Source organism: Ignatzschineria cameli, from assembly GCF_003121895.1.
GTDB classification, from domain to species: Bacteria; Pseudomonadota; Gammaproteobacteria; order Cardiobacteriales; family Wohlfahrtiimonadaceae; genus Ignatzschineria; species Ignatzschineria cameli.
The window spans coordinates 57,672-499,912 of sequence record NZ_QEWW01000002.1 but is presented as its reverse complement, the minus strand read 5'-3'; the positions used below and the strand labels follow the sequence as shown (position 1 = coordinate 499,912).

The 442,241-nt window shown below is 42.3% G+C and carries 380 protein-coding genes, 4 tRNA genes, 3 pseudogenes and 3 riboswitches (1 of these 390 only partly in view); of the genes and pseudogenes, 144 read left to right on the top strand and 243 right to left on the bottom strand.

From position 1 onward, the window contains the following. Positions 1-1,700, bottom strand: a 1,700-nt coding sequence (locus tag DC077_RS05230) for an ESPR-type extended signal peptide-containing protein (RefSeq protein ID WP_275663885.1), incomplete at its 3' end; no start/stop codon positions are given. Positions 1,701-2,328: 628 nt separating this feature from the next. On the opposite strand from DC077_RS05230, the gene DC077_RS05225 reads away from it, so the two are divergent. Continuing rightward, positions 2,329-2,679, top strand: a complete 351-nt coding sequence (locus DC077_RS05225; RefSeq protein WP_275663887.1) for a helix-turn-helix domain-containing protein — start codon at positions 2,329-2,331, stop codon at positions 2,677-2,679. Positions 2,680-2,766: 87 nt separating this feature from the next. Here DC077_RS05225 and dnaG read toward each other — a convergent pair whose 3' ends face one another. From dnaG to DC077_RS05185, 8 genes are all read right to left on the bottom strand, one after another. Further along, positions 2,767-4,503 carry a DNA primase gene (gene dnaG, locus DC077_RS05220; RefSeq protein WP_109200623.1) on the bottom strand — a complete coding sequence of 579 codons (1,737 nt, stop codon included), beginning with the start codon at positions 4,501-4,503 and terminating at the stop codon, positions 2,767-2,769. 469 nt (positions 4,504-4,972) lie between these two features. Continuing rightward, positions 4,973-5,413, bottom strand: coding sequence for a GatB/YqeY domain-containing protein (locus DC077_RS05215; RefSeq protein ID WP_109200624.1), 441 nt, complete (start codon positions 5,411-5,413; stop codon positions 4,973-4,975). A gap of 131 nt (positions 5,414-5,544) precedes the next feature. Then, positions 5,545-7,035 (bottom strand): hypothetical protein, encoded by a 1,491-nt coding sequence (locus DC077_RS05210; RefSeq protein ID WP_109200625.1) that lies wholly within the window; start codon positions 7,033-7,035, stop codon positions 5,545-5,547. A 306-nt stretch (positions 7,036-7,341) separates the two neighbouring features. Further along, a complete protein-coding gene (gene dusA / locus DC077_RS05205; RefSeq protein WP_239990330.1) occupies positions 7,342-8,307 on the bottom strand; it encodes a tRNA dihydrouridine(20/20a) synthase DusA in 966 nt (321 codons plus the stop codon). A gap of 333 nt (positions 8,308-8,640) precedes the next feature. Next, positions 8,641-10,461 carry an RNA polymerase sigma factor RpoD gene (gene rpoD, locus DC077_RS05200; protein WP_109200627.1) on the bottom strand — a complete coding sequence of 607 codons (1,821 nt, stop codon included), beginning with the start codon at positions 10,459-10,461 and terminating at the stop codon, positions 8,641-8,643. A gap of 217 nt (positions 10,462-10,678) precedes the next feature. Further along, the gene (locus tag DC077_RS05195; RefSeq protein ID WP_109200628.1) at positions 10,679-11,674 is read right to left on the bottom strand and encodes a sigma-70 family RNA polymerase sigma factor; all 996 of its coding nucleotides are present in this window, start codon (positions 11,672-11,674) and stop codon (positions 10,679-10,681) included. Positions 11,675-12,719: 1,045 nt separating this feature from the next. Then, the gene (locus DC077_RS05190; protein WP_109217864.1) at positions 12,720-13,889 is read right to left on the bottom strand and encodes a MalY/PatB family protein; all 1,170 of its coding nucleotides are present in this window, start codon (positions 13,887-13,889) and stop codon (positions 12,720-12,722) included. Between the two features lie 84 nt (positions 13,890-13,973). Then, positions 13,974-15,416 (bottom strand): aminoacyl-histidine dipeptidase, encoded by a 1,443-nt coding sequence (locus DC077_RS05185; RefSeq protein ID WP_109200630.1) that lies wholly within the window; start codon positions 15,414-15,416, stop codon positions 13,974-13,976. A gap of 631 nt (positions 15,417-16,047) precedes the next feature. Between DC077_RS05185 and modA the strand changes: the two genes are divergently transcribed. The 4 genes from modA (at position 16,048) to DC077_RS05165 (ending at position 19,616) form a co-directional block, all read left to right on the top strand. Beyond that, positions 16,048-16,824 carry a molybdate ABC transporter substrate-binding protein gene (gene modA / locus DC077_RS05180; protein WP_109200631.1) on the top strand — a complete coding sequence of 259 codons (777 nt, stop codon included), beginning with the start codon at positions 16,048-16,050 and terminating at the stop codon, positions 16,822-16,824. Between the two features lie 359 nt (positions 16,825-17,183). Continuing rightward, positions 17,184-17,876, top strand: coding sequence for a molybdate ABC transporter permease subunit (gene modB / locus DC077_RS05175; protein WP_109200632.1), 693 nt, complete (start codon positions 17,184-17,186; stop codon positions 17,874-17,876). A 94-nt stretch (positions 17,877-17,970) separates the two neighbouring features. Continuing rightward, positions 17,971-18,645, top strand: a complete 675-nt coding sequence (locus tag DC077_RS05170; protein WP_109217863.1) for a molybdenum ABC transporter ATP-binding protein — start codon at positions 17,971-17,973, stop codon at positions 18,643-18,645. Positions 18,646-19,085: 440 nt separating this feature from the next. Then, the gene (locus tag DC077_RS05165) at positions 19,086-19,616 is read left to right on the top strand and encodes a hypothetical protein (RefSeq protein ID WP_109217862.1); all 531 of its coding nucleotides are present in this window, start codon (positions 19,086-19,088) and stop codon (positions 19,614-19,616) included. Between the two features lie 79 nt (positions 19,617-19,695). Here the strand turns inward: DC077_RS05165 and DC077_RS05160 are convergent, their stop codons facing one another. The 7 genes from DC077_RS05160 to arcC all read right to left on the bottom strand — a co-directional run bounded on the left by DC077_RS05160 (position 19,696) and on the right by arcC (position 30,751). After that, positions 19,696-20,199, bottom strand: coding sequence for a hypothetical protein (locus tag DC077_RS05160; protein ID WP_109217861.1), 504 nt, complete (start codon positions 20,197-20,199; stop codon positions 19,696-19,698). After that, positions 20,183-21,586: an MATE family efflux transporter gene (locus DC077_RS05155; protein WP_109217860.1), complete on the bottom strand. Its 1,404-nt coding sequence runs from the start codon at positions 21,584-21,586 to the stop codon at positions 20,183-20,185. The genes DC077_RS05160 and DC077_RS05155 overlap by 17 nt, the downstream gene beginning before the upstream one ends. Positions 21,587-21,766: 180 nt before the next feature. Further along, the gene (recD, locus tag DC077_RS05150; RefSeq protein ID WP_109217859.1) at positions 21,767-24,004 is read right to left on the bottom strand and encodes an exodeoxyribonuclease V subunit alpha; all 2,238 of its coding nucleotides are present in this window, start codon (positions 24,002-24,004) and stop codon (positions 21,767-21,769) included. Then, positions 24,005-27,952, bottom strand: coding sequence for an exodeoxyribonuclease V subunit beta (gene recB / locus DC077_RS05145; protein WP_109217858.1), 3,948 nt, complete (start codon positions 27,950-27,952; stop codon positions 24,005-24,007). 395 nt (positions 27,953-28,347) lie between these two features. Beyond that, a complete protein-coding gene (locus DC077_RS05140; protein WP_109217857.1) occupies positions 28,348-28,893 on the bottom strand; it encodes a Smr/MutS family protein in 546 nt (181 codons plus the stop codon). 42 nt (positions 28,894-28,935) lie between these two features. Continuing rightward, a complete protein-coding gene (gene tehB, locus DC077_RS05135) occupies positions 28,936-29,538 on the bottom strand; it encodes a tellurite resistance methyltransferase TehB (protein ID WP_109217856.1) in 603 nt (200 codons plus the stop codon). A gap of 286 nt (positions 29,539-29,824) precedes the next feature. Continuing rightward, positions 29,825-30,751, bottom strand: coding sequence for a carbamate kinase (gene arcC / locus DC077_RS05130; RefSeq protein WP_109217855.1), 927 nt, complete (start codon positions 30,749-30,751; stop codon positions 29,825-29,827). Positions 30,752-31,289: 538 nt separating this feature from the next. Between arcC and mscL the strand changes: the two genes are divergently transcribed. The 3 genes from mscL to DC077_RS05115 all read left to right on the top strand — a co-directional run bounded on the left by mscL (position 31,290) and on the right by DC077_RS05115 (position 33,402). Next, the gene (gene mscL, locus DC077_RS05125; protein WP_109217866.1) at positions 31,290-31,724 is read left to right on the top strand and encodes a large-conductance mechanosensitive channel protein MscL; all 435 of its coding nucleotides are present in this window, start codon (positions 31,290-31,292) and stop codon (positions 31,722-31,724) included. A 277-nt stretch (positions 31,725-32,001) separates the two neighbouring features. Further along, positions 32,002-32,940, top strand: coding sequence for a 2-hydroxyacid dehydrogenase (locus DC077_RS05120; protein ID WP_109217854.1), 939 nt, complete (start codon positions 32,002-32,004; stop codon positions 32,938-32,940). Positions 32,941-33,144: 204 nt separating this feature from the next. Then, positions 33,145-33,402 carry a hypothetical protein gene (locus DC077_RS05115; protein ID WP_109217853.1) on the top strand — a complete coding sequence of 86 codons (258 nt, stop codon included), beginning with the start codon at positions 33,145-33,147 and terminating at the stop codon, positions 33,400-33,402. A gap of 260 nt (positions 33,403-33,662) precedes the next feature. Here the strand turns inward: DC077_RS05115 and rlmB are convergent, their stop codons facing one another. Further along, on the bottom strand, positions 33,663-34,400 hold the full coding sequence (gene rlmB / locus DC077_RS05110; protein WP_109217852.1) for a 23S rRNA (guanosine(2251)-2'-O)-methyltransferase RlmB: 738 nt from the start codon (positions 34,398-34,400) through the stop codon (positions 33,663-33,665). Between the two features lie 799 nt (positions 34,401-35,199). Here rlmB and DC077_RS05105 point away from each other — a divergent pair. Together DC077_RS05105 and DC077_RS05100 are read left to right on the top strand one after the other, a co-directional pair. Then, positions 35,200-36,528, top strand: a complete 1,329-nt coding sequence (locus tag DC077_RS05105; protein ID WP_109217851.1) for a cytochrome ubiquinol oxidase subunit I — start codon at positions 35,200-35,202, stop codon at positions 36,526-36,528. Between the two features lie 2 nt (positions 36,529-36,530). Next, positions 36,531-37,547 (top strand): cytochrome d ubiquinol oxidase subunit II, encoded by a 1,017-nt coding sequence (locus tag DC077_RS05100; RefSeq protein WP_109217850.1) that lies wholly within the window; start codon positions 36,531-36,533, stop codon positions 37,545-37,547. 567 nt (positions 37,548-38,114) lie between these two features. On the opposite strand, the gene fbaA is transcribed toward DC077_RS05100, so the two are convergent. Both fbaA and DC077_RS05090 read right to left on the bottom strand, forming a co-directional pair. Then, positions 38,115-39,200, bottom strand: coding sequence for a class II fructose-bisphosphate aldolase (gene fbaA, locus DC077_RS05095; RefSeq protein WP_109217849.1), 1,086 nt, complete (start codon positions 39,198-39,200; stop codon positions 38,115-38,117). A gap of 217 nt (positions 39,201-39,417) precedes the next feature. Next, positions 39,418-40,626 carry an aminotransferase class I/II-fold pyridoxal phosphate-dependent enzyme gene (locus DC077_RS05090; protein ID WP_109217848.1) on the bottom strand — a complete coding sequence of 403 codons (1,209 nt, stop codon included), beginning with the start codon at positions 40,624-40,626 and terminating at the stop codon, positions 39,418-39,420. Positions 40,627-41,051: 425 nt separating this feature from the next. On the opposite strand from DC077_RS05090, the gene typA reads away from it, so the two are divergent. Continuing rightward, the gene (gene typA, locus DC077_RS05085; protein WP_109200647.1) at positions 41,052-42,875 is read left to right on the top strand and encodes a translational GTPase TypA; all 1,824 of its coding nucleotides are present in this window, start codon (positions 41,052-41,054) and stop codon (positions 42,873-42,875) included. 580 nt (positions 42,876-43,455) lie between these two features. On the opposite strand, the gene nagZ is transcribed toward typA, so the two are convergent. The 5 genes from nagZ to DC077_RS05060 all read right to left on the bottom strand — a co-directional run bounded on the left by nagZ (position 43,456) and on the right by DC077_RS05060 (position 48,227). Beyond that, a complete protein-coding gene (nagZ, locus tag DC077_RS05080) occupies positions 43,456-44,421 on the bottom strand; it encodes a beta-N-acetylhexosaminidase (RefSeq protein WP_239990323.1) in 966 nt (321 codons plus the stop codon). Positions 44,422-44,528: 107 nt separating this feature from the next. Further along, positions 44,529-45,392, bottom strand: coding sequence for a ferritin-like domain-containing protein (locus DC077_RS05075; RefSeq protein ID WP_239990324.1), 864 nt, complete (start codon positions 45,390-45,392; stop codon positions 44,529-44,531). A gap of 89 nt (positions 45,393-45,481) precedes the next feature. Continuing rightward, positions 45,482-46,513, bottom strand: a complete 1,032-nt coding sequence (ruvB, locus tag DC077_RS05070) for a Holliday junction branch migration DNA helicase RuvB (RefSeq protein ID WP_109200648.1) — start codon at positions 46,511-46,513, stop codon at positions 45,482-45,484. 373 nt (positions 46,514-46,886) lie between these two features. Then, positions 46,887-47,702 carry a GTP cyclohydrolase FolE2 gene (gene folE2 / locus DC077_RS05065; RefSeq protein ID WP_109200649.1) on the bottom strand — a complete coding sequence of 272 codons (816 nt, stop codon included), beginning with the start codon at positions 47,700-47,702 and terminating at the stop codon, positions 46,887-46,889. A gap of 9 nt (positions 47,703-47,711) precedes the next feature. Continuing rightward, a complete protein-coding gene (locus tag DC077_RS05060; protein WP_109200650.1) occupies positions 47,712-48,227 on the bottom strand; it encodes an LPS-assembly lipoprotein LptE in 516 nt (171 codons plus the stop codon). Positions 48,228-48,528: 301 nt separating this feature from the next. Here DC077_RS05060 and lpxL point away from each other — a divergent pair, with 301 nt between their 5' ends. The 3 genes from lpxL to fabB all read left to right on the top strand — a co-directional run bounded on the left by lpxL (position 48,529) and on the right by fabB (position 51,769). After that, on the top strand, positions 48,529-49,440 hold the full coding sequence (lpxL, locus tag DC077_RS05055; RefSeq protein WP_109200651.1) for an LpxL/LpxP family Kdo(2)-lipid IV(A) lauroyl/palmitoleoyl acyltransferase: 912 nt from the start codon (positions 48,529-48,531) through the stop codon (positions 49,438-49,440). Positions 49,441-50,011: 571 nt separating this feature from the next. Further along, entirely contained in the window at positions 50,012-50,527 is a 516-nt protein-coding gene (gene fabA, locus DC077_RS05050; RefSeq protein ID WP_109200960.1) for a 3-hydroxyacyl-[acyl-carrier-protein] dehydratase FabA, read from the top strand. 21 nt (positions 50,528-50,548) lie between these two features. Continuing rightward, the gene (fabB, locus tag DC077_RS05045; RefSeq protein WP_109200652.1) at positions 50,549-51,769 is read left to right on the top strand and encodes a beta-ketoacyl-ACP synthase I; all 1,221 of its coding nucleotides are present in this window, start codon (positions 50,549-50,551) and stop codon (positions 51,767-51,769) included. Between the two features lie 168 nt (positions 51,770-51,937). Here fabB and DC077_RS05040 read toward each other — a convergent pair whose 3' ends face one another. The 7 genes from DC077_RS05040 to rsfS all read right to left on the bottom strand — a co-directional run bounded on the left by DC077_RS05040 (position 51,938) and on the right by rsfS (position 60,028). After that, the gene (locus tag DC077_RS05040; protein WP_109200653.1) at positions 51,938-53,602 is read right to left on the bottom strand and encodes a glycerol-3-phosphate dehydrogenase/oxidase; all 1,665 of its coding nucleotides are present in this window, start codon (positions 53,600-53,602) and stop codon (positions 51,938-51,940) included. Between the two features lie 102 nt (positions 53,603-53,704). After that, positions 53,705-55,210, bottom strand: coding sequence for a glycerol kinase GlpK (gene glpK, locus DC077_RS05035; protein ID WP_109200654.1), 1,506 nt, complete (start codon positions 55,208-55,210; stop codon positions 53,705-53,707). Between the two features lie 157 nt (positions 55,211-55,367). Continuing rightward, complete coding sequence (locus tag DC077_RS05030) at positions 55,368-56,216, bottom strand: MIP/aquaporin family protein (protein ID WP_109200655.1); 849 nt, start codon at positions 56,214-56,216, stop codon at positions 55,368-55,370. A gap of 597 nt (positions 56,217-56,813) precedes the next feature. Continuing rightward, positions 56,814-57,740, bottom strand: coding sequence for a c-type cytochrome (locus tag DC077_RS05025; protein WP_109200656.1), 927 nt, complete (start codon positions 57,738-57,740; stop codon positions 56,814-56,816). Between the two features lie 3 nt (positions 57,741-57,743). Continuing rightward, entirely contained in the window at positions 57,744-58,388 is a 645-nt protein-coding gene (locus DC077_RS05020; protein WP_109217847.1) for a c-type cytochrome, read from the bottom strand. Between the two features lie 757 nt (positions 58,389-59,145). Next, positions 59,146-59,616, bottom strand: a complete 471-nt coding sequence (gene rlmH, locus DC077_RS05015) for a 23S rRNA (pseudouridine(1915)-N(3))-methyltransferase RlmH (protein WP_109200658.1) — start codon at positions 59,614-59,616, stop codon at positions 59,146-59,148. Positions 59,617-59,698: 82 nt separating this feature from the next. After that, positions 59,699-60,028, bottom strand: a complete 330-nt coding sequence (rsfS, locus tag DC077_RS05010; RefSeq protein ID WP_094566919.1) for a ribosome silencing factor — start codon at positions 60,026-60,028, stop codon at positions 59,699-59,701. A gap of 130 nt (positions 60,029-60,158) precedes the next feature. Between rsfS and hemL the strand changes: the two genes are divergently transcribed. The 9 genes and pseudogenes from hemL to DC077_RS04960 all read left to right on the top strand — a co-directional run. Further along, the gene (gene hemL / locus DC077_RS05005) at positions 60,159-61,442 is read left to right on the top strand and encodes a glutamate-1-semialdehyde 2,1-aminomutase (RefSeq protein ID WP_109200659.1); all 1,284 of its coding nucleotides are present in this window, start codon (positions 60,159-60,161) and stop codon (positions 61,440-61,442) included. 218 nt (positions 61,443-61,660) lie between these two features. Further along, entirely contained in the window at positions 61,661-62,329 is a 669-nt protein-coding gene (gene rpe / locus DC077_RS05000) for a ribulose-phosphate 3-epimerase (protein WP_109200660.1), read from the top strand. A 194-nt stretch (positions 62,330-62,523) separates the two neighbouring features. Then, a complete protein-coding gene (locus DC077_RS04995) occupies positions 62,524-63,567 on the top strand; it encodes a type IV pilus twitching motility protein PilT (RefSeq protein ID WP_109200661.1) in 1,044 nt (347 codons plus the stop codon). Between the two features lie 144 nt (positions 63,568-63,711). Continuing rightward, a complete protein-coding gene (gene rpmB, locus DC077_RS04990) occupies positions 63,712-63,948 on the top strand; it encodes a 50S ribosomal protein L28 (protein ID WP_094566915.1) in 237 nt (78 codons plus the stop codon). A 10-nt stretch (positions 63,949-63,958) separates the two neighbouring features. Next, entirely contained in the window at positions 63,959-64,114 is a 156-nt protein-coding gene (gene rpmG / locus DC077_RS04985; protein WP_026879695.1) for a 50S ribosomal protein L33, read from the top strand. A gap of 177 nt (positions 64,115-64,291) precedes the next feature. Next, positions 64,292-67,051, top strand: a complete 2,760-nt coding sequence (locus DC077_RS04980) for a valine--tRNA ligase (protein ID WP_109200662.1) — start codon at positions 64,292-64,294, stop codon at positions 67,049-67,051. Positions 67,052-67,279: 228 nt separating this feature from the next. Next, positions 67,280-68,689 (top strand): alanine/glycine:cation symporter family protein, encoded by a 1,410-nt coding sequence (locus DC077_RS04975; protein ID WP_109200663.1) that lies wholly within the window; start codon positions 67,280-67,282, stop codon positions 68,687-68,689. Positions 68,690-69,231: 542 nt separating this feature from the next. Next, the gene (gene sul2, locus DC077_RS04965) at positions 69,232-70,047 is read left to right on the top strand and encodes a sulfonamide-resistant dihydropteroate synthase Sul2 (protein WP_001043260.1); all 816 of its coding nucleotides are present in this window, start codon (positions 69,232-69,234) and stop codon (positions 70,045-70,047) included. Between the two features lie 86 nt (positions 70,048-70,133). Further along, a pseudogene (locus DC077_RS04960) lies at positions 70,134-70,376 on the top strand (phosphoglucosamine mutase); the annotation flags it as partial. A 134-nt stretch (positions 70,377-70,510) separates the two neighbouring features. On the opposite strand, the gene tet(31) reads toward DC077_RS04960, so the two are convergent. Next, on the bottom strand, positions 70,511-71,722 hold the full coding sequence (gene tet(31), locus DC077_RS04955) for a tetracycline efflux MFS transporter Tet(31) (RefSeq protein WP_031204920.1): 1,212 nt from the start codon (positions 71,720-71,722) through the stop codon (positions 70,511-70,513). A gap of 92 nt (positions 71,723-71,814) precedes the next feature. Between tet(31) and tetR the strand changes: the two genes are divergently transcribed. After that, positions 71,815-72,444 carry a tetracycline resistance transcriptional repressor TetR gene (gene tetR / locus DC077_RS04950; protein WP_021461772.1) on the top strand — a complete coding sequence of 210 codons (630 nt, stop codon included), beginning with the start codon at positions 71,815-71,817 and terminating at the stop codon, positions 72,442-72,444. Between the two features lie 126 nt (positions 72,445-72,570). On the opposite strand, the pseudogene DC077_RS04945 reads toward tetR, so the two are convergent. The 4 genes and pseudogenes from DC077_RS04945 to DC077_RS04925 all read right to left on the bottom strand — a co-directional run. After that, positions 72,571-72,987, bottom strand: a pseudogene (locus DC077_RS04945) (PhzF family phenazine biosynthesis protein); the annotation flags it as partial. 236 nt (positions 72,988-73,223) lie between these two features. Continuing rightward, positions 73,224-74,717, bottom strand: coding sequence for an IS91-like element ISCR2 family transposase (locus DC077_RS04935; protein ID WP_001120888.1), 1,494 nt, complete (start codon positions 74,715-74,717; stop codon positions 73,224-73,226). Between the two features lie 210 nt (positions 74,718-74,927). Beyond that, positions 74,928-75,152 (bottom strand): hypothetical protein, encoded by a 225-nt coding sequence (locus DC077_RS04930; protein WP_000743213.1) that lies wholly within the window; start codon positions 75,150-75,152, stop codon positions 74,928-74,930. After that, positions 75,149-75,886 carry a recombinase family protein gene (locus tag DC077_RS04925; RefSeq protein WP_001366550.1) on the bottom strand — a complete coding sequence of 246 codons (738 nt, stop codon included), beginning with the start codon at positions 75,884-75,886 and terminating at the stop codon, positions 75,149-75,151. The genes DC077_RS04930 and DC077_RS04925 overlap by 4 nt, the downstream gene beginning before the upstream one ends. 147 nt (positions 75,887-76,033) lie before the next feature. Between DC077_RS04925 and DC077_RS04920 the strand changes: the two genes are divergently transcribed. The 5 genes from DC077_RS04920 (at position 76,034) to DC077_RS11105 (ending at position 79,015) form a co-directional block, all read left to right on the top strand. After that, the gene (locus DC077_RS04920) at positions 76,034-76,366 is read left to right on the top strand and encodes an ArsR/SmtB family transcription factor (protein ID WP_000447876.1); all 333 of its coding nucleotides are present in this window, start codon (positions 76,034-76,036) and stop codon (positions 76,364-76,366) included. Next, positions 76,363-77,130 carry an arsenical resistance protein ArsH gene (gene arsH, locus DC077_RS04915; RefSeq protein WP_001239389.1) on the top strand — a complete coding sequence of 256 codons (768 nt, stop codon included), beginning with the start codon at positions 76,363-76,365 and terminating at the stop codon, positions 77,128-77,130. Before DC077_RS04920 ends, arsH begins: the two co-directional genes overlap by 4 nt. Further along, complete coding sequence (locus DC077_RS04910; RefSeq protein ID WP_000140066.1) at positions 77,127-77,633, top strand: arsenate reductase ArsC; 507 nt, start codon at positions 77,127-77,129, stop codon at positions 77,631-77,633. The genes arsH and DC077_RS04910 overlap by 4 nt, the downstream gene beginning before the upstream one ends. Further along, positions 77,630-78,697 (top strand): ACR3 family arsenite efflux transporter, encoded by a 1,068-nt coding sequence (gene arsB / locus DC077_RS04905; RefSeq protein WP_001272375.1) that lies wholly within the window; start codon positions 77,630-77,632, stop codon positions 78,695-78,697. Before DC077_RS04910 ends, arsB begins: the two co-directional genes overlap by 4 nt. Before the next feature lie 114 nt (positions 78,698-78,811). After that, entirely contained in the window at positions 78,812-79,015 is a 204-nt protein-coding gene (locus DC077_RS11105; protein ID WP_000131871.1) for a hypothetical protein, read from the top strand. Positions 79,016-79,051: 36 nt separating this feature from the next. On the opposite strand, the gene DC077_RS04895 is transcribed toward DC077_RS11105, so the two are convergent. The 28 genes from DC077_RS04895 to xth all read right to left on the bottom strand — a co-directional run bounded on the left by DC077_RS04895 (position 79,052) and on the right by xth (position 111,023). After that, the gene (locus DC077_RS04895; RefSeq protein ID WP_000211355.1) at positions 79,052-79,276 is read right to left on the bottom strand and encodes a type I toxin-antitoxin system ptaRNA1 family toxin; all 225 of its coding nucleotides are present in this window, start codon (positions 79,274-79,276) and stop codon (positions 79,052-79,054) included. A 63-nt stretch (positions 79,277-79,339) separates the two neighbouring features. Further along, positions 79,340-79,588 (bottom strand): hypothetical protein, encoded by a 249-nt coding sequence (locus tag DC077_RS04890; protein WP_000213809.1) that lies wholly within the window; start codon positions 79,586-79,588, stop codon positions 79,340-79,342. Positions 79,589-79,592: 4 nt separating this feature from the next. Further along, entirely contained in the window at positions 79,593-81,020 is a 1,428-nt protein-coding gene (gene trbL / locus DC077_RS04885; protein WP_001405816.1) for a P-type conjugative transfer protein TrbL, read from the bottom strand. A 10-nt stretch (positions 81,021-81,030) separates the two neighbouring features. Continuing rightward, positions 81,031-81,267: an entry exclusion lipoprotein TrbK gene (gene trbK / locus DC077_RS04880; protein ID WP_000718002.1), complete on the bottom strand. Its 237-nt coding sequence runs from the start codon at positions 81,265-81,267 to the stop codon at positions 81,031-81,033. Positions 81,268-81,279: 12 nt separating this feature from the next. Further along, a complete protein-coding gene (trbJ, locus tag DC077_RS04875) occupies positions 81,280-82,059 on the bottom strand; it encodes a P-type conjugative transfer protein TrbJ (RefSeq protein ID WP_000836966.1) in 780 nt (259 codons plus the stop codon). Positions 82,060-82,199: 140 nt separating this feature from the next. Continuing rightward, complete coding sequence (locus DC077_RS04870; protein ID WP_109200664.1) at positions 82,200-82,388, bottom strand: FitA-like ribbon-helix-helix domain-containing protein; 189 nt, start codon at positions 82,386-82,388, stop codon at positions 82,200-82,202. A gap of 1,032 nt (positions 82,389-83,420) precedes the next feature. Next, positions 83,421-84,302 carry a replication protein C, IncQ-type gene (repC, locus tag DC077_RS04865; RefSeq protein ID WP_000743064.1) on the bottom strand — a complete coding sequence of 294 codons (882 nt, stop codon included), beginning with the start codon at positions 84,300-84,302 and terminating at the stop codon, positions 83,421-83,423. Next, positions 84,289-85,116, bottom strand: a complete 828-nt coding sequence (locus DC077_RS04860; protein WP_001162384.1) for a helicase RepA family protein — start codon at positions 85,114-85,116, stop codon at positions 84,289-84,291. The genes repC and DC077_RS04860 overlap by 14 nt, the downstream gene beginning before the upstream one ends. A gap of 4 nt (positions 85,117-85,120) precedes the next feature. Then, a complete protein-coding gene (locus DC077_RS04855; protein ID WP_001179606.1) occupies positions 85,121-85,342 on the bottom strand; it encodes a helix-turn-helix transcriptional regulator in 222 nt (73 codons plus the stop codon). Between the two features lie 147 nt (positions 85,343-85,489). Further along, positions 85,490-86,692 (bottom strand): tyrosine-type recombinase/integrase, encoded by a 1,203-nt coding sequence (locus DC077_RS04850; RefSeq protein ID WP_109200665.1) that lies wholly within the window; start codon positions 86,690-86,692, stop codon positions 85,490-85,492. Positions 86,693-86,996: 304 nt separating this feature from the next. Further along, positions 86,997-88,526 carry a glutamine-hydrolyzing GMP synthase gene (gene guaA / locus DC077_RS04845; RefSeq protein ID WP_109200666.1) on the bottom strand — a complete coding sequence of 510 codons (1,530 nt, stop codon included), beginning with the start codon at positions 88,524-88,526 and terminating at the stop codon, positions 86,997-86,999. A 219-nt stretch (positions 88,527-88,745) separates the two neighbouring features. Beyond that, the gene (locus DC077_RS04840) at positions 88,746-91,028 is read right to left on the bottom strand and encodes an FdhF/YdeP family oxidoreductase (protein WP_109200667.1); all 2,283 of its coding nucleotides are present in this window, start codon (positions 91,026-91,028) and stop codon (positions 88,746-88,748) included. A gap of 593 nt (positions 91,029-91,621) precedes the next feature. Then, on the bottom strand, positions 91,622-92,533 hold the full coding sequence (locus tag DC077_RS04835) for a DMT family transporter (RefSeq protein ID WP_109200668.1): 912 nt from the start codon (positions 92,531-92,533) through the stop codon (positions 91,622-91,624). Between the two features lie 22 nt (positions 92,534-92,555). Beyond that, complete coding sequence (locus tag DC077_RS04830) at positions 92,556-93,488, bottom strand: AEC family transporter (RefSeq protein WP_239990224.1); 933 nt, start codon at positions 93,486-93,488, stop codon at positions 92,556-92,558. 94 nt (positions 93,489-93,582) lie between these two features. Beyond that, complete coding sequence (locus tag DC077_RS04825) at positions 93,583-94,011, bottom strand: YqaA family protein (RefSeq protein WP_109200669.1); 429 nt, start codon at positions 94,009-94,011, stop codon at positions 93,583-93,585. Further along, complete coding sequence (gene coaBC / locus DC077_RS04820) at positions 94,011-95,261, bottom strand: bifunctional phosphopantothenoylcysteine decarboxylase/phosphopantothenate--cysteine ligase CoaBC (RefSeq protein ID WP_109200670.1); 1,251 nt, start codon at positions 95,259-95,261, stop codon at positions 94,011-94,013. The genes DC077_RS04825 and coaBC overlap by 1 nt, the downstream gene beginning before the upstream one ends. A 229-nt stretch (positions 95,262-95,490) precedes the next feature. After that, positions 95,491-97,014: a ribonuclease G gene (rng, locus tag DC077_RS04815; protein WP_109200671.1), complete on the bottom strand. Its 1,524-nt coding sequence runs from the start codon at positions 97,012-97,014 to the stop codon at positions 95,491-95,493. Between the two features lie 2 nt (positions 97,015-97,016). After that, the gene (locus DC077_RS04810) at positions 97,017-98,192 is read right to left on the bottom strand and encodes a phosphoglycerate kinase (RefSeq protein WP_109200672.1); all 1,176 of its coding nucleotides are present in this window, start codon (positions 98,190-98,192) and stop codon (positions 97,017-97,019) included. 300 nt (positions 98,193-98,492) lie between these two features. Next, positions 98,493-99,440, bottom strand: a complete 948-nt coding sequence (trxB, locus tag DC077_RS04805; RefSeq protein WP_109200673.1) for a thioredoxin-disulfide reductase — start codon at positions 99,438-99,440, stop codon at positions 98,493-98,495. A 436-nt stretch (positions 99,441-99,876) separates the two neighbouring features. Beyond that, positions 99,877-100,965 carry a polyamine ABC transporter substrate-binding protein gene (locus tag DC077_RS04800; protein WP_109200674.1) on the bottom strand — a complete coding sequence of 363 codons (1,089 nt, stop codon included), beginning with the start codon at positions 100,963-100,965 and terminating at the stop codon, positions 99,877-99,879. A gap of 292 nt (positions 100,966-101,257) precedes the next feature. Next, the gene (locus tag DC077_RS04795) at positions 101,258-101,692 is read right to left on the bottom strand and encodes a c-type cytochrome (protein WP_109200675.1); all 435 of its coding nucleotides are present in this window, start codon (positions 101,690-101,692) and stop codon (positions 101,258-101,260) included. Positions 101,693-102,066: 374 nt separating this feature from the next. Further along, positions 102,067-103,701, bottom strand: a complete 1,635-nt coding sequence (ubiB, locus tag DC077_RS04790; protein WP_109200676.1) for a ubiquinone biosynthesis regulatory protein kinase UbiB — start codon at positions 103,699-103,701, stop codon at positions 102,067-102,069. A gap of 161 nt (positions 103,702-103,862) precedes the next feature. Then, the gene (ubiE, locus tag DC077_RS04785; protein ID WP_109200677.1) at positions 103,863-104,609 is read right to left on the bottom strand and encodes a bifunctional demethylmenaquinone methyltransferase/2-methoxy-6-polyprenyl-1,4-benzoquinol methylase UbiE; all 747 of its coding nucleotides are present in this window, start codon (positions 104,607-104,609) and stop codon (positions 103,863-103,865) included. Between the two features lie 221 nt (positions 104,610-104,830). After that, positions 104,831-105,649, bottom strand: coding sequence for a shikimate dehydrogenase (gene aroE, locus DC077_RS04780; protein ID WP_109200961.1), 819 nt, complete (start codon positions 105,647-105,649; stop codon positions 104,831-104,833). An 86-nt stretch (positions 105,650-105,735) separates the two neighbouring features. Beyond that, a complete protein-coding gene (mutL, locus tag DC077_RS04775) occupies positions 105,736-107,676 on the bottom strand; it encodes a DNA mismatch repair endonuclease MutL (protein WP_109200678.1) in 1,941 nt (646 codons plus the stop codon). Between the two features lie 165 nt (positions 107,677-107,841). Further along, the gene (gene bamC, locus DC077_RS04770) at positions 107,842-108,768 is read right to left on the bottom strand and encodes an outer membrane protein assembly factor BamC (RefSeq protein WP_157953489.1); all 927 of its coding nucleotides are present in this window, start codon (positions 108,766-108,768) and stop codon (positions 107,842-107,844) included. Between the two features lie 252 nt (positions 108,769-109,020). Continuing rightward, on the bottom strand, positions 109,021-109,893 hold the full coding sequence (gene dapA / locus DC077_RS04765; protein WP_109200962.1) for a 4-hydroxy-tetrahydrodipicolinate synthase: 873 nt from the start codon (positions 109,891-109,893) through the stop codon (positions 109,021-109,023). Between the two features lie 359 nt (positions 109,894-110,252). Next, entirely contained in the window at positions 110,253-111,023 is a 771-nt protein-coding gene (gene xth / locus DC077_RS04760) for an exodeoxyribonuclease III (RefSeq protein WP_109200680.1), read from the bottom strand. Between the two features lie 216 nt (positions 111,024-111,239). On the opposite strand from xth, the gene glnA reads away from it, so the two are divergent. After that, the gene (glnA, locus tag DC077_RS04755; RefSeq protein ID WP_109200681.1) at positions 111,240-112,652 is read left to right on the top strand and encodes a type I glutamate--ammonia ligase; all 1,413 of its coding nucleotides are present in this window, start codon (positions 111,240-111,242) and stop codon (positions 112,650-112,652) included. 349 nt (positions 112,653-113,001) lie between these two features. Here glnA and trmD read toward each other — a convergent pair whose 3' ends face one another. From trmD to mutM, 14 genes are all read right to left on the bottom strand, one after another. Next, positions 113,002-113,694, bottom strand: coding sequence for a tRNA (guanosine(37)-N1)-methyltransferase TrmD (trmD, locus tag DC077_RS04750; RefSeq protein WP_109200682.1), 693 nt, complete (start codon positions 113,692-113,694; stop codon positions 113,002-113,004). Between the two features lie 28 nt (positions 113,695-113,722). Further along, positions 113,723-114,223, bottom strand: a complete 501-nt coding sequence (gene rimM, locus DC077_RS04745; RefSeq protein ID WP_109200683.1) for a ribosome maturation factor RimM — start codon at positions 114,221-114,223, stop codon at positions 113,723-113,725. A 77-nt stretch (positions 114,224-114,300) separates the two neighbouring features. Then, positions 114,301-114,561 carry a 30S ribosomal protein S16 gene (gene rpsP, locus DC077_RS04740; RefSeq protein ID WP_094566891.1) on the bottom strand — a complete coding sequence of 87 codons (261 nt, stop codon included), beginning with the start codon at positions 114,559-114,561 and terminating at the stop codon, positions 114,301-114,303. A 166-nt stretch (positions 114,562-114,727) separates the two neighbouring features. Beyond that, on the bottom strand, positions 114,728-115,642 hold the full coding sequence (gene lpxC / locus DC077_RS04735; protein ID WP_109200684.1) for a UDP-3-O-acyl-N-acetylglucosamine deacetylase: 915 nt from the start codon (positions 115,640-115,642) through the stop codon (positions 114,728-114,730). A 191-nt stretch (positions 115,643-115,833) separates the two neighbouring features. Beyond that, positions 115,834-116,967 carry a cell division protein FtsZ gene (ftsZ, locus tag DC077_RS04730; protein WP_192874919.1) on the bottom strand — a complete coding sequence of 378 codons (1,134 nt, stop codon included), beginning with the start codon at positions 116,965-116,967 and terminating at the stop codon, positions 115,834-115,836. A 41-nt stretch (positions 116,968-117,008) separates the two neighbouring features. Continuing rightward, positions 117,009-118,253 carry a cell division protein FtsA gene (gene ftsA, locus DC077_RS04725; protein ID WP_109200686.1) on the bottom strand — a complete coding sequence of 415 codons (1,245 nt, stop codon included), beginning with the start codon at positions 118,251-118,253 and terminating at the stop codon, positions 117,009-117,011. Positions 118,254-118,264: 11 nt separating this feature from the next. Further along, entirely contained in the window at positions 118,265-119,080 is an 816-nt protein-coding gene (locus DC077_RS04720; protein ID WP_133243401.1) for a cell division protein FtsQ/DivIB, read from the bottom strand. A gap of 76 nt (positions 119,081-119,156) precedes the next feature. Beyond that, on the bottom strand, positions 119,157-120,098 hold the full coding sequence (locus DC077_RS04715) for a D-alanine--D-alanine ligase (RefSeq protein ID WP_109200688.1): 942 nt from the start codon (positions 120,096-120,098) through the stop codon (positions 119,157-119,159). Next, positions 120,098-121,516 (bottom strand): UDP-N-acetylmuramate--L-alanine ligase, encoded by a 1,419-nt coding sequence (gene murC, locus DC077_RS04710; protein ID WP_109200689.1) that lies wholly within the window; start codon positions 121,514-121,516, stop codon positions 120,098-120,100. Before murC ends, DC077_RS04715 begins: the two co-directional genes overlap by 1 nt. Beyond that, positions 121,513-122,583: an undecaprenyldiphospho-muramoylpentapeptide beta-N-acetylglucosaminyltransferase gene (gene murG, locus DC077_RS04705; RefSeq protein WP_109200690.1), complete on the bottom strand. Its 1,071-nt coding sequence runs from the start codon at positions 122,581-122,583 to the stop codon at positions 121,513-121,515. The genes murC and murG overlap by 4 nt, the downstream gene beginning before the upstream one ends. Beyond that, entirely contained in the window at positions 122,580-123,782 is a 1,203-nt protein-coding gene (gene ftsW, locus DC077_RS04700) for a putative lipid II flippase FtsW (protein WP_109200691.1), read from the bottom strand. The genes murG and ftsW overlap by 4 nt, the downstream gene beginning before the upstream one ends. A 238-nt stretch (positions 123,783-124,020) precedes the next feature. Next, a complete protein-coding gene (gene murD, locus DC077_RS04695; RefSeq protein ID WP_109200692.1) occupies positions 124,021-125,415 on the bottom strand; it encodes a UDP-N-acetylmuramoyl-L-alanine--D-glutamate ligase in 1,395 nt (464 codons plus the stop codon). 460 nt (positions 125,416-125,875) lie between these two features. Then, positions 125,876-126,211: a ribosome hibernation-promoting factor, HPF/YfiA family gene (gene hpf / locus DC077_RS04690; RefSeq protein WP_109200693.1), complete on the bottom strand. Its 336-nt coding sequence runs from the start codon at positions 126,209-126,211 to the stop codon at positions 125,876-125,878. Positions 126,212-126,427: 216 nt separating this feature from the next. After that, positions 126,428-127,237, bottom strand: coding sequence for a bifunctional DNA-formamidopyrimidine glycosylase/DNA-(apurinic or apyrimidinic site) lyase (mutM, locus tag DC077_RS04685; RefSeq protein ID WP_109200694.1), 810 nt, complete (start codon positions 127,235-127,237; stop codon positions 126,428-126,430). A gap of 166 nt (positions 127,238-127,403) precedes the next feature. Here mutM and DC077_RS04680 point away from each other — a divergent pair, with 166 nt between their 5' ends. Then, positions 127,404-127,757, top strand: a complete 354-nt coding sequence (locus DC077_RS04680; RefSeq protein WP_157953487.1) for a DUF2069 domain-containing protein — start codon at positions 127,404-127,406, stop codon at positions 127,755-127,757. A gap of 64 nt (positions 127,758-127,821) precedes the next feature. Here DC077_RS04680 and lnt read toward each other — a convergent pair whose 3' ends face one another. Together lnt and DC077_RS04670 are read right to left on the bottom strand one after the other, a co-directional pair. Continuing rightward, the gene (gene lnt / locus DC077_RS04675) at positions 127,822-129,504 is read right to left on the bottom strand and encodes an apolipoprotein N-acyltransferase (protein ID WP_109200696.1); all 1,683 of its coding nucleotides are present in this window, start codon (positions 129,502-129,504) and stop codon (positions 127,822-127,824) included. After that, the gene (locus DC077_RS04670) at positions 129,501-130,775 is read right to left on the bottom strand and encodes a serine hydrolase (protein ID WP_109200697.1); all 1,275 of its coding nucleotides are present in this window, start codon (positions 130,773-130,775) and stop codon (positions 129,501-129,503) included. The genes lnt and DC077_RS04670 overlap by 4 nt, the downstream gene beginning before the upstream one ends. Positions 130,776-131,036: 261 nt before the next feature. Between DC077_RS04670 and DC077_RS04665 the strand changes: the two genes are divergently transcribed. The 3 genes from DC077_RS04665 (at position 131,037) to DC077_RS04655 (ending at position 131,897) form a co-directional block, all read left to right on the top strand. After that, positions 131,037-131,112 (top strand) — tRNA-Phe (locus tag DC077_RS04665). A 184-nt stretch (positions 131,113-131,296) separates the two neighbouring features. Next, positions 131,297-131,372: transfer RNA gene (locus DC077_RS04660), tRNA-Phe, on the top strand. A gap of 378 nt (positions 131,373-131,750) precedes the next feature. Further along, complete coding sequence (locus DC077_RS04655; RefSeq protein ID WP_109200698.1) at positions 131,751-131,897, top strand: DUF3149 domain-containing protein; 147 nt, start codon at positions 131,751-131,753, stop codon at positions 131,895-131,897. A gap of 281 nt (positions 131,898-132,178) precedes the next feature. Here the strand turns inward: DC077_RS04655 and DC077_RS04650 are convergent, their stop codons facing one another. The 3 genes from DC077_RS04650 to thrC all read right to left on the bottom strand — a co-directional run bounded on the left by DC077_RS04650 (position 132,179) and on the right by thrC (position 135,677). Next, positions 132,179-132,778: a DUF2058 family protein gene (locus DC077_RS04650; protein ID WP_109200699.1), complete on the bottom strand. Its 600-nt coding sequence runs from the start codon at positions 132,776-132,778 to the stop codon at positions 132,179-132,181. A gap of 243 nt (positions 132,779-133,021) precedes the next feature. Next, complete coding sequence (gene serA / locus DC077_RS04645) at positions 133,022-134,257, bottom strand: phosphoglycerate dehydrogenase (protein WP_109200700.1); 1,236 nt, start codon at positions 134,255-134,257, stop codon at positions 133,022-133,024. A gap of 16 nt (positions 134,258-134,273) precedes the next feature. Continuing rightward, positions 134,274-135,677, bottom strand: coding sequence for a threonine synthase (thrC, locus tag DC077_RS04640; RefSeq protein WP_109217846.1), 1,404 nt, complete (start codon positions 135,675-135,677; stop codon positions 134,274-134,276). Positions 135,678-136,520: 843 nt separating this feature from the next. Here thrC and DC077_RS04630 point away from each other — a divergent pair. After that, the gene (locus DC077_RS04630) at positions 136,521-138,335 is read left to right on the top strand and encodes an aminopeptidase P family protein (protein WP_109200703.1); all 1,815 of its coding nucleotides are present in this window, start codon (positions 136,521-136,523) and stop codon (positions 138,333-138,335) included. 265 nt (positions 138,336-138,600) lie between these two features. On the opposite strand, the gene DC077_RS04625 is transcribed toward DC077_RS04630, so the two are convergent. Continuing rightward, complete coding sequence (locus tag DC077_RS04625) at positions 138,601-139,068, bottom strand: hypothetical protein (RefSeq protein WP_109200704.1); 468 nt, start codon at positions 139,066-139,068, stop codon at positions 138,601-138,603. 8 nt (positions 139,069-139,076) lie between these two features. Further along, on the bottom strand, positions 139,077-139,916 hold the full coding sequence (gene kdsA, locus DC077_RS04620; protein WP_275663879.1) for a 3-deoxy-8-phosphooctulonate synthase: 840 nt from the start codon (positions 139,914-139,916) through the stop codon (positions 139,077-139,079). A gap of 366 nt (positions 139,917-140,282) precedes the next feature. Between kdsA and rarD the strand changes: the two genes are divergently transcribed. After that, the gene (gene rarD, locus DC077_RS04615; protein ID WP_109200706.1) at positions 140,283-141,242 is read left to right on the top strand and encodes an EamA family transporter RarD; all 960 of its coding nucleotides are present in this window, start codon (positions 140,283-140,285) and stop codon (positions 141,240-141,242) included. Between the two features lie 165 nt (positions 141,243-141,407). On the opposite strand, the gene murJ is transcribed toward rarD, so the two are convergent. From murJ to thrS, 8 genes are all read right to left on the bottom strand, one after another. Continuing rightward, positions 141,408-142,985 carry a murein biosynthesis integral membrane protein MurJ gene (gene murJ, locus DC077_RS04610; RefSeq protein WP_109200707.1) on the bottom strand — a complete coding sequence of 526 codons (1,578 nt, stop codon included), beginning with the start codon at positions 142,983-142,985 and terminating at the stop codon, positions 141,408-141,410. A 362-nt stretch (positions 142,986-143,347) separates the two neighbouring features. Beyond that, positions 143,348-143,653, bottom strand: coding sequence for an integration host factor subunit alpha (locus DC077_RS04605; RefSeq protein ID WP_094566868.1), 306 nt, complete (start codon positions 143,651-143,653; stop codon positions 143,348-143,350). 71 nt (positions 143,654-143,724) lie between these two features. Beyond that, positions 143,725-146,106: a phenylalanine--tRNA ligase subunit beta gene (gene pheT, locus DC077_RS04600; RefSeq protein ID WP_109200708.1), complete on the bottom strand. Its 2,382-nt coding sequence runs from the start codon at positions 146,104-146,106 to the stop codon at positions 143,725-143,727. Between the two features lie 23 nt (positions 146,107-146,129). After that, the gene (pheS, locus tag DC077_RS04595; RefSeq protein ID WP_109200709.1) at positions 146,130-147,143 is read right to left on the bottom strand and encodes a phenylalanine--tRNA ligase subunit alpha; all 1,014 of its coding nucleotides are present in this window, start codon (positions 147,141-147,143) and stop codon (positions 146,130-146,132) included. Positions 147,144-147,244: 101 nt separating this feature from the next. Then, positions 147,245-147,601, bottom strand: a complete 357-nt coding sequence (rplT, locus tag DC077_RS04590; RefSeq protein ID WP_094566865.1) for a 50S ribosomal protein L20 — start codon at positions 147,599-147,601, stop codon at positions 147,245-147,247. A gap of 25 nt (positions 147,602-147,626) precedes the next feature. Further along, positions 147,627-147,824, bottom strand: a complete 198-nt coding sequence (gene rpmI / locus DC077_RS04585; RefSeq protein WP_109200710.1) for a 50S ribosomal protein L35 — start codon at positions 147,822-147,824, stop codon at positions 147,627-147,629. A gap of 41 nt (positions 147,825-147,865) precedes the next feature. Then, a complete protein-coding gene (infC, locus tag DC077_RS04580) occupies positions 147,866-148,402 on the bottom strand; it encodes a translation initiation factor IF-3 (RefSeq protein ID WP_109200711.1) in 537 nt (178 codons plus the stop codon). A gap of 563 nt (positions 148,403-148,965) precedes the next feature. Then, on the bottom strand, positions 148,966-150,885 hold the full coding sequence (gene thrS / locus DC077_RS04575; RefSeq protein ID WP_109200712.1) for a threonine--tRNA ligase: 1,920 nt from the start codon (positions 150,883-150,885) through the stop codon (positions 148,966-148,968). A 347-nt stretch (positions 150,886-151,232) separates the two neighbouring features. On the opposite strand from thrS, the gene DC077_RS04570 reads away from it, so the two are divergent. The 11 genes from DC077_RS04570 (at position 151,233) to DC077_RS04520 (ending at position 161,951) form a co-directional block, all read left to right on the top strand. Continuing rightward, entirely contained in the window at positions 151,233-151,874 is a 642-nt protein-coding gene (locus DC077_RS04570) for a c-type cytochrome (RefSeq protein ID WP_109200713.1), read from the top strand. A gap of 86 nt (positions 151,875-151,960) precedes the next feature. After that, a complete protein-coding gene (locus DC077_RS04565; protein ID WP_109200714.1) occupies positions 151,961-152,689 on the top strand; it encodes a thiol:disulfide interchange protein DsbA/DsbL in 729 nt (242 codons plus the stop codon). A gap of 95 nt (positions 152,690-152,784) precedes the next feature. After that, positions 152,785-153,600 carry a prolipoprotein diacylglyceryl transferase gene (gene lgt, locus DC077_RS04560; protein ID WP_109200715.1) on the top strand — a complete coding sequence of 272 codons (816 nt, stop codon included), beginning with the start codon at positions 152,785-152,787 and terminating at the stop codon, positions 153,598-153,600. Continuing rightward, positions 153,601-154,395 carry a thymidylate synthase gene (locus DC077_RS04555; protein ID WP_109200716.1) on the top strand — a complete coding sequence of 265 codons (795 nt, stop codon included), beginning with the start codon at positions 153,601-153,603 and terminating at the stop codon, positions 154,393-154,395. Between the two features lie 110 nt (positions 154,396-154,505). Continuing rightward, the gene (rnhA, locus tag DC077_RS04550; RefSeq protein WP_109200717.1) at positions 154,506-154,976 is read left to right on the top strand and encodes a ribonuclease HI; all 471 of its coding nucleotides are present in this window, start codon (positions 154,506-154,508) and stop codon (positions 154,974-154,976) included. Next, entirely contained in the window at positions 154,973-155,782 is an 810-nt protein-coding gene (gene dnaQ / locus DC077_RS04545; RefSeq protein WP_109200718.1) for a DNA polymerase III subunit epsilon, read from the top strand. Before rnhA ends, dnaQ begins: the two co-directional genes overlap by 4 nt. Before the next feature lie 266 nt (positions 155,783-156,048). Next, on the top strand, positions 156,049-157,371 hold the full coding sequence (gene rimO, locus DC077_RS04540) for a 30S ribosomal protein S12 methylthiotransferase RimO (protein ID WP_109217865.1): 1,323 nt from the start codon (positions 156,049-156,051) through the stop codon (positions 157,369-157,371). Between the two features lie 392 nt (positions 157,372-157,763). Beyond that, entirely contained in the window at positions 157,764-158,411 is a 648-nt protein-coding gene (nfsB, locus tag DC077_RS04535; protein ID WP_109200719.1) for an oxygen-insensitive NAD(P)H nitroreductase, read from the top strand. A 516-nt stretch (positions 158,412-158,927) separates the two neighbouring features. Then, the gene (locus tag DC077_RS04530) at positions 158,928-160,070 is read left to right on the top strand and encodes an ABC transporter ATP-binding protein (protein WP_109200964.1); all 1,143 of its coding nucleotides are present in this window, start codon (positions 158,928-158,930) and stop codon (positions 160,068-160,070) included. Between the two features lie 25 nt (positions 160,071-160,095). Further along, on the top strand, positions 160,096-161,115 hold the full coding sequence (locus DC077_RS04525) for an ABC transporter permease subunit (RefSeq protein ID WP_109200720.1): 1,020 nt from the start codon (positions 160,096-160,098) through the stop codon (positions 161,113-161,115). Between the two features lie 8 nt (positions 161,116-161,123). Further along, positions 161,124-161,951: an ABC transporter permease gene (locus DC077_RS04520; RefSeq protein ID WP_109200721.1), complete on the top strand. Its 828-nt coding sequence runs from the start codon at positions 161,124-161,126 to the stop codon at positions 161,949-161,951. A gap of 104 nt (positions 161,952-162,055) precedes the next feature. Here DC077_RS04520 and recO read toward each other — a convergent pair whose 3' ends face one another. The 16 genes from recO to DC077_RS04440 form a co-directional block, all read right to left on the bottom strand. Continuing rightward, a complete protein-coding gene (gene recO / locus DC077_RS04515; protein ID WP_109200722.1) occupies positions 162,056-162,772 on the bottom strand; it encodes a DNA repair protein RecO in 717 nt (238 codons plus the stop codon). A gap of 492 nt (positions 162,773-163,264) precedes the next feature. Beyond that, positions 163,265-163,801: an outer membrane lipid asymmetry maintenance protein MlaD gene (gene mlaD, locus DC077_RS04510; protein WP_109200723.1), complete on the bottom strand. Its 537-nt coding sequence runs from the start codon at positions 163,799-163,801 to the stop codon at positions 163,265-163,267. Positions 163,802-163,872: 71 nt separating this feature from the next. Continuing rightward, positions 163,873-164,496, bottom strand: coding sequence for a ribonuclease HII (gene rnhB, locus DC077_RS04505; protein ID WP_109200724.1), 624 nt, complete (start codon positions 164,494-164,496; stop codon positions 163,873-163,875). Further along, positions 164,493-165,722, bottom strand: a complete 1,230-nt coding sequence (gene lpxB / locus DC077_RS04500; RefSeq protein ID WP_239990325.1) for a lipid-A-disaccharide synthase — start codon at positions 165,720-165,722, stop codon at positions 164,493-164,495. Before lpxB ends, rnhB begins: the two co-directional genes overlap by 4 nt. Positions 165,723-166,158: 436 nt before the next feature. Next, a complete protein-coding gene (lpxA, locus tag DC077_RS04495) occupies positions 166,159-166,947 on the bottom strand; it encodes an acyl-ACP--UDP-N-acetylglucosamine O-acyltransferase (RefSeq protein ID WP_109200725.1) in 789 nt (262 codons plus the stop codon). After that, positions 166,947-167,411 (bottom strand): 3-hydroxyacyl-ACP dehydratase FabZ, encoded by a 465-nt coding sequence (fabZ, locus tag DC077_RS04490; RefSeq protein WP_369828055.1) that lies wholly within the window; start codon positions 167,409-167,411, stop codon positions 166,947-166,949. The genes lpxA and fabZ overlap by 1 nt, the downstream gene beginning before the upstream one ends. 239 nt (positions 167,412-167,650) lie before the next feature. Then, entirely contained in the window at positions 167,651-168,685 is a 1,035-nt protein-coding gene (lpxD, locus tag DC077_RS04485) for a UDP-3-O-(3-hydroxymyristoyl)glucosamine N-acyltransferase (RefSeq protein WP_109200726.1), read from the bottom strand. Next, a complete protein-coding gene (locus tag DC077_RS04480; RefSeq protein WP_109200727.1) occupies positions 168,686-169,234 on the bottom strand; it encodes an OmpH/Skp family outer membrane protein in 549 nt (182 codons plus the stop codon). 17 nt (positions 169,235-169,251) lie between these two features. After that, the gene (gene bamA / locus DC077_RS04475) at positions 169,252-171,795 is read right to left on the bottom strand and encodes an outer membrane protein assembly factor BamA (protein ID WP_109200728.1); all 2,544 of its coding nucleotides are present in this window, start codon (positions 171,793-171,795) and stop codon (positions 169,252-169,254) included. A gap of 92 nt (positions 171,796-171,887) precedes the next feature. Then, positions 171,888-173,261, bottom strand: coding sequence for an RIP metalloprotease RseP (gene rseP, locus DC077_RS04470; protein WP_109200729.1), 1,374 nt, complete (start codon positions 173,259-173,261; stop codon positions 171,888-171,890). Positions 173,262-173,298: 37 nt separating this feature from the next. Continuing rightward, positions 173,299-174,471, bottom strand: a complete 1,173-nt coding sequence (dxr, locus tag DC077_RS04465; protein WP_275663877.1) for a 1-deoxy-D-xylulose-5-phosphate reductoisomerase — start codon at positions 174,469-174,471, stop codon at positions 173,299-173,301. Beyond that, on the bottom strand, positions 174,468-175,352 hold the full coding sequence (locus DC077_RS04460; RefSeq protein ID WP_109200730.1) for a phosphatidate cytidylyltransferase: 885 nt from the start codon (positions 175,350-175,352) through the stop codon (positions 174,468-174,470). The genes dxr and DC077_RS04460 overlap by 4 nt, the downstream gene beginning before the upstream one ends. Next, positions 175,353-176,063, bottom strand: coding sequence for a polyprenyl diphosphate synthase (gene uppS, locus DC077_RS04455; RefSeq protein ID WP_109200731.1), 711 nt, complete (start codon positions 176,061-176,063; stop codon positions 175,353-175,355). Between the two features lie 27 nt (positions 176,064-176,090). Then, on the bottom strand, positions 176,091-176,648 hold the full coding sequence (gene frr, locus DC077_RS04450; RefSeq protein WP_109200732.1) for a ribosome recycling factor: 558 nt from the start codon (positions 176,646-176,648) through the stop codon (positions 176,091-176,093). A 151-nt stretch (positions 176,649-176,799) separates the two neighbouring features. Then, positions 176,800-177,531 carry a UMP kinase gene (pyrH, locus tag DC077_RS04445; protein WP_109200733.1) on the bottom strand — a complete coding sequence of 244 codons (732 nt, stop codon included), beginning with the start codon at positions 177,529-177,531 and terminating at the stop codon, positions 176,800-176,802. 174 nt (positions 177,532-177,705) lie between these two features. Continuing rightward, positions 177,706-177,999: an accessory factor UbiK family protein gene (locus tag DC077_RS04440; protein WP_109200734.1), complete on the bottom strand. Its 294-nt coding sequence runs from the start codon at positions 177,997-177,999 to the stop codon at positions 177,706-177,708. 443 nt (positions 178,000-178,442) lie between these two features. Here DC077_RS04440 and DC077_RS04435 point away from each other — a divergent pair, with 443 nt between their 5' ends. Then, the gene (locus DC077_RS04435; protein ID WP_109200735.1) at positions 178,443-179,219 is read left to right on the top strand and encodes an RNA methyltransferase; all 777 of its coding nucleotides are present in this window, start codon (positions 178,443-178,445) and stop codon (positions 179,217-179,219) included. A gap of 2 nt (positions 179,220-179,221) precedes the next feature. Beyond that, entirely contained in the window at positions 179,222-180,076 is an 855-nt protein-coding gene (epsC, locus tag DC077_RS11070) for a serine O-acetyltransferase EpsC (protein WP_109200736.1), read from the top strand. Between the two features lie 219 nt (positions 180,077-180,295). Here the strand turns inward: epsC and DC077_RS04425 are convergent, their stop codons facing one another. The 3 genes from DC077_RS04425 to DC077_RS04420 form a co-directional block, all read right to left on the bottom strand. Continuing rightward, a complete protein-coding gene (locus tag DC077_RS04425) occupies positions 180,296-180,985 on the bottom strand; it encodes a GntR family transcriptional regulator (RefSeq protein WP_109200737.1) in 690 nt (229 codons plus the stop codon). Positions 180,986-181,373: 388 nt separating this feature from the next. Then, a complete protein-coding gene (locus tag DC077_RS10835) occupies positions 181,374-181,544 on the bottom strand; it encodes a hypothetical protein (RefSeq protein WP_157953485.1) in 171 nt (56 codons plus the stop codon). Between the two features lie 591 nt (positions 181,545-182,135). Further along, on the bottom strand, positions 182,136-185,024 hold the full coding sequence (locus DC077_RS04420; RefSeq protein WP_094566825.1) for an insulinase family protein: 2,889 nt from the start codon (positions 185,022-185,024) through the stop codon (positions 182,136-182,138). A 742-nt stretch (positions 185,025-185,766) separates the two neighbouring features. Here DC077_RS04420 and lepA point away from each other — a divergent pair. From lepA to DC077_RS04385, 7 genes are all read left to right on the top strand, one after another. Beyond that, a complete protein-coding gene (lepA, locus tag DC077_RS04415) occupies positions 185,767-187,560 on the top strand; it encodes a translation elongation factor 4 (RefSeq protein ID WP_094566824.1) in 1,794 nt (597 codons plus the stop codon). 7 nt (positions 187,561-187,567) lie between these two features. Further along, entirely contained in the window at positions 187,568-188,395 is an 828-nt protein-coding gene (gene lepB / locus DC077_RS04410; RefSeq protein WP_094566823.1) for a signal peptidase I, read from the top strand. 1 nt (position 188,396) lies between these two features. Then, the gene (rnc, locus tag DC077_RS04405; protein WP_094566822.1) at positions 188,397-189,065 is read left to right on the top strand and encodes a ribonuclease III; all 669 of its coding nucleotides are present in this window, start codon (positions 188,397-188,399) and stop codon (positions 189,063-189,065) included. Between the two features lies 1 nt (position 189,066). Next, positions 189,067-189,954, top strand: coding sequence for a GTPase Era (era, locus tag DC077_RS04400; protein ID WP_109200738.1), 888 nt, complete (start codon positions 189,067-189,069; stop codon positions 189,952-189,954). Between the two features lie 84 nt (positions 189,955-190,038). Further along, positions 190,039-190,992, top strand: a complete 954-nt coding sequence (locus DC077_RS04395; RefSeq protein ID WP_109200739.1) for a DMT family transporter — start codon at positions 190,039-190,041, stop codon at positions 190,990-190,992. Between the two features lie 146 nt (positions 190,993-191,138). Beyond that, positions 191,139-192,218, top strand: coding sequence for an aminodeoxychorismate synthase component I (locus DC077_RS04390; RefSeq protein WP_109200740.1), 1,080 nt, complete (start codon positions 191,139-191,141; stop codon positions 192,216-192,218). After that, on the top strand, positions 192,172-192,801 hold the full coding sequence (locus DC077_RS04385; protein ID WP_239990391.1) for an aminotransferase class IV: 630 nt from the start codon (positions 192,172-192,174) through the stop codon (positions 192,799-192,801). The genes DC077_RS04390 and DC077_RS04385 overlap by 47 nt, the downstream gene beginning before the upstream one ends. A gap of 172 nt (positions 192,802-192,973) precedes the next feature. Here DC077_RS04385 and purU read toward each other — a convergent pair whose 3' ends face one another. Beyond that, entirely contained in the window at positions 192,974-193,822 is an 849-nt protein-coding gene (gene purU / locus DC077_RS04380; protein WP_109200741.1) for a formyltetrahydrofolate deformylase, read from the bottom strand. A 478-nt stretch (positions 193,823-194,300) separates the two neighbouring features. Here purU and DC077_RS04375 point away from each other — a divergent pair, with 478 nt between their 5' ends. The 12 genes from DC077_RS04375 (at position 194,301) to DC077_RS04320 (ending at position 206,847) form a co-directional block, all read left to right on the top strand. After that, positions 194,301-195,539, top strand: coding sequence for a uracil-xanthine permease family protein (locus tag DC077_RS04375; protein WP_109200742.1), 1,239 nt, complete (start codon positions 194,301-194,303; stop codon positions 195,537-195,539). A 138-nt stretch (positions 195,540-195,677) separates the two neighbouring features. After that, on the top strand, positions 195,678-196,841 hold the full coding sequence (gene mutY, locus DC077_RS04370; RefSeq protein ID WP_109200743.1) for an A/G-specific adenine glycosylase: 1,164 nt from the start codon (positions 195,678-195,680) through the stop codon (positions 196,839-196,841). A 346-nt stretch (positions 196,842-197,187) separates the two neighbouring features. Further along, positions 197,188-199,110 (top strand): tetratricopeptide repeat protein, encoded by a 1,923-nt coding sequence (locus tag DC077_RS04365; protein WP_109200744.1) that lies wholly within the window; start codon positions 197,188-197,190, stop codon positions 199,108-199,110. Positions 199,111-199,265: 155 nt separating this feature from the next. Beyond that, positions 199,266-200,084, top strand: coding sequence for a symmetrical bis(5'-nucleosyl)-tetraphosphatase (locus DC077_RS04360; RefSeq protein WP_109200745.1), 819 nt, complete (start codon positions 199,266-199,268; stop codon positions 200,082-200,084). Between the two features lie 128 nt (positions 200,085-200,212). Continuing rightward, on the top strand, positions 200,213-200,830 hold the full coding sequence (yihA, locus tag DC077_RS04355; protein ID WP_109200968.1) for a ribosome biogenesis GTP-binding protein YihA/YsxC: 618 nt from the start codon (positions 200,213-200,215) through the stop codon (positions 200,828-200,830). After that, on the top strand, positions 200,820-201,833 hold the full coding sequence (locus DC077_RS04350; RefSeq protein WP_157953484.1) for a glucokinase: 1,014 nt from the start codon (positions 200,820-200,822) through the stop codon (positions 201,831-201,833). The genes yihA and DC077_RS04350 overlap by 11 nt, the downstream gene beginning before the upstream one ends. Positions 201,834-201,843: 10 nt before the next feature. Next, the gene (locus DC077_RS04345) at positions 201,844-202,680 is read left to right on the top strand and encodes a MurR/RpiR family transcriptional regulator (protein ID WP_094566811.1); all 837 of its coding nucleotides are present in this window, start codon (positions 201,844-201,846) and stop codon (positions 202,678-202,680) included. Between the two features lie 91 nt (positions 202,681-202,771). After that, positions 202,772-203,575, top strand: coding sequence for a tRNA pseudouridine(38-40) synthase TruA (gene truA, locus DC077_RS04340; protein ID WP_109200969.1), 804 nt, complete (start codon positions 202,772-202,774; stop codon positions 203,573-203,575). A gap of 118 nt (positions 203,576-203,693) precedes the next feature. Then, the gene (gene trpS / locus DC077_RS04335; RefSeq protein ID WP_109200747.1) at positions 203,694-204,701 is read left to right on the top strand and encodes a tryptophan--tRNA ligase; all 1,008 of its coding nucleotides are present in this window, start codon (positions 203,694-203,696) and stop codon (positions 204,699-204,701) included. A gap of 126 nt (positions 204,702-204,827) precedes the next feature. Then, positions 204,828-205,610, top strand: a complete 783-nt coding sequence (locus DC077_RS04330; protein ID WP_109217845.1) for a segregation and condensation protein A — start codon at positions 204,828-204,830, stop codon at positions 205,608-205,610. A gap of 88 nt (positions 205,611-205,698) precedes the next feature. Further along, positions 205,699-206,043 (top strand): ComEA family DNA-binding protein, encoded by a 345-nt coding sequence (locus DC077_RS04325; protein WP_239990229.1) that lies wholly within the window; start codon positions 205,699-205,701, stop codon positions 206,041-206,043. Between the two features lie 225 nt (positions 206,044-206,268). Continuing rightward, positions 206,269-206,847, top strand: coding sequence for a hypothetical protein (locus DC077_RS04320; protein ID WP_109217844.1), 579 nt, complete (start codon positions 206,269-206,271; stop codon positions 206,845-206,847). Between the two features lie 139 nt (positions 206,848-206,986). Here DC077_RS04320 and DC077_RS04315 read toward each other — a convergent pair whose 3' ends face one another. Next, positions 206,987-208,045, bottom strand: coding sequence for a YkvI family membrane protein (locus DC077_RS04315; protein WP_109200750.1), 1,059 nt, complete (start codon positions 208,043-208,045; stop codon positions 206,987-206,989). Positions 208,046-208,649: 604 nt separating this feature from the next. After that, on the bottom strand, positions 208,650-209,732 hold the full coding sequence (locus DC077_RS04310; protein ID WP_109200751.1) for an AI-2E family transporter: 1,083 nt from the start codon (positions 209,730-209,732) through the stop codon (positions 208,650-208,652). Between the two features lie 385 nt (positions 209,733-210,117). Between DC077_RS04310 and DC077_RS04305 the strand changes: the two genes are divergently transcribed. Both DC077_RS04305 and nth read left to right on the top strand, forming a co-directional pair. Beyond that, the gene (locus DC077_RS04305; RefSeq protein WP_239990230.1) at positions 210,118-210,777 is read left to right on the top strand and encodes an RnfABCDGE type electron transport complex subunit B; all 660 of its coding nucleotides are present in this window, start codon (positions 210,118-210,120) and stop codon (positions 210,775-210,777) included. A gap of 192 nt (positions 210,778-210,969) precedes the next feature. After that, positions 210,970-211,605 carry an endonuclease III gene (nth, locus tag DC077_RS04300; protein WP_109200972.1) on the top strand — a complete coding sequence of 212 codons (636 nt, stop codon included), beginning with the start codon at positions 210,970-210,972 and terminating at the stop codon, positions 211,603-211,605. A 158-nt stretch (positions 211,606-211,763) separates the two neighbouring features. Here nth and DC077_RS04295 read toward each other — a convergent pair whose 3' ends face one another. The 5 genes from DC077_RS04295 to lon form a co-directional block, all read right to left on the bottom strand. Beyond that, positions 211,764-212,819, bottom strand: coding sequence for an NAD(P)H-dependent flavin oxidoreductase (locus tag DC077_RS04295; protein ID WP_109200752.1), 1,056 nt, complete (start codon positions 212,817-212,819; stop codon positions 211,764-211,766). Next, on the bottom strand, positions 212,816-213,577 hold the full coding sequence (locus tag DC077_RS04290) for a TatD family hydrolase (protein WP_157953483.1): 762 nt from the start codon (positions 213,575-213,577) through the stop codon (positions 212,816-212,818). The genes DC077_RS04295 and DC077_RS04290 overlap by 4 nt, the downstream gene beginning before the upstream one ends. A gap of 68 nt (positions 213,578-213,645) precedes the next feature. Further along, the gene (locus DC077_RS04285) at positions 213,646-214,209 is read right to left on the bottom strand and encodes a YecA/YgfB family protein (RefSeq protein ID WP_109200754.1); all 564 of its coding nucleotides are present in this window, start codon (positions 214,207-214,209) and stop codon (positions 213,646-213,648) included. 362 nt (positions 214,210-214,571) lie between these two features. Then, complete coding sequence (locus tag DC077_RS04280) at positions 214,572-214,850, bottom strand: HU family DNA-binding protein (RefSeq protein ID WP_094566799.1); 279 nt, start codon at positions 214,848-214,850, stop codon at positions 214,572-214,574. Positions 214,851-214,980: 130 nt separating this feature from the next. Then, entirely contained in the window at positions 214,981-217,431 is a 2,451-nt protein-coding gene (gene lon / locus DC077_RS04275; protein ID WP_109200755.1) for an endopeptidase La, read from the bottom strand. A 495-nt stretch (positions 217,432-217,926) separates the two neighbouring features. On the opposite strand from lon, the gene uvrB reads away from it, so the two are divergent. From uvrB to DC077_RS04235, 8 genes are all read left to right on the top strand, one after another. Continuing rightward, complete coding sequence (uvrB, locus tag DC077_RS04270) at positions 217,927-219,966, top strand: excinuclease ABC subunit UvrB (RefSeq protein WP_109200756.1); 2,040 nt, start codon at positions 217,927-217,929, stop codon at positions 219,964-219,966. Positions 219,967-220,192: 226 nt separating this feature from the next. Continuing rightward, on the top strand, positions 220,193-221,020 hold the full coding sequence (proC, locus tag DC077_RS04265; RefSeq protein ID WP_109200757.1) for a pyrroline-5-carboxylate reductase: 828 nt from the start codon (positions 220,193-220,195) through the stop codon (positions 221,018-221,020). Between the two features lie 128 nt (positions 221,021-221,148). Further along, the gene (locus tag DC077_RS04260; protein WP_109200758.1) at positions 221,149-221,712 is read left to right on the top strand and encodes a YggT family protein; all 564 of its coding nucleotides are present in this window, start codon (positions 221,149-221,151) and stop codon (positions 221,710-221,712) included. 156 nt (positions 221,713-221,868) lie between these two features. Next, positions 221,869-222,357 (top strand): tRNA adenosine(34) deaminase TadA, encoded by a 489-nt coding sequence (gene tadA / locus DC077_RS04255; RefSeq protein ID WP_109200973.1) that lies wholly within the window; start codon positions 221,869-221,871, stop codon positions 222,355-222,357. A 14-nt stretch (positions 222,358-222,371) separates the two neighbouring features. Next, entirely contained in the window at positions 222,372-223,511 is a 1,140-nt protein-coding gene (zapE, locus tag DC077_RS04250; protein WP_109200759.1) for a cell division protein ZapE, read from the top strand. Positions 223,512-223,519: 8 nt separating this feature from the next. Continuing rightward, a complete protein-coding gene (locus DC077_RS04245; protein ID WP_109200760.1) occupies positions 223,520-226,435 on the top strand; it encodes an FAD-binding and (Fe-S)-binding domain-containing protein in 2,916 nt (971 codons plus the stop codon). Positions 226,436-226,625: 190 nt separating this feature from the next. Continuing rightward, positions 226,626-227,597 (top strand): NAD(P)H-quinone oxidoreductase, encoded by a 972-nt coding sequence (locus DC077_RS04240; RefSeq protein WP_109200974.1) that lies wholly within the window; start codon positions 226,626-226,628, stop codon positions 227,595-227,597. A gap of 401 nt (positions 227,598-227,998) precedes the next feature. Further along, positions 227,999-229,093, top strand: coding sequence for a YeiH family protein (locus tag DC077_RS04235; RefSeq protein WP_109200761.1), 1,095 nt, complete (start codon positions 227,999-228,001; stop codon positions 229,091-229,093). Here the strand turns inward: DC077_RS04235 and DC077_RS11125 are convergent. From DC077_RS11125 to DC077_RS04215, 4 genes and pseudogenes are all read right to left on the bottom strand, one after another. Beyond that, positions 229,032-229,403, bottom strand: a pseudogene (locus DC077_RS11125) (methylated-DNA--[protein]-cysteine S-methyltransferase); the annotation flags it as partial. The gene DC077_RS04235 and the pseudogene DC077_RS11125 sit on opposite strands and share 62 nt — an antisense overlap. A gap of 385 nt (positions 229,404-229,788) precedes the next feature. Then, on the bottom strand, positions 229,789-230,787 hold the full coding sequence (locus tag DC077_RS04225) for an alpha-L-glutamate ligase-like protein (protein WP_109200762.1): 999 nt from the start codon (positions 230,785-230,787) through the stop codon (positions 229,789-229,791). A gap of 2 nt (positions 230,788-230,789) precedes the next feature. After that, positions 230,790-232,364, bottom strand: coding sequence for a UUP1 family membrane protein (locus tag DC077_RS04220; RefSeq protein ID WP_109200763.1), 1,575 nt, complete (start codon positions 232,362-232,364; stop codon positions 230,790-230,792). A 333-nt stretch (positions 232,365-232,697) separates the two neighbouring features. After that, positions 232,698-233,273, bottom strand: a complete 576-nt coding sequence (locus DC077_RS04215; protein ID WP_157953482.1) for an ATP-dependent zinc protease family protein — start codon at positions 233,271-233,273, stop codon at positions 232,698-232,700. A gap of 303 nt (positions 233,274-233,576) precedes the next feature. Between DC077_RS04215 and DC077_RS04210 the strand changes: the two genes are divergently transcribed. Both DC077_RS04210 and DC077_RS04205 read left to right on the top strand, forming a co-directional pair. After that, positions 233,577-235,910, top strand: coding sequence for a Tex family protein (locus DC077_RS04210; protein WP_109200977.1), 2,334 nt, complete (start codon positions 233,577-233,579; stop codon positions 235,908-235,910). A gap of 281 nt (positions 235,911-236,191) precedes the next feature. Next, positions 236,192-236,608 (top strand): hypothetical protein, encoded by a 417-nt coding sequence (locus DC077_RS04205; protein WP_109200764.1) that lies wholly within the window; start codon positions 236,192-236,194, stop codon positions 236,606-236,608. Between the two features lie 251 nt (positions 236,609-236,859). Here the strand turns inward: DC077_RS04205 and der are convergent, their stop codons facing one another. The 16 genes from der to DC077_RS04125 all read right to left on the bottom strand — a co-directional run bounded on the left by der (position 236,860) and on the right by DC077_RS04125 (position 256,557). Continuing rightward, complete coding sequence (gene der, locus DC077_RS04200) at positions 236,860-238,260, bottom strand: ribosome biogenesis GTPase Der (protein WP_109217843.1); 1,401 nt, start codon at positions 238,258-238,260, stop codon at positions 236,860-236,862. Between the two features lie 92 nt (positions 238,261-238,352). Continuing rightward, positions 238,353-239,498 carry an outer membrane protein assembly factor BamB family protein gene (locus DC077_RS04195; protein WP_109217842.1) on the bottom strand — a complete coding sequence of 382 codons (1,146 nt, stop codon included), beginning with the start codon at positions 239,496-239,498 and terminating at the stop codon, positions 238,353-238,355. A gap of 55 nt (positions 239,499-239,553) precedes the next feature. Continuing rightward, a complete protein-coding gene (locus DC077_RS04190; RefSeq protein WP_109200767.1) occupies positions 239,554-240,174 on the bottom strand; it encodes a YfgM family protein in 621 nt (206 codons plus the stop codon). A gap of 170 nt (positions 240,175-240,344) precedes the next feature. Next, positions 240,345-241,625, bottom strand: coding sequence for a histidine--tRNA ligase (gene hisS, locus DC077_RS04185; RefSeq protein WP_109200768.1), 1,281 nt, complete (start codon positions 241,623-241,625; stop codon positions 240,345-240,347). A 19-nt stretch (positions 241,626-241,644) separates the two neighbouring features. Beyond that, complete coding sequence (locus tag DC077_RS04180; protein WP_109200769.1) at positions 241,645-243,108, bottom strand: helix-turn-helix domain-containing protein; 1,464 nt, start codon at positions 243,106-243,108, stop codon at positions 241,645-241,647. A gap of 67 nt (positions 243,109-243,175) precedes the next feature. Beyond that, positions 243,176-243,898 (bottom strand): tetratricopeptide repeat protein, encoded by a 723-nt coding sequence (locus tag DC077_RS04175; RefSeq protein WP_133243400.1) that lies wholly within the window; start codon positions 243,896-243,898, stop codon positions 243,176-243,178. Between the two features lie 408 nt (positions 243,899-244,306). After that, positions 244,307-245,431 carry a dual-specificity RNA methyltransferase RlmN gene (gene rlmN / locus DC077_RS04170; protein ID WP_109200978.1) on the bottom strand — a complete coding sequence of 375 codons (1,125 nt, stop codon included), beginning with the start codon at positions 245,429-245,431 and terminating at the stop codon, positions 244,307-244,309. Between the two features lie 168 nt (positions 245,432-245,599). Continuing rightward, complete coding sequence (ndk, locus tag DC077_RS04165; protein WP_094566781.1) at positions 245,600-246,037, bottom strand: nucleoside-diphosphate kinase; 438 nt, start codon at positions 246,035-246,037, stop codon at positions 245,600-245,602. Between the two features lie 76 nt (positions 246,038-246,113). Further along, positions 246,114-247,070: an ABC transporter substrate-binding protein gene (locus DC077_RS04160; protein WP_109200771.1), complete on the bottom strand. Its 957-nt coding sequence runs from the start codon at positions 247,068-247,070 to the stop codon at positions 246,114-246,116. 195 nt (positions 247,071-247,265) lie between these two features. After that, a complete protein-coding gene (locus DC077_RS04155) occupies positions 247,266-249,224 on the bottom strand; it encodes a TonB-dependent receptor plug domain-containing protein (RefSeq protein ID WP_109217841.1) in 1,959 nt (652 codons plus the stop codon). An 18-nt stretch (positions 249,225-249,242) separates the two neighbouring features. Further along, positions 249,243-249,352, bottom strand: a riboswitch (cobalamin riboswitch). A 270-nt stretch (positions 249,353-249,622) separates the two neighbouring features. Further along, the gene (locus tag DC077_RS04150; RefSeq protein ID WP_109200773.1) at positions 249,623-250,645 is read right to left on the bottom strand and encodes a FecCD family ABC transporter permease; all 1,023 of its coding nucleotides are present in this window, start codon (positions 250,643-250,645) and stop codon (positions 249,623-249,625) included. Between the two features lie 13 nt (positions 250,646-250,658). Next, positions 250,659-251,393, bottom strand: a complete 735-nt coding sequence (locus DC077_RS04145) for an ABC transporter ATP-binding protein (protein WP_109217840.1) — start codon at positions 251,391-251,393, stop codon at positions 250,659-250,661. 13 nt (positions 251,394-251,406) lie between these two features. Then, on the bottom strand, positions 251,407-252,360 hold the full coding sequence (locus tag DC077_RS04140) for a TonB family protein (RefSeq protein WP_109200775.1): 954 nt from the start codon (positions 252,358-252,360) through the stop codon (positions 251,407-251,409). Positions 252,361-252,372: 12 nt separating this feature from the next. After that, the gene (locus DC077_RS04135) at positions 252,373-253,290 is read right to left on the bottom strand and encodes a hypothetical protein (RefSeq protein WP_109200776.1); all 918 of its coding nucleotides are present in this window, start codon (positions 253,288-253,290) and stop codon (positions 252,373-252,375) included. A 79-nt stretch (positions 253,291-253,369) separates the two neighbouring features. Beyond that, the gene (locus DC077_RS04130) at positions 253,370-255,346 is read right to left on the bottom strand and encodes a UvrD-helicase domain-containing protein (protein WP_109200777.1); all 1,977 of its coding nucleotides are present in this window, start codon (positions 255,344-255,346) and stop codon (positions 253,370-253,372) included. A 236-nt stretch (positions 255,347-255,582) separates the two neighbouring features. After that, positions 255,583-256,557 carry a KpsF/GutQ family sugar-phosphate isomerase gene (locus DC077_RS04125; protein WP_192874916.1) on the bottom strand — a complete coding sequence of 325 codons (975 nt, stop codon included), beginning with the start codon at positions 256,555-256,557 and terminating at the stop codon, positions 255,583-255,585. A gap of 368 nt (positions 256,558-256,925) precedes the next feature. Between DC077_RS04125 and DC077_RS04120 the strand changes: the two genes are divergently transcribed. Together DC077_RS04120 and recN are read left to right on the top strand one after the other, a co-directional pair. Next, entirely contained in the window at positions 256,926-257,168 is a 243-nt protein-coding gene (locus DC077_RS04120) for a glutaredoxin family protein (protein ID WP_109200779.1), read from the top strand. 75 nt (positions 257,169-257,243) lie between these two features. Then, positions 257,244-258,914 (top strand): DNA repair protein RecN, encoded by a 1,671-nt coding sequence (recN, locus tag DC077_RS04115; RefSeq protein ID WP_109200780.1) that lies wholly within the window; start codon positions 257,244-257,246, stop codon positions 258,912-258,914. A 2-nt stretch (positions 258,915-258,916) separates the two neighbouring features. On the opposite strand, the gene DC077_RS04110 is transcribed toward recN, so the two are convergent. Continuing rightward, complete coding sequence (locus tag DC077_RS04110; RefSeq protein ID WP_109200781.1) at positions 258,917-259,363, bottom strand: DNA polymerase III subunit chi; 447 nt, start codon at positions 259,361-259,363, stop codon at positions 258,917-258,919. Between the two features lie 204 nt (positions 259,364-259,567). Between DC077_RS04110 and tgt the strand changes: the two genes are divergently transcribed. From tgt to lptG, 3 genes are all read left to right on the top strand, one after another. Next, positions 259,568-260,689 carry a tRNA guanosine(34) transglycosylase Tgt gene (gene tgt / locus DC077_RS04105; protein WP_109200782.1) on the top strand — a complete coding sequence of 374 codons (1,122 nt, stop codon included), beginning with the start codon at positions 259,568-259,570 and terminating at the stop codon, positions 260,687-260,689. Between the two features lie 203 nt (positions 260,690-260,892). Next, complete coding sequence (gene lptF, locus DC077_RS04100; protein ID WP_109200783.1) at positions 260,893-261,948, top strand: LPS export ABC transporter permease LptF; 1,056 nt, start codon at positions 260,893-260,895, stop codon at positions 261,946-261,948. Positions 261,949-262,088: 140 nt separating this feature from the next. After that, the gene (gene lptG, locus DC077_RS04095) at positions 262,089-263,123 is read left to right on the top strand and encodes an LPS export ABC transporter permease LptG (RefSeq protein ID WP_109200784.1); all 1,035 of its coding nucleotides are present in this window, start codon (positions 262,089-262,091) and stop codon (positions 263,121-263,123) included. Positions 263,124-263,223: 100 nt separating this feature from the next. Here lptG and DC077_RS04090 read toward each other — a convergent pair whose 3' ends face one another. From DC077_RS04090 to hfq, 6 genes are all read right to left on the bottom strand, one after another. Next, positions 263,224-264,654, bottom strand: a complete 1,431-nt coding sequence (locus tag DC077_RS04090; protein WP_109200785.1) for a phosphomannomutase/phosphoglucomutase — start codon at positions 264,652-264,654, stop codon at positions 263,224-263,226. 38 nt (positions 264,655-264,692) lie between these two features. Further along, a complete protein-coding gene (locus tag DC077_RS04085) occupies positions 264,693-265,985 on the bottom strand; it encodes an adenylosuccinate synthase (RefSeq protein ID WP_109200786.1) in 1,293 nt (430 codons plus the stop codon). Positions 265,986-266,116: 131 nt separating this feature from the next. Continuing rightward, the gene (hflC, locus tag DC077_RS04080) at positions 266,117-267,172 is read right to left on the bottom strand and encodes a protease modulator HflC (protein WP_109200787.1); all 1,056 of its coding nucleotides are present in this window, start codon (positions 267,170-267,172) and stop codon (positions 266,117-266,119) included. Positions 267,173-267,187: 15 nt separating this feature from the next. After that, on the bottom strand, positions 267,188-268,432 hold the full coding sequence (hflK, locus tag DC077_RS04075) for an FtsH protease activity modulator HflK (RefSeq protein WP_109200788.1): 1,245 nt from the start codon (positions 268,430-268,432) through the stop codon (positions 267,188-267,190). 80 nt (positions 268,433-268,512) lie between these two features. Beyond that, a complete protein-coding gene (hflX, locus tag DC077_RS04070; RefSeq protein WP_109200789.1) occupies positions 268,513-269,814 on the bottom strand; it encodes a ribosome rescue GTPase HflX in 1,302 nt (433 codons plus the stop codon). A gap of 26 nt (positions 269,815-269,840) precedes the next feature. Further along, positions 269,841-270,095: an RNA chaperone Hfq gene (gene hfq / locus DC077_RS04065; protein ID WP_094566761.1), complete on the bottom strand. Its 255-nt coding sequence runs from the start codon at positions 270,093-270,095 to the stop codon at positions 269,841-269,843. 376 nt (positions 270,096-270,471) lie between these two features. Here hfq and DC077_RS04060 point away from each other — a divergent pair, with 376 nt between their 5' ends. From DC077_RS04060 to DC077_RS04010, 11 genes are all read left to right on the top strand, one after another. After that, entirely contained in the window at positions 270,472-271,272 is an 801-nt protein-coding gene (locus DC077_RS04060; RefSeq protein ID WP_109200790.1) for a Cof-type HAD-IIB family hydrolase, read from the top strand. Between the two features lie 188 nt (positions 271,273-271,460). Next, positions 271,461-272,234: a phosphatase PAP2 family protein gene (locus tag DC077_RS04055; RefSeq protein ID WP_157953481.1), complete on the top strand. Its 774-nt coding sequence runs from the start codon at positions 271,461-271,463 to the stop codon at positions 272,232-272,234. Positions 272,235-272,319: 85 nt separating this feature from the next. Then, positions 272,320-273,084, top strand: a complete 765-nt coding sequence (gene yaaA, locus DC077_RS04050; RefSeq protein WP_109200792.1) for a peroxide stress protein YaaA — start codon at positions 272,320-272,322, stop codon at positions 273,082-273,084. Positions 273,085-273,292: 208 nt separating this feature from the next. Continuing rightward, positions 273,293-273,832 (top strand): oligoribonuclease, encoded by a 540-nt coding sequence (gene orn / locus DC077_RS04045; RefSeq protein WP_109200793.1) that lies wholly within the window; start codon positions 273,293-273,295, stop codon positions 273,830-273,832. A gap of 74 nt (positions 273,833-273,906) precedes the next feature. Then, a complete protein-coding gene (locus DC077_RS04040) occupies positions 273,907-274,392 on the top strand; it encodes a phosphatidylglycerophosphatase A family protein (protein ID WP_109200794.1) in 486 nt (161 codons plus the stop codon). Positions 274,393-274,487: 95 nt separating this feature from the next. Continuing rightward, positions 274,488-275,135: a thermonuclease family protein gene (locus DC077_RS04035; protein ID WP_109200795.1), complete on the top strand. Its 648-nt coding sequence runs from the start codon at positions 274,488-274,490 to the stop codon at positions 275,133-275,135. 442 nt (positions 275,136-275,577) lie between these two features. Then, on the top strand, positions 275,578-276,684 hold the full coding sequence (locus tag DC077_RS04030; protein ID WP_109200796.1) for an MlaE family ABC transporter permease: 1,107 nt from the start codon (positions 275,578-275,580) through the stop codon (positions 276,682-276,684). A gap of 12 nt (positions 276,685-276,696) precedes the next feature. Then, the gene (locus DC077_RS04025; RefSeq protein ID WP_239990235.1) at positions 276,697-277,515 is read left to right on the top strand and encodes an ABC transporter ATP-binding protein; all 819 of its coding nucleotides are present in this window, start codon (positions 276,697-276,699) and stop codon (positions 277,513-277,515) included. Continuing rightward, on the top strand, positions 277,499-278,422 hold the full coding sequence (locus DC077_RS04020; RefSeq protein ID WP_109200797.1) for an MlaD family protein: 924 nt from the start codon (positions 277,499-277,501) through the stop codon (positions 278,420-278,422). The genes DC077_RS04025 and DC077_RS04020 overlap by 17 nt, the downstream gene beginning before the upstream one ends. Positions 278,423-278,572: 150 nt before the next feature. Then, positions 278,573-279,172, top strand: coding sequence for an ABC-type transport auxiliary lipoprotein family protein (locus DC077_RS04015; protein ID WP_109200798.1), 600 nt, complete (start codon positions 278,573-278,575; stop codon positions 279,170-279,172). Positions 279,173-279,350: 178 nt separating this feature from the next. Beyond that, positions 279,351-280,235 carry an NUDIX hydrolase gene (locus tag DC077_RS04010; protein WP_109200799.1) on the top strand — a complete coding sequence of 295 codons (885 nt, stop codon included), beginning with the start codon at positions 279,351-279,353 and terminating at the stop codon, positions 280,233-280,235. Positions 280,236-280,360: 125 nt separating this feature from the next. Here DC077_RS04010 and cls read toward each other — a convergent pair whose 3' ends face one another. Continuing rightward, entirely contained in the window at positions 280,361-281,845 is a 1,485-nt protein-coding gene (gene cls / locus DC077_RS04005) for a cardiolipin synthase (protein ID WP_109200800.1), read from the bottom strand. A 188-nt stretch (positions 281,846-282,033) separates the two neighbouring features. Here cls and DC077_RS04000 point away from each other — a divergent pair, with 188 nt between their 5' ends. Next, complete coding sequence (locus DC077_RS04000; RefSeq protein WP_109200801.1) at positions 282,034-282,906, top strand: adenylyltransferase/cytidyltransferase family protein; 873 nt, start codon at positions 282,034-282,036, stop codon at positions 282,904-282,906. Positions 282,907-283,165: 259 nt separating this feature from the next. Then, entirely contained in the window at positions 283,166-284,677 is a 1,512-nt protein-coding gene (ilvA, locus tag DC077_RS03995) for a threonine ammonia-lyase, biosynthetic (protein WP_109200802.1), read from the top strand. 271 nt (positions 284,678-284,948) lie between these two features. Here ilvA and ispH read toward each other — a convergent pair whose 3' ends face one another. The 41 genes from ispH to DC077_RS10830 form a co-directional block, all read right to left on the bottom strand. Next, positions 284,949-285,929, bottom strand: a complete 981-nt coding sequence (gene ispH, locus DC077_RS03990) for a 4-hydroxy-3-methylbut-2-enyl diphosphate reductase (protein ID WP_109200803.1) — start codon at positions 285,927-285,929, stop codon at positions 284,949-284,951. Further along, complete coding sequence (locus DC077_RS03985; protein ID WP_109200804.1) at positions 285,922-286,563, bottom strand: beta-class carbonic anhydrase; 642 nt, start codon at positions 286,561-286,563, stop codon at positions 285,922-285,924. The genes ispH and DC077_RS03985 overlap by 8 nt, the downstream gene beginning before the upstream one ends. 229 nt (positions 286,564-286,792) lie before the next feature. Further along, entirely contained in the window at positions 286,793-287,311 is a 519-nt protein-coding gene (gene lspA, locus DC077_RS03980; protein ID WP_109200805.1) for a signal peptidase II, read from the bottom strand. Then, positions 287,304-290,165 carry an isoleucine--tRNA ligase gene (gene ileS, locus DC077_RS03975; RefSeq protein WP_109200806.1) on the bottom strand — a complete coding sequence of 954 codons (2,862 nt, stop codon included), beginning with the start codon at positions 290,163-290,165 and terminating at the stop codon, positions 287,304-287,306. Before ileS ends, lspA begins: the two co-directional genes overlap by 8 nt. A gap of 9 nt (positions 290,166-290,174) precedes the next feature. After that, entirely contained in the window at positions 290,175-291,116 is a 942-nt protein-coding gene (gene ribF / locus DC077_RS03970; RefSeq protein ID WP_109200807.1) for a bifunctional riboflavin kinase/FAD synthetase, read from the bottom strand. Positions 291,117-291,179: 63 nt separating this feature from the next. Then, a complete protein-coding gene (rplQ, locus tag DC077_RS03965) occupies positions 291,180-291,566 on the bottom strand; it encodes a 50S ribosomal protein L17 (protein WP_109200808.1) in 387 nt (128 codons plus the stop codon). 28 nt (positions 291,567-291,594) lie between these two features. Beyond that, the gene (locus DC077_RS03960) at positions 291,595-292,599 is read right to left on the bottom strand and encodes a DNA-directed RNA polymerase subunit alpha (protein ID WP_109200809.1); all 1,005 of its coding nucleotides are present in this window, start codon (positions 292,597-292,599) and stop codon (positions 291,595-291,597) included. A 60-nt stretch (positions 292,600-292,659) separates the two neighbouring features. Continuing rightward, positions 292,660-293,280, bottom strand: coding sequence for a 30S ribosomal protein S4 (gene rpsD / locus DC077_RS03955; protein ID WP_109200810.1), 621 nt, complete (start codon positions 293,278-293,280; stop codon positions 292,660-292,662). Between the two features lie 28 nt (positions 293,281-293,308). After that, the gene (gene rpsK / locus DC077_RS03950) at positions 293,309-293,698 is read right to left on the bottom strand and encodes a 30S ribosomal protein S11 (protein ID WP_109200811.1); all 390 of its coding nucleotides are present in this window, start codon (positions 293,696-293,698) and stop codon (positions 293,309-293,311) included. 20 nt (positions 293,699-293,718) lie between these two features. Next, positions 293,719-294,072, bottom strand: a complete 354-nt coding sequence (gene rpsM / locus DC077_RS03945) for a 30S ribosomal protein S13 (protein WP_094566738.1) — start codon at positions 294,070-294,072, stop codon at positions 293,719-293,721. Positions 294,073-294,140: 68 nt separating this feature from the next. Beyond that, positions 294,141-294,254, bottom strand: coding sequence for a 50S ribosomal protein L36 (gene rpmJ, locus DC077_RS03940; RefSeq protein WP_094566737.1), 114 nt, complete (start codon positions 294,252-294,254; stop codon positions 294,141-294,143). 21 nt (positions 294,255-294,275) lie between these two features. Next, positions 294,276-295,700, bottom strand: coding sequence for a preprotein translocase subunit SecY (gene secY / locus DC077_RS03935; RefSeq protein ID WP_109200812.1), 1,425 nt, complete (start codon positions 295,698-295,700; stop codon positions 294,276-294,278). Between the two features lie 2 nt (positions 295,701-295,702). Beyond that, positions 295,703-296,137: a 50S ribosomal protein L15 gene (gene rplO / locus DC077_RS03930; protein ID WP_109200813.1), complete on the bottom strand. Its 435-nt coding sequence runs from the start codon at positions 296,135-296,137 to the stop codon at positions 295,703-295,705. Between the two features lie 18 nt (positions 296,138-296,155). Continuing rightward, the gene (gene rpmD / locus DC077_RS03925; protein ID WP_109200814.1) at positions 296,156-296,335 is read right to left on the bottom strand and encodes a 50S ribosomal protein L30; all 180 of its coding nucleotides are present in this window, start codon (positions 296,333-296,335) and stop codon (positions 296,156-296,158) included. A 3-nt stretch (positions 296,336-296,338) separates the two neighbouring features. Beyond that, positions 296,339-296,857, bottom strand: a complete 519-nt coding sequence (gene rpsE / locus DC077_RS03920; protein ID WP_109200815.1) for a 30S ribosomal protein S5 — start codon at positions 296,855-296,857, stop codon at positions 296,339-296,341. Positions 296,858-296,873: 16 nt separating this feature from the next. Further along, positions 296,874-297,227 (bottom strand): 50S ribosomal protein L18, encoded by a 354-nt coding sequence (gene rplR, locus DC077_RS03915; RefSeq protein ID WP_094566732.1) that lies wholly within the window; start codon positions 297,225-297,227, stop codon positions 296,874-296,876. 9 nt (positions 297,228-297,236) lie between these two features. Beyond that, positions 297,237-297,773 (bottom strand): 50S ribosomal protein L6, encoded by a 537-nt coding sequence (rplF, locus tag DC077_RS03910; protein WP_109200816.1) that lies wholly within the window; start codon positions 297,771-297,773, stop codon positions 297,237-297,239. 12 nt (positions 297,774-297,785) lie between these two features. After that, on the bottom strand, positions 297,786-298,184 hold the full coding sequence (gene rpsH, locus DC077_RS03905) for a 30S ribosomal protein S8 (RefSeq protein WP_109200817.1): 399 nt from the start codon (positions 298,182-298,184) through the stop codon (positions 297,786-297,788). Positions 298,185-298,196: 12 nt separating this feature from the next. Beyond that, positions 298,197-298,502, bottom strand: coding sequence for a 30S ribosomal protein S14 (gene rpsN / locus DC077_RS03900; RefSeq protein ID WP_094566729.1), 306 nt, complete (start codon positions 298,500-298,502; stop codon positions 298,197-298,199). Between the two features lie 17 nt (positions 298,503-298,519). Further along, positions 298,520-299,062, bottom strand: coding sequence for a 50S ribosomal protein L5 (gene rplE / locus DC077_RS03895; protein ID WP_109200818.1), 543 nt, complete (start codon positions 299,060-299,062; stop codon positions 298,520-298,522). Between the two features lie 105 nt (positions 299,063-299,167). Next, on the bottom strand, positions 299,168-299,503 hold the full coding sequence (gene rplX / locus DC077_RS03890) for a 50S ribosomal protein L24 (protein WP_109200819.1): 336 nt from the start codon (positions 299,501-299,503) through the stop codon (positions 299,168-299,170). A gap of 18 nt (positions 299,504-299,521) precedes the next feature. Then, positions 299,522-299,890, bottom strand: coding sequence for a 50S ribosomal protein L14 (rplN, locus tag DC077_RS03885; RefSeq protein ID WP_094566726.1), 369 nt, complete (start codon positions 299,888-299,890; stop codon positions 299,522-299,524). 2 nt (positions 299,891-299,892) lie between these two features. Then, positions 299,893-300,162, bottom strand: a complete 270-nt coding sequence (gene rpsQ, locus DC077_RS03880; protein ID WP_109200820.1) for a 30S ribosomal protein S17 — start codon at positions 300,160-300,162, stop codon at positions 299,893-299,895. Continuing rightward, complete coding sequence (gene rpmC / locus DC077_RS03875; protein ID WP_109200821.1) at positions 300,162-300,371, bottom strand: 50S ribosomal protein L29; 210 nt, start codon at positions 300,369-300,371, stop codon at positions 300,162-300,164. The genes rpsQ and rpmC overlap by 1 nt, the downstream gene beginning before the upstream one ends. 13 nt (positions 300,372-300,384) lie before the next feature. Further along, complete coding sequence (gene rplP, locus DC077_RS03870) at positions 300,385-300,798, bottom strand: 50S ribosomal protein L16 (protein WP_109200822.1); 414 nt, start codon at positions 300,796-300,798, stop codon at positions 300,385-300,387. A 2-nt stretch (positions 300,799-300,800) separates the two neighbouring features. Further along, positions 300,801-301,493 carry a 30S ribosomal protein S3 gene (gene rpsC, locus DC077_RS03865; protein WP_094566723.1) on the bottom strand — a complete coding sequence of 231 codons (693 nt, stop codon included), beginning with the start codon at positions 301,491-301,493 and terminating at the stop codon, positions 300,801-300,803. A gap of 16 nt (positions 301,494-301,509) precedes the next feature. After that, on the bottom strand, positions 301,510-301,842 hold the full coding sequence (rplV, locus tag DC077_RS03860) for a 50S ribosomal protein L22 (protein WP_094566722.1): 333 nt from the start codon (positions 301,840-301,842) through the stop codon (positions 301,510-301,512). 14 nt (positions 301,843-301,856) lie between these two features. Then, positions 301,857-302,129 carry a 30S ribosomal protein S19 gene (rpsS, locus tag DC077_RS03855; protein WP_094566721.1) on the bottom strand — a complete coding sequence of 91 codons (273 nt, stop codon included), beginning with the start codon at positions 302,127-302,129 and terminating at the stop codon, positions 301,857-301,859. 23 nt (positions 302,130-302,152) lie between these two features. Further along, on the bottom strand, positions 302,153-302,977 hold the full coding sequence (gene rplB / locus DC077_RS03850) for a 50S ribosomal protein L2 (protein ID WP_109200823.1): 825 nt from the start codon (positions 302,975-302,977) through the stop codon (positions 302,153-302,155). Continuing rightward, complete coding sequence (gene rplW, locus DC077_RS03845; RefSeq protein ID WP_109200824.1) at positions 302,977-303,285, bottom strand: 50S ribosomal protein L23; 309 nt, start codon at positions 303,283-303,285, stop codon at positions 302,977-302,979. The genes rplB and rplW overlap by 1 nt, the downstream gene beginning before the upstream one ends. Then, positions 303,282-303,890, bottom strand: a complete 609-nt coding sequence (rplD, locus tag DC077_RS03840; RefSeq protein ID WP_109200825.1) for a 50S ribosomal protein L4 — start codon at positions 303,888-303,890, stop codon at positions 303,282-303,284. Before rplD ends, rplW begins: the two co-directional genes overlap by 4 nt. Continuing rightward, complete coding sequence (rplC, locus tag DC077_RS03835) at positions 303,890-304,537, bottom strand: 50S ribosomal protein L3 (RefSeq protein ID WP_109200826.1); 648 nt, start codon at positions 304,535-304,537, stop codon at positions 303,890-303,892. The genes rplD and rplC overlap by 1 nt, the downstream gene beginning before the upstream one ends. A gap of 71 nt (positions 304,538-304,608) precedes the next feature. Then, positions 304,609-304,920: a 30S ribosomal protein S10 gene (rpsJ, locus tag DC077_RS03830; RefSeq protein ID WP_094566716.1), complete on the bottom strand. Its 312-nt coding sequence runs from the start codon at positions 304,918-304,920 to the stop codon at positions 304,609-304,611. A gap of 53 nt (positions 304,921-304,973) precedes the next feature. After that, complete coding sequence (gene tuf / locus DC077_RS03825) at positions 304,974-306,164, bottom strand: elongation factor Tu (RefSeq protein ID WP_109200827.1); 1,191 nt, start codon at positions 306,162-306,164, stop codon at positions 304,974-304,976. A gap of 97 nt (positions 306,165-306,261) precedes the next feature. Next, positions 306,262-308,361: an elongation factor G gene (gene fusA / locus DC077_RS03820; RefSeq protein ID WP_109200828.1), complete on the bottom strand. Its 2,100-nt coding sequence runs from the start codon at positions 308,359-308,361 to the stop codon at positions 306,262-306,264. Positions 308,362-308,466: 105 nt separating this feature from the next. Then, positions 308,467-308,937: a 30S ribosomal protein S7 gene (rpsG, locus tag DC077_RS03815; protein ID WP_094566713.1), complete on the bottom strand. Its 471-nt coding sequence runs from the start codon at positions 308,935-308,937 to the stop codon at positions 308,467-308,469. 53 nt (positions 308,938-308,990) lie between these two features. Beyond that, a complete protein-coding gene (gene rpsL / locus DC077_RS03810) occupies positions 308,991-309,365 on the bottom strand; it encodes a 30S ribosomal protein S12 (RefSeq protein WP_026879366.1) in 375 nt (124 codons plus the stop codon). A 101-nt stretch (positions 309,366-309,466) separates the two neighbouring features. Beyond that, positions 309,467-310,264, bottom strand: coding sequence for a formate dehydrogenase accessory sulfurtransferase FdhD (gene fdhD / locus DC077_RS03805; protein ID WP_109200829.1), 798 nt, complete (start codon positions 310,262-310,264; stop codon positions 309,467-309,469). Between the two features lie 349 nt (positions 310,265-310,613). Next, on the bottom strand, positions 310,614-311,741 hold the full coding sequence (locus tag DC077_RS03800; protein ID WP_109200830.1) for a hypothetical protein: 1,128 nt from the start codon (positions 311,739-311,741) through the stop codon (positions 310,614-310,616). Then, on the bottom strand, positions 311,742-312,770 hold the full coding sequence (locus DC077_RS03795; RefSeq protein WP_109200831.1) for a hypothetical protein: 1,029 nt from the start codon (positions 312,768-312,770) through the stop codon (positions 311,742-311,744). It lies immediately after the preceding gene. After that, entirely contained in the window at positions 312,760-312,909 is a 150-nt protein-coding gene (locus DC077_RS10830) for a hypothetical protein (protein ID WP_157953480.1), read from the bottom strand. Before DC077_RS10830 ends, DC077_RS03795 begins: the two co-directional genes overlap by 11 nt. A 412-nt stretch (positions 312,910-313,321) precedes the next feature. Between DC077_RS10830 and DC077_RS10825 the strand changes: the two genes are divergently transcribed. The 4 genes from DC077_RS10825 to cgtA all read left to right on the top strand — a co-directional run bounded on the left by DC077_RS10825 (position 313,322) and on the right by cgtA (position 315,314). Next, positions 313,322-313,462 (top strand): hypothetical protein, encoded by a 141-nt coding sequence (locus DC077_RS10825; RefSeq protein ID WP_157953479.1) that lies wholly within the window; start codon positions 313,322-313,324, stop codon positions 313,460-313,462. 28 nt (positions 313,463-313,490) lie between these two features. Beyond that, positions 313,491-313,805: a 50S ribosomal protein L21 gene (gene rplU / locus DC077_RS03790; RefSeq protein WP_094566709.1), complete on the top strand. Its 315-nt coding sequence runs from the start codon at positions 313,491-313,493 to the stop codon at positions 313,803-313,805. Between the two features lie 25 nt (positions 313,806-313,830). Further along, positions 313,831-314,091, top strand: coding sequence for a 50S ribosomal protein L27 (gene rpmA, locus DC077_RS03785; protein ID WP_109200832.1), 261 nt, complete (start codon positions 313,831-313,833; stop codon positions 314,089-314,091). A gap of 95 nt (positions 314,092-314,186) precedes the next feature. Then, positions 314,187-315,314 carry an Obg family GTPase CgtA gene (cgtA, locus tag DC077_RS03780; RefSeq protein WP_109200833.1) on the top strand — a complete coding sequence of 376 codons (1,128 nt, stop codon included), beginning with the start codon at positions 314,187-314,189 and terminating at the stop codon, positions 315,312-315,314. A 173-nt stretch (positions 315,315-315,487) separates the two neighbouring features. Here cgtA and lpdA read toward each other — a convergent pair whose 3' ends face one another. From lpdA to aceE, 3 genes are all read right to left on the bottom strand, one after another. Next, positions 315,488-317,266, bottom strand: a complete 1,779-nt coding sequence (lpdA, locus tag DC077_RS03775; protein ID WP_109200834.1) for a dihydrolipoyl dehydrogenase — start codon at positions 317,264-317,266, stop codon at positions 315,488-315,490. A gap of 9 nt (positions 317,267-317,275) precedes the next feature. Then, positions 317,276-318,958, bottom strand: a complete 1,683-nt coding sequence (aceF, locus tag DC077_RS03770) for a dihydrolipoyllysine-residue acetyltransferase (protein ID WP_109200835.1) — start codon at positions 318,956-318,958, stop codon at positions 317,276-317,278. A 116-nt stretch (positions 318,959-319,074) separates the two neighbouring features. Continuing rightward, positions 319,075-321,744, bottom strand: coding sequence for a pyruvate dehydrogenase (acetyl-transferring), homodimeric type (gene aceE, locus DC077_RS03765; RefSeq protein WP_109217839.1), 2,670 nt, complete (start codon positions 321,742-321,744; stop codon positions 319,075-319,077). 808 nt (positions 321,745-322,552) lie between these two features. On the opposite strand from aceE, the gene DC077_RS03760 reads away from it, so the two are divergent. The 5 genes from DC077_RS03760 to rpsT all read left to right on the top strand — a co-directional run bounded on the left by DC077_RS03760 (position 322,553) and on the right by rpsT (position 326,946). Next, on the top strand, positions 322,553-323,614 hold the full coding sequence (locus DC077_RS03760) for a methionine ABC transporter ATP-binding protein (RefSeq protein ID WP_109200837.1): 1,062 nt from the start codon (positions 322,553-322,555) through the stop codon (positions 323,612-323,614). Then, positions 323,614-324,291, top strand: a complete 678-nt coding sequence (locus DC077_RS03755; RefSeq protein ID WP_109200838.1) for a methionine ABC transporter permease — start codon at positions 323,614-323,616, stop codon at positions 324,289-324,291. Before DC077_RS03760 ends, DC077_RS03755 begins: the two co-directional genes overlap by 1 nt. A gap of 194 nt (positions 324,292-324,485) precedes the next feature. Further along, entirely contained in the window at positions 324,486-325,379 is an 894-nt protein-coding gene (locus DC077_RS03750; protein WP_109200839.1) for a diaminopimelate dehydrogenase, read from the top strand. A gap of 351 nt (positions 325,380-325,730) precedes the next feature. Further along, on the top strand, positions 325,731-326,510 hold the full coding sequence (locus DC077_RS03740) for a MetQ/NlpA family ABC transporter substrate-binding protein (protein WP_109200841.1): 780 nt from the start codon (positions 325,731-325,733) through the stop codon (positions 326,508-326,510). Between the two features lie 169 nt (positions 326,511-326,679). Continuing rightward, positions 326,680-326,946 carry a 30S ribosomal protein S20 gene (rpsT, locus tag DC077_RS03735; protein WP_094566699.1) on the top strand — a complete coding sequence of 89 codons (267 nt, stop codon included), beginning with the start codon at positions 326,680-326,682 and terminating at the stop codon, positions 326,944-326,946. Positions 326,947-327,239: 293 nt separating this feature from the next. On the opposite strand, the gene DC077_RS03730 is transcribed toward rpsT, so the two are convergent. The 6 genes from DC077_RS03730 to rpoH all read right to left on the bottom strand — a co-directional run bounded on the left by DC077_RS03730 (position 327,240) and on the right by rpoH (position 333,375). Continuing rightward, complete coding sequence (locus DC077_RS03730; RefSeq protein WP_157953478.1) at positions 327,240-327,800, bottom strand: L-threonylcarbamoyladenylate synthase; 561 nt, start codon at positions 327,798-327,800, stop codon at positions 327,240-327,242. Positions 327,801-327,813: 13 nt separating this feature from the next. Next, positions 327,814-329,283, bottom strand: coding sequence for an inorganic phosphate transporter (locus DC077_RS03725; RefSeq protein WP_109200843.1), 1,470 nt, complete (start codon positions 329,281-329,283; stop codon positions 327,814-327,816). 39 nt (positions 329,284-329,322) lie between these two features. Continuing rightward, entirely contained in the window at positions 329,323-330,678 is a 1,356-nt protein-coding gene (gene gorA, locus DC077_RS03720) for a glutathione-disulfide reductase (RefSeq protein WP_109200844.1), read from the bottom strand. A 273-nt stretch (positions 330,679-330,951) separates the two neighbouring features. After that, entirely contained in the window at positions 330,952-331,551 is a 600-nt protein-coding gene (locus tag DC077_RS03715) for a BON domain-containing protein (RefSeq protein ID WP_109200845.1), read from the bottom strand. A gap of 305 nt (positions 331,552-331,856) precedes the next feature. Further along, positions 331,857-332,426, bottom strand: a complete 570-nt coding sequence (locus DC077_RS03710) for a D-sedoheptulose-7-phosphate isomerase (RefSeq protein WP_109200846.1) — start codon at positions 332,424-332,426, stop codon at positions 331,857-331,859. Positions 332,427-332,496: 70 nt separating this feature from the next. Further along, a complete protein-coding gene (gene rpoH / locus DC077_RS03705) occupies positions 332,497-333,375 on the bottom strand; it encodes an RNA polymerase sigma factor RpoH (protein ID WP_109200847.1) in 879 nt (292 codons plus the stop codon). A gap of 323 nt (positions 333,376-333,698) precedes the next feature. On the opposite strand from rpoH, the gene DC077_RS03700 reads away from it, so the two are divergent. Then, on the top strand, positions 333,699-336,026 hold the full coding sequence (locus tag DC077_RS03700; RefSeq protein WP_109217838.1) for an NADP-dependent malic enzyme: 2,328 nt from the start codon (positions 333,699-333,701) through the stop codon (positions 336,024-336,026). A gap of 131 nt (positions 336,027-336,157) precedes the next feature. Further along, positions 336,158-336,850 (top strand): peptidoglycan DD-metalloendopeptidase family protein, encoded by a 693-nt coding sequence (locus DC077_RS03695; protein WP_109200849.1) that lies wholly within the window; start codon positions 336,158-336,160, stop codon positions 336,848-336,850. 213 nt (positions 336,851-337,063) lie between these two features. Here DC077_RS03695 and DC077_RS03690 read toward each other — a convergent pair whose 3' ends face one another. From DC077_RS03690 to rplM, 5 genes are all read right to left on the bottom strand, one after another. Next, positions 337,064-339,199 (bottom strand): lysine decarboxylase LdcC, encoded by a 2,136-nt coding sequence (locus tag DC077_RS03690; RefSeq protein WP_109200850.1) that lies wholly within the window; start codon positions 339,197-339,199, stop codon positions 337,064-337,066. A gap of 143 nt (positions 339,200-339,342) precedes the next feature. Beyond that, positions 339,343-340,662 (bottom strand): cadaverine/lysine antiporter, encoded by a 1,320-nt coding sequence (gene cadB / locus DC077_RS03685; RefSeq protein WP_109200851.1) that lies wholly within the window; start codon positions 340,660-340,662, stop codon positions 339,343-339,345. A 641-nt stretch (positions 340,663-341,303) separates the two neighbouring features. After that, positions 341,304-342,674, bottom strand: a complete 1,371-nt coding sequence (pcnB, locus tag DC077_RS03680; RefSeq protein WP_109200852.1) for a polynucleotide adenylyltransferase PcnB — start codon at positions 342,672-342,674, stop codon at positions 341,304-341,306. 92 nt (positions 342,675-342,766) lie between these two features. Continuing rightward, the gene (rpsI, locus tag DC077_RS03675) at positions 342,767-343,159 is read right to left on the bottom strand and encodes a 30S ribosomal protein S9 (RefSeq protein WP_094566688.1); all 393 of its coding nucleotides are present in this window, start codon (positions 343,157-343,159) and stop codon (positions 342,767-342,769) included. Positions 343,160-343,181: 22 nt separating this feature from the next. Beyond that, on the bottom strand, positions 343,182-343,610 hold the full coding sequence (rplM, locus tag DC077_RS03670; protein ID WP_094566687.1) for a 50S ribosomal protein L13: 429 nt from the start codon (positions 343,608-343,610) through the stop codon (positions 343,182-343,184). 638 nt (positions 343,611-344,248) lie between these two features. On the opposite strand from rplM, the gene DC077_RS03665 reads away from it, so the two are divergent. From DC077_RS03665 to DC077_RS03625, 9 genes are all read left to right on the top strand, one after another. After that, positions 344,249-345,736: a DUF4139 domain-containing protein gene (locus tag DC077_RS03665; RefSeq protein ID WP_157953477.1), complete on the top strand. Its 1,488-nt coding sequence runs from the start codon at positions 344,249-344,251 to the stop codon at positions 345,734-345,736. Between the two features lie 7 nt (positions 345,737-345,743). Further along, positions 345,744-346,766, top strand: a complete 1,023-nt coding sequence (locus DC077_RS03660; RefSeq protein ID WP_109200854.1) for a DUF3137 domain-containing protein — start codon at positions 345,744-345,746, stop codon at positions 346,764-346,766. A 120-nt stretch (positions 346,767-346,886) separates the two neighbouring features. Beyond that, positions 346,887-347,462, top strand: coding sequence for a LemA family protein (locus DC077_RS03655; RefSeq protein WP_094566684.1), 576 nt, complete (start codon positions 346,887-346,889; stop codon positions 347,460-347,462). Between the two features lie 519 nt (positions 347,463-347,981). Then, positions 347,982-350,348, top strand: coding sequence for a TonB-dependent hemoglobin/transferrin/lactoferrin family receptor (locus DC077_RS03650; protein ID WP_157953476.1), 2,367 nt, complete (start codon positions 347,982-347,984; stop codon positions 350,346-350,348). 42 nt (positions 350,349-350,390) lie between these two features. Further along, a complete protein-coding gene (locus DC077_RS03645; protein ID WP_109200856.1) occupies positions 350,391-351,275 on the top strand; it encodes a heme/hemin ABC transporter substrate-binding protein in 885 nt (294 codons plus the stop codon). Positions 351,276-351,278: 3 nt separating this feature from the next. Beyond that, on the top strand, positions 351,279-352,292 hold the full coding sequence (locus DC077_RS03640; RefSeq protein ID WP_109200857.1) for a FecCD family ABC transporter permease: 1,014 nt from the start codon (positions 351,279-351,281) through the stop codon (positions 352,290-352,292). Beyond that, complete coding sequence (locus tag DC077_RS03635) at positions 352,293-353,093, top strand: ATP-binding cassette domain-containing protein (RefSeq protein ID WP_109200858.1); 801 nt, start codon at positions 352,293-352,295, stop codon at positions 353,091-353,093. A 242-nt stretch (positions 353,094-353,335) separates the two neighbouring features. Continuing rightward, positions 353,336-354,103 carry a HugZ family pyridoxamine 5'-phosphate oxidase gene (locus DC077_RS03630; protein WP_109200859.1) on the top strand — a complete coding sequence of 256 codons (768 nt, stop codon included), beginning with the start codon at positions 353,336-353,338 and terminating at the stop codon, positions 354,101-354,103. Between the two features lie 295 nt (positions 354,104-354,398). Beyond that, positions 354,399-355,742 carry an esterase-like activity of phytase family protein gene (locus DC077_RS03625; protein ID WP_109200860.1) on the top strand — a complete coding sequence of 448 codons (1,344 nt, stop codon included), beginning with the start codon at positions 354,399-354,401 and terminating at the stop codon, positions 355,740-355,742. A gap of 96 nt (positions 355,743-355,838) precedes the next feature. On the opposite strand, the gene DC077_RS03620 is transcribed toward DC077_RS03625, so the two are convergent. The 5 genes from DC077_RS03620 to trhP all read right to left on the bottom strand — a co-directional run bounded on the left by DC077_RS03620 (position 355,839) and on the right by trhP (position 361,265). After that, positions 355,839-356,078, bottom strand: a complete 240-nt coding sequence (locus DC077_RS03620; protein ID WP_109200861.1) for an RNA-binding S4 domain-containing protein — start codon at positions 356,076-356,078, stop codon at positions 355,839-355,841. 344 nt (positions 356,079-356,422) lie between these two features. Then, positions 356,423-357,346 (bottom strand): AEC family transporter, encoded by a 924-nt coding sequence (locus DC077_RS03615; protein WP_109200862.1) that lies wholly within the window; start codon positions 357,344-357,346, stop codon positions 356,423-356,425. A gap of 95 nt (positions 357,347-357,441) precedes the next feature. After that, positions 357,442-358,938 (bottom strand): malate dehydrogenase (quinone), encoded by a 1,497-nt coding sequence (gene mqo / locus DC077_RS03610; protein WP_109200863.1) that lies wholly within the window; start codon positions 358,936-358,938, stop codon positions 357,442-357,444. Between the two features lie 16 nt (positions 358,939-358,954). Continuing rightward, entirely contained in the window at positions 358,955-359,347 is a 393-nt protein-coding gene (locus DC077_RS03605; protein WP_109200864.1) for a cupin domain-containing protein, read from the bottom strand. 469 nt (positions 359,348-359,816) lie between these two features. Then, positions 359,817-361,265 (bottom strand): prephenate-dependent tRNA uridine(34) hydroxylase TrhP, encoded by a 1,449-nt coding sequence (gene trhP, locus DC077_RS03600; protein WP_109200865.1) that lies wholly within the window; start codon positions 361,263-361,265, stop codon positions 359,817-359,819. Between the two features lie 484 nt (positions 361,266-361,749). Here trhP and clcA point away from each other — a divergent pair, with 484 nt between their 5' ends. After that, on the top strand, positions 361,750-363,162 hold the full coding sequence (gene clcA, locus DC077_RS03595; RefSeq protein ID WP_109200866.1) for a H(+)/Cl(-) exchange transporter ClcA: 1,413 nt from the start codon (positions 361,750-361,752) through the stop codon (positions 363,160-363,162). A 226-nt stretch (positions 363,163-363,388) separates the two neighbouring features. Here clcA and DC077_RS03590 read toward each other — a convergent pair. The 8 genes from DC077_RS03590 to DC077_RS03555 all read right to left on the bottom strand — a co-directional run bounded on the left by DC077_RS03590 (position 363,389) and on the right by DC077_RS03555 (position 373,241). Next, positions 363,389-363,464, bottom strand: a tRNA-Val gene (locus DC077_RS03590). Positions 363,465-363,642: 178 nt separating this feature from the next. After that, positions 363,643-363,718 (bottom strand) — tRNA-Val (locus DC077_RS03585). A gap of 270 nt (positions 363,719-363,988) precedes the next feature. Next, the gene (gene carB / locus DC077_RS03580) at positions 363,989-367,204 is read right to left on the bottom strand and encodes a carbamoyl-phosphate synthase large subunit (protein ID WP_109217837.1); all 3,216 of its coding nucleotides are present in this window, start codon (positions 367,202-367,204) and stop codon (positions 363,989-363,991) included. 11 nt (positions 367,205-367,215) lie between these two features. Next, complete coding sequence (locus DC077_RS03575) at positions 367,216-367,752, bottom strand: carbamoyl-phosphate synthase domain-containing protein (RefSeq protein ID WP_109200867.1); 537 nt, start codon at positions 367,750-367,752, stop codon at positions 367,216-367,218. Positions 367,753-368,096: 344 nt separating this feature from the next. Continuing rightward, positions 368,097-368,852, bottom strand: a complete 756-nt coding sequence (locus DC077_RS03570) for a murein L,D-transpeptidase catalytic domain-containing protein (RefSeq protein WP_239990327.1) — start codon at positions 368,850-368,852, stop codon at positions 368,097-368,099. An 18-nt stretch (positions 368,853-368,870) separates the two neighbouring features. Next, positions 368,871-369,752 carry an NAD(P)H-hydrate dehydratase gene (locus tag DC077_RS03565; RefSeq protein ID WP_109200869.1) on the bottom strand — a complete coding sequence of 294 codons (882 nt, stop codon included), beginning with the start codon at positions 369,750-369,752 and terminating at the stop codon, positions 368,871-368,873. Between the two features lie 53 nt (positions 369,753-369,805). Then, entirely contained in the window at positions 369,806-371,743 is a 1,938-nt protein-coding gene (locus tag DC077_RS03560) for a peptidase U32 family protein (protein WP_109200870.1), read from the bottom strand. 196 nt (positions 371,744-371,939) lie between these two features. Continuing rightward, a complete protein-coding gene (locus DC077_RS03555) occupies positions 371,940-373,241 on the bottom strand; it encodes a ferredoxin reductase family protein (RefSeq protein ID WP_109200871.1) in 1,302 nt (433 codons plus the stop codon). 535 nt (positions 373,242-373,776) lie between these two features. Here DC077_RS03555 and DC077_RS03550 point away from each other — a divergent pair. After that, complete coding sequence (locus DC077_RS03550; RefSeq protein ID WP_109200872.1) at positions 373,777-374,475, top strand: class I SAM-dependent methyltransferase; 699 nt, start codon at positions 373,777-373,779, stop codon at positions 374,473-374,475. 71 nt (positions 374,476-374,546) lie between these two features. Here DC077_RS03550 and DC077_RS03545 read toward each other — a convergent pair whose 3' ends face one another. The 4 genes from DC077_RS03545 to DC077_RS03530 all read right to left on the bottom strand — a co-directional run bounded on the left by DC077_RS03545 (position 374,547) and on the right by DC077_RS03530 (position 377,568). Then, the gene (locus tag DC077_RS03545) at positions 374,547-375,626 is read right to left on the bottom strand and encodes a ThiF family adenylyltransferase (protein ID WP_109200873.1); all 1,080 of its coding nucleotides are present in this window, start codon (positions 375,624-375,626) and stop codon (positions 374,547-374,549) included. Between the two features lie 92 nt (positions 375,627-375,718). After that, positions 375,719-376,489, bottom strand: coding sequence for a thiazole synthase (locus tag DC077_RS03540; RefSeq protein WP_094566662.1), 771 nt, complete (start codon positions 376,487-376,489; stop codon positions 375,719-375,721). A 1-nt stretch (position 376,490) separates the two neighbouring features. Then, complete coding sequence (thiS, locus tag DC077_RS03535; RefSeq protein ID WP_239990238.1) at positions 376,491-376,706, bottom strand: sulfur carrier protein ThiS; 216 nt, start codon at positions 376,704-376,706, stop codon at positions 376,491-376,493. 202 nt (positions 376,707-376,908) lie between these two features. Continuing rightward, on the bottom strand, positions 376,909-377,568 hold the full coding sequence (locus DC077_RS03530; RefSeq protein WP_109200874.1) for a thiamine phosphate synthase: 660 nt from the start codon (positions 377,566-377,568) through the stop codon (positions 376,909-376,911). Between the two features lie 43 nt (positions 377,569-377,611). Continuing rightward, a riboswitch (TPP riboswitch) is annotated at positions 377,612-377,720 on the bottom strand. Between the two features lie 375 nt (positions 377,721-378,095). On the opposite strand from DC077_RS03530, the gene DC077_RS03525 reads away from it, so the two are divergent. Continuing rightward, positions 378,096-379,193: an extracellular solute-binding protein gene (locus tag DC077_RS03525; RefSeq protein WP_109200875.1), complete on the top strand. Its 1,098-nt coding sequence runs from the start codon at positions 378,096-378,098 to the stop codon at positions 379,191-379,193. Between the two features lie 11 nt (positions 379,194-379,204). Continuing rightward, complete coding sequence (locus DC077_RS03520) at positions 379,205-380,125, top strand: AEC family transporter (RefSeq protein WP_109200876.1); 921 nt, start codon at positions 379,205-379,207, stop codon at positions 380,123-380,125. A gap of 39 nt (positions 380,126-380,164) precedes the next feature. Here the strand turns inward: DC077_RS03520 and DC077_RS03515 are convergent, their stop codons facing one another. Continuing rightward, positions 380,165-380,941: an AraC family transcriptional regulator gene (locus DC077_RS03515; protein WP_109200877.1), complete on the bottom strand. Its 777-nt coding sequence runs from the start codon at positions 380,939-380,941 to the stop codon at positions 380,165-380,167. A gap of 288 nt (positions 380,942-381,229) precedes the next feature. Between DC077_RS03515 and DC077_RS03510 the strand changes: the two genes are divergently transcribed. The 5 genes from DC077_RS03510 to DC077_RS03490 all read left to right on the top strand — a co-directional run bounded on the left by DC077_RS03510 (position 381,230) and on the right by DC077_RS03490 (position 388,120). Further along, positions 381,230-382,180 carry a proline racemase family protein gene (locus DC077_RS03510; protein ID WP_109200878.1) on the top strand — a complete coding sequence of 317 codons (951 nt, stop codon included), beginning with the start codon at positions 381,230-381,232 and terminating at the stop codon, positions 382,178-382,180. 117 nt (positions 382,181-382,297) lie between these two features. Further along, the gene (locus DC077_RS03505; protein WP_192875530.1) at positions 382,298-383,557 is read left to right on the top strand and encodes an NAD(P)/FAD-dependent oxidoreductase; all 1,260 of its coding nucleotides are present in this window, start codon (positions 382,298-382,300) and stop codon (positions 383,555-383,557) included. 72 nt (positions 383,558-383,629) lie between these two features. Next, positions 383,630-384,493 (top strand): 4-hydroxy-tetrahydrodipicolinate synthase, encoded by an 864-nt coding sequence (gene dapA, locus DC077_RS03500; protein ID WP_109200879.1) that lies wholly within the window; start codon positions 383,630-383,632, stop codon positions 384,491-384,493. Between the two features lie 226 nt (positions 384,494-384,719). Next, a complete protein-coding gene (locus tag DC077_RS03495) occupies positions 384,720-386,201 on the top strand; it encodes an aldehyde dehydrogenase (protein ID WP_109200880.1) in 1,482 nt (493 codons plus the stop codon). Positions 386,202-386,566: 365 nt separating this feature from the next. After that, positions 386,567-388,120 carry an alanine/glycine:cation symporter family protein gene (locus tag DC077_RS03490; RefSeq protein ID WP_109200881.1) on the top strand — a complete coding sequence of 518 codons (1,554 nt, stop codon included), beginning with the start codon at positions 386,567-386,569 and terminating at the stop codon, positions 388,118-388,120. A gap of 852 nt (positions 388,121-388,972) precedes the next feature. Here the strand turns inward: DC077_RS03490 and DC077_RS03485 are convergent. From DC077_RS03485 to DC077_RS03475, 3 genes are all read right to left on the bottom strand, one after another. Further along, positions 388,973-390,097 carry a sodium-potassium/proton antiporter ChaA gene (locus DC077_RS03485; protein ID WP_109200882.1) on the bottom strand — a complete coding sequence of 375 codons (1,125 nt, stop codon included), beginning with the start codon at positions 390,095-390,097 and terminating at the stop codon, positions 388,973-388,975. Between the two features lie 213 nt (positions 390,098-390,310). Then, complete coding sequence (ispB, locus tag DC077_RS03480; protein WP_109200883.1) at positions 390,311-391,285, bottom strand: octaprenyl diphosphate synthase; 975 nt, start codon at positions 391,283-391,285, stop codon at positions 390,311-390,313. A gap of 262 nt (positions 391,286-391,547) precedes the next feature. Further along, the gene (locus tag DC077_RS03475; protein WP_109200884.1) at positions 391,548-392,468 is read right to left on the bottom strand and encodes a hypothetical protein; all 921 of its coding nucleotides are present in this window, start codon (positions 392,466-392,468) and stop codon (positions 391,548-391,550) included. A 750-nt stretch (positions 392,469-393,218) separates the two neighbouring features. Here DC077_RS03475 and DC077_RS03470 point away from each other — a divergent pair. The 3 genes from DC077_RS03470 (at position 393,219) to DC077_RS03460 (ending at position 397,659) form a co-directional block, all read left to right on the top strand. Beyond that, complete coding sequence (locus tag DC077_RS03470) at positions 393,219-394,592, top strand: APC family permease (protein WP_109200885.1); 1,374 nt, start codon at positions 393,219-393,221, stop codon at positions 394,590-394,592. A gap of 63 nt (positions 394,593-394,655) precedes the next feature. After that, positions 394,656-395,957, top strand: a complete 1,302-nt coding sequence (gabT, locus tag DC077_RS03465; RefSeq protein WP_420809997.1) for a 4-aminobutyrate--2-oxoglutarate transaminase — start codon at positions 394,656-394,658, stop codon at positions 395,955-395,957. A 310-nt stretch (positions 395,958-396,267) separates the two neighbouring features. Next, entirely contained in the window at positions 396,268-397,659 is a 1,392-nt protein-coding gene (locus DC077_RS03460; protein ID WP_109200887.1) for an NAD-dependent succinate-semialdehyde dehydrogenase, read from the top strand. A gap of 213 nt (positions 397,660-397,872) precedes the next feature. On the opposite strand, the gene ypfJ is transcribed toward DC077_RS03460, so the two are convergent. Together ypfJ and DC077_RS03450 are read right to left on the bottom strand one after the other, a co-directional pair. Then, complete coding sequence (gene ypfJ / locus DC077_RS03455) at positions 397,873-398,760, bottom strand: KPN_02809 family neutral zinc metallopeptidase (protein WP_109200888.1); 888 nt, start codon at positions 398,758-398,760, stop codon at positions 397,873-397,875. Between the two features lie 151 nt (positions 398,761-398,911). After that, the gene (locus DC077_RS03450; RefSeq protein WP_162297634.1) at positions 398,912-401,506 is read right to left on the bottom strand and encodes a YadA-like family protein; all 2,595 of its coding nucleotides are present in this window, start codon (positions 401,504-401,506) and stop codon (positions 398,912-398,914) included. A 689-nt stretch (positions 401,507-402,195) separates the two neighbouring features. On the opposite strand from DC077_RS03450, the gene recG reads away from it, so the two are divergent. Then, positions 402,196-404,247 carry an ATP-dependent DNA helicase RecG gene (gene recG / locus DC077_RS03445; protein WP_109200890.1) on the top strand — a complete coding sequence of 684 codons (2,052 nt, stop codon included), beginning with the start codon at positions 402,196-402,198 and terminating at the stop codon, positions 404,245-404,247. Between the two features lie 103 nt (positions 404,248-404,350). Here recG and DC077_RS03440 read toward each other — a convergent pair whose 3' ends face one another. After that, positions 404,351-405,169, bottom strand: coding sequence for a D-glutamate cyclase family protein (locus tag DC077_RS03440; RefSeq protein WP_109200891.1), 819 nt, complete (start codon positions 405,167-405,169; stop codon positions 404,351-404,353). A gap of 531 nt (positions 405,170-405,700) precedes the next feature. Between DC077_RS03440 and DC077_RS03435 the strand changes: the two genes are divergently transcribed. Beyond that, on the top strand, positions 405,701-406,486 hold the full coding sequence (locus DC077_RS03435; RefSeq protein ID WP_192874912.1) for an ion channel: 786 nt from the start codon (positions 405,701-405,703) through the stop codon (positions 406,484-406,486). Positions 406,487-406,992: 506 nt separating this feature from the next. Next, the gene (gene yiaY / locus DC077_RS03430; protein ID WP_109200892.1) at positions 406,993-408,141 is read left to right on the top strand and encodes an L-threonine dehydrogenase; all 1,149 of its coding nucleotides are present in this window, start codon (positions 406,993-406,995) and stop codon (positions 408,139-408,141) included. 103 nt (positions 408,142-408,244) lie between these two features. Here the strand turns inward: yiaY and DC077_RS03425 are convergent, their stop codons facing one another. Continuing rightward, entirely contained in the window at positions 408,245-409,351 is a 1,107-nt protein-coding gene (locus tag DC077_RS03425) for a glycerol dehydrogenase (protein ID WP_109200893.1), read from the bottom strand. A gap of 144 nt (positions 409,352-409,495) precedes the next feature. Next, entirely contained in the window at positions 409,496-410,416 is a 921-nt protein-coding gene (locus DC077_RS03420) for a Dyp-type peroxidase (RefSeq protein WP_109200894.1), read from the bottom strand. Positions 410,417-410,744: 328 nt separating this feature from the next. Here DC077_RS03420 and DC077_RS03415 point away from each other — a divergent pair, with 328 nt between their 5' ends. The 4 genes from DC077_RS03415 (at position 410,745) to DC077_RS03400 (ending at position 414,514) form a co-directional block, all read left to right on the top strand. Beyond that, a complete protein-coding gene (locus DC077_RS03415; RefSeq protein ID WP_109200895.1) occupies positions 410,745-411,209 on the top strand; it encodes an NUDIX hydrolase in 465 nt (154 codons plus the stop codon). Positions 411,210-411,448: 239 nt separating this feature from the next. After that, on the top strand, positions 411,449-412,108 hold the full coding sequence (locus DC077_RS03410; RefSeq protein WP_109200896.1) for an alpha/beta hydrolase: 660 nt from the start codon (positions 411,449-411,451) through the stop codon (positions 412,106-412,108). Positions 412,109-412,115: 7 nt separating this feature from the next. Then, the gene (locus DC077_RS03405; protein ID WP_239990328.1) at positions 412,116-413,477 is read left to right on the top strand and encodes a CoA-disulfide reductase; all 1,362 of its coding nucleotides are present in this window, start codon (positions 412,116-412,118) and stop codon (positions 413,475-413,477) included. A 335-nt stretch (positions 413,478-413,812) separates the two neighbouring features. Next, positions 413,813-414,514: a FadR/GntR family transcriptional regulator gene (locus DC077_RS03400; RefSeq protein WP_157953475.1), complete on the top strand. Its 702-nt coding sequence runs from the start codon at positions 413,813-413,815 to the stop codon at positions 414,512-414,514. Between the two features lie 189 nt (positions 414,515-414,703). On the opposite strand, the gene DC077_RS03395 is transcribed toward DC077_RS03400, so the two are convergent. From DC077_RS03395 to DC077_RS03360, 8 genes are all read right to left on the bottom strand, one after another. Beyond that, a complete protein-coding gene (locus tag DC077_RS03395; protein ID WP_239990290.1) occupies positions 414,704-415,381 on the bottom strand; it encodes a LysE family transporter in 678 nt (225 codons plus the stop codon). Positions 415,382-415,636: 255 nt separating this feature from the next. Then, entirely contained in the window at positions 415,637-416,566 is a 930-nt protein-coding gene (locus DC077_RS03390; protein ID WP_109200899.1) for a Kdo hydroxylase KdoO, read from the bottom strand. A gap of 62 nt (positions 416,567-416,628) precedes the next feature. Next, the gene (gene anmK / locus DC077_RS03385; protein WP_109200900.1) at positions 416,629-417,876 is read right to left on the bottom strand and encodes an anhydro-N-acetylmuramic acid kinase AnmK; all 1,248 of its coding nucleotides are present in this window, start codon (positions 417,874-417,876) and stop codon (positions 416,629-416,631) included. Next, positions 417,873-418,844 carry an N-acetylmuramic acid 6-phosphate etherase gene (gene murQ / locus DC077_RS03380; protein ID WP_109200901.1) on the bottom strand — a complete coding sequence of 324 codons (972 nt, stop codon included), beginning with the start codon at positions 418,842-418,844 and terminating at the stop codon, positions 417,873-417,875. The genes anmK and murQ overlap by 4 nt, the downstream gene beginning before the upstream one ends. Positions 418,845-419,180: 336 nt before the next feature. After that, the gene (locus DC077_RS03375) at positions 419,181-419,840 is read right to left on the bottom strand and encodes an outer membrane protein (protein ID WP_109200902.1); all 660 of its coding nucleotides are present in this window, start codon (positions 419,838-419,840) and stop codon (positions 419,181-419,183) included. Positions 419,841-420,073: 233 nt separating this feature from the next. Continuing rightward, the gene (locus DC077_RS03370; protein WP_109200903.1) at positions 420,074-420,679 is read right to left on the bottom strand and encodes an outer membrane protein; all 606 of its coding nucleotides are present in this window, start codon (positions 420,677-420,679) and stop codon (positions 420,074-420,076) included. A gap of 247 nt (positions 420,680-420,926) precedes the next feature. Next, positions 420,927-423,347, bottom strand: coding sequence for a TonB-dependent hemoglobin/transferrin/lactoferrin family receptor (locus DC077_RS03365; RefSeq protein ID WP_109200904.1), 2,421 nt, complete (start codon positions 423,345-423,347; stop codon positions 420,927-420,929). Positions 423,348-423,740: 393 nt separating this feature from the next. Then, positions 423,741-425,330 (bottom strand): peptide chain release factor 3, encoded by a 1,590-nt coding sequence (locus DC077_RS03360; protein ID WP_109200905.1) that lies wholly within the window; start codon positions 425,328-425,330, stop codon positions 423,741-423,743. A 165-nt stretch (positions 425,331-425,495) separates the two neighbouring features. Between DC077_RS03360 and DC077_RS03355 the strand changes: the two genes are divergently transcribed. Together DC077_RS03355 and mgtE are read left to right on the top strand one after the other, a co-directional pair. After that, a complete protein-coding gene (locus DC077_RS03355; protein WP_109200906.1) occupies positions 425,496-425,942 on the top strand; it encodes a universal stress protein in 447 nt (148 codons plus the stop codon). Positions 425,943-426,137: 195 nt separating this feature from the next. Next, positions 426,138-426,309, top strand: a riboswitch (M-box (ykoK) riboswitch). Between the two features lie 220 nt (positions 426,310-426,529). Then, positions 426,530-427,531 (top strand): magnesium transporter, encoded by a 1,002-nt coding sequence (gene mgtE, locus DC077_RS03350; protein WP_239990289.1) that lies wholly within the window; start codon positions 426,530-426,532, stop codon positions 427,529-427,531. A 285-nt stretch (positions 427,532-427,816) separates the two neighbouring features. On the opposite strand, the gene metG is transcribed toward mgtE, so the two are convergent. From metG to cmk, 6 genes are all read right to left on the bottom strand, one after another. After that, positions 427,817-429,943, bottom strand: coding sequence for a methionine--tRNA ligase (metG, locus tag DC077_RS03345; RefSeq protein WP_109200908.1), 2,127 nt, complete (start codon positions 429,941-429,943; stop codon positions 427,817-427,819). Positions 429,944-430,133: 190 nt separating this feature from the next. Further along, entirely contained in the window at positions 430,134-430,610 is a 477-nt protein-coding gene (gene ispF, locus DC077_RS03340; protein ID WP_109200909.1) for a 2-C-methyl-D-erythritol 2,4-cyclodiphosphate synthase, read from the bottom strand. Beyond that, positions 430,607-431,332 carry a 2-C-methyl-D-erythritol 4-phosphate cytidylyltransferase gene (gene ispD, locus DC077_RS03335; RefSeq protein WP_109200910.1) on the bottom strand — a complete coding sequence of 242 codons (726 nt, stop codon included), beginning with the start codon at positions 431,330-431,332 and terminating at the stop codon, positions 430,607-430,609. Before ispD ends, ispF begins: the two co-directional genes overlap by 4 nt. 515 nt (positions 431,333-431,847) lie before the next feature. Continuing rightward, positions 431,848-432,153 carry an integration host factor subunit beta gene (gene ihfB, locus DC077_RS03330; RefSeq protein WP_094566623.1) on the bottom strand — a complete coding sequence of 102 codons (306 nt, stop codon included), beginning with the start codon at positions 432,151-432,153 and terminating at the stop codon, positions 431,848-431,850. 282 nt (positions 432,154-432,435) lie between these two features. Beyond that, positions 432,436-434,103 (bottom strand): 30S ribosomal protein S1, encoded by a 1,668-nt coding sequence (gene rpsA, locus DC077_RS03325; protein ID WP_109200911.1) that lies wholly within the window; start codon positions 434,101-434,103, stop codon positions 432,436-432,438. 506 nt (positions 434,104-434,609) lie between these two features. After that, a complete protein-coding gene (gene cmk / locus DC077_RS03320; protein WP_192874911.1) occupies positions 434,610-435,278 on the bottom strand; it encodes a (d)CMP kinase in 669 nt (222 codons plus the stop codon). A 527-nt stretch (positions 435,279-435,805) separates the two neighbouring features. On the opposite strand from cmk, the gene hemC reads away from it, so the two are divergent. The 5 genes from hemC to DC077_RS03295 form a co-directional block, all read left to right on the top strand. Further along, a complete protein-coding gene (gene hemC, locus DC077_RS03315) occupies positions 435,806-436,729 on the top strand; it encodes a hydroxymethylbilane synthase (protein ID WP_109200913.1) in 924 nt (307 codons plus the stop codon). A 31-nt stretch (positions 436,730-436,760) separates the two neighbouring features. Next, positions 436,761-439,325 carry a uroporphyrinogen-III C-methyltransferase gene (locus tag DC077_RS03310; RefSeq protein WP_162297633.1) on the top strand — a complete coding sequence of 855 codons (2,565 nt, stop codon included), beginning with the start codon at positions 436,761-436,763 and terminating at the stop codon, positions 439,323-439,325. Further along, the gene (locus tag DC077_RS03305; RefSeq protein WP_109200915.1) at positions 439,325-440,782 is read left to right on the top strand and encodes a heme biosynthesis HemY N-terminal domain-containing protein; all 1,458 of its coding nucleotides are present in this window, start codon (positions 439,325-439,327) and stop codon (positions 440,780-440,782) included. Before DC077_RS03310 ends, DC077_RS03305 begins: the two co-directional genes overlap by 1 nt. A 431-nt stretch (positions 440,783-441,213) precedes the next feature. After that, the gene (gene folP, locus DC077_RS03300; RefSeq protein ID WP_239990390.1) at positions 441,214-442,014 is read left to right on the top strand and encodes a dihydropteroate synthase; all 801 of its coding nucleotides are present in this window, start codon (positions 441,214-441,216) and stop codon (positions 442,012-442,014) included. A 108-nt stretch (positions 442,015-442,122) separates the two neighbouring features. Further along, positions 442,123-442,241: the start of an ABC-F family ATP-binding cassette domain-containing protein gene (locus tag DC077_RS03295; protein WP_109200917.1), read on the top strand. Its footprint extends 1,792 nt past the window's final position; 119 of the gene's 1,911 nt are visible here — the first part of the coding sequence; it begins with the start codon at positions 442,123-442,125; its stop codon lies beyond the right edge, outside the window.

The window sequence follows — 442,241 nt, the reverse complement described above, 5'->3', positions numbered from 1 at the left end:
TCAAGAGATTTAAGCATTCCCTTCTCATCAATATCAGCAACAACGCCGATATTGTTATCAGTTAAATCACCTTCTGCACCACCTTTAAGGTTAACAACTTCATTTAACTTAACGCCACCTTTGACATTAGGGTTATCACCTGCAAACTTGAGACCATCGTTAAGGTTCGCGATCTGCTGTTGATCACCATTCTTGTCTTTGTAAACGACTCGAACTTCTGTTTCACCATCCTTACCATCCACGCCTGGCTTACCATCTTTGATGACTGTAATAGTCGTCGATGCACCGGGTTTCCCATCTTTACCTGCAGGACCCGTTAAGCCGATAGAACCATCTTTACCGTTGATCGATACGCCTGCTTTACCATCTTTACCGTCGCTACCAACAACGATGTTTTCAAGACCTTTTAAGTCCTTAGACATTTTGATAACAAGCTCGTTTTTCTCATTAACGTCAACACGGAGGTTTTCAGCCGTTGCTTCAGCACCATCTGCTAAGCCACCTTTGATAGTTAAAGTCTCGCCAAGCTTTTTGTTAACAAACCCAGCATTACCAGCAAAGGTTAGACCTTCGTTGATTCTAGTATCAAGATTAGTTAATGCATCTCCCACATTATTATGCTGAGATTCATCTTTAAATTTATAATTAGGCAACTTGATAGTGCCTTTTTCATCTAGTTGAGCACCTCCACCCAGTGCATCTACAGTTAACTTATTAGTTAAATATAGCTGGGAACCATTAATTGCATCTGTTGAGGTCTCTGTAATAAGCCCTTTATCTACATGTACTAAACGCCTATTTAGTTCTTTTTTTTCCGCTATTTCATCACCATATTCATCTTTTCGCGCAGGTATATAATCATGTCCAAAAGATACTGTATAGTGATCCACTGCTATAGAATCAGTTCCTACAGCTACAGAGGCATAACCCTGCGACTCAGCATTTGTACCAAAAGCAGTCGATGAGCTGCCCGAAGCTTTAGCTCCCATACCAATGGCTACAGAGCTATCCCCGTCAGTAATACTATCAACACCGATAGCTACAGTATTATTTCCTTTTGCTAATGATGTGCCCCCAATTGCTGTTGAGTATTCTCCCACGGCAACAGCACCACCACCAATAGCTGATGATGACGTTCCCACTGCTTTTGATCTGAATCCTAATGCTGTGGCTGTCTTTCCTTCAGCAAAAGAATAGCTTCCAATAGCTATCATCCCATACGATTTGTCTGTGGGTCCCTGTGGATCTTTAAGAAAAGATGAAGCTTCAGCTCCATATCCTAAGACGATACTATCTAACGTACTCTCTGTTTTATTTCCTATCGCGATTGAACGCTCATCCTTAACGACGGCATCATTTCCTAAAATAATAGCATCAATATTATCTTTCAGCCCATCTTTACTAATAATCTTCTCTGCTTTAGCGTTAATCCCTAAAATAAAGGCGACTTCTTCTTGATCCTGCTCAAAAATCGACTGATTCAAAGAAATCTCTTTTTTATTTTCATTCAAAATAAAAACATCTTCAGCATGAGAAAAAGATCCAATGGTGGCTGAAGTAACAAAAGCCGCTCCTAACAAAATTCTCTTCTTAACATTAACAGTTTTACTACTTTTAACTTTTTTTCGTGAAGCTAGTTCTGATGCAACCACGTAAATATTTCGGACATGACACCAAACAACGCGATAAATTCTATTCATATTTGTTCCATATTAAAGTTCTATTTCACTATTAGTTTTTAATAGATTCCTAATATTCCAAACAAATCCTGAAGAACTAATACATATATAAAATATATAGTTAACTCAAGCTAGTCAAATCATAGATCATATAAATTTATCTCAAAACAGAGATACCGACAAAGCGAGCTATAACTGAAAATTTACATATAATGAATATCTAGGAAAATCTATATCAGAGCATGCTACTTCCTAGCAGATAAAACACAAAATCGAACAAATACAAATAGTTATTATTCTTCTATTATTTTTTTATAAGAAATAAAAACCAAATAAAAAAATTTAATTTATTTAAAAAATTAAAATAAACCCTTGATATCTACTGAAATTAAAAAAATAACATCGCGTAAAAATAGCTAAAATAGTGTAAATATTTGTATAACTATTAAAATATAGGATATTTTCTTATAAAATGATAAAAGAATATAATTACATAAGAACTAGTTATAAAAAATTAGTCTACAACTAAAATTATTGTTAAAATCAGCATTCATTAAAAATTCTTAAATTATTAGTATTATAAAAACAACATATATCTAATGTTTATTATTGGCTAACATTTTATACATAATCCTAAAGGAGTAATAAAATTAATCATTTATTAAAATCTTTTGGCCAAAGATTAAAGTCAGAGCGAATGAAGCTCTCTATGACCCAAGCTGAACTAGCTAAAGGGCTTAACATGTCCCAAATGTCTATTAGTCTCTATGAGTCTAATAAGTCAGTTCCAAATTTAAAGTTTTTATATTCTCTATACCACTTAGGATTCAATATAGAGTATTTAATATTTGGCGAGAATGGACTAGATCAGGACAGAAACTTTAATTTACGCTCTTACTATAAAAAAATTGCGACTTCTTTAGATTTTTTAGAACGAAAATTAGATATAAACATTTCCACTGAAACAAAAATAGAATTGATTGATTTTCTTTTAAACTAAAAGGTAAGCTTACGTAACTCAGACAATTTATAAAATTCTTCATAAAAGTCTAATCTTATTAAAATATTAATTTATTTAACTATCGCTTTAAGGATTCCGCAAAAGCGCTAACTCATCTGCTGTTAATGGCTCATTATTTTGCAGTTTGGCTAAAACCTTTTTCAGAGGTGTTTCTCCTCTTGTGAGCTGCTTAAGAAGATCTTTTAATTCATTCTCTTGCAGCTCATCTGCAATTAAGAGCTCTTGTGCAGCTAAATTTCGTAACCAACCACTCCAAGATTCATCTTGAAAATGTAGAAGAATTTGTGCCGCATTTTCAAGATGCGGATAGTCTTTGATTGCAGTAATAATCTCATAAAGATAATTTTGTTGAGGATCTTCGCTCTCGAGAAGAAAGTGCATTCCTTGAAGCTTTCTTCCTAAGCTAGGATTTGTTAATAATAAAATAACTATTCGCTCGATCAAAGAGAGCCCTGAGCTAAAATCCACACGCTGACGTCGTGGGGAGGTTCTCCCTTCTTGCACATAGCGATTAAGAATACCGGCAGAGAGATTGGCTCTTCGCCCTAATTCAGCACGTAAAAAATCACGGAGGGGGATATCTCGCATGCTATTGATCTTCTCCCCAACATTTTCTAAAAATTGTGAGCGCCCCTCAAAAGAGCCCATATTAACCTCTTGCTCAGCGGCATCAAAGAGGAATTTAGAGAGGGGCTCTGCTTCTTTAATCAATTGTAAAAAGGCTTCTTTTCCACTCTTTTGTACATAACTATCGGGATCTTCACCATCAGGGAGAAAGAGAAAAGAGATCTCTTTTCCGGCACTTAATACCGGAAGTGACTCACTCATTGCTTTATGAGCAGCCACAATCCCGGCTCTATCGCCATCAAAACAGAAAACAACTCGAGACGTGTATCGCAGGAGTAACTCAATCTGCCGAGATGCAATTGCCGTTCCTAATGTCGCAACAGCATTTCCAATACCATAATGGGAGAGCATAATGACATCCATATAACCCTCAACCACCAAAATCTCTTCATAATCTCGATGATACTTTCGCAATTCATAGAGGCCATAAACCTCCTCCCCTTTGTGGAAGATAGGCGTTTCTGGTGAGTTGAGGTACTTCGGTTCGCCTTGGTCTAAAATTCGACCACCAAAACCGATCGTCTCCCCTCTTCGATTACGAATTGGAAACATAATTCGATCTCGAAAACGGTCGTATCGCCGTTGATTCTCTGATTCACTTAAGAGACCTGCTTCTAGAAGAAGAGATTCCGAAATCCCCTCACGCATAAGGGCCGTCATCAAATTATTCCAACCTACAGGGGCAAATCCAATGGCAAATTTCTTTGCATCCTCTCCTGTTAACCCCCTTTTTTGAAGATATTGAACCGCTCTTTGCGCCTCTTCCCCCTCTTTGAGTGCTTTTTGATAAAAGTTTTGGGCGAGCGCCATAATTTCAAGAAGTCCACGTTCTCGCTTAACTTCTGATTTAGGACGAGTACTACGTTTCTCATAAGGTACTTCTAACCCTTCAATCTGTGCAAGAACCTCAACAGCCTCAACAAACTCTAATCGCTCATAATTCATCAGAAAATCTAAAACACTGCCGCTTGCATTACAACCAAAACAGTAGTAAAACTGCTTCGGTTCACTTACGGTAAAAGAGGGTGTTTTTTCATCATGAAAAGGGCAGCAGGCTTTATAGTTACTGCCGGCACGTTTTAAGGGAACACGCTGATTAATAACATTGACAATATCAGCCCTTGCTATTAGTTGATCGATAAACTCTCGAGGAATAAACCCTTTACCACGACTCATAATGACGATTCCCTCTCAATTTCACGCTTCCAAATATTCCTAAAACTTTTTATTGCTCTTTTAGTCTAGCCTACGCTTTTATCAGCACACTTATCGACGTCTTTATCTATGCTACTATCTACGTTTCTATCTATTTCTATCTACATTTCTATTCAGTTTCATAAGATAGATTACAGATCAATAATCGATAAGCAATAACCTTGTATAACACTTACACACTATCTACACTCCTCTAATAATCGATAGATTTTAAAAAAGCAATCTACATCAATAATATCTGCAGATTGCTCTTTATAAACTATCTGATATCAATCAGATATCAGATTATTAGGGAGAATTAGGGGGTTACTAGAGAAGATGAATAAAAATGGTAGATCAAACGCAGATTCTATATTAGATATTATGTAGATACTGAAGATAGAGAATTTCCACATTGTACTACCATTTTCCCCTCTCTAATAAGGTAAAACTACCCTAAACGACTCTTCACTAGAGCACTGACCGCGCCCATATCTGCTTTTCCCAAAAGCTCTGGGCGAATCGCACTCATCAATTTTCCCATTCCGCTCATATCATTCACTTCTAATTTCGCCATCGCCGCATCGATAATTGCGACAATTTCCGCATCAGAAAGCTGCTCTGGAAGATAAGGCATAATGTAGGCTAGCTGTGCTTCCTCTTTTTCAACGAGATCTGCTCGATCTGCTTTTTTAAATTGATCGATAGATTCCCGGCGCTGATTAACCATTCTATTAAGAATTGTTAAATAATCAGCCTCTGAGAGCCCTTCACCACGCTTTTGTAACTCTGCTTCTTGAATTTCGGCTAAAATTGCACGCAGTGTAGTTACTTTCTCACGCTCTTTTGCTCGCATTGCATCTTTAACATCACTTTGAATTGTTGCTTTCATCTTTTCCTCTCTTTTACAAAGTAAGAAGGGAGACTTACGCCTCCCTCCATCTCAATTATAAACGTTAAATCTTACTCATTAGACCTTATTCATTAGATCTTACTCACTCGATCCTCTTCAGTCACTTCACTTTATTCACTGAACATCGAAGCGATCAATTCTAGATCGATCTCTTGACCATTAACGCTCCATACTCCGTTATTATAACGGATATCTGAACTAATTCCTTGTGGTGAAAACTCAATCACCGGCATTCCACTATTGACCACCATTGCAAGCACCATAAACTCTTTATAGAATTCATTCATTTGGCGCTTTGCCATATCCCGATTTTCCGCTTCATCTTGACTTAATAAGATATTACTTCCAAGATCGATAAAATAGCGCTTATCAACCATAAGCTTCGCAACTAAATCATCAACATATTGATTAACAAACTCAAAGAAAGTTAATCCGGAAAAAGCTTCTAAGAATGCATCAGGACTCTCTAAATCAAGGGTAGAAACTTTCTCAATAAAAGCAGCATTTGGCATGATGGAGAGCGTCACTTCGGCTCTACTCTCATCAAGATCGCCGGCAAGCTCCAGATTAAGACGACTACCTGGGACAACGAAATCACTTACCTTAAATGAACTATTGATTAAAACTTCATTGAGTGTTTCAGCTTCGCTAAGACGTAGAACTTCCAGCTTTTCAAAAAGATCATCGCTCAATTCTGTTAGCTGAAGCTTAAGATAAACATCACCAAATGTTAAAGCTTCATGCTTATAAGAGGGAACTTTAACCTCAATCTTATCTAGCCCAAAATGGCCATGAATATAGGGCTTCTCTTCCAATAATTCAGCGCCGGCAGCATAGGTTAGGCGATCGATTAAAATCTCACTAAAAGGCTGATCTTCATCACTCTCTTTTACTGCAATTTTATTGAGTTCAAAGAGAAATTTTTGAACCTTTTCACCATTATTTTCAATCCAATAACCGTTACTTCCCTCGATCATTACTAATGCTTCATCGCGATCTTCGGGCTCTATCGTGATTTTACCCGACTTATAGTTGATATTGACATTTTCACGCTTCTTAAAATTTTGACTAAAGCCATAAACGCCATCAAGCTCAATCTGATCTACTGTAGCAACTTTAACAGAACCATCATCATTAAAGAGCATAATTTGTGGGTAGTGATAATTTAATTTATATTGACCATTTTCCTGATCAATCTGCCCTTGATGCTCAATATTTTCTGCTTTTAGGAGCAGGATTGATTCACCCTCTTCCTCCTGATAGAGAGAAAGAGTTCCCTTTGAGAGAAGAGTCGCAACTCCTTGCCCTTCACCATAATTGGTAAAGACAACTTCTCCTTTCTCACTGCCTTTTAAAACTTGATTTGATGTCCCGCCAAAATCCATCAGGAGATTCGTTGTAAAATCAGCTACATTTTCACTCTTTGTCGTTGATTCTATCTCAATTGCATAATCTGATAACTGGGAGATAAGCCCAGGGCCGATAATCTCTCTATTGATATTTTCATAATTCTCTTCAAAGAGATCTAGGGGAGCACTATAACCAACGCTCCCAGCAAAAAGTGCTAAGGAGAGCGTATAGCCAATAATCTGCTTCTTCATAATAAATCCTTTTATATCGGAAATTGGGGACTGGCTTTGTCTCTAAATGTAAGGAAAACTCGCTCCATCACAGATAAGTACCACCAAGGCCCTATTGTTTTAGTTTATAGTTAGATTTCTAGTTAGGTTTCAGTTTTCAGCCAGCTTTCTAATGAAAGTTCTAACCTCTTCTTAAAGCTTTCAATTAATCTTTTAATTTTAATGAATACCCTAACTAACTTTCTAACTAATTTTCTAACTATTCTCTATTAATTAGTCTCTAATATACTAAAAAAGTGTGATTAATCTATGAAAAACAATCAAAATTTATACAGTTAACTGACGATAAGCATCTAATACAACTTGAAAATCAGCTCCCTCTTTATGCATATTTTCACTTAAATAGCGACGCCAGAGGCGACTTCTTGGGACTTCATGGAACAATCCTAACATATGTTTAACAATATGATTTAATCGCCCTCCATTATTGAGATGCTTTGTAATATAAGGCTCCATCTCCATAATAATCTCATAACGATCCTTAATCGGCTCATCCTTTTCAAATATCTGCTGATCAACATAACTCATTTGGTAAGGATTATGATAGATAGAGCGGCCTAACATCACGCTATCAACACTTTCTAAAAGCTGCTTTGCCTGCACTAAATCTGCAATTCCTCCATTTAACGCGATTTCAAGCTCTGGATAATTTTGTTTAATCTCAAAGACTCTCTCATAATTGAGTGGCGGTATTTCACGATTCTCTTTAGGTGAGAGCCCCGATAACCAAGCTTTACGGGCATGTAAAATAAAGTGCTGACAACCTTTACCCGCCACTTGATCGATAAAATTGGCTAAAAAATCATAACTCTCTTCATGATCAATACCGATGCGGGTCTTGATAGTCACCGGCAATGAGGTCGCCTCTGCCATTGCTTGATAACACTCCGCAACAAGCTTCGGCTCTGCCATTAAACATGCCCCAAAGCTTCCTTTCTGTACTCGATCTGAAGGGCAACCACAATTAAGGTTAATCTCACTATATCCATAGGACTCACCGATCTTTGCTGCTTTCGCCAAATCTTCTGGATCTGATCCTCCTAGCTGTAGAGCCACAGGACCTGCCTCTTCAAAATAGAGATGGCGATCTCGATCACCATACAAAATAGCACCGGTCGTTACCATTTCACTATAGAGAAGCGCTTCTTTACTCATAACCCGATAAAAGTAACGACAATGTCGATCTGTCCAATCTAACATGGGTGCTACAGAAAATTTTATACTCTTCATTATTTTATCTTTAATTTGTCTTTCAAAATATCGAAAATATCGAAAATATCGAAAATATTATAGAAATCTAGATAGTAAACCTATGCAAACCGATACCACCAATGTAGGCAATGAATAAAACAAGCGCAATAGAAACAGCATAAAAGCAGATGCCATAAAAACGATGCTATCTAAAGAAACAAAAATCCCCGAGTATCACTCAAATAATAACTCGGGGCTTATTCATAATCGATCAATTTTTAGTTGATAAATTTTTAATTGATGAATCTCTCACCGTTTAATCGATAGCTTACATCTTTTTTAATGAGATCGCTTTAAGTAAGAAACCGATCACTCTTAATCCGCATCTAAGAAGCTCTTAAGGCCTTCTGAGCGATTAGGATGGCGTAATTTACGCAATGCTTTTGCCTCAATCTGACGAATACGCTCACGAGTTACATCAAACTGCTTACCCACCTCTTCTAAGGTATGATCGGTATTCATATCGATTCCAAAACGCATTCTTAGCACCTTAGCTTCACGCGCTGTCAAGGTATCTAATACCTCACGAGTTGCTTCATTTAAGCCCTCATCAGTTGCAGATTCAATGGGTGAGACAGCATAAACGTCTTCAATAAAATCACCTAAGCTTGAATCTTCATCATCACCTACCGGCGTCTCCATCGAGACAGGTTCGCGAGCAATTTTTAAAACTCTACGAACACGCTCTTCAGTTTCACCCATTGCAATTGCAATCTCCTCAGGTGTTGCTTCACGTCCGAGCTCTTGAAGAAGTTGACGAGAGATACGATTGAGCTTATTGATTGTCTCAATCATATGTACAGGGATACGAATTGTTCTTGCTTGGTCAGCAATAGAACGCGTGATCGCCTGTCTAATCCACCAAGTTGCATAGGTAGAGAACTTATAACCACGGCGATATTCAAACTTATCAACCGCCTTCATCAAACCAATATTCCCTTCTTGAATAAGATCTAGGAACTGAAGGCCTCGGTTAGTATATTTTTTCGCAATGGAGATCACAAGACGCAAGTTTGCTTCAATCATCTCTCTTTTAGCTCGACGCGCCTGTGCCTCACCGATAGAGATTTGACGATTGATCTCTTTAATCTCATAGATGGTTAAATCGGTCTCTTGTTCAATCTTCGCTAATCGATCCTGATACTCATAGATATGCTTATCATACTCTAATAACGCTTCAACATATTTTGCCTTACGTTTAAAGATATCATCTTTAAAGATCGACTTATTAGCTTCATTTCTTGGGAAGATTTTTAAGAATTCTGTTCTCGGCATCTTTGCCTTACTGATACAGATCTGCATAATCTTACGCTCTAAAGGACGAATGCGATCGATCGTCTCACGTAAACGATCATACATTTCAGCTTGGAATTTAGGCGCTAATTGAAACTCGAGGAATTTCTCACGAAGCGCTGATTTTACCTCTTTGATACGATCAGACTTACTCGTTGCCCCCTCTTTCTCTTTAATAGCATTGAGTTCATCAACAATCGCTTGAAGTTCTGCAATTTTTGTTGCTAATACTTCAGGATCTGGACCGGTTGCAGTATCTTCAACTTCAACCTCTTCATCCTCTTTCTCCTCATCTTCAAGGAAGAAACTTGGATCGATAAAGCCTACCACCAAATCGGTAATACGCCCCTCTTCTTTGATCGCCTCATGATAAGAGTCGATAAGATGATAAGTCGCCGGAACATAGAGCGCTAAAGAGTTAAGTGAAGATTGAATTCCCTCTTCGATACGAATCGCAATCTGCTTCTCTTCTTCACGCGTTAAAAGATCAACCGTTCCCATCTCGCGCATATACATACGAACAGGATCTGTGGTACGACCAATCTCTTCATCATCAATATTGGCTAATACTTCTGCTGCTTCCTCAACCGCGTCGTCACTATCAACACTTTCACTTAACATTAAAGTGTCTTCATCTGGCGCCTCTTCATGCACAGAGATCCCCATATCTTCGATCATCGCAATGATGCTTTCGATCTGCTCAGGGTCTACCATTCCTTTTGGAAGATGGTCGTTAACCTCAGCAAAGGTAAGATATCCCTGCTCTTTACCAAAAGCGATAAGCTTTTTAATTTGCTCTTTTTTAAGCTGATCCTGCTTTTTTTGATCTGACTGATTGCTCATAACTTAGAATGACACCCTCAATTAATAAGTACACGGACAAACGCGCTACCGCTAGCTTTATATTTTTTTAGCGGATCATTATAACACGATTCATTCGATTCTGATACTTAGAATGTTTCGCGGGAACGCATTTTCTAACTCTCTCAATGGGAGAGCCTACAGAGAATTAATGGGGCTTTATTTTAAGATTTCAAGCATATTTTCCCTTCGATACCCTCTATTCATAGAGCAGATCATTTATCTCCACCTTCTGATCATCAAGAAGCCGCTTCATCTTCTCTAATGTTTTCATCTGTAGATAGCGTACTTGATCCCGTGTTAAAGAGAGCTTTTCACCAGTCTCATCTAATGTCTTCTGCCGACGTCCATTTAAGCCGAAACGATAGATAATCACCGCTTTCTCATTCTCCTCTAAAGAATCTAAGATCGATTCTAATACTGAAGACTTCTCTAGCTTTGTCAATTGATCGGGAATATCGAGACTCTCCTGATCGGGAATAATATGGTGAAAATCTTGCCCATCTCCCTCTTGAGTAATCAATGCATCGAGAGAGAAGATCGCCTCATTATCGGCTAGAAGATTCATAACCTCATAAATGGTCAGACCACTCTCCTTTGCCAGTTCCTTGATAGTCGGCTCTCTCTTAAGCGTTTGCGCTAACTCTTTAGCGATTCTAACTAAACGAGCTATCGCCTTATTAACATGGACAGGAACTCTAATAATTCGGCTCTGATTCATAATTGCACTACTAATATAGTGCCGAATCCACCAAACCGCATAGGTTGAAAAACGATAATTTCGCTCGGCTTCATATTTTTCAATAGCGTGATTAAGCCCTAAATTCCCCTCCGATATCAGGTCTAGTAGATCAATTCCTTGCCGTTGCTGCCGGCGAGCGATCATGACAACAAGACGCAAATTGCTCTGTATCAAAATATTTCTCGCTCGCTTATCCCCTTTTTGGGCTAGAAGTCCATATTTTCTCTCCTCTTCTGCCGTTAATAGCGGATAGCGCCCAACTTCTGTATAATAGCGATAAAGAAGATCATCTGTCCCGCGAAATTGATCATCACTTCTTTGTAAAATACACTCAAACTCATCGATCCCCTCCGCCTCAGCATCATCAACCGCAGGAGTATCTAACTCTAGAAAATCCTCTAATTGAATCTCTTCCTCTAATAGATGGTGGTGAGTTTTTCGACTTGTTTTCATAAAATGTCTACCTCTAATGAATCTAGTAGCTAAGATGTAACAAAAATTTAGCACGTTAAAACCTAGCCCGTTTTTATTGTGGGCTAGGTGATCGTTTAAAATGGGGTTACCCTCTAACTAATAAAAATATAATCCCTCTTCATTGCGTAGTGATATCGAATACTGTTTTACCTTTAAGTAATTACCCGTCTAATTACTCATCTAATGAATCATCGGCAAATCCGCACCATAATCTGACTAATGCTGTCAACTTGACTCTTAAGATCACGCTAAGTAGAGCTATACCCTAAACAGAATCTTAAACAGCATTTAAGGTAAGGATAAGCACAAACACCCACATAGTATATAAATATATATATCATTAGACGATTCGTTCTTAATCATAAGACAGCTCTTAAAATATTCAGTGAATAACGATTGGTATACAGAAATTAATATCACTATCGGTAATATCATCTTTTAATCATCTTTTAATTCTCCGTTACCGATCTCATGGTGTTCCATTAACGACTGACGGACACCCTAGTATTCGAATTAACGGCTAGATAACCCTGATTTCATCAATTAAATACTGCTCATATCTCCTCACAAAACAGAATATTAAATGAAAATAGAAATAAAAATAAAATAAAAAGAAGATAAAAATCAATAAGATGAGTAACACAATAGCAACTTTATCTTAAAATTATTTATAGCAATGTAATTGTTTGTAGATAGAGCTGAGGCGTTGATTAAAAAAATGAAAATTGATTAAAATTATCAACAATAACCAGAAAATCATTATTAAGATAAAGCGCTAATAGAGCGATCATTTGAAGAATTGAAATCGAAGACTTTTTAAAAGAGATCCCATAAAAAAAACTCTTTTACTATAGGTAAAAGAGTTTTCACAAGGATGATGATTTTTTATGCAAAACTGAACAAGCATTCCCACATTTTTAGAAGGGGATACTTATCATCAACAGATTCCCCCAATAAAACGGAAAATAGGAAACAGAAAACTGATCACGATCTATTTTCCACAAATATCCTATTAAAGATCCTATTACTGTAAAGAATTTTGAATAATAGAGATCGCTTTATCTAATAGCTCTCTTGAGGTTCCGAAGTTTAATCGAACATAATGTCCACCGACGCCAAAAGTTTTCCCATCATTTAAGGCAACGCCCGCCTCTAGAAGCCGTTTATAAGCTTCATCTTTATGGGCTGTATTAGAAAAATCGAGCCAAAGTAGAAATGTCGCTTCTGGAACAACAAGACGTAATCCTTCAATTTTAGAGAGTTCAGCAACCGCATGATCACGATTAGCAATAAGGTACTCTTTTAATTGACTTAACCACTCATCACCATAATCGAAAGCAAGCTCTGCCCCTTTAATTGCATATACATTCATTCTAGGGACCAATCCAATCATCGCTTTATGATACTCATCCCGTAATGCCTCATTTTCAATAATAGCAAAGCCTCCACTTAAACCAGGAAGATTAAAGGTTTTACTTGCTGAAATTAATGTAATCGTACGGTTTTTTGCATCTTCTGAAATCGTTGCATAGGGGATATGTTCTCCCTCCCAAACAAGCTCTGCATGAATCTCATCTGAGAGAACGAGTAAATCGTGCTTTATCACAAATCTCTCTATCTCTAAAAGCTCCTCTTTTGTAAAGACACGCCCCGAAGGATTTTGCGGATTACAGAGCATTAAGATCTCTGTCTCCGGCGTAATCATCTCCTCCATTAAAGCAAAGTCAATCTCATAGCGGATAATATGCCCCTCTACAATCTCTTTTAAAGGAACACCGATCCCCTTTGTCCCAACATTCTGCTCAATTGAAATAAAGGGCGGATAGGCAGGTGTGTGGTAGAGATAGTGTGCATTAGGATTACGGCGATAAACCATATTGGCAGCAATATTAAAGCCGGTGACTAAACTTGGCAACATCACAATACTCTCTTTTGCAATGGTCCAACCATAGAGGCGTTGTAATCGATAGACAATCGCCTCTAAAAGGCGTTCAGGTCTCACCTTTCCATAGCCGTAAACCCCTTTTTGTGACATCGCAACAAGCCCTTCAATAATCTCATCTGCCGCCACAAAATCCATATCTGCGATCCACATCGGGAGGATCTCTTTCGAGTAAGCTGTCCACTTATCGGAATTATTATTTCGGCGATTAATGATCTGATCAAAGTCATAGATCTTCTTATATTGGCTCATGGCTTATTCTCTCCTTCTGCTATTTTTAAAATTGAGCTACTGTTAGTGTACACCTTAATGTCACAAAAATGTTATTGGGAACAATTATGCTTTTAATGCCTTTAATAGCGCTTTCAACAACTCATAGAAACGTTCAACACTAGGAATATTAACCCGCTCATCTGGCGAATGTGCACCCTTAATTGTAGGACCGAAACTGACCATCTGTAATTGAGGATATTTCTCACCTAACAATCCTGTCTCTAAACCGGCATGAATCACAGAGACCTCCATCTCCTCGCCCGTTTGAGCACGATATACTTCTAACAGCTTCAAATAAGGGAGCGATTCTAAATTAGGTTGCCATGCAGGATAATCATTCCCCTCTTCAAGAAATGCGCCCACCATAATCGCTAATGCCTTCACACAAGAGCGGACTTGATCAACGCCATGATGCGTCACAGAACGCGCTAATAGTTCGGCCATCAACCCCATCTCTTCATTGATTGTGACAACCCCTAAGTTACAACTTGTCTCAACAATGGGGAGTTCAGTTGAACGGCGAATCACGCCACTTGGAAGAAGTAACAGTAGATTTAAGAGCTCTTGGGAATTCTCGGCATCAAGTGTTGCTTGAGGCTCAACCTTAGCCACTCGAACGGTCACACCTTCATCTACACCTTTAAAACGTTCCTTAAAGATGATGCGCTTCTCATTTAGATGCGCTTCAAAATCAGCTTGGTGCGCCTCATGAATGGCAACAATTGCTCGAGCTGAGCGGGGAATCGCATTTCGTAATGTTCCCCCTTCAAAAAGGGCTAAACGCAATGCTGATTGATGAGCATAATCCACAAGAAGTTCCGCTAAAAGCTGATTAGCATTCCCGAGCTCTTGATCGATATCGATCCCGGAATGCCCGCCTCGCAGACCTTCAACAGTCACTTCATAGAAGAGTCCTCGCGCTTCTTGATCAAAGTGAAGTGGTTTTGTTAAGACAAGATCGATCCCGCCGGCACAACCGACAATACAAACACCTTCCTCTTCACTATCGAGATTTAAAAGATACTCCCCTTTAAGCCAATGGGGCTGAAGATGGCGCACCCCCCCCATCCCTTGCTCTTCATCAACGGTGAGAAGCACCTCTAATGGGCCATGCTCTGCTGTTTCATCCTCTAAAATCGCAATGGCAGCAGCAACACCAATCCCATTATCTGCTCCTAAAGTGGTATCCGTGGCATAGAGCCAATCGCCCTCTACCCGTAACTGTAGAGGATCTTCATCAAAATTATGATCACTAGACTCACGCTTTTGACACACCATATCGATGTGCCCTTGCAAAATAATTTTAGGTGCCGTTTCATAGCCAGGCGTTGCCGGCTTTTCAATCACAATATTCCCAATTTCATCTTCCCGATAGAGAAAACCTCTCTGCTTCGCATAATCTCGATAAAACTGACAAATTTTCTCCTCTTTCTTTGAAGGGCGAGGAATGGCGCTCATTGCCATAAAGTGTTGCCATAATAATTTAGGTGCTTGCTCTTTTAACATACTCTACCTCGATGATTGATTAGCATGATTGACTATTTGCAATTGAATATTTGAATATTTTGATTAAATCTTTGTGATTAGATGTTTGTGATTAGTTGTTTGAAATCAATCATTTGTAAGCTTTGGTATTGATCAGCTATTTGATTACCTACCTATTTCATTAAAATAATTAACTTCTTAATTAACTTCTTAAACTTCATTTTTACATTATACCGGAATCACTTAAAGAGAATTTTCTTTCCAATGGGCATTTCTCTAAAGCCATACCCTTCAATCTCTCATCTTCCTACTCCCATCGATACCCTTTCTATCGATTAGATCTCCAGATTAGATCTTCAAAAATATCAATTATTTATAGCAAGAATGCCTCTTTTTGAGATCTTAATCTAGTTACTTTGGGTAATTACGAATCGGGGAAAATCATCGTATAGTCTTTAATAAGCAATATTATCTAATCACTGCTACTTCCACTGTCATCTCGATTGTAAGGATTTCAAGGATGTTATTTACAATAATATTTAATAATCCAAAAATGATATAAACATCCCTCACTCCGAAGAAGCATAAATACGTTTTCTCTTTAACACTTTATATCAACTTTAATCACTTACCACTGTTCTTAAGGAATACTATGTTAAAATTCAAAAAAACAGCACTCACGCTTATTTTAGCAACCACAGGTCTCTTTGCTCAGGCAGACAACATCACTGTTTTTGCTGCAGCATCACTCCAAAATGCTATCGATGAGATTAAAGTAGCTTATCAAACAGAAGATAAAAAAGGGGAGATTGAGGCACTTTATGATTCCTCTTCTAACTTAGCTCGCCAAATCGAACAGGGTGCGCCGGCTGATATCTTTATCTCTGCTAATCAAAGCTGGATGAACTATCTTGAAGAGAAGAGCCTTCTTGATAATGCAACTCGCACCAATATTGTGAAAAATGAGCTTGCACTGATCACCTTCAATGAAAATCCAATTGAGTATAAGGTCGATTTCTCCTCGAATGAATTTTGGAAAGAAGCATTAGCTAAAACACGTATCGCCTTAGGTGATCCTGATCACGTTCCAGCAGGTCTCTATGCGAAAGAATCTTTCGAGAAACTAGGGGTTTGGAAAACGGTTGAGCCTCGAGTAGCTGCAGCACAAAACGTTCGCGCCGCCCTTTTGCTTGTTGAAGTTAAAGAGGCAGACTTAGGTGTTGTCTACTCTTCAGATGCAAGTGTGAGCCAAAAAGTTAAAACAGTTACAACCTTCCCTGATGACCTTCATGAGCCGATCGAATATCCTATTGCGATCTTAAAAGATAGAGCAACACCTGCAACAGAAGGATTTTATCACTACCTCTTAAGTGATGATGCAGCAACTATCTTCAAAAAATATGGTTTTGCTATCCCTGCTAAAAAGTAGTGGTTTTTAGCATGAATCGATTTTAATGTTCTCCCTAAGCTTCAATCGCTTGTCATCTTTAACTTTAGAGGCAATAAGCGATTAGTTACAAATTTAATAATCGAAAGGGGATGAACAATAAAAGATACCAAGCTGTTAGAATCTCTCTTTAAAATCACTTCTAATTGCTGGTAGAGCCTACATATTCACATAAGTCCCCCTTAACTTATGTGAATATGTTTTTTTATATCATTTTTTTTACCGTTTTTTTATATTGTTCTGTTATCTCTCAATTTTTAGTTTTACCATAAAACTACCATCATGAAATTGACTTATTGCGTTAAGACTCATCGCGTTAATCTAAGTAGAGGGTTCTATTAATGTTTCTATCCGAGTATGAATGGTCGATCATTCTCTTAAGTCTTAAAATTGGTGGGGTTGCCATTGCGGCAAGCTTACCTGTCGGCATCCTCTTTGCCTGGATTCTTGCCCGAAAAAATTTCAAAGGCAAAAGTATCCTAGATAGTTTTATCAATCTCCCCCTTGTTCTCCCCCCCGTTGTAATCGGCTATCTTCTCTTAATCACTATGGGAAAAAATGGGTATGTGGGAAAGTGGATCGATCAAGTATTTGGGATCTCTTTTAGCTTCAACTGGAAAGGGGCTGCGCTCGCCTCTGCTGTAGTTTCATTTCCGCTCTTAGTACAGGCGATTCGCATTAGCTTTGAATCGATTGATCGAAACTTAGAGTTTGCAGCTCGTAGCCTCGGGGCATCACGATTGAAGATGTTTTTTACGGTGACACTCCCCCTTTCAATGCCGGGTATTATTGCCGGCGTCGTTCTAGCTTTTGCCCGATCTTTAGGGGAATTTGGTGCAACAATTACCTTTGTGTCCAATATTCCAGGTGAAACAAGAACGCTTCCTCTTGCAATGTATACATTGATTCAAACGCCCAATCAGGAAGCAGAAACGATGCGACTCTGTATTATCGCCATCGGTATCTCCTTTGTTGCTTTAATTCTTTCTGAAGCCCTTCAGCGAGCGCATAAAAAACGATTAGGCTTAGCGTAACTTATCACTTAACGCTGCTAATAGGTTAATGTCTAGTGCCCTCTAATTTGCAACAATATTTAAACCTGATCAGTCGAACAAGAGTAACCATCTTATGATTAAAATCGATATTACCCATCCTTTTCAAGATTTCACTTTTAAAGCGGACTTAACACTTCCCCCAAAAGGAATTACCTCAATCTTTGGCCCTTCCGGATCGGGAAAAACGACGCTACTTAACTTTATCTCCGGCAAGATGACACCACAAAAAGGGCTCATCGAGATCAATGATAAAATTATCTTAGATACTGATAAAAAGATCTCTCTTCCTATTCATAAACGGGGAATTGGCTATGTCTTTCAAGATCCAACGCTCTTTCCCCACTACTCGGTAGAAAAAAATCTCCACTATGGGATGAAGCAGCAAAATGAGATACTTTTTGAAGATATTGTGACACTTCTTGGAATTAAACCTCTTCTTAAAAAACGAATCGCTTATCTCTCAGGTGGGGAGAAGCAGCGAATCTCAATCGGGCGGGCACTGCTGAGCTCACCGAACATTCTTCTGATGGATGAACCCTTATCGGCACTTGATCAAGCACGAAAAGAGGAGATTTTAAGTTATCTGATTGAAATCCCCGATCGCTTCAATATCCCTATTCTCTATGTAACACATAATGTTAAAGAGGCACTCTTCCTCTCCTCGGCCTTTATTGCCGTTGATAAAGGTACCATGCGCTTAAAACCCATTGCAGAGATTGAGAGTTTCTATGAGAAAGAGCAATCTTAATCCCTTCCGATATTCATAATAGTCAAAGTAAATAGGTACAATGAGAATAGCTGCAATGCTATTGAAATAAACTATTGAGATAAGCTATTGGGATAATAATAGTGATATCAAAAGCGAAGATAGAAGCGGTAACATTGCGATCAAAGGTACAATCGACTACACTGAACGAACTGAAACTAAGCTTATAGAGTATATGATATATCGATCGAAGGGATCTATCGAGATAAAGATCTAATATAGATTCTTTATCTCTATGGCTAATACCTATGACTAATATCTATGGCTCATATCGATAACTAATATCGATCACTCAGATCAATGACGATACTCAGCGAGTATACTCAGTGACGATATCGATGGTTATATCGGCGACTTCATTAATAAAATCGATAAAAACTATAAAAAACAGACTAGGACATAATTTAAACAAGGATCTCTCTATGATGGCATCGTTAACGCGCTCGATAACTCGATCAACCTTACAGATAACTCTTTTAATGCTGCTTGGAATGCTTTCGTTTTTTTCGATTACTGAAGCAAAGAGCAAAATAAAAGAGCGTCCTGCAGATCGAATTGCCAATGCCTATCTTCTCTACTGTCAACAAGAGGAGATCGCCAATGATGAGTATTGCCACTGTGTTGCTGATGTCTATCGCAATAATCTCCCCAATATTCCTCTTGATAAAAAAGAGGAGGATTTCCTCATTGTCGCGTTAAGTGGAAAACTCTCTTACGCTAATATTGAAGAATCTGATTTTCCCTTTATTGAAACCTTAATGACAAAGATTGATGATCCCCGCTTTGAAGAGGGATTTGCCCATTGTGCGGCTTATAATGAAGAGCTCTTTATCGAAGAGATTGAGATGATCGAGCCTGATGACACGCCGATGAGTGAAGAGCAGATCCGAGCAATTGAGGAGATTGAAGCAATTGAAATGGAAGAGATGGATGATGAGGAGATCTATCAGTAACATCTAGATCTCGTCATTAGAGAAGCTCAGGGATGATTAGAGAAGATCACCCCTGCTGCTGATCATTACTCTCTGATCACTACTCTTTTCCCTCACTCTTTCCATAATCCTTTTTGCCACTCTCTATATCATCCTCTCCAGCACCCTTTCCATTACCCTCTTCTCCCCACGCATCCCAATCATCCCACGCTTTCCATTGATCATCCCCCTGCTTATTGGATTGAGTCTCGGATGGATCATCTAAAAAAGGGGTATCATCAAATGAATCTTTAGGAGGGAGCGGCGTAGGGTTTTCAGCCTCATAACGCCGTAACCGGCGCATATCAAGATAGGGTAAAATAAAGAGCCAGAAGATCATAAAGAGAACGCCTAAACTCCAATGAATCCAGAAACAGATAATAAGTAAGACAAGATTCCCTAATCCTGAAAAAATCATTCTTGAGTAACTCATCTTCTGAAAGTCTCGATTTAAGATCCTTCGCCCACTTGCTTTGGAAGTGCCCTCTTTAGAATGACTAACTTTAGAGTCGATTTCTTGAGAGTATTGATCTCTCTTTTCGCTCTCATTATCTCTTGTTTTCATCCATCTCTCCTCTTAATCTCATCTTTTTAAACTCGCGCAATTGCAACCATAAGAGTAAGGCTGCTAAAAATGCCGAGAGAAAATCAGCCACCGGAATTGCCGCCCAAACACCATCAATCGCAGAGACTCCCCAGCTCGGCAGTAAATTTGGCAAAATAAAGAGTGCCGGGATCAGAAAGATAATCTGACGACTGAGGCTCAAGAAGATCGAATGCCCTACCATCCCGATACTCTGAAAGAAGATTGTCACCACCATCTGAAAACCCACAAGCGGAAAGAGCAAAGTAACGATCCGAATTGAACTCATCGTAACCTGCGCAAGCTCTTCAGAGGGATTAAAAGGTCGTACCACCAATGCAGGGAAGAATACCCCTATCACAGCGGCAATTAGACCGATGCAGATGCCTACTTTAATGGTATAGAGCAATGCTTCTCTTAGGCGATCAAATGCACCAGCACCGTAACTATACCCTACTATCGGCTGCATTCCTTGCGTCAATCCCAATAATACTAAGACAACTAGCATCAGTGTAATATTAGCAATTGTATAAGCGGCAACGCCTAATGAACCCCCGTAGATCTTAACCTGCCGAATAATAATAAAGATAATCGCAGCAGAGACAACATTCATAATAAAAGGAGACATCCCGATACTTAAGACAGCCTTTGTAATCGACCAGTTATATCGAATTTTCGCAAGCCGAAACCGTAAAAGTGTCGAGTGACTCATAAAGTGAGCCATAACAAAGATGGTTCCGACAACCATCGACAACACAATTGAAATTGCCGCACCTTTAATTCCCCATTTTAAAACATAGATAAAAAGGGGCGCTAGAACAAGATTAACAACAAGCGTGAGAAGCATCGTATACATCGCCTTTCGAGGATGACCCGATGCCCGCATCATATTATTAAAACTAAAGCAGAGGTTAGAGAAGATCGCCCCCGGCAAAAAATAGCGTAGAAAATCATGGGTGTATTGGTAGGTAAACTCATCCGCCCCTAAAAGATAGACCAAATGATCTAAGAAGAGATACATTCCATAAGAGACCGTTAAGGTTATTGTTAAGGTAAGAAGAAGCGATGTTCCTACGACCGATTCGGCGCGATCATAATCCTCATTTCCAAGGTAGATCGAGATGCGACTTCCCGCTCCCGCCCCGACTAACATTCCAAAGGCAGCGATCATTGTCATAACGGGTAAGGCTATGCCCATAGCACTCAATGCATGATCATCAAGATACTCTGCATTCCCGACAAAATATCGAGTGATGATATTGTAAAGTGCAGCAACACTACTTCCGATAATGGCGGGCAGTGAGTATTTCCACAACAATTTTTTAATGGGAGCTTCTCTTAGCTCCTGTAATTGATCTATTTTTGCCATATGATCCTTATTGTTATTATTCCTATTATTGTTCTTGTTTCTCTTATTATTCGACTATCACCACTCTACTTCCCTGTTACTTTTCTATTTCTTTCCTGTAACCATCTTCAGTAACAACTTTAGCTACGATCTCATTTTCCCCGATCTCTCATTTAGAGTCTTTGTCGCAAGCTTTCACTTCTATGAGTACTCTTTTGCGGTAACTTCTGTCGTCAATAGCTTCTGACTTAGTCTATCATGAATCGCACTATAACGATCGACTCGCCCCATTAATGCTGCCTTTAATGCTTCATCCGTTGCAAAAAGATGAACTGAAGAACGCGCCCGAGTAACCCCCGTATAGAAAAGCTCTTTAGTTAAAAAGCTAGAAGCATCACTCCCTAAAAAGAGCATTACCTTCTGAAACTCACTCCCCTGCGATTTATGGATTGTCATCGCAAATGCTGGTTCAAATTTAGGTAAGGCATGAATGGAGAAGACTCTCGCTGAATCGACCCCTTCAAAATAGGCTCGAAGATTTCCCTCCTCATTTTCTAAAATAAGGCCAATATCTCCATTAAAGAGCTGATGATCGATACTATTGTGAGTGATCATAATCGGTAATCCATGGAAGAATTCCCGTAAATAGAGTTTTGGAAAGAGCGTTTTCCGTATCAATTCATTCAGGGCAATCGCCCCATATTCTCCCGTTCTTCTTGCACTTAAAATCCCCAACTGATTGAAGCACTTAAAGGCTTTCTCGGCAAATGTAATCCCGCGCCCCGTCGGAAGAAGCGCCAAATAATCATGATAAGCCTCTTTAAAATAGTGTAGCAGTTGTGTCGTTGAGAAGGGGAGCTGACTCCAAAAAAGGGATCCCTCCTCCTTTTGGAGATCAGCCGGCGTTGAGACCTTTTTAAAGAGCTTATCAACCGCTCGATATTGCTCCGCTATAGCACTCTGCCCTTCATTATTGATCTCTCTCGCCAATGCCCCTAAAGCTGAATCATCACTAAAACGATAACTCTTCTTTAAAAAACTGAGATAATTAAAAGCGGCCTGATTAGGTATCACGGGAATAGCCTCTAACGATTCACTCATCAGACGCTGTAACTGTTGATAATGCTCTTGAGAATAATTCTCTCTTGCGCAGAGCTCATGCATAATGGCCCCTGCCTCTACCGAGGCTAACTGATCCTTATCCCCTAAGAAGATCACTCGTCCCTTCTCCGGCAGTGCCTCAATCAATTGCACCATCATCTGTTGATCGATCATTGATGCCTCATCTACCACCAAAAGATCGAAACTTAAAGGATTGAAGCGATCAAAGTGAGGCTTTCGTGTTAAGGGATCGATTCGAAGAAGACGATGAATTGTCTGCCCGCTATACGGGATCAGCGCTAACTGTTGTCGTACAGCCTGCTCCTCAACTTCAGGCAGCGTTGCAATATCATGCTGTAAAGTGCGGATTTGCCCCAAAATCGACTCCGATAATCGAGCAGCCGCCTTTCCTGTCGGAGCGGTTAAAAGAATTGTAAACGGTTGCTTTCGCGCCTTTAACTGGCGCTGCCGCAAATGAAGATCCACCAAAATTTGAGCAATCTTAAAGACTGTCGTTGTCTTTCCCGTTCCCGGCCCCCCGGAGATAACAGAAAGAGGATTGAGAAGAACATTCGCCGCTGCAAATTTCTGCCAATTGAGCGACTTATCCACACCAAAATAGTCATCGAGTCGCTCTTTTAAGAAGCTAACCTCCTCATCTAGAAGCGAGATAGAGCGTTGTTGCGCAAAAAAGTCGATAATCACATTCTCCTGCGCATAATTGCGATCAAGATAGAGTGTCTGCTCTACCCGAACTAAGGGAAGTTGAATCGATTGCAAAACCTCCTGCCAAAAATTAGCCAACCTAGCGCCCTCATTCGACTCGCTCGACTTATTCGACTCATTCCATCTATTTAACCGATTGGATTCATTCAATTCATCTTGCGATTTTCGCCCCGAATCGCTCCCTAAGAGCAATGCAATAAAACCAGAGATAATACTCAACCGTGCGGGATCTTCCACCTCAGAAAACCACTGCTTAGGATTCTCTAAGTAAGCGATCGGTAATGCTGTATGCCCATAACCGTAAGCCCGGCTCAAAAGTAGTAGGATAAAGGTGTAACCGAGCCAATGACGAGGAGATTCAATCTGACAATTTTGTGCAATAAATTCAGCAAAATAGAGATCGATATAACTCAAGTAACGACGCTCTACCCATTTCTGTAATAGCGATTTTAGCAAGCGTTGCAAAGTACGACGCTCCGCCCTATTTAAATGTTTTTTTTGTAGAAGCGCCTCTAACGCCTCAACCTCCGGGAAGAGCTGCTGAAAATAGATGGGAAGAGAGACACTTACGCTCGGTACCTCTTCCCGCTCATTTCTCTTTTCGATCTTCATCTACTGATCCTCCTCATCCATTTCCGCCTCATCCATCCATTGATCTTGCTCCATCTCTTCTACGCTCTCTTCACTGAAGGAGTCCTCAGCTCGATCTAATCCCAATAATTTCATCAATGACTCAATCAAAGCATAATCAGGCTTAATATAGTAGATACCACTTGCACCCTCCGGCACCATTCCTCGTAGATAGAGATAGTAGACACCCCCAAAATCACGCTCATAATCGAAATCAGGACGCTGATTTTGTAGAAATTTAACTGCCGCCACTGTATAGAGTAGATATTGTAGATCGTAGTAAGCGTGATCGATAGAGCGCTGCATCGTATCTTGATTATAATCTTCCGGCAGTGGCCCAAGATAGTTGCTCTTATAGTCAGCAACATAAAACTTTCCATCGACCTCAAAAAAGAGATCGATAAATCCTCGGAGAAAACCACTTAATCTCTCAAAATCTAACGCACTCTCCACTTCTCGCCGCTGCTGCTGATTGAGAAGATGATTGAAAGAGTGAGCATCGATTCGCTGATTAATGGGGAAGATAAACTCCAACTCCCGAACCTTGCGATCTCCCTCCAAAATCATCGCTAAATTTTGAGACAAAGAGAGATCTGCATTAAAGATAGAGGTCAGCCAGAGCTGAAGCTCCTCCACTAATATCGGAAGATCAGCTACGGAGACAAGATGGATAAAATTCTCCTCGACTAGACGCGTCAAAAGTTGCCGATCTTCCAATTGTGTGGGCTGATAACGCTCTAATAGATCATGGATGAAGTTACCGGTAATCGCACCTTTAGGAAAATGGGAGAATCGCTCTAAAACGATCGGCTCATCTGCCATCTCCCATGACGATACTGTGGAAGATGGCGCAAGATCGAGATCACTACCTCTATCACTACCTCTATCACTATCCCTATCACTCTGAATATCGATCTCAACTTCATCATCTAATAACTGAGGAATCGGCGTGCTACTTTTGGCATTGTAAGAGAGATTAGAGAAGCTAGTGAAACGCCATAAGGGGGCTAAATGTCGCTTAAATTGTGCCGGCTCTCGAGGTGAAAGTTGCTCATTAATAAGATTGAGTCGAATCGATTGGGGCGCTTTTAGATCCTCTTCAGAAAAAGGTCGATGTGCAATTGCAGCCTCAAAAAAGCGAGATAGATCCTCATCACGACCACCAATCCCCATCAAGTAAGAGAGTGCATTATCTTGATACGCTTTTTTATCCAACACACGAGTAAAACCAACATAAGTATGAAACTTTGCCCGTGTCAGAGCAACGTAGAGTAAGCGGATATCTTCTGCTAAATTCTCTTTTAGAAAATAGGCTTCAATCTCCGGCGTACTCTCTTCAGGATAGATATAGCGCCGATTTTTAGCCTCATCAATATAGATTCCCCCCTTTTCAGTACGCCCTTTAAAGAGAGCGAAAGGCAGAAATACAATCGGAAACTCTAATCCCTTCGACTTATGGATCGTCATGATCTGTAATGTCTTAAAGTCACTCTCAAGCCGAATCTTCTCTTGCTGCTTTCCTCCCACATTAAAGATCTTGTCATGCAACCAGAGAAGTAATGCCTCACCATTGCTAAATGACTCACGCTGAAGAATCTCGGCGAGGTGAAAAAGATCACTCGCATATCGCTCACCATTTTCGAGCTTTAATAATTTTGCAAGACGATTCTCCCTGACCATAAAGGTTCGAATCATCGCTAAAATCCCCTGCTTCTCCCAAATTTCACGCAGTTGATACCGCTCCGTTAAGAGGTTTTCAAAGGCATCGGGATCACTCATCAAGGCTTCATACTCCGCAACTGAAAGACCATAGAGCAGAGATCCGATCGATTGCATCACCTTTTTTCGATCATGCATAAAGAGTAGGCTATAGAGAAAGAGGTAGAGATCAAGCGCAATACTATTGCCGGCATCGAAGATGGAACTCTTCTCCGATAGATAGACCGCATTCACTCCAACTTTTCGGAGAGCATTCCGAATAATATCCGCCTCATAACCAGAGCGCACTAAGATGGTAATATCCTCAGGGGAGATCGCGCGAACACCATCTTCACTTTTTAGCACCCCTTCTGTTAAAAGCGTTGCGATCTCCTGTGCAGTTGCTGCGGCCATCTGTTCTTGAAAATCGCTATTGTTAAGGGTCAAAGCCTTTGTACTTTTAAGGCTCTTAGGACTCTTAAAACTCTTAACGCTATTAGCATCCTTTGCTTCATCCTCCTTCTCTTCGGCATCTCTCTCCCCTTCTACAGGGGTCGGCTGATATTCCAAAAAGGTGATACCCGAGGCGGGTTGATTCGGCAGGAGAAGTTGAGTCTCCGCCGCGGATGCAGGTGTCTTAATCTCGATAAAGGGAATATTTTTCTCAATAAAAGGGGGATTAATTGCCGCTCTTAAACCAAAAAGACGATTAACGGCAGCAACCTGCAGCTCACCAGAGCGATAGTTAGTATTGAGCGTATAGATCTCTGTAATATGCGCCTTAATCCCTAAGTAGGAGTGAATATCAGCCCCACGAAAACGGTAGATCGATTGCTTTGGATCACCAATCATCACAAAAGGTATCTCCGGATAATCGAAGAAGAGCCGGCTAAAAATCGCAAGTTGCTGATGATCCGTATCCTGGAACTCATCAATTAAAACAGCGCGATAACGAAGGTGCAGTGCTTCCAAAAAACCTTCTGTTGCCGTTAAACTCTTCTGATCGAGCTGTGAGAGTAGATCATCAAATCCTAAGATATGTGCTTCTTGCTTCATCTGTTGCAAAACTTCAGAGACTCGATATCCCGCATAGTGGCAGCAGATGATAGGAATCGTATGGAGTGACTCTAAATCGGTAAAGAGCTGATAGAGCCTCTCCGGCATTTGGCGCAGATCGCCATTTTTCATCAAACGGCTCTCCATATGGCTAAGAGAGAACTTATCTTGATCGGGAAAAGGAAGGATGGAATCGCTCTCCACCCAATGCATCAAAGAGGCATGATATTTTCTTATCAGATCGGAGCGGTAAGATTGCTTCTTTAAGCCGACAAGATCTATCAGATGGATAAAATCATCGAGGCTAAAATCACTGCGAATCACCGCTTTCATCGCTTCAACTTCTATTTGCAACTGATCTAACAGTTGCTGTAGACAATCGATCTGCCCCCATCCTTTCTGTTGCCAGAGATCGCTTCTAATAAGTGAAGGATCCCGAAGGAGTGGGGAGATTTTATCGAGAAGATTAAGTCCTCTTCGTTGAAAGAAGCGGTTATCTCGCACCTCATGTGCTAGTGGTACACCGAAAATTGTTTGTACGGTCTTTGCCGCCGTTAAAGAGAGGGGATAACACTCTTCTCGCCAAAAATGGTAAACCGCCTCTCGATAATAATCTGAGAGATCCTCTACCAATTCGAAGTTAAAAGGTTGCCCTAGATCGAGAGCGTTCTCTTTTAGAAGTCGTTGACAAAATGCATGAATTGTAAAAATCGCTGCCTGATCGATCGCGCCTTCCGCTTCAATCAGAAGGTTAAGCGCCGCATGATAACGTGGAGCTTGAGGGGAATCTTCCGCAAATATTGCCTCACTCTCCTGAGCTAAGGAGAGCGGCTGAGGGGCCGCTAGATAAGCTTCAACAAGCGCTAAAAGTGCCGAATCAGCTACCGTTTCTCCCAACATATGTTGTAAAAATGTACGTTTTAACTCAACAATTCGACTATAGATACGCTCTTTAAGCTCTGCAGTTGCGGCATTAGTAAAGGTCACTATCAAGATTTCAGGAAGCTTTTTAGGCGTCTTATCCTCATTTAAGCCGAGCAACAATCGCAATACTAAGAGTGTAATCGTGTAGGTTTTTCCCGTGCCTGCAGAGGCTTCTATCATCATATTTCCGGTGATAGGAACCGTTTGAGGATCTAAAATGGGATAAGGAGAAATAGAAGATTGATCATGCATAGCAATAGAACTCTTGACTCACATTAAATAGCCATTCGATAACCGCTCAATAGTGTTCAATAATTATTAACAATCTGTTAATTCAATATTTAAGCAATAATATTTAAGTAATATTTAAGCTGAATCATCAACAAGAATCATCAACAAGAATCATCAACAAGAATCATCAACAATATTAAACAGCGGCTAAACTAAATTAGATTTATAAATTAGATTTATTTATAGATCAGTTTGATCTTAAACTCGATCTCAAACTGGATCTTAAATTTGATGTTAAACTTGATATTAAATTTAATATTAAAACTGATATTAAAACTGATCTATTGTCGATAAAATCAGAGAGCCCCATAGTAACATGAAGTCAGCTCACTGCTGTAGATTGAAAGCGTAAAACATCACTCATCGAAACAGTATTGATTGCGTAATAGACAGAGTGTCGCCCCTCTTCCCCCCATCCTTTGAGGAGGATTCGCAAATGCTAAGATATCGAGTTGCAATCGAAGCCAACGATCGATCAATCCTCGAATAATCGGATCGCCCTTAGAGCCATAGCCCTGCCCATGAATAATCTTGACACAAAAGAGATTCTGTTTTAAGGCAGAATAGAGGAAATATTGAAGCTCATCACGCGCTTCTGACGCGGTTAAACCATGAAGATCGATAACAGCATCAGGAGCGAATTTTCCTTGAATCAGCTGTCGTAATAACTTAGGAGCAACGCCTTCTCGTCGAAATCGCATCTCTGAGGTTGGATCACTATTGATCCAAGTGGGATCATCACTCATAAGATCTACCATCTCAGGATCCTCTCGTAACGCCTTACGAATCTTCACCTTCAATTGTGGTCGTGGCAATTTTAAGACATTCTCTTGATTTTTAATCTTAACAACATTGCCAACACTCCCACGAAAAAGGGCTCTATCTTCCTCACTAATCTTCACAGCTCCCCTCTCTTCTCTCCATCTTATTCAACCCGCTACTTATTAGGCCGGCTTTCTTGCCAACATCGTTGCAAATTGTAATTTAAGGCGATTACCATCAGCATCACGACGATGGAGTTCTCCCACCTCTTCATTGTAATGAATCAGCTCCCACCCTTCATAGTAGCGGCGAAGCTCTCCCTCGGCGAAGGTAAATGGAAATCCATCAAAAGGGTAAACCTCTGTCGACATCGCCGAAACAATAAGATTGTATCCACCATGAGCAGTGTGTTGCTGCATCTGTGTAATAAGATTGGGGATCGCCTCCCTTTGCAAGAACATCATCACCACCGTAGAGATCATCAGATCATATTCCCCGGTGATCTCGATCTTATTAAGATCTCTCGCTTCCACCGTAATATTTGTAATCCCCTCTTTCTCAATAATGTCACGGATCGTCTGCAACATTCTAGGATTGAGATCGTAAGCGGTGACATCAAATCCCTGCTCAGCTAAATAGAGGGAGTTTCGCCCCTGCCCACATCCAAGATCGAGCAGGCGTCCCGGCGCTACTTGATACTCTTCAATCAGCGCCACAACATCTGTATGGGGGAGTGTTAAACCATATTGTTGATGAAAATAATCGGTCGGACGTTTGCTATTCATACTCTTCCTCTACACTTAACCTATCTCTGATTCGGATCTAATATGGATCTGAGATTCTCTCTCAAACTACCTCAAATAATAAAAGGGCAGAATAGTTCTGCCCACAAAGTCGCCCCATAAGTTGCCATCGCACATTTGAGTAATCTCACTGAAATAATCTTATGGGAATGATCTGATTGAAATGATCTCATTCATGAAGCCACTTTATTCGCTATTATGATACCTGATCATGAGAAAAAGAGCGGGAAGAAGTCTAAAAAGAGAACGTTAACAACCTCAAAATCGTCTATTCATAACGAATCCAGGTTCCTGTCTCTCCTTTAAAACCCTCTTTTGCTCGCTCTAAAGAGGTGATCAAAGCGCGTTTATCTCTATTTTGTTCCACAAAGCTCATCGCCGCACGAATCTTCGGCAACATCGATCCCGGCGCAAACTCGCCAGATTCAATAAATTTGGCTGCTTCGGCATAATTCATCTCGGAGATCTCCTCTTGATTTTCCTTACCAAAGTTGATCGCCACCTTCTCCACTGCAGTCAAAATCACTAAAAGATCGGCATTAATCTGGTCGGCTAATTTTGCTGAGGCAAAATCCTTATCGATCACCGCTAATTTACCAACAGTAACTCCCTCTTCTACCGCAACAGGAATTCCACCACCGCCGACAGTAATCACCAATTCACCGGCATTGATAAGGTTTTCAATAGTCTTAATCTGCACAATTTTTTGAGGTAGTGGAGAGGCCACAACAATTCGATATCCTCTTCCCGCATCTTCCATAACAGGGTAACCGGCAGCTTCTAACTTCTCCGCTTCCTCTCTGCTATAGAAGGAACCGATCGGTTTACGCGGATTTGCAAAAGCAGGATCATCACTATCTACTAATACTTCCGTCACAATGGTCACAACCTCTTTATCGATCTGCCGGCGCTGCAATTCATCTCGTAAAAATCGTTGTAGATGATAGCCGATATATCCCTGGCTCATCGCCCCACATTCTGTAATAGGAACACCCTCTTTACCAAGATTCTTTTCCGCAACATCCATTGCCAGCTTGATCATTCCTACCTGGGGCCCATTACCATGGGCTAAAACAACATCATGTCCTTCTGCAATCAGATCGACAATAGGCACCACCGTCGACTTTAAGATCTTCTCCTGTTCACTGACACTATTTCCGAGCGCATTGCCCCCCAAAGCTACTACGATTTTCATCCAAACCTCCTTATTTATAACCCTACTAATTTATCCTATTGCCTCTTTAACGCCAATTTAAATATTAGATAGAGGTTGAGGTGACATGAAAAAGATCAAGCCTTTTCAGGCTTAAAGTTAAAAGAGCTTAAAATTAAAAGAGATTAAATGGAAGTAGAGAAAATTAAAATAGTAATAGTCTATTCCAACAAAATAATCTAAAATAGTGCGCCGCTAAAATATTGACATATTTATATAATATTTTATAAAACCATATAAAAATCATATAAATATTACTTGCATCATTACTTTCAACATTGCTTACATCGTCTTACACCTAAATAAGCTGTAGGCTATCGGCAATAATCTATTGGATATAATCTTATAAGATATAATCTAGAAGCAATGAATATAGTCATCAAAATATAGTCATAAACTTTTCGCTGATAGAGGCTGTAACGTTGATTGATGGCAAAGTCAGTCTATAGCGGTTTATAAAGGTCTCCTCCTTTCACCTAAATATTGAAATATTGACAAAAGATAGAGTAAAAGTATGAAAATTAAGTTTCTTCAAGAATTTAAAGAATTCGCTATGCGTGGCAATGTAATCGACCTAGCTGTTGGGGTCATTATTGGAGCTGCATTTAATAAGATCGTCTCTTCCCTCGTTTCCGACATCATTATGCCACCGCTAGGGTTACTTCTTGGGGGCGTCGACTTTAAAGATTTTGCCCTAACACTTAAAGATGCCGTAGGAGATGAACCTGCCGTTATCCTCAACTATGGAATGTTTATTCAAAATATCTTCGATTTTATTATCGTGGCATTCTCTATCTTCTTAGCTATTCGTGTGATGAATAAGTTACGCGCAAAACAGGATGAAGCAATTGCTGAAGCGGTTGAAGAAGCAGTAGAAGATCCTAAGCCGACTCAAGAAGAGGTTCTCCTTGCTGAGATCCGCGATCTCCTTAAAGAGGGGCAGAAAAAGTCTTAATCATCGATTATCGATCGACTTTACTCTTTGAGTAAAAAATAACGGACTAAAAAATTAATCGATAGAGAGTATAAGTAATCCTTCTACTCTCTTTTTTCTTCCCCTCTTTTGATCTCCCGCTTGATATGCTATCCCTATTAGCTAACAAGCGAATCACTGATAGAATCATTGATAACTAATAATTGATTAGTTGATTTGTTGATTAAGTTAATAATTGATAATTGATAATTGATAATTGATAGTTGATAAAAACAAAAATAACAGAAAGGGGGCAATCATGACACATCTACTCTATCTAACAGAAAATGATCGAGGCCTTGAGCGTTGGCGTACGGAGATCGCTAAAATCGATCCTAACATCACACTCCACAGCTTAAATGATCCTTACGATCCAGATACCATCGAAGTTGTTCTTGCATGGAAACCTCCTGCTGGCATCTTCCCAAAACTGACGCGCCTAAAATTAATTCAATCGCTAGGTATGGGAGTTGATCATCTCTTTAAAACAAAAGATCGACCGCCAACAATGCCGATTGCGCGAATTATCGATGCTGATATGGCAAATCAGATGAGTGAATACTCCCTCTATGGCGCTTTAACGGCCTTTCGTAACTTTCATCATTATCGCGCCGCAAAAGCTCGCGCCGAATGGGCGCCAGAACCTAGAAACTTCCATGATGAGTTTGCCATCGGTATTTTAGGATATGGGGAACTAGGGCGAACAACCGCAGAAAGATTGAGACAAAATGGCTTCCCCAATATTCGTATCTGGTCACGCACCCCGAAAGCGATCCCCTCTCTAAAGTGCTATGCCGGCAAAGAGGAGCTTCTCTCTTTTGCGAAAAATCTAGATCTTTTGATCTGCCTCTTACCGTTAACCGCAGAGACCGAGTCGATCCTCAACAGCAGACTCTTCGATCAACTCAACCCCAATGCTTATCTCATTAATGCCGCTCGCGGAGAACACCTCAATCACGCAGATCTTATTGCCGCTATTGAATCGAAACAGATATCGGGGGCTCTGCTTGATGTCTTTGCCGAAGAGCCTCTCCCTAAAACAGATCCTTTCTGGACAATTCCTGAAATTGAGATCACGCCTCATGTTGCTGCATCGACAAATCCTCGAACGGCAGCAGCGCAAGTGGTGGAGAATATTCGCCGTGTTGAAGCTGGTAAAAAGGCTTTAAATCTAGTTGACCTCAAACGTACTTACTAGTACTTGGCAGTTGCTAGTAGTTACTAGTAGTTGCTCCTAGTTTAAGAGGATTTTGACTTTAAGTAGTAAAAAAGGCACTCAAAAAGTGAGAGTGCAAATATGTTATGATCATGATTGTGAATCTCGATCATTGATCATCTTCTATTGATCTTTTATGATGGATCACCCCATTTCTCTTGTATCATCCATTGAGGTTATCTAACAATGCTTGCACTCAACAAATTTATGTTCTATGCCGGAATGATTATTAGCGTCATCGGCACCGTTGTCGGCTTACCCTTACTGATTCTTGGTCAGAAAACCATTGGCATCTATCTTGTAACGATCTGTGTCCCGGTGGGATTTTTGATGTGGTTTGCAGGTTTTGTCGCTTATACATTTTTACGCCCCAACTCTCTTAGAGAGAAAGATGATCGTGCTCATGATGCTGCACAGCGTTATCAGCGCCAAGTACCAGACTAAAATGGCAATCATCTGACCCCAACCTAATACCTAATAAATATAAAATTAACCCAGACCACCCCAGAAACTGGGACAGAAATAGAAAAATAGAAGTAGAAGTAGAAGTAGAAACAGGAGCAGAAAAAAAGAGGCTGAATAGATCAGCCTCTTTCTCTTTATCTCTTTCTCTTTATCACTTTCTCGTTATCTCTTTCTGTTTTTCATCTTCACATCTTGCTACAAAAACGAGATGCTATCACGACTAAGCTATCACTGCTCATTTAGAGCTGATGACGTTGACGATAAGCCTCAGCTAATGTCACGCCAGCCGCTACAGAGACATTGAGACTCTCAATCTCTCCTTCCATAGGAATCTTGACGATAAAGTCACAATTTTTCTCCGTTAATCGGCGCATTCCCGAGCCCTCAGAGCCCATCACAATTGCATGAGGTCCTCTAAAATCAGCAGAGAAAATGGTACTTTCACCACCACCTGCTAATCCTGAAATCCAGATACCTCTCGCCTTTAACTTCTCTAAAACACGCGCAAGATTAGTCACCTCAATAAAAGGGACACGCTCCGAGCTACCACTAGAGACTTTACGCACTACCGGCGTTAATGAGCAGGCATTATCTTTAGGCACAATCAGCGCATCAACCCCAAACGCCTCGGCACTGCGAAGGCAAGCCCCTACATTATGTGGATCTTGCACCTCATCTAAAATAAGCAGAAATGGTGGGTGATCGAGCTGATCTAAAAGCTGATAGAGGAAGTTTTCACTCTCAGGGGGACGCACAGCGATTCTTGCAATAACGCCTTGATGACGACTCTCTCGCACCAACTCTTCTAACCGTTCACTAGGAAGATGCTCCGGTTTGATTTTAAGCCCTTCTAACAAGGCGATCATCCCTTGCATGCGTTTATCCTTCCGGGAAGGATCAATCGCAACTTTAATAACTCGATCTTCTCTGATTGCTGCTTCCACTGCATGAAAGCCATAAATCCACTCTTCAGCCATCTCTTTTCACTTATCTTCTGTTGAATAAAATTGTTCTCAATTATCGCACGTTTTCACCACTATTGCATGAACCTTTAGTGAGATAATGGAAGCAAGCAAAGAGCTCTTTCACTAGTTATCATTCTTACTATTTCTCTAATCTTCCCTGCTCTTTCTCATCTCTTTCCCATCTCTTTTCCAACTTCTGCCCATCTCTTTAAGAACTCTTTAAGAAAAGAGTTCTTCAATACTTCATAATAAGTATCAATTATTGTAAAATGATGAACAAATGTAGAGGGCATTATGATTTCCTCTCTACAGAGGAAAGTGTAAACGCCCACGCATTGAATATTTTTGCTATTAACATAATCTTATTCACAGTAGATTATTACCATGCCAGAGCGGCTCAAACTGTTACGGCATTACTCGATAGCTGTTAAAGCGATTTCAACAGTAATCGACATGAATCATTTGATCGATCTTATGAGAAGGCTGTTTTATCGATTGCCCATTATGCATAGTAGAGATGTGGAGGCTAATAGCTTCGAATCATCTCAGCGGCAATCCCAAAAGACTTTTAAAACTTAACTCATTTTATGATCCTAGCGATTAGGAGAGTTAAGAAGCACTAGGGGAATCTTTTAAAAGTCGACATTGGAAAACTGTCACCATAAGTTTCAATTAAATGGTAAGTAGCGATTATGAAGTCGCCTTAATTGTTAAAGAGATCATTCTCTATTGCAATAGGTCGTGAGATTAAGTACGGGATGTCATGAAACTTAATCTCTTAAACTACACTCACTAACAAAAAGGGCCCCCTATGGAACTAGATCCGATAGTGTTAGCGCGAATACAATTCGCAATCAATATCTCCTTTCATATTATCTTTCCAAGTATCAATATTGCGCTTGCTTGGATACTCCTCTTCTTTAAACTACGATTTGAAAAGACCAATGATCAATCTTGGTTAGATGCATATAACTTCTGGGTGAAGATATTTGCTTTAAGCTTTGCCATTGGTGTCGTTACCGGTGTAACGATGAGTTTCCAATTTGGTACCAACTGGCCAGGATTTATGGAGCATGTCGGAAATATTGCCGGCCCTCTCTTAGGTTATGAGGTATTAACTGCATTCTTCTTAGAAGCGACCTTCTTAGGTGTCATGCTCTTTGGTCAAAAGAGAGTTTCACCCTTTATTCACAACTTAGCAACCTTCCTTGTGGCAGTGGGAACAACCTTCTCCGCATTCTGGATTATTGCACTCAACTCATGGATGCAGACCCCTGCAGGCTATGAGATGATCGATGGTATTGCGCATGTGACAAGCTGGTGGGATGCGATCTTTACACCCTCATTCCTAACACGCTTAGCACATATGCTTCTAGCATCAGGACTCACAGCAGCCTTCTTAATTGCCGGTATTTCAGCATATAAGATTGTTAAAGGAGATCCTTCTAAATCGAGCCGTCGTTCACTCAATGCCGGCGTGATTATTGCGGCAATTCTTATTCCGATTCAGATCTTTGTTGGCGACCAATCAGGACTCTTAGTATTAAAACATCAGCCTGACAAACTTGCGGCAATTGAAGCCGTTTGGGAGACTGAATCGCCGATGGCATTCAACGTTATTGCTTTCCCTAACGAAGAGACTCGTAGTAATGATTTTGCGCTGCAAATTCCCCATCTAGGTAGTATTATTTTGACCCACTCTCTTGATGGAAAAGTGTTAGGACTCAATGAGTTTAAAGAGCATCCTCCTGTTGCTATCGTCTTCTGGAGCTTTAGAATCATGGTGGGCGTTGGTCTCTTAATGTTACTCACATCATGGATTGGTGCGGTACAGTTGATGCGTCGCAAAAAAATTGGACCTAAGATGCTCAAAGTCTTTATTGGCATGACCTTCTCAGGATGGGTGGCTGTTCTCTTTGGTTGGTACACCACTGAGATCGGACGTCAACCTTGGATTGTCTATAACTTAATTAAGACAGCAGATGCAGCAGCGCCACATGGTCCTAATGTGATGATCTCATCCTTACTCATCTATTGTTTAATCTACATCTTCGTTCTTGTGAGCTATCTTGCAGTACTTTTCTATCTCACAAACAAGACTGTTAAAAACAATATCGCTGCAGAAACACAAGGAGCATAATTATGGTTATGGATGCTGCAACAATACTTCCCGTTATCTTTGCCGGTCTGATGGCCGCTGCGGTCTTCTTCTATATCATCTTCGATGGTTATGACCTCGGCGTCGGTCTGCTCTTCCCATTTATGAGAGAGCGTAGTGATCGTGACAAGATGGTAGCAACAGTAGATCCTTTCTGGGATGCAAATGAGACCTGGATTGTTCTTGGGATTGGGGTAATCTTTATCGCCTTCCCGAAAGCGTATGGAGATATCTTAGTCTCTCTCTATATCCCAACGGTGTTGATGTTAGGAGGGCTTATCCTTCGAGGTGCTGCTTTCGACTTCAGAAATACAGCCCCTAAACATCGTCAACCGATGTGGGATGCGCTCTTCTGTTTTGGTGCCTATCTTGCAACGATGTCACAAGGGATTATGATTGGCCTCTATGCAACAGGACTTGAGCATACAATGGTTAACTGGATCTTTGCGATCTGTGTTGGGGTTGCTCTCTGCTTTGGATATGCACTTTTAGGATCTGCATGGTTAATCTTTAAATCAGATGGTCATGTACGTCTCTTTGCGGCTAAAGCGATTCGTCACTCCATTCTCTTGGCATTCTTAGCGATCGTTTTAGTCTCATTAGCGATGCCTTACACAAGTGACGTGATCTTCAAAAAGTGGTTTACGATTCCAAATCTCTACTACTTAGCGCCGATCCCACTTCTTTGTGTTATCTTTGCCTTCATTATCTTTAGAAGTCTTAAATTTATTGAGCAAGATACCACCTATAAGCGTGACTGGGTTCCCTACTTCCTCTCTGTTTTAATTGTATTGTGTACCTTTATCGGTTTTGGCTATAGTATCTTCCCCGATATTATTATTGGAAAGCTCGATATTTGGGAAGCAAGTGCTGCGCCTAAATCACTAGAGTTCACCCTCTGGGGAGTAGCGATTGTTCTACCATTGATTCTTCTCTACACATTCTATGTACATAAAATCTTCGGTGGGAAAATCCTTCACGATGAGCAGACTGGCTACTAATTAAGAGAGAATAAATAGATAGACAGATCAACGTCTACAAAAGAGGAGATCAAGATGGTCTCCTCTTTTTTATCGCAAAAATAGAACAGATTCTCCTTGCATAATGTCATTTATATTCCCACTTATCCTCCTAAGTATAAGTAGATCAATCAAGACAAACATAGCTGAACCAATGCCGGAGATTACCACTGCACGCTTCCACAAATCATGCGCCGGCAGATATGATCTTCCTCGGCATCAATAATCAATAATGCTAACCTGAGGGCATGCAGAAGTGATAAGAAGAAAATAGTCGGTTCCCGCAACTCCACAAACTCTCTTACGTAATCAATAGATATCATTATTGAACTTTATTCCTCTATTGCGAGGCATTTGTGGTGTTGATCGTATTGGTGGATATTACACTATCAAAAAAGCGATATATCCAAAGACATATCGCTCTTTTATCACTTTACTATAATTTTCCGAGAGTGCTTAATAAGCTATTACGGAATCTATCATTGAATCTGTTACTGATCTCTTCTATTTCTCTTAATGAGTTGAGATCAAACTTTGATTCAATACAGATTAGTTACGATTCATCGCATTAAGATCTTCATAAGCAACTAAAACACGCTTCACAAGACTCTCTTGACCTTTGCGTAGCCATGCACGTGGATCGTAGTAAGATTTGTTAGGACCAAATGGATCTTCTGGGTTACCCAATTGGCTCTGGAGATAGCCTTCGTTCGCTTTGTAGTAGTTGAGAACGCCCTCCCATGTTGCCCACTGTGTATCTGTATCGATGTTCATTTTGATTACACCGTAGCTAATCGCTTCACGAATATCTTCTAAGCTTGAACCTGATCCACCATGGAAAACAAAGTCGAGATGTTTTGCCGGAAGATTAAATTTCTCAGAAACATACTTTTGTGAGTTATCTAAGATTTCTGGTTTTAACTCAACATTTCCTGGCTTATAAACTCCATGAACGTTACCGAAAGAGGCCGCAATAGTGAAGTGAGGGCTTACTTTGCTCAACTCTTCATAAGCATAAGCTACATGCTCTGGCTGAGTATAGAGAAGTGCGTTATCGACTGATGTATTATCAACACCATCCTCTTCACCGCCGGTAATACCCAATTCGATCTCAAGTGTCATTCCTAATTTATCGAGACGTTTGAGATACTCAACACACGTTGCAATATTATCTTCTAAGGACTCTTCTGAAAGATCGATCATATGTGAAGAGAAGAGTGGTTTACCGGTCTCTTCAAAGAACTTTTCACCCGCTTCAAGAAGTCCATCAATCCATGGAAGTAACTTTCTTGCCGCATGGTCTGTATGAAGAATCACAGGCACACCATAAGCTTCCGCCATAGTATGAACATGCTTTGCCCCTGATACCGCACCTAAAACAGCCGCTTCATGTCCGCCATATCCTGGAAGTTTCAATCCACGACCAGCGTAGAATTGCGCCCCTCCATTGGAGAACTGGATAATTACAGGAGATTGAGCTTTAGCTGCAGCTTCTAATACTCCATTAATTGATTCTGTATTTACAACATTAATCGCTGGTAATGCGAAGTTATTCTCTTTAGCAATCGCAAATACCTTGCGAACATCATCACCAAAGAGTACGCCTGGTTTCACCACATCAAGGACTTTAGCCATACTACAATTCTCCTACAAATAGTTTAAAAACAGCCTTATTCTACCCCGTATAGGCTTCTAAATCTACCTATCCACTCGCTTAATTTTCCCTAAAACTATATTTTTAAAAAGCCCCTCTCGATCCTTAAAATGGATACAAAAATGGCCCATCATCTGCGATGATAAGGCCATCTTTTAATTCTCTCATCTCTACTGCCGGATCGAGCGGCTTAAAAGACTACGATGCCACTACTAATCCATCTTTAATAAACATCTGTCGCAAGTTTTCAATCGCCTGCGCTGTTTTATCATCTTCGACAATTAAGCCGAAGCGGACATATCCTTCTCCCCCTGCACCAAAGCCGATGCCGGGAGCGACAGCCACTGAGGCCTCTTTAATTAATTTCTCTGCAAATTTCATCGATCCCATATCACGATAAGCATCAGGAATTTTTGCCCAGAGGAACATCGAAGCTTTTGGCTTTTTAACCTCCCAACCGATCGATGAGAGTCCTTCACACAGAAGATCACGACGCGCCTGATAACGCAGACGAATCTCTTCCACACAATCTTGTGGCCCTGTTAATGCTGCAACGGCTGCATGTTGAATCGGTGCAAATGAGCCATAGTCGAGATAAGATTTAATCTTGGTTAACGCAGCAATTAAAGTTGGATTCCCCACCATAAAACCTACGCGCCATCCCGCCATATTGTAGCTTTTAGAGAGTGTATAAGACTCCACTGCAATCTCTTTAGCGCCCTCTACTTGTAAAATTGAAGGAGCTTGATAACCATCAAAAGAGAGATCTGCGTAAGCTAAATCATGCACAATCCAGATTCCATGCTCTTTTGCTAACGCTACCATACGCTCAAAAAATGCCAAGTCCACACACTCTGAGGTTGGATTAGAGGGGTAGTTAAGAAAGAGCATCTTTGGCTTAACAGGACTATTGGCAATCGCCACTTGGAGATTGGCTTCAAAATCATCTTCAGGCCCAGCGGGAACATGAATCACGGTAGCGCCGGCAATAATAGGACCATAAGGATGAATTGGATAAGCAGGATCTGGCACCAAGACTACATCACCCTTATCTAACACGGCTAAGGTGAGATCTGCTAAACCCTCTTTAGAACCGATGGTATAGATCGCCTCACGATTAGGATCTAAAGTCACTTGATACTTTCGCTGATACCAATCACAGATCGCTTCTCGAACTGGGGCGATCCCTTTTGAGGCTGAATATCGATGATTGGCACCTTCTTTTGCCGCCGCCGTTAATGCATCAATAATATGCGCAGGGGTTGGCTGATCGGGATTTCCCATCCCAAAATCAATAACATCTTTTCCTGCTGCCGCTGCTTCTGCCTTTAGCTCATCAATAACACTAAAGACATAAGGCGGGAGTAGTTCAAGACGCTTGAACTCAGTAGAAGGTTGCTTTGACATGATATTCCTCATCAATAAAAACAGGTGATTATTATAATGGTGTGATAAAAACTTTCATAAAAGCTTTTATAAAAACTTACAGAAAAAAGCTTATAGAAAATGATGCCGGCTAAATAAGCGGCGCTCTATCGCAAATTACTAGTGATTATCGAAGTTGTCAATCATCTGACAAAGACAATTTATTTTGTAAATAGATTCGCTCTCAATTGGGTGGGAGAAAAGTGGAATATAAGTTGATTTTTAACGATATTTAACGATTGCCAAAAGAGTCAAATTTCGGACTTCATAAAATAAATTAACTCAAAAAATAATCAAAAAGTACGTTATAATACAGCCCTCGAAAGTAGATAATCTCAATAGTATCGCCCTACCCTCAAGATCATATTTGAGGCTTCGCGGGGCATCAATGATAAAAGAAAGTGAAAATGATAGATAAATTAAGAAACATAGCCATCATCGCCCACGTTGACCATGGTAAAACAACCTTGGTTGACCAACTCCTCAGAAGTTCAGGAACTTTTGGTGAGCGAGAAGAGGTTGCGGATCGCGTCATGGATTCAAACCAAATCGAAAAAGAGCGAGGAATTACCATCCTCTCTAAAAATACCGCTATCAACTGGAATGGATATCGTATCAATATTGTCGATACCCCAGGACATGCGGACTTTGGCGGCGAAGTTGAGCGTGTTCTCTCGATGGTTGACTCGGTACTCCTCCTTGTTGACTCCGTTGAAGGTCCGATGCCACAGACCCGTTTTGTAACGCAAAAAGCGTTTGCAATGGGTTTTAAACCCATCGTTGTTATTAATAAAATTGACCGTCCTGGCGCTCGCCCTGATTGGGTATTAGATCAAACATTTGAACTCTTCGATAATCTTGGTGCAACAGATGAGCAGCTCGACTTCCCTGTTGTCTACGCTTCTGGAATCAATGGTTATGCAGGGTTAACGGATGATGTCCGTAGTGGTGACTTTGAACCCCTCTTCCAGGCGATTGTTGACCATGTGCCGGCACCAGATGTTGAAGTTGATGCACCATTTCAATTACAGGTCTCCTCTCTCGATTACAACTCCTACGTTGGGGTGATCGGAGTTGGCCGTATTAAGCGAGGTAAAGTGCATAAAAATATGAACGTTACCGTCATTGATCGTGAAGGTAAAAAACGTAATGGTAAGATTCAACAGATCTTAGGCTTCCATGGTCTTAATAAGATTGAGTTTGAGTCTGCTCAAGCAGGTGACATTATCAGCTTTACCGGTCTTGATCCTCTCTTTATCTCCGATACGATCTGTGATCCTCAACATGTTGAAGCATTACCACCACTCGCTGTTGATGAGCCAACGGTTTCGATGATGATTCAAGTGAACACCTCACCTTTTGCGGGTAAAGAGGGTAAATTTGTCACATCACGTCAAATCAAAGAGCGCCTTGAAGAGGAGCTTATTCATAACGTTGCACTTCGTGTTGAAGCGACAGATAATGCCGATGTCTTCAAAGTATCAGGCCGTGGAGAGCTTCATCTCTCAGTATTGATTGAAAATATGCGTCGCGAAGGTTATGAGATGGCGGTCGGTCGTCCTCAAGTCATTATTCGTGAAGAAGATGGCGTCAAGATGGAACCTTATGAGACATTGATGTTTGATATTGAAGAAAAACATCAAGGTGACATTATGGAGCAGATGGGTAATCGTTTTGCTGAATTGCAAAATATGGTTCCCGATGGCAAAGGTCGTATCCGTCTTGAGTATATGATTCCTTCACGCGGATTGATCGGCTTCCAAACAGAGTTTATGACCTTAACAAGTGGTACAGGTCTTATGTTCCATAACTTCGATCATTATGGTCCTTTGAAGAAAGGTTCTGTAGGTCAAAGAAAAAATGGGGTCTTAATCTCTAATGGTCAAGGTAAAGCTCTTGCTTATGCGCTCTTTAACCTCCAGGAGCGAGGACGTCTCTTTGCAAGCCATGGTGATGAGATCTATGAAGGCCAAGTGATCGGTATCCATAGTCGCGATAATGACCTCGTTGTCAATGCTTTAAGAGCTAAGCAGCTCACCAATATTCGTGCAGCAGGAACAGATGAAGCTTTAACATTAACAACGCCTGTTAAATTGACCTTAGAGCGCGCGATCGAATTTATCGATGATGATGAGTTGGTCGAAGTCACACCAAAATCGATCCGTATCCGTAAGCGCTATCTTACAGAAGCAGATCGTCGTAAGCATCAACGCGCAACGAAAGATCATTAAAAATTTATCAGAACACTTTATTAATAAGGTATAAATAGAGTACTCATAAAATCTATTAGAGCCTCTTAATAAACTGATCAAAAAATCAAAACCGCTCATTCATTGAGCGGTTTTTCTATTTCATCATGCGGATAAGCTTTACCTAAAAATATCAATACTTTCAATAAGTTAAGTTAGGGTTTATTTTTAATCTCGCTTATCCCACAACTATAATCAAGTTGTCCTAATAGTTATCCACAGAAAATGTGCATATCTCCCCAGAAGAGGGGATAAGATCCCAATCCGATAATCCTCTAAAAATAGAGATGGAGATCGAGATAAAAATTAAGATAGAGATCGAGCTGAAAAATTGTGTTTCACAAAGAATGTAAAAATGGCTAATTTATAAGCAAAATAGCGCTGTTTAATCACAAGCTGAAAACCCTCTATTTGCAATGCTTTTGAGAGTTATCCGCTTTATCCCACAGCTATGATCAAGTTGTCCTAATAGTTATCCACAGAAAATGTGCATATCCTGCCACTTATCCCCATAACGTCTCTTCTCTCTTCCTTCCCTCTTTTTACTACTTAGCATCGCTCTCTAACCATCTAACAACTCACGAATTGCCTGAAAATCATTACAGAGCAGAACAATATCGATCCCCGCAGCGAAGCAACGATCAACCTTCTCGCTCACTCTACCGAGGTGGGTTGCACCGCCCATATCGAGATCATCACTAATAATAGCACCCTGAAAGCCGAGCGTTTCACGTAGATAATGGAGCCACTTTTTAGAAGCGATCACACTATTATCGGAATCGAGTGCGGTAAAGATAATATGCGCCGGCATCAAAGCTTCAATTCCGGCATCGATCAGAGCGCGAAAAGGCTTAAGATCATGTGTCTCTAGATAGGAGAGAGGCCGATCATCTTGGGCGATCGCGATATGAGTATCGATCGTTACAAATCCATGACCCGGAAAATGTTTCGCCACCCCTATCGACCCGGCTGCACGTACCCCCTCATAAAAAGCGAGTACAAGTTGTGCCACGGCAGTTGGATCACTATGAAAAGCACGATCACCAATTGCAGGATTAACTCCATAATCGAGATCACAAACAGGCGCATAACTAAAATCGACCCCAACAGCTCTTAGTTCCGTTGCCATCAATTTTCCAAGCTGAGTAGCTTCAGCTAAAGCAGCCTCTTTTGAATGATCATAACGTTTTCCTAATTCTCGCATCGGGGGCAGTTTACTAAAGCCTTCACGGAAACGCTGTACTCGCCCACCCTCATGATCCACAGAGATTAGAAGATTTTGATCAATCGATCGAATCTCAGCAGTTAAGGCCTTTAGCTGAGTTTTATCTTGATAATTACGACTAAAAAGAATCACTCCGGCAACATCTCGATGCGCTAGCCAACGTTTCTCCTCTTCTGTTAATTTTAAACCGCTAATACCAATAAAGAGCGCCTGCTTCAACCCCAATAGGCGTGATCGCATCGAAGCAGATGTCTCTGCCCCTCTCTTTTCACTATCACTATCACTATCACTACAATTCGCCATGATTCTCTTCTCCTACTCTATCATCTCTTTCTATCTCTCTCTATCGATCGCTGTTGCGAACAATTACAGAGAGAGTCCTATCTATTAAGCAGCTCTCTCGATCACTACTAAAGATCGATCGATGCGACTAAATAATCGATTTCCTCTTGAGTAAAACCGGAACGAAGACGTGCTTCAATATTAAAGGGAGGTTTTAATGTCTGCCCATACTCCTCGATTAAATCGAAAAAGGTCTCTTTAGGTGGCAAGTTACGCTGCTCACAGAGATAACGATACCAATGATTTCCCACTAAAACATGGAACTCTTCCTCTTTAAGAATAATCTCTAAACGCGCAACAACATCCGTTTGCCCATTGAGTGTCAAACGCTCAATAATCCCCGGCGTTACATCTAATCCTCGCGCCTCTAAAACTCGCGGTACAAGCGCCATACGAATCAAGGGATCATGCGCGGTTCGTTCCGCTGAATCCCAAAGACCATTGTGAGCCTGATAAGCGCCATAAAATGAGCCTTCTGACTCGAGATATTGCACCAACATCCGAAAATGCCTTACTTCATCTTTCGCAACCAGTAACCAATCTTGATAAAACTTTGCCGGCATCTGGCGAAAACGGTAAGCAGCATCGAGCCCAAGATTGATCGCATTAAATTCAATATGGCAAATCGCATGTACTAATGCTAAAACGCCCGCTTTAGAACCTAAACGCCGGCGGGGCACTTCCTGAGGAGAGACCAATTGAGGGAGTGCAGGTCGCCCTGCAGGTTGAATACTCTCCAAGTCTTGAGAGGAATAAGGAGCAATCTCCCCATTCAATAGCTGATCATAGAGCCGATCGACCTTCTCACACTTCTCTTGGGGATCTGTTGTGTAGAGGGCATCCCCTATCACAGCATAAAAATCTTCTTTACCTCTTGATGCTTCTACCTTTACCGCTTCCATTCTCACTGCTTCCACTCTCAATTTTTTCACGCCTTGTTCTCTTTTTTCGCTTTTCTCGCTTCTCTCACGTCTCTCACTTCTCTCGCTTTTATCATTAAAGCTCCGCTTATTCAGGGGAACTATATTAATGATTCCTCATCGGGGAGCGGCGTAACAGAAAGCCCGAAGTATTGATGACAATGTTGCGTTGCAACCCGTCCACGAGGCGTTCGCATAATAAAGCCTTCCTGAATTAAAAAGGGCTCAATCATATCTTCTAAGGTCCCCTTCTCCTCACCCAATGCCGCCGCTAAAGTATCAATTCCAACCGGTCCACCATCAAATTTCTCCACAATCAATCGAAGGAAGTTACGGTCATGCTCATCTAATCCGGCATTATCGATATCGAGCATTGCTAAGGCTGATTGAGCGATCTCAATTGTGATATCGCCATCTGCCTCTACTTCGGCAACATCACGCACTCGGCGTAAGAGTCGGTTGGCAATTCTTGGAGTTCCTCGGGAACGACGTCCAATCTCATAAGCTCCCTCCTCTGTAATAGAGGCGCCTAATAGCCGTGCTGATCGTTTCACTATCTCCGTTAACTCTTCATGAGTATAGAACATCAATCGAGAGACAATTCCAAAACGATCGCGTAAGGGGGAGGAGAGTAACCCCGCTCGTGTTGTGGCTCCAATTAAGGTAAAGGGGGGAAGATCGATCTTTACAGAGCGAGCAGCTGGCCCTTCACCGATCATAATATCGAGCTGATAATCCTCCATTGCCGGATAGAGCACTTCTTCGACAGCGGGATTGAGCCGATGTATCTCATCGATAAAGAGAATATCGTTATCCTCTAAACTCGTTAAAATCGCGGCAAGATCTCCCGCTTTCTCCAAAATAGGGCCTGATGTCTGTTTTAAACCGACGCCCATTTCATGCGCAATAATATGTGCAAGCGTTGTCTTTCCTAAACCGGGAGGACCAAAGAGCAAGACATGGTCGAGTGCCTCTTCTCGCTGAACAGCAGCTTGTATAAAGATGCTCAACTGCTTACGAATGGGCGCTTGTCCGGTATAGTCTGCCAACTTTTTAGGACGAATCGCGCGATCTATCACCTTCTCTTCCGCTAAGGGTTGATCACTCACTATTAATCGATCTGATTCTAACATCTATACCTCTTTCTTTATGATCCTCATACCTACTCAACTTCCTTCGCTCGATCACTCTTCCTATCGGCAGAAATTGAATACCTATCTAAGCGCTCTATTCTAACAAAAAGGAGCATCGGAGGCGGTTCTTTTAGTACATATTGAAGACTCAACGGACTCTTTCTGACACTCTCTTTTCTGCTTCATAAAAAAATCAGCGAGCGGTTGCAAGATATTGCAGCCATTCGCTGATCTAATAATTATCTGTCTGTTATCCAATGATTCTAATGATTCTCTAACTGCTATCGAGTAGTATCCAACAGCTATCACAATAACATTTAAGAACCTTAAGGAAACATTGAAATGTGTCTTAAAAAATGTATTAAAAGATGTATTAAAAGGTGTAATTAACCTTTGCGTAAGCCTGGTGATTATGGATCGATTCAAAGTTCTCCGATTGAACGGAAAATGCCGTAAGATCCTGACGCTCGCGCAAAAGAACAACAAGATCACGCACGAGATCTTCAACAAAACGGGGCGTCTTATAAGCCATCTCAGTTACATATTTTTCATCAGGACGCTTTAAGAGAGGATAGAGTCTTGATGACCCCACTGATTCCATCTCCATCAACAGCTGGTCAATATCAACCGCTTCAAATCCTTGGCGATCACGAAATTGTAGCGCTATCGTCAAATGAGAACGTTGTGAATGGGCACTAAATTCCGAAATCTCTTTAGAACAGGGACAGAGGCTCGTTACCGGTGCCATAAGACGTAATTCATAGTGAGATTTTGCCGGATCAGACTGATTCGATGCCGCAACAATTTCACAATTGAAATCCATCAGACTCTCCGCTTTTGATACAGGTGCTGTACGGGTAAAAAAGAGGGGAAACTTCAACTCCACCTGTGCTTTTTCCGCATCTAGCTTCTCTTCTAAACGATTGAGTAATGTTGTCACACTTGTCAATGAAAAGGGCTTTTCCAAGCTATCCCAGACTTCAATAAAACGGGACATATGGGTCCCTTTTCGCTCTTGTTGCAACGTTACCGTAAAGGCCGCTTCCATCACACTATGTTGCGATTGCCCCCCATTACTAAACTCGATGGGAAGACGCAAACCGCTGATTCCAACTTGTGAAATCTCAACATTGCGTTCATCTTCGTAGGCCTGTACATCTTTAATAGCAGTTACATCTCCGTTTGTCACAAAATCTCCCTATTGCTTAGCTTTCATCACTGCAATTAATCTTCTAATAAATACTCGACTCAAGTCATCCGCCAAATTGCGCTTAATTGCGGCTTCTGCTGTTGTCTTCGCAAGCGGCTCCTTCTCATCGATAGAGAAGTCACGTGAGCGGGTAAAACGACTTGAAGGAAGAATAACTCCCCCTTTAGAATCAGTTACCTTAATCTGCGCAAAGATATCGGTTGTATAACCCCGAATCTCCCCATTTAAGCTACTTGACGTTACCCGTGTATCATATCCCTCATCAATATCGATAATGAGATCGGCATCTTCTCGTTGATTGACAAATCGCAACTCCGAGCCGAGCTGGCGCTTAAGATAAAACTCCACACCATCACGAGAGTATGCAGGACCATTATTCTCTACAAATGCCGTTTGATACTCCTTTGGAAAGGAGACATTTCCCCGCAAATGAAAACCGCATCCCGCTAATACCACCAAGAACCCCAATATCAGAAGGGCTTTCCTACCTATCTCTAATCTCATTATCAATTACCTGCTATAGGGTATAAAACAACTTGATTAAAATCAAAGTTTACCTGTTTTTTACCGCTCAATTTTTACCCATCTACGCCATGATGTTGAGAGGGATTGAACCCTTTGCTCAACAGCGATGATCTCTCTTTCTTTTCTGAAAGGAAGTTCTGCGTATTATAGCGGATTGAGCAGGAGATCTCTTAGAATAAATTTAGCCAATTAATTTCGCCAATTCTTAAAGCGTTCCTGCAACAGCACTTCACAAAACTGTTATAATCTACCCTCTTTCATATAGGCTATTATTAGAACTATGGATAAACACACCATACCAAAAGCTTCTGACCACAAGTTATTAGCAACTGGTATCTTTCTTGCAAAATTGATTGCGCATCTTCCCCTCCCTTTTCTTCTCTTTTTAGGAAGAATCACCGGTCGATGCTCCTACTATATTGCAAAGAGTCGCCGAAAAATCATTCAACGAAATGTTGAGCTCTGTTTTCCTGAGCTCGATAAAGCTGCGCAGAAAAAGTTAGTAAAAGAGAATTTCCTCTCTATGGGCATGGCGATTTTTGAGGTTATTATCGCTTGGTATATGCCGAAAAAACAGCTGGAAAAGCATCTAGTCTATGAGGGATTAGAAAATTTAGAAGCATTTGAAAAAAGTGGTAAAGGCGCCCTTCTCCTAACGTTACATATGACTCCATTAGAACTAGGAGGACGCGCAATCTCCTTTAAAACAAAGGTGAGAGGGATGTATCGGCCCCATGAAAATGAGTATTATGAATATGTGCAATATAAAGGTCGCTTCGATCAATCGGGGTTAGAACCTATCACCCGCGATGAGACACGCAGAATGATCAAGCTCCTTCGAAATGGTGATCTCATCTGGTATGCTCCTGACCAAAATTATGGCAGCACCGACCATGTCTTTATCCCCTTCTTTGGCGTTAAAGCACTCACTATTACAGCCACATCAACTCTTTGTCGTTTAGGTCGAGCGGCGGCGCTTCCCTACTATGTTGTCCGAAAAGGGAGCCAATATCACATCAAAATCTTACCCATGTTGGAAAATTTCCCCACTAAGGATCTCGAGGCGGATACATTACGGATCAATCAGATGTTTGAGTCTTGGATTTTAGAAGCCCCTGAACAGTATCTCTGGGCACATCGGCGCTTTAAGACTCGCCCGAAAGGGGAGCCTGATCTCTACAAAGATCTATAATCACATACTATAATCGCCTCATTGATGCGAGGATATTGAGATGAAGATATTGAGATGAAGATATTGAGATGAAGATATTGAAATAAAGGTATTGAAACAAGGATAGTGAAATATAGGTATATAGATATTCAGATATAGAAAGAGGGATATCCAATATAAATACTTAACTATATAAACATTGATCAGTTAAATCGATCAATTAACATTAGAAGTTCAATATTGATCAATCGACAATAGTGATAGTCAATGCAGATAGTAGTTACAATAGAGTTACAATAGGGTTCCAATATAGTGATAAATGGCTTAGTAACGATGATCGTACTCTCTGCAATAGATCAAAATATCCTTTAAAATAGAATGGAAAGCACCCTTGATATGGAATCAGGCTAACTCTTCATCCTTTTTTTAGGTATAATCGCAACTTAGAATTTATTTTAGCTCAACGCTATTTGCGGTTGTAGCAAAATCGCAAAGTGGGATCACACAATGGAATCAATATGACAATCCCTCTCAATTGAGCGATAACTCTAACTCTGTACAATTTCATAGGATTTAATTAGACGTGACAAGAATTACAACACAATCAAGCTTCACTTATGATGAGCTTATCGAATGCGCTAAAGGCAACCTTTTTGGAGAAGGAAACGCACAACTTCCAATGCCACCGATGCTGATGATTAGTCGCATTGTCTCCATCACTGAAGATGGTGGAAAATATGGTAAAGGTTCCATCACAGCTGAGCTTGACCTTAGTCCTGACCTCTGGTTCTTCCCTTGTCATTTTATTGGTGATAGCGTTATGCCCGGTTGCTTAGGGTTAGATGCAATGTGGCAGCTTGTTGGTTTCTATCTTGGCTGGATGGGTGGAAAAGGCCGTGGTCGTGCGCTCGGCGCTGGGAATGTAAAATTTACAGGTCAAGTTCTTCCAACCGCAAAGAAAATCACTTACAACATCCATATGAAGCGTGTTATTTTAAGATCTTTAACCATGGGTATTGCTGATGCAACGATGGAAGTTGACGGCAAAGAAATCTACGTAGGGGAAGATCTAAAAGTTGGCCTTTTCACGCAGACAGACAACTTTTAATTTTTTGGAGGAATCTTATTCATGAAACGTGTTGTTATAACAGGCCTTGGTATTGTGTCGAGCATCGGCAACAATAAAGATGAGGTCTTACAATCGCTCCTCAATACACAATCTGGAATCAAGTTCTCAGAAGAGATGGCTGAACTTGGTTTTCGCTCTCATGTTCATGGAGCACTCAATATTGATTTAGCCTCTCAAATTGATCGTCGCCACTTCCGCTTTATGGCTGATGCAGCAGCTTATGCCTATATTGCGATGAAAGAAGCGATTGAAGATTCAGGATTAACTGAAGAAGAGGTTTCAAATCCGCGTACAGGTTTGATTGTTGGCTCAGGTGGAGCATCCACTAAGAACCAGATCGATAGTATCGATATTTTACGCAAAAATGGCGCGACAAAGCGTATTGGTCCCTATATGGTTACAAGAACTATGGGATCAACCGTCTCTGCATGTTTAGCAACACCCTTTAAAATTAAGGGGTTGAACTACTCGATCAGCTCAGCATGTGCAACCTCTATCCACTGTATCGGTAATGCTTATGAGCAGATTCAGATGGGTAAACAGGATATTGTTTTTGCCGGCGGTGGTGAGGAACTTCATCCTTATATGAGTGCGATGTTTGATGCTATGGGTGCACTCTCTTCAAAATATAATGATCGCCCTTCTGTGGCATCACGTGCCTACGATAAAGATCGCGATGGATTTGTCATCTCTGGCGGTGGCGGTATTGTTGTTGTGGAAGAGTTAGAGCATGCGCTTAAACGTGGCGCTAAGATCTATGCTGAAATTACCGGCTATGGCGCAACTTCTGATGGATATGACATGGTTGCTCCAAGTGGTGAAGGTGCTGAGCGCTGTATGCGTATGGCACTTGAAACAGTTGATGGTGAAATCGATTATATCAACACTCATGGGACATCAACACCTGCAGGGGATATTCCTGAGATGAAGGCAATTGCCAATGTCTTTGGAGATAAGATTCCTCCAATTAGCTCAACAAAATCATTAACAGGTCACGCATTAGGTGCTGCCGGCGTTAATGAGACAATCTACTGCCTCTTAATGATGCAAAACAACTTCATTACAGAGAGTGCTCATATCGATGAGGTAGATCCTGCGCTTGTAGATTTCCCGATTGTTCGTAAGCGTATTGATGATGCGAAAATTGATCATATCCTCAATAATGGTTTCGGCTTTGGTGGAACAAACTCCTCCCTCGTCCTAAGCCGCTACAAAGGTTAAATTTTCTAGAATCATCACAATCTAACACCTCTTCAGCAGTGTGATAGATTGAGAATAGATAGAGAGCCCATCGAAATCGATGGGCTCTTTTTCATGTAGAGAAAATGAATACTGAATCTTCTGATCCGCTATCTTCTATCTTATGATTATTATCAGCGCTACTCTAAATTAGAGCGCTGGGAAGGCTCCTGTATCCTTAAGATAATGATCCATACGCTCCTCCATTGCCTGACGCATCACCTCATCCCAGCCTAAAAAGTGGGCCATCTTCTCGATAACAGCTCTCTTTTCACGCTTAACAGCATCAATATTAAAAAAGAGATTACCGGTTCGGCGAATCAAGAAGTCATCGGGATAGAGAACGCCTTCATAATTGAGCGCATACCAGAGACGAAGCGCCGTCAAACGGGAAAGATCTGGAGTATCGGGGTAAGGATTCTCTCTGAAATGATCAAAAAGAAGGGTTGAGTTTGCCCCATAGTAGCGAGCAATAAATTGACTCTCTGCCTCACTTAATCCCGCCTCAACACCATATGCAGTCTGTGTTTTAACAAAGGCCGGAAATTGTGCTGAGCCTCCAACATCGCCGCCGGAGATAGGAAGATGCTTTGTTTGGCAACCGGCAAAGCTGAGATGATAATCTCGTTTTAACACCTCACTTAAACGATCTACAATCTCTTCTGCCATATGGCGATAACCAGTTAACTTACCACCGGCAATGGTCAATAGCCCGGTATCAGATTCCCAAATCTCATCTTTCCGAGAGATCTCTGAGGGATTCTTTCCCTCTTCCCAAATAAGAGGACGAATGCCGGCCCAAGAAGATTCAATGTGGGTTTTATCCAATTTCACCGTAGGAAACATATAGTTAACTGCATCTAGGATATAATCGCGATCAGCCTCTGTTGCAATAGGATGTGCCTTATCGGCTTCATAGACGGTATCTGTTGTACCAATATAGGTCTTTCCATCACGGGGAACAGCAAAGATCATCCGCTTATCGCTCTCGGTATCAAAATAGATCGCCTGCTTTAGCGGGAAGTTTGCCTGATCAACCACTAAGTGAATGCCTTTCGTTAAGCGAAGATGCTTATTATTCGCTTTACCGCGATCTAATTGACGCATCTCATCGACCCAAGGTCCGGTCGCATTGATCACCTTTTTCGCCTTAATTGTAAAAGTATGATCCGTTACCAGATCGGTCACTTCAACACCATTAACCCGATTATTCTCATCATAGAGAAAGGTTTTTGCTTTTGCGTAATTGAGAACTGTTGCACCAAGCTCAATCGCTTTTTTCATCACTTCAATCGTTAAGCGAGCATCATCTGTTCGATACTCAACATAATAGCCAGCACCGAGCAACCCTTCCTGCTTCACAAGTGGCGCTCTCTTGATCGTCTCTTCACGATTGAGCATTGTTCTACGCTCATCCCGCTTAACACCGGCTAAAAAGTCATACATCATCAATCCAATTGAGGTTGAAAATGGACCGAATGTTCCCCCTTTGTGGAGCGGTAATAACATCCACTCCGGCGTCGTTACATGGGGTCCATTCTCATAGACGACCGCCCGTTCTCGTCCAGAATTACGCACAACAGAGATCTGGAGCTGTTTTAAGTAACGCAGACCACCATGGATCAATTTAGTCGAACGGCTACTTGTCCCGGCAGCAAAATCTTGCATCTCTACAAGTGCAACTTTCATCCCTCGTTGTGAGGCATCTAATGCAATTCCGGCGCCCGTAATGCCACCACCAATGACCACGACATCATATTTTTCCGCTTCAAGCTTCTCAATGACCGCTTGTCGATCTAAAGCTGAAAACTTCATAGGTTACTCCTTTTTGATACATCTTCTATGTATCGATATGCAAAATTGGAGAAGTGACACATGAGTCATCACTTCTCAAAGATCTATTTTACCGCACTCAGATCACTCACACGAATCAACTTTAAAAGCTTGTGTTGCTTTAATTGCACACTTCCAACCATGATAGAGCGCTTTACGAGTCGATTCTTCCATTATCGGCTCATATTTCTGATCTAAAGCCCAGATCTGATCGATCTCTTCCAGTGATTCCCAATAGCCTACAGCAAGCCCGGCAAGATAGGCTGCACCGAGCGCAGTTGTTTCACTAATCTTAGGTCGATCAACTTCGACACCTAAAATATCACTCTGGAATTGCATTAAGAAGTTATTTAAGGAAGCACCCCCATCTACACGCAATGAGCTAAGCTCAAGCCCTGCATCCTGCTCCATCGCTTTTAAGACATCACATGCCTGATAGGCGATCGACTCTAATGTTGCACGAATAAAGTGCTCCTTCTCTGTCCCTCGAGTAATACCAAAGATTGCTCCACGCGCATCAGGATCCCAATAAGGCGTTCCTAAACCTACAAATGCCGGCACCACATAGACACCATTTGTCGATTCTACTCGGCTAGCATATCCTTCAGAAAGATGGGCATGTTGAAACATTCTCAATCCATCTCTAAGCCACTGAACTGCTGAGCCGGCAACAAATATCGAGCCTTCGAGCGCATATTGTACTTTACCATCGATTCCCCATGCGAGGGTTGTCAATAGACCATTTTCAGAATGAACCTGCTTTTCGCCAGTATTCATCAACATAAAACAGCCCGTTCCATAGGTATTTTTAGCCATTCCCTCTTTAAAGCAGGCTTGCCCAAAGAGCGCCGCCTGTTGATCCCCTGCCGCGCCCGAAATTGTCACCTCTTCACCAAAAAAGTGTTGTGGCGAGGTTGTGCCATAGACCTCTGAGGAGGAGCAGACCTTCGGCAAGATCGTTGCAGGGATATTGAGTAGCTCAAGTAGCTCCTCGTCCCATTTTAAATCGTAGATGTTATAGATCAATGTCCGGCTTGCATTGGAATAATCGGTCACATGAGCGGCGCCGCCCGTCAACTTCCAGATGATCCAAGTATCGATCGTTCCAAAGAGTAATTCTCCACGCTCAGCACGTTTACGCGCCCCCTCTACACGATCTAAAATCCAAGCTATTTTAGTGCCGGAGAAGTAAGGATCGATCAATAAACCGGTCTTTGCTTTAAAGGTCGCCTCATGTCCTGCTTTACGTAATGAGTCACAGATCTTTTCACTCTGTCTCGATTGCCAAACAAGGGCATTGTAGATCGGCAATCCTGTCGCCTTATCCCAAATAACGGTCGTTTCACGCTGATTGGTAATACCAATTGTAGCAATCTGTTTGGGACTGATACTATTTTCCGCTAAAACTTCTGTAATCACTGATAAAACAGAGGCCCAAATCTCTGTAGGATCATGCTCTACCCAACCGGGCTGAGGAAATATTTGGCGAAACTCCTTCTGAGAAGTGCCCTTAATATTCCCCATTTTATCGAAGATAATTGCACGGGTACTTGTGGTTCCTTGGTCAATTGCCATGACATACTTTTGCATAGCGGCTCCTTTTATCTATCTATTTATTTATACCTATTTGTATCTACTTCTATCTGTCTACTTATCACTAAAAAAACCTGCTCGATATCTCCTCATCTTTATCATCTGCGCAACATGGCTAAGTGATATAGCCAAGTAACATAACCAAATAATATGGCTAATATTGCTCTGGGCTCTCCTCAACAAGCGTTACTTTCTCCGCTCTCTTTGTTGCATAACGAAGCAGTGCCCACATTGCAACAACACCGATAATAAGCCAGATAAGGCTCTCAATAATGCCCATTGTATTGCCGGCACCTTCTCTGTAGAAGAGACCATAGAGCGAAGCACCAAGAATCGTTCCCACCATTGGCCCTAAGACTGGTACAAATGCATAACTCCAATTCGCATCTGCTTTTCCAGGAATCGGAAGCAATGCATGCATTATTCGAGGACCTAAATCACGCGCAGGATTGATCGCATATCCCGTTGTTCCTCCTAAACTAAGGCCGATTGCCATAATTAAGAACCCGACAACAACAGGTTGCAAACCGCCGGTAAACTCATTAATCCCTACAAAAAGGATGGCAAACATTAAAATTGCGGTACCAATAATCTCTGAAATAACATTATTGGGATAATCCTCAATGGCCGGCGTTGTACAGAAGATATCTCGCTTTGCAATTGCATTTTCTGTCACTGCAAAGTGAGGCTTAAAGTGGCGCCAAACAAGGTATGCCCCTAACATCGCTCCTAACATCTGTCCGATGATATAGCCGATAACATGAACCCAAGGAAACTTTCCGGCAATCGCTAATCCCACCGTTACTGCAGGATTAAAATGCCCACCACTATATTTCCCAACCGCATAGATTGCGAGCATTACGGCAAATCCCCAGCCCATAATAATCACAATCCACCCACCACCTGCTGCCTTTGAACGATTGAGGACAACGTTTGCAACCACGCCTCCCCCAAAAAGAATCATCACAGCGGTTCCTATCAGCTCTGCAATATAACTTGGCATATTCTCTCCTTCTATCTGTCGAGGATCTTATCGTTCTAAAACGCCCCTGAAGATCTTCCGACATCGACGTACGCTCTACTTCTCAAGAATAGATTATTCAATCATCCTGAGCTATTTCGACCGATCAATTGTTGTTTAATAAAAAGTTATTTAATAAAAATTTATTTCATAAAGCTACTTCAATAAGCCCATTCAATAAGCCCACTCAATAAATTTATTCAAAAAAAGCACTTTATATTTTCTGCCGCTTCCCCTCCTAGCTCATCTCTACCTATCTTCTCCCTATTTAGGGTGACTTTATGGCTTACTCTATTCTTACTCACTTCTTATTCTCTCTTCATTCCCACTTCAATCATCAATAGATAGAGAGAAAATAGAAAGGAGACATCCTTACAATAGCAAAAAAGAGCCAAAGCGCTATGATCTATTTCAAAATTATAATCAAAAGTTCAGGATATTTATCGTTTCTTAACATAATCATTCACTATAATTTGGGTAAAAAAATACCCCAAAGCAAGCTTTCACCTACTTTGGGGTTGATCAATAATTATAATTAATTGTTATATAGTTAATAGGGATTTAATAGGGATTGATAACTTAGATGCCTTGCCCTAAGATCTTGCCATTAACTTCAACACCGTAGAGATTAACACCATCATTTGCATGATATTTTTCTCGGGTCTTCTCTACTGATCCATCAATTAAACGAGGATCTTGTGGGCGCTCATGACTATTCATAAATGCAGCCACATCCCATGCTTCTTGATCTGTTAAAGATTGTCCTTTACCGAGCGGCATATTCGCCTTGATAAAGTCTGCGGCGGTATTGATACGATGCATTCCCGCACCCCAATTGAAAGAGTCTGGTCCCCATAATGGTGGGAAGACATAGTGATCATCCACTTTCTGCCCTAAACCATCATTTCCATGACAGATCGCACAATTCTCTTTATAGACAATCTCGCCACGCTCGATGCTATACCCATCCTTCGGTTGAGGAACTTCAGGATAACCACGCCCTGGGAGTGATACCCCCGTTGGCGCCCCTTTAGCTAACCAGTAGGAGTAGGTGATCAATGCCGTCATCGCTTCACTATCTGCCGCGGGAGGTGTTCCATTCATACTAAATTCAAAACACCCTTGGATACGCTCGGCATAAGTATTCACCTTATCATTTTTACTACGATAAGCTGGATACATAGTGTACGCACCCCATAATGGTGCCGCATTTGGCATCTTACCTTGATCCATATGACAGTTGACACAATTCATACCATTTCCCACATACTCAGGAACTTGGCGTTTAGTATCAATAAAGATTGCTTGCCCCTTACGAATCATATCCCCAAAGGCATTATCGGGAATTTCACTATCGCTAGGAGGTTGATGATAAGCTTCACCATCAGCTTTTTTAGGTGCTTGTGGAAGTTGCGATTGATCTTCCATCGAGACAGGTGCCGTCTCAGCTAAGAGCGCTGGTGAAAAGAGAAGTGCCAGCGTCGATGCGATCAAAATCTTTTTCATATCTTATTTCCCCACCGTTCCTAAATTTGAAAAATAGGTTGCCACTACTTGGATCTCTTCATCATTTAATGAACGGGCAATATGTCCCATAAGATCATTCTCATCATTTTTACGCGTTCCATTTTTCCACGCATTCATCTGATTGATGATATAGAGCTGGCTTTGTCCTGCTAATTTAGGAAACGCATCCCCTACTCCGACGCCTGCAGGACCGTGACAAGCGATACACTCAGGAATGTTGCGACTCCAATCACCTCGAAGCGCAAGCTGACTGCCTAAATCAGTCGGCTGTGTTGAACGAGGAATATTAGGAACATTAGGTGCCGGCAGATTCTGCATATAGAGCGCTACCTCTGTAATTTCATCTTCAGAGAGTGCTTTAGCGACACCATCCATTACGGGATGGGTACGATTTCCCTCTTTAAAATCATTCACCTGCTTTGCCAAATAGATAGCGGATTTGCCCGCAACGCTTGGGTATCCTGCGGCAGCTAATCCTTCACCATTCATACCATGACAAGTCATACAGGCGATGGCCATTGGGTTTTCACCCCCCTTCATATAGATCTTCTCCCCTTCATCTGCATTGCTGACAAATGGCAACAGACTGAAGAGAGAGAGATAGGTCATCTTTTTAATAAGCTTCATATTCCCTCTTTTATTTTGCTCTATATACATAATCGACATAACAGTATGCTCGATCCTCTTAACTCTCTTTAAGCCTTGGCATCACATTTCAGTTAGCATTAACAATGGCAAGAGAACCCCTAAAGAGCCCAAGAATCTGTTATCCCCTCTATTTTTATAAGTTATAAGTATTATGTGTAATATCATTATGTGTGATCAATTTGATATCTTTTAGCTTCTGCTACGCTTTTGAATCGATCCTGCCTCTATCATCTTTAAAGACAATATTTAGCGACGATGAATCTTTCCAATAGGCAATAAAGCATGTGCTATCAATACTGCTACATCTAAAATTGTAGCGATTATTTTTATCGTTATAGTTCTCTCTGTATCACCTAATACGGCTTACAAAATTCCCTATGATGATTTGATTACCAACTGTGATTACTTATAGGACCATTTCCCCAAATAGGGTATTTTTATATTGATATGCTCCCATAATTTTATAGTCTGATTTAGAAGAAATGCCTAATCACAACTTCTAAAAGCAAAGATGAAAGTCAACTATAAATTACAAAAGATATAATATATTTGTAACAATCCTGATCTTTATCATATCAAAAAAGCATAAAAAAGCCTGAATGATCTCACATCAAACAGGCTATCTTCTTGTTTATTTCCCTAAATGACTCTTTATTTATCGATCACTCAGGATGAAAATAAGGAACAAATCGATAATTTTCCACAATCGATGATGATTGAAGAGCAAGGCGAGATATCACTCTCGATGATAGGGATGATTGTTAATAATACTCCATGCTCTAAAGAGCTGCTCAGCAATTAAGACGCGCACCATCGGATGCGGAAGTGTTAACTTCGAGAGGGAGATCGATTGTTGAAAAAGCGCTTTAATCTCAGGAGAAAAACCTTCCGGTCCTCCCACTAAAAGTGCGACATCCTGCCCTGACTGCATCCAAGACTCAAGGCGTTTACTAAGATCCATCGTGGTCATCTCGCGCCCAACAACATCAAGGCCTACAATCAAGGTGTTTTTGGGGATCGCTTTTAGCAGCTTCTCACCCTCCTCTTTGAGGATCCGCTTCACATCGGCATTCTTTTTACGAACAAGTGCCGGCACTTCGATCAATTTTAACTCCACATCATGGCGTAATCGACCTGCATACTCCTCAAATCCCACCTTGACCCAAGACGGCATATTGCTTCCTACCGCAATTAGATAAACAATCATTCTCCCACTTCCTGCGTACTAGCTAGCATTATAAATTCAGATCGATCTTTATACAGATATCCCTCAGCATCGACTGAAATAGTTATGCATCCGCACGCATAAAGATCTTCTCTAAATTGTAAAAATCACGTTTCTCTTCGGTTAAAAGGTGGAGAACAATATCACCAAAGTCGATTAATACCCAATCAGAAGCGGCATTGATACCCTCTACACCGATCGGTTTAATTCCCTCTTTTAACATCACTTCTTCTGCCTTACGCACCAAAGCTTTAAGGTGAGGACCTGAGTTTGCTGAGGCAATGACAACCCAATCGGCATAACTCACAAGACCTTCTACATCAAATGCTACAGGATTAATTGCTTTAATCTCATCTAATCCTGTTACTAATTTATCTTTCACTTCAGCGATCATACATATTCCTTCTAATTAATAGCTTCCGCTATTGTAGTGAATTTCCGCCTGTTGAACAAATAGGAATTTAGTTCCATAATAAAGACTCGCTTATTTGTCACATCTAAATCTACTAAAGGATCATCAATTTATGAGTCAATTTGACGAATTATATCGCGACGCACAGAAATATATTCCAGGTGGCGTCAACTCCCCCGTTCGTGCCTTTAAACAGGTAGGCGGTGCACCCGTTTTCTTTAAAAAAGGGGAAGGTGCTTATGTCTTTGATGAGACTGGCAAGAAGTATATCGATTATGTCGGTTCATGGGGACCGATGATTGTCGGCCATGCCCATCCTGAAGTGATCGAGGCTGTGGTTGAAACTGCTAAAAATGGACTCTCTTTTGGCGCACCGACTGTTTCAGAAACAGTGCTTGCAAAAAAGGTATTAGAGCTCGTGCCCTCTATGGATCAGGTACGTATGGTGAGCTCAGGAACAGAAGCGACAATGAGTGCTATCCGCTTAGCTCGAGGCTATACCGGTCGCGATAAAATCGTAAAGTTTGAAGGCTGTTATCATGGCCACTCTGATTCTCTATTGGTCAAAGCAGGTTCAGGTCTTTTAACATTTGGAGAACCCTCCTCACCCGGCGTTCCTGCTGACTTAACTCAACATACAATTGTAATTGAATACAATAATCCAGAAGCGGTTAAAGAGGCTTTTGAGAAGTATGGGGATGAGATCGCTTGTGTGATCGTAGAGCCTATTGCCGGCAATATGAACTGCATCCCACCACAACCTGGATTTTTAGAGACCATTAGAGAGTGTTGTGATCAACATGGTTCACTCTTTATCATCGATGAGGTGATGACAGGCTTTCGAGTCGATAAACATTCAGCACAAGGACTCTATGGTGTCACACCTGATCTCTCTACTTTCGGCAAGGTGATTGGTGGCGGTATGCCGGTCGGTGCTTTTGGTGGTAAAAAAGAGATCATGGATCATCTCTCCCCAAATGGTGCGGTTTATCAAGCAGGTACACTCTCTGGAAACCCTGTTGCTATGGCTGCTGGTATTAAGACCTTAGAGTTGATCTCAAAAGAGGGCTTCTATGAAGATCTAAAAGCGAAGACCGATTACCTAATCGATGGTATTAAGCAGGTTTTTGAAAAACATCAGCGCCCACTCTCCACCAATCATGTTTGTGGGATGTTTGGGCTCTTCTTCACAAATGATGAGGTTAAAACTTACTCCGATGCGACAAAATCGGATATCGACTTCTTCCAGAAGTTCTATCATGGATTACTTGAAGAGGGTGTCTACTTAGCTCCTAGCGCTTTTGAAGCAGGATTCCTCTCAAGCGCGCATAGCTATGAAGATCTTGATGAGACGATCGCAGCAATGGATCGAGTACTAACAAAAATGGCACAATAGATACTGATTATTACAGATCGAAAAGGGGAGCGAATTTGCAATAAGCGGTCGCTCCCCTCCTCTTTTAAGCCAACTCTCTTCACCGATTAATGGAAGAGCATTCACTCTCTAAAAGAGGCATTAGCCACTACAGATCCGTTTAAATCACCGATCAGTGATAACCTCACAGTTAAACCCTAAAACCAAAAATCCTTTTAAAATACCCAGAGGCATAATTTATGAAACAACCTAATTGGATCGCTCCTTCTATTCTCTCTGCTAACTTTGCCAAACTAGGAGAAGAGGTAGATGCTGTCTTAGCTGCCGGCGCCGATATTATTCACTTTGATGTGATGGATAACCACTATGTCGAGAACTTAACCTTTGGCCCAATGATCTGCCAAGCGCTCCGTGATTATGGTGTGACAGCTCCGATCGATGTTCATCTAATGGTCTCCCCTGTTGATCGAATGATCGAGGCATTTGCTAAAGCAGGCGCAACCTACATCACCTTTCATCCAGAAGCATCTCTTCATGTCGATCGCTCCCTTCAATTGATCAAATCCTTAGGTTGTAAAGCTGGATTAGTACTCAATCCCGCCACTCCTATCACACTACTTGATCATGTTTGGGATTATCTCGATATGGTCTTAGTAATGAGCGTCAATCCCGGCTTTGGAGGTCAAAAATTTATTCCCTCAAGCTTAGAGAAGCTAAAAACCTTACGCTCAATCATCGATGAGAAAGGGCTTGATATCCGTCTTGAAGTTGATGGCGGAGTTAATCTCCATAATATTAGAGAGATCTCAGAAGCAGGCGCGGATACCTTTGTTGCCGGCAGTGCTATCTTCAACAGTGGCACAAGCTATCAAGATATTATTGGCAAAATGAAGCACCAATTGAAATAACCATAAAAATAACCATGACAAATGGCTGAGTTGCTATCCATAACTAAACTTCTATAACTAAGTCTTCATAGCGGAAGTTTCCCACAACGGAGAGCAGATCACTACCTTTACCCCTCAATATTGATACGATTTGTTTATACAATTTGTTTATGCAGTTTGTTTATGCAACTTGATCTTTTTGAGGGGGTATTTCTATGCTCAAAAAATTGATGTTGATTGCCTTTCAACAAGAGGCTTCAGATCTCCATCTCTCTGCCAATCGCCCCGCTTATCTCCGGAAAGGAGGAGTTCTCTGCCCTATTACGAAAGAGAATCTCCCCCAAGAACGTTTAAGAACCGAGTTATTGGCCATCTTAACTGAAAAAGAGAAAAGAGAGTTTCAGCGCTATGGCGCCATCGATTTTGCCTACTCATTTCATCCTAAAAGTGCTCTTAAGCGCAAAATACCCTATCGCCTGCGAGGACATTATTTTCAAAACCTCAATGGCATAACCGCGATCTTCCGACTTATTCCTGATAAAATTCGCACCCTCCAAGAGATCTCCGCGCCTCCAATTTGCCAACAGCTATTACAGCAAAAGAGTGGCTTAATTCTAATCACCGGGGCAACAGGATCGGGAAAATCAACCACACTTACAGCAATGATTGAAGCGATCAATCAGACAAAAGAGCGCCATATCATTACCATTGAGGATCCTATCGAGCAGCTCTACCATCCTAAAAAGTCCTTAATTGAGCAGCGAGAGCTCCATCGTCATACGCCAAGCTTTGAGAGCGCCCTTAAAAACGCATTACGAGCCGATCCCGATATTATCCTCATCGGGGAGTTACGAGATAAATCCTCCGTCCATTTAGCACTACAAGCAGCTGAGACGGGTCACCTCGTTCTTTCAACCCTCCATACCAATAGCGCACCTAAAGCAGTCGATCGACTCTTAAGTTACTACGGAGAATCAGAACGGGAGATGGTGCGAATTCAATTATCGGAAACATTACTCGCCGTCATTGCTCAACAATTAATCAATATTGAGCAAAATATCTTCGCACTTTTTGAGGTAATGGTGGTTAATTCAGCGATTTCTCACCTTATTCGGGAAAATAAATTGGCGCAAATCGCTAGCAATATCGAGACAGGGCGTGAAAGTGGTATGCAAACTTACCGCCAACATCTAGAATTCTTACAAAAAAGTGGTATAATTTCCGACTTGTTAGCCAAAAAGGCACACAATTTACTTTAATCCCGATATTTCTATGAGTGAAAGATCGCTCCAATTATTGCAATTGGTACTATTTTCCTCTATAATTCGTGGGTTCAGTCCGCACAAAGTTTTTCTAGCTGGCGGCCGGGGTTAATATTACAATTAAGATCAAGGTTATTAAGCATGAGCAAAGTATGTCAAGTAACTGGGAAAGGGCCAATGTCTGGTAATAACGTTTCCCACGCAAACAATAAAACACGTCGTCGTTTCCTCCCTAACCTTCAGGTACATCGCCTTTGGGTTGAGAGCGAGAATCGCTTTGTATCTCTTCGTATCTCTCCAGCTGGTCTTCGTACCATCGACAAAAAAGGGATTGACGCAGTATTAGCAGACCTTCGCGCTAAAGGCGAAAAAATCTAAGGAGTAGGTCATGAGAGAAAAAGTAAAATTAGTATCTTCAGCAGGTACAGGTCATTTCTATACGACCACAAAAAACAAACGTACTACAACTGAAAAGTTAGAGTTCAAAAAGTACGATCCAGTAGTTCGTAAACACGTACTATACACTGAAGCCCGCTTAAAATAATCCAGTATTAACCGGTCTCAGCAAAAAACTAGCTTTCGAGCTAGTTTTTTTTGCTTTAAAGAAAGGGGAATTCCCTCAGTTAGAGGCGACTATAAGTGAAGTTAATGCTATAATTTTGAGTAATTTTATACGCTTAATAACGTCTTTAGAAAACTTTAAAAACTTTGGAAACAGTAGATGAAACAGAGCTATCAACCAGAACAGATTGAAAAAAAATGGTACCAATTTTGGGAAGAAAACAACCTCTTTAAAGCCAATGGCGATCAGACAAAAGATCCCTACTGCATTGTCATTCCTCCCCCTAATATCACCGGTAGCCTCCATATGGGGCACGCTTTCCAAGATACCATTATGGACCTCTTGATCCGCTATAACCGGATGCTTGGGAAAAACACCCTTTGGCAACCAGGAACGGACCACGCCGGGATTGCAACACAGATGGTGGTTGAGCGCCAATTAAATGGCAAAGGACAGACTCGCCACGATCTTGGTCGCGAAGCCTTTATTGAAAAAATTTGGCAATGGAAAGAGGAGTCGGGTGGCAACATTACCCAGCAACTTCGCCGAATGGGTGCAAGTCCTGATTGGAGTCGTGAGCGCTTTACCATGGATGAAGGCCTCTCTGAAGCGGTACAAAAAGTCTTTATTGAGCTCTATAAAGAGGGATTGATCTATCGCGGTAAACGTCTTGTCAACTGGGATCCTATCCTTAAAACAGCTGTTTCCGATATTGAGGTTGAATCAAAAGAGGAAGAGAGCTCAATGTGGCATCTTCGTTACCCTATCGTTGGCACAGATGAGTATCTTGTTGTTGCAACAACTCGTCCTGAAACGATGTTAGGTGATAGCGCAGTAGCAGTGCACCCTGAAGATGAACGCTATGCGAAATATATCGGCAAAATGATCGATCTACCCTTCTGTGATCGTCAAATTCCTATTATTGCCGATGATTATGTCGATCCTGAGTTTGGTACGGGCTGTGTGAAAATTACCCCAGCACACGACTTTAATGACTATGAGATGGGGGTTCGTCATCAATTACCGATGATCAACATCTTCACCGATGAAGCAGCCATTAATGATGAGATGCCGGAAGCTTATCGAGGTCTTGATCGCTTTGATGCTCGTAAGAAGATTATTACCGACTTTGAAAGCGCCGGTCTCTTAGAGAAGATTGAACCTCATAAGTTGATGATTCCTCGCTGCGACCGCACCGGACAGATTGTTGAGCCCTACCTCACAGATCAATGGTTTGTTGATGCAAAGACATTGGCAAAACCAGCAATTGAAGCGGTCAAAAATAAGGATATTAAATTTATTCCTCAAAACTGGGAGAATACCTACTTTGAGTGGATGAACAATATTCAAGATTGGTGTATCTCTCGTCAACTCTGGTGGGGGCACCGTATTCCAGCTTGGTATGATGATGCCGGCAACATCTATGTTGGTAAAGATGAAGCTGCTATTCGCCAAGAGTATCAACTCGATGACTCCATCAAGCTTCGTCAGGATGATGATGTTTTAGATACCTGGTTCTCATCGGCACTTTGGCCATTCTCAACATTAGGTTGGCCTGATCAAACAGAAGAGTTGGAGACCTTCTACCCTACCTCTGTACTTGTGACCGGTTTTGATATTATCTTCTTCTGGGTTGCTCGCATGATTATGTTTGGGCTTCACTTTATGAAAGAGATCCCCTTCAAAGAGGTCTACTTCCATGGTTTAGTTCGCGACCAAGATGGTCAAAAGATGAGTAAATCTCGCGGTAATGTTCTCGATCCGATCGACTTAATTGATGGTATCGATCTTGAATCATTAGTGGCTAAGAGAACAACAGGCCTCATGCAGCCTCAAATGGCACCTCGCATTGAAGCCGATACACGTCGCCACTTCCCCGAGGGAATTAAGGCTTTTGGAACCGATGCGCTTCGCTTCACTTTCACCTCTCTTGCTACCAATGGGCGCGATATTATCTTTGATGTTGGCCGAATCGAAGGGTATTCAAACTTCTGTAATAAGATCTGGAATGCTTCCCGCTTTGTCTTTATGAATGCTGAAGGGGAGATGGTCAAAAAGGATGAGAGCAAACTCTCTCATATCGACCGCTGGATCAATTCTCGCTTAAGCGCCATGATCAATGAAGTAAAACGCCACATTGAGGGCTATCGTTTCGATCTCGCAACACAAGCAATCTATGATTTCACATGGCATGAGTTTTGTGACTGGTACCTCGAGCTGACAAAACCGATTCTCAATGGCGACCATTATAGTGCAGAAGAGAAAGCAGCAACTCGCTACAACCTGCTTTCTGTATTAGATGCAATGCTTAGAACCTTGCATCCCTTTATGCCCTATATCACAGAAGAGATTTGGCAAAAATTGACTGAGATTGAGCCAAGCTTTAAAGAGAAGGTCAGTATCTCTGTAATGCCCTTCCCAGAAGCAAAAGAGCGTGATCTTGAGCTTGAATCTGAGATTGAGTGGTTACAAAATGTTCTGTTGGCAGTTCGCCGAATTCGCGGTGAAATGAATATCTCCCCAAGCAAAGCTTTAGATGTTCTCTATGAGAATGCTTCTGAAAATGATATTGCTAACATTGAGAAAAATATGCCCTTCTTTGAGAGAATGGGACGTCTTTCTAGCATGACTAAAGTAGAGGGTGATGCGCCGGAATCTGCTATCGCTGTCATTGGTAAAATGCGCCTCTTAATCCCGCTTGCTGGATTGATTGATAAGGAGCAAGAACTCAATCGCCTCAATAGAGAGATTGGCAAAATTGAGCCTTTAATCACCGCTCTTAGCAAGAAGTTGGCAAATCCTGGCTTTACAGAGAATGCGCCGGCAGCCGTTGTTGAGGGAGAACGCACAAAACTACTCGATGCCGAGAATCAACTCCAAGAGTTAAAAGTACAATTAGAGAAGATTAAAGCACTCTAATAGAGAAACGATCGCGATCAAAATCGCAGTATCAAAAGAGAGGGGCAACCGATTGTGGTTGCTCTTTTTTTATGGATCATCTACTCTGATTTCTATTAAAAATCGATTTTAACGTACAGTTTTTTACAATTTTTTCTAGACTCACCATCATAAAAATAATATTCTAGAGAGTCTTTTTGCCATCAATATAGAGTATATATAGGAATATATAGCGCCTAAGGAGGCCCCATGAGCTTTATTAACTGGCTAATAGGTCCATTAAATGATTTTATCTGGTCCTATGTTTTAGTCGCCTTTCTTCTGATCCTCGGGATCTATTTCACCCTCAAAACTCGCTTTATCCAGATTCGCCTCTTCAAGGAGATGTTTCGATTAACCGTAGAGAGAAATCCTGGAAATAATGGCGTCTCTGCATTCCAAGCCTTTACCATTAGTGCCGCAAGTCGCGTTGGAACAGGAAATATCGCCGGCGTTGCTTTAGCTATCGCTATCGGTGGTCCAGGCGCTGTCTTCTGGATGTGGATTATCGCTCTAATCGGTATGTCAACAGCATTTATAGAATCTACCCTAGCGCAGGTTTATAAAGTCAAAGATGGCGATAACTTTCGTGGAGGGCCTGCTTACTATATGAAGAAGGCACTCGGATGGGAAAAATTAGGAATTATCTTCGCCATATTGCTCACTGTGACTTTTGGTTTTATCTTTAACTCAGTTCAGTCTAATACCATTGCTCAATCATTTAGTGCTGTCTTTGGTATCGATACAATGGCGATTGGCGCCCTCTTAGTAATTGCAACCGGAATTATTATCTTCGGCGGAATTCGTCGAGTTGTTCACTTTACCCAACTCTGTGTACCCATTATGGCGCTCTTCTATGTGGGCATTGCACTCTATGTTGTGATTACGAATATTAGTCAAGTGCCTGAGATGTTTATGTTAATTATCAATAGCGCCTTTGGACTCAAAGAGTTTGCAGGAGGTGGCTTAGGGATCGCCATTATGCAGGGGGCTCGTCGTGGACTCTTCTCCAATGAAGCGGGAATGGGTTCTGTTCCTAATGCTGCCGCAACAGCAAATGTATCCCACCCTGCTAAACAAGGTTTAGTTCAGAGCTTAGGCGTCTTTTTTGATACCATCGTTGTCTGTTCTGCTACAGCCTTTATCATTCTTCTCTCTGGCCTCTATATTGGAGATAATGGGGGTAACGGCGTGGTATTAACGCAAAACTCACTCGCACAACAGGTAGGAGATTGGGCGCAATATTTTGTTGCAATCGCAATCCTCTTCTTTGCATTTAGCTCCATCATAGGAAACTACTACTACGGTGAGACCAATATTGAATTTATCAAAAATAGCTCAACAACCCTTCTCTTCTACCGCCTCTTAGTACTAGTAATGGTGATGTTTGGTGCCGTGATGAGCATGGACATTGTCTGGAGTTTAGCGGATCTCTTTATGGGTGCGATGACTATTATTAACCTTATCGTGATCTCTATTCTCGGTAAAGTGGCTTTCCAAGTTGCCAATGATTATTATCGTCAATTAAAAGAGAAGAAAAATCCAACATTCCGAGCAGAAGATATCCCAGGACTCAAAGGTGCCGAGTGTTGGGAACCCCCTATTGAAGAGCGAAAATAATGCTTGATAATAGGATGCAATAACAGGAATCGTTAGAAGTAAAATTAGAAGCAAAATTAGAATTAAAAATTAAAGTAGATATGAAAAGAGGAGGTGAATAATCACCTCCTCTTTTTTTCTTATTTCATTTTTCTTATTTCATCTTATGATATTTTATACAATCACATCTTGAGAAATCTTATGCGATCGTTGGACCATATGATCTGCTATTGACTACTCTTCATCATCCATAATTCTACTCCCACTCTATTGTAAACAAGACATTTTTATCTTTTATATTCAATGGCTTATTTTCCTGCTAATTGGTAATACCATGAAAAATACCATGCTCAGAAAAGGCTTAACAATATTTTGAAAAATTGCCTACTGAGCGCTGCCGCACAGCTCCATAGGCCGCTTTCCTGGCTTTGCTTCCAGATGTATGCTATTCTGCTCCTGCAGCTAATGGATCACCGCAAACAGGTTACTCGCCTGGGGATTCCCTTTCGACCCGAGCATCCGTATGAGACTCATGCTCGATTATTATTATTATAGAAGCCCCCATGAATAAATCGCTCATCATTTTCGGCATCGTCAACATAACCTCGGACAGTTTCTCCGATGGAGGCCGGTATCTGGCGCCAGACGCAGCCATTGCGCAGGCGCGTAAGCTGATGGCCGAGGGGGCAGATGTGATCGACCTCGGTCCGGCATCCAGCAATCCCGACGCCGCGCCTGTTTCGTCCGACACAGAAATCGCGCGTATCGCGCCGGTGCTGGACGCGCTCAAGGCAGATGGCATTCCCGTCTCGCTCGACAGTTATCAACCCGCGACGCAAGCCTATGCCTTGTCGCGTGGTGTGGCCTATCTCAATGATATTCGCGGTTTTCCAGACGCTGCGTTCTATCCGCAATTGGCGAAATCATCTGCCAAACTCGTCGTTATGCATTCGGTGCAAGACGGGCAGGCAGATCGGCGCGAGGCACCCGCTGGCGACATCATGGATCACATTGCGGCGTTCTTTGACGCGCGCATCGCGGCGCTGACGGGTGCCGGTATCAAACGCAACCGCCTTGTCCTTGATCCCGGCATGGGGTTTTTTCTGGGGGCTGCTCCCGAAACCTCGCTCTCGGTGCTGGCGCGGTTCGATGAATTGCGGCTGCGCTTCGATTTGCCGGTGCTTCTGTCTGTTTCGCGCAAATCCTTTCTGCGCGCGCTCACAGGCCGTGGTCCGGGGGATGTCGGGGCCGCGACACTCGCTGCAGAGCTTGCCGCCGCCGCAGGTGGAGCTGACTTCATCCGCACACACGAGCCGCGCCCCTTGCGCGACGGGCTGGCGGTATTGGCGGCGCTGAAAGAAACCGCAAGAATTCGTTAACTGCACATTCGGGATATTTCTCTATATTCGCGGTTCAGCAGGCATGTCCCCTTTGAGGGCGACCCGACGACAGGATAATCGACCTTATGGTGCGCAAATATTTCGGCACAGACGGTATTCGTGGCAAAGCCAACGAAGGCGCGATGACGGCGGAAACCGCCTTGCGCGTCGGCATGGCGGCTGGCCGTGTCTTTCGTCGCGGTGACCACCGCCATCGTGTCGTGATCGGCAAGGATACGCGCCTGTCGGGCTATATGCTTGAACCCGCGCTCACAGCCGGTTTCACCTCGATGGGCATGGACGTATTCCTTTTTGGCCCGCTGCCGACAACGTATAACTTATCAATTGGTTTTTTTTATGTCTATTGATATATTTTTATTGAAGGTTTATAGGTTTATAGGTTTATAGGTTTATAGGTTTATAGGTTTATCTTAGATATTATTTCATTCTAGTGTTTGAGCTCTTAAGCAGTTTGAGACTTAAGTTGTTTATAGGCGCGTATCTTTTGATAGAGAAAATAGAGACCTAATAAAATGCTATAGAGTACAGCACCGATTAGCCAAAGTGTGCCATCCCAGTTTGTAACCGTTTTTGCAAAGGAAAATGCAAAAATGGGCGGTCCAATTATTCCGGTAATATTAGTGAGGCTAACCATGATACCTTGTATCTTTCCTTGATGTTCATCTGCTGTCTTTATAGAGATTAATCCTTGTAATGCCGGTAAGGCGATGCCTCCTCCTGCTAATAAGATCAATGTAGGAATTACGAGCCAAACTTGAGAGATAAAGGCCAGTAATAAGAATGCGCTCGCATCTAGTATAAATCCGAGAATAAATACGGTTTCATTTTTCCAGCGAGATGCGATATATCCTGCGACAAAAGCCTGAAAGATAATATGCATTAACCCTAGCCCTGCAAGGGATAAACCAATGTTAAAGGTATTCCACTCAAAACGGTACTCAGTAAATAGAACCCAAGTTGATGCAGGGATTTGTCCGATGAGTTGTACTGTAAAAAACAGCATGAGAAGTAGCAAAACGGGTTTGAGAATATGAATTAGCGGGGCATTGATGGTGGTTTTTTCATGAATTTTAGATTGATCTTGCTCGATTTCTTTTGGGCGTGATTGCTCTTTAGGGAAGAGGATAATGACCATGATAAGAGCAATGGCATTTAAAATTGCGGCAATGATAAAGGGGAAATGTGCAGAATATTGTCCGATAAATCCACCAATAGCGGGTCCGGCAATGAGTCCCGCCCCAAAAGCTGCGCCTAACTTTCCAAACCATTTAGTTCTCTCTGCTTTTTTTGTGTGATCTGCGACCATTGATGCTGCTACGGCTCCTGTTGCAGCAGAAATGCCGGCAATCATTCTCCCTAGATAGAGCATCCATAAGGCGCTAGAAAATGAGAGTAGGGTGTAATCACAAACAGCGCCTATTAATGAGAGAATCAAGACCGGTTTTCTGCCAAATTTATCCGAGAGTTGTCCTAATATTGGTGCAAAAATAACTTGCATCAGCGCATAGATTGCGAGGATAAAACCATAATGAGTGGCGATAGACTCTTTGACAGAGAACTCTTCTAAAAGTGTTGGTAATACAGGCATGATTAAGCCCATTCCTGTTGCATCTAGGAAGGTAATTAAGAGGGCGATTGTGATATAGCGATTCATCATTATAAGTTTCCCTATCATTGATAGATTTGAAGGTGTGGAAATATAACACTATCAGTGATAGAGTGTCAAGAAAATAATAAGGAATAATGATGGCAAGATTAGATAAAAAAAGAGTAATTGAAAGCGCTTTAGCGCTTTTAGATGAAGTAGGGATGGAAGGGTTAACGACTCGAAAATTGGCGCAAAAGCTGAATATTGAACAGCCGTCCCTCTATTGGCATGTCAAAAATAAGCGGGCGTTGTTAGATGCTTTATCGGTAGAAATTTTGTTACGGCATCATGATCACTTTCAACCTCAAAAGGGCGAGTACTGGGCGGATTTTCTGCGAGAAAATGCGAAAAGCTTTCGTAGGGCGTTATTAAGTCACCGAGATGCGGCAAAAATCCATTTAGGAACAAGACCCTCGCCGGAGCAGTTTGAGACCGTTGAAGCTCAACTTGCATTTCTCTGTGAGCAAGGTTTTAGCTTGGAAGAAGCTCTTTATACATTAGGTGTTGTGAGTCATTTTACGCTTGGCTCTGTTTTAGAAGAGCGTGAGTACTTAGAAGCGATGCGTGATGATGATCCTGCAATTCATGCGGCAATGCCGCCACTTTTAACAAAAGCTTTAGAGATTATGGAGCAAGATACGGGGGAGAAACCTTTTCTGTTTGGTTTAGAAGTGATTATTTTAGGCTTAGAAGCGAAGCAAAAACAGAAGAAGGGGAATCAGGAGTAAAATTGCTAGAAAATAACAGAGAACCTGCTTTGGGATAAAAGGAGGTTCTCAATTTATCATCTACTAGAGATGTTTTGGTTAGATGCGAAAATGGAAAAGGTTCTAAATACGCGCTCTTAGAGTTCTTTAGTCTTTGAGAAGATTAAGTTCTTTCGTTTCAGTGTAATAGCCATTTCCGCCTACAAAGACTTGTTCAATATCATTTTGGGCGGTGGTGACTAATTTAACACTGATCTCAGAGGGAGAGTTGAGCGAATAGCCTTGTTCAAATTGATAGAGAGGTTTTTGAATATTGTGTTTCGCATGTAGATAGCAAGCTAGGGCGCAGTTAGATGTGCCGGTAGCAGCTTCTTCATTAATATCGTATCTCGGTGCGAAGTTTCTACAGATGATACGATCATTGTTAAAAGTATAGAGATGAAAGCCGATAGTGTTATATCGCTCGCTAACAGCTTTAATCTCTTCAAAGTGAGGTTGCAATTGGTGGAGCATTGTTTCACTTTGAATCGGAATCAAAATATCTCTTAATCCTGTGGAAACAATTACGTATAGGAAGAATAAACGCCCTTTTCACCCAAGTCCAACAGCTTTGGACCGCAGTTGACTCTTTCGACACCCCTGCGATGCAACCCAATCCGGCTGACGGGGAGCCAGCAACGCTGAAAATTTACCCTCCTCTTTCCCACTAGCGGCTCCTTTTCCGACAACCAGCACGGCGGATCCCTGCCGCGGCGCTGTGAACGCAGCATTTTGATTGGTATCGTTGGCCTTCAGGCTCGTCAGTCAAACAGACCCAGGAGCAGCTCAGCCGGTGGCGCCCGGCTTTCGGGTAACGCCCTGGTCCCGCTGGTTTCGGCTTTGTGCTTCAGGTGATCAAGGATCTGCTTGATCACTATAGGGTCTTCAATGCAGGCGATGACTTTCATGGCGCCGCCGCAGCCGCTGCAGGTCTCGATGTCGATATTGAAAACACGCTTGAGCCGTTGCGCCCATGTCATCGACGCTCGCCGTTGTGCTGGTGTTGCCGGTTCATCAGCCACCCTGACCTTGTTGCCCCTGCCCCGTTTTGCCGGCGTGACCAACGCCCGGTGCCGACTGTTGGGTGCGAACACCCCGTGGAAGCGGGTTAGGTTGACTCTGGGCTTCGGTACCAGGGCGGCCAGCCTTGCAATGAAATCCAATGGTTCGAAAATGACGTGCGTGGTGCCGTCCCGGTACGGCGTCTTGAGCTGGTAGCGCACGTTGCCGCCTCGTGTTAACGACAGCCGCTTCTCGGATACCGCCGGGCGGCTGATGTACCGGCACAGCCGTTCGAGCTTCTTGCGTTCATCGGCCCTGGCCGCCACGCCGGCGTGCAGGCTGGACCCGGCTACCTTGCCAATCCCGTCACCGAACGGATCACCACTGGTCGGCAGAGTTTGCAAAGTGAACACCTTTCGCCCCGCCTGTGAACCGACAGCGATACGGTAAGTGATCGAGTGCCCCAGCAGGGGTGTCATCGGGTCGTCATCCACCGCATCCGAGGCCAGATAGCTGTTTTCGACATCCCGTTCCAGCAGGCCTTGCCGTTCCAGATAGCGACCCACCCGGTGGGCGATGGTGTGCGTCAGCTGGGTGAGCTCTGGGCTGGTCGGCGCCTTGACCCAGCGGAAACGCGCTGAGCCGTGGGATTGCTCGACATACACACCGTCGAGAAACAGCATGTGGAAGTGAACATTCAAATTGAGCGCCGATCCAAAACGCTGGATCAGGGTGACCGCGCCCGTCTTGGCCACTTGGTGGGTATGGCCCGCTTTCTTGACCAGGTGCGTGGCAATGACGCGGTAAACGATGCCCAGCACCCACCCCATGATCTCGGGCCGGCTGGCAAACAGGAAACGCAGCTGAAACGGGAAGCTCAACACCCACTGACGCATGGGTTGTTCAGGCAGTACTTCATCAACCAGCAAGGCGGCACTTTCGGCCATCCGCCGCGCCCCACAGCTCGGGCAGAAACCGCGACGCTTACAGCTGAAAGCGACCAGGTGCTCGGCGTGGCAAGACTCGCAGCGAACCCGTAGAAAGCCATGCTCCAGCCGCCCGCATTGGAGAAATTCTTCAAATTCCCGTTGCACATAGCCCGGCAATTCCTTTCCCTGCTCTGCCATAAGCGCAGCGAATGCCGGGTAATACTCGTCAACGATCTGATAGAGAAGGGTTTGCTCGGGTCGGTGGCTCTGGTAACGACCAGTATCCCGATCCCGGCTGGCCGTCCTGGCCGCCACATGAGGCATGTTCCGCGTCCTTGCAATACTGTGTTTACATACAGTCTATCGCTTAGCGGAAAGTTCTTTTACCCTCAGCCGAAATGCCTGCCGTTGCTAGACATTGCCAGCCAGTGCCCGTCACTCCCACTCGATTGTAAACAAGCACACAAAACCCTTTAGTGACAACAATTTGCAAGAACTATCAGGCTCAGTGCCATGAAAAATACCATGACCAGATCATGAGGTTGAACACGGCTTGCGCCGGCAGCGTTCACGCTCCTGGTCGGCGATCTCGCCCGGCTGCAATGCTAGCTCAGCATCGGTCATGCGCTCCAGCACGTCGCGTAGGCGGATGGTGCAAGGAATGGGCGGCAGCTCGAACTCATAGCCGCCGGCGATCATTTCGGCCGCAATCTCCTCGGTGATGAAAAACGGCTCGTCGTCTTGGTTCGGCTTCTTCATGCCCTTTCCTCCTGGCGCTCATCCTGGCCGACAGCGGCCAGGGCATCGGCTTCCGTCAATGCGTCCTCCACGAACGCGCCGTGCTGCTTCGCTTCGGCCTGGCTGACCTCGGCCCATATCCGTTTCACCTGGGCCGCACTGTACCCGGCCAGCTCGGCGGTCTTGTTGATGCTGTAGCCGGACTTGCGCAGCGCGACAACTTGGGCGCGGCGCTTCGGATCAGCACGGCGGCCCTTGTACCGCCCGGCCTGGCGGGCCAACTCAATGCCTTGGCGCTGGCGTTCGCGCCTGTCCTCGTAGTCGTCGCGGGCCATCTGCAAGGCCAGGCGAAAAAGCATGATCTGCACGGCTTCCAGCACGATCTTGGCGACGCCCTGGGCCTCGGCCGCCAGGTCGGATAGATCGACCACGCCAGGGACGGCCAGGCGTGCGCCTTTGGCCTGTATCGAGGCCACCAGGCGCTCGGCCTCGGGCAAAGGTAGGCGGCTGATGCGGTCGATCTTCTCGGCAATGACCACCTCGCCGGGCTGTAGGTCGCCGATCATGCGCAGCAGCTCAGGCCGGTCGGCGCGTGCGCCGGATGCCTTCTCACGGTAGATGCCGGCGACGTAGTAGCCGGCGGCCTTCGCGGCCGTAGTGATCGCCTCTTGGCGTTCCAAGTCCTGCGCGTCGGTGCTGACGCGCAGATAGACCCGCGCCACCATCGGCGCGGCTACTGGCTTCGTCCTGCGCATACTTGCGGGCTCCTTTGGGCATACTCAAATGCACCCATCTTAAACTGGCAGGCCAATTTATCACATATCGATCTAAATGCGCCTAGCTCATTTTTACAGCTTAAATGAGCTATTGAGCACACTCCATATTTCGACTATTATTGAAACATGGAAACGATAAATGCTGTAGCCGCCCTGGCGGCCATCGCTCAAGAATCGCGCCTCGCGGTGTTCCGGCTTCTCGTCCAGGCCGGCCCCGCCGGCATGGCCGCCGGAAAAATCAGCGAAGCGGCCGGCATCCCGCCGTCTTCGCTATCCTTCCACCTGAAAGAGCTGGCACACGCCGGCATGGTCACGTCGCGGCAAGAAGGCCGATTTGTGATCTACGAGGCGAACTTTTCGACGGCCACTAACCTGGTGGCCTTTCTCACGGAAAACTGCTGCGGCGGCCAGGTGTGCAACCTGTCTTGCACCACGGAAGCCGGGAAGGTGTTGGCATGAGACTTCGCCATCTTTCCGACCCCGATTCTTTGCCCGCTTTGGACAAATCCTTTGCCATCGAGCGCCCGGCGCTCGGGCTGGCACCCGACGCCCCGCCGGTGCGTATCCTGCTGCTGTATGGCTCGCTGCGCGCCCGCTCGTTCTCACGGCTGGCCGTCGAGGAAGCGGCCCGGCTGCTGCAATTCTTTGGCGCAGAAACACGCATCTTCGACCCGTCCGATTTGCCGTTGCCCGATCAAGTGCAAAGCGACGATCACCCGGCCGTCAAGGAGCTGCGCGCCCTGTCCGAGTGGTCAGAGGGACAAGTCTGGTGCAGCCCGGAACGCCACGGTCAGATTACCAGTGTCATGAAGGCGCAGATTGACCATCTGCCGCTTGAAATGGCCGGCATCCGGCCGACCCAAGGCCGCACCCTGGCCGTGATGCAGGTATCCGGCGGCTCGCAGAGCTTCAACGCCGTGAACACCTTGCGTCTGCTCGGCCGCTGGATGCGAATGTTCACCATTCCGAACCAGTCGAGTATCGCCAAAGCGTTCCAAGAGTTCGACGCGGCGGGCCGCATGAAGCCCTCGCCGTACTACGACCGAATAGCCGATGTGATGGAAGAACTGGTGCGCTTCACGGCGCTGGTACGGCCGCACCGTGAAGCACTGACAGACCGCTATTCCGAACGGAAAGCGGCCGGCCACGTCATCGACGAGGCCACCGATCTTTCATCCATCGCCATTGCTCCCCAGCCACTACCAGAAAGCGAAACATCATGACCGAAAGAATCTATAACGTCCTCATCCTCTGCACCGGCAATTCGGCGCGCAGCATCATGGCCGAAGCTCTCATCAACACGATGGGGCAAGGGCGCTTCCGCGCCTACAGCGCCGGCAGTCACCCAACCGGCAAGGTCAATCCCTTCGCCGTCGAAAAGGTGGAGTCGGTGAATTACCCGACCGAGAATCTGCGCAGCAAGAGCTGGGACGAGTACGCCACGCCCGACGCACCGAAGATGGACTTCATCATCACCGTCTGCGACAACGCCGCCGGCGAAATGTGTCCGGTGTGGCCTGGTCAGCCGATCTCGGCGCATTGGGGATTTGAAGACCCGGCCGCCGTCGAAGGCACTGACGCCGAGAAGCGCCGGGCCTTCGAACAAACCTTCCGGCACATGATGAACCGCGTCCGCCTGTTCGTGAATCTGCCTCTCAAAATGCTTGACCAGACGGCCATCAAGCGCGAGCTGGCGAACATCGGCAAGACCGAGCAGGAAGCATGAGCGCCGGCGCACAGGCCATCGCCGCGAAGCCGCGCCAGGCCCCGATGAGCGGCTTCGAGCGTTACCTGACGCTGTGGGTGGCCCTGTGCATCGTCGCCGGTGTTGCGCTCGGCCAGGGCCTTCCTGACGTGTTCCAGGCCATAGGCCGCATGGAAGTGGCCCAGGTCAATTTGCCGGTGGGCCTGCTGATTTGGGTAATGATCGTCCCGATGCTGGTCAAGATCGACTTCGGGGCGCTGCACCAGGTCAAAGAGCATTGGCGCGGCATCGGCGTCACGCTGTTCGTGAATTGGGCCGTCAAGCCATTCTCGATGGCCCTGCTGGGGTGGCTGTTCATCCGACAAGTGTTCGCTCCGTTCCTGCCGGCCGATCAACTGGACAGCTACATCGCGGGCTTGATCTTGCTGGCCGCCGCGCCCTGCACGGCAATGGTGTTCGTGTGGAGCCGCCTTACCAACGGCGACCCGCTTTTCACGCTCTCGCAAGTGGCTCTGAACGACGCCATCATGATCGTGGCCTTCGCGCCCATCGTCGGCCTGCTGCTGGGCATGTCCTCGATCTCGGTGCCTTGGGACACGCTGCTGATTTCGGTCGTGCTCTACATCATCGTGCCGGTGATCCTGGCGCAGCTCTTGCGGCGGCATCTGCTCAAGCAAGGACAGGCCGCCTTTGAACGGGCCATGCAGAAGATCGGGCCGTGGTCGATGGCCGCGCTGCTGCTGACGTTGGTTCTACTGTTCGCCTTCCAGGGCGAGGCCATCATCCGGCAGCCGTTAGTGATCGCCATGCTAGCCGTGCCGATCTTGATTCAAGTGTTCTTCAATTCCGGGTTAGCCTACTGGCTGAACAAGCGGGCGGGGGAAAAGCACTCTGTCGCCTGTCCTTCGGCCCTGATCGGTGCCAGCAACTTCTTCGAGCTGGCCGTGGCGGCCGCCATCAGCTTGTTCGGTCTGCACTCCGGCGCTGCATTGGCAACCGTGGTCGGCGTCCTGGTCGAAGTGCCGGTGATGCTGCTGGTCGTGCGCGTGGTGAATCGCTCGAAGAGCTGGTACGAACGAGGTTGAACATGAGTAGGAAAAAACTGAGGAAATGATTGCAGATTGCCGCGCCGGCCGCTTCCTGGCGCATTCGATCACTGACCTGGAACACCTAGTATCCATGCTTGCTGAGGTCGCCCGATGACAGACCCAAAGAACCTAGAGAACAGGCTGCATGAGAAGGCCGACCCGGCCCGCGCCGTTTCCACTGGTCGGGTGCGCTACACACTGGCCGAACTACTGGCCGACGCGGAAGCATCCGGGGCTTACCCGCTGCCGCCGGAGGAACGCGAATGGATGGATGCGCCGTCTGTGGGTCGGGAATGGCCAAACAGTGAAGATTGAAAAAGGCGGCCAGTTCGAGTGGCCGCCCTTTCGTCATTAGCTGCACGCTTGGCGCAAGGCGTTCATTGCTTCTTGAAAATCAGCCTGTGTCGCCCGGCCCGTTTCAGCTTGGTAGTACACCACCATAAAAGCATTAGCGACGGCTTCGGCCAATGGCCCAAGGCTCCGCGCTTCCGCTTGGTTGATGTACTCCAAAGAAGAAAGAATAGCCGCTGCTTGATGCACTGCTTGCCCTGGTTCGATAATATGTTGTGTTGTCATAATTCACCTCTCCAGTAGGTGTTGATTGAAAGTGCCGGGCTGGTTGTGGCCAGCCCGGTGCGCCTACAGGTACAGCCCCGCCGCCTCCGCGAATGCTGACCGCTCATTCCTGCCGCCATTAACCTCAATACTTATCGGCTTAGTTTCGCTCTCTCTCATAGGGTCTGGCCGTGATACAAAAGCGGCTGTTTCTGTCTCTGCATCGACCTCGGTCGATTGATCACCCAGCGGCGAAATAAATACCTGGCTGACTTCTTCCCTTGGCGCTTCATCCAGGGCCGCCAATGCGGCCATGTATGTTGATGTCGTCATCGTGCTAACTCCTGACTTCGTTACTATCTGGGCCAGAATCGGCGCCCAAGCTATTGCCCTCGAACTGGCCAGATTGGCTTGCTTCTTTCGGCTCCATGCTTTCGCGTATCGAAGCAGCCAGTTTTCCGCCTGTGGTTTCGCTCACTCGCTCCTGGAATCCCTGCTTCACTTGAGAGCCGACACCCTTGGCTAACTCGGAGGCCGTGCCTGTGGCCAGCTTCGCGGCCTTGGCAAAGCCGCCACCGCTTGAGCTACTGCCGCTGTCACCAAAGCCAGCCGCTTGGGCGAATGGGCTACTGCCAGCAGTACCCGCTTCACCACCACCGTTTCCGCCACTGCTGACAACTGACCCCATGCTGGACATGTCACCGCCGGTTTCCATACTCGCTGATGCTTTCTGAAAAGCCGCTTGGAGTGCACTTGCACCTCCGGCTGCACCGGCTGCGGCACCCATAACCGCTTTACCTGCCAGGGCAGCGCCGCCAGTTGCCATACTGGCCGCCGTCACCGCCGCCCCAACTGCCGCACCCGCACCGAAGTTTCCAATTCCACCGGCTGCGCCAATACCACCACCAGACACAAGACCAGAAATCATCGGCGGAACTTTGTTGACCAAGAAAAGCAAGATGACCGATATAACCAACATCACGGCCAGTTCCTGGGATGCCATGTTCTCGCTGATTTGCGTGTAGTAGTGATTGATGAACTCTTTGCCAATCGCAACCAGAAGCACCATTGCCATAAGCTGTGCGGCCAGGCCCAGCACGGTCTTGTAGTAATTGATCGCCATGTCGGAAGTCCAACGACTTCCACCAAAGCCAAGGAAGAACACACCGGCATACAACAGAATCCAGGCTGATGCGAGCAACAGCAACAGGTTGACCGCAATCAACGCCAGGACAAACAAAACAGCCAGGGCCATTAGCTCCATGACCAGAGCAGTTGCCATCTGCCGCCATCCCAGCTCCGAGGTGGCCTGTACTGTGCGGTTGTATAACTCGAAACCAAGATCAAGGATGCTGGAGGGCCCAAGATTGCTATTGGAAAGTCCCCCCGCCTGCGCGCCCAGAGTTTGCAATGACTGAACAATCGTACCGGCGATATTCATGCCCTGGTTCGCATTCGTCAGCAACCACCAGAAAAAGCCGGTGAAGATCGTGAAGCGAACGAACTCCGCGAAGAACTCGCCAATGTCGGCCTTGCGCAAAGCCATCATGCCGAATGTCCAGACCATCGAAATCACAACCAGCGTCCAGAACAAACGCGATGCAGCGGACTCAATAGCTGGCCCCCATGTTGCGGCAGCATCATGAAAACGCTTGAGCACATCATTCATAACACCGCTGCTACTTAGCTCCTGCGCCATTGCAGGTTCAGCCAGCACCATTGTGGCGACCATCATCAAGCCACCTAGAGCAATTTTCTTTCTCATGGCGACCACCTCAATAATCATCTTTAGGGCTGGGCTTGAACTCCCACTGACGCATCTGCTTGGCCTTCTGGAATGCTCTGCATTCCTCGGTAAAGGCCTCTCGGTTCGCTTCGCTGCGCATTTCATTCAGTGCTGCCTGGAACGCATCGGGGGCACACGTCGCCGCATTTGGTTCGGGCATCCTTTCCTGTTCACATCCAGCCAACAACAGCAACGTAGCCGCGGTAGTAAAAAAGATTTTTTTCATCTCACCGCCTCCCTAGTAGTTGTCTGCCGGACTCGGGCGAAACGTCCAGGTACGCATTTGCTCGGCCCTGGCATCACCTCGCGCCTCGGCATCGAGTTCTGCTGCAATCCGGGCTGCCTCCGCGTTGTGTTGGGCGGTCAACATGGTGCGAATCTGCAAGAGCTGATTGGCCTGCTGGCTGGCGAGCTGGTTGGCGTAGCCGATGGCCTGTAGCTGGCCAGTTGCACCCTGGGCCGCGCCTTGCAGCCGCTCCAGGGTACGGGCGTCATCCTTCAAAGCCTTTTGCTGGTCGGCAACGGTCTGGAACAGGGCATCGTTGGCCTTCTTTTGCGACTCTGACGCCAGGCGGCGGTTCTCTTCCATCGCTGCCTTTTCGGCCGGCGTGCATCCGCCGCTGCCGTTGAAGCATGGCGAGCTGCGGTAATAGGCCACGTCCTGAAACTTGGCCAGGTAACGATCCAGGCTGCCTAGCTGGTTCTCGTAATAGGCCAGCGTGTTTTGCGCGGCAATCAGCCGGTTGATCGTAGTCTGCGCCTGATCCCAGATATACGCGGCTGGGGCCATCGTGTTCTGGAGCTGATTTTCGTACTGCTGCAACTGGGTCTGGTACTGCTCAATCTGCTTGAGCGTCTGCGCCACCGACTCGATGGCCGTCATGATGTTCTGGGCCAGGTTGCCGCCGTCGATGACGGGGATACCAGCTTGCACAGGGGCGGTGGTAGTGGTGATAAAGCCGGTTGCGAGTGCAACGGCTAGAGCGGTTTTTTTAGCCGCTAAAATTTTGGACTTCATGGTCGTACTCCGTCGATGAAAAGAAGGCATTGCCTTGACCAAGCGTTGTGCTTGTTCTCGGCAACGTTTCATCGAAGAGCTACGCCACTAGCTGATCGGTATTGCCCTTGGCGCTGAGGCCCGGACTTACAAACGTAAAACTACTCTGTTTTTTTATCGCTTTCGGACAAGCCAACTTCCCGGCCAATCTCTTCAAGCTCTAGCGGCTGTACTGCCGCCGTCAGTATTTCGCGTATTTCCGCGTCGATGCTCCTATCGTTGAGCGCTGCTCGAACTTTCAACGCACGGTGCACCTCGGCGGGTAAATTCCTGATAAGCACATTTGCCATATCAATACCCTTTTGGTGTACCCGACAACCATGCTATCAAAGATATTAAAAATAGCAAGACCTATACTCTTGCAACCGGCGGTAGCCGATCAGCCCCGCAGGGCAGGATTCCCGTTGAGTGCCCCCGGCGCGAATAAGGGACAGTGAAGATAGATAACCGGCTTGCCGGTTAGCTAACTTCACCCATCCTGCCCGCATTTCACCCACTATTGAAAATCTAGCGCATATCGAACGTAAAGCGTTTTATCGTCAAACAAACACCGATTCTTGGCAACATAACCGTAATCGTCACCAAATCGGCCTGCAATCGACATAGTCGCTTCAAAATCGCTGCTCAATCGGCTTTAAATCGGAACCTAAAATGCCAACAATCGACACAAACCATTCGCCCCGATGGGGCGAGTTGGACGCCAAAAAAGAAGGGCATAACCCGCCCCTCAAGTGTCAATGAACACAAGAAATTTGCCTCCCCTCCCGTCATACCACTAAGGCGACGTATTGATACTTGAGGGGCAACCTTTCCTGATGTTGACACCTTCACGCAGGTTACTGGTTATGGGCGTCCAACACACACGGCTCATTCCTGCTTGGTAATAATAAGAATAATAATCTTCTTATTATTCTTACCGAACGAATGGGCACTGCTTAGCCATTTCACGTTTCGAGCCAAGGTTTCAGTACAGATAACTACAAGTGCACACAGCGGCCCTCCAGCACCGTTAGACGCAGATTCTGCTTCAGCTCATGGAATAAGGGACTCCGGGTTGTTTTCCCCTCTCACAAGGCGTTTCAGCGGCCACTGAAGCCGCCTTCTCTTCTTGGCGTTAAACCATCGGCCTATGGCCGATTGATAAAGCCCGCCAGGGCTTTATTGGCAAGGTCAGAACGCGCCCTCAAGGCGCGAGCTGCACCGCGCATGATGGATTATCTTTAGATAATCTTGGATGGATTTCCCAAACTGCCCGCAAAGCAGCGCACCGTCTGGGTTTTCCAAATTGGGACGGGGAACGTTACGACGGCAGAAGGGGAGCGTTACGACGGTAACAAGGGAACGTTACGACGGTAAACGGGTGCAGTTGCCGTGGGGCCAGGCCTCTTGATCTCCCATTTTCCCTTGGCGTATTCGTTCACTACCCAACCCACGGCGGCAAGTTCGGCCAGTGCCTTCCGGGCAGTCTGACGGCGTTTTTTCATAGCTTCGGCATTGGCTTCATCTGGCCAGACATAGCCGCAAAGCGTGTCCAGTTCCACGCGCCCGGATTTGCCGGGGTCGATCCAGCCGCATAGCCGTTGGTGCATCAGCCGTGCCGGATCAGTCTGTAGCACCCGCACTTCCGCCATGTCGATACGGGCATATGGACGATGCCCCAGGATCGCTTCGGCAATACGCGGATTCAGGGCAACCCATAGCCTGCCGTCCGTCTCGTCAAAAGCATGACTCATCAGGTGGAACGCGGCTTGCCGCCGTCCCTTCGTCACAAGGATGGTGACGTTCGACATGCGCAGCAGGCTGGCTTTGAGCGCCTTGATGTTGTCGCCGCTATCCGTCATGCCCGTTTCTGAGAGCAGTTTGGTCAGGCTCTCACGAACCACCAAGCCGTCTTGCTCAATGGCTTCGAAACGGGGTTCAAGGAATAGCCGTAGCTGTCGCCCCGTCTCACTGGTCGGTTCCGGGGTTAGCAAGATGCCGTTCGGGCCGCCAAGGGCCACGATGCCTTGCAAAAGACGCATATCATCGGCCCCGAGAGGTTCGAATCCGACGAAACGCATGGATTCGTCCTCGCCAAAGGTGTAGGTCACGTCCAGCTTGCAGCGTTTGCGATCGCCACGCTTGAGGCTGCGGAACAGGCCAGGTGCCAAACAGTGCGCGGGATCATGTCGGACGTGGGTCAGGTCATGCTTAGGCTTCTTCACGCTGTCTCCTTTTCACCTTGCACTGCCGCTCCAGTACAGCAGGCTTCAACACGCCGCCGTCGTGCCGTCTAAACCAGAGTTCTTGAAAAGGTGCGCCATAGTTGGCCTTGCTGACGCCAAAGCGGACAAAATACCCACGCTGACAATCATCGACCCCCAGTATCTCGGCCTCGCCTTGCGTCATGCCGGATAGGTACGATTGCCAACGGATGTTATCAACCAGTACGGACGATCCACGACTGGCCTGCTGTTGATCGCCCGACCCCATCATGGCTGCGCTTTTACTCGCGTGGTGCAGAAACACAATGGAGCAGCCTGTATCAGCGGCTATGGCCTCCATGTGCCCAACAACCTGCGCCATCGGCCCGCTAGCGTTCTCCTCCTCAATGTGGAAGCGCCGCAAAGTGTCCAAGATCATCAAGCGACGACCTTCAGCGGCTCGTTTGAGAGCATCGAACCAGCTAGCAGCCATGATGTTTGGGCATTTACCGATCAAGGGTTCAATGAGCAAACCATCAGCCACGGCTTGCCGTTCCGCTGCGCTGAGGTGTGCCCCAAGGGCGTGCAGACGATGGTGAATAGCGGCCGGTGGATCTTCAGCAGGCAGATAGACCACTTGCCCGGTGGGAAACTCGCCTATTTCAAGTAAATCAGGCCCGCCTGCAATCTGTGCAGCCAATTGAAGGGCCAACATGGATTTACCAGCCCCACCAGGCGACACAAGAGCACCAACAGTGCCAGCAACCATATTAGGCAGAACATAATCAATGGGTGGCGGCAATTCCGTGAAAGCCGCCATAAGATCAAGAGCCATATAACTAGCCCTCTATAGGGCCAGGTCGCGCAGCTTGATCACCCGATGATTTACGTGCCTCAATCCACTCTTCGACCTCTGACAAATCCCAGGCGACATTTCTACTGGTTAACGCGATACGGCGTGGAAAATCCCCTCGCTGCTCCAGGTTATAAATTGTTCGTGTCGAAAGCGGGATCATCTCCAGGAGCTTCTTCCTGTTGATGAGGGTCTTTATATTTTGCATGGGTCAATACCTCTCAAATGAATAGTTGCTATTCATCGAGTAGCTGCGCGAAGCAGCTAATCGGTAATTGACCTGCCCGATGCCAATGGCGGCCTTATTTATAAATTCACGGCATCAACTTCAATGCTATCAAAGATAGCAAAAACATCAACCCTTACTGCCTCCCGAAGTCCACTCATCAATCATATCGGCCCAATCCTGCAACATCGCCGCCCGCTGCTCGCGGTACTCAGCCTTGTTGTAGACAGCCCTCACGCCCTTCTGCTCGTGCGCCAGGCACTTCTCGATCCAGTCGGTGTTGTAGCCGGCCTCATGCAACAGCGTGCTGGCTGTGCGCCGCAAATCATGCGGTCCGAACTTGGTAAGTGACTTCCCATCTTTCTGCGCCGCCTTGTAAGTCAGCGTCAGCACCTGGTTAAGTGTGGCAGCGCTCATCGGCGCATCCGAGTCGTACCGTGATGGCAAAACGAAGTCGGAACCACCGGCAAAGGTTTTCATGGCAATGAAAATATCCAGAGCCTGCTGGGACAGAAATACCAGGTGCGGGTTACGGCGTTTCATCCGCTCCTTTGGAATCGTCCACAACGCTTCGCTGAAATTGATCTCGCTCCAGGTCGCATTGGTCAGCTCGCTCTTGCGCACCATCGTCAGCAATAACAGCTTGGCCGCCGCACGGTTTGTTGGGCTTGTGCCCACTCGCTCCATGTACTGGTACATCAGCCCAATTTCTTCTGGCGTCAACGCTCGGTCACGTGGCTCGAATCGAGCGATGCTTGTTGGGCGCACCAGTTCTGCCGGGTTTTCGACCTTCTGCCCACGCTCGATGACCCAGCGAAATACCTGCAACACGATTTCACGCACATGAACGGCGGTGGCCGGTGCGCCTCGCTCAACAATGGCATCAGCCAGCGCCCGCAAGTCTTCGTGGGTGATCTCCACCAGCTTCTGATTGCTGAATTTCGGCTTCAGCTCACGCTCATAAACCGAGCGGCGCATATCGCGGGTGGAGTCGGCCATCTGGTAGCCACGCAGCCACTTCTCCGCCCAGGCACCGAACGTCTCTGCATCTTTCACCCGCGCCTTGTCTCGGGCTTTCTCCTTGGCCGGCGACTTGCCCGCCGCAACCATCTTCTTGGCGTCACCCAACAGCTCGCGGGCTTCGGCCAGGGTGATGCCACCGACACCATAACGCCCAAAGGTGATGGTCTCCTGCCGACCGTTGATTGAGTAGTTGTAACGGAACGAGATGGAGCCGGCTGGAGTCACTGCCACATAGAGACCTTCCCGGTCATTCACTTTGTAGAGTTTGTCCCTGGGCTTGAGATTGCGCAGCTTGGTATCGGTCAGCATGTACCTTGTCCTTCTTCGTCTCCGATACCATGCTGAAAAAATCTCGAATTTATCGTATTTTTTCTTACGAAACAGTAACTTATAGAATATTAATACCATGAACACACAAAAGAACGCAGCATGGTATCGGCATCAATCATGGCATCGCCAAACCATAATACCAGCTTTAATGCCATGCTCAAACGGTGCTTGGCGCTTCCTCCCGTTGCCAGATCGTGCCAAACACAAACAAAAAAAAGCCCGCAATTACGCGGGCTTAGCGGCATTTCATGCCATCAGGTGCCTGGCTGTGCCAGACGCGGAATCATTCCCACTCTACAGTTGCAGGTGGTTTACTAGTAATATCGTAAACAACCCGATTAATATGCTTCACCTCATTGACCATTCGAACAGAGATCTTCTGTAAAATATCCCAAGGTATTCTCGCAAAATCTGCGGTCATTCCATCAATCGAGGTAATCGCACGGATAGCAATCGTGTAATCATACGTTCTTGAATCGCCCATCACACCGACACTCTTTAAGCCGGTGAGAACGGTAAAATATTGCCAGATATCATCTTCAAGACCGGCAAGCTTAATCTCTTCTCGTAAGATTGCATCACTTTCACGAACAATCTCTAACTTCTCTTCCGTCACTTCCCCTAAGATCCGAATACCTAAACCGGGCCCTGGGAATGGTTGACGCCAAACAAGTGCATGAGGCATCCCTAACTCTAAACCTAAAGCACGCACTTCATCTTTAAAGAGCGTCTTTAATGGTTCGATTAATTGGAACTTCATATCTTCTGGCAAACCGCCCACATTATGGTGAGATTTGATAGTTTCTGCCGTATCGGTACCACTTTCGATAATATCGGTATAGAGTGTTCCTTGCGCTAAAAAGTCGATATCTTGTAACTTCTTCGCCTCATCATCGAAGAGATAGATAAACTCATTACCAATAATTTTGCGCTTCTCTTCAGGATCTGTTACCCCTTTTAACTTCGCAAGAAAACGATCTTTTGCATCAACTCGGATAATATTGAGACCAAACTTACCGCCTAAACTCTCCATTACCTGATCCCCTTCCCCTTTACGAAGAAGTCCATGATCGACAAAGATACAGGTTAACTGGTCACCAATTGCTCTTTGAAGGAGAACGCCGACAACACTCGAATCAACACCACCAGAGAGGGCTAAAAGCACCTTTTTATCGCCGACTAACGCTCGAACTTTCTCAATCTCTTGTTCGATAAAGTAATCCATATGCCAGCGATCAGAACAACCACAAATATCGTAAGCAAAGTTTCTTAATAGATCTGTTCCAAAGACTGAGTGTTTAACCTCAGGATGAAACTGCACGCCATAGAGTCGTTTTTCTGGATACTCCATCGCAGCAATAGGACAATCACTACTCTCGGCCGTTACTTTAAAACCTCTTGGAACCTCTGTCACAAGATCGCCATGGCTCATCCAAACAGATTGTGTCTCCGGCAAACCATCAAAGAGCATCGTCTCTTTAAGATCCACATGGAGATAGGCTAAGCCATATTCACGATTAGCCGCTTTTTCAACTTTCCCCCCTAAAGTATGGGTCATCAATTGCATTCCATAGCAGATTCCTAAAACAGGAATACCGAGATGAAAGATCTCAGGATCGATTGAAAATGCATTCTCCGCATAGACGCTATTTGGCCCCCCGGAGAGAATAATTCCTGCCGGTGCCATCTCTTTGAGCTCTTTTGCTGAGATCTTATGGGAAATCAACTCCGAAAAGACCCCAATCTCACGAATACGTCGAGTGATGAGTTGATTATATTGACTGCCATAATCTAATACGATGATCTTTTCCATCAATTGCTCCTTAAAGCACCGGTTAAAATAGTAGTTTATATTATAACGAAACTCGAGGCACCATAGCTTATAAAATTTAAAAAAATTAAAAAAATTAAAAAAGTTGAAAAAAATCTTAAGGGTCTAAAATAGATCAATAGATCTTCACTAAAAAGGCGATCTTTTAAGACCGCCCTTCGCTCTTTGATTCAATACTAGATAATCCTAGATGATCAATAACTACTGTGTTAACTCAATAGCAATCGGAATATTTTTATAGACCGGAATTCCCGATTGTTGATCCATATTTTCTAAAGCCACTAAATTATTAGCCTCAGGGAAATAAGTTGCCACTGAACGATCTGCAATATCATAGATCACCACACGTAGATTATCTAAACGGCGCTCCGTCGGCTTTCTATTGCGGTCAAGTGCGATAATATTGACTCGATCATCAGCCTTAATACCCTGCTTCTTCGCCTCAGCTTCACTGATAAAGAGAACATCCCTCTGTCCAAAAACACCGCGATAACGGTCATTAAGTCCATAGATCGTTGTATTGTATTGATCATGACTTCTCAAGGTTGTTAAGGTTAACTCTGCATTGAGAAGTGAATCGGGATCTTCAATAATGCCATCAGAGGTTTTAAAGAAGTTCGCTTTGCCACTCTTTGTCACCCACTTACGAATTGATGCTGGGTTTTGAAGATGGAAGCCTGCCGGCGCTTTGATCCGCTCGTTATAATCTTTAAAATCGGGATAGACAAATTCGATATCATCTCGAATTTTACTATAGTCCGCGACCAACTCATCCCACTTCACTTTAGTATCAGGAATAGCCGCTTTCGCAATACCGGCAACAACCGCACACTCAGAGAGAAGATCGGGACTAATTGGTTTTAAAATACCGCAAGAAGCAGTAACAAAGTTCATCGAATCTTCAATAGTAACCACTTGACGCCCTGTTGCCTGCATATCGATCTCCGTACGCCCTAAAACAGGTAGGAGATAGGTATTTTTCGATGTCAGGAGATGCGAGCGATTCATCTTCGTTGCGATATGTACTGCAAGATCAAGATTCTTCATCGCTTGATAGGTCTTATCATGATCAGGCATCGCTTCTGCAAAGTTTCCACCCATTCCGATAAATGCTTTCGACTGCCCTGAGTACATCGCTTCGACACTCGCTACTACCGCATGCCCCCACTTTGTCGGCGGCGTGAAACCATAGCGCGCCTCTAATTTATCGAGCATCGCTTGACTCGGCTTCTCCGTAATTCCTACAGTACGATCCCCTTGTACATTTGAGTGTCCTCTTAAAGGAAGAATACCAGCGCCTGGGCGTCCCATATTCCCTTTCAAAAGTAGAAGGTTGACTAACTGCTGAATATTTTGGGTACCATGCTCATGTTGCGTAATTCCCATACCGTAACAGATGATGGTGCGTTCAGCTTTGATATAGAGCCCTGCAAACTCCTCAATGGCCTCTTTTGTCAATCCTGAAACGCGGGTGATATCGTCCCAAGAGGTATTGAGAACATCTTCGCGAACCGCTTCATAACCCACGGTCTCATCTTTGATAAAATCGAGATCTAAAATCGCCGGCTCACCTTTTGCAACAGCTGCTTCATGACGCTCAATCACAACACGCATTAAGCCCTTCACTAACGCAACATCCCCCCCAACGCGAACATTGTAGTAGTGAGATGCGAGCTTTGTAGGATGATCCGTTAACATCTCAACAGGGTTTTGTGGGTAGATAAAACGCTCAAGTCCACGCTCTTTGAGAGGGTTAACCGCAACTAATGTTGCCCCTCTTTTCGAGAGCGCACGATAAGTACTTAAAATTCTTGGATGATTAGTTCCGGGATTATGACCGATATCGATCACTAAATCGACGGTCTCAAAATCATCGAAAGTGACTGTCGATTTTCCCACACCAATTGAAGCCCCTAATCCAACACTGGTCGGTTCATGGCACATATTGGAGCAATCGGGATAGTTATTTGTTCCATACTCCCGTCCAAAGAGCTGATAGAGAAATGCCGCCTCATTTGAGGTTCTTCCTGATGTATAGAGCTCTAAAGTTGTTGGATCATCATAGCTCTGAAGAATCGCACCAATCTCTTTAAAGGCAACATCCCACTCAATCGGCTGATAGGTATCGCTTGCAGCATCATACTTCAATGGATAGGTTAAACGTCCTAAATCTTCCAATTCATGGGCGCTCAATTTCGAGAGCTCTGTCACACTCATTTTAGAGAGCATCTCTGGCGTCAATTTTTTACGTGTTGCTTCCCAAGCAACCGCCTTTGCACCATTTTCACAAACGTCAAAAATAGGCGTTCTCTCTGGATTAGGCCAAGCACAACCTGGGCAATCAAATCCATCATGCTTATTCATCTTAAAGAGTGCTTTTGCATCTGCGCCTTCTCTCTCTTGTTCTGCAAGAATCTCCGCAACCGCTTTTAATGCACCCCAACCACCCGCAGGTCCTTTATACTTTTCGATTTTCTCTTTCATACTTTTCCCTTATTGCTCCCATCTCTATCGATCACTATGAGGAATACCCCCAAGATTAATCATTGAAAATAGAATTGAAGTTAAAAGTGGAATCAGAATTAAGATTAACACTTAAGTTAAAACTAAAACTCAAAATCAAGCTCAATACTCCAACTTCAACTTCCGTCAAAATTAATCATTAGTGATATAGAACACAAAATATGAATCAAAAGCGCTATATCGATACAATGTTAGAGCGCATCAATAGTAGCTACCTCATTGATCAATATAGCAAAAAAAGGGAAATTACTCACTCATTTTTATCAATTTTCACAATTTATATAAAATATTCAATAAACTTGGCGCACCTTCTTCGATTAAAGAGATAATATAAATCAAATATTTATAATAGATGAAAGATATTAATGTCATGTATTTATTTATCGCTTTTTACGATTTTTTTTATTATTTTTTTGCTATTTACTTATAAATTATTTAGATTAACTAATAATATTGATAGCTATTTTATCGATGGATTTAACTACAAAATCAACGACAAAATTAAGGACAAACTTAATGCCAAATCTGGCGATTACATGCCGATTATATGTCGATTACATATCGACCGATAGATCACTATTCTGGTTACTATTTTGTAACTTATCCTCTCGTTTTTGAGATACGAGCAAAATTGCGCCAATAATTAAAATAGCGCCGGCAACCATAGCAAGAGTCGGCTGAGATCCAAAGAGCCACCAAGCCACCAAAATCGCATAAACCGGTTCCAAGGCAATAATCATCCCGGCGATTCTCGCCTCTAACACAGCTAGACTCTTCACTAAAAGATAATGAGATACACCGGTACAGAGAATACCTAGCAATGCGAGGTAGAAGCCATTTTGCAATGTGAGCTCTTGAAACTGCATCACCGTAAATGGGGCCAATAGAAGCACCACAATCCCATTTTGCCAAAGAGCAACCTGTATAGCATCAATCCCCTTTGCCCCTCGTTTATTAGTCACTACAAGAAGTGCAAAAGCAAAACCTGATAAAATTCCCCAAAGAAGCCCCACCGTCCCACTACTCGCCAATGAGAAATTAGGCGTCACCAAGATCAGACCAATCGTTGTTAAGAGCAGAAGCAACCATTCCCGCGGTGTTACACGCTCCTTGAAGAGCAGATGATCAATAAGCGTTATAAAAGCAGGAAAAGTGGCAAAACCTAACGTAGCAACGGCAACACCCCCCACTTTTACGGCAATAAAGAAGGTGAGCCAATGTAGCGTTAGAAAAATTCCTGCTAAAAGAAGAAGGCACCAGGCTTGTAGAGTAAAACGAAACTCAATACGTCGCCCTTGCCAAACCAGTAAAAGCCACAAACCTAGAACTGCAAATGCTGCCCGACCAAAGGTAATCATCTCGACACTTGTGGTAATCAATACCCCAAAAATACCGGTTAACCCAAAAAGTAGCGCAGCAATGTGCGCCATGCCCAATGCACCTCTACGTCCCACCTTCCCGTCCATACCCCTCCCTTTATAATTTAATTTATGCTGTGGGTAACTCAACCCCTAAACAGTATAAAACAATCGGCAAAGTGATAAGACTTATAAGAGTACTAATCAGCGTTGCGCTCGAAACAAGTTCCGGTTTTGTATCAAAATGAACTGCCAAAAGGGTTGTATTAGCCGCTGCCGGCATCGCGGCAAGCAGAATCAAAACCTGTTTAGATGTATGATCAATTGGCAACCATTCCACAAGAAAGAGCGCTATCAACGGTGAAAGGAGCATCTTAATCGTTAAGTTAATCGAAAGCTTTCCATAGGCGATTTTAGTAATACGGATATTAGCCAGCTGCATCCCCAAAATGACCATAATCACCACAATCGAGGCATCTCCCACCATAGAGATAGAGTGGTAGAGTGACTCACTCAACGGAATCTGAAGCAACTGAAAGAGCACCCCTAATAATGCACCATGGGCTGTTGGCATTTTTAATACTTGATAGAGTGCATGCCGAACAGAGCTGCCCACAATATGACGAGAAGACCCCTTCGCTGCATAATAGGTTCCTACCGTATTCATCACCACCTGTTGCAATACCAACATAATAATCGCAAGATCGAAACCAGCAGCTCCAAAGAAGGCTAATACAACGGGCGTTCCATAATTCCCATTATTCATAAAAGAGGAACCTAAAATCATGCCGCAACGCGTTCGCTCATCATAGTTAAAGAGTTTTGAGGCAAGAGAAACAAGGAGGACTAAGGCAAAACAGAGAAGATAGATATAGCCAAAGTAGTAGAGATAATCGATCGATATCTGATAGGAGTAGAATGTTTTAAAAGCTAAAAAGGGGGATAAAACATAGATCGACATCTTTGAGAGATTAGGGATATCGAAATGAAGCATCTTCTGTGAGATAAATCCCACAACAAAAATTGAGAAGATTGGAAGTAGAATCCAAAAGAAGGTTAACACGGCATTATTCCATCAAAATTTAGGCAACCCTCTTAGAGTAATTGAGCTGTAGAGAAGTGCAAGTCATTCCCTCCAATTTCTCTATTAGTAATCTCTAAAAGAGCTGTAAAAGTGTATGAAACGCCTCTAAAAGAAGCAGGTAGCGCACTGCTTTACCGATCAAAATTAGGAGCAAAGAGTACCAAAAATTGAGCCGAAACCAACCAGCAGCGATAGGAATAAAATCACCAACGACCGGAAGACTCGAAAATAGAAGGGAAAAAGGGCCAAAGCGAGCGACCAGCCGATCTACCCGCGCGGAAGACTCTTTTCTCTCTGGAATAACGCGCCCGACCCAGTACATTGCAATACTTCCTAATGTATTGAAAATAGTTGCTACCCCAAAAGCGATCATCCCCATCTCCGGATAGAGATGAAGATAGCCGAGTAACGCAACCTCTGAACTTCCTGGCAATATAGTCGCCGAGCTAAAAGCGGAGAGTGCTAATAGAAATAAGCCTCCGATTATCCCTACAGATTCCATCAAGAATTATTCACAATATCACGGTCACTTTGCGAAAAGAGTTCAAGAATTGCATCAAAGATCTTCTCGGCAACAATACGCTTATCTGCCTTTGCAATAGGGGTTATTGAACCATCACGTTTAAAGAGCAGCATCTCATTATCGGCGGCACCAAAGACCTTTCCGCCGGAAACATCATTTAAGCAGATCATATCAACATTTTTACGTTGCAACTTCGATTTTGCATTCTCTTCAATATCATTAGTCTCTGCCGCAAAACCAACACAGAGCGTCGGTCTCGCCGGTCCCTTAGCAATAGTGGCTAATATATCGGGGTTTTTAGTCAGTTTAAGAAGCAATTCATCACTGCCATCACGCTTTTTAATCTTCTCTGTTGCTCGATCTGCAACACGATAATCAGCAACGGCCGCAGCTGCGATAAAGAGATCTGCACCATTGCAGGCTTGTTTTACTGCTTGCATCATCTCATCGGCGCTCTTAACCGCAATAAGATTCACATCAGCAGGGGACGGGAGCGCAACAGGACCGGAGACCAATTGAACTTCGGCCCCTAAGTTTTTAGCAACATTTGCTAATGCATATCCCATCTTGCCACTTGAGTAATTACTGATATAACGGACAGGATCGATCTCTTCTACTGTCGGTCCCGCTGTAATCACTACCTTTTTCCCAAAGAGTGGACCTCTATCTTCATCAATTTTTCCGGCATGATTCTCCAATTCTTGGAAAAAAGCAGTAACATGATCACGAATCTCTAAAGGCTCAGGCATTCGACCTAATCCCACCTCACCACAAGCTTGCGCACCACTTCCGGGGGTTAAAATATCGATATTTGCATCAGAGAGTGCGGCGATATTTCGTTGTACAAAGGGATTCGCCCACATCAAACGATTCATTCCCGGCGCTAACATCACCGGTTTTTCCGTCGCTAATACAATAGCGGAGAGAAGATCTTCAGCCGATCCTGCGGCTAATCGTGAGATTAAATTTGCACTTGCCGGAGCAATCAGAATAAGATCGGCCCAGCGTGCTAACTCAATATGTCCCATTCCCGCCTCATGCGCAGGATCTAAAAGATCATAAACAACAGGATAGCCCGATACCGCTTGTAAGGTTAACGGCGTCACAAAACTCATTCCACCACGACTCATAACGACACGAACCTCATGCCCAGCCTCTCTTAAACGACGAACTAAATCAGGGGATTTATACGCCGCAATACTCCCACTAACGCCTAAAACAATATTCATATCTCTCCTTCCCTCTCACTTATCTCTGATCTTTAAAGAAAGAGGCAAGATACTTCAATGATCTTGCCTCTATTTTCTCTCAATGAGATTCAAACCTGATTTGAGATTGGCTCAGCCTTAACTCATTTCAAGTTAATCCAGATCTAACTTCAACCTCAACTTTTCAATCGATCAAATTTGTCATATTTGACATATTCGACAAATTTAATCTCTATTCTATATCGCCCGACTACATCGGCACAATATCAAACTGCTCAACAGGATAGAGCTCTTCTGGCTGCAGACGGATATTTGCATCAATCTGATTCTGAAGATCGGCAACACTATGTGCCTCCTCATCTAAAAGTCGTTCAATCACCTCGGGCGCCGCCAAGACTAAGAACTCCTTCAGGTTCGGGAAACGTTTACCATCACGAATCAGCTCTCGGAAGATCTCAAAACAGACGGTAGCACTGGTTTTCACATAACCATTTCCCTGACATTTAGGGCAAGGTTCACATAAGAGCTGTACTAAACTCTCTCGTGTCCGCTTACGGGTCATCTGCACTAATCCTAAAGAGGTGACCTCACTAATTGATGTTCGTGCATAATCATGGGAGAGATGCTCCGATAGCTCCTCTAAAACACCTTGTCGATGCTCTTCGCTCTGCATATCGATAAAATCGATAATGATGATTCCGCCAAGATTTCGCAATCGTACCTGGCGCGCTAATGCTTGTGCCGCTTCCAAATTGGTCTTATAGATTGTCTCTTCTAAATTACGATATCCGACAAATCCACCTGTATTGATATCGATGGTTGTCATCGCTTCAGTCTGCTCAATCATCAAGTAGCCACCTGATTTGAGATCGACTCGTTTCTCAAGGGCTAAATTGATCTCTCGCTCTGTATTGAAGAGATCCATAATCGCACGTGGTCCGACATAGTACTCAATTCGCTCGGTCATCTCTGGTAAAAAGCGCGTAGTAAAATCCATCATGCTCTTATAACCTTCCATGCAGTCGATTCGAACACGCTGAATATCTTTTGAGATATAGTCGCGCAAGATACGTAACTCTAGCGGGAAATTCCCATAGATCAACTCGCCCACTTTTGCTGCCGGGATACGCTCTTTGACATCTTTCCAGAGACGATTGAGAAATTGCATATCCGCACGTAAAACCCAAGGATCAACCCCTTCAGCTGCGGTCCTAGCAATATAGGCACCTGGAATTTCAGGCTGATATCCTAAAAGGATATTTTTAAGTCGCTCGCGCTCCTCTTCATCTTCAATTCGAACAGAGACACCAATGACATCAGAATCTGCAAGATAGACAAGATAGCAGGAAGGAATCGAGATCTGTGTTGTAATTCGCGCCCCCTTCGTTCCAAGGGGATCACGAATCACTTGCACAATTAGCTCCTGGCCTTGATGCAATAATTTGGTGATATCGATCGCTTCAGGATTCCGCTTTGTGGGAACTCGTTGAGTCCCCTCCTCCTCTTCACCATCATCACACTCATCAGGCTGATACTCATTACAGCTCGTCTGAATATCACTGACGTGAAGAAAAGCGGCTCGATCGAGCCCAATATCAACAAAAGCCGCCTCAAGACCCGGTAACACACGAATAACGACCCCTTTATAAATATTGCCAACAAGGCCGCGCTTCTCATCTCGCTCAATTAATACTTCTTGGGCCATCGCGTTACTGATCACCGCCGCCCTTGTCTCATTTGGCGTAATATTAATTAAGATTTCGTTATTATTCATCGTTACTTTGCTCGCTTTTCTAACATTTCAATCGCCGGCAATACTTTTCCTTCTAAGAGTTCAAGGAAAGCACCCCCACCGGTGGAGATATAGGAGATTTGATCCGTTAAGCCAAAGGTCTCAATTGCCGCAACAGTATCACCGCCACCTGCAATCGAAAAGGCATCGCTCTCGGCAATGGCTTGACCAACTGCTTTTGTTCCTTCTGCAAAGTTTGCAAACTCAAAGACTCCAACAGGACCATTCCACACAACTGTCTTCGCCTGCATTAAGATCTGACGATAAAGCTCAATAGTTTTAGGACCAATATCCATAATCATATCATCAGGACCTATCTCCTCGATGCCCTTCACTTGCGCTTCTGCATCAGCTGAGAATTCGGTACCTACCACAACATCGATCGGTAGAGGAATCTCTTTTCCCTCCTCTTCTGCACGTTTTAAAAGTTTTTTCGCCTCTGAAACCAGATCTTTCTCAACTAAGCTTTTACCTACTTTATACCCTTTCGCAAGCAATAAAGTGTTGGTGATTCCACCACCGGTGATCAAATGATCCACTTTATCTAAAAGAGCATTAAGAACGGTTAACTTGGTTGAGACTTTTGCGCCACCAACAATCGCTACCATCGGACTTTCAGGATGGCTAATCGCTTTCGTCAATGCAGTGAGTTCTTTCTCTAACAATAAACCGGCTGCACTCTCTTTAGCCAACATTCCCACACCATAGGTTGAAGCGGCTTTACGATGGGCGGTTGCAAAAGCATCCATAACATAGACATCACAGAGATTTGCCATCTTCTGTGAGAGCGCCTCATCATTTCCCTTCTCCCCTTTCAAGAAGCGAACATTTTCTAATAACTTCACTTCGCCGGGCTTAATCTCAACACCATTGATCCAATTTTTAACAAGTGTAACAGGCTTTCCGAGATGCTCAGTGAGCCAGACAGCCGCAGGAGCTAATGAGAATTCATCACTCTCTTCACCCTCTGTTGGTCTTCCTAGATGAGACATTACCATCACAGCCCCACCCTTCTCTAAAATCATCTCAATTGTTGGCAGTGCCGCTACTAAACGCGCATCTGAGGTGATCTCACCATTATGGATGGGAACGTTAAGATCCTCACGAACCAATACACGCTTACCTGCCAAATCTAAACTCTCTAAAGTATTAAATTTCATATCTCTATCCTTTCTACTGACTCTTCTAAATGAGTGACGCTTATAAATAACCTAAATAATCTATAATCTAGATACTCTGAACACACAACTCAACAACGTTAAAATAACAGAATATACTACCAAGACTGTATCATCTAAATAGAAAAGCAATGTTGCTCATCATCATTTAAGCGCTTTCAATTTCGCTTCAAATCCATTGTGACCCCATTGTCTTAGCGCTTCTATCGACCTCTATTCTGCTTTATTACTTCATCTACTTTGTCTTCTTTATCCCATCTTTGCTCTATTTGAGCTTCGACTCTAGAGCGAATCGAGATAACGTTCAGCATCGAGGGCTGCCATACAACCTGTTCCGGCAGATGTAATTGCTTGACGATAGTTAGAATCCATCACATCACCCGCTGCAAAAACACCGGCAACAGAGGTGCTTGTTGCATCTCCATCAATACCTGATTTAACCACAATATAACCATTTCGCATCTCAAGCTGTTCTGCAAAGATCTCCGTATTCGGAGCATGACCAATTGCAATAAAGACACCAGGAACCGCTAGCTCTTTAGTAGAATCATCTTTTGTTGATTTAAGAATCACTCCGGTCACACCGGCATCATCGCCTTTTACCTCTTCTAACGTCTGATCTAGGTGTAACTCAATTTTTCCTGCTTCTACATTACGATAGAGACGATCGATTAAGATCTTCTCTGCACGGAAAGTATCACGACGATGAACAAGATGTACTTTTGCTGCAATTTGGCTCAAATAGAGCGCCTCTTCAACAGCGGTATTTCCACCTCCGACCACAACAACCTCTTGATCACGATAGAAGAAGCCATCACAGGTCGCACAAGCAGAGACGCCACGCCCTAAATATTGCTCTTCAGATGGGAGACCTAAATATTTAGCAGAAGCGCCTGTTGCGATAATCAGCGCATCACAGCTATAAGAACCATTATCCCCTTCTAAAATAAAAGGGCGTTGAGAGAGATCGACTTTTTGAATATGATCAAAAATAATCTCTGTTCCAAAACGCTCACAATGTTCACGCATCTGCTCCATCAACTGAGGGCCCGTTAACCCTTCAAGACCCCCTGGCCAATTATCAATATCGGTCGTGGTCGTAAGCTGCCCGCCCATCTGCATGCCGGTAATAACCACCGGTTTAAGATTTGCACGCGCTGCATAGAGTGCAGATGTATAGCCTGCAGGCCCTGAGCCTAAAATCACTAAAGGATGGTGTTGTCTACTCATATCAAATTCCTTGTTGTAACTTGTGACAATATTGGTATCAATTATCGGATAAAATATCTTTTCAAAGTATTGAAGAACCCCTATAGCCGAGCTATAGCCGACATAATCACTTCTAATAGAGGGGGGCTGTGGTTAACGTTTCATTATACATTAAAAGTCACTCTTAAGCGGTGAAGATCACTCTTAAGGGGCGTTTAAAAGAGACAAAAACAGAAGCGAAACATCTCAATTTTCTTCTACCCTTCTTTCAGCAATCTATCAGTAAACTATCAGTAAACCATCAGCAAACTATCGGTAAATTCTCTTCTGAAGCCCTACAAAAAAAGAGTATCTATTAGGATACTCTTTTAATGCTTACCTCATATTTACATCACATTTTCAGCATGCTTTCATTATGCATTCAGAATACTTGTCCCGATCTTGCTACGCTCTACGACTAACGTTGCGCCTTAATTCTTAACCAATCTCGCATCAACTTTTTCTGCTCACGCTGGGTATAAGGCTGTTTTACATTCAGGAGCTCTAATTGCTCTGCTGATGGATAGAGTGTTGGATCATTGAGTAACTCTTGATCAATAAACTCAAATGCCGCCTGATTCGATGTTGCATACTCAACATAATCTGCCGCACGAGCATTCACCTTTGCATCTAATAGATAATCGATAAAGGCATAGGCTTCATCAACATTTTTTGCATCTTTTAAGATCGCAAGCTGATCAAACCAGAGTAAACCTCCCTCTTTAGGGATAAAATACTCAATCTCAACACCGGAATTGGCCTCTTCTGCTCGCGCTTTTGCTAAGTAGAGATCGCCAGACCAACCGAGTGTTAAACAGGCATCACCATTGGCCATTGCATTAATATATTCAGAAGAGTGAAACTTCGTTATATAGGGGCGAATTGCTTGTAATACTTCATTTGCTTTTGCAAGATCGGCATCATCGGTGCTCTCTGCCGGCAATCCTAAGTAACGCATCACCATAGGATAAAATTCACTCGGTGAGTCGACAACATAGATACCACAACTTGCTAATTTTGATGCATACTCTGGATTGAAAAGGAGCTCCATCGAATCTAAAGGTGCATCAGGAACCAATTCTTTAACTTTATTAACATTGTAGGCGATCCCCGTTGTTCCCCACATATAGGGAACAGAGTACTCTGTAGCGCCGGGAAGCTCACTTAAACGCTCTTCAACGAAGGGCCAAATATTATCAATATTTTTTAATTTATCGCGATCAATCTTCTGTACCGCATCTGCTTGCACCATATAGATTAAGGTGTAATCAGAAGGAACAACGATGTCATAACCAGAGTTACCGGTTAAGGTTTTGGCTAAGAGAACCTCATTACTATCAAAGGTATCATAAACTACCTTAATCCCTGTCTTATCAGTAAATTCCGTAATCAATTCAGGATCGATATAGTCTGTCCAGTTATAGACTCGAACCTCCTGGGCATTAACTGTATGACTACCAATTAAGAACCCTAAGGATAAAAGAGTTGCTAGCTTAAATTTTTTCATCACTTTATTTATCTCCTATAAAGTGGGTAGACATAAAAGAAGCGGTTGATAATGACTCAACCGCTCTTAACTTATATCACAATTTAGGGAAAAGGCTATCTCGATTTACCCCTCAAACGCTTCTTACAAAACAACAAGGAGATTGAGACCTTCTCTTCATACTAAGAGTCCTTAGACTACATAGACCGTATAGACCATATAGACTATATTTTCTTAATAGTGATTAAACTTAATAATAATTAACCAATTAATCCAGCATAAAATGTTGGCTAATCCAATATATCTAGCTAAATTAGTCTAACTTATAGTCATCATGACATGATTTACAGGTACCACCTAATTTACCCATCTGCGCTGCCAATGTCTTCTTCTCACCAGCGGCTTCCACCATCACATCACTCTCTTGAATAAATGCTGCTAACTTCTTATCAAAATCTGCACGCTCTTCCACAATTTTAGGGCTTGCATGTGAACCTTCATAAGTTCCATCAACAAATGTCGCACCAACTGCTTTTGCCATCTCATTGATGCGTTTAGCTGCTGCAACTGCTTCTTCTGGATTATACTCAATCTCACCTTTTAACATTCCGCCGAGAATGCCCATATTCCAACCCGCAACTTTAAATGCTGCTTGACGATAATCGATCACTTTTTCGCTATCGACATCTGCCATAGAAACGCCCATCGTTGATACTGCTAAGATTGCCGCAAGTGCTAATTTTTTCATTGACTTCTCTCCTTATAAATAATTTTCCCGACACCTTTCGTAGCCTTACTTACTAATAGCTTATTGCTTCTTGCTTATTGGTAAATGATGATCCAACCTTAAATTTCAACCAGAGGTTGTAAAAATTGTAATAAGATCACCCCATAAAACCACGTTGCTTAAGTGGTGCCGGCATTCCCATTATATCGTAAATAAATATTATTATATAGATTTCGATTATATCCTAATAATATTACAATAACAGAGCGATTTTCCATCTACTTATCTGCTATCTCCCTGTTTATATTACAATTAATTTATCTAATGAGCCTGCTCAATAAACTTGCTTAGCAATGAACGAGGAGGCTTATAAGATTTAAATAAAGACATTGACATCAGTGAGATTTTCTCTTCAGCGCTAAGTAGAGAAAAAGTAATGACGCGCCCCCTAATAAGCAAATAAACCAGAGTGAACTCTCTTCAAATCGTAAAAGAAGAGTTAAAAGAGAGACCGCACCTAGACCGCCATAAATTCGGCGAACTGTCGATTCATGTTCCAATTTAGCTAAACGATTCCATTCACTCTCTGCAAGATTAACCTTTAACTTCCCTTTTGCTGCTTGCTGTAATGTTAACTGACCATTTTGCATTAGATCAGGGAATTGCTCTATCCAGATTGGCATATCGCGTCTATAACGAGAGATGATCGCTTTAGGACCACGTTTCTTCTTCACAAACTCCACGAGATAAGGTTTTGCCGTTGCCCAAAGATCAAGCTCAGGATAGAGCTCACGACCTAAACCCTCAATTGCAAACAATGTCTTCTGCAGTAGCATCAATTGTGGCTGCATCTCCATCTTAAATCGACGCGCCGTTTGAAAGAGCGAGAGAAGAAAGGCACCAAAAGAGATATCTTTTAGAGGTTTATTAAAGATCGGTTCACAAAGAGAGCGGATAACCGCCTCAAAATCCCCCACAGAAGTATCGGGAGGAACCCAACCTGATTCCACATGAAGCTCAGCAACTTTAAGATAATCTCGATTAAAGAAGGCTAAAAAGTTACTTGCTAAGTAGTGCTGATCCTCTTCATTGAGCGTGCCTATAATGCCAAAGTCGAGGGCAATATAGGTAGGATCATTAGGATTTGTAACATCTACAAAGATATTCCCCGGATGCATGTCCGCATGGAAAAAACTATGTTCAAACACCTGTGTGAAGAAGATATCCACACTACGCTGCGCAAGGAGTGGGATATTGACCCCGAGCTCTTTTAACTTTGCAATATCGCCAACAGGAACGCCGGAAATACGCTCCATCACTAAGACATTTTTACGCACATAATCGAGATAGATCTCCGGCACATAGAGAACCTTTGAATTACGGAAATTCTCTCTCAATTGCGCGCCATTTGCAGCTTCTATCGTTAAATCGAGTTCATTGAGGATCGTCTTTGCATGCTCTTCGACAATCTCCACCGGACGCAAGCGTTTACCATCGGGATAGTAACGCTCGATCATAAAGGCTAACACCTCCATGATTGCGATATCTCGCTTAATGACCTTCTGAATATCGGGGCGAACAACCTTAACAACAACCTCTTGCCCATTATGTAATACGGCACCATGAACCTGCGCAATAGAGGCTGCCGCCATCGGCTCTTTATCAAACTCTTTAAAGATCTCCATTAAAGGCTTATCAAAAGAGCGTTCAATAATATTAATTAAGGTATCGGTAGGAAAGGGGCGAACCTGATCTTGCAGCTTTACAAGCTCAACAACAATCTCTCGATCGAGAAGATCATATCGCGTTGAAAGCGCCTGCCCTAACTTAATAAAGGTTGGCCCTAATTGCTCTAATGCTAAGCGGATACGAACGGGGATTGCGGTTCCCTTATGAGCATTAAAGAGAGAGAGTAGCGGCTTTAAAAAACGTAAATGGCGCAACCCTGGCATCATAAAGGCTAGATCATAGAGACCAAAACGTAAAAAGATCCACCAAATCTGAACCATTCGTAAACTACGAGCAATCATCAAAGCATCCTTATTTTATAAATTTATAAAAGTATCAGGTAACATGACGCGACAAACTTTCAACAAATTTTGTGATAACAGAAAAATAGAGAAGATTAGCTATAAGCAGATCCCGATTAAATCATCGATCAAGCGCTATTAACCTTCTCTATTTGACCTTTTTAATAGACAAATCCGCGATGAATTGCAACGATTCCGCCCGTTAAGTTTTTGTAATCAACCTCATCAAAGCCTGCTTCTAACATCATATCGCGCAACTCTTCTTGAGGCGGATGCATACGAATCGACTCCGATAGGTAACGATAGCTATCACCATCGCTAGCAATCAATTGTCCCATTCTTGGGATAATTTGGAATGAGTAGAAATCATAAACTGTTGCTAATCCAGGAACCACAGGCTTAGAGAATTCTAAAACTAAGAGGCGCCCACCCGGCTTTAAAACTCGACGCATCTCTTTTAATGCCTTCATCTTATCTGTAACATTACGGAGACCAAAACCGATCGTTACCAGATCAAAAGTTGCATCATCAAAAGGGATCTCTTCAGCATTGATCTGCTTAAATTGAACATTACCCACAATGCCCTCATTAATTAGACGCTTGCGCCCCTCTTCTAACATCGACTCATTGATATCAGAGAGAACAACTAATCCCTCAGAGCCAACACGCTTACTTAAACGTTTTGTTAAATCACCTGTTCCACCAGCAAGATCGAGTACTTTCTGCCCCTTACGAGCACCTGACATCGAGAGTGCAGTATTTTTCCATAAGCGGTGAATACCAAAGCTCATCACATCATTCATCACATCGTAACGGCTAGCAACTGAGTGGAAAACCTCCGCCACCTTAGCCTCTTTCTCATCACGATCTACGGTTTGATAACCAAAATGGGTTTTTTCTTCCGACATATCTCTCTATCCTAAAATAATGATTCTGAAATGATACCAAAATCTCACTTTCTCTGTCTGATAAAAGGTCGATCTATTGATCCTATCGACTGATTCACGATCTTCCAGCCCACGCTTCATCAATCTACTGTTTCGATCTATTGTTTCGGGCTCTCGCCTCGATCTGCTATTCGATCTATTCCCGGTCTATTCTCGGTCTACTCCTCAACCGAAAGAACAGATTAAGCATTACGTCCAAAAATCGTCATTACACCATCGATTGCCGGCTTCTTCTCAAACCAGAACTCAAATGCATAGACTCCCTGCTCAATTAACATTCCTAGACCATCATAAGCAGCGCGCCCCCCTTCAGAGAGAAGGTAGTTCATAAAGATAGTTGGCTGATCACCATAGACAAGATCATAACCGATACTCCCCTCTGTGATAGTGCCGGCAGGAAGTGGGGGAAACTCATTTTGTAATGATGCACTTGTGCCATTAATAATAAGATCGAAGCTCTCTGCTAAATCTTCCCTTTCAACTGCTTCAATCTCCCCTAAGTGACAAAACTCTTTTGCTAATAATTGCGCTTTAGAAAAGGTGCGATTAGTGATGACCACAGAAGCGGGCTGATGGGCTAAGAGCGGGGCTAAAATCCCCCTCACTGCGCCCCCTGCGCCTAAGATCAAAACACGCTTGCCGGTAAGATCAATCCCTTTTATCTCTGTAATATCCCTAAGAAGTCCAATTCCATCAGTATTATGCCCGGTGATCGAACCATCCGCCTCTATCCGAATAGTATTAACTGCTTTTGCCTCTTCCGCTTCAACCGTTAAGCGATCACAATAAGGCATCACAACCTCTTTAAAAGGAACCGTAATATTAGCTCCCACAATCCCCTTCTCAATCCACTCCCTTAAACTTTCTTCAAACTGCGGAAGTGTCGTCAATACCTTTAAATAGCGTAATTTAATATCAGCATTTTTCGCAAACTGCATCTGCATCTCGGGCGACTTCGACTGCGCCACAGGATTACCAAAAATAACTGCTAAATGTTCCATCCTCTTCTCCTTCTCTCCCATATTTCTCTCCTTATCTTCACTGCCATCTATTCTTTACCGTTCATGATCTCTTCTCTACTGCTCCTTTACTCTCCTCTAAAAAAGAGTTTATCGAGATCAGTTAAGGCAAGTGTCCGCCAAGTTGGCCGACCATGATTACATTGTCCTGCTCGCTCCGTACGTTCCATATCGCGCAACAACGCATTCATCTCCGGCAATGTTAAACGTCGATGGTGCCGAATTGCACTATGGCAGGCCATCGTTGAGAGAATCTCATTGAGATGCTCTGTAATCTTTTGACTCGATCCATATTGATCAAAATCGTGAAGAACTTCTATCACTAACTTCTCTATATCGGCTCGAATCAGACTTGCCGGCACCTCTCGCACCACAATACTCTCGTGACTTAAGACCTCAATTACCAATCCTAATGAGTGAAGCTCACTCTGAAACTCTTCAACTAGCGCTATTTCTCGACTTGAGACATCGATTGGCTTCGGTATTAAAAGTGCCTGACGAACAATTCCCTCTTCTGTTGCCACCGCATTTTTAAATCGTTCATAGATAATTCTTTCATGAGCCGCATGCATATCAACGAGAACCAATCCTTGCCGATTCTCTGCCAAAATATAGGCTTCATGTAACTGCCCTAAAGCGTAACCTAAAGGGGCTTCATCGGGGTTAAGCTCTTCCGTTTGAGGATCCTTTTTCGATGTTAGCCGCTCTAAATTAAAACTTCCCGATTGCCTATTTAAACCTTCTTCAGGAACAGTTCCAAGGGCAGAAGAGTTCTCTCCGGCAACGCTCCCTAAAGGAGAAAGACTCTCTGTCGATGCGCCGATCGCCTCATAAAGATTAACCGGTTTATAACTCTTTCCGGGAGGGGCTCCAAAAGTAAAACCCTTTTGATGACTATTTGCAATCGATGGCAACTCGCTACTTTGATCCTCTAGTGAAGCGACAACAGGAAGACTTTCATGCCCTTCTAGCACCTCAGGCTGAGAGATAACATGATTGAGGGTACTAAAGAGAAAGTTATGAACCATTCGCGATTCACGGAATCTGACCTCATGCTTTTGAGGATGCGCATTCACATCCACTGCGGCGGCATCAAGTGTTAAATAGATTACAAATACAGGATGCTTATCGCTATACATGACATCTCGATAAGCTTGACGAATTGCATGGGCAACCAGTCGATCTTTAACCATTCGTCCATTAACATAGACATATTGCCAATCGTTGTTATTACGAAAAAAGGTCGGTTTTGCAAGCCACCCTTCTATTGTTAAAGTTCGGATCGTATCGTAATCATCAAGGGGAATCTTCTTCGTATGGCTAAAATGAAAGCTTTCGGCTAAAAACTCCTCATTAAAAACAGATGCGATTCGATTCTGCTTCTCCTCTAAGCTTTCCGCACGAGGTAAAGAAAACTGCTCGCGACCATTATGAATGAGAGTAAAAGCGATATCATAACGAATCAGTGCCAATCGCTTTACTAAGGTCTCAATATGGCTATACTCGGTGCGCTCCGTTCGAAGAAACTTCCGCCTTGCTGGCACATTGAAAAAGAGATCTTTAACCTCAATCCTCGTTCCTTCAAGCAGTGAAGCGGGCATCGGCTCCTCTCCTAAATCATCCCCTTTACCATCGACACGATAGGCATACTCAGCACCACGCTCACGCGAAATTAAGGTAAGGCGGGAGACAGCAGCAATACTTGGGAGAGCTTCCCCTCTAAATCCTAATGTTGAAACTTCTACTAAATCTTCCGGAGAGCGAATTTTACTGGTCGAGTGGCTCGATAATGCTAAGTTAAGATCATCTTTGGCAATCCCATGACCATTGTCTTGCACAATAATATGATCGATTCCACCACTTTTAATATCGATCGTAATCTCAGTTGCGCCGGCATCAATACTATTTTCTACCAACTCTTTCACAATGGAAGCGGGTCTCTCAACAACTTCACCTGCGGCAATCTGATTGATGACGTGAGGCGCTAATTTAGCAATACGTCGACTCATAAACTCTCTCCCTCGCTCATTTCTCTCAAATAGAAGAAACGCCTGGTTAAATATAACCAGGCGCTTTTTATCTTATCAGATTATGGTGTTCATAATAAGTAAGCCATCTTCACTTTTGTGACCAAGTTAACGACTCAATTAACAAAAAAACAAACTGCTTTTCTCTTATCTCAATCCTGTTTGCACTTTCTCCATCATCTCTTCTAGATGATTAAGAGTGAGTACCGGCAGAACATCAATTTGTGTTTTATCTTCACCAATAGGGTTGACTCTTATGTAATAAACTTCCCCTTCTGGATCATTTTTACTGAAGAACCAAAAGCGGCGTTTTTTAACAGTTCGTCCAACACGTAATGTATTAATATCCGCATATTTCTCTAATACATTATATTTGACCCCATCATCTAAAATATCCGTAATTTGCTCCCATACGGCGTCTTGTGAGCGATTTTTAATAATGAGCCGTGTCCCTTCCCGATCAGTGACGGGAAGACCCTGCTTTCCCATGGCACTACTGCCATCACCTCCTAATCTTGCCGCAAGGCGTGCAATAAACTCCGCCTCCAGTTCAGGATCTTTAGGAGCATCTACCCATCGATGGAATTGATCATCATTTCCTGTTGCTTCATCTTTCATCGCATAGTGTGTCACAAAGATCAATGTGCGATCTCCATCACGCTCTAAACGAATCTTAAATTTATCTCTTGAGGAAGAGCCTAAAAGATTACTTGCAACACGCTTAATTAAGCCACGAATAAATCCTTCTGGAACATCCGCTTGATTCTCTGCCCATTTAGTCTCAATAAGACCCGCTTCAGGACTTTGAGAGTCAATCTCTAATCCTAACTGTCTTAAGAGCTGATGAACCTGCTGCCAGACAAAATCAGGTGTATGTCCTGTATTGATCCAACGGCGACCACCTTCTGACTCAATAAATGTAATGCTTTCACCAGCAGCCGGTAATACTTTTGAAGCCGCTTGCTTCTGATAATTACGATAATCCTTGAGGGTCGTTGCAGCTTCAACATTGGTTTCTGTCTGCTTTACTAAACTAGGAGGATACTCTAAAGGGTTCACTTGCGATGACTTCAAATATCGCAAATTATCCCTTGACTGCACATTTTGCGTAGAACATCCGCTGATAACCAAGCCTGATAGCACTACTGCGAACACTATTTTTTTTGTGTACATGAACTAACCTTTACTGAATAAAATTCTTGCCATCGTATCGTAATTATAAACGATCGCCAATACCTATTCCTTGAATTATAACCGAAAAAAAAGTGTGCTGCCCCTTTTCTCTTCTACTTAATTCTATTCATAAAACCCTAATCATACAATTAATTAGAGAAGTCCTGCACTCTTCATCGCTTCACGTACTGTTAAATGATATTGCTTATCAAGAGGAACTAATGGGAGACGAATTCCTGCATGGATACGATTCATCTGTTGAAGTGCCCATTTGACAGGTATCGGATTAGCTTCTAAAAAGAGGACGTGATGTAACTCTTTGATCTTCTCATTAATCTCATAAGCACGTTTCTCATCACCGGCTAAAGCAGCTTCCATCATCTCATGCATCATCAATGGGGCAATATTCGCTGTTACGGAGATCACCCCTTTTGCGCCCGCTAAGACACATTTTGCGGCAATACCATCTTCCCCAGTTAAAATATCGATCTTGTCCCCAACGCGACGAACTAATTGCTCTACTCGCTCAAAAGTACTCGCCTCTTTAATAGCAACAATATTTTTAAGATTTGCTAAGCGTTCTACCGTATCTGGTAAAATATCGGAAGCCGTTCGACCCGGTACATTATAGAGAATTTGTGGGATATCTACCGTTTCTGCAATCAACTTAAAGTGTTGGTAGAGACCTTCTTGTGGTGGTTTATTATAGTAAGGGGCAACCAATAGACAAGCATCGGCGCCATCTTCTGCAGCCCAATGCGTTAAACGAATTGCCTCTTCTGTAGAATTGCCGCCTGTCCCTGCAATCACAGGAACCCTCCCACGCACATAGCTAACCACGCGCTTAACAACTTCACGATGCTCATCGAAGTTAATTGTCGCAGACTCACCCGTTGTCCCTACAGCAACGATTGCGTCTGTCTTATTTTCAATATGAAATTCAACCAACTTCTCAAATGAATCATAATCAATACGTCCATCTGGAAACATCGGGGTGACTATCGCGACAATACTACCACCAAACATAATTCTCTCCTTATCTAATTTAATATAGAGGGCTCCTGTGAGCACCCCATTCCCCTTCTTAAAAAGTGCATATCCAACAATCGTAACCTGATCTTCTACTACAGATCTTTTGATATCCTTTTATTGATACCCTTTTATTGATACCCTTTTATTGATATCTGTCTATTAGTATCTTTCTATTAGTATCTTTCTATTAATATCGTCCTATTAACTAACGCTTATTAACACTTCGCTATTAACGATAGTTCGCTATCTACAATTTACTAGCTATAACTTCCTATCAATAACGCTCTACTAATGTTAGGCGATCTCTTATCAATTACGGCGTTTTGTCAGATACTTTTACTCATCCGGCATCTTTAATCTTTCTTTAATCTTATAGAGACGGGCGCATGATCTGAAGGGCGTTCCATCGCTCGATACTCTAAATGCACTTTAGAGGTCACAAATCGTCGACTCACTATTGTTGATAATAATAGATGATCAATCCGAATACCACTGTTTTTCTCAAATCCATTCTGGCGATAATCCCACCAGGTAAAGAGTCCCGCTGGCTGAGCCTCCATCCTTAACCCATCGATCAATCCTAAATCGAGCAGTTGAAAGAAGGCTTCTCGCTCTGCATCGGTACAGAGAACCTTGCCCTTCCAGCTCTTAGGATCATGAACATCATCATCTGTGGGGGCAATATTAAAATCTCCGATCACAACCAGCTCAGGATAGCGCTTTAATTGTGCTTCAATAAAGGCTTTAAAGTGCTGTAGCCAATTCAATTTATAATGATATTTATCAGAATCGGGGCTCTGCCCGTTTGGAATATAGGCATTAATCACTCTAATCCCGCCCACCGTTGCAGTAATAACCCGTTTCTCACTATCCTCAAATCCAGGAATATCAAAGAGAATATCGCTCATCGGCAGACGCGAGAGAAGGGCGACACCATTATAGGTAGGCTGACCATTAATCGCTGCGTGATAACCTAATGCCTCACAAGCCTCTATTGGAAACTTTTCTGAAATGGATTTTAGCTCTTGCAGCCCAATGACGGTCGGCGACTCCTCTTTTAAGAATTGCTCTAAGTGCGCTAAACGGACATTAACAGAGTTTACATTCCAAGTAGTTATTTTCATTCTATTATTTAATCTCTCTTTCGCTAAAAGTGACTACATTGTAAAGCATTCTACGGAACTCTCTCTAAAAGCGAAAGGGATTCGCTAAATGAGTAAACACTTTCCAATCTCTTTTAGAATGATTTTCTTTATTGCCACGACCACTTAATTGAGCATTTTTCCTAAAAATTAGTGTAGAATACCGATTTACACAATATGGAAATTTAAGGAGTGAGCATGCCGGCTGATAGTATTCGTTCCATTTTAGAGTTTATAGAAGAAAATGGAATTTTATTCATCGATCTTCGTTTAACCGATATGATCGGACAAGAACATCATTTTACTATTCCAGCACGACAAGCGAATCAAGATCTCTTCACTCAGGGTAAATTTTTTGATGGCTCAAGTTTTAAAGGATGGAAAAAGACAGAATGCTCAGATATGATTCTGCTTCCCCGCCCTGAAACTGCCTTTGTAGATCATCTCGCCCAACATCCTACCCTTGTTCTCATCTGCGATGTTTTAGAGCCTGATACTATGGATTTTTACGAAAGAGATCCCAGAGCACTTGCTCGCCGTGCAGAAGAGTATCTTTTAGCGCTCAATGTGGCAGATAAGGCATTCTTTGGACCTGAGAATGAGTTTTTTATCTTCGATAGCGTCCGTTACAACATCGCCCCTGATCATATGAGCTACCAGCTACAATCTGATACCTCTTACTGGTCATCAAATAATGAAGACTCCTATTCAGGCCATTATGCAGAAAAACAGGGGGGCTACTCTCCGTTACAACCTGTCGATAAACTTCATAACCTTCGAAATGAGATTGTCTTAAACGCAGAAAAGATGGGGCTTGAAATCGAAATCCATCACCGTGAAGTCGCCTCTGCTGGGCAATGTGAAATTGGCGTTCGCTACAATACACTTTTAAAGAAAGCAGATGAAGTTCAGCGTCTAAAATATGTCACAAAGACAACAGCAGATATTCATGGCAAAAGTGCAACCTTTCTACCAAAACCCTATCATGGTGAAAGTGGTTCTGGAATGCATGTTCATATCTCCCTCTTTAAAGAGAGTGATAATATCTTTTGTGGCGAGGAATATAGCAATCTCTCCTTAGAAGCGCTCTACTTTATTGGCGGAATTATTAAGCATGCTCGAGCACTCAATGCATTTACTAATGCATCCACCAATAGTTATAAGCGTCTTGTACCACACTTTGAGGCGCCCGTACTTTTAGCCTATTCAGCTAAAAATAGAACTGCATCGATCCGAATTCCTTATGTCGCAAATGAAAAAGCACGCCGCATTGAAGTTCGCTTCCCTGATGCTACGGCTAACCCCTACCTTGCTTTCTCAGCGCTCTTAATGGCAGGTTTAGATGGTATCGAGAACAAGATTCATCCAGGACCGGCGGCTGATGAAAATCTATATGATCTCTCAAGTGAGCTACTGAATAATATCCCTAAAGTTTGTCGCAATCTTGATGAAGCATTAGAAGCGCTCGACCAAGATCGTGAGTTCCTCCTCAAAGGGGGCGTCTTTAGCAATAGCATTATCGATTCCTATATCGCTCTTAAGCAGAAAGAGATTAATCAAGTAGCAGAAACTCCCAACCCAATGGAGTATAAACTCTACTACTCTATCTAAAAGAGTAATAGGGATTATCGCAACTTATATTACTCAAGCGCTATTGTGATAAATAATCCAATAGATCACTGATTCAATAGTTCAATAGTTCAATAGTTCAATAGTTCAATATCTCGATAATAACAATAAGTTGCTGTCAGATAGATAAAATAAGGGAAGCTTCATTCAATAAGCTTCCCTTTTTAATGCACCAACCATTTTGATCGGCAATAGATCAGTACTCAACAGCAGTCTAAAGTGACAAAAATAGACAGTAATATAGAAGATTTAGAGGACTTAGAAGATAGAGTTTAAAAATTGAGCTGAAAGTTGAGTTGAACAAATTGACTCACTCATACCTCTACAGAATCTATCTTCCTTGACGCGCCCGCCGCGCTTCCGTCCTTGCTTTTGCCTCTGCTTCTCGCCATTGTGCAATTTTTGCATGATCACCAGAAAAGAGCACCTCCGGTACCTTTAATCCATTAATCTCTCGTGGACGAGTGTAGTGCGGATGATCGAGATGATCCTCTACACTAAAGGAATCATTGAGATGGGAGTCTTCATTTGAGATTGCATCAGGAAGGATACGTACAATAGCATCGATTAAGATCGCTGCGGCCAACTCGCCACCAGAAAGAACATAATCACCCACGGAGATCTCTCCATCAATCTCTGTATCGATAATACGTTGATCAACCCCTTCATATCTTCCACAAAGAATGACGAGATGCTTCTCTTCACTCAACTCTCTGACACGCTGCTGCTGTAGAAGATCCCCTTGAGGTGACATATAGAGACGTAAACCGCGACTTCCTCTAAAGTTCTCGATCGCATCAAACGCCTTCTTTAAAGGTTCATACATCATCACCATACCAGGCCCCCCGCCATAAGGGCGAGCATCCACCGTATGATGGTTATCTGTAGAGTAATCTCGGGGATTCCAAAAGCGCAGCTCAAAGAGCTCATTATCATGCGCACGACTCACAACGCCATCTTCAATAATAGGCGCTATTAGCTCCGGAATTAGAGCGATTACATCGATGATTAGTTGATTTTTCATCCCTACTTCCCATCCTTATTCATCGCTACTACTCTTCATCCCAATCAACCTGAACATAACCCTCTTCAAGATTGATCTCCATAACGATATATTCCATTGAAAATGGAATCATAATCTCCCCTTTAGGACCCTTAACAGTGATGACATCATTAGCGCCGGTCTCAAAGATATCCACAATCTCACCAAGCTCTACCTCTTCATGATTAATCACCTTTAAGCCGTAAAGATCGAGCCAATAGACTCCATCTTCTAATTCAGGCATGTCCTCACGTGAAATATAGAGTTCCTGCCCTAAAAGAGGCTCTACAGCATCACGAGAATCATATCCTTCAAACTTCAAGAGAACGTGCTTATTATGCTTCTGGCGACCATCAACTGTTAATGCCACCCACTCAGCCCCTCGCTTCATAAAGAAACGAGAATACTCTAAAATCCCCTCGCGCGGCCTTGTTTCAGAAAAGACTTTAATAAAGCCCTTTACACCATGAAAACCATTGATTTTCCCAACAATGATCTTTTCATCACTCATGATCTCTCCTTATTTGACACAAAAAAGCCACCTTACTGAAATTGTAAGATGGCTCTAAAACTCTACTTTATAAGCTATTAAGCTTCTTTAGCAGCAGCTCTTTTAGCTTCTCTGATTAAAGATGCAACACGCTCAGAGGGTTGTGCTCCCACTCCTACCCAGTAATCTACGCGATCTTGGGCAAGTTCTAAACGTTTCTCTCCACCTTTAGCGATGGGATTAAAAAAGCCAAGACGCTCAATGTATTTACCAGTTACAGAATTTCTTTGATCCGCAACAACGATTTGGTAGAAAGGACGCTTCTTAGAGCCTCCACGAGCTAGACGAATTGTAACCATAAAAATTTATATCCTATATTCAACTATAATCCAAAACTTTTTTATATTATATAGAGACACGTTATTCAATATAAAATCGTAAACCACAAACTATACGCTACTTTTAGAGAAATTAAAAGAGCCATTTTAAAAAATGACCCATTTAATTGCCCATTTTTTACTAAATTTAATTCCAGGCCGGCACCTTAAATGTTACAGGTGATGTCTCTGCCTCTTCATAGACCACAAACTCATATGCAGAAGGGTCTTTAACTAATTCACGGATCAACATATTGTTCATCATGTGTCCCGCTTTATAGCCCACAAACTCTCCAATAATAGGATGCCCTAATACATAGAGATCACCTACCGCATCTAAAACTTTATGGCGAACAAACTCATCTTCATAACGTAAACCGTCACTATTGAGAATGCGATAATCATCTACAACAATCGCATTATCCATACTGCCACCGAGCGCTAAATTTAACTCTCGCATCAATTCTAGATCTTTCATAAAACCAAATGTTCTCGCTCGAGCAATCTCATCAATATAGTATTGACTTGAGAATTCACAGCGATGCTGTGGATTCGTCTTATCTAAGACAGCATGATCAAACTTAATTGTAAAATCGAGTCGAAATCCATCATAAGGAAGCAATTTTGCTAACTTATCTTCATGCTTATAAACTACCGGCTTTTTGATTTTAATAAACTTTTTCGCCGCATTTTGCTCCTGAATGCCGGCTGATTGAATGAGATAGACGAAAGGCGCTGAACTCCCATCCATAATAGGAATTTCTGGCGCACTCACCTCAATAATAATATTATCGATGCCCAAACCACAAAGCGCAGACATCAAATGCTCAATTGTTGAGATTGTCACATCGGGCGCTAAAGGTGAAGCAATCTTTGTGGCAAGTTGCGTACTCACAACAGAATCTGCCTGTATCTTAATATCTGGGGAGTCGACATCAGTCCGTCGAAAGATAATTCCTTGATCTATTCCTGCCGGACGCAGTGTTAAATAGACCTTCTTCCCAGAGTGGAGGCCAATACCTGTTGTTTGAACTAAACTCTTTATTGTTCTCTGTTTTAGCATATTATTTACTTAGAGTATCCCTCTATCCATCAATTCATTCATTAATCTATCTTATTAAATAGCTCAACCCTCTTTAATATTGCTTAAAACTACTTATAACTACTTAAACCCGTTTAAAACTATCCAAAGTAATATTTAAAGTAATCTGGGCAACTAGTTAAAAGAATTAGTTAAGAGCCACTAAAGATCGACTAAGAATTTTTTCTTAAAAACGCAGGGATATCTAAATATCCTGAAGATTGTGAGGATGGTGAAGCTTTTGGTTGCTCTCTTACCACTGGTTCGACCGGCGATGCTACAGCCGCAGGCTTCACAGTTCTACCTAATAATTGATCTGCAATACTACCTCGTTCGATCGGCGCCTGATACTCTCCTAACCCTGTCGCAACAAGCGTTACACGAATATCATCTCCCATCTCTTCATCAATTACGGCACCAAATACAACGGTTGTCTCTTCATTGGCATAATCACTAATAATTGCACCAATCTCATGGAGATCACCAATACTTAATTTAGGGCCTCCTGAAATATTAACAAGCAACCCTTTAGCTCCCTTTAAACTCACCTCCTCTAAAAGTGGCGATGAGATCGCTTGTTGAATCGCTTCTCTTGCTGCATTATCACCTGATGAGAGCCCAACCCCCATCATTGCCAATCCTTGTTGCTTCATCACTGTTTTAACGTCATTGAAGTCTAGATTGATCATTCCTGGTTTAATAATGCTATCTGTAATTCCTTGAACTGCATTAAAGAGGACATTATTCGCTGCACTAAAAGCATCATAGAGGCTGACCCCTTTTCCTAATACACTCATTAAGCGATCATTAGGAATGGTAATTAATGAGTCAACTTGCTGAGCTAACTGCTTTAGGCCTTGATTTGCTGCTTGATCACGCTTCTTTCCCTCCATAGAGAAAGGTCTTGAAACAACCGCAACCGTTAAGATACCCAATTCTTTCGCAATTTCAGCAACGATTGGCGCAGCACCAGTTCCTGTGCCACCCCCCATTCCTGCAGCAATAAAGACCATATCGGCACCATTGAGCTCTGCCTTGATATGATCTTTGGTCTCTTCAGCAGCTTGACGTCCAATCTCTGGATTTGCCCCGGCACCTAAACCTCGAGTTAATGCTTCACCTAATTGAATGCGAATATCTGCTTTCGCTTCTCTTAGATCTTGAGCATCCGTATTTGCGGCAATAAACGTTACTCCCGTCAATCCGGAATCAACCATATGAGTAATCGCATTACCACCAGCGCCACCCACACCTATTACTTTAATAACAGGGCCATGTTCGTTAATATCTTGCTGCAACTCAAATATGGACATTATAAATCCTCATTTTATTCGTATTCTTAACAACACTAGAAGTAGTTTCGACACATTCCAGTGATTTTCTTATATATGTTACTAAAAAAGTTGCCACTTGGCATTGTTTTTTGTAACTCTTTTTGCCAGATATTGTCATACTTATGAGACGCGAGAAGCCCTACAACGGTTGCATGCTCCGGCGTCAATCCTTCCGACTTATCATATATGACATTAAGTGGGATACCAATACGGCATGGTTTTTCCATAATCTCTTGCGCTAAATCAGCACATCCTGGAATCATACTCCCACCACCTGTCAAGACTACACCGGCATCATGAGGCAGATAAACATTGGCATCTTCGAGATTCATACGGATAATTTCAAAGATCTCCCGATAGCGCGCCTCAATAATAGAGGAGAGTTCCCGACGAGACATTGTTCTATTTTCTGTCTGATTTGTAATAACTGGCAATTTAAAACTATCATCGTAACTACTATATCCAAGACAGCTACCATGTTCTAGCTTTATACTCTCGGCAACTTGAGTAGAATAACGCTTAATTTTTGCAATATCTGTTGTCACATCATTGCCACCTAATGGAATCGGCGAATGGTAAACAATCGCACCACCTTTATAGACAACAACATCGGTCACTCCCGCCCCAATATTGATTAAGGTGACCCCTCTTTGCATCTCATCTTCAGTAAGAACACTAATCGCAGAGGCAACCCCTTCATAGATAATATTATCAATCTCTACATTACTCTCCGTAATGCAGTTCGTAATATCATTAATAGCATTTGTTGAAGCGGTAACTAAGTGTGCATCTAATGTAAACTTAACGCCCGATAGCCCAATTGCATTTTCAACAGGACTCCCGCCATCGATTACATATTTTTGTGGTAATACATGAAGGACACTCTCTCCGGCATCGAGCTTTATCTTCCCCGCCTCTTGTAAGACCCGATCATTATCCTTCTCGGTAAAGCGGTCACCAGAAATTGTCACAACACCATTATTTTGTCGGCTACGAATATGTGTACCCGTAATAGAGGTTGAGACAGAAAGAACCTTCACATTCTCTTCACGCTCAAATTCCGCAATAATATCCCGAACAATATTGGCAATAGGGGCGAGATTCGCAATACTTCCCTGCTTAATGCCACGAGAAGGCTTAGAGATAATTCTAATAATCTCAATAGCGCCATCCTCCCGAATCTCTGCCATCATTCCAACAACTCTATTCGTTCCTATATCTATGCAAACTCCTACTGATGAAACTGAGGTATCCGTCATCTTTCTGCACCTTATAATTTATTCTTTATACTGTCTGAACTCTCTTTCCACTTCACCGAGAATCCATTTTTATATCTAAAATCAATATGTTGAATTCTATCAAGAACTTCTCGATCTGAGAATTGTCGCAAAAATCGCTCTAAACGTTGTTCAAACTCTTCTGATCCCATAATAAGCAGTAATTGATCATCTAATATCAATGTCCAGGAATCACTCTCATCTAATGTTAAGTGACTTAGCTGAAAACCTGTTCCCTCTAAGCGATCGATTGTCTGATGATAGCGATTTAAGACATCTAACGCTCGATCATCAGGGCCGGCAAGAAAAACCCACTCCCCTTCTGGGTAGAAAGAGGGAGTAAAGCGCTCGCCTGAAGTATCGATCATCTCAACTCCATTCCAGATAGCCACCGGCATCTGCTCTTCAATATGTACTTCTAACTCATGGAACCAATTGCGCTTCAATGAGACACTCTTAATCCAACTCTCAGATAAGATCTCATCTTGATAATCCTTCATATCTAAGCCGATTAGATTTTGTCCAATCGCATCTTTGACCAACTCATTGACTCGCTCTTCAGGAAGATGCGTTATCTCACCATAGACAGAAACCGTCTCTATCTTAAAAAAGAGATTATTCTCCTTTAAATATTGCCAACCCCAATAGGGACCTACAAAGATCGCAACAAGCAGTGCGATCAGAAGAAGATAGCGTAATAAGCGATAGATAAATCTTCCAAATCGTCGCCAATCAAAGGGCTTTTTCTGGACGACACCTGATCGCTGACGACGCTTTGGTCGAGAGGTACGATAATTCGATTGCAACAAAATATATGATCTACTCAAGATTAACTATAGCCTATTATACATCAATGTCATGGTTCTGAAATATTCCTAATGAAGATCACAAAGTGCCTTCTAAAATCAACCAACAGAGGCGCTCAAATGAGATTCCTGCTCGACTTGCCGCAAGTGGAACAAGAGAGTGATTTGTCATCCCCGGCACAGTATTGATCTCTAATAACCACGGATTATTATCACTGTCTAATACAAAATCGACGCGCCCCCACCCTTTCGCCCCTAAGGCATTAAAGGCCTCTTCGCACAATTTTCTAAAGCGCATCTCATCGGCTTGACTCAAACCTGATGGGCAGAAGTAACGCGTATCTTCCCGTAGATATTTTGCTTCATAATCGTAAAAGGCGAGGTCTGTCTCCATGCGGATAATCGGAAGAGCGGTTCCATTTAAGATTGCGCAGGTATACTCTCCATTACCAATAATCCAGTTTTCTGCAAATATTGGTGAGTTATAACCTCCAGCTGCCTTCCATGCCGCCATTAAATCTTCCGCTCTTTCAACACGACTTACACCGATACTCGAACCCTCTTCAGCGGGCTTTACCGCTACTGGATATCTTAAGAGAGGCGCTAAACGCTCAACATCCGCTTCAGAGTTAAGAAGATAAGATTCTAAGACAGGAAGCCCTAATGCTTGCCAGATCTGTTTACTCTTCAACTTATCCATGCCGACACTTGATGCCAAAACACCACTACCGGTATAAGGAAGATCGAGATATTCCAAAGCACCTTGCAAAACACCATCTTCACCCCCTCGACCATGCAATACAATAAAGACGCGATCAAAGGATTCAGCAACAAGATGAGAGAGAAGCGCAACTTCTGCAGTATCAATCCCATGCGCATCGATGCCTTGCGATTGAAGTGCTCTTAATACAGCTTCTCCCGACCAGAGAGAGACCTCTCGCTCTGATGAGCTTCCCCCATAAACGACAGCAACTTTTCCAAAAACGGTCGGATCTTCAAATCGATTTAATGCTGAAACCATTATAATGCTCCCCCTTTATAAAAATTAGCGGCGATACCACCGATATTGCCCGCTCCCATCATGACAATCAGATCACCATCTTGGGCAATTTTGGCATAAACGGTTCGGATCTCCTCAATCGATCCCACATAGAGTGTGTTTTTACCCCCTCTCTTTGCAACATCTTCTGCTAATTTCTTACCCGAGATGCCAGGAATTTCTGGCTCTCTAACTGAGTAGATATCAGTAATCAATACAGTATCGATCTCTGATAAAACGGCAAGAAACTCCTCATAGAGTTCAGCTGTTCTCGAATTTCGATGGGGTTGAAAAGCAACAATAATGCGTTTCTCAGGATAAGCGGTTGTTAAAGCTTCATATACCGCCTGAATCTCAGTGGGATGATGACCATAATCTTCCATCACCTCAACGCTTCCTCCACTTTGCAGTGGGACAGATGGATGGAACTGAAAACGACGACCAATCCCCTTAAAGCGACGTAATGCCCTGCGAATTGCAGGATGTGGAACTCCCAAATCATTAGCGATAGCGATAGCGGCAAGACTATTGAGAACACTATATTTTCCAGGAAGCGCCACAGTAAATTCACTCACACCATGAGGCATCTTCACCTCAAAGCGGGTCTGCATTCCTCGCGACTCATAGTTGAGAAGCTGATAATCCGCTCCCTCACTCTCTCCATAAGTAATGATCGGGCGGTGAATACGGGGAATAAGGCTTGCGACCTCTTCATTATCGATACAGAGAACGGCTAAACCGTAGAAGGGGAGAAGATGGAGAAAATCAACAAAGGTTTGACGCAAATTCTCAATATCGCCACCATAGGTACTCATATGATCTTGATCGATATTGGTGATAATTGCCGACATCGGATGGAGATGAAGAAATGAAGCATCCGATTCATCCGCTTCAGCAACAAGATATTGCCCTAACCCTAAACGTGCGTTGACATTTGAGCTATTTAAACGCCCACCAATAACATAGGTAGGATCAAGCCCTGCTTCATCTAAAATAGAGGCTAAAAGACTTGTCGTTGTAGTCTTTCCATGTGTTCCGGCAACAGCAATTCCAAAACGAAAACGCATCAATTCACCTAACATCTGCGCTCTTTGAATGATAGGTATGCGTTCAGCTTTTGCACTAATAACTTCAGGATTATCCTCTTTTACAGCAGTAGAGATCACTACCACATCAGCGCCAATCACATGCTCTTTTTGATGCCCAATCCAAACTAGAGCACCAAGATCAATTAAGCGATCAACCACAGGAGAAGCGGCAATATCGGATCCTGTCACCTCATATCCCAAATTGAGGAGCACCTCAGCAATACCACACATACCCGAACCACCTATACCTACAAAGTGAATTCTCTCAATACGGCGCATTTCGGAGGGACAAATATAACTTTTTTGATTCATGATTTTATGACCTTTTCAATGACTGAAACAATCTCAGTTGTCGCTTCAGGTTTCGCTAAAATTTCTGTTTTACTCGCCATTTCTATGGCTTTCTCTCTTGTAAAGTGAGTTAACATCTCTTGAAGTGTGGCAAGATTAAAGTCGCGCTCTTGGTAGAGATATGCGGCACCAATATCTGCCAACGCTTCTGCATTCTTTGTCTGATGATCATCAACGGCTCTTGCAAAAGGGATAAAGCAGCTTGCTACATTGGCAACTAATACCTCAGATACCGTTAACGCGCCAGCTCGACAGATAATAAGATCTGCCCAGCCATAAGCCTCTACCATATCATCTATAAAAGGGGTCAAACGATAATGCGCTCCCTGAAAGCAGGGGTCATCCTTATGCGCTTGATAGAAGGCTTTTCCCGTTTGATGCCAAATTTGATATGTCTCTGCCATCTCCGTCTTTGCAAACGCAGATAGAACCTCATTTAAGATACGTGCCCCTTGAGAGCCCCCAACAACTAAAATCTGTAGAGGCTTTCCCGAACGCGCACGATATCGGTCTTGATAGGGTATCAGCGATAGCAATCCCTCTCTAACAGGGTTTCCAACCACTTTTGCCTTTGGCAATTGTGCATTAAAGGCCGCTAGATTAACACGACTTAATCGCGCTAATACCCGATTGACTAATCCCGGAACAGCATTTTGCTCATGAATAATAATCGGTATCCCTAAGGATTTAGCCGCTAATCCTCCTGGGCCGGCCGCAAACCCACCAAACCCAACAACACACAGCGGCGCTACTCGTTTAAAGAAGCGACGAGCATCCAAGACTGCTTTCGTTAAGCGCCAAGGTAGTGTTAACCACCCTTTCAATCCATTACCACGAATCCCAGCAATTGCTAGGGAATGCAAAGGAAAACCATGCTGTGGCACAAGCTTTAGCTCTAAACCATTAGCGCCTAGCCACTCAATCTTATAACCTTTCTCCTGTAATGCCTCTGCTACTGCAATACCTGGAAAGATATGACCACCGGTTCCGCCGGCCATAATAACAATTGTTCCACGCGTCATACTCATTTCATCGCCACCCTTATCTTGCTCTCTTCAATCTCCCGCTGAGCAGCTGCTTCTTGCTCATCTTGATAGTTTTGTAGCTCTTTGAGTTGAACGACTCGATCCACCCTAAAAAGCAAACCGAGTCCAACCATCATAGTGATAATACTCGAGCCACCATAACTCATCAGTGGCAGTGTCAATCCCTTCGTAGGTAGAAGTCCAGATGCAACACACATATGAATCAACGCTTGTGTGCCTAACCACAATCCAATACCATAAGAGATATATGCCGCAAAATTGAGATTAAGCTGCTCTGCTCTTCGCCCAATATTGAAGGTTCTATAGAGGAAGATCATATAGATCAAGACCAGAAAGATCACGCCAAAAAAACCAAACTCTTCGGCATAGATCGCAAAGATAAAGTCCGTATGTGCCTCAGGTAGATAACCCAGCTTCGACATACTCTCCCCAATCCCAACACCCGACAACTTACCTCGACCAATGGCAATAAGAGAGTTAACAAGCTGATAGCCTTGGTTATAAGCATCTTCCCAAGGTCGCAAAAACCCGGAGAGTCGAGCACGACGATAAGGTGAAGTATAGAGAATAACCGCCATCACAATTAATGTTGGCGCTAAAACAATGGCAAAGCGCCAGAGGCAAACCCCGGCGATAAAGAGGAGCCCTAAGCCAACAACAAAGATAATCGCCGTCGAACCAAAGTCAGGCTCTAAAAGGAGAAGCACCCCTAATACGGCCATCACAAAGAGGGGGATAATTAAGGCTGAAATTTTTGATCCTATCCGATCCTTCTGCCGATGCAAATAGGAGGCGATATAGGTCAGTGCCGCAAACTTTGCAACCTCCGCAGGCTGAAAGTTAAAAAAGGAGATAGGAATCCAGCGCAAAGCACCATTAACTTCCCTACCAATACCGGGAATCAATACCAAAATGAGCGTTACAAAGGAGAAGAGCATCAAAACTGGTGTCAATTTATACCAAACATTCAGCTTAATCTTAAAAGCAAGGATTCCAAATGTGAGCCCTATCGCAATGTAGAGCCCCTGTCTAATTCCATAGTGGTAAGGGGAGAGACCATAATACTCAGCAACATACCCTGATGCTGTAGTCACCATTAAAAGCCCGATCAAAAGAAAGAGCGAAGAGGTTACTAGTAGCCAAGGATCGAAGCGAACACCCCGTGAAATGCGTTTAGACATATTCTTCAAATCACACCTAATCTATTCGTTAAAGAGAAAAAATTGTACCACAACCAGGCTCAATATTGAGCAATCTAGAGCGAACTCCTCTCAATTAAAAGGAGCGCTCAATAGAGAGTAGATCCTCTCTTATAACCCCTCTTGTTTAAAAGAGCATTTCGGGATCCCTTACAAAAAGGGTTATTGAATACTCGCCTCCCCGCCATGAGTGCTGCTCTAGTCGCTTATTACCCCACGATTATAGGGCTCTTACCAAATCCTCAAAGTAGTGGCCCCGCGCTTCAAATCCTTTAAATTGATCAAAGCTAGAGCAAGCGGGAGAGAAGAGAATAATCTCCCCTGGCGCAGCCACTTTTTTCAATTGCTCTATCGCAACATCGACAGTTTTTGACTCAAAACAGGGGATATTCTCCGGAATATGGGGCAATATCGCTGAGTAATCATTACCGATAAGGGCAACTCCTGCGACATTTTTCTGTAAAAGCTCTCTTAAAGGGGAAAAATCTTGCTCTTTTGTTACGCCGCCTAAAATCAGCCACTTCCGTTCAGGAAAGCCTAAAATGGCTGCTTCGGTTGAGGAGAGATTGGTTGCTTTAGAGTCGTTATAGTAGGTAACTCCATCAAGTTCCCGCACCTTAACAGATCGATGCGCTAAAGGTTGATAACTTGATATGCCAGCTTCGATCGCTTTTAAAGAGACACCAAATCGTTCTGCTATTGCAACTGCCGCGATAATATTGAGAAGATTGTGAGCGCCTCTTAACTTTGTCGTTGCATAACTTACCTGTTCTCCAGTACGACTGACAATCTCTTGCTTCTCCAATGAGGCGTAATAATCGGTCTTAGCATTATCTAAGAGTGAAAATCGAGCGATCTCTTCCTCCCCTCTTAACGGCAATTCTGCTGCTAAAAAACGCTCAATAAGCGGTTCATCGGCAGGAATCACTATCTCAGAAGATTGTTTAATTAAGGCCAATTTTGCCGAGACGTAATGTTCATAATCGCGATAACGATCGAGATGATCTCGAGAAAGATTGAGAAGCGCGCCAATATCTGCTTGCAGCGAATAAGTAGTCTCTAACTGAAAGCTAGAGAGCTCAAGAATAAAGAGCGGCTCTCGCACCTTCTCTTTACGATCGAGGGAAGCGAGCCAAAGCTCTAAAGCAGGTTGCCCTAAGTTTCCTCCAACATAGAGATCATAAGGTAGTTGAGCAAAGATCGCTCCAACTAAAGTTGTAACAGTGCTCTTACCATTTGTCCCGGTAATCGCAATGATATTCTCCTTAACCAGGCGGGCAAATAGCTCTATATCTCCCCCCACATTCTCTGCCGGCAACCGTGCAATAGTAGCTGCTAACTCCGGCGTTGCAATTGAAACCCCGGGGCTAACCCAAAGATAATCACACTGCTGTAACAGAGCGCTACTAAAACCGCCGGTCGCGATCTTTTGACAATAACGCCTCATCTCCTCTTCATGAGGAGGCTTTTCTCTAGAATCGATAGCATCGATCTTCTCCACTCCTAAACGATTAAGTGCTTTTGCAATGGAGAGCCCTGTAATACCAAAACCGACAATTAAGTGTCTTGCGTCTGCTGCAAACATGGAGAAACCTTCTAACGATCTAAAAAACATGCATTAACTTCCGTAAATGCCCTATGACTTCTATCACTTTTATCACTTTTACTGCTATCCATTGTTAAGACTTACTGTCGAAGTAGGATCAATACGATCGGCTTAACACCTCAATTCGATCCCCTTCACCCGCGATTTAGTGTCAAAAAATATCAACTAAAATCTCAACTAAAACCCAATCAAAACAAAAATAGACAAATAACAGCAAATAATAACAACTGATTATAGCGCAATCGGCCCTTTGAATTAGCCTAAAAAGATACCCCGAAAAGGAGAACGCCTATTCGTGATCTAAAATTATGGCAATCTGTCCCCTATCATACGCTTTCTATGGTCGATAAAAAATAGATAAGCAAAGAAAAACCCCGTCTAAACGGGGCTTATCTCATTTTATGTTTATTCACTAGACAAAAACATGATAAAAGGATTGATCACTCTTCATCTAATTTCTATCAAGGGACTACTCTTTCCCCTCTTCATGGCGAATCTCATGCCCCTGTTTTCTCTCTGCTGTTATCGCTTTATCCTTCTGTTTAAGAAGTTGACGCTCAATCTTACCTGCTAACTCATCAATGGAGAGATACATATCTTCTGTTGTTGCTTCTGCATGAAGATCCTTTCCTTTTGCCACAGTCACTGTAATCTCTGCAATCTGACGTTTATCTTTAATCGTTAAGACAACATGAGCACTAGTAATATGCTCGCTATAACGATCTAAACGTGAAAACTTCTCTTCAACTCTGCTACGAAGACCATCTGTTAATTCTAAACCTTGACCTGTTAAATTAAGATTCATACTTATCTCCTTCTATAAATACTTCAATGGTAAATACTTCAATGATGAATTTTAAGAGCAACTTCCCTCAGACTCATTCTGGATGATCATAAATTTAGAAAATTTAGATCTTTATTGATGATATTTGACATACTTTCACACTATCACTTTTCCCTCTAAAGCGATAGTAAAAAGCAGGAAAAAGCGACCAAAAACAGCAAAAAATGATCTCTATCGCTATTTCTGACATTGCGGACAGAAGTAAGTTGCGCGATTCCCTAAAACAATGCGTACGATCTCTTGCCCACAAAGTGGACAGGGTTGCCCTTTCTGCCCATAGACTAAAAGTTCTTGAGCAAAATAGCCGGGGCTTCCATCAGGCGTTGTAAAATCTTTCAATGTTGTCCCACCCTGCTCAATTGCTCGCGCTAATACCTTCTTTACTTCCGCGACAAGACGCTCCACCTCCCCAAATGAGAGATTATTAGCAGGCCGTTTTGGATCGATCCCCGCCATAAAGAGCGATTCATTTGCATAGATATTACCGGCGCCAACAACGAAAGCTTGATCCATTAAGATCGATTTAATAGGACGCGTTCGCCCTTTCAACTTAGGGTGAAGATATTCTGCACTAAAAGCATCACTGAGAGGTTCTGGCGCTAATTTTTCTAAAAAGGGAATCGGCTCATCATTTCCATAAAGTAGTATAAAGCCGAAACGGCGTGGGTCATTGTAGATCAGCACCTTCTCTTCCGAGAGACGCAAAACAAAATGATCATGCTTTTTATGCTCAAAATCATCCGATAAAATTCGAATAGCCCCCGACATCCCCAAGTGGATAAGTACCTTTCCTTTAGATGTAGTCAGAATTAGATATTTGGCGCGCCGTTCTACATCTTCTATAGTTGCACCATAGAGTTGCTCAATCTCTTCAGGTATCGGGTAACGTAATTGTCGGTGATAAACCTCAACTCCACGGATCTTAGCCCCCTTAATATGAGGAGAAATCCCGGCTCGAACAGTCTCAACTTCTGGTAATTCAGGCATATACTTTTAACTCTTCTGTTTCATGATAAAATAGACTCCATTTTTCAAAGAGTGATTGCTCAATGGCTCAAGACTTTAACTACCTGTCATGTTGCACTTTTGTGTTACACCTTTGAATTTGACTCACCCCATTTTGCTCAATTTAAATAAGGAGCTCTACTCTAATATGCGTCCGATTGTCTCAATTTCAAGAATTAGCGCTCTTGCATCCTATCTCGCCCTCTTCTTTTTCACCATCTTCTGTATTGTGACTAATGCTATCTATCCAGAACAGCCGAGAATATTTCTTATTATCGGACTCTTAATGCCACTTGTTTTTCCAGCTCGTGGATTACTACGGGCAAAACGATTCACCCATGCATGGACAAGCTTCCTCTCTCTCTTCTATCTTATTGCCGCAACCGATATTTGGGTATCTGGCTATCCCGGCATTGGTAGCATCTACTTCCTTCTAACAATTATTCTTTTTGTAAGTAGCATCTTATACGCGCGCTACAGCCCACTTCCATTTAGGGAGTAACATTTAGAGGTAGCAATTAGAGAATCACAACTGGAGATTCGCAACAAAAATCTAGCTTCAGCGCTTAACCGAGTCGGCGTCTAAAGAGGAGCACCGCTAACCCTCCAACGCCCCACAATATCAACAACCAGAAAAAGTCACCGATTCGACTATAAGCTGTAATACCACTATAGGGCACGACTTCAACCTCCAAGACTCCCTGCTCAAATTGAGGAAGCATCGCTCGAACACTCCCATTTCGACCGATTAGCGCAGTAATTCCATTATTGGTTGCGCGAACCATCTCTCTTTGCAACTCAATTGCGCGCGCTCTGGTGATCTGAAAATGTTGCCATGGACCAATTGAATCTCCAAACCATGCATCATTACTCACATTGACTAAAAAGTCAGATTGCTCGCCAAGATAGCGCAGCTCATCACCAAATACCGCCTCATAACAGATAAATGTGGAGAGCTGAGTCGTAACAGCCTCTCCGGCATCTTCGTGCTTAATAATAAAAGGGGCTTGTCTCGTTCGCCCTGCCGATAGATCGGAAAAGGGAATCTCAATCATGCCACTTAAAAGATCGAGAAGAGAACGGAAAGGCAGAAACTCGCCAAAGGGAACAAGATGAACCTTATCATAGCGTTGATCCCGACTTCGTAGCTGATCACTATACGCAACTACTGAGTTTCGAATCACCGAGCCTTGCCCTGAAAAGATCCCCGTCATCACAGTAGTCTTCTCTTCTTGTGAGAGCTTTCGCAATGTTTCACCTAGAGCAACTTCCTGCTCATAGAGTGCAGGAACAGCTGTCTCTGGCCAAATAATAAGATCAACATTAGGTGCTACTTCCGCCGTAAGCTGAAAATAAGTTGCTAGAATTTCATAATATTGCGCCTCACTAAATTTAAGCTCTTGCGCGATATTCCCCTGTATTAGGGCAACTTTAAGAGGAGCTCCCTTTGGGGAAATCTTATCGTTTAAAAAGAGACCCGCTCCCCCAATAAGGAACACAAGAACTCCTGCCATAAAGAGTGAGGGTGAATAACGTTGCCAGCTTTTTTTAGATCCATCCTTCAATAATGCATTGACGCTTCTGAAGATCGGAAGCGAAAGCAGCAGCAAGAGAAGAAGAGCCGCTGACCAATAGATCCAAAAGCTTGCCATCAACGCCCCCATCTGAGGAAAGAGCCACTCTGCTAATGGATAATCGGTCAGCGTATATCCTAATGAGAGCCAAGGAAATCCGGTTAAGAGTTGAGAGCGAACAAACTCTAAAAGAACACCCATTAATGGAAAGATCACCCCTAAGCGTAATGGCAATGCTAGAGGGATTTTTCGCATAAGATACCCTAAAAAAGCGTAATAGAGCCCCAAATAGAGCGCTAAAAGAAATGTTAATAGAATACCTAAGGGTAATGGCGCTCCTCCAAACTCTAGGAGACTGATACGTATCCACCAAACACCGACGGTAAAAAACGAGATCCCAAAGAGAAGACTTAACCAGAAGGCTCGTTTAGCGCTTTCAGACAGGATCAGCAGAAGCCATAAAGCCAATAAGATAGGCGCAAAAAATCCATAACCAAAAGGAGAGAAACTCAAAGGCATCATCGCCCCTAGAATGATCATTGCTGCCATACGAAGCCATAAGCTAGAGCTGCGCTTAACTTGCGTTTGCCCTCCTATCTTAGAAGCTTTGTGATACTCATTTGCAACTGTTTTTATGTCACGCTTTACCATACGCTTCTCTTTTAATCCCTTCATCCTGTTATCCCTAAGTCGGTATAGATTGCCTTAATCATATTGCGATATTGCCCTGCCGGCAATCGGTCGCCGTAGAAGAGATGAGGATTGCATTCTGGATCTATAACCGGTGTGTTTTTACGATTTGTCAAATAGATAATCATCAACTTCTCCTTAGGATCATAGGTACTCAAAGCACCAGTCCATCCAGTATGACCAAAAGCTGGCTTCTCGCCTTTCCCGGCATAATCACCAAACATATATCCCATATCCGGGCCATTGAGGCGATATCCTAAAGCAAATGTCAGATCTTGATAAGGGGGCGTTAAAAAGTATTGCTGTGTCTGATAACTAAAAATAGCGTTCTCTTCTTGCATCAATTGAAAGAGTCTATAGAGATCATCACTATTACTAAATAGACCCGCATGACCTGATACTCCCGCCATACAGTGAAATGCTTTCTCATCTTGCACCTCTCCTTGAAGCATATAACGACGCATATTGGGAAAATCGACAGTATGATCTCGACTATTTCCATGACGCTCTGTAGCTGCAATCTCTTGTGGCGAAATACCTTTCGCGCGCGGATTAAAGCCAATATGGGTTAATCCCAGTGGCTTCCAAAAAAGATCTTCTAACTGCGCTTCTATCGATCTCCCCCCGATCTTCTCTAAAATAAAGGTGAGCAACATAAAATCAACATCGGAATAAAGCCCTACGCTCTCCGGCTTATTAATGAGGGGTGCTTGGAGTAGCTTCTCAGCAAATTGAGAGCGATCTTGAGAGTAGAGCGCCTCACTATAATGGGGATCATAAAAGAGCGGATTAGGCTCAAACCCAGCATGATGTGAAAGAAGTGCTTTAAGAGGAATCGACCCTACAATAACAGGATAATGCCATTGATCAGGAGGAAAGAAGCTTGCCACATGACGTTCTAATAGCGCCGGATCTTGCTGATAGTAATATTGAAAGAGGTAGGTCGTTGCAAAGATTTTTGTTAAGGAGGCGATATCAAATCGGGTCTCTTTTGTAACGGGCTCGCCTCGAATAACCGCCATTTTGCTAAAGGGGCTTTCAGAATCGATTGTAATATCAACTAATTGCGTTGAACCAAAGGCAAGATCATAGACAATCTCCCCTCGATACTCCACAAGTAACTGTCCACCTGGAAATCCTCGCTCTAAGGATTCTTCAATAAGCGCCATCACCTGCCCCATCTCTTCGCCCCCTGAGATCCCTTCATTATCTGCTTTACCATCATTCGCCTCCGACTTGTCATTTTTAACACCCAACTTTCCAACACTTCAATAAATTATGACCGATTAATCACCACTTGCACCACTTGATAAAGTGTCCGACCTCAACATTACCGAATATTGTCGAATATTACCGAAGGATTTCGCTCTTTTATCAGTTGCTCATTATTAATTTCTTTTGTGAATTTGTTAATATTACCGCTAATATCATGGCTTAACAGGCTATGCGCAATAATGTTACATAAAAGAGTCTTGACTCTCTCCGAAGAATGCTGTTTAATACTACCTTATCAACACGGCTTGATAGCTCAGTCGGTAGAGCAGCGGATTGAAAATCCGCGTGTCGGCAGTTCGATTCTGCCTCGAGCCACCATCTATTGAAACCCTACTTCTCGAAGTAGGGTTTTCTATTTTAGCCGTATAAACTTTAAGCCATATAGACTTCAACTTGAGTTCTTATCCAGAGATCCTCAATTGCACTATTTTCAGGCTAATAAGAACTAATACTTGACGAATGATCGCAAATCCTGTTTAATGTCACTTCGTTAGCACAACACGGCTCGATAGCTCAGTCGGTAGAGCAGCGGATTGAAAATCCGCGTGTCGGCAGTTCGATTCTGCCTCGAGCCACCATATTAAAGAACCACTCGTAATTGAGTGGTTTTTTTATGCGCCTATTTTATAAATATTCTTTGAAGATGATCTATTTTAAATCTCCCCATCTCCCTATCTCTCTATCTCTCTACCCCTCTTTTTAAGAACACCCCTCGATCAATCCCGAAAAAGAGTCTATTTTATATTGATTCTATTTATCTCCTCATCAAGCACTTTTAGATCATCAATAGATCCTAATGAAGGCGTCAAATAGCCCATAGAGGCTCAAAACTTGATGCTCATCAAGCAAACTTGATACTTCTCTAAACTTCATAGATTCTTACATATTTTTATGGGATAGTATCATTATATATATTGGATAGATTTAAATTTCTACCTTATTAAGGAGAAGGTTCTATGATGAAGTTGATTGGCGCAGATCCCTATTTTGTCGGTATCGTTGGTTTTGGTGTTGTTTTTATGATCGTCATGTTAGGTTGGTTAACATGGTTCTTTATGAAAAAAGCGAAAGAAGAGAGAGAGAATAAAGATAAACAATCCTAATAACTATATCGATCTTCTGGCACCATAATCACCCATAGATCATATTTAGCTGATTGTTTTCTAACAATCGCCTGTTTTCAAAAATTTTTCAAAAAACTTAAAAACTTTAAAAATATTTTCACAAATATTTCTAAAGTTATATCTAAATATAATAAACACCCTAAGAGTAATAACCTACTTTTGGGGTGTTTTTTTAATTACGACTCTTGTCACTGATCAATCGATCGCTCAATATAATAAATAACAATAACGGCGAGCGATATCCCTTCAGTCAATCCTGATCAATTCTGATCACGTTTCTTTTCTGCTTTCAATGAAGCTTCATAGGCATCCCATGCCGCCCACTCATCTTCTGCATCCCCTTCTGTCATTGCCTCAGAAAGATAGTAGAAGATCTTCTCTCCTAACTTCTCCTCTAAATGATGAATACGATCCTTAAAAGTCACCGGCAAAACAGGATAATCAAAACCATCACGATCATTCCGGCAGATCATCAACTTCCCGTCACTTAGATCTTTATGCTGTTTATCTGTCACAAAAACGGAGCGAATCTTCTTTCCATCATGGCTAAAGTTAAACCGGGTCTCGCCCTTCTCTTTATTGACTCGCTCACGATCAATCAGATCTCGCATCTCACTTCGGGCTCGATTCTTCTCTTGTGCAGCAATAATTTCTTGATTCCTCTCTAGATCCATCGCTTTTTTAGCCTCATCAAAGGCGCGTCTCTCCGCAGCTTTACGCTGCTTTTCTGCTTCAAGCTCACTCTTAAGTTGCTTATCGCGATGTGCTTGATGCTGCTTTCTAGCTTTCTCTTTTTGAGCCTTCTGCGCACGATCTTTCGATACTAAACCTGCTTTTACCAACTGATCTCTTAATGACATTTCTTCTCTCTTATGTGCTTATAACAAATCGATATAGAATTATTGTATAGAATTTATAGAATTGAAAAATTAATAGGAGTTTTATAAAAAATTTATAGATAATTTATAGATAATTTATAGATAATTTATAGATAGTTTATAGACAATTTATAAAATACTGACAGAAAATTGATAGAGTTAAAAAATGGACTTATAGCCATACCATAAGTCCATTATATTTAAATTAAATCAATTAATAAAAGTTTAATAGAGAATTCGACACTTAAGTGTCCCTTTAATCTCTTTCATATCATGTTGTAATTTGATGGCATTCTCCTCTTTACCAGAGACATCAAGCACAACATAACCGATCTCACCTAAAGTTTGCAGATATTGCGCATTGATATTGAGATCAAGATCTGAAACCATCTCATTGACAGCACGTAAAATACCCGGTGTATTTTCATGGATATGAAGAATACGATGACTTCCTGGCTGTTTCGGCAACATCACCTCTGGGAAGTTAACTGCAGAAATTGTTGAACCATTATCAGAATAGAGCACTAATTTAGAGGCAACCTCAACACCGATATTTTGTTGCGCTTCCATTGTGGACCCCCCAATATGTGGCGTCAAAATAACATTTTGTAGCTCTCTTAGAGGAGATTTAAACTCCTCTTTATTCGATTTTGGCTCTACTGGGAAAACATCAATTGCCGCACCTAAAAGATGCTCATTTTTGATATTATCTGCTAAAGCATCAAGATCGACGATTGTGCCACGCGCAGCATTGATTAAGACCGATCCTTTTTTCATCGACTCAATTCGTTCACGGCTCATTAAATTCATTGTAGAGTCATCTTCAGGAACATGAAGTGTAACTACATCAGATTGCGCTAAGAGCTCATCGAGTGTCTCTACTTGTTGTGCATTTCCAAGAACCAATTTATTCTCGATATCGTAGAAGATAACGCGCATTCCTAAGCTTTCAGCTAAAATACCGACCTGAGTCCCGATATGTCCATAACCGATAATCCCTAAAGTCTTGCCTCTTACCTCATAAGAGCCCGCTGCCGATTTAACCCAGCCGCCTTGATGGCAGACATAGTTTTTATAAGCGATACCACGCTTGAGCATAATCATCTCTGCAATCACTAATTCAGCGACTGAACGAGTATTAGAGTAAGGCGCATTAAATACGGGAATTGCACGCGCTTTTGCCGCCTCAAGATCAACTTGATTTGTCCCAATACAGAAACACCCTATCGCCATCAATCTCGAGGCTTGACTCAACACCTCTTCCGTTAACTGCGTCCGGGAACGAATCCCAACAATATGAGCATCCTTAAGCGCCTCAATAAGAGCATCCCCCTCAAGAGCCGTTGAGTGGATCTCAAGATTGTTATAGCCCGCACGTTTAAAGTAATCGATCGCATCCTGATGAATACCCTCTAGGAGGAGAACTTTCATCTCATCTTTTGGAAATGATGTTTTTTTCATGGTATTACAGTGTTCCTTAGTTTAAAGCGGATTCAATAAATTGACGTAATAAGGTGACATCATTGGGCATCACCTCTCTTTTCTGAGGTAGCGCCTCAAGTGCTTCCACCTCAGTTAAATCAAACGGTGCGTCACTCACCGCTTGCTTAATTGTCTCATAAAATTTGATGGGCTTGGCAGTTTCTAAACAGAGCTGTAGATCGCCATCAAGATAATGACTACCAACAAAGACACCATCTGCGGTATGGGGATCGATCAACTCTCCTGATTCGCGATAGACCTTTGCAATGGTCTCTAAACGGTTTTGATGTGAGCTTTCACCTGATTCAATATTCCAATTTGCACGATCTTTCCAGAGAGGATCCTTCATCAAATCAAAATAGCCTTGCGCGTCAATCTGCTCCCAAAGCGCTTTTGTCTTCTCACTGCCGGCAATCAGATAGATAAAGCGCTCAAAGTTACTCGCTTTAGCGATATCCATTGAGGGGCTAGAGGTTAAATGGACATCTTTCGAAGCTCTAGGGCGATAGATCCCTGTTTTAAAGAACTCATCTAACACATTGTTCTCATTTGTCGCTAAGATCAATTTATGAATCGGCAATCCCATCTCACGAGCAATAATGCCGGCAAAGATATTACCAAAGTTACCCGATGGAATAACGACATCAATCTTCTCATCGTTATGTTCTGTTGTCATAAAGTAGCCCTTAAAATAGTAGACTACTTGCGCCAAAATACGGGCAAAGTTAATGGAGTTCACCGCACCAAGATGATACTTCTCTTTAAACTCAATATCATTATTGAGCGCTTTAACAAGATCTTGGCAATCATCAAAAACCCCTTCGATGGCAATATTGTGAATATTATCATCTTGCACCGAATACATCTGCGCAGTCTGGAAGGCACTCATACGATTATGAGGACTTAACATCACCACTTCTATCCGCGGTTTTCCTTTCATCGCATGAATCGCACTCGAGCCCGTATCCCCGGATGTTGCACCTACGATATTGAGTCGCTTATTCTGCTTCTCTAACACATAAGGGAAGAGCTCACCGAGAAATTGCATCGCCATATCTTTAAAGGCGTAGGTAGGCCCCTCAGAAAGACCCAAAACCTTCACCTTATCACTGATCGTACGCTCGGAAATAATTGATTCCACCGCAAAATTGTCGTTATTATAAGCGCCTTCTACCAGCTTTTTAAGATCTTCTCTTGGGATATCGGTCGCATAGAGAGACATGACTTCTAAAGCTAAATCACTATATTTGGGAAGTTGTCGCCACTCTTCTAATCTCTCTTTTGAAATCTTTGGAATCGACTCCGGCATTGATAAGCCACCATCTCGACACAACCCCTCTAATACAACCTCACAAAAAGATTTAGGGAGATCTCCCCCTCGCGTACTCACATATTTCATTATTTAATCAAGCCTACAAAAAGAAATGGACATCGTCTGTTAATAGATTCTCTATCGTTACCCTATTGATCACTCTATTCTACTCATCGATACTGCTCTTAGTATCGACTCTACTAATACATACACTAATACATACTTACTAATTAGATAATTCTTAATCCTTAATAATACCTGATCCGCAAGCCTTTTTCTCTTAGAAAAAGGACTCACTTTATAAAACGACCAGATAACGACCTTATAGTGCTTCGTTATCTTAGTCATTTTAGCCTTTCATCATTATTTCGGCTCTTTCGACCTCTTTAGCTACTCTTTAAGTAATTTCTACTATTTTTGAGAATTTTGCTATCTTTTTCTCACTCTAATGGCTTCACCAAATCTTTACTATCATCTCTACTATCACCTTTACTATTACGCCTCCCGGGAATCAACAGATCCTAATATCAATCCAATCCTCCCCCTCTTTTAGGAAGTCGCGCTAAAAGGTCTTCTCATTCCTATTGATAACGATTGATACCTATTGATACCGACAGATATCGATTAATTGCGTTTGATTACGATTAATTGCGACTCATTGAAATTAATTACAATTGCTAACTTTAGTATCAGAAAGAATAGAATCTTTAGAGATTGAAATGAAAGAGGGGTAGAATGCTAGAGGTGAGTTAAAACTAAATCTAAGGGGCAACTTAAGGTTTAATTTAAGATTGGACTTGAGATCAATAACGGGCAAACTAGCAGTCATCTAGGATCGAAAAGTGAGAGCCCATCGTTAAAGTCGATAGAAACAGATAGAAATAGATAGTAATTAGATAAAAAATAGACAACTATTCTGAAGGATAAAATATGAGTAAAAGTAGCGAAATTAATGCGCGTATTGCCGCTCTACAGAAACAGATGATAAAAGATAAGATCGATGCTTGGATTATCTTAAGCGCCGATCCCCATCTCTCTGAATATCTTCCTGATCATTGGAAATTAAGAGAGTGGTTTTCTGGCTTTACTGGCTCTGCAGGAACGCTGGTTGTGCTCCAAAAGAGCGCTTACATCTGGGCAGATAGTCGATATTGGGTTCAAGCAGCAAAAGAGCTTCAAGGCACTACCGTAGAGCTGATGAAACTTGGCGCACCTAATACCCCTTCTTACATTCACTACCTTCAATCTCAACTTAAGCCCGGAGCTCAAGTTGCGCTTCTTCCCGATACAATGTCGGTTGAAAATTTTGTCGAAAGTTATGAAGCGCTCGATGATTTCGATATCACTTTAACAACTCAATTCAACCCTTTTGACCGTCTGATAAGCAATAGAGCTCCTCTTCCTTCTGAAAAACTCTATCTTCATGAGGATCAATTTCTATCGGAATCCTTAAGTGATAAAGTTCGTCGTATCCGTAAAGTGATGAGTGATGAAGCGGCTGATGTCCATATTATCTCCACATTAGATGATATCGCTTGGTTGACCAACCTTCGCGGACGAGATGTCACCTATAATCCTGTCTTTTTAGCATTTGTGATGATTACCCCCTCCTCCGTGACGCTCTTTATTGATGAAGAGAAGTTAACGCCGGAGGTGAAGAAGTATCTAACCGAGCATAAAGTAACCGTCTTCCCTTATGATACTTTCTACGATGAGTTAGGAAATATTCCAGCAGATAAAACAGTTATGCTCGATGAAAAGCGCACAACCTATGCCGCGTTAGAGGCGATCGATGAAGCATGTGAAATTCTCTATCTCCCCAATCCTAGCACGCTCTTTAAAGCGCAAAAAAGTGATGAAGACCTTGCCCATATCCAAGAGGCGATGATTGAAGATGGTGTTGCCATGGCACACTTCTATACTCAATTTGAAGCAAGAATGGCCAATGGTGAGAAATTAACCGAACTTGATGTTGCAGAAGGATTAGCATCTGAGCGAGCAAAGCGCCCCCACTTTATCGATCTTAGCTTCGATACCATTGCCGGCTTTAATCCTAATGGTGCATTGCCACACTATCGTGCAACTGAAAAGGATCACGCGATTATTGAGGGCGATGGCCTCCTACTTATCGACTCAGGAGCGCAATATAAAAATGGAACAACCGATATTACCCGCGTTATTCCAATTGGTCAGCCCTCTACTGCACAAAAACAGGATTTCACCTTTGTTCTTAAATCATTAATTGCGATGAGTAGCACTATTTATCCTGAAAATATCGCAATGCCACTACTTGATGCAATTGCTCGAAAACCACTTTGGCAGCATCAACTCGACTATGGTCATGGAACAGGTCATGGGGTTGGTTACTTCCTCAATGTTCATGAAGGGCCTCAAGTGCTCTCATATCATGCGACACCCAATCCTCAAATGCGTGTTAAGAAAGGGATGGTAACCTCCATTGAACCGGGTATCTATCGAGAGGGGAAATGGGGCGTTCGCATTGAGAACTTAGTTACTTCTCAGCCTATTAGTAATCCTAAAGAGCAAGATTTTGGTAATTTTATGTTCTTTGAAACCTTGACACTATTCCCCATTGATACACGTCTGATGGAGCGCTCACTCCTTACAGCAGAAGAGATTGAGTGGGTTAATCAATATCATCAAAGCGTCTATGAGAAGCTCGCTCCTCGCATTGAGGATGAAGCGGTATTAGCTTGGTTGAAAGAACGTACTGCCGCTATTTAAGTATTAAGTATCAGTAGTCGATAGATACATTCTTGATAAATCCCGTGAAAATAACTCTGGAAGATGATAACGATCACTAGAATCGCCAGAGTCAGCAGAATAAAAAAACTCAATTAAAAAGGTCTAAGTTTCAATACTTAGACCTTTTTTCTTAAATATTTTGAATCTTTTTAATTTTTTGAATCTTTCGCAGATCGTGCTCTGCTCTTACTCTGATCTTTCTCTTAATACTGTTATGTTCTTATGCTCTTATATTCTTATACTCTTATGATTCTTGAGAGAGTAGCGCTGCCTGCCGTTGCCCTATCTCTTGATAGAGTTTCTCAATATCAGCTGAATCATAGAGGCCATTCATCACCATAACAGGATCCCCTCCTGCCGGAGTATAGATCAAGGTATCCGCAGATGACTTTAAAGTTGAGAGCTTCGTTGCCCAACTTTCACTCTTTTTAAGGGTAAAGATCCCCGTTTTCAGCGGAAAGGTTCGCACACGCCCTAAGATCGGTTTAACCGATAACTGATCCTTACTCAATGTCGTTGTCGAAATAGAGGTGAAGTAAAAAAAGAGTCCAAAGAGAACAAAGAGTCCGAGTGGGGCACTCTTTGTTAAGAGGATCTCTAATGCCGTTCCTAAAACGATAAGCGCTGAAAGAATAAATCCGAGCTTAGATCGACTGCTTCCTGGAATCGTATAGCTAATGCTCTCTTTGCTCACTCTACTTACTTCACTCATAATAACTCCTACTTAATCTCTAATGGCTCAAACGATTTGACTAATTCATCCACTGCCTTCACCCGCTCTAAAAAGGGTTTAAGAAGCGCAAGTGGCAATGCACTTGGTCCATCACATTTGGCGCGATCAGGATCTTCATGTGATTCCAAAAAGAGTCCGGCAATTCCTGTTGCCATGCCGGCTAATGCTAAATCTAACACCTGCTCACGGCGCCCACCAGAGGCTTTCTCAAGGGGATTACGTTGTTGTAGTGAGTGGGTAACATCAAAGATAATCGGAGCATCATCACACACCTTTTTCATCACGCCAAAGCCTAAGAGATCTACAACAAGATTATCATAGCCAAAGCAGCTACCACGCTCACAGAGCATGACCTGATCATTTCCCGCCTCACGGAATTTCTCAACAATATTGAGCATCTGTGTGGGGCTTAAAAATTGAGGCTTCTTCACATTGATAGGACGACCCGTCTTTGCCATCGCTACCACAAGGTCAGTCTGTCTTGCTAAAAATGCCGGCAGTTGTAAAACATCAACCACTTCCGCAACTGGCGCTGCTTGAAACGGTTCATGGATATCGGTAATAACGGGGACATTAAACTCTTTTTTAACAGCAGAAAAGATCTCTAACCCCTCTTCTAAACCGACTCCTCGGTAAGAGTGGATCGAGGATCGATTCGCCTTATCAAATGAACCCTTAAAGACAAGCGGGATCTCTAAAAGATCAGTCACCTTCACATAAGCTTCACACGCTCTTAATGTAGAATCGAGAGACTCCAAAACATTTATCCCACCAAAGAGGACAAAAGGCTTTCGATTAGCTACTTCAATATCTTGAATTTTAATCACAATACACTACCTCATCTAATCTATTTTTACGCTATCTATATTCAATTTTGTTCGATCCTGTTTGATCGTCTACAATTCTTCTCAGTTTTACCCAGAATTACTCAGGCTTACTCAATATCTTTAGCTCATTTTACCTGAATAACACCACTTTGTATTGAACTCTCTCCCTTAAAAAATAAAGCGACTAGCAACCCATAAAATACTGCTACACTACTCTTTTAATAAGAGATTTTCTAAACCCTCTACCAATCGACAATAGTAGATAATAATCGACAACTATAGATAATAATATCTTATAACCGCTCAATACACTTACTCTTTGTGATCCTCTGATCAATTGATAACTAACCACTCGAGATGGCATATATGGAACAATCTTCCACTAATAACTATAAAAAAGGCGTGCTTCTTACTCTCTCCTGTTACACCATATGGGGCTTTTTTCCTATCTATTGGTTCCCGCTTTCCGGCGTTGATCCCTTACAATTGATGGCGCAACGGATCGGTTGGTCGCTCGCTTTTATTATTATTCTTCTCTGCTTTAGAAGAGAGGATCGCCTACTTCTCAAAGATGCCTTCTTTAATCGGCGGATTATAGTCACCTTTATGGCCTCTTCCTTCTTCCTCTTTATGAATTGGTCTATCTATCTCTATGCGATCTCATCTCATCAAGTTTTAGAGGCGAGTTTAGGCTACTATATCAATCCATTGGTATCGATCTTTTTAGGGCGCGTCTTCTTTAAAGAGGCTTTGACGAAGGTACAATATAGCGCTATTACACTTGCTGCAATTGGGGTCTTATGGCTTGCCTTTCTCGCCGGCACAATCCCCTATATCGCCCTGCTACTCGCCTTCTCCTTCGGTTTTTATAGTGCGATGAAAAAGATTGTTGCTCTCCCACCATTGCCGGGGCTCTTTCTCGAAACACTCTTTATGATGCCCTTTACCATTATCTACCTCATCGTTATCTACCAAAATGGTAATCTCATCTTCTTAGAGCTAGAGAATTTACCGCTTATTTTGCTCATTCTCTCAGGAGCAGCCACTACAATTCCCCTTCTCCTCTTTGCTAAGGGTGCTAAATATATTCCCCTCTCTTTAGTAGGAATATTGCAATATGTCTCGCCAACACTACAGCTATTAACAGGGCTCTTTCTCTTTCATGAATCTCTCCCCCCTCTTCGACTGATCGGCTTTGTGATTGTCTGGATCTCCGTTATCACCTATATCAGTAGCGAAGTTCATCGTGCAAAAAATGGGCAAAAAAAGCGTGAAGAGATGGAAGTGAAAAGAGTAGCGCGATTAAGTGATCAGATTGCAAAGTAGAAAAAGGCTAAATAGAGAAAGCTAAGCAGAGAAGACTAATCACAAACATTACTCTACCCTCTCACCCTCTACGCCCTCTACACCACGAGTCATCATCAGCAAATGCCCGATAGCGCAAGTATCCGATGCCGATGATAGGTAACTGGCAGTAATGGAATCTTTACTCTATTGATCGAGATTATCCTTCTTAGCTTGCCGCTCCATAGCGACTAAAGGGCCCTTCATTCTACGAAGAGAGAAGCCTGATAGATGCAGCGTTATAAAATAGAGCACCACACTACCCACAATCGCCGCCAATATTGCCGGAAACTTAAGAATAAAAGCCCCCTCAAACCAGAAGAGCGAATAACCCTGTAGCCAATAGAGAATAGCGACTAAAAGAAGATTTGCCGGAAAAATCGCCAATATCCGCCGAGTAAAGAGATTATTAAAGTGATGAATATTGAGAAAGACAAGCCCAAAAGCTAAAAGCAACGCATTGACCCAGGCCGCCAATGAAGAGGAGAGCGCAAGTCCTGCATGCTGATAATATTTCACCAAAATAAATTGCAAAAAGATATTTACAGCAATCGCAATCAGACTAAAATACATCGGCGTTTTCGTATTCTGCCGAGCAAAATAGACCGGCGCTAAAATACGGATCATAAAAAATGCGGGGATCGAGAGCGCATAAGTCATCAAACTCTTTGCCGCCATAATCACATCCGATTCATAGAACTCCCCGCGCATAAAGAGAATCGCAAGTAGTGGCTCTGCTAAAAAAATCAATCCTAACATTGAAGGAATACCAATGATTAAGGCTAATTCAATTCCCCAATCGATCGTTTTCCCTAGATTAACTTGATCCCCTTTGGTATTTAGCTCCGATAATTTCGGCAAAATAACTGTCCCCAATGCTACAGCAAAAGTACCTATTGCAAACTCCACTAAACGGTCAGAATAGTAGAGCCAAGTGATGCTTCCTGTCTCTAATCGAGAGGCTAATTGTGTATTGATTAAGATATTGATCTGACTACTCGAGGATCCGATCAATGCCGGCACCATCAAGAGCATAACCCGTTTTACCTCAGGGGAGCGAAAGCGTATCATCGGAGAGATGATTAATCCTTCTCTCTTTACCGCCCAAAAGAGAATCATCATCTGACAGATCCCGGCAAAGAAGACAGCATAACCGAGGGCTTTAATCGGCTCTTCAAGATAGATGCTCACCATAGCGCCGGCAATTAGAAAGAGATTGAGAAGAATCGGCACTGCAGCAGGAATTGCAAACTTATTGAGTGCATTCATCACACTACTATACATCGCCGTCATACAGATAAAGAAGAGGTAAGGCAACATCAACTGCAACAACTCTTCTGTTAAAAGAAACTTCCCAAGATCATCACTAAAACCTGCCGCAAAGAGAAGAACCATTTCGGAAGAGAAGGTAACTCCTACAATTGTAATTAAAAGCAGAATCACGCCTAGCGTTCCACTAATCTCTGCCAAAAAGCGTTTCAACTCATCACGACTACGCTCAAGCCGAATCTCACTAAAGACTGGAACAAATGCTTGATTAAAGGCTCCCTCTCCAAAAAAACGGCGAAAGAGATTAGGAATTCGAAAAGCGACACTAAAAGCATCCATCGCTGCGCCGGCACCAAAATAACTTGCAAAGACAATGTCTCGCAACAACCCCATAATTCTTGAGAGTAAGGTAAATCCACTTACTGTAAAGAGTGATCGGAAAAGCGATGATTTCATAATATCCTACGATGCATTAATGGATGATAGAAGCGGTAAAGCTAAGGTAAAGCTGAGTGAAGGAAGAGATAATTATACTGAAATCTCCACCCTATGGGGAAATATCATCAGACTGATCAGCTCCAAGAGTATATAGCGGCATAGAGCGCAGATAGCACATATAACAAAACCCCATACAACAGCGATGTTATATGGGGTTTTACTGATTGATTATCACTCACTTACGAGTTTAAAGGCATAGCTTGATAAATACTTTTAAGTGACTCATTAGTTGCCCTTAAGTAACCCTTAAGTAACCCTTAAGTAAATAAGGTAAATAAAGTAAGAAAATAGAACTCGATCTACTCGAACTCCATATACTCTTAACCTTCTGCTTTTTCACTGAGTTCATTCATGCTTAAGCGTAAATTTTGACCGATACGGAAAGTCACTACACGACGCGCACTAATTGGAATCTCTTCCCCTGTTTTTGGGTTTCTTCCCGGTCTCTCTGCTTTATCACGTAATTCAAAGCTACCAAAGCCGGAGAGCTTCACTGCTCTACCTGTAGCTAAGGCATCACTAATCTCTGTAAAAAAGTCCTCAACAAATTGTTTGGTATCTTCACGTGAGATATTTGTACTGTGATACAGATTCTCCGTAATTGCTGCTTTCGTTAAAGTAGACATCTATTACTCCTTTCCCTAGTATCGTCTTAATTTAAACTCTATCACTGCAAACTAAGCGCTACAAGGCTTCTCTACTGACGTAGCGATACCCCTATCGTAGCTAAGTCTTGCAAAACTTCTTCTACAATCGCCTGAACTTCCGCATCCTTCAGGCTCTCTTCCGGATTTTGGAAAGTTAGGCTAAATGCCATATTCTTAGTTGCCGTCTGCTCTGCTCCATTTTCAGGAACATAGATATCGAAGAGGTTCACTTCCGTTAAGTAACGACGCTGACCTGAAGCACTCATCACATCTAAGATCTGCTGCGTTGTAACTTCAACAGGCACAACTAATGCTAAATCTCGTTTCGATGAAGGGAATCTTGATAACTCCTTAAACTTCGGCGTCATCGACGCTGCTAATAGATCATAGTTTAGCTCAAAAACAAAGACATCACGGTTGAGATCTAACGCTTTTGATACCGTTGGATGTAACTTACCTAAATAACCTACAACCTCACCACTTGAGAGCTTGATATCAGCACTTTGACCGGGATGAAGAATTGCTCGCTCTGTTGCAACAAAACGGTAATCATCTCGCCCCGTTCTCTTAAGTAATGCCTCAACATCACCCTTAAGATCATAAAAATCTACATTACGAGCTTTGATTCCCCATTGTAGCGGTGCAGCTGTTCCACAGATCGCACCAGCAATATGTAGTACTTGCTCAACATTCTCTAAAGTCCCATTATAGGTACGTCCCGATTCAAAGAAGCGTAAACGACTCTGCTGACGCTTAAGATTATGCTCCATTGCCCCTAAAACACCGGGAAGTAGAGTTGTTCGCATCACAGAAAGATCACTTGAGAGTGGATTTTTCAATTTGATCGCCTCTTTTGAAGGATCTAAAATTGCTTGCCACTTAGGACTAATAAAACTCATCTCAATCACTTCATGATAACCTCTCCCTACAAGGAGCGATTTAAAATCATTTAATGCAATACGTGACTCTGCCACTATCGGCATAGAGACTTTTGAAACCATCTCAAATGAGACCGGTACTTTATCGTAACCATTCAATCTAACAACTTCTTCAATAAAGTCCTCTTCAATCTCTAGATCAAATCGGTATGAAGGAGGCGTTACCACTAAATAGTCGTCATGTACCTCTTGAATATCACCAATACGGCCTACGAGCTCTTTTATATCACAACTTGTAAATTTTTGTCCAATTATTTGATTTGTTTTACAATATCTGACTTTCACAGGCTTTCTTTGTGGCAATTGATCAGCTTCAATCACCTCAGTGATCTCACCTGCTTCTCCGCCGGCATATTGTAAAATCAGGTTCGTAGCGTACTCTAGAGCATTCTTTGTCAATTCAAAGTCAACTCCACGCTCATAACGGTGAGAAGAATCGGTATGTAAACCATAATTACGTGCTTTACCCGCAATTGTGATTGGGTTAAACCAAGCGGACTCTAAAAAGATATCCGTTGTCTCATCATTACAGGCACTTGCTTCTCCACCCATAATTCCTGCCATCGCAAGCGCTTTCTCTTGATCAGCAATCACTAATGTATCCGATTTTAAACTGACCGTATCGCCATTGATTAACGTTAATTTTTCACCCTCTTGAGCTCTGCGAACAAAGATATCCCCTGCAACTTTGCCATGATCAAAAGCGTGAAGTGGTTGCCCAACCTCTAAAAGAATATAGTTGGTAATATCCACCAAGATTCCATGTGGGCGAATACCACTACGACGGAGGCGTTCTTCCATCCAAAGCGGTGTCTTTGCTTGTGGATTGACGCCAGAGATTACCCGACCTAAATATTTTGGACAATCAGCTGCATCCTCAATCACTACAGCTCTCTTTAACGAGCTTTTAACTGGCGCAGATTCAACAGAGAATGATTTTGCTGATTCGCCGGTAATCGCTGCAAGATCGCGAGCAACCCCTAAGATGCTCAAGCAGTCGCCACGATTAGGCGTTAAGTCGATCTCAACAATCTCATCATCGAGATCAAAGAGCGCTCTAAAGTCAGCTCCAACCTCTGTTTGAGGATCAAGAATCATCAAACCTGAGGCATCTTCATTGACCCCTAACTCTTTTGCTGAACAGAGCATTCCTGAAGAAGCAACGCCACGTAATTTAGCATCCTTGATCTTAAAATCACCCGGAAGTGTTGCTCCCACTAAAGCGGTAGGGACTTTAATGCCTACGGCGACATTCGGCGCGCCACAGACAATTTGCAGTAGCTGATCACGACCAACATTCACCTGCGCCACACGAAGACGATCCGCATCAGGATGGGGCGTTAACTCTACTACTTCACCTACAACTACATTTGTAAAATGAGGCGCTGCAAGCTCAACACCCTCCACTTCAAGACCTGCCATCGTCAAGCGATCTGATAGATCATTTGGGATCTTCTCAATCCACTCTTTTAACCAAGAAACTGAAATTTTCATAATAACTTTTACCCAGTATTTGTTTATCTAAATTGCGTTAAGAAATTCATATCATTTTCATAGAATAAGCGAAGATCGTTGACGCTATAACGTAACATCGCTAAACGTTCTACTCCCATTCCAAACGCATATCCTTGAAACTTCTCTGGATCAATTTTGACTGCTTTTAATACATTTGGATGAACCATTCCACACCCTAATACCTCTAACCAGCCGGTATTTTTACAGACACGACAACCATCGCCTTCACAAATAACACACTCAATATCAACTTCAGCAGAGGGTTCTGTAAAGGGGAAGAATGAGGGACGGAAACGCAATTTGAGATCTTTTTCAAAGAATTTTTGCATAAACTCTGTCAAGATGCCTTTTAGATCGGCAAAAGTGACACTCTCATTGACTACCAATCCTTCAACCTGATGGAACATCGGGCTATGTGTTACATCAGAATCGCTACGATAAACACGACCATATCCAATCATCTGAATAGGTGGCTTCTCCTGCTCCATCACATGAATTTGAGTATTTGAAGTGTGGGTACGTAACAACATATGATCATCAAAATAGAAGGTATCAAACATTGCTCTAGCAGGATGGTGCTCAGGGATATTGAGTGCTTCAAAGTTATAAAAATCACTCTCAATCTCAGGACCTTCCACAATATCAAAACCTAAAGAGGCAAAGAGTTGATGAATACGCATCATGGTTCTGGTAATAGGATGGAGTGTACCAATATCACCATTACGACCTGGTTGCGTTACATCAACCGTCTCAGTCATCAATTGGCGATGAAGTTCTGCTGTCTCTAACGCCTCTTTTTTTGCTTCAAGCGCCTTCATCACTTCACCACGAACCTGATTAATTTCAGCACCCCGCGCTTTTCGCTCCTCAGGATCTAACTTTCCAAGCGATGCCATTAGGCCACTAATTTGACCTTTCTTACCAAAGTAGGCAACTCGTACATCATCGATAGCCTGTAAATTATCGGCTTTAGAAATTGCTTCTAAAGCGGTTTGAAGAATTGTCTCTAGACTCATTAGTTCATCTACCTACATATCTTTTGATTATCAAATAAAAAAGGAAAAGAGCATCGATAGCTGCTTTTCCTTTTGTGTAAACTCTTTTATTTAAGAGATATTTATGCTAATGCTGATTTAGCACGATCTGCTAATGCGCCAAACGCACTAATATCATGAACTGCCATATCTGCTAGCACTTTACGGTCAATTTGGATCTCAGCTTTTTTCAAACCGTTGATAAAACGGCTATAAGAAAGACCAAACTCACGTGCAGCTGCGTTGATACGAACGATCCAAAGAGAGCGGAAATCTCTCTTACGTTGACGGCGGTCACGATAAGCATATTGACCTGCTTTATAAACTGCTTGGGTCGCTGTACGGATAGAGCGTGAACGCGCACCGTAATAACCTTTTGCTTTTTTTAAGATTTTTTTGTGACGCGCTTTTGTAATCGTCCCACGTTTAACTCTTGCCATTTCTAAATTCTCCTAATCTAAATACTTATGCGTACGGTAACATTTGAGCGATTTGCTTATGATCTGCTTTAGAGATCACTGCCTCACCACGTAAATGTCTCTTACGCTTAGTAGATTTCTTAGTAAGAATGTGACTACGGAATGCACATTGGCGCTTGAAGCTACCACTTGCACTTTTGCGGAAACGCTTTTTAGCGCCGCTATGGGTTTTCATTTTTGGCATTTTAATCCACTCGCATTTCTAAATAATTATTAATAAATAATCTACTCTTTAGCTGCAGTTTTGATCGGTGCTATGACCATTGTCATCTGGCGACCTTCCATTTTTGGACGTTGCTCGACAACACCATACTCTTTCAAATCCTGCTCTACACGAAGAAGTAGATCCATACCGAGATCTTGATGGGCCATTTCACGACCTCTAAAACGAAGCGTAACTTTGCCCTTATCTCCATCTTTAAGGAAACGTATCAGGTTGCGTAGTTTTACCTGATAATCCCCCTCATCCGTTGCCGGACGAAATTTGATCTCTTTTACTTGAACCTGTTTCTGTCTCTTTTTAGCTTCATCCGCTTTTTTACGTAGCTCATAACGGTATTTACCATAATTCATGATGCGACATACCGGCGGTTTTGCTGTTGGCGAGACTTCAACTAAGTCAAGCGAGTCATTGTATGCTAATTCTAAAGCTTCATCAAGAGAAACAACACCTTTTTGCTCTCCATCCGCTAAAATTAATCGCACTTCTTTCGCCGAGATCTTCTCATTTATTCGGTGCTCATATTGATTACTAATAGTTATATCTCCTACTGTTAATTAGTTAAATAGCGCTTAGATAGTGCCATTTATTCTTAAAATATCACTCTCAAATCATTAAGACGTCTTAAAAATTTTACAAGTTTTAAGAATTTCAAGAATTTTATCTCAAAGAGTTCTCTTATTTACTTAAATCCTATTTATTCAAATAATATTTACTCAAATAAGCGCTCTGACACTCTCTAATCTTCTTATTGATTAAGTTCGATCTTCACTAGGCTTCCTATTAGATATTAGATCATAATCTATTATCTCGCCTCTAATATGAAGATCGCTTATTTAATTATCCTTTATATAAATCTTCGATCCAAAATGCAATAGCTAATCACCATCCCTTACCCATCGATAAGCACAATTGATAAAGTACAGATAAAGCATGATGCTTAGCTAACTTTCATTAAGTATGACTTTCTGATTATTCAATAACCTATTATACAGATCGCGCAACTGATATTCATCCCCTTTTAATCTCTCTTACACTAATCTTTGCCATAACCTAACGTAGAAAAGGTCAAAATCGAGCTGATCAAAACAGTGGCGCGCAGGTATTAAAGTTCTTTCTTCAAAAGCGCTACAAAATCCTCAAGCGTCATAGCACTAAGATCAACACCTTCACGTGTTCGTACAGCTACTAACCCCATCTCCATCTCTCGTTTTCCAAGAACAAGGATATAAGGGATGCGTGAAATTGTCGCTTCACGAATTTTATAGCCGATCTTCTCATTGCGCTGATCTACTGTTGTGCGGATGCCATGACTTCTAAGCTCTTTGGCAACCTTCCCTGCATATTCGCTCTGCTGATCTGTAATTGTTAAAACTGCCACCTGCTCAGGCGCTAACCAGAGCGGGAATGATCCTGCATGATGCTCAATTAAGATTCCAATAAAACGTTCAAAAGAACCTAAAATAGCACGATGCAACATCACAGGTGTTTTTCGCGTATTATCTTCATCAACATACTCAGCCCCTAAACGCTCTGGAAGAACAAAGTCTAACTGAATTGTTCCAACCTGCCATGAGCGGCCAATCGCATCTTTAATATGGTATTCCACTTTCGGACCATAAAAAGCGCCTTCTCCAGGAAGCTCTTCCCACACAATCCCCGCGGCATTCAATGCTGAACGTAATCCAGACTCTGCCATATCCCAAACGTGGTCATCACCTGCTCGTTGGTCGGGACGTAGTGAAAGTTTGACATTCACATCATTAAAACCGAAGTGATCATAGACACTCATGGCAAATTTATGGAAGCGCTCTACTTCAGAGATAACTTGATCGGGACGACAGAAGATATGTGCATCATCTTGTACAAACCCGCGAACACGCATAATGCCATGCAATGCGCCAGAGGGTTCATTACGGTGACACGAGCCAAATTCCGCAAGGCGCATCGGCAGATCACGATAGGAGTGCAAGCCATGATTGAAAACTTCAATATGGCATGGGCAGTTCATCGGCTTAACCGCATAATCACGATTCTCTGAAGAGGTTGTAAACATATTCTCTTTATAGTTTTCCCAATGCCCTGAACGCTCCCAAAGAGAACGATCGACCACCATTGGCGTACGAATCTCTTGATATCCCTCTTCCTGCTGACGCTTTCTCATATATTGCTCAACAGCTTGCCAGATTGTCCATCCTTTAGGATGCCAAAAGACCATCCCTGGCGCTTCCTCTTGGAGGTGGAATAGATTTTGCGCTCGACCAATACGGCGATGATCACGCTTCTCCGCCTCTTTTACTCGCTCAAGATGGGCTTGTAATTCTTTCTCTGTTGGGAATGCCACCGCATAGATACGCGTTAACATCTTATTATTGGAATCTCCGCGCCAATAGGCTCCGGCAATATTTGTTAATGCAAATGCTAACTTACCACGATTAGTTGTTGGCGTATGCGGGCCACGACAGAGATCCATAAAGATATCTTCGCCATTATTACCTTGACGGTAGAGAGAGATCTCCACCTGATCTTCCGGCGCACGATTGATAATATCAGCTTTATAGAGCTCCCCTTTATCTAAGAAGTATTGGATTGCTTTATCCCGAGGCCACATCTCACGCGTAACCTCTAAATCTTCTTTTAAAATTTCACGCATTCTGGCATCAATTGCCGGCAATGCTTCTGGAACAATTGGCTCTTTAAAATCGACATCATAATAGAAACCATTTTGAATCGTAGGTCCAATCGCTAAGAGAGCATCGGGATAAAGATCCTTCACCGCTCGAGCTAAGACCTGCGCTGCAAGAGTGTGACGCGCAATATCAAGCCCAGCTTCATCCTTTATCGTTAGCACCTTGAAGTCGACATCTTCGGTGATGGTATAGCTAAGGTCTCGCTCTTCTCCATCTACTACAATTCCGACTGCTGCCTTAGCAAGCCCAGGTCCAATATCATTGACAATATCGAATCCAGTAACAGCGCCTTGGTACTCTCTTTTACTGCCATCAGGCAAAGTGATCACGGGCATTGACTTTTACACTCCTTCAATAAACAACAAAAAAACAACATATAATCGATCTAAATGAGCTATTATAGACTAACTTTATCCTCCATATCATAAATTATTGCATGATTACACCCGTTATTCTGCCCAATTAATGTGAGGTTGTTTGACTTAGGCAAACTTCTTTCACTCTTCTACTACATATTTTTTTCAAAATAGAATAGAATAAGGCAATATTTAATAAGGATTTTAAAAGAGTTAGTCGATAGCACTATCAAAATTGGCAGAAACTGAGATCATTCGGTAGCGCTTATTGACCTTGAGCATATCAACTAATATAGAACAACCCAGATTTAGGAGAGTAAACTGCTGTGCGTTTTAATTACAAAGCCCTAATTGGAATTGGTGTTTCATTGATGTTCACAAACATTAATGCCACAGAGATCACACCAAATTATGAAGCAGGTAAAGCGATCGCTGAAACCTGTGTATCTTGTCATGGTAAAGATGGGATCAGTACGAATGATCTCTATCCAAAACTAGCAGGACAGCATCAAAAATATATCCGCACTCAGCTCTATGAAATGAAACGTTCATATAGTGATCCAGATAATGGTTTGCGTTTTGACTCAGAGATGAGTGTTGAAGCGGATAAATTAACTGATCAAGATATTGCAGATGTTGCGCTCTATCTCTCAAAGCAGAAGACAAGCTATGGTGTTGCTGATGAAAAATTAGCAATCCGCGGAGAGCAGATCTATCGTGGCGGTGACATTGCTCGTGGTATTCCTGCTTGTGCGGCATGTCATAGCCCAACCGGTCAGGGAAATGCGGCAGCAAACTACCCAGCATTAGCAGGACAACATGCCTACTATACTGAGAAGCAATTGAACCGCTTTAAAACAGAAGAGCGTAAAAATGACCCTGCACGTATCATGCGTGATATTGCTCAACGTATGACTGAAGCAGAGATTAAAGAGGTCTCCTCTTATATCCAAGGTCTTCAGCCTTAATCGGTGAACTATTTTCGATCAAAGTGAGCTTCATGCTCACTTTTTTCATTTAAAGGCAACTATCCATACCAAGGAGAACAAATCCTATGTTAAATAAGATTATTGCAACAAGTGCCCTCGTACTTGCCACAACTTTCGGTTTTGCTTCAGCAGAAAAATATTACACGGAGATCACCCCAGCCGTTCCTGCAATCTATAATCCTGATGAGATAGAGGTTGTAGAGATCTTCTCTTATGCCTGCCCTGCTTGTAGTACTTTTGAGCCCTACTTTAGCCAATGGGCAAAAACACAAGAAGGGGTTGAAGATGTAGCGATCATTCCTCTTGCCGCACCCGGCCAAGGTATCTGGACACTCTATGCCCATGTCTTTTACACGTTAGACTCAATGGGTGCGCTTGATAAGGGCCATCAAGCTTTCTTCGATGCGATTCATAAAGAGAAAAAACGCTTTATTAATAAAGAGCAAATTGCCGACTTCATGGCAACTCAAGGAATCGATAAAGATCAATTTCTTAAATCTTGGGATAGTTTTGCAACTGTAAGTGCACTCAATCGTGGAGCAAACTTGATCAATGAACAATATAAGATTCCCTTTACACCGGCAGTTGTTATCGATGGTCGCTATCTTTTAAGCGCTAATGAAGCGGCAAACCGTCCAGGGCATCAAAATCCTTATGAAAAATTTGTTATCACTATTGATGAAGTGGTCCAAAAAGTACGTGATGAGCGTAATGCGGATAAAAAAGTAGATAATACTCAAAATGATGAGGTTGCTGAAATAAAGAGTGTTGAAGAGACTGCAGAAGAACAGTAGAATTAGTTCTCTCCTTTAATTACTAAAAAGGGCTCACTTGGTTGTAGCCCTTTTTTCTATCCTCTTGCGTTAAACGCTTATCTGGAGTTTTTATAATGTCACTCTACTTTTCACCGCAGATCGACCCCATTATCTTCTCAGTCGGTCCTGTTGCCCTTCGGTGGTATGCATTGATGTATATTATCGCCCTTGGCCTCGCTGTCCTTCTTGGCAGTTATCGTGCTAAAAAGCCCAATTCTGGTTGGACACCTGCACAGGTAAACGACATGGCGTTCTACCTCTTCATCGGCGCAATTTTAGGCGGTCGAATTGGTTATACCCTCTTCTATGACTTTGGAAACTTTATCCAAAATCCCGCATCAATTATAGGTTGGACAGGATCGAGTATTGAGTGGGCCGGCATGAGCTTTCATGGAGGTTTAATCGGTGTTTTGGTCGCCAGTTACTTTATCGCTAGACGATATAAAAAGAGCTTTTGGGAATTTACCGACTTTATCGCTCCCCTTATCCCGCTAGGTCTCTTTTTTGGGCGGATCGGCAACTTTATTAATGGGGAACTTTGGGGAAGATATACCGATCAAACATGGGGATTCCTCTTCCAACATGCACCCTCTTCAATCGATTATATCTATCGCCACCCCTCACAGCTCTATGAAGCGTTTACTGAGGGTCTACTCCTCTTTATAATTCTCTGGATCTATACAGCTAAACCCCGCCCTAGAGCAGCTGCCTCTGGCCTTTTCCTTCTAGGATACGGCGCTTTTCGCTTTTTTGTAGAATTCTTTAGAGAGCCCGATGCTCATCTTGGCTATATCGCCGGTGGTTGGCTCACCCAGGGAATGCTTCTCTGTATCCCTATGATTATTATTGGACTTATCATTCTTATCTCAGCTTATCGTAGGAGCAAATAGATGCAACAATATCTCAATCTTATGAAAATGGTTCGAACTGAGGGAAATTTTAAAGAGGATCGTACCGGTACGGGAACTTACTCCATCTTTGGTCACCAGATGCGCTTTAATCTTCAAGAAGGTTTTCCGCTAGTCACTACTAAAAAACTTCATCTACGCTCCATTATCTATGAGCTTCTTTGGTTCCTTAAAGGGGATACCAATATTGCCTATCTTCAAGAAAATGGAGTCCGGATCTGGAATGAGTGGGCTGATAAAGATGGCAACTTAGGCCCTGTTTATGGGGCTCAATGGCGCAGTTGGCCTAAAGCAGATGGAACAACTGTCGATCAGATCTCACAACTTATTACCGATATCAAAGAGAATCCCGATTCTCGCAGACTCATTGTGAGTGCCTGGAATGTAGGCGAGCTCGACAAAATGGCACTGCCACCTTGCCACCTACTTTTCCAATTTTATATTTGTGATGGCAAACTCTCATGCCAACTCTATCAGCGTTCCGCAGATATCTTCTTAGGCGTCCCCTTCAATATTGCAAGTTATGCATTACTTACCCATATGATTGCCCATGTTTGCCAACTAGAGGTAGGGGATTTTATCTGGACAGGCGGCGATTGCCATCTCTATGCTAATCATCTAGAGCAGACCGACCTTCAACTCAGTCGTGAACCTCTCCCTTTGCCACAACTGAAGATTCGCAATCAGCGGCAGAGTATCTTCGATTTCGATTTTGATGATTTTGAGATTATCGATTACCAATCTCATCCCACGATTAGAGCCGTTGTTGCAGTATAGATTCAAAGCGAGAGCTTAAAGTGAGAGTTCAAAGTCAGAGCCCTTATCTCTCGTTCAATTGTGCAATTGCAATTCTTATCGACTAGACCTAAACAGAAGAGAGCCTGATTATGACCGATTCAAAAGAGCAATATGTCTATGCCTACACCGATGGTGCCTGTAGTGGCAATCCTGGACCTGGGGGCTGGGGCGTTCTTCTCAGCTATCGAGGGCATGAAAAGGAGCTCTCCGGCTATGAGGCAGAAACAACCAATAATCGGATGGAACTTACAGCTGCAATTAAAGCATTACAAGCATTGAAGCGCCCTTGCCATGTCATCTTAACAACCGATTCACGTTATGTGCAGCAAGGAGTAACGCAGTGGATTGATGGTTGGATTCGTCGAGATTGGAAGACTGCGAGCAATAAACCTGTTCTTAACCAAGATCTTTGGCGTCTCCTTCTTATTGAGCGAGATCGTCATCTCTCCATCGACTGGTGTTGGGTGAAAGGACATGCAGGCCATCGAGAGAATGAGATTGCCGACACTTTAGCAACAGAGGCGATAAAAAAAGCAAAAGAGAGTAGAGAATCACTATGAGTAGACAGATTGTACTAGATACCGAAACAACAGGATTTGATTTTAAGAAAGGTGACCGTATTGTTGAGATCGGTTGTATTGAATTGATCGATCGCGAGATCACCGATAACCACTTCCATGTCTATATTAACCCTGAGCGATCGATGCCGATTGAAGCATTTAATGTTCATGGATTAGGTGATGATTTCTTAAAAACACAGCCCGTATTTGCCGAAGTTGGGCAGAGTTTTCTCGACTATGTCGATGGTGCCGAGCTTATTATTCATAATGCCGGATTTGACGTTCCCTTTCTCAACTTTGAACTTGAAAGAATGGGACTTCCCAAGGTTACCGAACGCTCTAGCGTTATCGATACCCTTCAAATGGCGCGAGAGAAGTATCCCTCACAACGAAATACCCTCGATGCACTTTGCCGTCGCTTAGGGGTTGATAACTCCCGGCGTGAACTTCATGGCGCATTATTAGACTCCGAGCTCCTTGCTCAGGTCTATCTCAATATGACCGGAGGACAGAAATCCTTCTTCGATCTGCTTGAAGAGGAGAGTACTCCCCCGCCGGCACCGCTCTCAGTTATCAAAGCGCCTCAAGTAAGAATAGAGGCTGAAGAGAATATCAAAGAGGAATCTGCCGATAAAGTAGCGATTGAAGTAGCTTCTTTAGACAAGACGCATGAGCCAAACGAGATACTCCAAAGTGATCTCGCCACGGCACCAATTGCCACATCACACAGACGACGCATTATCAAGGCATCCACTGCCGATATCGCAAAACATGAAGAGATTATGGCCTCTTTCAAGTCCTCATAGCGACCTTCCATGATGCCTCTTAATGTTTCATGTCAGTCTCGTGGTATCTCGTGGTATCTCGTGATCCCACTGAGGTGGAGATAAGAGAGTTAGAGAGAATTGAAGCAGAGTTGAGGCAAAGTTGAATAGAGAGCAAGAGAATGGATTAGAAAAATTACTCCTCTTTAGCCATAAAGTTTTACAATAATCAGACAAAAGAAGATGATCGCCTCACAACGATCCATAATTAACAGATATTTGAAGGTAAAATTGTGACTCCTACTACTATTGTGACCCCTAGAATTGGCTTTGTATCCCTTGGATGCCCGAAAGCATTAGTTGACTCTGAATATATTTTGACGCAGCTTCGTACTGAAGGGTATGAAATTGTCCCCCAATATGATGAGGCGGATCTTGTTGTCGTGAATACCTGTGGCTTTATCGACTCTGCGATTCAAGAGAGTCTCAATGCTATTGGTGAAGCACTCGATGAGAATGGTAAAGTGATCGTCACCGGTTGCTTAGGTGCCAATGCTGATAAGATTTTAGCGCAATATCCCAATGTATTGAGCGTTACAGGTCCACACGCCTTCCAAGAGGTGATGGCTGCAATTCACCATCATCTGCCTCGCCCCCATGATCCTTTTACCGATCTTGTTCCTCCTGCCGGCATCAAATTGACTCCTCGTCACTATGCTTATCTCAAAATTGCCGAAGGCTGCAACCACAGCTGTACCTTCTGTATTATCCCTTCTATGCGTGGAAAGCATCAATCTTATCCGGTAGGTAACGTACTTTCACAAGCTAAAAAGCTTGTTGAGACAGGAGTAAAAGAGCTCTTAGTCGTCGCACAAGATACCAGCGCTTACGGCGTTGATGTTAAATACCAAACAGGATTCTGGGAAGGAAAACCTGTCCGTAGCCATATTCAAAACCTCTGTGAAGAGCTTGGCAAGTTAGATGTTTGGGTCAGATTACACTATATCTACCCCTATCCCCACGTCGATCATCTTATTCCGCTAATGGCAGAAGGGAAAATCTTACCCTACTTAGATGTGCCGATGCAGCATGCCTCTCCACGCATCTTAAAAGCGATGAAACGCCCGGCAAATAGCGAGAATATGTTAAAACGTATTCAAAAATGGCGTGAAATCTGCCCAGAGATTACTATTCGCTCAACCTTTATTGTCGGTTTTCCCGGCGAGAGTGAAGAAGAGTTCCAAGAGTTACTCGACTTTATTAAAGCTGCACGACTCGATCGGGTCGGCGCCTTTATCTACTCTCCTGTCGAAGGAGCTGTGGCTAATGATATTGCAGATCCTATTCCGTTTGAGATTCAAGAGGAGCGTCTTGAGCGCTTTATGGCGCTACAAGCAGAGATCTCTGCAGAAAAGCTCGCGGCAAAAGTTGGTACTGTCCTAGAGGTTTTAGTCGATGAATTTGATGCTGAAGAGGGGATTGCAATTGCTCGCTCAAAAGCAGATGCTCCAGAAATTGATGGGCATGTCTATATCGATGATGCTTCTAGCGAGTTAGTCGGTCAAAAGGTCAAGGTTCTTATTGATGAAGCCACCACTTATGATCTTTTTGGGACACTCTACAATGGATAAATAATCATGGGTGAATAATCGTGAGGAAATAATCGCTGTACATAGTAAATAGTCACTCTCAATTTTGATTTTCTCAGCGCCTCTATTTCTACACTCCATTTAAAAATGCCGGCTCAATATCTGCCGGCATTTTCATATCAAAACTTACCATCAAACTTCCATGCCTGTTTGTCGCTTCCTTCTTAAGCCGCTATTTGCCCCTCTATTTATAACCTCTATCTAACCTCTATTTGTTTAAAAGAGCAAATAAGGTACCATAAACAGTGGTTAAAAATAACTTAAGATAACTTAAGACAACTCAAGACAACTTGAAAAAACTTGAAAAAACTTGAGCAACTAAGCTTAATACTAAAAAAATAGTCCTAAAAAAACTGTCATTAAAAGGAGTAAAAATGAAATCTGTTGCAGAAATTTCTGAACGCCGCTACACCTGTAAAGTCTACGATCCTAATAAAAAAATCCCCCAAGAAGCGATGGATCAACTCTATGATATCCTCAGAAACGCCCCCTCATCCGTTAACTCCCAACCTTGGCACTTTCTAGTATTAGAATCTGATGAGGCAAAAGAGCTAGTATTGCCGGCTATTTTTGAATTTAATCAACCTCGAGTAAAAGATGCATCACATGTTGTAATCTTTCTTGCGCGCAATGAGATGCCACTGAGCTATCTTAAAGAGATTGTAGATCAAGAAGATAAAGACCAGCGCTTCCCTGAAGCCGGCATGAAAGAGGCGAATGATAAAGGACGCCAATACTTTGTCGACCTCAACAATAAGACACCGGAGCAACTCCATAAGTGGCAAGATCGCCAGATCTATATCGCTCTTGGAAATCTACTCTTTGCTGCGGCCGCTCTCGATATCGATTCAACACCCATCGAAGGATTTGATCCACAGAAACTTGATGAGATCTTTGAGCTAAAAGAGAAAGGCTTTAGAAGCGTTGTCGTTGCCTCTTTAGGTTATCGAAGTCATGATGATTTTAATGCAACATTACCAAAATCCCGTCTCCCCTTTAAAGAGATCTTCACTACTCTCTAAGATAAGGGACAAGACAGCCTATCGGCAAATTCCCCCGCCGATAGGTTTCTCTTTACTCTTTACTCCTTACTTCTCTTCTACCAATCGTCTATCAACCTTCTCACAATCTTTTCTATAGATCTTCCGATAAATCCTCCAATAAATCTTCCAGCTTCCAATAACAATCTAATGAAGATTCTATTGAAGCACCTCTATTATCGATTAACACTATTCTCAACTCACATCATTCCTTTAAAGATCCCGTATTCAATCGATTCTCTATGATGATCTCTCTTAAGCACTTTATTCATTTTTTACACTAACACTTTGTTAAGCATGTTAAAATGACCCTTTTGAGTAGATCAGATCAAAAGAGGGATCACGAGCTTCCCCTTTAATTTGAAAAAGGCTTGATCCGCTCCATAAAACGCTCTAGAATTCAGCCTTCGCTCCCCGCGAGATAAGAAGCCTTTATTGTCCTTTTCCTATTCACCATTTTTAGAGGGATCCCCCTTTAATAAAATGCCGGAGGCGCTTATGCAACAAAGCCGTTTATTACACAAGAATGAACCTTGGCGTGATCCTAACTCTGTTCCCCATGTTGAAATTATCGATATCGTTAAACGTTATGATGATCACCTTGCGGTTGACCATATCTCACTCGATATCTATAAAGGGGAATTTTTCTCCCTATTGGGCCCTTCGGGATGTGGAAAGACGACACTTCTGAGGATGCTTGCCGGCTTTGAAACGCCTACCTCTGGGAAAATCTTATTAGAAGGAGAGGATATGTCAAAAATTCCTCCCTATGAACGCCCTGTGAATATGATGTTCCAAAGTTATGCTCTCTTTCCCCATATGACGGTGGAAGATAATATCGCATTTGGACTCAAACAAGATAAGGTCAAAAAACCGGAGATCCGTAAACGCGTTCAGCAGATGCTTGAGCTTGTACAGATGGAGCGCTTTGCTAAGCGAAAACCGCATCAGCTCTCTGGCGGACAGAGACAACGTGTAGCGCTTGCAAGAAGTATTGTTAAAAAACCAAAGTTGCTGCTCCTAGATGAGCCATTAGGCGCACTCGATAAACGATTACGAGAGCAGACCCAATTTGAGCTGATGACTATTCAGGAAGAGCTCGGCATTACCTTTATTATCGTCACACATGATCAAGAAGAGGCGATGACTGTCTCTAGCCGTATTGCGGTAATGGATTCAGGCTGCTTAGCACAAGTTGCAACACCGGCAGAGATCTATGAGTTCCCGAACTCCCGTTATGTAGCAGAGTTTATTGGTGATGTTAATATCTTTGAGGGGGTTATCTCGGAGATCTCATCAACAGAGACAACGGTTGAGAGCTTTGAGGCACCAACGCCACTAATCTGTGCGCAAGGGGTCGGTGCGACAATCGGTTCTCAAGCCTGGGTTGCGGTTCGGCCTGAAAAACTCGATATCTCATTAACACCGCCAGAAAATGCCCATTATAACTGCCTTCAAGGGGAAGTTTGGGATATTGGCTATATGGGAAATGTCTCTATCTACCACGTTAAACTCGATAATGAGAAGATGATCACCGTCTCACAGATGAATGATACACGAATTATTGAGCAGAGAATTACCCATGAAGATCGTGTCTATGTGAGTTTTACTGAAGATTCAGGAATTGTACTCATCTCTTAATCGTTAATCTTATGGAGGTTGGACAATGCCCCATCGTCAACAAGAGGTCGGAACTTTTACCGGCATCATGGCGGAGATCGTCTCTCGGCTCAGTTTTACCCATCGCCGTTTGCTCCGCTTTCCCCCCTATCGTTTTATCGTTGGCTTAGGTCATAGCCATCGATTCTTAATTGGCACCCCATTTTTATGGCTGATTCTCTTCTTTTTAATCCCTTTTTTGATTATTCTCCGCATCAGCTTTACCGAGGCAGAGATTGCATCCCCGCCCTTCTCCGATCTAATGGAATGGATCGATGATGGCTTACTGCAAATTACTATCAATTTTCAAAATTATCTCGAATTATGGGAAGATAAGATCTATATTCACGCCTATCTCAATAGTGTAAAGATCGCCTTCTTCTCGACGTTGCTTACCCTGCTCATTGGTTATCCCATTGCGCTTGCGATGTCACGTGCTTCCAAAAAGTGGCAGCTCTTTTTAGTGATGCTGGTTATTCTCCCCTTCTGGACCTCCTTTCTTATTCGAATCTATGCGTGGATCACGATTCTATCGCCAACGGGAGTCCTTAACAATTTCATCAACTGGGTCGGAATGGGCATCGGTCTTATCGATCCTAATTCGCCGGTAACTCTTCATATTCTCCATACCGATTTAGCCGTCTATATCGGAATCGTTTATGGCTATCTCCCCTTTATGATATTGCCGCTCTTTGCGACACTCATCAAAATTGATAATACCCTAGTAGAGGCTGCGCTCGATCTTGGCTCACCACCACTAAAGACCTTCTGGCAAATTACCTTTCGTCTCTCATTACCTGGCGTTCTTGCTGGTTGCTTCCTCGTCTTTATCCCCGCAATTGGAGAGTTTGTGATTCCAGATCTCTTAGGAGGTTCGAACGTCACTATGATTGGAAAAGTACTCTACGACACCTATCTACAAGGGATGAATCTGCCGTTAGTTTCTGCAATTTCAGTGATTCTACTCTTAATTGTGATTATCCCGATCTATATCTTTAATCGCATTCAGGCGAAACAATTTAATTAGGAGCTGTTATGAAAAAAAAGATGACTGCCCTGAACTGGACGGCACTAATATTGGGTCTGATATTCCTCTATACCCCGATTATTTTAGTCATTGTCTATAGCTTTAACGAATCAAAGCTCGTCACTGTCTGGTCTGGATTTTCAACAAAGTGGTATAGCGATCTCTTTGAGCAAGAGGGAATCTGGTCTGCGACAAAAACGAGTCTTCTCCTGGCCGTCTCCACTTCAACTTTTGCCGTAATTCTCGGGACAATGGCTGCTTTTGCACTGGTTAAATTTAGACGCTTTAAGGGAAAAACGCTCTTCTCCGGTATTACCTATGCGCCGATGGTGATGCCTGAAATTATTATGGGAAGCTCACTCGGATTAACCTTTGTTGCTCTAAAGTTTAGTACCGGTTTTTTCACCATGATGATCGCTCATATCACCTTCACAATGTGTTATGTCGTTGTTGTCGTACAATCTCGCTTAACAGGGTTTGATCGACATATCGAAGAGGCGGCAATGGATCTTGGTGCGGATGGTATTAGAACCTTTTTCTATATCACACTTCCAATGATCTTCCCGGCGATTATCTCAGGTTGGCTACTCTCATTTACGCTGTCACTCGATGATTTAGTCATTGCGACCTTTACTACCGGCCCTGGCGGTACGACGCTACCGATCTGGATCTACTCTAAGGCACGTCTTGGTGTCAGTCCTAATATCAATGCCCTCTCAACAATAATGATCGGCGTTGTCGCAACAATTGTCTTCCTAGTCACGCTGATTAATCTCTACCTTACTAAACGAAGAGAAGAGGATGAGAAAAATGCTGCAAAAGAGGTGCTCTCATAATTATCTCTCATCTCATTATGTCGCTCTTGATCTTTGTGATTAATCATTAAGGGTAACAATTAGAATTAATCACTATTCAACTATTCGCTATTCAACGATTAACATTAGCGCTTTCGATAGAGCCTCTGCATCCAAATTCGCGATTGCAGAGGCTTTTCGCCAATCAAGGGAGCAAGAAGATAGCGCATCATATTTCGATAAATCAACGCCTCTTCCCCAACAATTGGTGCTTCTTCGGCAATCTTCAAAACGATGCTTCCCAAGACCTTAAACGTTCCGGGAAACTCAAGGGGCAATAACCCCTCTTCATGAGAGAGGTAATAGGCTTTATCGGGCTTAATCGGATCGCCAGCAGCATCATAAAAAAGATCGGGAAGAATACCTAAATAGGCTAAAAGGTAGCGTTCAAAGTTACGCAGATAGGGAGAGATCTCTTCGACACCATCAGCTAAAGCGGAGAGAACCTCTTGATAGACTTGAAATAGCTCAGGAGCTGGCTGATGCTTCGGCATCAATCGTAACAATAGTTCATTGAGATAGTAGGCAGTCCAGATCTCTCTTCCCTTTAAAGAGAAGGTATAGAGAAGATCAACCTCATGGGCAAAATGGAAGACTCGCCCCTCTTTAAGATGCCAATCACTATATGAGAAGAGCTCTAAATGATGCAGCGGTCGCTTCGGATTGGCGCGCCCACGAACAAGTAGCGTCACGCGCCCATATTGAAGGGTAAAAAGATCCACTAAAAAGCCAGACTCCTTAAACGCCCGCTTATTAAGCACAACCCCTAAAGTTCGACCTAATTCTTCTCTCATCTCTAACATTAAATAACTTTATCACTTCTCTAGCGGAATAACGAGATCACATCATATCGCTTTTTTTAGCTTATACCCAATAGCTAAATGTAATAGCTAAATGGAATCTATTTAGAATCAATAATAAATAAAAGGGGCTAACGGTCCCGCGATCTTACTATCGCGTACTTCCATAAGATACGTGCCGGCAAGGAAGATCTCTTTAACGATATCTATTCTGGCACCAAAGATGCCAATCGGCAGACATGCATCGGTAAAAGAATACAATGGTAAATTTCCGCCGCTCCACGCCCTTTCTGAAAGATGATCTGATACATGAAATATAATGAAACATAATAAATCATGATAAATGTGTTGAAAAAAGCTAAATAGTGCCGGACCTTGTATAGGCTTATAATGAGAAGAGGGCGAGATCTCTCTCGCCCTCAACTTTTAAAATTTTCCTGTTTTGGGATCTATTGATATCAACTAATATTAATTAATATCAACAACTGACAGCCATTAATCTAAAAGCGAACCGGGTTTAAAGCCACTACTATTAACGTTCTCTTCCGGCGCTACTTCTGCTGAGTCCCCCTTGCTACCACCGAAGGAAGCCATTAATTGACCAATTAAGCGCTCCATAACAAAAGCATCTTGCGTCATACGAATACGATCACCATTAGCAAGATCCTTCTCTGAACCACCAGGATCTAAGGCAATATATTGCTCACCAACAAGACCTGATGTATTGATCGCGGCAATCGTATCTTGCGGAATGGGGATAGAACCATCTAACGCTAAAGTCACAATTGCCTCATAATTATGGGGATCTAATGCAATACCATTGACTTGCCCTACACGTACCCCTGAGATCATCACCGGTGCTTTAACTTTTAATGATCCTATATTGGTAAATGAGGCGGTCACATAGATCGGCTTCCCTCCTCTTAAACCTGTTGTCGCATTACTTGCATTAAAAGCTAACCAAGCAAATGCCACAATGCCACTTATGACAAATAGTCCTACAACAAAATCGATCCATTTAGCGTTTTTCATTTTTGACCTTTATCCTCAATAACTCTTCACTATTCTACTATGTTTTCCAAGGGTTGTCTTTTATCAATCCCCTAACGTACAGCTTCCTCAACCAAGCGCTTAATGGGCGCAAACGAGGTACGATGAAGCGGTGTGACGCCATATTGAGCTAAAGCCGCTAAGTGCGCCTTTGTTCCATACCCTTTATGTTGCCCAAATCCATACTGAGGGTAAGCTCGATCCGCCTCATACATCGATTGATCCCGAGCATCTTTCGCTAAAATCGATGCTGCACTGATCTCCGCAAAGAGCGAATCACCCTTAATAATCGTCACGGCCGGCACATTACTCTTTGGATCTTGATTTCCATCGACTCGAAGCAGTTGAGGCTGAATCGATAATGCTGCAACTGCACGGCGCATCGCTAATAAGGTTGCTTGTAAAATATTGATCTCATCAATCTCCGCAACAGAGCTACTTGCAATAGCCCATGCCATAGCCTTCTCTTTAATCTCAGCGGCTAAAATAGCACGTCGTTTCTCAGTCAACTTTTTTGAATCATCAAGTCCAATGATCGGTTGGTTAGGATCTAAGATTACTGCTGCCGCATAAACATCGCCACACAAAGGTCCCCGCCCCGCCTCATCAACGCCAGCAATAAGCCCTTCAAAATCATTCTCAGAAAAAAGAAGCTGCTGATCTTTAATATTGATCATGATAATATCCCCCGCTCTTTTAAAAGTGAGATAACTGCCTCTTTTGCCACTTGATCAGAGTTACGTCGAAGTGAATGATGCATCTGTTGAAAGAGCGCTAGTTTCTCCCGATTTTCACTACTCTCCACTAAAATCTTCTCCACTGCAGAAGAGATCCGCTCAGGCGTCACCTCTTGTTGAAAAAGCTCTGTAACAAGCGGTTCTTTTGCCAAAATATTGGGAAGAGAGAAGTGTGATATCTTCACAATTTTAGGTGCTAACCATGCAGTAATCGCATTAAATCGATAACAGACTACCATTAATCGCTTCAAAAGCATCGCCTCTAAAGCAGCTGTTCCTGATGCTAGTAAGACGCCTTTAGAAGCGCTCATAATCTCTCTAGAACGACCTTGAAAGAGATGAATCTTCTCTCTTAACTCAAAGGGCAATTCCCAAAGCGCCGCTTGAATAAGCTGATAAATTTTGGGCGTTGCGGCCGGAATTAAAAATTCCAATGTGGGAAAACGCTGACTAATCAATGGAAGACTCTCTAAAAAGAGGGGTAATAGTCGGCTAATCTCTCCGCGTCGACTTCCAGGAAGTAGAGCTAAATACTCACCCTCAGCCGGCAGATCTAATGCTATTTTGGCACTTTGAGCATCGACCTCTAAAGGGATCTCATCTCCAAGGCGATGCCCAACACAGACACTATCAACCTGATGCTTTTGATAAAAGTCTACCTCAAAAGGAAAGAGTGTTAAAACACGATCAATATATTTTCGAATAGTATTTACGCGCCCTTCTCTCCAGACCCAGACAGAAGGAGAGACATACTGAAATGTCATTATCCCCAATGCTTTAAGAGATTTAGCCAGTCGTAGATTAAAATCAGGAGCATCTATGCCAATAAAACAGACCGGTCTTCGCTCTTTTGCTGCAGTCACTAATGCTGATTTGATTCGAAAGAGCTTCGGTAACTCCTTTAAGATCTCAACAAGCCCCATAATTGAGAGCGACTCGATAGGCTCGATCGATTCCAATCCCGCTTTTATCATCAAAGGACCACCAATGCCAAAAAAGCGAGCATTAGAATAACTCTCTTTGAGAGACTCAATTAAGCCTCCCCCTAAAAGATCCCCGGAGAGTTCGCCGGCAACCAGCATAAAGAGAGGTCCATCTCCCTCTTGCTCTCCTGCTATAGAAGCCTGCTCAACTCTTGCTAGGCACTCCTTATTAACGTTACTCATCCTTCTATCTCCTCTCTGACTATTTTGACCATTTTGACCCATTGAATCATTTGAACCATTTGAACTATTTCAGCTCTCTGAACCATCTCGAGCATAAGCTGTTCCTTACTAACACCTGCAATCTCCGATAACACTTTAAAAACGCCTAAAACCCTCTTTTATACTTCAGCAAGCTATATTCTACGTATCTATGTCTATAACTTGATCTATAACTTGATCTGTAACTTGATCTGTAACTTTGTTGGTGACTTTATAGAAAAGGTTAAAAGCAATAAAAGAAAAACACTTAATAGATAGTGAAATAGCGACAAGATCATTCTTCTCGTGCTTCTCCTCTATTAAGTGTTAGTACTGATACTATTAGTTATCTATTGGCTATTACTAATTATTAATGATCACTCAAATGGTCATTCAAATAACTATTCATAATGATTATTTAACGAATAATCCCGCGATCTTCTGTCTCTTCTAAAAATTTAACCATCTTCTCAAGATGAGGCGCTTCAACAGCGATCTCTTTAATCTTTAAGATCGCATCTTGCAGAGAGAGATCTTGACGATAGAGTGCTTTGTAGGCATCTTTTGTCGCTTTAATCGCCTCAGGTGAGAATCCTCTTCGGCGAAGACCTTCTGAGTTGATGCCTGAAGGTACAGCACGATATCCTGCAGCTGTTATAAAGGGGGGAACATTGCGATGAATACCGGAAGAGAAACCGGTAATTGCACCCTCACCGATACGGCAGCGTTGATAGATCATCGAGTAACCGCCGAGAATAACATCATCCTCTATTACCGCATGACCGGCAAGAGAAGCCCCATTTGCAAAGATCGTTCGATTGCCAACAATACAATCGTGAGCAATATGACATGTAGCCATAATCCAGTTATCATCACCGATCTTTGTCACAGCATTATCCTGAATTGTTCCGCGACTAATGCTGACATATTCTCGAATAGTATTACGATCTCCAATCTCTAAAAAGACCTGATCGCCGGCTTTAAACTTCTTATCCTGCGGTACTTCACCAATCGAACAGAATTGATAGAAGGTATTTCCCTCTCCTATCGTTGTCGGTCCTTGAATGACCACATGAGATGTTAAGACGGTATCTTTACCAATTGTGACATCGGGTCCAATCACACAATATGGACCAACCTGTACACTCTCATGCAACTTTGCAGAAGGGTCGATCACCGCTGTGGGATGTATTAATTCTTTTTTCATTATTCAAATGCCTCACGGCGAGTACACATTAATTCAGCTTGGCATACTAACTTGCCATCAACATATGCCTTGCCCTCAAAAGCCCAAATTCCTCTCTTTGCTCGAAGAAATTGTACTTTCAGATCTAAGACGTCACCGGGCTCAACAGGACGACGGAATCGCGCCTTATCGATCCCTACAAAATAGTAGATTGACTGATCAGTAGAATCATAATCTTCGACCGATTTAAAACTTAAGATTCCAGTTGCTTGTGCTAATGCTTCTAAGATAAGCACCCCTGGCATAATCGGTTTTACGGGAAAGTGTCCTTGGAAAAAGGGTTCATTATAGGTGACATTTTTACGAGCGTGTAACGTCTCATTCGGCGTAAAATCAAGCACGCGATCAATCATTAAAAATGGGTATCGATGGGGTAAATATGTCATGATTTCATTGATATCGATTACTTTGTTATCGCTCATAATTATTATTCTCTATTCTCTTCTATTTAATATTCAATTCAAAATATATCTAAAACATCTGCAAAACATGTAGGAATTGTGTGTGAATGATGTGTCGATTATGTGTAGTTCATCTAGATCATCTAGATCATCTAGATCGGTCCGGAAACCATCTTTTTAAAAACCGATCATTTCAATAGTACACTCAATAGTATCATGCACATAACTCTCAATTCTCTTGCATAAAGCCTAATCCTTTACTCTTACTCTTCTTCTCTTTTTAGCTGATTTTCTAATTTTTTGACTCGCTCAAAAAGATCGCCTAATCGCTTGATTCTAGCGCTATTGTAGCGCCACTCTCTATTTTCTAGTACCGGCGGGATAGAAGAGTAGATCTTTCCTGACTTAAGCGGTTGGCTTACTTGCGTGCCTCCGGTGACAATCACATTATCTTCGATCTTCATGTGACCATTCATCCCAACACCACCACCGATAACCACATTATTACCAATATCTGTTGAACCGGCGATACCGGTATAACCGGCAATAACCGTATTTTCACCAACGATACAATTATGCCCTAACTGAACATGATTATCGATCTTCGTTCCTCGACCAATAACGGTATCCTCAATAGCACCACGATCGATACAACTTCCGGCGCCAATATCCACATCATCCGCTAAGATCACACGCCCTAATTGCGCCACCTTGATATAACCCGATTTTGCCCGAGCAAAGCCAAAGCCTTCAGCGCCAATCACTGCATTAGGATGGAGTACTACACGATCTCCTAACTGACACTCATATCGAATCGTTACACTCGAGAAGAGATAACAGGACTCGCCAAGCGTCACATCACGCTCTATCATGCAGTGAGCATCGATATAGCTATTGTCACCAATGATGACATTTTCCCCAATAACGGTATAAGCTCCAATTGTGACATTTTTCCCAATTGTTGCTGAGGGAGCGATCCGAGCAGTTGGATCGATTCCGGCAAAATTACGGTAATCTTTCTGGAAAAGCTGTGTTACATAAGCCCAAGCTGCATGTGTATTTTGGCAGATAATCGCCGGTTGAGTGACATGTTCAAAGTTACGAGCATCGACCAAAATAGCAGAAGCTTCAGTACTCTCTAGATATTGTCGATAACGAGGATTATGGAAAAAGGAGAGGGTTTTAGGCTTGCCATGCTGAATTGTGGAGAGGCCTAAAATTTCAATCTCACCATCACCTTTGAGCTCAACTTGTTCACCTTTTGAGATCAGGTAATCAAAAATCTGTTGTAATGTCATCTACTTCTCGCTTTTCTCTTCCGTTTTCTCTTGAGACTCTTCCTTCACTAATGTTTGGAAGATCGGTTCTGTTAAATAGAGGGACTCTTTAGAAAAGAGTAAGCCGGACTCTAATATCAGATCGTAATCATGATCTTGTGCATATTGCAAAATCGCATTATTGATCTCTCTTTGCAATTTATAGAGCTCCTCATTTTTACGGAGGTTAAACTCCTGTCGTGTATCATTACTTAAACGAACAAACTCTCGCTCAAGATTGACAATATGGCGCTCTAACTCACGGGCAACAGTTGCTTCATTGTTCCCATTCATCAACTCTCGACGCAAACTCTCTATCTGATCCCGTTTATTGAGTAGATATTGATCTCTTGCAAAGAACTCCTCATTAAGAAGTGAATAGATATCTTTCTGCTCAATATATTTCTCTAATAGAAGATTGATATCCACCACACCGATCTTTAACTCCTTAGCGGAGGAGATAGGAGTAAAAACAATGAAAGCAGCAGTTAACAACACTGCTGCTCCCTTTCTTAAAATGCTTCTAAACATTATCTTTTCACCACTGATTAGTAAGGGATACCGATTGAGAACTGGAATTTCTGCTCTCTATCACCTTCACGTGTCTTAAATGGTTTTGCATAGGAGAATGCAAGAGGTCCTAATGGCGATAACCAGACAAAACTTGCACCGGCAGAATAACTAACATCACCAAACTCAGGTTTGCTCGGCTTTGATGTGACATTCCCGGCATCCACAAAGATACTCCAACGCACATCATTATTATCTTGGAATCCTGGAACCTTCATAATCAATTCGGCAGTAGCATTGTAGCGTAATGAGCCTCCCATGGAGTCACCATTTTCATACTTTGGTCCAATCGAACTTCCGCGATAACCACGAACGGATCCTAAACCACCGGCATAGAAATTCTCAAAGAAAGGAAGTGATGTATCACCATCATTACCATAACCCCAACCCATCATAATATCGCCACGAATTGAAAATACGTAATCTTCATTTTCACTCAATGGGTAGTAGCTCTGATGTTTTAAGAGTAATTTATAAAACTTAGAATCTGATCCGGGTAATGTTCCTGTAATGGTCGCACTATTGAGCGATCCTTCTGATGAAAAGATCGTTCTATTTCGCGTATCACGATAGATACCGATATTCGCGCGATAGAGATTCAACTTCGCTTTATAGAGGCGACCTTCTGTATGACTATTAACACAAGCCATACCACAATCGAGTTTAGCGATCTCTTCTACAATTTTACGAGGTGATGCGTGCGTAGTACGAAGCTTTAATTGCTCATAACCGATCCCCGCGCGAACCGCCGTATATTCAGAGAGTGGATACCCGAAATTAAACATTAAAGAGAGACCATCGGCAATATAGTTACCACTGTCATCATAATCATGTTTCTGCTTACTGTAGCTTAAAGAGACACCGGCACTTAACCCATCTTTTGTAAAGTAGGGATTCATATAGTCGATACCGTAGTAGCTACCACTTTTATTAGTTTCAGCTTGAACATTAAGCTCATGACCGGTTCCCATAAAGTTAGGCTGATTGAAGCCGGCATTGATACCAAACTTACTATCCATACCATAACTCAAACCGAAAGTGATCGATCCGGCACTTCGCTCTTTAACGCGATAAGTGAGATCTACAACCCCCTCTTCAACCGGTTCTGTTAAGACCTCAACATCTTCAACATGGGCAAGGCGTTGAATCCGAATACGGGAGCGCTCAATATCACTTGTTACGAAGGGACCACCCTCCATTTGACGAAGTTCACGACGAAAGACTTCATCTTGAGTTCGCTCATTTCCTTCAACATTGATACGGTTAACGTAGTAACGCTCTCCTTGATCGATAGCAAATGAGAAGCTTACAGTGTCGTTCTCTTCATCAATTCGAGGAATCGCATTCACTCTAGCTTGAGCATAGCCCTCATTTCCTAAACGATCTTGTAATGCCTTAACTGTCGCTTCTACTGTTTTCGCACGATAGAGCGAGCCAGGCTTAATATCGACTAAAGAGAGTAACTCCTCTTTATCGACACTCGGATAATTTCCAACAACGGTGAAGTCCCCAAAGTGGTACTTCTTCCCTTCATGGATATCGATATCGAGATAGATGGTATCTTGATTAGGGCTAATGGTAGCACTTGAGTAGTTGACCTCTGCCTTGAGATATCCATTATTGCGATAATATTGCTGAACTTGGTCGAGCTCTTCCTGAATTGTATAAGGATCATAACGATCCCCTGAGGAGAAGATTGTTCTCAAACCTGATTCACGAACGCGCATCTGACGGAGCAACTTACTGTCTGAGATATTCTCATTTCCGGTAAAGTTGATCTTCTTAATCTGCCCTGTACGCCCCTCTGATATCTCAAATTGGAGCTCAGCACGGTTGCGGGGTAACTCAATCACTTTGGGCTCTATTCTTACCGCATATTTACCACGGGTCTCATAAGCCTTCAATAGATTATTTTTAGCACTCTCTAATGATGAATCCTTCAGACTCTCCCCCACCTTAAGATTAGAGGCAGCAATGATCTGATTGAGCTGAGGATCTTTTAAATCTCGATTTCCTTTAAATGTAACTCGTGATAAAACCGGATACTCTTCTAACTCAATAATTAGATTAGAGCGTACCGTCGACTCGACAGGCTGACACCGAGGATCATCAAAGGTACAAGGGATCTCTTCATAGACATACTCTATCTCCGGCTCTTGGGGCTCCGTACGGATATTGCCAAAAGGACCGCCCCCTCTTATTGTCGATGGCTGCTTCTGAACCGGAACTGCCACGGTAATCGACTTTGGTCTTGTTCGTCCAAGAATTCTTCCATTGGGTGTTTTAACTGTGACATTCTTAAAAAGGCCTGTTGCGTGAAGTTTCTCAACGATATCTTTCACATTACCTTTCTGAACAGGTGCATCAGGATTAAGCCCTAACGTTGTAAAGACAACCCCTGGATTAACCTGCTCTAATCCTTCTACACGAATATCTCTCACTTCATACTTTTGGGCAAAAGCAGCGGCCCCAAGCATAAAGCTCGTAGCTAAAAAAATTCTCTTTAAATCGACAATAGCCATTATATTTTTCTCTAATAATTAGGGCATAGAAATGCATCTATAAACTGCGTTAATATACCGAATAACTTCAAAAATTCCAATTAATTATCCATCTAGAACCACTTGCTAATATCATAAAAGATCACAAAAGCCATAAATAGAAATAGAAAGAGAGCACCGATCTGCATCACTCGCATCGAGAGTGTTTGCGGTATTCTATCGCGCCCTAATGTTGCCTCAATCCCTAGACCTACCAACCGTCCACCATCTAAGACAGGAATGGGTAATAAGTTTAAAATACCGAGATTGACACTAAAGAGCGCCATCAGTTGAATAAAGTAGACCCAACCTGCATCAAGCTTCTTTCCTGCAACATCAGCGATCGTTACCGGCCCTGCCATCACATTAGGATGGATATCACCTGTGATCATTCTACCGATAAATTTAAAAATCATAAGGGAATTTTGATATGTATCAGCAATCGCATACTTAAAAGCCTCAAAAAGAGGGTACTTTTGTAAGGTTTGCATCTGCTCAAATTCAGCGGCGATCTCCGGTGAAATCTGGGTAATTCCCACACCTAACATAAATCGACCACTCTCATTGCGCTGTAACGCTACCGGCAACTCAATAATTCTCCCCTTACGCAGCACCTCGACAAGAAGAAGCATCTTCTCTGCCGGCGAGGACTCTAGCTGTGCCATAGTTAAAAGTAGATCTTGCCAAGAGTTGATGGGATTTTCCCCAATTTTAAGAATCTCATCATCGAGCTGTAACCCGGCAAGTTCTCCAGCACCCCCTTCTGTTAAAAGACCGATCTTCGCCGGCACTTGAGGCATATAGAGATTAATACCTAACTGTTGATCAATATATTGATTCGCATTGAGCCGGAGAGGCTCATCCATTCTGATCTCAATCTGCTCTAGTCGTCCATTTCGCATAATATCGACGTTCGCTCTGCCATCATTGAGATGATCGACAAAGCGCATCATCATCTCCTCAAAAGTACGAACAGAATCCCCTTCAACGGCAATGATCTCATCACCGCGCTGAAAGCCAGCTTCTGCAAAAACGGAAGAAGTGGGGGGAGTATCAATTTTCGCCTTAAATGCGGGCATCCCATAAAGATAGAGCCCAAAGAGGAGAATAATGGCAAAGAGAAGATTAACAAGCGGTCCGGCAGCAATCACTACCGCGCGCTTCCAGATCGGTTGGGCATTGAAGGTTCTACTCTGATCTTCGGGATCAACTTCATGCACCCGATCATCAAGCATCGCAACATAGCCTCCTAATGGAATAAGGCCAAGACGATACTCAACACCATTCTTTCCCTTTCGGCTCCAGATCTTCTTTCCAAAGCCGATACTAAAGGTCAAAACCTTAAATCCTAACTTTCTTGCGGCATAGAAATGGCCAAACTCATGTAGTGTCACTAAGACACCCATCAAAATTAAGAAACCAAAAATAGAGTTAAAAAACATCGACATGCGCGATTAGCCTTTTCAATAAAATTCTTCGTAATAGTTAGCAGAGATCAGTCGCTAGCTGACGAATTTCTTGATCATAAGCGAGTAACGCATCCTCTGTCTGAAGCTGATGCGCTGAAGCACTCACTCGATCTAATACTGTTGCCACTTTATCAGCGATCTCAATAAAAGTAATTTTCTTTGCTAAAAATGCCTCCACAAAGATCTCATTTGCTGCATTCAATGCGACTAAATAGGGAGTTCCTGCTTCTAATGATTCCTGAGCTAAGCGTAGTGCGGGAAAGGTAACAAGATCCGGCTCTTCAAATGTTAAAGCCTGCATCTTGGTCAAATCGAGATATTGTGCGCCTGAGATTGTGCGCTCGGGATAGGCTAAAGCATGAGCAATGGGTATCGCCATATCGGCAGCACCCATCTGGGAGATTAAGGAGCCATCGATATACTCAACAAGTGAATGAATCATACTTTGAGGATGTACAACCACACTCAACTTCTCTGTTGGCATCTCAAAGAGAAAGTGCGCTTCTATTAGCTCAAGTCCTTTATTCATTAAGGTTGCTGAATCGATGGTTACTTTAGCTCCCATCGACCAGTTTGGATGCTTCAATGCATCTTCAAGCGTCACCTTTTTTAATGCATCGCGATCATAGCCTCGAAAGGGTCCTCCTGAAGCGGTTAAGATTAAGCGCTTCACCCCCTCATAACTCAACTCATTTCCACATTTTGGTAATGATTGAAAGAGCGCATTATGCTCACTATCGATCGGTAAAATGGTCGCTCCATGTGTTTTTGCTTCTGCCATAAAGAGCGCACCCCCTAAAACAAGTGTCTCCTTATTGGCCAACAAAATGGTCTTCCCTGCCCTTGCCGCAGCAAGACTCGATAAAAAGCCTTTTGCGCCAACAATTGCGGCAACAACAAGATCAATTTCACTCTCGGTGACCAATTCAATGATAGCAGCCTCACCCGCTAAAACTGTAATCGGTAGCTGCGCTGATTTTACTTGTACTCTAAGTTGCTCAGCCGCGGCCTTATTCTCTAATACCGCATACTTTGGTAAAAACTCCCGACATAACTGCATCATCTTCTCAACGCTTTGATGAGCCACTAATGAATGAACTTGATATCGTGCGCGATTATTACGGATCACCTTAAGTGTTGAATCCCCAATTGAGCCTGTCGCACCTAAAATAGAGACCTGCTTGATCATATAAAACTTAATCCTACAAAGAAGAGAGGTGCCGCTGCGGTCAAGGCATCAATTCGATCTAAAATCCCGCCATGCCCGGGCAAGATATTGCCGCTATCTTTCATCCCCGCATGTCGCTTCACGACACTCTCAAAGAGATCTCCAGAAATGGAGATAATCACCACAAGGAGACTTAAAGAGATAAAGTTAAGGATAAGCATCACTCTCTCTTGTGCCACAAAAATAGGGGTATCACCACTTGTAAAATAGAGAATCGCGCCAAATGAGAAGAGGCCGGCAAGGATAATTCCTCCTAGAGCGCCCTCAACTGTCTTCCCAGGACTAATCGTTACGGCAAGCTTTCTCTTACCAAGCTTCCGCCCTACAAAATAGGCACCACTATCGGCAATAATCACAAGTAGAATAAGATAGAGAAGGAGAATCAGCCCCTGCTGCAACACCGTTAAAGTGATAATCAAGGTCGCCAATGAGAGAATGCTGACAACAAAGAGAAACTCTCGATTTGTTAAAAAAGCGAGTGGTCTTCGTGCATAGATTGAGAGAATAAAGGGCATCATTAACCAAAAAAGTGCCATCAAGAGAAGTAGCCCAAAGAGTATCGGATTACTACGAACAAAGAGAGCAAGACCTCCCACAAGTTGATCAGTCTCTCGATTTCCCATCAGTAACGCGCCCACAACCAATAAGAGGGTCACCCCACCGACACCGATATAGAGCATCTTCTGTCCGCCTGAGAGTTTTAAAAGGTTACTCCACTCAAATAGTCCGATAACGGAGATAAGAAGAAGCAGCAGTGAGAAGAGAGCTGTCGGCAGAAAAAGGATGGCAAGGAGTGCCACGATCCCGAGAATAACACCTGTAATAATGCGCTGTTTCATCATCTATCTCCCACCAAATCGTCGCTCTCGACGATAAAATTCGGCCAAAGCGGCCTCAAATTCTTTCTCCCCAAAATCGGGCCAATGGCAATCGATAAAGTAGAGTTCTGCATAAGCTAATTGCCAAATTAAGAAGTTACTGATCCGTTGCTCTCCACTTGTTCGGATCAAAAGATCGACAGGCGGGAGATCTCTCGTTGCTAAAGCCTCTTCAAAACGAGATTCTGTAATCTCTTCTACTTGAAGGTCTCCGGCAACAACCGCCTCTACCAATCCTTTACAAGCATTAACAACCTCTTGCCGGCCACCATAATTGATCGCAACAACAAAATCTAAAACATCATTCTCTTTGGTCAGCTCTACAGCAGCAAAGAGCTTCTCTTGCAATTTTTCAGAAAGTGGAGAGAGATCGCCAATAAAAGAGAGGCGCACCCCGGCACGATGAAGTGCCTTCAGTTGCCCCTCTAATGTTTGGTAAAAGAGATCCATTAAGTAAGAGACCTCCTCTTTAGGTCTCTTCCAGTTCTCCGTTGAGAATGCATAAACGGTTAATACCTTAATCCCATTTTTAATTGCACACTCAACACTCCGTTTAACTGCTTTCACGCCGGCACGATGCCCTAAAGCTCGCGCTAAACGATTTCTTTCAGCCCAACGGCCATTGCCATCCATAATGATGGCAACATGTTGGCAGCGCTCTTTACCTTCGCTCACATTTAACCCTTAGCTTTAACTCTTAGCTTAAATTTCCATTAACTCTTCTTCTTTCGTTGCGAGCACTTCATCAATCTTCTTGATTGTCGCATCGGTCAATTTCTGAATTTCATCTTCTGTACGACGTTGTACATCTTCGGAAATTTCACCCTCTTTCTCTAACGCTGAGATCTGGTTATTCGCATCACGACGAATATTACGAACCGCAACTTTCGCCTGCTCTGCTTCACCACCGACCAACTTAACTAACTCTTTACGACGCTCTTCTGTTAAAGGCGGTAGAGGAATACGAATTAAGGTTCCTGTTGTCGCAGGATTGAGTCCTAAATCACTATCGATAATCGCTTTTTCAATAGGACCGACCATCTGCTTCTCCCAAGGAGCAACACCTAATGTTCTTGAATCTTGTACCGTTAAGTTCGCAACCTGGCTTAATGGAACCATCGAGCCGTAATACTCCACTTCAATATGATCTAAAATTGAGACATGGGCACGACCTGTACGAATTTTTCCAAGCGCACTTGCGAGTGCATCAACAGATTTCTCCATACGTGTCTTTGCATCTTTAATTATATTTTGCGTCATTTAAATCTTCTCCAATTTTGTCCAAATTTGTTCAATTTATCTAAATAAGGAGACGCTCAATACTACTTAAGCTGAGCGTCTCTCACTTTAAACGAATCATACTCAACATTCGTCACAGCATTCTTTTTCTGTGAGCAATTTTACCACACTCCTATTCAGGAGCTGTCTCTGATACTAAAGTTCCTACAGGCTCCCCTTTCACAACTCGCATCAGATCTCCTTCATTAAAGATATTAAATACCTTGATCGGAAGGTTGTTCTCACGGCACATCACCAGTGCTGTTGCGTCCATCACCCCTAAATTTTGTGTCAATGCATCAGTAAAAGTGATGTGATCATATCGCGTTGCTGTAGGATCTTTCATCGGATCTGCGGTATAAACACCATCGACCTTGGTTGCTTTTAGCATAATTTCAGCATTGATCTCAATCGCTCTTAACGCTGCTGCTGAGTCAGTAGTAAAGAAGGGATTGCCCGTTCCTGCAGCAAAAATGGTCACTCTCTTCTTCTCAAGATGACGAACAGCGCGACGACGTAGATAATCTTCACACACCTCATTGATACGAATTGCGCTCATAACACGAACATAGACATCTCGAGATTCAAGTGCATCTTGAAGTGCTAGGGAGTTCATCACAGTTGCTAACATCCCCATGTGATCCCCGGCAACACGATCCATTCCCGCTTCCGCTAATCCTGCCCCACGAAAGATATTACCGCCACCAATGACGACACCGACTTCAACACCGATTCTATTTAATGCTTTAATCTCATCTGCAATACGCCCAATTGTTACTGGATCGATACCATAATCGGCATCACCCATCAATGCCTCGCCACTGAGCTTCAACAAAATGCGCTTATATTTAGGGGCTTGACTCATAACTATACACTTCCTTTTATATTAGATTTGAGACTCAACAAAATTTGAGAATATAGTACTTCATTTAGCAACGATTGAATAGCACCACCGATGCTTAATCCTGCTTTATCTTCCTCGATTCTCCCTCTTTTTTCTCTTGAGAGATCGCCCAATTAGCCTTGAGTCGATTCCGCTTCAGAGAGCTTCTTTTTCCCCACTCTCTTCAAGCTCTTTTTCCAATAATAATTGATCTAGTTTCGCCTCTAATTCTGCAACTCGATGGGTCAATATCTCCAACTTCTCTCTCGTCTTTAAAAGCACCTTCTCTTGAATCTCAAACTCCTCGTAACGGACAAATTTGAAATTACTAAGGGCAGAATCGACCCCCTCTTTTACAACTCTTTCAACCTCGCCCCCCGCATTTTTCACCCCATCTGGTAAGGCATCATGCAGGCGTCCTGCGATATCTTGTATAAAGTTTTTAGGCATCTTGTCCTCTCTTATGTTAATAGTTGCTATAATCCTAAGCCAAATAAATAAAATGAATGGGATCAAGCTTAATCTGGGATTACTCTAGGTTTAGTTAGATTTAAATCAGATTTAAATTAGGTTTAAACTACAAGTGTAAAACTACAAGTGTAAATTAGGCTTAAATTAGAATCTGCTTAGGATAGGTTAAAATTCGTTTGAGATCATCAAGCCTATTGTCTTCTTATCCTGTTTCCTTGTCGCCAATAGTAATTAATAGCAATCAGTAGTAACCATTAAGTAACTAATAGTAACAATAGATAAAAGAATGGATCTCCAATCGAGCAAACTCTCTTAACGCCGTTAAGGAGAGAGAGTTATTACTCTATTTTAACAGCGATTAAATCCCCATTCTCTATTTAGGGCGTAAATATATCAGTCAAAGCATAAAAGCGAGCTAACTCATGCAAAATGAATCCCCATTACAAGCTATTCGAATTGTTATGGTTAATACCACACACCCCGGAAACATTGGTGCTGCTGCAAGAGCAATGCGGGTGATGGGATTGTATAACCTAACATTGGTCAATCCCCACAAATTTCCTAGTAAAGAGGCAACGGCACTTGCAAGTGGCGCACTCGACGTTCTAGAAAATGCAGTTGTGACCGAGACACTCTCAGAAGCTGTAGCAGATTGCCAATATATCTTTGGAACAAGCGCAAGAAGTCGTCATATTGGAAAAGAGGAGCTTCCTATTGAAGCGGGGATTGAAGAGATCCATACACTTCTTTCCCAAAATCCCGATGCTAAAATCGCCATACTTTTTGGAACAGAGCGAACGGGCTTAACAAATGAAGAGGTCGATATCTGTGATAAGCTCTTCTATATCCCGACAGAGAATAACTATAACTCACTCAATATCTCCCAAGCGATTCAAATTATTGCCTATGAGTTGCGACGCTCCCTCTCCACAAAGAAGGCTCAAGCGATTGTTAAAACGCCCCACTACGCAGGTGAATTGCCGGCAACGCATGAAGCATTAGAAGGTCTCTTCTCCCATCTTGAGCGAGTGATGATTGAGAGCCGCTTCCTCGACCCTGAAAACCCTAAACACCTGATGCGCAAAGTGCGACATCTCTATAAAAAAGCTACTTTGACTCAAGAGGAGATCAATATCTTACGAGGAACTTTAAATGCTTTAGAGAAACGAGCAAAAAGCAGTAATAGAGAGGATGAGTAATCATGATAAAAAGAATAAAAGATGATATTAACAATATTAAAAAATTTGACCCCGCAGCGAGAACATCTCTCGAAATTCTTCTTGCTTACCCGGGTCTTTGGGCTGTCTGGATTCATCAAATTGCACATCTACTCTGGCGTAAACGTTTCAAGACTATTGCTCGCTGGATCTCCACCTGGAACCGCTTCTTAACCGGTATTGAGATTCATCCAGGAGCTAAAATTGGTAAACGTCTCTTTATCGATCATGGAATGGGGGTCGTTATTGGTGAGACGGCTGAGATTGGTGATGATTGCACACTCTATCATGGTGTAACCCTCGGTGGAACAAGCCTTGAAAAGGGGAAACGACATCCCACTTTAGGCAATCATGTCGTTGTAGGCGCCGGCGCAAAAGTATTAGGACCCATTACACTAGGGAATCATTCAAGTGTCGGTGCAAACTCGGTTGTGATCAAAACTGTACCTGATAATACTACCGCAGTCGGTATCCCTGCTCGAATCTCAAAGCCGGATCGTCCAAATCTTAAAAAAGAGATCGCCAATAAGCTCTTTAATGCCTATGGAATGAGCCATGATATTGAGGATCCTGAAGCGAATGCGATCAATCTTCTCCTCAATCATATTGAAAAACTTGATAAAGCGCTCTGTCAGATGCAGACTGAACTTAAAGCACAAAATATCCGACTCAATGTCGAATGGCCCACTATTCAAGATTGCTCTTTTGACGATGATGGTCTCCACATCCACCAAGAACAGCAACCACAAGAAAAAGAGCAAGGGCAAGAGAAGAAGCCAGAGAAGCAAGAAAATCGAGCCTCTCAGCCGGTAGAAGAGGACTCAACCAAACCCTCTTAAAAAAAGATGGGATCTCTACTGAAAGTCGAATCTACCAACCACAACTCAAAACAGAGCGGGGAGAACATCATACGATGCCTCCCCGTTTTTCATCTCTATTTCTGAAACTCCATTCTTTCAACTACGACTTCTTCATGCACTCTTATAGAGCATTAATGATAGGACATTGTATGAGAGAGTTATCTCTACAATATTGAAGAGAGAGACTCAAAGAAAGATTTAGAGAAAGACCTTTTCTGCTCCACGCTCTAAGAGCTGTAATACATCTTGATGATGCTCAGTTAAGATCACTGCAAACTGATCAAAATCACGCCGGCGCAATACTTCAATTAAGGCATCATGCTCATTTAAGGGCTTATAAACTTCAGAATGCTGATGAAGATAGAGCTCATTTTGAATAAAGGCTAAACTCACAAAAAATGAAGGATAGCGCTCAATAAGGACACGACTGCCGGAGAATTGAACTAATGCATAATGGAATTGATAGTTGAGCAACCCAATATGCGCCATCTCTTCGCGCGATCCCCCCTTATCCATAATCGCCTGCATATTAACGCGCATCTGCAGTGAAAGTTCCTCTAGATGCTCTATCAGTGGGGAGAGATCCTCAATTTTACAGACCTTACTTAACGCCTGATTCTCCAAGAAAAAACGTAGATGATAGAGATCAATGTGCTCTTCAAGTGTAAAGCTATTGAGAAAGGTCCCCTTATTCTCAATTTTTGTAGCGATTCCTTCACTCACCAAGATAAATATTGCTTCGCGTACAGAGGCTCGACTTGCTCCTGTTTTCTTCGCATACTTCTCTTCAAGGATCTTATCGCGAGGTTGAATCTCCCCTCTAATGATATCTTGAATAATGACCTCTTTAATTGTATTCGGCAGTGTCTGCGCGCGCTTTAGCTCCATAAAATATCGTTACCATCTCTGTTATAAGTAGATTAAAAGTTATGAAATAGATCGGGGAATGGCATCTTTCATCTCGCTGGCATCTGAAAAGCATAGTCAACCTGATCGATCCATTAAAAGATAACGAAATATAGTAGCGACTCTAAAAATTACTGCAACAATCTCCATCTAATAATTCATTCAAAATCCATCAACAATCATCAAGAATTGAGCACTACTTACCATATTACTTACCATATTACTTACCATACTAACTACAACACTAATGCAATTATTAGCTTCGATAACAGTTGCGATATCAATTGCGATATCCGCTATTATCTCAGCTGCCTCTTATCTCAATGGTGATATTACCTGCTCTTTTAAAACCTATTTCACAATCTCTTCATCAAGCGTTTACCCAAACATTAGTACTTAAACGATACCCCATAGCGCTTTTGATTAAAACAGTTGCCGTAGTATCTCTCGCTCGCGCATACTCCTCAAGATGAAATGCCCCCTGTGGCCCTTCCTCTTGAATATCGACACGTTGCGGTAGAGATTTAATAGCCCATACCATTCGCTAGCTACCTCTATGGAAAAAGGTGCTTCAGGGTAGAGAATAGGGTCTGTTGAACATTTGGAATAAAAAATAGAGAGTTGTAAAATGTAATCACCAAAAAACATTACAAACTCTCTATTCTTATGCTCCAAACATTACTTAATAACAAGCTTTGGTTGAAACTATGAATGTTCAACAGACCCTAATTGCGATGATTAAAAGATTTCCAATAATGAAGAAGAGTGAGAGTAACGACTTAGAATAATGTGTGTCGCACAGAAACCCCCTCTCTAACAGTAAAACCTGTCTTGCGATTCTATCGCTTCTCACAAAGGGAGTAGCATATATTTCAAAAGTGGTAATAAAAGATCCCCATTGGGGGAACGAATTGGCTAAATGATTATTAATTGATAAAAATCAAATTCAAGTATTAGCAATCAAAAATTGGCAAATTGCCTAAAAAAAGCACCCCATAGCTTTTAACTTTGGAGTGCTTATTCTCTACTATAGAGACTAGTGTTCAAGCGCACTAGATAATACTAGATGGTACTCAGATGGCACTAGTCGATCTAGATATTGCTCTATCAGCAGTCGTAAAACCTTCGGGAATTAGAGTTGCTTAACCTCAAACCCTGCTGATTCTAGCGCTGCTTTAGGACCTAATACGGCAGTATGCGTATCGGGATTTGCTAGATACTCACGCGCAACACGTTTAAGGTCATCTATCGTTACATTGAGTACTGCCGCTCGATATTGCTCTAAATCCTCAGGGGTACGATCATATTTCGCCATAAAGTAACGATCACCAAACTCACTTGCCGGTGCTTTAGGACGATCAATAGCGCTGATAACGCCTAAAATAGCCTCTTCAAGTTGCTGCTCATCATGATCATTCTCCAATAACCACACAATGGAGGCATCAAAATCGGCTAATGTCTCTTCAAGGCGAGGATCGCGATAACTAAAGAAATTAAAGGCACCCGATGAGGCGTTATAATTTGCACCGCCGCCATAAGCACCCCCCTGTTCGCGAATCGCTCGATGGAGATAACCATTGCGTAAAAAACCAGTCAACACTTGAAATACGGGTGAATCTTGATGATCTCGTGTCACTGTTTTATAGCTTTTTGCACAGTAGAAGACAGGAGCATTGATCGCCCATCCAAGATGGATCTTCTCTTCTGCCTGCTCTGTAAATGGTGCGCTAAAGCGAGTCACATCTTCTGTAACGGTATGCGCCATAACTGCGGCAAAATCTTGCCCAACTTTAGCAATCTCCTCAGAATCATTGAGAACAATAACTTCATAAGGGCTCTGTTGTAACTTTGTTAAGAGCTTAGAGAGCTTCTCACCAAAGGTGCGGCACTCGGTATCATCCTTCATTCGCTTCTCGATTTCACGAAAATCTTTAATCGATTGCATTCCTGATAGACGCTGCTCTAATTGGGAGATCAGAGAGATATTTTGACTCGCAACACCCATCGCATAACTATGACCATTGCTAACAATTCCCTGCTCACGACCCACTTTAATCTGCGCCATAATCTCCTGCATGCGTTTTACTTCATCAAAGCGTGCATCGAAGAAGATATCTCTTAAGAGCAAGCCTAGCTGATCACTATTCTCTAATAGCGCTTTACCTGAAAGTACCCAATACCCCCGAATATCATCTTGATAAGGTTGGTACATCGTTCGCGCACTCACCCCACCTGTTACCGCAGAGATTCTTGCTTGCTGCTCAAGATATGAACGAGAGCCGGCACCCATCTCTGTGATAAAAGCATCTAAAAATGGCAAAATAACCATCTCTTCTTCCGTTAATTGGGGAAGATCAACCACAATCGATTGATAGGTCATACCATTTGTTGTCGGTGAACCAAGAACTAGCCCTTCTTGGTAGTTAAGCTCTGGGAATGTGAGTTGTTTCGGAATATCTTCCCGTGTAACCATCGGTAAGATAGAGTCATCATCTACTTGTGATTGACGCGCTTGCAATGCTTCCGCCTCACGAATAATCTTCGCCTTATCCTCTTCTGTTAAATTCTGCTGAATTTCCGCTAATCTTGCCTTCTCCTTTGCAACACGTTCATCGGCTAAGGTATGGCTTGGATTAACCGTCAACATCACTCGGTGAGGATTATTTAACAGAAGTCGATCAATTAAATTAGGGATAAAGTCACGATCTTGGATCTCTTGGCGCATCTTCTTCAACGATTCATCAAAAGAGAGTGCATCATAAGCCTCTCCACCATGAAGAACAGGAGTTAAGGTATCGACAATAAGACGCAGACCATAAGGGTAGCGATCACCTGAGATCTCACGGGAAGCGAGCTCTAGCTGATGAAGCGCGGCCTCGATACTCTCTTGAGGCACCCCTTCATCCCGCACACGGATCAAAGTATCGACGATGAGCTGATTAATCTTCTCGCTATCTTCTCCATTTGCACCCTCTAAACCACATGAGAAGAATGCTTCACGCGTTCCCTCTTCAAGCCCACAAAAGATAGAAGGAGCCGTTCCGAGATCTGAAGTCTCTAATGCTAAACGAAGTGGAGAGCTAGCATTATCTACTAAAACGCTACTTAAGATCCTTGCTCGCATCAGCTCATCTGATTCCATAATAGGATTGAGCAACCAAGAGTTAATAACATGGCTCTGCTTCTCAAGCGGCTCATCTGCCGGCAATGGATAGGTTGCCGTAAATTTTTGAGGTTCAGTGTAACGCTTCTCATCTTTTACACTAAAATCAAAATCTTGATAATCAAATTTCGATAAGACCTTCTCTTCAAATACAGCTTGGTGCTCTAAAGGATCCATATTACCGTAGGTCATAAAGACACTATTTGAAGGATGGTAATGTTTTTTATGGAAATTGACTAACGCTTCATGGGTGAGATTAGGAATATCCTCAGGATCTCCCCCTGAGTTGTTATGATACGTTGTTGTTGGGAAGAGTGCTTTTGTTAACTCTTGATAGAGGATAGACCCAATTGAACTCATCGCTCCCTTCATTTCATTAAAGACAACCCCTTTATAGACAAGCTCACTTTCAGGATTATCGATCTCACTAAACTCAAGGCGATGCCCCTCTTGTAAAAAGTCAAGATACTCCAACTGTGGGAAAAAAGCGGCATCTAGATAGACATCAAGGAGATTGTAAAAATCCTTCCTATTTTGACTCGCAAAGGGATAAGCGGTCCAATCTGATGAGGTAAAGGCGTTCATAAAAGTATTGAGTGAACGGCGAATCATCATAAAAAAGGGATCGCGAACAGGATAGTTTTCGGATCCACAAAGTGCGGTGTGCTCCAAAATATGAGCGACTCCCGTAGAGTCTTCCGGAACTGTCAGAAAACCTACTAAAAACACATTATTGCTATCATCATTCGCTAAGTGGATATGCTTTGCCTTTGTCACATTATGTTCATACTCTTGAAGCGTAATGTTTAGGGATGGGATGAAAGTCTCTTTCACCTTGGTAAATGTCTGTTGAGTCATTAATCCTCTCTTATACTTATGTCGATATTTAAATATAGCTGTCATATAGCAGTTGAAGCTTAGATGCTTATCTAAACCTCCAACTCAATCATTAACTAAATTTATAACTAACTTTACAACTAACTCTATTACTAACTTTTTAACTAAATCTCTCGCTGAATCATTAAAGAGATCTTTCAATAAGACCTCTCAATAGATCTTCGAAGAGATCTGCAAATAGATCTATAAACAGATCTATAATTAGATCTACAAATAGGTTCTCTTTCAGAAATCTCAATCGTTTCATCATAACAATAATCGAGGTTTCAAGGTAGCCTTCCATCAACATATATCCCCATTTAATCGGTAATGAATAGATAAAATAGCCAGATATCCCAATAACCTTGCCCCTTGCACACCTAAAGCGCACTACCATGTGGGCCAATTACGATAACCTATTACAAATGGGGAGTTTTCGGTATAATCAGCAGATTAAAGCAAATATAAAGTAAATATAAAGAGCAAATAAGATAGGTATAGAATAAATAAGATGGATTAGATAGATAAGATAGATGATATAGCCCTAAGTAACTTATCAATCGCTCTAAGTGATTTCTGATAAAGATCTCAGTAACGCTCAGTAACCGTTAAGAGAGAAGATCACCGCGAGACAAAATATTAAATATATCTCCTAGTGCTTTATTTGCTAAGATAGAGCTCCTTTGAAGTATATACAATTCACCTTTTTATATAGATAGAATCGATGAAGAACATTAGAAACTTTTCAATCATTGCCCATATTGACCATGGCAAATCCTCTTTAGCTGACCAGTTTATCCGTATCTGTGAGGGTCTTACTGAACGCGAGATGCAAGATCGGGTCTTAGACTCTATGGATCTTGAGAAAGAACGGGGCATTACGATTAAAGCACACTGTGTTTCTCTCGACTATAAAGCTGACGATGGTGAAGTGTATCATCTCAATTTTATCGACACGCCGGGACACGTTGACTTCTCCTATGAGGTCTCCCGCTCACTCTATGCTTGTGAAGGCGCGCTCTTAGTTGTTGATGCCGCGCAAGGTGTTGAAGCGCAATCGGTTGCTAACTGTTATACCGCTATTGATCAAGGTTTAGAGGTTATTCCTGTCCTTAATAAGATCGATCTTCCGGCCGCTGATCCTGATCGTGTTGCAATGGAGATAGAAGATATCATTGCCATTGAAGCACTCGATGCGGTTCGCTGTTCAGCAAAATCAGGAATTGGTGTTAGAGATGTGTTAGAAGATATGATCAAACGCATCCCCGCGCCGGTTGGAGATGTTAATGCGCCGCTTAAAGCACTCATCATCGATTCATGGTATGACCAATATGTTGGAGTTGTCTCCCTCGTTCGAATCTTTGATGGCGTTTTACGCAAAAATGATAAGATCAAAATCATGAGTACAAAAGAATCTCATGAAGTGACTCATGTTGGCGTATTTACCCCTAACCGTGTTGATAAAGAGCAACTCTCCGCTGGGGAAGTGGGTTTTGTCATCGCCGGCATTAAAGATATCGATGGTGCTCCGGTCGGTGATACCATCACGCTTGAAAGAAATCCCGCTAAAGAGGCTGTTCCAGGATTTGAGATGGTTCAGCCCCGTGTATTTGCCGGTCTCTTCCCTGTTGAATCTGAAGAATATGAAGATCTGCGAGAAGCACTCAAAAAGCTACGTCTGAATGATGCTTCACTCCACTTTGAACCAGAAACATCACAAGCCTTAGGTTTTGGCTTCCGCTGTGGATTCCTCGGAATGCTCCATATGGAGATTATCCAAGAGCGTCTTGAGCGGGAATATAACTTAGATCTCATCACAACTGCCCCTACCGTTATCTATGAGGTTGAGAAGAATGACGGGGAGATCATCTATGTCGATAATCCAGATGGATTGCCTAAAACGACCCAGATCAAAGAGATTAGAGAACCGATTATTGAAGCCAATATCCTCACTCCACAAGATTATATTGGCAATATTATGAAGCTCTGTATCGAAAAGCGCGGCGTTCAAATTGATATGGTCTATGCCGGTAATCAGGTACAACTTCGCTATGAGATTCCGATGAGTGAAGTGGTCTTAGATTTCTTCGATCGCCTCAAATCGGTCTCGCGCGGTTATGCTTCATTCGATTATAAATTCCTCCGTTTTGAGGCTTCTGATCTCGTGAAGGTGGATGTCTTAATTAATGGTGATCGTGTTGATGCGCTCTCACTCATCACACATAAAGATAATGCTCAATATCAAGGTCGTAAGCTTGTTGAGAAGATGCGTGAATTGATCCCAAGACAACAATTTGAGATTGCGATTCAAGCCGCTATTGGCGCTAATATTATCGCAAGAACAAACGTCAGAGCCCTCCGTAAAGATGTGACTGCTAAATGTTATGGGGGCGATGTGAGCCGTAAACGTAAACTTCTTGAGAAACAGAAAGAAGGTAAGAAACGGATGAAGCAGGTTGGCAGCGTGGAGATTCCACAAGAGGCCTTCCTTGCTGTCCTTAAAGTTAATGAAGAGTAGATAAACTATGTCACTATTTGCAGATTTTACCCACTACCTCTCAATTCTTATTATTTTAGCCATTCCGGTAACCGGTCTAATCTGGTTGCTCGATTCGCTCTACTATAAGAAGAGACGAAAGTTAGGTAAAAAAGAGCCTAAGATCGTTGATTGGGCTAAATTTCTCTTTCCCGTTGTCCTCTTTGTTGGGGTGTTACGCTCCTTTATTATAGAGCCTTACGTCATTCCTTCAGGATCGATGCAACCAACACTCTATGCCGGCGATATGATTGTCGCAGACAAGTGGTCCTATGGTGTTCGTCTACCGATCCTCAATACAAGGCTCTTCTCAAAACCCGGCGAAGGGATTGAGAGAGGGGACGTTGCGATCTTTAAATTCCCCAAAGATGAGAAGGTTAACTACATCAAGCGAGTTGTCGCGGTGCCGGGAGATGTTGTCGATTATAAGAACAAACAGTTTACGATCAATGGCGAGCCTTTAGAGTATCAAGTCATTGGACCGGCAAGAGCTCCTGAAGAAGATGACCTCTTTGTACTTGAGCGCTTTCCAGTTGGCGAGCCAGGATCTGATCTCTACAAAGAGCAGATCATTCAAACCTCTAAAGTAATCACCCCTGCGGATCGTGGTGTAGGACTCTACCATAAGTTCCCGCTCACAATTCCAGAAGGAAAGTTCCTAATGATGGGAGATAATCGAGACAATAGTTACGATGGTCGCTTCTGGGAACTTGTCGATGATCAAAAAATATTGGGTAAAGCGCGCTTTATCTGGATGAACTATAACTGTGTCACCTCTTTTAAAGATTGTGATCATATCTTTACAACAATAGACTAATATGCACAAACTTGAGCAGAAACTAAATTACACCTTTATGGATAAACGGCTCTTAAAACGAGCCTTTGTTCATCGTTCCTATTCTCAAAACAATAATGAACGTCTTGAGTATTTAGGCGATGGCTGCCTTAACTTTATTATTGCCGAAGCACTCTACCATAAGTTGCCAGAGGCGAATGAAGGAGAGCTTAGTCAGTTACGCGCCCATCTCGTTAAAGAGGATACTTTAGCAGAGATCGCCCTGAGGCTAGAGCTCAATAAGTTCCTTATCTTGAGTCTCGGCGAGAAGAATAATGAAGGCGAATTTAGACCTAGTACTCTCTCAGACTGCTTAGAAGCCCTCTTTGGTGCACTCTTTCTCGATTCCGACTTTGAGACCACTCGTCTTGTTATTCTTTCGCTCTATGAGCCCTACTTCCAATCGATTACCGAAAAAGCGAAGAAGGATCTAGGCGAGATCTTCAAGAGCCCTAAGAGCCGTCTCCAAGAGAAACTTCAGGCCCTCAATAGAGAGATCCCCATCTATGAGGTGATCGATATCTCAGGCCGTGATCATGAGAAGGTCTTTAAAGTCCTCTGCACCTTTGAGAATCATAAAACCATTGCAGAAGGGACAACCAAAAAACGTGCGGAACAACGTGCCGCTGAATTAATGTTGGAGAAAATTTAAGATGACAAAAGCAGGATTTGCATCCATTGTTGGCCGCCCTAATGTAGGAAAATCAACCTTAATGAATGGTATCTTGGGGCAGAAAATTAGTATCACCTCCAATAAACCACAAACAACCCGTCACGCAATTACTGGCATCTATACCGATGAAGATACACAAATTATCTTTCTAGATACCCCGGGAATTCATACCAATATGCAGTCGGCACTCAATAAGCAGCTCAACAGAACCGCGATGAGTACCATTACAACAGGTGATGTTATTATCTTCATTGTCGAAGCGCTTCGCTTTAATAAAGATGATGAGAAGGTATTGAGCAAGCTCAAAGGGATTGAAACACCTGTTATCCTAGTGATCAATAAAATTGATAAGCTACAAAACAAAGAGGAGCTCTTCCCCTTTATTGCTGAAATGAGTGAGCGCTTCCCCTTCTCAGATATTGTGCCCCTTAGTGCAAAACAGGCAAAATCTGCGGATGTTCTTCTCGATGTCATTAAGAAGTATCTCCCAGAACAACCCTTCCCTTATAGTGAAGATGAGATTACGACGGTCTCAAGCGCATTTTTAGCGGCAGAAGTTTTAAGAGAGAAATTGACGCGTAGACTCAATCAAGAACTCCCTTATACCATCGCCGTTGAAATTGAAGAGTTTAAAATTGAAGGCAACCTCTACCGCATCTTAGCGGCTATCTCTGTAGAGAGAGAGAGCCAAAAAGGGATTGTTATCGGTAAAGGGGGCGCAACCTTAAAAGAGGCGAGCACACAGGCGAGAATCGATTTAGAGCGTCTCTTTGATGCTAAAGTCTTTCTACGCGCCTTTGTGAAGGTGAGAGAAGGATGGTCTGATGACGAAAAGGCACTCAATGCCCTCGGCTATAAAGATCTCTAAAGAGAGCAACTCTCCTCAAGCAGATAAAGATCTTCCTTTGGAAGATCTTTTCCGTTCATAGCTTCTACCCCAAAAACTACCTCTATGAATCGATTTCAATATCTTCTAAAGCGCTATACCGAGAGCAAAGAGTATTCGCTCCATGGCGCAATATGGATGCTTCTTGCCGGAATCGCCTTTGCCGGCATCAACGTTATCACGCCTCTGATTACCGAATACTATCTCATCACCTCTAGTTGGATCGCTTTCTACCAATATCTCTTCGCCCTTCTCTTTATGGCTCCCTTTTTTTTAAAATTGGGGATCAAACGAATTCTCTATACTCACCATTTTATGACCCACTTTTGGCGCATATTAGTAGCCGTTATCGGGATTCAATTTTGGGTCTATGCGCTCTCTATCCAATTTCCGATTGGTGAAGGGGTTGCGCTATTGATGACTTCCCCACTCTTTGCAAGTCTTGGTGCCTTTCTCTTTTTGCGAGAGCGATTTACCGCGCCTCGCGTTATTGCCACAATCTTAGGGTTTATTGGGGCAATTATTATTTTGGCACCTAATCAAAAAAACTTTAATCATGCTGCCATCTATCCGCTACTTGCCGCCCTCTTTTGGGCGCTGCATGCGCTCTTGATGAAGCATCTCTCCGATAAAGATCATCCTTTAACGATGGTCAGCTATCTCTATCTCTTAATGGTCCCCATCAACCTCTTTATCGCCTTAACTGATAATTTTAGCCATCTCCCCGATCATCTCTTTATCCCCAATATAGCGCTACTACTGCTCCTACTTCTCTTAGGCTTTTTAACCGCTATCGCTCAATATGCTGTTGCAAAAGCATACTCCCATGCCGATGTGATCTTTATTCAGCCATTTGACTACTTCAAACTACCTCTCAACACCTTTTTAGGGTTTATAATCTTTGGTTGGGCGGTCACGCTACAATTTTGGTTCGGGGCTTTTATGATGGTGAGCGCACTCTTAGCGATTAGCTATTTTGAAATTCGAAAGCCGGCTCAAGATGAAGTAATAAATCGCTGATAAACAAGTAATCCATCCACTCATAATTCAAGATCACAACTCAAAACATCATTCAAAACAATAACTTAATGTCATTTGATAACCTATTATTAACAACCCACAACATAACCCTCAACTGATTCACTGTTACTCAAGGTCATATATTTATGAATTTTCTAGATCGACCAACTGCCATTAAAACTATCAATCAACTAGCCTCAACAAAATGCCCCTTTCTAGTCATTGCTAGCTTTGATACTCAAAAGAATATTGTATTGCCACTCTCTCAGATCGATCCTTCTCAGATCGCTTTCGACTTTAATGGCAAGATCAGTAATATCGAGGCATTTACCGAATGGGTCAACCGGCAGGAGAAGCAGAAGTTGAACGAGAGGGGTTCCGCCACAACAAAAAGAGCGCCCTTAGAAGTGCTATGGCAGCCTGAGCCGATTCCCTTCGATCACTATCAATCAGCTTTTTCAGAGTTGATGCTTGCCCTAAAAGAGGGACGAATCTCCCTAGCAAATTTAACATTTCCAACACCGGTAAAGTGCAATCTCACCCTTCCGGAGATCTTTCAACGTACTCGCGCGAAATATCGACTCTGGCTTAGTGGAGAGTTTTGCTCCTTTTCACCTGAAACATTTGTCACAATTTGCGATGGCGTCATCGCTACTTACCCTATGAAGGGAACCATCAATGCCTCAACTCCTAATGCTTTAGAGAAGTTGATGCAAAATCCAAAAGAGATCGATGAGCATAAAACTGTGACGCAAGAGGCGATAAACGATATCTCACTTGTGGCCAATAATGCACGTATTAGCCGTTTTCGGTATATTGACCGCATCTCTCGCGGTGATGGGGAAATTCTTCAGAGTAGCTCCATGATTGAGGGGGATCTTCCCGAAGATTATCGTGAATCTCTAGGGGATCTCTTCTATCGCCTACTTCCTGCCGGCTCTATTACCGGCTCACCTCGTGATGAAGCAACCCAAATTTTGGAGAAGATCGAATCCTATCCTCGCCATTTCTACTCCGGCGTTGCCGCTATTTTTGATGGTGAAAATCTAGATAGCACCGTTCTTATTCGCTATCTTGAAGAAGAAACTCACCCTAACGATCATAAAACTTCCTTAACGCCACTCTACCACTACACCTTTAAAAGCGGCGGTGGTATTACGGCAATGAGCAATATTGAGAATGAATATGATGAGCTTATCGAAAAAATCTACCTCCCCATTTCTTGAGACTATTAAGCTAGAAGATGGCTACTTTTTTGCACTCTCCTATCATCAAAAGAGGATCGATAGAACGCGCAGTCGCTTCTATCGAGATGCCTCTTTTCTTTCGCTTCCTCAAGCATTAATGCGTCTCGATAATATTCCCAAAAAAGGACTCTATCGAGTACGCGTTATCTATGGCGAGACAATCTCAGAAATTGAGTTTGTTCCCTATGAGATGCGGGCAGTTAACTCTCTTAAGTTAGTTGAAGCAGCAACCCTCGATTATCATTACAAGTATGAGAAACGACCGGTGATTAATACCCTCTTCCAGCAGAAGAGACCCTGCGACGATATCTTAATAACACGTAACGGCTTTTTAACTGATACCTCGATCGCTAATATTGCTCTTTTCGATGGAGAGCATTGGTATACACCTAAAGAGCCGCTTCTAGAAGGAACGAAAAGAGCGGCACTTCTCCATCATGGGCTTCTGATTCCCCGCGAAATTCATCGCGACCAGGTAGCGCAATTTAGTAAAATTCGACTCTTTAATGCCATGATCGATTTTGGTGAAATAGAATTCTCTACTAAAAATATTCTTGGATGAGGATTCACAAAAGCTATAAGCGCTATAAAACCATGGATAGATGATAGAAGAAGAGGAGCGATGATCTCACCGCTCCTCTTTTTTCTATTTTCTCTTTTAGCTTTTGTTATTGTTATCTTACTCTTCCTACTCTTTCTACTCTCTCTGTTCTTTTTACTCTTTAAATCACTCTTTAAAAAATCACCGTCGTATTTCCTTGTACAATGACGCGATCTTCAAGATGGTAGCGCAAACCCCGGGAGAGAACAATCTTTTCGATATCTTTTCCTAAGCGCACCATATCCTTGACACTATCTTCATGGGAAACACGAATAACATCTTGCTCTATAATAGGACCGGCATCGAGATCCTCTGTCACATAGTGGCAGGTTGCCCCAATCAATTTAACCCCGCGTTTTGCCGCCTGATGATAGGGCTTAGCACCAATAAAAGAGGGGAGGAAACTATGATGAATATTGATAATTCGATGCTGATATTTTTGACACAATTGCGGCGGGATGATCTGCATATAGCGTGCTAAAACAATAGTATCTGCCTCTGAATCTTCAATCAGTTGATTCACCTTTGCAAAGCTCGTCTCCTTATCTTGTGGATCGACCGGCACATAATGGTAAGGGATGCCATACCACTCCACTAAACTCGCAAGATCATTATGATTAGAGATAACACCAACAATTTCACAATCGAGTTCATCGGCATGCCAGCGCGATAAGATATCCACCAAACAATGCGCTTCCTTACTGGCCATCAGCATCACTTTATGGCGCTTAGAGGTATCAACTATCCGCCAATTGAGCTGAAATTTATCAGCAATAGGGGCAAAACGTTGCTTAAACTCATCAACCCCAAAAGGTAGACTCTCCGCTTTAATCACATGACGCATAAAGAACATACCGGTTTCTAGGTCTGAATGGTGATTCGCTTCCATAATCCAGCCCCCATTCTCTGCTAAAAAACCACTCACTGCCGAGACAATTCCGACACCATCGGGACAAGACATCACCAATCGATATGTTTTCATTCCTCTCTTCTCCTCCTTAAAGTAATCAATCATCAATAACCATCAACAACGATCAATAGTAGATCAATAGTAAATTCATAGTAGTTATAACCTATCTATCACATGCCTGAAAAATAAATCACACTCTCTTTTTATCCAGACACGATCATAAAATGATCCTCTTTAGCAGATCTTTACCATTCTATCCAAAGTAGCGTATAACGGACCTAATAAAGGTTAACGTGATAGAGAGTAATCTAAAGAGAAGTAGGAGTATCTCAAATAATGATTAACTTAACAACTTTTAGAGATGGATAAAAAGTAACCCAATCCTCATCAGGTAGCGCTTCGCTCCTGATGTGTGATAGCGGCGAATAATTCTCAAAGATGACCTAATGAAATAACCTGATATAATCAAAAAAAACAATTTTCTATTGTTGCATCTCTCGATGCGCTCTACCGATCCTTTACATCCATTCTTATCATGAGGTATCTCTCTATGCAGGCTATTCATAACGCCGTTGCAGGTCTACAAATTCTTTTTGTGGCCTTCGGTGCAATGGTGCTCGTCCCCCTTTTAACCGGACTTAATCCCTCAATGGCACTTCTCGGTGCCGGTATCGGGACGATCCTCTTTCAGATCGTTACCGGTTGGAAAGTACCGATCTTTCTAGGCTCTTCCTTTGCCTTTATCGCCCCTATTATCTTCTCAATGTCTACTTGGGGAGCCGGCGCGACCTTCTTTGGTCTTTTTGCTGCAGGATTTATGTATTTTGTCTTCGCTTTTGCCATTAAAATCAAAGGGATTGATAGTGTCCATAAATTGATTCCACCCGTAGTCATTGGTCCTGTGATTATGGTGATCGGTCTATCTGTAGCGGCTGTTGCAACAGAGATGGCGATGGGTAAATCAAATGGGGAACAAGTCGTCGATTACAACCTCTCAATTATTGTCTCAACAATTACGTTTGCCGTAACTGTTTTAGTCACCATCTTTGGCAAGCGCTTCCTAAGACTTGTCCCTATTTTAATCGGCATTGCTGTAGGTTACTCTATCGCCGCTTCCTTGGGATTGGTTGAGTTTGAAAAGGTCATCGCAGCGCCTTGGTTTAAAGTTCCACAATTTGTTGCCCCTGAAGTAAACTGGATGGCTGCACTCTTTATGCTCCCTGTTGCGATCGCCCCAGCTATTGAGCATATTGGCGGTATTATGGCGATCGGTAAAGTCACTGGTAAAGATTACGCCTCTAATCCAGGATTAGATAAAACGCTTGCTGGTGATGGCTTGGGCGTCTGTGTTGCCGGCTTAATTGGAGGTCCTCCGGTCACAACCTATGGTGAGGTAACAGGTGCGGTAATGCTCACGAAAAATGATAACCCCTTAATTATGACTTATGCCGCGGTCTTTGCTATTTTTATGGCCTTTTTTGGAAAGTTTAATGCTTTCCTCAACTCAATTCCGCTTCCTGTAATGGGGGGAATTATGATTCTTCTCTTCGGAACAATTGCAAGCCTCGGCCTTAAAGCACTTATCGATGCAAAAGTTGATATCACCATTCCACGCAATTTAGTGATTATCAGTGCAACATTAATCACCGGCGTTGGTGGTTATACCATTGAGATTGGTAGCTTCCCCTTTGCCGGCGTTGGCTTAGCTTCTGTATTAGCCATTGTTCTCAACCTCATCTTGCCACATCCTAAAGATGAGAAGAGTGAAGAGATAGAGGTTGATCTTTAAGTATTGAGATCAAATAAACCGATATCAAATAATCACATAGATTGATAAATAGATCCGTTAAATAGATCAATAAAATAGATTAAAAGTGGGGACGAAAGTCCCCATCACTTTCAAAAGATTTAAGTATAAAGTAGAGAGATGACAACGATAAAGAGCCTGATTGAGGATAACACCCTACTCGATCCCATTACCGAAGAGAAAGTATCCCATTTTCAAACCTATCTTCTTGAATGGTTTGAACGAGAAGGCCGCCACGATCTACCCTGGAAACCACAACCTCATCTGAGTGAAAAGATCAATCTCTACCGTATCTGGATCTCTGAAATTATGTTGCAACAGACACAGGTTGTCACAGTTCTGCCCTATTTTGATCGCTTTATGACCGCTTTCCCTACCCCCGAAGCATTAGCAGCTGCCCCTGAAGAAGCAGTTCTCAAATTGTGGCAAGGTTTGGGCTACTATACTCGCGCACGAAATCTTCATGCTGCAAGTTTACAACTGGTAACTCAATTTCAAGGCACTATTCCCCCCGATTTTGCAGCCATTCGCTCACTTAAAGGGATTGGTGATACCACAGCAAATGCTATTCTAGCGCAAGGCTTTAATCTGCCTTATGCCATTTTAGATGGCAATGTTAGACGCGTTCTCTCTCGTATAGTGGGAATGACCGCGCCACGAAAAGAGCTCGATAAACGACTAATTCCTATTAGTGAACTCTTTCTTTGCCGGCAAAATCCCGCTGATTACACCCAAGCAATAATGGATTTTGGTGCAACACTCTGCAAATTGAAGCCAGCCTGCGAACGCTGCTTTATGCGGGAAGATTGTAGTGCTTTTCAACATAAAAAAGTATTGGAGATCCCGGCAAAAGCCCTCAAAAAGAGTATGCCGATCGAATCCTGTGCAATATTAATTTTTGAAGATGATGACCATATTTTATTAGAAAAGCGCCCCGAAAAAGGGATCTGGGGAGGACTCTACTCTCTGCCGGAACTAATGATTAAAGGGCGAAATGCTCGAAGTAAAAATAGCCCGCTACTATCGGAGATAACGCTCGATGCCATAGAGAAAAGAGAGAATATCTCCCATTTTCGCCACCAATTTACCCACTACACCTTAGAGGCCTCCATCTTTCGAGCCCCTCTCTCCTCACTGCTAACACTCTCTCCCCATTTAAAGAATGCGCTTCCCCCAAATGTCGCCCTTATTCCTAAAGATGAGGTGTTACGCCTGCCTAAACCTAAGCCGATTGCCGATCTTCTTACCGACTACCTTCAACCTTTAATCCCTCAAACAAGATAAAATTAGGTCGCCAGCTAAAATCGGATAAAACTGGATAAATTTAGCGAAAATATCGTTAAAATGTCGAAAAACATTAGAAAACATCGTAGAAAATCATAGCGATAATCAAATCGATAATAATAGCCATAATTACATAATCATAATCAAATAATCGTGATTATGATTACCCTCATCTACCATCTAATTATCACCGGCATAAAGCCACCCGATAAATATCATGGATAATCAATGGGTTATTTTGCTATTTTATCGCACTAAAAATCTGTAGTATACTATCTCATCAGGCATGCAAAATGCCCTTACCATCAATGATTACACCTCATTACTTGCTATTATCGAGATTTAAATGAATAGATGTTTATTACAACGAGTGATCACTATGCTCTCTCTTTTTCGTTGCTATCTCTTAATAGTCAGCTTCATTCTTGTCACCATGCTTCTGACCTCTATTGCTCGTGCGATTCAGGCAAAAGAACTTCAATCTCCTGTAGTACTCTCAGCAGTTATTAACTCCTATAAGAAGATCTCCACCGCTTATCCTAAAAATGGTTACCCACTTCTAATCGGTGCCGCAAAATCAGTTCTCTATCAGAAATTAATCTCTCCTCCTCAAGAAGAGCTGATCGATGAATTTATAGAGATCCTTCCCGTAGCCCCTCCTGCTGAGCTTCATGATGAGATTACACAAATTATTAATCAGCATGAGGCGGAAGAAAAATCAGCGATCCGCCACGATAGCGCTATTGGCGATTATCTCCTCTTTACCCTCTTCCCCCATCGAAAGAGTGAGATTGTAGAAGAGCCGATTGCACGCCCCTATGAGGAGCATCTGCACCAAAACGATCTCTCTGTCATTCGTATCGCCGATCGGATCGACCACTCATTAAGCCTTCTTGAAGAGAGTGGCGTTAGAGATCTAGAGACAGATCTAGATATTGCCCTCAATAACGATCACGAGATAGATCAAGAGGAGGCTCAAACGCTAGATGATGAAAGCGATGAAGATATCACCCAAGATCTCCTTGAAAATCCCCTTGATGAGGAAGAGTCAACACTCGAATTGAGTGAGGAGTTTACTGAAGAGCTCACCGGAGAGCTAACGAGTGAATTTCTTGAGGAGTACTATGATAATACGCATGCCTATAGCGCAGCGCTTGAAGAGGGAGAATCTGAAACTTTTATTTACCCCTATCTTCCTGATCCTTTAGAGATCCTTGAGGAAGAGGCGCTTATTGCGGACTTTAAAAGTCTCCCTCTTGAAAAGCAGATTGAGCAACTTCTAACAACCGGTGATTATTTTCTTATCATAAATGATAATAATAAAGCTCGACAATATTATCTGCAGGCAATCAAATTAGGCGCTGATCAACAGAACTCTCCCGCCTATGCAAAAGCATTAGTAAAACTAGCCGACATCGAAGAGAATCCTTTTCTCGCCCGCTTTCAATATACCCATGCGCTCGATATCTATAAGGTTTTAAATGGCTATGATATGGAGATTGCCGATATTCTCGTAAAGCTTGTTTGGACTTTTGATATGGCAACGGAGCGGATGCTAATTTATGATCTTCTCACACAGGCAAAATCGATCTTAGAAAATCATACCTATACACCGCAATATACTGAAGTTCTCCGTAATCTTGCTATCTATTATGAGACCGTTAATGACTTTGAGAGAGCCGATGCAAATTATAAAGCAGCGCTAGCACTTGATCTGCAACATCTAACAACTAATGATATTCGCACCATCTTAGCGCTTGAGAACTATGCAAGCTTCTATCTAAAATTTGCAGAGCTTGAGAAAGCAGAAGAGATCTTACTCTTTAAGTTAGAAGCCCATGAAGCTGTTACTCCGCCCGATTACTACAATCTAGGCAGAACACAATCGATGTTAGGATGGGTCAATCTCCAATTGAAAAATTATGATGAGGCCCTTCATTACTATAGTAGCGCCCTTGGTAATATCAATTACAGCATCACCAAAAATCGTTTTATGCCCCACTACTACTCATTGCCGGCACTTTTAGATCTCATCTATCTCTTTGTCTCGACAGAAGAGTATGAGAAAGCGATCCCCTACTATAATTTTGCTATCTCTCTCTTAGAGAATGAGAATGAAGCATATACCCTCGATTATCTACGAAATGTTGATCGTGATGAGATCACGCCAGCGGATATTATCCATTATCCTTGGGCCTTTAATGCCGAGGTGGATGGCCTCCTAAAAATTATGGAATATGCCCCTTATGAAGGGATGCAAGCTCAGTAAAATAGCAAAATATCAAAATAGTAATAGAGTGAGCAACAGGACGATAAAACAACAGTATTTATAGATTTATAGCGCGTATAAGCATGTATAAACATGTATAAGGATATATAAATTTATAACTTGCAGAAACTATCAATAATAGAAGGGAATGAGAGATGGCAATCTACGCAATGGGAGATATTCATGGCTGCTTTGATGAGTTTCAAGCTCTCTTAGAGTCGATCAATTTTGACCATCAAAAGGATCGACTCTATCTTGTCGGCGATCTTATTAATCGAGGGCCAGATTCCCTTGCTGTGATGGAGTATCTCCTTGCTCATCAGGACTCAATACTTCCTGTACTTGGAAATCATGATCTCTCCTATCTTGTCTATGCGGAAGGCTATACGCGCCTAAAACGGGGAGATACGTATCATCAATTACTCGAGAGCCCTCTTGCAGACGATATTCGAGAATATCTACGCCATCAGCCACTTGTCCGTTATCTACCACAACTTAAGATCGCTATTGCACATGCCGGCATCCCCCCTTTCTGGAGTATTGAGGAGGCGCTTGCACTGAGTGCAGAAGCTGAGAGTTTGCTGCAAAATAATGATCAAACACAATATCGACAGTTTATCCAATCGATGTTTGGAAATAGCCCCAATAGCTGGTCACCAACGCTTCAAGGATTTGATAGAATCCGCGCTATTATCAATTATCTCACCCGAATGCGTTACCTTAACTTAGATCTTAGCCTCGATTTCGATAATAAACTTGATCAATATAATGCAACGATTATGCTTCCTTGGTTTAAGTTTGCACGGCCGAAACAGGCTGAAAACCTCATTATCTTTGGTCATTGGGCAAGCTTAGGACGCCATTTTGAGAATAATGCTTATGGAATCGACTCAGGATGTGTCTGGGAAGGTGAATTAACTCTGATCCGAATTGATCAACAGCCCTTTGAGCTCACCACCTTCTCTTTCCAATAACCCTCTCTAAACGCTGAGAAAAATAGCGTAAAATCATCTCATCTCCCTGCTTCCTAGAGGTGCATTTCCCCCCAATAAAGGGTAGAATATTGCGTTACACAATCCACGGACAGATAGGAAGGTTAATGATGCAAGATATTCGCTCTTTACTAAGAAAAACCACTTTTAAGACGAGCGCAAATGGTTTAAATCAACTTCCTGAGAGCCGTGCAGAGATCGCTTTTGCCGGTCGCTCAAATGCAGGAAAGTCGAGCGCTCTCAATCTTATCACCGGACAGAAGACCTTAGCACGAACAAGTAAGACGCCAGGACGAACCCAGCTGATCAACTATTTTGAGGTCTTAGAAGGGCTCTATCTAGTTGACCTTCCCGGCTATGGTTATGCTAAAGTCCCACTACCGATGCGAGAGCATTGGCAAAAAATATTACAGGGTTACTTCGAGAAACGGGAACAGCTCGATGCCCTTATTATGCTGATGGACTCCCGTCATCCACTAACAGAACTTGATAAGCAGATGCTCCACTGGTGTGAGTATCAAGAGCTCCCGACCCATATTCTCTTAACAAAAGCAGATAAATTGAGTAAGAACGAAGCTTCTAAAGCGCTGTATCATGTCCGTAAAGTGGTAGAGAGCGAATTTACAATGCCTATTACGGTACAGCTCTTCTCCTCAACAAAGCCTGAAATTGGGCTCAATGAAGCTTTACAATATATTGGAGCGTGGATCAATCATCATGAAGCATAATGATGTCTCAACCCTCATTACTGATATGGGCGCAACATTTACTCGGATCGCCTATCTTGATCAAGCGGGGGAGATTCACCATATTCGTCAATATCCATCTGCTGAATTTCTCTCTCCCATTGAGTTAATTGAACAATATTTAAGAGATGTTGCACCCCCAACTCCTCAGCGCTTATTGATGGCAATTGCGGCTCCTATTCAAGGAGATCTCATCTCTTTGAGTAATAATCATTGGCGCTTTAGTCTCAAAGAGATGGCCAACAGGCTCGCTGTAAAGGTTGAACCCTTCAATGACTTTGCCGCATTAGCCGCATCACTTGATCATCTAACAGAGCGAGAAGTTGTTAAGATCGATCACCTCCAAGAGGAGCGGATAGCAAATGAGCAGTGCTCAAAATCGATCCGCTCTAACGCGATGCTTCCTAAAGCAGTCATTGGCTCCGGCACCGGCTTTGGCTCTGCCCTATTAATCCCTTCACAAAAGGGGAGTTTTACCGTTGCGGCAGAGGGCGGGCAAGCCCTCTATCCACCTCAAGATCAAGAAGAGATTGCCATTGTTAAGCTCGTTGAGCAGATGCTCCATCGCCCGGTAACAGTAGAAGATCTCTTAGGGTGTCAAAGAGGAATTCCACGCCTTATCATGGCAATGGCTAAAATTCAGGGGCAGACTCCGGTCGATTTTTCATCTGCGAAAAGTCTTCTTGAAGCAGCTTTAGAGAAGAAGAGCCCCTTTGCTATCGAGGTTCTCTCTCGCTACTGCGCGATGTTGGGAAATGTTGCGGCAAATACCGTTTTAACTAGCGGTGCATTAGGCGGACTCTATATTGCCGGCGGGTTTGCCCCTCGCTTTCAACCCTTTCTTCTCGCCTCTCCTTTTCGAGAAGCCTTCTGCAATAGGAGTCATATTGATGAGATCTTGACCGAGGTCCCGACCTATCTCATCACTCACCCTTATGCTACTTTGATCGGATTAAAACAGATCTTATCTAACCATTATCAATAGTGAGGAGCTTATGTTATCTCATATCCAAAATAACTATCATCATCTTCGGAAGTCTGAAGCAAAAGTTGCTGATTGGGTCTTAGCTCATCCAAATGAAGCTGTTGATCTCTCCATTAGTGCATTAGCTGAAAAAGCTGGAGTCTCAGAACCCACCATTATGCGCTTCTGCCACGCTCTAAACTATGAAGGCTTCCACACCTTTAAACAGCTCCTCGCTAAGAGTTTACGATCGGGCGTTCCCTTTGTTCACGGCAGTATCTCGCCTCACGATTCTACAGCAAGCATCATTATTAAGTTGATCGACCAATCGAGCGCCGCTCTTCTCAATATGAAGAACTTCCTTAAAGAGGAGGATCTCGATCAAGCCATTGGACTCTTAGAGCAAGCCAATCAAGTGATGTGTATCGGCCATGGTGTATCAGGGGTTGTTGCCAATGATATCCAGCAAAAGCTACTGCGCGTTGGGATTCCTGTTTCTGCCTATACCGATCATCATGTTCATAGTTTAGCGGCCAGTCTACTAACCCCTAAAGATGTCCTGATAGCGGTCTCTCATACCGGAAAGAGTCAAGATGTTATCGACTCGGCAGATCTTGCCCTCTCTAATGGTGCTAAGGTGATCGCTTTTGCTCCGAAAAATTCCCCTTTAAGTTACCATGCAACCGTTGTTTTAGAGTCTGGAACTAAAGAGGATACTTCAGAGTATATGCCGATGATCTCCCGCCTTGCCGACCTTGCTATTGTTGATATTCTCCTTGTAACCTTAGCGCTTAAAAAAGGTCCTGAGTTTAGAATCGCAATGGAGAACTCCCTTAAAATCATCGATTCCAAACGCACAAAAGAGTAAGTCAGATCAAATGAGAGCCGACTAAAAGATGCAAAATTCTATAAAACCCATTTGTGACAATAAGATGACCGACGAGAAAGCCCCCCAAGAAATGTCAGCGTCCCAACATCGCTATGCACTCCTAATTGAGTATGATGGTACGAACTTCAAGGGATGGCAAAAACAGCTCAATCCGCCGGTTCGTTCAGTTGAGGCGGTCTTAGAAGAGGCTGTTAGCTTTGTGGCAAATGAGGAGATTAAACTTGTCTGTGCCGGACGCACCGATGCTGGCGTCCATGGTATTAATCAGATCGCCCATTTCGATAGCGATGCCGTTCGTGAAAAGCGCGCCTGGATGTTAGGCATTAACTCTAATCTTCCGGCTGATTGTGCCGTCCGCGATATTACCGAGGTCTCTTCCCAATTTCATGCTCGATTTAGCGCTATCAGCCGTACCTATCGCTACATCATCTACAATCATCCCTATCGTAGCCCTCTTCTTAGAACTCAGAGTCTCTGGTGCTACCATCCGTTAGATGTGATAAGGATGGAGCAATCCGCTCAAGCCTTAATCGGGGAGCATGACTTTTCTGCTTTCCGCTCATCAGAGTGCCAAGCAACAACCCCTTTTCGAAATATCCATCACATCACCTTCCAACAGAATGGGCCACTTATTGAGATTGAATTAAAAGCAAATGCCTTTTTACACAATATGGTCAGAAATATTGTAGGAACGCTTCTTGAAGTCGGATTAGGGAAAGAGAAGATCATTTATCCTCAACAAGTCTTAGAGAGTCGGGATCGGACAAAAGGGGGAATGACAGTGCCCCCGCAAGGTTTACATCTCTACCATGTGGAATATCCTACGGCTCTGATGCCACAATTATCTCTTACGACAAAAATGTCGATTGCATAGTATCAAAATTTAAGTCTCAAAATAGAGTATTATTAGTTAGGAATTGTTATTACAGCAATGGAGCGGTCCATCTCAAATCTCTCAATTGCTTATTCTAATTTGCGATAAAGGAACTAAAATGAAACAGAAGACAGTTTTAACAGGAATTAGTACAACAGGAACTCCCCATCTGGGAAATTATGCCGGTGCTATTCGCCCCGCCATTGAGTTGAGTAAAACTCACGATAATGCTTACTTCTTCCTTGCTGACCTTCACTCTTTAATCAAGTGTCAAGATCCTGAATTGGTCAATCAATCTCGCCTTGAGATTGCCGCAACTTGGATGGCGCTTGGCCTCGATACCGATAAAGCGATCTTCTATCGTCAATCGGATATTGAAGAGATCCCGCAAATTACCTGGCTTCTAAATTGTGTCACAGCAAAAGGGACGATGAATCGTGCCCACGCTTATAAAGCAGCTGTTGATGAGAATCTTGCTCAAGAGAATGATCCCGATCGTGGTATCACAATGGGGCTCTTCTCCTATCCTGTTCTAATGGCAGCCGATATCTTAACATTCAATGCAGATCTTGTTCCGGTAGGTAGTGATCAACGACAACATGTAGAGATTGCTCGTGAGATCGCTCAACGCTTCAATCATATCTATCAAGCTGAATTCTTTGTGATGCCACAAGAGGTGATCGATGATGAGACTGCTATTTTGCCAGGACTTGATGGTCGCAAGATGAGTAAATCCTATAACAATACAATTCCCCTCTTCCTCCCTGAGAAAAAATTACAAAAAGCGATCAATCGTATTGTGACAAACTCATTAGAGCCCGGTGAAGCTAAAGATCCCGATAGCGCTCACCTATTTGATATCTATAAAGCATTTGGCACTACCGAAGAGACTGCCGCTTTCCGTGCAGCCTTAATTGATGGAATGGGTTGGGGAGATGCTAAAAAAGCGCTCTTTAATCTCATCAATGAGCAAATTCAAGAGTCAAGAGAGCGCTACTATGAGCTAATGGCTAATCCACAAATCATTGAAGAGACCCTCCAAAAAGGGGCGGAAAGAGCGCGTATTCCAGCAAGAGAGATGCTACAAAAATTGAAAGATGCAGTGGGTTTACGCAATTTTATCTAATCCCCTCCTTTCAAAACTCTCTAAAGACTCTCTAAAGACCCTCTTTTAAAAATTCTTTTTTAAAGAGATTCATCTAAAAGAGGCCTTGATCATACAAAAAAGCGATAAGAAGGATGCTCAGCAGATATGAGTGAACATGATAATATAGCGATCTTTAAGGGGGAGCAACTCAATCCCCCTGTCGATCTCTTTATCCCCCCAGATGCCTTTGAAATTTGGCTCGATCAGTTTGAGGGACCACTCGATCTGCTGCTCCATATTATTCGTAAAAATAACTTCGATATTCTCGATATCCCCATTAGTGACATCACCACACAATATATGTCCTATATCGATTATCTTGAAGAGGAACGCTTTGAGCTAGCCTCAGAATATCTTGTAATGGCAGCATGGTTAGCAGAGATTAAATCTCGAATTCTTCTCCCAACGCCGGAAGTTGATGATATTGAAGAGGAGCTCGATCCTCGTCAAGAGTTAATTCGTCGCTTGCAGATCTATGCACAATATAAGGAAGCGGCCAATCAGCTCTCCCAACAGGCAATCTTCTATCGGGATACCTTTCCCGTTTCACCCGAAACGCCCAATATTGTCATCGAGACCCCAGCGCCAACCATTGAGCTATCACAGCTTCTTCAAGCATTAGAGAAGATTATTGCACGCGCCAATCTCCATCAAAAGCATCAAGTTGAATCTGAAAAGATCTCAATCAATGATCGTATCGATGAAATTATGGATCGTTTGAGTCCTGAAAAACCACTCCCCTTTACGGAGCTCATCAATCCTGCTGAAGGTCGATATGGAATTACCATCTCCTTCCTCTCACTCTTAGAGTTAGCACGAAAGCAGCAGATTCTCCTCACACAGGAAGAAGCCTATAGTGATATCTTAATCACGCTCTATAGAGAATAATTTCCCATCTCCTAGAAGAGTTACCTACAGTTAAAACTGCTTATTTTTAGAAGGTCTTTTTTCTAACCATTTGAAATAAGGAGTTTTTATGAAAGGTAATATCATCACAACACTCACTAGAGTAAAGCTCTCTATCTCACTGCTCATCACATCGCTTCTAATGGCAATCACCCAAGCTGCTCCGATCAATATCAATACGGCAGATGTCGATACCATTATGGAGAATTTAACCAATATTGGTCCAGTTAAGGCAACGGCAATTGTTGAATATCGTGAACAGAATGGCCCCTTTAAGCGTGCTGAGGATCTTCTCGCAGTTAAAGGGATTGGTGAAAAGACCTTAGAAGCGAATCGCGATAATATTATTATCGATGAGATCGTGGAGAATGCTGAAGTCATCGATAATAGTGAAGACTCTACTACTGAGAAGTAGAAGATCTGAGGAGAAAGGGGAGAGATATCTCCTCGCTCATAACTCTCTATACTCTCCCTAACTCAACTATCTCCTCCCGTTTCTCCCCATCTCTCTACCCTCATTATTCTTTTGTTCTCTTCTAGATTCGTCTACATTCTTTTGAGCTCTTTTATTTTTATTCTCCCCTACTTCCTATTTCCTGTTTCCTTGAGAAAGAGAGAAACAGTAAGGTAAAGAAAAAAGATGATAAAAAAGATGATCTATACGCCAAATCATGAACGAGGTATGACACTCCTAGAGATGATTCTTCTCCTTCTACTTATCGCGCTGACAAGCTTTGCCCTTATCCCTCTCTACCGCTCACTTCATGAGTCGATTCTGCTTGAGATTGCAACATTTCATCTAAAACAGGATCTACAGATGGTCAAAAACTTGGCTTCGTTAGAGGAGCGGTCGCTAACACTTTGTGGCAGTCGTGATGGCCTCCATTGCCTCGGAGAAGAGGAACGAATCTGGCCAGGTTGGCTTCTCTTCTACGATGATCAACAACAGTTCATCCCGATAGAAGAGACTATTTTGCACTACTACCCTCTTGCAAAGAAGAGTCGGCAGCAACTGATGATTACTACAACGGTGAATATTGGTGGTGGACTCAATATCAATGCCCGCAGAGAATATGGTTACGGTATGGCTCGCTCATTGCCGAATGGAAGAATCAATATCTGTTACCAAAATAAAGCCCGAAATCACCAAAATCTCCCCTCCTTCATTATCAATGTCTATGGCTATTTTCGCCTTACCAATGAAAAGGGTAGCTGCTAAGCAGACTACCCTAAATTTTTTCATTTTAATTGATTGTTAATTATTGTTTGCTATTTTCAGTAACTTTTAGAGATTTTTGAAGATCTTTAAAGATCCTCAAAGCACTCAAAAATCCTGCAATAGCAACGCTAGCAAACTACTACTGCTTCTCTGCCATCTTCCGTAATTTGAAAGGTGCATAGATTAAGATCGCAATTAAGAAGAGTCCTAAATAACCGATCAAAGGATAGAAGTAAGCGATCAAATCTGTAAAACCAACGAAGCTTGCAACATAGCCCACAGCGCCCGTTATAATAGCGAAGATATAGGACTTTTTCGTCTGCATTATTGTAAAGCGCGCTACAAATGCATAGTACATCGCAACACCGGTATTGTAGATCATACCGAAGAGAACAATCGCCATAAAGCCCCCTAATACGGGCGAGATATCTTGAATGATTTTCAATAGTGGTAAAGGATAATCACCCACAATATCCACTTTAAGGAAGATAGCTAAATGTGCTAAAAGAATTAAGAGACCAACCCCTATTCCGCCTAAAAAACCACCCCATGTGGCAATTTTTACATTAGACTCACTTCCGCCCATCACTAATGCCATGCCGGCACCTACCGCGATATTAAAGGAGACATAGTTAACGGCAGAAACAAACCAGTTTGGTAATGAGGTCTCAATACTTGTAGCGATAGGCTCTAAAACAGCTAGATCTTGGCTATAGGTGAAGAGGCTATAGGTACAGATCACCACTAATGCCACAATCAAGAAAGGAGTGATACTACCAATGAGCGAGATAACACGATGAATCGGCATCAGTACCGTCGCTACAATTAATACCGTCATCACTAAGCTGCCGATAAAAGGAGAGAGTCCTAAAAACTGTGTTCCTAAACTTCCCGCGCCTGCAACCATCACAACGCCGACACCAAAGAGTGTTAAGACCAAAATAGCATCAACGACCGAGCCCAAAACCCGTCCACTTAAGGTGTAGATCGCTTCACTATGGGAATGAACCTTCATAATGCTCCCGATACGGGTCAACATCATTCCCATATAGGCAAAGAGAACCGTCGCAACAAATGCTCCGACAATCCCCATATAACCGAAACTTGTAAAATATTGTAGAATCTCTTGTCCCGAGGCAAACCCTGCCCCGACAATAATTCCTACGAATGCACTCGCAATACGCAGCACTTGAAACATAACCCCTCCTCATGTTAATGGTTCTATTTCGCTCTCCTTTCTTCTTCTTTCCTAACTATTTTTATTTAGAAAATATTATTGAAATAAGGAATTATTTGAATTAAGGGAGCAATTTTTATTTTTCAAATTAAAGAGTTAACCCATTTAGCTGATTTAAGATTTTCAAATTATCTTAAATAACCTAAATTACTTAAATTACTTAAATTACTTAAATTACTTAAATTACTTTTAAGTTTGTGCTTTTTAATTTCTACTTTTTAATTTACAATTTTAATTTACATTTAAACTAATATTTTCAACTAACATTTTTAGCGGATCGATATTTTCGGATTGTTTCTCAATCTCTTCTTCTATCAATCGCATCAATCTCGATAACAGAGTTATCATCATCACTTCGATGATAATATCATCCCGAGGATCGCCCATAATAAGAGCGCCTCAAAAATAGGGCGCTCTCTGATGATAGATTTAACATATAACACGTTACATACTAAATCTATTTATTGCAAAATAAATACTCAAATCATATAAAAAACAGATCGAAAATATATAGGGTATATATGTGGTATATATGAAAAATATATGGGAAGTATGAAGGATATCATTACGCCTTCGGTTCCTCTTTTTTACCATTATAAAATTCGCTCTGAAGATAACGATGGTAGAGAAAACGGAGTGCAACCATTAAAACAGCACAAGCGGGTAATGCTAATAATACCCCGGTAAAACCAAAGAGCGTTCCTCCCGCCATTAAAGCGAAAACAACCGCAATAGGATGCATACCTAATTTGTCCCCAATTAAGATCGGCGTTAAAACAAAACTCTCCATCAATTGACCGATCGCAAAGACGATCCCAACAAAAAAGAGATGGGTCAAAGTACCATACTGGAACCAAGCAACCGTTAACCCCATAATAACACCTGAGGTTGCTCCAAAATAGGGAATAAAGCTGATTAAGCCAGCAATCATCCCAATCACCAAGCTATATTCCACCCCGACGATACTCAATCCAATTCCATAAATACATGCCAAACAGAACATTACGGTGAGTTGTCCGCGTAAAAAACCACTCAACATATAGTTAGCCTCATGGAAAAAACGCATCGTTTGGGGAAAGATTGTTCTTGGGATCAGTGTCTCAAATCTTTCAGTGATAGTGGTCCAATCTCGCATAACATAGAAAGTGATCATCGGAATAAGAAAGAGGCTTACTAGAAAGCCGATGATTCCCATAATGATCGCACTAATAGAAGGGGCTATTTTTGAGGTAAGTTCTCCAAGATAATTGAGTGATTTTGTCAATGCTTGTCGCGCTTCATATTGATTCTCTTTAAGACTCTCTAAAGAAAGCAGTTTCTCCAAACGGGGAAAGATATTATCCTGCACCCAGAGATAATAGGTGGGAACTTTATCAACAAATACTAAGATCTGATTGAGAAGCTGCGGGATAACAACCGTTAAAAGAAGCGCTAAGAGCAGGAGTAATCCTGCAAAGACAATGGTCACAGCTAAAACTCTTGGAATCCGCTTCGACTCTATCTTTTCAACTAGAGGATTTCCCAAATAAGCTAGACCAAATGCAATTAAAAAAGGGATTAAAACAGCAGCTAGACGATGAATAAGATAGAGTGTTAAGAGCACTCCGATCCAAAAAAATATAAGACGATTGACTCGATCAAATTGCATATAGACTCCTATCTATTACCTTTCGCTACTCTCTATCCGCAAGATCAATCGAGGCACTCACTAGAGCAATATATGCTAGTGAGGTATATTTTGCGGACTCATAATCTTCTATTCTACGCAAATTCACCCCAAAAGCCGATCTATTTAAGCGAAAGTTTAAGCAGAAACTTAAACGGGAATTAAACAGGGATTAAACGATAATTAAAATGACTATTTAAACGGAAATAGTGACCGCCATCAATCGCTTAATTAATGATGAGTCAAGAGACTCTAAAAAAGCTACATTACATTGGAAGAGCGCGGGAAGATCATTGCGAAAATAGTGTGAATCTCCTATGATTATGAACTTCAATTCTTTACTCATATTCAATAGTAGAAAAATATCATGCAACAGACCATGCAACAGACAGCTCAGCAGAAAGAGGATCACTTAATTGATGCCGTTGATGCGCTGTTACCCCAAACACAATGTGAGCAGTGTCAATATGAGGGTTGCTTTGCCTATGCAGAAGCAATCGTACGCAATGATGCCCCTATCAATCGCTGTCCTCCGGGAGGCACGCGCGTTATCACGGCATTAAGCCAACTCTTATCTCGTCCACCACTTCCTTTAGATGAGTCATTAGGCAGATATAAACCACCTCAAGTGGTCCGAATTGAAGAACCCTACTGCATTGGCTGCATGAAATGTATCTTAGCTTGCCCTGTTGATGCGATTGTAGGGGCTCGTCGCTTAATGCACACAGTTATCGCTCAGGAGTGTACAGGCTGTGAGCTCTGCATCCCCCCCTGCCCTCTAAATTGTATTGTCATTGAACCTTTAGATCCTCAACTTGCCGAATCAGAAGAGGGCCTCTCCTCTTGGGAGCAGAAACGCGCTGAGAGATCTCGTCAGCGATTTAGAGCGAAGAAAGCACGAGAGGCGGCTCGTACCAATATTACCGACACCCAGCCTCCTCAAGAAAAAGAGCTTGCCGATCCTGTGCCGAAGGCCAAAATGCTCGATCTTATTGCGCTTGCAAAGAAGAGTTATGAAGAGCGTTAAATTGAATTAAAATCACAATTAGAAATAGCAATTAAAGTCATCATAGATAATATTTTAAATACTCGAAATGTTGGAATATTGAAATATTGAAATACCAGAAATTTCGATCGATTTAAAAACTGAAAGAGTTTAAAGCGTTTAAAGAATTTAAAGAGAGTTAAAATGAGCAAGAAGAAAGAGTATCAGCGCTTAATGAATCGTGAGGAGATCACTCAATTCTTTACCATTCTCCGAAATGAGAATCCTGAGCCTAAAACGGAATTGATCTATAACTCCACATTTGAGTTATTAGTAGCAGTTCTTCTCTCCGCACAATCAACAGATGTCGGCGTTAATAAGGCGACTAAAGATCTCTTTGCAGCCGCAAATACACCACAATCGATGTATGATTTAGGGGAGGAGAAGATCAAAGAGTATATTAAGACATTAGGTCTCTATAACTCTAAAGCAGCAAATCTCCATAAAACTTGCGGCATCTTAGCTACGCAATATCAAGGAGAGGTGCCTAATGAGAGAACGGCACTAGAATCACTCCCGGGCGTTGGCCGTAAAACAGCGAACGTTATCCTTAATACCGCTTTTCGCCAACCGACTATGGCGGTGGATACCCATATCTTTAGACTCTCAAATCGTACAGGTCTTGCGCCTGGAAAGAATGTTCGTGAGGTTGAAGATAAACTGCTTAAACGTATTCCTAAGGAGTTCCTACTCGATGCACATCACTGGCTAATTCTTCATGGTCGTTACACCTGTATCGCTCGTAAACCCCGTTGTGCTTCCTGCTTGGTCTACAATCAATGCCAATATTTAGCAAAGAGTGATGAGTGATGATGAGTAGTGAAATGGCTAATAAGAACCAAAAAAAGCGAGCTCTTTCCGGCTCGCTCTTTTACAATATTGCTGATCCATTAGTAAGATTCAATGGTAGAACTCATTGGTGCATTTATTAATAGAGTTTAATAGAGTTTATTAGAAGAATCTATCGCTTAACTCACCAATGACTCCATCAATTTCTTTACAGAAACTCTTTCACAAAATGGAGCATTAACACTCGCCCAGATCGGCTGAAAATCGACAGGATTATCCCCCATCTCTAACTCATCAATAGTTGCCGCATGCACTAAAAAGAGCTGCTCTGGGAAGGGTAATGTTCTCCCCCGCACTTTTCTTAACTGCATGGTTCCTAAATTGCTGTAGCAGCGACCTAATACTCCGGTCCAGTGCTCTGTTAAAACTGAGTCATACTCATTACTCTTTATGAGTAACTCAGCCTCTTGATCGTTCAATCCTGACTCCGGCGTCAACATAAAGGCTGTGCCAATCCCAACACCATCAGCACCTTGAATAATCGCTGCAGCAAAGAGTGATTTATTATAGATTCCACCAGAGACAGCAAAAGGCTTCTCTAATAGATGAGATCCTTGAATCGTTAAGGCTTGCGCACTAAAGGCATGTGTTCGTACATCACCAATAAATGTGTGGCGCATCCCACCAGATTCAGAGCCTTGTAGAAGATGGACGTCAACCCCACTCTCTTCCCATAAGAGAGCTTCCACCATGTGAGTGGAGTGACCAATAATTTTTACGCCGGCCTCTTTTAGAAGAGAAATAGTCTCTTTTGATGGGATTCCAAAGGTAAAACTGACAACTGGAACCTCTTCATCTAAGATCACCTCTAAAAGATCATCCAGTGGTGAGAGCTCCCAAGCTTCTGTATTGAGATTCTCCACCTCTAAAAGCTCTGCACTGGCAAATCCTTTCATTCGTGAAATTGCATCGGTATAGAGCGATGTCGGAATATCACGGCTCTTCGAAATCATAAGATTAACGCCAAAGGGTCGATCGGTTAGCTCTTTAACAGAGGAGATCTCATGCTGCAATGCTTCGGCAGTTAAGAAACCACCTGCAATCATGCCTAGACCACCACTATTTGAGACTTCAGCAACAAGTTCGGTTGAACCTCCATGGTAGAGAGGAACCTGAATAATTGGGTACTCAATCGATAATTGTTGAGATAAGCGTGCAGGTTTATTGATCGTCATTCTATCTCCAAACTAAATAAGTGAATCGCATTCTGTGTAGTTATCTTAGCAAGTTCTCCCGCTTCAAGCGATTTTTGTTGTGCAATAAAATGGGCTATCGGCACTAAATCCTCAGGAAGATGCATCTCTCCGCGCTGGCGATAGGCACCACTTTGAAAGGGGGCATCTGTTTCAAGTAGTAAGCGATCTAAAGGCGTTGCTTGTAGGAGCTTCTGTAACCTTTTTGCTCGAGGATAGGTCACCGCTCCCCCAAATCCGACATAAAATCCGAGCCCTAAGATCTGCTCTAACTGCTGTAGACTGCAATTGACCCCATGAAATACAGCGCTCGCCCCGGGATAACGCCGTAAAATCTGTAAAACAGCATCCACCGCCTTAAAGGAGTGAATGATTAATGGTAATTGATAGGTCATCGATAACTCTACCTGCGCCTCAAAGAGCGCTATCTGCTTTTGATGATCCTCACGAGAAAAGTCGAGCCCACATTCCCCTACTGCAACCGGAGAGTAGCACTCAATCGCCCTCTTTAACTGCGCTATCGCTAAATCTACAGTCTCTGGCAGAAACCAAGGGTGAAGCCCCAATGCCGGATAGCAATTAGGATTATCTTGCGATATTGCCATAATTGCTGAAAATGATGCCACTGTTGTTGCCGGCACAATCCATGCATCAACCCCGCGCGCTCGAGCACGCTGCAAAAGCTCGAAAAGCCTCTCTGAGGGCTTTATATCATTAAGGTGTATATGAGTGTCGATCACGCTTCTCAATCCCTTTCTGCTAACCCTTTCATACGATATCTTTTATAGAAAATCTACCATAGGCCAACTTAATGGAGCTGTGATACAGCCTCTTCTCTATCATCTCGCCCTTTCAGGTGATAATAGAGCATTAATGCGCCAACCCTAACAAATTCAATCAACTCCTCAAGGGCAAGATAGTCAGACTCATCTGCAAGCTCTTCAACTACCTGCGACTTTTCAAGAGCAGAAAACTCAATAATATATCGAATATACTCTCTACCATCTTCATCAAGCGCAGCATAGAGATCGCTCGAGAGCCCAAAACCATAGCTAAATCCATGACACCACTTAATAAATCCCTCAATTCGATTCTCTAGTGGCTCTTCTGGCAAAAGAAGAGAGAGATTAAAGTCATCCGAATTTAATTCAGCAACGCTCTTCTCATAGAGAATCTTTAAGATCTCTTGATTCAACTCTGCTTCATCAAAACGGATATGCTCAAGCTCGACCAACCAATTGTGGAAGTAATCGAGTGATTCGCCACATAACAAGGCGATAAGGAGGCCTTGTGCCTCTGAAAGATTGAGACCGGGAAATTGCTGTTGCAATAATTCGTAGGTCACGCTCTGGGGGATTTGTGCTTCTGACATCAATCGATTCCTTTCTCTATCAAAGAGGTGCTTTACCAAAGTCTTTTAGACAAGCGCTTTATACCTATTCTTTATGTTAGAAGTCATTAATAGAAGTTCCTAATAAAAGTTCCTAATAGAACTCCTATATAAAAGTCTTCATAACAGTCTTTATAAAAAATCTTTATAAAAGGCCTTAAAAATGTTCTTTAAAAGGGTTCTTTAAAAGCGCTCTATTATAACGTGATTTCCCGGAAAAGAGATACCATAAAAGCCGGCATCAATAGGACTTAATGGAACTCAATGGGATCGAGTCGATACAAAAAGGCTTTAGCACGAAATGTACTAAAGCCTTTTAATATGCTCTGTTAAATAAGGAATACTTACTTATTAACTGACTCGCGAAGACCTTTACCAGCTCTGAATGCAGGTACGCGTGACGCTTTGATCTGAATTGTTTTTTCAGGGTTACGTGGGTCACGACCAACACGTGCAGCGCGATCACGTACTGTAAATGTACCGAAACCAATTAAAGTTACACTATCACCATTTGCAAGCGCTTCAGTAATGGTTTCCATCACTGCTTCAACCGCTTTCGCAGAAGCTACTTTCGTCATTTCCGTTTTTTCTGCTACTGCAGCAATCAATTCAGTTTTGTTCATAAAATTATATCCTACTATTAAAAAAACATGTAATTTGCACGATCATAGTGTGCTTATGTCTATTCAAATTAACAAACTTTGCTAATTCTGTATAGATTTATACGTCCGCAATCGACGCAAGTCAAGTAATTCAATGTGTTTTCGCTCTTTTTTTGATCTCATCGACCTCTTCAGGAAGCGTTGTAAAACTATCGAAGCGTTTCCACTCATCTTGTCTTGTAAGTGATTGTGTTAATGCACAATCTACCACTTCATCGAAGGTTTTTACAGGAATAATCTCTAATGTCTCAAGAATATATTGTGGCACATCTTCTAAATCCTTCACATTCTCCTCTGGAATCAAGACAGTACGAATTCCCGCACGCTCCGCTGCTATCAATTTTTCTTTTAATCCACCAATAATTAACACATGCCCTCTGAGGGTAATCTCACCGGTCATTGCGATATCGGAGCGGATAGGAACCCCTATAAGAGCAGAAAGAATCGCTAAGGTAATAGCAGCACCAGCGCTCGGACCATCTTTAGGAATCGCCCCTTCAGGTGCATGAACATGAATATCCCACTTCTTATAGAAATCATCTGGAAGACCATAATAACTACTTCGAGCTCGAATAACAGTTAATGCTGTTCTTACCGACTCTTTCATCACATCGCCAAGGCTACCGGTAGCAATGAGTTCTCCTTTCCCCGGCACTAACTGAACCTCAATCCCGAGAAGATCGCCACCTACTTGTGTCCAAGCTAAGCCATTAACATAGCCAACCTCATGCTCATCCTCTTTAATACTATGGCGATACTTCATTGCACCAAGATAATATTTGATACGCGCCTCATCAATCACCTCGCCCTTACGATCACGCTCTTTATCGAGCATTCTCTCTTTAATAAATTTACGGAAAAGGGTATTGATCTCTCGCGTCAAATTACGGACACCCGCCTCTTTAGTGTAGTGATTAATTAAGAAAAGAAGCCCCTCATCGGTGAATTTAATCTCCTCACGCGTTAAGCCATTCTCCTTATAAGCGGCAGGAATCAGATGCTCTTTAGCGATCGTTAATTTCTCAAGCTCGGTATAACTTGAAAGCTCAATAATATCCATACGGTCACGAAGTGGACCAGGAATATCATAACTATTGGCGGTAGCAATAAACATCACTTCCGATAGATCGATATCGACATCGAGATAGTGATCATTAAAGGTACTATTTTGTTCCGGATCTAAAACTTCTAAGAGCGCTGCTGCAGGATCACCTTTATGGCTATGCCCTGTCTTATCGAGTTCATCGAGAAGAATGAGAGGATTTTTACTCTTCGCTTTTGCTAAAAGTTGAACCAATTTCCCCGGCATTGCGCCAATGTAGGTTCGGCGATGCCCTCTAATTTCAGATTCATCACTCACGCCTCCTAAGCTCATTCGCACAAACTCTCGCCCTGTCGCTTCAGCAATAGAGCGCGCTAGTGATGTTTTACCAACTCCCGGCGGCCCAATAAAGCAGAGAATATCCCCTTTCTTCGATTTTGTGTGACTAATCACCGCCAAATGCTCGAGGATATGATCCTTCACCTTTTCAAGGCCAGAATGGTCTCGATCTAAGATCTTCTTCGCCGTAATTAGACCATAACGTAAGCGGGAGCGACTATTCCAAGGCATCTTCAAGAGCCAATCAATATAGGTTCGCGCCACCGTTCCTTCTGCTGACATTGCCGGCATCGACTTAAGACGTTTTACCTCATTGAGCGCCTTCTCTTCTGCCTCTTTAGGCATCCCTGCAGCTTTAATCTTCTCTTCAAGTGCCTCTAACTCAGAAAGCCCTGAATCATTGAGATCATCTAACTCTTTATGAATCGCTTTGATCTGCTCATTGAGATAATATTCACGCTGATTTTTTGAGATCTGTGTCTGAACTAAACCATGAATGCGACGTTGAAGATCGATAATATTGAGTTCAACACTCAGATGATTGATAAGTAGATCGGCAGCCTCTCCTAAATCCTCTGCAGCTAAGATCGATTGCTTCTTCTCCACAGACATCGGAATTTCACAAGCAAGCTTCATCACTAATGGATAGAGCGCTTTATCTTCTAACAGAAGCTCCGGCGTTAACTGTTTAATTTGAGCATTTTCTAAGAGCTTCTTCACAAGCTTTTCAAAGGTGCTGTAGTAGACCTCCTCTTCCGCCTCCGTTAAATTATTCTCAAACGGCGCAAGCTTGTAGCTCCCCATAACAAAATCAAAAACATAGCCTTCACTATTTTCATAGACTAACTCTTTCGTCTTCTCTAGTCTGACTCGTTCAAGGGCCTCTAATGTTACTTGGTAGGATCCCCCTTTTGAGAGCTTACTAGAGATAATGCGGACAACCACACCGGTATGGTAGATGGTCTCCATATTGATCTTCTCTTCATCAGGGTCTTTTAAACTCATCAAAAGAACACGATTATCAACCTCAGCTGACATCTCAAGTGCTCCTATTGATAGGGGTCTACCCACTAAAAGTGGAGTTTTTGTCCCCGGAAATACAACTAAGTCGCGAAGCGCTAAAATAGGTAATTCCGCATCTTTTACTCGTTTTTGAGACATTCGTTTTTATCTCCAATTTATTATAATGTGATTTGGTATTGATCCACGTTTTATCGGTCAATCTCTGCATCAATGATCTTACCACCTAAGCGTGATTGTTAGAAGTTATGCTATAGTAGCCCCCGGCGCCACTTCGTAGCGATCCTCTAAAGCGGCTCGACAAATTTATGAGCCTTCTTCTCTTTGAGACCAATTTTTTATGAGTCTTTCTATCTCTCTTCTAGCTCTTTTCTATGTCTATGACTTTCGATAGTTTTCTATAACTTTCTATAACTTTATTTGTGGATTTCTCTATGACTTTTCTCTCAATCATCGATCAGTTTTTTATAAACTTGCTTATAAATCTCTTATAACTCTTTTATAAATTTGTCTATAAAGTTTATATTTCGATAAACTCTATATCCTTATACATTTATATCCTCATATATTTGCTAAAGACATTTAATAGCGACCTTTGATAACGACCTCTATAAACCGATACAGATGAATCTTAATATGGCGACAGATCACACACATTTCAAGCTCTCCACCCATTATTCTCCTGCAGGGGATCAACCTGCGGCAATTGCTGCCTTAACGGAAGGACTCAATGATGGTCTGGCATTCCAAACACTGCTTGGCGTAACGGGTTCAGGAAAAACCTTTACCATGGCCAATGTGATTCAAAATACACAGCGGCCGGCGATGATCTTAGCCCCGAATAAGACATTAGCTGCACAGCTTTATGGAGAAATGAAGGAGTTTTTTCCAGAGAATGCGGTGGAGTATTTTGTCTCCTACTACGATTACTATCAACCTGAAGCTTATGTCCCGGCATCCGATACCTTTATTGAAAAAGATGCTTCGATCAATGATCATATTGAACAGATGCGTCTATCTGCGACAAAAGCGATTCTAGAGCGCCCCGATACCATTATCATCGCAACTGTTTCTGCCATTTATGGTCTTGGAGATAAGGATCACTATATGAGTATGATCCTCCATGTCACAAAAGGAGAACGCATTGATCAGCGAGATATTATTAGACGATTAGTTGAGCTGCAATATACGCGCAATGATACGATTTTAGAGCGAGGAAACTTTAGAGTCCGTGGCGAGGTGATCGATATCTTTCCTGCTGAGAGTGAACGAGATGCTGTGCGGATTGAGCTCTTTGATGATGAAATTGAGAAGCTCTCCTTCTTCGATCCGCTAACGGGACATGTTTCACGCAATGTTCCCCGCTTGACGGTCTATCCTTCGAGCCACTATGTTACTCCAAAAGATCGACTCCTCGCCGCTGTTGAAGAGATTAAAGTGGAGCTTGCGGCACGTTTAGAAAAGCTTCGTTCCCAAAATAAACTGTTAGAAGCGCAACGCATTGAACAACGCACTAAATTTGATATTGAGATGATGATCGAACTAGGCTACTGCCAAGGAATAGAGAACTACTCACGCTACCTCTCTGGCAGAAATCCCGGAGAACCACCACCGACACTCTTCGATTATCTCCCCTCAAATGCGATCCTCTTTATTGATGAATCGCACGTTGCCGTTCCACAAGTCGGCGCAATGTATAAAGGAGATCGCTCCCGTAAAGAGACCTTGGTCAATTACGGTTTCCGCCTCCCCTCTGCACTCGATAATCGGCCACTCAAATTTGAGGAGTTTGAAAACTTGATGCCCCAAACCATCTTTGTTTCTGCAACACCTAGCACCTATGAAGCTGAACATGCCGATCAAGTGGTAGAGCAAGTTGTCAGACCTACGGGGCTTCTCGACCCTATCGTCGAAGTTCGCCCGGCAGAGACACAGGTCGATGATGTCCTTTCTGAAATTCATCAGCGCCTCCCTAAAAATGAGCGGGTCTTAATTACAACTTTAACCAAAAAGATGTCAGAGGATTTAACAGAATTCTTAGCAGACCATGGAATCAAGGTACGATATCTTCACTCCGATATCGATACGGTCGAGAGAGTTGAGATTATTCGGGATCTACGCCTCGGCATCTTCGATGTCTTAGTAGGTATTAACCTCTTACGAGAAGGGCTCGATATCCCGGAAGTCTCTCTCGTTGCTATTTTAGATGCCGATAAAGAGGGCTTTCTCCGCTCAGAGCGCTCTCTGATTCAGACAATAGGACGCGCCGCACGAAACTCAGAAGGAAAAGCGATTCTCTATGCCAATAAGATTACAAAAGCGATGCGCGCCGCAATTGATGAGACAGAGCGTCGAAGAGCTCTGCAAGAAGCACACAATCAGCAACATAATATTACCCCCACAACAATTAAAAAGCAGATTCAAGATATTATGTACGATGCACGCGATAATGCTCCTGACAATGAGTATATCAAAGAGTATCGTGGCAAATTGATGATCGATGCACAGAGTGTTGAAGATGAACATCAATTCAAATCTGATCCTAAAAAGTTAGCGAAACATCTCGCTCAATTAGAAAAAGAGATGCTCGATCATGCTCAAAACTTAGAATTTGAAGCCGCAGCTGAAGTGCGAGATGAGATCGAACGTCTCAAAAGAGAGTTCCTGCTTACTTAAAGCCCAAAAATGCTGATACAAGAGCATACTGATAATAAGTATGCTCATATCAATGTGCGTAGCCAACAGAGACCAGAGGCCAGAGACTATTAAGACTATTATAATGAGTCGTTATCGATCATTCCCAACTGAAATTTTTCAGTGAGGTTCTTCATTACAGTTTTTCATCAAAGAGCATGATAAAATAGCAAAAAATTGAATAGCAATCTAAAAGCGAGGAGATATCATGAAAAAAGCGGTAGGATTCATCGGTGGTGGCAATATGGCAAAAGCGATATTGAGCGGTTTATCACAACAAAAGGAGCACTTTGATCTCTATCTTTGTGATCGAAATGAGGAGAAACGCACCTATTTCCAACAATCATTAGGGGTGACTACTTCTGCCGATTATCGGGACTTTATCGCCAAACTCGATATCATCATTCTTGCAATTAAACCACAAGGTTTCCCAGAGCTTTTAACAGAACTCAAACCGCTCCTTGAAAAAAAGCCGTTAATAATCTCTGTTGCTGCCGGAGTCTCTATTGAGGCTATTTTACGTGGAATCGATGCCACTGAATATCCGATCATTCGTGTGATGCCTAATACTCCTTCCACCATTGGTCTTGGTGCATCGGCGCTCTATGCTAACGAATCGGTCTCAGAAACGGAACGTCATGAAGCGGATCAGATCTTCTCTAGTTGCGGAATTACGACATGGCTCGAATCAGAAGCGCTAATCTCTGCTGCTGTTGCTGTGTCAGGATCGAGCCCGGCGTATATCTACTATTTGATGGATATTATGAGTCGTGTAGGCGAAGAGATGGGATTAAGCCCAGAAAGCAGCAAAGTATTGACACAACAAGCGGTACTTGGATCTGCACGTTATAGCCAACTCTCTGATCTCTCCTGTGACCAACTAAAGAGAAATGTGATGTCCCCCCAAGGAACCACAGAGCAAGCGATCTTTAGCTTAGAGCGAAATCATTTTGAAAAGATTATCAAAGCGGCGATGACGGCAGCTTTTGATCGTGATAAAGAGCTCTCCGAATTGATCTCTGAACAGATCAACTAGCTCTCTTCTCACGCAAGATCAAAGTAAAAATCAATATAAAAATTAATATAAAAATCGATACAAAAAACTGAAGTACAAATTTTTATATCCATCCATTCCCACTTGATACAAGAGGAGCCAAATCTCTGATGATCAATAATATCTTTGAGTTTCTGATTGAAGTTGCATATAGCTTTGCGATGATCTTTATCCTTCTACGCTTTCTGTTGCAACTTGTTAAAGCGAACTTCTATCATCCCATTGTGCAATCGATTGTAAAATTGACCAATCCCATTATTTTACCCATTCGTAAAATCACTCCAATTGTAGGAAGTGCCGATTGGTCTGCGATCTTAGCGGCAATTTTGATCACCATCATCAAATATATTCTCTTGATGTTACTTAAAGTGATGCTCCCCATCTCCCCTTTAGCCTTAGTGGGCGTTGTTATTTTGGAGATCCTTCGTAATATTATCTATATCTATCTCTTTGCCTATATTATTCAGGCAATTAGTAGCTGGATCGGCTCATCGCCAAGACAGAGTGTCTTCTTGAGCCTCCTCAATCAGTTACTAGCGCCCATTATGAAACGTTTTCCCTTTAAACTGCAGGTAGGAATGATCGACTTTCGCCCAATGGTCATTGTCCTTGGACTCTTTTTAGGCTTAAATATCATCAATCATCTCTATGCCAAATTAGTCTTTTTTGCATAATTGCATAATTGCATAATTGACATACTTGCCATCATGAGAAGAGAGCTAAGCTGAGAGGCTAAGCGAACGAAAGAGATTAGATTAGGATGAAATTAAGAATAAAATTAAAAACAGATTGAGAATATGAGAGCAGTAATAGAGAGCGATACAACGGGAATGATCACAGAATCGATCACTGAAGCGGACTATCAGATGCATAAAGCTTTTATGCAAGAGGCGCTTTTAGAGGCTAAAAAAGCAGGCGCTCTTGGCGAAGTCCCTATTGGTGCGGTAATTGTTTATAAGGGTGAAATTATTGCTCGTGGGCATAATCGCTCAATTATCGACCATGATCCTACCGCACATGCCGAGATTGTTGCTATACGGAAAGCGTGCGCTAAACTCAAAAATTACCGCTTGCCGGGGAGTACCCTCTACGTCACGCTAGAGCCTTGCACAATGTGTGCTGGCAGTTTTCTCCATACACGGATCGATACCGTTGTCTATGGTGCGGGAGATTCCCGTAATGGCGCATTAGGAACTAATCTCAATATCAATGACTATAAAGCATTTAACCATAAAATCACCATTATTCCACGCATCCTCCAAGAGGAGTGTAGTTCACTTATCAAAGCATTTTTTCGAGAGCGTCGGGTTAAAAAATAGAGGAGCAAATTATTATGACAACCATTAAAGAGGCCTATTTCAAACTGATCGAAGAGAAAGGTTTTAAGGTCGATCCCGTCCAAGTTTCTGTCGCTGAGAGTTATGACAAATTGAGAACTAAAATTCTCGCTGACGCCCCTGTTCCGGCAGAGGATTCTCGCTCCTTTATGCAGAAGATGTTAAAGCCTTTTGCCGAGCAACCTGTCACTTATAGTGATCCTCGTGGTCTCTATATCTATGGTCGTGTCGGTAGAGGAAAGACCTTCCTGATGGATCTCTTCTTCAATAATATTGATGTCCCGAAAATTCGCGAGCACTACTACCACTTTATGCAAGATGTGCATCAAAAGATGCGTCAATATCAAGGTTCTGAAGATCCTCTTAAGTTGGTGGCAAAAGAGTTTGCAAAAGAGTGTAAAGTCCTCTGTGTTGATGAGTTCCATGTAATTGATATCACCGATGCGATGATTCTCTATCGCCTCCTCGATGCCCTCTTAGCGGAGGGAATCTTCTTTATTACAACATCTAATCGTCCACCAGAAGATCTCTACAAAAATGGATTACAACGACAACAATTCCTCCCGGCGATTGATATCATCAAAAATCGTCTTGAAGTGATTGTGCTCGATACCGATCAAGATTACCGCATGCGCCATATCGATAGTGCCGATGTCTGGTTTACCGGCACAGAAGAGGAGCAAGAGAAAGCGTTTAAACTTAAATTTGAAAAGTTAACCGGTGGCTCTGATCAACCTGAAACGCTCGATGTTAATGGCCATCCCTTCCATATGTTAGAGCTTTATGAGAAGAGCGCATGGTTTACCTTTGATGAAGCTTGCTGCAAAGCACGTTCATCGCAAGATTTTATCTACCTTGCCACCATATTAGATACCGTCTTCTTCAGTGGTCTACCACAATTGACGCGCGATCTTGAAAATGAAGCACGACGCTTTGTCATTATGATAGATGAGTTTTATGACCAAGGTGTCAAGGTGATTATTGGCTCGGAAGTGCCGATGGAGCAGCTCTATGCCCCGAAAGGAGAGAAGGCCCTCGATTTTGAATTTGATCGTACAATCAGTCGCCTTATTGAGATGCAATCACAAGAATATTTAGATCAACCCAAAAGAACTAGTAATAAACGAGACAACTAAGAGAGATTATGAGCATCCATCCCAACCCCAATACACAACAGTTTTTAGAGGCTTTAAGCGCAAAAAATTTTAGCGGGGAGATTGAGGTCTCCTATGCCCAGAGATTGATGGCGGCAACTGACAATTCGATCTATCAATTAATGCCTGAAGCGATTCTATTTCCGAAAGATAATCACGATGTAGAAAAGGTGATGAGTCTCTTAGGAGAAGAGCAGTTTCGTCAGATAACTCTCTCTACCCGTGGCGGTGGAACAGGGACAAATGGACAATCGCTCAATAGTGGTCTTATTCTCGATCTCTCGCGGCATATGAATAAAATTCTCCACTTTGATGCCGATCGAAGAGTTGTTACGGTCCAGACAGGAGTTGTTAAAGATCAGCTCAATGCCTATCTTCGCCCCTATGGCTATTTCTTTGCGCCTGAACTTTCAACTTCTAATCGTGCCACTATTGGGGGGATGATCAATACTGATGCATCAGGACAAGGCAGCTGTGAGTATGGTAAGACAAGTCAACATGTTCTTGAGATCTTAGCTTATCGTATTGGTGGAGAAGCCATCATCAGTAGCGCCTTTGAGGGGACAAGAGAGAATACTCAATCTCATCCCTTAGCAACAGAACTCTACCAAGCGCTTCTGCCGCATAAAGAGGAGATTCATGCTCATTTCCCACAACTTAATCGATTTATTACCGGATATGATCTCGATCACTTCACTCAAGATGAGAAGATTAATCTCAATCATCTTCTCTGTGGATCTGAAGGGACTTTAGGGGTCTTTACCGAAGCAAAGCTCAATGTCTTACCGATCCCTAAAGCAACAGCTCTCGTTCTTATTACCTATGATGATTTTATCGGCGCATTAGAAGATGCCCCGCTCTTAATGGGAGCAACTCCGAAGCCAACATCGGTGGAGGTGATCGATAATATTGTGATGGAGATCGCAAAAAATGATTTTATCTGGGCAACTACAGAATCATACTTTAGCGGTATCGATTATGAGGCGCTAAAGGCGATTCAGCTAGTTGAGTTTAATGCAGATAATCTCGAATCGCTTGAAGAGATGGTGACCACCTTTAGCCAATATATTGAATCCCACCCTCACAAAAGCCGACTCTCTATCCGCCCACTCTTAGGGAAAAAGGCTGTTCTCGACATTTATGCACTTCGTAAACGTGCTGTAGGGTTACTCGGTGCCGTTCAAGGAAATCGCCGCCCGATCCCCTTTGTAGAAGATACTGCTGTACCTCCTGAAAATTTGGCACCCTTTATTGCTGAGTTTCGAGCGATTCTCGATCAAGCTGCCGTTAAATATGGCATGTTTGGACATGCAGATGCCGGCGTTATTCATGTTCGTCCCGCGCTCGATCTTAAATTAGAGGAAGATCGCCCACTTATTCGTGAAATCTCAGATCAGGTCTATCAGCTCTGCCAAAAATATGGGGGCGCTCTCTGGGGAGAACATGGAAAAGGGGTACGCTCTGAGTATGCGCAAGATTTCTTCGGCAAACTCTACCCGCTTGTCCAGAGTGTCAAAGCGGCATTTGATCCCCACAATCAGCTCAATCCCGGCAAGATCGCCTCAGCGGATCATCATGCCCTTTTAAAGATTGATGAAGTACCACTTCGCGCCGACTTTAATCGACAGATCAATAGCCACTACTGGGCAGAAAATGCTTATGCCACAACCCTCTACTGTAATGGTAATGGTGCCTGCTTCAACTATGATCTCAATGCGGCAATGTGCCCTAGCTATAAAGCAACACGGGAACGCATTCACTCCCCTAAAGGGCGTGCTGAGCTGATCAAAGAGTGGCTTCGACAAAAATCACACAATATTGTTCAACCTCAATTTGAAGAGGCACTCTATGACTCGCTCTCACTCTGCTTAAGCTGTAAATCTTGTGCTGGTGAGTGCCCTATTAAGGTCAATATTCCGGCGGCAAAATCGCAATTTCTCAATGAATATTATCAAAAGAAAAAACGCCCCCTCTATGAGCAGATCTTAATCAATGCAGAGAAGATGGCGGAAAAGAGCGCAAAAGTAGAAGGCCTTTCCAATTGGGTCACAAAAAATAGCCTTACAAAGCAGCTCTTCTCTCAGATTGGCTTGATTGATCTTCCTCTTCTTGAGCGCTCACAATATCATGCAGATCAACACTACTATCAACAGCTAACGCTTGATAATCTCTCTCTCTTAGAGTCAGTTAAAGCGCCTGAGAATAGCGTTATTTTAGTGCCGGACTCCTTCTTTATGTTCTATGATGCGGCTACTTTTAATGCCACTGTAGAACTTCTCCATAAATTAGGAGTTACGATCTTTATCGCACCCTACCAACCCTCTGGAAAGGTAGCTCAAGTCTATGGCGCTTTAACACAATTTAAAAAAGAGGCGGAGACTCAAAATGAGCTCTTAACTAAACTTGCCGCTTACGGCATTTCTCTTGTCGGTGTTGAGCCGCCAATCACACTTGCCTATCGTGAAGAATATCCTGCTATCGGCCTTGCTTCTCCTCACGTTGCGCTAATCCAAGAGTGGTTAACCACCTATCTTGCCACTAGAGATGATCTTCCCCAGATAACAGAGAAGATAGATCTAAAATTGATGAGCCACTGTACTGAAAAAACCAATGCAACCCATGCCCCAAAAGCGTGGCAAGAGATCTTTGCCCGTTTTGGGATCACACTCAATGAGGAGAAGAGCGGCTGCTGTGGAATGAGTGGAGGCTTTGGTCATATTAAGAAAAACCGTGAGCTTTCTGAAAAGATCTATTCCCAATCATGGGGTGAGATTGTGCAAAAAAATAATCCTGAGATACTCTTAGCAACGGGATCCTCCTGTCGAAGCCAGGTCAAACGCTTTGATAATGTAACAATTGTCCATCCAATCGTAAAACTCAATCAGTTACTCACACCGTTTTTGTAGAGATAGCTATTGAGATTGAAGATGGGTTATAGTGTCTATCTACCATTTTAAATGGGTTCGATAAACTCGATAGGTTCAATAGATTCAATCGACTCAAAATATTCAAAAGAGACGATGATGATGATTTAAAGCGGCATTGACCGAGCCGCACCCTCTCTTACAAAATAGATAAGGAGATATTATGGATACTATGAAAGCAGTGATTCTAACAGAGTTTGGTGCCCCTTCTGTCCTTCAATTAGGGGAGAAAGAGCGCCCAAGCATTGGTAAGAATGACATTCTGATTAAGGTGAAAGCCGCTGGGGTAAATCGCCCTGACGTTATTCAAAGAAAAGGTTACTATCCAGCTCCTGAAGGGGAACCTCAAGATATTCTTGGACTAGAAGTTGCCGGTATTGTTGAAGCTGTGGGAGAGAATGTCACTCGCTGGAAAGTAGGAGATGAGGTCTTTTCTCTAATTGGCGGTGGTGGCTATGCGGAATATGTTCGTGTCGATCAAGATTTAGCATTACCAAAACCTCAAGAGTTGAGCTTTGTGGAAGCGGCAAGCCTTCCTGAAACACTCTATACTGTCTGGAGCAATGTCTTCCAGCGGGGAGCGTTAAAACCTGGGGAGAACTTCCTTGTTCATGGAGGAAGTAGCGGGATCGGAATCACAGCGATTCAACTTGCTAAAATTATTGGCGCTCATGTCTATACAACCGTAGGTAATAGTGAAAAACAGGCTGCCGTAAAAGCATTAGGTGCTGAAATTGCGGTTAATTATAAAGAGGAAGATTTTGCAGAAGTCTTAAAAGAGATCGGTATCGATGTTATTCTCGATATGATTGGCGGTGACTACTATGAGAAGAATATCGATCTTCTCAATCCTGATGGTCGACTGGTCTATATCAACTCGATGGGAGGAGCAAAAGTGACGGCAAATCTAATGAAGATTATGCAAAAACGCCTCACCGTTACCGGTAGCACTCTTCGTTCTCGTGAGTATGCCTTCAAACGACAATTGACTGAAGATATTCGTCGTGATGTTTTACCATTGCTCGTAAAAGGTCATTTCAAACCGGTCATCTGTGCCACTTTCCCACTCGCGGAAGCAGATAAAGCACATGAGCTGATGGAGTCGAGCGCCCATATTGGTAAAATTGTTCTAGAAGTTAACTAAACGTTAACTAGTGACTAATTAGACTATTGATTAGATAATTAATTGGACAATAATGATTCCATAGTAGTTCTCAACACAACAATTTTAAAAAGCGTCATATCCTCTCTTGAAAAGAGATCTATGGCGCTTTTTCACTTCTAACTGACCGATATTAATCATTCCCACCCTGAGTGCTCGTCATTAATCATGAACCACTCATCACCAAACACCAGTAAACCAGTAAACCAATAAACCAATAAGACAAGAAATCGATCACTAATGGCTAGTGGATAGAGTGGCTAATCGCATGATTTCTACCAATTTATTGGCACATCGTTAGAAAAGGAGTAGGATAAATATCGCTCTTTTGAGAAAAAAGATGACTCCCCCCTTTTCAAGCATATTAGCGATTGATCCTTCTTATGAAATATCCAAGCTTTATTCCAAAACCTGCTGAAATTCCCGCCATCATCCCCGGCCTACTGCTTGCGATAGGAACGGCTACAATTGCCGGACTTCTATCTCTCTTTATTCCTGTTATTGGCCCATCACCGATCGCCATCTTTCTTGGCATTATTTTAGGGAACCTCTTCTTCAAACAGGATCGCTTTCAGAAAGGGACTCGCTTTGCTGAAGGGCGCCTTCTAGAATATGCCATTGTGCTATTGGGTTTTTCAATTACCTTCTCAACGCTCGGAGAGCTCGGATTAGCAGGAACGCTCTTTATTACCTTGCAAATTATCGGTACCCTTCTCCTTGCGATTGGAATTGGAAAGCTACTTCATTTCACACAAAATTACTATCTTCTAATGGCGGCAGGAAATGGGGTTTGTGGCTCTTCTGCTATTGCGGCAACTGCCCCAGTTATTGGTGCAAAAGAGGCGGAGCGAGGCTTGATCATTACAATCGTCAATCTAATGGGGACGATCATGATGTTTCTTCTTCCCTTAATTACCCTCGCTCTTTATGATCAAGCGCTACTGCAAGGGGCTTTTATTGGTGGGATCTTACAATCTGTCGGTCAAGTAATTGCTAGTGCAAGCATGCTAGGGGATGAGGTGATGCGAGATGCCACAATCTTTAAGATTATGCGAATTGCCTCACTTCTCTTTATTGTCCTTCTCTTTCACCATATTGCTGCACGAAATGCTCGCAAAGAGCCACAGGCGCTCCAAAATTTGTCTCAAAAAAATGTGGCATTGAAGAGTAGCAAACAACCCATCTCCGCCCAGCTGCCGACACTTATTCATGCTCTGATCAAGATTGTTCCCTGGTATCTCTTTGGATTTATGATCGCTTGCACCCTCAATTCGATAGAGATTATTCATCAAGATCTAACAAAAAGCCTGCTACGACTCAGTGGTCTTTTTGAAGTGACTGCGCTTGCCGCAATTGGTCTGCGTCTTAATATCTCCCTCTTAAGACAACAGGGGGGAAAATTGGCGCTCTATGCACTTATTCTTGGAACAGGACAGATTCTCTTGGCACTACTCTTAATCGCTTTTTTTCTGCAGTAATGGTGAATCCTTCCTGCTCAAGGAGTGCTATTTTAGTCCTCAGCCCTCCACTATAACCTCCCAAGCTGCCATCACTGGCAATCACGCGATGACAAGGAATAATAATCGGCAAAGGGTTTCTTCCATTCGCATTCCCCACCGCCCGAGTTGCCCGCGGATGATCAATTAAGAGAGCTAATTGTTGATAACTGATCACCTCTCCGTAAGGTATTTTTCCTAAAGCCTCCCAAACCTGTCGCTGAAATGGGGTTCCAAGTGGAAAGAGAGGTATTGTAAACTGCTGCAACGTTCCGGCAAAATAGGCAGAGAGCTCGGCAATCGCTTGAGTAATGAGCTGATAATTGCGCTCATTAAGACTCTGCTCTGACAATCTCTCTTCAGAAGATGATTCCGCGCTTTCGTTAAGATCTGTAGGCATTAAAAATTCTAAGGGACCGGAGATCGCTACTGCGATTCTCTGCCATGCTGTTGCTAATGAATGATCTGTCTCTTGCGATTCCGTTTGAGATATCTCCCGCAGAAAGCGGTGTAGATCATCTGTGAGCCCCATCTTTAACTGAGAGATATCGAGGGCTAATAACCCCTCTTTTTGCCATAAAAAACCGATCTCCCCAGCGGGAAATCGGTGGTAATAGTAGTAGCGTAGCCCTTTAAGTTGCGATAGCTGTTGTAGTATCCGTTTTGCCATCTCGCGCCTACTTCTCTAAAGCTTCAACCTGATCAGCACCAAAATACTTTTGAGAAAATGCCATTCTTTCAGCAATCGACTCTGTCGGTAATTCAGCCTTCTCAAGCGCTGCAAGGTGTTCCTCAACCTTTCTTGCTCGTGCCGAAAGCCCGGCATTATTAGCAATCTGGATATTTAATCCAGGACGCGCATTAATCTCTAACACTAATGGACCTTTTGTCTCATCGAGTACCATATCAACCCCGATATAACCGAGCTGGCTCAACTCATAACAACTCGTTGCCAGCTCCAAAAAGCCCTCCCAGTTAGGGAGTGTTACGCTACTAACCTCATTATTCGTATCGGGATGCCGATGGATAATCTCATTGAGCCAGGTTCCTTTTAAGGTCGTTCCGCTCTTTAGATCAACCCCAACACCGATAGCCCCCTGATGCAGATTTGCCTTCCCGCCTGACTGACGAGTAGGAAGCCTTAACATCGCCATAATAGGATATCCCATCAGAACAATAATCCGAATATCAGGAACCCCCTCATAACTGATGCTGCTAAAGATTGGATCTGAAGTGACTTTATACTCTATCAAGGCCCGATCGCGCGCGCCACCTAAGGAGTAGAGTCCTGTTAATGTACTAGAGATCTGATACTCAATCTCATCGAGCGTAATGAGTCGACCAGAGACCGTTTTATAGCGATAATCATCAAACTTATCCGCGATAACAATAATGCCATCTCCCCCAGCACCTTGAGCGGGTTTAATTACAAATTCTCGTTTATCACCGATAATCTTTTTAAGACGTTTAATATCACTCTCCGTCTCAATCACACCATACATCTCAGGTACATTGATTCCGGCAGCAATTGCTCGCTCTTTAGTTAAGATCTTATCATCAACATAAGGGTAGAAGCGGCGATCATTATATTTGAGAACAAAGTCCCCATTGCGCTCATTGATCCCCATAACGCCTCGTTTTCGTAGTGCGCGCCAACGCTTAATCCATGTCAACATCGCTACTTATCCTCTTTTAACATCGCTTTAAAACGCTTCAACTCCGTTAAACGATAACCACGATAACGTCCCATCATCAACATAAAGCCCGCAAGGACAAGTAAGATGCCGGGGAAGGTAAAGACGAAATAGACCAGCTCTTCCACCTCCATTAAGAGATAAGCTAATGAAGAGGCGATCAATGTTCCGATACTAATCTTTAAGACATTCCCAGCACCACGCTCCTCCCAAGTAATTGAGAGTCGTTCAATTGTCATTGTTAAAATAACCATGGGGAAGAGACCGATAGCTAAACCTTTTGCAAATCCCATCTTATAGCTAAAGATACTTAAGACAGCGATCATAATAATTACAAAAGTTAAAACAACAGAGAGTCGCGACAACATCTGCAATTTAAGATGCTCAAGATAGGAACGAACTAATAATCCCATGGCAATAATAATTGAGAAGAAGATCGCCCCAAAGGCCAAGCCCGTCTCTCTAAACGCAAGCGCAATCAGCACCGGTGTAAAGGTTCCAAGTGTCTGAATACCCACCACATTACGAACCAGAAGAATCACTAAGACACCAAATGGGATCATCAACATCAACTCATAGCCATATTGAATTGAGATTGGGAGACTATAGAGAGAATAAGCTAAAAATTCTGAACTCGCGGTATTTGTCGATTGAGCAAGACTAATCGCCGTAAGCTGCTTATCGGTCACACTAAAGGAGACCTTCGCACGAACACCATTATCAACAGAGAGAATCGGCTGATCGCCAATCGACCAGATAATCGCATTTTTCGGTAGACCCACCATTCCGGTTGTAAGATTGAAGTAGTACCATTTTCCAACAGTTGTATTCTTCGATCCTTCTTTCTTAGTTGTCTCAATATAACTTCTCAGCCAGATCTCCGGCGACTGATCAACACTCGGTTTTAACTCCAGAGTATTGACTCGCTGAACAGGAATATGGGCTTGTGAGAGAAGGAGCTCAGCCACCGCATAACGATTCTTAGCAGAGAGATCCCCCTTCAATAAGGTTTTCACATTGATATTATCGGGATCATTAACACGACGAATTGTCTCGCTGATAAAGCTCATCGTATTAGATGAGGTCGCACGAATATCTGTAACTAAAGCATCAGCGGCTAATTTATCAGCCCCTTCAAGTGGAATCGGCTCCCGATAGATCGCGCCCTTCTCTTCTACCTTCTCATTCATCCCAAAATTAGGGGAAAGTGCTAGACGATAGTAGAGCGTCTCTGGCCCCTTTGTTCTTCGAATGGAGTAGTGCCCAATCTTATTGCCATACTCATCCTGCTCTAGAACTTGACCATACTGCTTATCTGCAATTAAAGATTCGCTATAAAGTGAGTATTGATTGTAGATGGTGGGAAGATAAAACTTAACGCTAACCCCTGAATTAGCGGGGACATCATAGGTGATCTTGGCATCAATAGTCCAAAGATCCTCAACCGCTCGATCAGTAAAGGGGATCTGTAATACATAACGCTCATAAGCGATAGAGCCTAGACCGAATGCTACAAGAAGAAATACTAAAACTCTTAAATGAAGATTTACGGAACGCATTGGATACTTTCCTTATTTGGCTAATCGGTAACTACTAAGATAATGATTTAAAATGACTTAAAATGACTTAAAATGACTTAAATTAAGTTAGATAAAGTAAGTTAGATAAATTAAATTGAATAAATTAAATTGGAGAAATTGAGTTAGATTGAACAAGTTAAATTAAACTAGATTAGATGGGCTTAGCTTGAACCTACTCAAACTTAGATACGATTCAATCACCTGTTCAATCATCATTTAAATCATCGTTTCAATCAATATCAATGATAAGAGATGATGATAAAAATGGTAAAACCGATCAGGATTAATCATATATAAGCTGATCATACTAGATTAATCACATTGAGCGGGAGCTGTATAGCGCTTACTGGCATCAACTAGAGCATTGAGCTCTCTCAACGCTTTAGCACCAATTAAGAGAGGATAATTAAAGTGACCTCTATTGGTTAAATTGACATCAATCACAGCCTTTTGTCCCCCAATGCAGATCGTCATCGCAACCACAGGCCGCTTTGCAGAGGCGATATCATCGCTATCATCATTCTCTTCAGCGCGTTGCTTAATCCGAGAGATCTTCACAAGTGGCAATGTCTGTGTCGGCAGTGGCTTATCATCCACAACGGGAGTAAATCGCACCCAATCTTCACCATCTTTCTGATAATACTCAATATCGATAGCATTCAGAGATGCGGTATAGGCACCGGTATCGATCTTCGCTTTGATACTTTTACCGCCTAACTCATCGATTTTGACACGCTCATAACGTCCATAAATCGGTTGCGTCACCTGCGGCTTCAAAACCTCTTTTTGAGGCTTATCAGCAGCAAATGTAATACCCATAACCGATATGACCAGGCTACCGATCATCGCTAAGAGCACCGTTAATCTCTCAATCTTTATTCTGCTCATCCTTTCTTCCTATCTTCGTCTCTCGATCTTTACAACTATTTCGCTTCTGCGTTATTTTTGTTTTGCTTCTATTTAGTTTTTAAGATCGGGCTTACGCTTTTAATTTTTGTCAGTTTAGCATAGATCTTTTCATGGAGAAAAATTCTCCCCCTAAATCTATTCCCATTTAACGCACAATAATTGCACGAATCAGCGCTTTCAAGATAATGCGATACGTTTCTTAGCATAAATCACGATATAATAGCCTTCTTTTTCATTACTTTTGAGCAGAAGGAGTTCTTGTTAATGACGATTCAGGCAGATATGCAAGCCCATTTCGCAGCACTACCGACCATCATCGCCACCGACATCAATGCCAAAGAGGCCCAGGTATCGGCAGCCATTAAGCTACTTGATGAAGGCGCAACAGTTCCCTTTATTGCCCGTTATCGTAAAGAGGTCACCGGAGGCTTAGATGATACGCAACTGCGTCATCTAGAAGAACGCCTTATCTATCTGCGGGAGCTTAATGCAAGAAGAGAGACGATCCTGAACTCTATTTTTGAACAAGATAAGTTGAGTGATGACCTTCGCAAGAAGATTAATGCTGCCGAGACAAAGATGGCGCTTGAGGATCTCTATCTTCCCTATCGTCCTAAGCGACGCACACGCGCCCAGATTGCGATTGAAGCAGGAATTGAACCTCTTGCAGATCAATTACTCACCCTAACCACAACTTCTGATCTCGATATTGAGGTATTGGCGACACAATACCTCAATCCCGATCAAGGTTTTACCGACCCTAAAGCCGTTCTCGATGGTGCTCGCTTTATTCTCATCGAAAGAATTGCCGAAAATGCTGAGTTATTAGGCGCGCTCCGAAACTATCTCTGGAAAGAAGCAGAACTCCATTCCCAAGTAGAGGCTGGAAAAGAGGAGATCGGTAGTAACTATAAAGATTACTTTCTCTTTCAAGAGCCGATCCATAAAATTCCTTCCCATAGAGCATTAGCACTGCTTCGTGGTAGAAATGAAGCGATCTTACAGCTCAATCTCAAGCTACCTATTGAGCTTGAGGAAGTTCCGCTTCAAATGATTACAGACCATTTAGCGCTGACCGCCCCTCACACCTGGCTTAAAGAGACGATTCGTCTCAGCTGGAGAGCAAAACTGCATCTCTCCCTCTCTTTAGAGCTGATCAATCAGATGCGTGAAGCTGCAGAGAATGAGGCCATTGCCGTCTTTGCTCGTAATCTCAAAGATCTACTCCTAGCCTCCCCTGCTGGAGAGAAAGCGATTTTAGGAATCGATCCCGGCCTTCGAACAGGCTGTAAAGTCGCGGTTGTTGATCGTACTGGAAAATTATTGGAGACGGCAACCATCTATCCTCATGCGCCTCATAATCGCTGGAGACAATCTTTAGAGATCTTAATCGAACTGGTGAAAAAATATGATCCACAGCTGATCTCTATCGGCAATGGAACTGCTTCTCGCGAAACAGATAAATTAGCCGCTGATCTCTGTCTGCAATTTCCTAAACTTAATAAGGTTGTAACAAGCGAAGCGGGTGCTTCGGTCTACTCAGCATCAGAGACTGCCGCGAAAGAATTTCCAGATCTTGATGTCTCTCTCCGAGGAGCGGTATCGATCGCTCGACGTCTCCAAGATCCACTCGCTGAATTGGTCAAAATTGAACCTAAAGCGATCGGTGTTGGGCAATATCAGCATGATGTCAATCAAGTGCAATTGAATCGTATGCTCGAAAGTGTTGTAGAGGACTGTGTGAACGCCGTGGGAGTTGATGCAAATACCGCTTCGACGGAACTACTTTCAAAAGTATCAGGGCTCAATAGCACCACTGCCTACAATATTGTTGCTTATCGTGATGAGAATGGCCCCTTTAAAAATCGTGCACAATTGAAAAAAGTTCCTCGTTTAGGGCCTAAAACCTTTGAACTTGCAGCTGGATTCCTCCGCATTAGAGGAGATAACCCGCTCGATATCTCTGCCGTGCATCCTGAGGCTTATCCTGTTGTTGAGAGAATTCTCAAAAAAAATGGCAAAACATTGGATGAAGTAATTGGGAATAGTGCATTTCTGAAGAGCTTAAATCCCCAAGATTATCTCTGTGAAAAATTTGGTCTTCCAACTGTTGAGGATATCTTATCTGAGCTAGAAAAGCCGGGGCGAGATCCACGACCTGAATTTATTACAGCCCAATTTAGAGAAGATGTCTCCGAACTTAAAGATCTTAAGCCCGGCATGCAGCTTGAAGGAGTTGTCACTAACGTAGCAAACTTTGGGGCTTTTGTAGATATCGGTGTCCATCAAGATGGTTTAGTTCATATCAGCGCCCTTGCCGATCGTTTTGTGAAAGATCCACATGAGGTTGTTAAAGTGGGTGATGTAGTCAAAGTGAAGGTATTAGAGGTAGATATTCCTCGTAAACGTATTGGTCTTTCGATGCGAATGAATGATCCGCTCCCTGAAAGGGATAGTAGCGCACCCGGTGAAGCTTCAGACAGAGAGAATAATCCGCGAAACCATACGCGCAATAATCAAGGTCAGCGAAATCGTGGTAAAGATACTCAAGGAAAGAGTGGAGCGATTAGTAATAATCCTTTTGCTGATGCCTTGAAGTCTCTTAAAAAACGTTAATTATTAATCATTAATCATTAATATTATTGATGTCGGTGGTATCATTAGTATTAATGATGATACTAGTGTTAACAGTGTTACTGATATTACCGGTAATAGATAAGTCAGTATTGAAAAGATCATCTCTACGAGGTGATCTTCTTTAATATCTCTGCTTAAAAAAAGAGAGTAACATACTTATTCTCGCTATCAATCGTTACCAATACCTATCAGCTATCCACAAATCTATTATTCAATTCTGCTATAATTGACGCTTAGTACAATCTCCTTTAAGGCTTATGATGTTCCATAAATTCAAAATTTTATTACGCACATCCATAGTGGGATTGACGCTTTTTATCACCGCCTGTACCCCATCTCACTCGCCAGAGGAGAGTATCCAGCTCTTCTACGAATCCCTCAATCAACAGAATTATCCCGAACTTCTATCACTTTTCAATATTGAGGAGAATCTCAAAGATCCTTCAGCGGAAGCGGAAGCGTATGAAATTCTCTCCATCATCTTTACTGATCTTGCACTCAATATTCAAGAAAAAGGGGGGATTAACAAAATCGAGTATCATACGATCGAATATAATAGTGAAAAAAATCGCGCTATTGTTCGCTACACACTCTATTACAATGATGGCGACTATCAGTTTGATACATTAGTACTCACCGAAGATCACACCGGCTTTTGGCAATTAACCATTGAGTAACAAAGCTAAATGGTAATAAAAAATAAAAGGAGTAAGAGGAGATCCTAAGCTCCGCGGGGTGTAAGCCCATCAGCCTCTGACTCTCCTGATGCTCCTGATGCTCCTGATGCTCCTGATGCTTTATCTTCTAAAAAAACAAGAAGGTCATGAATATATTTCATGACCTTTTTATATCGTTAACATTTCACTTCACTAATAAGATTAAGAGTAAAGTGAAAGTCGTAAAGTGAAAATCAATTAAAGTGAAATAACTACTTCTCTTTAGCTCGCTCTAGTTTGCGTTTCCGTTTAGCACTTCCACGAATCTCCGTAGTTTTACCGGGTCGATTTGCATAGGGATTCTCATTAGTACGATAGAGAATTCGAACTGGAGTACCCACAATTTCGAGCTGCTCACGGAACATGTTACTTAAGTAGCGAGTATAGCTATCCTTCACATATTGTGTACGATTACCATGGATAATAATCTTTAATGGGTTTTTACCCCCTTGGTGCGCATAACGCAATTTTGGAGCATATCCCTTATCCATCGGCGGTTGATGCGCATGGACAGCATATTCCAAAATATTAGAGAGCTCATTGGTTGAGAACTCACGCATCGATTGATCAAACACCTCTATCGCCTGACGAATCACTTGACGGACACCCTGCCCTTTAAGCGCAGAGATAAAGAGTGGCTCGGTAAAATCGATAAAAGCAAAGCGTCTAGCAAAGTCTTGCTGAACCCAACTCTTCTCATCTTCATCGAGCGAATCCCACTTGTTGACTGCTAAAACAAGCGCCTTACCCGCTTCTAAAACAGCACCTAAAAGTGTTGCATCTTGATCCGATAATCCCTCTTTAGCATCAAAGACAAAGACAATCACATTAGCTTTCTCGAGTGCATCTAAACTCTTGATGACACTAAATTTCTCAATCATGTCTGTGACGCGACTGCGGCGGCGAATTCCTGCTGTATCGATAAGGATAAACTCCCGATCATAAGCAGTAAATGGAACCTCAATACTATCTCGCGTTGTTCCCGGTACATCCGAAGCTAAAACGCGCTCTTCCCCCACCATCTGATTGATGAGTGTCGACTTGCCAGCATTAGGTCGACCAAAGACAGCAAGACGGATAATATCATCTTGGATCTCTTTAGATTCAACAGCTTCAGGAAAATCAATCTCCCCATAAGCGCGATTGAGTAGCTCATACAATCCCTGATTATGGGATGCCGAAATCGCAATCGGCTCACCGAGTCCGAGCGAATAGAATTCTCCGACAATCACCTCCGGCAAGATGCCTTCAGCTTTATTAACAACAACAATAACAGGTTTCCCCATTCTTCGAAGACGATCTGCAATCTGCTCATCAAATGCTGTAACGCCAGCGCGCCCATCTACAATAAAGAAGATGAGATCAGCCTCTTCAGCGGCAATCCAGACCTGTTCTGCTATTAGATTATCCATCTGATTATCATCACCGGATAATCCACCTGTATCTAATACATTATAGGGACGATCGCCAACTCGCCCTTCGCCATATTGACGATCGCGAGTTAAACCGGGTTGGTCGGCAACTAATGCATCTCTTGTTCGTGTTAATGCATTAAAAATTGTCGATTTTCCTACATTGGGACGCCCTACTAGAGCAATAAGTGGTTGTGACATCCTTTCCCTTATACTAATTAATATCAATATCGAATTAAAATATTTTGTAAATACTTTATGAATACTTTATGAATACTTCATGAATATTTTATTTATATCGAAACTTTATAAAGTGTACCTGAGTAATCGAGCAGATAAACACTGCCATCGATCTCTCTAATATCCCATAAAAAGCCCGTTGATCCTACTTTCGTCGTTCCTTGAAGAATTCCTGTGGTGGCATCAATCACATGAACATATCCTTCAAAATCCCCCACAACAATGCGGTTTCGTACGATAACAGGTTTTGTTAAATTACGACCTCTTAAATCGAGGTTCTGCCATACTGATGTACCATTTTGGGCATTTAAGGCTTGAAGCGTGCTATCTCTCTCAACAGAGATCACATTCTCACCCGTATAAGCAAGCCCCGCATAGACCCCTTTACCTGCTTGCCATAATTTGCGACCGTCATGAGTCAATGCCGTAACACCGGCAAGATATTGTCCAACAAAGATCCGTTGCGGTGTCACAATAATGGCTGCATCCACATCTCTTAATCCCCCCATGTAGCTACCATTTAGAGGTTGACTTAAGACTCTACTCCAAATCTCTGCCCCAGTCTCGGCATTGATTAAGGATAAAGTTCCCGTATCGCCGGCAATTAAGATATTACCATTGAGAAATGTTGGGGGTGCTGCCCCTCGAACGGAAAACTCTGAACGGGGGAAGAGATATGCCCATGCTTCGCTTCCATCTTGAAGATTGAAAGATTCAACTGCGCCAAAAAGGGTACGTACAATGGCTAAATCCCCATTACCTACTGGCGGTACAGCAGGAACACCTAATAGTTTCTGACGCCAAACTTGTGCGCCATTCGATGCTGAAAGTGCCTCGATATAGCCATCTTGTGTTCCCACCAAGAGGATTCCTTGGCTATAGCTAATTCCAGTATAGAGTGGTGATTGTGTCTTCACCTCCCATCTCTTTTGACCATTATGGCTATCAACAGCTGTTATGACCCCTTTTTCACCGGCAACATAGAGTGTCCCTAACCCATCATCGGCAATATAGAAGCGAAGATTACTCTCTTTAGCGGTTTGACTACCGGTCTTAATCTGCCAACTCTTACTAACTAATGTTGCAGGAACGGTCAAATCGAGCTCTGTCGGCGGAGTTAAGTTACTTTTACCACGCAGACCACCGGCACAGCCAGCAATCACTAATGATATGATCAAGGTTGTAATGATTTTTTTCATATTGCTTAGAGTCCTATCAAGGATTGATTATTGGGCATTGGTTATTAGGCACTTATTATTGAACACTTAAAAGATACAATTTATCACGCGCATCATCAGGAACAACTTCACTACTGAGCGCCTCTTCATAGGCGATCTTTGCATCTTCTATCTCACCTAATGCACTGTAGATATCTCCCTCAAGCACCTTACGTAGACCTAAAAATTCCGAAGATTGTATCGCTTTTAGAGTCTGAAGTGCCTGCTGATCCTCTCCTTGATCAAATTGCACAATCGCAAGTCGATAGTTGATCAGATCTTTTAATCCAAGATCTTTAATATCTGTCGCTAGAGCTGATTTTAATAGCGTCTCTGCACCTTGATAATCACCGGCACCATGTGCTTCTTTTGCTAAAAGAAGTGCAGAAAAGAGCTGATAGACACCCTCATTTTCAGCAATTAAAGCGGCACTCTTCGTGGCATCTATGGGACCTGTATCAAAAGTCGTTAAGAAAGAATCATAACGATCAAACGCCTCGTTGAGCTTCTGAACTTTATGATGCTTATAATATTCCACACCACCGATAGAAGCGACCACGACAACCACCAAAAGAAGGAGGTAGCCAGCATTTTTCTTGAGCCAATCGATCAGTACTTCCGCACGTTGCTCATCTGTTTCATATTGATTTAAAGCCATTCAATCTAAACCTTTTTCGATCTGAAATTAGAAATTACTCTAGTTTACTTCAATTATTTTAATAGGTTAACATCTAATCACTCAATTGAACTAAAGGTCGACAATTCGACCTTCCATTCATTGTGGATTGAGCGCCTATTTTTATCAGCGTTTCTTGATCTCTCTGCCGATTACTCTGCTAATTTAGCGCGTAAAAATGTTGCTAACTCTGTTCGAGCAATCTCCTCTTGAGTTCCATTCTCTCTGAGATCTTTTAAGATAACAATATCCTGCTCCAACTCATTTTCTCCCATGATTAAAGCATATTTTGCACCTGAACGGTCTGCTTTTTTCATCTGAGACTTCATACTTCCACCACCAAGATTGGTCAAAATTTCTACATGAGAAATCTCATTCCGTAAAGATTCAACAATTGCTAAACCTTGTAGTGTTGCCTTTTCACCTAAAAAGATAGTTGTTAGAAGGGGTGCAGATTCATTAGCCTTCACATCACAAGCCTGGCAGAGCAGGATTAAGCGCTCCATCCCCATACCGAAGCCGATGGCCGGCGTTGAACGTCCGCCTAACTCTTCCACCATCTTGTCATAACGACCGCCTCCACAAACTGTCCCTTGTGAACCCAGTTTTGTAGTTGTCCACTCAAAAACTGTGCGTGTATAGTAATCCATACCTCGAACAATGCGGGGATTGACAATATAAGGAATTTCTAAAATATCGAGCTGTTGGCAAAGAAGATCAAAGTGCTCTTTTGACTCAGGATCAAGATGATCGAGAAGTTTCGGCGCTCCGGCAATAATCTCATTAAGCTCAGGATTTTTTGAATCTAAAATACGAAGCGGATTAGTATAGAGCCGGCGCTTACTATCTTCATCTAGTTGCTCCATAAATCCTTCAAAATAGTGAATCAATTTCTCACGATATTGTGCACGAGATACAGCTGTTCCCATTGAATTGATCTCAAGCTTAACCTCATCAGCAATACCGAGACGTTGCCAGAAACGCGCTAACATCGCTAACATCTCCGCATCAACATCAGGCGTCTCCACACCAAAGACCTCTACATCCGCTTGATGAAATTGACGATAACGCCCTTTTTGCGGTCTTTCATAACGAAAAGCGGGGCCAATCTGCCACAACTTCTGTATCTGATTATAAAAGAGACCATGTTGAATACCTGCACGCACAATTCCGGCAGTCATCTCTGGTCGTAGCGAAAGACTTAAACTCTCATTCTGATCAGGAAAGGTATACATCTCTTTTTCAACAATATCGGTCACTTCCCCAATGGAGCGGGTAAAGAGTCGGGTCTCTTCTAAAAGAGGCGTCCGAATCTCACTATAACCATACTCGGCAAAGAGCGAACGGAGATGACCTTCAATTGTCTGCCAATAACCAATTTCAGCAGGTAAGCAGTCGTGCATTCCACGTAATGCATTAATTTTATTACTCATTACTATTTCCTAATGATATTTAAAGATATTGTCCTGAATTGAGCGAAAAACGAACCGAGACAGCCTCTTCCGTGAGAGGCTTATAATGATATTCTGGAATCGGCGCTCCATTTACCATTATTCTATCAATAACCGCTGGATTCCCTAAATATATATCCAAAATCCCTTGCCCTTCTAATTGATACTGATCTCCTCGTTTGAGTACCTTATTGGCAATCTGCCGACCTTTCGCATCCTCAATCTCAACTGTTGTAATATCTTGCGCAACGATGGTCACTACAGCCTTCTGCTCTAAAAGCGCTGTTAATGCTGTAATAGCGCTCTCCATCTCTTCTTGCGCCAATCGGTTCGCTTCAAGAGTAGCGTATAGATTCTCATCGGCATCTTCTGCATCAGCTAGAGTATTTAAATGCTCTTCTGTAGCTTTAAGCGTCTGATATTCTGTCTCTAACTTTTGTAACACTCTTTGAGTAACTACACGATTGATGAAGGGATAGTAGCCACTTTCACGATCATAGAGTGAAAGCTTACTAGCTTCTAATGCCGCTAACTGTTGCTCAAAAATGGTGGGAACTAAAAGACCGAGTCGAAGAGTATTCGGCTGCTGATAGAGATAATCGATATGATTTTTTGAAGCGATAAACTGCATTGCTCCTCTTTTTGAGCCTAAGTCAATCAAAGGCAGACGATTATCTGTTAAAAGGGGAGCGTAATTCCGAAGGGCTTTTCCTAATACCGTATAATTACCAGAGCGCTGATACTCCCCTTTTTGATAAGGAAGTGCAAGCAATTCTGGCTCACTACTCAATTCACTCTGAAGATTGAGCATTACAAGATGTGCCTTCTCTGGATCATCGGCAAAAGCTTCACTCTCTAAATGTAAAAGAGATTCAGTACCATGAACCTCATTAACCATTAAATCTTGTTGTTGCTGCGTCGCATCGAGTAGAATCTCCTCAAAACTCATCTCATCATAAGAGGTCAACTCCTTCTCTTTCAGGCTATACTCAAGCTCTAAAGAAGGTAAACGCTCATTAGGGAGTGAAACGGCACCTTGCCCCTCTGTAGATAACTTCTCTTTAAAGGGTGAGGGAATCATGCCACTTTGATAGAGATAGGCAAAAATAGCTAAAAGCAACAATACAAAAAGAAGATAATATTTAAAATTATTAGAGCGCTTCTTCTCTTCTACCTCAAGTTTAACCTTTGAGGTTTCATAAAAACCTTGACTCTTAGGATCTAATCCATCCGTGAGTCCTTCAATACTAGCGCTAAAGTGAGGATCATCGATGCCTAAAAACTGCAGATACTTTTTGAGGTAATTTTTCGCATAAAGAAGCGCCCCGATCTCTCGGTAATCTCCACTCTCCATCGCCTCAACTAATGCCGGTCTTAATGACAATACACGTGAAACTTGCTCGATTGATAAGCCCTTCTCTAATCGGATCTCTCTTAGCTTTGCGCCTAGTTCCTGTGCATTCATGCTTTCCTCTTCCTCATTTTCATCAAAAGCATCCTAGTAACAGATACTCTCTATTTCTATCGTGACTCTACTTTGAGACTTTAAACTGCTCAACTAACACATTTTTATAGCGATCAATATCTACCTGATCTCCCCGTTTTTGAGCCAAAAGAAGCGCTAAACGTGCACTCTCTTCTGTATAACCATGGAGATCATTGAAGCGAAAAATGGCTTTCTCGGCTGCATGATATCGTGCTGCCCTAAAATCGATCTTCGCTTTTAAAAGATAGCTATCGGCATAATCGGAATCGAGCTGCAATGCCTCATCGAGGGCCTCGGCAGCCTTTTGCCACTGTGACTCTTCAATATAACATCTCGCCGCTTCACTATATAGACGAGATTTTACCCGCGGATAGTGATCCTTTGCCACAGAGATAATACCATCTCCCCCCTCGACATAACATATTAAGGCACCATAATTTTTAATTGCTGTCTCATAATCAGGATTAAATTGAATCGCTTGCAAGAAATAATCAGCCGCTTGAGTCACCTGTCCTCGTCTTTCATAGATAACACCTAAACCATTATAAGCATCGGGAAAAGTGGGGTGGTTCGCAACTAACTGCTTAAGCTTCTTCTCCGCAACTTGATAATGCCCTGACTCAATATAGTAAAGACTTAACTGATAATGCTTCTGGTCAGCTAATGGAAGCGCCTCTAGATCTACATATTCCCCGCTCCTTCCTAATTCGCCGATATGAGCGCATCCAGTGATCCCGAGCATTATTATGATTAATAATAGCTTTCTCAAGAAGTGACCTCCTCTCCAGATAAAGAGATAAGATTAGGTCAAATAGACTCAGATAATGAAATTTCTAAATTAAGGATCTACTGTGCATAACTCAATTAGCAGGCCAAATTACATGCCATAGATAACTATGACCCCATGATTAAGCTACATGTTCAAATGACATGATCAAGTTACATGCTCAAGCTGTATGATCAAGTTGTATGATCAAATGGGAGGATTAAATGAGATGAGCGATTTTAAAGTTTAAAAACAAAGATAAAAACAGAAGAGATAAAAAAAGAGCGCATCATAATGACCGCCCTCTATCTATAAACCTTTATAAACCTCAATAGACCCCAATAGACCTCAAACACTTATAAAGTCGCTACAGATCATATCGATCAATTGAGGTGATCAATTAGGGAGAATTTATGCTTCTCGCTCTCCCATTTGTCCTGTTCGTTTAGTGCGATCTTTTACCTTTCCGGCCAATTGACCACAGGCAGCGGCAACATCATCACCTCGCGTTTTACGCGTCATTACGACTAAGCCATAGCTCATTAAAATTGTACGGAAACGGTCGATCTGCTCCCGCTTTGTCGTCTCATAATCAACACCATCAAAGGGGTTAAAAGGAATAAGATTGACCTTGCCAGGAATATTGCGAATAAGGCGTGCTAAAGCATGCGCATCTTCATCTCGATCATTAATATCTCTTAAGAGAACATATTCCCAAGTGATCTTCTTATTACTTCCCTCAATATAGTTTCGACATGCTGCTAACAGCTCCTCGATAGGATACTTTTGATTGATAGGAACTAACTCATCTCTAAGCGAGTTATAGGGTGCATGTAACGAGATCGCTAGCGCAACATCAATATCCTCTTTCAAACGATAGAGTGCCGGCACAACCCCAGAGGTACTCAATGTGACGCGACGTTTTGAAAGACCAAAACCATAATCATCGAGCATAATCTGCATCGCCGCCACAACATTACGATAATTTAAGAGTGGCTCACCCATTCCCATAAAGACAATGTTGGTCACTTTTCTTGGCGTGAAATTATCAATCTCTTCAAAGTCATTGAGCAACAACTTTGCGATCATCAACTGACCGATAATCTCCTCAACCGCTAAATTTCGGTTAAAGCCCTGCTTTCCTGTTGCGCAGAATGAACAATCGAGAGCACAACCTACTTGTGATGAAACACAGAGTGTTCCTCGCTCATCTTCAGGAATATAGACCATCTCAATTGAGTTGCCGGAATCTAAGCGAATCAACCACTTCCGAGTTCCATCTTCTGAAAGATGATCCATGATCACCTCAGGAAGGGATAATGTTGTGATTCCCTTTAACTTCTCACGCGTCTTTTTTGAGATATCGGTCATCTCATCAATCGAACGAGCCCCTTTATGATAGAGCCACTTCATAATCTGTGTTGCTCGATAGGGCTTCTCACCGATTGAGAGGCAAAATTCTTTTAAATCAGCAAACGTCAAACTATAGAGATTGATCAAACTTGAGGATTGATTCTCCACGGCACCATTTTTCATTGGTGCATCTGCTGTCTCTACTGCTGTTTCTACTTTAATGTCAATATCTAACATAGATATTTAAAGTCCTTCTCTTACTAATCAATACGCCCGCAATAGCGGCGATAGCTCAGTGAGCTACGATCTATTGCGGGTCGGTACTGCTCTTTAGTGCTAGTGCTTAAGCGATTACGCACACACTTTAGGTGCTGCAACTGCATTAGGACCAAAGAAATATTCAATTTCTACTTTCGCTGTTTCAGGAGCATCTGAACCGTGAACAGCATTTGCATCAATTGACTCCGCATAGTCATGACGAAGTGTACCTGCTAATGCATCTTTAGGGTTTGTTGCACCCATAAGATCACGATGCTTAGCAATCACATCATCACCTTCTAATACAGAGATAACAACAGGACCTGAGATCATGAACTCAACTAAGTCGTTGAAGAAAGGACGCTCTTTATGTACTGCGTAGAAACCTTCTGCTTCTTCACGAGTCAAGTGGGTCATTTTTGCTGCAACAATTTTAAAACCTGCTGCTTCAAAACGTGAATAGATTGCACCTACTAAGTTTTTAGCAACTGCATCTGGCTTGATAATCGATAATGTCTGTTGTTTGCTCATAATTAACTCCTAAAATCAATAAATCGGTCGATAAAGCGGCTTAGTCTACCATATTTACCGACTTTGCACCTGAAAATTAATGGGAAAGTTCCAGTGCTGTCTCCGCCTCAATCCCATATACTAAATCGGCAAAGAGTGCCGCTAATTGCTTCATCGCAGCAACAGAAGGGATCTGTGTATAAAAACCAAAGATCTCATAAACATGTTGATGTCGCACTGCCTCTACGCTAGAGAGAAACTCCCACTGTGGCGAGATCTGCTTCACGATTAACTCATCTCGCATCAAGGAGGTATCATCAACAGCACCATTGAGAATAAAGATCCATTGCGGATTGAGGATTGAGATCGCTTCTCGCGTTAACTCCGGTGCATTGAGAGACCCTAAATAGACATTACGCATCCCAAGCGTCTCTAGTAACTCACCATGAAAACTCCGCCCTGCCGCTAACTTTGGCAGGATTTTTACAGCATTATCACCATAGTTATAGAGAATCAAAACTCGAGGTTTTTCTTCAACTTTCGACTCTAATGGAATTAAAGAGGCAAGTTGATCTTTAAGCGTCTGTGAATGGATCTCCATCGCCCCTTCGCAGTAGTGACCAATCTCCTGCTTAGCAGCTTCAATCTCCTCAATTGTATCGAGGGCATAGACTCGATTTTTAATTCCCAAAGAGGTTAATCGCTCCGAAATAGGATTACTAACATTTCCTTCCAGAAAGACAATATCGGGCTTTAATGAGATCACCTTCTCTAAGTTAAGATCAAAATAACCCCCAATAATTTCTCGCGTCTTTGTTGCGGGTAATCGATCGTAGCGGGTAGCCCCCACAATATGATCCTCTAGCTCCAACTCCACCAACATATCACTTAATGCAGGAGAGATAGAGACGATTCTTTGACAATTGAGGCTCTCTCCTTTAGGAATCGACATAGTTGTGGCATGAGAGTCGATCGACAAGTTGAAGAAAATAACCCCTAAAAGGGTAAGGTGAACTGCAAGCTTCCTAATCAAAACATTAAGCATTCGTACCATTAACGCTTCCTTATAATCAACTATCTATCAACTCTCTACAATCTATATTTATATCTGTAATCTACGCATTGATCAAAAAAGTGCTATTTCAACTTCGAAATAGCACTTTCCGATGCTCTATTTTAGGCATAAAAAATGTTTTTTCGCCACTCTTTCTCAATAAAGCTAGCGTAATACCACTTATAAAACAGCAACCTAAAGCGAAATATTGACCCCAAGGTAAGCTGCTCTTCCCTTTTCACGATAGCCACGCGCAAATTCATAATCCTTATTAAAGAGGTTTTGGATCTTTGCATCCACCTCAAAGGTCTTATTGATTTTGTAACTGCCGGCGATGTCAAAAAGAGCAAAAGAGTCGAGTTTTACATTGGGCTTACCATAAACGCCATCTTCTCGTTGACTATAATAGATAGCTGATGCGTTAAGCGTTAAATTATGAATAGGTTGATAAGTCACATTCGCTGTAATTTGATGCTTGGGGCGTCGCAGCATCTGTTGGTAACGACCATTCGCTTTTTTCTCTTTTGCATTTAGATAGGTATAGCTACCAGATAGAATCCATTGATCATTTAGCTCCACTGAACCTACGAGCTCAAAACCCTTGATCCTTGCACGATCAAGATTAACATAACGATTTTTTTGATAATCAATCATATTTTTATAGTTTGTATAAAAATAGTTAAGACTCAAAATACTACTCACTGTTGGACGAAGCTCTAATCCTATATCATAGCCTCTGCTTGTTTCTGCTTTTAAATCAAAGTTCGGTTCCACATAGGGCTTACTACCAAAAGCTTGATAAATAGTAGGTGTTGTAAATCCTGTTCCGAAACTCCCCTTAACAGCAAGCATCTCATTGATGTTATAACGAGAGGTTAAACGGTAAGTGGTTTTACTTCCAAAAATAGAGTTTTTATCGTAACGAATCCCAACGGTATTGAAGAATTTATCTGCAAAATCGAGTGATTGCTCTACATAGAGACTCTTGGTATTTTGAGAATGATCTAAACGACTAGTATCGGATCCTTTATCATGATGATACGCGACGCCAAAACGAGTTGTAAAATCTTTATAAAAGCTTAATTCATTATCAAAATTAACTGTCTGAGTTTTTCCTCTAAAACGAGAATGACTAATCTTCTCCCCAATTTTAACAGGGATTGTTTTCATCCAGTCAGGATCTGTTGGCTTCCAGTTAGGATTAGGGTCATATCTATTAACATCTTCCCCCGAATAACTATCTCGATCTAAATGTAATACACCATATGAGAACGTTGAGTTCCAACGATCCTCAAAAAATGAACCATTAAGCGCTACTCTTCCTGTAAAAATTTTCGATCTGTTATAGTCATTGTAAGGCGTTACATTGTATAAGTTATCGAATTCATCATAACGATTGTTATAGGTGAAATCTAAATCGACATCTAAGTTATCATTCAAAATATAATTAAAACGCCCTGATAATTGGCGGTTTTTATTTCGATCTTTATCATAATCATTCTGAGGCTTATTAGGTCTATCTGTAGTCACATCGATACCACGAGTATTATAGAAAAGCCCACTTAAAGAGTAACGCAGATCACCTACGGCACCTGTCGTTGTTGCCCCAATTTGAACTGTTTCATGTGATCCTGCCATAATACGAAAACGAGTGCCGGGATTATTGAGATCATTAGTAAAGATCTGAACAACCCCTCCCATCGCTGAGCTTCCATAGAGCGCACTTTGAGGACCTTTTAATACCTCAATACGATTAACATCTAACAACTGCCCTAAAAGCGAGTAGTTAAAATTATGATCGGTTCCCATCGGATCAGATACCGGCACACCATTAATTAAAAGTAGCGTATTACTACTTCCTCTTAAATATAGAGTGCTTGGACCGCTATAGCTATTTTGACTCAAAATGACACCGGGCTGATGAGCAAGTGCCTCAACTGCACTATTATATTGCCGTGTTTGAATCTCCTTTTCTGTAATAACGATACTCTGCGCTCCTACTTCACTAAGTTGTGTCGCTCTTTTATTGGCAGTAAAGATAATCTCTTCATCATTACTGTCGGTTATGATCTTATCTGCAAGTGCGGGAGTTAATAGAAAGGATGAAATAAGAAGAAGTGCCGGAGCACCTTTATTAGAAAAAGGGGTATTCATATCTGCCTCTTAAACCTCGAGAGTTGTAGACGCTAGGTGGTATCTGACTTCTGTCGCATGACATCACAGTGGCGGGTCCGTGAGGGATTTTCACCCTGCTTCCCAAAGCCTAGCGCTTAATGTTAATAAAAAATATTAAAAGTATTGCTAAAGATCTCAACCGATCATCAAAACGAAATCGTATCGATCCTTCAATCTGCCGGAGATAGTATCAGCAAAGTTATCTGGAGATGCAAAAAATTAATGAGGGCATTAATCTTAAAATCGATCCGGATCCCTTTTGCACCGCTACTACCACCCATCCATTGTTTTCAAATAATATTAAAAAATGCCTCAAAATAATTAATCCCGAGAAATATAGGCTTGATATGTAACTCAATACCTTAAATACCTTAAACTTACCCGTTACGAGGCGGCTTTATAAAACGCTCCTGCCGACTGCCCTTGAGAAGAAGATAGAGAAAAAAGGGCGCCCCTAAAAGAGCGGTGATCACGCCCACCGGAATCTCCGAAGGTCGTAAAATCACAGATCCTATAGTATCGGCGACAACTAATAACCCGCCCCCTAAAAAGATGACGCCCCAAAAGAGATAACGATGATCACTACTCCCTAATATTCGCTTCACCAGATGAGGAACTACCATACCAACAAAGCCTATCGGCCCGGCAATAGCCACAAAAACAGCAGCCATTAAACTGACAATAACAAAGAGAACTTGCATCACACGTATTGAATCGACCCCTCTTGAGAGCGCAACAGCTTGGCCTTGTTGTAGCAGATTGAGAGGAACAAGATAACGAAAGATAACAATAGCCGAGAAGAGCGTAATCGATAACAACTGCCATAGATCATTCAGAGAGATTAAGGAGAGGCGCCCCATCATCCAACTCATCATTGCTAATGCCGAAGAGGAACGTCCTAATGCTTGTAGCAACATCAAAAGACTTGAGATAAAGAAGGTTAATATGACCCCCATCAGCAGAAGTTTAATGGGAGAATGTCCTGTTCGAAAATTAACCTGATAGATAATCACCATAACAATTAGCGCTCCGATAAAAGCGGAGATAGTCAGGCCGGTAATAATCCCCAAAGAGAAAGAGAGCCCCCAATAGATATAGATTGCCGCCCCCAAGCTTGCCCCTGCGGCAACACCTAAAGTAAAAGGCTCTGCCAGAGGATTACGTAAAATCGCTTGCAAAACCAAACCAGCGAGTGCAAGCCCGGCACCAATCAACCATGTTGCAACAGCTCGAGGAAACCGCAACTGCCAAAAAATCTCACTACTTTCCCCCCAAGGAAGGAGAAAGGTTAATCCAAAAGAGGGTGTGATCATTAAAAGGAGAAGACTCAATAGCGCTAAAAAGAGCAACTTGTAACGGATCTGCCGACGAAGATGATCAATCTCTAATAGTGGGATCATACGCTTATCCTCCCTAGAAGTAACGTCGTTTCTCATCATGAATTACCTCTTGGAAATCGTAATCGAAGAGCGATTTTAGCAGTGATCGCGATAAAATATCCTCTCTAGCCCCAAAGGCTAATACGCGCCCTGTCTTCAATGCCAAAATATGGGTATAAAGATCCAACATGTTGAGATCATGAGTGATCGAAAGAATTGTCTTATCCGCATCGAGAGCGATTAGCTGATTCATCGTATCGCGATGCTTTGGATCGAGCGCCGCACTCACTTCATCTAATAAAATAATCGGCGTCTCTTGCGCTAATGCTCCCGCCATATAGACCCGTTGCCGCTCACCACCACTCAATGTTGCTAATTTTCTGCCGGCAAATTGAAGGGCATCACACCGCAATAGCGCCCTTTCTATAATCTTCTGATGATCCCCTCCGGTTAAAGCATGAGGATAGCGACTTAATTCACACCATTCCCATGCGGTGATCTCCTCTTCAATCTGCTGCTGTTGTGCAATATAGCTCACCTGTAATGCCCGCTCTCTCAAAGAGAGTTGCTCAATGGGAGAGCCATTAATCTCCAAATGGGTATACCTTGTCGGAATTGCAGAGATTAAAGCTTTTAAGAGGGTACTTTTACCGGCACCGTTAGGACCGATAATTGCCATCTTCGCCCCTTTAGGAAGAGAGAAGGTGATATCAGAGAGAATCTTTTCTCCCGTAGACAACATGGCAGTTAATGCCTCAACTCGTAACATTTTGTCTCTAGCCCTAACGTAATTGAAATCGGATCGGTTTTAGTTTAATCGTTTTTTGGGGAAGTGTTTTAATATTGCTCTTTTTCAGTGCTCGCTCTACAGATGCCTTTGCACAGCGATCAAGTCGCGGATATCCCGAACTCTTAACAAGCACCACCTGAATCTCCGCCCCTTTTGCTTGCAATATTAGCTCGACCACACCCTGTTCGCCGCGTCGCTTTGAAGCTTCAGGATAACAGCCCTCAATATGTTGAAGTATTGAATTCATCAAATCTTGTGCAAATTGATCACCGCTACGGCCTTCATGGGCAGCATTAGCTGTCACAGGGGCCTCTTGGGCGGTAGAAGTACTCTTTCCCATCGAGTCTTGAGGTTTTCTTTTCGCTTGTATCTCTTCAAGATTTTTTCGATCTACTTTTTTCCGCTCTGCATCTTTTCGATCTAACTTTGGAGAATCTGGCTCTTTTGCCTCCACGCGCTCTACCGGTCGCTTATTAACTTCATGCTTCTCTTCTCGCTTCCTCTCAAACCCCGACTTATTGGGATTCTCAATAAGGATGGGTTCTGCCGGCATTAACACTTTTAACGCCTCTTCCTGAATCACCTGCTCCTCACTTGGGGCTTTTGCGGCGATGATAGTAAGTTTACTCCTAGATAAAACTTCCGAGACAGAATCTGTGGCTAAATCGATATCTGCGATATCTAAATTCAAATCTAAAAAAGAGATTTTCTCCACTTCAATCTCACTCTCTACACCCCTTTCTACCTCTTCTACTTTAGATAGTGGCAAGGCCACGGCATCACTACTTAATAGCTGCACAGAGAGATATGCTTGCCCTTCAGCTACCCCCGCCTTTTGAGCTAAGTTCAGTTGATCTGATCTAAAGGCAATCAACAACAAAAAGAGCATACCACCATTAAAAAGCAGAGAGAGAAAGAACGCCATTGCAACCATCATCCGTCGCATCTGCTCTCTCCTTTAATAAAAGAGAGATTGAAATAGCTGATAATCTTGTAGATACCGTATTCCGCTCTCAATTTGAAAAGTTTGGTAAGTTAAATAACCCCAAACCAATAGACTCAATAGCCACCATAATAGCGCAAGGAGAAAAAAGAGATAGTGGATCATCTTCCCACAAAGCGCAAAGAATCCTCTCGTAAAAATCGGTCGCCAGCGCTCCTGAGGAGAATCGATAGTAGGTAGAAGAAGTGGGAAGATGAGCATCAAAAGATGTAAAGTAGCGAGAAGCTGAAAACGCCAGGCACCTTTCTCTAATAGTAGAATCCAATTAGCCGGCACAATATGTGCAAAGTGATCCCCATTGGGTGACTCAGAGAAACGCTTGATCGCAGCTATCATCTGTAAAAAATTAGTCTCTACGATCGTATTAGTCAGCGTTAAGATCAATTCCATAGCTGCAAGGTAGAAGAGAATGAGAGGAAGAAGCGAAAGCCGCCTCAATGTAGCGGAGAGATTGCTCCCCCGAACTCGTAAAAGATAGAGATAGCCAAAACTTAAGAAAAAGAGCATCACAACGACTAAGTAGAAGTTTCGCTCTAATATCAGTGCCGTAATCCCTCGGAGAAGACGTTGTGGCGATTCAATAACACCCGCGTAATGATAGAGAAAGAGCGCAAATAATGATAAGGCTAAAAAAGAGAGCCCAAAGTATCCTTCAATAAAACCTCTTCGCCCAATAGGCGCTGTGAGATGATGTGTCACACCACAGAAAAGTTGATGAAACCACTTCTCAGCTGAGGATTGTGCATCCCCGCGTACAGCGCTTTTAACGCCCCCGTTAACACTTCCTCCTGCAACACTCTTTTTAGTATCTATTTTGATCTCTTTTCTGACACTTTCTTGGCGATTTTCTTTGACGCCGATACTCTTCTCCATAAAATCCCCCGTGGCCTCTGTCGCCCTTGTTGCTCTTATTGCTCTTGTTTCTCTTGTCGCACTTCTCTCAGATCGGCGCTTATCGTTCTAATCCATCGAGCATGGCCTGTAATCCAGCAAGTGTATCTGCCGTATTTTGGCGCTGAACCTCTTTTGAGGGCATCTTACCATCGGTATACCAGATAATATTCTCTTCCGGTAACTCCTCTAAAAAACGACTCATTTTACAAGATTCCCACTCACCATAACGTCGTCGTTGCCGGCAGAAGGTGATCTCCAATTTTTGACGCGCCCGTGTCACTCCGACATAGAAGAGTCGACGCTCCTCTTCAACCATATCGCTATCGATACTATTTCGATGTGGAAGAAGATCTTCCTCTAAGCCCACCATAAAGACATAAGGAAACTCTAATCCCTTGGCGCTATGGAGCGTCATTAGCGTCACGGCATCCGCCTCCTCCTCTTCACGCTGGTTCTCTAAAATAGAGATTAGAGTTAGATGAGAGAGAATATCGCCCAAGCCCCCCTCTTCACCGGAAAACCACTCTCTTAAGGCATTAACACTATTGATTTTTCGCTCAAAAGCCTTGGGAGAAGTGGCTTGATCCCGAAGATGCTCTTCATAGCCGATCTCGGTAATCAGCTTATCAAAGAGCTTCTCTACCTGATTCTCATAACGACTTAATGCCCGAATCTGCGCTGCAAATTGAGCACATTTATGACCTGCTCGCCCGATATAGCTCGCCAAATGGGGATGCTCTAATGTCTCAAAGAGTGAGAGTCGATGCTCGGCAGCAAATTCAGTAATCTTCTTCAAAGTTACAGCTCCAATCTCCCTTTTAGGGACATTGATTACACGCAAAAGTGAAGGATCATCTGCAGGGTTACTGATCAATTTAAGATAGGAGAGAAGATCCTTAATCTCTGGCTGTTGAAAGAAGCTTGTTCCCCCCACAACCTTCACCGGCACTCCGCGCATTCGTAGAGCCATCTCAAAGATCCGTGCTTGATGATTACCCCGATAGAGAACAGCAAAATCGCTATAGCTTGCACGATTTAACATCACATGATGCACAATAGTTGTTGCAACATATTCACTTTCGGCCTCTGCACTCTTAAAGTCACGAATTTCGATCTTCTCCCCATCCCCTAAAGTAGACCAGAGTGCTTTTTCATAAATATGAGGATTGAGCGAAATAACATGGTTAGCTGCTTTTAAGATATGACCGGTTGAACGATAATTTTGCTCCAATTTGATCAATGTTAAATTGGGAAAGTCGAGTCGCAGCTGATGGAGATTCTCAGGTCTTGCTCCGCGCCAGGCATAGATCGACTGATCATCATCTCCAACTACCGTTAAGTGGTGTTGATCGCCAATGAGTAGCTTTACCAACTCATATTGGCACATATTGGTATCTTGATACTCATCGACAAGAAGATAACGAATCTCTTTTTGCCAGTAATAGCGCACATCGGGAAATTTTTGCAACAGCTGTAGAGGCAGAAGAATAAGATCATCAAAATCGATCGCATTATAGGAGAGAAGCTGTGTTTGGTAACGATCATAGAGCTCCACTAAAGAGCTCTCAAACGGATCGAGCGCAGCATTACGGAGCGCTTCTAAACTCTGCAGATCATTCTTCCAAGAGGAGATACGGTCTAACGCTAAACGAATACTCTCAGCATCACTCTCTAATAGCGACTCCATCAACTGTGTACTATCTTTCTGATCATAGATCGAAAATCCTGGACGAAGCCCTAGCAATTTCCCATGCTTTTTTAATATAGAGAGCCCTAAAGTATGGAAGGTAGAGACGCGCACCTTACGGCCTCGCTCCTTTCCCATTGTCCCGATTAAGCGATCAGACATCTCTCTTGCCGCCTTATTGGTAAAGGTGACCGCAAAAATTGAGCGCGGATCATAATACTCTTGCTCTACAAGATATTTGATCTTTTCGGTAATTACACGAGTCTTTCCTGAGCCGGCACCGGCTAAGACCAATAGCGGCGTTCGCGTATGTGTCACCGCACTTGCCTGTTCTGGATTGAGTTTCATCGCTCTCCCTTCAACCTTCTCGCTTCTACTTACTTTCCCACTTATCTAAGATCTCTCAAATCTCTCAGTTCTCTCAATCTTCAGCGCTAATTTTTTGCCATCGATAGCGCAATGATCGAAATGAGAAAGCGTTTCTCATCAATATCCTGATCTAACATCTAATATCTATCTAATACCGAATACCTGATGCCTGATACCTGATACCTGATACCTGATACCTGATACCCGACCGATACCTAAATTACACGCGCTTGAAGAAGATGATGCATATTGATAACCCCAAGTACTCGACCCTCTGCCACAACAGGAAGGGCTGTAATTCGCTTTGTCTCCATAAGATGAACGGCATCTACCGCTAATGCATCTGGGGCAATAATATAGGGTGTGCGTGTAATACAGTCGCCCAATGTTAATTCATGGATATCTCGACCTGTCATTAAAGAGCGACGTAGATCCCCCTCTGTAAAGACCCCTAAAAGCATCTGATCTTGATCTACCGCAACAGAGACCCCGAGTGGTTTTTGTGTCATTGCAAGAAGCGTATCTGTTAATGCCGTGGATTCAGGAAGTGCTGCTAACTCCTCAAAAGGCGCCATAATATCGGCTACACGCAGAAGTAAGCGACGCCCCAATTTACCTCCGGGATGAGAGAAGGCAAAATCTTCCGAGGTAAATCCTCGCATCTCTAGCAGCGTTACTGCCAAAGCATCTCCCATCGCCAGTGCTGCTGTGGTACTCGCGGTCGGGGCTAAATTGAGCGGACAAGCCTCTTTTTCAACCTGCACCAAGAGATGGTAATCTGCCGATCGAGCTAATGTCGAATGCTGATTCCCTGTCATTGCAACTAATGGAATGTTTCTCCGTGAAAGAATCGGCAAAATCGCAATGATCTCATCGGTCTCGCCGGAATTTGAGAGCGCAAGAACCACATCATCTTCGGTAATCATTCCAAGATCGCCATGACTTGCTTCTGCCGGATGAAGAAAGAAAGAGGGCGTTCCTGTACTTGCCATCGTTGCCGCAATTTTATTTCCAATATGCCCTGACTTACCCATTCCTGTCACAACAATGCGACCCTGACACTCCTTCAAGCGTTCACAGATCTGAAGAAAATTATCATCAATCTCTGATTGCAGGGCTAATACCGCTTCAGCCTCAATCGTTAAGACCTTCTTTGCTCGAGAGATATAATCTTCACGCTCACTTTTCATTAACATATCCTTTCTTAGCGTCTATTCAATTAGTGGCAAAATAGTGCCTCATAAATGGAGACAATTATAACTGATTCCGCTCCTCTTATTTTCCCAATTTCAACTTTTACCCATTATCAAGGTCAAAGAGAAGTATAAAATTTAAATGTTGAGAGACTGGGAGATTGGGAAATTGGGATATTGCACATGTTACAAATATGACAAATATTGACAACATTACAAACATTACAAATATTACATTTAAGCAATATTTTTATTGTCGTTTGAGCGATGATTGAGTAAACTAAGCATCAATTATCGCGACCAATATCGCGATGCTCAATTATTCAGATCACCATTGGCATAAATTATAGAAGAGTGTAATTAGTATGGCGAATCAAACCCACAACGTAGTGCTCTATAGCACCTTAGATTGTCAACTCTGTGAGGCGGTAGAAGATCGTTTACAACAAGAAGGGATCTCGTATCAATATATCGATATTGTTCATGATGATGCATTAGTTGAAGCTTATGGCTGGTTTATTCCAGTGATTCAATGGCAAGGAGAGATCTATAAAAGTCCTCTCGACCTCGATGCCATCATCACCGCTATTCAAAATAGCGCTAAGTAATTTTCCCAACAATATCCCGAACAACTTTCCCAATAACTCTCGAAATAACAGCCATAAACGGCTAAGGAGATCGCGATGCTAATTGACCTCTATGTAAAAAACTTTGCCATTATTGAGGAGCTACAGCTCGACTTCTCCCCTAATTTAACGGTGATCAGTGGTGAAACAGGTGCGGGGAAATCTTTAACTGTCGATGCCCTCTCAATTGTGTTAGGCGGGAAGGCAGATAGCACAATGATCTATCAGGGAGAAGCCCAAGGTGAGGTGATTGCCACCTTCGATATCTCCAAGATTCCAAGAGCGAAAGCGTGGCTTACTGAAAATGCCATCGGCTTTGATGATGATCTTTGTATTTTACGCCGCGTTATCTCAAGCAGTGGTCGTACACGCGGTTTTATTAATGGCCGTGCAATGCCTCTCCATGCTCTTAAAAGTATCGGCGAGCGTTTAGTCGATATTCATGGGCAACATGCTCACCAATCCTTAACACGAGCAAATGCACAACGCCATCTTGTCGATCAATATGCCGGTTGCCTTGATGAAGTAGATGAGTTAGCGATCTTTACTCGCGAGATGCAGACGTTAGAGAGTAAACTCAATGAACTTAAAAATCGTGATGAGAGCACACAAGATCGGATCAATTTTCTAAAATTCCAACTTGCAGAATTTAAGAGCATCAAGCCGCAAGAAGGGGAGTGGGAAGCGATCAATGAGCGTTTCGATCACCTTAATAATTTTGAATTGAGAATTGCCGCATTAGAGGAGGCGATCAACTATCTAAGTGATGATGAGTATGGCATTACCCGAAAATTAGCTCAGCTTGAACAATCATTACAGACAATTGAAAACTTTGATCCTAGCGTTAAAGATATCAAGGAGATGATCGATAATGCTCTTATCCTCTGCAGTGAATCGGAGAATGAACTCAATGCGAGAATGGATCATGAAGGCTTTGATCAAGAAGAGCTGCGTCAAGTTGAAAGCCGTATGCAGGAGCTCAATAGCCTAGCACGGAAACATCGTATTGACCCTATCAACCTCTTAACAAAGCAACAAGAGCTCGAACATGAGCTTAGTACGCAAGATGTCTCTGAAGAGGTAATTGAAGAGCTTGAGCAGAAGATTTCACAGATGAAAATCCGCTGGCAAAAGATGGCAGATGAGATCACCCAAAAGCGGCTTGAAGCGATCGATGAACTCAATCTCAAAATTACCCAATCGATGCAAGGTTTAGCGATGGAAGGGGGGAAATTTGCCATCCATCTCCATCCAAATAATCCTTACCATCCTTATGGGAATGAAGCTGTTGAATTCAATGTTTCCGCCAATCCCGGCCAACCCCTTCAACCCTTAGGGAGAGTTGCTTCCGGAGGGGAGCTTGCTCGTATTAGCTTAGCCATCTCTGTAATTCTAAGTATGCGCTCTTCCCTACCGACTTTGATCTTCGATGAGGTTGATACCGGCGTTGGAGGGGCTGTTGCAGAGATGATCGGCCGCTATCTACAAGAACTCAGTATCGGGCGTCAAGTCTTCTGTGTTACCCATTTGCCTCAAGTGGCAAGTTTTGGCCATCACCACTTTGTTGTCGCTAAAAGCAAAGGGGAGAATAGTACAACAACCGCAATACGTGCGCTCGATGCCAAAGGGCGTATTGATGAGATTGCGCGCATGCTTGGCGGTGTAAAATTGACTGAGGCAACCTTCCAACATGCCAAAGAGATGATCGAGAGTAATCAGCCCCAGTAACACTACAACTTATGAGTCTGAATCTGAAAACCTAATTGACGATAGAGCCGATAACGATTTCGGCTCTCTTCCAATATTTGTGGATCTTGTGTAATCACCTCAAAAACACGAGGATAGAGCCCATTTTTAACATCCTCTGGAACAAAAGGATGAATATTAATAATCAAGGATCGATTAGGCATCGGCCACATCTTATCGGAGAGATAGATAAAATCAGCCTCATTAATATCATCTTCAGAGTTAATGACCGCATGAGGAAGAAAATCGATATTGGGAAGTTCCCACAATTTTCGATCTAAAAAATGGATCAGCTCCTGATTATCGCTATAGAGTAATGCCGGCTCTTCTGCTAGATAGGCTTTCTCCAATATCTTCAATAATAATTTCTGCCGCGCAGCTTCATTGCTTGTCGGTAAGACATAAAAGCTAACCTGTACTGTATGCCCCATATAACCCTTCTTAATTATCTCTCTTAGATAATATCCATTGATAAGCGATCATTCGCATCCCCCCTTTACAAGATCTACCAACACGATATTTTGCCGACGATGTAGGGGGTTATGTGCGATAATTCATTGCCCAATGAATATCTGCATTTCTTACTGTTTAGCGGTAAAATGATAGCATTAAAATTATGGAAAAATAAGGTAGCAATGAAATTTGAACTTTTAAAGACCGATGGCGCTGCTCGCCGTGGTCGAATTACTTTTGAACGTGGAACGATCGAGACCCCTATCTTTATGCCGGTCGGGACAATTGCCACAGTAAAAGGGGTGACCCCACAAAATCTTAAAGAGATGAATGCACAGATCATCCTCGGCAACACCTTCCATCTCTGGTTAAGACCGGGGCTAGATGTTATCCGCGCTCATGGGGATCTTCATGATTTTATGCAATGGGATAAACCGATCTTAACCGATTCTGGAGGGTTTCAGGTCTTCTCACTGGCCGAGCTTCGAAAAATTGAGGAGAAAGGTGTCACTTTCCGCTCTCCTTTCAATGGTGAAAAACTCTTTCTCGATCCTGAAAAATCGATGGAGATCCAACGTGTATTAGGATCTGATATCGTTATGGCTTTCGATGAGTGTACACCCTATCCTGCTACTTATGATGAGGCGAAAAGATCGATGGAGCTCTCCATGCGCTGGGCAAAGCGTTCTAAAGATGCTTTTGTTGCCGGCGAGAACCCCAATGCGCTTTTTGGCATTGTCCAAGGAAGTATGTATGAAGATCTTCGGGAACAATCTCTCGATGCGCTTCAAGAGATCGAATTTAATGGATATGCTATCGGTGGCTTAGCGGTGGGTGAACCTAAAGAGGAACGAGATCGCATCTTAGAATTCCTCGATCCTAAGATGCCTAAAGATAAGCCTCGTTATCTTATGGGTGTAGGGAAACCGGAGGATCTTATTGAGGGCGTTAAACGTGGCGTCGATATGTTTGACTGCGTCATTCCGACACGCAATGCTCGAAATGGCCATCTTTTTACCCGCTTTGGTGATATCCGTATCAAAAATGCTCGCTATGATCTCGATACGCGCCCCCTTGATGAGACTTGTAGTTGCTATACCTGTCAAAACTTTAGTCGCTCCTATCTCCGTCATCTCATCCGCACAAAAGAGCTCTTAGGTGCTCATTTAGCAAGTATTCATAATTTGCACTATTTCCTCTGGCATATGCAACAGATCCGCGATCATATCGATGCCGGAACTTTTGAGCAATATTATGAGCAGTTCTACAGAGAACGAAAACAGGTGGATGAAGAGGCGTTATAATCTCTTCTTACACATCTTAAATATAAAATCAGAGGTGGGAATCAGAAGCGATCAAGTTCAATCAATAGCGCGATAACTAGAATAACAACTAGAACAATCAGCGCGCAATCAAGAGCAATGAGCCGTTTCTGCTTCTCACTTAAGAGCGATCTACACTTTCAGCGACCTATCTTAGGTCCCTTAAATTATGGAATAGTAATGATATGAGCCTCATTAATCGCTATATTCGACGAGAGATCTTGTCTACCTTCGCAGCAGTACTTCTTGTACTGATCTCTATCCTTCTCGTGCAGCGATTAGCCTTCTACCTTAACCAAGTAATCAATGGCACATTATCCCAATCTGCGGTTATCTCCCTTCTAGGTCTTCAAGTTGTCCGCTTTATCACAGAACTTCTCCCTTTAAGCTTTCTTCTCGCCTCTATTTTGGCATTTGGCAGACTCTACAAAGATAGCGAAATGACGGCATTTTATGCTTTAGGGATGCCGGTTAAACGGCTCTACCGCATCTTATTGCAGATCGGTATTCCTCTCAGTTTTCTAATTTTAATCTTAAACTTCTGGATTGTACCGGAGATTGCTCAGATCCAGGAAGTGGTCTTAAAAAAGGCGCGCGAAGAGGCGCAACTAACAATTTTAAAACCGGGCGTATTCCAAGAATTTGCTCGGGGAAAGCAGACCATCTATGTCCAATCGATCAATGCTGAAGATGGGACACTTAATAAAATCTTTATCAAAACCAATGAAGCTAATGGTCATCACACCATCACCATTGCCGAAAAAGGGACGCAACAGATCAATGAGGATAATACCCGCTTTGTCATCTTAGAAGAGGGATCAAGAACCACGACTAATGCTGATTTTTCAGAGGTTCTCTTCTTCGATAGCTTACGAATTCGTCTCGATACAGAGAGTAGTGATGCTTGGCCGAAAGCGATTGCCTGGAGTGCTCACGATGTTATTACCGGCACAACGGTAGATGAGAAGCGAGAGTTACAGCGACGCCTTTCAGGACCGATCTCAATCTATCTTCTGATTCTCTTAATCCCGGCGCTCTCTCACTCTCGACCAAGAGAGGGGCGTTTCAATAAGTTAATTGTAGGGGTCATCTTCTATGTCTTCTACTTCAACTTCTTAGGTATTGGTCTCTCATGGATCAAGAGTGGCAAAATCAATCCCGACTTAGGCATTTGGTGGATTCAGCTCATCATGTTTATCTTCGCCTACATTGTCTACCGGCGTTACAACAGATCTCTCTAATAATATCTCTAAAAATGATTCAAGAGAGCTCCCATCAATATCGCTAAGAGATAATTAAGAATTACAAGGAGACCCAATTATGAGAACCCTAAATAGCCAAAATCCCATCGTGGGCGACAGATCGTTATCGCGAGGATAATATGATAAAAATTGATCGATATACCTTAAAGACCTCCCTCTTCTTTACCCTGCTCTGTCTTCTGCTTCTCGTTATTATTGAGACCTTTTTTACCTTTCTAAATGAGCTGCAAGACCTTGATGATCAATATGTTGTCACCGACATGTTGCTCTATCTGCTCTACGATATGCCGGCGCGCATCTATCGTATCTTTCCAATGGCATTACTCTTAGGAACACTCCTCGGTTTGGGGCAACTAGCTAGCCACAATGAGTTAACCGCTATTAGAACCGCTGGATTTAGTAAAGCTCGCACACTAAAAGGAGCGATCTATACTACTCTAATCTTAAGTCTTGGCGTTGTCTTAATCGGTGAATATATTGTTCCAGAGACCCATGAAAGAGCACTTGAAGTGAGTCATAAGAGCAGTGTTGGGAAGGGATTTTGGGCGATTGATGGCGGTTATATTATTGAAGTGAGATCAATGCGTGATCTCTCCCTGCGCAATATCACAATTTATAAGCCTGAAGATAATTATCTAAAACAGATTATGAGAGCTGATCATATGACACTTGAAGGCGATCATTGGGTGATTCCTTCACTCTCTGCGATCACTTTTAGTGAGCGCCAAATCACTAAAGAGAATCTAAAAGACTTTAAAATAGAGACCCATATTGATCAGGCGGCCTTAACGGCACTCATTAGTGACCCAGAATATCAATCGAGCCAGAGTCTATGGCGTTTTATTAACTATCTCGAAGAGAATAATCTCGATAGTAGTGAATATCGCCTTGCTTTTTGGTCGAAGGTCTTCAATCCTTTAACCAATATCTCAATGATCCTTATCGCTGCACCGCTCGTCTTTGCTCAGCAGAGACGACAAGGAATTGGTGAGCGCATCTTGATCGGGGTTATTTTGGGGCTCATTATCTACTTAACAACACAGATGTTAGGACACTTTATCCTTATCTCCGGATTCTCTCCGCTACTGGGGGCCCTCTTTCCGACAATTTTAGCGATTGTGATCGCTTATGCGCTCTTTAAATTATTACCATAACTCCTAATTGTAGAGATGCCGGCTTTAAGTGCCGGCATTTTCATTTATGGGTTTTTATTTATGAATTTTTATTTGTGGGTTTTTATTTGTGGGTTTTTATTTATAAAGAAGATTGTAAATAGGGGGTCAATAGCTGCTCGATCTCTTTTTGCCGTGCCTTAACGATCTCTGTTGAGCCTCTTCCTTCAATATTAATCCGTAAATAGGGCTCTGTATTGGAAGCGCGCACATTGATTCGTGAATCTTCTAAACGTAAACTTAAACCATCAAGATAATCCTCGGAGATCGCCTCACCTCTAAAATAATCAGCAATCTTCGTGATCACTAAGTCAGAATCCACTACAAGATAGTTCAACTCTCCGCTACAAGGATAACGTTTTCTTGCAGCTGCAACGAGCGCTCCTAATGTCTGATCGCTCTTTGCTAAAAGCTGAGAGATTAGAAGAAAAGGGATCATTCCTGAATCACAATAATGGAATGCTCTAAAGTAATGATGTGCACTCATCTCTCCACCATAAAGCGCATTAAACTCACGCATACTCCGCTTCATCGGCGAATGACCACCGGCAGAGATCACCACCTCACCGCCTGCCTTCTCAATCGCCTCTTCACTATTGAGAGTCTGCCTTGTATCGATCACAATTGTCGAACTTGGATGTTTAGCTAAAAGTGCTGTTGCCAACAATCCTACAATATAGGAGCTATCAACAAAGTTACCCTTCTCATCAAAGAAAAAACAGCGATCAAAATCCCCATCCCAAGCAACACCAAAATCTGCATTATTAGCTAATATCGCCTCTTGAGTTGCTGCTCGACGCTCCACTAAAAGAGGATTGGGAACTCCATTAGGAAAAGCACCATCTGGTTCATGATGAACCTTAATAAGCCGATAAGGAAGATGCGGCTCAAGAAGGTCCACAATTGCGCCGGCACAACCATTACCACTATTACAGACTATGGTTAAAGGCGCTACTGACGATACTGGCGATAAAGATGATAGGGATGAGAGTGATGATTGCGGCTCTCGCAACTGCGAGGAAAATGAAGATGTCGCTAACAAAGCATGAAGATAGGGCTGTTTATCGAGAAAGCGCGTTAAGTCTCCCGGCACTTTTTGAGAAAAAGGACCAAAATCCTCCTGCAAGATACGATTCTTTAGAGCTTCAAGACCAGTAGAACCACTGATGGGCTCTGCGCCTCGGCCCACGAGCTTAAAACCATTGTGATGCTTCGGATTATGGCTTGCGGTAATCATAATACCTCCATCGGCTTCAAGATAGACCGTATTGAAATAGATCTCTTCCGTTCCACAAAGATCTAACGAAATAACATTAGCACCAGCATCACAAATTCCGGCGACTAATTTCGCAAAGAGTTGTGGACTACTTTGACGAATATCATGCCCAACAACGACCACTTTAGCCCGATATTCCGCTACAAATGCAAGACCTAGCTTATAAGCTAGGTCTTCATTAATCTCAAGGGGGTATTCCCCCCGAATATCGTAAGCTTTAAAAGCTTTTAACTCCATTACAGGATTACCTTCTACGATTATCTTCTACTAATCTACTAATCAAAAGGGTCTCTTAAAACTAATGTCTCATTACGATCAGGCCCTGTAGAGATAATATCTACCGGCACCTTAACAAGCTCTTCAAGACGCTTAATATAGTTCTGAGCCGCAACGGGAAGTGCATCAAAACTCATTACTCCAACTGTACTCTCTGACCAGCCCGGCATTGTTTCATAGATCGGCTCACAGCGTGCAAAATTCTCTGCACCATAAGGAGGATAATCGACCACTTCACCATCTAACTGATAGCCTGTACAGATCTTCACCTCATCCATTCCATCTAACACATCTAACTTCGTTAAGCAGATTCCTGATAAGCTATTGATGTCGATTGAACGCTTTAATACCGGAACATCAAACCAGCCACAACGACGCGCACGACCTGTTACCGAACCAAACTCATGCCCACGTTTTGCTAAACCTTGACCAATTTCACAAGTTAACTCTGTTGGGAATGGTCCTGAGCCAACACGTGTAACATAAGCTTTAACAATTCCTAAAACATAATCTAAAGCTAATGGTCCCACGCCTGATCCGGTAGCCGCACCGCCGGCAGATGTATTACTAGATGTTACAAAAGGATAAGTTCCATGATCGATATCTAGGAATGTTCCTTGTGCTCCTTCAAACATCACCTTAGCACCACGATCTCTTAACTTCTTAAGCTCGTAGGAGACATCAGTGACTAATGGTAGAAGACGTTTTGCCAGCTCCATCGTATCATTAAAGACTTTATCAACAGAGAGCGCTTCTTTACCAAGGTAGTTCACAAGAACAAAGTTATGATACTCCATCACACTTTCAAGCTTTTGACGGAAAACTTCAGGATAGAAGAGATCCGCAACACGGACGGCTCGACGCGCTACTTTATCTTCATAAGTAGGACCGATTCCTCTTCCTGTTGTACCGATCTTATTTTTACCAAGCTTCTCTTCACGCGCCTGATCAATCGCAACATGATAAGGCATCACTAATGGGCAAGCTTCTGAAATTTTTAAGCGCTCATCAACATTGATACCGCGACTCAATAACTCATCCATCTCACTTAAGAGTGCTTCAGGAGAGAGTACAACACCGTTGCCGATATAACAGGTAACATGTTCACGCAAAATTCCTGATGGAATTAGACGTAAAACTGTCTTCTCGCCATCGATAACAAGAGTATGCCCGGCATTATGCCCCCCTTGAAATCGAACAACAGCTTCTGCTTTATCTGTTAAGAGGTCAACGATCTTTCCTTTACCTTCGTCGCCCCATTGCGTCCCGATAATAACAACATTATTACCCATTATAAGTTTTCCTCATGAAAATGAATCTAGCGCAACGCGCTCTTTAAATTGATACAAATAGACAGCGTGAAATTGAAACTAATATTTAACGTTACATCCAATATTGAATTCACAATATTCACAATTACGTCTTACTGTTTCTGCTGAAAATGCTTAAAGAAATCACTCTCTGGATCGAGAATTAAGAGATCTCCATCATTTTGGAATGCATTTTTATACGCCTCTAAACTACGATAGAAGGAGTAAAAATCGGGATCTTGTCCATAAGCTTTACCATAAATTGTTGCAGCCTCGGCATCCCCTTCCCCGCGAATTTTCTCTGCTTCTTCATAAGCATTTGCCAAAAGAATGGTTCGGTTACTATCAGCTTCTGCAACCTTTTCAATGTAGGCTGCTTCCCCTTTTGAACGAAGCTCTGTTGCAACTCGCTCACGTTCTGTTCTCATTCGCTTAAAGACGTTATCGGTCACATCATCTGGAAGCTCTACGCCATTGATACGAACATCGATAATCTCAACGCCATACTCTTTAGCCTCAACAGAGAGCGCAACTAAGATCGTCTTCTCAATCTCTTGACGAACCGTATTGTTAAGATCTACCTCTTGCCCGGCAATAACAGGCACAACATTCTCTTTACTGCGAATGACAATGTCCACATCTTCAGAATGAATCTCTTCTAGCGTCTTAGGATCTAATGAGAGCGCATCGCTCGGCTTATCGACAACAATTACCTTTGAACCATCGCGATACTTACTCCCTTTAGAAGTAACATTTCCGCCAACAACTGTCTGTACATCACGTTTACCAAAGGCAGCTCTAAAGTTGTTTTTGACAATCGGTTCAAAAAGACGATTAAAAATCCCCGGATTACCCGAGACTTTTTGGTAGTAAACTTCCGGATCAATCACACGCCATTTAATGAAGGTATCAACAATTAAGTTTTTCTTCTCTGAAGTCAAAAATGGCTCTGGCGGTGTATCTAATGTCTGAATTCTTCCATCGAAGATCCTCACATTATCGATAAAGGGCAATTTAAAGTAGATGCCTGGCTCATCATAGACCGCAACGATCCGTCCAAAACGGAGTTGAAGCCCCTTTTCCCACTCTTTAACAATCACTAAAGATGTGCTTAAGAGAAGCAGTGCAATAATGACGATTGGTAAAACTATACGAGTTACAATTCTCATTTTCTCTCTCCCCTCTTATCGAGTGAAACGCGCACGACTTCTCTGATCGTTCACATTATTGTTAGGTTGATTTTGAATAATACTCTCCGGCGTTGGCGTTGTCTCTTTCACCTCAATGGTAACAGCCCCTTCTCGTCTCTCCGTTTTAGTTGGCGCGGACGTTGTTGAAGGACCGGTCATTTTATCGAGCGGAAGCATCATTAAATTATTACTATCTGATCCCATATAGAGTTTGTTACTGTTTTGTAACACCTCTTCCATATTCTCAAGATAGAGACGCTCTCGGGTCACCTCTGGCGCTATCGCATAGGCTGAATAGAGACGGTTGAAACGCTCTGCTTCCCCGCGGGCTTGAGCAATCTTACTTTCTCGGTAGGCTTCTGCCTGACGAAGAATTCTCTCCGCTTCCCCGCGTGCCTCTTCATGCACTTTACTCTGATATGCATTTGCCTGGTTAATTCGACTCTGCTCATCTTCACGAGCACGGATCGCATCTGAGAAGGCATCTTGTACCGCTGCCGGCGCTTGCGCATCCTCTAAGTTCACGTTTGTGATTACAAGACCGATCTGGTAGTTATCTAAGATACTCTGTGCAAGCTCTTTAACCTCTTGCATGAGCTGCTCTCGGCCATCTGTTAAAATGTCATCGAGAGAGGTTTGACCAACACGCTCACGCGTTGCACTATCGACAACCTCTTTTAAGGTCTTATCAGGATCCACTGAAGTAAACCAATATTGTGAAGGATCATCGTTATTGATCTGATACTGAACTTCAACACTAACATCGACCAAGTTCTCATCTTTAGTCAACATTGCAGCGCGGCGATTACCTTTTGCCGTAGAGCCAATTTTTTGTGAAAAACGGCGCTGAATATCGATAATACGATGATCACCGATAGGATTAGGTAGACGCCATCTTAAACCGGGATCTTTTGTTGCATGGTATTGTCCTAAGAGAAGCTCAACCCCTTTCTGACCGGCATCGATTGTATAAAAACCTGTTGCTAACCAACCACAAAGCAGAACAGCACCGCCTAGAGCGATATATTTTCCATAACCGCCATGTCGATGACCGCCCATTCCCTTTTTACCACGAAAAGCCCCACCTAACTTTTTAAAAATCTCGTCAAGATCGGGGCCAGCGCCATTTTTAGGTCGCTGATCATTCGGCTGATTATTTCCATGAGGACTACCTGATGATCCGCCTTGTTGGCTATCTTTAGGCTCTTGCCAAGCCATCTCTAAGTTATTTTTTTTCATTTAATCCCTTTGATTCCAGATCTTACCGAAACTGTTTAACACCAACTCGACAAGATACCAATTTTTTACGCGATTTGCACCTATAGATATTGTTCGAAATAGGGAGTCGCCTCTGGTTGCTCCTTCAATAGTCGCATAATTCGATATCGAGCAACATAGAGATCTAAAAGAAACTCGCCCTCGATCCCAAACTGCTCCGATTTAACGGCATCTAATGCATAAAGTTCTGCTCGCAAACGCCCTTCACTAGGCGGAAGCTCCAATTTGATGGAGAGATGCTCCTTTTGAAAATGGGAAGCGATTCCTTCAAGAAGAAGATCGATACCAATATCTTCAGCCGCAGAGACCCAAACAGCCTTCACAACACCCGTCTCTGAAAGTTCAAAGTGGGGTTCAATATCGGGCTTTAGATCAATTTTATTAAAGACTTGTAATCGTGGAACCGCATCTGCACCGATCTGCTCTAATACAGAGGTTACTTCTCTCATTTTGAGATCTCTCTCAGGATCTGCAACATCGATCACCTCAAGAAGAAGGTCGGCTTCAACCGCTTCTTGCAATGTCGATTTAAATGCTTCAACAAGATCATGAGGAAGTTTAGAGATAAATCCAACCGTATCGACCAAAACAGCGCGCCCCACAAATTCGATATCTAATGCTCTATGTGTTGGATCGAGCGTCGCAAAAAGCTGATCTTGTACATAGACACCGGCTGCGGTGAGACGATTGAAGAGGGAGGATTTCCCGGCATTGGTGTAGCCGACTAAAGCAATAGTAGGAACTTCATTGCGCTCTCGAGAGATACGCCCTTGCGCCCGCATCTTTGTAACGCTCTCAAGACGTTTTTTTAACTGCCGGATACGATCACTAATAACGCGCCGATCCATCTCAAGACGAGTCTCTCCAGGACCTCGTAGCCCTACAGCGCCCCCTCTTTGTTGGGATAGATTGGTATGCTTACGAACTAACCGCGTTGATAAGCGAGTTAGCTGTGCTAATTCCACCTGCAACTTACCCTCAAAGCTTTGTGCTCTTTGGGCAAAGATATCTAAAATTAAGCCTGTCCGGTCAACCACTCGAACACCGCACAACTCTTCAAGATTGCGGTTTTGACTAGGCGTTAAATCATGATTGATTAATACAACATTAGCATCGCTCTGCTCTACAGCAACACGAACTTCATCCGCTTTGCCGGTTCCTAAAAAATATTTATGATGAGGGGTTTGCCGAGTTCCTGTAATACAGGAGAGAATCTCAACACCTGCAGAAGTGACTAACTCCTTAAATTCTGCAAGATCCCCCTCTTCACTTTCAGGCATCTCTAGAGAGACGATGATTGCTCTGTCATCTTCGTGACTAAATTGCTCTACGATATGATTCATTAATAGAGGATAGACCCTTACCTCTGCTATTCAGCAATAGGAGCGTCAACTTCTCCTACCACTTCGCTGCTTAAATTAACATTTCTCGCAGGGACGATTGTAGACACCGCATGTTTATAGATCATCTGACTCACATTCGATCTCAATAGGATGACAAATTGATCAAAGGACTCAATCTGCCCTTGCAACTTAATACCATTGATTAAAAAGATAGAAACCGGAACACGCTCTTTACGAAGCAAGTTCAGGAACGGGTCTTGAAGGGATTGCATTTTTGCCATTTTAGTTCTCACTTTTTTAGTTCTTATCGTCGTTATATGATGAGTTCTCTATTTTATCAGAGCTCCTCGCTACAAGAAACCGACTCTATAGTAACATAAAGCCTGCTACCGACTAGTATCGATCGGCTTTATTACCGCCTTATTATAATCTATTTAGCACTAAAATGAGAAATTAGTTTCAAGTATATAGCGATAATATCGATCATTAAAAGCCCAACTTAAAAGCGCTATTAATCGATTTAGATCAAGATTTAGATCTAGGATGAAATGAAAAGGGATAAAAGAGATCATCTGATCACCGCTTGTCGCCTTCACGCTATCACTCTATACTCTACAAGTTCTCTTTTATGCATTTCACTCGACAAAAGGATCTTTCATGAGCTTTAAAGCGATTTTTCTAGACCTTGATGGCACCAGTCTCAATGATAATAATGCACTCTCTCCGGCACTTCAGGAGATTCTTACGATACTAAAATCGAAAGGGATTCAGATCATCTTCAGTACAGGAAGAAGTTTTGCCGGCAGCCTCCCCTTTGCTAAAGCTATTGGTGGCACGGACTATATCATCAACTACAATGGTGCTCGCGTCTTTGATTTTAAAAGAGAGATAATTCTACATGAAGCAACGCTTCCAAAACCTGTTTTAAAACAGGTTTTCCATTTCTCCAATGAATATCGATATCCCCCGATCTTCTACCATAATAATATTATCTACACCAAGGATGGTATCCCCCATCACTACACCTGCCCCGGCGAACGATTTGAAGTTCTCTGCCCAAATCATGATTGGGTTAATGAGACCTTAACAAAAGCACTCTTTGTTCTGCCTGAAGAGGAACTCGCTGACCACCTCTCAATCGCTTATGATTTTTTCGATGGCGCATCGGTCTCTACCTCCTCTTCCACCTATCTTGAAGTTATGCCTCTAGGCATTAATAAGGCAGTTGGTGCGCAATATGTATTAGAAGCCCTCAAAATCGATCCAAAACAGTGTATCGCCTTTGGAGATCAACTCAATGATAAAGAGCTTCTCTCACTAGTCGCTCACCCCTATATTATGGAGAATGCAACAGAACCGCTTAAAGCACAATTTCCTGATCGAATCGTTGCCAAAAATATTGAAGATGGGGTGGCAAAACAACTTGACCGACTCTTTGAACTTAACTATTTTCGTTAATCTCTTCTTTCATTCTTTTCTGCCATCGGCACTTCAATAATTATCGTATGATTGTGGTCTTTCAATGCCCCCTTATTGATATCTCTTATTGATGCCTCTTATTAAATGACTTCTAATCAAATGACTTCTAATCAAATGATTTCTGATTAATAATTTTTTGTTTAATGATACATTTTGATACCTACTCTATGATGAACAACTATAAAACCCTCTTTCGTAATCTCTCTCTACTCTTTGTCGCGCTTCTTCTCATCCCCATTTTAGCGTGGATTTTAGGTTGGCAATGGTCGCCACTGCATAGCTATACCGTGATAGATTTTATCCTCTTTATTGTTACAGAGTCTGGGTCTGCACCTTACTTTGCGCTCTTAACCTCCTTGCTACTTGCGATCTGGTTAAGTATGCGTTGTAAAAAATTGCAACATCATTGGGTCATCATCTTCTTAAGTGTCTTCCTTCTTCAAGGAAGTACGCAGATCATTAAAAGTACCATTAAAGTGCTCTGGGAAGAGCCTCGCCCTTACATGAGTTATGTTGTCGATCAAGAGGTTGATATTGAGACCTTTTATGAACTCCCCCGAAAAGAACGTGGCGCTATCGTTGCTGCTGCAGTTAAAGATGATCCCATCACCCCGCGCTGGTTAAAGTCACATTGGGAAGCAGAGACCGGCTACTCTTTCCCATCAGGTCATACTATATTTGCAGTGATGTGGGCCTTTATTATCGTTGGCTTTATGACTCGAGAAAAAGATCCTAAAACAACAGTGGCAATGATTGTTATGACTCTCTGGGCGGGATTGATGATGATCAGCCGTCTACGCCTAGGAATGCATTTCCCTATCGATCTCTTTGTTAGCACAATCATTGCCTATCTCCTTGCTTTAATTTTCTTTTATTTTTTAGCAAAAAGAGATACTCTGATAGAAAAGGGTAGATCGCAAGCAGATGATAAAATAGATTAAAAATCAGGTCGCGCAGAAGCCTTCAGTGCAACTTAATCATCACCCATTCGATAGTTAAACATAAAACAACAATAAGAGGATTACTATGCTGTTTTTACTTTCTCCTGCAAAGATGTTGGATGAACATACACCGCCGCCGATTACTAGTCTTGAACAACCTGAATTGCTTCAAGAATCATCGATCTTGATCGATATTCTCCGTCAATACTCAACCGAAGAGATTCAGAGCTTAATGAAAGTATCGGAGCGAATTGCAGAGCAGAATGTAGAGCGCTTTAGAGACTTTGAGGTTCCTTTTACCTCACAAAATGCAAAGCCTGCACTCTATCTCTTCAATGGTGATGTCTATCAAGGGCTCTCTGCCTACGATCTTCCAGAAGCATGTGTCAACTTCCTCAATCGTCACTTAGCGATCTTATCGGGCCTTTATGGTGCTATTCGCCCCTTAGATCTCATTGCTCCTTACCGATTAGAGATGGGAACGGCCTTAGCAAATCCCCGCGGTAAGAATCTCTATGAATTCTGGGGAGATCTTGTCACTGAATATCTCAACAAGCGCATCGATGAAGTAGATGCAAAAGTTGTGATCAATCTCGCCTCTAATGAATACTTTAAGGTCGTTCGTCCTGAAAAATTAAAAGCGCGAGTTGTCACACCGATTTTTAAAGACTTTAGTAATGGTGAATATAAGGTGATTGGTGTCTATGCTAAAAAAGCACGCGGTTTAATGACTCGCTTTGTTAGTGAAAACAATATCACCGATCTTCAAGAGCTCAAGAAATTTAATCTTGAAGGATATGCTTACAAACCGAATGATGTCACCGGCGAGATTGTCTTTATTCGTGGCTAATCGCTCTTAAAAATGATTAAGCGAGTGAGCTCAATATATTAAAACACTATTAGGCAGAGCAAATATTGTCTCTGCCTTTTTAATTCTCGCTCCCTTCTCTTTTCGGTATAATGCCTCTTTCGTGATCTTCTATTTAATTTTTTAAATCACTTGAATTATTTGAATTACTTAAATCATTTAAATTACTTTATGTAAGATAGGAATATATATGCAATCGGAGAGCAATCTACTTTGGATCGACCTTGAGATGACCGGCCTTGATGAAGAGATTCATCATATTATTGAGATCGCATCAATCATTACAGATAAAGATCTTAATCTCTTAGCGGAAGGCCCAAATCTTGCGATCTACCAACCTCAAGAGATCCTCGACCTTATGGATGATTGGTGCCAAACAACTCACGGCAATTCAGGCTTAGTGAAACGGATCATGGAGAGCGATGTCACCGTTTTAGATGCGATGAATGAAACCATCGAATTTGCAAGTCAATGGATTCCCGCCGGAAAATCACCACTCTGCGGAAATAGCATCGGGACTGATCGTCGCTTTCTGAAGAAATATATGCCGGCATTAGATCAATTTTGCCACTATCGCAATATCGATGTGAGTTCCTTTAAAGAAGTGGTGAATCGTTGGTATCCCAATCCTCTCACCTATGAGAAGAAAAATACTCACCTTGCACTCGATGATATCCGTGAGTCGATCAATGAATTAAAATTTATCCGAGAACATTACTTTATTAAGTAAAGTCAACTAAGCGAAACTAAACGCAGAAAAGTTCCCACTACCCTTGCCCCATATTCCTTAAAAGGAGATTACCAATGAAACCTAAAATCACCCTTAAAACACCATGGCAAATTTTAGCTTCAGGATTTGGGGCTGGTCTTTCGCCCGTTGCGCCTGGAACGATGGGAACTTTAATGGCCATTCCCTTCTGGATCATCTTCTCATTAACGCTTTCGCTCCCCTTCTATCTCCTTATGCTCCTCTTAACAAGCCTGATAGGAATTGTGATCTGCCAAAAAGCGAGCGATGAATTAGGTGTTCATGATCATGGAGGAATTGTGTGGGATGAGTTTGTAGGATTTTGGATCACAATGCTCGGTGCGCCCCTCTCCTGGAGTAGCATTCTTTTAGGTTTCCTTCTCTTTCGCTTCTTTGATGTTCTTAAACCCTGGCCTATTAAAGTAGCTGACACAAAAGTTACCGGAGGCTTTGGAATTATGCTCGATGATATGATTGCCGGCCTCTTTGCCCTAATCTCTCTACAGATTATTCTTAGATGGGTATTGCCAATCTTTGCTTAAGCAATGTCTAGAGAGAAAAGAAAGAGTTAATTGCCCCTTCAACCTTTTTAGCCTCTTAACTTTTAACTTTTTAATTACGCCAACACAATATCGAGATGAAATATCAATACTCAAAAGCGATTAAATATTATTTAAAAAACTTATTGGGTAAAATTAGACGTGAACAACGCGGAAAAATAGTGGTCGCGCTCCTCTTTGCAGCGATCTTTGCTAGCTCCTTTTTTCTAGAGAAACCGCAAGCAACCTCCGCCTCAAAACCGACTATTCAACTTAAGAAGGGATATCAATGCCCCTGTAAAGTCAGTCATATTAGTGATGGTGATTCAATCACAGCGATCTGCCCTACTACTTGCTCACAATCGGGAGATCCCAAGGGAAAGTGGCAAAAAATTAGAGTGAGAATTTGGGGGATGGATGCACCGGAGATGGGGCAAAAACCGTGGGGAGAACGGGCAAAATCGGCACTGATAAAACTTCTTCCAAAGGAGAAAGATGGTATGATTACGCTGAGAATTAGAGATCGAGATCACTATCAACGCTATGTGGCACAACTCTTCTATCAAAAAAAAGATATCGGACTTGAGATGGTTCGCTTAGGTGAAGCAGTTGTCTACCAACAATATAATAATGATCCACAATATTATCAGGCAGAACGAGATGCAAAAGCCGCTAAACGGGGTATTTGGTCTCAACCAGGACATCAACAAAATCCAGCCGCTTGGCGTAAAGTTAATCCTCGCTAATCCCCTTTGTTCCACGTACAATATTGATGATTGTTGATAAATGTCGACGATCATCAGATTCCCCAAAAGTATCGATTGGGCATAGAATAACTTGCGATACAGTAATATTTCGATAGATCAATATCAAGCATATCAATATGCTGTATGATGAGATAGCAACATAACGACATACAGATATATCGAGACTTTTATTCGATATTTCTACCCAATGCGTCTATTTGATCTATCTAATTTGATCTATCTATTCGATTGATCTATTAATTTATATCGCATAATCAATGGCTATTAATCGATAACTGAGTTAACAATTTAGCTGACAATTTAATTGTTAATTTTGTTAATTTGATTGTTAATTTGATTAATAATTTTATTGATAATTTACTTATAATTTTGATGCCGGTATTTTGGTACTTTTATATCCGTTACTAATGAGTCAAACAAAATGATAACGATTGATAACAATACAATCATAATAGATGGGCAGTGGACGCTATCTAATTTGCGAGAAATTCAGCTCGCATCGGATAAGATACAGCCACAAATTGCAACTCTAAAGGATGTGATAGTCGATGGCTCAAAGCTAAGCCAGATCGACACCACAGGATGTCAGGAGCTCTATATTGCGCTCAAAAGCCTTCCAAAAGAGAGCAAAGTTGATTATCAGGGGTTTGAGAAGAAGCAACTTGATCTCTATCTCTATATTAAATCTCGTATCGAAGATGCCGGCATTCAATTAGCGGCACCCGATAATCACAATAGCTTTACCAAACGAGTTGGGATGTTTACCATCTACCTACTCGATGAGATTCAAAAATTTATCGAATTTATTGGTGAGATTTCAGTTATTGCAACACAACGCGCCTTCACTCCATGGAAGATTAGATGGAGTGCATTTTGGGCTAATATCCAAAATGCAGGGGTTATGGCGCTACCGATTATCGGTCTTCTCAACTTCTTGATCGGTGCCGTTATCTCTTATCAAGCGGGAAGTCTTCTGCAGATGTTTGGTGCAAGTATCTATATTGTTGATTTCTCCACCGTAGCAATATTACGTGTCTTAGGACCTCTCTTAACGGCTATTATCATCGCCGGACGAACAGGAGCGGCTTATGCCGCACAGATTGGAACAATGGTGGTCAATGAGGAGGTTGATGCCTTAGAGACAATTGGAATCAATCGCTACGATCAGCTTGTTTTACCTAAGATGTATGCATTAGCAGTCTCTCTACCGCTACTCACACTCTTTGCCGATATGATGGCGATCTTCGGCAGTATGTGTCTTGCTGCCATCTATCTCGATATCTCTTTTGGTGAATTTATTACAACGATTCCTAATGCGGTTACTTGGCGTTCGCTCTTAGTGGGAATTGTTCAAGCTCCTGTCTTTGCAATTGTGATCACTTTAGTGGGATGCTACCAAGGGTTTCAAGTGCAAGGTGGTGCAGATAGTGTCGGACAACAGACAACGAAAGCCGTTGTTCAATCTATCTTCTATGTTATTGTCATCGTCGCGCTCTTCTCCATCTTGATGCGCAATGTTGGTTTATAAGGAGATCGATCGATGAGTGAAGTTAAAATTGCAATGCCACAATCTCAAGCTGTAAATAATGATGATGTGATTCGTGTTGAACATATCTACAACAGCTTTGGAACCCACTCGGTTCATGAAGATCTCAATATGACTGTTAAAAAAGGGGAGTTAGTTGCCCTTGTTGGCGGATCAGGCTCTGGAAAAACCACCCTTCTTCGCTGTATTATCATGTTACAAAAACCGACAAAGGGGCAGGTCTATCTCTTTAATCAACCCGTTTGGGGATCGACCCATAAAGAGGCTCAAAAACTACGTCAAACCTTTGGAATGCTCTTTCAGGGAGGTGCACTCTTTAGTTCACTAACGGTACTAGAGAATATTATGGTGCCGCTCCAAGAGCATACAAAATTGAGCCGTAAAGAGATGGAAGAGGTTGCGATGCTAAAATTAACGCTCTCGGGCTTAAAGCCCCAAGCTGCCAATCTCCTACCGAAAGATCTCTCGGGCGGGATGATTAAGCGTGCAAGCTTAGCAAGAGCACTCGCTCTCGACCCGGAACTCCTCTTTTTAGATGAGCCCACGGCGGGACTCGATCCTGTCTCTGCTGCTGAATTTGATGATCTTATGCGGCAGTTAAAAGAATCACTCAACCTGACAGTGGTTATGGTGACACATGACTTAGATTCTATCTGGGCCATCTCAGATCAGGTCGCATTTTTAGGTGATAAAAAGTTGATCGCCTATCAACCTATCGCTGAACTGGTTAAAAATGATAATCCTTTAATTCAACACTATTTCCAAGGTCCACGTGGACGCATAGTTGGAGAGGCACATGGAACACAAATTTAATTACACTATTGTCGGCGCTTTTGTACTCGGATTTATCGCATGCCTTATTGCCTTAGTCATTTGGCTCACAAATGGCTTTGAAAAGGTTAATACGATTGAATATAAAGTCGTTACCAATGAGTCGGTTGCAGGCTTATCGGTCAACTCACCGATCGATTATCGCGGAGTAAATGTCGGTAAGGTTGGTAAAATCGAGCTCAATCAGGAAGATCCTCGCTATGTGACAATCTTCCTCAATATTGATGTCGGCACCCCCATTAAGAAAGATACAAAAGCAGAGCTCATCAACCGAGGTATTACCGGTATTGTTAATGTAAGCTTAAGCGGTGGAACGCCTCAAGCAGGAGCTCTTCTTCCGACAAAAATGGATCCTATTCCGACGATTCAAAATGGCCCTTCCCTCGCTCGTCGATTAGATGAGGCGCTCGATAATATTACCAAATCACTGACAGAGCTCTCTAAAAAGATGGGATCGATCTTAACAACTGAAAATATCGATAATTTCTCCAATATTTTAAGTAACACCAATGCATTTACTGCCGATCTTGCTGGTATTGGGGGAAAAGTTAATACATTAACAGAGAAAGCAAGTGATACGATTGATACCATTCAACCAAAAATTAAAGAAGCTGCTACAGCTATCGGTGAATTTGCAAAGCAGATCCAAGGGGCTTCAAAGCAACTTGAGCAGACAACTGTCAATGTTAATAAGACGTTAGATAGTGCTCAATCAACGCTAGGGACTTGGAATGATTTAGGTGAAGAGACAAATAGTAATTTGCAATCGATTTTACCAACGCTAGAGAATGCGCTCTACAACTTCTCTCTCTTTATGCAAGAGCTTGAAGCGGCACCAAACTCGATTATCTTAGGTAAACCTAAACAGCAACCCGGTCCTGGGGAATAAATAATATAGCCCTTTAAGAGCGGGGATCAGAGCTGATTTCCGCGCCTTACCCCTAACATTCTATTTTAATTTAAATACCTACTTATCTATCTATTATCTATCTATTATCTATCTTTTCCAAAGGCGATAGCCTCTATCAGGAGAATATCTATGAAGCGTTTGCAAAAACTTATCCTCTTTTTTGCACTTCCCCTTATCATGGTAGGATGTGCATCTGCACCACCGAAGAAGAGCTTTACCTTAAGCCCAGCAGAAAATAGCGTTGCGACAGGCAATCGAGCACTTCCCTCTTTAATGGTTTCTCAAGTAAAATCGATCGGTCGACTCTCAACCGATATGACCTATAGTCGCTCTCCGAATGAGATTGAGAGCTATACCAAAAGCGATTGGGTTGCTCCACCGGCACAATTAATTCAATCTCTTATCACTCAAGATTTGGAGAACCGCGCACTATTTCAATATGTCGTGATGGCGCCTAATAGTGTTACTGCGCAAAATCGTCTCGACATTACTCTCTTAGAGATGAATCAGATTTTTCCCAATGCAACTGATAATCACATTGTCTTGAAACTACAAGCACGCCTCATCAATAATCACAATAATAAGATTATCAAAACATTTACCTATAATGTTACAGAGCCTAGCCGAAGTTATGACGCAGAAGGTGGAGTTGTAGCATACAATCGAGCATTGCAGAAAATTGCAGATTCCCTTGCGGCAGATATCACACAGACATTACGTCGCTACTAATCGTTAGCACAATGATTAATAAGGCTTCTACCAAAACTTTTATCAAGTTTTCTATTTAAATCTCTATCAATAAGAAAAATAGCGAGAAAGTGTGGGCATTATTTAAAGATCTCTATAGAATTTCTATTCTTAAAGGATCAATAAGTGCCCACTCTTTTATCTAACGCAATCACTTAATATGCTCTCTAATCTCTTTAAGTATCTTCCAAAACCCAACTTCTCTAACTATTGGCCACTCTACTTTCAAACAGAGATTATTGGCTGGGTTCATCGAGATAATATCGCAACAATAGCCCACTTCCCTGAGCTCTTTCTTCTCAATCGTACAGATTCAACTCTCGCCTTTACCCCCCAATTTATCGCCGCCTCTTTTGAAGAGCGAAGCTACTCTCTTGCACAATTTTCAGAAGCGCTACGACTCGCCGGCATTATCACTAACTGGCGTGATGAAGCTTATGGTATCTATCGCCGAAATGAGATCTTGAAAAACGCACTCTTTACAATTGAGCGTGGTGTTGCCCCCTTTTTAGGATTTAGAGTTTTTGGGGTGCATATTAATGGTTATGTACCGGTGGAACATCACTCACAGACCTCTATCTCTCATCTCTGGCTTGCTCAGCGCTCTAAACTTAAATTAATTGAACCTCATAAGCTCGATAATATTGCCGCCGGGGGATTAAGTTATGGGGAGATCCCCTCAGAGACGGCTAAACGAGAGGCGATGGAGGAGGCGAATATCCCACAAGAGACGACTCAATCTCTCACATTTATTACCCCCTTTAATTACTTAACGGAATACCATAAAAGTATTCGAGATGAATCGATCTTTATCTTTGATCTACCCATCCCGCCCTCTTTTAAACCACAGATTAATGATGGTGAAGTAGAGGCTTTTCATGCCTTAACACCGGATATAGTCATGGAAGCGCTTCTCGATGGGGAGAAGTTTAAGCCCAATAGCGGCCTTGTCACCCTGCACTTTCTGCTTCGAAAAGGATTAACACAACTTACACTCACGGAGCAACAATATCTCGCAGAACGTTTAGCGCCTAACTCTATTTAAAACAGGGAGGCAAGTGCATCAAAAGAGATAGAGATAAAGATAGAGATATAAAAAGCAGCTCCATCAGGAAGCTGCTCTTTAAAGATCCTCGCGGACTGATCGCTCTATCGATTAAGCTCTATCAATTAAAGCAATGAGGAGGCTAAGTAGACAACCTTATCTGCAAAAACCTTATATTTAGGTCGTTTTTCCCACTCTTCCAATGTCACCTGAACTGAACTTTCTAGATCCTCATAATATTGTGCCGTCATCTTCTCGGCAAAATCTCGATCGTACATAATAGCATTCACTTCAAAGTTCAAATCAAAGCTTCTAATATCCATATTTGCCGTTCCGATCATCGCTAAGCTTCGATCATAGACACTTGTTTTGGCATGGATAAGACCTTTCTGATAATGGTAGATCTCAACCCCTGCTCGTAGTAGATCGAGATAGAGCGCGCGACTCGCCATTCGAACTAAAAGAGAGTTGGTACGCTCCGGCACCAATAATTTAACTTTCACCTGACTTCTTGCGGCTATTTTCAACATCGTTAAGATCTGCTCTGTTGGAATAAAGTAAGGGGTCGTAATCAGTACCTCTTTCTTCGCCAACGCAATAGCCTGAATGATCGAGTTCATAATATATGGTTCTGGTGAATCGGGGCCACTTGCCACAATCTGCACCGCAGTATTACCCTGCTTTTCACGCATATCTACCGGAAATAATTCTGCATTCGGTTCAATCTTCTGCTTTGCACAGAAATTCCAATCTGATAGGAAGATATGTTGTAAAGCATAACAGCTATAACCCTCTAAACGCACATGCATATCTCGCAATATGGGTTTTCCGCTGCCCGGCACATTGATATAATCATCACCAACATTAATGCCGCCAACAAAGCCGACCCGTCCATCAATCACAATAATTTTACGGTGATTACGATAATTAACACGATTAGCCCAGAAGATAAAGAGTAATTTTCTAAAAGGATAGACCTCAATACCTGCATCTCGCATCTCTTGAGCAAAATCTCCGCGGATCTTTTTACTACCAAAATCATCGTAGATAAAACGGACTTTAACACCCTCTTTCGCTTTTTTAATCAGAAGATCTTTAATCTGATTACCGATCCCATCATTACGGACAATGTAATACTCGATATGGATCGTCTCCTTTGCAGCAGCAATCTCTTTTAAGACCTCTGGATATTTATTCTCACCATTTTTTAAGAGTTTGACATCATTATTTAAACTCATCCAATGAATATCTTCTGTAGAAACAGAATGGGCAAGCCGTTTAAATTGCTCAATAACAGGATTATCAATCGCTTGAGGATTATTCTCAATATGCTTAGTATACTCATAAATCTTATCTTTAAGATCATCGTTATATTCTAGCTTTTTGTCATACATCGCCTTATTTCGATAGTTAACCCCTAACGAGAGATAGAGGATAACTCCGAAGAGTGGCAAAAAGACAATCAGTACAAGATACCCTAGGGTCTTACTTGCACTTGTATTATCCATAATAATTTTGACACATACCGCTAAAATAAAAACAATATAGAGTAACAGAGTAATCAGACTCCCTGCCCATAAGAAACTACCTGTTAAAATCGATGTTATCATGCAAATATTCTCTAAAAGAAAAGCGGAATTATCTCGATATCAATTCCTGCGATTATAAAGTATTAAAAGAGTAGCGTTAAAAGAGAGAAATTATCACGATCCCTCCCCTCTGCCAAAGACCTTTATTATCTGTTACCAAAGGCATAATATTATAACATGAACAACTTATTATAAAATTACTATCACTTATGAAAAAAATTGGTCTTATTGTTGGAAAATTTTATCCCCTGCATCAAGGGCACATTAGCATGATTCTCACGGCAAAATTGAGTGTTGATCAACTACATATTTTTGTTTGTAGCGAAACAGATCGCGATGAGGAGCTCTATCAAAGCAGCGCCTTTACAACTCAACCGACCATTGAAGATAGGCTCCACTGGGCAAAGATCTGTCTTAATGAGATTCCCGGGATCTTTTTATATGATTTTAATGAGGATGGTATTCCCTCCTACCCCAATGGCTGGGAAGCCTGGAGTGACCGGCTCAAGAGCACTTTAAGCACGTTAAAGATCACCCCTACCCTTATCTTTAGTAGCGAACCCCAAGATAAGGTTCATTATGAAAAACTCTTTCAACTCCCCGTACAATTGATCGATCCTCCGCGAGATCTCTTCCCTATCTCAGCCACAGAAATCCGTGAGAATCCCATCGAAAATTGGCACTTTATCCCAACAATTATTCGTCCCTTTTTTCGTCAAAGAATTCTTCTAGAAAATGACCACCCTTTGACTCTTCCCATTACAACCCTCTTTGAGATGGTCGAGCCTACTGGCAATAATCAAGCAACATCAAAGGTAGAATTTATCGTAGCGACGCCTAAAGAAATCCCAAAAATATTAGCGCAAGCACAAAAGAGGAGAGAGTCGATCTCTTTAGCGATCGGTTCTGAATCTTTTATTACCGAAATTACCCAAAGGGCACTAGATTACTTTCAGGTGCCTATTCCCTCCTACCACCTTACAACCGCCTCTTTAGAAGCGCAATTTAGAGATATATGTCACTTTATCAACCATTTTATCAATAGTTCACGAACACAAAATAGTGCACCCAAACCCAAATAATATGCCTTTAAGAATAGTTACAACTAATACTTGATTCCTCAATCTTGCTAAGGCATTCTGTAATCTTAGTTTCTTTTTTATACCCTTTTAAAGGGGGACGAAACTAAATAATCAAGGGGGATCAAAATAGGGAGTTGATTAAACGACCCGCTCCCTAAAAGATCAGTCACGCTTTAAATAGATCAGGTAAGAGCCATAACATCGATAGACTTGCTCTGCCTCTTCTAGCGCATCTTATAAGAACAAAGGTTACACACTCATGAATTCATTAATCCGGGATATTTTATCGGCCCGTGTCTACGATGTTGCAAAAAATACGCAATTAGACCATCTCTATCTTCTTAGCCAACAACTAAAATGTAATATTTGGCTCAAAAGAGAAGATCTTCAACCGATCTTCTCCTTCAAAATTAGAGGTGCATTTAATCGAATTTTTCAACTGAGTGATGAAGAGAAAGCGAAAGGGGTTGTCTGTGCTTCTGCCGGTAACCACGCGCAAGGAGTTGCGCTAAGTGGGCTGCATCTTAAGCTCAATACTACGATTGTGATGCCCACCTCAGCGCCACTTCTTAAAGTAAATGCTTGCCGTGAAATGGGGGCAAATGTGATTCTCCACGGCAATAACTTTGATGAAGCTTATGCCCATGCCCTCCACCTTTCAGAAATTGAAGGAAAGAGCTTTATTCATCCTTTCGATGACCTTGCCGTTATCTCAGGGCAAGGAACGATCGGTAAAGAGATGCTCGATCAGAAACCCGATCTTGATGCGATCTTTATCCCGGTGGGAGGTGGCGGTTTAATTGCCGGTGTAGCGGCTTATGTCAAATTTATCGCTCCCAATTGTAAAATTATTGGCGTAGAACCTGAAGAATCTGCCTCGATGAAGGTTTCGCTCGAAAGTGGTGAGCGTATCAATCTTCCACAAGTAGGAACATTTGCCGATGGAACTGCCGTTAAACTCGTTGGCGAAAAGACCTTCGAACTATGTCAAAAATATGTCGATGAGATTATAACGGTTTCGACAGATGAGCTCTGTGCTGCAATGAAAGATATCTTCAACAATACAAGAGCACTCAGCGAACCATCAGGTGCTCTGAGCGTTGCCGGCATTAAAAAATATCTTCAAGCACATCCAAACGCAGGTTTTAAAAATGTTGCCGGCATCCTCAGCGGTGCAAATATCAACTTTGATCGACTTCGATATGTCGCAGAGAGAGCAGAGTTAGGGGAAAGAAATGAGGCGCTTATTGCCGTAAAAATCCCTGAATCTCCCGGTAGTTTTCAAAACTTTATCAATCTAATCGGCAAACGTAGTATTACCGAATTTAATTACCGTTATGGTAATCCTTCTGAAGCAGTTATCTTTGTCGGCTTACAACTAAGTCGGGGTGATGAAGAGAAGCAGCAGATTCTTGAAAGATTGAGTAGTCATCAATTAGATGTGGTTGATCTAAGTGATAATGAGATGGCAAAACTTCATATCCGCCATATGGTTGGTGGAAAAGCAGATGCTGAAAATGAGCGACTCTTTCGCTTTGAATTTCCTGAGAGACCGGGTGCACTTTTGCAATTCTTATCGATGTTAGCGGGTAGATGGAATATTAGTCTTTTCCATTATCGTAATCATGGCTCAGATTATGGACGTGTTCTAATCGGTATGCAGGTGCCAGAGAACGATCTTCAAGATGGCTCCTTCCAATCATTCCTCGATGAGCTTGGGTATCAATTTGAAGATGAGAATGAGAATCCGGCATTTAAGCTCTTTCTCTAAAGAACTTTTCTCTAAAAAGAGACTCAACTGCTTGAGTCTCACCACATCTAACGTTTTTCAAATAGTTTTCAAATAGGTTTCAGATAGTTTTAAACCATTTTTAACCTGCCTCTAAATAAAAACCGAAGCCATTTTAGATCTTAATCTGAATCGCTTCGGTTTTATTTTTTGTAATTTTGTAATTTTGTGATTTTGTGATTTTGCTTTCGACTTCAGGCTTTAGCTTCGACTTTAGTTTTATATGGCTTTTTAATTTCAGTCATTCAATCGACTACTCTAAATCAGCATCTGCTTTTGATTCATCCTCTGAAGGACGAAGAAGACGGGGAAGTGGAAAAACAATATTCTCTTCAATACCCGGCATATCACCTACTAACTGATAACCACGCTTCTCTTGTAGATAGGTGATCACCTCTTTTACCAAGATATCGGGTGCTGAAGCCCCTGCGGTCACTCCAAGATTATCGTGCCCTGCTAACCAATCGAGATCTATATCTGTCGCCCGATCGATAAGATAACTTTTAGCTCCCTCTTTCTCCGCAAGCTCACGTAAACGATTAGAGTTAGAGCTATTTTTAGAACCCACAACTAAGATCAATGTGCAATTTTCAGCTAGCGTTTTTACTGCATCTTGACGATTTTGGGTAGCATAACAGATATCGCTCTTCTTCGGTCCCTGAATTTCAGGAAAGCGCTCTCGTAAACGATCAATAATTTGGGAGGTATCATCTAAAGAGAGTGTCGTTTGCGTCACATAAGCGATCTTTGAGGGATCTTTCACTGTTAAACGATCAGCATCCTCTAAATCCTCAATAAGATGAATCTCCCCACCGTAACGAGAATCAAATTGCCCCATCGTTCCAATCACCTCTGGATGTCCGGCATGACCTATTAATACGGTATCCATCGCATCTTTCGCAAAACGAGAGACCTCTAAATGCACCTTTGTTACCAATGGACATGTTGCATCAAACACCTCAAGCCCACGCTCTTTAGCATTATCTTGCACCGCTTTTGAAACCCCATGAGCTGAAAAGATAACAATCTTTCCATCTGGAACCTCATCTAACTCATCCACAAAGATTGCTCCACGATCTTTCAGACTATCGACCACATATTTATTATGCACAACCTCATGACGAACATAGATAGGAGCCCCAAAGAGATCGAGCGCTCGCTCTACAATACTAATTGCCCGATCTACTCCGGCACAAAAACCTCGAGGGTTGGCTAAAAAAATCTTCTTAGTCATTATTCTCTTCTACTAAATTATTGCTCGATGCACCATTAGGTGTTTCAAGTAGATTAACATTCTCTACATAACCATTGACAACTGTATGTAGTTTTCCCGTTGTTGGGTGAATCACTAAACCATGCACCACAACTCGGCCCGGCATTAATGGATGATTTCGGATCTGATCGACTGTATAACGGACACTATCGCCCACATTATCAAAACCACGCAACCAGCCATCTAGATCGATACCGGCATTTCTCAAGGTCGTAATAGTTCCATCTGTGATACCAAATTTACGCGCCTTATCGAGAAGATGCTCCGGATCAAATCCACGCATACCACAATCGGTATGACCGACAACCATAATCTCTTTAACATTAAACTCAAGCGCCGCAACTAAAAGACTTCGCATTACAGCTCCCCATGGATGGCTAATAAGTGCGCCGGCATTCTTGATTATCTTCGCATCCCCATTACGAATTCCCATCGCTTTAGGGAGAAGCTCTACAATACGCGCATCCATGCAGGTTAAAATAGCAAGCTCTTTATTGGGGTACTTATCAGTACAAAGATGATCATACTCTTTAGAGTCAACAAACTCGCGATTATGTTCTAAAATTTTCTCCAGTGTTGATTTATCATCTGCCATAGTTTTATCCTATCTGCTAGCCCCTGATCTACCACGTCTACGATAAGTACGTGACAATATACATCTATTCAATACACTCTTGCGTTCTTACGATCTTATACACGCTGAGACACTTTCATATGCTCTCATTAATCTCTATTCATTAATATCTACTCATTGATATCTGCTCATTGAATATCTACCACTATAATCGAGTATTTAAATGATCTTAAGTGCTATACCGTAACCTTTAGCTCTGTTGCTCTTCACGTTGTTGTCGCTTCTCAGTAAATGATGAGAGAAGAATAAATACAACGCCGGTTGTAACAAAGATATCGGCAACATTAAAGATCGGAAAGTGCCAATCTCTAATATAAACATGAATAAAATCGACCACATGCCCTAAGACAACACGATCGATTAAATTTCCAATTGCACCGACTAAAACCGCAGCTAAACCCAATCTTAATAGCTTCTCCGCCGGTGATGTGCGCTTAATCCAGAAAAACAGGATCAGAGAGATCACAACTGTAATCGCAACAAAGAACCAGCGTTGCCAACCACCCTGATTAGCTAAGAAGCTAAAGGCTGATCCAGGATTATAGACTAATGTCCAGCTAAGTCCCTTAAAGACGGGGATACTTTCCCCGTACAATAAGAGGTGCTCTGCGGCATATTTAGTTCCAAAATCAAGAAGAACACCGGCCATCACAAAGATCGTCCAGAAATAGATATTCACTGGCTTCTCTTGATGAGATGATTTACGCATAGTGACGCTCTTCCCCTTCCGGTGATAGATTTTCGATACAACGATCACAAAGAAGTGGATGCTCACTATTTTTTCCAACTTCTTCACGATGGTGCCAACATCTGACACATTTCTGATAATCGTCCCCTAAAACCTCTACCTCAACAGCAAACTTTTCTCCCTCTAGGAGATGTTGCTCTAATGATGCAGGTGCCTCCGCTAATGGTTTCACTTCTGCATAAGAGGAGAGTAAGACAAAGCGTAGTTCATCTTCAAGACGACCTACATCCGCTACTAATGCATCGCTTGCATAGATCGTAATGCGAGTCTGCAATGAAGAACCAACCTTCCCTTCGGTACGTAAGCCTTCAATCACTTTTGAAGCTGCCCCTCGAATTGCTAATAGGCGGTTCCAATACTCAGTATTGAATGGATCAGATTCAGATAGTGGCATCAAGCCATCATAGAACTCAGTTAAGAAAACAGATTCTAAACGCTCATTACCACGATCACGCATCGCTAACCAAACCTCTTCTGCAGTAAAGGTAAGAATAGGTGCCATCCAACGAACCAAGGCTTCTAAAACATGATAGAGTGCCGTCTGTGCTGAACGTCTCGCTACAGATTCTTTCGCAGCGGTATATTGACGATCTTTAATAATATCGAGATAGAAACTTCCTAAATCGATTGAGCAGAAATATTGTAGTTTCTGATAGACATTGTGGAAGGAGTAATCAAGATATGCTTCTTTAATCTCTTCTTGAATCTCTAATGCTCTTGCAACAATCCAGCGATCAAGCGGAAGCATTTCTTCGAAACTTAAGCCATTTGTCTCAAGATCAAATTCATTAGTATTCGCTAAGAGGAAACGCACAGTATTACGAATACGGCGATAGGTCTCTGAAGTTCTCTTTAAAATCTCATCTGATACAGGAATCTCTCCACGGTAATCAGTTGAAGAGACCCAAAGACGAAGAACATCCGCACCCATTTTATCGATGACATCCGCTGGCTCAACACCATTGCCTAAGGACTTAGACATCTTACGGCCCTTCGCATCGACGGTAAATCCATGAGTCAATAACGCACGATAAGGAGCTACGCCATTAATCGCAACAGAAGTAATAATTGATGAGTTAAACCAACCGCGATGTTGGTCTGAACCTTCTAAGTAAAGATCCGCGGGATAACTTAACTCAGGGCGACGTGCTAAAACACTAAAGTGAGTTGTTCCTGAATCAAACCAAACATCTAAGGTATCTCTATTTTTCTGATAAAGCGCCGCCTCTTCTGCTGGAAGGTAATCTTCAACAGAAGCACTAAACCATGCTTCTAAACCATCTTTACGAATTCGCTCCGCAACCTCTTCCATCAAACGATCGGTCTCAGGATGGAGTTCCCCTGTCTCTTTATGTAAGAAGAAAGGAATCGGCACACCCCAATAGCGTTGACGAGAGATACACCAATCACCACGCCCTTCTATCATGCCATAAAGACGCTCTCTACCCCATGTCGGAATAAATTGTACTTGATCGATTTGATCGAGAACTTCTTGACGTAAACCTTGCTTATCCATACTGATAAACCATTGTGGCGTTGCGCGGTAGATTGTTGGTGTTTTATGGCGCCAGCAGTGAGCATAGCTATGAGTAATCTTACCACTATGAATTAAGATCCCTTTCTCCGTTAAGAATTGAATCATTTCTGGTTCAATGCCACGAATATTTTTCCCACCAAAATGGGGAACTGTAGCAATATAGGTGCCATCACCTAATACAGGATTTTCAAACTCAACCCCATACTCAAGGGCAACAGCATAGTCCTCCTCACCATGTGCCGGCGCTGTATGAACAAATCCAGTTCCCGCATCGAGAGTGACGTGATCTCCTAAAATCAAGGGTACAGTTCGATCCTCTTCAATAGGATGTCTCACTAAAAGATTCTCTAATAGTGCTCCTTCAAACTCAGCGAGTATTGGTAATTGACAACCCCAGCTTTTTTCAAGCTCTTCAACAAGATCTTTAGCGACTAGAAGCTTATCACCCGCCTTATCAACTAAAGCATAGATAAAATCACTATTAACAGAGACTGCCGCATTCCCTGGGAGCGTCCAAGGCGTGGTTGTCCAGATAACAACAGCAACTTCCCCATCTAGTGATTGCCCAATCTTCTCGCTGAAAGCAGCAACATCCACTAAGGGGAATTTAACATCGATACTATAAGAGACTTTATCCGCATACTCTACTTCAGCTTCCGCTAATGAGGAACCGCAGTCGAGGCACCAGTTTACAGGTCTAGCCCCTTTCTCTAAATGACCTTTTTTAACAATCTCTTTTAGAGCTAAAACAATATCGGCTTCTGCATCTTGATTCATCGTCAAATAAGGCTTCTCTTCATAAGAGAGTACCCCTAAACGCTTAAATCCATCTGCCTGAATCGCAATTTGACTCTTTGCAAATTCACGGCACTTAGCGCGAAACTCTGCCGGAGAGAGCTTATCGCCGACTTTGCCATATTTCTTTTCAACAACAAGTTCAATAGGAAGACCGTGGCAATCCCACCCTTGTACATAGGGAGAATCGAAGCCTAATTGTCCTCTCGATTTCACAATAATATCTTTTAAGATCTTATTAACCGCATGTCCTAAATGGATCGCACCATTAGCATAAGGAGGACCATCATGAAGAATAAATTTAGGTTTCCCTTGAAAAACTTCACGCTGTTTATGATAGAGATCTATCTTATCCCAATACTCAATAAACTCAGGCTCACGTTTAGGAAGATTTCCTCTCATCGCAAAATCTGTTTCCGGGAGGTTTAAGGTATCCCGATAGATATTGTCATTTTTCTCTTCGATTTTTTTTGTTTTACTCACGTTCTCATCCTACTTTTGAAGATTAAAATAATCTCTTGAAGCCTCCGCATCTAATAAGATCTGCGCTTTTAATGCTTCAATGTTCTCAAATTTTTTTTCATCCCTAATTTTAGAGAGAAATCTAACACTAAATGTTTCACCATATAAGTTGCGGTTAATATTATGTAAGTGTACTTCTAAATTAGGTTTTATGCCATCAACAGTAGGTCGATAACCGATATTGGCAACGCCTACTAACTTCTCATCTGTTTTACAGAGTGTCGTTTCTACATTATACACACCTGTAAATGGGGGCTTAAACCGTTTTAACGGTAAATTGATAGTCGCGGTTCCCAATTTTCTCGCTAGCTGATTTCCATAGACCACTCGACTCATTATTTCATAGGATCGACCAAGATAGAGCTCAGCTTGATTAAAATTAGAAGCAGCTAAAGCTTCTCGGATCAAAGTCGAAGAGACCCGAACCCCGCCAATAAAGTAGTAATCTTCTTGAACCACCTCAAAGTCATACTTTTTACCAGCAGCAACAAGATCCTCAAAAGAACCTGCGGCCTTAGCTCCAAAGCGAAAATCAGCCCCAATCACGATCCCTCTAACATTGAGTTGATCGACTAAAAATTTATCAATAAAGTGATCTGCAGACTCTTCTCGCAGATGGTCAGTGAAGGGCAATATAATAACTTCATCCACCCATTGATTCTTTTTAAGGTAGGTTAATTTCTCTTTTAGCGACATAATCCTTGCGGGCGAATTCTCTTTTAAAAAGAATTCATGAGGAAGCGGCTCAAACGTCACAAGTGTCCGCTTTGCATCGGGATTATTTCTATGCAGCTCATTAACCTTATGCAATAATTTTTGATGACCTAAATGTATCCCATCAAAAGCCCCAATAGTAATGATCCGCGGAACCTTAGGAATAACACGAGAGTCTCGATAAAAGAAAAATTTCATCTTTTCGACCGTTAAATAAAAAAGCCGGCTATAACAATAACCGGCTAATAAATAATTTATGGTTTAGCTGGCATCAGCTTCATTTGCTTTAGCTGGACGCTCAACAAATTCAACATAAGCCATTGGAGCATTATCTCCAGGGCGGAAACCACACTTCAAAATACGGAGATAACCACCATTACGATCTTTAAAGAGAGGACCGTAAACTTCGAAAAGTTTAGTCACCATCTCACGTGATCTAAGAATTGCAAAAGCTTTACGACGGTTTGCAACCGAATCAACTTTAGCAAGTGTAATTAATGGTTCTACTTCACGACGAAGCTCTTTTGCTTTCGGGAGTGTAGTCTTAATAATTTCATGTTCAAGAATAGATACAGACATATTTTTGAACATTGCTTTTCTATGTGCTGATGTGCGACTAAATGCACGACCTGCTTTACGATGACGCATTTTTATACTTCCTATTCAAATAATTAAATTATGCTGGTGGCTTAGAGGTATCTAAGTTAGGCGGTGGCCAATTATCTAAAGTCATACCTAAAGATAAACCATATTGCGCCAACACATCTTTAATTTCCGTTAATGATTTTTTACCAAGATTAGGCGTTTTGAGCAATTCTGTTTCTGTTTTTTGAATCAAATCACCGATGTAATATACACTCTCTGCTTTTAGACAATTCGCAGAGCGAACTGTTAACTCTAAATCATCAACAGGTCTTAATAATGTAGGATCGATTTCAAATGCTGGCTCTTCCTCTACAGGCTCTTCTTCCGGCATTGGTTTAAGATCTACAAAGACATTCAACTGCTCATGAAGGATCGTTGCTGCATTACGAATTGCCTGCTCAGGATCTAAAGTTCCATTAGTTTCTAATGCAATAACGAGTCTATCTAAGTCAGTACGCTGCTCAACACGAGCAGTTTCAACACGATAACTTACGCGATTTACAGGACTAAATGTCGTATCTAACTTAAAGAGACCAAGTGAAATAGTTGAACTATCACCTGTTTCGGTTTCACGGTTTGCCGCAGTACTATAACCACGACCACTTTCCACCTTCATACGCATTTTTAAGGAACCACTCGAAGTAAGGTTCGCAATTACATGTTCAGGATTGATTATTTCAATATTATGTGGAACTTCAAGATCACCTGCCGTCACCACACATGGTCCCTGAATATCTAACGTGATATACGCTTCAGGTGCATCATGAAGAATGATCGCAATCCCTTTGAGGTTTTGCAGAAGATCGATAACATCTTCATGCATTCCTGGAATTGCGGAATATTCTTTTGAAACACCATCAATTTCACATTCTGTAATCGCTGCACCTGGCATCGAAGACAGCAGAATACGACGTAATGCATTTCCCAAAGTATGCGCAAAGCCCCTCTCAAGAGGCTCTAGCGATATTTCAGAGAAGTGATTTTCGTCGGTTTTGATCTCCACAATACGTGGAGTTAACAACTCATTTAAAGCCATATGTACTTACCCGATTGATCTAAAATAATAAGAGGGAACGAAAAAATACCAATATGCTTATTATTTTGAGTACAACTCTACTACTAATGACTCGTTAATATCTGCTGGTAAATCTGAACGCTCAGGAACACGCTTGAACTCGCCTTCCATCTTTGTTTTATCAACCGAAACCCAATCAACTAAACCATTTGCTTCTGCAAGTTCCATAGCATAAGCAATACGTGCTTGCTTTTTAGAACGCTCGCGAATAGAAACTGTATCATTTGCTTTCAATTGATACGAAGGGATATTAACCTTCTCACCATTTACTAAAATTGAGTTATGACTAACTAACTGACGCGCTTCTGCACGAGTTGATGCAAAACCCATACGGTATACAACATTATCTAAGCGACACTCAAGAATCTCTAAAAGGTTTTCACCAGTAGAGCCTTTACGACGGTCTGCTTCTTTATAGTAAAGATGGAATTGTTTCTCTAACAATCCATACATTCTTTTTAGTTTTTGTTTTTCGCGTAACTGTAAACCATAGTCAGATGTACGACCAGGTTTAGCACCGTGTTGACCAGGTGCTCTGTCATGCTTACATTTTGATTCGAAAGAACGTGCGCCAGATTTCAAGTGGAGATCTGTGCCTTCACGTCTTGCTAATTTACATTTTGGGCCAATATAACGTGCCATGACTATCTATACTCCTTAAAAATTTATATTATACTCTGCGCTTTTTCGGCGGACGGCAACCATTATGAGGAATGGGTGTTACGTCAGCGATGCTTGTGATCTTATAGCCAATTGCATTAAGCGCACGAACTGCAGAATCACGTCCTGGACCAGGGCCACTGATATTTACATCTAAATTTTTAAGACCGTACTCTTGCGCTACAGTACCAGCTCTCTCAGCTGCAACCTGTGCCGCAAATGGAGTTGACTTTCTTGATCCACGGAAGCCTGAGCCACCCGCAGTTGCCCATGAAAGTACATTTCCTTGACGATCAGAGATAGTCACGATTGTGTTGTTGAATGATGCCTGAACATGTGCGATACCGTCAACAACACTTCTTTTAACGCGTTTACGCGTTTTTACTGAAGGTTTTGCCATTTTACATTTTCCCTAACAAATTATTTAACAAGTCTTCTTGGACCTTTACGAGTACGTGCATTAGTCTTAGTGCGTTGTCCTCTTAAAGGTAAGCTACGACGATGACGAATACCACGATAGCATCCGAGATCCATTAAACGTTTGATATTTAATGAAACTTCACGACGCAAATCGCCTTCTACAGTATACTCACCTACTTGAGCTCGTAATGCATCAACTTGCTCATCTGTTAAGTCTTTTACTTTTGTTGTTGGGTCAACATTTGCCGCTGCACAGATCGCTGCTGCACGAGTTGGACCAACACCATAAATTGATTGCAGTGAAATAATCACATGCTTTGCTACTGGTATATTAATACCTGCTATACGTGCCATATAAATCCTATCCTAATATTATATCAAGCAGAGCATTCTACCTGATAAATTAAAATTACTCAATACTATTAACCTTGGCGTTGCTTATGACGTCCATCTTCACAGATAACACGTACAACACCCGCGCGTTTAACAATCTTACATTTGCGACATATTTTCTTAACTGACGCTCTTACTTTCATTCTTAACTCCAATATATTTCACTAAAAGTTTGGTGGGGTACCATTCAATGCTGAACTAATATTTGCTTTTTTCATTAAAGACTCATACTGCTGAGACATTAACAACGCTTGAATTTGTGTTACTAAATCCATTACGACTACAACTGCAATCAGGATTGAGGTTCCACCGAAGTACATTTGTACAGGACTTATACCATTAAAGAATTCAGGCAATAGACAGATAATTGTAATATAGAGCGAGCCCCATAAGGTAATTCGAGTTAATACTCTATCTAAATATTGCGATGTATGAATTCCAGGGCGAATGCCAGGTATAAAACCACCATTTCTCTTTAAGTTTTCAGCTGTCTCTTTAGAGTTGAACTGCAATGCAGTATAGAAGAAACAGAAGAAGATTATGAGAGCCGCAAATAATATCATATATGCTGGCTGCCCTATAGAGAAATACTTCACTCCGTAAAATCCGAGCTTATTAAGTGTCAAGGATACATAATAGCTAAAGCTCCCCCAAAGCCCTGTATCCGCGTCAGTCAATTCCGGCACATTTACCTTGCTCAAACCAGTACTAATGGTATAAACAAAGGATAGGAACGCAGAACCGAAGATTGCCGGTATAACTCCCGACATATTGAGTTTTAATGGCAGGTGGTTAGTTTGATTACCAACCGTCATCATTCTACCTTGCTGTCTTCTTGCATATTGAATTGTAATACGGCGCTGACCACGCTCAATAAAGACAATCACAAAAATTACAGCCAATACAAGCAAGAACAGAACAACTAATAACAACCACATTGCGCCACCTTGAGTGGTCGCAGTTTCAAATAGGAACGCAACCGAAGAGGGTACGCCCATTAGAATGCTTGCAAAGATGATCATTGAAATACCATTACCGATACCTCTTTCAGTAATCTGTTCACCTAACCAGACTAAAAACATTGTCCCTGTTACCAGTGTCAATGTTGAAAGTGTAACGAATAGCACTGGCGGAATAACTACCAATTCGGCATTTACAAACCCACCATTCATGATCGCAATTGAATAAACAATCCCTTGCACAACCCCGAAAGCAATAGTCATATAGCGGGTATACTGAGTCATCTTACGACGACCTGCCTCACCCTCTTTTTTGAGTTGTTCGAGCGGAGCATATACTACAGATAACATCTGAATGACAATCGAAGCTGTGATATAAGGCATTACCCCAAGCATAAACACAGACATCTTCTCAAATGCACCACCTGAGAAGAGATTAATCATTGCCGATATACCACCTTGCTGTCCTTGTTGATCCATTACCTCTGAAAGCGTAACAGCATCAATCCCTGGCAGTGTAATATAGACCCCAATTCTATAGACTACTAATGCCAAGACTAAAAACCATAGTCTTGACAAGAGTCCTGAAAAACGTCCGAGGTTATTAGCCCCTACTTGATTTCTTTGCATATTTACTCTTCAACAGAGCCGCCTGCAGCCTCAATAGCCGCTTTAGCTCCTTTAGTAACACGAATACCTTTTAAGGTGACCGCTTTATTGATCTCACCAGAAAGCATAACTTTTGCACGCTCATATTTCGCTGGAAGAATATTGCTTTCAATAAGTGATGCCATCGTGATCACATTACCTTCCACTTTATTAAGTGCTGATAATGGTACTTCTGCAGTCACTAAACCAATTTGTGAGTTGAATCCCACTTTTGGAAGTCTTCTTTGTAAAGGTTGTTGTCCACCTTCGAACCCAACTTTATGGTAGCCACCAGATCTAGAGTGTTGACCTTTATGTCCACGACCAGCTGTCTTACCTAAGCCAGAACCACAACCACGGCCTACACGTTTTGGGTTAGTTTTACTACCAAACGCAGGTTTTAATGTATTTAATTTCATTTGATTACCTATCCCCAACTACTCAACTTTAAGCAAGTAAGCTACTTTGTTAATCATCCCCATATTTTCAGGAGTGGCAACAACCTCTACTGTATGATGAAGACGACGCAAACCTAAACCTTTCACACAATCACGATGTGACTGAAGTCGGCTATTAGTACTCTTTACAAGCGTTACTTTTACAGTTTTTTGTGTCATAACTTACCCTCTTATCTCCTCAACAGATTTGCCACGCTTCGCAGCAATCTCTTCTGGAGTTTGCATTGCAGCTAAACCTTTAATTGTTGCTTGCACAACGTTCACAGGGTTACGTGAGTTTTGACACTTAGCAAGTACATCTTTAACACCTGCAACTTCAAACACTGCACGCATCGCACCACCGGCAATAACTCCTGTACCTTCTGATGCTGGCTGCATATAAACACGAGCCGCATTATGAACGCCGGTAACAGAGTACTGTAGTGTACCACCATTCAAAGAAACTGTCTTGATATTACGCTTAGCTTGCTCAATCGATTTCTTAATCGCTACAGGCACTTCTTTAGCTTTAGCATAACCGTAACCAACTTTACCATTACCATCACCTACTACAGTAAGTGCAGCAAAAGCAAATTGTCTACCACCTTTCACTGTTTTTGATACACGATTTACTGTAACAAGCTTCTCTTGGTAACCATCTGCAGCTAATGCTGCATTTTGATTTTCAACTTTTGTAGTCATTTAATTTCCTTCCTTATTAAAACTCTAATCCAGCTTCTCTAGCTGCATCCGCTAGAGCTTTAACGCGGCCATGATATTTAAATCCAGAGCGATCAAATGCAACATTAGTTACACCTGCTGCTTTTGCTTTTGCGGCAATATCTTTGCCTACAACAGCAGCAGCATCAACGTTACCACCATTTTTAATCTGAGATTTAACATCTGCTACAAGTGTTGAACTCGCAGCTAATACTTTATTATCTGTACCACTAATTACTTGTGCATAGATATGGCGAGGAGTTCTGTGTACGGTTAAACGATCAACCATCAACTCTCTCATTTTGATACGAGCTTTAAGGCTTCTTCTGTATCTTGCGTCTCTTTTTTTCATCGTTCTCACCTATTTCTTCTTAACTTCTTTCAATGAAACAACTTCATCTGAATAACGAACGCCTTTACCTTTATATGGCTCAGGTGGTCTATACGCTCTAATTTTAGCAGCGACTTGACCAACAACTTGCTTATCAACACCTTTAATCACAACTTCTGTTTGTGTAGGAGTTTCACAAGTTACACCTTCTGGCATAGCATGAACGATTGGGTGAGAGAAACCTAAGGTAAGGTTCAAGTTTGAACCTTGTGCCGCAGCACGATAACCAACACCGTTTAAAATAAGCTTTCTTTCGAAACCTTCAGAAACACCGATAACTAAGTTACTTACTAAAGAACGCATTGTTCCAGCAATTGCGTAACTACCTTTGCTTTGCTCTAAATCAGGCACGATTACTAATTCCGCACCCTCTTGCTTAATTCCAACTGATGAATGAAGTTGAAGACTATTTTCACCCTTCGGACCTTTTGCTTTTACATTATTTCCAGAGATTGTGATTTCAACACCCGCTGGAACAGTAATATTCTGTTTAGCTACACGTGACATCCTAACCCCCTATTAAGCTACAACGCAGATTACTTCTCCACCAAGCGACAATGTTCTCGCTTTGTGGTCAGTCATCATACCTTGTGAAGTTGAAACAATCGCAATACCTAAACCACCTAAAACTTGTGGCAAGCTGTTTTTATCACGATAGACACGGAGGCTTGGCTTACTTACTCGCTCGATGCGCTCAATAACAGCCTTACCTTGATAATACTTAAGTGTAAGCACTAATTTTTTATTAGAAGCTTTATCACCTACAACATCAATTGCCGCGATGTAACCTTCTTCAAGAAGCACATCAGCGATAGATTTTTTTACGTTAGAGAAAGGAATCTCAACGTTTACTTTTTCAGAAACTTGCGCATTGCGAATGCGGGTTAGCATATCTGAAATTGGATCATGCATACTCATTATAAAATTCTCCTACCAGCTAGCTTTTCTTAAGCCAGGAATATCACCACGCATAGTGATTTCTCTTAACTTGTTTCTTCCGAGACCGAACTTACGGTATACACCATGAGGTCTGCCTGTGATACTACAACGTCTACGACGTCTAGATGGAGAAGAATCTCTTGGTAATTTTTGAAGTGCGATAACTGCAGCTTCTTTCTCTTCTGCAGTAGCGTCAACACTAATAATAATCTTTTTTAACTGCTCGCGTTTTTCAGCATACTTAGCAACAAGCTCAGCACGCTTCTTTTCACGATTAACCATTGATACTTTAGCCATAATTTCCTGCTTTATAATTAATTACGAAATGGGAAGTTGAAAGCGCTTAATAAAGCTTTTGCTTCTTTGTCAGTTCTCGCTGTCGTTGCGATACTAATGTCCATCCCACGTGTAGCATCTACTTTCTCATATTCGATTTCAGGGAAAACGATCTGTTCTTTGATACCAAAGTTATAGTTTCCTGCACCATCAAATGAGCGTGCACTTACACCGCGGAAGTCACGTACTCGAGGTAAAGAGATATTAATTAAGCGATCTAAAAATTCATACATCGTTTGGCGGCGTAATGTTACACGGCAACCGACAGGCCAACCATCACGAATTTTGAATCCAGCAACCGATTTTCTTGAAAGGGTTACTTGCGCTTTTTGCCCTGCAATAGCAGTTAATTCTGCTACGGCATTATCCATGATTTTCTTATCAAGTACCGCTTCACCAACACCCATATTTAAAGAGATTTTAGTGATTTTTGGCACTTCCATAGGATTAGTGTAGCCAAACTCTTCAATAAGTTTTGGTACTACAACTTCATCATAATACTGTTTTAATCTTGCTTTCATGATATTCCTCAATGCCAAACGGATATGTCTTTTAATGCGATACATCCTGTTTGGCACAGTAATTATTTATAAAATAAGCTGGCTATAATAGCAAAAGTATTTAAACTAACCAACTTTTTTATTTGTAGATTTAAAAACTCTTTCGCGAACGAATTTTACTTTACCGCTTTCATCTTTGGTTTCAGTAACTTCGATCTTGATTTTATCTTGTTTTTTCGTCTCAGGATTATAAATCATCACGTTAGAGAGATCGATGAAAGATTCCTGCTCAACCTTGCCACCCTCGATTCCGAGCTGTGGGTTAGGTCTTACATGTTTAGTTACTTTGTTTGCACCAGCAACTTTTACACGTCCATCTTTCACTTCAAGCACGCTGCCACGATGACCTTTACTGCTTCCCGCGATTACTACAACTTCATCACCTTTACGGATTTTTGACATATTTAATAATCCTCTTTACTAGATAACTTCAGGCGCAAGCGAAATAATTCTCATGAACTTCTCACCACGTAACTCACGAGTTACTGGGCCAAAGATACGAGTTCCGATCGGATCTAAGTTATTATTAAGAAGTACAGCAGCATTACCATCAAACTTAATAAGTGAACCATCTTGACGACGAACACCCTTACGAGTTCTTACTACTACTGCATTATAAACATCACCTTTTTTAGCACGTCCGCGTGGAATAGCCTCTTTAACAGAAACTTTGATTACATCCCCAACGGTAGCATATCGACGATGTGAACCGCCAAGAACTTTGATACACATAACTTTACGTGCACCAGAGTTATCAGCTACGTCTAAAACTGTCTGCGTCTGAATCATTATTAACCTCTCGACTCTTCAACTACACGAACTAAATCCCAAGTTTTTTTCTTAGAAATAGGACGTACTTGTTTTATTTCAACGATATCACCGATGTTACATGTATTCGCTTCATCATGCGCATAGAACTTAGTAGAGCGCTTTACATACTTTTTGTACTTAGGATGCTTTACTAATCTTTCTACATATACAGTAATGGTTTTATCACTCTTATTCGATACTACTGTACCAATGACGGTACGAGCGTGTTGCTGTTCAATAGCAGTAGTCATTATTTACCACCCTCTTTCATTTCACCAAGTACTGTGTTAATTCTCGCAATCTGTCTACGAGACTCTTTGAACTGGTGTGACTTTGATAGCTGACCAGTCGCTTTTTGCATACGGAGATTAAATAAACCGCGCTGTAAATCAAGCTTTTCATTTCTTAATTCTTCAACTGATTTATCTCTCAATTGAGTTGCTTTAGATACTTTACTCATGACTTTTTACCTCTTAAAGAACTGTACGTTCAGCAAACGCTGTTTTAACAGATAGCTTTGCAGAAGCAAGTCTAAATGCTTCACGAGCAACAGTTTCCGTGACACCTTCAATTTCAAAAAGCACACGACCTGGTTGAACTTTTGCTACCCAGTACTCAACGTTACCTTTACCACTACCCATTCGAACTTCTAATGGCTTACCAGTAACTGGAACATCGGGGAAAACACGGATATAAACTTTACCACCACGACGGATATAACGAGTAATCGCACGACGCGCTGCTTCGATTTCACGAGCATTGATGCGACCATTTTCTGTAGACTTTAAGCCAAATTCACCGAAGTCTACTTTATTACCTGCTGCCGCAACTCCACGGTTACGACCTTTACGCATTTTTCTAAATTTAGTACGTTTTGGTTGCAACATGATTACTCACCTTTCCTTCTTCTGTTTCTTTTCTTAGGTGCCGCTTCTTCTTGTTCTACTGCAAGGTAATCAAATACTTCACCTTTATAGATCCAAACTTTCACGCCCAAGATACCATAAGTTGTTAATGCTTCTGCTGTTCCGTAGTCAATATCTGCACGGAATGTATGGAGAGGAACACGCCCTTCTCTGTACCACTCAGCACGAGCAATTTCCGCACCATTTAAACGACCTGATACGTTAACACGAATACCTTCTGCACCTAAACGCATAGTATTAGTTACTGCACGACGCATTGCTCTTCTGAACATCACACGACGCTCTAATTGCTGCGCAATACCTTCTGCAACTAAATATGCATCTAACTCTGGCTTTCTTACTTCTTGGATTGATACATGTACTGGACAACCCATGATCTCTGAAAGCTCTTTACGTAAGATTTCAATATCTTCGCCTTTTTTACCAATCACAACACCAGGACGAGCTGTATGAATCACAACTTGAGCTGATTTAGATGGACGGCTGATATGAATTTTAGAAACAGCAGCACCTGCTAATTTCTTTCTTAAAAACTCTCTAACCTTAAAGTCAGATTCAATAAACTCAGGGAAAGTCTTAGAATCCGCGTACCAACGCGAATTCCAGTCTTTTGAGATCCCTAAGCGTATACCGGTTGGATTTACTTTTTGACCCATTTTGACTTACTCCTAATTAAGCTTCAGCAACGATTACTGTGATGTGACTTGTCTTCTTAAGGATACGATCTCCACGACCTTTTGCGCGAGGACGCATTCTTTTAAGAAGAGGACCTTCGTCAACCATAATAGTCTTAACATAAAGGTTGTCGATATCCGCACCAAAGTTATTCTCAGCATTTTCCATTGAAGAAACTAATACTTTAAGAATAAGATCTGCTGCTTTCTTGTCGCTAAATTGTAACAAAGTAAGTGCACGATCAACTGGTAATCCACGAACTTGATCTGCAACTAAGCGCGCTTTCTGAGGAGAAATTCGCGCATGGCGATGTACTGCTCTACTTTCCATGTTTTATCTCCTTATTAACGTGCTTTTTTATCTGCAGCATGACCGCGATAAGTACGAGTGACAGCAAACTCACCTAACTTATGACCAATCATATTTTCAGTGATTAAAATCGGCACATGAATTTTTCCATTGTGTACGGCAATTGTGAGTCCAATCATTTCAGGTAGAATCATTGAGCGACGTGACCAGGTCTTAATTGGACGGCGATTATTTGATGCTACAGCTTCATCTACTTTCTTCTGTAGATGATGATCGATAAATGGACCTTTCTTTATAGAACGTGGCATATTTTACCCTTTATTCGATTTAATTATTTAGTACGACGACGAACAATGTACTTACTTGTACGCTTGTTAGTACGTGTTTTGTAACCTTTTGTAGGCTGACCCCAAGGTGTAACAGGATGTCTACCACCCTTAGTACGACCTTCACCACCACCATGAGGGTGATCTACCGGGTTCATTGCAGCACCACGAGTTTGAGGTCTAACACCAGCCCAACGGCTCGCACCAGCTTTACCTAACACACGAAGACTATGCTCACCATTACTCACAACACCTACTGTTGCTTTACAATCAGAGAGAACCTTGCGAATCTCACCTGAACGCAAACGTAATGTAGAGTATTCACCCTCTTTTGCGATAAGTTGTACTGAAGCACCAGCTGAACGTGCTAATTGAGCACCTTTTCCTGGCTTCATTTCAACACAGTGTACTGTCGTACCAATTGGAATATTGCGAAGCGGAAGAGAGTTTCCTGCTTTAATTGGCGCATTAGGACCAGCAAACAGAACATCACCTACTTCTACTTTTGCAGGAGCGATAATGTAACGACGCTCACCATCTACATAGCAAAGAAGTGCAATGTGTGCAGTACGATTAGGATCGTACTCAATTCTCTCAACTTTTGCCGGAATATTCTCTTTATTACGTTTAAAGTCAATTAAACGATAATGTTGTTTATGACCACCACCACGATGACGTGAAGTAATACGTCCATCATTATTACGGCCGCCGGTTCTATGCTGACCTTCTACTAATGGTGCATATGGTTTACCTTTATGAAGGCCTGGCGTTACAACCTGAATTAGTGAGCGACGACCTGGTGAAGTTGGTTTAGCTTTTTTTATACTCATTACATATCACCTAAAAAATCAATTTCATCTTCCCCGTCAGCAAGTGTTACATAAGCTTTTTTCCAATCTTGCTTCACACCCATATGACGGCCAAATGATTTACGCTTACCTTTTTGGTTAAGCACAGTAACCTTCTCTACCTTACGACCAAATAAAAGCTCTACTGCGTCAGCAATTTCTTTCTTATTGGCGTCTTTTAATACGCGGAAAGTTACTTCACGATTAAGCTCTTCTTGGCGCGCTGTTTTTTCAGACGCATGAGGAGCAATGATCACTTTCATCAATCTTTCTTTAACATTTAAAATCATGCTAATAACTCCTTAACTGAAACAAGCGCCTGTTTAGTCATTACAACTTTATTAAACTGTACGAGGCTAACTGGATCAATCGCTTCAACATCAAGTACGAGAACGTTTGGTACGTTTCTAGCACTTAAGTAGAGCGGGAAGTCAACAGCTTCAGTAACCACTAATACGCTTTCATTATGTACATTCAAGCTCTCTAACTTAGCGATAAATGCTTTTGTTTTTGGCGCTTCCATTGTGAACTCTTCAACAACAACTAAGCGCTCACTTCTGATTAACTCAGAAAGAATGTTAAGCATTGCCGCTTTGTACATTTTTTTGTTTACTTTCTGGCTCCAGTTTTGTGGTTTAGCTGCAAACGTTACACCACCACCTCTCCAGATAGGGTTACGCTTACTACCAACACGAGCACGACCAGTTCCTTTTTGTCTCCATGGCTTCGCTGTAGAACCTGCTACTTCAGCACGTGTTTTTTGAGCACGAGTACCTGCTCTTCCACCTGCTTGATATGCTGTTACAACTTGATGCACTAACGCTTCATTAAAATCACGTCCAAATTGCGTGGCATCTAATTCAACTGGAGATCCGCCGATTACTTGAATTTCCATTACGCCTTACCTCTTTTCACTTTGATTGCAGGAGACACAACAACATCTGACCCCTTAGGTCCTGGGACAGCACCTTTAATGAGAAGTAAGTTGCGCTCAGTATCTACTCCAACGATCTCAAGATTTTGAGCTGTTCTACGAACCGCACCCATATGTCCCGCCATTTTCTTACCTTTGAAAACACGACCGGGATCTTGACATTGACCGATTGATCCTGGAACACGATGCGATAATGAGTTACCGTGCGTATTACGTTGACCAGCAAAGTTATGACGCTTAATAGTACCGGCAAAACCTTTACCTTGCGTAATGCCTGAAACATCGACTTTTTGTCCTGCTTCAAATAACTCTACAGTTAACTTTTGTGCAACTTCATATGCGTCTGTAGTATCGACACGAAATTCCCAAAGTGAACGTGCTGATGCAACCCCTGCTTTCGCAAAGTGTCCATCTAAAGATTTTTTCTTTTTGCTTGAGTACTGTGGTCCATGCGCTACTTGTACCGCTGAATAACCATCTGTATCTGCTGTTTTAATTTGGGCAATTTCATTGTTTTCGATTTGCACAACAGTCACTGCAAGAGAGCGACCATCTTCACCAAAAACTCTACTCATCCCGAGTTTTTTTCCGATTAATCCTACTGCCATTTTATAACCTCAATTAATAAATGATAAAAACGAGAGGAAGGTTGGCGACCTTCATCGCGAACAAACCCGTACTAGTCTAAACGAATTTGTACATCCACACCAGCAGCTAAATCCAGTTTCATTAATGCATCAACTGTTTTATCTGTTGGATTAACAATGTCCATAAGACGTTTATGAGTTCTTAACTCATACTGATCACGCGCATCTTTATTTACATGCGGTGATGTCAATACTGTAAATACTTCACGCTTAATAGGTAAAGGAATTGGACCCTTAACCTGCGCACCTGTGCGCTTAGCTGTTTCAACAATTTCTTTTGCAGACTGATCAATTAAACGATAGTCAAATGCTTTAAGGCGAATTCTAATTCTTTGATTATCCATACTACTCTCATTTAAAAATCCTAGGCCCCAAGAGACCTAGGAAAAAATATTAATTATGCAATAACTTTTGCTACAACACCAGCACCAACTGTGCGGCCACCTTCACGGATCGCAAAGCGTAAACCTTCATCCATCGCGATTGGATTGATTAACTCAACAACCATCTTGATGTTATCTCCAGGCATTACCATCTCTACACCTTCTGGAAGCTCAACAGCACCTGTTACGTCCGTAGTACGGAAATAGAATTGTGGACGATAACCTTTAAAGAATGGCGTATGACGTCCACCCTCTTCTTTTGAGAGAACGTAAACTTCTGCTTCAAACTTAGTATGAGGCTTAATAGAACCTGGTTTTGCCAATACTTGACCACGCTCAACATCTTCACGTTTAGTACCACGAAGAAGAACGCCCACGTTATCACCTGCTTGACCTTGATCAAGAAGCTTACGGAACATCTCTACACCAGTACAGGTAGTTTTTTGAGTTGGGCGGATACCGACAATTTCTAACTCTTCACCAGTCTTAACAATTCCTGACTCGATACGACCTGTTACTACAGTACCACGACCTGAAATTGAGAACACATCTTCGATAGGCATAAGGAATGGCTTATCGATCTCACGAACAGGCTCAGGAATCCACTCATCTAAAGCTGCTAAAAGCTTTTTAATAGCTGGTACACCAATTTCTGATTCATCGCCCTCAATTGCTTTAAGCGCTGAACCAACGATAACTGGGGTATCATCACCAGGGAAATCATACGCATCAAGAAGCTCACGAACTTCCATTTCAACAAGTTCGATCAACTCAGGATCATCAACCATATCTGCTTTGTTTAAGAAAACAAGAATATATGGAACACCCACTTGACGCGATAAAAGGATATGCTCACGAGTTTGTGGCATAGGACCATCAGCTGCTGAACATACAAGAATTGCACCATCCATTTGCGCTGCACCAGTGATCATATTTTTCACATAGTCGGCGTGTCCAGGACAGTCAACGTGCGCATAGTGACGATTTTCAGACTCATACTCAACGTGAGAAGTAGAAATCGTGATACCACGCTCTCTCTCTTCTGGCGCATTGTCGATCTGATCATATGCACGTACATTAGCGCCAACAGCTTCGTTACCTACTTTTGTTAAAGCCGCTGTTAATGTTGTTTTACCATGGTCAACGTGACCAATTGTACCGACGTTTACGTGCGGTTTATTACGACTAAAAGTTTCCTTTGACATACTATTAATACCCCAATTTTTTAAAGAGCTAAAAACAAGCTCTACATTATAGAGCTTGTCTATTAGATTGCAAATTATTTATTTTAATTAGACTTTATTAGTCTACCTTATTCGCATTGATGATTGCATCAGCAACGCTATTTGGTGCTTGGTTATACTTCAAGAACTCCATAGAGTATGTTGCACGACCTTGCGTTGATGAACGAAGTGCTGTTGCGTAACCAAACATTTCAGATAATGGAACTTCCGCTCTGATAAGTTTAGATCCAAACGCATCATCGATACCTTGAAGATTACCACGACGGCGGTTTAGGTCTCCCATAACATCACCCATGTACTCTTCTGGCGTCTCTACTTCTACTTTCATAATTGGCTCAAGTAACACAGGACCTGCTTTCTGCACACCATTTTTGAAACCCATAGATCCTGCAATTTTAAACGCCATTTCACTTGAGTCAACATCATGGTATGAACCATCATACAATGTCACTTTTACATCCTCAATTGGATAGCCTGCGATAACACCGTTTGCCATCTGCTCTTGAATTCCACGGTCAACTGCAGGGATATATTCTCTTGGAACCACACCACCGACAATCTCATCAACGAACTCATAGCCTTTACCGAGCTCTTGAGGCTCAATACGCAACCAAACGTGACCGAATTGACCACGACCACCCGATTGACGTACAAACTTACCTTCAGCTTCAACAGCCTTAGTAATTGTCTCACGATAAGCAACTTGAGGCGCACCAACACCACACTCAACTTTAAACTCACGCTTCAAACGATCCACGATGATATCTAAGTGAAGCTCACCCATACCACCGATAATTGTTTGACCAGACTCTTCATCCGTTCTTACGCGGAAAGAAGGATCCTCTTGCGCCAAACGAGAAAGCGCCATCCCCATCTTCTCTTGGTCTGCTTTTGTCTTTGGCTCAATTGCAACGAAAATTACTGGCTCAGGGAATTCCATACGCTCAAGTGTAATTTGGTCTTTTTGATCACACAGGGTATCACCTGTTGTTACATCTTTAAGACCTACCATTGCAACGATATCTCCCGCTCTTGCCTCATCGATCTCTTCACGAGAGTTAGAGTGCATCGCAAGAAGACGACCTACACGCTCACGCTTACCTTTAACTGGGTTATAAACGTGATCACCAGACTTAACAACACCTGAGTAGACACGAACAAATGTTAAGTTCCCAACGAATGGGTCATTTGCAAGTTTAAACGCAAGTGATGAGAAAGGCTCATCATCAGATGATTTACGAACACCCGGCTCACCATCAGGAAGAACACCTGCAATAGGTTTTACTTCTGTAGGTGATGGAAGATAGTAGATAACATCATCAAGTAACGCTTGAACACCTTTGTTTTTGAACGCAGTACCACAGCAAACTGGCACTAACTCAGATGCTAATGTACGAGCACGAAGGCCTTGACGAATCTCATCTTCAGATAATTCTCCATCTTCAAGATACTTATCCATCAACTCTTCGCTTGATTCCGCTGCAGCTTCTACCATTTGTGAGCGATAGTTTTCTGCATCAGCAAGAAGCTCTGCTGGGATCTCACGCTCTTCGAACGTCATACCCATATCTTCTTCATTCCAATAGATAGCTGTCATTGTCACAAGATCAATAACACCTTCGAAGTTATCTTCCGCTCCGATTGGAATCTGAATTGGAACAGCATTTGCACGAAGACGCTCTTTCATCTGCTCAACAACACGGAAGAAATCTGCTCCCGTACGGTCCATCTTGTTAACAAATGCAATTCTTGGCACTGCATACTTGTTCGCCTGACGCCATACTGTCTCAGATTGCGGCTGAACACCACCTACTGAACAGTACACCATTACCGCACCATCTAGAACACGCATTGAACGTTCAACTTCGATTGTGAAGTCAACGTGTCCTGGTGTATCGATAAGGTTAATACGGTGCTCAGGGAACTGTTGCTTCATCCCTCTCCATGAACAAGTGGTCGCCGCAGATGTGATTGTGATTCCGCGCTCTTGCTCTTGAGCCATCCAGTCCATCGTTGCAGTACCATCATGAGTCTCCCCAATACGGTGATTTTTACCAGTATAGAAGAGGATACGCTCAGATGTGGTAGTTTTACCTGCGTCAATGTGAGCACTGATACCAATATTACGGTATCGGTCAATAGGCATAGTTCGAGCCATAATAAATCCTTCTTTTAAAATTAAATCTTAATTTCTTTAAACAATAAATGCGGTGTCCCAAAAGATATGAGCACCGCAATTGCATGAACAAATTCTGTAATTCTTTTACCAACGGAAATGCGAGAAAGCCTTGTTTGCTTCTGCCATGCGGTGCATGTCTTCTCTCTTTCTTACCGCCGCACCACGATTCTCTAGAGCATCTAAAATCTCCGAACCCATGCGACGCGTCATTGATTTCTCAGAACGCTTTCTTGCTGCATCAACCATCCAGCGCATTGCTAATGCATCACGTCTTGATGCACGAACTTCTACTGGAACTTGGTAAGTTGCACCACCTACACGTCTTGACTTAACTTCAACTTTTGGTCGAACATTATCTAAAGCTTGCTCTAAAGCTTCAACAGGGTTCTCGTGACCTTTTTCTTTAACGATGTCTAATGCACCGTAAACAATACGCTCAGCAATTGATTTCTTACCAGAAACCATCACCATATTAATAAACTTCGCAAGCATTACATCGCCATAGATTGCATCTGGCAAAATCTCGCGTTTTGGGACTTCTCTTCTTCTTGACATGAGATACTCTCAATAAATACTAAATCCAACAGAAACTAAATTAAGCTAAGCGATTATGCTTTAGGCTTCTTAGCACCATATTTCGAACGACCTTTACGGCGTTTATCAACACCTTGTGAGTCCAACGCACCACGAACTACGTGATAACGAACCCCTGGAAGGTCTTTAACTCTTCCACCACGAACTAAAACTACACTATGCTCTTGTAAGTTATGCCCTTCACCACCGATGTAGCTAGAAACTTCATATCCGTTAGTTAAACGAACACGACATACTTTACGCATAGCAGAGTTAGGTTTTTTAGGCGTTGCTGTATAAACCCTTGTACATACTCCACGACGTTGAGGAGAACCCTCAAGTGCAGGAACGTCAGATTTATCAGCTTTCGTTCCGCGCGGACGGCGGATCAACTGATTAACTGTTACCATTAAATCTAAATCCTTGCTAAATAACATGAGTTACAAAAATAACATAAGAACCCCTAGTTAACCTAGAGGATACGAAATAGTATAATTTATAGCTATTTCTGTCAACCTTGATAGAGATTAATTTTACCTACTCGCGTAAAAGCAGCTAACTTCAACCCCATTCTATTTGCAAGCTTAATTGCCATAGATGTCGGCGCAGACATCGTCACTAGCATTCCAACTCGCGCAGCAACTGTCTTTTGCACCATCTCAAAACTCGCTCGAGAAGTTGTCAGTATAAAGCCATCCTGACAATTATAGTCACCTTGCAACAATGCTCCTACTAACTTATCGAGCGCTACATGCCTACCAACATCCTCTCTTGTTAGCAAGATCTCACCCGTCCGGCTAACAAAAAAAGCCGCATGCGCCCCACCTGTACGCTGATTCATTACCTGCAAAGTATTAGAATCTTTCAGCGCACGATCGATCGCCATCTCATCAAGCTTAAAATCAAAACCGATTCTCTCCTGCTCCCGGACCACTGCAGAAAGTGAATCCAAACCACAAATACCGCATCCTGTTCGAGCACTCATCTGCCGACGACGCCCCTCCATACGACTAAAGCTTAAAGGAGTAATCTCAATATTAACCTCAATACCATTCTCCTTAGGATGAATTGAGATTGAACGAATATCTTGTAACGAATTAATAACACCTTCAGTCAACGAGAACCCATACACAAAATCGACAATATCTCGCGGAGTTGACATAATCACGACATGGGGATAACCGTTATAGGTTAATGCTACCGGCACCTCTACTAAAACATCATCTAGCTCTTGCCGCCACTGCCCCTCCTGGTATCGCTCCACCGTTACTGTCTCAAAAAAAGCACGCTTATCATCCTCTTGATGCATCTCATTACTCCTCTATTCTATCGATACAAATATTGCTATCACTCTTCAATTTAACCATCGATCACAATCATCTATTAATTAGTTAATCCTCTACTAGTCCCAGATTAGTCCTCATTTGTAGATTTCCATCATTTTCAGATAATCATTATCAGAGGTCACCTTCAGATCTTATATACAGGTGTCTATAATAGATATAGGCAAGCTTCCAGCCCGATACTAGCCTAACGCATCTTTAGAATAACAGACTCCACACTTAATCGCCTTATGCTTAATGCCGAAAAAGTCCTCATAAGATTTAGAGCGACCTCTCTTTTGCCTGAGCTCTCTTTAACTCCTAGTACCACCTCTTTCAATAGAGATAAAGAGGTTTTGTCGGCGTTTTTCTTTGACACCCTATCTTCCAACCGGGGATCGGCTCATAATCCATTTGCTGAAACCCACACTCTGCTGCAGATCGCTCCCAAAATAGATGATCCCCCCACAGAGGCTCCCCATTCCAGCGCACTCCCATTAGCATCTCTCTTACCTCCCCCCCTAAATTTCTCCGTAGCTTCCCTCTCAAAATAAGATAATGACGGTTAATCTTCTCTACAAAAAAGTTATCACGATTTGAAATACCTTGGTAAGTGAGAAGATGATCATCTACTAACCTTCTGTAATCTCGCTGATATCGCTCCCCCTCAATAACAAAGCTATAAATTCCTAACGACTCAGATTTAAAAGAGCTATTTTCCGCCACAAGAAGAGAGAGATGTTGTCGCTTTATATCAAAGATCGCTGCTAAAAAGAGCTCTTTAGGAAAAAGCTGAAAGATAAGGCTAGGCTCTCTCCCCTTAGATAAAGACCATAAATAACGCCCTCCCTGCAAGATAAAAAACATATCATCTTCCCCTGCCGCACCCTCTAGCGGAATTACGGTAAAGTTTTGCAGATTCTCATGCGTTAAATCAATCCCCTTTTCAATTAACAACCGATCCTCAAGCCGAGTAATAAATTGCACTTCTCCACTCTCAACTTGCAACTCCCAATAGCCCTTCTGCCGCTCAACTTTTAATCTTGGCTTTAATAATAAAGTGGGGGCTTGGGATAAAAAGTGATACTGATACAACACGCTTCTATATTGAGATTTCTCTCCTTCATTTCGTAGAGAGAGGCGATAGATCATTCGATCCATCCCAAAACCACACCCTGTCTTAAACTTTTGAATCTGAAAACCACTCTTATCTTGTAAATCTCTCCTATCAAAGAGCCGACAATCATCCCTTGATACACTCCGCAAAGCACTACGCCATTCGACATCTTCCCTATTTTGCAAAAAAAGTTGCGTTTGAGCCTCGCGCTCCTCTAGAGAAACCCGCCAGCGCTGAATCTGAAAATTTTTTAATTGAAGCGCAATAATTGATGAGGAGAGATAGAGCCCACATAGCGCAAACAAAATAAGCATCGCGAGAAGAATAGAACCCTGTTCTCGTCTCATCTACCACCTAACCTCCAGATCTCTTACTCTAACCACCTCCCCATTGAGAAAAGTCCGCTGATAAGATTGATCCTCTATAGTCACCGATCTCTTTCGCCGATAAGAGGGGATCCCTGCGATCAATTTGACACTCATTCCGTCAATTTTAGGTTTCAGACGCATGTCGATAATATGAGGAATCCGTAAGAAAGCTTGCCCATCTAAATAATCCACAACAAATTGACTTACTCCATCTCTAATCTGCAAATAGAGTAGATACTCCTTGTAGAGATAGATCTGCAGTTTACGATTATCAAAAAGCTGAGTGACTCGAGCATAATCTTGTTCGTTGAGATAAAACGTCCCACCCTCACGCTCAGCTCCCACTAAAAATGCGTTTCGACAATCGGTTAGATAGAACTTTCCCTTACGAAGCCCTATCAAATCGACATCATACTCTCCCAAAATATATCGCCCCTCCAAGCGTAAAGAACTTGGAAGAAGCCCATTGATATAGAGTAGATCTGCTCCATTTAACAATCGAGAGATATTTTTAGGAGGTTTAGGCTGATAGGTGCCGCTACCATGCCCTTTAAGCTTCAACAGATCTACTACCCGATCAGCTCCAGCAACTCTTTGAGAAATAATCAATCCTGCCGCTAGACGTTCTCGGTAGCCCTCATCCATCTCCTGGCCTAAAAAGAGATCTTGATAAGCAGGTAATAACGAAGAACAGTAAGGCGCAAATTGTAATCGTCCTAACTCTTTCCGATAAAAATCCTCAGCTTCCATCAATGCATCCATAACAGAGAGTTGAGCTTCAATCTGCTGTTGCACGTGAAACACCTGCTGAAAAGTTAATACTACTAAAGTAATTAATATCCCCGCTAACCCTAACCCAATAACAAAAGAGAGGAGAGTCGCCCCACTCTCTTTAGAACCCTTTTGCCGAAGGAAAGAATGGCAACATAAAGATCCTCTTCCATCTATTTCAGCACTATCAGCAGTGAACTGATTAGCTCCGCGACAACAGTCCAAATCAATATTCATTCAATTGATCCTCTCGTAAAGAGAGTTCCTCCACTACCTTTTCTACCTCTACGATCACCTTATATTGCGCTTTGAGCAATAACTGAACCCCATAACTCATCAGGAGAAATAATATAATTCCAACTAAAACCTCATGCATTACTCTTCCTCCATTTTTCGCTTTTCATTTTTCGCTTCTATCAATAGACTCGCTAAAAAAGTTGGCTAAAAGAGAAAATACCTCTATTATTAAAAGAAAATTTATGATGTTTATGATTGCTATTTAACATTCTTACCGACTAGTAAGCCTTATCGGTTTCTCTATGAAACTAATAAAACCAATAAAACAAACTGTTTAGCCCTAATTTGTGAGTATTGGATATCTAAGGCTAACATCTAAGATCTTCATGCTCTTTACCCCTTTACGATCTATTAAACGATCTTAGATAAAAACAGAGAGGTAAAGCGAGCCTTAACAGAGGCCTAAAAAGAGAAAGACAGAAAAATAGCAAGATTATTTCTAACCCTATAAAATGTAGCAAACTCCCAGAGAGAATGGGGGCCTCGGTTCGATGGGAAAAGAGAATATTCTGATGGTTAAGCTTGCACAAAGCTTGACTATTTATTGGATAAGATTTAATATTACCCCTCTTAAACCCGACCGTTTTGTAGTCCCCTCTCAAATGGCTGGTTTGATCGAATATTTTATGTAAATTAATTTATGCGGAGCATTCAGCAATTATGTATGCAGTAATTAGAACGGGCGGTAAACAATATCGCGTCGCGGAAGGTCAAATCCTCCGTATTGAAAAAATCGAAGGTGCAGAAGAAGGTTCTAACATCGAGTTAAATGATGTTCTTCTTGTTAGTGCAGATGGTAATGTAACTGTAGGTACCCCAGTGGTTGCGGGCGCTAAAGTGACAGCAGAAGTGAGAAAACAAGGTCGTACTCGTAAGATCGACGTAATCAAATTCCGCCGTCGTAAGCACTACCGTCATCATGCGGGTCATCGCCAGCATTTTACAGAAATCAAAATCACTGGCATTAGCGCTTAATTAACTAGATAGAGGTACTTAAACTATGGCACAGAAGAAAGGTGTAGGTTCGAGCCGTAACGGTCGTGACTCAGAAAGTAAACGTCTTGGAGTAAAGCGTTTTGGTGGTGAGCTTGTAACCGCTGGTTCAATCATTGTTCGTCAACGTGGAACACGTTTTCATGCAGGATTAAATGTCGGTGTTGGCAAAGATCACACACTATTTGCTAAGACAGATGGTCACGTTACATTTGAAACAAAAGGTTTAGGCAAGCGTAAATTTGTAAGCATCGAGCCAGTTGCTTAATTTATTTCGCTACTAAACGAAATAGTCATGAAAGCTCCACATTATCTATCGTGGAGCTTTTTTTATGTCCTCACATTATAAATTGAGGTAATTCAATGAAATTTATTGATGAAGCAAAAATTGTTGTTATCGCCGGCAATGGTGGCAACGGCTGTGTTAGCTTTAGACGCGAAAAGTTTATCCCCTTCGGCGGTCCTGATGGCGGTGATGGCGGCGATGGTGGAAGTGTCTACCTTCGTGCAACTAAAGCACTTAACACATTAATGACCTACCGCTACACCCGCACCTATCGTGCAGAGCGCGGAGAAGATGGTGCCGGCGCAAATAGAACCGGAAAAGATGGTGAAGATCTCTATCTTGAAGTACCCTTAGGAACTCAAGTTTTTGACAACATTACCAATGAGTTTATTGCCGATCTTACTGAAGAGGGGCAAGTCGTAAAAGTGGCTCAAGGGGGATATCATGGCCTAGGAAACACTCGCTATAAAACCTCCACCAATAGAGCGCCTCGACAATCAAAACCAGGCACGGAAGGGGATGAAAGAGAACTTCGACTAGAATTAAAAGTGATGGCTGATGTTGGCCTCTTAGGTCTACCTAATGCCGGTAAATCAACACTTATTCGTGCGATATCTGGCGCTCGCCCTAAAGTTGCTGACTATCCATTTACAACTTTAGTCCCTAGCTTAGGCGTAGTCGATATTGACCCCCTTCATAGCTTTGTTGTAGCAGATATCCCCGGCCTAATTGCAGGTGCTTCCGAAGGGATTGGGCTTGGAATTCAATTTCTAAAACATTTAAGTCGTACCTCCATTCTTCTTCATCTTATCGATCTTTCAGGCTCTAGTGACTCTCAAGATCCTGTCGCTGATTATTTCACGATCTTAGAAGAGCTAAAAAATTATAGTGAAGAACTCTATCAAAAACCTCGCTGGCTGGTCTTAAATAAGATCGATCTCATTCCTGATGAGGATCGCGAGAGCACCATTGAAGCATTCTTAGATGCAATCAAATGGGATCGGGCGGTCCCCCACTTTGCTGTCTCGGCGATGACAAAACTTCATACCCGAGAAATGTGTTATGACATCATGCGTGAGATCGAAAAAGAGCGAGCGCCTGAAGAAGAGCTCTATGATGAAGCGGCACAAAAAGCGATTAAACGGGAGAAAGAGAAGCTTCTCACGGAAGAAGAGTATTATGCAATGATGAATGAAGAGAAATAGTAAAGTCGCAAGTTAAGGCAAAATCAGATCGGTAGCGCCTAATGACTTCTCCAACAAAAAAGAGCCCTAAGATTAATCTCTTAAGGCTCTTCTCTATTTTAACAACCTCTATTTTAATAATATTTTCTTTCGATCTATTTTCAATCTACTTTCGATCTACTATTTACATACTATTAACGCTTCTTGAGCGGAGGAAGGTCTGTACAGGCACCTAATATATTTTCAGCTGCCATGCCTACTGACTCAATCAATGTCGGATGAGGATGAATCGTATGACCAATATCGATACTATCTGCCCCCATTTCAACAGCAAGACAGACCTCTCCGATAAGATCACCGGCATGAATACCGACAACGGCACCCCCTAAAATAATCTTACTTTCAGGATCATAGAGTAACTTAGTAAATCCTTCATCACGACCATTAGCGATCGCTTTACCACTTGCAGCCCAAGGGAAGATCGATACTTCATAAGGGATTCCTTTCGCTTTAGCCTCTGTTTCTGTTAAACCAGCCCAAGCAATCTCTGGATCGGTATAAGCAACTGATGGCACAAATTTTGCATCAAAGAAACGCTTCTCACCCACGCAAACTTCAGCCGCAACATGCCCTTCATGAACGGCCTTATGGGCAAGCATCGGCTGACCGACGATATCCCCAATAGCAAAAATATGAGAAACATTGGTGCGCATCTGTCTATCTACTGAGATAAAACCACGCTCATCAACATAGACACCTGCTTTCTCAGCTTGAAGTGTCAACCCATTTGGCTTACGACCAACCGCAACTAATACCTTATCAAAGAGAAGTGGTCCATCAGGTGCATTAGTGCCTTCAAATGTTACTTCTATCCCCTCTTCTTTAGCAACCGCACCTGTTACAGCAGTTTTGAGCATCACTTTATGGAATCGATCTTTATTATATTTTTCAAAGACCTTCACCAAATCACGATCTGCTCCCGGCACTAAACCATCTGCAAATTCTGCAATGGTAATCTCACTGCCGAGCGTTGAGTAAACCGTTGCCATCTCAAGCCCAATAATGCCACCACCAATCACAAGTAATTTTTTCGGGATATCCTGTAATTCAAGCGCACCTGTCGAATCGATAATTCGAGGATCTTCTGGTAAAAATGGTAATTTAACAGCCGAAGATCCTGCCGCAATAATCGCCTTATTGAAACGGATTTCGCGCGTCTGACCATCATCTAAAGCAACTGTTAAGCTGTGATCATTTTTGAAAGTTGCAAAGCCTTGAACAATCTCGACTTTGCGCATTTTTGCCATTCCCGCCAATCCACCTGTTAGCTTACCGATTACAGACTCTTTGAAGCCTCTTAATTTATCGATATCTACTTCAGGCTTAGCAAATGTCACGCCGATATCTGCAAATGATTTTGCCGTCTCCATCACATCAACAACATGCAAGAGTGCCTTAGAAGGAATACAACCTACATTGAGACAAACACCACCAATTGTGGGATAACGCTCAACTAAAATCACTTTTAGACCAAGGTCTGCCGCTCTAAAAGCAGCAGAATATCCGCCAGGCCCCCCCCCGATAACAACAAGATCACAATCAGGATCAACAATAGAGGAGTCGATGGCCGTGATATCGCCTTTCTCTTCCCTCCCCCCTTCTTTTTCCTCTTTCTGCGATGAGGGAGCAGCTTCGACAGCCTCCTCCTTTTCAGAGGAGGGTGACGTTGATAGATCTTCAGCCACCTCTAAACGAGCAAAGAGATCACCCTCTTTTACGCTATCACCTACATTGACTAATATCTCAGTAATAACCCCGGCTCGTTCTGCTGGAACATCCATCGATGCTTTATCAGATTCCAAGGTTAAGAGTGTATCATCAACGGCTACACTATCTCCAACATTGACGCTAATGTCGATAACATCAACACTATCAAAATTACCAATATCGGGGAGTTTTAAATCAATAATCATATCTCTCTCCTAGATCACCATACGACGCATATCTGTTAAAAGCTCATTAAGGTAGACGATAAAACGCGCTCCCAATGCGCCATCAATGACTCGGTGGTCATATGAGAGGGATAGAGGAATCATCAAACGAGGTTCAAACTCTTTTCCATTCCAAACCGGCTTAATCTGATTCTTTGCAACCCCTAAAATAGCTACTTCAGGCGCATTAATAATTGGAATAAAGTTAGTTCCACCAATTCCGCCTAGAGAGGAGATGGTAAAGCATCCTCCCGTCATCTGATCACCCCGTAGCTTCCCTTCTCTTGCAAGACCTGCTAACTCACGCATCTCTGTTGCAATCTCAAGAACCCCTTTCTTGTCACAATCCCGTATAACAGGAACCACAAGACCATTTGGTGTATCCGCAGCAAAACCGATATGGTAATACTTTTTAAGGATCAATTTATCCCCTTCTAATGAGCTATTAAACTCAGGGAACTTCTGCAGAGCTTTGACTACTGCTTTAAAGAGGAAAGCTAAAATAGTAACTCGAACACCTTCGCGCTCATACTCTTTATTAAGTTGTTTACGTAGAGCTTCTAACTCAGTGATATCTGCTTCATCAAATTGTGCAACATGCGGGATCATTGCCCAGTTACGCGCAAGATTTGCTCCAGAGATCTTCTGAATACGAGAAAGCTCTCGCTCTTCTACTTCTCCAAATTTAGAAAAATCAACTTTAGGCCAAGGAAGCAGATCTAAACCACCACCATTAACCACTGTTGTTTTTGCTCCTGCTGCTGTCGCTACAGTGCCAGAGAGAACACCCTTCACATACTGTAAGACATCTTCACGTAAAATACGGTTATTACGTCCAGAACCTTGTACTTGATTGAGATCTGCCCCTAACTCACGAGCAAATGCACGTACAGAAGGTGTTGCGTGCGCGCCACTAAAATCGAGCTCTGCCGCATTTTGAGCAGGTGCAACAGGAAGCTGATCCCCTTTGTGAGGTGCCTTTAGACTATCTGGAGAGCTCTTAACAATATTCTCACGCTCTTCTTTCGCCCCTTGCACAAGTTGAGAAGCAGGTTGTGCCGATTGAGTTTCACCACCTGTCTGAATCTTAACAACAAGATCCCCCTCTTTCACCTTATCACCGACCGATAGCGCGATCTCCGTAATAACTCCTTCTTTATCAGCAGGTACATCCATCGAAGCTTTATCGGACTCTAATGTCACAAGAGTATCATCAAGCTTGACGTGATCGCCCACTTTAACAGCAATATCGATCACATCTAATTCATCGGAGTTACCAACGGCAGGGATTGTAATCTCTGCAATCTCCCCACCTGTTGTAGATGAGCTCTTAACTGTTGATGCTTCGGCAACTGCCGGTGCTTTAGGTGATGGTGCTGTAACCACTTCTGATTTCATCTCGGCTGCATCGTTATTAACCGTAGCATCTGCTTCACTCACCGCCTCAACACGCGCAATAACATCACCCGTTTGAACTTGATCTCCAACTGTGACCAAAATCTCTGTAATCTTTCCTGCCGCTTCCGCAGGTACATCCATCGATGCCTTATCAGACTCTAATGTTACAAGCGTATCATCTACTGCAACAATATCGCCCACCTTAACATTGATCTCAATAACATCAACGGCATCAGAATTCCCAATATCTGGAACTCTTAAATCAATATTCGCCATAATTCTTATCCTTCTCTATCTGTCAATAATCCATTTATAAATCCATCTCTCATTTATCTCTTGAGAGTCTGAGCTATAGAATAAGTAAGCGCTCCCTCAAAGAGAGCGCTTAAACTTTATACCCAAAGTGGATTAGGTTTATTAACATCAATGTTATATTTCTTAATTGCTTCTGTTACGACCGATTTAGCAATCGTTCCGGCATCCGCAAGCTCTTTTAGCGCTGCGATCGTAATGTAGTAACGATCAACTTCAAAGAACTTACGTAATTGTGCTCTAGTATCTGAACGACCGAAACCATCTGTCCCTAAAACACGGTAAGGTGCTTTTACCGCAGGTCTAATCTGTTCTGCATACATGCGAACATAATCTGTAGAGACGATAACAGGCGCATCGGAGTGATTTAACATCTTACCTACAAATGATTCTGGTGCCTCATTCTCAGGATGGAAGAGCGCTTGACGCTCACATTCATGGAAATCACGCGCAAGCTCTGTAAAACTCGGGCAACTATAGAGATCACTCTCTACACCCCAATCCTCTTTAAGAAGCGCTGCTGCCTGCATTACCTCTTGCAAGATTGTGCCGGCACCTAACAGTCGTACCTTCGGTGCATCACTCTTCTCTCCTGCTTTTAAGAGATACATACCTCGAAGAATATCTTCCTCCACCCCTTCAGGAATTGCAGGATGTGCGTAGTTCTCATTCATAATTGTAATGTAGTAGAAGACATCTTCCTGCTCTTCCACCATACGGCGCAGACCATCTTGAACAATAACCGCCAACTCAAACTGAAGCGCCGGATCATAGGAGATACAGTTAGGAATCAAGCTTGCTAAAATATGGCTATGACCATCTTCATGTTGCAATCCCTCACCATTAAGCGTTGTACGACCTGCCGTTCCTCCCATTAAGAATCCACGAGTCCGTTGATCCGCTGCCGCCCAAATAAGGTCAAATGTCCGTTGCATCTGGAACATTGAGTAACAGACGAAGAAAGGAATCATCTCAACATTTGAGTTTGAATAAGAAGTTCCCGCAGCGATCCAGGAGCTTACACCACCCGCCTCGTTAATCCCCTCTTGGAGAATCTGCCCATCTTTCGTCTCTTTATAGAACATCAATTGGCCAGCATCCTGTGGCGTATATTGCTGCCCTGCTTGTGACCAGATTCCTAATTGACGGAACATCCCTTCCATACCGAAAGTTCGTGATTCATCCACAAGAATAGGAACCACACGCTTCCCAATCACTTTATCTTTCACAATGGTATTGAGGATACGAACGAAACTCATCGTTGTGGAGATTTCACGCCCCTCAGCCGTCGCCTCTAATTGCGCCTTAAATGCCTCTAACTTCGGCACCGTCAATTTCTCTTTGGCTTGAACGCGACGCGAAGGAACATAACCACCTAATGCACGGCGACGCTCATGGAGATACTCAAGCTCTGGACTTCCTTCAGGAGGTCTAATAAAGTTGAGCGCTTCAAGATCCTCATCTGAGATCGGCACTTCAAATCGGTCACGGAAACGACGCAATGACTCAAGGCTAATTGATTTTTGTTGATGGGCAACGTTTTGCGCTTCCCCATCTTGCCCCATTCCATAGCCTTTAATTGTTTTAACTAAAATAACGGTTGGTTTTCCTTCCGTCTTCACAGCCGCATCATAAGCAGCATAGACCTTATTCTCATCATGCCCACCACGATTCAAGCGCCATACATCATTATCAGACATATGTGCCACCATCGCTTTAAGCTCTGGACTGTTGAAGAAATGCTCACGCACATAGGCGCCATCACGAGATTTATAGGTTTGATAGTCCCCATCAACACATTCCATCATCCGTTTGCGTAAGATGCCATCATGATCTTGCGCTAAGAGTGAATCCCAACCATTTCCCCAGATCAGCTTGATCACATTCCAGTTATTTCCGCGGAATCCTGATTCTAACTCCTGAATGATCTTACCATTACCTCGAACCGGACCATCTAAACGCTGTAAGTTACAGTTGATCACAAAGATCAAGCTATCTAACTTTTCACGACCAGCAAGGGAGATTGCACCTAATGATTCTGGTTCATCCATCTCACCATCACCACAGAAACACCAAACTTTTCGGCCTTCTGTATTCGCAAGTCCTCTTGAGTGTAAATATTTTAAGAAACGTGCTTGATAGATTGCTTGAATAGGTCCTAATCCCATCGATACCGTTGGGAATTGCCAGAAATCCTTCATGAGCCAAGGATGCGGGTAGGAAGAGAGCCCTTTATTATCAACTTCACGGCGGAAGTTATCCATCTGCTCTTCTGTGATACGTCCTTCAATAAAAGCACGGGCGTAAATTCCAGGACTCGAATGGCCTTGAAAGAAGACTAAATCACCATCTTGTGTCTCAGTATTCCCTTTCCAGAAGTGGTTAAATCCAACTTCCCACATCGTCGCAAGTGATGCATAACTTGCAATATGCCCCCCTAAACTTGAATCAATTGCATTTGAGCGAACAATCATCGCCATCGCATTCCAACGAATGTAGGAGCGAATCTTGTGCTCTAACTCTGAGTTTCCAGGGTATCGGGGCTGCTTATCTGCAGGGATTGTATTGATATATTCGGTCGTGCCTATAAATGGAGTCTTTACACCATCACGATGTGCCCGTTCAATCACCTTCTCGATAAGAAAGTGTGCACGCTCTTCCCCTTCTGTTTCAAGGACACTCTCGATTGAATCAACCCAGTCTTTTGTCTCTAATGGGTCAATATCACTCAACAACTTTTGGTCTACCATAAAAATCATCCTCTTTTTTGATAAGCCCCCTGCTATGCAGTCCTGCTTATTTTGTGAAAATAGTGATAAGTAATGCCTCTAGATAAGAGCGCAATCTTCTCTCTACTTACTTCCTAACGCCCTATCAACAATTGATCATCAGAATATTTCACTGCTGATTATTGAAGCAATAAGACCTTACACAATTGAATAGAGCCCCTAGAAGAATGATCCAATGAATGATCAATTCTACGAGGCCAATAAAATAATACTTTAGCCAACAGTATAGCGGATATTTAGTGAAATTTACGCATATTTTTCTCCCCAACATTCTACTAAAAGAACATTTGGTCTATAGGTGGACTGATTTTAATCTCAATCATCGCTTTACTAATATCTAAAGAGATCACCACTCGAAAATAGCCTTCCACTTACTAACTTTTTAATTTTTAAGCAGAATTTACCAGAAAACCCGCCTCTACAAAATTAAAATAGAGATAGCGCGATACCGCAGAAAAAGAGAATGTAAATTGAAACAATCGATAGATCATAAATAAGAAAACTATTCCCGTTTACCCCTGCTTTTTGATACCCTAATAGGAATTTAAAACATCTATTTAAAGCATCGTTTAACACATTAATTTCAGTATCGATTATGAGATCAATCCAAGATCGATGCCAATATCGATTCTGGGGCGGGTTCCCATGTAATTTTTCATGCGAGATCCCACATAAGTTCCAATGTGAATTTTGATGCTGATTCAAAGATCGGGTTCAAAGAAGAGATCCTAATATCAATTTCAGCTAATAGAAGCAACTAAAGTTATCAATGATAAAAATCGAAAATCTTATTAAATCTTATGCCACAAAAGAGGGGCGAAAAATTGCCCTCAATGATATCAACCTCACCATTGAAGAGAGGAGTATCTATGGCATTATCGGTCACTCAGGGGCCGGCAAAAGCACCCTCATTCGTTGCCTTAACCTACTCGAGAAGCCTGATAGTGGCTCAGTCATGATCGATAATATTGATCTGACAAAACTCTCTAATCGAGAATTGATGCTCGCAAGAAGAAAGATTGGGATGATTTTCCAACATTTTAATCTTCTCTCTAGTCAAACGGTCTATAACAATATCGCCTTCCCACTTCGCCTTCTCTCGATGAGCGAAGCGGCGATTGAAAAGCGGGTCTCAGAGCTACTCGACCTTGTCGATATTCAAGCACATCGTGATAAATATCCTGCGCAACTCTCCGGCGGACAGAAGCAACGTGTCGGTATCGCTAGAGCGATCGCAAATAAACCCAAGGTATTACTCTGTGATGAAGCAACATCGGCTCTCGATCCACAAACAACACAATCGATCTTAGAATTACTCGTCGACATTAATCGAGAGCTGGGTCTAACAATTGTTATGATCACCCATGAGATGGAGGTAATTCGCTCCATTTGCCACAAGGTTGCCGTGATCCATAATAGTCAGATTGTGGAGTCTGGAGATGTAGAGAAGGTCTTTCTCCATCCTCAATCACCTGTTACCCAAGATTTCATCATCGATAAGACAGAACAAAATGAGCTGAAAAAATATATTGCCCGCTATCCACAGCAACAAGATGCCCTCTATCAACTAACCTATTTAGGGACTGAAGCATTTGAGCCCCATCTTAGTAAGATTATTAAAAGGAGCAATATCGATCTCTCTATTCTATCTGGCTCAATCAGTTATATTCGCGATATTCCCTATGGGCAATTAACCGTTGTTTTAAGTGGATCCCCAGCCGAACGGAATGCTGCAATCGCCCTCTTTAATCAAGAGGGAATTACTACGCAGCCACTCTTTCAACATCCATCGACAGACTCAGAGAATCTCAGCAAGGAAAATATTCAATAATGACTGAATTTATCAATGCGCTCAATAACACCCAATATTGGAATATTATTTGGGACAATACCCTCGTGACATTGATCATGTTGGGGTTTACCTGGTTTTTCACTATCCTTATAGGGTTACCCTGGGGCGTTGCGCTCTACTTAACCTCCCCGACGCAACTGCTCTCGGCACCCAAGTTTTATCGCTTCTTCTCATTTCTAACGAATACTCTAAGATCGATCCCCTTCTTGATCTTAATCGTAGTACTTCTCCCTTTAACCTTTAAATTGATGGGAACAAAGATGGGGATCAAGGGCGCGATCTTTCCGCTAGTCATCGGTTCAGCACCTTTCTTTGCTCGCTTAGCTGAAACCTCTTTTAGAGAGGTCGATCGAGGGGTCATTGAAGCAGCACAGAGCATGGGAACACCTCTGCGGACCATTATTATGAAAGTGTTACTCCCTGAAGCAAGACCGAGCCTAATCGCCGGCATTACCATTACAGGAATCTTAATTCTCTCCTATACCGCGATGGCGGGCACTGTCGGCGCTGGGGGATTAGGAGATATCGCCGTTCGTTACGGATTTCATCGTAATATGTCAGAATTGATGTATCTAATCGTGATCGTTCTTGTCATTATTGTACAGCTGATGCAGTGGATCGGAGATGCTTTAGTGCGTCACTACACGCGGAAATAGCAAGATCAAAATGGCAGGTAAAAATAGTAGGCAGGAATAGTAGGTAAAATAAAAATCGGCAAAACCGATAAAATCGATTGATATCGACCTAGAAATAGAGGTAAAAATATCTTGGTAACAGTGATCAAATGTTGAGTTAGCACCTATCGCTGACAACTCTCTGTTACCCATCACTCACACAAACAGGAGACTATATGACACGCAAAATAAATGCAGCTATCGTTGGTTTTGGCAATATCGGCCGTTATGTTCTTAACGCATTAGAGGCCGCCCCAGACTTCTCAGTTGCGGGCATTGTTCGCCGCGAGAAACGGGAGATACCAGGCGTTAGCTACCCTATCGTTACAGATATCGATCAGCTTGATGCCGTCGATGTTGCGATTCTCTGCGTTCCTAGTCGTCAAACAAAGCTCTATGCCACTCAATATCTAAAAAAAGGGATTCATACAGTCGATAGTTTCGATATTCATAGTGATATCGCCGCTGTCCGTAATGAGCTCAATAAGATTGCCAAAGAGCATCAACGTAGCGCAATTATCTCTGCAGGTTGGGATCCCGGTTCTGATTCAATTATCAGAGCACTACTTCTTGCTGCCGCACCCAAAGGAGTTACCTATACCAACTTCGGTCCCGGCATGAGTATGGGCCACTCAACGGCAGTAAAAGCTATCCCTGGCGTTAGAGATGCCCTCTCGGTAACGATTCCGATCGGTACCGGACAACATCGCCGGATGGTCTATATCGAAGTGGAAGAGGGATATGACTTTGCAACAGTCCAATCTACAATCCTCAATGATGATTACTTTAAACATGATGATACTATCATTACTGAGGTAGAGGATGTCGATCAGCTTAAAGATGCCGGCCATGGGGTTAAAATTACTCGTAAAGGGGTCTCCGGCACGACAGATAATCAGATCTTTGAATTTGATATGCGGATCAATAATCCTGCTCTTACAGCACAGATCCTAGTGGCAACTGCTCGCGCTGTTACAAAACAACAACCGGGCGCTTACACAATGATCGAAATCCCGATGATCGACCTATTACCCGGCGATCGCGATGAATTGATCAATGCTCTAGTCTAAATCTTATTAATCTAGATGCACTAATCTAGATGCAGTAGCCTGATGAGATTAAAAAATTAGATCCCAAAATACTCATTTACCCTCAGAACATCTTCAAAATAGATTTAATAGGTAATAGGTATTTAAAATGCATTTCAAATATATTTGAAATCTATTTGAAATATATTCAAAGCATATCGAGGGTTAAAAGAGAGAATGATAGAAGAGACGGTATCAATAGGATACCGTTTTTTATTATCTTCCCTTTGGCTAATATAAAATTGAATAAAGGGGTTGATTTCACTTCTAAAGATCGATATACCTATTAGGTCGGGGCTCGATTCCCCATTTTTGATAAAAGGAAAATTCATTATGCGTAAATTAGCACTTGTCACAGCACTCTCTTTAACACCCTTTATTGGCTTCTCAGCAGAGAAACTCAAGGTCGTTGCGACTCCGGTTCCTCATGCGGAAATTTTAGAGTTTATTGAACCACAATTAGCGAAAAAAGAGATCGATCTCGATATCATTGTTGTTACCGATTATGTTCTCCCGAATCTCATGGTGGATGAGAAAGAGGCAGATGCCAACTTCTTCCAACATTTTCCCTATTTAGAAGAGTTCAATAAAAATCATCAACTCAATATCATTGCTATCGATCCGGCAATCCATGTTGAACCTATTGCAGCATACTCACAGAAGATCAAAGAGAAAGGCGCCTTAAAAGAGGGAGCAAAAGTGAGTATTCCTAATGATCCTGCTAATGGTGGGCGCGCACTACTTCTCCTCCATAATGAAGGAATTATTACGCTGAGCAATCCTGAGAATATTCTCTCGACTGTTTTTGATATCAAAGAGAACCCGCATAAGCTCCAATTTGTTGAGCTTGAAGCGCCGATGTTAGCAAGAACACTTGATGAAGTTGATCTTGCTCTTATCAATACCAACTTCGCCCTAGAAGCAGGCCTCAATCCTATTAAAGACTCTCTCTTTATTGAAGGTGCTGAATCACCCTATGCAAATATCATCGCAATCTTACCCGAAAATAGTGATGATCCCCGTATTAAAGCACTGATTGAAACCATCACAACTGATGAAGTTCGTGATTTTATCAATGAGAAATATCAAGGAAGTATTGTCCCTGCATTCTAATTCGTAGCGATAAGATCCCTTAATGGCGATTATACTGAAACTTTCATGACATTTGATTGACAAAAGAGAGAAAAAAGTTAATCATATGTGATTATTACAAATTTGATTGCGTCGATATTCGGCGCAATAATATGTTATAAATTCTAAATTTTTAAAGTGGAGTAAAACCTTGGCAAATACAGCACAAGCAAGAAAACGCGTTCGTCAAGCTGAGAAGCACAACGCAGCTAACGCATCATACCGTTCAATGACTAGAACTTACGTTAAAAAAACGATCAATGCTATCAAAGCAAATAACCGTGAAGAAGCTGTTAAAGCTTTCGGTAAAGCGCAAAGCGCACTTGATCGCTCTGTAAAACGTGGTCTTATTCACAAGAACAAAGTATCACGTCTTCTTAGCCGTCTTAACGCACAAATCAAAGCACTTGCGGCTTAATATTTTAGTCACACAATTTAAGGTTAAAAGAGCGAAGTAAAAGAGGCTATAAAGCTCTATCAAATATAGAGTAGTAACATTAAATATTTCTCTCTTCTTATCTCTTAAATTAAAGCTAAAAAAGATCAATAAAAAACCTGCATTTCGATGCAGGTTTTTTTGTTTACAAGCTACTTATAAACTACTTACAAACTACTTACAAACAATTGCCAATCCGTTCTTAAATAGAGATGAACAATAGAGATAAATAATAGAAATAGACAATAAAGATCGGCAAGAAGATGGAACTGATATCAAGCCCGAATAATCTCCCCGCTCTTAAGATGGACAATTCGCGTCGGAGAAGAGAGCGATCCCACCGCTCCTTCCATTACGCCAGCGATCTGATCACCAAAGATTTGATAGATCGCCTCTGCACTCTCTAAAGGTGCCTCTTTATGAAGATTTGCGCTCGTTGAGACAACCCCCACCGGCATCTTCTCACATAAGGCTAATGCATCAGGATGATTTGTCACTCGAATCGCTAATGTAGGAAATTCGCCACGAAGATAGTGAGGGCAACTCTCTTTTGCCGGCACAATCCAAGTATAACGATATCCCCCTCTCAACTCTTCTAAGAGGTGACGCGCTTCCTCTGCCTCTAAAGGTTCAATCAAAGGCGAGAGATGGGCTAATGACGCGCCCATCACAATAAAGCCTTTCGAAACTGAACGTGCTTTCATCTGTAATAATTTTTCTACTGCTGCCCTATTCATTGCATCTGCAGCAAAGCCATAAACCCCCTCGGTAGGATAGGCAATCACTTCGCCACGCAGCAGTGCGTCAGCCGCTTCTTGATATGTTAATAATTTCATTTTAGCGCCCATCTTAACTTACAAATAACCATGTTCCGAGGAAATAGAGTCCAAACGCAAGCCCTGTGGAGACCGGCAGCGTTAAGATCCAAGCTAAAAGAATATTTTTAACAGTCGATTTCTGCAAGCCCGATTTATTAGCAATCATCGTTCCCGCAACTGAGCTCGATAAAATATGGGTTGTCGAGACGGGAAAACCAAAATGACTTGCAGAAGCAATAGCAATTCCTGAAACAATCTGTGCACTCATTCCTTGCGCATAAGTCATATCTTTCTTTCCAATCTTACCACCCACAGTATCAACAACTCGTTTCCAACCAATCATAGTCCCCATTCCAAGTGCAAGCGCTACTGCTACAATGACCCAGAAAGGCGCGTATTCCGTTGTTTTTGTCAGATCTTTGCCAATCGCTTTATATGATTTACGATAAGACTCTGGCAATGCATCTTGCGACTCTAATGTCTTTGCGATACTAGCTAAACACATCACTTCATTACGAACCGCCCAACGTTCATCTGTCGATAGACGATCATAGGTATCGATACCGTTTAGAAGAGAGATAAGCTTTTCAGAATGTTGCCTCATCTCACTATACTCACAACTAAAGAGACCATCACTAACGGCATGATCACTCTTTGGATAGAGCTCATCGAGGACCTTTTGATTTGCTTCGTAGTAACTAACCATCTGTTGCGCAGCAACTCGGGTCTGCTCAATCTCAAACACACTAGAATTAAGGTTGAGAACAAATTGTGCCGGCACAACACTAAAGAGTACCAACATTACTAAACCGATTCCCTTTTGACCATCATTTTGCCCATGAGCATAGCTCATCCCCATAGCGGAGGTGACTAACCAGAAGCGAGGCCAGAAAGGAGGCTTCTTCTTCTTATCGAGAACATGACGCTGATAAGGCGTTTTATGAATATAACTTTTAGGTAGAAAGCGTAAGAGTAGCAACAGAAGTAGACCCGCTAAACCTGCTCCAATAAAGGGAGAGAAGAGAAGCGACTCAAAGACACCGAGAGCTTTATCCCAGTTTACCCCATCAACAAGGGAGTGATCTGTTAAGAGCGCATTCGCTAACCCTACCCCTAAAATGGAGCCAATGAGAGTATGTGAGCTTGAAGCAGGAATTCCAAAATACCAAGTTCCTAAGTTCCAGATGAGCGCAGCAACAAGAAGGGAGACAACCATCACCAACCCTTTTGTTGAGTTTGCATTCGCTAACAGATCCATAGGAAGGAGGTTCACAATGGCATATGCCACTCCTAATCCCCCTAATAGAACACCTAAAAAGTTAAAGATCCCTGATAAAAAGACAGCTAAGCGAGGTTTTAGTGATTTAGTATAGATCACTGTCGCTACAGCATTTGCCGTATCATGAAATCCGTTAACAAACTCAAAAGCTAAAACTAGCCCTACTGAGAGGACGAGCGTTAATAGCACAATAATATCGATACTCTGAAAAAATTCTAACATTCTGTTTCTACTCTTATTTAGACTAACTTATATAAGCTGTTAACGCATCGTTACCAATTCTTCTGCTGCGGTAGGATGAAGCGCGACAGTATCATCAAAATCTCGCTTATGCGCACCCATCTTCACCGCAACAGCAAAACCTTGCAACATCTCATCAACTGTTGGGCCAATCAGATGAATACCAACAATTTTCTCCTCAGGACCAACTGTCACCATCTTCATTGCGGTTTTCACAGGCTTAATACTGAAGTTGGAATACATTGAGGTAAATGAAGCGGTATAACATTTCACAGCATCGGCACCATACTCAGCAGTAGCTTCTTTCTCTGTTAAACCGGTCGTACCGATAGGCGGATGGGAGAAAACAATGCTCGGGATATCTTTATACTCAAGATGACGCCCCTCCATACCATTATGCAATCTATCAGCAAGACGACGGCCAGCAGCAATTGCAACTGGTGTTAACTGGAATTTACCACCAATAATATCGCCTAATACATAGATACCTGGCACGGCACTCTCTTGATACTTATTCACCGTGATTGTGCCATCTTCGTTCACTTTAAGATCGGTATTCTCAAGACCAATATTATGTGTGTTATATCCACGACCAATCGCCCATACAAGAAGATCTGTCTCAATCGACTCTTTCTCTGTCTCTACCACTAAACTTCCATCTTCACGCTTCTCAACACGCTGAACATTAGAATGGGTATGCAGTATTAGATTCTCATCATTTTCTAAAACTTCTTGAAGATGTGCAGTTACGTAACTATCAAAATGACGTAATACCATCTCTCCACGACAGAGAAGATCAACTTTACTTCCTAATGCTGAAAGTAACTGCGCTAACTCTACAGCAATATAACCCGCACCCACTACGACAACACGCTTTGGCGCCTCTTCAAGATCAAAGAACTGATCTGAAGTGATACCATGCTCTGCTCCTTCAGTCTCCGGCACTAAAGGATAGCCCCCTGTTGAGATAACGATTTTATCCGCAGTAAAACGTTCACCATTGACCTCTACCGTCTGATTATCGACAAACTTAGCGACCCCATGAATCACATCTACACCCGCATCAGGCATATAGCTATTGTTATACCAAGTTACAATATTCTTAATATATTGATCACGCTTCTCTTTTAAATGACTCCAAGAGAATTGGGGCTCATCAAAAGTAAAACCATACCCTTTAGCATCATCAAACATATGGGCAATATTTGCGGCATTCCACATCACTTTTTTAGGAACACATCCTACATTCACACAGGTACCGCCTAACTTATCTTTCTCAATCAATAAGCATTTGACGCCATAGCTAGCTGCTCTCTCTGCATAGGAGAGTCCACCAGAGCCACCACCAATTACAATTGCATCATACTTTTTACTCATTTTTCTTCCTTCTATCTTTAGGGATCTGTAGAGATCTGCTAATTCAATAAGAGTTGCACTTTATGACAACGCTCTTAACGCATAATCCATCCCCTAATTGAACTTAATTATTACTCGATTGCGACTAGATAATTACTCGATTTACGCGACTTACACAACTTACGCGATTACCGCTCGATCATCGAGCAAGCCTCCATTCAATAGCAGTCACAATATTACAGATGACGATATTGTCGATAACTTGCTATACAATCAGTTTAATATATAACTTTCTTAATTGATATTGTAGAACTGCCGATTCACGATATCAAAAAATGGAACAACCTCTTCAACACCGGCTACGTGGCGGGCAATCTCTATCGCTTCACGCGCCTCTGCCTCATTGACAATGCCCATTAAATAAACTTTTCTTCTTGAGGTCATCACCTTAACATTTCCAGCGTTGAAGCCTTTTAACTTAATATCTGTTGTCAATGCCGTTTTAACCTTTGCCGTAATCATTGAGTCAGCAGCAATACTAGCTAGCGATGCCTCTGGAGCGACAATCAACTCATTGTAAACACTCTTCACATGCTCTGTTTTACGTACCGCTTCCTCAACCTCTAAGCCGAGCTTATGATTAGGAACCTCTCCTAAAATTAGAACCTTGCCGTTATAGCTTAAGATACTAATATGGGCATGCATTCGATCAGGAAGCTCACTGATCATATTTTGCACCTTCACCGTAATCGCATTATCTTCCACAATCTGCCCTGCGGTTCTACGATCATTAACACCTACGGCTGTCGCACCAACGCCTCCTGCAATCAGAGCCGGCACACATGCAGAAAGCAACATCACAAAACTACTTAATAATAGGAATCGTCTTAACATCCGCTTCTCTCCTATGACTTATGCCATCTTTAATCAATTAAAATTTTTATCCGGATTCCTCCATGAAAATCGCCATCTGATCTCTCATCAGACCATTCTATAAGCGGTATCCGAATCGCTATTTTCTAATCATCTCAAATTCAAAAACTTAAAAGCTCAAAAACTCAAAACTTCTAACATTCAATAACCGACAACTCATAATCAACGATTCACACTCAAAGGTTATCAAAGAGTGTCAAAGGTTAATGAATAGCTGCGGTTCAATTCGTATAAAACAGTGTCAAAATATTATTGAACGACGATCCTTAACGATAAGTGGCATCAATCATTCCACACCAGATATGGATCACAAGGATATGCACCTCTTGGACTCTTGCTGTTCTCGGGCTCGGCGCTTTAACAAGGTGGAGATCTGGGCTCTCTATTGTCGCCATCTCGCCCCCCTTCTCTCCCGTTAAACCTAATACAATCATCCCTTTTTTGAGTGCTTCCTCCACTGCACGATTGATGCTTTTAGAGTTACCGCTGGTACTAATGGCAACTAAGATGTCTCCGCGTTGCCCTAATGCCATCACCTGTTTTGCAAAGACCTCATCATAACTATAGTCATTAGCGATTGAGGTTAGATTAGAACTATCCGTTGTTAGCGCAATTGCCGGTAAAGGGGCCCTCTCAACTTCAAAACGATTAATCAACTCTGCCGCAAAATGTTGTGCGTCCGCCGCTGATCCACCATTTCCACAGATGAGAACCTTATTGCCCGCTTGAAGCGCATCGAGCATCAATTGCCCTGTTGACTCAATCACCTCCGGCATCGTCTCTAAAGCTAACTCTTTGACCTGAATACTCTCTTTAATCTCTCTAATTGCTCTCATTTTATATCACTCCATAATAGAAAAGACCCAGATGAATGATCTGAGTCCTTCACGAACATTGAGCACGTTATCATACCGTCAACAGGTCTTTGATTTTACTCATCGCCTGATTCTCAATCTGTCTAATACGCTCTGCTGATACTGAATATTTATCAGCAAGCTCGGTTAAAGTCGGCCGCTCCTCATCTTCATCTCGCATCCATCGTTGAAGAATAATATCTTTGCTTCGAGGATCTAGCGATTCAATCGCATCATTGAGTAGCGCATTATTATGCATCTGGTAATCCTCTCTCTCCACTGTTTGCGAAGGATCTGACGCATTTGAAGAGAGCCAATCTGAAGGGCTAAAGTCACCATCATCGGCATGACTTCCCACCGGCAGATCAAATGCTAAATCATTAGAGAAGAGACGCATCTCCATCCGCTTAACTTCTGCCTTACTCACATTGAGCTCTTTTGCGATATCCGCCGCTTCATCATCAGTAAGCCATTCTAGTGTCTCTTTCGAGGATCGAAGATTAAAAAAGAGCTTTCGTTGCGCTTTTGTCGTGGCAACTTTCACAATTCGCCAATTACGAATCACAAACTCATGAATCTCAGATTTAATCCAGTAGACCGCAAAGGAGATTAGTCGCACATTGTAAGAAGGATCAAAACGTTTTACCGCCTTCATCAACCCTACATTACCCTCTTGAATGAGATCTACGAGCGGTAAGCCATAGCCGGTATAGTTTTTGGCAATATGGACAACAAATTTTAGATGAGAAAGAACTAATGTCTGTGCAGCATTAAGATCTCCATGTTCAATCAATCGATAAGCAAGCGCTTGCTCCTCTTCAGCGGTTAAAGTGGGGATATCGCCAATCGCACTAATATAGGCATCGAGCCCATCGGCGACAGACGGAAAAGTATTAGCACGGAGTACTAACTGTTTATCATCACTTGGCATTATAAAACCCTCCACAAACATCGTCGGGAAATACTCTGTTGATTCACTACTTAAAAGCTATATCTAGAAGCACTTTCCATAATTTAAATCGCTCTCCATTATAGCAAATCAGATCCCCATCGTCCCCATAAAATCGCTATTTAATATTCTTATAATAGCGGAGAGAAGATGCAAAAAATGAGATCTTTAATAGATTAAAATCAACGAGATAACCTTAGATTTTGGCACACTTCCTTTTTTTATAGGTGGCCTAGTAGATTCAAAGATCAATCCTTGTTAGTATCTAATATTCACTCAAAATTCAGTATAAAGGATAGATCTCAATGGATTCTCCAAATAATAAAACTGAAGATCTTCGAATTGAAGCGCTTCGCTATCATGCCCAACCTAGACCTGGGAAAATTTCAGTTGAAGCGACTAAGCCGCTAGTCAATTCCAAGGATCTCTCTCTTGCTTACTCTCCAGGTGTTGCTTACGCTTGTGAAGAGATTCAGAAAGATCCCCTAACCGCCCTTGACTACACCGCAAAGGGTAATCTCGTTGCTGTTATTAGCAATGGTACTGCTGTATTAGGACTCGGTAATATCGGTCCTCTTGCAGGAAAACCGGTCATGGAAGGAAAAGGGGTACTCTTTAAAAAATTCTCCGATATCGATGTCTTCGATATTGAAGTCGATGAGTTAGACCCTGACAAGTTTATCGATATCGTCGCTAGTCTCGAACCCACCTTTGGAGGCGTTAACTTAGAAGATATCAAAGCACCTGAATGTTTCTATATCGAACAAGAACTCAAAAAGCGGATGAATATTCCTGTCTTCCACGATGATCAACATGGAACAGCAATCATCACCGCCGCAGGTGTCTTAAATGCTCTAAAACTGGCAGATAAGAAGATTGAAGAGATTAAGCTTGTCTGTAGTGGAGCTGGTGCTGCTGCAATCTCTTGCCTTAATCTCTTGATGCAATTTGGCCTCAAAAGAGAGAATATCATCGTTGTCGATCGTGATGGTGTTGTCAATCAGCATCGCTCTCCTGAGTCGCTCGATGAGTATAAATCTTTCTTTATGCAGCAGACCGATAAGATGACTTTAGGCGAAGTGATTGAAGGGGCGGATGTCTTTTTAGGTCTCTCTGCTCCCGGCGTTCTTAAAGCAGAAATGGTTGAAAAGATGGCACCTAATCCGCTGATCTTTGCGCTTGCTAATCCTGAGCCTGAGATTCGCCCCGAGATTGCACATGCAGTTAGAGAGGATGCAATTATTGCAACGGGTCGCTCTGATTATCCTAATCAGGTCAATAATGTGCTCTGCTTCCCCTATCTCTTCCGAGGTGCGCTCGATTGTGGTGCAACAGAGATCAATGAAGCGATGAAGATGGCCTGTGTAAAAGCAATTGCAGATCTGACCCATCAAGAACCTACAGATGAGGTACTTCACGCCTATCCTGGTGAGAGTCTTCGCTTTTCTCGCAACTACATCATTCCAAAACCATTTGACCCTCGTCTAATTGTTGAACTCCCGATTGCCGTTGCAAAAGCAGCAATGGAATCAGGCGTTGCGCTGCGCCCTATCTTAGACTTTGAAGAGTATCGTCATCGCTTAAGTCAGCACTTCAATAAGACCAATATGGCAATGCGCCCAATATTCAATCAAGCTAAAGAGAATGCGCGTACCATTGCCTACTGTGAGGGGGAAGATGAGCGCGTTCTCCGTGCTGTCTATCTTGTCAAACAAGATCGCCTTGCCAATCCGATCTTAATTGGTCAACCTAAAGTTATTCAGCAACGTATTGAGGATTTAGGGATCAATCTTCCAACCAAAATATTAACGCCGGAAGATAGTATCAGCAAAGATATCGGTAGCGACTATGTTCAAATTATCGATTATCGCAACCCACCTCTTCTCGATCGTTGCTCTGAAAAGTATTACAGCTTGATGAAGCGTAAAGGGATTACCCCTGAACTTGCTCGCCAGAGAATGCAAACAAGGGGAAATCTTCTCTCTTCGATGCTTCTCGAACTTGGTGAAATTGATGGGCAAATTAGTGGTGTTTTAGGTCAATATCATCGTCACGTTCACCATATTGTTGATGCGATCGGCTTAAGAGAAGGAACTTCACAACCTGCTGCGATCAGCTTAATCCTTTCACCTAAAGGGCCGCTCTTCTTCTGCGATACCCATGTCAATGAAGATCCTACTGCGCAAGAGCTCGCTGATATTACTAAGATGGCGGCATCTGTTGTAGAACGCTTCGGTATTGTGCCGAAAGTCGCGTTACTCTCCCACTCTAACTTCGGTTCACGCGAATCAAAATTCTCTCGCAAAATGCAAGAGACTCTTCAGCTCTTAAAAGCAAGTTCACCTGAACTAGAAGTTGAAGGAGAGATGCAACCGGATCTGGCAATTTGGGAGCGTTACCGCGATGCTTACTTCCCTAATTCAGAGTTAGAGGGACAAGCAAATCTCTTTATCTTTGCCAATATCGATTCCGCCAATATTACCTATAACTTTGTTCGGACAATTACCGACAGTATCGTGGTGGGTCCTATCTTGACAGGAATCTCCAAACCCGCACACGTTGTGACCAATATCGCAACAGCACGCCGTATCGTTAATGTGACGGCAATGTGTGCAACTGACCCACTCAATTAACTAAAATTTCCCTCGGGGAGTTTTAGAATCGAGTGATTTGAAAATAGATCATAGAGATACCCCTCAAAGAGGAATGATGATAAGATATCTTCTTCTTTTTGGGGTTTTTTTAATATAAAAAAGTAAATATTATGCGCTTAAAACGAGTAACATTTATCTTATCAGCACTCCTCATTATCCAAGCTTGTAGCTCATCGGGTAGTTATACTGTGCGTCCCGGCGATTCTTTGAGTCAAATTGCACGGGCACATAATATGTCACTTCAACAGCTGCAGAAATTGAATAATATCTCCAACCCCAACCTGATTCACGCAGGTCAAGTTCTACGGGTCAGTGGCAAAGCTGGATCCGCCGTTAGAGAGAGAGGCAGCAGTAGTTCCCCACAAGCAATTGCTCGCCGGGATAATACTGTTATTGTCCCCAAAGCGCCGGCAGCCCCTAAAGATAAGGTATCAACAGGCATTACAGGCTGGCAGAAACCGACAGAAGGGCCTATTACCAAGAGTTATAATCCCAACCTCCCTGGCCAAAAAGGGATACAAATCGCCGGCACACTCAATCAACCTGTGCGAGCAGCCCATAATGGCGAAGTAGTTTTTGCTGGAACAGGAAACTCCGGTTATGGACAACTGATCATTATTAAACATAATGCTGATACCTATTCCGCATATGGATACCTCGCCTCTGTCAATGTGAAAGAGGGAATGAAGGTGAAAAAAGGCCAGCAGATCGCCTCGATGGGAAATAGTTTTGATGGCCGTACAGTGCTCTACTTTGAGATTCGAACTAAAGGGCAAACGGTAAATCCTAGCAACTATATTTAACTCGATAACTTCAATCGAATAACTTCAGCTCGGTCAATCAATCTCATTGAATTCAATTTAATTCAATCTGACTCAACCTAACTCAATCAATAAAAAAGTGGGATTCTTCAAGAGAAGTATCCCACCCAAATATGCTTATATGCTTATATCATTTCACTCACCGATTCTGCCCATCGAGTCTATTCAACCTACGAGATTCGGCGAAAGATCCCCTTATAGATCCAATATCCGGACCACATATTCACCATCACTATTTTGATAAACACCATGAATATCTGTCTCAAAACCAGGATAGTGAGAGCCGATATCGCAAAGCATCTCTAAGAACTCAAGAATCGGTTTTGTCTCTTCTGTTACCTTCTCACCCGGCATAATAAGCGGAACACCCGGCGGGTAAGGGAGAATCATATTAGCGCTAACCTGATTCATTAACTCTGAAAGCTTACATTCTGTAACCTTCCCTCGTAACTCTGCTTGATAAGCTTCATGAGGAGTCATCTCCATCTCTGGAAGACTATCGAAAGCGTTGTACATCAATTGTGGTAACTGATGAACCTTCATCAGATGATGAATGCCTTGCGCTAGCTCTTGAAGATGCATCTCTGCATAGAATTGTGGATCAATTGCGTAGAGCGCCGGCATCGCCTCTTTAATCTTCAGATTTTGATCATAAGCATGTTTAAACTTCATCAATGTCCGCAGTAAGGTCATCGCTTTTGTCTCATCAATCCCCATACTAAAGAGGAAGAGAAGCGAGTAAGGACCGGTCTTCTCCACCACAATCCCATGCTCATCTAAGAATTGAGAGACGATCGATGCGGGAATTCCCCACTCATCGAGCTTCCCTGAGGCATCCATTCCTGGCGTTGTAAGAGTAATCTTAATCGGATCGAGATAGAGGAAATTATCATCAATCTCATTAAATCCGTGCCAACGATCTTCACGATTGAGAGGCCAACAAGCAACCTCATCAATATTCTCCGGTTGCCATACATCGAAGAACCAATCACTCGACTCACGATTCAGTCTTGCAATCTCCTTACGGAAATCAATAGCTCGATTGATCGCTTGAGTCATTAGATTTCGTCCGGCCTGCCCACGCATCATCGCCGCAGAGACTTCACATGAAGCGACAATACTATAGAGCGGTGAGGTCGTGGTATGCATCATATATCCCTCATTAAAGGTTCGCTCATTGATCTCACCTTTTACATGAATCATCGATGCTTGCGAAAATGCCGCTAATAATTTATGGGTCGATTGTGTCTCATAGATCACCTTTCCTTCAACACGCTCGCCTCCCATCCCTGATTTACCCTCATAGATAGGATGGAAATTGGTATAAGGAACCCATGCCGAATCGAAGTGGATTGAGTTAACTGGTAAATTCTGCTTAATATAATCGGTATCGTAGAAGAGGCCATCATAGGTTGAGTTAGTGATAATCGCATGAACCGGCGCCGTTCCTCCCTCTCGCTCAGCGACTAACTGCTCAATATGTGCTTTCTCAAACTCCTTCTTCGGAATACCCCCTAAAATCCCATAAGCGTTACGAGTGGGCTTGAGATAGATCGGCTTAACATTAGTCATCATCATCAAATGGGTAATCGATTTATGGCAGTTTCGATCCACAATAATAGTGCTTCCCTCAGGACAGGCATACATTCCCACTACTTTGTTTGCTGTGGATGTTCCATTAGTGATAATAAAGCTTCGATCTGCACTAAAGGTCTCGGCAATATACTCTTCCGCTTCACGGTGAGGACCTGAATGATCTAAGAGAGATCCTAATTCCCCCATAGAGATAGAGATATCGGATCGGAAGGTATTCTCACCATAAAAATCATAAAAGAGAGAACCCACCGGACTCTGCTCAAATGCCGTTCCTCCCATATGCCCTGGCGTACAGAAGGTGTATTTTTCAGCCCCTACATACTTAAAAAGCGCTTTTGTAAAGGGAGGTAGAATCTGCTCGATATACTCCTCAACTCGTTGGTCAATACGCACAGCGCTATCCTCCGCATTATTAAGGACATAATCATAGAAATAGAGATTATTTTTAAGATCGGCAAGCGAAAGATCCATCGCGACTTTATCATTGATGAAGGTAAACAACGGAAGCTGCTCATTCAAATGAGCAATCTGCTGACAAAGCGGCAACTCATGATTATCCCAATCAAAAATAACGCCAGAAACTCGGGGATTCTTCTCCAAGAGATTAAGAAGATCCTCGGCTCTCTCCACTAAAAGTAGCCGATATCCCATCTCTCTTAAACTTGTCTCTAGTTGAGAAAATAGTAGACTCTTAAACTCCTCGCGAACATCATTCAATAGTGCGATTTGATACATATAGACTCCTTTTTAACTATCATCATAGAGAGCAAATCTCTTCCATAAGCAGCATAAATACAGACAGCTCCATGCATACCATTTTTAATAAAATGCTCTAACTACTCTTCTAAAACCCCTAAATTAATTCGTCGATCAGCTGATTATTGACTTTCTGATGTAACCCCCTCCTTCTGACGCCCCAATTTTTTTGCATAAAACATTAAGATAATTAAACTCACAATAAAGGTGCCGGAGAGCTGCATCGGCGTTGAACCCAAAAGGGCAATAAAGCAGAAGATACTTCCAAAAATAGCAGTCGCTAAACTTAAGACCCGCTTAGCACTCATTCCTTCAACTCGAATAAGATTTAAACAGGAGTAGAAGTAAGGCAACATCGTCAAGAGTACGGCGATATTGATTAGATCCTTAAAGATGGTAGAAGCACGACCTGATTCAGCATTCGCTAATGTCACCAAGGTCAGGAGGATAGACATCTGAATTGCTGCTAGAATCAACCCCTTGCGCGGAATACCATTTTTATCCATCTCACCATAAACTTTAGGGAAATTGCCATCATGTGCCGCTCTAGCCCCCGCCTGCCCAACAAGCATCATCCAAGAGCCGAGTGAGGTTAAACAAGCAATGACCGTAAAGATAGAGACGACCGGAGATGCCCAATCTCCCAACATCGTCGAAGCTGTTTTTGAGAAGGGAGCACCTGAAGCCGCCATCTCTGCCGCCGGATACATTCCTGAGATAACCTGTGTTGCTGAAATATAGACAATACCTGCTAAAAAGGCACCCACCATTGTCGCTATAGGAATCGTTCTTTTGGGGTTTTTCACCAAGGCTGAGTTAACAGAAGCAGATTCAATCCCAACAAAAGCCCATAAACAGAGGAGCGTACTACTCACAACTGCCTGATAATCGGTATCATGAGAGACATTCCAGTTGTGAAGATAGATCTCCTTATCAAACCAAAGCCAGCCAAAAACAGCCGTCCCAATTACAGGAAGAAGAATCAAGATCAAACCAAAAGTGGTGAGACGGCTGATCCACTGTCCTCCTAAGAGATTAATAAAAGTAAAGAGCCAAATGAGTGCTAAAGAGAGAATTCCTGCCGGAACAGCGTCATTAAGAACAGGATAGAAAACCGATAGATAGGAGACGGCGGTTGTGGTAATCGCCAAGTTACCTATCCAGTTTGCATGATAGTAGAGTGCTCCTGTTTGAAAACCTAAAATAGGGCTCACCTCATTGGCATAGGCAATTGGCCCACCCTCTTCAGGATCTTTTGTTGCTAATTTTGCATAGACATATGCTAATGATAGCGCTCCAATCAGCGCAACGATCCACCCTGTAATTGCGATGGAACCAATACTTGCGAGGTTTGCCGGCAATAACGCAATACCGCTCCCCATCATATTTCCTGCCACTATACCGATACAGGCAATTAAACCAATTTTTTTTGCATTATCCATAAGTCACCTAACATATTTTAAATAGAATTTAAAAAAGGAATCCGAAACTCTGCAACAAAAATCATTTAAACGACTACAAACAACCTCATCATTACTCTATGTAGCTTACAATCCATTTAATACAGCAGTAATACAACTGTAAGAGTTGCAGTAATATGGCGATTGAATCAGATAAAGGCCACATAAAAAGCAACATAAAAAGCGATATGAATATCATGCTTAGCAATAATCATATTGAATAATAAAAAAGGTCATTTATATAGCGCTATTTCTTAATAAACCATATCACAATATATTATTCTATTACATATATTAACTGTATTCGGCGCGCCAATCCCTTGATATATTGAGATGAATAGAAAAATAATTATAAAAATAGTGACAAATATCAAAATTTATTTTTCTCAGAAAAGAAAAAAACTATCTACAATCACCTCAATAGCCAATCCTTAGATCAACCATTGAAACCTATTCTAGATAGTTTCTTATGCTTGTTATATCTTGTTGTTTTATTACTTTATTGAATAATCTTATTACTTACTATTCTACAACTTGCTCATCTCACTTAAAGGGCTACTAAAGTGGCACGATGCCCCTTTATAACCCCTTATAAATCTTTATATGATCCTCTGCGCGATTCCTTATGACTCTTTACTTCGGCTCCGGCGACGCGGACGGCGACGTCGCTTTTTAGGCTCGCTTGATTCATTATTTCCTGATTGGTGATGCTTAACCTCCTCGGCAACTGCACGTTTGCCCTCGCGACGCTCTTCTCTTACTGCCGCTCGCTCTTGCGCTAGAAGTGTCTGCTCATAATCTCTAAATTGAGCTTCCCAATATTGAGCTTTCTCAATTACCTCACCACTCTCTTTTGCATCAGCGCGCAGAAGAAGAAAGTCATAAGCCGCTTTAAATCGTGGATGCTCCATCAAGCGCTTAGGTTGACGAATCACTCTCGCCTCAAGACGAAACTGAAAGATCCACAACTCTTCAATAAACTCTCGAACATAACGAGGAATCACTGTAATTTGGTGCTGCACCTTAAACACTTCATCAATCCCTATTGAGGAGGCATCACTATTACGCTTCCCTTTCGCAACCTCTTTTTCATAAATTGCGACAAAAGGTGCCCATAGTAGAGAGGCATAGACAAAGTAAGGGGAACTTGTTAACCCTGCTTCCGCACGCTCATCTGAGTTTTGTAGTGATCTTAAGAGCAGATGTTGCTCAGGAAAACCTATCTGATCTAATGCACGATAAGTTAAAGGGAAGAGAATCTCAAAGAGTTGATGCTCGATCATGGAATGATATGAACGCTCACCATGCCCTGTTAAGAAGAGCTTTAACACTTCATCATACATCCTTGCCGGCGAGACCGTCGCTAAGAGATGGCGATGCTCAGCGATAAAAGGGAGTAGATCAGAATCGATTGTTAATCCCAATTTTGCTTCAAAACGAATAGCGCGTAAGATACGCACAGGATCTTCTAAGAAGCGCTCTGTCGGATCACCAATTAGAGTGAGTCGTCTTCGCTTGAGATCTTGATAACCATCGCAGTAATCAATAATGGTTTGATTACGCACATCGTAATAGAGCGCATTGATCGTAAAATCTCGCCGAAGCGCATCTTCATCAATAGTGCCGTAGATATTATCTCGTGTTACAAATCCTTCCTGATTTGTCTGATAATGCTTCGATTGATCATTCGCCTCATTCGAACGAAAAGTTGCAACCTCAATAATCTCCCGACCAAAAACAACATGCACCAATCGGAATCGGCGTCCAATAATACGACTATTACGGAAAACTCGGCGAATCTCACTCGGATGTGCATCTGTAACAATATCAAAATCTTTAGGGGATAAGCCTAAGAGAAGATCACGCACTCCACCGCCCACAAGATAGGCGTTGTAGCCAGCGCTATTGAGTCGATTAATCACCTGTAATGAATTTTTAGAGATCTGACGATTTCTAATAGGATGATCTTGCGCGTGGTATATATGAGGGTTCATGTGAGAATTCATCGAACCTTTTCTCCAAAAAGAAAAGCCTTTCAAAAGAAAGGCTTTGATATTTTTCATCATACTCAAAATATCGATAACTATTAACGTTTTGAGAACTGAGTTGCACGACGTGCTGAACGGAGACCGATCTTCTTACGCTCAACGCTACGTGGGTCACGAGTTACGAAACCTGCTTTACGTAACGGCGCACGATTTGCCTCATCATATTCAACGAGCGCGCGAGTTAAGCCGTGACGGATTGCCCCAGCTTGACCACTCAAACCACCACCTTTTACAGTTACAATCACATCAAATTGATCTGTAACTTCTAAAAGCTCAAGCGGTTGACGAACCACCATGCGTGAAACTTCACGTGGGAAGTAATCATCGAGTGATTTATCGTTAACAATAATACTGCCTGTACCTTTACGTAAAAACACTCTTGCTTGTGATCTTTTACGTCTTCCAGTACCGTAATTTTGGTTAGCTGCCATAATTAATTCTCTCTTCTTAAAATTAGATGTCTAAAACTTTTGGTTGCTGTGCTGCATGAGCATGCTCAGGACCTGCATATACTTTCAATTTACGAAGCATTTCTCTTCCTAAAGCATTTTTAGGGAGCATGCCTTTTACCGCAAACTCAATAACATTTGCAGGTTTAGTTTGCAACATCTTCTCAAGAGTAGTCTCTCTTAAATGACCAACATAACCGGTATGTTTATAATAAATTTTTTGTTGAAGCTTGTTACCTGTTACACGAACTTTCTCTGCGTTTACGATAACAATGTAATCACCGGTATCAACGTGAGGTGTGAACTCAGGCTTATGCTTACCACGTAAGCGTGTTGCAACTTCGCTCGCTAAACGGCCGAGGGTTTTTCCTTCTGCATCAATTAAAAACCATTCACGGGTTACTTCAGCAGGCTTTGCACTAAATGTTTTCATCGAAAACTCCAAAATAAATAATCACTAACAAAAAAATTTAAAACCAGCATGCATACCGCCGGTAACGAGAATACCGGCGAGAGATCACTCTCACGATACTGACTCTAAATCAACGTTAGGGGTCGCTGGTAAACGATCTCGGCATTTTACGAAATCCCCATCGAAATATCAAGCTTAATAGCACTTATTAACGAGTTATTAAATTCTTCAGAAGTTATTCCGATGATCTTTAAAAATTCTTAGGCTTAAATCCTTCAAAACATCGCTATCACCATTTCTTCTGCTCGATGATAGAGATCATTTAGAAATTAGAAAGATTCTTTTAAATGAATTGTTATCTTCAAGCTCTCTTCAGAAGATCATCTATCTAAAGAGCCTCTATCTGAAACTTCAGGGTGAAATTCATATTCGAAATTCATATTCACTTATATTAAGCTGTATTAACTTATCTCAACCTGCATTAGCGGGTATTAGCGAATATTAACTGACATGAGCTTGCATTGACTCACATTAATTCATTTAATGAATGACATTTAATGAATAACATTTAATAAGTGATATTAATGCTTCTTCGTTTTTTACAACATCTTCCATTCGACACATATCAAAAATTTCAACAACAAGTTGTGAGGTCTATTATGAATAGTATTATGAAGCATAGTCATGTTGTGAAACATCCCCTTCTCCGAGCCGTAGCTCTATCAACACTACTTCCTCTCAATCTTTTCTCATTTGCAGCAGCAAGCTCAAAAGAGAGTGATCTACTCGATCGACAATTAACAATCTATCAAGAAGGAATCGCCTTAGTTTCAGAGAACCGAACTTTTAAGCTTTCGGAGGAAACCACCACGCTCCTTCTTCCTCATATTGCTCCTGAAGCGATCGTGGAATCACTTCTCTTAAAATTTAATCCTACCCAACCTCAAGATCATGCTCTATTGCCACAAATAATAGAGAAAAAGCTCAACCGCAATCTCCTTTCACCCACAACCCTTATTGACTACTCCATTGGCAAAGAGGTAGAGATCGTCTGGCAGACACCTAAAGAGCGACGGGAAAAAGCAGTCATCCTTTCCAATAATGGAGGATTATTGTTGCAATATGAGGATCGTATTGAATCAGGTCTACCCGCCGATGCGAGAATTGCGTTTAAAGAGCTCCCTAACGGCTTAACGCGCACGCCCGCTCTTTCGATTCTCTTAGATAATCTCCCTAAAACAGCAACGCCCTATGACGCTAATCTAAGCTATCTTACACGGGGCATCCGCTGGAGTAGTGACTATATCGCTGAACTCAATGAAAAAGAGAAGACCTTTCATCTAGAAGGATGGGCAACAATCAATAATCAAAGTGGTATCGACTTTAGTAATAGCTCCCTCTCGCTGATTGCTGGCAATCTTCACCTTACCCCACAAGTTCCACTCTATCGTGAGAACTTTATGATTAAAGCGGCAAGTAGCCCACAACAGGATAATATCGCTCCCCAACCTGTGAGCGACTATCAACGCTTCCTACTTCCTGGGAAATTTACGCTCCAACAACAAGAACAGACTCAAATTGCTCTCTTTAGCGCCGATCAAATTCCTTATCAAAAGCGTTACCATTTCGATAATATGAGCCCAAGTCAACGGCTCTTAAAGCAATCTTCTCCACAAAATGCCACTGTCTCATTTCACTTTGATAATAAGAAGGCTGATCAATTAGGGTTCGCGCTTCCATCTGGTACTATTCGCCTCTATCAAGCGGGGAAAGAGACGCCCATCTTTTTAGGTGAAGATTATCTTACCAATAGCGCCGCTGGAGAGAAGATCACACTCAATATGGGAAGCGCTTTTGATGTCACTCTCACCCGAGAACAGCAACAATATCGTATTGTTAATCCCGATGAGTGGGAGGTTAGCTATCAACTCACTCTCAATAATCATAAAGCGGAAGCGGTGGATGTTGCATTAACAGAATATTTCTCTCCGGGACAAGGGGTCAATTGGGAGCTTATCAGTCAACAGCCTCCAGCAATCTTAAAAAATGAGAGTGCTATCTGGAATATCACACTGCCGGCAAATGGAGAGAAGAGAATCAATTATAGTGTTCGCTATACGATTTTTCAGCCCACTGAAACGAGGTAAACAATAGATGTTTCCAATGATCCGCCATAACCATCTACTGTGGCAAGAGATCACGCAAGCATCAGAGCGCATCGACAATGTGCAATCGCCGGAAGAGCTATTAGAGATTGTTGAGTCGATGCGAAAGATCTCGCCCCTTCAATTTGATCGGCGAGATTATCTTCTCTACTTTGTCGCTGATTTCACCCTCTTGATAACGGGTTTCTATCTCTACCGAGAAACAGGGGAAGGTCTCTTCCTCTTCCTTCTCATGCTTGCCCTTTTTATTGGCATTATTCTTGCTATCCGCTTCTATCGCCGAGAGAAATTACCACAACAGCTCTCAAAAAAGATCTTCCAGCGCGATCTTCTCTTCGATAATCAGATAGTTCCTATTGCGCCTGAAACGCTCCCTATCGATCAGTTATTACAACAATTTAGGGAGTTTAATCGTGGTAATTATCGTCGTGATATTCCTGATCTGCTCAAAGGAGAAGTGGCGCTCGAAGGGCATTCACACAATCAACCTACCATTGACTTCTACTACTTCCATTTCCACTATATTGATGAGGAGATCATTGAAGAGAAAGATAATGCGGGCAAACCGAAAAACCGTAAAGTCTATCATCACTATCATCGTTATGGACTCTTACTCGATCTCACAAAGCTCACGAAACAGCTCCTACCGACGCTACAAATCAGTGCTGATCGAAAATTAAGGAGCAAAAGAAGTGATTACCTACCCGCCTCGATCTCTTTTCGTAAAACGTTCTCACTGACAACATCAGAACAGCATTTTGCAGCAAAAATATTGACGCCCACAATGGTCGAACAGTTACTAAAAATAGGTAAGGCGTTTAAAAATCTCAATATAGAGCTTAATCAACAACTCCTTATCGCCTTTGATAATGCAGATATCATCGCAGCAGAACAAAATTATGACCTTACAAATATTGATGACTTTATTCTGGAACTAAAGGAGAAGCAGACGCTTCCTCAATTGACAGCAATATTAACGTTCACTCAAAATATTCTAAACTCATTAAGATAAAACCCATTCGGTACATCCTGTATATTATATCTGTACTTTACATCTATACTTTACATATTGATGCACCTGATATTACGGCCCATCTTACACAATTTCACACAACTTAAGGAGTAGTGTCCTATGTCACTTCCATTTATCATCACACTTCTTATTCCACTTATCCTGATAATCTATATCATTACGATTCATAATCGTATCATCACCTACTACAACGCAACTCAACGCGCTTGGGCGGATGTTATTACACAACAACTCCAGAAGAATAGATTGCTGCCCAATCTCGAAAAAATGGTGGAAGAGTATAAGATTCATGAGGCTGATGTATTACAAAATATTACAGCCCTGCGTGCATCCCTTAAGAAGATTTCCCCAGAAAATAGTAGTGTCGAACAGCTCAAAGCGATCAACAATGAATCTAAAGCACTCTTCTCTCAACTCAATATGGTTGCTGAAAACTACCCAGAATTAAAAGCCTCTACGATCTATCAGCAATTTATGCAAGAACTCAGTGAGCTTGAGAAGAATGTGGCAGCAAGTATCCGTATTTTTAATGCCAATGTTGAGACCTTCAACACAACTATCGCGCTCTTTCCAAATCAATTTATCAACCAGCTATTTACCAAAAAGAGTGCTCTTCCTATCTTTGAAGATAGTCGCGCAAGTGAGGATTTTGAATATCAGCCCCCTTTTAAATAGCGCCGAAAAAAACATTTATCAAATGTTATCAATTACTTACACACTATTATCAGTTATCAGGGCCTTCAAGGCCCTTTCTCTTATCTCCTATTTCGTATCTCTTATCTTCTTCTAGTTACATTTGCTCTTCATCACTAATATCCCATCCCCGCTCCCTATGCCTTCCCTTCAATCTCCTCACCATGAAAAGTGAAACGGCACTATAACACTGCTCATTTATTATCCACCAATATCCACTAAAAGTTTATCCACCTACTCACGCCTCCCTCGCCTTCTCCAGCCCAATAAAAATAAAAAGCTCTCGTAATTACAATTTGATAGCACACGATTTAACAAAAGAACATCTCATAAATCCCTGCTATTTCCCCTTCTCTTCTCACTTCTCTCATCAATATTTCTTATAAGAACAATTGACAAACAGTAGCGAAACTTAATAATATTCATTTGATAACAAATCTCATTAACAAATGAGATAATACCCTATAAGATATGTGGTTTCATATAATAAGAGTTTCGCTCATGAATTTTAAACAGTCTCCGTTTGCAATCTTAACGACCCTACTTCTCTCCTCCCCACTATATGCCCAATCATATAACCCATCGGAACCTGAGTGGGTAATCGACAATACGCTCAATGCGGAAGGAATAGCTACAACGGCTGATCGTATCGATCTTGCTGAGCAACATCCCTCCGTCACCCTCTCAAAAGTAATTGTGAGTGGGGCACTCAAAGAGGATCTAGAAATAGCAGAGAGTGCCGCAACAATTGCCCACTTTGATGTACAAAATATTGACCGTCTCAATGCGACCAATCTTGCTCAACTACTCAATTATGAGCCGGGCGTCACAGTTGACCTCAATAAATCAGGAGGAATTAGTGATATTCGTATTAGAGGAATTGGCAAAGATCGTGTCTTAATCTCTGTCGATGGTGCGCCTCTTCCAATGACCTATCGCTTTGGGAGCTATCTCTCAACAAGTCGCGATTATTTCGATATCGATGCAATGAAGAGTGTCGATATTATCAAGGGTCCGATGTCCACTCTCTACGGGGGCAGCGCTCTTGCGGGAGGAATTTTCATGCAGACTAAAGATCCAAGTGACTTTCTCCGCGCTGATAATAAATTTGGTGGCGAAGTTAAGGCCGGTTATCGTTCTGCAACAAGAGAAACCCTTCTCTCCGGAACAGTTGCCGGTCGCTTTAATGATAAGCTCTCTGCATTTGCGCGTTTGACCTATACCCATCCACATGAAGAGCGAAATCATGCCGGAAAGGCCTCAAGTGAAAAACTTCTAGGGCCAAATCGTACTCACCCTAATAAATCAAAGGCTGATAACTACAATTTCTTAACAAAGTGGGTTTTTGAACCATCGGAACAACAGCGATTTACCATCAGCTACGAAGATTATCGAGAAACGCAACACAATGATCCGCTTGCTCAATTTAACTACACCTCTGAATATCAAATTACCTATCTCAATCTCCATACTAAAGAGATTCAAAAACGTAAGCAGCTCACATTCAGACATGACTTCGAGATTGAAAATAGATTATTTGATCGCGGTTTTTGGAATATCTATTATCAAAATAGTAAAGCAAAACAAGATCATAATGAAACGCGCTTTATCTCCGCAAACAAATACTCTCCTATAAGCAAAACCACCTATAGAACTCGTTATAGCGATTTCAATAATAAAACTTATGGTTTAGGAATAGAGTTTACCAAAGGCATTGCACAAAGTGATGCTGTTTTCCATAACTTAACTTATGGTATGAACTATCGTCATAACAGAGTTACCACAGAAAGAGATGGAAATACCATTAATATCGCAACAGGAATGAGAGATGAAAATGAAACCTTCCCCAATAAGAGCTTCCCAGACTCTACAATCAAAGAGCTAGGAATCTTCTTACAGGATCGTATCAGCCTCTATGAGGGACAGTTTGAGGTCATTGCCGGGATCCGTTACGACAACTATAAACTCTCTCCTAAGTTAGGGGGCATTTATCAAGATGCGAACCCTAGTGGAGATCAGCCTGTTTCTGTGAGCAAAAGCCAATTTTCTAAAAGAGTAGCATTTCTGTGGCACCCTTCTGAGGAAAACACACTATTTTTCAACTATTCAGAGGGATTTCGAGCCCCAACTTTTAGCGCTATCAATGTCGGCTTTGGAAACCCTGCTCACCGCTATATCAGCAAATCAAACCCGAACCTTAGACCTGAGTCGAGCCACTCCTATGAACTTGGATGGAATTATATCGATGAACATCAGTCACTCTCTATAACGGGATTTTATGTCGATTACAAAAACTTTATTGAAGAAAGACAAGAAGTTGCCCCCGATCCTGTCACAGGCTATCGGGTATTTCAAGCGATCAATCTTGATAAGAGCAAAGTCTATGGCTTAGAGTTAAAAGCGCATATTGATCTCTTCTCTACCCAAAATGGTAATGGCATCATTAGTCTAAATGGTAGCCTCGCCTATGCAAAAGGAAAGGAACGAGGATCTAATAATCCGATTAATAATATCGAGCCCCTCACAGCAACAATTGGAGTTGATTATCAGTATCTCGATAACCTCTATCTCGGGGCCCGTTTAAAAGCAGTACAAGGGAAAAAGGCGAAGGATATTAATCTTGGTGAGCCAAGCCCTTATGATTTACCGCAAAACCCTCCTCAACCAACGGCAGGCTATGCCACTGTTGATCTTATTGCAGAATATAAACCAGATCGCAATATTACGATTAATGCCGGCCTCTACAATATTTTCAATAGAGAGTATACATCTTGGAGCCAAGGTTTAATGAATCGTAATACGGATGATCTTCGCCGTGCGACGAACCCAGGATTCAATGTCGCGCTCTCCATAAAGTATGAATTTTAGCATCTCTATAACAACAATTTGATCTAGCAGAAAAGGATTAACATGTTCCGAAAACTACTCATTACCACACTCTTTACCGCTTTGAGTGCGCAGGCCATAGCAGCAGATGTGATAGCTTCACGTATTGTCTCTGCGGCTAATCCTTTAACACAAATCATCACCGCGCTAGGGGCCGAGGCAACACTTGTCGGTATTGATCAAACCAGCCACACTTCACCCTCTCTTAATAAGATTCCCGATATTGGTTACCGGATCGCCCTCTCTTCAGAAGGTATTTTGGCACTCAAACCTGATCTTGTACTCCTTGCTTTCGACTCAGGTCCACAAACAGTCCTCGAGCAGATCAAACAATCAGGCGTAGAGATGATCCAATTTCCTGAGCTTGTAGATGTCGATCATATTCAAGATGCGATCTCCACCATTGCTGCTAAAACAGGTCGTGAAAAAAGCGGTATAGCATTAAGTAAAAAAGTGGCTGATGATGCCCAAAGATTACAGTTAATGAGTGAGCAACAACCTCCTTTAAACGGCTTCTTTATTCTTCAAGAAGCGCAGTTAGGTTCACCCCAAATCTCTGGCGCTCATACATCGGCAGATAAGCTCCTCAACCTGCTCAATATTAAAAATCTCTTTGCCAATGACTTTAATAACTACCGAGCTGTCTCTTTAGAGAATCAGCTCAAGAAGCGTCCCGATATTGTCCTAATTGGTCATCGAGGTCACTTTGGTACTGCTGCTCAAGAGAAAGGGGAGCCTATTCCTCCATTTCAGAGAAGATCCTCTGGTATGGAGAATTGGCCTGAAGCGCTCCAACCAAAATGTGTCTTCGAAGTTAATATGAGTCATTATCTTGTTTATGGCATCCATATCTTCTCTGAAGGAGAAGCGTTATTGACGGCGATCAATGCGTGTCTGCAGGAGCAATAAACGATGAATAGTGCTTTCTTTGAACAATATCAGCGCCCTATTATTGCCGCTGTACTCCTCTCTTTGATACTGATTCTAATCATCGCGGCAGGTCAAGGGGCGATGGAGCTCGATTGGCGCAACCTATTTCAATCAGATTCAATGGAGTACTACATTGTTTGGAATATCCGTATTCCACGCATTCTTGCTGCTTTACTTGTAGGGGGTGCATTAGCGGTCTCCGGCGCAATTATGCAAGGTCTCTTTCGGAATCCACTTGTTGAACCGGGAATCATTGGCGTTTCAAGTGGGGCTGCTCTCTTTGCCGCTTTAGCTATCGTTGTGGGAACACACCTTATTCCGACTCTCTTTGCAAAGCTCGGCGATTACGCACTTCCAGTTGCGGCTTGTATCGGTGGATGGCTAATCACAACTCTACTCTATCTCTTCTCACGAAATACGCGCGGTATTAGCATCAGCTCAATGCTACTCATCGGTATTGCTATTAATGCATTTACCGGTGCGCTTATCGGACTTTTAACCTTTATTGCTGATGAGACAGAGCTTCGCTCTTTAACCTTCTGGTCGATGGGAAGCTTAAGTAGTTTCAACTATGAAAAACTCGCAATCCTTGCCGTCATTCAACTTCTTATTTTGCCACTACTATGGCGCCGAGCAAAAGCGATGAATGCGATGTTATTAGGAGAGCGAGAGGCTAAACATCTCGGTATCAACGTGGAGCGCTTAAAACAAGAGCAGATTTGGGGTGTTGCGATTATTACCGGAACGGCTGTTGCTTTCTCTGGTGGAATTGGCTTTATTGGTCTCTTAATTCCCCATCTAATTCGCATGGTATTCGGTGCGGATAATCGTTTTGTTCTCCCCTTCTCCTATCTTTTTGGCGGAATTTTACTTATTATCGCCGATAGCTTCTCTCGCACTATTGCCGGCAATAGTGAAGTCCCGATAGGGATCTTAACTGCTTTTATTGGTGCGCCATTCTTAGGCTATTTAGTCTACCGACAAGGGAGAAGATAGATGTTTACATTAAGCAAGGTCACGCTTCAATATCAACAGCGTCTATTGATCAATATTCCAGAGCTCACCATTCCAGAAGGTGGATTTACCGCCTTAATCGGTCCTAACGGTGCAGGAAAAACAACACTTCTCACATTACTATCAGGCGATATTGAGCCGACAAGTGGGACACTTCTTTTTAAGGGAAAAGCATTATCGGCATACTCTGTTGAGGAGCTCTCTACAAAGCGCTCTGTGCTTCCACAAACAGAACATATTCCCTTTGCACTCAATGCTCGCGCTATCATCTTGATGGGATTGATGCCCCACCAAGTATCACCTCAACATCCTAAGGTTGCACCTCTTTTAGAGGATCTTGTCGCAACTTTAGAGCTAAAACGCATTATCGATCGCCCTTACCAACGCCTTTCGGGAGGAGAGCAGCATCGCGTTCAGATTGCAAGAGTCCTGATACAGATACTCTTTACAGCGGATCAAGAAGAACGCATCTTAAAGGGTAAAGTCATGTTGCTAGATGAACCTTTTAATCACCTCGATCTCTATCATCAACAGCAGCTTTTACGCTACTTCAAACAATTGACAATACAGGGACTCACCATTATCTGTGTAATGCATGATCTTAACCATGCATTACAAGTCTCCGATCGCCTAATACTCATCAAAGAGGGAGAAGTTGTCGGCGAGCACACGCCTACACAATTGTGGCAATCTAAAAAATTAGAGGAGGTCTTTAAAGTAAACTTTATTACGCTTAATGATCCGCAAGATCACAGCTTCTCAACTTTGGCCTTTAAGATATAGACTTCAAGATATAGATTTCAAGACATAGGTAGTATCACTCTCGACAACAATATAAATCATATAATCGCCATTAAATTAGTAATAACTAATTTAATGGTAACAGGATTAATAATATTAATAATATAAACGAAATTAATGATATTAATAATATTAATGGCATTGATAACATGGATGACATGGATGACATGGATGTCATTAAAATATTTTAAACCCACCCAGACAATACTTAAGGAGATTTAAAGATGTCCGAACTCATTACTAAAAATAATTTAAAACAGAGCTACAGCAAACAAGATGCCGCTAGAGATTCTCGTACACAATTGCTAGCAAACTTTAACGGGGTTTTAGCCACTATTATGCGTGATACGCTCGATCTTGGCGGTTATCCTCTAGGCTCTGTTGTCCCCTTCTGTCTCAATGAGCGTAATGAGATCATTCTCCTGATCGCCGATATTGCCCAACATACAAAGAATGTTAAAGAGAATCCGAAAGCTTCTTTAACGCTCCATAATGCTGATCAAGATAATATCCAAAAAGGTTGGCGATTAACCATTCTTGGAGATGTTGAAGCGGCAACGGAAGCGGAGATTCCAACTGTTGCAAAACGTTATGAACGCTTCTACCCCGAAAGTAGCCGTTACCATAATGTACATAACTTTCAGTTTTACCTCTTAAAACCTAAAAAAGCACGCTATATTAATGGCTTTGGAGAGATTCATTGGGTCGATTATGAGTCAATTTTAGCGCCAACAATCTTCGATGAAAAATCAGAATCTGAGATGATCGATCATATGAATGCGGATCATCATGATGCACTTCTACTCTATCTCAATAGCCAAACAACCGTAACAAAACCAGAATTAGTACGCATGGTGGAAGTGGATCAATATGGATTTACTGTCGCCCATGATGAAGAATTCTTCCGCTTTACCTTCGAGAAAGAGGCAACCTCACCACTAGATGTGCGTCACTTTCTTGTTGCAATGGTTCAAAAGTTACGTGCAGCATAACATCCGTTAAATATCTAGATATTGAGATATTTGAGATATCACTACTTCCTCAAATTCGCTTAGATCCGTTTAGATCAGTTTAAATCTGATTAAATCTGATTAAGTCCAATTTAATCGCTTGAGTGACTTAAAATGATATGACTAAAATAGGGTGAGTTTCCAAATAGTGAACTCACCCTAATACTACTCCTTCTCTTTCTTCTATTCCTCTCTTGTAATTATCCTGTCAAAAAATATTTGTAGGATAGAGATTCCTCGTTGTTTTAACCTATTTAATTACAAAAAAGGATCTCTGATGACAACTTCCTCTTCAATAAAAGTTAATCCCTTAGCCACATTACTCTTATCGCTCCTAACCACAACAACCCTCTCTTTTGCCACCGAGAAGTATCCGGCAACATTAACGGGTCACGCCTATATTCCGGCAGAAACGATGATCTCTGCTCCGATTAATGCGCCAGATGATCTCAAGATCAGCGGTAAATTTACCCAAGGGGTTCGAAATGAGCAGATTGGCGCCATCGAAGGAAAATCGATGGGCCGCCCAACAGGGGTCTCGCTTCCCTTTAAAGGGCAACCTATCCAAGGACATTCAGGTATCAAAAAGATGCCCGATGGCTCCTTCTGGCTCTTAACCGATAATGGAGCAGGAAGCGCTCAAAACTCCCCCGACTTTATGCTCTATTTGAATCAATATGATATCGATTTTGAAAATAATGAGTTTCGTCGTCTTAAAACCATCTTTCTACATGATCCTGATAAACGCGTTCCTTTTAGAATTCAGAATGAAGCCACCCAAGAACGGTACTTAACCGGAGCTGATTTTGATCCTGAAAGCTTTCAGTTTGCCGGCGGTTATCTCTGGATTGGCGATGAATTTGGCCCCTATCTTATCCAAGCAACCCCTGATGGCCGGATTGTTAATCTTTTTGAGACACAATTTCAGGGTGAAAAATTACACTCTCCCGATCACTACTCCCTTACAACACCGGGAAAGCCCGATCAAACGATCGATTTTGAGATCTTCCGTTCAAAAGGTTTTGAAGGTATGGCCGTCAGCCGCGATGGTTCAAAGCTCTATCCTCTCTTAGAGGGGGCGCTTGCCGATAGCGATGGGAATAATCTTCTCATTTTAGAGTTTGATGTGCCTAAAGAGGAGTGGACCGGTCACTACTGGTATTATCCACTAGAGCAGCCGGGACTCTCTATTGGAGATTTTAATATGATCGATGATCAATATGCATTAATTATCGAGCGTGATAATGGTGAAGGAGTGATTGAATTTTCCTGTCAAGGTGAAGAGACCCACAACTGTTTCCCGAAAGAGAATCTGCCTCAATTTAAGCGTATCTACAAGATTGCTCTTAATGGAGAAAATCAGGGACAACAGGTGGATAAAATTGGCTATATCGACCTATTAGAGATTGAAGATCCTCACAATATTGCTCGAAAACCCCTTAGCAATGGCCATTTTGTCTTCCCATTCTTTACTATTGAAAATGTGGATATCATCAATGATGAAGAGATTATTGTGGGTAATGATAATAATCTCCCCTTTTCAAGTAGTCGCCTTCCCAATGTTGCAGATGATAATGAGCTGATCATTCTAAATGTAAAAGAGCTTTTAGAGGCGCGTTAACCTAATAAAGGCTTATTCAAACAATAAAAAGGGGGCACTCAAAGGTGCCCCTCTTAACTTCAAAACAGAACTTAAATAGTAATGAGAAGAGCTCTATTAAATCTCATCTCCGGCAAGAACCGTGATCTCAAACCCTTCTCCCGTCACCTTACTATTGGCAAGGATCTTTGCCGTTTTACGAAGCTCAAGTTCGCCATCAACCTGAACTAAGCCCTCCCCGACCATCCATTTTGCTTGACCGCCCGTATCGGCAATACCAGTCATTTTCAGAAGATTATTAAGAGCAATATGGGGATGCCCTTCTAAATAAAAAATTTCTTTGACAATGTCGCTCATAATCTTCTCTATTCCTTTTCAATATACAATTCAATATACAATTCGATATACAATTCGATATAAAACTATCGATATCAACCAACATAAATGCCGGGCCTTCACCCTATTTTATACCTTAAAGTTCCCAAGCACTATTGAATCCTGACAAGCATCTTTTTTAGCGGTGAATAAAATGTTAATTCAATAGATTATCGCAACACCATAAAAAAGACCCCAAGATCGCTACCGCTCGTTGTAGCAACCATTGAGGTCTTCTCTTAGATTGATAAACTTCCGATCGCTTAAAGAGATCTTATCTTAGTAGATTGTTATCGATAACAACCGATCAAAAGCGTTAAAAGTATTTAAATCAGATCGACAATCGTCACCCCGATAATAATAGAGACCAAAGCCATCAAAGTACTTAACAGTACAGTGCCTGCTGAAGTATCCTGATACGCTTGATTTCCTACAGCTAATGCCGGAACTGCCGTTGCAGTGGGAAGAACACCGATCAAAAAGGCTGACTTTAAGAGCTCCCCTTCTAAACCAAGAAGAAGACCCGTTCCAAGAATCAATGCCCCCTGAACAAAGTTTTTCACAAAAACGTTAAAGATAATCTCCACATTTGCGCGTAACTTAATCCCCGAGATTAACAATCCTAAGAAGAAGAGTGCTACCCCGCCGGAGGTTTTACCAAGCTCATTAACAGAGTTTTGTGCAATTTCAGGAAGTTTAACCCCCATAATTGCCAAGACCGCCCCTAAAATAGGAAGGAAAACAAGCGGTTGTGAGACTGCATGCCAGATACTCTTAAACATTCCCCCTTTATTACTATTCGTACCGATCATCATCAGCGTAAAGGGAATAATAAAGACCGTATAGATGAGGTTTCCCATCACCATTGCAATTAAGCCTGATGAACCAACCGTTGCTAGAAGTACAGGTGGCCCACAGTAAGCCATATCAGGGAAAGAGACACAGAGTGCCTGCATCGCTGCATCTTTCTTATTATGTTTAAAAAAGAGCTTTCCGGCAGCAAACCCGATAACATAGGTCACCACTAATCCGACCGCTAATGCCAACATATAATCAACATCAAGCAGTACCTTTGGGGAGGATTGAATCGCTGCTAGAAAGAGTGCAAATGGAAGGGCGATCTTTACAACAAAGTCTGCAAATGCTTGCGTGTACTCACGCTTAACAAACCCTGTTTTACCGGATCCCCAGCCCACTAACAAACCCAAAACAATAGGCCCGAGAGCCGCTAATATTGTATGTAATATCATAAGTTTTGAACCTTTATCTCGCTATTTTCTGATCATTAGAGTACTAATTCAATAATTTGATAATTCGATACTTCGATAATTAGATAATTAGATAATTAGATAAACTCTAGATTGAGAATTTTTGCTGTTCTTTGACGAGTCTCTCGACAAGCATCCGCATCCACTTTCAAGTCAATACCATAGGTGGGAATCATCTCCTCTAACTTCTTCTGCCAACCATCTGCTAACTGCTTGCTAAAGCATTTCTTAAGAACATTCAGCGCAATAAAAGCTGCAGTTGAAGCCCCAGGTGATGCGCCTAAGAGCGCCACTAAGCTCTCATCAGAACTGCTGACTAGCTCAGTACCAAATTGTAAAATACCCTCTTTTTCCGGCTTATCAGGTTTAATGATCTGAACACGTTGTCCGGCAATTACCTCAACCCAATCATGCGGTTTTGCTAAGGGATAGAATGCCTGAAGCTCACCGAACTGATGGTGATGGGTCTGTAGAACTTGTCCCACGAGATACTCTACTAATCCCATATTATCCTTAGCCACATCTAACATTGGCAAAATATTGCCGGGGCGAACGGATTTGAAGAGATCAGCATAAGAGCCATGCTTCAAAAACTTTGTAGAAAATCCAGCATAAGGACCAAAGAGTAACGATTTTTTACCACCAATAATACGGGTATCTAGATGAGGCACAGACATCGGTGGCGATCCTTTTGCCGCCTTACTATAGACTTTGGCGTGATGTTGTTCGACAACATCTGGCACATCACAACGTAACCAAATTCCCCCAACAGGGAATCCACCATAGCCCTTCCCTTCAGGAATCTCCGATTTTTGGAGTAATTCAATAGCTCGCCCACCGGCACCGATAAAGACAAATTTCGCAGAAATGATACGCTTCTCATGAGTATCAATATCTTTAACCGTGACTAACCACTCACCATTACTATCACGTTTAAGATCTTTCACTTCATGTTTGTAGTGCAACGTGAATCCTGATTGTTGCTCAAGCTCAGAGATTAAAATATGAGTCAACGCCCCATAATCCACATCGGCTCCCGTAATCATTCGAGTCATGGCAATCGGTTGATTTCGATCACGTCCTTCTGTAATCAGAGGCGTCCACTTCGCAATCTGATCAAAATCCTCAGAATATTCCATACCGTGATAACAGTGATGAGCAGACATCTCATCAAAACGTTGCTTCAGATATTTCACACTCTCAGCATCTTGAACAAAACTCATATGTGGGCAAGCGTGAATAAATTGGCCGGGATCTTTGATCTTTCCCTTATTAACAAGATAGCTCCAAAATTGACGGGAGATATCAAATTCAGTATTCACCTCTAACGCTTCACTAATATCCACCGTGCCATCTGGACGCTGAGGAGTGTAGTTCATCTCACAGTTAGCTGCATGTCCTGTCCCCGCATTATTCCATGAATATGAGCTCTCTTTAGCACAATCATCAAGGCGTTCAAAGAGCGTAATATTGAGCGCAGGATCAAGTTCTTTAAGAAAAGTCCCTAAAGTTGCACTCATAATCCCGGCACCAATTAAGACAATATCTGTCTTCTCACTCACATTTTTCTTCATCAATCGACTCCTTCTCTTATTGATTACTTAATGGTTTAAAAGTTAAATCACTCTTTTCATCATAGACAACATAAGCTCGACGCCATGGCTCATCATCCACTAAACGCCACTTATGACCGGTACCGGTATTATCTTGCGCCAATAGAATATCGCCAGGTTTAATTTGAAATGTCTTACCTGATGCCATCTCAAACTCTAAGGTCCCAGAGAGAGTAATCACAAAGCGAGGAACGGGATCTTTATGCCAGTCGAATGATCCACCTGATGCTGTTTCACGAAATGAGAGTTCACTAACTGCAATGGGAAGACCAATAAAATCTCCACGCTCACCCTCTTTCATCACCAATGTTCCCTCTTCAAAATGGGAATTACCATCTTCGCCTGTCCACATACGCACACAACGGATCATCTATTATCTCCTTTAAAAGATTTAAAAAGCTCAAAAATAATCACTAAAGATCTCATTTTAAGAGCTGCTTCTAACTAAAGTATGAAACTATCGAGCTAAAACTTATCAATCATTAAATAGAAAACCTATTTCGCTTCTATCTTAAAACTTTAGATAATACCTCTCATTAAGAAACTTAATCTCTTATCTTCTGCAATTACAATAGTATATTTTGTTTTTATAACAATTTACAGAAATATAACATTATTTCATATAACTTTATCTTACCATCTTCTGATCTAAGTCTCTCTAGCGTAGTTTTATGCTGATCTAAAAATTATTATAGATAATAAAAATTATAAATAATCATAAAAAAACCTCGACCGGATTGATCGAGGTTAAGTGCTATCATTTTAATAAAAGTACTTTTTTAATAGTTCTGTTTATTTTTTTAATATATCGACTACAAGAATCGACTACAAATTAATTTTTAATCAACAGATTCATCACTATTAAGATAGCGGGCAAGCATCGTCATCTCATCAGTTGGACCAATATCTGCCCATACAACATAGGCAGAACCTTTTGCAGAATCGATCACTTCGCCCTTCTCTGTCTTCATTTCACCAAGGATAATATCGCGATTACCATGTTGATGAATCACCTCTAGGCGATCCCCTGTTGAGAATCTGTTCTTCGCCTGAAGTTTTGATAATCCTGTTTCTGGATCATATTCCACAACTTCTGCTACATATTGTTGACGTGAGTGAATGGAATTTCCAGTGAGATAGTTCTGATAGGCATGAGGAGCATGGCGTTGCAAGAAGCCTTCGGTATAACCACGATTTGCAAGACCATCTAGTTTTCCATAGAGTTCGGGATTGAACTCTCGTCCAGCTAAAGCATCATCGATCGCTTGGCGATAGAGTTGCGTGGTTCGAGCAACATAGTAAGGTGATTTTGTACGTCCCTCTATCTTGAGAGAATCCACCCCAATTTCAATCAGCTTTTGAACATGTTGAATCGCTCGAAGATCACGGGAGTTCATGATATAGGTTCCATGTTCATCTTCACTAATCTCCATCCATTCACCCTTACGTTGCCCATTCTCTTGAATGAGGTAAGGCTTTACTGCTTCAGGATGAGGGGTATATGCTTTTCCTGTTGAAAGATCAGTATAAGCAACTTCATTCATTGCGTCTTGAATAAAGGTCACAGGATTGATACCGATATTAGGATGTTGGCTCTCTTCACGGTAGATGCGTTGCATATCAGTCCCTACCGGTACTAACTCCCCTTCTGGCGTTTCCGTGGCATCTGTTAAACCATAGTTCCAGCGACAAGCATTGGTACAAGTCCCTTGGTTCGCATCACGATGATTAAAATAACCTGAAAGTAAGCAACGACCGGAGTAAGCAATACAGAGCGCACCATGAACAAAGACCTCTAGCTCCATATCCGGGCACTCTTGACGAATCTCTTCTATCTCTGTCAAAGAGAGTTCTCTTGAGAGGATAACGCGGGTTAGCCCCTGCTTTTGCCAAAATTGAACGGTCGCACTATTGACGGCATTAGATTGTACCGAGAGATGAATCTCTTGATCGGGAAAACGCTCACGCACCATCATAATCAAACCAGGATCTGACATAATTAACGCATCAGGTTTAAGATCGAGTACCGGCGCCATATCATCGATAAAGGTCTTCAATTTACCACCATGAGGCATCGTATTAACGGCTAAGAAAAACTTCTTCCCTAACTCATGGGCATAATCGATCCCCATCTTTACACGCTCGGTATTTCGGAAGTCATTATTACGTACACGTAAGCTATAACGCGGTAATCCCGCATAGACTGCATCTGCTCCATATGCATACGCATATTGTAAATTCTTAAATGTTCCTGCCGGAGCAAGAAGCTCTACTGATCGTTTTGTCATTTAAATAGTTCCTTCCAGGGGAAAGCAGACAGCGCTGCAATCAATTTAAAAGTTGAAGAAGATAGGGCTATCCCCTATCGCTAAGAGCAGTATTCTACTACACTCTCGAAATTTTACTATCGAAATATCAATACTCTGTTGAAGTAAAAACCGAGATAAAGGTGTGAATATTCTCCCTCAAGAGCGAGAAATGATTTTGCGCTGAATATCACGGTTAGTTTCAAGATAAAACTTGAGATGGAACTTGAGATGGAACTTGAGATTAAACTTGAGATTTAATTTCTGAAAAAATCAAGATGAAATTCGAGATAAATACAAATGACATGAATATTAAGATTGGGATTTAAGATTGAGATTTAAGATTGAGATTAATTTCGCTATATTAGTAAATTTTCTTATAATTGAATCAATTTTGTAATCTTTAATCACTATTTTTAAAACCAATTAACGCGATTAATGACCAATAGCGATATTGCGAATATTTATGGGCGCTATACTAATAGCAGCACCTAAAATATCTTCACCTACAACAAAAAGGATTCTGAATTTGAACTATCTTAAGAAATTTATCCATAGTGATAAGACCCCTATGCAGATCTTAATTCTGGCAGCCATTGTAGGTACTTTGGTCGGTTTTATGGGGGTTCTCTTTCAATTAGGGGTCGATTACCTCTCTCAATTACGACAGAGTATTCCTAAACAATATTTCTCTGAGACTTGGCAGGTTGTCGTGACCACTTTTGCGATCTCCTTTACCTTAAGTCTCTTTGCCTACTATATTGTAAAAAAGTTCTCGCCAGAATCGGGTGGTTCTGGAATTCCAGAGATTGAAGGAGCACTACAAGATGTTCGCCCCGTTCGATGGTGGCGAGTCTTGCCTGTAAAATTCTTTGGCGGATTAGGGACATTAAGTTCAGGAATGGTATTAGGTCGGGAAGGTCCTACGGTACAGCTCGGAGCAAACTTAGCCGCCATGGTGGGTGCCATCTTTAAAGTTAAGCTTTCAGAAAATCGCCATATTCTCCTCGCCTCAGGTGCTGCAGCGGGATTATCCGTTGCTTTTAATGCTCCTTTTGCCGGCGTGATCTTTGTCATTGAAGAGATGCGAGAAGAATTTAAATATGGATTGATCTCCTTTAAAGCCGTTTTAATTGGCGCAATTATGTCCACCGTTGTCTATCGCTTCATCAATGGCAATGCCTCTCTACTTGATGTCGGCATTTTTGGCTATGCACCGATGGAATCGCTCTGGCTTTTTATTGTCATGGGCTTTATTATTGGCGTTATTGGGCTACTCTTCAATCGCTCCCTTCTCTTTTTGCAAGATTGTTTCCAAGCTTTCTATAATGGAAAAACCTATCGCTTTATCTTAATGGGTGGCATTATCGGCGGAAGTTGTGGTGTTATTGCCCTCTATCTTCCTGTCGTTGTAGGCGAGGGATTTAATGTGATTCATGATTGGACAAAAGGATCATTTACGCTACAGATGATTCTGATCTTCTTTGTTATCCGCTTTTTTACCTCCATTATCTCTTTTAGTTCCGGAGCTCCTGGCGGTGTCTTCTCGCCTCTCTTAGCATTAGGAACACTATCGGGCGCTTTTTTTGGCGATATTGCTGCTGACCTATTTCCAAGTTATGAGCTTCATGCTGGAATGTTTGCAATAGCAGGAATGGGCGCTCTCTTTGCCGCAACCGTTCGTGCTCCATTAACAGGAGCCCTTTTAGTATTGGAGCTTACAAGTAATTTTGCGTTGATTCTTCCTATGCTTATCACCTGTTTAGGCGCAACAATTGTCGCCCAGCTCTTTGGTGGTCGCCCACTCTATACAACTTTACTCAAGAAAACATTAGCTAAAGAGAATAAGAAGCTTAAACTTCCTCTCGATCAAAACTAATAAGATCAAGACTAAAGAGAGATTACCTGCATCGTGCAAAGTGATATCAACCTCCCATTAATATGAGAGGTTTTCTTTTCAATTCAATACTTAATCTGCCTCGCAAGAGATCAATGAGAGATCTACAAAATCTCAAAAAAATGAAAAGAGTAGTGAATGTGGATCTATAAAAAAGAAAAAGTTGAAAAGAAAAAACCCTACAACTGAAGTTGTAGGGTTTTCTATTTGGTGGGTGCTGAGGGGATCGAACCCCCGACCCTCGCCTTGTAAGGGCGATGCTCTACCAGCTGAGCTAAGCACCCAATAGAGTAATGATTATATCTTTACTTATTGGCATCTGTCAATATTATTTGATTTTATATCTAACTTTCTTCTCTTTTTTAGAAGGAGAGTTAAACAGATCTCAAATAAAAGATAACAGCTGCATGATAAACCTAGATTAAAAGAAGCCCTGTTTGATACAGGGCTTCTCTTACTATTTGGTGGGTGCTGAGGGGATCGAACCCCCGACCCTCGCCTTGTAAGGGCGATGCTCTACCAGCTGAGCTAAGCACCCAAATAGAAGCTTATATGCTTTCTCAATTTTCATTGAGTGTCCTGATCGACGAAAGTAAGTATACGTGATTTTTATCGAGTGTCAAAACTTTTTATGCGCAATATTTCAGCACCGTCTATTTTCTTGGCAGATAAGGCTGCACTATCCTACTAGCACCCCGTTTGCAACAATCGATCAATCTTTGCCGCCTCACTAAAGAGTCGATCCGTATCTGATCCATTATTTGAGATCATCACCCCCAAAGGCATACCTTCATCGCCTAAACCCATATTAATGTAATGATCTTAATCGCTCATGATACTCCTGAAGCGAGCCAACTTCGAGCATAGATAGATCAGTAAGGCCCTCACTTACTGCTTTTGCCCCTGCAATAGTGGTATAGTAAGGAACTCGCTGATTGAGCGCTGTACGGCGGATTAAATAACTCGCTTCAACAGCTTTAGGATTTCGCTCTACCGTATTCACAACAATTGCGATCTCTCCATTTTTAATCATCTCTATAAGCGATTGTCGCCCCTCCTTCTCTTTAGCAAGAGCAGTTACCATTAATCCAACCGCTATAAGGGATTTTGCCGTTCCTTCAGTCGCGATCAATGAGTAACCTTGATCGATAAAGTTTTTTGCAACTTCTTTTAAGGCCTCTTTATCTCGATTCTGGACCGATAAGAAGACCTTCCCCCCTTTTACCAGACGTTCACCGGCACCTAATTGTGCTTTTAAATAAGCTTGTGAGATCGTTTCACCGATTCCCATCACCTCGCCTGTAGAGCGCATCTCAGGACCTAAGATAACATCCACTTCCGCAAATTTATTAAATGGGAACACCGCCTCTTTCACCGCATAATAGGTCGGCACTGTAGGCGCGGTTACTCCCTGCTCTTTTAATGAGATTTCCGCCATAGCTCGTGCTGCAATCTTCGCCAATGGAAGAGATGTCGCTTTACTCACAAAGGGAACCGTTCTTGAAGCTCGAGGATTGACCTCTAGCAGATATATCTCCCCATCTTGAACGGCAAATTGAACATTCATCAATCCTACAACATTTAAAGCAAAAGCTAAGGCTTTTGTCTGCTTCTCAATTTCACGCTGTAGCATCGCGCTCAAAGAGTGGGGAGGAAGAATAGAGGCAGAATCTCCCGAGTGAACTCCCGCTTCTTCAATATGCTCCATCATGCCCCCGATAATTACCTCAACACCATCTGATACGGCATCAACATCGATCTCAATTGCGTGATCTAAAAAGTGATCTAACAAAATAGGCGAATCTTCCGATACCTCGACCGCTTCAATCATATATTGTGATAACTCTTCCCTTGAATGCACAATCTGCATTGCCCGCCCGCCTAATACATAAGAGGGACGAACCACTAATGGATAGCCGATCTCATCGGCCAATTGTAGAGCCTCTTGATAATGATGCGCTATACGATTTTCCGGTTGTTTCAACCCTAATTGCTGCACGATCTTTTGAAAATGTTCCCGATCCTCAGCAAGATCGATATTAGCAGCTGATGTTCCAATAATTGGCACTCCATTTTCGGTCAGCGCTTTGGCAAGTTTAAGTGGTGTTTGCCCACCATATTGCACAATTACCCCTTCAGGTCTCTCAATGCGGATGATCTCTAAGAGATCCTCTAACGTTAGAGGTTCGAAGTAGAGTCGATCGGAGATATCAAAATCTGTCGAAACAGTCTCAGGATTACAGTTGACCATAATCGTTTCAAATCCCGATTCACGCAATGCAAGAGAAGCATGAACACAGCAATAGTCGAACTCTATTCCTTGCCCGATACGATTAGGTCCACCCCCTAAAATCATAATTTTCCGGCGATCACTAACACGCGCCTCACAAAATGATTCATAAGTGGAGTAGAGATAAGCCACCTCAGTAGGATAACGTCCTGCACAACTATCAACTCGCTTATAGACCGGATGGAGTTGATACTCATTTCTTAATATACGAATATGTGATTCCTTAATACCTAATAATGTGGCAATACGGCTATCGGAGAAGCCTTTACGCTTTAACTGTAAGAGTCGTTCAAAATGGAGATCCCGCAACTCTTCTTGTGCTAGATGTTGCTCTTCAATAATAAGGTCTTCTATTTGGCTTAAAAACCAAGGATCAATTTTTGAGTATTGATGCACCTGATCGAAACTCATGCCAAGACGAAAAGCATCGGCAACATAGAGCAATCTCTCAGGCCCCGGCATCTCTAGTTCGGCAATGATGGTCGCTTCTGAAGTTGTACGCTGATTGAGCCCTGAAAGACCCACCTCTAATCCCCGAAGTGCCTTCTGTAATGATTCTTGGAAAGTTCTACCCATTGCCATCACTTCCCCTACCGATTTCATCTGTGTCGTCAATCGATCATTTGCTTTAGGAAATTTTTCAAAAGCAAAACGGGGAACTTTTGTCACAACATAATCGATAACAGGCTCAACTGTCGCACTTAAAGCACCACCGACAATCTCATTATGGAGCTCATCTAAAGTGTAACCTACGGCTAATTTAGCGGTCATCTTCGCAATCGGATATCCTGTTGCTTTCGAGGCTAGAGCAGATGAGCGGGAGACCCGAGGATTCATCTCAATCACCACCACTTCTCCATTGGCAGGATTCACCGCAAATTGCACATTCGACCCTCCCGTCTCAACACCGATCTCCCGAATAATGGCAAATGTTGCATCTCGAATTGCTTGATACTCAGAATCTGTTAATGTCTGCGCCGGTGCAACGGTAATCGAATCGCCGGTATGAACGCCCATCGGATCGAAATTCTCAATAGAGCAGATAATCATCACATGATCATTCTTATCGCGAACCACCTCCATCTCAATCTCTTTCCAACCAAGGACTGATTGCTCAACCAATAGCTCGTGTGTAGGAGAGGCTTCAAATCCTCGCTCACAAATGGTGATAAACTCCGCTTCATTATGCGCAATACCTCCTCCGGTTCCACCCATAGTAAAAGAGGGGCGAATCAATGTGGGATAGCCTACTCTCTTTTGCGCCTCAAATGCCGCCGCCATGGAGTGAACAACAAATGCTTGTGGACATTTTAAACCGATCTTCTCCATCGCTTCTTTAAAACGCCCTCGATCCTCCGCCTTATCGATCGCATCTTCTGTCGCACCGATCAATTCTACATGATACTTTTCCAAAACCCCGTGGCGACTTAAATCTAAAGCACAATTGAGGGCTGTCTGTCCCCCCATTGTTGGAAGAATGGCATCAGGACGCTCTTTATCGATAATCTTTGCAATCGTCTGCCACTCAATTGGCTCAATATAGGTTGCATCAGCTAATTCTGGGTCGGTCATAATAGTGGCAGGATTGGAGTTAACGAGAATAACACGAATTCCCTCCTCCTTAATGGCCTTACAAGCTTGGGCTCCTGAATAATCAAACTCACACGCTTGCCCAATAACAATGGGGCCGGCGCCGATAATAAGAATCGATTTTAAATCTTGACGTTTTGGCATGGTAATCCCCCTTATGCCCCTAATGGATGAAGTATTGAATCGGTCGTAGACACTGCTTCTTTCATCAAATCACGGCTAATGCCGATCCCCTGCTGCTGAAAGAGTTGCTGCGCTCTTAGTCGTAACTCCTTATCACTATAATGACCGGTGATAATAGAGCTCCAAAGCGAACTATCAAGTAATGCTCGTTGGCTCAATTCACGTGTATCAATTTCGGAGATAGCGATAATATTTTGTCGTCGGAGATAATCAGCTAATGAGATCTCACTGCGAAAGTGAGAGGTCCGAAGCGCGAGCGTTCGCATTACAACAGCGGCAGCTGTAACAGATTCTGAGCGATAATCCTGACGATTGATCCCGGTATTACCGAGATGAGAAGTTGTAAAAGTTACAATACGATCAGCATAGGATTGATCCGTTAACACCTCCTGATATCCCGCTGCACCTCGATAAAAAATCAATTGACCAACCACTTCCCCTTCAGCGCCCACGCTCTCTCCTCTAAAAATTGAGCCATCTGCTAATACCAATGCTGCAGGATTTATCATTTCTCTTTTTTCTCCATCGTTAATATTTATCTCAATTCGATTCTCTATTAGATTCTCTATTAGATTCTCTATTAAATTCCCTATGTATCGCTGCTTAACTTTATGTTTAACTTTTTTAGGGCAAAAAAAAACACGTCCCCCTCAAAGATGAGAGTTTTACGTGCTTTTAGACAATCAATGCTTCATGCCTTAGAAGCATTTCATCATAACGAGATCTTTTTTCTTATACAATATTTTTTCATCACAATTTTGCTAACCCCTTTTTTTTACAGAAAAAATATTTTAAAGGGGGTCTAAATGTTGATGATAATCATTCTACCTGTTTCACGAATCGCTCCTGCCCTCTACTCTAAATAGTAGGCCCAGAGCAGTACTGGCTTCTCTTTACGCTGCAATAACTGATCAACCTGCCGCATCGTGCTATTGTCAATTACCGGACAACCTTGGCTAAAGCCCATTGGTAGATAAGCAGGGTACTGCTCTTCTTCCGGAATCATCTCAAAGGAGTGCAACACAATATAACGTTCAAATGCTTTATCATTGGTCGGTTCTAAGCCATGCATCTTATAGTGAATATTGATTCCCCATTGACTAGGTGCTCGCGCGCCGATGCGATATTTCCCTAAAGAGGAAGCATAGCTATTAGGTGTATTACTAAAGGTAATCGCTTGATTGCTACTCTCAAAGCCCTTATTGCCATAACCGTGAGCAACAAGGCTTGCTATTTCCACCCTATTTTCAACAAAGTTCCAGACAAAGAAACGATTCTTTCCTGAATGGCGGCCATAATCGATCAAAATTGCATGCTCTAAATCAAAATCGTGCGCTTGCGCATATTGATAGGCTTCTGCTGCCCTAACCTCAAGATTAATAGGTGAATATTGGGGGTCACGCTCCTTTTCAAGGGCGATCGGTGACTGCTCTCCTGATTCAAAATATTTTATTACTAACCACAATCGATCACGAAAGTAGAAGGCGCTCCCGAGCAGGGAGATAAAAAGAAGAATCAATAATGTGATGATCCCCTTTCTTAAGCAAGATCGGCGCGCACACATGCGTATCGCTCTCTTTTCTGGGCTCTTTTTAACAGGATGTTTCACGTAAAACCTTGTAGTTATTTAAGGTACAACCAACTGATTTCTAAGAGATCTGACCTCATCGATAATCTCATGAGCCGTTAAGCCGATCGGGCCAATTCCCTTTGCCACCAGAAGATCCGCCGCACGCCCATGAAGCCAGACGCCACCGCGAACAGCTTCCATCATCGGCATATTTTGCGCCAATAGACTCCCAATAATACCAGAGAGTAGATCACCACTGCCGGCAGTTGCCAACCCACTATTGCCGGTCTGATTACACCAGATCTCCTGGCGTGGAGAGGCGATCAAGGTGTGATGCCCTTTTAAGACAATCCAGCAACCAAACTGCTCCACTAATCGCTGTGCTGATCTCTCTCTATCATGCTGAATCTCGGCAACAGAGCATCCCAACAATCTTGCAGCTTCTTTAGGATGAGGCGTTAAAACTGTCTCCTCTCCTAATAGGGGGAATTCTGAATCTTCCATCGATGCTAATAGATTTAAACCATCTGCATCGATTAGAAGTGGCTGATGAGGTCGCCGCGCTTGTAACAACATCTGCATCAATCGTTCTGCAGAGGTATCCATCCCTAAACCACACCCAAAGACCAATGCACTCGCATCTCCCTCTTGAAGCAGCTCTTTGCCATGGCGCAACATCAATTCAGGTGCTGTTGCCACTAAAGAGATGCCTAGTGGCTCTTGATTGAGACCAAGAATCACCTTACCACAGCCACTTTTTAAGGCAGCTATTCCCGCTAATACCGGCGCACCGGTCATGCCGATTCCACCCCCAATAATATGGAGCGTGCCAAATGTTCCCTTATGACTCTCCTCTGGCCGAGGCTGTACGAGTAAAGGAAACGTTATTGCGAACCATCTTTTTTCAGATGGGGTTAATGTCGCCACAGTTAATGTCATCTCGATCTCCTTTAAATCTCGCCTCTTAGATTCCAATCACCCCTATTACTCTATTACTTCAGCTCCGATCCGAGTAGTGCTTGTTTTGCAATATGAGGCTTCATTTTCCCCATCACATGCATCTCACAAGGTCGGCAATTAAACTTGAGCGTATACTCTTCCCCTTTATGTGAGAGCGTTAATGGTGTCGGCTTAATCTGTCCTTGAACGCCGGTCACCCCGATCGTCTGTTTGGGGCAGAGGTTATAGGAGAAACGAAGGCAATGCTTTGTGATCATTACCGGCACTTCACCTAACTCTTCATGGGCTTCATAAGCCGGTTCAATCATCTTCACCCCATGTTTGAAGTAAAATTCTCGCGCTCTATCGTTATAGACATTCGCTAAGAAGCTAAGCTCCTCAAAGGGGAAAGTTACCGGCGGCTTAACAGCTTCTTTTCGTACGCCACGAACATAATTGCGCTCAATTGAAGCTTCAAGTGCTTCAATGGCCTCTCGGCGTAGTTGATTAATGAGACTTACGGGAATAAATGGGATCGCATCAAGCTGGATCACGACATCGATCAACTCAAATCCCGTGCCACCAAAGCGTCTAAGATTCTTCTCTAAAGCGGCTAACCCCTTCTCCGGATGATGGGCAGACTCAAAATCCCCTGCTAATATCGATTTTGCGTAATACCCCTCTTTCGTAAAGAGCTCTAACTGATAGCCCTCATCATTTTGACCAAAAATAAGAGAGACCTCTAAGAGCCGCTCTGCTGAATCTTTCGTCAATAATTGACTCCAGACTTGATCATGATTGCGATTGAGCGGATGCTTTTTCTGAATATTTGCGCGTTCTGTCACAAACTCTTCCGGCATCTCATTAGGATAGACAAGATAGTGATTCTCTCCTATCTTCTCGGCACGATTGACGGCAAATCCCACAACATCGCGTTTAATCTGAATATTGAGTCCATCCCCATTTGCCAGAGGTTCTGTGGTTTTCACTTCAAGAAAATGTCTCTTAATATCGAGTATATGCCCGATCGGTAGACCTACGAACTTGGGTGATTCAAATGCGCCAATATCCCCTTTACGCGCATTGACAAAGTAGTCGGTACTGCCTCGGTTGAAGGTTTTATCAGGATTGGGCTCAAAGTGATGAACGACTCTACCATATGAAGCGCGAGAAAATTCTGGATGTTGCTCAATATAACGATCGAGCAGGCGACGATAATGGGCGGTAATATTTTTAACGTAAGCCATATCTTTATAACGCCCCTCAATCTTAAAGGAGCGAATACCCGCCTCAATCAAAGCATCGATATTATTCGATTGATTATTATCCTTCATCGATAATAGATGCTTATCAAAAGCGATAACGCGCCCTTCACTATCCTTAAGGGTATAGGGTAAACGGCAAGCTTGAGAACAATCGCCACGATTAGCAGAGCGTCCCGTCTCTGCATGAGAGATATAACATTGCCCCGAAAAAGCAACACAGAGGGCGCCATGAACAAAAAACTCTAAAGCGGTATCAGGTCTTGCCTCATGAATTGCACGAATCTCTTTAAGGCTCAGTTCTCTTGCTAAAACAAGCTGAGAGAATCCCACATCCGCCATAAATTTAGCCTTATCTAAAGTACGGATATCGGTTTGTGTCGAAGCATGCAGTTCAATTGGCGGTAGATCGAGCTCTAATAGCCCCATATCTTGAACAATCAGCGCATCTACACCGGCATCGTAAAGCTCATAGATAAGCTTACGCGCAGCTTCTAGCTCATTATCATGCAAGATAGTATTAAGCGCGATAAATACCTTCGCATTGAAGCGATGGGCAAAGGTGGTGAGCTTTGCAATCTCAGCCACATCATTCTCTGCTGCATGTCGCGCACCAAATTCAGGGCCACCAAGATAGACAGCATCGGCTCCATGAATAATCGCTTCACGGGCAATTTCAACATTTCGGGCAGGACTTAATAACTCTAATTCGTGGGATAATAGGCTCATCTTTCTCGCTACAGCTCAAATAGTATTAAATAGAAAATGGAAAAGAGGAAGGTCCAATAGATAGATCCCACTCATAGCGGGATCTTTTCCTGATACTCTATGCGCTATAGGATACTAAGAATCGAGAAAGTTTGCAGACTTTTAGGCAGGAATCACAGCACTCTTCAAGCCGAGTAACCTCCTCAATATCCACTGATTAACGCATCTCAAAATACTCACAATGGAGATACTTTTTAGGGGAGAGATGGCGACGCTTTAAGATTGTTCGAAGTGCTTTTGCGATCGCCGTTGGTCCACAGAACCAGACAGAAGTCTCTCTATCGAAGGGAAGTGTCTCAAAATCGAGATACCCACTCTCATCACTATAGTGAAGATGTAGAGTGATTCCTACTTGCGCTGTCAATTGTTGCAATGGCTCAAGCAACAGAGCCTCTTTAGGATTGCAGACAAGATAGTAGAGCGTAATATCAAAACGCTTCTCTTGAGGGACCAATGATTCTAACCAAGCGAGAAAAGGGGTAATTCCAACGCCACCGGCAATCCAGATCTGTTTCGGCAAGGTCGATTTCTCATAAGAAAAACGGCCATAAGGTCCTTCAATATTGAGTTGATCGCCCACATGCCACCGTTTTCCGATTTTACGTGTATAGTGACCTAATGCTTTAATAACAAAGCGAATATGTTGATCATCATGAACATTTGAGGCGATCGTAAATGGATGCCACTCATGATATTGCGGGTGTTGAACAAAGGCATATTGCCCTGAGATATGCTGCCAATTTTGAGGAACTTCACACTCTACAATGGCACTATTTGCTGAAAAATCGAGTGATTTAATCGTTGCTTGATACCTTCTTCCCTGTCCAATTCTTCCCGTTAAAGAGATGATTGCTGCATAGATTCCAATCAACATTATCACGATCAAAACAATTCCTACTGGTTCAGCCCAATAGCGTTCAGGAGCTAATACGGCAGTATGAAAGAGCACGGCTAAGAAGAGGAGGCCCATCACTTTATGAATTTTGCGCCAAAAACGATAGGGGATCTTTTTCAATAAGGTGATAACCAGCATGATCGCAAAAAGATAGAAGAGAATTTCCCCAACATCTTTTGCTAAAGAGTGGAATCCATCGAGCCAAGGCAGCCCATCGAGCTTGATCTTAGGCCCTTTTTCAAAGAAGGGTTTTAAAAAACCTTTACTCAACTTCACGCCATAGTGGAGTAACGCTGCAGATATTGCCCAGATCCCTAGCCACTTATGCACATAGTAGATCTTATCCATTCCTTGAAAGAGCGACTCTAAAAATCGAGGACGAAGTGCTAATAACATAATCACACCCATCGGAATGATTGCCACAAGCCCCGTTAAATTAATCAACTCCTTACGCCAGAGCCAGACACCCCAATCTGTTGTACTATAACTGCTAGCAACATCTAATCCCCATAAGAGAAAGGGGAGAATCATCACTCCCCAAACAATCTGCTTCTCTCTACTCATTTACATTTCCTCGCCTACGTTAAAGTTTCACTCCACCTGTTGCCTCGATAGAGATATTCACTTCTCTCTTTTATATATCTCTCTCTTATATCTATAGTAACGACTCAACCTTAAACGTAACTTAAGATTTTCTACTTTTAATCCTTTTATTAACCTCTTTATTAATCTACTTATTAATCTACTTATTAATCCATTGGGTTTAATTTTAAATTTTATTCTCAACTTAAATTTCAACTTGAGTTTTGTTTTAGTTTTAGTTTTAGTTTTTATTATGTATTGATTTTTTGTTTTTTCTTTTTTGTATGTTTTTTTAATTTCATTTAGAAACTAAAATAGATAAATAGATTTTCAAAAAGCATAAACATCCTGCAAGTGATTGAATCTCTTCAAGTAAAAAGAGCGGAAAAGTCTCTTTTAGAGCACTAAAACTCGAAAGAGCAATCTTCTCAATCGCCCGTTATTCGCTTTATTGAGAGGGATTTGCGATAGTGAATACTCTATTAGCAATTCAGCGAGGCAGCTCACATAGACTTTCATGAAGACAATTCCCTATAAAACTAAAAAGCAGCAGATCGATATTCATCCTGATCTCTCCCTTAATATCACCACCCTTCTTAATCAACAACAATTCTTCGACCCAAATGATCAAGCCGCACGTCTCGGCATCTGCTCTGCTGCTTGGCCTCTCTTTGGTATGCTCTGGCCCTCAAGTATTCAATTGGCCCTGAAGTTGATTAAACGCCCAATCGACAAAAATAGTACACTGCTTGAGATCGGTTGTGGTCTTGGAATTGCGAGTATGACGGCCAAAATTTTAGGCTACGATATTACCGCGAGTGATCGCCATCCTCTTGCCGGAAAATTTCTCCAGAAAAATAGCTTACAGAATGAGATTCCTCCCATTCGCTTTAAACATAGTCAATGGGGTGATGTCCCTACCCCCGCTTTAACTGATACCAACGCGCCACTCCTTAAATCCCAATATGATCATATTATTGCAAGCGATATCCTCTATGAGCCTGATGCCGCTCTTGATGTTGCCCACTTTATCGATCGCTTTGGTGCGAAAGAGTGTACCGTTTGGATTATCGATCCTAATCGGGGATACCATAATCACTTTAAGCGCGCTATGGCGCAATATGGTTTTCAATTAATAGAGATGCTTCCCCTAACAACCCCGGTGAATAATGAACCTTATAGGGGGCGCTTAATGGTCTATCTTCGAACGGCATAGATAAAACACTTTGGTGATAGGAGGGTCGATTAGGATTCTGTTCGGTAGTGACTTTATTGAGCTCAACACCATTAAAACGCCACAACTCTATTATAGAGTTGTAACGCCTCCTCCGTATCGATAACACCATAGACAATTCCCCGCCCATCAGCGAAGAGAATCACCCGATGTGAGGGAAGATGGATATTGAGAAAATACTCATTATATTGAGAATCAATATGGCGCTGATCAAGACGATTTTTTAGCTGCTTGAGATTGAGCGGTGCCACTTCCCGAATCATCACAGATCCATCACCACAGAGTCGCTCCGCTTCTCTTTTTTTCTGATGAAGCGCAGGATAGGTGGGATTAGGCCCGCATGTTAGGCACTCCGGATCTTTAAGGCGATGAAGGGAGATATTTTGAGGATGAAAATCCCAAAGATCGATAGAGAAGAGTGTCTCTCTAACCGCTTCGCGATCAGCAAAATATTTCATCGCTTCAGTTGTTTGGATACTAGAGATCATCTGCAATATGGGCTGAATAACCCCCACAGAACTACAGGTATCGTGGCTCTCTAATGGCAGTGTCTGCAAGAGACATCGTAAACAGGGCGCAGCCTGGTGATTCGATCGAATATCTCTCCTCTCTAAGGAGGTACTAGATTCAGGGTCAGAGTCAAAATTAAAATTATAACTCATGCCATAACTCTCTAAAGCAGAGCCGAAGATCCACGGTATCCCCTGCTTATAACAGGCATCATTGATCAACATCCGTAGTGCAAGATTATCGGTCCCATCGAGTAATAGATCATGCCCCGCTATCAAAGCTTCAATATTATCACTCGAGACATCAACAATATGGGGAGTGACCTCAATATCACAATTAATCTTAGCAAGATGCTTTTGAAGCGCGATCACTTTTGGGGTTGCATTTTCGGCATCATCCTCTGTAAAGAGAGTCTGCCGCTGTAGATTAGAGCGCTCAACAAAATCACGATCGATCAAGGTTAATCGCCCAAAGCCAGCGCGCGCTAATGTCTCAGCATGTTGTGAGCCTAATGCACCGCACCCTAAAATCACAACATTTGCACGATTAAAGGCCTTCACTCCGATCTTACCGATCTTATAAAAACGGGCTAAACGATCATAACGGGAATCGATCTCACTCATCTTCTCTCTCTATCTCTTGGGGATTATCACTCTATTGATGATTAAGCCTCACCAATTTGATGAGGCCCTTAAAATTAACGCTCATTGCAGAATTAGGAGCTGATCAATCCTGTTAAAGGACTACTAGCCGTTGCATGCCCCTTCATCGGCATACGTTTTGCTTCATACGCTAAACGTCCCGCTTTTGTTGCAAGATTCATCGCTAATGCCATCTTGATGGGATCTTCACTATAAGCGACGGCACTATTCATTAAAACGCCATCAGCACCTAGCTCCATCGCAAAAGCGACATCTTTAGGGCTTCCTAATCCCGCATCGACAATTACCGGCACCGTTGCTTGCTCAATAATATATTGCAAATTGAGTGGATTAATAATCCCCAGTCCACTACCGATCGGTGAAGCTCCCGGCATAATCGCATGGCAGCCCATCTCTTGGAGGCGTCTTGCTAAAACTACATCATCTGAGGTATAGACTAAAACAGTCATCCCCTCTTCAAGCAACATCTCTGTTGCTCGTAAGGTCTCAACAGGATCAGGGAGCAGCGTCTTAGGGCAACCGATAATCTCCACTTTCACCATATCGCAAAGCCCCGATGCATGAGCAAGTTTAGCCGTTCTTACCGCCTCTTCAGCCGTATTTGCTCCAGCGGTATTAGGAAGTAACTTATACTTTGTCAGATCAAGCGCTTCAAGAAGATCAGGCTGATTATCATCAAAAATATTCATCCGACGAACCGCAAAGGTTAAAACCTCCGACTCACTCGCTTCTACTGCACCTTTCTGCTCCTCAAATGTGCGATATTTTCCCGTTCCTAAAAAGAGTCGGGAGTTAAATTCAAATTTTCCTATTTTAAGTGTCATCCTAGCCACCACCTACGAAATGTACAATTTCAAATTGATCACCGGCAACAACAGCTGTTGTCGCGTAATCTTCCTTTTTTACAACTTCACGATTCTTCTCAACAATAAAGAACCTTCGATTCTGTAGATCGAGATGATCAATTAGCACAGCGATATTATCAATATCACGAGCAATCGCCACCTTTTCACCATTAATCACAATCTCTATATGATTCATCTATTACAGTTCCTCTATTCAATCCTTTTCTCGCTTTTGCGCTTTATCTCACTCTTCTCTCACTCTTTGCTTACCGCTTCCATTGATCTGCCTCATCCCCTTTACCTTTTACCCTTTAACCTTTAAAAGCTGATCTTCTCTATCTGACTTCTCTTATCTGATTCGCTACTACTGAGATTTCGCTCCACTAACAGAGCACACATTAACAAGAAGATCGTTCTAAGATCGCTCGTAGCGCTTGCGCCTTAAGACGCCCTCGCTCGATATCAAATAGGTGGTTAGCAACAGGAAAGAGAGCAGACATTACCGCAGCACCATCGATGTAATCGCAGATAGCGGGCAATGTATCGACATCGATCCCACCAATAGCAATCAACTGACCCTGCGGACCCTCTACTTCTTGCGCTTCGATTCTCTTTCTCGCATGAAAAGCGGCAATTAAGGGCTCGATTCCTAAGGCAGGATATTGCTTCTCACTTGTACGGAAGATATGACCTAAATAGCCATAATCATAGTGAGAAAGATTTCGCTCTACCGCTGTGACAGTATGAAAAGAGCGGCCAAACTTCATCTCTGGGAAAGCATCTTGCATACGTGCAATAGAGAGGCTCTGCTCTGTCAAATGGGTTCGAGAAATACCAAATGCTTGAGCAATATCCGCTCGATCATTAATGATCAATTTCTCAAGGGGAATCCCACGCACTAAAATCCGTTCAATCAAAAGACCTAAACTTTTTGAAGAGCGTGACTTCTCTCGAAGCTGAATATAATCCACATAAGGGGTTATCGCTTCGATCATCGATACAAGATTTTCATCTGGAATAGTAGGAATATCTCGCGTTACGGCGTGTAGTAATGTCATCTATTTTCTCCATTGCAGAGAGTCGGCACACACAGCCACGAGCGCAGTGTATTCGCCACTTTCCTCCGCTAGTATTAACTAGATCAGGTGATAAGAGTCCCGAAGTTCTACTTCAATCTCAGCTGTTTTCAACAGCACCTCTAGGGGAATAACAATCGTTTTTCAATGTTTTTTGAGTATAGAAGATCTCCGCCCTTTGAGCAAATCTCTTTTTTTAGAGCTATCATCTTTGCCCCTTTTATGCTAAAAATCAGAGTAGCAATCGCTAACATTAGGGCGATAGAGCGGCAATAAAAAAATACTGATAAAAGCATCCTTGTAAGGATATGCCTCACAAACGAGATCGCCCTTCAATTCCACTTTTAACAGCACTTCCTGCTCGCGACTATAAAGGTAAAGGTAAAGGCTTTCATCGAGCTTCAAATCAGTCCTTAATACCATTCGCCCCATTAACACCATTCATATTTTTTATACGTTTTGTACCTTTTTATACCTTTCTATACCTTTTTATTAAGGAGGAGATCTAAATGCGCGCTATTCGTCGCTTAATTACGCTAGTAGCACTCTGTGGAGTTGCTCAATTCTCAATGGCAAAAGAGCCCACAAAAGAGCTAAAAATCTATAATTGGGTCTCCTATATCGACCAAGAGTTGATCGATGAATTTACTGAGCAGACAGGGATTAGGGTGATCGCAGATGCCTTAGATAGCAATCAGACATTGCTTGCTAAAACATTAACGGGAAATTCTGGTTACGATATTGTCGTTCCCTCCGATTTTGCCGTCACCTATCTAATGGAAGCGGACCAGCTTTTAAAGCTCGATAAAGAGAAGATTCCTAACTATAAAAATATTTGGCCTTTTGCGCTAGAGAGTCTTGCGACTTTTGAAGGGATCAATGATTACGCTGTTCCTTACTTTTGGGGAACAACAGGGATAGGCTTTGATGCTGCAAAAATCCGGGAAGTTGCACCCGATGCACCCCTCGACTCCTATGCGCTGCTACTCGATCCGCAATATGCATCTCAAGTAGCGGAATGTGGAATCTATGTTCTCGATAGTCCGATCGAAACAACGCCTCTGATCAATATGTATCTCGGCATCGATCCAGAATCGACAGATAAAAAGGATCTTGAAAAAGTTCAAGCCACATTAGAGAGCATTCGCCCCTATGTGAAAAAATTCCACTCCTCAGAATATATTAGTGCAATCGCTAACGGTGATGCTTGTCTAGCAGTCGGTTGGTCCGGTGACTTCTTTATCGCTAAAAATGCAGCCGATGAGATGGGCAGAGAGAATGATATTCAATATATTCTTCCCAAAGAGGGCACTATTGTCTGGTTTGATGAGATGGTGATTCTTAAAGATGCAAAAAATGTGGATGAAGCATATCAATTTATTAACTTTATGTTAGATGCTCAAATTAGTGCTCGCGCGACAAATAAGATTATGTTCCCAACGGCGAATGAAGCTGCATTTGCCTATATTGAGCCTGAGCTACGAAATAATCCCATTATCTTCCCCTCTGAAGAGGCCTTAAAAAATGTTCATATTAAACGCCCTTACGATCTCCGCCAGCAGAAAGCATTGACTCGTATGTGGATTAAGATGAAAAGCGGACAATAAAGGCGCTAGAAATGTTTGCAACACTCTTATCGGTTATTCCTATCTTTGGCTTGGTTATGACGGGCTTTATCGCAAAACGGCTCCTGCCTAGCCATGAGTTATGGAAAGGGATTGAAGCATTGGTCTACTACCTCTTCTTCCCGATATTGCTGATTTTAGAGATCTCAAAAGCAAACTTCTCTGAACCTGGATTGATAGAAGCGTTGTTTGCAACATTTATGGCAACGCTTCTTATCGCGCTTCTCCTCTTTCCTATTAAACAACTTTTTAAGATCGAAAATCGACTCTTTACCTCTATCTTCCAAGGAGGAACGCGCTATAACTCCTATGTCTTCCTAGCGCTCTCACAATCGCTCTTTGGCAGTGCCGGAATTATTATCGCCGGCGTCTTTATGGCCTATATGATTATCACCATCAATATCCTCTGTATTGCGGTTCTCAATCTCTATGGGAGTCACCAAAATGGTAAAAAGAGTCTTGGTGGAATCTTTATCGCATTGCTGAAAAACCCTCTGATTATCGGCGTTTTGATCGGGATAGTTGCCAATCTCTTACAGATTGAATTAACAGGCCCCCTCAAACAGTGGATGCTCTATTTGGGAAATAGTGCAACACCGCTGAGCCTCATGTCGGTAGGCGCAGGACTGATTATGATGATGGATGCCGGCAAGATGAAGGCGATTACGTTTGCCATTGCCGTTAAATTACTTCTGATGCCGGCAATAACGCTTCTGCTCTTACAGCTTCTCAATGTTGATGGGGTTACAGCGGGCATCGCGCTCCTCTTTGCAACAATGCCCTCTGCAGGAAATGCTTATATTCTCTCGCGACAAATGGGTGGCGACTCCGAAGCGATGGCCTCAATAATCACCTGGAGTACGCTCTTTTCTATCATCACCATTCCCCTGATTATGAGCCTCATTATTCAATGATTAATTTCGACATTATCCTTCGATAACCGCCCTTCGAACTTAAGAGACTAAAGCAAGCTTAAATTCTGTCGGAGTCATATTGGTAATCTCCTTAAATTTACGACTAAATGCACTATGATCGATATAACCACACTGCATAGAGACCTCCGTAATAGAGAGATCCTGCGCAAGAAGATCGATCGCATGCTCAAAGCGCTTCTTCTGAATCAGTTGTAGCGGCGTCATCAGAAAGATCTCCCGAAACTGCCGATTCAATTGGGAAACAGAGAGATGGGCAATCTCTGCTAACTCCTGCGTCGTAATCTGCGTAAAAAAGTTCTCACTCACATAATCGAGAACTCGATTGAGCCGCACATTAAGATCAGTTCGCACAAGCTTATCATCCTGAAGATCGACCGATATTCCCACAATACCCACGACATGAAGATGAATATCGGTAATGGGTATTTTTGTCGTCATACACCAGCCCATCGAGCCATTATTATAGGTATGGAGTTCTAGTCGATTCAAAATATGTCTACCTGTCTCAATCACCTTAAAATCTTGCGCTTCATAGAGCGAACCAAATTGACTTTGGAAGACATCGGTCGAGGTGCGTCCAATAATCTCTGTTAATGACTTCATGCCACTTCGCTCTAAAAAATAGTTATTCACTAGCTGATAACGCGCAGCACGATCTTTGACAAAAAAGGTGATATTTGACATCGAATTGATCAGCGGCATAATCAATTGTATATGTTTTGTAAACTCCTCTAAACTGCTCACTAAAAAAGCCTGCTGGCCTTGATACTTTTCCAAAAAATTTTGTATCAACATGAAGTTCCTCCTTTGGGTAACCAGTGATTGATCGCGGGCACTTTCTCTTTTTTATTCTCATTTTTATCGTTTTTATCGGTGCAATATTTTTTTAGAATCGATCTTTCTCTATTTCAAAGAGATCCTCTCATCTCACCTATTTAAGATTTTCATAGTGCTTTTCATAGTGCTTTTCATTGTGCTAATTAGCGCATCACTTTGATCAAAACATATCAAGAAACCTCAGGATAAATCAAGCAGACTAAATATTAAGCACCACAAATCGATGGCGTAGAGGAGAAATAGAGAATGCATCATTCATCACTTCAAAGAATAAAAGTCTTAGATTCACACACTGGCGGCGAACCGACCCGTCTTGTTTTAGAAGGATTTCCAGATCTTGGCGCAGGCTCGATGGCAGAGCGCCTTCAAATTTTAAAAAACCAGTTTGATCACTTCCGTCAGGCGGTCATCTTAGAGCCGCGAGGCAATGATGTGCTTGTGGGTGCCCTCCTCTGTTCACCAACAAATCCAGAAGCAACCGCCGGAGTGATCTTTTTTAATAATAAGGGCTATCTCGGGATGTGTGGTCATGGCACCATCGGCTTGATGGCCTCCCTTCTCTATCTACAGAGCGCTAAAGCTGGCGAGCATCTTATCGAAACACCCGTTGGCGATATTCGCACAACACTCCATGAAGATGGCTCTGTGAGCTTAAAGAATGTCCCCGCTTATCGCTACAAGAAAGCAGTGAGTGTCGATGTTCCTGAGTTAGGGATTGTCACCGGCGATATCGCTTGGGGCGGCAATTGGTTCTTCCTTGTGAATCAACACTTTTGCGATATTGAGCTCAAAAATGCTGCGCAATTGAGTGATGTTACTTTAAAAATTATGGCCGCACTTAAAGTTGCCGGCATCACCGGGGCTAATAATGAAGAGATCGACCATATTGAACTCTTTCAACCGACACCCACGGCAGATAGCCGCAGTTTTGTAATGTGCCCAGGTGGCGCTTATGATCGATCCCCTTGTGGAACAGGAACGAGTGCTAAGATCGCAACATTGGCTGAAGATAATTTATTAGCGGAAGGAGAATTGTGGATACAAGAGAGCGTGATCGGTAGTCAATTTCAAGCGAGCTATCAACGAGAGGGCGAGAAGATTATTCCCACAATTCGAGGACGCGCCTATATCTCCGGAGAGAGTACCCTTCTTCTCGATCCTGAAGATCCATTCCGTTACGGCATCGCCCCTCTCTAGTCGCAATCTTCAATAGAGCAATCTCTAATAGAAGTATTAACAAAATAGAGCTAACTAAAAATATACCCAACTAAAAACCCTTCGGTCCATCATCTTTCAAGAGGAGCAGAGATCTTTATGGCAGGAATAGAGAGACAAGTGGAGAGACAGATGATTGTTGTCGGTGGCGGCCTAATCGGATTGATGATCGCCCTGAAACTCCAAAAAGCGGGCATCGATACCCTTTTACTGGAAAAAGAAGAGGTAGGACGGGGTGCTTCTTGGGGCAATGCAGGACATATTGCCACCGAGCAGGTCTATCCTGTTGCCGATCCTTCGATGCTAAAATCGCTGCCGAAGATGTTACTCGATCCTCTCGGGCCACTTCGTATTGATTGGCGCTATCTACCACAGCTGATGCCTTGGGGAATCAAGCTTCTCAATAATATGCGGTCAGCACCCTTTGAGCGAATTCATCAGACACTCAAAAAATTGAATGAAGCGGCACTTCCCTCTTGGGAAAATTTTAAAACAGAGTGGGATCTTCACCCTTGGGTCAAAATTGAAGGATCACTTCTTGTCGCTGAAGAGCATCGCTCTTTAGAGCAACTTCAACAACATGGAGAGAAGCTCAACCAGATCGGTATTCGTAATCAATTTCTCCCACAAACTGCGCTACTAAAAAAGAGTCCGGCATTAGCAGACTCTCAACTAGGCGGATTACTCTTTCCCGATACGGGGCATATTGTCGACCTCTCAGCAATGATTGAGCATCTGTTAACACAGTTTCAAGAATTAGGGGGCGAGGTGATTGAAAACTTTGAGGTCAAATCACTGCAAAAAGAGACTTCTCACAAAATAGAGGTGACCGGCAATGGGCAAGTTTTTACCGCGGAGAGTATTGTCTTAGCAACGGGAGCATTCTCAAAGCCATTTGCGAAAGCGCTAACCGGCTTCAACCTCCCCTTAGAGACTGAACGTGGCTACCACCTGATGTTGCCGCATGAAAAGGGTCGCCTTACGATTCCAGTCTCAAGTCTCGATCGTAAATTTATTATGACCCCAATGAATCAGGGTTTAAGACTTGCTGGCACAGTGGAGTATGGCGGATTGAAACTTCCACCCGATATGCGCCGCGCACAAAATTTTCTCCCATTAGCAGCACCGATGTTAAGGGAGCCCTTAAATAAGAGTGATGCCACAGAATGGATGGGCTTTCGCCCGACGATGGCAGATTCACTCCCTGTTATCGATCGTGTTGACAACTGCTACTACGCCTTTGGCCATCAACATTTAGGTATTACCCATGCCACCTTAACGGCAGAGATCATTACGGCACTCTATCTCAAGCAATCCCCGCCGATCGATTGCCAACCCTTTGCAATCGATCGTTTTTAATAACTTTAATAACTTTAATAACAATTAAAGATCAGAAAACTGATTAATAGACCAATCATAGGAGATTGAATAATGAAATTACATGGTATCTACGTTCCTTTAGTCACCCCTTTTAAAGAAGATGGTTCCCTCGATATTGCAACTTTAGAGCAGTTAACAGAACAATTTATCGCAAAAGGGGTTGCAGGTCTTGTCGCTTGTGGCACAACGGGAGAGTATTACACCTTAACAGAGGAAGAGAGAGCGGCGGTATTATCCACTGTCGCGAAAGTTGCTAAGGGGCGCGTAACACTCATCGCAGGCATCAATGATCTTTCAACTGCCGGCACTGTAAAGCGAGCAAAAGAGGCAGCTGCATTGGGATATGAAGCATTTATGTTAGCGCCGCCTGCCTATAGCTTACCGGATCAAGCCGGTTTAATTGCCCATTATGAAACAGTTGCCGCCGCCACTGATATCCCTATCATTATGTATAACTTCCCGGCTCGTGTTGGAATTGAGATCGAATATGAGAGCGTTCTCCATCTTGCGAAAAATCCAAAAATTATCGGCCTTAAGGAGAGTAGCGGTGATTTTAGCCGAGCGCTTCGCTTACTTCAGACCCCTTTTGAAGATTTTGAGATTGTCTGTGGTTGTGATGATCAGCCGGTTGACTTCTTCTTCTGGGGTTCTCAAAGCTGGATCGCCGGTGCGGGGAATGTCTTCCCTGAAGAGCAGGTTGCACTCTTTAATGCCACACAGAAAGGGGATTGGGATCTTGCACGCAATATTATGAAAGAGATCTACCCCGCGATCCATTCAATGGAGTCAGGCAACTATAATCAGAAAGCAAAATTGGGCTGTCTAAAAGCAACACTCTCTGTTGGAAAAGTAAGACTCCCCTTATCTGATCTCTCTGATGAGGAGCGCGATGCCTTCTTAGCATTCTTCCGCTAAAAGGAGCAGATACAAAAGGGAGAAAATGATGAGTAATCAAACAGGATCGATGCGATTTTCCATTGATTATTGTCGAAGATCTCATGATACTAATTCTCCCTTTTTTCTGAAACGCTTCACTTTTAACAAGATAAGAGCGAAACGTACGACAGAAGAAAATAGTGAATCACAAATCGTGAATCGTGAGTCGCAAATAGAGATTCAGATAAATTTAAGGAGAATATTGATGATTAGAAAAAAAGAAGAGATCTTTGAGCAAGCCCAAAAAGGCGCGCTTATTGCGCAAAATAGAATTGCCGGTCATCCACTTAATAACGCCGTTTTGGAGAATATCTCTCCGATAGATAAAAATATCATTGGCACCATTACTGATGGCGATGCCAACGATATCGATGCAGCCGTCAAGGTTGCAAGAAGCACCTTTGAATCGGGAATCTGGAGTAAAAAATCTCCGGCAGAGCGTAAAGAGGTGATGTTACGATTTTGCGATCTACTTGAAAAGCATCAAGAGGAACTTGCTGCACTCGATGCGGTTGATGCCGGTAAGCCCATTACAGAGTGTCTCAACACCGATATGCCAGCAACGATTGAGACTTTCCGCTGGTATGCTGAAGCAATCGATAAACTCTTTGGAAAAGTCGCCCCTACAGATAGCGATACGTTAGGACTTATTGTTAGAGAACCGATCGGCGTTGTCGGTGCAGTATTACCATGGAACTTCCCGGCGCAGATGTTTGCTTGGAAAGTGGCGCCGGCATTAACTGCTGGAAATTCTGTCATTGTAAAACCTGCAGAATTGACCTCACTCAGTGCTTTTAGAATGGTTGAACTTGCATATGAAGCAGGCATCCCGGAGGGGGCTTTGAGTCTTGTTCTAGGATTAGGAGAAAAGGTTGGTGAGGCGCTCGGTCGCCATATGGATGTTGATGTGGTCTCCTTTACGGGATCAACCGAAGTGGGCCGTTACTTTCTAAAATACTCTGCTGAGAGCAACCTCAAAGAGATCATCTTAGAATGTGGTGGAAAAAGCCCTCAAATTCTCTTTGAAGATGCCGATATTGATGCCGCGATTCCCCATATTCTCGCCTCAGCCTTTTGGAATATGAGTGAGAACTGTAGCTGTGGCTCTCGCCTACTTCTTCATGAATCGATTAAAGAGGAGGTTTTAGAAAAGTTAGTTGCGGCACTCTCTGAATGGAAAGTAGGAAATCCTTTAGATCCTTCTGTCTCTATCGGGCCGATGATCGAAGAGGCGCACTTTAACAAAGTCAAATCCTTTATCGATATCACGCTAAAAGAGGGAGGCAACCTCGTTGCCGGCGGTAAAATCCATTCCGACTTAGGCAGTGGTTGGTATGTTGAACCGACAATTTTTGATAATGTTCGCTCCGATATGACCCTCTTTCAAAATGAGGTCTTTGGTCCTGTTCTTGCCGTTGTGAGCTTCCAATCAGATGAAGAGGCGATCACGCTCGCAAATGACTCTCACTATGGTTTAGCTGCCTCTTTCTATACCCAAAATATCAAGCGAGCTTTCCATGTTGCTGCCGCGATTAAAGCAGGAACCATCTCAGTCAATGGCTTTAGTGAGGGGGATATTACTACACCTTTCGGAGGTTTTAAACAATCAGGTTTTGGCGGTAAAGATAATGGCTTAGAAGCCTTTGAACAATATACCGCACAGAAAGTGATCTGGTATATGCATTAATCACTGTCCATTAATCAGTATCCATTAATCAGTGCCACTGTAATAACTAACATAACGGGCATAACTGGCATAACTGTAATAACAGAAGAGAGGGAGAGGGAGAAGGTCTCCCTTGCCCCTCTTCCCTATTACTACTTTAGCAATTAACGATAAATCAACTAAAAATCATCAATCCCAATCAGCAATTCAAGTCAGCAATTCAAATCATCGATACGTTACTGTATCGAATATCTAAGAATTACTACCAAACAAAAAAACATTTCGACCCTATCGATCACTATAAAAATAGAAAAAATAGAGATTCAAATCATTAAATAAGATCGATCATCAATAAAAATAGGGCGATATCATCGGAGGATAAAACTATGCAAAGCATCGTTGATACATTGGTAGGCTATATCTGGGGAAATGCACTTGTTGCACTCTCTCTCGGAGCTGGTCTCTATTTCACAATTATCACTCGAGGAGTTCAATTTCGTTATCTGATCGAGATGATCAAACTTCTTAAAGAGGGAAAAAGCTCTCAAGAAGGGATCTCTTCATTTCAGGCCTTCTGTCTAGCGCTCTCAAGTCGAGTAGGTGTCGGTAATATTGCCGGCGTTGCCACTGCAATCGCTGCCGGTGGTCCAGGCGCAATCTTCTGGATGGCAGTAATGGGGCTATTAGGTGGCGCAAGCGCTTTTGCCGAATCAACCCTTTCACAGATCTATAAACAGAAAGTAGATGGGCAATATCGTGGTGGCGCACCCTACTACATTGAGCGAGGTCTTGGCTGGAAACCTTTTGCTATTTTAATGGCGGTCGTGATCTGTATCTCATATGGTTTCTTAGTGCCGGGAATCCAATCAAATACTATTGCCGATTCTTTTAATACTGCATTTAATATCCCGCCCGTTTTAACAGGCATTGTTATAACTATCGCAATGGCTTATCTCATCTTTGGGGGTGTTAAACGTATTGCGAATTATGCCGATAAGATTATTCCCATCATGGCGCTTCTCTATATCATCTTAATGTTTGTGATCTTAGGGGCGAATATTACACAAGTCCCGGCGATGTTTAAACTGATTATCTCGAGTGCATTTGGGATGGATGCGATCTTTGGGGGTATTGTGGGCTTAGCGGTTGCTTGGGGTGTAAGGCGCGCGGTCTTCTCAAGTATGGCTGGTGCCGGAGAGGCAACTTTTAGCTCAGCCGCAGCTGAAGTGAGTCATCCTGTTAAACAGGGATTAATTCAAGGGTTTTCAATCTATATCGATACCGTCATTGTCTGTGTTGCAACAGGATTAATGATCTTAATTACCGGCATGTATAATGTCATACCTCCCGGCGGTGAAGCTCTCGTTGAGAATATCCCCGGTATCAGAGCAGGAAGTGCTTGGTCTCAAATGGCGGTATCAAGTGTCTTTCCTAATGCCGGCGCTGGATTTGTCGCAATTGCAATCTTCCTCTTCGCCTTTACCACATTAATGGCCTACTACTATATTGCCGAGACGGCGATGATCTTCTTAGATCGTAAGATTAAATATCCCCTTTTAACACTCTTATTAAAATTTATCTTCCTTCTCACAATGTTCTTCGGCAGTATTGAATCGGTCGATTTAATGTGGGGATTTGGAGATATTGGCTTCGGTAGTATGAGTTACCTCAATCTTGTGGGAATTATCCTTCTCTCAAAACCACTCTATCGCACCTTTAAAGATTATGAGCGCCAAAAGCGGGAAGGAAAAGACCCCATCTTTAATCCTGATATTGCCGGCGTTAAGAATGCAGATCTATGGCGTGAAATCAGTAAAAAGTATGAGGAAGGCAATACCTACAATGGTGGCTCAAAACCTCATACGATTGCTGATCGATTAGAAGACCGTTACAAACATGAGGCACCCATTAGGAGAAAACCCCTTCCATCAGATCTTTAAAGAGCATTTAACAAATAGATGAAATCTATTTAAAAATCAGTAGAAAACAGAAAAGTAGAGCGTTACGGAATCATAACCGCAACGCTCTTTTTAATTTATCAAATATAGCTCCCCTCCTCTCAACAATGAAAACAGCAATCTGCCGGCATGCTCCCGGCGATGAAGGATCTTTTATTTGTATCAACAGAAGCTGACTCATAGCGGGAGGGAATGCTTGCAACACCAGAAAGATCACGCGCCCGCAGATGAGCGATCGTTTAATCCCTCAACTTTAATCCCTCAACTTTAATCTCTCAACCATTACTCTGATAATCTCGGCATTAAAATGCCGATCTGCCAGCATGCTTCCCGGCGATGAAGGATCTTTTATTTGTATCAACAGAAGCTGACTCATGGCGGGAGGGAATGCTTGCAACACCAGAAAGATCACGCGCCCGCAGATGAGCGATCGTTTAATCCCTCAACTTTAATCTCTCAACCATTACTCTGATAATCTCGACATTAAAATGCCGATCTGCCGGCATGCTTCCCGGCGATGAAGGATCTTTCATTTGTATCAACAGAAGCTGACTCATAGCGGGAGGGAATGCTTGCAACACCAGAAAGATCACGCTCTCGCAGATGAGCGATCGTTTAATCTCTCAACTTTAATCTCTCAACCATTACTCTGATAATCTCGACATTAAAATGCCGATCTGCCGGCATGCGATTATTAAAAGAGCATGATCGTTCTCTCCGGCAGCACTCAAATCTTCTTACTTCAGATAGCAAAAAGGCACCTTCAATTGATGATGCCTTTCCATATTCCTAACTCTCTACTCTATAGAGCGGGATCGATTTGAACATTGTTCTCTATTCACCGCCTAATAGCAACATTAAAAATGCGCCAAAAATGACAAGATGAGCAACACCATCCACCTTATTGGTTCGGCCACTATCAAATGTTGCCTGGCAGAGTACAAATAGTCCCGCTAATAGCACAACATCGGTAATGGGCAGACCTAAAATAATCTGATGCCCTGTTAAGAGAGAGATAATAACAACCGCAGGAACGGTTAGAGAGATTGTTGCTAAAACAGAACCGAAATACATATTAACTGCGCGTTGTAACTTATTATTCAAGACTGCTCGCATCGCCCCTAATCCTTCCGGCGCAAAGATCAAAATCGCGACAATCAACCCTGTTAAAGCTTTCGGCGCATTGAGATTATCAAGCAAAGATTCTAAAGGAGCTGAATCTACCTTAGTAATCGCAACCACCGAGATCAGATGAATCACCAACCAGATACCATGCCAAAGATTGGAATGTGGAGAGGGAATCCCTTCATGATTCTCATCCTGATCTTCATGATCATAGATAAAGAGGCTCTGATGAGTTCTTGTCTGAATCACAAGGAAAACAGCGTAAAGAACAGCTGAAAGAAATGCTACAACAATTAATTGTCCTTTGCTAAAGGTTCCACCCGGCATAAAGCTTGGTAGAATCAAAACCACTAGAACCAGTGGGATAATCGCTGTTGTATATTGCGTCACCCCACCTAAATTGACATGTTGTGTCTTAAACTTTCGCCCCCCTAAAAGTAGCGAAATCCCCACAAAACCACTAATTACTAACATAATCAATGAATAGAGCGTATCTCGCATCAATGTGGCATAAGGATCGACCCCATTCTCCCCAACACCAGGGCTTGATGACATCACCGCCGTAATTAAGCTTACCTCTAAGATCACAACTGAAAGACTCAAGATCAACGAACCATAAGGTTCTCCTAAGCGATGGGCAAAGATATCTGCATGACGCACCACACTAAAAGCACTATAGAGAATAGCCACTAATGAGATGAGATTAATTAAGATCAAAAAGGGGGTGGATTTCGTACTTCCAAAAAAGAGATCAAATGCAATGACGATAATTGCCAATAGGAGCGCATACTCCTTATGCCGCGTTCCTCTCTTTTCACTCACTACTTCACTCATCTGCAACTCCTCTTGTTAACTGTTATCGATATAACCCATTATTCCATTATCTCACTTTATAAATTGAGACGTTAAAAAATAGCGACGATAATAGAAGCAATAAAAAACAATAAAAAACAATAAAAAAGACAATAAGAAGACAATAAGAAGACAATAAAAAAAGGATGTTGCCATCCTTTCTTCAACTTCGATCACTCTTGATAAAGACGCTCTCTAAAATTTCCGCTCTACAGCATAATTTGCCAATGTTTTCAGCGCTTCTTTATAAGGAGATTCCGGTAGACGGCGCAATGCTTCAATCGCAAGTTTTGCTTGCGCAACTGCTACTTGATGTGTGTAATCGAGCGATTTTGTCTTCTCAATCACCGCTAAAATAGCATCTAATTTTGAGATATCGGCGTTGACAAGTGCATCTTGAATTAAGGCTGCATCTTCTTCCGTCCCTGCACGCATCGCATAGATCAAGGGGAGCGTCGGTTTTCCTTCTGCAAGATCATCCCCGGTATTTTTACCCATCTCTGCAGCCGTTGCGGTGTAGTCTAAGATATCATCAATCAATTGAAACGCTGTCCCTAGATACATGCCGTAAGTTGCCAGCTCTTTTTCAAAATCATCGCCTCCCGCTTCTCGCGTTAGGATTCCGGCAACTGCCCCGGCAGCTTCAAAAAGACGCGCTGTCTTAGAGTAGATGACATTCATATAATTCTCTTCGGTGGTATCGGGATCACCAATATTCATCAACTGCATCACCTCCCCTTCTGCAATCACATTTGTCGCATCAGAGAGAATCCGCATAATAGGCATCGAATCGAGACTGACCATCATCTGGAAAGAGCGAGTATAGATAAAGTCGCCTACAAGGACCGCTGCCTCATTTCCCCACAACTCATTAGCGGTCTCTCGACCGCGACGCATATCGGAGTGATCAACGACATCATCATGAAGAAGCGTTGCCGTATGAATAAATTCAATCAAGGCAGCCGCAGTGATATGCCCTTCTCCCTCATATCCCGCAGCACGCGCAGCAAGAAGCGTAATCAAGGGCCGTAAACGTTTGCCGCCAGATGAGACAATATATTGTCCGACTTGATTGATCAGGACGACATCTGAATGAAGCGCCGTTAATATCTTCTGATTAACAGCGGTAAAATCTCTCTTTGCAAGCGCTTGAACAGCTTCTATTGACATTGCGTAACTACCTTAGTTATTAAAAATGAATAGCATAAATATAAATTGATCATCCCAAAATAGAGGTATATCGCTGAGAATAATCATACTCTAAAAGGATGCTTAATCTCTCTATTATAAGGGTTATTGAGGATAATGGTAATCTCTTCTTATGATCTCTCCCTAAGAGATGCTCAAGCGTTATATCGGGCTTTCTATTAGCCTTTCTATTAGGCTTTCTATTGGGCTCTCTCCTAAAAGAGGGCCCTTATCGTTTTAGGGCTCAATTGACCTGATAAAGTGCGGCATCCGGGCGATATTGAAAACGAATTTTAGGAAGATAATCCCGATTAATACTCATCACCTGATGACAGATACGTCCATGAAAGCGGTAGTCACTCTCATAACATTGATCAACGCGCCAGAGTGCTGGCATCGATTGCTGCAGTGATTGAAGCTCTAAAAGATAACCTTCTCGCTCTTGTAGAAGATGCTGATATTTCTCATCGGCCGCTAACTGCTTCTCCACATAAGATTTTAAGTTCTCGACCTCATCACCTATCTCAGGCATCTCCTTTAAGCGCTTTCGACTCTCCTCTTCCTGCTTTTTATAATGGAGAGCAAGAGCTTCATCGATTGTTTTAAGATCCTTATCAAGCGCTAAATTCTTCTGCAATTGGGTCTCATATTCACTGATTAGATTTTTAATCCGTTTGTCGAGCGTCTTATCATTGAGTGCAAAGCGCGAGCCATCTTGATGTGTATAGATTCCGGGAAGATGCTCAACACTATTAGCAAAAAGTGCTTGGTGAGAGAGATATTGATCCTTTTTGTCACCTGCAAAACGGGGGAGCGTCTCCATCTCTATTAACCAGTTTTGATCATCACCTTCTTGCGCGACAACAATCGCATCAAAACTATTCTTCTCATCCCCATTTAAGGGCGTATAGATCTTAATATTGCCAAACGTTGTCAAAAACTGATAACGACCATCTCGATACTTAAATGTTCCATTGATATCGTAGAGTGAACGCTGCTCATCAATCGGGGAGACCGTCTTAATATGGCTACTGATAATCTCAATCCCCGAAGAGGGATCACGTAAAGTCTGAAGATCAGCTAAATCAGGCCCCGCTGGCTGACAAGCTGCTAGTAAAAATGTACTTCCTAACAGTAAAGCAATCTTATTCCAGTGTCGATTCATCTCATATGACTCCTCTTTCGCTTAAAATTATCGATTATGAGTGAATCATATTAACGTAAAACGCTTTTAAGAATCACTTCTTTCTCTAGATCTTTCTCGAAAAAAATGACTTTAGATCCCAATAAGTCGTCCATCAAAAGAGAAAAAAGAAGAAAACTCTTAAAGAAATGCACATTAAATAATCAAAATTTGTGCATTATTGTAACAAGATAAGTTTCCCATAAACCCACGGTCCCTATAAAAGATAACTTTGCGATAACGATCATAATTGCTATAAGTTAATATTTAATAAAATTTTTTAACAAAAATTAAATATCAATATCTGTAATTATTGATTGAAATCAATATAAAGGTATGTATAAATAAGGTTGCATGTAACACGCTATAAGGAAATATTAATCACGAGATAATATATAAAATCATAAAAGAAGATTAAAAAGAAGATTGAACCAAATCAAAAGCATGCTAATCAATCTATTATCGATCATTCAATCAACATTGTAGAGGGAGAGTAGTGCTGTCTAAAAAGTCGTAAAAAATAGAATTATCAAAATTCATATAAACAAAATCTGAATAGAACATTGAATAGAACATAAATAAAATATAAAAAATTTAAGTAATCAGTTTATCAAGATTGAAAATGAAAATATAAAAATAGACCTGTTGCTCAATAAATCCACCACGTCTCCCAACAACTAATAAAAGGTGGATTATTGAAACGCGCAGGAACAAAGCTCAAAGGAGAAGTTTATGAGTAAAAAGATATCATCTATCGATGTCTTATTTTTAGCCATGGGCGCAATGCTAGGCTGGGGTTGGGTCATTTTATCAGGAGAATGGGTGGCAACTGCAGGGTTTCTTGGCGCCTCTATCGCTTTCTCGGCTGGTGGATTGTTAATTATTTTAATCGGTTTAACTTATGCCGAACTAGCAACCGCAATTCCTGAAACCGGAGGAGGCATTGCCTTTGTTCAACGTGCGTTTAATATGCCTTTAGCCTTTCTCGCTGGCTGGTCGGTTCTATTTGGCTATATGTCTGTAATTGCCTTTGAGGCCGTTGCACTCCCCACTGTTATTGACTATATATCACCACTAAACCACCACATTCACCTCTGGAATATTGCCGGCTCAGATGTCTACCTTACCTGGGCCTTGATAGGATCATTTGGTGCGCTCTTACTTGGCGCGCTAAACTATCGGGGGATAAAATCTGCAACGATTTTACAAACCGTCTTTACAATCGCCATTGTCGGCGTGGGTTTCCTCTTAATTATTGGCGCAGGCTACAATGGAGACTCTGAAAACCTTAAACCCTATTTTAGTGGTGGGTTTGATGGTCTTATGCAAGTTCTTATTATGGTTCCCTTTATGTTTGTCGGATTTGACGTCATTCCACAGATTGCGTCAGAAGTAAAAGCAACTAAGTCGATTGGGAAAATTTTAATTATCTCCATTCTCTCCGCCTTAGTCTTTTACGTTCTAATTATTTATGGTGTCTCTATTGGTCTTCCTCATAGCGAGCTTTTAACTTCCAAATTAGCAACAGCCGATGCGATGAGTAATCTATTTGATAGCCCGCTATTAGGAAAAGTGCTTGTTGTTGGAGGAATTGCGGGAATTATTACTAGCTGGAATGCTTTCGTGATCGGAGGTAGTCGTATTATGTATGCAATGGCCATTCGAGGAATGCTACCCCAATGGTTTGCTAAGATGCATCCCAAATTTCATACACCATCTAATGCCATTATCTTTTTAACGGCACTTGCGTTCCTCGCACCTCTTCTTGGCCGACAGGCATTAAACTGGCTTGTTAATGCAGGTAGTATCGGCATTGTTTTGGGCTACCTTATTGTCACACTTGCTTTCTTGCAGCTACGAAAATTGGAGCCTAATCTTGAGAGGCCTTATGCGGTCAAATACCCCAAAACAATTGGTTGGATTGCAGTTTTACTCAGTATTGGCTTTCTTTCCCTCTACCTTCCAGGAATGCCGGCAGAATTAAATTTCCCCATTGAGTGGAGCCTTGTTTTAGGTTGGTATCTCATTGGTGCATACTTCCTTCTAGGTCACTCAAAAGGTAAATACCATCAAAAAAGTTTTTTAAGCGAAGTAAAATCAAGATAACGCTTAAAAATGAATCCTCAAACTCATTAATAAAAATTGGTTTTTAAAAACAGTCAAAAGGAGATAGAAATGTCTTATAACACCGAACAACTACAAAAAATGCGTCAGCAATATGTTGCAAGAGGCGTCAGCAATGGTAATCTCAATATCGCTAAAAGCGCAAAAAATGCAACGATCATCACAGAAAAGGGAGAAGAATTTATCGATTTTGCCGGAGCAATTGGTGTGATGAATGTTGGCCATAGCCATCCTAAAGTTATTGCTGCAATTAAAGCGCAACTCGATCATTTTACCCACCCGGGCTTTAACGTCATGATGTATCAAAGTTACTTAGAGGTTTGTAAGCGCCTTTGTGAAATAACCGCAGGAGATCATGATAAGAAAGCGATTCTCTTTAATACCGGTGCTGAAGCTGTCGAAAATGCTGTAAAAATTGCTAGAAAATTTACCGGTAGAACAGGCGTTGTCGCTTTTAATAGAGCCTTCCATGGCCGAACAAATCTCACCATGGGAATGACAAGTAAAGTGAAACCTTACAAAGTTGGTTTTGGGCCTTTTGCTTCTGAAATCTATCAAGCGCCTTTTCCTTACCTTTATCAGCGCCCAGCACACATGAATGAAGAGGAGTATATCGACTATACCATTCATCGCTTCGATCAGTTTTTTAAGGCCACTGCATCACCTGAAACGATTGCTTGTCTCGTAATGGAGCCTGTTCAAGGAGAGGGCGGTTTTATCATTCCCCCTAAACGCTTTGTTGAACATGTGTACCATTTCTGTCAGAAAAATGGCATCATTTTCGTTGCAGATGAGATTCAGACCGGCTTTTCTAGAACCGGGAAACTCTTTGCTATGGAGAACTTTGACATTGTTCCTGATCTTATGACCACTTCAAAATCCTTAGCGGCGGGAGTTCCGTTAAGTGCTGTTGTTGGACGAGCAGAGATTGTCAATGCCCCTAATCCTGGTGAATTGGGCGGAACATTTTCAGGAAGCCCACTCGCATGTGCCGCTGCACTTGCGGTAATGGAGATTGTTGAAGAAGAGAATCTTAACGAAAAAGCAGAAGCTTTAGGTCAAAAACTAGAGGAGTATCTCACTGAACAACAGAGTAAACACCCTTACATTGGTGATATTCGTCGCTTAGGGGCAATGGTCGCGGCAGAAATTGTCCAATCCCCTGAGAGCAGAGTTCCAGATGCAGAAAAAACAAACGCTATTACAAAATATGCCAATGATCATGGATTGCTCCTTCTTTCAGCTGGCATCAATAGTAATGTGATCCGTTTCTTAGCACCCTTAACGATTACAGATTCTGAGCTTGAGAGAGGATTAACCATTTTGACAGAAGCGTTCAATCAATAGTTAAAACGCATAATGAGTGATAAGGTGATAGTGAGGATAGTGAGAATATTGAAGCTATTTTTAAAGCTTGAAAAGATTAATCTCAATCTCACTATCATCTTGATGAAAGAATATTACTAAACCAGGTTACTGAGCCAGGCTACTGAATCATTTCTCTAAATCTATCCTTCATATAATTTAAATTTAAAGTAACACAAGTATAAAGTAGCATCAGTGACTCTGAATACTCGTGATACATTGTTTTCTCAATAGAATCATTATCAGTACGATGCCATAGACCCAGGGGTCTATTATCAAAACAGGAGCAGTTATGAGCAATACAATTGATGTTAGAAATCCAGCGACAGGGGAGCTGATTGCCACCATCCCTGCAGATAGTCAAGAGAGCATTAATGCTAAACTCAAAGCAGGATATGAAGCCTTTAAAACTTTCTCAAAGACAACCGCATATGAGCGAGCGACACTCTTAAATCGCTGGGCGGAACTGATTCTTGAACATCAAGAAGAACTTGCCGAGATCATGACTAAAGAAAATGGTAAGCCGCTTAAAGAGTCTCGAGGAGAAGCTGCCTATACCGCAAGCTATCTCACCTGGTTTGCTGAAGAGGCAAAACGGCTCTATGGGCGCACTATTCCCGCAAATAGCACTAATAAACGGCTTTTAGTCACACGTCAGGGCGTTGGCTTAGTGGCGGCGATTACCCCTTGGAACTTTCCGGCAGCGATGATGACACGGAAAGCAGGTCCGGCACTTGCTGCGGGTTGTACCTTTATTGTCAAGCCGGCAGAAGATACGCCCTTAACAATGATTCGTCTATTGGAACTAGCGCATGAAGCTGGCATTCCTAAGGATGTGATTCAGATCGTTAACGGTCGAGGAGCTGATGTAGGTCCACTCTTTACCAATAGCCCTTATGTTAGAAAGATCACTTTCACCGGATCAACGCCAGTTGGAAAACAGCTCATCAAAGAGAGTGCTGATACAGTTAAACATGTCTCTATGGAATTAGGTGGACATGCCCCCTTTATCGTCTGTGAAGATGCGGATATTGATTATGCGGTAACACAAGCGATTGCTTCAAAATTCCGTAATGCGGGACAAACCTGTGTTTGTGCTAACCGCTTTCTCGTCCATGAATCGGTGATTGACGAATTTAGTGAAAAATTTGCACAAGCTGCAAAAGCGCTCAAAGTAGGAAATGGCTTAGAAGAAGGGGTTGATGTGGGACCTGTCATCAATAAAAAAGGCTTTGATAAGATCACAGCACAAATTGAAGATGCAACAGCAAAAGGCGCCAAAATACTTGCCGGCGGGACAACCTTCTTTGATGATGAGAAGGGCTTCTACTTTGTTCATCCAACGGTTTTAAGCAATGTCACTCTAGAGATGAATATTATGCAGGAGGAGACCTTTGGTCCTGTTGCCCCTATTACGCCTTTTAAGAGTGATGCCGAAGCTGTTGAGATTGCCAATAGCACTCCATTTGGCCTTGCAGCTTACTTCTTCACCAATAACTATAAACGAGGAATCTACTTCCAAGAGCACCTCGACTTTGGTATTTTAGGGTGGAATGATGGTCTACCAAGCACAGCTCAAGCCCCCTTTGGAGGCATGAAAGAGAGCGGAATTGGGAGCGAAGGGGGAACTGAAGGAATCGAACCTTATCTCGAGACGAAATTTTTATCAATTGCCGGGCTCTAAATAAAAGAGATAAAACTAGAGTCTCTCTACCTATCACCATAAAAAATGGCGAGTCATTAAGGCTCGCCATTTTCTATTTTCAATATTGATGACAGTACCGATACCTCTTTGAAACAATTATTACAATCTACTAGTAATCTACTAGCAATTTACTAGCAGTTCATTAGTAGCTTATTAATAAACTATTAATAAACCAGTAATAATAGATTCTATTTAACTTCCAGAAAAAGTATTACAGGCATTGATATCACCACTATTAAAGCCCCGCATAAACCAGGCTTGACGCTCTTTAGAGGTGCCATGAGTAAAGCTGTCGGGAACAACAACGCCATTCGCTTGCTTCTGTAAGCGATCATCACCGATCGCAGCTGCCGTTCGCATCGCTTTTTCTACATCGCCAACCTCTAAAAGATTTTGATCCTGTACCGATCGTCCCCAAATACCAGCAAAACAATCTGCCTGTAGCTCCATCTTGACCGATAAGCGATTAGCCTCAACTTTACTGACGCGTGCTTGCTCCTGACGAACAGCGGTTGAAATTCCTAGCAGATTTTGAACATGGTGCCCAACCTCATGAGCCACTACATAACCTTGAGCAAAATCACCGCCGCCCCCTAAACTTCTCTGCATATCATTATAGAAGCTTAGATCAAGATAGACCTTTTCATCGGCAGGGCAGTAAAAAGGCCCCATTGCCGCTTGCCCATAACCACATGCTGTACGGGTACTTCCGCTATAGATGACTAAAGTGGGCTCTCGATAGCGCATCCCTTGCTCTTTAAAGCGAGCCTTCCAGAGATCCTCTGTCTTTGCTAAAGCAACAGCGGTAAAATCAGCCATCCGTTGTTCAGCGGGCGATGCCTGAGGGACTCTCTCTGTTGAAGAATTTGAATGACTCTGCTCTATTCCCGGCATCTCTCCCTGTAATAGTGGCGTTAAATCAAAGCCAAAGTAGCCTGCGGCAATTACCACTGCCAAAACCGCTAAACCTGACTTTCCTTTAAGGGGCAATCCCATTCCCCCTCTTGCCACTGATCGTCCGCGCTTCTCTCCACGACGATCTTCAATATTTTGACTTCTTCGTTCATTTTCCCAACGCATCGCTAACTCTCTTGTTCTATTTTTCTGTGATCCATCAATAAAGATGGGGTAAGACGGAGTAATTATGCCGTTTTTTACCTCAATAAAAAAGCATCGCTGCACGGGTTAGATCTTACCTATGCAGCGATGCCCTATTAAGCGAGTCTGTTATCTAGAAATCGATCGCGAAACCGACGCCCACACCGGCTCTATTTTGCGTATCGTAAGAGCCTTGAATTTTAAATCGAGCATCGTGAGAGAGGTTAAAGATAACCCCCATCGATACCGCCGCCTCGCCATCATAAGAACCGACCCCCATACCAAAAGAGTGCTTACCGGAGGAGCTATAAGGGATAGCGCTCATCGCAATTGCACTAGAGATCCCGGCACTTGCAACTTTACGATTTTGTTGAACACTCTGTTCAAGGTGCGAAAGTCGATTATTATAATGATTCAAAGTATTATTAATATGCTTAATTTGATTGCTATTTGCCGCCACTTGTTGATTGGTCTTCCAAAGCTGACTGCCATTAATCGCATCTTGCGATCCCTTTTCAACGAGGCCATTAGCAACACCAACAATTTTCCGATCACCAATATTCACCACAGTCTCTCGATTAATATCTTGATTCTCCGCAATAATGATCTGATTCTTGTCCCGATCTAAACTAAAGATTCCATGCTCTTGAATCTTATTATTAAGATAGGTCAGTGAGTCACCCACATTATTGAAGATCGCCTCATCACCAAAGCGATACTCCGGTGTTGAGACATATCCTTCTTTATCGATCGTAGCCCCACCACCAAAGATCTCGGCAATCGATTGATTAGAAGCATATAATTGCCCGCCATTAATGGCATCTTTCGAGTTCTCTTTCACTTGACCGCTATTAACGCCTGTTAAGGTCCGTCCATCTGCGCTATTAGAGATATCAAATGTATCGGCATCTTGACCTAAGTGATTATCCATCACCAATGTTTTTCGATCCTCTGAGAGCTGAATTAAACCTGCTTTACCCTCCGTAATATTACTTATATTACTCTCTATATTTGTCAGTCTATTTTCATGATTCTCGAGCTTTGTATTGTGCTGATCGAGACGATTTTCATGATTCTCAAGCTTCGTGCTGTGTTGATCGAGACGATTTTCATGATCGTCAAGACGCTCTGTCACATAACTAAAGCCATCATTCACACTTTTAATAGGGCGATCTGCTGCTAATGAATCTGTAAAATCAACACCTTTTAATACACCATTTTCAACATGAGCACCCCCACCAAAAGCATCGGCAATCCCTTCCAGATTTTGCTGATTAACCGTTGAGATATTTTCGATTCTTTGTTGAGTCTCAAAGAGTTGCGCACCATTAACAGCATCGCTTGAATCTTGAGCGATCGACCCTGCAGCAATGCCCGTTACAGTACGATCTTTATGGCTGTTGGAGAAATCAAAAATCATGGCATCCTTTGCTAACAGATTATCAATCACAATCCGATTGTGATCGAGTTTTACAAGCCCCGCTGTTCCTTGAGTAATATTGGCAATATCTGTGTGGTTCTGCTCAATTCGAAGGTCATGCTCTCCAAGCGTCTTCCCGACATATTGAAAGCCGGCTTCAACACCATCTTTAATGCGTCCCGCTTCCTCAAGCCCTAAAGCTTCAGAGTAATTCGGCTGCTTAAGCGTTCCGCCCGCATCAAAATTTGCCCCGGCACCAAAAGCTGTTTCAATTCCGGTGAGCTGCTTGCCGGTGCTTTCGATAATCCCTGTGATCTGATCCCCAATGTGCTTAATATCCTCCTCATTCACTGTGACGCGATCACCGAGATGTATGATCTTATCTCCATTTTCAGTCACGCGTTGATCGATATTGGTCATTTTGTTTTCATGATTTATCACGCGCTGATCAATATTTTTAACCGTTTCATTCGTTTGATGGAGCTGACTGCCATTGATAGCATCCGTTGAATGTTCTGAGATCTCCCCTTTCCCCACATTGACAAGCTTTCTCTTTAATAGCGTATTTCCAAAAGAAACCTCATCCTCTTTCTCTGCGATCGACATATTACCAAGAGCAATACTATTATTGCCGTTAGCACTTGCACCATAGCCTAAAGCCATAGAAGCGCCACCTAATGCCTTCGCTTGGAATCCGATTGCAGTTGCAAACATCTGTGTTGACTTTGCTTCTGTCCCTATTGCCGTTGAACCATACATCTCTGCCACACTTTGCGATCCGATACTCAAGCTGCTCCCTCCCTTTGCTTGAGAATCAGCACCGATCGCTATTGAAACATTACCATCCGCTCTTGAATTTGCACCAATAGCCAACGCATAGAAATGATTACTCTGAGCGTTATTACCGATACTAATAGATAACTTTTCCTGATCAATAACAATATCAGAGAAATTATCCTTCAAAATGGAACGAGAAGTTGAAAAGGAAAAAATACCCCCCTTTTTAACCTCTAAAAATGAAGCAAGTGGTTCCCCAATATACGGTAGTTGTGTAAGCGCTCTATCACCTCCCGCTTCACAATATAACGCTTGATCGATGGTTTCTTTCGTCTTTACTAACAAAGAGTCGTCACTCAATTCCTCCATCTGACGCAAACTGCTCGCTAATATCGGGCTACTATAACCTGATAGAGCCACTAAAAGAGAGAGACTTAAGAGAGAACGATTTAGTGAAAAATTCGCGCGATCATTCCCCATACCTTTACTAGCGAAAACATTTTTATTCCCTAATTTTAAGTTTTTCATCATTAAAACCCTCCTATTGAGTTTTTTCTTATAGATAAAAACTATAGGTATTTTTTTCAGAGGAAATGGATAAAAAAATAAAAATATTCTTAAAATCGGTATGATCTTCATCAATAAAACAGATAAAAATCTAGGAAAAACTGAGAGTTTTTCTCTCAAACCACTCTCAAAAAAATAGTAAAGAAAGCTCTATTAATGAGCCTCAAGAATAAGTTAAGCGTCTGTTTTACAATACTAAAAAGATCTCTTTAAAATATCTTTTCTATAAAATAAAAACTGAACTGAAGATTTCTAGAAAAATTAATAGAAATAATATTTTTTACATATCTATCCTAACCTTATAAGGTTTATATAAAAAAATGTTATATCTTAAAAAGAGTCATCTCTATAACAATGGACTAAAAGCTATAGCAGAAAACTAACAGTAAAAACGGCAATAAAATAATCAAAATAGAAGGTGCGTTCGATAGGAAAGAGATTCGCAAAATAGACAAAAGATGGCAAAATGGTTAGAGATTGACACTATGCTTACTTCAAGCGTCAATTGATACATTAATATTGGCTCATTACATTGGCTCACTGCATTCAGTTTTCAATTGGATTATTTTCAATTGAATTCCTTTCAACTCCATTTAACCCTATTAACCTCATTAACCTCATTTAATTACTTTGGTGATATTTAGAACATTACTGTGGAAACCCTAAAGAATAGACCCATTACAGCGCTAAAAGGGGTAGGTCCTAAAATGGCGGAAACATTAGAAAAGTTGAGAATCAAGAGTTATCTCGATCTCCTTTTCCATCTCCCTTTTCGCTATCAAGATCGTACTCGGATTACGCCGATTGCGCTGCTTCAACCTTCTCAAATCGCGATCATTGAAGGGGAGATCTTTAAGAAGGAGATCACCCATGGTAAACGACCAACGCTCCTTGTTTGGTTAAAAGATGAGAGTGGGGTCATTGCTGTTCGCTTCTTTAACTTCTACACCAATATGATTAAGCGCTTTGATGCCTTAAAAGTTTTACGCTGTTATGGGGAGGTCCGCTATGGACTCAATCGCTTAGAGATGAGCCATCCGGAGGTTCTCAATTTTGCAGAGAAAGATATTGAATTAGAAGAGCGAATGACGCCGATCTACTCATTAACTGCCGGCATTACACAAAAACAGATGCAAGCATTGATCAATAATCTTCTCGAAGAGTTACAAGATGAACATTTCCCGGCATTTTTAGAGAATCAAGAGACCAACTTAAAAGATGCTCTCTACTTTCTTCATAAACCCCCAACTGACGTTAATATTGAACGCCTTGAAAAGAAACAATATCCCGTTCAAGAGATTCTTGCGCTTGAAGAGATTGTTGCCCATCAAGTGGCTCTGAAAAAATCTCGTGATCGCTTCTTTCAAGAACGCGCCAACCCCATCTACCTCGATCATGCGGCACTTAACCACTTTAAGTCTAGCTTAGGATTTTCCTTAACAAATGCACAGAGTCGAGTCATAAGCGAAATTGAAAATGATATCCAATCCCACTCTCCCATGATGCGATTAGTTCAAGGAGATGTCGGCTCTGGTAAAACAGTTGTTGCGGCAAGTGCCCTGATCCATGCTGCTAAAGCGGGATTTCAGGCAGTCTTTATGGCACCCACAGAGCTATTAGCAGAACAACATGCGATCAACTTAGAAAAGTGGCTCACGCCACTTGGGATCAATACCACGCTCTTAACCGGAAAGTTAACAGAGAAACAGAAAAGAGAGCGCATCAAACAGATTGCATCAGGGGAGATCTCTGTCATTATTGGAACCCATGCACTCTTTCAAGAAAGCGTTAGTTATCATGCACTCAATCTTGTTGTGATTGATGAACAGCATCGCTTTGGTGTTGAACAGCGTTTAATGTTACAAAAAAAAGCACCAGAAGGCTTCACGCCACATCAACTGATGATGACAGCGACACCTATTCCACGAACGTTGGCGATGACACTCTATGCTGATCTCTCAAGCTCTGTCATTGATGAGTATCCGCCGAATCGAATTCCTATCACTACCTCCGTTATTAACGATAAAGCGCGGGATAAAGTGATCGAAAGAGTAAGAGCCCAATGCCAAGAGGGAACGCAGGTCTATTGGGTCTGTACACTTATTGAAGAGTCTGAACAACTCCCGGCAAAAGCCGCTGAAATGGCCTATGCTGATCTTTGTGAAAAACTACCCCATCTCCGAATCGGCCTTATTCATGGACGCTTAAAAAGTGCGGAGAAAGAGTCAGTTATGAATGCTTTTAAGGCTCATGAACTCGATATTTTGGTAGCAACAACCGTGATTGAAGTAGGGGTTGATGTTCCCAATGCTTCGATTATGATCATTGAAAATGCCGAGCGTCTTGGCCTATCACAACTTCATCAATTAAGAGGGCGAGTTGGTCGCGGATCGAAAGCCTCTTTCTGCCTCCTCCTTTACTCTCCCCCACTCTCCCATATGACGAGAGAACGACTGGAGATTATGCAACTTACCAATGATGGCTTTGAGATTGCAGAGAAAGATTTTGAGCTTCGAGGCGCAGGAGATATCTTCGGCACACGACAAACGGGTGAGTTTCAATTTAAGATGGCCGACCTCTTTTCCCATCAACATCTTATCGAAAAAGCAACATCGATCGCCGATAATGTGATCAAAGATGAATCGCTAAGCCAAAAACTGATTGAGCGCTGGATAGGTGAGAGTAATGAATTTATCTGGAGTTGATTTTTAAGAATCAAATATCAATATTAAAGCGGTGGAATCTTTTGCATAACCTTCTTACGTAGCCATTGGGGCATCCGATATGATGTCTATTCCATTCTTATCACTACTCCATCAAAGATGAGAGATCAGCACTTAAGATATCGGTAATAAAATCATGGCCCGGCGCTTGAGTAATTAAAAACTCACTTCGATTTCTAATTAAGGCTAATTTTGCTGTAATACTGCTCGCCCAAAAGACTGGCACCTCATCTTCCGCTAATAGGAGGGGAGAACCAAAGTCGGGAGTGCGAAGATCTTTAATGCCGATCAACTCTGGGTCACCAATATGAATTGGCGCGCCATGAATATCCTCTAAAAGACTCGTTACCTTCATTGTTTTAAGCAGATCTTTACGCTTAATCGGGCGCATACTCACCACTAATGGAGAACGGAGATTTCCACTTGGAACTGTCTTAATATTGGTAATAAAAAGAGGAACGTCATAGCCATCATCAACATGCCGTAACTGTACGCCGGCAAATTGTAAAACAGCCTCAAAGCTACGACTACACCCTAAAAGAAAACTGACAAGATCAGGCCGCCAATAGCGCTCTAAAGAATCTGCCTCGCCAATTAGCTCTCCTCGATCGTAGATTGAATAGCGAGAGATATCTCGCGTGATATCTGAGCCTGGCGCCGTTAAATGAAACTCTGTTGCGCCCGGATCAGAGACCTCTAATACCGGACAAGCCTTCGCATTTCGTTGCGTATAGACTAAAAAATCATACGCTTCACTCTTAGGAATAACAATTAATGTCGCCTTTGTATAACGAGTCGCCATCTTTGCAGTTGGCTCTCTTAACCTCCCTTCACGAATTAGCTCCCGCACCTTTTGGGGTAGTAATTGCTGAAGAACCTCACTATTATAATTATTATCCAACATATTTTTCCAATGACTTCGAAGTTAATCGCCTCAAAGATTATTCCAAATAAAATAGAAACTTACCTATTGAAACTTACCTATTGAAACTTACCTATTGAAACTTACTTATTGATATTTTAGAGATCCTACGCTCTGGCTAATCGCAGCCTCCTTTTTTGATACTCCATCAATTATTATAACAATGGTAATTTTTTTATTCCTTAATCTTTTACATTTATTGATAAAAGCAAATAAGCAAATAAGCAGATGATTGATTAAGTGCTATAAGTAAATGCTATAAGAATATTTTTCTATCGCCTATTCTTCTATCGCCAGCGATATCTTTCTTTATCTCTGCTTTATCTCTGCTTTATCTTCTCTTATCTCGATTAAAAATAATCATTTCCCCAAGAAATCACCTCACAAAAGACTCCCTTGCTCAATGAAAAAAGCTGTAAAAACATTTCACTAGAGAGAGCTTCAATCACTCTTTTCGTCTACAATAGGCAACATTGATGATACCTATCTAGAACGACCTTAAAGTGAACACCGATGAAAAAGCGACATTACGATTTTCGGCTCTATGCAAGAAAACTTCTCTATTTTGCAACGATTTTAGCCTCCCTCATTCTAATTGCTGATATCACCATTGTAGATCTTCCCAATATTCAGAAGAATCTTGATGTTGAACCAACGCGCCTTCAGTTTTGGATCTGTATCTACTTTATTATCGATTTTATTCTTCTGATGCTGATCGCCGAGGATAAGAGAGCTTACTTTAAAAAATACTTTATCCTTCTGCCACTTTCGATTCCCTATAGTAATCTTCTTGCTTACTACTCCATCGATCTCACCTCTGAAGCGGTCTACTTTTTAAAGTTTATCCCCATATTTAGAGGGGTCTTTGCGCTTATTCTTCTGATCAATCTGGTGATTAGTAACCGTATTACCGGTCTCTTTATCGCTTATCTTTCGATCTTTATCTCTATTACTTACATTCAAACCCTTGTCTTCTTCTTAACGGAATCCCCAGTCAATCCCGCGGTAAAAACCTATTATGATGTGCTCTGGTGGGCTTCTATGACGGTAACAACCCTCGGCTCTAATATTATTCCTGTCACAAGTATCGGCAAAGTGAGCACCGCGATTGTGGCAATTACCGGCATCACCATCTTCCCTATCTTTACCGTTTACATCACAACCATGATCCAAGACTGGAAGAGTAAGGAAAAAGAGAAAGAGCTTGCGAATAAAAATGCCGCACAACAAAATCATGGTGAAAGCTCGCAACAAACTGAAAGTTTAACCACAACTGCATCTACTAAATCCGCTAACTAATTGATAGAAAATATAAGAGATTACTATCAGCGATAGTGAGGGCTTTCCCTTAGGGAGAGCCCTCTTTTTGATCATTGATATAAAAAGTTATCAAAAAGCTACTTAGATCAGATTGTTGTTGAAAATAGTCCCAAAAAATCTCGTAAAGCATCATATAATGGGGAGAAAGAACATAAATTTATATCATATAATATTATCATTCTAACTATTGTAGGGAATATGCAAAGGCTAGATTTAAAGATAGATTTAAAGATAGATTCAAAGATAAATTTAATCAATCTATAAAGCCACGCTATCAAAATCACTTTACAGCATCATCTTGATCTTAATAGGGTCACTTTATAGCTCACTATTATTATCGAGATTGATATTTTATATTAAGCGTTCTCCCGGCAGTCAGTTAGAATGAGATAACGATTTCGATAGATCTCGAAAGGGATCTAATAAGTTTTTCTTTTCAGATGATCTGGTGCTTAATCTGCACTTTACAGACAAGGAGTCTAAATATGAGTAGTACTTTCTTTATGCCACCCGTAAATATTATTGGCGAAAATGCATTAGCAGATGCTGTTGCAACATTACAAGGCTACGGCTTTAAAAAAGGATTGATTGTTACCGATAAATTCCTTGCAACATCAGGTATGGCAGATGAAGTGATCAAACTTCTTAATAATGTCGATATCGAAGCGGTTGTTTTTGATGGAACGAATCCTAACCCAACAACAAAAAATGTGGCTGATGGTTTAGCGATCCTCAAAGAGAATGAGTGTGATTTTGTGATCTCGCTCGGCGGTGGATCTCCTCACGACTGTGCAAAAGGTATTGCTCTTTGTGCGACCAATGGTGACGATATCAGCGCATTTGAAGGTTTAGATAAGACTAAAAACCCACAATTGCCTATGGTTGCGATCAATACCACAGCAGGAACTGCAAGTGAAATGACCCGCTTCTGTATCATTACAGATGAAGAGCGCCACGTTAAAATGGCGATCGTTGATAAAAACTCAACACCTATTCTCTCTGTAAATGATCCTCATATGATGAAGGGAATGCCTAAGGGTTTAACGGCAGCAACAGGCATGGATGCGATGACGCATGCAGTTGAAGCTTATATCTCTACCGCTGCTAACCCTATTACCGACGCTTGTGCGCTTCAAGCAATTACCTTAATTGTTGAAAATCTACAAGCAGCTGTTGCAAACGGTGATGATATTAAAGCGCGTGACAATATGGCTTATGCTCAATTCCTCGCAGGAATGGCATTTAATAATGCTTCCTTAGGTTATGTCCATGCAATGGCACACCAATTAGGCGGAATGTATGACCTTCCCCATGGTGTTTGTAATGCCGTGTTACTCCCTCATGTTTTAGATTTCAATAAGAGTGCTGCCGCTGCGCGCCTAAAAGATGTTGCAAAGGCGATGCACATTGATGTTGCTAACATGAGCGATCAGGAAGCTGCCGATGCTGCAATTGCGAAGATTCGTGAGATTTCTGCAAGTATCGATATTCCTGCAAACTTAACACTTCTTAATGCAAAAGAGGAAGATATACCCCTACTTGCAAAAAATGCACTTCTTGATGTCTGCTCCGTAACAAATCCTGTCCAAGGAACACAGAACGATGTAGAGAATATCTTTAAAGCAGCTATGTAATAACGTAATGCATCTTTAGAGAAAGAAGAAGAGCGTTCAAATGAACGCTCTTTTTTATGATCTTATTGATGGATAAATCATTGATTCATCTAGCTTTATTCATCTAACTATTGAGCCAGGCACGACCTAAACGATCCGCCGTGATAATCGCCGCATAGACATCTTCTTCATTCACCTTAAAAGGCATATTATGAATTGTCTCCCCTTCGGCACAGCTCAGTTTTGCAGCCTCTTTAAGGCGCTCATGATAACGAGGGGCATCCTCTTGTAAGCCAAGCTCAGCCAATGTGACAGGTAGACCTACCGCAGTTGAGAAGGAGAGAACCTCTTCAAGCTCCTCAAGCGGACTATTCTCTAAAATAAGTTGTACAAGGACCCCAAAGGCGACCTTCTCTCCATGATATCGATCATGGCACTCCTCAATAACGGTCAATCCATTATGGATCGCATGACATGCCGCAAGACCGGCACTCTCAAAGCCTAAACCGCTTAAGAGTGTATTGGCTTCAACAATATCCTCCACCGCTTTAGTACTCACGCGATTTTCAACCGCAAACTTCGCTTTTAATCCTTCTTCTAGCAGTGTCTGGTAACAGAGCTCTGCCAGAGTTAATGCCGCTTTTGTTGTTAAACCACCCGCCATCGTTGTCTTTTGTGCATTAGTACATGCTCGAGCTTCAAAATAGGTTGCTAAAGCATCCCCCATCCCGGCAACAAAGAGACGAACGGGAGCATTGGCAATAATGGTTGTATCCATCACCACAACATCGGGATTTTTAGGATAGAGTAGGTAGCTCTCAAACTCCCCCTTTTCGGTATAGATCACCGATAATGCGCTCGTTGGCGCATCTGTTGAAGCAATAGTGGGAGCGATAACAATGGGTACTCCACCATAATAGGCTACTGCTTTTGCCGCATCTAAGGTCTTTCCTCCGCCCACACCAACGACAATATCTGCACCGCTTTGGGTAAAGAGCTCTCCGAGTCGCTTAATCTCATTTTGAGAACACTCTCCTTGAAACACCGCTTGATGATAGGCGACATCACTCTTTTGACAACTTGTTTTCAATGTTGATTCAACAAGACCAAAAACAAATTGATCCGCAATAAAGAAAGCTTTCTTACCAAGAGGCTTAATATATTCGGCAATTTCACGTAAAGCATTAGGACCTTGAACGTATTTACCGGGAGATTGCAATACTTTTAACATAGAGACTCCTTTGTTAAATGGGTTGAACGGTTACACCGTTAGAGGCATTGAGTGAACCTCTTATTCCACTTTAGCAGATCTACCTAATATTTATCCTTTCTCCATCAAAAAAGCGCCATCTAATCGATGACGCTTCTTAAAAAATTATGCCGCACCAATGGCTTCAAGCTGATCAAGCGATGGCGCATAGAGATAACTTCCGGTCACTGCATGGGTATAAGAGAGCATGCGATCGAAATGCTCATCTTCCTCCCCAAACATTCGCGCTAACATCTTCTCATAACGTGTTAATTCTGCACTATAAGCGAGGAAGTAGAGCCCTTTTTCGCCACTTGCATAACCATAAGGAAGGCTATGGCGTACAATCTCTAACTCTTCCCCATCTTCATCAATCACAACACGCTCTGTATGTGCGCCTACCGGCTTCTCATCATCATCCATCTCAATATCATCAACCTTAGTTCGACCAAAGATATTCTCCTGAGTTCTTAGATCAAAATGGTTGATCTGCTCTAAGGAGTGAACCCACTTTTGAGCAATCACATAACTACCGCCGGCATCGATCCCTTCATTAATCACAGCAACCTCGGTACGATCCTTCAATCCTTTAGGATTTTCCGTTCCATCAACAAATCCACCTAGGTCACGTGCTTCAAGCCACCTAAAGCCATGCACCTCTTCTTCGATGGTGATCAGATCTCCAAAAATTTTCACCAGATCTTGTGCGACTGAGAAGTTGATTCGATGGGAATGGGAGTTAATATGAACAAACATATCTCGCTGTGTTGCCTTAGCCATGCCGTAGCCGAGCTCTCTAAAATCGACCAATTCAGCAGCACTTTCACTCTCTTCAGAGAGTGCTCTCCAAGCATTTTTACCAAATGCAACAACGATCTGTAAACCTGATTTATCAAAACGACTGGTATACGATCTTTGACGCGCAAGTAGTCCGGCAATCGCATCTTTAATTGCATCGAGATCATCACTCTTAAAGTTAATCTCCATAAAAATCGCATGATCACGATTTTCAACAACTAATCCTTCTTGAAAATTTAGTTCACTCATTGCTGCTCCTTTTCCGTTATTGATCTATTGATTGCGGAGTGTCGATCGATTTTCCAAAGAGACTTCCTCTAAAACAATCGATTCTCATTCTATTCAAAGCACTGCTGTTACCACTACAATCATACCGCTTTTTCCCATTATCGCCTACACTCAGCTCAAAATAAGCGATCATTTGTCTAGAGTTTTTGCACCTTTTTCCCCCTTAACCGCGCCTGAAAGTAGCGTACAATAGTGATAAACCATTGTAACAATCACAAAGATAACCCGCTCTAACCCTTAGAGCGATCACCCTAAATGGTGTAAAACCACTATGGACGCTATGAACAATATGACAAATACCCCCACAGAAAAACTCTTTATCCTCGCTGCCGGCATTATGATCGACCCTAAAGGGCGCCTTCTTATTGTCAGAAAGAAAAACACCGAAAAATATATGCTGCCAGGCGGAAAAATTGAACCGCAAGAAACTCCTATTGAGGCCTTAATCCGAGAACTCAAAGAGGAGCTAGATGTTGAAATCCCTCTAGCGCTTGCAAACTTTATTACAACCTATGAAGCCCCTGCAGCAAATGAACCGGGATATCAGATTCGATCAAATCTCTTCTTTATTCTTCTCCCACAAGAGATTAAGGTTACAGCGGCAACAGAGATTGCTGAGGCGATCTGGATCACCCCACAAGAGATACCGAACTACAACTTCGCGCCGTTGATGACAAGCTTTGTGATCCCCACCTGGTTAGATCTGATCACAGAAGCCGGTGCCTCTTTAGGATTTGATCTCCATAATGCTTAAATATCCTCATCTGCTGCTTCTGCAGAAGGAAGCGATCAATGTTATGATCAAATTCAATACCTCATTTACTTATTTACTCATTTAATATCGTATTCAATCCTATTCACACCTCTCTCAATTTTAAAAAGTAGAGAATAAATAAAGATATTGAAATATTAGATAGTAAAACGATAGACGACTAGACGATTAGATGATCAATCAATGAGGAAATCAGAAATAGACTAAAAGAGGAGCTTTCCATGGATAAACCCATTATTCTTGACCCTAAACAATCTGCTGATTCCGCCGTAATTTGGCTACATGGTCTTGGCGCAACTAAAGAGGACTTTCTCCCCGTCGCCCAAATTTTGCAACGAGATGCACTCCCCCATACCCGCTTTATCTTACCCCAAGCGCCGGTTCGTCCCGTCACTTTAAATAATGGTTTTCCCATGCCCTCTTGGTATGACATTATTGCCCTAACCTCACCTCGTGAAATAAAGCTCTCTGAACTCGATGAATCGAGTCAATATATTATCTCACTGATTGAAGCTGAGATCGCAAAAGGAATTCCGCTCGAACGTATTATCCTTGCTGGCTTTTCACAAGGAGGCGCTGTCGTTCTTCATACCGCCTTTATCGCATATCCCCATAATGTCGGCGGAGTTATGGCACTCTCCACCTATAGCGCAACCTTTGATGAAGCCATTACGATCGATGAGAAGCGAAAGCAGATTCCAACCCTCCATCTTCATGGCTCTTTAGATCCCGTCGTTAAGATGGAATTAGGCCGAGCTGCGGAGCAATTTCTCAAAGCACAAGGAGTTGAGACACGCTGGCATGATTACCCTATGCAGCATGAAGTCATTAACGAAGAGTTACAAGATATCGCCAAATGGCTTATTGAACGTCTTGGTTAAGGAGGAGATGATGCAACAGAAGCTCAATATTGTCGTAATTGGTGGAATTGCTGCCGGGATGAGTGTTGCCGCAAAAGCAAAGCGGGAAAATCCTCATGCCAATATTACTGTTATCGAACGAGAGAACTATATCTCCTTTGGTGCTTGTGGCCTTCCCTACTATCTCGGAGGGCAATTTGATGACCCTCAAAGAATGTTTGCGCGAACGCCGGAAATGATCGAAAAAAGTGGGATTAACCTTCTGCTTGAATCTGAAGCAACAGCGGTTGATAGCCAACGCAAAATTGTTACCTATCGTGATAAAAATGGGGAGAGCCGAGAGATTGCCTTCGACCGCCTTATGATCGCAACAGGAGCACGAGCAAACCGACTCCCCTTTGATGGTATGGATGCGCCTAATCTCTATCTCCACACAAAACTACGAGATGCTGAAGCACTAAAATCGAAACTTGATCAATATCGATCGATTGCGATTATTGGCGGTGGCTTTATTGGCGTAGAAGTTGCAGATCAATTAGCATTATTGGGGAAAAAAGTGACCCTACTGCAAAGTGGTGACGCCATTATGCAAGGTCCTTTCGACCATGAATTCTCCAAATTAATGCAGCAAGCTTTAGAGAAAGAGGGAATTGATCTAAGGCTACAACAAAATGTCACCGGCTTTCAGCGTGAAGGTGAAAAAATTATTGCCGTAGAGACCGAGTCGGGAAAAATTGACGTTGATGCTGTTGTTGTCGCTATCGGCTTTCGTCCTAATACTGAGTTTCTCACCGATCCCAAATTAAAAAAACTTCCCAATGGGGCGATCTTAATCGATCAATTTGGGGAAACTTCTATCGAGGGAATCTTTAGTGCCGGCGATTGTGCCTCAATCTATCATCGTCAATTAGGGGATCGCTACATTCCTCTTGCCACCTATGCCAATAAGATGGGCCGCATTATCGGCAGTAATATTGTCCGTTCACAAGATCAATATATCGCCTTCCCCGGCGCTTTAGGCTCAAGTATGATCAAGGTGGGCCAATATGAAGCAGGAAGCACCGGACTTACGGAGAGTATGGCAAAGCGTTTAGAAGAATCAACAGATGTAAAATATAAAACTACTCTGATCAAAACAGCTAACCATACCGATTACTATCCAGGACAGGTGGAGCTTACTATCAAGCTGGTCTATCGAGAAGATAATCACCGCTTAGTGGGGGCACAGATCTTTGGGAAACGTGATGCAGCACTCCGCCTACATGCGCTCTCTGTTGCAATTCATGCCGAACTTTCGACAGAAGAGTTAGGATTTCTCGATCTCGGCTATGCACCTCCCTTTACCACCACTTGGGAAGCGATCAATATCGCAGCAAATACCGCTAAATAAATTCTTAAAGTATTTGAGAGAGTAATTTGAAAGAGTATTTGGGAGATTTTGAGGGAGTTTTGAGAGAGCTCTTAAAATAGAGTCTTTTAAGAATCTCTTCAATCTTCCATCTCGATCTGATAAGGGAGTCATCATTTATCAAAGCGACAATCAGGACAAGGGCATCATGAGGGTCAATATGATAAATAGATTGCTCCCTTAACGCTTTTATGTAAAAGTAAAACTAGATAACAAAAATAACCAGCACCTACTTCGGTAGCAGCAGAGTGACTGAAAACCCTATAAAAATGCTACCTTATCGATTATTCGATAACCAATATTTGGAGGAATGTGAGATGAAATTATCCGCTGTTGAACGCTTACCACATGAAGAAGTGATTCTCGATTTTATGGAGATGATTGAATCAGGCCAATTTCTGCCGGGAGAGATTTTACCGGCATTACCGGAGATTCAATCGAGCCTACAGAGATCTGAAGAGGATATCTTAAAAGCGATTGAGGTTCTTAAAGAGGAGGATATCTTCCTCGACCGTGAGGGGCTTCTCTTCTTAACAAGAAGTGATAAAGATCTTATTCTCAGTCGCCTAAAAAATAGTGTTCTCAATATTCATTCAGCGGCGATCGTTGATCTTCTTGAGATTCGAGAAGGCTTAGAGACAAGGGCTTTTGTTCTAGCAACAAAACGAGCAACGAATGATGATTTAAAGCATATTGAGGAGACTCTCATCGCTCTTGAAGAACGAATTAAGCTTCATAAGGCTGCCACTAAAGAGGATCTTCGCTTCCATCTTGCACTTATCAAGGCAAGTCATAACCCCACAATGGTAGAGATGATGGAGATTATCTTCAAACAACTCTTCGAATCGCTCAATGAGACAAGAACTAATGTCAGAAAGCTAGAAAATGTTGATCACTTTGTCGATGTTCATCGCGAGCTCTACAATGCTCTCTTAACACGAGATGCGGAGAAAGGGGTTGCCTTAATGAAGAATCATATCGAAGATACGATTAATCTCTATATGGCTGAATCGAAATAACCGGCGGTCGATCCTAACGGATCAATCTCGAGCAAATCCATTCCCATATATCATATTCAATATATCAATCTTGATACATATCTTGATATATCAAAAGAGGCTAGCGATCTAATCCCTAGCCTCTTTCTCTTCAAATCTTTCTCTTCAAATCTTTCTCTTCAAGTATTTTTCTTCAAAGTAAATATAGTCCTAGAGCAACATGGTACTCCCTTGATAGAGAAGATTGAGACCAAAGAGGAGAAAGAGAGCACCGGCAGTAGCATCAATATAAGCTCCTAACTTTTGATAGATCGCTTTCGGCTTGGGCAAAGAGAAGAGAATTGCCACTACTGCAAACCAGAGAAACGTCAAGATCACAACTAAAGCAAAGATCTCCACGCGCATAATATTGGAGATATTATCCCCAACAAAGAGAACAAAAACACTCCCGAAATAGATTAACGCTTTAGGGTTTGCAAGATTAGTTAACAATCCTTTAAAGAGAAATTGTACCCCTTTACGCTCATCTACAACACGAGCCATTACCTTCTCGGTCACATTATTGGCGATCCCCTGCTTCTGCTGATGTCGCGCTCTTAAACCGCTCTTTAAGAGCAGAAGACCTAAGTAACTAAGATAGCTACCACCGGCTAAATAGAGAGCTCCTTGAATCCAAGGAAATTGCTCTACTAAAAGATGCAGCCCCAATAGCGCAACAAGCGCCCAGACAGCAACACCAATAGTGACACCAAAAACTGCCATAAAGGCCTCTCTTCTAGAGTGGCTGACGGCAACTTGGGTAATTAAGAAAAAATCGGGACCAGGAGAGATCAGTGCAACTAACTGAATTCCCGCTAAAGTAAGCAATAGCATTGTTGCTTCATACATTGTCAAAACTCCCCTTATAACCCATCGCAAATAATCTTATAAATGATGATGCCGCATCTGTGATGGCATGCATCTACCCTGAGCGAATGATCGATAATCAAACGAGTATAATTCTACGATATCTCTCATAAAAATTGTGAAAATTTTAAAAAAGAAATAAAGAAGAGATAAAAAAGGCGAGATCTTTATCGCTCGCCCTTCCATTACACTTCTACCGAAGTGTTACATGATCGTTACATTATCATTACATTGTCATTATATTAATGGCTTATTCACCATCGCTTCTAAGACCTTTAAGGGTGATTTTTGAGGATCTACCATATCTTCAACATCTAACTGGAAAGTCTGCTCTAACATAAATTGTCCACTCATGGCAGCATGAGGCGTCTGATCTGAGAAGCAGATCCAAGTTGAACCCGGCATAAAGCTAATATCCCATTGAATGCCCTGATCTTGATAAGCTTGATCCTCTTTCATCAGATCATGAAATTGCAACATAATATGATCATAATGAGTTCGACGGCTTTTTGTAATCTGCAAGCGATCTAGAAGTGCAGCGCCGATCCGAGAGTAGGGTTTACTCTTAGGAAGAAGACGTTCAGCCAATTGAGGGAAAGGCTCTCCAACACGCCATTTACGGGGAATCCCATTAGGATTGATATTATTAAAGATCCGAATAATTCGACGGCCATGCAATGGTCTCGATGGAAATGCATCGACATGTAAACGACGATCATCTTTTCGAAAAGAGTGACTATCACTCCACTCATCGATCGCATTGAGTCGCAATGTATTCATTGGACTGTGGAGTTTCCCTCTATATTGAGGGATAAGATCTGTTAGAAGTTGGTAACTTGCTTCAGAATAACGTTTTAAAAGCCCTTCAATGGCGCTCTTTTCCTGCGCTGAAGCATTCTCAGCAATCCCTTTAATGCTTCCTTGATCTGCTTGATACATAATATTTTTACGTTTAGGACTCACTAAACGGGGATCTAAAAGCGCTTGTTCCTCTTCTGTTAAGACAAAAGGGAGTGAGGGGAAATAGAGCACCTGCCCATCTTCTAAGCAATTGACAATATTCTCATGATCACACTCTTCGGCACGCCATTCACTTACGCCTAGGACTAAAACAGGAGCCTCTTCACTCCCCTTTTTTGTTTCTAGTGTGTTATTCGTTATCGACATTGCTGACCTCCTACAGATAGGGCAAAAAAGAATGGTTATCAATTGGAGTATTGTAACATTAATTAATCTTGCTCTGGGAAGGGATTGGGACAAATTTGACCTAATACCACAGCTTGAGAGGCCCCTGTCGCTGTCGGTAAGTTCCCGATTCGACGCGCCTTTGTTAAATACCCTAAAAGAGCAAAAGCGATCGCCTCTTTGGCATCACTTGAAAAACCTAAATCTTCCTGTGTTAAGAGCGCTATTTGAGGAAGCGCGTCCTGAAGATATCTCATCAACGCTAAATTGTAGGCCCCTCCCCCCGCAACAATCACCTGATCGATCTGATAATAGGGAAAGATAAAGCGGCGGTAACTCTCCGCAATGGAGTAAGCGGTAAAGCGAGTTAAAGTATGGATAAGATCCTCCGGCGCATGATCCTTATAACGCTTAAGTAGTGGTAAAGTATATTGCGCGCCAAAATATTCCCGCCCTGTTGATTTGGGGGGCTGCTGCGCAATGTAAGGATCTCTCTGCAACTCCTCAAAGAGCGCTGGAATCAACTGCCCTTTTTGAGCGATCTCCCCATCTTGATCATATTCTCGCTGATAGAGAAGACGCATTGCATCATTGATCATCATATTCCCCGGGCCAGTATCAAAGGCGGTCACCTCTTCAATTCTTGCCCCTTTAGGGAGAAGGGTTACATTGCCGATCCCGCCAATATTTTGCAAAAGCCGATGATAATCGGGATGGCGATAGAGCAGATACTCCGTCATAGGGACTAGTGGCGCACCATCACCGCCGGCAACGATATCCATCATGCGGAAATTGAAGTAGACATCACAATGAAAATGGTATGCCAATGGGGAAGGGTCGCCGATCTGTAGAGTCGATGCCGTATAGCCCCTCTCCTTTGCAACCGACGGAGGAAGATGGTAGATGGTCTGTCCATGTGAAGCGATAAAATCTGGCTTTCCGGAAAATCCGACAAAAAGCGCCGGCTCAAAACGCCTCTTTACCGCAACCTCATCGAGGAGCTGTTGAACACTCTGCCGATAGATCTCCCCTAACGCCATATTGAGAGAGCAGATCTCTGCCACCGTAGAACTCTCATTGTGGCACTGCGTCTCGATCTTCTCCCGCAATTGTGGCGAATAAGGGCGCGATATAAAATGGAGTAGCTGGGATCTGACCCCATCACCGGCAGTGGCTGCATCCTCCTTATCCTGAGGAATCTCCTCGCTAATCTTCACTAAGGCGACATCAACACCATCAAGAGAGGTACCGGTCATCAAACCGACGGCAAAGGTATCTCGATTCTGCTTCATTCCATCTCCTTGGCGATCGCTTCTGCTAAAACAGCTCTGACCATTCCTTGATGTTTTGCCAATAATTGACGCGCCATCGGATAATCGACAGCAAGATGAGCCATCACAATAGCGCTTTTAACATGGTAATCTGCCGCCTCTAAAAGTTCCGTTGCTTGCTCATAATCGATCGCGGTGGCGGCAACCACCATCTGCCGAGCTCTCTCAATCAGCTTCTGATTAGTGGCTCGAAGATCGACCATCAAATTTTGGTAGACCTTACCTAACTTAATCATAGCGCCTGTTGAGAGCATATTGAGGACCATCTTCTGCGCAGATCCTGCTTTCATTCGGGTCGATCCCGTAATCACCTCTGGCCCGACAATCACTTCAATGGGATAATCGGCAATCTTTCCTATAGCACTCTCTGAAACACAAGCTAAAGAGATCGTCGCTGCCCCCAAACTACCGGCATATAGCAGAGCTGAGAGTGCATAAGGGGTGCGCCCTGAGGAGGCAATCGCACAGAGAATATCCTTTTTGGAGAGTCCAATTTTCGCCAGATCAGTCACTGCGGCATCCTCTTGATCCTCTGCCGCTTCTACAGGATGACGTAATGCACGATCCCCGCCGGCAATCAGTGCTAACACACTCTCCTCTCCGACACCAAAAGTGGGAAGACATTCTGAAGCATCTAAGACACCTAATCGCCCCGAAGTTCCGGCGCCAAGATAGATTAGCCGCCCCCCTTGACGCAGCCGAGGCACAATAGCATCAATCGCTGCCGCAATTTGATCTGTCGCCGCCTCGATAGCATCGATCACTCGCTGATCTTCACGATTGATCAGTTGCACCATCTCTAATGTCGATAAGGTATCGATCGCCATCGTGTGATGATTACGCTGCTCCGTCTCTAAGCTCCCTAAATTGATTCCTGAATTGATTCCTGAATTGATCTTAGCGTCACTCTCTTTCACTAATCGCTCCATCTTCATCTCCCATCGATAATCTATACCCTTTCTGCACATCATCTTCTCTGATCAGTATTTCTCTAAACCTCATCAAAGATTCTTCCTCTATTCTACCCCATCATGAGCAACAGTCTCCGCATCTTCTTCCGCTTCTGTAACCTCATGTTTCACAGAAATCCTACTACTTGATGGAGAATTGAGCGTAAAAGAATAGATGGTAGAAGCATCAACAATCAGAGAACAAGCATCAAAGATCAATCATCAGATAGCAAAAAGCCCTGAAACTAAGTTTCAAGGCTTCATCGAAAATCTGCAATAGATCCTCTTTCTATCTTAAGAGAGAGCACACACTAATTAGAATGTGTAACGAACCCCTAAGCTAAACTCATTACCACGCTGTTTAACTTTACCATTTACAGTCGTATCACCATCTTTGTAGCTGTGTGAAACTTTACCATAATCCATAAAACGGTATGAAAGATCAACGGCAACATTACTGTTTACCGCATAGCTAACACCAGCGCCCACCTGCCATGCAAAGTTACCTTTGCTCTTAGAGATGGAGACTTCATCATCAGATAAGCTATTTTTAAGGCGAGCATAACCGATACCTGCACCTACATATGGGGTAAATGCTGTACCGGTATTAAAATCGTAATAACCATTGAGCATTAATGCTTGTGATTTTGTCTCAGATTTAGAATCTTCATCTGATACTTTCACTTTACCATTCACTTTACCATTGTAACCATACTCAACTTCAGCACGAACATTGTTGTCGCCAGCAGGGAAGATCATACCGTAAGCTAAACGGAAACCGCCTACATTTTTGCTCTTTTTAATAGAACCTGAATCTTCACCATCGATATCTTTAATTTGACCCTCAAATTTGTTATTCACATGATTGAGAACTGCTTTTGCCGATAGATATTGGTCAAAATCTTGTGCTTGAGCAACTGTAAAACCGCTTGCTACTACAGCAGAAAGCACAGAGATGGTCAGTAGCTTTTTCATCTTTATCTCCTATATTTAAAGATCAGCTTTTGGAGCAAAATTATATCACTGCTTTTACCTTTTTTATCTCATTTTTTTTTATTCTCGCGCTATAAAAACCGCTTAATAAATTGTTTTTAAAGAATAAAAAAATCTTAAGCTCGTAAGGAACTTAAGATTTTTTATCACTTTTATAACCGATTTTTAGCTGAATTTTATCAATGAATGATCTATCAGCTAGAGGATTAATGAGATTAGAAGTTGTAACGAACCCCTAAGCTAAACTCATTACCACGCATTTTAGCTTTTCCTCTATTATCCTTATGATCTACTTTTCCGTAATCCATAAAACGATAAGCTAAATCGATATCAACATTGCTGTTAACAGCGTAGCTCACACCCGCACCCACCTGCCATGCAAAGTTACCTTTGCTCTTTGAGTATGAATCTTTTCCTTCAGGCGTAACGGTATTCTTCAATCTTGCATAACCAAGTCCTGCACCAACATAAGGGGTAACAGCTGTACCGGTATTGAAATCAAAGTAACCATTTAACATTACAGATTGAGATTTTGTCTCTGATTCTCTCTTATCTGCATTCACTTTTGCTTTACCGTTATAGCCGTATTCAATCTCTGCACGCACATTGTTATCAGCTGCTGGGAAGATCGCACCATAAGCTAAACGAAGACCTCCTACATTTTTACTCTTTTTCGTATCTTCATTATTGAGTTCAAACTTACTATTCACATGATTGAGAACCGCTTTTGCAGAGACATATTGTTGAAAGTCTTGCGCTTGTGCTACGGTTAAAGAAGTTGTAGCGGCTGCTAATACAGTAACTGCTAATAATTTTTTCATCTTCTACTCCTATTAAAAAGATCACGCTCTAGAATCGGCTGTTAGAAACTAGAGATATACGTACAAATATAAACATAAACATAAACAAATATATCGCTAAACTCTTCGACCCGATAATCACCGAGTGATCAATCACTCGGTAACAAATAATACGTTACTTCATTAATTTAATAATGCTATAACCACTCAATAAATTATAACACTTTTTAAAAATATTATAGATTATTCGAAACATATTAATAACTCACTAAAACCGCCCCTCTATTGAGATAGCAAAATTACGCTTAGGTGCTGTAAAGCGCTCTAATCCCCGCCCATCAGGATCTATTCGATTCGTGGTACCAAAGGTAGGTAGATCCCGTAGACTATCCCAAGTTGAGTAGCTTCGATTAAAGAGATTAAAGACACCAAAATTGAGCGTTATATCCCGATCTAGCTTTACCTGTGTCGTTAAATCTACCACAAAGTAAGAGGGGCTTAACCATGGCCACTCCTTCTCTTCTTTTCCGCGCCAAGAATATTGGGTCTCTTTAGTATCTTTTCCTCTCTTTGCCGCACTATAACGCGCTGTTAGGATACTATTCCACCGCTGAGAAGGATCTTGATATTCAACACTCATCAATGCGCTCCAGGGTTGAATCGATTTTAGAGGATCGCCATCTTGATTCTTACCCTTACTATATTGCCCTTTTATGTGAAATTTCCAACTCTCAGAGAGCCCAAATAAGGGACCATTCAATGTCGCATTCAATTCAAGTCCTGAAATATGAGCATGTGCCACATTGACAAATTGAATCTGATTGATTGATAGATAAGGTTTCGATCCCCAATCATAGGGATAGTAGGGATTGGATTCCAATTTCTCAGAGACTCGCTCATCGATAAAGTTACGATATTTACTATAGAAAGCACCTAGCCCTATTTCTGTATACTCATTTTTAAATTGATAAGTGATCTCTTGGTTCAGCGCCGTCTCTGGTCTCAATTGCGGATTTGGCATAAAATGGTTCATTCCGCCCTTACCAAACTCAAAGAAGAGTTCCTCAATTTTAGGGGCCCTAAACCCCGTACTGATACGATAACCTATCTGCTGTTCCGGTGTTATTTGATAATTAATTCCTAATTGCCAAGAGATTTTAGAAAAACTTTTTTTCTCGCTATCAAAACTGACGGGAAATTTATTACTGCCATCCATCTGTGGAGAATATTGGTAATGATCATAACGCGCCCCTAATGCTAGAGATAATTGAGGCGTTATTGTTATCTCATCTTGCAGAGAAAAAGCTGTAACAGAGGATTTTACCGGCGTCATAATACTGTACTGCTCTGGATGGGCAACGCCACTAAGATAGAGAATGTCACGATTACTATTTTTAAGTTCCCCGCGTCTATATTCCAATTTAGCTTGAAGAAGATGCTCCTGCTCCCCTAAATTGAGTGGCAAGGTAAAGAGTTGAGTCTTCAGTATTTTCTGTCGCTGATCAAAGGCTCGATAGTAATGTTGCGTAATCTTAGAAGGATCTTTCTCGCTCACATTGTAACTATCTGCGCGCATATCGATCTTCTGATCAGCATAAACAATATTGAATGTATCTAACCAGGTCGATTCGAGCGGAATATAATCATACTCAAGACCAAAGCGGCGATACGGTGCAGTATCATTTGCAAAACGGTAAGTTCCAAAGCTATTAAAACTTCGCTCTTCTGTACGATTACTCTGACGTCGATTCTCATAAAAGGCAGTTAAAGTCTGTTCATCGGTAATATTGATACCCCACTTTGTCAACCAAGAGGAGCTATGCTTCATCTGTGGATCAGGACGCCCTCTTGCCGGACCATAGATCTCCTCCCCACTACCGCTATTGATCGTTTCATGCCCTCTTCTCTTTGTAAATTGTGCAAATCCAAAAAAGCGATCTCCACGATAACCTGCGCCTAACACTTGTCGCCACTCTCTATTTTTTGAGGAATATCCTGTTTTCCAATAGAGCCCCCATTTTTGCCCCGGCTTTACAATATCATCGACACTTTTAGTTGTGAAATAGAGAGATCCCCCTACCGCACCACTGCCATCACTAACGGAGTTAGCCCCCTTATTCACCGTAACACTACTGATATTTTCATACTCTGCACTATTGATGCTACCGTTGAAATAGCCATATCCCTTGTAGATGGAGGGCATAAATGTCTCCGCTTGCGGGAGACCATCAACAATAACTGCAACGCGATCTTTATCAACACCTCGAATCGCAAAACCATTACTCCCCGCTCGGCCACTCTCATTGACACCTACGCTCAACTCATGACGCAGTAAATCTCGCTCATCTTGCACCAAGTTTTTACTCAAATCCGCAGCACTTTGAGTCTCTTTAAAAGGAGTAACCTGCTCTAGCGCACCAACAACAACTACAGAACCTAATGCAATTGTTGGAAGATTCTCCTCTTTATCATCATCCGCTAAAGCAGCTGATATTGAGAAAAGTGAGAGCGTACAGCATGCGCTAAAGAGAAATTTATTAAAGAGCACACTAAAAATTGGTGATCTAACTCCAAGAACTTTTAGCTCAGTTCCAGCTTTTAACTCAGTTCTATTGAGTGTGCCGTTACTTTTTAGGGAGAGAAAAGATAACGACACTTCTTCTTGGAGAGGATGGCTACTATTTTGCATCTTTTTTATGGTTCCTATTTGAGTGATCTTCTTGATGAGCTTTCTATGAGCCCTCTATTTTGGATAGCTACATATAGCTTCTAAATATAACTTCTACATATGAGCTATACCGATGGGCTATACCGATGAGCTATCGATATAATCAATATCAATTGTAACGATAATCATTATCATTTAGGAATCTATCAGATAAGACAACTGATAACAAATGATAATTTATACTCAACAGGGAATAAGGAATAAAAGATGAGAAACAACAGTCGCTTAAAGCACACGATGCTTTTTTTTGCATAAAAAAACCTCAGCAATAATGCTGAGGTTGGTAACTAAGACACCACTATCCTAATGGGTCTTAATTAATTGTCGACTTCCTCTCGACACACTCAATTGATGTTAACCGTGAATCTCACGGAAGGCATCAAATTGAATATCTGGATAACGCTCTTGCGCTAAATGTAAATTAACTCGTGTAGGAGCAATATAGACATACTCTCCATGGTGATCGATCGCTAAGTTATCTTCCGCCCGCTTCTTAAATTCGGCAAATTTCTTCGGATCTTTTGAATGCACCCAACGTGCGGTAGAGACCTCGACATGCTCAAAGATACAATCTACATTGTACTCAAGCTTTAATCGATGGGCGACCACATCAAACTGAAGAATTCCAACGGCACCAATAATCAGATCATTATTACGTAGTGGTTTAAAGAGTTGCGTCGCCCCCTCTTCACAGAGTTGCTCAAGTCCACGCTCAAGATGCTTCATCTTTAGAGGATCGCGAAGACGCGCACGACGAAAGAGTTCTGGTGCAAAATCAGGAATTCCTTTAAAGCTTAGCTCTTCACCTTCAGTAAAGGTATCCCCAATACGGATCGTTCCATGATTGTAGATACCGATAATATCGCCGGCATAGGCCTCTTCTAAATGACCGCGATCGGAGGCCATAAAGGTTAATGCTTCTGGAATACGGATATTTTTGCCAATCCGAACATGACGCGCGGTCATTCCTGGCGTATATTTGCCGGAACAGACACGCATAAAAGCGATACGATCTCGATGTCGCGGATCCATATTAGCTTGAATCTTAAAGACAAAACCTGTTAAAGGTTCTTCATCTGCCAAAACTTCACGGGTCAATGTTGCTTGCTTTTTCGGACAGGGAGCAATCTCAACAAATCCATCGAGCATCTCTTGAACACCAAAGTTTGTAATTGCAGAGCCAAAATAAACCGGCGTTAAACGCCCGGCAAGATACTCTTCAAGATCAAATTCATGACTTGCCACGCGAACAAGCTCAACTTCTTCACGAAAAGCATTGGCCCGCTCCTCTCCTAAAACCCCATCTAATTCAGGGCTATCTAAACCTTGAATGATCTGCCCTTTGCTGCGAGTTCCACGCTCTTTTGAATCATAGAGATGGATATAATCTTCAAGAATATGGTAAACGCCCTTCAATTCTCGTCCCATACCGATCGGCCAAGTGACCGGCGCACAATTAATTTTGAGAACCTCTTCCACCTCATCTAATAGATCGATCGGCTCTTTTCCATCCCGGTCCAACTTATTGATGAAGGTGATAATGGGCGTATCTCGCAATCGACAAACATTCATCAACTTAATAGTCTGCTCTTCAACCCCATTTGCACAATCGATCATCATGAGCGCTGAATCCACCGCCGTTAAAGTTCGGTAGGTATCTTCCGAGAAGTCTTGGTGTCCCGGCGTATCAAGCAGATTGATCATACAATCGCGATAAGGGAACTGCATAACTGAAGAGGTCACTGAAATCCCCCGTTGCTGCTCAAGCTCCATCCAGTCTGAGGTTGCATGACGTGCAGCTTTACGCCCTTTGACAGAACCGGCAAGATTGATGGCGCCTCCAAAAAGCAGGAGCTTTTCAGTCATTGTGGTTTTACCCGCATCAGGGTGGGCAATAATGGCAAAGGTTCTACGACGGGCAACTTCTTTCGCTAATTTACTCATGATGAATTTCAAAATTGACTCAAAAAATAGGTGTCCGTATTGTACACGTTTTTTTGCCTCAAGTCGCTTTTTAAGCCTATGATGATTGATAAATCGTGGATCTCTTGCTATAACAAAAAGAGATGAAATAGATGGCCACTCATCTATATAGCTGGAGATAAAAAGATGTCTGAATCGAATGAGTATCAACATATTCTTGTAGCGGTGGACCAATCTGCAGATGCAGAAAAAGTTGGTCGCCAAGCCCTTATCGTTGCACAGAGAAATCATGCAAAGATCACATTACTCAATATCTTAGAGGGAATTAGTATTAGTGCTGGTTATGAGCTGATGCCCATTATTCCGCAAGTTTCTGATAGCGAAATTATTGCTGAAGCCAAAAAATCGATGCGAGAACTCTCCTTGAAATTGGGAATTCCCGATTGCGATACCATGGTGATTTCTGCTCTATCCACTAAAGAAGGAATTCTCCGTGCCGCAGAGGAACTTAAAGCAGATCTATTAGTAATCGGCTCCCATACTCGATCAGGATTAGGAGTGCTTTTAGGATCTACTTCGGGATCGATTATCAATGATTCCCCTTGTGATATCTTAACGGTTAAAGTTTCATAGAAGGAGGATATATTTAGGTTATTATTTCTAGAAAGTAAATACATAGGTAACGACTTTACTGTAAATAATGTAAATTAAATATAATAAAAAAGTAAAACCTTGAAAATATCAAGATTCATGGTTTGCTTATTCAAAATATCAGGGTACAATGCCCAAACTAAATATTTTGGGTTAACAATGTATAACCAAATTGTTAACTATCCTCGTTAGGTGAGGCTCCTATATGGAGGTAAGCTACTGCCCAGAAACGTCGAGAGACACCAATGGGTCAGCAGAAACTGTCGAGCTAAGGCAGTATCTAATGTAGCCGGGATTCAGATGAATACCCATGCCATATAGTGCTAAAACTTTACGAAAGAGGAGAGATCATTGTAAAGGCGCCTTTACATATCGATAAAACACCCTCCTCACGTTTTGTGGCTGGGTGTTTTTTTTGATCTTAAAAATAGACGGTTCATCTATGGACTCTTTTCCACAGGATATCAGCGTCGGCCGCTGCGCACAGCCGCGCTTAACAAAATATATCGATGACAGAAAAATTGATTACTGTCGTTTTATGAAAATAAAAGATAATGAGGTTAAGCAAAATGGTCATTCAAGATCGCAATATGAAATTTGGCATTGAGACGGCTGGGTCTCTTATGTCTAATGACTTTATCACTCTCGATGTCAATCAAACGGTTGATGAAGCTATCGACTATCTCCGTAAAAACCTCTATCAACGAGAAGGCATTCACTATGTCTACATTCTCAACCAAGATAGAGCACTAGTAGGCGTTGCCACTATTAGAGAGCTACTCTCCGCTAGAGGCGATGAGATTATCGCTAATGTGATGAAAACAAAATTAAAAAGCGTCACAACCACGCTTGATCAAGAAAAGGTCGCCCAACTTTTTCAAGAGACTGATCTTGTGACAATTCCCGTTATTGCCGAGTCAGGGCACCTCCTTGGGGTCATTCATATTGATCAAATTCTCGATGTCATCGAACAAGAGGGGACTGAAGATATCTATCGTATGGCTTCGATCAAAAGTGATCAACTTGGTAATCAAAATCTTTTAACTGCCACCATTACTCTTCTCTATCGAAAACGAATCGCATGGCTTGTCGTTCTCGTCTTTATGAATATCTTTTCTGGTGCCGGGATCGCTACCTATGAAGATCTGATTGAGAGTAATGTCGCACTTGTCTTCTTCCTTCCGCTCTTAGTCGATAGCGGAGGTAATGCCGGTGCTCAGTCCGCAACTTTAGTCATTCGGGCGATGGCGCTTGGCGAAATTCGCATCAAAGATTGGTTTAGAATGATTGGTAAAGAGACCGTTATCTCTGCCCTACTCGGCTTTACCATGGCACTTGCTGTCTCTATTGTTGGACTCTATCGTGGCGGTGTAGAGATCGCTTTTATTGTGGCATTAACGATGGTCTTTGTTGTCATGATCGGTAGCATCATTGGCCTTTCACTCCCCTTTATCTTTAGTAAAATGAAGATGGATCCAGCAACAGCAAGTGGCCCATTAATCACCTCAATCTGTGATATTGTCGGCGTCTTTATCTACTTTGGTGTTGCAAGTGCCTTTATCACTCTCTAAACAGAGCCTCATCGAATTAAAAGTTGGAGATGAACGTTAAAAATGAGAGTGAGAAATGAGAGTTAGAAATAAAAGCTTAAGATAAAAACTCAAGATAAAAGCTCGAGATAAAAAAAGAGAGCGGCTATTTGATAATCTCAATGGCCTGCTCTCTTCTTGTTTCCAGATTCTTGTTACTTGTTACTCTTGGCGACTCTGGTGACTCGAGTTACTACGATTTACCGACTCTCTTGAAGCTGATAATTAAATCAGCCCCTCTTTCAGAGTTATCGCTCTAACAATCACTTAAGAGATCTTCGCCCCCGGCTTAAGCTCTTCTAATGTGGTCAATAAGGTTAATGACTCTTTTGTTGAAGCGGAGAGAATCATCCCTTCACTAACGCCAAAACGCATCTTTCTCGGTGCAAGATTGGCAACTACGATCACATAAGTCCCCACTAAAGCTTCTGGATCTTGATAGAATTTACGAATGCCGGAAAAAATTGTTCGCGGACGCTCTTCACCAAGATCAATTTGGAAAGTTAAGAGTTTATCTGCCCCTTCGATAAAATCACAAGCAAGTACCTTACCTAAACGAAGATCGATTTTTGCAAAATCATCAATGGAGATATAGTCACTTTCCATTTCATTTGAGGACTCGACTGCAACATCCTTCTTCTGACCCTTTGCTACTTGAGCGCCGTTATTCTCTGCCTCCTGTGCATCTTTTCGTTCAACATTCAATGCTTCACGATTTGCTTCAATCATTGCATCAAGATCTTTACGATTAATGCGTGTCATCAGATGTTCATAATGATTAATAAGGTGTCCTTCCGGTAATTTCACCTCAAGAGCCGCAAAAGATAGTGGTGCAATATTAAGGAAATTCTCCACTCGCTCAGCGACCACGGGAAGAACAGGCTTCAGATAGAGGGTTAAAATTCTAAAGGCCTCTAAATAACCTGTACAGAGATCTTGAAGCAAAGTTGCTCGACTCTCATCTTTCGCAATCTCCCAAGGCTTCATCTGATCAAAGTGTTCATTCACATCATCACAAGCAGCTGAGATCTCTCTGAGTGCAGCGGCAAAGTTTCGTCTCTCAAAACCCTCTTGAATAGCTGGTGCTCGAGCAATAATAGAATCGATTAATGCTACAGATTCTGATGCAATTTTACCTAAGCGATTCTCAAAGTTTTTTGAGATAAAGCGGCTCGTCCTTGAAGCGATATTGACATATTTACCGATCAGATCCGCATTAACACGATTCACAAAATCATCGAGGTTGAGATCAAAATCATCGATTGCACCATTTGATTTTGCCGCGAAGTAGTAGCGCAACCATTCGGGATCGAGCTTCTGTGCAATATAGGAATCTGCCGTAATAAAGGTTCCTCGCGATTTACTCATTTTCGCACCATCAACGGTTAAAAAGCCATTGATCGCATATTGAGAGGGTACGCGATGTCCTGAAAAGTTGAGCATCGCTGGCCAGAAGAGCGTATGGAAATACATAATATCTTTACCGATAAAATGGACCATCTCCGTACCAGCTGCTGCCGCCTTCTCTTGCTTAATAAAACTCTCAAAATCGACATTACCTACACGATCGCAATAGTTCTTAAAGGAAGCAAAGTAACCGATCGGCGCATCTAACCAGACATAAAAATATTTATTCTCTGCATTTGGAATTGGGAATCCAAAGTAGGGAGCATCTCGAGAGATATCCCAATCGGAGAGCTTACAATCGCCCTCTTCGCCAATCCACTCCCGCATCTTATTCGCTGCTTCCGGCTGTAAGCGCTCCTTATCTTCTAAAAATTCCCGTAAAAATGTAACGCAACGAGGATCTGATAACTTAAAGAAAAAGTGCTCTGAAGGGCGCATAACAGGTGTCTTACCAGTTACGACAGAGAATGGATTAATCAACTCTGTCGGGCGATAAGTTGCACCACAAGCTTCGCAGTTATCCCCATACTGATCTTTCGCATGACACTTAGGACACTCCCCTTTAATAAAGCGATCGGGCAAAAACATCTTGCGCTCTTCATCATAGAATTGCTCAATAGTTTTAGTTTCAATCAAATCATTTGCTTTAAGTGTCAGATAGATCTCTTCCACCAATTGTTGATTCTCTTTTGAATGCGTTGTGTAGTAATTATCAAAATCGATATAAAAATTATCAAAATCTTTAAGATGAGCGGCATGGGCTTTGGCAATTAACTCTTCCGGCGTAATCCCTAGCGAGTCTGCCTTTAACATAATGGGGGTTCCGTGGGTATCATCAGCACAAATATAGTAGACATTATTCCCTAACATTCGCTGAAAACGCACCCAGATATCGGCTTGAGCATATCCTAATAGATGCCCTAGATGAATATCACCATTTGCAAATGGTAGTGCGTTTGTGACAAAAATATCTCTCTTTTGTTGCATACTCTACTTATTCCTATATTCGTTTCATAATGGGTCTCTCCACGGAGAATCTCTAATCCCAATCTTCTTTTCAACTCATCAACTAATCAATCTACCGATTCATTATATCTTATAGATGATCAAAACATTGTCATTACAATGGATCTTAAAATAGATCATCATAGCGACTTAACATCACCGCGCTAAGAGATTATCGACGCTTTAATAAGAGCGCCACCTGGGCCGCAATTCCCTCTTCTCTTCCGACAAAACCGAGCTTCTCCATTGTCGTTGCCTTCACATTAATATCATCTACTGATATTGCTAAATCTTCGGCAATCACTGATTCTATCGCTTCTCGATAGGGCTTCATTTTAGGTGCTTCAGCCATAATGGTGATATCGATATTACCAATCTCATAACCTTTATCGCGAACAATTTGATATACCTCTTTTAAGAGATGGCGGCTATCTGCCCCTTTATAACGCGGATCGGTATCGGGAAAGAGCGTTCCAATATCTCCCCCTTTTACAGCTCCTAAAAGCGCATCGGTCAAAGCATGAAGAACGACATCCCCATCTGAGTGAGCTTTAAATGCCTTATGAAAAGGGATCTTAACCCCACCTAACATGAGATGATCACCCTCTTGAAAGGTATGAACATCAAAACCAAATCCTATTCTCATCATCTTCTCTCACTAAAATAGAGGCTCATCAATTGAAGGTCTGCAGGATAGGTTATCTTAAAATTATGGGGATAACCTCGATAGACCTTTGGCGAGAGGCCATTATACTCTAAAAGCGAGGCTTCATCTGTCACTTTTGCTCCCGCGGCAGTAGCCCTTTCTGTAGCCTCAATGAGCGTTAAAAGAGGAGCCATCTGTGGGGTTTGTGCTAACCAGATAACATCTCGATCGAGAGTCTCAACAATCTCTCCCTTCTTATCAACCCGTTTAACCGTATCTTGTGCCGGCAATGCCATAATAGCGCCCCCTTCTGGGCAGTCCTCTAAGACAGAGCGCAAAAAGAGGGAGAGTTCATTCGATCTCAATCCAGGTCTCGCCGCATCATGGACAGCAACCCAGATCTTCTTTAAATCCTTCCCGGCACGACTTAAATGCTCTTTTAAAAAATAGAGACCCGCCGCCACAGAATCGGTTCGTGTTTCTCCACCATCTACTCTCCATAAAACATCGCTCTCTACCTCAAGCGCTCTTTGATCTTCTGCAGAGAGTGCCACTACACCACCGCTAATCTCCTGCACACCCAAAAATAACTTTAGGGTACGTGTCAAAATTGTTTCGCCGGCGATCTGCAAATATTGCTTAGGAATTTCAGATGCCATTCGACTTCCCACTCCCGCAGCAGGAATAATGAAATAGATCTCCTCTTCATGACCTTCTCTATCCACGTTATTGACTCTCCCGATCGCAATCACGATCCTAAATTGATCTGCTGATCTTCTGATCTGCCGATCTACTGATAAATTAGTAAATTAATAAATTAGTAACCTTTTCTCGATGCGCTACCACTTTATCGCTCCATCTCAATTGAAGCGATCCTCTCTTTCTACATCACCAGATCGATTCAACACCCATGGGTAGAATCGAAACTTTATTTTCGGCAGTATCGCGTTCTCTCTTCATTTAAAATTCTATGCATCATTATATGCCACAATGACTCTCTACGATAAAAAAAGCATCTCAAACAGATGCTTGAGATGCTCTTATTGTTGCAATATAGAGATATGGTGTATTGATATAGGGCATATTGATCTAAGCCATTCAATATAGCTACCGATAATAGTGATCACAATATATCAATCGAACAGCTTTTAAATATCCACTAGATAGATTAAATATGCCTAATATCTCTAATGCTCAATTCTCACTACTCAATATTAAGTCTATTGAGTTATTTAACTACTTATTTAGGTAATTCATAATGTTCACGACTCTCATTGACACGCTCACGAAGTAATTTCCCCGGCTTAAAATGAGTTGTGTATTTACCACTTAACTTTACTGCATCCCCAGTTTTAGGGTTGCGTCCAATTTTAGGTTCTCTGTAACGTACTGAAAAGCTACCAAAACCTCTAATCTCGATACGCCCGCCTTTTCCTAAGGTTTCCGTAATATGTTCTAAAATTTTCTTAACACTCTTTTCAACTTCAGCAGTTGAACAGTGTGGATATTTTGCACTTAACCTCTGTACTAGCTCTGATCTAGTCACTCTACTTCTCCTTGACTCTATTCCCTAATTCCTACCATAAATCCACAGATTCGTAAATTTATGTATATTTTTATATATAAAATAATACAGTTTATCCTTCGATTAAGCAACAAATTCCCTGAAAATATCTACTTTTTCTTCATTAAAATCAACGACCTCTATAAAAAAACCGCAGATTAATTGTCTGCGGTTTTTACTGACCTCTTAAGGTCATGCAATAAGCAATTTAAAACTATTACTAGTTTTCTACCATTTTACTGATATTTTATTGCGCTTGCGCTTTTATTGCTGTTTTAATTGCTCTTTCAAGAGATCACCAAATGTTGTAGCACCAACGTTATCATTTGTGTACTCAGCGATATCTTGTGGACTCACTTCATCTACTGCTTTCACAGAGAGAACGATTGAGCGGTTACGACGGTCAACGCTTACGAAGCGCGCTTCAACTTCATCACCTACGTTATAGACGTTACGAACATCTTCTACGCGCTCAGATGAAATTTCAGATGCACGAAGGTTACCTTCAACACCATTACCAAGATCAACAACAGCATATTTAGCATCAACTTCAGTAACAACACCTTTTACTAAAGAACCTTTCTCATGTTCTGCTAAGAATGAAGAGAATGGGTCTTGATCAAGTTGTTTGATACCTAAAGAGATACGCTCACGGTCAGCATCAACTGCTAATACCATTGCTTCAATCTCATCACCACGGCTATATTCACGGATTGCTTCTTCACCAGGAACGCTCCATGAGATATCAGAGAGATGAACAAGTCCATCAATACCACCTTCAAGACCGATAAAGATACCGAAATCTGTGATCGATTTGATTGTACCTTTGATCTTATCGTTCTTGTTGTATTTCATTTCGAACTCAGACCATGGGTTTGGCATGCACTGTTTCATACCGAGAGAGATACGGCGGCGCTCTTCATCAATATCGAGAACAACAACACCCACTTCTTCACCCGCAGTAACAACTTTTGAAGGATTAACGTTTTTGTTAGTCCAATCCATTTCTGAAACGTGAACAAGACCTTCGATGCCTGGCTCGATTTCAACAAAACAACCGTAGTCAGTAATGTTAGTAACTTTACCTTTAGTTTGAAGACCTGCAGGGAAGCGCATTGCGATATCTTTCCATGGATCTTCACCAAGTTGTTTAAGACCAAGTGATACACGGTTACGCTCTTTATCAAATTTAAGAAGCTTAACTTCGATCTCTTGATTGATCTCTACGATCTCAGATGGGTGACGAACACGTTTCCACGCCATATCAGTGATATGAAGGAGACCGTCGATACCACCAAGGTCAATAAACGCACCGTAGTCAGTAAGGTTCTTAACGATCCCTTTAACAACATCACCTTCCTCAAGTGTTTTGAGAAGCTCTTCACGTTCTGCAGAATACTCTTCTTCAAGTACCGCGCGGCGTGAAACAACGATGTTGTTACGCTTTTGGTCAAGCTTGATAACTTTTAACTCAAGCTCTTTACCTTCAAGATATGCGATATCACGAACAGGGCGAACATCAACTAATGAACCTGGCAAGAACGCACGCTCTGTACCGATATCAACAGTAAATCCACCTTTAACGCGACCTGAGATAACCCCTTTAATGATCTCATCATTTTCAAGTTTCTTCTCAAGGAATGCCCATACTTCTGCACGTTTCGCTTTTTCACGTGAAAGACGAGTTTCACCGAAACCATCTTCTAATGACTCAAGGACAACGTCTACTTTATCACCAACTTGAACTTCAATTTCACCATTTAGGTCTTGAAATTGTTCAGCGGGGATGCGACCTTCACTCTTAAGGCCAGCATCAACGATTACAAAACCGTTTTCGATCTTAACAACCGTTGCTTCAATGATTGCACCAATTTCACGTGCTTGTTCTTCGGCGATTGATTGCTCAAATAATTCTGCAAAACTTAATGACATATAATTAAAAATGCATAGATATGTGGAATATTCTTTCGCTACAACCTTTTCTTTTATCCATTAGCGCAAGCGTTAATCTGAATTAGTAAGAAGAGATTATAGAGCTACTCCTATCTACGACTTGTTTAAAGTAATAAAAAATCACAACTATCTGTGCTTACCCTATTCCTAAATACCCAATGACTCAATGACTACTCAGTGACTCAATAAGCATCAAGATCTAGTTGAATGCACATTTGTGAAACCTACATCCAATAAATAATCTTCTGATTACCCGCTTCTATCTGATGAATAAAGCAAAAGAGGGACCGATACTTTCAGTCTCCTCACTGCCCATTAACGAAGTTTCAACTTCAATTTCAACCCCAACCTAATTCTTTAGTAGAATCGCTAAGTGGAACTACTCAGTAGAATTTTAGAAGATGTTTTAAGAGAAATTGACCTAGGATAAATCGATCCCGCTCTTCACTTGTAGCGCATCTATCAACGGTAAATTTCTCTATATTCTAGAGAAACCGCTCCGTGACGGCGTTCCAAGCAAGGGTAAAGACCTCATCTACTCCAAGTTCAGATGTGTCGATAATAATCGCATCATCTGCCGCTATGAGAGGGGCGCTCGACCGCGTCCGATCTCGCTCATCTCTTGCCTCAACCTCAGATAAAATCTGCTCTATATTAGCGCAAATTCCACTCTCTAACAACTGTTTATAACGTCTTTTTGCCCGCTCTTGTGCCGTTGCGGTTAAAAAGAGCTTTAATTGAGCTTCAGGAAAGACCACTGTCCCCATATCTCGACCATCTGCGATCAATCCTGGCGCTTGAGCAAAATCTCGCTGTCTTTGAAGAAGTGCTGCTCGAACCTTAGGTTGTTTAGCGACAATAGACGCTTTATTACCGGTCTTCTCATCACGAATCTGCAAAGTCACATCCTCTTCAGCAAGATAGATATGGAGCATTGACTCAACAACCTCAAAACGAAGCGGAAGCGCTTCTGCAAGTGATGCAACAACTGCCTCATCCTCTAAGTCTACCCCCTTCTTCTCTGCAAAGAGGGCAACTGCCCGATAGATCGCCCCTGAATCTAAAAAGTGCCACCCCAATTTTTTGGCCAACTGAAGTGAAAGCGTTCCTTTCCCTACTCCACTTGGACCATCAACCGTAATAATATTTTGCATCAGATCTCCTTATTCCCATTTCTCGATTACATTTCTCGATTAACCTTACCCATTAAATTCGCTATTTTCGCCATTTGCTCATTTGCCACATGCCATTTAACAGCATCCAACTAGAAGTAGAATCACTATTCTAAGGATTAATGACCACAAAAAATAGAGAGATGCCACAAGAAAAAGCAAAGCGTTTCTTATAAATTGATAACATATTCCATTACCCATAATGCTATTGAGATTGATCGATCCTAGTCAGACATATATCAGACATATAAAAGTATGAAGATAAAAGATGGCTAATCGAGTAGCTTATCGGACCAATCACCAGTGGTAATCACTCTTTTTGGTCAGATCACAAAAGCGATCGACCAAAGGAATGATCGAAAAGATCGAGTTTAAAAGATAAGATATAGGTAAGATACAGATAAAATATAAGATATATTTGATATATATTATCTGAGGTTATATTCAATATCGATCAATTTAAATTGATCTTGAGCGCTATACTGAAATCGAATTATTAGGATAAAAAGATGAAATTAACAATTGCAACACGTGAAAGTCCTCTCGCTCTTTGGCAAGCAAATCATGTTCGAAGTGAATTACTTAAACATTTTCCAGAGATGGAGATTGAACTTCTCGGCATGACTACTAAAGGGGATCAACTCCTCTCTTCCCCACTCAGTAAAATTGGGGGCAAAGGTCTCTTTATTAAGGAGCTAGAAGTTGCAATGTTAGAAGGTCGAGCTGATATTGCCGTCCACTCAATGAAAGATGTACCGATGGCTTCGCAGTTGCCTGAAGGAATGAGTGTCCCAGTGATTTTAAAACGGGAAGATCCTAGAGATGCATTAGTTTCTATCAACTATCAATCCTTAGATGATCTTCCAGAGGGTGCTATCGTAGGTTCTTGCTCATTACGTCGCCGAGCACAACTCTTAGCACATCGCCCTGACCTTCAAATTAAAGATCTTAGAGGTAATGTTAATACCCGCCTACAAAAGTTAGAAAATGGGGAGTACGATGCCATCATTCTAGCTGCTGCCGGTCTCATTCGATTAGGTTTTGAAGAGAAGATCACGCAACTTCTACCCGATACAATCTCATTACCAGCTGTCGGTCAAGGAGCCATTGGAATCGAGTGTGTCACTGATAATAGTGCGGTACAAGAGATCATTGCCAAGCTAAATGACCCAGAGACCGCAACCTGTGTAACTGCAGAGCGCGCATTCAATGCAAAATTAAATGGTGGCTGCCAAGCACCTATCGCCGGCTTTGCTCAATTAAGCGATAAGGGGCTCTTTCTTAGAGGATTAGTAGGTGATCTTGATAACGGTACCATCATCTATCATGAGTTATGGGGCAAACCAGAAGAGGCTGCCGCTTTAGGCGAGGCGCTTGCAGATAACCTCCTCTCTCGAGGAGCAAAAGAGATCCTTGAAAAGATCTATGGCTAACTCTATGGCAACATCTATGGGGATAAAGAGAGTGGAAAAGAATCATTCTCCGAAAAATAATCTAATTGGAATCATTGTGACGCGCCCTAAAGGGCAGTCACAAACCTTTCTCCAAAAGTTACAAAATTCGGGATTTACAGCATTTGATCTTCCCGGCATCACTATTGCCGATCCACAAGATCTTCAAGCCGCCCTTGCAGATTTAGCGCAAGTATCAACCTATGACTACCTGCTCTTTACAAGCCCAAACTCTGTTCGATTTGCGAAAAAGTTAGGGCTTCAATTTGACAAAATTAAGGGATTTATCTCTATCGGCTCTGGCACTGAGAGAGCATTACAACCCTATATTGAGGGCAAGGAGTCAATCACTGCCCCTAAACCTTACACCTCAGAGGCCCTGGTTCAAACCCTAAAAGAGCACAATATTGCCGGCAAAAGGATCTTAATCATCAGTGGCGAAGGGGGGCGACGACTTCTCGATAAAGCAATTAATGATCTTCAAGGTTTTGGCAAATATTGTGATGTCTATCGCCGAGAAGCCCCAAGAGAAGAGATGCTTGATCTCAAGCCGATTTTAGAATTTAAGACCCAATCGCCCTCAACAGATTCACCAAAACGGCTCTATCTTGTAATCTCTAGCCAAGAAGCTTTCAATAACTTACTTCCTATTTTAGATCGACACCAGCTGAGAGCCCAAATTGATGGGGTCTTTGTTGGTAGCGAACGATTAGAAAACATAGTAAAATCAGAAGGGTTTGAGAGAGTCATTGTTGCCCGATCTGCACTCGAAAAAGATCTATGGCAAGCAATCGAAGAGAAATTTAATAACTTTAATTCATTGAATAACTCTTATAACCATCCCCTCAATACCCCTTCTATCTCACCTGATAATGATAAGGAGCGCTCTATGACGCAAGAGCTGAATAACCAAGATTCTAAAAAAACAGAACAGTCTATCTCCCCAAAAACTTCTACCAATGAGGCTACTACTGTAGATAAAGAGCTTGATGCAGCATCTGTGGAGAGCACTCAAAAGCCGGATAATGATCCGCCGGCCAATGGTAAACGCGCCAACCAGAAAGGCAATAAAAAACGCGGAAATGCGCGCAAAGAGAATCAAGCCTCTGAAAAAGTAGCGACTGAAACAGAATCGGTAGAGAAAGAGGACCTTCCCGTAACCGAGACTTCACAAGATACTCCTAAAGCGGACTCTACAGAAGAGAAGAACGAGCAGAAAAATGAGAGCGTGAAAGATTCAACTGAGACAAGCACCCTTAAGGAGAGCTCCATGGTTGAGGAAAATATCACAACCACTCCTCAGCTAGAAGCTCCTCAAGTTGAAGAGAGCCCAACCCATGCGACAGCTGAATCGCCTCGCCCACGCCAAGGGCTTACCTATCTTGCGCTTATCTTAGCTTTAGGGGGATTAGGTCTTGGAGGATTCTCCTTCTATAAAGGTTCTTTAGAAAAGGATGACAAGATCGCGCAACTTGAAAGTGCTCTCGCATCAGATACAGCAACCATTAATAGCCTTAAAGGGGAGATCGATACTCTCAATCAGAGCCTCTCAACCCTAAAAGTGACAACTGATAAGATTGCGGCAAGCGATGCACAATCACTCTCTGGACAGGTCGCTACTGTTGCACAAAAACATGAGCAGCTTAACCAGTCGCTTGCAGAGTCTGCAAAAGGATTGCAAGCGCAGATCGATAAGTTAGCGGCAACGCAAAAAGAGCTCTTAACGCAGAGTGATCAGATCAACAATATTGCTAAAGTGAGTAACCAAGCCATCACCATTGCTAATGATTTTGATAAAAAATTAGCAGCGCAAGAGTTACAGCAAAATGTGGTTCTCAACGAAGCAAAAGAGCTTATCTCTACCATTAAAAATATTACAGATCTCGAGATGCTTCGCACGACAGAGGTTGATTACCTTCTTAAAGTTGCAATTCAGAAAGTACAATATGATAAAGATTATAAGACTGCAGGACAGATCTTAAACTCAGCACTCGATAAACTTTCTCAAATCAACAGCATTAACTTCAACGAGACGAAACAATTACTCCAGGCTAATATTGAGACACTCAAAACATTAACTCCATTGGATCTTGTTGATATTACAAATCGCTTAGAGAAAGTGACCGTGCTCCTTCAAAAAGCGCCACTTAAGAGTGATAGCGCATTAGTCAATCTTAAAAATGAGATCTTCAATCAAGGCGCACCTGAAGGGGAGAGCTGGACTGATAAATTAACAAGCTCTCTCAAGCATCTTGTCGTCATTGAAGATAAGCGAGCAGAAGTGCCAGAATTAATGGCAAAAGAGGATCGCTTCTTCCTTCTGCAAAATACTCAACTTGAATTAACCGCGGCAAAAATTGCGTTACTTCAAGATCAAGTCACCCTCTTCAAACACTCTGTCGAGACTGTTCAATCTTGGGTTAAAACCTACTTCGATGAAGATAATGCCGATGTAAGAGAGGCTATTCAACAATTACAATGGCTTCTTGATGCAAAACTCGAGGTCACACCCCCCAATATTGAGCGCACTCTAACAGACTTTGAGGCAACTCTTCGAGCATATAAAGGAGCGCAATAATGGGTAGATTAATTAAAACAATCGGTTGGATTATTCTTATCCCGATTTTAGCCATTCTTCTCTTCTTTGCCGTCAAAGATGATACTGGACAGGTTCTAATAACAGGTACTTTTCCTCTTATTGGACCTAAAACGATTCACACCACTATTGTGGGGGGATTGCTTCTCGCTGCAATCTCTATTCTTATTATCTATGTGGTGATTCGTCTTATTATTACTATCGTTAGAACGCCTAAGATTATGCGCCACTTTACCCTCAATCGACGGGCAAAGGTTGCAGAAAAACAATTTGCAAAAGCTGAACTGGCACTACTTGAGAATCGCCCTACAGTCGCTGAAGATCTCTTTCTACTTGCGGCGAAAGGGAGCAAAAGCAAAAATCTCTGCTATATCGGGGCAGCAAGAGCAGCGCAACTCTCTGGCAATATTGAAAAAAGAGATCGCTATCTACGAGAGATCGATCTTTCTGACTCTAAGCATGATCGAGAATTAGCAGAAGTACAGCGTGCTGAACTCCTCTTAGAGGCGGATGAGAATGAAAAAGCAGAATTACTTCTCAATACCCTTTTAGAGCGAGAGAAAAATTATTATGCCACGCTTCTATTAGCGGTCGCCCTTCAAAAACAGGGTAAAAATGAAGCGCTCTTTAGGCTTCTCCCCAATTTACAGAAGGCTCTTCCCCGCTTAACACCTAGCGAAGAGATCACTTACTACACCGAAAGTGTCTATAAAGCGCTCTTTGAGTATGCAAGTCAAATTAGTAAAGATTCAGATCAACTACGACTTGTATGGGGCCGCCTTCCTAAAAACCTTCAACATGAACCTGCACTCTTGATTGCATATGCCAATCGTCTACTCGATGTTGGAGATACTAAACGGGCCGAGGAGGTTCTGCGCAAAGAGATCAATCGCTCCCACAATGAGATGCTGATCCTTGCCTACGCCCATCTCTATCGAGGGGATCAACAAAAACTACTTCATCATGCGAAGAAGTTTAATGCGGATGCGCCAGATAGTGCGATCACACAATATACTTTGGCACATATGCTCTTTCGCAATCAACAATATGATGAAGCAATGGCCCATCTTGAGAAGACGATTCAACTCGACCCGCAATTTGTTAAAGCTTATCGCTTAATGGGTGAGATTAAACTTATTCAGAATGATGAGAAAGGTGCGTTAACACTCTTTAAGGAAGCGATGGCTTTAGCCTTTGATGAGCGACCTAAAGATGTAAAACGCGTCGATGGGGATCTTTTAATTGCATCAACGGATAAGCTCTCCCACAAAAAGGGGGATGAGGCGACAGAAGGTGAGTTTTCAAAGACAAATGAGCCGTCTCCTCAATCTACCTCAGAGGTGCAATCAGAGAGAACAACATCTCAAGAAGAGCCTGAAGATCTAGGAGAGCAAGATCCACATATTAACAATAACTATGATCCTCGCCGTCACCTCTAGCCGTTACCACCCTCTAGAGAAGATAAAGAGAGGATTGATAGATGTGATAACCTCTATCTAAAAAACTCTATCTAGATCCGGCGATTTGGAAGATGATAAAGATATAGATATAAAATATAAAAGATGGCTTCTGCCATCTTTTTTTCTCATATCGCTCTCATATCCTTCTCATATAGAATAGAGATTCTTTCTAGTGACTACCTTAAATACAACCACTTAAATGAAACTACTCCAATGGAGTTAGGTTAATACCGCTAGGTTGAATCAACCTTAATAACACTTATAAACGTTTATAAAAACTTATAGTGATAACCTGATAATCTAATACTCTAACAATATAATAATCTAACAATCTGATAACCTTATTAATTTCTGGACTTATGGAAATAACCTTTAATAATCGATCTTTAGATCTAAATACTCCCAAAATTATGGGAATTCTTAACTTAACGCCCAACTCTTTCTCTGATGGGGGCGATTATTATGACCCTGAGCGTGCGTTAGATCGAGCCTATGAGATGCTAGAGGAGGGAGCAGATATTCTCGATATCGGAGCAGAATCCACTAATCCTAAAGCGACTCCGATCGATAGTCAGGAAGAGATCAGACGTCTCTACCCCGTTGTATCACTCCTTAGAAAAAAGCTCGACGTTCCCCTCTCAATCGATACCTTTCGAGCAGAGACGATGAAAGCAATGCTCGACCTCGGTGCTGATATTATCAATGATGTAACTGCTTTGAGCGATCCCGGCGCACTTGAATATCTACTCGAATCAAAAGCGGCAGTGATCCTAATGCATATGTTAGGTAATCATCAAAAAATGCATATCACCGGAGATTATCAACGAGAGGGAGGTGTGACTCTTTCAGTCTCTCATCACTTAGAAAAGATTGCGCAGCAATGTGTTACCCAAGGCATTGAGTCATCAAGAATTATCTTAGATCCCGGCTTCGGTTTTGATAAATCGGTTCCCGAACAACTCACCCTCCTCAAAGAGCTTTCACTACTGATAGAGAAGAGCCCATACCCCTACCTCGTTGGCGTCTCTCGTAAGCGCTTTATTGGTGCAATTACTGGCGTAGAGCAACCTAAAGATCGACTTGCCGGCAATCTTGCTGTAGCACTCTGGAGCATAGAGCAAGGCGCAAAAATATTACGAGTTCATGATGTAAAAGCGACTAAAGAAGCTTTTTTAATGTGGCATGCGATCAATGATGCAACCGATGTATAACGATGATATAAATCGATATAACTATAAATAAAGCGTTATAGAATCAGAGAGCAACTTCCCCTTCCCTTACCCCACTTACAAGATACGACGAGATACCACAAGATCACTATGATTGAATTTCAAAATCTAACCATTCGTATGAATGCGAATATTCTTATCGATAATTTCAACTTCTCCATCACTCCCCGCATGCGTGTCGGGCTCGTAGGTAAAAATGGTACCGGAAA

Bases quoted from the DNA above. Each gene is read 5' to 3' on its own strand.
- dnaG (WP_109200623.1), bottom strand. From the start codon at position 4,503: ATGAGTCGTGGTAAAGGGTTTATTCCTCGAGAGTTTATCGATCAACTA.
- DC077_RS05215 (WP_109200624.1), bottom strand. From the start codon at position 5,413: ATGAAAGCAACAATTCAAAGTGATGTTAAAGATGCAATGCGAGCAAAA.
- DC077_RS05210 (WP_109200625.1), bottom strand. From the start codon at position 7,035: ATGAAGAAGCAGATTATTGGCTATACGCTCTCCTTAGCACTTTTTGCT.
- rpoD (WP_109200627.1), bottom strand. From the start codon at position 10,461: ATGAGCAATCAGTCAGATCAAAAAAAGCAGGATCAGCTTAAAAAAGAG.
- DC077_RS05195 (WP_109200628.1), bottom strand. From the start codon at position 11,674: ATGAAAACAAGTCGAAAAACTCACCACCATCTATTAGAGGAAGAGATT.
- DC077_RS05190 (WP_109217864.1), bottom strand. From the start codon at position 13,889: ATGAGCCAATATAAGAAGATCTATGACTTTGATCAGATCATTAATCGC.
- DC077_RS05185 (WP_109200630.1), bottom strand. From the start codon at position 15,416: ATGTTAAAAGAGCAAGCACCTAAATTATTATGGCAACACTTTATGGCA.
- modA (WP_109200631.1), top strand. From the start codon at position 16,048: ATGTTAAAATTCAAAAAAACAGCACTCACGCTTATTTTAGCAACCACA.
- modB (WP_109200632.1), top strand. From the start codon at position 17,184: ATGTTTCTATCCGAGTATGAATGGTCGATCATTCTCTTAAGTCTTAAA.
- DC077_RS05170 (WP_109217863.1), top strand. From the start codon at position 17,971: ATGATTAAAATCGATATTACCCATCCTTTTCAAGATTTCACTTTTAAA.
- DC077_RS05165 (WP_109217862.1), top strand. From the start codon at position 19,086: ATGATGGCATCGTTAACGCGCTCGATAACTCGATCAACCTTACAGATA.
- DC077_RS05160 (WP_109217861.1), bottom strand. From the start codon at position 20,199: ATGAAAACAAGAGATAATGAGAGCGAAAAGAGAGATCAATACTCTCAA.
- DC077_RS05155 (WP_109217860.1), bottom strand. From the start codon at position 21,586: ATGGCAAAAATAGATCAATTACAGGAGCTAAGAGAAGCTCCCATTAAA.
- recD (WP_109217859.1), bottom strand. From the start codon at position 24,004: ATGAAGATCGAAAAGAGAAATGAGCGGGAAGAGGTACCGAGCGTAAGT.
- recB (WP_109217858.1), bottom strand. From the start codon at position 27,952: ATGCATGATCAATCTTCTATTTCTCCTTATCCCATTTTAGATCCTCAA.
- tehB (WP_109217856.1), bottom strand. From the start codon at position 29,538: ATGAATAGCAAACGTCCGACCGATTATTTTCATCAACAATATGGTTTA.
- arcC (WP_109217855.1), bottom strand. From the start codon at position 30,751: ATGAAAATCGTAGTAGCTTTGGGGGGCAATGCGCTCGGAAATAGTGTC.
- DC077_RS05120 (WP_109217854.1), top strand. From the start codon at position 32,002: ATGACACATCTACTCTATCTAACAGAAAATGATCGAGGCCTTGAGCGT.
- DC077_RS05115 (WP_109217853.1), top strand. From the start codon at position 33,145: ATGCTTGCACTCAACAAATTTATGTTCTATGCCGGAATGATTATTAGC.
- rlmB (WP_109217852.1), bottom strand. From the start codon at position 34,400: ATGGCTGAAGAGTGGATTTATGGCTTTCATGCAGTGGAAGCAGCAATC.
- DC077_RS05105 (WP_109217851.1), top strand. From the start codon at position 35,200: ATGGAACTAGATCCGATAGTGTTAGCGCGAATACAATTCGCAATCAAT.
- DC077_RS05100 (WP_109217850.1), top strand. From the start codon at position 36,531: ATGGTTATGGATGCTGCAACAATACTTCCCGTTATCTTTGCCGGTCTG.
- fbaA (WP_109217849.1), bottom strand. From the start codon at position 39,200: ATGGCTAAAGTCCTTGATGTGGTGAAACCAGGCGTACTCTTTGGTGAT.
- DC077_RS05090 (WP_109217848.1), bottom strand. From the start codon at position 40,626: ATGTCAAAGCAACCTTCTACTGAGTTCAAGCGTCTTGAACTACTCCCG.
- typA (WP_109200647.1), top strand. From the start codon at position 41,052: ATGATAGATAAATTAAGAAACATAGCCATCATCGCCCACGTTGACCAT.
- nagZ (WP_239990323.1), bottom strand. From the start codon at position 44,421: ATGGCGAATTGTAGTGATAGTGATAGTGATAGTGAAAAGAGAGGGGCA.
- ruvB (WP_109200648.1), bottom strand. From the start codon at position 46,513: ATGTTAGAATCAGATCGATTAATAGTGAGTGATCAACCCTTAGCGGAA.
- DC077_RS05060 (WP_109200650.1), bottom strand. From the start codon at position 48,227: ATGAGATTAGAGATAGGTAGGAAAGCCCTTCTGATATTGGGGTTCTTG.
- lpxL (WP_109200651.1), top strand. From the start codon at position 48,529: ATGGATAAACACACCATACCAAAAGCTTCTGACCACAAGTTATTAGCA.
- fabB (WP_109200652.1), top strand. From the start codon at position 50,549: ATGAAACGTGTTGTTATAACAGGCCTTGGTATTGTGTCGAGCATCGGC.
- DC077_RS05040 (WP_109200653.1), bottom strand. From the start codon at position 53,602: ATGAAGTTTTCAGCTTTAGATCGACAAGCGGTCATTGAGAAGCTTGAA.
- glpK (WP_109200654.1), bottom strand. From the start codon at position 55,210: ATGCAAAAGTATGTCATGGCAATTGACCAAGGAACCACAAGTACCCGT.
- DC077_RS05030 (WP_109200655.1), bottom strand. From the start codon at position 56,216: ATGCCAAGTTATATTGCAGAGCTGATAGGAACCGCTGTGATGATTCTT.
- DC077_RS05025 (WP_109200656.1), bottom strand. From the start codon at position 57,740: ATGAAAAAGATTTTGATCGCATCGACGCTGGCACTTCTCTTTTCACCA.
- DC077_RS05020 (WP_109217847.1), bottom strand. From the start codon at position 58,388: ATGAAGCTTATTAAAAAGATGACCTATCTCTCTCTCTTCAGTCTGTTG.
- rlmH (WP_109200658.1), bottom strand. From the start codon at position 59,616: ATGATTGTTTATCTAATTGCGGTAGGAAGCAATATGCCGTCTTGGGTC.
- rsfS (WP_094566919.1), bottom strand. From the start codon at position 60,028: ATGATCGCTGAAGTGAAAGATAAATTAGTAACAGGATTAGATGAGATT.
- hemL (WP_109200659.1), top strand. From the start codon at position 60,159: ATGAGTCAATTTGACGAATTATATCGCGACGCACAGAAATATATTCCA.
- rpe (WP_109200660.1), top strand. From the start codon at position 61,661: ATGAAACAACCTAATTGGATCGCTCCTTCTATTCTCTCTGCTAACTTT.
- DC077_RS04995 (WP_109200661.1), top strand. From the start codon at position 62,524: ATGCTCAAAAAATTGATGTTGATTGCCTTTCAACAAGAGGCTTCAGAT.
- rpmB (WP_094566915.1), top strand. From the start codon at position 63,712: ATGAGCAAAGTATGTCAAGTAACTGGGAAAGGGCCAATGTCTGGTAAT.
- rpmG (WP_026879695.1), top strand. From the start codon at position 63,959: ATGAGAGAAAAAGTAAAATTAGTATCTTCAGCAGGTACAGGTCATTTC.
- DC077_RS04980 (WP_109200662.1), top strand. From the start codon at position 64,292: ATGAAACAGAGCTATCAACCAGAACAGATTGAAAAAAAATGGTACCAA.
- DC077_RS04975 (WP_109200663.1), top strand. From the start codon at position 67,280: ATGAGCTTTATTAACTGGCTAATAGGTCCATTAAATGATTTTATCTGG.
- sul2 (WP_001043260.1), top strand. From the start codon at position 69,232: ATGAATAAATCGCTCATCATTTTCGGCATCGTCAACATAACCTCGGAC.
- tetR (WP_021461772.1), top strand. From the start codon at position 71,815: ATGGCAAGATTAGATAAAAAAAGAGTAATTGAAAGCGCTTTAGCGCTT.
- DC077_RS04935 (WP_001120888.1), bottom strand. From the start codon at position 74,717: ATGCCTCATGTGGCGGCCAGGACGGCCAGCCGGGATCGGGATACTGGT.
- DC077_RS04930 (WP_000743213.1), bottom strand. From the start codon at position 75,152: ATGAAGAAGCCGAACCAAGACGACGAGCCGTTTTTCATCACCGAGGAG.
- DC077_RS04925 (WP_001366550.1), bottom strand. From the start codon at position 75,886: ATGCGCAGGACGAAGCCAGTAGCCGCGCCGATGGTGGCGCGGGTCTAT.
- DC077_RS04920 (WP_000447876.1), top strand. From the start codon at position 76,034: ATGGAAACGATAAATGCTGTAGCCGCCCTGGCGGCCATCGCTCAAGAA.
- arsH (WP_001239389.1), top strand. From the start codon at position 76,363: ATGAGACTTCGCCATCTTTCCGACCCCGATTCTTTGCCCGCTTTGGAC.
- DC077_RS04910 (WP_000140066.1), top strand. From the start codon at position 77,127: ATGACCGAAAGAATCTATAACGTCCTCATCCTCTGCACCGGCAATTCG.
- arsB (WP_001272375.1), top strand. From the start codon at position 77,630: ATGAGCGCCGGCGCACAGGCCATCGCCGCGAAGCCGCGCCAGGCCCCG.
- DC077_RS11105 (WP_000131871.1), top strand. From the start codon at position 78,812: ATGACAGACCCAAAGAACCTAGAGAACAGGCTGCATGAGAAGGCCGAC.
- DC077_RS04895 (WP_000211355.1), bottom strand. From the start codon at position 79,276: ATGACAACACAACATATTATCGAACCAGGGCAAGCAGTGCATCAAGCA.
- DC077_RS04890 (WP_000213809.1), bottom strand. From the start codon at position 79,588: ATGACGACATCAACATACATGGCCGCATTGGCGGCCCTGGATGAAGCG.
- trbL (WP_001405816.1), bottom strand. From the start codon at position 81,020: ATGAGAAAGAAAATTGCTCTAGGTGGCTTGATGATGGTCGCCACAATG.
- trbK (WP_000718002.1), bottom strand. From the start codon at position 81,267: ATGAAAAAAATCTTTTTTACTACCGCGGCTACGTTGCTGTTGTTGGCT.
- trbJ (WP_000836966.1), bottom strand. From the start codon at position 82,059: ATGAAGTCCAAAATTTTAGCGGCTAAAAAAACCGCTCTAGCCGTTGCA.
- DC077_RS04870 (WP_109200664.1), bottom strand. From the start codon at position 82,388: ATGGCAAATGTGCTTATCAGGAATTTACCCGCCGAGGTGCACCGTGCG.
- DC077_RS04860 (WP_001162384.1), bottom strand. From the start codon at position 85,116: ATGGCTCTTGATCTTATGGCGGCTTTCACGGAATTGCCGCCACCCATT.
- DC077_RS04855 (WP_001179606.1), bottom strand. From the start codon at position 85,342: ATGCAAAATATAAAGACCCTCATCAACAGGAAGAAGCTCCTGGAGATG.
- DC077_RS04850 (WP_109200665.1), bottom strand. From the start codon at position 86,692: ATGCTGACCGATACCAAGCTGCGCAATCTCAAGCCCAGGGACAAACTC.
- guaA (WP_109200666.1), bottom strand. From the start codon at position 88,526: ATGGAAAAGATCATCGTATTAGATTATGGCAGTCAATATAATCAACTC.
- DC077_RS04840 (WP_109200667.1), bottom strand. From the start codon at position 91,028: ATGAAAGAGAAAATCGAAAAGTATAAAGGACCTGCGGGTGGTTGGGGT.
- DC077_RS04835 (WP_109200668.1), bottom strand. From the start codon at position 92,533: ATGGACGGGAAGGTGGGACGTAGAGGTGCATTGGGCATGGCGCACATT.
- DC077_RS04825 (WP_109200669.1), bottom strand. From the start codon at position 94,011: ATGGAATCTGTAGGGATAATCGGAGGCTTATTTCTATTAGCACTCTCC.
- coaBC (WP_109200670.1), bottom strand. From the start codon at position 95,261: ATGAATATTGTTTTAGGCGTTAGTGGGAGTATTGCGGCGTATAAATCC.
- rng (WP_109200671.1), bottom strand. From the start codon at position 97,014: ATGAATAATAACGAAATCTTAATTAATATTACGCCAAATGAGACAAGG.
- DC077_RS04810 (WP_109200672.1), bottom strand. From the start codon at position 98,192: ATGAAATTTAATACTTTAGAGAGTTTAGATTTGGCAGGTAAGCGTGTA.
- trxB (WP_109200673.1), bottom strand. From the start codon at position 99,440: ATGAGTAGACAACACCATCCTTTAGTGATTTTAGGCTCAGGGCCTGCA.
- DC077_RS04800 (WP_109200674.1), bottom strand. From the start codon at position 100,965: ATGAAAAAATTTAAGCTAGCAACTCTTTTATCCTTAGGGTTCTTAATT.
- DC077_RS04795 (WP_109200675.1), bottom strand. From the start codon at position 101,692: ATGAAAAAATTAGCACTTGCGGCAATCTTAGCAGTATCAACGATGGGC.
- ubiB (WP_109200676.1), bottom strand. From the start codon at position 103,701: ATGATTGCTCGTAGTTTACGAATGGTTCAGATTTGGTGGATCTTTTTA.
- ubiE (WP_109200677.1), bottom strand. From the start codon at position 104,609: ATGTCGGAAGAAAAAACCCATTTTGGTTATCAAACCGTAGATCGTGAT.
- aroE (WP_109200961.1), bottom strand. From the start codon at position 105,649: ATGGAACATTTAGCAGTTATTTTTGGTAATCCTGTGGCGCAGTCGAAG.
- mutL (WP_109200678.1), bottom strand. From the start codon at position 107,676: ATGAGTCGACGTATTGCTAAATTAGCGCCTCACGTCATCAATCAGATT.
- dapA (WP_109200962.1), bottom strand. From the start codon at position 109,893: ATGTTTGGTGGTAGTATTGTCGCGATAGTCACCCCGATGTTTCCAGAT.
- xth (WP_109200680.1), bottom strand. From the start codon at position 111,023: ATGAAAATAACTACTTGGAATGTAAACTCTGTTAATGTCCGTTTAGCG.
- glnA (WP_109200681.1), top strand. From the start codon at position 111,240: ATGCCGGCTGATAGTATTCGTTCCATTTTAGAGTTTATAGAAGAAAAT.
- trmD (WP_109200682.1), bottom strand. From the start codon at position 113,694: ATGAAAAATCAACTAATCATCGATGTAATCGCTCTAATTCCGGAGCTA.
- rimM (WP_109200683.1), bottom strand. From the start codon at position 114,223: ATGAGTGATGAAAAGATCATTGTTGGGAAAATCAATGGTTTTCATGGT.
- rpsP (WP_094566891.1), bottom strand. From the start codon at position 114,561: ATGGTTACAATTCGTCTAGCTCGTGGAGGCTCTAAGAAGCGTCCTTTC.
- lpxC (WP_109200684.1), bottom strand. From the start codon at position 115,642: ATGCTAAAACAGAGAACAATAAAGAGTTTAGTTCAAACAACAGGTATT.
- ftsA (WP_109200686.1), bottom strand. From the start codon at position 118,253: ATGACGGATACCTCAGTTTCATCAGTAGGAGTTTGCATAGATATAGGA.
- DC077_RS04715 (WP_109200688.1), bottom strand. From the start codon at position 120,098: ATGGTTTCAGCATTAAATCGATTTGAAGATCCGACCGTTTTTGGAAAA.
- murC (WP_109200689.1), bottom strand. From the start codon at position 121,516: ATGAATCAAAAAAGTTATATTTGTCCCTCCGAAATGCGCCGTATTGAG.
- murG (WP_109200690.1), bottom strand. From the start codon at position 122,583: ATGAGTATGACGCGTGGAACAATTGTTATTATGGCCGGCGGAACCGGT.
- ftsW (WP_109200691.1), bottom strand. From the start codon at position 123,782: ATGTCTAAACGCATTTCACGGGGTGTTCGCTTCGATCCTTGGCTACTA.
- murD (WP_109200692.1), bottom strand. From the start codon at position 125,415: ATGTTTTTTAGATCGTTAGAAGGTTTCTCCATGTTTGCAGCAGACGCA.
- hpf (WP_109200693.1), bottom strand. From the start codon at position 126,211: ATGAATCTTAATTTAACAGGTCAAGGTTTAGAATTAACAGATGGTCTT.
- mutM (WP_109200694.1), bottom strand. From the start codon at position 127,237: ATGCCTGAATTACCAGAAGTTGAGACTGTTCGAGCCGGGATTTCTCCT.
- DC077_RS04680 (WP_157953487.1), top strand. From the start codon at position 127,404: ATGCGTCCGATTGTCTCAATTTCAAGAATTAGCGCTCTTGCATCCTAT.
- lnt (WP_109200696.1), bottom strand. From the start codon at position 129,504: ATGAAGGGATTAAAAGAGAAGCGTATGGTAAAGCGTGACATAAAAACA.
- DC077_RS04655 (WP_109200698.1), top strand. From the start codon at position 131,751: ATGATGAAGTTGATTGGCGCAGATCCCTATTTTGTCGGTATCGTTGGT.
- DC077_RS04650 (WP_109200699.1), bottom strand. From the start codon at position 132,778: ATGTCATTAAGAGATCAGTTGGTAAAAGCAGGTTTAGTATCGAAAGAT.
- serA (WP_109200700.1), bottom strand. From the start codon at position 134,257: ATGAAAAAAACATCATTTCCAAAAGATGAGATGAAAGTTCTCCTCCTA.
- thrC (WP_109217846.1), bottom strand. From the start codon at position 135,677: ATGAAATATGTGAGTACGCGAGGGGGAGATCTCCCTAAATCTTTTTGT.
- DC077_RS04630 (WP_109200703.1), top strand. From the start codon at position 136,521: ATGAGTAAAAGTAGCGAAATTAATGCGCGTATTGCCGCTCTACAGAAA.
- DC077_RS04625 (WP_109200704.1), bottom strand. From the start codon at position 139,068: ATGAGTGAAGTAAGTAGAGTGAGCAAAGAGAGCATTAGCTATACGATT.
- rarD (WP_109200706.1), top strand. From the start codon at position 140,283: ATGGAACAATCTTCCACTAATAACTATAAAAAAGGCGTGCTTCTTACT.
- murJ (WP_109200707.1), bottom strand. From the start codon at position 142,985: ATGAAATCATCGCTTTTCCGATCACTCTTTACAGTAAGTGGATTTACC.
- DC077_RS04605 (WP_094566868.1), bottom strand. From the start codon at position 143,653: ATGTCTACTTTAACGAAAGCAGCAATTACGGAGAATCTGTATCACAGT.
- pheT (WP_109200708.1), bottom strand. From the start codon at position 146,106: ATGAAAATTTCAGTTTCTTGGTTAAAAGAGTGGATTGAGAAGATCCCA.
- pheS (WP_109200709.1), bottom strand. From the start codon at position 147,143: ATGAGTCTAGAGACAATTCTTCAAACCGCTTTAGAAGCAATTTCTAAA.
- rplT (WP_094566865.1), bottom strand. From the start codon at position 147,601: ATGGCAAGAGTTAAACGTGGGACGATTACAAAAGCGCGTCACAAAAAA.
- rpmI (WP_109200710.1), bottom strand. From the start codon at position 147,824: ATGCCAAAAATGAAAACCCATAGCGGCGCTAAAAAGCGTTTCCGCAAA.
- thrS (WP_109200712.1), bottom strand. From the start codon at position 150,885: ATGCCCGTGATCACTTTGCCTGATGGCAGTAAAAGAGAGTACCAAGGC.
- DC077_RS04565 (WP_109200714.1), top strand. From the start codon at position 151,961: ATGTTAAATAAGATTATTGCAACAAGTGCCCTCGTACTTGCCACAACT.
- lgt (WP_109200715.1), top strand. From the start codon at position 152,785: ATGTCACTCTACTTTTCACCGCAGATCGACCCCATTATCTTCTCAGTC.
- DC077_RS04555 (WP_109200716.1), top strand. From the start codon at position 153,601: ATGCAACAATATCTCAATCTTATGAAAATGGTTCGAACTGAGGGAAAT.
- rnhA (WP_109200717.1), top strand. From the start codon at position 154,506: ATGACCGATTCAAAAGAGCAATATGTCTATGCCTACACCGATGGTGCC.
- dnaQ (WP_109200718.1), top strand. From the start codon at position 154,973: ATGAGTAGACAGATTGTACTAGATACCGAAACAACAGGATTTGATTTT.
- nfsB (WP_109200719.1), top strand. From the start codon at position 157,764: ATGAAATCTGTTGCAGAAATTTCTGAACGCCGCTACACCTGTAAAGTC.
- DC077_RS04530 (WP_109200964.1), top strand. From the start codon at position 158,928: ATGCAACAAAGCCGTTTATTACACAAGAATGAACCTTGGCGTGATCCT.
- DC077_RS04525 (WP_109200720.1), top strand. From the start codon at position 160,096: ATGCCCCATCGTCAACAAGAGGTCGGAACTTTTACCGGCATCATGGCG.
- DC077_RS04520 (WP_109200721.1), top strand. From the start codon at position 161,124: ATGAAAAAAAAGATGACTGCCCTGAACTGGACGGCACTAATATTGGGT.
- recO (WP_109200722.1), bottom strand. From the start codon at position 162,772: ATGTTAGAGATGAGAGAAGAATTAGGTCGAACTTTAGGGGTTGTGCTT.
- mlaD (WP_109200723.1), bottom strand. From the start codon at position 163,801: ATGAAAAACGCTAAATGGATCGATTTTGTTGTAGGACTATTTGTCATA.
- rnhB (WP_109200724.1), bottom strand. From the start codon at position 164,496: ATGATCAATATTAAAGATCAGCAGCTTCTTTTTTCTGAGAATGATTTT.
- lpxB (WP_239990325.1), bottom strand. From the start codon at position 165,722: ATGAGTAACGTTAATAAGGAGTGCCTAGCAAGAGTTGAGCAGGCTTCT.
- lpxA (WP_109200725.1), bottom strand. From the start codon at position 166,947: ATGAAAAAAGAATTAATACATCCCACAGCGGTGATCGACCCTTCTGCA.
- lpxD (WP_109200726.1), bottom strand. From the start codon at position 168,685: ATGACATTACAACAGATTTTTGATTACCTGATCTCAAAAGGTGAACAA.
- DC077_RS04480 (WP_109200727.1), bottom strand. From the start codon at position 169,234: ATGTTTAGAAGCATTTTAAGAAAGGGAGCAGCAGTGTTGTTAACTGCT.
- bamA (WP_109200728.1), bottom strand. From the start codon at position 171,795: ATGGCTATTGTCGATTTAAAGAGAATTTTTTTAGCTACGAGCTTTATG.
- rseP (WP_109200729.1), bottom strand. From the start codon at position 173,261: ATGTCGATGTTTTTTAACTCTATTTTTGGTTTCTTAATTTTGATGGGT.
- dxr (WP_275663877.1), bottom strand. From the start codon at position 174,471: ATGATCAAGCAGGTCTCTATTTTAGGTGCGACAGGCTCAATTGGGGAT.
- DC077_RS04460 (WP_109200730.1), bottom strand. From the start codon at position 175,352: ATGATGAAACAGCGCATTATTACAGGTGTTATTCTCGGGATCGTGGCA.
- frr (WP_109200732.1), bottom strand. From the start codon at position 176,648: ATGACGCAAAATATAATTAAAGATGCAAAGACACGTATGGAGAAATCT.
- pyrH (WP_109200733.1), bottom strand. From the start codon at position 177,531: ATGAGTCAAGCCCCTAAATATAAGCGCATTTTGTTGAAGCTCAGTGGC.
- DC077_RS04440 (WP_109200734.1), bottom strand. From the start codon at position 177,999: ATGCCTAAAAACTTTATACAAGATATCGCAGGACGCCTGCATGATGCC.
- DC077_RS04435 (WP_109200735.1), top strand. From the start codon at position 178,443: ATGCAAAATGAATCCCCATTACAAGCTATTCGAATTGTTATGGTTAAT.
- epsC (WP_109200736.1), top strand. From the start codon at position 179,222: ATGATAAAAAGAATAAAAGATGATATTAACAATATTAAAAAATTTGAC.
- DC077_RS04425 (WP_109200737.1), bottom strand. From the start codon at position 180,985: ATGGAGCTAAAGCGCGCGCAGACACTGCCGAATACAATTAAAGAGGTC.
- DC077_RS10835 (WP_157953485.1), bottom strand. From the start codon at position 181,544: ATGGTATGGGCTATTAAATCTCTACCGCAACGTGTCGATATTCAAGAG.
- DC077_RS04420 (WP_094566825.1), bottom strand. From the start codon at position 185,024: ATGACTCAACAGACATTTACCAAGGTGAAAGAGACTTTCATCCCATCC.
- lepA (WP_094566824.1), top strand. From the start codon at position 185,767: ATGAAGAACATTAGAAACTTTTCAATCATTGCCCATATTGACCATGGC.
- lepB (WP_094566823.1), top strand. From the start codon at position 187,568: ATGTCACTATTTGCAGATTTTACCCACTACCTCTCAATTCTTATTATT.
- rnc (WP_094566822.1), top strand. From the start codon at position 188,397: ATGCACAAACTTGAGCAGAAACTAAATTACACCTTTATGGATAAACGG.
- era (WP_109200738.1), top strand. From the start codon at position 189,067: ATGACAAAAGCAGGATTTGCATCCATTGTTGGCCGCCCTAATGTAGGA.
- DC077_RS04395 (WP_109200739.1), top strand. From the start codon at position 190,039: ATGAATCGATTTCAATATCTTCTAAAGCGCTATACCGAGAGCAAAGAG.
- DC077_RS04390 (WP_109200740.1), top strand. From the start codon at position 191,139: ATGAATTTTCTAGATCGACCAACTGCCATTAAAACTATCAATCAACTA.
- DC077_RS04385 (WP_239990391.1), top strand. From the start codon at position 192,172: ATGAATATGATGAGCTTATCGAAAAAATCTACCTCCCCATTTCTTGAG.
- purU (WP_109200741.1), bottom strand. From the start codon at position 193,822: ATGAAAACATATCGATTGGTGATGTCTTGTCCCGATGGTGTCGGAATT.
- DC077_RS04375 (WP_109200742.1), top strand. From the start codon at position 194,301: ATGCAGGCTATTCATAACGCCGTTGCAGGTCTACAAATTCTTTTTGTG.
- mutY (WP_109200743.1), top strand. From the start codon at position 195,678: ATGACAACGATAAAGAGCCTGATTGAGGATAACACCCTACTCGATCCC.
- DC077_RS04365 (WP_109200744.1), top strand. From the start codon at position 197,188: ATGAATAGATGTTTATTACAACGAGTGATCACTATGCTCTCTCTTTTT.
- DC077_RS04360 (WP_109200745.1), top strand. From the start codon at position 199,266: ATGGCAATCTACGCAATGGGAGATATTCATGGCTGCTTTGATGAGTTT.
- yihA (WP_109200968.1), top strand. From the start codon at position 200,213: ATGCAAGATATTCGCTCTTTACTAAGAAAAACCACTTTTAAGACGAGC.
- DC077_RS04350 (WP_157953484.1), top strand. From the start codon at position 200,820: ATGAAGCATAATGATGTCTCAACCCTCATTACTGATATGGGCGCAACA.
- DC077_RS04345 (WP_094566811.1), top strand. From the start codon at position 201,844: ATGTTATCTCATATCCAAAATAACTATCATCATCTTCGGAAGTCTGAA.
- truA (WP_109200969.1), top strand. From the start codon at position 202,772: ATGTCAGCGTCCCAACATCGCTATGCACTCCTAATTGAGTATGATGGT.
- trpS (WP_109200747.1), top strand. From the start codon at position 203,694: ATGAAACAGAAGACAGTTTTAACAGGAATTAGTACAACAGGAACTCCC.
- DC077_RS04330 (WP_109217845.1), top strand. From the start codon at position 204,828: ATGAGTGAACATGATAATATAGCGATCTTTAAGGGGGAGCAACTCAAT.
- DC077_RS04325 (WP_239990229.1), top strand. From the start codon at position 205,699: ATGAAAGGTAATATCATCACAACACTCACTAGAGTAAAGCTCTCTATC.
- DC077_RS04320 (WP_109217844.1), top strand. From the start codon at position 206,269: ATGATAAAAAAGATGATCTATACGCCAAATCATGAACGAGGTATGACA.
- DC077_RS04315 (WP_109200750.1), bottom strand. From the start codon at position 208,045: ATGTTTCAAGTGCTGCGTATTGCGAGTGCATTCGTAGGAATTATTGTC.
- DC077_RS04310 (WP_109200751.1), bottom strand. From the start codon at position 209,732: ATGCAATTTGATCGAGTCAATCGTCTTATATTTTTTTGGATCGGAGTG.
- DC077_RS04305 (WP_239990230.1), top strand. From the start codon at position 210,118: ATGCAACAGACCATGCAACAGACAGCTCAGCAGAAAGAGGATCACTTA.
- nth (WP_109200972.1), top strand. From the start codon at position 210,970: ATGAATCGTGAGGAGATCACTCAATTCTTTACCATTCTCCGAAATGAG.
- DC077_RS04295 (WP_109200752.1), bottom strand. From the start codon at position 212,819: ATGACGATCAATAAACCTGCACGCTTATCTCAACAATTATCGATTGAG.
- DC077_RS04285 (WP_109200754.1), bottom strand. From the start codon at position 214,209: ATGTCAGAAGCACAAATCCCCCAGAGCGTGACCTACGAATTATTGCAA.
- DC077_RS04280 (WP_094566799.1), bottom strand. From the start codon at position 214,850: ATGAACAAAACTGAATTGATTGCTGCAGTAGCAGAAAAAACGGAAATG.
- lon (WP_109200755.1), bottom strand. From the start codon at position 217,431: ATGTCTCAAAAACGAGTAAAAGATGCGGAATTACCTATTTTAGCGCTT.
- uvrB (WP_109200756.1), top strand. From the start codon at position 217,927: ATGGCGACAGATCACACACATTTCAAGCTCTCCACCCATTATTCTCCT.
- proC (WP_109200757.1), top strand. From the start codon at position 220,193: ATGAAAAAAGCGGTAGGATTCATCGGTGGTGGCAATATGGCAAAAGCG.
- DC077_RS04260 (WP_109200758.1), top strand. From the start codon at position 221,149: ATGATCAATAATATCTTTGAGTTTCTGATTGAAGTTGCATATAGCTTT.
- tadA (WP_109200973.1), top strand. From the start codon at position 221,869: ATGATCACAGAATCGATCACTGAAGCGGACTATCAGATGCATAAAGCT.
- zapE (WP_109200759.1), top strand. From the start codon at position 222,372: ATGACAACCATTAAAGAGGCCTATTTCAAACTGATCGAAGAGAAAGGT.
- DC077_RS04245 (WP_109200760.1), top strand. From the start codon at position 223,520: ATGAGCATCCATCCCAACCCCAATACACAACAGTTTTTAGAGGCTTTA.
- DC077_RS04240 (WP_109200974.1), top strand. From the start codon at position 226,626: ATGAAAGCAGTGATTCTAACAGAGTTTGGTGCCCCTTCTGTCCTTCAA.
- DC077_RS04235 (WP_109200761.1), top strand. From the start codon at position 227,999: ATGAAATATCCAAGCTTTATTCCAAAACCTGCTGAAATTCCCGCCATC.
- DC077_RS04225 (WP_109200762.1), bottom strand. From the start codon at position 230,787: ATGTTGACATGGATTAAGCGTTGGCGCGCACTACGAAAACGAGGCGTT.
- DC077_RS04220 (WP_109200763.1), bottom strand. From the start codon at position 232,364: ATGCGTTCCGTAAATCTTCATTTAAGAGTTTTAGTATTTCTTCTTGTA.
- DC077_RS04215 (WP_157953482.1), bottom strand. From the start codon at position 233,273: ATGAGCAGAATAAAGATTGAGAGATTAACGGTGCTCTTAGCGATGATC.
- DC077_RS04210 (WP_109200977.1), top strand. From the start codon at position 233,577: ATGCAAGCCCATTTCGCAGCACTACCGACCATCATCGCCACCGACATC.
- DC077_RS04205 (WP_109200764.1), top strand. From the start codon at position 236,192: ATGTTCCATAAATTCAAAATTTTATTACGCACATCCATAGTGGGATTG.
- der (WP_109217843.1), bottom strand. From the start codon at position 238,260: ATGTCACAACCACTTATTGCTCTAGTAGGGCGTCCCAATGTAGGAAAA.
- DC077_RS04195 (WP_109217842.1), bottom strand. From the start codon at position 239,498: ATGAAAAAAATCATTACAACCTTGATCATATCATTAGTGATTGCTGGC.
- DC077_RS04190 (WP_109200767.1), bottom strand. From the start codon at position 240,174: ATGGCTTTAAATCAATATGAAACAGATGAGCAACGTGCGGAAGTACTG.
- hisS (WP_109200768.1), bottom strand. From the start codon at position 241,625: ATGAGTAATAAAATTAATGCATTACGTGGAATGCACGACTGCTTACCT.
- DC077_RS04180 (WP_109200769.1), bottom strand. From the start codon at position 243,108: ATGAATGCACAGGAACTAGGCGCAAAGCTAAGAGAGATCCGATTAGAG.
- rlmN (WP_109200978.1), bottom strand. From the start codon at position 245,431: ATGAAAAATGGTGCCGTGGAGAATCAATCCTCAAGTTTGATCAATCTC.
- ndk (WP_094566781.1), bottom strand. From the start codon at position 246,037: ATGAGCAAACAACAGACATTATCGATTATCAAGCCAGATGCAGTTGCT.
- DC077_RS04160 (WP_109200771.1), bottom strand. From the start codon at position 247,070: ATGGTACGAATGCTTAATGTTTTGATTAGGAAGCTTGCAGTTCACCTT.
- DC077_RS04155 (WP_109217841.1), bottom strand. From the start codon at position 249,224: ATGAATACCCCTTTTTCTAATAAAGGTGCTCCGGCACTTCTTCTTATT.
- DC077_RS04150 (WP_109200773.1), bottom strand. From the start codon at position 250,645: ATGATCCCACTATTAGAGATTGATCATCTTCGTCGGCAGATCCGTTAC.
- DC077_RS04145 (WP_109217840.1), bottom strand. From the start codon at position 251,393: ATGTTACGAGTTGAGGCATTAACTGCCATGTTGTCTACGGGAGAAAAG.
- DC077_RS04140 (WP_109200775.1), bottom strand. From the start codon at position 252,360: ATGCGACGGATGATGGTTGCAATGGCGTTCTTTCTCTCTCTGCTTTTT.
- DC077_RS04135 (WP_109200776.1), bottom strand. From the start codon at position 253,290: ATGGAGAAGAGTATCGGCGTCAAAGAAAATCGCCAAGAAAGTGTCAGA.
- DC077_RS04130 (WP_109200777.1), bottom strand. From the start codon at position 255,346: ATGAAACTCAATCCAGAACAGGCAAGTGCGGTGACACATACGCGAACG.
- DC077_RS04125 (WP_192874916.1), bottom strand. From the start codon at position 256,557: ATGAAAAGTGAGCGTGAAGATTATATCTCTCGAGCAAAGAAGGTCTTA.
- DC077_RS04120 (WP_109200779.1), top strand. From the start codon at position 256,926: ATGGCGAATCAAACCCACAACGTAGTGCTCTATAGCACCTTAGATTGT.
- recN (WP_109200780.1), top strand. From the start codon at position 257,244: ATGCTAATTGACCTCTATGTAAAAAACTTTGCCATTATTGAGGAGCTA.
- DC077_RS04110 (WP_109200781.1), bottom strand. From the start codon at position 259,363: ATGGGGCATACAGTACAGGTTAGCTTTTATGTCTTACCGACAAGCAAT.
- tgt (WP_109200782.1), top strand. From the start codon at position 259,568: ATGAAATTTGAACTTTTAAAGACCGATGGCGCTGCTCGCCGTGGTCGA.
- lptF (WP_109200783.1), top strand. From the start codon at position 260,893: ATGAGCCTCATTAATCGCTATATTCGACGAGAGATCTTGTCTACCTTC.
- lptG (WP_109200784.1), top strand. From the start codon at position 262,089: ATGATAAAAATTGATCGATATACCTTAAAGACCTCCCTCTTCTTTACC.
- DC077_RS04090 (WP_109200785.1), bottom strand. From the start codon at position 264,654: ATGGAGTTAAAAGCTTTTAAAGCTTACGATATTCGGGGGGAATACCCC.
- DC077_RS04085 (WP_109200786.1), bottom strand. From the start codon at position 265,985: ATGGGTAATAATGTTGTTATTATCGGGACGCAATGGGGCGACGAAGGT.
- hflC (WP_109200787.1), bottom strand. From the start codon at position 267,172: ATGAGAATTGTAACTCGTATAGTTTTACCAATCGTCATTATTGCACTG.
- hflK (WP_109200788.1), bottom strand. From the start codon at position 268,432: ATGAAAAAAAATAACTTAGAGATGGCTTGGCAAGAGCCTAAAGATAGC.
- hflX (WP_109200789.1), bottom strand. From the start codon at position 269,814: ATGAATCATATCGTAGAGCAATTTAGTCACGAAGATGACAGAGCAATC.
- hfq (WP_094566761.1), bottom strand. From the start codon at position 270,095: ATGGCAAAAATGCAATCCCTTCAAGACCCGTTCCTGAACTTGCTTCGT.
- DC077_RS04060 (WP_109200790.1), top strand. From the start codon at position 270,472: ATGAGCTTTAAAGCGATTTTTCTAGACCTTGATGGCACCAGTCTCAAT.
- DC077_RS04055 (WP_157953481.1), top strand. From the start codon at position 271,461: ATGATGAACAACTATAAAACCCTCTTTCGTAATCTCTCTCTACTCTTT.
- yaaA (WP_109200792.1), top strand. From the start codon at position 272,320: ATGCTGTTTTTACTTTCTCCTGCAAAGATGTTGGATGAACATACACCG.
- orn (WP_109200793.1), top strand. From the start codon at position 273,293: ATGCAATCGGAGAGCAATCTACTTTGGATCGACCTTGAGATGACCGGC.
- DC077_RS04040 (WP_109200794.1), top strand. From the start codon at position 273,907: ATGAAACCTAAAATCACCCTTAAAACACCATGGCAAATTTTAGCTTCA.
- DC077_RS04035 (WP_109200795.1), top strand. From the start codon at position 274,488: ATGAAATATCAATACTCAAAAGCGATTAAATATTATTTAAAAAACTTA.
- DC077_RS04030 (WP_109200796.1), top strand. From the start codon at position 275,578: ATGATAACGATTGATAACAATACAATCATAATAGATGGGCAGTGGACG.
- DC077_RS04025 (WP_239990235.1), top strand. From the start codon at position 276,697: ATGAGTGAAGTTAAAATTGCAATGCCACAATCTCAAGCTGTAAATAAT.
- DC077_RS04020 (WP_109200797.1), top strand. From the start codon at position 277,499: ATGGAACACAAATTTAATTACACTATTGTCGGCGCTTTTGTACTCGGA.
- DC077_RS04015 (WP_109200798.1), top strand. From the start codon at position 278,573: ATGAAGCGTTTGCAAAAACTTATCCTCTTTTTTGCACTTCCCCTTATC.
- DC077_RS04010 (WP_109200799.1), top strand. From the start codon at position 279,351: ATGCTCTCTAATCTCTTTAAGTATCTTCCAAAACCCAACTTCTCTAAC.
- cls (WP_109200800.1), bottom strand. From the start codon at position 281,845: ATGATAACATCGATTTTAACAGGTAGTTTCTTATGGGCAGGGAGTCTG.
- DC077_RS04000 (WP_109200801.1), top strand. From the start codon at position 282,034: ATGAAAAAAATTGGTCTTATTGTTGGAAAATTTTATCCCCTGCATCAA.
- ilvA (WP_109200802.1), top strand. From the start codon at position 283,166: ATGAATTCATTAATCCGGGATATTTTATCGGCCCGTGTCTACGATGTT.
- ispH (WP_109200803.1), bottom strand. From the start codon at position 285,929: ATGACTAAGAAGATTTTTTTAGCCAACCCTCGAGGTTTTTGTGCCGGA.
- DC077_RS03985 (WP_109200804.1), bottom strand. From the start codon at position 286,563: ATGGCAGATGATAAATCAACACTGGAGAAAATTTTAGAACATAATCGC.
- lspA (WP_109200805.1), bottom strand. From the start codon at position 287,311: ATGCGTAAATCATCTCATCAAGAGAAGCCAGTGAATATCTATTTCTGG.
- ribF (WP_109200807.1), bottom strand. From the start codon at position 291,116: ATGAAATTTTTCTTTTATCGAGACTCTCGTGTTATTCCTAAGGTTCCG.
- rplQ (WP_109200808.1), bottom strand. From the start codon at position 291,566: ATGCGTCATCGTAAAGCAGGTCGTGCATTTAGTCGCACATCAGCACAT.
- DC077_RS03960 (WP_109200809.1), bottom strand. From the start codon at position 292,599: ATGGCTTTAAATGAGTTGTTAACTCCACGTATTGTGGAGATCAAAACC.
- rpsD (WP_109200810.1), bottom strand. From the start codon at position 293,280: ATGGCACGTTATATTGGCCCAAAATGTAAATTAGCAAGACGTGAAGGC.
- rpsK (WP_109200811.1), bottom strand. From the start codon at position 293,698: ATGGCAAAACCTTCAGTAAAAACGCGTAAACGCGTTAAAAGAAGTGTT.
- rpsM (WP_094566738.1), bottom strand. From the start codon at position 294,072: ATGGCACGTATAGCAGGTATTAATATACCAGTAGCAAAGCATGTGATT.
- rpmJ (WP_094566737.1), bottom strand. From the start codon at position 294,254: ATGAAAGTAAGAGCGTCAGTTAAGAAAATATGTCGCAAATGTAAGATT.
- secY (WP_109200812.1), bottom strand. From the start codon at position 295,700: ATGCAAAGAAATCAAGTAGGGGCTAATAACCTCGGACGTTTTTCAGGA.
- rplO (WP_109200813.1), bottom strand. From the start codon at position 296,137: ATGAAATTAAATACATTAAAACCTGCGTTTGGTAGTAAAACTAACCCA.
- rpmD (WP_109200814.1), bottom strand. From the start codon at position 296,335: ATGACACAAAAAACTGTAAAAGTAACGCTTGTAAAGAGTACTAATAGC.
- rpsE (WP_109200815.1), bottom strand. From the start codon at position 296,857: ATGACTACAAAAGTTGAAAATCAAAATGCAGCATTAGCTGCAGATGGT.
- rplR (WP_094566732.1), bottom strand. From the start codon at position 297,227: ATGAAAAAAAGAGACGCAAGATACAGAAGAAGCCTTAAAGCTCGTATC.
- rplF (WP_109200816.1), bottom strand. From the start codon at position 297,773: ATGTCACGTGTAGCTAAACAGAATATTACTGTTCCAGCGGGTGTTGAA.
- rpsH (WP_109200817.1), bottom strand. From the start codon at position 298,184: ATGAGTATGCATGATCCAATTTCAGATATGCTAACCCGCATTCGCAAT.
- rpsN (WP_094566729.1), bottom strand. From the start codon at position 298,502: ATGGCTAAAGTATCAATGGTTAATCGTGAAAAGAAGCGTGCTGAGCTT.
- rplE (WP_109200818.1), bottom strand. From the start codon at position 299,062: ATGAAAGCAAGATTAAAACAGTATTATGATGAAGTTGTAGTACCAAAA.
- rplX (WP_109200819.1), bottom strand. From the start codon at position 299,503: ATGTCAAAAATCCGTAAAGGTGATGAAGTTGTAGTAATCGCGGGAAGC.
- rplN (WP_094566726.1), bottom strand. From the start codon at position 299,890: ATGATTCAGACGCAGACAGTTTTAGACGTAGCTGATAACTCTGGTGCA.
- rpsQ (WP_109200820.1), bottom strand. From the start codon at position 300,162: ATGACTACTGCTATTGAACAGCAACACGCTCGTACCGTCATTGGTACA.
- rpmC (WP_109200821.1), bottom strand. From the start codon at position 300,371: ATGAGTAAAGTATCTAAAGCAACTCAATTGAGAGATAAATCAGTTGAA.
- rplP (WP_109200822.1), bottom strand. From the start codon at position 300,798: ATGTTGCAACCAAAACGTACTAAATTTAGAAAAATGCGTAAAGGTCGT.
- rpsC (WP_094566723.1), bottom strand. From the start codon at position 301,493: ATGGGTCAAAAAGTAAATCCAACCGGTATACGCTTAGGGATCTCAAAA.
- rplV (WP_094566722.1), bottom strand. From the start codon at position 301,842: ATGGAAAGTAGAGCAGTACATCGCCATGCGCGAATTTCTCCTCAGAAA.
- rpsS (WP_094566721.1), bottom strand. From the start codon at position 302,129: ATGCCACGTTCTATAAAGAAAGGTCCATTTATCGATCATCATCTACAG.
- rplB (WP_109200823.1), bottom strand. From the start codon at position 302,977: ATGAGTATAAAAAAAGCTAAACCAACTTCACCAGGTCGTCGCTCACTA.
- rplW (WP_109200824.1), bottom strand. From the start codon at position 303,285: ATGATTTTAAATGTTAAAGAAAGATTGATGAAAGTGATCATTGCTCCT.
- rplD (WP_109200825.1), bottom strand. From the start codon at position 303,890: ATGGAAATTCAAGTAATCGGCGGATCTCCAGTTGAATTAGATGCCACG.
- rplC (WP_109200826.1), bottom strand. From the start codon at position 304,537: ATGGCAGTAGGATTAATCGGAAAAAAACTCGGGATGAGTAGAGTTTTT.
- rpsJ (WP_094566716.1), bottom strand. From the start codon at position 304,920: ATGGATAATCAAAGAATTAGAATTCGCCTTAAAGCATTTGACTATCGT.
- tuf (WP_109200827.1), bottom strand. From the start codon at position 306,164: ATGTCAAAGGAAACTTTTAGTCGTAATAAACCGCACGTAAACGTCGGT.
- fusA (WP_109200828.1), bottom strand. From the start codon at position 308,361: ATGGCTCGAACTATGCCTATTGACCGATACCGTAATATTGGTATCAGT.
- rpsG (WP_094566713.1), bottom strand. From the start codon at position 308,937: ATGTCAAGAAGAAGAGAAGTCCCAAAACGCGAGATTTTGCCAGATGCA.
- rpsL (WP_026879366.1), bottom strand. From the start codon at position 309,365: ATGGTAACAGTTAATCAGTTGATCCGCCGTCCGCGCGGAACGAAAGCT.
- fdhD (WP_109200829.1), bottom strand. From the start codon at position 310,264: ATGCATCAAGAGGATGATAAGCGTGCTTTTTTTGAGACAGTAACGGTG.
- DC077_RS03800 (WP_109200830.1), bottom strand. From the start codon at position 311,741: ATGAGACGAGAACAGGGTTCTATTCTTCTCGCGATGCTTATTTTGTTT.
- DC077_RS03795 (WP_109200831.1), bottom strand. From the start codon at position 312,770: ATGAATATTGATTTGGACTGTTGTCGCGGAGCTAATCAGTTCACTGCT.
- DC077_RS10830 (WP_157953480.1), bottom strand. From the start codon at position 312,909: ATGCATGAGGTTTTAGTTGGAATTATATTATTTCTCCTGATGAGTTAT.
- DC077_RS10825 (WP_157953479.1), top strand. From the start codon at position 313,322: ATGGGAAAAGAGAATATTCTGATGGTTAAGCTTGCACAAAGCTTGACT.
- rplU (WP_094566709.1), top strand. From the start codon at position 313,491: ATGTATGCAGTAATTAGAACGGGCGGTAAACAATATCGCGTCGCGGAA.
- rpmA (WP_109200832.1), top strand. From the start codon at position 313,831: ATGGCACAGAAGAAAGGTGTAGGTTCGAGCCGTAACGGTCGTGACTCA.
- cgtA (WP_109200833.1), top strand. From the start codon at position 314,187: ATGAAATTTATTGATGAAGCAAAAATTGTTGTTATCGCCGGCAATGGT.
- lpdA (WP_109200834.1), bottom strand. From the start codon at position 317,266: ATGATTATTGATTTAAAACTCCCCGATATTGGTAATTTTGATAGTGTT.
- aceF (WP_109200835.1), bottom strand. From the start codon at position 318,958: ATGGCGAATATTGATTTAAGAGTTCCAGATATTGGGAATTCTGATGCC.
- aceE (WP_109217839.1), bottom strand. From the start codon at position 321,744: ATGGTAGACCAAAAGTTGTTGAGTGATATTGACCCATTAGAGACAAAA.
- DC077_RS03760 (WP_109200837.1), top strand. From the start codon at position 322,553: ATGATAAAAATCGAAAATCTTATTAAATCTTATGCCACAAAAGAGGGG.
- DC077_RS03755 (WP_109200838.1), top strand. From the start codon at position 323,614: ATGACTGAATTTATCAATGCGCTCAATAACACCCAATATTGGAATATT.
- DC077_RS03750 (WP_109200839.1), top strand. From the start codon at position 324,486: ATGACACGCAAAATAAATGCAGCTATCGTTGGTTTTGGCAATATCGGC.
- DC077_RS03740 (WP_109200841.1), top strand. From the start codon at position 325,731: ATGCGTAAATTAGCACTTGTCACAGCACTCTCTTTAACACCCTTTATT.
- DC077_RS03730 (WP_157953478.1), bottom strand. From the start codon at position 327,800: ATGAAATTATTAACATATCAAGAAGCGGCTGACGCACTGCTGCGTGGC.
- DC077_RS03725 (WP_109200843.1), bottom strand. From the start codon at position 329,283: ATGTTAGAATTTTTTCAGAGTATCGATATTATTGTGCTATTAACGCTC.
- gorA (WP_109200844.1), bottom strand. From the start codon at position 330,678: ATGAGTAAAAAGTATGATGCAATTGTAATTGGTGGTGGCTCTGGTGGA.
- DC077_RS03715 (WP_109200845.1), bottom strand. From the start codon at position 331,551: ATGTTAAGACGATTCCTATTATTAAGTAGTTTTGTGATGTTGCTTTCT.
- DC077_RS03710 (WP_109200846.1), bottom strand. From the start codon at position 332,426: ATGAGAGCAATTAGAGAGATTAAAGAGAGTATTCAGGTCAAAGAGTTA.
- rpoH (WP_109200847.1), bottom strand. From the start codon at position 333,375: ATGCCAAGTGATGATAAACAGTTAGTACTCCGTGCTAATACTTTTCCG.
- DC077_RS03700 (WP_109217838.1), top strand. From the start codon at position 333,699: ATGGATTCTCCAAATAATAAAACTGAAGATCTTCGAATTGAAGCGCTT.
- DC077_RS03695 (WP_109200849.1), top strand. From the start codon at position 336,158: ATGCGCTTAAAACGAGTAACATTTATCTTATCAGCACTCCTCATTATC.
- DC077_RS03690 (WP_109200850.1), bottom strand. From the start codon at position 339,199: ATGTATCAAATCGCACTATTGAATGATGTTCGCGAGGAGTTTAAGAGT.
- cadB (WP_109200851.1), bottom strand. From the start codon at position 340,662: ATGGATAATGCAAAAAAAATTGGTTTAATTGCCTGTATCGGTATAGTG.
- pcnB (WP_109200852.1), bottom strand. From the start codon at position 342,674: ATGAACCCTCATATATACCACGCGCAAGATCATCCTATTAGAAATCGT.
- rpsI (WP_094566688.1), bottom strand. From the start codon at position 343,159: ATGGCAGCTAACCAAAATTACGGTACTGGAAGACGTAAAAGATCACAA.
- rplM (WP_094566687.1), bottom strand. From the start codon at position 343,610: ATGAAAACATTTAGTGCAAAGCCTGCTGAAGTAACCCGTGAATGGTTT.
- DC077_RS03665 (WP_157953477.1), top strand. From the start codon at position 344,249: ATGAATAGTATTATGAAGCATAGTCATGTTGTGAAACATCCCCTTCTC.
- DC077_RS03660 (WP_109200854.1), top strand. From the start codon at position 345,744: ATGTTTCCAATGATCCGCCATAACCATCTACTGTGGCAAGAGATCACG.
- DC077_RS03655 (WP_094566684.1), top strand. From the start codon at position 346,887: ATGTCACTTCCATTTATCATCACACTTCTTATTCCACTTATCCTGATA.
- DC077_RS03650 (WP_157953476.1), top strand. From the start codon at position 347,982: ATGAATTTTAAACAGTCTCCGTTTGCAATCTTAACGACCCTACTTCTC.
- DC077_RS03645 (WP_109200856.1), top strand. From the start codon at position 350,391: ATGTTCCGAAAACTACTCATTACCACACTCTTTACCGCTTTGAGTGCG.
- DC077_RS03640 (WP_109200857.1), top strand. From the start codon at position 351,279: ATGAATAGTGCTTTCTTTGAACAATATCAGCGCCCTATTATTGCCGCT.
- DC077_RS03635 (WP_109200858.1), top strand. From the start codon at position 352,293: ATGTTTACATTAAGCAAGGTCACGCTTCAATATCAACAGCGTCTATTG.
- DC077_RS03630 (WP_109200859.1), top strand. From the start codon at position 353,336: ATGTCCGAACTCATTACTAAAAATAATTTAAAACAGAGCTACAGCAAA.
- DC077_RS03625 (WP_109200860.1), top strand. From the start codon at position 354,399: ATGACAACTTCCTCTTCAATAAAAGTTAATCCCTTAGCCACATTACTC.
- DC077_RS03620 (WP_109200861.1), bottom strand. From the start codon at position 356,078: ATGAGCGACATTGTCAAAGAAATTTTTTATTTAGAAGGGCATCCCCAT.
- DC077_RS03615 (WP_109200862.1), bottom strand. From the start codon at position 357,346: ATGATATTACATACAATATTAGCGGCTCTCGGGCCTATTGTTTTGGGT.
- mqo (WP_109200863.1), bottom strand. From the start codon at position 358,938: ATGAAGAAAAATGTGAGTGAGAAGACAGATATTGTCTTAATTGGTGCC.
- DC077_RS03605 (WP_109200864.1), bottom strand. From the start codon at position 359,347: ATGATCCGTTGTGTGCGTATGTGGACAGGCGAAGATGGTAATTCCCAT.
- trhP (WP_109200865.1), bottom strand. From the start codon at position 361,265: ATGACAAAACGATCAGTAGAGCTTCTTGCTCCGGCAGGAACATTTAAG.
- clcA (WP_109200866.1), top strand. From the start codon at position 361,750: ATGGGCGCTATACTAATAGCAGCACCTAAAATATCTTCACCTACAACA.
- carB (WP_109217837.1), bottom strand. From the start codon at position 367,204: ATGCCAAAACGTCAAGATTTAAAATCGATTCTTATTATCGGCGCCGGC.
- DC077_RS03575 (WP_109200867.1), bottom strand. From the start codon at position 367,752: ATGATAAATCCTGCAGCATTGGTATTAGCAGATGGCTCAATTTTTAGA.
- DC077_RS03565 (WP_109200869.1), bottom strand. From the start codon at position 369,752: ATGACATTAACTGTGGCGACATTAACCCCATCTGAAAAAAGATGGTTC.
- DC077_RS03560 (WP_109200870.1), bottom strand. From the start codon at position 371,743: ATGAGCCTATTATCCCACGAATTAGAGTTATTAAGTCCTGCCCGAAAT.
- DC077_RS03555 (WP_109200871.1), bottom strand. From the start codon at position 373,241: ATGAGTAGAGAGAAGCAGATTGTTTGGGGAGTGATGATTCTCCCCTTT.
- DC077_RS03550 (WP_109200872.1), top strand. From the start codon at position 373,777: ATGAAGACAATTCCCTATAAAACTAAAAAGCAGCAGATCGATATTCAT.
- DC077_RS03545 (WP_109200873.1), bottom strand. From the start codon at position 375,626: ATGAGTGAGATCGATTCCCGTTATGATCGTTTAGCCCGTTTTTATAAG.
- DC077_RS03540 (WP_094566662.1), bottom strand. From the start codon at position 376,489: ATGACACTTAAAATAGGAAAATTTGAATTTAACTCCCGACTCTTTTTA.
- thiS (WP_239990238.1), bottom strand. From the start codon at position 376,706: ATGAATCATATAGAGATTGTGATTAATGGTGAAAAGGTGGCGATTGCT.
- DC077_RS03530 (WP_109200874.1), bottom strand. From the start codon at position 377,568: ATGACATTACTACACGCCGTAACGCGAGATATTCCTACTATTCCAGAT.
- DC077_RS03525 (WP_109200875.1), top strand. From the start codon at position 378,096: ATGCGCGCTATTCGTCGCTTAATTACGCTAGTAGCACTCTGTGGAGTT.
- DC077_RS03520 (WP_109200876.1), top strand. From the start codon at position 379,205: ATGTTTGCAACACTCTTATCGGTTATTCCTATCTTTGGCTTGGTTATG.
- DC077_RS03515 (WP_109200877.1), bottom strand. From the start codon at position 380,941: ATGTTGATACAAAATTTTTTGGAAAAGTATCAAGGCCAGCAGGCTTTT.
- DC077_RS03510 (WP_109200878.1), top strand. From the start codon at position 381,230: ATGCATCATTCATCACTTCAAAGAATAAAAGTCTTAGATTCACACACT.
- DC077_RS03505 (WP_192875530.1), top strand. From the start codon at position 382,298: ATGGCAGGAATAGAGAGACAAGTGGAGAGACAGATGATTGTTGTCGGT.
- dapA (WP_109200879.1), top strand. From the start codon at position 383,630: ATGAAATTACATGGTATCTACGTTCCTTTAGTCACCCCTTTTAAAGAA.
- DC077_RS03495 (WP_109200880.1), top strand. From the start codon at position 384,720: ATGATTAGAAAAAAAGAAGAGATCTTTGAGCAAGCCCAAAAAGGCGCG.
- DC077_RS03490 (WP_109200881.1), top strand. From the start codon at position 386,567: ATGCAAAGCATCGTTGATACATTGGTAGGCTATATCTGGGGAAATGCA.
- DC077_RS03485 (WP_109200882.1), bottom strand. From the start codon at position 390,097: ATGAGTGAAGTAGTGAGTGAAAAGAGAGGAACGCGGCATAAGGAGTAT.
- ispB (WP_109200883.1), bottom strand. From the start codon at position 391,285: ATGTCAATAGAAGCTGTTCAAGCGCTTGCAAAGAGAGATTTTACCGCT.
- DC077_RS03475 (WP_109200884.1), bottom strand. From the start codon at position 392,468: ATGAATCGACACTGGAATAAGATTGCTTTACTGTTAGGAAGTACATTT.
- DC077_RS03470 (WP_109200885.1), top strand. From the start codon at position 393,219: ATGAGTAAAAAGATATCATCTATCGATGTCTTATTTTTAGCCATGGGC.
- DC077_RS03460 (WP_109200887.1), top strand. From the start codon at position 396,268: ATGAGCAATACAATTGATGTTAGAAATCCAGCGACAGGGGAGCTGATT.
- ypfJ (WP_109200888.1), bottom strand. From the start codon at position 398,760: ATGCGTTGGGAAAATGAACGAAGAAGTCAAAATATTGAAGATCGTCGT.
- DC077_RS03450 (WP_162297634.1), bottom strand. From the start codon at position 401,506: ATGATGAAAAACTTAAAATTAGGGAATAAAAATGTTTTCGCTAGTAAA.
- DC077_RS03440 (WP_109200891.1), bottom strand. From the start codon at position 405,169: ATGTTGGATAATAATTATAATAGTGAGGTTCTTCAGCAATTACTACCC.
- DC077_RS03435 (WP_192874912.1), top strand. From the start codon at position 405,701: ATGAAAAAGCGACATTACGATTTTCGGCTCTATGCAAGAAAACTTCTC.
- yiaY (WP_109200892.1), top strand. From the start codon at position 406,993: ATGAGTAGTACTTTCTTTATGCCACCCGTAAATATTATTGGCGAAAAT.
- DC077_RS03425 (WP_109200893.1), bottom strand. From the start codon at position 409,351: ATGTTAAAAGTATTGCAATCTCCCGGTAAATACGTTCAAGGTCCTAAT.
- DC077_RS03420 (WP_109200894.1), bottom strand. From the start codon at position 410,416: ATGAGTGAACTAAATTTTCAAGAAGGATTAGTTGTTGAAAATCGTGAT.
- DC077_RS03415 (WP_109200895.1), top strand. From the start codon at position 410,745: ATGACAAATACCCCCACAGAAAAACTCTTTATCCTCGCTGCCGGCATT.
- DC077_RS03410 (WP_109200896.1), top strand. From the start codon at position 411,449: ATGGATAAACCCATTATTCTTGACCCTAAACAATCTGCTGATTCCGCC.
- DC077_RS03405 (WP_239990328.1), top strand. From the start codon at position 412,116: ATGATGCAACAGAAGCTCAATATTGTCGTAATTGGTGGAATTGCTGCC.
- DC077_RS03400 (WP_157953475.1), top strand. From the start codon at position 413,813: ATGAAATTATCCGCTGTTGAACGCTTACCACATGAAGAAGTGATTCTC.
- DC077_RS03395 (WP_239990290.1), bottom strand. From the start codon at position 415,381: ATGTATGAAGCAACAATGCTATTGCTTACTTTAGCGGGAATTCAGTTA.
- DC077_RS03390 (WP_109200899.1), bottom strand. From the start codon at position 416,566: ATGTCGATAACGAATAACACACTAGAAACAAAAAAGGGGAGTGAAGAG.
- anmK (WP_109200900.1), bottom strand. From the start codon at position 417,876: ATGAAGCAGAATCGAGATACCTTTGCCGTCGGTTTGATGACCGGTACC.
- murQ (WP_109200901.1), bottom strand. From the start codon at position 418,844: ATGGAGCGATTAGTGAAAGAGAGTGACGCTAAGATCAATTCAGGAATC.
- DC077_RS03375 (WP_109200902.1), bottom strand. From the start codon at position 419,840: ATGAAAAAGCTACTGACCATCTCTGTGCTTTCTGCTGTAGTAGCAAGC.
- DC077_RS03370 (WP_109200903.1), bottom strand. From the start codon at position 420,679: ATGAAAAAATTATTAGCAGTTACTGTATTAGCAGCCGCTACAACTTCT.
- DC077_RS03365 (WP_109200904.1), bottom strand. From the start codon at position 423,347: ATGCAAAATAGTAGCCATCCTCTCCAAGAAGAAGTGTCGTTATCTTTT.
- DC077_RS03360 (WP_109200905.1), bottom strand. From the start codon at position 425,330: ATGAGTAAATTAGCGAAAGAAGTTGCCCGTCGTAGAACCTTTGCCATT.
- DC077_RS03355 (WP_109200906.1), top strand. From the start codon at position 425,496: ATGTCTGAATCGAATGAGTATCAACATATTCTTGTAGCGGTGGACCAA.
- mgtE (WP_239990289.1), top strand. From the start codon at position 426,530: ATGGTCATTCAAGATCGCAATATGAAATTTGGCATTGAGACGGCTGGG.
- metG (WP_109200908.1), bottom strand. From the start codon at position 429,943: ATGCAACAAAAGAGAGATATTTTTGTCACAAACGCACTACCATTTGCA.
- ispF (WP_109200909.1), bottom strand. From the start codon at position 430,610: ATGATGAGAATAGGATTTGGTTTTGATGTTCATACCTTTCAAGAGGGT.
- rpsA (WP_109200911.1), bottom strand. From the start codon at position 434,103: ATGTCATTAAGTTTTGCAGAATTATTTGAGCAATCAATCGCCGAAGAA.
- cmk (WP_192874911.1), bottom strand. From the start codon at position 435,278: ATGCAAAATATTATTACGGTTGATGGTCCAAGTGGAGTAGGGAAAGGA.
- hemC (WP_109200913.1), top strand. From the start codon at position 435,806: ATGAAATTAACAATTGCAACACGTGAAAGTCCTCTCGCTCTTTGGCAA.
- DC077_RS03305 (WP_109200915.1), top strand. From the start codon at position 439,325: ATGGGTAGATTAATTAAAACAATCGGTTGGATTATTCTTATCCCGATT.
- folP (WP_239990390.1), top strand. From the start codon at position 441,214: ATGGGAATTCTTAACTTAACGCCCAACTCTTTCTCTGATGGGGGCGAT.